The sequence below is a fragment of the Nocardia sp. CS682 genome (assembly GCF_004634405.1).
In the GTDB taxonomy this organism is placed as follows: domain Bacteria; phylum Actinomycetota; class Actinomycetes; order Mycobacteriales; family Mycobacteriaceae; genus Nocardia; species Nocardia ninae.
Genome location: NZ_CP029710.1, coordinates 7,843,644 through 8,305,016, shown reverse-complemented (window position 1 = coordinate 8,305,016; position 461,373 = coordinate 7,843,644). Strand labels below are relative to the sequence as shown.

The window sequence follows — 461,373 nt, the reverse complement described above, 5'->3', positions numbered from 1 at the left end:
CCTGACCGCAGGCGTCCTCGCCGCCGGGCTCTTCGACGCCATACCCGAGAACATGATCGGCGGTCTCGCCGTGATCGTCGGCCTCGGCATGCTGCTCGGCCCGCTGGGCAACCGGCTGCCGGTCATCTCCAAAATCGGTGGCGGCGCGCTCATCTGCTTGATGACGCCCTCGGTGCTGGTGTACTTCGGCGCGTTCAACGAGAACACCCTGGCGGCGGTGAACTCGTTGATGAAGGAGGCCAACTTCCTCTACTTCGTCATCTGCACCTTGGTCGTCGGCAGCATCCTCGGGATGAGCCGGAAGGTGATGGTCGGCGGGTTGATCCGTATCTTCGTGCCGCTCGTCCTCGGTACGGCCGCGGCGGTCTCGGTGGGCATCGGCGTCGCCATGGCCTTCGGCTACAGCTTTCACCGAGCGCTGTTCTACATCGTGGTGCCGATCATCGGGGGCGGTATCGGCGAAGGTGTCATCCCGCTCTCCTCCGCCTACGCGTCGGCGTTGGGCGGATCACCGGGAAGTTATGTCGCCGAACTCATTCCAGCCGCGATCATCGGCAATATCGCTGCGGTCATCACCGCCGGGTTGCTGCGCAGACTCGGTGATCGCCGCCCGCAACTCGACGGTGGCGGTCAATTGGTGAAGGTGCCCACCGATCCCCTTGCCGCCCCGCCGATCCCGCAGCCCGACTTCCCCACCCGTAACCACGCGCTCGGCGTGCTGCTCATCTGCGGTCTGTTCGTCCTGGCCACGCTGCTGGAAGAGATCGTGCATCTCCCGGCGCCGGTGCTGGTGATCGTCATGTCGGTGCTCTGCAAGCTGTTCAATGTCTTCCCGGCCGCCGTCGAGGACAGTGTGCGCGGCATATACACCGTCATCTCGCGATACTTCATCTACCCGACCATGATCGGTCTCGGCATGCTGTATCTGCCGTTGAAGAACATCATGGGTGTGCTGTCGGTGGGGTACGTCGCCGCCTGCGTCGCCGTGGTACTTGCGATGGCGGCCACCGGCTTCTGGGTCGGGCGCGCGATCGGCATGTATCCGGTCGACGCCTCCTTGGTCACGGTGTGCCACAGCGGTCTCGGCGGAACCGGTGATGTGGCAATCCTCTCGGCCTCGAACCGGATGAATCTGATGCCGTTCGCGCAGATCTCGACGCGCATCGGCGGGGTGACCACGGTGATCTCGGCGGCGACGTTGATCAGGGTGCTCGACGCATGAGGGTCTTGGTCGCGCCCGACAAGTTCAAGGGGAGCCTGACCGCCGCGGCGGTCGCGCGATCGCTGGCCGAGGGGCTGGCCGGGGCCGGCGTCGACAGCACGCGGCTCCCGCTCGCCGACGGTGGTGACGGCAGTGTCGATGCCGCCGTCGCGGCCGGGTTCTCGCCTAAGGCGTGCACCGTCGCCGATGCCGTGGGTACACCGCGCCGTGCCACCATGGCAGTCCGTGGCGACACGGTGATCGTCGAGGTCGCCGACACCTGCGGGCTGGCCACGCTGCCCGGCGGGCGGATGCGACCTCTGGACGCATCGAGTCTCGGCTTCGGACAGGCGATTCGGCAAGCGCTGCGACTGTCGCCGCGCCGCGTGGTGCTGGCGCTCGGCGGCAGCGCCGGCACCGACGGCGGCATGGGATTACTGACCGCCTTCGGATTTCGGTTCATCGATCAGACCGGGCGGATCTTGCCGCCCGGTGGACGGGCGCTGCTCGACATCGCCTCGATCGATACCTCGGCCGCGGTGCGCCTGCCGGCGGTCGACCTCGTCCTCGCTTCTGACGTCACCAACCCGTTGACCGGGCCCGAAGGTGCTGCCGCCGTGTACGGTCCGCAGAAAGGGGCTGACCCGGCGGAGGTGCGGCTGCTCGACCATGGCCTGAACCACATGGTGGAAGCGCTGGCCCGCAACGGGTTTCCCAGAGCCCCGCGCTTTGCTGCGGCACCGGGTGCAGGCAGCGCGGGCGGGATCGGCTTCGCCGCCATGCTGCTCGGCGCCCGGACGACCTCCGGGGCCGAGTTCTTCCTCGACCTACTCGACTTCGATCGCCATTGCGCCCGGGCGGATCTGGTCGTCACCGGTGAGGGCAGCTTCGATGCGCAGTCCGAGCACGGAAAACTGCCCGCAGCCGTAGCACGGCGCGCCAAGCCGGTACCCGTCATCGCCGTCGCGGGGCGCAGCGAAGTACCTCGAAGCCGTTGGGGCCGAACAGGTTTCGCCGATGTCTACGCACTCCGCGACTACACCGATCGAGACACCGCCCGCGATCCCGCGTTGACGGCCGAGCTGCTCGTCCGGATCGGCCGCGAGATCGGGCACTCCCGCCTGCTGGAATCGGCCGGCGTTCGATGAGCCCCGCCGCCCCTCGAGCGCACTGGCGTGTGACCTCTCAACCCGGCAGGTCCGCGATGACGAGCCGGTACCCCAGATCCAGGTGCGACCGTTCGAGGAGGTCGGCGTAGCGGGTCTGCCATGCGCCGGTCTCCAGATCTTCGCTCAATCGCGACAACCCTTGTTGCAGCATCGGTTTCGGCGTGAGCGTCAGCATCGACATCCCCGCCTGCACCGTCTCGTCGAGATAAGCCTCAGGCCTGCGCCAATAGGCACCCCCGAACCCGTCAACGCAATCGTGCGGCACGGGAACCACGTGCACCTCGGGGTTCTCCAGCAATCCCGTGAGCCGCCCCAGCGACACCGCAAGCCTCGCGTCCGTCACCGCGGCCGCAGGCAGATAGTCCCGAACCAGCCAGAACTCCCGGAACACCGCGTGATCCCAAGTCAGAATCGCGATCCGCCGCCGCGCAACCCGAACCATCTCGGCAACCCCCCGCTCGAGATCGCCCCAGTGATGAATAGTCAGCACCGCCAACGCCGCATCCACCGACCCACTACGCACCGGCAGGTATTCGGCAACCGCCCGAACCGCAGGAGCCGCCCCCACCGGCCGCTGCGCAATCATCACCTGACTCGGCTCTACGGCAAGCACCGTCCGGCCCGGCTCGTAAGAACCGGTCCCCGCACCGACATTCACCACCGACGCCATGCCCTCCAGCGCCACCCCGATCGCTCCGGCAATCCGCGGATCAGGCCGCCGAGTCAGCGCATACGTCCGCCCCGTCGCGTCATAGACGCTCATAGTGCCCAGCCACCGAGGCGCATGATCGGACAGTACCGCGCGTGCCGGACCACCGACCGCCCCTGATATCAGGGGCGGTCGGTGCGAATTCAGTTCCCGTTCGACAACCAGCGCGCGTTCAGGTCACGTTCGGCCGCGGCGGTGAGCGCACCGAGCACGCGCAACCGGGCTATGCCACCGTCCGGATAGATGTCTACGCGGACATGCGTGGCCGGCCTGGTGGAGGGCGCGAGCCGGAACCGATGCGGGGTGTCGGGTTGCAGGGTGGTCCGCGGCAGCAACTCGAACCAAGCGGGGTCATCGGTGGACGGCAGGGGCTCCGGGCCTTGGTGATCGATACCCAGGATGCGGGTTTCCCCGGGTGCGTTGAACAGCAGGTTGGTGGTGTCGAGTTCGATCAGCGCCGGCACGCCCTGGGCCGCGAGTTCGATGACGGCCCAGTCGTTTCCGTTGTCGCGGCGGCGCGCGGTCTCCCACCCTTCGGCCTGGTTGCGGGCCAGGCCGGGCGAGAGCATGTTGTCGGGGGCGGAGTAGAACATGTTGGAGCAGGCCACGGTGCGGGCGCCGTTTTCGAGGGCGGCGAGGTCGACGGTGAGGCCGGTGAGCAGGGTCGGGTCCGGGACCACCTCGCCGTGCACGCGCAGCCGCGCGACGCCGCCGTCCGGGTAGATGTTCAGGCGGACGTGGGTGAAGATGCGGTCGTCGGCAACGGGGAGTTCGTGTTTCGCGTCACCGCCCAGTGCGCTGCGCGGCACGATCTCCACCCACTCGGCCGAATCCAGTTGGGACGGTGACGGATAGCCGGGAGCACGGCAGGCCTCAACAGAGGTGAACGGCGGGTAGTTGCCCTTGAACCAGGCGGTGTCGACCACGACGCCACGGATCACACCGGGCATACCGAGCCGGATGATGGCCCAGTCGTGGCCCGGCCCGCGATGGCGGCGCGTCTCCCAGCCGTCGTACTCCTGGCCTTTCGGCCCGAAGGTGTGCTCGGCGAAGCGCGGTTCCCAAGGGTTGATCAGGTTTTCCCGCTCCTCGAACGACTCGTCGCTCGCGGCGACCACCCCGGCGCGGTGCGTGCGCAGCGCCAGGTCGGGCAGGTTGGTGAAGTCAGACATGGTTCCCTATCCGGTTGTGGTGCAAGGAGATCAGGTTGCCCGCGGGCGGGTGGCCGTTGCCGACGACGCGGCCGCGCAGCCAGGTGGCGTGCACGAGCCCGCGCAGTTCCCGGCCGCCGTAGGGCGTGATCGGATTCTTGTGCGCCAGCGCGCCCGGATCGACGGTGATCGGCGCCCACGGATCGAACGCGACCAAGTCGGCGTCGCACCCGATCGCGATCCGCCCCTTGTGCGACAACCCGGCCAGCTCGGCGGGTGCGGCGGCCATCCAGCGGACCACATCGGTCAGCCGGAAGCCGCGCTCGGCGGCGGCCGTCCACACGGCGGGCAACCCGATCTGCAGCGACGAGATGCCGCCCCAGGCGGTCGCGAAGTCACCTTCCTTCAGCTCGGGCGTGCACGGCGAATGATCGGAGACCACACAGGACAGCACTCCGTCGGCCAAGCCCTGCCACAGCGCGTCCTGGTTGCCCGCGTCACGGATCGGCGGGCAGCACTTGAACGCGGTGGACGACGCCTCGGCCGCCGACAGCGTCAGATAGTGCGGGCAGGTCTCCGCGGTGATCCGCACCCCACGTGACTGCGCCGCAACCAACGGTTCGAGGCAGGCCGCCGCCGAAACATGCAGGATGTGCGCGCGCACGCCGGTCGCTTCGGCCAGCGCGATAACCTCCTGCACCGCAGCCTTTTCCGCCGCCCCCGGGCGCGAGTCCAGGAACGCGCGGTACGACCCGTCGACCGGATCGTGCAGTCGCACCGGATCTTCGGCGTGCACGACCAGCAGTCCGTCGAACGCCGCGAGCTCCCGCATCACCTGCTCGACCTCACTGAGCCCCAGCGGCGGGAATTCATCCACCCCGGACGGTGACAGGAAGCATTTGAAGCCGACCACGCCCGCCTCGTGCAACGGCCGCAACGACGTCAGGTTGCCGGGAATCGCACCGCCCCAGAACGCGACATCCACATGACACTGCCCCGCCGCAACAGACCGCTTGGTCGCCAAATGCGGCACGGTGACCGTCGGCGGCAGCGAGTTCAACGGCATGTCCACGATCGTGGTCACCCCGCCCGCCGCGGCGGCCTTGGTGGCCGTGGCGAAACCCTCCCACTCGGTCCGCCCCGGCTCGTTGACGTGCACGTGCGAGTCCACCAGACCCGGCAACACGACGAGATCCGCGAGGTCGGTGGTCGCCGCCGCCGGCAGCACCGCGTCGTAGTCCGCCAGGGCCACGATTTTGCCGTCCCGCACGGCAATCGAGGCCGCGCGGATCCCCTCCGGCAGCGCGACCCGCCGGGATCGGATGACCAGATCATGCATGAGCGCTCGCTCCCAGCCAGGCCCCGGCGATCTCACCGGCCAGCCGTTCCAACAGTGGTCCCGCGTTCGCCATGCAGACCTCCGGGTCGGGTTCGAGGTCGGTCAGCGCGTACGCCTGCGCGATGTGGGCGCGGCGCAGCTGCTCGCCGGTGAGCGAGCGCTGGCCGGCCACCGCGACGACCGGCACGGTGGCGCCTGCCGCGGCTCGCGCGACCCCGACCGGCGCTTTGCCGTGCAGGGTCTGCGGATCGAGGGACCCCTCACCGGTGATCACCAGCCGGGCCCCCGCGATCTGCTCGGTGAACGACATCAGCTCCAGAATGAGCTCGATGCCCGGCCGCACCGTCGCCCCGAGGAAGGCGAGCGCGGCGTAACCGACCCCGCCCGCGGCACCGGCGCCCGGCCGGTCCGCGACGTCGGCGCCGAGATCGCGTTCGACGATCGAGGCCAAACGTGCCAGGCCCCACTCCAATTCGTCGATGTCGCTGCTCCGCGCGCCCTTCTGCGGGCTGTAGATGTGCGCGGCGCCGCGCGGCCCGAGCAGCGGATTGTCCACGTCGGACGCGACGATCACCGGCACCTGCAGCATGTCACTGGCATCGATGCGCGCCAACCTGCTCAGCGCCGCACCGCCCGGCGGCAGCTCGCGACCGTGGTCGTCGAGGAAGCGCACGCCCAGGGCCGACATCATGCCGACTCCCCCGTCGGTGCACGCGCTGCCGCCGAGACCGAGCACGACCCGGCGAGCGCCGCGGGTGGCGGCCGCGCGGATCAGCTCGCCGGTGCCGTAACTCGTTGCCGTCATAGCGGTTTGGAAGGTCGGCCGAATAGGCAGCCGACGCAGGCCGGACGCTTCCGCCAGCTCGATCACGGCCGCCTCGCCCCTCATCGCGAACGAAGCAGCCACCGGCAATCCCAGCGGTCCGGCGACGCTCGTCTGAAAGCGGACGAAGCCCGACTCCACGACGGCGTCGACCGTACCGTCGCCCCCGTCTGCCACCGGCATGCTGACGACGGGGAGGTCCGGGCGGACCCGGCGGAGTCCGGTGACGATGTGCGCGGCGACCTGAGGCGCGGTCAGCGACCCCTTGAACTTGTCGGGGGCGACGACGCAATGGCCATCGCGCCACCCGCCGCGCACATCTTTCGAGCGGGGCGCGTCCGGCCCGCTCACCTGCCGCCTCCGACCGGTTCCGGCTCCGGTTCGATGGCGACGGTGGCAGTGGGCGCGTCCGCGGCGGACTGCGCCAGTTCCTCGAATTCGACGATGTTGTCGATCTCCAAGCCCATCGACACATTGGTGACGCGTTCGAGGATGCATTCGACGACCACCGGGACCCGGTGTTCGACGATCATCTTCTTGGCATCTTCCAGCGCCTGGCCGATCCGGTCCGGTTCGAAGACCCGAATGGCCTTGCAGCCCAGCCCTTCCGCGACCTTGACGTGATCGACGCCGTAGCCGCCGACCTCGGGGCTGTTGATGTTGTCGAAGTCGAGCTGAACGTAGTAGTCCATGGAGAAGTTGCGCTGCGCCTGGCGGATCAACCCCAGGTACGAGTTGTTCACCAGCACATGGATATACGGGATGTTGAACTGGGCGCCGACGGCCAATTCCTCGATGAGGAACTGGAAGTCGTAGTCACCCGACAACGCCACCACCGTCGAATCCGGATCCGCGGTCGCGACACCGAGGGCGGCGGGCAGCGTCCAGCCCAGCGGTCCGGCCTGCCCCGCATTGATCCAGTGCCGCGGCTTGTACACGTGCAGCAGCTGCGACGCCTGGATCTGCGAGAGCCCGATGGTGCTGACGTAGCGGACCTCCGGCCCGAACGCCCGGTTCATCTCCTCGTAGACCCGCTGCGGCTTGATCGGCACGTTGTCGAAGTGGGTCTTGCGCTGGCCGAGCTGCTTTCGCGCCCGGACCTGCCCCGCCCAGTCGCTGCGGTCGGGCAGTTCGCCGGCCGTCGCGAGCTCGCGGGCGACCTCGATGAATACTTTCAGCGCCGCACCGGCATCGGAGGTGATGCCGAAGTCCGGGGCGAAGACCCGGCCGATCTGGGTCGGCTCGATGTCGACGTGTACGAAAGTGCGGTCCTTGGTGTAGGTCTCGACGCCGCCGGTGTGCCGGTTGGCCCACCGGTTGCCGATACCCAGCACGAAATCCGACTCGAGCATGGTGGCATTGCCGTACCGATGCGAGGTCTGCAAGCCGACCATGCCCGCGTGCAACGCGTGGTCGTCGGGGATCGTGCCCCAGCCCATCAAGGTCGGCACCACGGGAACACCGGTCAGCTCGGCGAATTCGACGAGCAGTTCGGCGGCGTCGGCATTCACGATGCCGCCACCGGCCACCAGCAGCGGCCGCTGGGCCGCGTTCAGCATGGCGATGGCCTTCTCCGCCTGCGCCCGGGTCGCCGCGGGCCGATGCACCACGAGCGGCTCGTAGGTGTCGATGTCGAACTCGATCTCGGCGAGCTGCACATCGATCGGCAGGTCGATCAGCACCGGGCCCGGCCTGCCCTCCCGCATCAGCTGAAAGGCCTTCTGGAAACTACCGGGGACCTGCGCGGGCTCCAATACCGTGACCGCCCACTTGGCGACCGGCGCGGCGATCGAGGCGATGTCGACGGCCTGGAAGTCCTCCTTGTGCAGTTTCGCGACCGGCGCCTGACCGGTGATACACAGGATCGGGATGGAATCGGCGCTGGCCGAGTACAACCCGGTGATCATGTCGGTGCCCGCGGGCCCCGAGGTGCCGATGCAGACGCCGATGTTGCCCGCCGTGGCGCGGGTATAGCCCTCGGCCATGTGCGACGCCGCTTCGACGTGCCGCGCGAGCACGTGCTTGATGCCGCCGTGCGCGCGCATCGCGCTGTAGAAGGGGTTGATCGCCGCGCCGGGCAGCCCGAACGCCTGTGTCGCGCCTTCTTTTTCGAGGATCAGGACCGCGGCGTCGACGGTACGCATCCGTGCCATGGTCAACCCTCCTTGTTCTGGCTGATGTTGCGTGTTTGCATCGCGTGCGGCATCGCACGGTCGGCAGGTTTCTCGCTGCGCACCCAGCCGTCGGGCAGCCGGATGCCGCATGCTTCGTGCCGTGCGAGCGACGGCGCGGGCATTCTCATGCCTCGCCTCGACCCGACAGCGCCTCGGCGACCAGCAGCAGACCGGAGTGGTCCAGCGAGCCGTACCCCATGGCGCGGCCCGCCGCGATCAGCTGCGCGGTGAGCGCGCCCATCGGGATCGACACCTCGGCCTCGCGGGCGGCTTGCAGGATGATGCCCATGTCCTTGTGGTGCAGGTCGATCCGGAAGCCGGGCACGAAGTTGCGGGCCAGCATGGTTTCGCGCTTGAGCTCGAGGATCTTGCTGCCCGCCAGACCGCCGGCCAGCACGTCGAGCCCCTTGGCCGCGTCCGCCCCCAAGTTCTCCATCAGCAGGATCGCCTCGGCAACCAGGGCGTACGTGCCGCCGACGACGAGCTGGTTGGCCGCCTTGACGCATTGGCCCGCACCGCTGCCGCCGACCAACGCGAAGGTCTTGCCGACCGCCTCGAAAATCGGGGTGGCGGCGGCGAAGTCGGCCTCGGAGCCGCCGACCATGATCGACAGGGCCGCGTTGATCGCCCCGTTCTCCCCGCCGCTGACCGGTGCGTCCAGCACCCGCAGACCGTTCTTCTTGCCCTGCTCGGCCGTCCATTTGGCGGTCTTCGGGGTGATGGTGGAGAAGTCGATGTAGAGCGAGCCGGGGACGGAGTGCTCGACGATCTCGGGAAAGACCTGCTCGATGTGCTCGTCCTGCGGCAGCATCGTGATGATGATGTTCTTGTCGCGGACGGCCTCGGCGACACTGGCCGCGGCGGAACCGCCCGCCTCCTTCAGCTTTTCGAGACCCTTCGGGCCGATGTCGTAGCCGGTCACGTCGTGCCCGGCCTTGACGAGGTGGCCAGCCATCGGGCTGCCCATGATCCCGAGGCCGATAAAACCGATAGTGCTCATGCGCGCATCCACTTCCAATCAAGCTCGGGGTCTTTGTATTCGAGGCCGATCCAGCCGTCATAGCCTGCGGCGGCGAGGGTTTGGAACAGCGCTTCGAAGTCGAGTTCACCGGTCCCCGGCCGGCCGCGACCCGGGTCGTCGGCGATCTGCACGTGGCCGATGTGCTGGGCGTAGGTCTTGATGACCTGAATCAGGTTTTCGTCCATTCGCGCCAGGTGGTACAGGTCGCAGAGGAAGCGCACGTTCGGCTCGCCGGTCTGCTCGATCACGCGCACGGCATGCTCGGCGCTGACGATCGGATAGTGCGGCGACTCATGCGCATTCAACGCCTCGACCAATACGGCGGCACCGATCCGGGCGGCGGCGCGAGCGGCCAGCCGTAGGTTCTCCAGGGCCAGTTCGTCCTGCTTCGCCGGGTCCTCCCCCGCGATGCGGTTGCCGTAGAGGGCGTTCAGCGCCCGGCAGCCGGTGCGTTCGGCGATCCCGACGGCTACCTCGATGTTGTCGCGGAACCGGGAGGTCTCACTGGGCACGGAGACCAGACCACGGCCCACCGGAATAAGGTCGATGAAATTCAACCCGACCAGCTGCACACCGGCGTCATCGATCGCACGCACGAATGCGTCGATCTCTTTGTCCCCCGGCGTGGGATCTTCGCCGAAGGGCCACCAGAATTCGACCGCGTCGAAACCGGCGGCCTTGGCTGCGGCCGGACGCTCCAGCAGCGGTAGATCGGTGAAAAGAATAGAGCAATTGACGTCGAATCTCGGGAGACCGGACTCCCCTGCGTAATGCTTCATTCAGCTCCTTCTCGATATTTCTTCCAGCTGCCGATGCGGGTGATGTCGATCAGCTCCGGGTACGACGTCGGCGGCCTGCGCAACACCATCGACAGCACCGACCTGCCGTCGTCCAGCTCGATCGCGCCGAGCTCCAGCTCCGGCGGTTCCGCAGGTAGCAGGCTTTCGCGCAGCACGTCGAGCGGCACGTCGAACAGCTCGCCGGTGATCGAATAGCCGCCGTCCGGCGACGGGTCGAGGCCGGGAAAACGATCGCCGACCGAGAAGAATCGGTAGCGTGGTGCGGTTTTCGCCTCACCGGCGAACGGCGCACCGTTCAACAGGTGGTTGAGCGGCCCTCCGCGCATGGCGGAACCGTTCAGGAAAATCAACGGCATTATCGGGTCCTTTTGTATCGAATTTCATCAAGTATGCGTGGATTACGCGTGGTTCGGATAGATGACATCAACCCAAAGCTGATCGAGCATTCCGAAGTCGATTTCGTATGATGCTCCAGCCGAATACCGTCACCGGGTCGGCACCAGGTCCCGATGGATGGCTCCGTCGGTGGTGTTGAGTGGCCGGGCCGAGCCGCCGCGCCGGACCGCCACGATTTCCGCGGCGATGGCGACAGCGGTCTCCTCGGCCGTGCGCCCGCCCAGGTCGAGTCCGATCGGCGAATGCAGTACCGCCAGTTCGGCTTCGGAGAGACCAGCGGCGCGCAGACTGGCCATCCGATCCTCATGGGTGCGCCTCGAACCCATGGCACCGACGTAGGCGACCGGCAGCCGTAAGGCCTTCTCCAGCAACGGGATATCGAATTTCGCATCATGGGTCAGCACACACAGCACGGTCCGGGAGTCGACCTCGGTGCGCGCGAGATACCGGTCGGGCCACTCCACGACGACCTCGTGCGCGTCGGGGAATCGCGCCTGCGTGGCGAAGACGGGGCGGGCATCACACACGGTGACGTGGTAGCCGAGAAACCGGCCCATCCGCGTCACCGCAGCCGCGAAATCTATTGCGCCGAAGACGATCATGCGCGGCGGCGGTACATACGATTCCACGAAGACCGTCGCTTCCCGGTCGCCGCAGCCGATGGCGCGCACGCCGGTAGCTCCGATGTCGAGCATCGCCCGCGCTTCGGCAACCACCACCGGCTCGAAATCAGCCCCGAGCGTCCACCACGGCCCCACAGTCATTGCGGCTCCGGTATTCAGGTCACGGACGAGTGCCACCGGCTCGGCGGACCGCAGCAAAGCCGCGATCGTGTCGTGCTCGGCGGGCGTGACGGTCTGGACAAAGACTTCGATCTTGCCCCCGCAGGTCAGTCCGACGGCGAACGCGTCGTCGTCGCTGTACCCGAAGGTTTCGCGCGCCGGCCGCCCGGTGCGCAGTGCCTCGCGGCAGAGCTCGTACACCGCGCCTTCGACGCAGCCACCGGAAATGCTGCCGATGACAACACCTTCGGCGTCCACCGCCAGGGCGGCGCCCGGCGGCCGCGGCGCGCTGCCGCTGACGCCGATCACGGTGGCGACGGCGTAGGTCTTACCCGCCGTATGCCAGGGCAGGAGCTCTGCCGCGAGGTCACGCATTGTTTCCGCCGTTCTATCCGCCGAGCATCAGTTCGATGGCCGCGATGCCGAAGTACCCGGCGAAGACCACCGCGACCACCCAGATCAGCCAGTGGATCTCACTGAACTTGCCGCGCGCCGCCTTGATCACCACATAGGCGATGACGCCCGCGCCGACACCATTGGTGATCGAGTAGGTGAACGGCATCAGCACGATGGTCAGGAAGGCCGGGACGGCGACTTCCAGGTCGGCCCAGTCGATCTTGCGGGCCTGGGTCATCATCAGCGCCCCGACCAGCACCAGCGCCGGTGCGGCGGCCTGGATCGGCACCACGGCCGCGAGCGGGGTGAACAGCACTGCGAGACAGAACAATCCACCGGTCATCACACTGGCCAGCCCGGTACGTGCGCCCTCACCGACACCCGTCGCGGACTCGACATACACGGTGTTCCCCGCGCCGCCGCTCACGCCCCCGATGACCTGCCCGATACCGTCGACGGTCAGCACCTTGCCGAGGCCGGGCATGGTGCCCCGCTCGTCGAGCAGGCCCGCCTCGTCACAGACCCCGAACACGGTGCCCATGGCGTCGAAGAACCCGGTGAGCACCAGCGTGAACAACACAACGCCCGCGACCAGCCCGCCTGCCCTGGCGAATCCGCCGAGCAGATCGATATCGAGCACCAACCCGAAGTCCGGCGCGGCGAAGAACCCCTTCGGCGTCTCCGGCACCACCGGACCCCACGTTTTCGGATCGACCTTCGCCAGCGAGTTGACCACGATGGCGAGCACCGTGGCGACGGCGATGCTGATCAGGATGGCGCCGGGCACCTTGCGGATGAACAGTGCCAGCATGAGCAGCAATCCGACGGCGAAAATCACTACCGGCCACCCGGAAAGGTGCCCACCGGCACCGAGCGTGACCGGCGGCCCGGTCTGCGCACCGTGACCGACCACACCCGCCGACACCAGGCCGATCATCGCGATGAACATGCCGATGCCGACACCGATCGCGTTCTTCAGCGACAGCGGAATGGCATTGATGATCATCGTGCGCAGGCCGGTCGCGGCCAGGATCACGATGACCACGCCCATCAGCACCACCAGGCCCATGGTCTGCGGCCACGTCATGTGCGGGGCCGCCTGGAAGGCGACCACCGGGACGACGCCGAGGCCGGCCGCCAGGGCGAGTGGTACGTTGCCGACCAGGCCCATCAGAATGGTGCTGAGCCCGGCCGAGAACGCGGTGGCGGTGGTGAGTTGAGCGATGCTCAGCGTGTTGCCGTCGATGTCCTTGACCCCGCCGATGATCAGCGGGACGAGCAGGATGACATAGGCCATCGCCACGAAAGTGGTGATACCGCCGCGAATTTCGCGGGAGACGGTGGTCTTGCGTTCGCTCAGCCGAAAGAATCGGTCGAGCGGGGATCTTCCGGTGACCGGCTCCGGGACGGAGGAGTGGGTCTGGACTTGGGTCATTGGCGTGCCCTCCTCGGGGCATAGCCGACCTACGAACCGGCCGTCATGGCCGGATCGCGTGGTTCGGTTCTGCTGTTGTGGGGTCTGTGTTGCGTTGTCACGCAGGCGATGTCGTTCTAGACACGGCGCCCGCGTGACGGACACAACCCCTGTTGATCAACTGCTCCGGATGATGTCTTCCGGACGCACCGGCACTCGGTTGATGTGCACGGTTCCTCCCGCGGAACGGCATGCGTCCCGAATGGCCGCGACGACCGCGGGAGTCGAGGAGAGCGTGGGTGGCTCTCCGGCGCCGCGCAGCCCGTATGGGGCGTGCGGGTCGGCGTTTTCGAGAATCTCCAGCCGCTGTGGCGGCATATCGAGAATCGTGGGGATCAGGTAGTCGGTGAAGGACGGGTTGAGCACCTTTCCGTCGCGGACCTGAATTTCCTCCATGACCGCGAGGCCGAGGCCCTGGGCGGAGCCACCGTGGATCTGGCCCTCGAGCGACAAGCGGTTCATGATCTTTCCGACATCTTGGACGGCGTCCAGCGCAACGACTTTGACCAGCCCCAGTTCGGTGTCGACATCCACCACGGCCCGGTGCACGCACAGGGCGAGCTGGGTGTGGCTGTCGCCCTGGCCCGTCACGGGATCCATGCCGGTGGTCGGCCTGTGATGGAACTCCCTTGTCTCTTCGATGATTTCGTCGCCGAGCAGCTCCACGAGCGCGGCATACACCTCACCGGTGTGCGAGACCACCTTGCCGCCGACCAGCCGGAGTCCGCGGGCCGCGCCGAAACGACCTTGGGCCAAGGCGAGTACGCGCATCCGCACCGCCTCGCACGCGGCTTTCACCGCACCGCCGGTCATATACGTCTGCCGGGAGGCCGACGAGGAGCCGGAGCTGCCGACCTGGTTGTCGGCCGGATGGATGGTGACCTTCTCGACACCGAGCTCGGTGCGCGCGATCTGCGCTTCGACGGTGACCAGCCCTTGGCCGACCTCGGCCGCGGCGGTGTGCACCAGTGCGACCGGTTCACCGCCGATGACTTCCAGCCGGACCCGCGCGGTGGAGTAGTCGTCGAAACCCTCGGAGAAACAGATGTTCTTGATGCCGACGCCATAGCCGACGCCGCGCACGACGCCCTCGCCATGCGTGGTCTGCGAGGCACCACCGGGCAGGTTCCGGATATCGGCGACATCCAGGGGCGCGGGCAGCGGCATGTCGCGTGCCTGCCCGAGCATCTCGGCCATCGGCATCGGCGCGTGCACCACTTGCCCGGTCGCGATCTTGGAACCCTGACTCACGGCGTTGATCTGCCGCACGTGCACCGGGTCGAGCCCGACCGCCTCGGCGATCTTGTCCATCATCGACTCGTGCGCGAAACACGCCTGCACCGCACCGAATCCGCGCATCGCGCCGCACGGCGGGTTGTTCGTGTAGACGCCGTACGCGTCGATCTCGAGGTTCGGGATCTCGTAGGGGCCCACCGCGAGCGAGGCCGCGTTGCCGGTGACGTTGAGCGTGGCGGAGGTGTAGGCCCCGCCGTCCAGCACGATCCGGACCTTGGCGAACACGATCTTCCCGGCCCGGGTGACGCCGTACTCGTAGCGCATCTGCGCCGGATGCCGGTGCACGTGCCCGAAGAAGGACTCCTCGCGGTTGTACATCATCTTGACCGGCTTGCCGGTGTAGAGCGCCAGCATGCCCGCGTGGATCTGCATGGACAGGTCCTCGCGGCCGCCGAACGCGCCGCCGACGCCGGCCAGCGTCATCCGCATCTTGTCCTCGGGCAGGTCCAGACAGGGGCCGATCTGCGTGAGGTCCCAGTGCATCCACTGGGTGGCGACGTAGAAGTCCAGGCCGCCGTCTTCCGCGGGCACCACCAGGCCGGACTCCGGACCGAGGAACGCCTGGTCCTGGATGCCGACCTCGTAGTCCTCGGCGATCACCACCTCGGCCAGCGCCCGGCCGACCTCCATATCGCCGACGCGCACCGGCTGATACCGGGTGATGCCGCCGCGCTCCTGCACCTTGTGCCGCTCCGGGTCGGCGACCACGGCGAGCGGGTCGGTGATCGGCTCCAGCACCTCCCACTCGATCACGATGGCTTCCATTGCGCGCCGGGCGATCTCGGGATGATCGGCGGCGACCAGCGCGATCGGCTCACCGTGGTGGCGGACCTCTTCGATGGCGAGCACCGGCTGGTCCCAGGTGTGGTCGAGCCCGTACATCTTGCGGCCGGGCACGTCCTCGTGCGTCAGCACCGCGTGCACGCCGGGCAGTTTCAGCGCGGGGCCGATATCGAGGCTCAGGATGCGGGCGCGCGGATGCGGGCTGCGCAGGGTCGCGCCCCAGAGCATGCCGTCGATCCACAGATCCGAGGAGTAGGCGAATTCACCCTTCACCTTGAGGGTGCCGTCGGGCCGCAGCGGGCTCTCGCCGACGCCGCCCTTGCCGGGTGCGGCGACCTCACCGGGGAAACGGGTGGTTCGAGCCGAGGTCATCGAGATTCCTCCTGTAGCAGGCGATTCCGCGCGGCCGCGCCGGCCCGACCGACCGCGTCGTGCGAGACGGTGCGCAGCTCGTCGTTCTCCACGACGGTGCGACCACCGACCAGCAGCCGGGCCAGCGGCGGCGTCGGCCCGAAGACCAAGGTGCACACCGGATCCTGGACCGCTGCTCGGAACCCGTCGACCCGCCAGATGGCGATGTCGGCGAGCTTGCCCGGTTCCAGACTGCCGATCTCCAACTGGCGGCCCAGGTTCCGGGCGCCGCCCAGGGTGCCGACCTCGAGCGCCTGGCGCGCGGTCAGCGCGGTCGGGCCGTGTACCGCGCGCTGGAACAGCATGGTCTGGCGCAGTTCACCGGCCAGCGAGGTCAATTCGCTGGAGGCCGCGCCGTCCACCCCGAGACCGACCGGCGCGCCCGCCGCCAGCAGGTCGGTGATCCGGGCGATGCCCGCGCCGAGCCGGGCGTTGGAGCTCGGGCAATGCGCCATGCCCGTGCCGGTCTCGGCGAAGCGCCGAATGTCGGCGTCGTGCAGATGCACCGCGTGCGCGAACCAGACATCGTCGCCGAGCCAGCCGAGCTTCTCCATGTATTCGACCGGCGTGCAGCCCATCTGCTCGCGGCAGTGCTCTTCCTCGTCGAGCGTCTCGGCGAGATGGGTGTGCAGGCGGACACCTTTGCTGCGCGCCAGCGACGCGGCATCGGTCATCAGGCCCTCGCTCACCGAGAACGGCGAGCACGGCGCCACCGCGACGCGCAGCATCGAGTCGAACGACGGATCATGATATTTATCAATGATTTCCGCGGTGTTCAGCAGGATCGCGTCGCGATCCTCGACTACCTCGTCCGGCGGCAGCCCGCCGTCGGACTGACCGCGGTCCATCGAGCCGCGGCACGGATGGAACCGGATACCGAGCTCGCGGGCGGCCCGAACCTCGGCGTCGAACAGATCTCCGCGCCCCTGTGGGAAGACGTAGTGGTGATCGCTGCTGGTGGTGCAGCCGGTCAGCGCCATCCAGCCCAAACCGGCCGAGGCCGCGCCGTAGACGACGTCGGCGTCCATCCGCGCCCAGGTCCGGTACAGGCCGGTCAGCCACTCGAACAGCGTCGAGTCCTGGAACATGCCCTGGGTCGCCCACTGGTACAGATGGTGGTGGGTGTTGACCAGGCCGGGGGTGACCAGGCAGCCCGTGCCGTCGATGCGTTGCGCGTCGGGCACGATGGGCGCCGGTCCCGCGCCGAGGGATTCGATCCTGCCATCGGCGATCACCAGGTAGCCGGAGGGGATCTCCGGCCCGACGACCGGTGCGATGTACGCGTTCTCGATAACAGTCTTGCTCATTGCGCCGCCGCCTTTCGCTGTGCCGCGAGCCGCACGGCATCCAGGATTTTCTCGTATCCGGTGCAGCGGCAGAGGTTTCCGGCCAGTGCCTCGCGGATCTCCGCATCCGAAGGATCGGCATTGTGCTCGATGAGGTCGTGCGCCTGCACGATGAGACCCGGTGTGCAGAAACCGCATTGGACCGCTCCCGCCTCGACGAACGCCTGCTGCATCGGGTCGAGCTGCGCGCCCTTGGTCAGGCCCTCCACCGTCCGCACCGAGCAGCCCTCGGCCTGACCGGCCGCCACCAGGCAGGAACACACCGGCGTGCCGTTCAAATACACCGTGCAGGAACCACATTCGCCCTGCTCGCACGCGTTCTTGGAGCCGGGAAGGCCCATCCGCTCGCGCAGCATGTAGAGCAGGCTCTCGCCCTCCCACACGTCGTCGACGGTCTCCGTGGCGCCGTTCACGTCGAAGGTCACGCGCATCAGGCTGCCTTCCTTTCTGTCAGGTAGTCGGTCCATGCCCAGCCCAGCGTGCGGCGGGCCAGCACCGACAGGGCGTGCTTGCGGTAGTCCGCGGTGCCGCGGACGTCGTCGATCGGGGCCGCCGCGGCCGACACGAGCGCGCCGAACTCGCGCAGCACACTGTCGGAGAGCGGAGCCGGATCGTGCCAAGGCAGCTGCGCGGCAAGGAATTCCTCAGCCGGCTTCGCGCGCAACGGCGTCGGTCCGGCCGAGCCGATGCCGGTCCGCGCGGTGCCGGTACCCGGGTACAGCGCGACGGCGAACGAGCACACGGCGATCACCATGGCGTTGCGCGTGCCGACCTTCGAAAAGTACTGCGGCCCTTCGGCGGGCGGCAGCCAGATCGCGCGGATCAGCTCGTCGGACTCGAGGGCGTTCTTCTTCACCCAGACGTAGAAGTCGTCGATCGGGATCATCCGGGTGCCGCGGGTGGCCGACTCGACCTCGATCACCGCGTTGCCCGCGAGCAGCGCCGGATGGGTGTCCCCGGCCGGTGACGCGGCGCCGAGATTGCCGCCGACGGTGCCGCGGTTGCGGATCTGCGGCGAGCCGACGGTGCGCGAGGCCTGGGCCAGGCCCGGCAACTGATTGCCGAGCCGGTTGATGATCCGGACGTACGGCACACCCGCGCCGATACGCAGCTTGCCGTCGATCTCGCTGTACTCGAACAACTCTCGGCACGGATTGAGGTCGAGCAGGGCGCTCGGGCGGCCCTTGTCGAAGTTGAGCTCGACCATCATGTCGGTGCCGCCCTGGATGGGGGTGGCGTCCGGGCGGTTCGACTTGATGTCGAGGGCGTCCGCCCAGCTGGTGGGTCGCAAGAAGTCCATCGTCACTCCCACGCAGGTCCGGCGGCGGGCGCGTCCTCGCGCAACACGGTGCCTTCGATCAGGCCGTAGGGGCGGTCGGCCGCGTAGAACACCTCGTTGTCGTTGGTCAGCCCGAAGGCGGACAGGTCGACCACGAAGTGGTGCTTGTTGGGCAGCGACAGCCGGACCTCACCGATCTCCGCGCAGGCGGCGAGTACCCGCTCGCCCATTGCATACAGGGTCTGTTGCAGTGAGTAGCTATAGGTTTCGGCGAACGCCTCCAGCATGGCGCGCCTGGCCTCGCGGTAGGTCTTGTCCCAGTCACCGGGCTCGCCGATGTAACGCCACTCCGCATTGACCTCGGTGGCCAGGACCCGGTCGTAGGCCTCTTGCAGCGTCGTGTACTTGTCCTTCAGGTACCCGTGGAACTCCGAACCGGTGGAGTTGAGCACCACCAGACCCTGCAAACCCGCGACGACCCAGGACTTTTCGCCGTCGTAGTGCACCCGCGCGGTCCGCACCTCCTGACCCGAGCGAACGAACGAATGCTGCTCGTTGCTCGCGCCGAGCACGATGCGCTCCCAGGCGTACTCCTCGACGCTGACCCGCGCGTGGTGAATCGTCGGCTGCGAATCGACGAAATGCCGGGCCAGCAGCTCACCGAACGCCTCGGGCGAGCGGATGCCGTGCTCCTTGGCGAAGGCGAAGACGGTGTTCTTCTGCGTGTCCGTCGGCAGCACCGCGCTGTTGTCGCCGGTGAGATGCACCTCGTCCATGTCGCCGGACAGTGCGACGCCGACATTGAGATCCCGGATCTCGTGCACGCCACCGTTTTTCGTCACGCCGACGACATGGGTCTCCGCTTTGCCATATCGGTTCGGACCGAGCTTGATCGACATTGTTCAGCTACCTCGATAGGTGGAGTAGGAATACGGACTGAGCAGCAGCGGCACGTGGTAGTGCGCCGCCGGGTCGGCGACGGTGAAGTCGATGGCGACCGAGGGGTAGAAGGGGCTGAGCTCGGCGGTGTCGAAAGTCAGCCGGTGCGTACCGGTTTCGGGAGCGGGGAAGTCTTTGATGCGGCCGTCGTCGTCGGTGTGCCGTTCGGCGAGCACGGTTCCGTCGGCGCGCGACAGCTGGACCCTGACTCCGGCCGCCGGCCGCCCGGTCACCGCGTTCAGCACGTGGGTGGACAAACTCACCTCTCCCCCAGCAGCTTTCGCACACGCAGCCGGGTGATGTCGGCGAGCTCGCTCTGCACCTTGATGCGCTCGTCGAGCAGCGAGTTGGCCAGGCGCCTGCGCAGCTCGGTGAGCATCTCCTCGGCGCTGCGGCCGGTGGCGCGGATCAGGAAGACGTGGCCGAACCGGTCCTCGTAGGCCCGGTTGCCCGCGGCGAGCTCGGCCCGCACGGCGGCGTCGGCGGTCGCGGCGCCGGACTGTTCGCCGCGCGACCACGCGGCCTCCCGCTCGGACAACTCGGCCTTGGCCCGATCGCCGATGCGCGGATGCGCCGACAGCGCCTCCTCGACATCCGGCCAACTCAGCTCGCACACCGCGGCGACGGCCGCGGCGGTGGCGCTCGCGGCGTCGGGATAGGGCCGCGAGGCCGCCACCTTCTGCGCCCACTGCCGGGACGCGCAGCAGGTCAGCAGTTCCTGCACGGCGCAGTCCGGCGGCAACGAGTTGAGCCATCCGATGTCGCCTGCCATCTGACCTCCTGTCGGGGTTCGCCAATCTGTTCCGCAAGTACACCCGCCGGGGAACACCGCAGCTAGAAACGAGAAATCTGAACTGTGCGCCAGTTCACAACCAACTCTTTGTGCGAATGTCCAAGGGCGTTCACCAGGGGTGCGACTGTTAGCCTTCGCACCGTGCGCCTTCGATCACTGCTGACCATGGCGGACCTGGGACTAGAGCTCGTCACCGGCGAGGAAGAGCTGGACCGGTTCGTGCGCTGGGTGGTGACCACCGACATGCTCGACCCCGGTCGCTACCTCTCCGGCGGGGAGCTCGTGCTCACCGGCATGCAGTGGCGCCACGATCCCGCCGACAGCGAGGTCTTCGTCCGCGCGCTGGCCCAGGCCGGCGTGGCGGGCATGGCCGCGGGTGACGCCAGGTACGGCGGTGCACCGCCGGACGTGGTCGAGGCCTGTCGCAAGCACCGGATTCCGCTGTTCCGGGTGCCGGAGACGGTCGCGTTCGCCGCGGTCACCGAACAGATCACCCGCAACCTGTCGACCGGACGGGCCGCGGATCTCACCGCGATCCTGGACCGGCACCGCCAGCTCGTCTCGGGCGCCGGTCTCGGCTCGGTGCTGGAGCTCATCGAACGCGATCTCGGCATGCGCTGCTGGGTGGTGTCGTCCACCGGGCGGGCGGTCGCCGGGCCCGCCACCGCGCCACCGGTCGAGGTGACCACCGCGTTTCTCAGTGCCCGCCGCCTGCCGTGCGCGTTGCTGCACGAAGGCAGCCGATTCTCCCTGTTCGCGGTCGACGAGCACCGCACCTCGCGGGCCGCGGACTGGTTCCTGGTGTTCGAGGGCGATTACACCGAGTGGCCCGAGGAGCGGCGCGCACTGGCCGGTGAGCTCGCCGCCGTGGTGTCGCTGGAACGCGCCCGCCAGGACGACCGGCAGAGCGCCGAGGGGCGGCTCGCGCAGGAACTCATCGAACTCATCGTCTCGGATGCCAAACCGACCGAGATCATTTCGCGGTTGGAACTCACCGGATTGGGGCCCGCCGAGACCTATATCGCGGTCGCGGCCGCCGGTGACGATACGTTGCGGCCCGGCGAGTTACGCGTGCTGCTGCGCGAAATCCTTTACGGCAGAAGGCCTGCCGCGGGCGTGGTGGACGGCGAGGCGATCGCGCTGATCCCCGCCGGACCGGAAACCCCCGTCATCGACGAAATCAACCGTGCGGTCCCCGCTTTGGAGCCCGGACTGCGCGGCAGCCGACTATCCGTGGGCGTCAGCGGCGTGGTCGACGGCGAAGGCCTGCGCGGCGCCGTAGAAGAAGCCCGCTACGCCCGCCGCATGGCCGCAGGCCGCCTCCAACCCGCCAGCGTCGTCGGCCACGACGAACTCGCCACCCACATGCTCCTGCTCGCCTCGGTCCCCGACGAGGTCCGCCGCATGTTCCGCCTGCGCCTCCTCGACCCCCTCACCACTTACGACCAAGACAACCGCGCCGACCTAGTCCACACCCTGGAAACTTTCCTCGAGGTCTCCGGCTCGTGGACCAAATGCGCCGACCTCCTGCACGTCCACGTCAACACCCTGCGCTACCGCATCCAGCGCATCGAAGAACTGACCGCCCGCGACCTCTCGCGCCTCGAAGACCGCGTCGACTTCTTCCTCGCTCTTGCCTTGCGCTGACCAGAGTTCCGGCTCCGCCGGGCACTCGCCTCGAACAATCGACACCACCGCTTCGGCGCTCCGCACTGCGCCGATCTAACTGCTGCACAACAGATTCAACGACATCTACGCATCTGCTGAACCGACCTGGGTGATCTTGCGGTTGCCCAGGCGGGACATCAGGTCCTGGTGCAGGATGCGCAGTAGGTCGGTCAGGTCGGCCTGCTGTTCGGGAGTCAGGCCGGAGAGCAGGTCTGCTTCGCGGCCCAGGACCTGGTCGACCAGTCGCTCGACGAGGTCGTGGCCGGCCGGGGTGAGGGCGACGACGACGGCGCGTGAGCCGTCGTTCAGCGGCGAGCGGGCGACCAGGCCTTCGGCTTCGGCGCGGGCGACCCGCTGGGAGATCGCGCCTGCGGTGAGCATGGTGTGGTCTTGGAGCTGGCGGGTGGTCAGGCGGTATGGCGGGCCGCTGCGGCGGAGCACGCTGAGCAGGTCCAGGGTGGCTGTGTCGGCGTGCTCGGCGGCGAGCACTCGGCGACGGTCGTCACCGAATACCTTGGCCAGGTGCCAGATTCGGGTTACCACGCCGATGCCGTCGACCGGCGTGCCCGGGCGCTCGCGCCGCCAGGCCAGTGCGATCGCGTCGACGGGATCGTTGTCGTCCATGCCACTCCTCGGTTGCGTTCAGACCTAAACGACGGCTACGTTTAGATCTAAACATACTAGATGGAGGAGATCACATGGCACGGAACATCGTGGTAACCGGCGGAGCCACCGGCATCGGCCGGGCCATCGCGCGCACCTTCGCAGCCGAGGGCGACACGGTGGTGATCACCGGACGCCGGGCCGAGCCGCTGCACGCTACAGCCGCGGAACTCGGCGCGACGGGCTATGTCTGCGACGCGACCGATCCGGCGCAGATCGAGACGCTGGTCGATCACCTCCCCCGCGAAATCCACGTGCTGGTCAACAACGCGGGCGGCAATACCGACTTCGACCTGGACGCGCCGGCCGATCTGCGGAGTCTGGCCGCCGCCTGGCGAGCCAACCTCGACGCCAACTTGATCAGCGCCGTCCTGATGACCACGGCGCTGCGCGACCGGCTGACGAACCCAGGGGCCGTGGTGAACATCGGCTCGATCGCCGCCGACAAAGGCGCGGGCGCTTACGGCGCGGCCAAGGCCGGTCTCGCCTCGTGGAATACGCAACTGTCCGCCGAGTTGGGCCCGCTCGGCATCACCGCGAATGTCGTTTCCCCCGGCTACATCGCCGACACGGAGTTCTTCCGCGACAAATTGACCGACGAGCGGCGCGCATCCCTGATCGCCGCCACCCATACTCGCCGCCCCGGCGTTCCGGACGATATTGCCGCCGCGGTGCACTATCTCGCCTCACCCGCCGCCCGGCAGGTTACCGGCCAGGTGCTCGCGGTCAATGGCGGCGAACGCACCACACGATAAGCCCGCCGATACCCACGGCGCGCGGAGAAAGGCGGGCAATGGGGTCGATACAGGCATTACGGAAAGCGGGGATTAGCATGATCGAGCTGGTAACGGTGGATTTGCCGATCCCGAGGTGGTTCGATGACGAAAGCTGTTCCACGGCCTGTTGCGCTGGGCGATGATGCTGCCCGGACACTGGCTAATGCCACGAAGACCGTTCCGCAGATGGAGTCGATCACCCCACGGTGGTTGGTTCATCTGCTGAACTGGGTTCCTGTCGAGGCCGGTATCTACCGGCGCAACCGGGTTACCCACGAACAAACCGTCGATATTCAGTGCGACAACTTCGACGAGTCTCCGCTTCCGGAGACATTCATCGACTACGAACGCGACCCGCGAGAGTACCGACTCAAAGCGGTGCACACGATTCTCGACGTGCACACGCGCGTTTCAGATCTGTATTCGAGCCCGCACGATCAGATTGCTCAGCAGTTGCGGCTCACCATCGAAGCGATCAAAGAGCACCAAGAGGGCGAACTGATCAACAGCCCTGACTATGGGCTGATCGCCAATGCCGCGAAAAAGCAGCGGCTTGCGACGATCGCCGGGCCGCCGACGCCCGACGATCTCGACAATATGATCACGAAGGTATGGAAAGAACCCGGGTTCTTCCTTACTCATCCGCAGGGCATCGCGGCCTTCGGCAGGGAATGCACCCGGCGCGGTGTGCCGCCGCCGACGGTGAGCATGTTCGGGTCACAGTTCCTGACCTGGCGTGGCATTCCGATCATTCCGTCGGACAAGGTTCCGGTGGATCGCGGCAAGACCAAGTTCCTGCTGATTCGCACCGGCGAAGCCAGGCAGGGCGTGGTCGGTCTGTATCAGCCGGGTCTGGCCGGCGAACAGGGGCCGGGTCTCTCGGTGAAGTTCATGGGTATTGATCGCAGCGCGATCGCGTCGTATCTGGTGTCGCTGTACTGCTCGCTGGCGATTCTGACCGACGATGCGGTGGCAGTGCTCGACGGAGCCGAGGTGGGCAAGTTCCATGACTACGCACCGACCTACCGGAGCTGACATCTCGCGCCCATCCGACGATGGCGGCGCCGAGTGGATGCTGCCGGACGAGGCGACGCTGAATCGCCTTGCCGGAGCCTTCTTCTCGGCGCTGCCGTCGGCGTCGGCGGGTCTCCCCGCCGCACCGATGGGCCCGAGTGTGCTGCAACCGGATATGCCGACCTCGCCGCCGAACGTGCCGGTACCGTCTCCGGTGCCGACGGCGACGGCGGTTGGCGCGCCCGGGTTTTCGGGCGCGCCGCACCCAGGTGGACACCCGCCGGTGACGGCATCGTCAGGCGCACAGGAGGTTTCGGGCGCTACGTCCGGTGGCCGCACGGCCGCGCCGTACGTCCCTGGGGTCACCGGCGTCACTGCCCCCACAAGCACCCCGTCGGCTGCATCCGGCACTACATCGCCCGGCGGCCGCACCCCCTCAGCCGCGTCCGGCACGACAGAATCCGCGACCCCGCCGTCGGCAGCCTCCGGCACGAGAGCCTCCTCGGGTGCAACGCCGCCTGGCGGCCGCACGCCGGAGCCATCCGTCCCGGGCGTGTATGGCACTACCGTCCCAGGTAGACGTACACCGACAGGCGTACAAGGACTTTCGGGCACCACACCGCCGGGTGGCAGCACACCTGACCCGTCGGTGCCGAGCTGGGGACGCGACGTGCCGATGGCCGACGCGGCGGGACAACCCGCACACCCACCGGTCAGCACCGCGGGCATCCACCACGACCCGTTCCTGACCGCCCTACCGTCGTTGCGCGAAGTGCTTTCACCGCAACGTTTTCCGGAGCCCGCAGCACCGTCGTCCGCGGCACCGAGCTTCTACTTCCTGGACGCGCCGACGTCGACGGGCACCATCGCGCCGGCCCGCCTGCCGGACGCACACCCACCGTTCGACGTATACGCCGTGCGCAACGACTTCCCGATCCTGCGGGAACAGGTGAACGGCCATCCGCTGGTGTGGTTCGACAACGCCGCGACGACGCAGAAGCCGCGGTCGGTGATCGAGCGGATCACCCGCTTCTATGAGCACGAGAACTCCAATATCCACCGGGCCGCACACGAATTGGCGGCACGGTCCACCGACGCCTACGAGCAGGCCCGCGACATCGTGGCCCGGTTCATCGGCGCGTCCTCGGCGGAGGAGATCATCTTCGTCCGCGGCGCCACCGAGGGCATCAACCTGATCGCGCAGACCTGGGGCCGCAAGAACATTCGCGCGGGCGACGAGATCATCATCTCGCACCTGGAACACCACGCCAATATCGTCCCCTGGCAGCTGCTCGCCGCCGAGACCGGCGCGCAGCTGAAGGTCATTCCGGTGGACGACAACGGCGAGCTGCTGCTCGGCGAATACACCAGGTTGCTGTCCGATCGAACGAAACTCGTTTCGGTGACCCATGTCTCGAACGCTCTCGGCACCATCACCCCGGTGCGCGAGATCGTCGCCGAGGCGCAGCGCGCCGGGGCGGTCACCCTCGTCGACGGCGCGCAATCGGTCCCGCACACCAGCATCGACGTGCGCTCGATCGGCGCCGACTTCTTCGTGTTCTCCGGGCACAAACTGTTCGGCCCCACCGGAATCGGCGTGGTCTACGGAAAATCCGAGATACTGCAAGACGTGCCGCCCTGGCAGGGCGGCGGCAACATGATCAGCGACGTCACCCTGGAGCGTTCGCTGTTCCAGCCGCCACCGGGACGATTCGAGGCGGGCACCGGCAATATCGCCGACGCGGTCGGGCTGGGCGCGGCCATCGAGTACGTCGAACGTCTCGGCATGGACGCCATCGCACGCTACGAGCACCACCTGCTCGAGTACGCGACACCCCGGGTCGCCGCGGTCCGCGGGGTCCGGCTGGTGGGCACCGCCGCCGACAAGGCGAGCGTGCTCTCCTTCGTCATGGATGGCTATGAGCCGATCGAGGTCGGCCGGGCGTTGAACGAGCAGGGCATCGCGGTGCGCGCCGGTCATCACTGCGCTCAGCCGATCCTGCGCCGGCTCGGACTGGAGGCGACAGTGCGTCCGTCGTTCGCCTTCTACAACACCTGCGCCGAAATCGACCGGATGGTCGCGGCTCTCGACCAGCTCGCGGCTCGTTCGCCACGGTGAATGCCCCGCTCGTCTGCCTTTACGTCAGCCGCCCACCCTGGGCGGCTGACGTAAAGGACTTGGCACCAACGACAGTCACTCAGTACGGCTTGGCCTGACCCGACCACCGCGAATTCAGTGTCCCGGATAAGCGCGCAGGGAAGGAGATCTGCTGTGGATTACCGTCGGAGGTGTAGCGCTGCTGCGGATCCGCGGCGAGCCGGTCCAGCCAGTAGGTGGAGTCGAAGTCGACCGGCGTTGCACCGGAACGGATTCGGGGCACAGCCGTGGGATCGAGGTCCCCGTAGTGCGACGGTGCCGGATTCGAGCCGACCAGCATCACCGCCTCGAACGCATAGTTCGTGCCGTCCCAACTACCCGCGGTGGCCAGGGACCGGTCGGCCGGGGAGATGCCGAGCGGCAATGCCATTGTCCGCACCCGACCGGGCGCCGCCGACACGATGGCGCGCACATTGCCTGCCAGCTCGCGTTGGACTCCGGTGCTGTCCAGCTGGGCGAGGTTCGCGTGGCTCGCGGTGTGCGCGCCGATCTCGTAACCGCGTGCGGCCAGCCAGGACAGCGCGCGCGGATCATTACCGAACGGCTCATTGTTGACGTAGAACGTTGCGGTGGGCGCGAAGTCGGGATGCTCGGTGCGGAACTGTTCGAGGATGCCGATGGCGGTGTCGGGCGCTACCTGACCGTCCGCGGTGAAGGTGAGTTGGCTGAGGGTGGAGTCGTCGAAGGTGAGCACCACCGGATGGGCGCCCGCCGGGAGGTCGACGGCGCCGGAGATGTACGCGGCGGCGGTCACCGGACGGTAGTTCTCGCGATACAGCCGATCGAGCTCAGCGCGGAATTTCGCTGGCGTCTGGTCGTATTCGCTGTCCGGCGCGGCCGCCAGCTGGTGGTACATCAGGATCGGCACGACGCCGAGCTCGTTGGCGCCCACCGCGGCGGGATCGGGCGGCGGGCTGCTCGTGGGTGCCGGCGTTTCCGCCATCGCACGCCGTGGATCGACTGGTTCGGCGTCCGCCGTGCAGGCCGCGGCCGTGCACATCAGCACCGACAACATAACTCGAACACCGAAGGTCGCGTTCTTCGCCACCGCGCGAACAGTACGCGAGCGCGACCATTTCGTTGCACACGAAACACCGGCAAAGTAGCGACGGCCGCGGGCCGAACCCGCGATAGTTGATCATCTTCGGACGAAAGTTGGTGTGCGCGTTGCTAGAAAGACTAGGCGTTACAGGACACCGGCGGTTGGCGGCGGTCCTGGTTATCTCAGTCTTATCAATTCTTGTCGCTTCTGTGACCCTCAGCTGGGTCCGTACCGAACCCAAGGGATTGAGCCTGGCCGGCCTCCCGAACACGCTGATCGGCGCGACTGCCCTGTCCGCCACGACATTGCGGGTGGACGCGGGTGAACACGACCCCGCCGCTATGCGACTCGAGCTCAACGGTGCGCCGGTCGACGGCACCGTCGAAGGCAACACCGTGGTGTACCGCCCGGGGTCACTGCCCGATGGCGAGCACAAGTTCACCGCCGAGATCCCGCCGAGCGTGCTGGGTTTCCTGCGCACCGGCCCCGGCGTATCCACGACGTTCACGGTGGACAACGAGCCACCGACCCTGGAGCTGACCCAACCCACTGGCGTGACTTCCTACCGCCAGCCGGTTACCTTGCGCGGCAACACAAAAGGCGCCGAACGCGTCTCGGTGGGCACCCAGTCGGTGACCCCCGCCGCCGACGGAACGTTCGAGCTCACCCTGCCCCGGATCCAGACCGGTGCCGACGTCGTCGCCGTGGACGGCGCGGGAAACCGGACCACCGCGGCGATCACGGCGGCGGTGGAGCAGCCACGGATCAAGGCGGTCCACGTGACCGCCTACGGTTGGTCGGACGACGGCCTGCGCGAGGACGTGCTGGCCATGGCCCGCGACGGGCGCATCAACACCGTGCAGCTCGATATCAAGGACGAGGACGGTGTCGTCGGTTACGACTCCCAGGTGCCGCTCGCCCGGGAGTCGGGCGCGGTCACCCCGATCTACGACGCCCCGACGGCGCTGCGGCAACTGCACGACATGGGCATCCGCGTGGTGGGCCGGATCGTCGCGTTCCGGGACAAGACGATGGCCGAATGGGCCTGGCAGACAGGGCGTTCCGACTGGGTCGTGCAAACCCCCTCGGGTCAGCCGTACTCCAGCAAGTACGGCCCGATCGCCTTCACCAACTTCGCGAACCCCGAGATGCGCAAATACAACATCGATCTCGCGGTCGAGGCGGCGAAGCTCGGCTTCGACGGCATCATGTACGACTACATCCGGCGTCCGGACGGCGCGCTGTCGCAGATGCACTTCCCCGGCGCCACGGTGTCGCCGACCGTCTCCATCGCCGAGTTCCTCAGGGAGAGCCGCGATCCGGTGCGCGACGCGGGCGCCGACCAGAGCGCCGCAGTGTTCGGCATCGCCTCCACCCGCCCCGATCAGATCGCCCAGGATATTCCGCTGATGGCCGAGTACGTCGACTACATCGCCCCCATGGTGTACCCCTCCCATTGGAACCCCGGCGAATACGGTGTCGCCAACCCGAACTCCCAGCCCTACGACATCACCTTCCGGTCGTTGCAGGACTTCCGCACCCAGACCCAGGGCACCGGCGCCCAGATCGTCCCGTGGTTGCAGGACTTCAGCCTGGGCGTGAACTACGGGCCCGCCGAGGTGCGTGCCCAGATCGACGCCGCGAACGACGCGGGCGTCAACGGCTTCTTCCTCTGGAGCCCGACGGTGCGCTATCACCTCGCGGGCCCCTCGGACTGATTCGAGCCCGCAGGTGCGAACGGCCCAGGCGCGGCGCAGGCCTGGGCCGGCTACCTGCAAAAATACAACGCGTACGATCGATCGGTTATGATGAATAAGCATGATCACACCTCACCTGACCGGCGCGGTTACGCTGGTGTGGTGAACGTTGAAGTGACGCGCCTACCGGGTATCGGTGTGCGCAAGGACTTTCCGGTCAAGGGCGGTCGCCGCCGGATCGGGGTCATCGATCACAAGGACGGCACGATCTATCTGATCGTCAGCAAAGCCGACAATCCGGAAGCCACGGATCAGATTCCGCTGTCGGCGTCGGAGGCGGCCGCGCTGGCCAACTTATTGGGCGCCCCGCAGCTGATCGCGCAGCTGCGGGACGAGCACCGCGACTTCGACGGCGTGAATACCCGGCAGTTGTTGATTCTCGACGACTCCCCCTATGCCGGCCGCCCACTCGGCGATACCGAGATGCGCAGCCGGACAAGGTGTTCCATCGTGGCGATCATGCGGGGCGGTACGGTCATCCCCTCACCGGGCCCGGACTTCCTCTTCGCCGCAGGCGACCTGCTGGTGGTCGTCGGTACCGCCGAGGGATTGGAAGCCGCCGCCAAAATCCTCACGGACGGCTGAGCGGTACCGTCAGCCGCTGAATACGTCGAACACTTCCTCCGCCCGGCCCCGGCTGCGGTACATATCCCAGGCCGTGTCGGCGAGCTGGTCGGGATCGAGGGTGTGACCCTCGGGCGATCCGTAGCGATCCGGGTCGGCGGTCACCATGCTGTGGATATCCCCGCGTTCGATGAGACCGCCGATGGTGAGGGTGCCCGCATAGACCCCGCGATCGGCCAGAGCAGCATGCAGCGTGACGGCGTAGTTGCGCAGCGCGGCGGAGGGCAGGGCCAGGTGACCGAGCATGGGCATCGGCCGAACGCTGGAGAGCCCGCCCGCGAACAGTAAGGCGCCGGAACCGCGCGCCAGCATGGCCGGGAGCACATCGTGCACCATGTCGACGGCGGGCCAGATCCAGTCGAACGCGGATCGCGCTGTGTCGGCGTCGATTTCGGTAAGCGGAATGGGCTGGTGGGCCGGAGCCGGGCCGTAATAAACGAGTTCGATATCGCCATCGCTCGCTATGTCGGCGAGAACCGACTTCAGCCGGGCCCGGTCGGTGACGTCAGCAGCATGCGCGGTGCCGTCGATACCTTGCGCGGCAAGCTCTTTCAGATAGCCCTCGTGGCGCGCGTCGTTGCGCGACACCAGCGCGACCCGGAATCCCTCGCTGCCGAATCGCCGCGCCATGGACATGCCGAGTCCGGGTCCGACGCCGATGATCACGGCGGTGGATGTGCTGGACATACGATCTCCTGTTCCTAAACTGAGGGGACCCTCGTTTTAAAAACGTACCACGAAATCGAGGAGCCCCTCGACTTTTGTAGGATGGTCACCATGACCAAACCGTTGCGCCGCGACGCCGCCCGCAATCGCGAGAAGCTGTTGCGGGAGGCCGCCGGTGTGTTCACCGAGCAGGGCCTCGACGGTTCACTGGAGGAGATCGCGCGCCGGGCCGGGGTCAGCATCGGCACGCTCTACAACCACTTCCCGCACCGCGACGCGCTCATCGACGCGCTGCTGCCCGCCCGGCTCGCCGCGATGGAGGATTTCGCCGCGCGGGCGGCGGCCGAACCGGATGCGTGGGTGGCGTTCAGCGGATTCATCGAGGAGCTGCTGGATCAGTTCACCGCCGACCGCGGGCTGCTCGAGGCCTTCACCGGCGACCACCCCGCCGCCGCCCAACTCACCGAGGCCTGCCACCGCGGCATGTCGCACCTGTCGACGCTGCTGCACCGAGCCAGGCAGGCGGGTGCGGTGCGCGCCGACGCGACCGATGACGACGTGGTGCATCTGGTGTGGGCGCTGTCGCTGCTCGGTGAGGCGACCGGCTCGCCCGCGTGGCGCCGCTGCCTGCAATTGGTCCTCGCTGGCCTGCGCCCCACCGACCCACCGACGCGATAGGACCGATACCGTGCCATATGCCAAGGCCGCCAACGGAGTTCGCCTCGCGTATCAAACCGCAGGCGCCGGCAGCCCGCTGATCCTGCTCGCCGGACAAGCCAACAACCATCACTGGTGGGACGGCATCCGCGAGGACTTCGAAGCCCGGTATCGCACCGTCACCCTCGACTGGCGCGGCACCGGCGACAGCGACAAACCCGACGAGCCTTACAGCACAGCGGGTTTCGCCGATGACGTGGTCGCCGTGCTGGACGACCTCGGCATCGAACGAGCCGCGGTGTACGGCACGTCGATGGGTGGCCGGGTCGGGCAGTGGCTGGCCGCCCGCTATCCCGGACGAGTGCACGGCCTCATCCTCGGCTGCACCTCCCCCGGCGGTAGACACGGCATCGAACGCGGTCCCGAGATTCGGCAGTCGCTCATTCAACCCGACCAGGCCGCCGCCGATCAGGCCCTACTGGAATTGATGTACACCCCGGAATGGCTCGCACAGACCACCGGCCCGTACAACACCGTCGGCGATCCCACTATGCCCGCCTACGCCAAACGCCGGCACCTGATGGCCAGCAACCGGCACGACGCCTGGGACGCACTGCCGGACATCGCAACCCCCACCCTGATCGTGCACGGAACCGAGGACCGCTTCAATCCGGCGGCGAACGCGCCGCTGCTCGCCGAGCGCATCCCGCACGCCCGCATGCGGTTGATCCCCGGCGCCCGGCATGCCTACTTCGACGAATTCCGAGCCATTGCAAGCCCGCTCGTGCTGGACTTTCTGGACGAGGCCTGGACGTAGCGCAGCCCCGAACCGGACTTCTGCCATTGATTTCGCCGAAAGTCTTGACGCGGGCGACATCCCGGAGTTACTATTACCACAGAGGAAAACATTCGAAGTGGCTCTCCCATGTGCCCAATTATCGAATGCCTATTGTGCTGCCGCGAATATGCGAGTAATTTGATGCGTTGCGCTGGCTGCCTCCTGTCCGACCCCACGAACCAATCCGTTGTGATCACCACCGATACCGTGGTCCTCACTTCCTATGGTGTGCGAGTTCCGTTCGGGTAGGCGATCACACGCAATTCATCAGCATGAGGTCGTGGAAGGACGCACCGTGTCAGTCTCCCCGCACCAAGCCACCAACAACGCCCAGGTCATCGCCGGTGTCCCCGGCGCACCGAAGCGGGTGTCTTTCGCCAGAATTCGTGAGCCCCTCGACGTTCCGGGGCTGCTCGACCCCCAATTCGATTCATTCCAATGGCTGATCGGCGCGCCACAGTGGCGTGCCCGCGCCGCCGCCCGCGGCCAGGACAGCACCGCAGGCGGCCTCGAAGAGGTGCTCGCCGAACTCTCGCCGATCGAAGATTTCGCAGGCACGATGTCGCTGTCGCTGTCCGACCCTCGGTTCGAAGAGGTCAAGGCCTCCGCCGACGAGTGCAAAGACAAGGACATGACCTACGCGGCGCCGTTGTTCGTCACCGCGGAGTTCATCAACAACAACACCGGTGAGATCAAGAGCCAGACGGTCTTCATGGGAGATTTCCCGATGATGACCGACAAGGGCACGTTCATCATCAACGGCACCGAGCGCGTCGTCGTCTCCCAGCTGGTTCGTTCGCCGGGTGTCTACTTCGACCACTCTGTCGACAAGACCACCGAGAAGGACCTGCACAGCGCCCGGGTCATTCCGTCGCGTGGCGCGTGGCTGGAGTTCGACATCGACAAGCGCGACACGATCGGTGTGCGCATCGACCGCAAGCGTCGCCAGCCGGTCACCGTGCTGCTCAAGGCCTTCGGCTGGACCGTGGAGCAGATCGCCGAGCGTTTCGGGTTCTCCGAGATCATGCTGTCCACGCTGGCGAAAGACCACACGACGGGCACCGACGAGGCGCTGCTCGACATCTACCGCAAGCTGCGGCCCGGCGAACCGCCGACCAAAGAGTCGGCGCAGAACATGCTGGAAAACCTGTTCTTCAAGGAGAAGCGCTACGACCTGGCCCGCGTCGGCCGCTACAAGGTCAACAAGAAGCTCGGCCTGCACATCGACCAGATGACGCTGACCGAAACAGATCTCGTCACCATCATCGAGTACCTGGCCCGCCTGCACCGCGGCGACAAGACCATGAACTCACCCGACGGCGTCGAACTCCCGATCACCGTCGACGACATCGACCACTTCGGCAACCGTCGCCTGCGCACCGTCGGTGAACTGATCCAGAACCAGGTCCGGCTGGGCCTGTCCCGCATGGAACGTGTTGTCCGCGAACGGATGACGACCCAGGACATCGAGGCGATCACCCCGCAGACCCTGATCAATATCCGCCCGGTGAGCGCGGCGATCAAGGAGTTCTTCGGCACCTCCCAGATGTCGCAGTTCATGGACCAGAACAACCCGCTGTCCGGGCTCACCCAGAAACGCCGCCTCACGGCGCTGGGCCCGGGTGGTCTCTCGCGGGAACGGGCCAGCATCGAGGTCCGCGACATCCACTTCAGCCACTACGGCCGCATGTGCCCGATCGAAACGCCGGAAGGCCCGACCATCGGCCTGATCGGCTACCTCTCGGTGTTCGCGCGGGTCAATCCCTTCGGCTTCATCGAGACTCCGTACCGCAAGGTGGTCGACGGCCGGGCCACCGACGAGGTGGTCTACCTGACCGCCGATGAAGAGGAACGGTATATCCGCGCCCAGGCCAACTCGCCGGTCGACGCACAGGGGCGACTGGTCGAGCAGAAGGTCCTCGCGCGGCGCTTCGGCGACGAAGTCGAGTTCGTCTCCCCCGCCGAGGTCGACTACATGGATGTCTCACCGCGCCAAATGGTTTCGGTCGCGACAGCGATGATTCCGTTCCTCGAGCACGACGACGCCAACCGCGCGCTGATGGGCGCCAACATGCAGAAGCAGGCGGTGCCGCTCGTCCGTTCCGAGGCCCCGCTGGTGGGCACCGGCATGGAGCTACGCGCGGCCATCGACTCCGGCGATATGGTCGTCAACGAGAAACCCGGTGTGGTGGAGGAGGTTTCGGCCGACTACCTCACGGTGATGGCCGACGACGGCACCCGCAAGAGTTACCGCCTACGCAAGTTCGACCGGTCGAATCAGGGCAACTGCGTCAACCAGCGCCCGATCGTCGACGAGGGCGCGAGAGTCGAAGCGGGACAAGTCCTTGCCGACGGACCGTGCACCGAGAACGGTGAGATGGCGCTGGGCAAGAACCTGCTCGTCGCGATCATGCCGTGGGAAGGCCACAACTACGAGGACGCGATCATCCTGTCGCAGCGCCTCGTGGAAGAGGACGTGCTCACCTCGATCCACATCGAAGAGCACGAAGTCGATGCCCGCGACACGAAATTGGGCGCCGAGGAGATCACCCGCGATATTCCGAACATCTCCGACGACGTACTCGCCGACTTGGACGAGCGCGGCATCATCCGAATCGGTGCCGAGGTGCGTGACGGCGACATCCTCGTCGGCAAGGTCACCCCGAAGGGTGAGACCGAGCTGACCCCCGAGGAGCGGTTGCTGCGCGCGATCTTCGGTGAGAAGGCGCGCGAGGTGCGCGACACCTCGCTGAAGATGCCGCACGGACAATCCGGGAAAGTCATTGGCATCCGGGTCTTTTCGCGCGACGATGACGATGACCTGCCGCCGGGCGTGAATGAGCTGGTGCGCGTGTACGTGGCGCAGAAGCGCAAGATCCAGGACGGCGACAAGCTCGCCGGCCGCCACGGCAACAAGGGTGTTATCGGCAAGATCCTGCCGACCGAGGACATGCCGTTCATGACCGACGGCACCCCGGTCGACATCATCCTGAACACCCACGGCGTGCCGCGCCGGATGAACATCGGCCAGATCCTGGAGACCCACCTCGGCTGGATCGGCAAAACCGGTTGGGAGGTCAAGGGTGCGCCCGACTGGGCCGAAACACTGCCCGAAGAACTGCTCGCCGCACCCGCGAACAGCAATCTGGCCACGCCCGTGTTCGACGGAGCGCGGGACGAGGAGCTCACCGGACTACTCGGCTCGACCCTGCCCAATCGCGACGGCGAGGTGATGGTCGGCCCGGACGGCAAGGCCACCCTGCTCGACGGCCGCTCGGGCGAGCCGTTCCCGTACCCGGTGGCGGTCGGCTACATGTACATCCTGAAGCTGCACCACCTGGTCGACGACAAGATTCACGCCCGTTCGACCGGCCCGTACTCGATGATCACCCAGCAGCCGCTCGGTGGTAAGGCGCAGTTCGGTGGTCAGCGCTTCGGCGAAATGGAGTGCTGGGCCATGCAGGCCTACGGCGCGGCCTACACGCTGCAGGAACTGCTGACGATCAAGTCCGACGACATCGTGGGCCGGGTCAAGGTGTACGAGGCGATCGTCAAGGGCGAGAACATTCCGGAGCCGGGCATTCCGGAGTCCTTCAAGGTGCTCCTCAAGGAACTCCAGTCGCTGTGCCTCAACGTCGAGGTGCTGTCCTCGGACGGCATGGCGATCGAGATGCGCGACGGTGACGACGAGGATCTGGAGCGCGCCGCGGCGAACCTGGGCATCAATTTGTCCAGGAACGAGGCGGCGACCATCGAGGATCTGCCCGGCTGACCTCCCGCCCGCGAACACCGGGATCGAGCCGCGAGGTATCGCGGCTCGATCCCGGTCGCCGCACGCTGTGACATCCGCACGCGTGTCGGTGCGGCGAGTCGGTGGGCGGGAACCAGAAGGTGTGCGGTTGTCAGACGTGCACCGCGGCGATCGCGTCGACCGCTTCCGGGTTCTTCGGCTTGGTCCGCGGCAGGAAAAACGCCGGAACCAGCGTGAGGACGGTCAGCACCAGCGCCACGATGTAGGTGTGGCTGAATGCCGTTGCGGCCTGGCTCAATCCGGTCTCCAGCACACCCGGCGGCAGCTTGCTCGCGAACTCCGGGTTGGCGTTCGCCGCGATCGCCGGCTTGGCGAACTCCTCCTTGTTCAGGAAGTTGGTCAGCACCACCGAGATCACCGCGGTGCCGATCGAACCTGCGGTCTGGTTCACGATGTTCATCAAGGTCGAGCCGCGGGCGACCTGCTGATGGCTCAGCGTCTGAATCGCCGCGGTCATGATCGGCATCATCGTGCAGCCCATGCCCAGACCCATCACGAACAGCGCGCCGAGCATGAGCGGGTACGAGGTATCCACGCCGAGCTTGGTGAAGAACACCGTGCTGAACACGATCAGGGTGATGCCGACCAGCACGATCTTGCCCGGTCCGATCTTGTCGACCAGCCGTCCCGCGACCGGCATGGTGATCATCGCGCCCAAACCCTGTGGGATCAGTAGCAAGCCGGCCATCAGCGCCGATTCGCCGCGGATCTGCTGCAGGTAGGTCGGCAGCAGCAACGCCCCGCCGAAGAACGCGATGGCGAACAGCACCATGGTGAGCACCGCGAAGGTCAGCGCGCGGTTGCGGAACAGATGCAGATCGATCAGCGGATGCTCGGTGCGCAGCGCGTGGAAGACGAACGCCACCATGAGAATCAAGCCGATAATCGCGGGCAGCAGCACCTTCGTCGCCAGCACCGTTCCCTCACCGGGAATGGACGAGACGCCGAACAGGAACAGCGCGAGCCCGGGCGAGGCGAGCAACATGCCGAGGAAGTCGAACGACTCCGACGGCTCCGGCTTGTCCGCCGGGAACACCACCTGCGCCAAGACCAGCGAGATGACGCCGATCGGCACGTTGATCAGGAAGATCCACTGCCAGTGGAACTCGATCAACCAGCCACCGAGGATCGGTCCGCAGATCGGACCGAGCAGCATCGGCACACCGAGCACCGCCATCACCCGGCCGACCCGCTGCGGGCCCGCCGCGTGCGTCATGATCGTCATGCCGAGCGGCATCAGCATGCCGCCGCCGATGCCCTGGATCACCCGGAACGCGATGAGCGACTCGATGTTCCACGCGGTGGCGCACAGCACCGAGCCGAGGACGAAGAACGTCAGCGCCGCCATGTAGAGGCGTTTCGTGCCGAACCGATCCGCCGCCCAGCCGGTCAGCGGAATGACGGTGGCCAGCGCCAATGTGTAGCCGGTGATCGTCCACGCCGCGATGGCGTAGCTCGTCTCGAACTCGGCTTGGAAGGTAGGCAGCGCGATGTTGACGACGGTGATGTCGAGGATCGACATGATCGCGCCGAGCACGACCACGCCTGCCACCTTGAAGACCGCCGCGTCCAGTTTGTCGGCGGTCGGATCAGGCCCCGTCGCCTGAGTATCCGGAGGTTGAGTCACCGCTTCAGCGTTCCATCTCTTCGCCTCCTACACCAGCAATTTCTGCGTGGATTCGGCAGAACAAAATTCCAGCGCGGCGCAGGCGGCCGCCGTCGCGGCGGCACTCGCGGGAAGCAGCGGCAGGCGGACCGCCGGGCTGGGGATGCGCCCCTCGGCGGCCAGGACCGCCTTGATGACGGCGGGGTTGGGTTCGGCGAAGAGGGCTGCGGACAATGCGGCGAGACGGTGGCTGAGGGCGCGGGCCTCGTCCAGCGGTCCGTCGCGCCAGGCGGTCACCAGGGCGGCGAACGAGGCGGTGGCGAGTGTCGCGGAGGCGAGGATTCCGCCGGTGGCGCCGAGGGCGAGCAGCGGTGCGGCGTACAGATCGTCACCGGCGAGGACGGCGAAATCGGCTGGGCGCGTTCGCATCAGCTCGACGGTGGTGTCGTCGATGGCGCCGACGGCGTGTTTGACGCCGATGATGTTCGGCTCCGCGGCGAGCTCGCGCAAGGTGTCGGCGCCGAGGGTGCGGCCGGTCCGATACGGAATGTTGTAGACGACCAGCGGGACCGGGCTGGTGGCGACGAGGGCGCGGAAGTGGGCGAGGACGCCGGCTTCGGAGGGGCGGGTGTAGTACGGGACGACAGTGAGCGCGGCGGTGATGTGCGAGCTGAGGCCGGCGAGTGCGTCGATCGAGTCGGCCGTGCAGTTGGATCCGGCGCCGACGATCAAGGGGGCGTTGTGTTCTCGGCACGCGCGGGCGCAGATATCGACGACGAGTCGGCGCTCCGTCGCGTTCAGGGTCGCGGTCTCCGCGGTGGTGCCGAGCGCGACCAAACCGGTCGCGCCGTCGGCGAGCGCCGAATGTGCCAGGCCCGCCAGTGCGTCGGCCGCTAGCGCGCCGTCCGCGGTGAACGGGGTGACCAGGGGGACGAAGAGGCCTGCGAGCGTCATGCATATCAGCGTGACCTCGTTGAACCTTCAGGTCCAGTTCATATTTCTACATTCGAGCATAAGGTGAACTGATGCTCGATATTCGGAAGTTGCGACTGCTGCGCGAGCTGGCGCATCGCGAGACCATCGCGGCGGTCGCCGACGCGCTCGCCTACACGCCCTCGGCCGTCTCCCAGCAGCTCAGCGCGCTGGAGCGCGAAGCCGGTGTGCCGCTGCTGGAGCGGACCGGGCGGCGGGTCATGCTGACCCCGGCCGCGCGCACCCTCGTCGAGCACGCGGAGACGATCCTCGCGGTGCTCGAACAGGCCGCCGCCGACTTGGCCACCAGCCGCGCCGAACTCACCGGCACGTTGCGGATCGGCGCCTTTCCGACCGCCGTCCGAACGATCCTGTCCCCCGCGCTCGTCGCGCTGAGCCGCGATCATCCCGGGTTGGAACTGATGGTGACCGAACTGGATCCGGCGACCGCGCCCGCCGCGCTGCGCGCCGAGACGCTGGACGTCGCGCTGGTGCAGGAATACGACTATGTGCCCGTCGAGCCGGATTCGGCGCTCGATACCGAGCCGCTGCTCGAGGAAACCATCTATCTGGCAGCGCTGTCCGACGCGTCGCTGGGCGCGCATCGCGAAACCTCGTGGATCGCAGGCACTCCCGACACGTTGTGTCACACGATGACCGTGCGCGCCTGTCAGGCAGCGGGATTCACGCCGCACGTGCGGCATCATGCCGATGATTTCGGCACCGTGCTCGCGCTCGTCGCGGCGGGGCAGGGGGTGGCGCTGGTGCCGGAGCTCGGCGCGTTGACGTGCCCGGCGGAGGTCACGCTGACGCCGTTGGCGACGCGGCGGCGGACGCTGCTGGCGTATCGGCGGGGCACCGGGAACCATCCGGCTGTTCGGGCCGCCCGTTCGGCGCTCCATGCCTCGGTGGAGCGAGGCCGTGCCGCCGCAGCGAGCGGCGCGACCGTACCGGGCAGTGCCCCCGGGTCGGCTCAGCGCAGCAGGTAGCGGCTGGTCGGTACGACGTCGATGTCGCGGTCGGCGCCGAAGGCGGCCACGCTCTTCATCATTCGGTCGATCCGGCGCGTCAGTTCGGCGTTGTCACCGGCGCTGCCGTAGAACGCGTGCGGGTCGGTGAGTGCCTCGATGGGGAAGAGTTCCTCGACGATGGCGGCGATGTCGGGGGCGTCATTCGTGACGCGGTCGAGCACGAGATTCTGGACGTAGCCGAAGGTCGCCTGGGTGGTGATGGCGACTTCGGTGTGCTCGTCACGCCAGCGATGCAGCCATTCGGCGTGCGGGAGAGTGTCCGGCCGTCGGAGAAAAGCGAGATTGGCCAGACCCGGCGTTCGCCTACCGAGCGGGACCGCGGGCGGCTCGATCGGGCGCGCCTCCTCGACGTGCCAACCGGCGACCCGCTTCGCGACCTCCGCGAGAACTGCTGCGACGGAGTCCGTTTCGCGTGGTCCGGATATCCATGCGCTGACCACCGCGGCTACCGGCTCGTCGAAGGTTGTCAGCCGGAGCATGGCGTTCGCGACCTCGGCGTCGGCGATGTTCACCTGTAACGCAGTGGTTCCGGCGGCGGTCAGTCGTGCGGTCAGCTCGTCGGCGAGCAGATCGCCCGCGTCCCAGAGTGCGAACATCACCTTCATCGCGCGGCCACTTTCTGTAACAGGTTTCACTTCTGCGCAGGGTAGCTCAATCCCGTCTCGATGCGCCTGCCTGCGGGCGCTCAACGCCCTGACCTGGAGCAACGCGACCCGAACACGCGAGTGAATAGTCGCCTCTTCGCCGGGTAAACGGTCCGCATCGACCGAAGGTGGGTGGCCTGTGAAGACGATTTCGACCGACATTCCGGCGCGACTCGATCGTTTGCCGTGGTCGCGCTGGCACTGGATGGTGGTGATCGGGCTCGGGTCCGTGTGGATCCTGGATGGCCTCGAGGTCACCGTCGTCGGCAGCGTGGCGAGCCGGTTGTCCGAGCCCGGGAGCGGCCTGAACATCACGGCCGCACAGGTTTCCGGGCTCGCGGCGGCGATGTACGTCGCGGGTGCGGGCTGCGGCGCGCTGTTCTTCGGTTGGCTCACCGACAGATTCGGCCGCAAGAAGCTGTTCTTGATCACGCTTGCCGTGTATCTCATCGCGACAGCGCTTACCGCCGTGTCGTTTTCGGTGTGGTGGTTCATCCTGTTCCGCTTCCTCACCGGATTCGGCATCGGCGGCGAATACGCGGCGATCAACTCCGCGATCGACGAGCTCATCCCGCGCAAATATCGCGGACGCATCGACATCGTGATCAACGGGACGTTCTGGCTCGGCGCCGTCGGCGGCTCACTACTGTCCGTCGTCGCGTTGAATACCAACCTGTTCCCGGCGAACATCGGCTGGCGCTTGACCTTTGCGCTGGGCGCCGTGTTCGGGCTGGTCATTCTGGTGGTGCGCCGTCACGTACCGGAGAGTCCTCGTTGGATGTTCATCCATGAGCGAGAGGACGCGGCCGAGCGAACCGTAGTCGATATCGAAAAGCAAGTGCGTGCCGACACCGGTCGCGAACTGGAAGATGTGTCGGATCAGCGGATCGAGATCCAGCAGCGGCGCACCATCAGCTTCCGCGAGATCGCCGCGGTGATGGTGCGGCACTATCCGCGGCGCAGCGTGCTCGGGCTCGCGCTGTTCATCGGGCAGGCGTTTCTGTACAACGCCATCACCTTCAATTACGCGCTCATCCTGTCGAAGTCGTTTCATGTGGCCGACGATCGGGTCGGCTACTACTTCGCCGTGATCTGCTTCGGCAACTTCCTCGGGCCGCTGCTGCTCGGCAGGCTGTTCGACACGATCGGGCGCAAGCCGATGATCACGGGCTGCTACGTCGGCTCGGCGGTTCTATTGTTCGGCACCGCATGGCTTTTCCAGGCGGGCGTATTGTCGGCGGTTACCCTGACCGCGTGCTGGACGGCGGTGCTGTTCGTCGCATCCTGTGGCGCCAGCGCGGCGTATCTGACGGTGAGCGAGATCTTTCCGATGGAGACGCGGGCTATGGCCATCGCGTTCTTCTACGCGATCGGCACCGTCGCGGGTGGTGTGGCCGGGCCGCTGGTGTTCTCCAAGCTGGCCGCCGAGGGTGACCCCGGTAAGACCGCGCTCGCCTTCGCCATCGGCGCCACCGCGATGTTCGCCGCCGGGTTGGTCGAGCTGGCTTACGGCGTACGGGCAGAGGGTCGTTCGCTCGAGGACATCGCGAAACCCTTGAGCGCCACCGCCGCATCCGGCAGCTCGACCAAGGCTTCCTAAATTGTCTCAGACAATTTAGGATCGAGACCAGTTACCCAGAAGGGACGCTCATGTCAGCCATGCCGCACGCACCGGCCCGGGCCTTCAACAGTCTCGTCACCTTCAGCTGGAATCGACTTGCCCGGGTCTACAACGCGCCCCTGGTGCAGCGCGTCGCCTACCAGCCGCCGCAGGACGAGATCATCGACCAGCTGCGGCAGGCCGGGATCCGCCGGATTGCCGATGTCGGCTGCGGCACCGGCATTCTCGCGTCGCGGATCCAGCAGAAGCTGGCGCCCGAGGTGGTGTACGGCTGCGACGCCTCCGTCGGCATGCTCCGGCAGGCGAAAGCTCGCAACCGCGAGGTGAATTGGCTCAATCGGCAGGCCGAGGACCTCGGCCTGCCGGACGGGGCGGTCGACGCCGTCGTCTCCACCCACGCCTTCCACTTCTTCGACCACGCCGCGGCACTCGCGGAGTTCCACCGGATTCTCTCGCCCGGCGGGCTACTCGCCATCGTCCTCAACAACCCCCGCAGCCGCTTCGCCCGATTGTTGCAGCCGCAGCCGATTCAGAATGTCGCATACTTCCCGTCGCCCGCCGAGATGCGACTGCAGGTGGAATCCGCGGGCTTCCGAGTCACCGGGCAGCGCAAGGTGCGCAGGCCGCTCCCGGACGCGCTGGTGCCGGATGTGCTGACCGTCGCCAGGCGGGTTTGACCGGAGAATCGCTGTGCCACAACCGGGCTCGGCACCGCACCAGCGGGCCCGAACGGCTCGCCGGTACCGCTGCCCCGAGGTCACGCCACATTTGCTGGACCGAGCGGCTGCGCGATGCGCCTCCCCGACGAGCTGTCGGTGCGCCGGGGTAACCTAATCGACCGGAACGCGCTGCCCCAGCCCCTGTCAGCCGACCGTTTCAGGTACCGACATCGGTCGAGTTGGAGAGGGGCAGGTTGTTGGATCAGTCTGTTGATGTTCCGGAAGTCACGCCGGAGGGCGGCGACATTCCAGCCGAGGGCTCGGCCCGGATGCTGGTGGACTTCGGCGTCATCGGGTCCGAGACGGTGCGACCGGTCGAGGAGGTGCTCGGCGCGGGCAGCGCACAGCATGCGGGAACGTTCCGCTTCTGGCTCGCCGACCAGCGTTGGGAATGGTCCGACGAGGTCACGCTCATCCACGGCTACGAACCAGGAGCGGTGCGCCCGTCCACCGAACTCCTGCTGTCCCACAAGCACCCCGAGGACCGCGAACAGGTAGCGAACACCATCGCCCGCACCCTCGAAACCGGTGAACCGTTCTGCAGCAGGCACCGCATCATCGACACCACGGGCGGCGTGCACCATGTCCTCGTCGTCGGCGACGACATGGTCGACGACGACGGCGACGTGATCGGCACCTCCGGGTACTACATCGACATCACCAACACGCTCGAAGAAGACCGCAGGCAGACCCTCAACGGTGCGCTACCCGAGCTGTACACCGCGCGGGCCGCCATCGAGCAGGCCAAAGGCGTCCTGATGCTCATCTACGGCATCACCGCCGACCAGGCATTCCGGGTGCTCACCTGGCGATCCCAGGAGACCGGCACCAAGCTGCGCACGCTGGCCACCCAGCTCGTCTCCGAGGTCAGCACGCTGGACGGGCAGATGGTCGAGCTGCGCACCCGCTTCGACCATCTGCTGCTCACCGTGCACGAACGGCTGTGAACTCAGGGCCGGCGGTCCAGGATCTTGCTCACGTCGATAGTGCGGTCGACCACAGCGCGCGCAAGATCCGGTAGCCGGCAGCGGGTACTGCGGGCATATCCGCGCAACGCGTCGAACGCCGTCTCCGGATCCAGGTCGCCGTGCGCGGCCAGAATCCCCTTCGCCTGCTCGATCACCACCCGGCTCTGCAGCGCCGACTGCAACTGCCCGTTGACCGTCTTGTGGCCCGCCAGCAGCCGGGCCTGCAAAATCGCGATACTCGCGATATCCGCCAGCGCCTGCCCCACCAGCAGATCGTCCTCCGTCATGTGCCCCTCGCCGGTACTGAACAGATTCAGCGCCCCCACCCGGTCCGCCCGCAACCGCAGCGGCAGCGCATACACCGACTGAAAACCTTCCAGCAGAGCCTGTTTCGCGAACGCGGGCCACCGGTCGCGCGCCTCCTCCAGATCCTCGACGATGACCTGCTCGCTGTCGCGATACGACTGCACACACGGCCCGTCCTGCGCCTGGATCTGCAACAACTCCAGCCACCGAGTCGCCTCGCTGGTCGACGCCAGCACTTTCAGCTCCCCGTCCTCCCCCGCCAACAGCACGGCCGCAGTATCCACCGGTAGCAGGTCGACAGCCCGATCCAGCAGCTCCTGCACCACGTCCACCGGGTCGTACTCCTCCACCAGCGAGTCCGCCAACTGCACAAACGCCTCGACCAGCCGCCGCTCCCGACTCATACCCTCCCTCTCCTTCCGGTCCGCCGAACCGCACGGCCCCATTAGTACTGTGCGGAATGCCCCCACTGCTCGCCGCCAATCCGCCTCCCTCCCCCGTTCTCCGTCACACCCCATGCGCCCGACCAGGTTTCAGCCCCCACTCACCCGGTCGCCACGCCGCTCACCAGGCGATTCGCTAGCCTGGGGGTACCTGAGGTAATCTCTTCGAGCGCCCAGCAATGGGCGCGGACGGGCTGTGGCGCAGCTTGGTAGCGCACCTGACTGGGGGTCAGGTGGTCGCAGGTTCAAATCCTGTCAGCCCGACCAGGTCAGAGGTGGTTTCCACCTCTGACTTGAGTCATTTTGTGGACCAATTGTGGACCAGGGAGCAAACCCCGGGCACAACGGGTCTGGCAGGCACAGAGGTAGTCAACGGGTTCTCCGCCCAGGTCAAGCGGTCTTCTAGGTGTGCCCTACGCAGGCGTGGTCATCCCGGAGCGTGCCATCGGCGGCTGGTCCCGCCGAGGGTGCTCGACGGTTGCCCGCAGCCGAGTCCGCGGCTTACCCTTCTAGAGCACCCCATTTGTCGGGGTTTCCCGGTACCCGCCGTAGCGGAGCCGGACGTAGCGCCAGTCGGCAGATCTCAGATCGGCTGCGGGTTTACCGCGTCAGTGGCGATGAGCCCGGCACTGCGAGGCCCGCTCCGGAATCGCCGAGCATGGCTGGCATCCGATGACGCTCGACATCACGCTCTACCCGAATGTGCTGTTGCCGTTCGGTGTCGGTGCGGTGTCGGGTCCGAGGACAAGGGGGTCCGCCATGCAGCATTCGGACCACGCCCGGTTGGGCTTGTTGAACCAGCGGATGTACACGACCGGAGAAGTCGCCGAGATCCTCGGAGTGGACACCTCAACACTGCGTCGGTGGCGCCGCGGATGTCCTGTCGAGGGACCGGGATTCGTGCGGATATCCGAACGCGTCGCGAAATACCCGCAGAGCGACCTCGAAGCCTATTTAGAAGCACGCCACATCACACCCGCCGCGTGAGCAACCAGCACGCCGCTCCCCGACCATCACGGTTCGGCGTGGAGGTGCGCCGCCATGTCTGATGCCGTGCAGGTTCCGCTCGGGATCAAGCTGACCGTCGACATCGAGAAGCTCGAACGCCGAAGGTCGGGCAACCCGTTCCGAGCCCGGGTGCGCTGGACCAATCCGCTGACCAAGCAACGCGACTCCAAATCCGAGGTGTTCGAAACCGAAGACCTCGCCCAGGACTGGATCGCTCGGATGAAGGAGCTCGCTCGCCGCGGCTTGGACCCGATCAGCGCGAACGTTACGCTGCTCGACTACGGCGAAGCCAACATGTCCTTGGCACTGTCCGGGCTGGAGCCGAAGACCACCGACCCGTACCTGTGTGGCTGGCGCAAGCGGGTGAAACCGACCCTCGGCCACCTGCTCGTGCCGACCATCACCAACGGGATCGTCGACCGCGCCGTTGTTCAATGGATCGAAGAAGACGGCTGTAGCAAGTCCACCATCAAAAACACCATCGCGGTCCTGGTCCGCCTGATGGAGCAAGCCAAACGAGACGGCCTGCTCGACCTCAACCCCGCCCGCGTGCGCGGCTGGCAAGCCCTCTACAAACAGATCGAAGACGAACTCGAAGACCCACGCGCACTTGCCCTCCCGAACTGGCAGGCCCTCCTCGAGCTGTGCGACGCCCTCGTAGCCGCCTCCTACGAGAACTATCGCGGCTGGGGTCACGTCGTCATGTTCGCCGCCTGCACCGCCGCACGCATCGGCGAAATCTCCGGCTGCCGCGTCCGCGACATCGACACCACAACCTGGATATGGACCGTCCGCAGACAAACCACTCCCGGCCCCGGCGGACTCACCGACAAAGGCACCAAAGGCAACCGCGCCCGCTACGTCCCCATCATCGAACAGATCCAACCACTCGTCACCGAACTCATTGCCCGACATCCCCACAACCCCGACGCACGACTGTTCACCGGGCCACGAGGCGGACGAATCACCACCGCCGGACTCCGAGACCGCACCCACTGGGACCAAGTGGTCGCCCAACTCGGATACCAACACCTCGTCCGCCACACCCTGCGCCACACCGGACTCACCTGGTACGCCGACGCTGGAGTACCCCTGCACCGCCTGCAACAAATCGCCGGCCACGCAGACTCACGAGTCACCGAACGCTACATCCGCCCCGACCACACAAACCTCACCGAGGACGGACAACTGCTGTGTAAACACCTCTACGATGGCGGCATCAATCAAACTGACCCACCGACCGCTGCTCTCGCTGTCCCGCAAAATATTCCGTCAGCACAGTCAGCTCTCCCATCCAATGTTCTCCCATTCCGCCGCCGTTCGGCGAACTAGTGCCTGCCTGCCTTCCTATCAATCGGCTCGACATCCTGCGATCTCCCGGTCACGGCAGTACGGCATCCGAACCAGGCAGCCTCCCAGCAACACCGGGCGCCCCTTCGCAGCGACGTCGACCTACCCGTCAGGCAACTCGATTTCCCTCTCTTGTGCTGATGTCTAGGACGACGGATGCATCGCAAGCTGCCCGATGGTCCAGCAGCTCATAGTTCAATGCGCATATCTAGGTATATGAATACCTTTCGCTACCTAGGATCATCCGTGCCGTCTGGCTGCGAGCCTTCACGACTCTCCTCCAGTGCGAGGCCGTACAGACTGCAACTGGTCTGCACACGGCCACAGGCTCATCGGTCCAGACCGACGTCGACCTAGCCGACGCTCCCTACTGCGGGTTCTCGTGGGCGTAGCGGTCATGTCCGCAGGGGGACACGAACACAACGCCCACGTACTCCACCGGCAGATATCGCTGGAGATTGGGTCCTAGCGGCAGTACCGCCACCCACCACGCAGCGACCGAACTTTATCCGATGCAGGTCGTTGCCGGGTGACGTTGCGGTCCATCTGCCGACCTGTTGAGTTGCCGTAGGTCCACCCTCACGTGGATAGAACGCCACCATGGCTACGCAGTCGTCGCGCCCGACACACGGAAACGGAGAGCCACAGCGGACAAACGCCACGTACATCCGCGCAAGCGTCACGGAAGCCGCCGAACGCTCACTACACCCGCCGAAGCGCATCACTCGCCCGCGGCCTCTAAACGTCAGTTCGGCTGCGCCCGGGCAGCCCGCACCTTTAGGAGCGGGTCTTGGCGGCTTTCTTAGCCTCCTTCTTCGCGCGCTTCTTGGTGGGTTCAACGAATGCTGGAACAGCTGGCTTGCTTCGAGATGGCGCCGCTCCTTGTGGAGCCGCCTGCGCTGCCCGATACGCAGCAACGACGTCGGAAGGGATCCGGCCGCGGCTGGACACGCGGTGGCCGTTCTCGTTTGCCCATGTACGGATGGCTGCGACCTCGCTTGTGCCTGATGTGGTCCGGGTGCGGGAGTTGCCCGATCGAGAACTGGCCCGGCCGGTCTTCCGTGCTTTGTCGACCCATGGATCGACAGCGGCCCGAAGTTTGTTGGCGTTCGCATATGAGAGGTCGATTTCGTAGAGGCGACCATCGAAGCCGAACAGTACTGTTTCATCGGCTTCGGAGCCGTCCACGTCGTCGATTAACGCTTCGATGATGTGCCTTGCCATTCTGAATCCCTTCGAGCAGCGCGGACCGAGTAGACGACGACGTTAGCACTGGCACCCTGTATGACTTCGCCTTGCCTGCCGCCATGCCCCGGTCCTGCACCTTCCCAGGCTAAAGCGGTGGACATGCTTTAATCTCGCGACGTGGCGCATCGCCTGCCGATTACCGACAGACGACCCGGCTCGCTTTTTCGCGACGCACGGTCCTCGATGCTCTATCGTCACAAGGTCAGGTGTTATCCAGATCAATCAGAGCTGAGGTAACTAATATGGCTGCAACGTTCGAGATCTACAAGGACAAGTCCGACAAGTACAGGTTCCGGCTCAAGGCCGCCAATGGCGAAATCATTGCTGTCGGCGAAGCGTACGAGTCCAAAGCCGCGTGTAAGAACGGCATCGAGTCGATCAAGAAGAACGCTCCAGCCGCCGAGATCGTGGACCAGTCAATGGCCAAGGTCTAGCGAAGTCATGCCCGCGAGCTCGGTTCGGCACTTGGTGCCGGACCGAGCCAGCACCGGAGCGAGTGGATATCAACATTGGGCCCTAATGGGAAACCCGCACTCCGCCACGAAGCTCGACGCTCGGCACCGAAGGCGACGCGGAGTTGTGAAGATAGCGCCGCTATCGTGCTGCGGCCGTCGGCCATCATCTGCGAAACCACCACTAAGGCGATCGACCGCGATACCCGCCCGCTTCCAGCCGCCGATGCGCCGCTGGGCAATGTGGCGAGTCGGCGCTCGGCTCGCTGACGTCGCGCCCAAGGTCGGCCGCATGCTCAACGAAATTCACCGGCCCTTCGTGGACGAACCGGCCCAACCGAGCGCGGCGTCCAGTGGACCTGCCCCTTCGTCCACGACAACCTTCGCGACACCGCGAAACTTGCCACCTTGCGTGACCAATCCCAATCCGGGCAGCTGATCTTGCGGGTAGCGGCAACTTTCACTCCCGCCCAAGCCACTGACACACACCGGCTGCTCGAAGCAGGCGGCGTCCGCATACGCCCGGTCCGCCTTCTGACGACAAGCAGATTCGCGCCTTCACTCGATCCGGCAAGGTGCAATGAACGAAGCCCTCGTGGTTCGCGGCGACTCATGCTGTGTGAAGCTCACAGGCGTTTGCTCATGTCCACCCGGACCGGCAGCACCATCGGGATATCGCGCTCCAATCGATCTTCCGCTTGGCCGCGCGCACCACACGGCTGCCAGCTGACAGATCGTGCAGGGTTCGACGCTTTCCAGCAGGAATGGCCGCGAGCACGAAAATTCCGACAAGAGAAAGCATCCCGATAATGGCAATCCCGTTGAGAATCGCCGACTCGGGACTCGCCCCGGACAGAGACATGAAGACAAACGGCAGGAAGATCATCAGCATGCGGGTGGCAGCCGGCCACGGCTCCAACCTGGGCCGAGCCCACTCACCAGCAGGTACGACGCGCAGACCCAGGAGTCCCTTACCGAGAGTCTGACCATCGCGGCGAATCAGCAGAAAGACCTCCAACCCGACGTAAGCGAGGAAATAGCAAAACCATCCGCCGATTCCGAAGACCACACCCTTGTGAGCTTCGCCCGTCATCAAAACAACTGGGACCAACAGAATCCCCACCGGTATCGCAACCACGAACGTGAGTAGCAAACAGAACGCAAGGTCGAGAATCCTTGCGGCGAGCCGCCTCGGAAACGGGGCGGATTCGTGGTGCATATGACCTCGTCCTGAATGGTTCGTTGATACCGGACTGCCGGGCGGTCGAGCTGATGGTCATGTATCCCAACACTTTTCGCTGACCAGTCTGGCATCGAGACGACGCCGAGCCTATCCACCGAACGTCCGACAAACTCCCCCTCCCGGCGCGTACACCCCCGGAGGGTTCTGCCACCGACTCGCGGTGTCCACCATTCGATCGACGCCTAGAAGAGCGCCTACACGCAGTGAGTCGTTGGGCGGCGGGCGGGCGCACTCTACGCCGGTGGCGACGGGGTCAAGGCGCGAAGAGCGTGCGCCTTGACGCCCGTCTGGCGCGCCACCGGCGTAGCTGGAGTGCGCCCGCCGCCCAACGACTCATTGCGAGGTCTAGGGGTGGGTTGATCGCTTGCCGCCCGGTGAGCGGCGACGAGCCGAACGGATTTCGGCTTGTTCGCGCCAATCCTGTTCTCAGCAAAGGAGTTACCGTGTCCTCCTCGCGCGCCTATATCGATGATCCCGGCGATCTCATCGCCGCGATTCCGGCTATGCTCGGCTTTCCTCCTGAACGGTCACTGCTCATCGTGGTGTTGACAGATTCAGCGTGTGATCCCCCGCCCCATTCCGCGCGTGTGTTCGCGGCCATGCGCTTCGACCTCGAGCCTCCCCCAAACCTGTGCGGCGAGCCCGCCGAAATCATTGCCGCTGCGGTCGCCAAGGTGTGCACCTCCGCTGAGTCGACCGAAGTCTTGGCGGTCGTGGTCGATGATCGCGCCACCGCCGCGAAAACCGGTCCTCACGCCGCGCTGGTCACCGGTCTCGTTCAATATCTCGCCGATGACGGGATCGGTCTGGAAGGCGCTTGGGCGGTTGCGGCAATCGAGCCGGGCTCGCGATGGTGGAGTCTGCTTGATCCCTCCTCCCAGGGCGTGGTCCCGGATCCGCAGTCCTCGGTGGTCACCGCAGCGATGAACGCTGAGGGGAAATCGGTGTACGCCTCCCGATCCGAGCTTGTTGCCTTGATACAACCGGATCACCAGGCAGCGGAACGGGTCGCGCGGTTGTTACCTACGGCGCAGGCCGAGGTCCGGCGCCGTGCCGCAGTGCCGCAGTGCGACGACAATCCTGGGGGTGGCACTCGCTGGGGCCTCGAGCGTGTGCTCGCGCTTATCGCCGCACACGATGCCGGTGCGCTGCCGACCGATGCTGAATCCGCTGAGTTCGCTGCCATGGTGGCTGATGACCGTGTCCGCGACGGCTTGATGTCGACGGCGCTGAGTAATTACGCACGTGCGGCGGAATCGTTGTGGACCTATCTCACTCGTAGCCTGCCGGTACCGGAACGCGCCGAGGCCGCGGTCTTGCTCGCCTACAGCGCCTATGTCCACGGAGACGGAGTCCTGGCCGGTATCGCGGTGCAGACGGCACTGGATGCTGCTCCCTACCATCGCTTCGCGATCCTTCTCGAGGGCGCGCTGGAAATCGGTTTGGACCCCTACAGCATGCGTCAGCTCGGCCGTAGCGGCGCCGAGATCGTGCGAGGTGTCGGCATCGAGATCGATTTGCCCGAGGACCCTTCATGACTCGGGTACCGAACTACGAGCAGTGGTTTCGAGCAATCGAGAATCGCCAAGCCCATCTGATGTGTTTCGAAGCCATCGGCTATGCACGCGGATATTGCGATGCCGCAGGTATTGGCTCTGGCGATGCCCTCGACTTCGGACGGGCCTACGCGGTCTTGGTCGCCTCGGACAGGTCACGACCTTCGATCGACGGTGCGTGGCGCAACTGGCGAGCCGGCCTCGATATCGAAACCGTCTCGAGCAGTGTCGAATCTGCCGGGAGCCTGTGCAAACGCCGCGAACACGGTTCGCCCCCAAGGTAATTCGCGACGCCCAGGCACGTCCGCCGCACGGGTTGGCCGGTGGTGTGGCGGGCGGGCGCACTCTACACCGGCGGTCCGCGTGGTCAAGCGTTGCTTGACCACGCTCAAACGCCGCCGGTGTCTGTGGAGTGCGCCCACCACCCCACCGGCCATCCCTGCCAGCTGGCTCACTCGCCGAACTCACACGCGCAACTGGCACATCCCCGTCCAGGGCCAGCCCGATGGAGATTCCCATTCCACTGGGCCACGTCAGGTTGCCTAGCAAAGGAGATACGACATGAATTCCCTATTGTCCGTGCATTTTTCGGTGACGATCAGGTTCGGTTTCACACACACCGTCGCTCACCCCCGGCCAGCCGGTCAGCGTCGAACCAGGCTCGGCGTACGCGCTCGGACCCGCGTCAGACAGCGTTGCGGCGTTCGTCTGTGGTCGTTGCCTAGGGCGCGGCGATGAGCGCCGATGCGCGGCGGCGGGCCTGGGCGTTACTGTCACGAGCGGCATCCGGTCCCTCTCGCCCGATACAGGCGCTGATCACACAGCTGGGTGTGGAGCAGGCCGCCGATGCTGTGGTGGCTGGAGATGTGCCGGTCGCCGTCGATCGTCGTGTACTCGAGCGCGGCAGCAGCTTTGATGCTGCGGCACGGGATCTTGATCGTCTACATCAGCTAGGTGGCCGGTTGATCACTCCCGACGATGACGAATGGCCCGCCTATCTGCTGCACATGTTCAGGTCCACCTGCGATGACCCGGAATTCGTTGCGCCGGTGGGATTGTGGGCGCGCGGCCCGGTGTCGTTGCATGTGGCGACCGATCGCGCGATCGCGGTCGTCGGCGCGCGGGCGAGCACCGAGTACGGAAACCATGTCGCAACTGAAGTGGCCCGTGACTTGGCTGCCCGTGGCTGGGCTATCGTCTCCGGTGCCGCATTCGGTATCGATGGAGTCGCTCATCGTGCCGCTCTCGCCGCGGATGCCGCGACCATCGCTGTGCTGGCGTGCGGGGTCGACCGGGCATATCCGACAGCGCATGCGCGGTTGCTGGAGCAGATCGCCGAGTCCGGGCTGATCCTGAGCGAGTACCCGCTCGGAATGGCGCCATCACGGGATCAGTTCCTGGCCCGGAATCGGCTCACTGTCGGGCTCTCCGACGCGGTGATCGCGGTCGAGGCGGGGCTCCGCAGCGGCAGCATCAACAGCGTCAGGTGGGCTAACCGGTTGCACCGTCCGGCCTTTGCGATGCCAGGGCCTGTCACGTCGGCGGCGTCGGCGGGTTGTCATCGCGTCATTGCCGATGGTCGTGCCCGCTTGACCACGTGTGCTGACGATGTCATCGCTGCTCTGGCTGCTAGGCCGTCGTGGACTGATCGCTCGACTGTGGGTGCTGGGCCACTGACGACCGAGCGAGGCATCCGATGAGCCGGGCGGTTGCGTGGTCGGTCACGTTGGGGAGTCAGAACGCGGAGCCGTTACCTGTGACCGCCACACTCGATGCCCCCTCGCCTACCAGTGCGGGATGTATGAATGTGACTCCGGAATGCCGGGATCGCGTACGGGCCGCGCTCTTCAACAGCGGCGAGGTATGGCCCAATGCCGTAGTGGGATTGTCGATACCGAGTGCTCCACAGCCCGCTGGGGTCGCCGATCTAGCAGTGGGTGTATCGGTCCTGGCGGCCAGTGGGGCGCTCCGTTCAGCACCTCTGGGCAAGATCATGTTCGCGGCCGCGCTCGGTCTCGACGGCTCGTTACGCGCTGTAGAGGGTACGTGGGCCGCATTCGATGCCGCGCCGCTGCTGGGCATCACCCACGCGGTCGTCCCGCAACTCCTGCTTTCTGAGTTCGGTACTTCGGCCGGAATCACTGTTGTCGGCGCAACGACACTGTCTGCAGTGCTTGCCTGGCTACGCGGGACCCGCGCACTGCCGTGCGCAGGCACCCATCGTTGGGGCCCGTAGCCAGCCGCCGCCAAATCTGAGCACCTGGCGATCCGTTGCAGCGCAAGCGATTCAGTGCGCAACGAATCTTGTCACGTTCGAAATTCTGTCCTCCATTGAACTGGAAGGTCTGCTCATGTCACATCCTGTCTTCATTCGTCATGCCGATTTCGGCGACATGCTCGCGCTGCTGCAACAGCAGCAAGCGACCAAAGTCGATGTCGTTGCGCCTGCGACGTCGCTGCGTGCCCGCGATGGCATGTTCGAGCTAGCCGGAGTTCCGCCAGTCATCGATGACCGCGGCGTCACCGACGTCGTCGGCCTTTACCTGCCCACGGCAGCCGCTGATTCTCAGATCGGTACCAAACTGAAGGTCCCCGTGGCGTATTTGCGCTGGCTACGTGAGGGCCGCCGTCTCGATCTCTACGACCACAACATCAACGGGCTGCTCCACGGCCCACTCGGTGCTCAGGTCGCACCCGATCCTGACGCCAGCTCGTATCTGTTGCGGCTGTTCACCTCTGGGCATCCGAGCCGGCCTGGAGTGCTGCGCGCGTTCTTATCGACCCGCTACGGAATCGTCGACAACCTCGACCTGCTCACCGCGGTCATGGACGGTATCCGTCAAGTCGATGTCGACGTCACGATCCGCTCGTGCGATCTGAGCGATTCCTCGATGCATTGCAAGGTCTACTCCCCGCAGGTCGCGGCACTGGCACCGCACTTTCTCGCCAACTACCGCAACCCGTTCAGCAACCCCGAACTCGAAGCCGACCGTCACCGCGTGGCCGGAGAGCTCGATCGGTGGCGGCCGATCGCCGCGCGCGAAGGCATGGGCTTCGCACCCGGCAGCGAACCGGTCATTGCCGCCGGATTCCGGTTCTCCAACTCCGAAACCGGACACCACGCCATCACCCTGAAACCAGAACTGGTGATCCAGATCTGCGGCAACGGCCTCTCACTACCGCTGTTCACCTACCGCAAGAACCACATCGGCGAAAAACTCGACACTGGCACCATCCGCTGGTCTCAAGACACCTACCGCAAAGAGCTTGCGGTCATCACCGCCAAGACGCGCGACAAGGTCAGCGAATGGCTGTCGATGGACTTTCTCAACGCCCGCATCGAGGAGCTAGAACAGCACGCCGGCGCTCCAGTCACCCAGCCGGACAAGACAATCGAGGTCCTGGGCAAGAAGCTGGGGTTCACCGAGGCCGAACGCACCGGCATCCTGTCCCACTTCATCGCCGGCGGGCAGCTCACCGCGGCCGGAATCGCCAACGCGGTCACCAGCTACAGCCAAACCGTCGCCGATCCCGACCGGGCCGACTCCCTCGACGATCTTGCCCTGCACGCCATAGGCCTGGTCTGAAAACCATTGCGGCTCTGCAGTTCTTCAATCATCACCCAACACAGGAGGTAATACCGATGACCGACACCATCACCCGGGAGGAACTTGATCGCCGAGCCCATTTCGGCGACGCCGGACCCACATCCGTCCTCGACGAGGCGGAACTGGCTCGGTGGCGTAAGCAATATCCGGACTGGAAGGGCAAATACTGGACCTACACCCCGGTCGGCGATAACGACCAGGTGCTGCGTGCGCACCCGATAAACGTCGCCGCCCGCCCCAAGGCCCGGCGATGAACCGCCATCCGTCGTTTCTCGGTCACCATCGCCGAGCAACCCGCCGCCGCACACCGAGGCCAAGGCCGGCGATCGCCTTGCCCAGTGCAGCACAGGTGATCGCGGCCAGCTCCCACGCCCGCACCACCTCCAACGGTCGCGATCCCGAAATCCTGCGTTTAGTAAGGGAATTGGCGGCCGTCAGTTGGCACAGTCACTACTTCGACTATCCCGGTGCGGGTTCGGCGGCGGATGTCGCGGCGATCGACCCGGACTTGACACACGAGCAAGTGTTGGTCGGGCTCGATCGTCACATCCGGCATCGGCTTCCGCATCGGCGCCGCCGCCGAGTGAAAGTGCATACCGAACCCCTGGCCATGGTCATCGACCGGCTCGTATCGCTCGCCATCACTCACGCCGTGCTCACGGTAGCCGGCGATCGCCGTGGCGGAGTCCGCGAACTCGACACCGCACTGGCCGATCTCGCGCTCGGCTACGACCGACTGGTGGCCGACCTACTCACGGGGCGCCGGCGCGAACCACGTTTCGCCATCAGCCGCGCGATCTGAAACAACCCATTTGGGTAGGCACCGGGCAGCAGCTATCTGCCCGGTGCCTACCTATCTCACGATAGGAGTACCCCGCAATGACCACCACCATCGACACACCCCAGGACACCGACCCCGGTGACAACACCAACCTACCGCCCGACGCCGATTCACCCATGCCCGAAACGAACGCCGAGGCGGCTTTCCTGGATCCGAACGATCTGGTGATCGCCGAAAACGTACGGCGCACTTTCGATCTCAACGACCACCCGAAATACACCGCCTCTATCAGTGAGCACGGTGTGCTGACTCCGATCACCGCCGACCGGATGCCCGATGGCACCATCGCGGTCCGTGACGGCCAGCTGCGCACCTTGATCGCGGTCGCGCTCGGGTTGAACCGGGTACCGGTGTGGATCACCGCCGCCGTCGATCCGGGCACTGCCGAAGCCGACATCGCCCGGATCAGCGATCAGATCACCGTCAACCACCACCGCATCCCGCTCACCGACGGTGATCGCGCCGCAGGTATCGCCCAGATGCTCGACCTCGGTGCCCCGGTCACCCGCGTCGTCCGGGACCTGCAAGCCGACCGGGATGAGGTCAAGCTCGCCGGGCGGGTCGGCCACTCCGAAACAGCTCGACGGACTGTGGACGAGCTTCAGCTCAGTTTGGAGGAAGCCGCCATTCTGGCCGACTACGACGTAGTCGGCGACACCGCCGCGGTGCAGCATCTCCTCAACACCCCACGCAGCATGTTCACCTACGAAGCGCGCCGCATCGCCAACCAACGCGAAGAACGCCGCCAGCTGTTGCAAGCATCGCTGCCCTACGCCGCAGCCGGATTCACCATCCTTACCGAGGACCCGGACACCGATTCCGCCGACGCAATTTTTATCCCCGCCCAGCGACTGTTGACCGCCGAGGATGAGCCGGTCGGCTTAGCGCAGATTCAGGCCGAACCCCAACGATGGGCGGTGTACTGCGACCTCCTGGAAGACGTCGCGACCGTCGACCGCGAAACCGGTGAACCGGTCGATCCCGACATCGTGGACTGGGCTACCGAACGCTACCCAGAGGCTGAACCCGCCGATGGCCTGCGCCACGCTCGCGAGGTCGAGCAACGAGAGCTCTGGGATGCCATCTACTACCTGCCCATCGACCAGCTCGATGCCACCGGTCTACATGAATTCATGGAGACCGTTCAACCCGAGGATGTCGTCATCGTCGGCGGTGGCGTTCAGCCTGAGGTCGATTCGGGTGAGGACTCCGCTGTCGAGTCCGATCCCGAGGCGGCCGAGAGGGCACGAGTAGCCGCCCAGCAGCGGGCCGAAGCGCGAGCCCGTGTCGCTGTGGAACAGCGTCAACGCGAACTTGCTGAGCAACGCGCGACCGAGCTCGACAAACTCGGCAAGGCCGCGATGGAGGCGCGACGCGAATTCCTCGTCAAACTGGTCTCCCGCAAAACCGATCCACCGCAGCAGGCGTCGATGTTCGTCCTCAAGGCCGTCATCATCGAGCCCGGTCTGCTCGACAGCCACGACGCCACCGTCCTCGCGATGGAGCTCTTGGGTGTCAAAGGATGGCGTTCCGAGCTGCTGGCCAGCCTCGACAACGCTCGCCCACCGCGCTGCCGGGTCGTGCTCCTTGCACTGGTCCTCGCTGCACACGAACTGCGTGCCGGCAAGAAGGCTTGGCGCTACAACGACGCCAGAGTCCAGCGTTACCTGGCCTTCCTCGCCGAGATCGGGCACACGCTGACCCCGATCGAACAAGTCGCCCTCGGCGATCGTGACCCCGACAGCATCGAAATCTGACCCTGCCTTCCCTATCTGCAGCGGCGCACGCCAACCACGGCGTGCGCCGCTGCTTTTCATCCCACCCCATCTTTCGAGGAGGATCCCGTGTCCGCGGCCAATCCGTTGCGCGAGGCTGCCCTGCAGGCTGCCGCACGTGGCTGGCATGTCTTCCCGCTGCGTCCCCACGCCAAAACCCCATCTCTCGAAGGCGACTGGGCTGCCCATGCCACCACCGACCCCGATCAGATCCGGGACTGGTGGAACGACAACCCCCGCCGAAACATCGCCATCGCCACCGGCCTCAGCGGCCTACTGGTCATCGACATCGACATCGAACACCGCCGCACCGGACCACAATCAGCCCCTCCAGCCGCCGAGAAACTGTTGTCCCGCCTCTCGGCTATCACTGGCGATTCGGCCAGCCTGCGCACCTTCGCCGTGCAAACCCCTTCCGGCGGAGCGCACTTCTACTACCACGCACCCACCGCACCCGAGCTCGGTTGCTCGGTGGGCCGCATAGCGCCCTCGATCGATTCCAGAGGCCGCGGTGGATATGTCGTAGCCGCAGGTTCACGCACCCGGGCAGGAACCTATCGGGTCATCGACGGACGACCGGTGGCCGAACTGCCCGCACCGCTGGTCGAGTTACTCGTTCCCCCCGCACCCCAGTCTTCGTCAAATCTGGCACCGGGGCATCCGAGCGCCTATCTCGCGGCGATCGTGGCCGATGAAACACGCCGGGTCGCCAACCCGGCCCCGCATACCCGCAACCTCACCCTCTTCGACGCGGCAGTCACGTTGGGCCGGCTCGTCGCCGCCGGCGAACTGACCGAACAGCACGTCCGCACCCAGCTAACTGCTGCCGCCATCAAACACGTGGGCATCGACGGCTTCACCCACGCCGAACTCGACCGCGCCATCACCAACGGTCTCGCCTACGGCGCACACCGACCCCGCTACCTCGCCTCAGACCGCTGAACCGACCTCGCAGTCCTTCAGAAAGACCAGAGCAGCCTTCGATTTCTCGCCGAAAGGACCCGCCACGATGAATCCTGATCCGACACCACAGACTTCACCCGACGAGCTCGTTGTCCAATATCTCACCGACGAGGGCATGAAGGTCCTCGCGCGCAATTGGCGCTGCGCGTATGGCAAGATCAGTCTCATCGCCGAAGACGCGGGTACCACCGTGTTCATCCACCTGCGGACCCGAGCCAGCCAGCCGTTCCAGGTGCCCGCCGAGGCAGTGACCTTCGCCAAACAACAACGCCTGCGCCGCCTGTCGTTGCTGTGGTTGGCCGAACAAGACGGTCCCTGGTGGCGCGTTCGATTCGACGTCGCTGCGGTGATCGTCGAACCTGGCCGCGAACCCGAAGTCCAATATTTCCGAGCAGCGTTTTGACCTGGTGTCCGAGGTGCTGTCGATCAGCCCCCACAGGGGATCAGAGCCGGGGCGGGTGAACCGGCGATGAACCTGCGCCGCGACGGGAGTGGACAAGCCTTCGCTGCGCTCAGGTCGCCTGCGGCGATCCCTACCCGCGCGGTGCAGAACCCCCGCCGGCCCTGCGGGCCGACCCCGTCCCTGATGGCAGAGCCGCAGATCGACAGCTCCTCCGGTCACCGACCGGGTTGGGGTTGTCGGTCCATTCCATTTCCGAGCAATCCACCCGTAAGGAGATCTGTCATGGCTGGAGACCTTTTCATCACCGTCATCGGGAACGTCACCGAGGACCCCGAACATCGGTTTACCCGCTCAGGTAAGTCGGTCACCACTATCTCGGTGGCGCAAAACGCCCGGATCTTCGACCGCCAGGCCAACGAATGGAAGAACGGCGACGTCGTGTTCATGCGCTGCGTTATCTGGGAGGACTTGGCCGAGAACGTGGTCGACAGTCTCCGTCGCGGCATGCGGGTGATCGTGTACGGCAAGTTGAAGCAACGCAGCTACGACACCGCTGAGGGCGAAAAGCGTCAGGTCACCGAACTGATCGTCGACAGCATCGGCCCCGACCTGCGCTATGCCGTGGCCAAGGTGGGCAAGATCGACCGCCGAGCAGTCGACCCTCGCGACACCGACCCCGCCCCGGAATCGTCTCACCAGCTTGACGCAGACACTGCGCCAGCTGATGACCGTGAACTCGTCGGCGTCGGCGCCGATGAGGAACCACCGTTCTGACGTCCATGTCGCTGGGCGGGAACACCATCGTGTCCCGCCCAGCGATCTGCCTCTTCTTCGTCGCGAGCCGGAACCTACGGTGAATCGCGACTTTCCACCGATCCCACTTGGAGGTGACCCGACATGATTACCGACCGAACTCTCCGCGCTGCTGCGTTCGGCGGCAACCACGCATCACCCACGGCCACCGCTGCCATCCCTTGGCTCTCCTGGCAGTCCGGCTCAAGTCCACAGCCTCTCAATACAGCTCCGTTCGCGCTGATCGTGATTCTCGAGGACCGCATCCGCGCTCTCGTGTACGACAACCGTGAGCTTCGTGCGCATCTACATCGGCTCACCGTCGCCCTCGACGACTGCCTCGACCGCGAATCCGCCCACGCCCTATGCCCACACCACGAACGACTCGTCCCGGCGATGGATTTCCCTCGCGCTATGGCAAACCGGTCGCTATCGCGGTGCAATGGACTGACCAAGCCTTCCTCGATTGCCACGCGATCGGAGGTTGATCGATGTCCCTGATCTGGCTCGTAGCACTCATCGCTCTCGTACTGCTGGTGATCTGGTGGCTGTTCCCCATGCTCGCCCGCATCCTCGGCTTCCTCATCGTCATCGATGCCCTACTGGGAATCGTGCTGTTTCCCGACTACGCCCTGCCGGCCCGTCTGCCCTGGCTCGCTGGCGGGTTCCTGCTGTGGTTGGCCGGGAACTGGGCGTGGGCCGTCAAGCACGGTGCGTGGGGATCCCGATTGGCAAGCGCGTTCTTCCGGCTCCCCGGATTGCGGCACCTGGTTCCCCGTTCGGTCCTGATCGACTAACTCGCGCTCCGACGGCGATGACGCGCGTCTTACTCTCCGCGGTGTCGCTGAGCGCTTCGGCCTCGCGGTCACTGCTGGCGCGTCGGCACGGCGCAGCCTCTTCAGTTCGGCCGTACCAAGTCCGGTGACCTCCAGCAACTGTGACTCGTCCATGCCGCGCTGTTCCAGGCTGTTCAACACCGCGCCCTGCGCAGCGTCGGCTTCGGCCGCGATCGCCTCGTATCGGATGATCGCGCTTCCGATCACTGCGTCGCGGCGCTGCGCAGCGCGCCGCAATCGGGCGGCGTGTTTGTGAAACTCGACCAGGTCCGCCTCGGCAGCCCTCGCCGCCCGCATCTGAGCCTCTAGCACTCCAGCCATCGCGCTGCGCGCCCGCTTACGCGCCGACACCTCCTGAGCACCCATCGCCACCTCCACTCCATCCCATGTCACACATCGCGCTGCGCGCGCGAGGCGCACGGGATTCATTCAACTCCATCTCTCGTTCATTCCCTTCCACAATCTCATCGAATTGTTACCAACACAATCCCTGCCATCATTCCTTTCCATTTCCCATATGGGTGCTATTTCTTCAAACTGCCACACCTCTTGCATCGTGATGCTACCGGCGAGTAATGAGAAATCGCCCTGCCGATTCGGCGCTATTTTCGAAATGTGATGACGATCCATCGATTGCATGCCGGCGATGGCTACCAGTACCTTACGAGTCAGGTGGCCAGCGGTGATCGGCTGCGGGATCGCACACGCGATCTCACCGACTATTACCTCGAGAGCGGCACACCACCCGGTATATGGCTCGGTACCGGTGCCGCCCGACTGGGCGTTTCAGGAAACGTCACCGAAGCGCAAATGCAAGCGCTATTCGGTGAAGGGTTACACCCGCAAGCGAATGCGATCATCGCTGCTGAAATCGCCGCCGGAAGGACCGCCAAGCACACGATCGAGTCCGCTGAACTCGGTACCAGCTTCTACGAATTCACCAATAAACCCTCACCCATCACCGACCTTCTCGCCCGCAACATCGACGCCTTCACCGGGCTCCACCGACGCCGACCGACCTGGGACGAGCGCACTGTCCTGCGGACCGACGCCGCTCGTGAACACCTCACCGTCACCCTCGGTCACGAACCCCAACGCGGCGAGATCGAAGCCACTCTCGCCGAGGAGAAGACCGACAGCCGCAAGGCCGTGGCCGGGTTCGATCTGGTCTTCACACCACCGAAGTCGATCTCAATCCTGTGGGGCCTGGCAGATGACGAACTCCGCCGTGCCATCTGGCGCTGCCACACCGAAGCCGTACACGAAGTCCTCGCATCGGCTCAATCCCAATGTGCCGTCACCCGCCGCGGTCACAACGGCATCCGCCAGATCGACGCCGAAGGGTTCGTGATCGTGGCGTTCGATCACTTCGACAACAGATCTGGTGACCCGAACCTGCACACCCATGCCGTCCTGTCCGGCAAAGTTCTCGGCTCCGATGGCAAATGGTCCGCCCTGGACGCGCGGCCGCTGTATGCCTCGGCAGTGTCGTTCTCCTCCCGCTACAACGCCACCATCATCGGCAAAGTCCGACGCCAGATCGGTTTCCGGTGCGAGGAACGCAGCCGGGGCCGCGGCAAGCAACCCGTGCTCGAAGTGGTGGGCATCACCGACGAGATGATCGCCGAGTTCTCCCGCACTCCCGACATCATCGCCCGCACCGAAAAACTCGTCGCCGACTACCGCACCCGCCACGGCCGCAACCCCAGCACCAAGACCCAGTACCGCCTCGCCCAACAAGCAACCCTGCAGACCCGCCACACCAAACCACTCCCGAAAACGTTGCGGGAGATGATCACCGAATGGGATGCACGGATCCGCTGCTTCCTCGGCGACGGCCGCAATGCGGTCCGGTTCACCCGCGACCTCCTGCACTCACACACCCACCCGACAGCCCGCACCGACGTCGATCCAGCACACATCGCCATCGCAGTCGGCGTCGAACTCGGCGGGCCCCGCGCGCTCCTCGACAGTGCTCCCGGGCAACTCGACGAATGCACCGACCGCCACCTCCAAGCGGCTGCCTTCCCCACGCCCACTGCACGGGCTAGAGCCGCTCACGATGTCCGACAGCTGCTGTCCCCGTATCCGGATCTCGGGCTCCTGGACCAGCTTTCAGCTGCGCACACCGCGCGGCTGCGCACCTTGTGGGCACCAGACCGGATAGCTCGCGACGTCGCCGATACCGTCGCACGGCGCCGAGCAACCTGGACCGAAGCCAACATCCGCTCCGCGGTCGAAGATCGCCTCGCCGCCATCGAGTTCCCCACCGACACCGCCCACCGCGCCGCCGTCGAACACATCACCGTGGCAGTGCGCCACCAGTACAGCATCCAACTCACCGTCGACCCCGACCCCACCCCCGCCGCGCTCGCTCGCCGCGACGGCCACAGCGTATTCACCCTCACCGGCGCCACCCGCTACACCTCCCATGCCGTTCTCGACGCCGAAAACCGGCTACTCGAATCCGCACGGACCCCCACCGCTGAAGCAATCTCACCTGGACTTGTCGACGCCGCGATCACAAAGATCAGAAAACAAGATCGACTGATTCTCAACGAGGGCCAACGCGAGATCGCGCGCTACTTGTGCTGCTGCGCAACCGAACTCGCCGTCGCGGTCGGGCCCGCCGGCACCGGCAAAACGACCGCGATGAAAGCTGTCGCCACCGCTTGGCGAGCCTCAGGGCGCGTGGTGATCGCCCTCGCGCCTTCCGCGTCCGCGGCGCGTGAACTCTCCGCCGCCCTCGCTATTCCGGCACACACCATCGACCGACTCCTCACCCAAGCCGCCTACGGCATCCCCACCGGCATCACCCCCGCCACGATGCTGCTCATCGACGAAGCATCGATGGTCGCCACCGCAGACTTCGACGCCGTGCGCGCCCTGGCCCGCACCCACGGTGCGATCCTTCGCGGAATCGGTGACCCCGAACAACTCCCAGCCGTCGAAGCCGGCGGCATCTTCCGCACCCTCGCCCGCGACACCCGAGCACCCCAACTCCGCGAAGTCGTCCGCTTCACCGACCCCGACGAAGCCGACGCCACCCTGGCCGTTCGCGCCGGAAACATCGACCACGCGTGGGAGTTCTACAACGGCCACGGTCGCGTCACCTCCGGGATGAGCGACCAACTCCGCACAGCCATCCTGACCGAACATCTCGATGACACCGCGGCCGGAATCTCCTCGATCATGATCGCCGCCACCCTCGACGACGTCTCCGCACTCAACACCGCGACCCAAGCCCACCACATCTGCACCGGCCATATCGACACCAGCAAAGGCCGAGTCCGACTGTCCGACAACCACGCCGGCTATGTCGGTGACATCGTCATTACCCGACTCAACAACCCGCGCCTGCGCATCGCCGGCGGAATCCGCCATACCACCCACATCGACAATGGCGACCTCTGGCGAATCCACACCATCCACCCCGACGCAACGATCACCGCGATCGGCACCAACCATCGCGGCAGCGTCCACCTGCCCGCCGACTACATCCGAGAACACGTCGAACTCGGCTACGCCACCACCGTCCACCGCGCCCAAGGCATCACCGTCCGCCGCTGCTATGTGCTCATGAACGACATCCTCGGACGCGCCCTGGCCTACGTCGGGCTCACCCGCGGATCCGAACTCAACCGCATCTTCCTCGCCACCGACACCCTCATCGACCCCACCGGCAACCAACAACCCGACGACCCGACCGAACCCCGCACCATGTTCGCTCGCGTCCTGGCCCGCGAAGACGACAACCTCTCCGCCATCGACGTCATCCGCGCCGAACAAACCGCCGCCGACCACCGAACCCGCACCGCCTACAACCACGCCTACCAGCTACTCGCCGACGCACGAAGCACCTATCTTCTCGAGCGCGCACTACCGGTGGCGCTCTACCGCGACGCCACACGATCACCGAAATATCAGCAGCTACTCGACACCGTCGCACTCGCCGACGCTCACGGTCTCGACTCCTGCGAGCTCGTCGCCGCGATTGCGACCGACAATTATCGAGACCTCGGCGAATCCCTTGCCACCGCGAGCGACACCGCCGCAGTTCTGCGCTCCCGCGCCGACACCTGGATCCACAACCATCGCCAGGTCGCCCCGCCAGCAATAGCTACAGCCCGCATCGACACACTCACCGACCTATCCCCGCAGACAGCGGCCGCACTCCTCGCAGGGATCAACACCCGCACGATCCTCGGTCTACCGCACCGCAAATTCCGCGCTCTTCACGACTCTCCGGGCCGCGATAGAGCTCTGCGCCTACCCACGCGCCACCCCGGAATGGACATCGAACTCGCCAACTACGCCGAACAACTTCGAAATCGCATCCTCACAGCCGAATCGGTGGCACTGGCACCTCACAGCGCCACCGCACCTTTCACCGCAGCCGAAGCGACCCGCACGCGCACTCTGAGACAACACCGGTGGCGTGGACGCCTGCCCACCTCACCGCCGCCGAACCCTATTCGACGCGGGCGCTAAACGGACGACCGGCCACTCGACGGGTGAGGAGCGACTGCAGGCGGCAGGCGGGCCACCTCAGCAGTTCGGAAAACGACCGTTGGACGGACGCGAACAAGATCAACTATCCCGAACTGTTTTCGCTGGCCGAGGTGTTCCGGAAATTCGTTCATCAGCGGGTGGAGATTCCAGTTTATGAACGATCTGGGAGGTTGCGATGGCGATGATCTGTCTGGTGCGGGTCAGCACGAGCAAGCAGGAGACTCAGTGCCAGCACGATGGCCTCGACCCGATATGCACGAAGGTGTCTGAGGAGAAAGTCCCGTGGGAAGCTACGCGTCGCCGACCGCCCTGGCCTCCAAGCCGCCCTCGAATACATGCTCCCCGGTGACTGCGACATGATCAAAAGTAGCGTTCGGTGCGCTCCCGGGCGGCGATGCCACACAGGATCTTCACCGAGATGCCTTGCTAGAACAAGTCGTTGAGCACGATCAGTCCCTCGAGGAGGTTGCGGTCGAGTCGGTCGGCTTCCAGGGCGGTCATCCCCGACCTGGCGCTCGCACTCGCCGAGGACCGGCGACGCGACATCGTCCGCAAGACCCCGACGAACCCCTCGCGATCGTCATCGACCGGCTGGCCTTTGTTTCACCGACCCGCGCGCAACCGAAACCGACATCGTCGAGTCCGGGCACGGCTGGGCCAGCGGCACATTCCCATCGGTGTGCTCGGCGCTCATCTGGCGCGAGATGCGCACGCAAGGCCTTCGCATGGAAACACCGACCGGAGCCACTATCACCGTCGCGGACCTGGAAACCGCCGATATTCTCGACGGCGCTCAGGTGCGGGCGGGAACTCTGGACGGGCTCTACCTCTACACCGCCCAGGAGCGCCGCCACAACTTCGAAGCGGAGACGCGCCGATCCCCCTTGTCCTCAGGCAGAGTCGGCACAGCCGTCGGCTGCGGCCATCAACTCGTGATGTACTGAATCCAGTGTCGCCGTAGCCCATTCGTGGGTGCTCGGCGGTAGTGATGGGCGGTTGCGCAGGGTGAGAGGGGTGGGGATGCGTGCGGACAGGATGTCGGCCAGGATCAGTTCGAGTTCGGCGCTTTGGGCGGAGTGTAGCCGTGGCTGGCTGACTGTGATCGTGGTGCCAGGGGTCAATCCACGTGCGAGCGCGGCCAGTCGCGCGCAGTTCGTCCGTTCGAACGCGGGCCATACCAGGTCTAGCGAGTCCGTGGCCATGATCGAGTATTGAAGGGCGAGTACGGTGTTGAGCAGTACTTGGTCGTCGAGGCGTCGCCTGCGGGACAGTATGCCGCGGCACAGGTTCAGGACTTGGTCATGTTGAGCGGGGTGGAGGGTGCCGTCGAATTGCTCGGCGGCTCGGGCCGAGCGGCCGACCATGCGTTGCCCGAACAGCGCCAAGCTGTTGAGTCGTAGCCATTGGCCTTGTCGGACAGCGATATCGGACGCCAAGAGCCAGGACCGGAGTAGCACTTCGGCGTGCATCGACCCGGCGGCAAGCAGTCCGAGGAGCCTGGCCAAATGGACGGTGAGTTGCTCGAGCGCTTCGGATTCCACGATTCGTTGGTCGGTGAGTTCGTCGGCGAGGAGCACCGCTGACAGTGCAGGGACGACATCGATGTCCGCGTTCGATTGCTCGTCCCGCGGATCGGTGACGAGGGCCCGGCCGTCCTGGTCGAGCCAGCGCGCCAAGGCTCGTAGCGCGGTACCGCGTTGTTCGTCGCGTAGTTCGCCTTTGCGTGTCGTTGTCCACGCCGCTGTCACGAGCGCTTCGGTCGAGTCGTCGTTGGCCTCCGATATCCCGTACCGCGCTGCTTCGAGGCAGGGCGCGAGGTGATCTGCGGCGAGCCGGTGGAATGCCGTGGGGTCGAAGTGTCCTTGTGTGTGTGACTTCCGCAGCGCCCGAATGATCGATATCGGCAGATCGATATCGGTTCGCGCGGTGCCGACGGGAACGGCCACGATCGAATTCGGCCGGGCGCTGACAAGCTCGGCGCGGATCGGATCTACGTGCTCGATCTTTGTCTCCGAACGCAATTCGATCAACAGCGTGTTGGGGTGCACAGAGGCGACGTACGCGTCGACGGCAGTATCGGATTCGATCGGGGCCAGCGGTTGCACAGAGATCGCCTGCCCGGTGGGTATTCGAGATAGTTGCGCGACGGTGACCGCGTTGATCGCACTGAATCCGCCCTCCGGGCGAGCGAACAGGGACAGCGGGCGGCCTAATTTCTGCAGCGAACTGGCCACGGCCGAGCTGGATGCCGTGGGGACTAGCCCGACGTTATCGAGGTCGAGCCACAGCAGGGCGGAGGACGCGCGGTCGCGGACGACAATGCCGCGTTCCGCACCGGCGTCGGCCACCACATCGGCCTCGAATTGAGTTGTGTTGGCCAGCTGTGCGGAGCGCCACCGTTGGCCGTCCCAGGTCAGCCACAGTGGTCGTGCTTCGTGATCGAGTGCGGTGACGACCGCGTCACGTGCGGTGTGGGGGATACTCCGCACGAGTTCGTCGATATCGGTCAGCAGCAGGAGCGCACCACCGCGAACGAGGACTCGGCTCGCGTCGACCATGCCGAGCGCCCGCGCCGAGATCATGGTGCCTACCGGCGTTTCGCCGTTCCAGCCGGTGGGCGCGAGCGTGATTCGGAGCCCGTTCGCGCTCGGTGTAACCTCGGCCACACGCGCGGGGTAGCTTCCGCCCAACGCTCGTATTGTCGATGCCCGGGTCGCGGGATCGAGCAAGAGCTCGCGCAACCAGGCGTAGCCTCGCCAATCTGAGATGAAAACTACTTCAGCGCAGTCGATTCCGGCGATCTCGAAGGTTTCGGACTGTTCGTCGAAAGTCACGAATACCACGTCGCCACTGGTCACGGTTCGGATCCTGTCCGGTTCCAGGTCGTTGCCGGGGGTCAACCAGCAGAATTGGTCGACCGGGAGTTCCTTGGTCCGGCCCACCAGCGGATAGGTGAACCGCCATCGCCCGTCGCCGAGCACCACACCGCCGTTGCGCCGTTCGCGCAGCGGCAACAGCACGTGGGCGTCGCGGAAGTAACCACGCGGTCCGGGCCGCCAGTTCGTCAGGTTCAGGCTTGATACCCGCACATCGTGCGTGGATCTGCGATGCAGCTCGACCGTGTCGCCAGGGGACACCGCGCGCCACAAGAACGACCGCATAGTCGTTTGTCGAGAAGCGTCCGCGTACAACAGATTTCCCGGCACCTTGACCACCCGTCCCGGCGACAGCTCGATCCACACCGCGGTGTTCGTGGTGCCGGCGACAGGATAGCGACCGCCACCTCGTGGCAGCCCGCTCTCGACGATCTCGGTGGCGGGATAGCCGAAGCGCACCAGGTCGGTGGCCGAGTAACGTAACTTCCACTCATCGGTGAAGAACAGCGGCCCGTCCGCTGATAACACCGGATCGGGTAGCGCCGACAGTTCAGGCTTGCGCGCACCTCTCGGCCAGTGGCCGGTGGTGCGGTCGTGATAGCGCCACCGGCCACCCTCAGCGTGCTGAGCGATCTCCTTTGCCTCGCCGTCCAAGAAGCTGAGTTCCGGCCACTTCGCCCGCTTGCCCTGTGGATACCGCATCGCGCCGCGAGCGGACTTCACGGACGGGGCACCCCACTCGTTCGTGCACAACGCTCCGGCATACACCTTGACCACCGACAGTGTCAGCTTTCTGCGCTCGTCACGATCCAGCAGAGCGAAGCGCGGATGCTCGAAACCGGCGAATTGACGGGCGGTGGCCGGGTCGGACACAGTGATCGACGGCAGACCGGCAATCGTCATACCGGAACGCTTCGCCTCACTATGGCGTGCCTGCCACAGCGTGTCATCCTTCAGGAAAACCAACGCGGGCCTGCCGCCGCCGGGGATGAATTCGTGGTCGGATTCCACGATCTGGCTTGGCATCTGGTTTTTGCGCTCGGGCTCGATACTGCAGATCGAACCGGCCCGGGGGACGTATTTGCGGTTCGATACGTTCACCGAGAACAACACTCCCGGCGTGATCTCGAACTTGAGCTGCTTTACCTTCGAATTCCCGGCCTTCGACTGCTGTTCCTCGACATCGCCTGCGACCACCTCCGCCTCGCCGACCGTCCGCAGCCATTGTTCGACCTGCTTCGCGGACCGCTCTGGCACACTGGTGAGGTCGCCGGACCACAAGCCCGGCTCGTCGGTCTCTTCCCGAAGTCGCACCAACATCGGCACTCCGGCGTAGGTCTGTGGATCGTCGCGGTACGCGACGCGCAGACAGGACTCCTGGAACGAGAATTGGCGGCGGTGAACTCGAACCCGCAACTGCTGCGCCGGATCCGAGCCGCGGACCGCCGTTGGTGCGCTGAACACCACGAGATGGTCATTGCCGCTGCCATCCGGATCCTTCTCCTCGATGGCCCCGGCGATCAGAAAGACCAGATCCCCTCGCCGCGGCCGGACGTCTTCCGCCATGGCGTCTCTGGTGAGAGCTTTGAAATACAGGCTGTACTTCTCATTCGGATGTTTTGTGTCATCGACCCGCGCGTACACATCGAATTGCACCTGCTCACCCTGGGCACGCTCGCGTGGCGTCAAAAGGGCGATGATGCGCTCCCGCTCGGCCGGACTGAATTGCGCGTTACGCAGCCGTAGGTGGCGCTGCTGAGTGTCGCCACCAATATCATACTTACGGGCCTTCACACCGGTGACCACGACTCGCCCGCTGCGCGGATCGACGAGGACACGGACCTGGTGCAATATGCGGAGTTTCGCGTCGGCCCACACATTCTGCTCTGCGCCCCAACGGATGTCCTGGACAACGACGCACAATGCCGGGCGTTCGCCGACCCGACGCACATCTAGGGTGAATTTGCTGACCAGATCGCCGAAGAAGGGTTGCCACCTGGTGGCGTTGCCGATGATCAACCGCTCGGCGGGCACGATCACCGTCCACCCGAAGCCCCATTCGAAGCGATACGAGTCGTTCCTGGTGCGGCCGGCGAAGCGCATGGGAAATTCGATCGGCCTCTGGCGGGTGACCATCCCGGACTGACGCAAGTGTGCCTCGAACTCCCGCAGCGACAGGGACGGAACGGTTTTACACGACGCCGTCCAGGCCCTTTGCGTCTGCGACCAAACCACCTTGGCCCGAACGTCATTCCGGTTGTAGGGTTCATCGACCAAGGGGCGATGAGCCTGCCTCTCGAATGCCACCGAGGTGATCGCCTCGGCGTTGGCAGCGCCGGTGGCCGACGGATCGGTCAGGATCGGGTCGGTAAGTTCGAGAAAGTTCGGCCGGCCCCGATCTGTGTCGAAGGCGCCGGTGACAATATGCGTTCCTTCGCGTTCCCACGCCACGTACCTGTCCCACCAGGACGCCTTGTCCGTGCTCTGCGCACCCTTGCGCGGACGCGCGAGTGTGGCACCGCCGCGTTTGACCGCCTTCCCGGGTTGGAACAGTCGCCGCAGATCGATCAGCTCGCTACGGTCGGACAGTACCCACTTCTCCGCTATCAGATATGAGGACGACCAGCTCAGGTTCCTGCCGCGGAACAGTCTGGGTTTGGCTTCGCCGTAGAGATCGAATCCGTCAGTGTGCAGGCAAACAATGGCCCGTCCAGGCGACCCGGGCGCGTGCTGGGCTACCTCACTGACCGCCCCGTCTCGGACACGCGCACCGTACATACGCGGCGGGTTCGCGTCGTGCCGAGCGAGACAGTGGATTACTGCCTGTGCCGTATCCTCGACGGCCGCAACCGTGCCCATTCCAGGTATGGAGACGTTGCCGAGGACAATGCCCTGCGGTACCGCGTCGGCCCGTACCGCGGACCACAGGGCGCGCACATGAATGTGCCGGTGGGCCGCGGTCGCGACCCAGCCCGTGCCCACTCGGTGCAGTGTCACCAAGTCGCCGAGATGCGTGGGAATCTCATCGAAACTGGAAATCGGTACGTCGAGTCGATGCGCTCGACCGTCCATCCTCAGCCAGATCCCGCAGCGGTCCTCGTCGGGGCCGTAAACGCAGACGATGCCGGACAGCGTTGTCACGGTCTCGTCGGGCACGTCGAACTCCATGGGAATCGCCGACTGCTGTTGTCCCGAAACAAAACTCACCTCGGTAATCACTGCTCGGCGCTGGGCGCATTTGGTGCGCGGCGCCGAATCAGTTCCGAAGGTCAACGATTCCGGCGCGACATCGACCTCCTGACGGGTCACCGTCCGTGCGCGCAGGCGACCTGCGTCCACGTCACCGATCAGGTTGAGCAACAGCACGATTTGGCCTGCGGACATCATGATCATCGTGTCGAGCGCGGCGAGATCATCGAAATCCAGGTTCAACTCTTCCGATTTTACCAATTGCATGGTCACGCAGGCGGCCCGCTGAGCTTTGGCATCCCAGCCGCCGGCCACCAGTCGCGCGCGACCGGTTACGCGGTCACGAATGACCGCGGTGCCCAGGTCGACCTGGACGCGTTCGGGCATATTCGGTATCGCCACCGTCGTATGCCAAGCGTCACCTTCGAAGAAGACATCGACTGGCTCACCGGATCGGAACAGGTCTCGCCACATGATGTTCCGCTGGTCTATCGCCTTGTCGAGGCCACCAGAATCGTCGACGGCGAGGGCAATACGTGCTTCGTCGGCGCTGTCCGTCAGGCGCAAAGAGAGCCGAACACCGCTGACACTGGCATTGCGGGTGCTTAATTCGTGCAGCATCTGCCCGACGTGCATCCAAGACTCGGATTCCCACGCGTAATAAGGGATTTCATAGACTGCGCCGGGTCGCGCGCTCACCAGCAGCAGTGGTTGGCCATCGTGGTCGATTGACTCCACCAAGGTAACGGTCACGACCCGAGAGGGTTCTGCGCCGAACTGCTCGACGATCAGGCGCGCGAATATTCTGCGTTCCGGCAGCCATATCTCGCGCTCCACGTCCAAGTAGACCTCGGTCATCGGTGCCGGCACTCGCTCCTCGTCCTCGGCCAGTGCCATCACGTCGGGATCCCACTGCGCCGCCACGTGCGGATCGTCGAGGCCCGCCCGGACTTCGAGTCCGTTGACGACCAGGTGCAACCATTGCCATCGCCGATCGACGGCGACGGAAGCCCGACCGCGTGCGCCGACCGGTCCGACGACTGGTCGCGGCGTCGCCACCCCGTTTCCTGGGCCAAGCGTCACCAGGTCGCCGATCGCGACATCGGCGAGTGCGACCGATTGCTCGACGTCGCCGCCTCCGCAGTTGATCAGCATCTGTTTCGAGTCGACGTCGATGGCGGCTACAACACCGACGAAAGGCTTTCCTGCGGTCAGTGTTTCACCGAGGAATCGGTCGACTGCAGTGCCAGGAGGCAGGTTGCCGCGCCATCCGAGATAGACGGCCTCGCCGCGACGTTGATAGCTGAGGGCGTTGCGAGGGTCATCGTGTCGGCCACCGTCCGCCGCGATGCTCAGCATCGGCAAGGCGGTGTGCAGTGTGTCCTGCCAGACCCCGGACAGCTGACGCACGAGCGGTTCTGCCTGCACGGTCCGGTTCAACATCGCGCGCGCCAGCGTCTCGACCAGACCGGTGCGGATCGACCGCGTCTGGTGCCATCCGTAGCGAGTCCATGGCCCGGCGTCCGCGCCCCTGTCGCGGTACTGCTGTTGGCGCACGGCGGCCTCGAACCACCGGACCTCGAGCGCCTCGCGCGATGCCGGTCCGAGCTGGTATTCCTTGTCGAGCTTGTAAAGCAAACTGTCCTGGTAGTGAATCGTGTTGTAACTGAACTCCACAACGGTGTCGACAACGATTTCCTGCAGTCGAAGCAGCGTATCCTCCTGCCCCGCGGACGGACTCGCCGCGAGCATGGTGGCAAGTTTGGCACGGATCGCGCGCGCCAACGTATTCGGGCTGTTCACCTCCGATATTGCGCGTCGCCACGACTCGACCCACTCATGTGTGTCTGTCACTTGATGCTCGGCCAGCAGCGCGAGCAGGCGCATCGTCAACACCGGCAGTTCCGCGCCGACCTGGAATCGCTCGAATCGGAGATCTCCGAGCGAGGTCCAGCCCCCGACGGTCATCGGTTCGGCAAGCAGCGGCGCCAAGCGATTTATTTTGGCGTGCTCGCGATTCCGTTCGGAGTCGACGGCGTCGTAGGCGGCGAGCCACCCGACGGTGCGACCCGACTTGCGCAACAGAGTCGGAAAGGCCTCTGCGGCCAGCACCGTCACTTCGTGCATCGATGGGTTGTCCGATGGGAGCTCGGTCGTTTCGATGTAGTCCCAGAATTCACCGAGGCACTGGCGAACCAGCGACGCGGCCGGCGACTGGCTGTCGCCGCCGAACCAGGCCGCGGCCGAATCCGGCACGGACCCTTCGCGTTCGGCGCTCCGTGCGCCGAGCTCAGTGATGTACCCCGAGAAGGCCTCCTTGGCCCAGTACGCCGATATCAGCAGTGCCCCTTGGGCGTACAGCATCTGCTCCTGTAGGTTCCAAGGCCGCCCTGACTCGATACGATGGGCTTGCCCTTTCGGACCGGCATTATGGTCGAGAAAGTTGACCAGCGCGGTCGGCACCTGCTCGTTGATCGTCCCTTTCCCGACCCGATCGACCATCTTGCCCACCTGCACGCACAAGGTGAGCACGCCGTGGTCGAAGGGTGAAACGCGCGTCAGGTCGGGCTCGCCATCGTTGATCGCCTTGATCTGTTTCCGCAGCCTGCCATTGGCGAGTGCGCCGCCGACGTTGACCAACTGCGCCAGCAGGAAGTCGGGCATCGCGGCGGTGTTGGCCTCACGGCGCAGGGCGATCGTCATCGGTTCGACGGCGGCGAGCAGCCGCAATACCGCGACATGGTCGTCGGCATGATGGTAGTTGGGCCCACGTTTCGGATACGTATCGATCGGGTCGCCCACGTGCTGTCGCTCCAGCCTGCGGTCCAGCCACGGACTGTGCAGTGACCGCAACACCGAATCGTCGTTCTCGGGATCGCCGGTGACGACGAGGAATTCGGGTCGTCGCTTATCCGGCCGCAGTCGCAAGCTCGCCAGTCGCGGCAGGACGGCTGCTATCGGGCCACGATCCTGCGGGTGCGGGATCCGGCTGCCCGCCGGGAGCGGGCTCGGCGGACCCCAGACTCGTTCGAGGTGCCGCACCGTTGCAACCGGATCGTCGCGAACCGCGCAGCCCCACTGCGCCGCTTGCCAGAAGACCAGGGCCACCGCAAAGCCGTCGCCGCGCGGGCACCGCAGCAGCCAGCCCACATCCGGCTGCGCGGCACTGTCGGACTCGACGCCGACCAGCGCTGTCAGCATGTCGAACCGGACGGCCTCCCGAAGGCGACCGGCTACTCCCGCCGGCGGCGGGTTCAGCCGGACAACCAGTTCGACGAGGTCCGGTTGCCCGAGCCAATCGGTCCGTGCACCGCCCTCGCGGCGGATATCCAATAGCCATGTGCCCGGATCTTCCTCACACAGCGCAAGAATCTCGATCGCCAGCAGAAACGGCAGACGCCCGAGCGAACCGGCGCGCGCGGCCTTGAAGATCTCCATCACGTCGTCGCCGCGAATCAGCTCGTCCACTGGGTCACTGTGTCGTCGTGCTGCTGCCCGGAGTACCGCCAGCACGACAAGTTCCGTTGTGACATCGTCGAGTTCGAGATAAGAGGTTTCGATGGTGCCATGGGCTTTCGACGTGCGTATCCGTCGCAACCGGGTGGCAATATCGCTGCTGTCCGCCGAGGCGAGTTCCGGCAATGCACGAACGAGCGCCGTCTCGCCCGTGGTCTTCGCGACGATATCGCGAATCCTGGCCTCGATGTCGCGGTCGAGATCGACATCTTTGTCGAAGAGCAATTCGATCAGATCGGGAATCGCGTATGCGCGTGGCAATTCCGTACAGTCGGCGAGATGTTCGAGCGCGAACCCGCGCAGCATGGCCGGTGCGTGCCGATCTCGAATTACCGCCAGTGATTCGAGGAGCGCGGACGCGTCTTGGGGGTGTTGGTGGATCTTGACGGCGAAGAACCAGTCAGTTAACAGCATTATTCTCGTCCCTTACGATTTCGGACGTACAGCGTTTCTCAGCCCGGCCAACCGGTTGACCCACTCCGGATCCGCCCGGTCTGGATAGTCGGCGTCGAACACGGCGGCGGCGAAGGCACCCGCGCCCAGCTCCAGCAAACGCGCAAGCCCAGCCGTCGCGGGTGATTGCGCCACGCTCACCCAGCGAACGGTTTCATGCGCGTCCTGGGCCGCTTCGGGCGCTGGATATCCGTGCCGGGACAGCATCACTAACTGCTGTGCGGTCAAATTGCCCCAGTCCGCTGCTGGCCCCTGCTCGATGGCGTCGCGCACGGCAGCGGTCATGCGACGTTGCCACACCTGCCACCCTCGCCGGTACGACGGTCTCGAATCAGGCGTCAGAGTGAGATGCCGCAGTTCCATGCCGAGCTGATCGATCAGCTGGGTAGTGAGCCAACCGGTCACCGTGTTCGGGTGCTCCAGCACACGGTCGCGGCGGGTACCGAGCTCGCGGAGGAAACACACCAGATCGGATCGGATCTCTGCCGCTACTTCGAGTCCGGCCACCCACCCCGGCGTGCTGCGGATCTTCGCGTATTCCATGACCATCGAAGTCCACCGTTCGTGCAGGTTCTCTCGGATACTTCGAAGCAGCACAACCTCTTGCGCGTAGTCGAGTGCGTCGGCGTTCAACGCGTCGGCTATCTCGCGGACAACCTCTATCGGCACGATATGCGGCGCGACCGGCCTTCGGAGTTTGGCACGGCCGCGCGTCGCAAGGACCTGCCGCCGGGACGCGACTTCTCTCCGGACAGCGGCAATCGGACCGCCATCGGGTTGATAACCATGGTGGTCGACGCCCTCCGGGCCCGTGGGTACGGATCGGCTGTAGACCTCGACAGCGATCCCGCGGATCATGGCCTTCTCGGCAGCGGCGAGTGCGGTATGGACGCCGTCGAGTGTGCTGTCGGCGGCGAGTACGACGACGACCGCGTAGTCCCGGAATACGTTGGTGTGCAACACCCGCCATTGCTCGGCCCAGTCGACTTTCCGGTCGGGGTCGTGCACCGACAGCAGGACACCGCGCAGGATCGACTTATCGGAGCCAATCGGCTCGAATAATGCGTCGAGCCGGTCCCCGGTTAAGGTCTGGAGTTCGCGCCTGGAAAACGTGTCCAGATTTCGCCATTCACGAAGCGCGATAGGCGATTGCCCCTTCGACGATTCGGTCAGGGCGGGCCTGATCCCCGGCAGATCGTCGGCAAGGGACCGCACGCCGTCTTTTTCGATCACCATGGCTCGGAATACGGAGCGGCGAGCCGTGAATACGACATCGAGCCGAACGAGCGCCTGTTCGTTGAGTGGGATCGCGTTGGTTTCCCATGGCGTCCAGGATGGATACGTCCTTTTCGGATCTATATGGTATGCCAGATACGGATCGGACGGTAGGTCGGAACCCTTATGCCGTGGCGTATCGGGCTCGGGCTGCAGATCGTCTTCCCCATCGCGGGTCTTCACATAGCACGCGAAGGGCTGCTGACCTTTATTGTCGGCCTTGAGTCCGTGGTACAGGTTCCTGACTTCATGCAGGCGAATATCCCACCAGTCCGATACCGGCCGGACGGCAAGCCAATTCATTATCGCTGGACTGAATCCGCTATTCGCAGAGGCATACTCGCCGTGCACCGTGGCGTAGAACGCTACTCGCTCGAATTCGTCATCGTATCTACCGTCACTTAGCAATGGCGATTTCGTGAGAGACGGTCTACGATTCGCACAAACGTCCGCAACCAACATGATCCGGGTGAACGGAGATTCGCGTTTGTCGCTTGTTGCCGCCATGAGGTGTGCGATCAGTTCTTTATCGCTGACGCACCGACCCTCGCTCGACGCATCGGCGAACAGCAAACAGCGATCGCCGTCCCGTCCGATCGCCCCATGCCCTGTCCAATAAACGACTACGGAATCGCAATCCGCGTGGCGGCGGGCGATTTCAACCAGTTCCGAGAAGCTTTTCGCATCCGCATCGAAAACTTTCTCGACGGCCGAGTCCCTCCGCTCGGCGTCGGCGATGACGCTGTCATCACCGGCGGTCATCAGATAGATCGACTGTCTGGGTACACCGCGGCTACGTGCGGTCTCGGCAAAGTCCAGGGCACGGCGCGCAAGGCCAGCCGTCGCCCACAGCGTGCTGTCCTCGGGGAAATCGATACCGACCGCGATTACCACAATATCGTCGGCGGTGCTCACGGTACGGCCTTATGAACCAGCTCGCCTACCTTTTTCCACATGGAGTCCTGATCCACCCTCAGGTAGGAGCTGTGCGAATTAGGAAACGGTTGCCAGTCATCGATGCGATAGTCTTCGATCATGCCGTCCGAAAACACCGGCGCGGCAAGGTATGACAAGTAGTCGCGGCCGTGATAAATATTCAACCAGGGGATGGTGTCGAAGACACGCGCATCGCCCACAGCGATCACCCCGAACTCATGGAGCAGACCCGATTGCGACCCCATGGTGACTACGCCGCGGACCTTGGCGTGCAGGTCATTGACGATGTGGTCGATCGCGATGACGCCGCCCAGCGAGTGGCCAAGCAGGACGACGTCAGCTTCGGGCAGCTCGTCGAGGCAGGCGCGCAGGGAGTCGCGAAATGGCTTCGGATCGCGGATGAATCGCATGATGTCACCGATAAATGGGGTGGCCGAGCGGGTGACTTTACCCCGTTTGCGCATCTTGAACGAAACATATGGAGCCAGGATCCACGGCCATGCTCCGCCGAGCGTGGTCGCATCGAGTCCGTACACGATCGCCCGAACCAACTGTTGCCGTTCGGGGATGCTCGGCCAGGTCTTTTCGGGAACAGCAAGTTCGTTCAAGCAGTACCCAACGACCGTGAGCGCGAACAACTGCGCAAGGTCCCCGTACTGCGTTCGGCCGGCCGCTCGCTCGAAAGTGCTCGACTCCCTGACATAATCGATAGCAGCGGGCAGGTATGAGCCGATATCGGTGCCGAGCAACTCTGGTGTCGGCTCGTACTTTTTGATCCGCTCAATGTTTAGGTCGCCGGGGCGTCTGTTGTCTCCAAGCGTGCCCCGAAGTTCCCGCTCCTTCCGGCGGGCGCGCAATTGGTTGAAAGGATCCCCGGCCAGTGTCTCCCAGTAGCTTTCGTCAGCTGGGTTGTTGTAATCGTCGATCTTGTCGAGTTCATCGGTTTCATCGAAACGAGGAATCGACTTCCCGGCGAATGCCAACGCAGCACCGAGGTGCTCGCCCCAATAGAACGATGTCGGCCTGCCGGGTAAACAATGCCGAGTGAACGCCTTTCGGACACGACCGAAGTTTTCACTATGACCCGTTGGTCGCGTACCCGTTCCATGAATGAAGAGTACGGCGACCTGCTTGCGTTCCTCGCCTTGCATACCGGACAACATTAACAGTAACTTCGGTTCGCGCGATACTGTTCGTCCACCTGTTGTCGAGACTGTAACCTTCAGCGCCCGTGGCGGTTGCGCGCGCATCGCGACCGGGTCAGAGCAACCCACACGATCGTGCAGGTCCAGATCGATTGTGTACGAGTACAATTCGGCGCAGAGCAGCATATGTTCAAAGTTTCGACGGCAAGTGACGGCTAGTGGCCGATCGAACTCCCCGACATTCTCTCGATCGAATACACCGCTGTTTCAAGCATTTTCAGGCATGCGCCGCCCTTCCACAATCAGTCGAACGACTGACACGCCCGATCGGTACTGTTGGGTATTGGGCCAGCCGTCGGCACGGGTACCTGCAACAGGTCGGTCGCAGTGCGTTCGGCCCAGACGTTGCCGGTAGATGCGGACCGTGGATCTGCCCGATCGCCGTGGCTGGATTCCTGAGCGCATCCACCCTGCCCCACCTCGGCCACTGAACCGACGCGCAAATCCGCCACCGAACACCACCGCCACCCCCAAACAACCCCACACAACCGACCCCGCACGATGCCAAACCCTGACCCGCCAGCACCGAATGCCAAGGCGCACAAAGGTACCCACGAGATCCCATACTCTGCCACTATTCCGAATCACCCGAACACCGCCGCTGGTGCAGTTCACCCAACACGGCACCAGCCCTCGAACGGGAGAGTCACTCGAATACAGACCCGCGCCGCCCCTGCCGCCCGGATGGTTGTTGTCGGCCTAGACGAACCCCAGTAGGTAGCTAAACCCCTTCGGGCCCCCAGCGAAGACGGTCAGGCGATTACCGATGACACCGGAGCGGTACTGATTGAAACCGCCGCGCGACGCCGAGCAAGATCGCGGTACCGTGAGGCCATGATCGGGGCAGTTGTATTCGACGTCGGCGAAACACTCGTTGATGAGACGCGCGAGTACGGGACGTGGGCGGACTGGCTCGGGGTACCCCGCCACACATTCGTCTCGGTGTTCGGTGCGGTCATCGCCAGCGGCCAGGACTACCGCGAGACCTTCCAGGTCTTCCGGCCCGGATTCGATTTGGCCGAGGAGCGTAAGGCGCGAGCGGACGCCGGCCAGCCGGAGACCTATTCCGAGGAAGACCTGTATCCCGACGTCCGCTCGGCGCTCTCCAAGCTCCGCGAGATGGGCGTATGGGTCGGAATCGTCGGCAACCAAACCGTCCGCTCCGGACAGATCCTGCGCAGCCTCAGCCTTCCGACCGACTTCATCGCCACGTCGGACGATTGGGGCGTGGAGAAGCCCTCGTCGGAGTTCTTCTCGAAGGTCGTCGACGCAGCGCCGTGCAGCGGCGACCAGATCGTTTACGTCGGCGACCGGATCGACAACGATGTCGCGCCCGCGAAAGCGGCCGGGATGCGGACGGCCTACATCCAGCGCGGCCCGTGGGGATGGATACATCGCGACAAGCCGGAGGTCGCGGAGCTGTCCGATTGGAAGATCCGCGACCTCAACGAGCTACCGGGAATCGTTGCCGCAGAGAACGATTAGGCCGACAAGCTACGGATTGTGGTGTTCCAGTCGTACAACTGGTCATCGAGCTTTCTCACCTGCGGCAGCGAATCCCAATCCCGAAGAGACTTTCGTACGTCTCTCACACGGTCCATCGCCGTGGCGTACCAGTGTTCGCCGAGCACCTTCAGCGCCGCTTCGAGGTGGGCGCACGCCTGCTCCGGGTTTCGTTCCAGCACGGCAGCGGCTGCAAGATCGGCCAGGAAGACGGCGCGCTGCTTGATCGCGTCGGCAGGCAGCCCAGCGAGCGCCTGCTCCAGAGTGACGCGCGCTTCCGCCCCCATACCCGCGGCGAGCAACGTATTTCCCTTGAATCCTGCGAGCCGGGTCGTCGAGAACCAGTCCAGCCAGGGCGGGCTAGGGTTCTCCTCAGGGTCGTACTCGCTGTATACCGCCTCGGCGTGATAGAGAAGCTGTAGTGCTCGCCGCGTATCGCCGAGGCGGGTCTCGACTTCGGCCTCGACCGCATCGAGCCATGCCAACATCTCAGGACTGGGGTCCGCGCGGCGCGCGAACACTCGCGCGGCGCGGAGCTTGTCCCGCGCGTCCTCTGCCCGCACGGCATCGGCTGCGGCTCGCTTCGGGTCCTCCGCTGCTTGCTTCGGATCGACGGCGAACGCCGGAGCGAACGCCATGTGCGCAAGCGTTGCAGCTCCCAGGAGATCGTCGCCGGCTTCTCCCGCCGCCTGGAGTGCCAGGGTAAGGCTGGGCTTCGCGTCCTCGGGTCGCTGCAGATCGAAGAACTCAAGCCTGCCCGCGAGCATGCTGGACTCAGCAACCGCGCGCGCCATCACTACTTTCGCCGAGCCGGAAATCTGTGGCAGCAGATCCCATCCGAGACCCGCGTGCTCGGATACGAGGCGCTGTAGCCGCGCGGCCGGAACTGACCAATACAACCGCCGGAATGCGGCCGTTCCGGCGGCGAAGTCGTTTGCCACCGCAGGCGGGAGTACTCCGCCACCGGTCCCGCCGTGGCGAGACGCCCATGTTTCGCTGTATCCGCTGCCATGCGGCCGTGCAGCTTGTTCACCGCCTGCGCGACGCGAGGACGTGAATCCCAGTTCCGTGATCGGGCGGTTGAAGAGGGTCTCCAATGCGGTCACGTGCTCCGCCTGAGGCCATGGCGGCTCGATGGATTCCCATCGCCGGACGGTCCGCGCGTTGATCGAGACACGCAGACCGATCTCCTTGGCTGCGGCGTTCAGAGCTTTCGCCAGGGCTTCCTGCGATCGATAGCCGAGGGATTGGCGCGCGGCGCGTAGCGCGTTCTCCGGGGAAGTCATGCCCCGATTCTAGTGCGGCGGAGGCCGTAAATGTCCCATGCGGCCACAAAATGGCCGTCATATGTCCCCATGAATGACCTTCTTTAGGACATTGGACGGTGGGATCGTTGAGTAGCGGCCGGTCTCGGGTCGACGGTTGACGAGCCTGATCGAAGAAGCGAGACCCGAACTCCCCTATCCGATCCGGGGACCACGGCTCTCCTCAAGGCCGGGCGCCCTCCAGAACACACCTACACACGCGCCTAGGGGTACCGCCCGATGTCCGCATATTTGCCCGCTCTTGTTATCGCCGCCGCGCTGGGAGCTATGGCGGCGCTTTGCTACGCCGCAGCCTGGACTTTCAATGGCCCGCGTGCCGACATCGACGAGGACCGCTCATGAAGTCGGTGCGGAAGGCCCTCGTCGGCGAGGGATGTGAGGACGTACACGACATCTTCCACGCCGAGCAGGCGAGGGGGATCCTCCAGATCCATGCGGGCTGTGAGCCGCCCTGTCGGCGGAAGGTCGCGGCGCGCGAATTCCTCCGGTGGACGGGTACCGATCCGGATGTCGCATGAGCGCCTGCTCGACTGCCTCGCCGATCCTGGACTGCTAAGCGGTGACGCCGCTATCTACGCCCTTGCCGTTCATCACGCGTGCCCTGATCAGTGCCTGCCGCTCCGGCGGGCTGAGGCTGCCCTCGCAGCCGAGTTCACCGCGGTCACTCGCCCCACTGGTCGCATACAGCCAAGACGACGCCCACTTCGCCGAGGAGCTGCGTAGGGCTGTGCGCCTCATAGAGCGCGCCAACCGCAACGAGCGCCGGACGTGCTCCGGGGAGCTACCGCCCCGGTAGGCGAGACGCGTTCCCGCGCGCTTGCCAGCGGTGGCACATGGCGCTTCGGCCCAGGGTTGCCGGGTGCCGTCCGCGTATCCCCCATCAATCGAAAGAGGACCATGACAGCAGTAGGTAGTTCCCACAAAGTGTTTCGCTGGTACATCTGGTTCTGGCGAGCGCTTTTCGTTCTTGCGACGGCGCTCAGTCTCGTTGCCGTCGGCACGCTGATCATGATGGCTACCGGCCACAGCAAGGGAAGTGTTCCGGTTGCTGCGGTCGCGACCGCGCTTGCTGTCATGGGGACAGTCATGGCCGGGTGGATGTGCCGGTTCGCAGCCAAACTCCCTGCGGGTGCGGCCTATACCGCGCCGCCGGATACCGCGCCGCCGGAGAAGCCTCGCGACGTCACGCACATGCTCCTGCTGGACCTGTGCGACGCAGTGATCGCGAGCGCGTTGGCTCCTGATCCGCACCAGGCACGCCGCGCCGCCGTCGATCGGACGTACTGGCTGCTGTTCTCCACCGGTCCCGTCAAGGGCATCACAGAGCCACCCACCACAGAGGACGAGCCCATCGAAGACGCCCGTAGCGAGGGCTAGTCGACGCGGCCAAGACTCCGGGGTGGCGACCGCCCCGGTAGCGAGGCGCGCCTGTACGCCCCTCCGCGGCGGCAACCCGGTGGGCTCCGGGTTGCCGCCGCCTCCCATCCCTTCAATCGAAAAAAGGACCATGGGCTCACATCCCGGCGAAGAAGTAGCTCGAATGCGGCCATCAATTGGATTTCGGGCGGTGATGGGTGAATGTCATCGTTGCCCACTCCAGCGCCGCGTCGTATCCGGAACATTTACGGAGGCGATCCCGCCATGGAGGCCGAAGAACTCCGACACGACGCGCCGCTCGCCGAGACCCGCTGCGGCCGCGAGTCGCTGCCTGATTGGCATCAGCTTCTGGCCGCGTTCCGCGGTGAGGTTGGTTGGTCTCCGGGCGATCACCTGATCGCCTGCTGGGCGAAGGCATTTGCGAATCTGCATCGTGGACGACGCCTCAGCTCGCGGCGTGCCGTCGAAATTGATTGCCGCCGAGCACAAGTCGTGACCCTCGTAGATCAATGGACCGAACGCTATGTGATCGCTCCAAGCCGGAGGCTCTCACCGACCCAGTCGGTTGGAGCCGCCGTTGATGAGATCGCAGCGGCATACGTAGCTGCCGAGTACTGCCTGATGGCCGCTGAAGACGTCGCCGACGACGCGGTCCACGCAGCCTGGAGTCGAGTAGCCGAGCTGGCATGCCGCTGGAACGACCTAATTGCCAACAACCCTGGGCCATGGCACCCCAGTGGCGCAGACGGCCAGGAGTAGCGATGGCGTATGCACTGCTCGTTGGAGTAGCAGTCTTCCTTGCCGGAATCGCTCTGGCAGGAACGCTCTTTTGGGCTGTTCTCAACGTATGGGACAGGAGAACAGAAAAGGTCACGGTCTCCGACATCCAACGACGCCTCTCACACGAGAAGCCGACGCGGCCGCTGACTGTCCAGACGCCTTGGCCGAGAAGCCTGCGCATCGCGATTGCAGCGTCGCCAGGTGTCACAAAAAGCGCGCGATCAACCGAACTCTCGCCGCGGATCGGCGGCGTAAAGCCAGTGCGCGGCCGGGCCCGGTCGACCGAACGTCTCGCACCGAGCTTCCCGACTGAAAGGTGGACAGATGGCCGATCAGGAACAGCCAGCACCCATGCGACCAAGCCGGTCGATGATTGCAATTCCTCACTATGTCGACACAGGGGGAACAGTTGCTGCCGTCTCGAACGTCCCGATACAGGAACGGTGCGCACCCGCTGTGGCCGCCCACTACTGCTGCCGGAGCCGGCCATGACCTTGATCGAAATAGTCGAGCGATTGCCTACCACGACGCGAAGCTTCGCTCGATGACCTCTACCGCCCGCAACCCCGCCCGACTAATCGCGCCCCACGAAAGGAACTGCAATGACCTTCACCGGACCCACCCTCGCCCGCCGCATGCTGGCACGTCTGCTGCGCGAACTACGGGGGAAATCAGGCGTCAGCGCGGAACTCGCCCGCCAATCGCTCGGCGTCAGCAAACAGACACTGTGGCGGATAGAAACCGGGCAACCTACCCGACTGAACCCACCGTTTATCCAGCGACTATGCGCCCTGTACGGGGCAAACGACGTCACGACAAGCGTGCTACTCGAATTGGCGGAGGAAGCTCACCAGGCAGGATGGTGGCACGAGTTCGATAATGTGATTCCCAAGCACTTCGAACTGTTCGTAGGCCTGGAAAACGCTGCAAAGCGGATTGTCTCGTATCGGACGTTACTTCTGCCGGGACTACTGCAAACCGACGAATACCGCCGAGCGCTGATCTGGCTGAGGACACCGACGATGCCCAGCGCTGAGGTCGAACGGCGCGTCGAGATGCTCAACTGCCGAAAAGCGCGCCTCCAAGACCCCGCGAGACCTCTGATGCTGCACGCTGTTATCGACGAGGCCGCCTTGCGAAGGGCCGTCGGCGGGCGTTCTGCCATGGCGGACCAGCTGAACTACCTGGCGGCAGCTGGAGATCTGCCGAACGTCTCCGTACAGGTCATACCGCTGAGCGCCGAGGCCTACGGAGGACTCGACGTCGGCCCGTTCGAGCTGCTCGAGTTTCCGAGGCACGTGACGACACGGCTTACCGAACCGCCCGTCGTGTGCCTGGAGAGCTATACCGACACGCTGTATCTCGACAAGGTCGACGAGGTACAGCGGTACCAGCAGGTGTACGCGGAACTGCAACGTACGGCACTGGACGAGGCTCACAGTCGCTCACTCATCCATAAGATCGCCAAGGAGTCAGCGGCATGAACAACCACGAAGTCCATCGGCAAGTTACTCGCCAACGCGAGCGTTACGTGCGACCGAGGGGACGCAGGGGCGACGTATAGGCGACCAACTTCGAATGTGACCGCTCCACTCATATCCGCCGAGCTCGGCTGGTCGTCGCGGCGGTCGCCTGGTTGCGAAGTTGCTGACGTCGTCGTACTGCCGCTTCTTTGGACGACGTCTCCACTGCTCTTCCGTTGCTCCGCGCCGCGTTCGGTGTCGGCGCTTCGGAGTTCGTGCGCGTCCGGTTTGCGTGGTCCGACGGCTTCCTTGCCGCAGAGTTGTCTTGAGGTCCACCAGCTTCGAGGCGTCGCTGGAATTCTTCTAAGTATCCAGCCCTGTCTGCTTTGCTGGTATCGCCCAGCGCCAGCGCCTGCTGCTCTACCGCGGCATCGTCATTGATGTCACGGTTGAACGATCCTTTGATCGTGAGGGGATCAAGCGTCCCGGCGATGACCACGTCTCCGTTCAAGCCTTCGTGGCAGTCGACACACAGGTCGTCGCGGAGTTGCCTCCAGTCACCGCATTCGGTGCATTCACCGTTGAAGTCGGCCAATTTAGCTGCCGCGGTTGGTCTTACAACCACATTCGGATTGTGCTGCTTGACCCAGGCCTCGGTGACGGACTTGGTGAGGTGGTCTCCGTAGCGCCACTCGTGCCGGAACAGCTCAGGATTGTGGCTGTCGAAGTTTGTGGCGATGGTGTCGAGGCGAGCCCGGATAGCTTGAGAACGGCTGTGCCCGAGTGGAAGTTCGGGGATGCCTGGTCGGCCTTCTTCGCGGCATGGTCCGCAGAGGCCGTCATCGCCGTGGCCTGTGGTGATTTGGCCGGTCCAGCGGTCGAGGCAGGCGCGTTCGAGTCGGCATGACACGCACAGTGGTTCGGTGACTTCGGCAGCGGCGTCGCGGTCGTAGTCGCGGCGATCAACGATCAGTTCGGGGCGTGGCGTTCCCTGCTCTCTCCGTTCCTCAGCGTCGAACTGGTCTTCGTAGGCGTCAACGCGGGCGGCGCCCGCGCTTCCGGTACGTTCGCGCGGGCCGGCGCGTCGCGTCGGGTCGACTCGGCGCACGACGCGACCCGACGGGCGGCGCGGGCCTTCGGTTTGTCTACCCGCAGCGGGCTGATTGTCGGGAATGTACTGGCCGTCATCGGTTTTCGGTGCGCATGCTTCGATCAGGGCGCGGTGTTGTTCGTTGTCTCGCCAGAGTTTCCGGAGTTTGGTGAGGGCGACGTCGTGGGTCTTGTAGCGCAGGGTGTTGGCGATTTCACCGACCATGGCCCAGGTTGGGTCGTCGAAGTGGGCTTGGCTTCGCCGGAGTTGTTGTTTGGCGGCGCGGATGTCGCGTGCGTCTACCAGGGTTCGGATGGCTTGGATCGCGTCGCTCGCACCCGCCGATGCGGTGGTTTCGTCGTTGTGTGGTTGCGCCATGGCGGACCTCCTCCACGCTGAGGGCGACCGGGTCAGAGGTGGCGTCGGTGGGGACGGGATCGGTTGGGCCGACGCGTGATTCGCTCGCGACAACTGCCCGCCGCGTCGCGGGCGCGGTGTGGCGGTAGTGACGGGTCCGTGGTTGTGCCGGTTTCCGGCTGACTGGCCGTGGGCCCGTCACGGAATCCATCGCCCCGGTCCGACACAGTGGGTGTCGGTGCCCGATCTCGTGCGTTTGATGCGGTGGTGTTCGCGTGTGGTCCGGATGGTTTGAGCTGCACTGGTTGTCCGGACCGGATCGCGGCGCGGATCGTGGTGCTGGTCGTCAGGTTGTTGTCGAGTTCGCGGAGTTTCTGGTCGAACTCACGCAGCCGTGTCACGACCTCGCTGGGGACGCCAGGGGCTGGATGGCGGCTGTGGTCGGGATGCACTCTGGCGGAGTAGCTTTCCAGTGCGGTGAGTAATTCTTCGCAGGTGGCGTACCGGCCGATGCGGTGCATTTCCCCTGCGTGTTCGCCCGGTCGGGTCAACCGTAGTTCCTCGCCGTACCAGGAATCGAGGGATTCACCGGGGCTGCGTCCGGCGTGGATGATGTGGGTGGGGTCTTCGGTGGTGGTGGGGGTGTAGTGGGCGTCGATGCCGTGTCAGCTGATTTGCTCGCGGGCGCGTTCGGCATGGTCGGTGATTTGGTCGAGCCAGCTGACGTGCGGTGTGGCGTTGCCTGCGGTGTCGGTGCGGGCGGTGTGGTCGATGCTGGCCAGTGTTTCCACGGCGTCTTGTCTGCCGATGCTGCGGGCGAAGTCGAGGGTTTGGTCTCGAAGGTCGTCGGCACAGAGTTTGTGCTCGAACCGCCGCACCTCGGCATCAGGATGATTGGCGGCGGTCATCGCTGCCTGGTAGTCGTCGCACAGGATTTCATAGTGCAGGTCGTCGACGAACTCTTTGCCGTCGGGTTCACGTGCACCACCGAGAACAGCGGTCAGACGGTCCAGCTCGGTGAGCACGTCGGCTGCGGGGGCCGCGGTGGCCGTGGTCAGCACGCAGCGTTTCCCGCTGACCAGGTCGTGTGCGGAGATCGCGAGGTCGACCAGTGTGTCGGTGTCTTCGATCGCGTGGTCGCGTACCCATTCGCGGGCTTTCCACCAGCTGGTGTGGGTGGCAAGTTCAGCGTCGGCGCCGGTTCGGTTGTAGGTGGCGATGTAGGTCAGTGCGCTGGTGTGGGCCGGAGTCGCGGCGTCGGGGTGCTGGGTCAGCCGTTCGGCTTGGAGCAGGCTGTCGCGTTCGATCGCTGTTTCGGTGTGCGCTGGCTCGCGGCTGAAGAGGTATTGGTGGAGTACATCGCTCGCTGAGTCGGGGTCGTTGGCCCAGTTCTCGACGGCGTTGTCGAGGTATCGCCACTGCAGGGCCCATGCCGCGGGGCCGGTCAGCCAGGTCTGTTCCAGTTGGGATGCTTCGGTGTTCAGTGCTGTGTATTCGGTGGCGTCCTCGGTGGTGATGGCGTGTTGGCGTAGTTGGTAGAGGTGGTCGTATGCGGTGCGCATCGTGGCTTCGTTGAAGTTGTGTCCCGGGGGTCGGGCCTCCTCGTGGTTCATGAGTGCCTCCTGAGTTGTCGCGAGATGCTGTCTGGCGGGCTTCCTTTCGGTAGAGACGGCGGCCGGCGGCCGGTTCAATGTTGTTGACGATCACCGTGTGTGATGGCAGCTGAAGGTGGTTCGCTGGCATGCCTGGTGTTGTCGCGGTCGTCGAGGTCGGCGGTGATGTATTCGGCGATGCTGGGCAGGGTTGGTTGTGGTTGCGGGGTGTAGCGGCAGCGGCGGGGTTGGCATCCGGAAAAGTCCGAGATCTTGGTGAGCCGTTCGACGGTGGGCCACAGCCATTGGGTATGCCAAGCGGTCATGTCTTCACGCGGCAGGTCGGCGGTTTCGGTGTCGCACCAGTAGGCCGCGGTGTGTGCGGCCATCAAGGCAGTGAGTTCTTCTCGGACACCGTCGTGTTGGAACCAGCATCCGGGGATTCGGGAGCCGAGCTGGTAGGTCGCGCGCAGCCAGTCGACCCAGTCGATCAGTTCGTGCCACAGCGCCGCCGCCTCGTCACGGGCGAGGTGTCGCCAGCTGTAGCGGCATGGGTAGTACTGGGGCCCAGGTTGTTTCGTGCTCGGCGATGTGTTTGCAGTGTTCATCGGCAGCCTCCCGAGTCGTCGTGGTCGGGCGGGCGCAGATGGTCGGGAACTGTCCCGCTGGTGACGATTTCGTCGAATAGTGCTGTCGAGGCCAATGCTTCGCGACGCCAGCTCGGTGTCTCCCACACACTCGGTAGCCGCAGCAGGCATGCGGGGGCGTTGCGGTAGAGCAGTAGTGCGTGGTCGCTGGGGAGTTCACGGATTTCGTCGGCACGCAGGACGGTGTCGTCGTGGAGCTGGTAGGTGCGGCCGCCTTGGTGCAGGCTGGCTTCCCAGCCGCGGCGTTCCCCGATCAGCCGCGATATCGAGGCGAGTTCGTCGGTGCCGCGCAGCCCGGGCAGGATCAGCATCGCCGGAGCCGACTGAGCCAGGACTCGTCCGCCCTCTGTGCCCCACCGTAATTCGTTCTGGTCCTGGTTATGGGCGAAGGCCCAAACGCAGATGCCTTTGCCGCCGGAGTCGGTCATGATCTGGGGCAGGTCGGGGATTGGTGCGACGTTGTTGGTTTCGTCGAGCACGAGCCGGGCCGGTGGATCCAGGCGTTTGCCTGGCCGCAATTGCGAGGCCCGGTCGGCTACGTGATGGACTTCGGCTGCCAGGGCGGCCACGAAGGGTGCCATCGATCGTGTGCTGCCCTTTGACACCAGATACAGGGTGCTCGTACCGGAGAGCACGAACCGTTCGATGTCGAAGGACTCTGACGGGTCGACGTCGATGGCGGCCAGCAGTTTCGGTGACGCCAGCGGTTCGAGTAGCCGTGAGGCCGCGGCCAGGACGTCGTCGGTGGATTCGCTGCTCGAGCCGAGGATTTGGTCGAGTTCGCTGGCCCAGTCCGGCAGTGTCCGGCTCAGGATGTCGACCGGGGTGCGGTTGGTGCGTGCCGATACCCACACCCGGACGTCGCGGATCGAGTAGTTTCCGATCGCTGCCGCGTGCAGGCAGCAGCGCAGCATCGTGGCCGCCTTTTGTTCGAAGTAGGCGCCGTTGCGGGTGCCCTCGAGCGGCATCGCCCGGGCTGCGGCATCCGCGCGCCGGATAGCGGTGTCCGGATCGGCGCAGCCGGCCAGAAACGACCAGCGCAGCCCGGCGGGCCAGCCGGTCAACCCTTCGGGATCGAACACGGCCACCCGGCCTCGTTGTGCGCGCTGGGCGATGGTCGCGGCGACGAGGTCGGCTTTGGTGGTGGTGACGAGGGCGAATCCTGGTGCATCGCAGACGCGTTGGTAAGCCACCCGCCAGGTCTTCCCTGCGCCGGTGGGGCCGTGCACGATCACTCCGTCGCGGTGTTGAAGGAAGACGTGCTCGCGTGGCCGGCCGATGAGGGTGCCGAGATCGATGGCGGCCATCGACTGCTCGGCGCACCGCACGCATCGCCACCGCCGCCCCCTCACCGACCCCACCGCCACCACCGTCGGGAATTTCGTACCAGGCTGGGGAACTCGTAGCGGGCGTGGCGGACAGCGGAGCGATGGTCGAGGCCGATACGTCGTAAATCGGTGGTGGTCGCCAACCCCGGTTGGTGGCGATGGCGCCATCTGCTGTCGATCACGTCGCTGACCACGATCGCGAGCGAACACCACACGGTGGCGACTACGCCGATGCATAGCCAGGTCAGCCAGGCCGGGCCGGGGCGCGGGGCATCCGGCCACGCTGCGGCCGGGCTACTGGGATGTCCCGCTAGCTTGATCAGTGTCGGCACCATCTGCGCGGGCGCGACGAATCCGACGCCGTGGCCTGCCAGGACCGCCGAGACAGCGCCGCCGCCGAACACCCCGGCTACGACAGTGCTTATCGCATACAGCAACAAGGCGACCCCCGCGGGAAACACTGGCTCACCGCGCACCGGATTCGGCAATCGCCGCCCGGTCACGACCGTTCTCCGACCGGCTCAGTTTCGGGTGCTGGTGGGTGTTGTCCGGTGATGGCGGCGTCGGTATCGGTGAGCAACATTTCTTGCGGTGAGCGAATGTGGGTGAGCAGGAACGGATCTCGGGTGCCGACTTTGACCAGGCATTGCCCGCGTCCGAGCTGCATCAGGGTGTCTTCGGTGCCGGCCGGCAGCCGATACAGGCGCACCGTCTCGGCCGCGTCGTCAGCGCGGGCCTGGCCGAACAACACCACGATGCTCGCCTCGCTCATCAACGATCGCGCCGGAGAGTCCACGGGTTGATCGGCGGGGTGATGAAACGCGGCGATCGTGGAAAGGCCAAGTCCGCGAGAGAGTTTGACGTTGCCCCGGAACACTTTCCCGGTCGATCCGGCCGCGACGTGCCAGCCTTCCTCCACCACCAGGATCGTCTGCTGATACTGCGAGGATCGCGCCGCCAATTTGTTGGCCAGCCAGGTGTTGGCGGTGGTCATCACCACCCGCAGCGCCGGTCCTTCGGTGGGCAGCGCGCTGAGGTCGAAGTGCACCAGCGGATGGCTGTCCAGCGCAGTCCGCACCGCCGGGCTAGTCGGCGAATCGACCAGCCCGCGCAGGTCTCGTTCGGCCAAACGGAGCAGCGCCAGCCCTGGTTCGAGGCCCCATTCCAGGGCGCGTTCGCACCACCGTGGCCCGAAGCCGGCACCGTCTGCCGGATTCGGGTCCAGCAGGCGCAGGGCAAGGTCGCGGATGATCGGGGCTTTGCCTGTCTGTTGGGCTTGGGTGGTGATCATCGACAGTGCGGCGCCGACGGCGGCTTTTTCTTTCTCGTCCAGCTCGCGGGCCATGGCGTCGGTGAGCACCGCGACCACGAGTGCTTCCTGCCCGGCGGGGACGACTCCGTCGATGCCGCCGCGATGGTCGCCGCGGGCGCTGATGGCGGGGTCGAGCAGGTTCAGGCACGCACCGTTGCCACCGACCCGGAACCGGATACTGTCCGCGCCCAACATTCGTGCCAGCGGGGTGTACTCCCCCACCCCCGCCTGCGGTTTCTTGTCCAGGATGACGACTTGGCGGTTGGCCACCAATTGTCTTAGGACGCAGACGGTTTTGATCCAGGAACTTTTCCCGCGCCCGATGTCGCCGATGACGACGACGTTGATTCCGCTGGTCTCACTGCCGTAGGCGGCGAAGGCGTCGACGATTTCCAGTTCTTGGGAGATGGTGTTGAGTCCGGCGAGTACTCCGTCCTGGCGCGAGCGGCGTCGGCTGGTCGCCAGGTTCCATGCCTCGGCTTGCCGGGTCGTGGTCCACGCGCCTTCCAACCGGGGCTCGTACCAGCCGTATCGATCCAGCCCGCGGCGCCGCGTCGGAGCCGGATGCCGCGGGATCGGCGGCAGAGTCTCGCGCTCCTGTTCACCTGGACCACTGCTTTCGTCCTGTCCGGCCTGGACCGCAGGCCGGTGCGCTGATCGCTTCCAGGGCCCGATTCCGGGCCAGTACGAACGGGTTTGGGTCTGCTCCTTGGAGCGGGAGTTGCGGTGTCGTTGCATGGTTGCTCGCCTCCCTTATCGTGTGTAGGGGGTGGCGGCCAGGCCGCGTCCCAGGGGCAAGGTTGTGAACATCGCGACGTCGTGATCGTCTCTGGTCCAATCGATTCCGGCGATGGCGGAGTCGTTGGCGGCTTCTTCGACGCGCAGGCAGGCGCGGTCCAAGTCGTCGGGGTCGCGTCCGGTGACCGCGATCGCCGCGGCGTAGACCGCACCGTGGTGTCCGGAGCCGGGTACCAGGTCGCGGCGGCGGCGACTGGACGCGTTGGTCAGGACCTCGGTCGAACCGTCGTCGAGCTTGCCCCGTCTGGCCTCTTTATCTTTGCGCGCCTGATCGGAGGTGAAGTCCCCACGTGCTGCCGCGCGTGCCCGGTGAGCGGGGACGAAATCAAGGCGGACGCTCACGGTGCGGATCGTGGGCATCGGCGCCGTTTCCTCATCGCCGGGATCTGCTTCCACCCCGGTCAGCAGCGGCGCCAGCCACAACGGTCCGAGCTCGACCGGTTCGATCGCTCGTGGCCGGATGTAGCCGACCCGGGTTCGCCAGCAGCCCTCGGCTCCCACGGCGACGCTGTCGGCCCCGCCGATATAGGTGGGCCAGCAGCTGGTCCAGGTGGCGTCACGGTGGCGATCGATCTTGAAGCTCGGGTCGAGGAAGGCACGGATGACCGCGCACGCGCGGCGTTCACCGAGGACGTCGATGCGTCCCATGCCTGCGCCCGCGAGAAGCCTTGTGGCACGCTCGGTTTCATCGCGAACTACTTGTGCGATCGCTGCGGCGGTGGTGGCGTGTTTGGTTCGGGCCAGCCGCGCGGTCTCGGCCATGAACGCTTCGGTCTGTGGAAGACGCAGCACCACAAAGGATCTGTGCTCCTCGGCCAGCGGGGCTGTCAGGTCGATCAGTGCACCGTAGGATTCGACCGCGGGCCCCAGCCGCGCATCAGTCAGCTGTGCGACCCTGGCGTGTGCCCAGCGGGTGTGTGGGGTCATGTCGTGGGGCACGCTGCGGTGCAGGAGCTGGATGCCCCGGATATGGGAGCCACTGCGCGCCAGTTGCGCCAGGAACGTCCCGTACGCGGCCGACGAGGCCGCGTACGCCGAGTCTCCGCGTAAGCCGTCGGCGACGCCTTCGACCGCGACGATTACTGAATACGTGGTTCTTTCACCGGGATTGGCCGTACGCAGGATGAACATGTCGTCCAAACCGGTTCCCGTGACCGGCAACGGTCCGGTGTTACCCAGGGGCGGTGGGAATTCCCATCCCGGATCCAGTTCCGGGTCACCGTAGTGGGGGTCGCTGCGGTGGCGGTAGATATGTTCACCGCGCCGGCGCCGCAACCGAGTACGTGCGCTGTGGGCACGGCGGGATGCCCAGGACGGTTTCTCGCGCCATTCCATCGTGGCCGTAAACACCGACACCAGCTCGAGGATCGCGGTGGCAATCGCCCAAGCTTGTCCGCCACCGAGCACATAGATCGCCGCCGCCGCGGCGAGAGTCACCGCCCAGCTGATCAGCACCGGACGCGATAAACCCAGCCACGATCGGCGGGCGATCTCCCCACCCAGGATGCAGGTCCGCGCGCCGGTGCTCATGACGACTCCGACTCGGCGTCGCCAGGAGCTGCTTCGGCGGTCGAGCGTGCCTTGCTCAGCGCGCCGCTTGCTGCCTGTGCCGCGATGGGCGCGGCGACCATTCCCGCCGACATCGCCGCCGAACCGAGCCGCCGCGCTGTACCGCTCGCAGTCCGGCCGGCCTCCCCAAGTCCGCGCTTGCCACCGCTCGAACCGGAACCCATTGGGTCGCTGGTGTTTCGGGCCAGCGTCTGCCCGAAACGCGATTCGGTCGCTGAGCGCCCGTCGCTACTGCCTGCCGTCCGCCACCCTGGGTCACCACTGCCTCCCCCACCAGCTCCGCTCTCGCTGGAGGCCAGCTCACGCCCACCGCGGCCCTTCGCTCCCGCGCCGCGGCTGCTCCACCACATCGCAGTGCCCGCGCCACTGACCGCGCCGGCCATCAGCGAGGGCGATTGGCCGAACCCGGCGGCGTCTGAGCGTGACGGCAGCAGCGGCGCGTACCGCAGCAACGACCACGGCGCCAGACCCGCCACCCCGAAAGCCACCACGACCAAACACAACTGGCCCAAGGTGCCAAGCGGTAGTTGTCCGGCGGTGTCGGTGAGGCCGGCGTCGATGACTCCGGTCAATGTTGCCAACAGCAGAAACAGCAACGGCTTCGAGGCCACGATCGCGACGAATACCAGCACTGGGCGCAGGGCCTTCTTGCGCCATTGCGGGTGCACCCACATCCCGAACCCGATGCCCGCGGCCACCGCCAGGCACGGCAACGCCACCTGGTGCATCAACAACCCCGCGAACACCGACAGCGCGCACACGATCAGCAGCAGGAACAGAAACAGCCCGACCAGGACACCGCCGGCGAGGTCGGTGGCGGTGAGTTCGCCGGTGAAACGTTTGAGGTGGTCGATCATGTCACCCATGTCCGGGCCGGCCGTGCGGGCGATCGCTTCCGAGGCCAGGTTCGCCGCCTCGACCAGCATCGCGGCCAGCATCGGCGCGAACAACATCAACACCACCCCGGCCGGCATATAGCCGAACAAGTCCCCGGCGATGGTTTTGACGGTTTCTCCACGAGAGGCCGCACGCCACAACGCCATCAGCGTCATCAACCCCATCACCATCACCCCGATCCCCGTGCTCAGGGCGTACCAGCGCAGAAACCACGCGGCGGCGGGGTCGAAGCGCCCGGTCGCGGCCAACCCGTCGAGCACCTTCGCGCTCAACTCCGAGGCACTGGTTTTCGAAGAGTTGGCCCAGTCATCGATCACCGACTGCGGGTCCTCGACAAACCTCACAACTTTCCCTGTCGCATCCCACAACCAGGAGAACGCTCGGGTAAACGCTCCCCCAGCTGAATGTCCGGTCGCGCCGAACATCGCCTCGCCCAAACGATCGCCGAAGGAGGTATTTCGGTCCAGCCACTTCGCGGTCCCCACGAACAATCTTCCGACCGCGCGGTTCCACTCCAGGCATCGCACCAGATCCCCGGTAACGGTGTCGGCGCGGGTGCAGTCGGCGAAAAAGGCATGAGCACAATAGGACTGGCCAACCTTGCAGGGCTCGGTCCACGCCTGCCCCGGCACGGCGGAGAAGTCTTCGCCGGTGACTTTGGTGATCTCGTGCATCGATTGCCGGTCCGGGGTTTTCACCCAGTCGAGCCCCCAGGCGTTCCACGCCGGGCTCGCCCATCTCTTAACGTCCTCCGCACACACCGGTGAGGGCATCCCGAAGGTGGCGTCTCCGGCCGGAAATACTCTGGGGAGAAGGTCTTTCGGTGGTTCGGTCTCTTCCTGGATCCAGCGTGCCGCATCCGAACCCGCGCCCGCGCCGCCCAGCATCGCCTTCTTCTGCTCCACGGTGGCCGACCAGTACATCAGCCGGCCCTCGACGCCCATCACGGCGTTGACGTAGCCGCCGATATCACCGCCACGATCCTTGCACTCGCCGGAAAACCATGGCGCGGTGTGGAACTCGTCGGTTCCGCCTACGAATTGACGGAGGTCGGCGGGGAATCCGGTGGGCAATGACTTGGTTTCCGAGCCCTGGTCTGGTGGTTGAGCGGCTGCGGTGGCCGCACCGATTACGGTACCCACCGCCAGAGTGGCCAGCACCGCGGCGAGCGCGGCGATCAGGTGGCGTCGGTTCATCACTCACCTCGCCTAGTTGATGTAGACGGTGTAGTAGCCCGACTGCAGGGGCTGAGTCAGCGGTGAATCCGCACCCGGTGCGACGACCTCTTCCGGGGATGGACCAACGTGACCGGTGGCTTCCTTGGCTTTCCAGTCCCCGCGTTCCCACACCAGCTCCACGGTGTGGGTCGCCCACGCGGTGACCACCGAGACCGGCGCACCCTCGGCGATCGCCGAGCGCGACACAGCGACCGTCCACACCATTACTCGTGCCGAGGACGGGGTCAACGCGGTCACACTGACTGCGGCCGGGACGAGATTGACCACATCGGCACTGGGCGTTCGGTCCAGCCCGATCCGCATCGAGGTCCGCAGGCGTGGGCCCGGATCGCGAGCGAGCAGCGCGCCTTGCACCGCGTCCAGCGCGATCCGGCCTTGCCCGGCCTGGGTCAAGGCCTGCACCGTGTTCACTGCGGCCGTCGCCGCCCCTTCACGATCTCGGGTGTAGCCGATCGGGACGCCGTCGTGCACGCCGGTGGGACCGTGCGCGAGCCGCACCGCCGCGTCGGATCCGTGCTGGGTGGCGGTATCTCCATCGCAGGAACCGACAATCACCAACCCTGCCAGCGCGATAGACAATGCTGCCCCTCCGCCGAGCAGCAGCTTGCGCATCACCGTCGCCGACCGCTGGCTGGTCGCCCCGCTCGTCTCAGCTGTCCCGGACCGAGGCTGTGTACTGGATGCCGATTCCGGGGATATGTCGGTGAATCTGCTTGTGTTCCATCCCATTTGTTTCACCTCCTGTTCGCGCCGCCACGCGCTCCACACGCAAAGCTGGCGGGCGATCGATGGGCCTATCCGCCGACGACGAACAGGATGGTTGCCACGAGCGGTGAAGCAGCCGCGACGAGGCCTAGCGAGATCAGTGCGTCCTGGAGCTCTTCGGATCCTTCGGACAGATCGTTGGCATACCCGCGGCTCTTGGCCCGCTTGACCTTGAACGCGCCCACGATCACCCGCACCGAGGCGCCGATGATGACCAAGGCCCACACGAATGCCACGATCCGTTTCCACGTCGCATCCAGGGTGCCGCCGAACAATCCGAAGTCCGGGCTCACCCCGCCCAGCGGATTCTGGATTCCCTGTGCCGATGCCTGCGGCATACCGGCCAAGACAACAACTACCGCACCTGTTACCAATGCCGCGATGCTGCGACGCCGCTGCGTTAGCCGTTGCGGCACAACCCTTTTACCGATCATTGCTTCACCTCCTGGCCCGAGTGCAGCCGATTCGTAACCAGCTGATTTCGGCGTGTTGGACTGTGGAGGCGCGTTGTTCGCGCCCGCGTGGCGGTCACCAGTCGCCCCCGTTGTCGCCGGGGCGGTCCGCCCATGTGGGCGCCTGGTAGCGACCGGTCCGTGATCCCGTATCTTCGTGCAGCGCGTAGGACAGCAGCCGTGGATGGGTCGGTGTGTCCTGCCAGTCACCGAGCCGTCGTGATTCGGGAATGAACTGCGTCTCGATCGGGGCGTGTTGTGCGGCAAGGGTTTCCGCCCCTGCGTCGGCGACCGCTGCGGCGACTTGGGACCATGCCCGCAGCGCCGGGCGGCTCAGTCTCGACACCACGATCCGCTCACCGCCGGCCAGCATGGGGTCGAAGGGCACATGCAGGACACGCCCGATACCCGACCGGGCCAGAGCATCGGTTACCTCGGTTACCTGGATTGTGTCGCCGTTGTCGGCGAGCACGATCACCGCGCCGGCTGCGAGGGCTTCGTGGCCGGCGTCGGCGATGCCATCGAGAAGCCGTAGGGCGGCGACGACGACATCGCGGCGGCACATGACCGGCACCACGAGCTGGGTGGTGTTCTCGATTACCCATCGGAACGCAGGTGAGCGTTCGTTGTTGCCTGTGTCGATCAGGATCATCGATCGGTGCCGCCGCAGTACCGCCATGATCGCCGCGCATTCCTCTCGGCCCACGGTCACGCTGCCGCCCGGGGTTTGGTCCGAGGCAAGGACCTCGTCCAAACTCGGCTGCCGCTGCAGCATGCGCCCGAGTGCCGAGGCATCTCCGTTGGCAGAGCACAGTTCTCGTGCGTGGGCGAGAACATCCCACACGTTTTCTGGTCCGCTACACGTCGCGGCCCGGGCGGCCAAGGTGCCGCAGGATTCGTTGGCATCCCACGCCACCACCTGACCGCCACGCAAGCGTCCGAACAACGCCGACAACACCACCGTCACCGGGGTCACCCCCGACCCGCCCTTCGGGTTGGCCACCGCAACCACCGGCGTACCCGGCAGCGGTTGCCGAATCCGTTCCACCGCTCGCCGGTACGCCACTTCGGCACCGGAACGGGCAGGCTTGAGCCGCAACCCGACTGCGTTGACCTTGCCGCGCCATCCCCACTGCGCCGGGTCGGTTTCCGCACCTGGCGCCGGTCGCAGCAGCATCGACAACCGGACCTCCCGCGCGGCGGCCACATCGAGTACCGACGGCGCAGGCACCGAAAGATTCGCTTCCCCTACGCCGTAGGGATCATGCAGCGCCGACGTTTCGTCGATGTCTTGTCCGGTCGGCGCCTGCAAGCCTTCATCTTCAGCGTCGGCCGGTCGGCGCAGCCGTTGTCGGCGCAAGTCCACCGGGCGTTCGGCGGTGTATTCCGCCTCGGAGTCCCCTGCGGGAGTAGTGGTCTCGTCCATATCCGCCTCCTTGATCCGGTGAGCAACTGCTGACGCCCGAGCGCGGGGCTCTGCCTCGGTGCTCGGATCGGTCATCAGGGCGCACCCCCTGCCACGTTCACCGTGGCCCGCCGGCTCCTGCCAGGACGGAATTCGGACTCGGGTGCGGTAGTCACCGCGGTGTACTCAGCGGCCAGGCGCGGAATGGCTTTCACATATGCCAAGGTCTCCGTGTTCTGACACACCTCGCCCTGGGCGAGGGTGCCGTCGGGCCCGCAGTTGTACATGCTCAGCCACAACTCGGTCAGATCACCGCGCAACTTTCCCTCTGCTAGACCAGCTTTCGCTATCTCCACCAGTTCGCAGGCATACTTCGCTTGCGACATCACCGCATCCGGTACCGAGTAAATATCGGTGTCGCCGTCACCATCACCGTCGATCCCGTGCCACAGCCACGTATCCGGCATGAATTGCGCAGGTCCGAGCGCACCGGCTGGTGATCTGGCGAACTGGTTGAACCCCGCCTCCTGCTTCAACTCTGCGGCCAACAATGGCGCCGTCACTTCTCGGCAAGTCGTCGCAGCCTTGCCGATCCAGAGTTCGTACTCACTGGGCACTGCGCCCGGACGCAACTTGACCCCCGCCACCGCATCCGAATCCGGGTTACATCCCACGGGCGCTGTGGCCGATCCGAGCTTCCATCGAGATCGCGAACTCTGGCGTGGACCAGTACTCGCGCCCACGTGAACCACTGGCGTCACCTGCCCACCGGCTGAGGAACCATGCGCCTGCTCAAGCCATGGCACCGGGTCAATCTGTTGCCCGCCTTGAAGTCGCCCGCCGGGCACGACCTCGAAATGCAAATGCGGGCCAGAAGATTCACCGTCACTGCCGACGGCGCCGATCGGTTGCCCAGCGCGAACTTCATCGCCCGCCTTGACGAAGACACCGCCGGAACCCATATGTCCGTACACCGTTGAAAGCGGGCCGCCGTCGTAGACGGTGTCGAGGACGATCCAATGCCCGAACCCCTCGGCAGGGCCCGCCGCAACTACCCGGCCATCGGTGGCAGCCAGAATCGGTGTTCCTAACGGCGCTGCGAAGTCCACACCACGGTGTGCTGCCCCGTCGCGTAACCCGAACGGCGAGGACACCGTGTACGTGCCTTCGGCCATCGGCATCACCACCGCACCCGCCGACACCCGCTGATATGTGCGAGGAACGTCGGGCAGGCAGTTCGGGTTCGGCGGCGGGCGGTCTCCTGACCCGAGCACGAACGCGACCGCCGCCACCATCGCCACACCGCCGACACCGAGCAGGCCGATCCACGGTCCGGCCATCACACCACCCCCTCAACAGCGCGGATCCGGGCGGCAAACCAATCAGCCAGCCAGTCAACGGCATTGCGTTGCCCATCAACGAGATAGTGCTCATAGCCCTGATGCACGCCGGAGGCAAAGAAGTTCGCCGCAGAGACCCCTTCGGACATCAACTGAGCAAGAACGTCCCCGTCCTGTCCGCTGACGTTGTCGCTCAACTGCCGCGCCACCACGCCCAGGTCCCCGGCGCCGGCCGGCGCTGTGGGCTTAGCGCCGCCGCTGTGGCCGGCTGTGCCGGTCAGCGTGTCCGCCGCCAAGCTCGCGAATCCGAGCATCGTCGGAGCCAATCCGACCAGTCGAGTCCCGACCGCTATCGGATCGGAGCCCTTGGTGATGGCCTCAGCGATGCCCCACAGATCCTCCTGCAACCGCCCGACCTGACGGGCCAGCGCGACAACGTTCACGTTGTCCAAGAGCCCGACGAGAACCGAGGCGCTCTGCGCGGCACCGGAGGTGTCCGGGATCATCGCCACCAGCTGCGACACCGTCCGCAGATCCACGCCATCGGCCAGCACCACCAGCGGCTCGAACAGAGTGTTCAACTCACCGAACAAGTCGTGCAAAGTCGCCACCTTGGCCGCGACGTCGTTCGCTTCCACGACCGCCGCCCCGATACGCGAGACTGTCTCCACGATCGCGGGCACATTCGCCGCGAACATCAACCCGTTGGTCGCGATATTGCTCACCTGCCCCACCACGACCGCAGGTCGCAGAATGCCCAGCGCTCGCGACGCCTGAGACAGCACCTCCGGCGAGGATGTGCCCATCGACTCGGTCAACGGCGCCGTGGCCGACGCCAACCGGCTCGCAGCCGAACCTTCACTATCCGGAGTGCCCGCTGTCGCTCCGGCGAGTTCGGACAACGAGGTCAGCGCAGCCGGCACGTCCGACCGCGACAGTCCCCCGACCACCTCACCGGCTACCCGTTGTGGTGACCCCGCAGCATCATTCGACAGACCCGACGCTGCCTCTGGGTTCGCCTTCGCCCACGACGCCAACTCGCCCAGCGGCCCTAACACCGTCCGAACATCGCGCACCGCCGCCGACACATCGTTCGAGTCGACACGTCCTCGCCCCGCGGCCGCGACGATCTTCTCGATCGCACCCCGTAGACCGGGCAGGTCTATGTTGCCGACATCGGTGACGAGTGACTCGATCAGTTGCGGCGCCGAGCCGGCGTCGTGGTCGGTGTCCTTCGGGGCAGCGGCGCCGACAGGTTGCGACAGGATCCGACCCAGTCCCGCCAGAATAGGATTAGCCGAGGCATTGGTAGCGCAGTATTTGTCCTGCTGTGCACAGATTTCGGCGGTCACGGCCGAGAGCGCGCAGAACCCACCCGGGCGCGGACCCGCGATACCTTCACCCTCGACCTGCGGACCGACGAGCTTTCCACCATTCGTTCCCTGCCGCGGGTCAGCGATCAATCCCACCGCCAGTACCCGATCCGCGCCGATCGGCTCCCCGGAGCATCCGATCGATGCAGCAAGATCGCCCATCACATCAGCGCCCTGTGAATAGCCGGCGAGCACGAACTTCGTTGCACCGCAGCGTTGCCCGAAATCCTCGATGACCCGGCGCGCTGCAGTGAGCCCAGTAGCTTTGCTGTTTCCGTAGGCCATCCCGTCGAACGCCGCGGCCGCATACGCGGGAAACCGGAAGCTGAACTCGCCGCCGAATTCCTCCGCCAATCGCGTCGCCACCGGCCCCAGCAGCCCGACAGGCTTACTCTCGTCCGCTGAAGCGTTCGTCTCCCATGTACCAGGCAGGAACACGCCAGCCACCGCAGGGCAATCCGAGTTGTTGAATCCTGCTCCCGGCCAGGGGCTTCCAGCCGCGGCACCGGCCCACGTCGTCAGGCCGCCCGCCCATACCGCACACACTGTTCCGGCGATCAGCAGCGACTTCGTCGCAGTGCATCCGCCCGAACGCCTGACCGCCGGCCTCACGAGGCGTCTCGACTGGTCGATCGCTTCTGCTGCGCCACCCAAGCCTCGACTGCCGAGGCTTCCAGCTTCAGTGGAGAGTTCTTCGCCAGCCCTGACTTCCAAGCCCGCGAGTACAACTCGTGCCCGGCGACCCGTAAATGACGAATGCGGTCGGGCGTATCTCCCGTACGCGCACTTATTTCACGAATCCGCAACACTCGCTCAGTCGGAGCACATTTCGGCTTCTCCGCTGGACAGTCACTCATACAACCACCTCCACTGCTCTAGCGCGCAAAGAATTTCGCGCCTGGAACTACTCTCAGTCGCGCACGCGAACACGCTGGAACGGCTATCGCCTTTGTCTGAGAGACGCAACTATGTCAATGCATCAACTCTGGACTCGCCCACGACTACGTCGCACGCGGCATCCGAGATATCTACTCGGCGCTGGGATTCGCGATCCGATGCTGGCGCAATCCGCAGCCGCACGACCGCTCTCTGTCGCCTTGCAGTTGGCGGCGTTCATGAACTAGTCGCCGCATGCGCCGGTCGTCGTCGACCTTCACGTCGTATAGCCGCTCAAGGCGCTCACTGAGTCCTTTATCCCGCAGGACAACCGGACGCCGCCGACCGGGCTGAGCCACTGGCTCAACCTTCTCCTCAGCTTTGTCCACGACCACTGCGCGTTGCTGCCAGAGATAGCTCATAGCGACCCCCTCATCCGCCTGGTCTTGTCCGACAATCACTGCGGCACAACCGCTTTGGCCTCCTAGCCAGGCTTAGAATTGCCAAGCCGGTCAACAGCGCTCTTCGCGTGCGGAATATGCAGTCTCAACCTGCGATAGTCGACGCGCGGTCAGCGTCTGGATCATCCGGCCTACATCCGGTTCCGCAGTAGCGGGTGCCGGGCATTCCCTCAGCAATGGGGAGATACTCAAATATACCCAAGATTGTCAACAGCAGCAATAGGCAGCGCGAGGATTCAGGCTTCTATTGCCGTGCGGCGCCACGAATCCCGATGTCCGCGAACTCATTGCGGAGCCCATGTGATGTCGAAGACCGCTTGTAGTCGACAATTCCGAGACAGGATCTTCCATTCAGCCCAGACCGTATCCCATGGGTCCTGTTCGGAGAAACGAACATGCATCACACAGCCGCTTGACTCCGCACCCGCCAGCAAAGACGCCCGACATCGGGCGATGGATTCCATGTCCCCCGAATAAATCTCAGGATCCCGATATCGCCATCGATGCAGTGGTGTGTCATCTATGGCGATCCAGTCGTGAACCAGCCAGCTTCCCACGTCGATCAACCCAACAGCGTGGTTTTCCCGAGTCGGTATGCGACGCAAGGCTGCACCATGGACATCGAATCGCGGTGGCGGCTCCAACTCGGTGACATCGTGAACTAACGCACGAACGACGTACCCTGCCGCTGACGTACACCTCCGCGCTGCGACGTATACGTGGCAGCGCGCACGCTCGCCAGCGCCGGCGATAGTGGCCGTCCCCGTCCACTCATTCGCCGACCCGGAAGGATCGAACAGTGCCAGAAATCCCGCCCGGTCCTCCCACCATTCGAACCGGCACATCACGTCGGCAAGAGTCCATTCTCGAGACTCACCCTCCTGTGCCAGATCCAGCATTCGCTCCGCGGCAGCACTCGCAGTCGCGATTCCGGTGCGAGCGTTCCACTCCAGCGCTCCAACCGACGGAGGCGACGGTGGGATGCACGGGTCCGAGCTGGCCCACAGGAGCACCGCGTAAACAGCAGTCTCGGTTCCGTTCACTGGAATCGCGAAGAGCCAGATCGTTCCACCCGATGGCAGCAGGACGGGCTGTAGCTGAGGCTCGCCGGTCGTAACACACTCCTCGACGACTGCGGGGAGGCTACGCACCAACGATGCAGTCCTGGCAGTACTAACCCGTGTCAAGTTTCCAAATCGTCGCCGGTAGTTCCCGTCCATGACAACGGTCGGATGTGAAGGGCCACCCAAGGTTTCGACTACAACCCACCTGCGTGGCCCCGACGCTCCGCTTCTCCGCTTCGAAGTCGACAACAGTCGTCGAGGCATGTTGCCAGGCGAAGGGCACGACCTACCGATGCCGGAAGTATTCATCGCCCCTCCGCTCCACGAGACCATCGGCTCCCCAAGCCCTCCGCGTTGGATCGGCAGGCGGAGCGAATGCGTTCACCGCATCGACCATCTCTTCGAGTGAATGCAGCACTTTTGCAGACAACATTGCCCTCCAATCCTTCTCAGCTCTACCGCTCGACGCCTTCGCGGTCGCCGCCGCGCAGTTAGCACTCCGACCTACGCGAGTCAGCAAGTGAACCGCTCCAGGCGCCCGTCCCCCGCACGAGCAACAGACACGCACGCGTATCGACGGTTCGGCACGCAACGATGGCAGGAGGACCACGACCCGCTACACCTGGACCGCTGGCACCGGCCATGCGACAACCATCGAGGGGCGAGGCCGACGTGCCCACCTGCTCGGCGACGCGCTGAGCAGTCAGTGCATCATTCAGCCCACGCGACACAGCAGCCAGCCTCACGAGCACAACACCTTGGCATGACAAACGCGCAGCCGTCATCGCAGAATTGGCGAGATTTTCGATCGAAGTAGTCATGGCGCACACCGTGCAGCTGTGAAGCGACATCCTCCGCGTCGTACGCGCTCCGGACGGTCGACTTGTCGAACGCTACAAGGTGCACCGACATCGATGCGCCAGGACCCCGCCGGTTGCGGGAACGTTGCCCTTACGGTTATAGCCCCGGAACTCGTACGGCGCAAGGAACTTCGCAGCAAATCGCTACAAAAAATACGAGTTCCCGATACCCGCGCTTCAGACATACCGGACACTTGATATTCGTGCAATATTCCGACTAATTGTCCACGTTTCGAAGAGTGGTCCCGTCTCATTCCAAGGTGACCATGAGGCGGTCCAGGCCGCGAATGAGCATGCTCGCCCGCCATCTTCCCATCGGTTCAGCAAGCCCGATGCCCGGGAATCGAGTAACCAGTTCTCGGATCGCGACGCTTCCCTCCATACGTGCCAACCCGGCCCCCAGGCACTGGTGAATACCGCCCCCGAAGGCGAGGTGACCGCGGGTTTCACGGTCGAGGTCGAAGACGTCCGGACAGGCGAACCGCTTTTCGTCGCGATCAGCCGCGGCCAACGCGATGAGCACAACTTCGCCTCGGCTGATCGTGTGGGAGCCGGTTGGTATGTCCTCCGCGGCGTATCGGAGAGTTGCGACGTTGACCGGCCCGTTGTGTCGCAGGCTTTCCTCGACTAGCCGCTCGGGAGACTCCAGAGCACGGCGTGCCGAGACGGTGCCGTCAGCGACAGTGAGCGCAGCATTGGCGATGAGGTTGACAGTGGTCTCGTGACCAGCCACCAAAATCAGGAACACCGTCGACACCAGCTCAGCATCGGACAGTCGTTCGTCTGCACTACCTGCGGCAATCACGGCCGATATCAAGTCATCACGAGGACTCCGGCGGCGCTCGTCGACCAGAGCGCGCAGGTATTGCTCCAGGCTTCGGCTGTCGCGTCCGACCGCGTCCGCGTCGCCGACCAAGACGTCGATGACCGAGTTAGTCCATTTTCGAAACATCCTGCGATCGTCCGCCGGGACACCCAGCAGCTCACAGATGACCGTTATCGGAATCGGTGCCGCGTAGTGCTCGATCAGATCGAGCGCGCCGCCCTCGACCTGCGCCATGTCGTCGAGCAGGGCGTCGGCGATCTCGACAACGCGAGGACGCAACGCTGCCACGCGCACCGGTGTGAAGGCGGACGACACGATGCGCCGGAGCCTCGTGTGGTTGGGTGGGTCCGAGTTCAGCATGTGCGCGGTGATCCCGCCACTGACTGTCGTCGCGCCGGAACGACCCGCTCCAGAGCGTGCAGCTATCCCCGCTGTCGTGCGAGCGTCCTTGCACAACGCGGGGTTTCGCAGAAGCTCCGCCGCAACTCCGAACCCCGTCACCAGCCATGCACGCATACCGTTACCGAGTACTACCGGATGAAACGAACCTTTTTCATTCAGTACCCGGTAGAATTCGTACGGATCCTGAAAAAAGTTGCGTGGCAATGAGATGCACTCCGCTGCCGCAGGTAGCACGTTTCATTCCGTTCATCCAGTTAGCAAAACTGCTAATCTTTCGAATTATGCCGAGCAGCTGGTTGCTGATTGAGACATTGGATCAACGCGCCCCGTCGGTGATAGCCCAAGGCGGAGCGGTCAAAGCCATGGTCCCGATCGAATCTTTCTTCAAGCGTAGCAAGGCGAAGGACGCTCTGGCCGTACTCATCTCACATGTCTGCGAATCCGGCGAACAACAACAAGCCGATCTGCCCGGGGACAAACGCGCGACCGCCGAACCCATCTGCAACGACTGGGGACAAGTCCACGGAGTGTGGCTCCGCTCCGCCGACATCGCCGACACGCTCACCCCTCCACACAACCGCGCCTGGGCCTTCGTATGGAACCTCACCCGCGGCACAGTGACCCGCAGCAAAGGACTCGTACCCGAAGGCTCCACCGAGGAGCAACAGCCCAAAGAATGGACGATCGCCGAGGCCTTCAGCGTCCTCGAAACAGGCAGCGACGCATCCGAAACCCTCGTCAAAGTCATCAACGCAGCCCCCGGCACCCGACACCAAACCACGTGGGCACAGAAGCGACCCGACGGCACCCGACATGACGTCAATTTCGCAGTTCGAATCTCCTCCGAGCCTCCCCCCGACTCCCCCACAGGCAGTGCCCCCGAGCGCATACTCCGCGGAATCTCCCACGATCTCGGCCCGGCAGAGCAACGCGATGACCCCGAATCACCGATCATGCTCGCCGAACTGGTCGCCGCAACCACCGCCGAGCCCGGCGAATACCGCGCCATCCTCGAGCTCGAACCGCTACGCCTGCTGCGCTGGTACGGCGAGCCCTGCCCCGACCTTGCATGGGAGTACGACGAAATCAAACGACAAGGGCGACCACAGCTACACCCTGACGACCGTTCGATTGTCCGACGGATGCAGCGAGACCTCGACACCGGGCGAGCCTTCGGCAGAGTCCACCTGCTCACCAGATCCGGAGACTACGAACCGTTCGACGTCGTCGCCAAACTCATCGTCCTCAACCGCTCCACCACGGCCGCCCTCCTCACTGTCCGCAAAGCATGATCGCGCTCACATCGGGCACTGAAAGCCAATCCCAACCGTGAGGCCACGAATCCGCTTCGTGCGGCTACCGTTGCCGCTCCGCAAACGCAATTGCCAACAGATCTGCTACGAGCATGACGATTTGTTTGTCGGTGTCGACCAAATCACCGGCATTCGGAGCGTCGACCGTCAGCATCCCGTAGGCATCCACGCCGTCGCTGATCGAGGTCGATATGAACGTCTCATAGCCTTTCTTTGAGCCGTCGTAGTTCTGGGGCGGCTCGCGATCAACATCGGGTGTGACCTTCGTTCCGTGTTCCCTGACCATTTTGATCGCCAGGTCTCCCCGCAACGTGCCAGGAACGAACGGTGCAGGCGGCGGCCCGCCCCTACCCGAATAGCTCATCATCTTCATCAGACCGCTGCTGTCGTCAACCACCTCGTACACAACGACCCGTAACCGATCGACGTTGGCAAGTAGCTGCTTAATCGCTGCAGTGGCCTGTTCTGCGACACAGGTCAGCTGCGATCCCCGTTGCTGCTTGTTCATCCCCGGCATGGATGCTATGCGTTGCGTCAACGGTTGAAGTGCATCCTTCATCGCAACTCGGAGGCGATCAGCCTCATGATGTTCGCGATCTCGTCGTCGCTTCTCCACGAACTCCAAGGCACCGACGACGAGAAGCTGCGCCACTCCGCCACTGATCCACGCCCAGTCACCCCAGTCAGCAAACTCTTTGCCGAACGCCATACAGACCGCCGCGCCGACAGGCAGAAATGACACAATGGCGACCCGCCACCACGATCTGCTGAACCGAGAACGTATCCGGTCCAGAGTGGTTCCGCGATCATCCGGAAGCATCACCACATCCTACTTACCGCAGGTCAACACTGTGCCATTCCACGTTGGTCTCAGTAAGAGGCGCGCCCGCTGACTGATCCCGCTACGGTGCGGTCAGACTGTCTCAGCTCCGATCTCTCATGCTCTGCAACGCATCGAGCCGAGCCTGCAGCCATTCGTCGCCGACCGGGGCCGGCGGGCGACCCACAACCAGCCACTATCCCGTTATTATTGCCTACCCGCCGGCTGCCACCAAAGTCTCAAGAAACTGGACTCATCAACACGCAATCGGTTGTGCCCCTTCCGAAACGGCGCACGCAATAGGCACGTGTACACCTGGGCCTCCAGCAATCCATCCCCAATTAACTTATCGCACCCGCCACGAGGAAGACGCAAGTCCACGCGAAACCTCAACACGGTGACTAGGCGCCACACATACAGCACCCGTTGGATTAGCGCGCGGGTGTACGCGGTGCGCCGTCGCCCCCGCTAGCCCACTCGCAATATCAACAGGCAGGCAACAGAATTCGGCTAGCCGGAAGGAACTCGCGGGTTCGATGACTCATCTGGCAAAGTTGACTTGTTGCCCTATTTCGCAGGGTGGAGAAGGCAGGAATAACTCAGTGAAGCGATCGGCAGAGGTCCTGTACCAGGCCGCGTATCGCACGGGGTTCACCCCTTGGGACACCGGAAGACCCCCGGATGAGCTGGTGACGCTCACGGAAGGGCACCGTGCACTGCCACCCGGGCGTGCGTTGGATCTCGGCTGCGGCACCGGAACGAACACGATCTATCTGTCCCGCTGTGGCTGGCAGACCACCGGGGTTGACCTCGCTGCGTCAGCGATCACCAAAGCACGGCGCCGCGCCGCGGCGGCCGGGGTCGAGCCTGCCCTGGTACAGGGCGATGCCACCCGGCTGGTCGAGCTGGGGCTCGGCGACGGATTCGAGCTGATCCTCGATCTAGGCTGCTACCACAGTCTGTACCCGGAAACATTGCGCGAGAACTACGCACACAGCGTCACCGCAGTGGCCGCGCCCGGCGCCACCCTGCTGCTTTTTGGGTTTCTGCCGGGCAGGCTCTCTGCCCACCGCATCACTGCGACCGAACTACAGGCCCGATTCCCGGACTGGGAACTCCTGGACCAGTCACGTGGCAAGAACTGGCTGCCAACCGAAGCGTTCCGGCTACGGCGTCGATCGCTGAACCAGGAAACATGCGTAGACCGGATAAGTTGATCAGTAGTTGGCCCTGTCCCCCCTTGCTACCGTGATCAGCATCGCGACGTTCTGCAGTCAGCAGGGGTCCAATCCCCCGGTCCTGCAATGCATATGGCCGACAGAGTTGGAAAGGGGACACCGCTCATGCCTTTACCGACCGAACCGATTGGAAGCATTCCGAGGCCGGCGTCACTGCTGAAAGGTACGCAGGAGCATGCCGCCGGGCAGATGACCGACGAGGCTATTGCCGAACTATACGAAGCGGCGGTCAGGGACACCATCGCCCAACTGGAGTCGCTTGGGTCGCCAGTCGTCACCGACGGTGAACAGGCCAAACCCAGTTTTGTGACCTACCCCCTGGCCGGGTTGCCCAACCTGAGCGCCGACGGTGCCCTGATCCCCTTCGCCGACGGGCACACGAGACAGCTGCCGCGGCTGAACGCCCGCCCGTTTCGCTACGCCACCTTCAGTGCGCACTATCTCCAGACTGCCCGGAAGTATGCGACGACACCGGTCAAACAAGCCGTGATCGCAGCCTCCGCAGTAAGCTTGGTTTATCCCGCTGACAGTATCGAGGGGTATCCGCGCGAAGAGTTTTTCGCCGATCTCGTCGCCAACGCCGAAGCCGATATCCGCGGCGCCCTCGACGGCGGTGCCGACTCGGTTCAACTTGACTTCACCGAAGGGCGGCTGTCACTCAAGCTCGATCCTTCCGGCGCGCTACTCGACTCGTTCGTCGCGTTGAACAACCGCGTGCTCGATCGATTTACATCGGCCGAGAGGCAACGCATCGGTGTGCACACCTGCCCGGGCGGGGACCAGGATTCGACGCACAGCCTTGACGTGGACTACGTACAGCTGTTGCCGAAACTGTTCGATCTACACGCCGGACGGTTCTACGTGCAGCTCGCCAGCGAGCCCGATCCCGATCGGGTACTGGGCGTCATTGCTGAGCACCTGCCGCCCGAAGCCAGCATCTTCGTCGGCGTCATCGATCCGATCCATCCAACCGTCGAGACCACCGAACAGGTTCGGGACCGCGTGCTCAACGCCGCTCGACACTTACCGGTCGAACGCCTCGGGACGTGCGACGACTGCGGATTCTCGCCGTTCGGCGACGATGTCTCAACATCTCGAGATACAGCGTTCGCCAAAATTCGGGTCCGCCTCGAAGGCACCGCGGCAGCGTCCGCGGTGCTTGGTGTGTGAGCCGACAGGTACGTGAGCACAATCGGCTTGCCGCCGGGATGGGAACCGAATGAAAAGGTGCCTTTTCTGGCTTGTTTGGTTGATCGGCTATACCGCTCTCTGCAGTGCCTCTGCATGGCTTTTGAAGATCGGCTGGATCCACGTCTACCCGTAGAATCGACAGTCGTCTCAGCCCGCGGCAGACATGTGTTGACAGGCCGAGCCGGTAAGTGCAAACTGACCGTCAGTGAGAGCTTACGTACCTGACGGCTGGGGTGTGCTCGGTGATCGGACGCGGCGGACGATCTTCGAGCTCCTTGCCGACCGTGCACAGACGGTCGGTGAACTTGCTGCGGTCCTGCCAGTAAGCAGGTCAGCGGTATCGCAGCACCTGAAGGTGCTCAAGGACGCAAAACTTGTTACCGATGAACCCGACGGCAATCGGCGGATCTATCACGTCGACCCCGAGGGCGCTGCCGCGCTACGAGCAGAGCTCGACAACTTCTGGACCAAAACCTTGGCGGCATTCAAAGTGTCCGCAGAAAATCACGAGGAAGGTGCCACGGTGAGTACACCGATAGAAGACACGACGGTACGCGCACAGGTCGTCATCGACGCCCCGATTGAGCACGCGTTCGATGTCTTCACTGCACGGTTCGGCGATTTCAAGCTGAAAGAGCACAACATTCTCGGTGCCGACATCGCCGAGACGGTGTTCGAACGACGCGTCGGCGGCCACATCTACGACCGTGCGGTCGACGGCAGCGAGTGCCGGTGGGCACGAGTGCTGGAGTACGAACCGCCGAATCGCGTCCTATTCAGCTGGGACCTCAGCCCGCAGTGGCAGATCGAGTCGGACCACGACAAGACCAGCGAGGTCGAGGTCCGCTTCATCGCCGAGACCGACCAGCGCACCCGCGTCGAACTCGAGCACCGACACATCGATCGACATGGCGAGGGCTGGCAAGCCGTTGCCGATGGCTCCGCCGAGGGATGGCCGCTGTACCTGAGCGGGTACGTCGATCTGTTCACAAAGGAGAATTAAGATGGCACCGATCAGCACGACGGTCGAGATCGATCGCACACCGGAGGTCGTGTTCGCCTACGCCACCGATCCGACCCGCTTCAGCGAGTGGCAGAGCGGTGTTGTCGGCGGGCATATGGACGGCACAGGCCCGATTGCGGTCGGCCAGAAGTGCATGACTACGCGAAAGATCGGATTTGCCGAGCGCCCGATAACCTCGGAGGTCACTCACTTCGAGGCGCCGCGCACCTGGGGTGTACGCGGAGTCGACGGGCCCATCCGAGCCACCGTCGATGTAACCGTCGAGCCGCTCGATAACCGCAATCGCGCCAGGCTGACCATCGATGTCGACTTCGAAGGACACGGCATCGGCAAGTTGATCGTTCCGCTCGCCGTCCGACGGCAAGCTCGCAACGAGATGCCGGCCAACCTGCAAACGCTCAAGCAGAATCTCGAAAACGGTACTACCGGAGTCTGAAACGCTCCGGCATCTGCTGCACAACGACTGATCCACCAAGAATGACACCGCACCCGTTCCGCGGTGTGCCGAGACTCGAAATCGACTTCGGCACACCGCAGGACAGAACCTATTCGCTCACAGACGATCGAGGCCCTTGCCAAAGACCTTCTGTTACATAAAGTTTCGCGTGTGCAGCGCCGACAGATCAGCTGCCTCATCGGGGGGAAATCCGAGATGAATGAGCCTACGCTGCCGGCCGTCGTTCATCTCGGACTGCAATTTCATCACCGCGTCGTACCCCCTGGCGATGGAGCGCGGCGTCCAGTCCCCCGCGGCCAAGACGACCAGCGAGTCGAACACATCCTGGTTGAGTCCGGACGTGTCGACCAGAGCCTCGTACCGGCGCTCTACTGCACCTCGCAACCGCACTCGCACAGCGGGATCGAGCTCGGCTTGGTACTGCAGATGGGCGACGCCGAACGCGACGTGTCTGGCCTCGTCCCGGCGAGCGAGTCTGGTCACCTGCCGGGTGACAGGGTCTGGGGCGTTGTTGTCCAGGAACTCGAGCAGGTTGAGAAAACTGCCCTCCCCTAGTACCGACAGCAAGAACGACGCCATCGAGAAGTCGGGTTCGTCCAGCAAGGTCGCGAGCGACTGGCGACCACTCACGGATGAGGTGCCCATCTCACCACCCAGCAGCAACGCTCGACGAGTGAATACTTCGATGTGGCGTGCTTCGTCCGCGGCCTGCACCGCTAGCAGTTGCATCACTTCCCGGAAATGCGGATGGATGCGAGCGAGCAGCTTCGACGGGACAACCAACGCGGCGAGTTCGTTCTCGACGAGATACGTCATCACCTGGTTCACCGCCTGCTCGACCTCGGGCAGGTTGGTGAACTCGGCATCCCACTGCACCGCAGTGTTCGGATCCCATTGGGATGCAGCCGCATTGGCATATAAGGATGGCGCGATTTCAGCCCATACCAGGTCGCGGTCGGTAATATCGAATGGCGTTTGGGGACCGCCGGTTTCGATGAGTGCTCCGCGTGCTGCCAGGCCCCAGTCACTCGGCGGTGAGGCAACAATCTGATCGCTGCGCGGTCCCCCGGCCCGGCGCGCGTCACCCCAGCGGTCCAGATCAGCTCGACCGCGGGTGACCCACACGCGGACACCGAAGTCGGTGTCCAGCGCGGGTCGGACCTGGTGTCCGCGTTGCCGACACCAGGCCTCCAAGTGGACCCTCAGGGCCGGGTCAGCGCCTGTGACGCCCAGTTCCTGGCCCGGCGCCAGCTGCTGCAGTCTGCGTTCTATCAGCAGGTGGGCGCCGCGCTCGAAACCGAGATCCTCCAGGTCGAGAATGCCGGCCTCGCCGGTGGTCACGGGCTGTAGTCCTCACCTTTGACCTGCCCGTGCTCGTCGTAAAAGGATTCTTGATCCACTGCGGTTTCGAGCAGCGAGTAGCCGGTCGTGCGCCCCTCCTGCCACCTGGTCAATCCTTCGAGATCGAGCAGGGGACGGACTTCTGGATCGGCGTAGGACATCGAGAGCATCGACTTCTTGAACTCCTCGACGCGATCCCTTGGGGCGGTGTCAATTACAGTCATATTGCAATGGTCGTAGGCTGGCGTCTGCGCCAGTACACGCACGCGCCCGCTCGGGATTGTGCCCTCACGACTGAACAGCAGATGATTCGAATCGATCACTGCCGCAGCTTCGACTTCACCGGACAACAGTGCGCGAATCGCGTCCCGTTCGCCACCGATGTGGTCCCCATGGAGCCCGACCCCGACATCGAACCGGCGGATCTGGACGTTCTGCCCCGGAGTGAGCCCCGCTTCGCGGAGAAACGCGCTCGGAATGAGCCGAGCTTGCGGTGAGTCGACTGCTCCCATAGCAACTGATCGATTCTCCAGGTCGGAGATCTTCTCGTACGCGGAATCGTTGCGCACCAAGAACACCGATGTAAGGTCACGATCGGTATCTCGCATGAACAATGGTTCTGCTTCATGCCCGAGAGCACGTGCGAGACGTACTGTTCGGATCCAGGCCAGAGGTGAATTCCACGCCGCGTCGATACGTCCCGCCGCGAGGTCTTCTGCTTGGCGTTCGTAGTGGGAGTACAGCACAAAGTCGAATGGAAATTTCTGAGCTTTCAGCCAAGCTCGCATACCGGCCCAAATCGTTACGACTTTAGGGTCGTACGCGACCGCGCCCATCAGGAAAGTCATCGTGGTGTCCTCGGAATCGTTGGACGCTCAGAACAGTGGCAGACCGAGGCTGGCTCGACCGACAAAATCGTGCAGCGCTTCGGTGGTCGGCGCCATCACCCTGGCCGCCAGCGAATCTCGGAATCGTCGCTCGACGCCCAACTCCTTGCGGAATGCCGAGCCACCGCACAGCCGCATGACTCCGTCGGAGACCTCCGCAGCCGCCTCGGCGGCTACCGCCTTCACCTGTAGCACTCTCAGAGTGGCGTCCGCACGACCCGAACCCAACGCCGACAAAGTGTCTTGCAAGAACGCGCGAACCTCATCTGTCCGAGTGAGCAAGTGCGCGTATTGCGCTCTTTGGGTTGGCTGTTCGGCAAGCGTCTGCCCGAGATGGGCCAAGGTAGTGCGTTTGAGGTGCTCGCCGGCTTCGGTGACCAGAGACTGCATCAGACCGACGCAAAAAGCGGCGTTGAGCACGAGGAACTGGGGTAGTGCAGTTTGCAGCGCGATATCCAGCCCTGCGCCATCCGCGCCGAGTATGGCGTCTTCAGGAACCTTGACATCCTCGCCCGTGACCGGACTCGATGAATTTCCGCGCAGGCCAAAGCCATCGAACCTCTTCTGCACGGCCAATCCAGCAGATTTACTCGGCACGAACCACAGAGTCATCGGCCCGTCCGCGGCGAGCGGACGACTCGACCAGACGTAGCTGTCGGCCTCTCCAGCCGATGTAATCCAGCTCTTGCTCGCGTCCAGTGTGACCGTTCCGTTGTCGGTGCCGGTCGCCGAGCTGGTGGGAGCCCAGAAGTGACTACGCGAGCCCGCCTCGGAGAATGCCAGCGTGGTCAGGTGTTCTCCTGCGCCTATCGCCTCTCGAATGTCCTTGGGCCCGTGTGCTTCCAAGATGGCCGTTGCCGCATAGTGCATCAACAGGACCATTGCAGTCGATCCGCAGGCACCGGCTAGCTTTTCGATCACCTCGGCGGCGTCTCCGAGGGAGGCACCTTTACCGCCGACTTCGGTCGAACTGAGTAAGCCGAGCAGTCCGGCATCCCCCAGCGCCCGTATCCCTTCTCGCGGAAAATTTCCCGTGGAGTCGACCTGGTATGCCTGTGGTCGAATTACTTGATCTATCACCGAATCGAGTGCATCTGATTGATTGGATTCCACGACAATGTACCCCCATATCATTCACAAGCCACGGGCATTCTTGTCCCACCGTCAAGTTGTTGACAGACGGGAACTGGAGCTGGGTTCAGAAATTAGATCCAAGCGGAACTGGATGATAAACAGACTAGCCGCTCTGCTTGCGACCCGTCCAGGTTTCAATGAGATTTGCAAGCTCGCACAACGCCGGCGACGCGAGCCGACAACGCTGGATCCGTTGTCGCACAAGGACTGTTCGACGAGCAGATTTTGACGATCATCAAAGGTGCTGGCAGCCAAGTCAACCCGCTACGAGGTGACTGTCGGAGCCCGCAACGGTCCGCAGCACGACACGGTCTCCGTCGACGTCGAGCCGGACCGCTTGCCCGGGCTTGACCTTCTCACTGAGCACCATGTCACTGAGCGGGTCTTCGATATATGTGCGGATGGCGCGGCGTACCGGCCGGGCACCTTCGGCCAGGTCCCCGCCGAAGTCGGCAAGGACTTCCCGGGCCGACTCGGTGACCGTAAGTGTGATGTTCATTCGCGCCAATCGCTCGGCGAGGTGCACAAGCTGCAGATCCACAATGTCGCAAAGGTTCTCGCGAGTGAGCTGCGGGAAGACGATGACGTCATCGAGTCGGTTGAGGAACTCCGGGGAGAAGTGCTGCTTGATCGCCGACGTCACCATGGCAGTCAGGTACCGGTACCCATCACCATCGCCTGCGAAGCCGATCGGTCCCTTTGCGGCAGCACGTGTCCCGAGGTTGGTAGTCAGGATGATCACGGTGTTCGTGAAGTCCACCCGCCGCCCTGACGAGTCGTTCAGGTGTCCATCGTCGAGGACCTGCAGCAGGATGTTGAAGATGTCGATGTGCGCCTTCTCGACCTCATCGAACAGAACCACCGAAAACGGCTTCCGGAGCACCTTTTCGGTGAGCTGTCCGCCGTCGTCATAGCCGACGTACCCGGGCGGCGATCCGATCAGCCTCGAGATGGAATGGCTTTCGGTGAACTCCGACATGTCGAATCGGATGAGGTGGCTGTCATCGCCGAACAGGAACTCGGCCAGCGCTTTCGCAAGTTCGGTCTTCCCGACGCCGGTAGAACCAGCGAAGATGAACGATCCGGCCGGTCGCCCCGGATCGCGAATCCCGGTGCGGCCCCGCTTGATCGACTTCGTCACCGCCTCGATGGCCTGGTCTATCCCGACCAGGCGCTCGTGCAGATAGACGGGCATTTCCGTCAGGCGGTGAGCTTCGTCGGCGCCGATGATCGCGACCGGGATGCCAGTCTGTTCCGCTAGAACAGCCGCGACGTCGTCGGCTTGGACGCCGGACTCGGGCGCGTCGAGTCGCAATGCGACCTCCGCGGCAGCTTCGTCTACGAGGTCGATTGCCTTGTCGGGCAAGAACCGTGCGGGAAGGTACCGGCACGCGAGTTCTATTGCGGCGTCGATGGCCGACTCCGTGATGCTGACTTGGTGGTGCGCCTCGAGTAGTGGACGCAGCCCGAGCAAGATCATGCGCGTGTGCACCGGCGTCGGTTCGTCGACGTCGATTCGCTGGAACCGCCGACTCAACGCCGAATCCTTCTCGATCGTTTGCCGGTATTCCGATGGCGTAGTGGCGCCGATGAGCTTGATCTCGCCCCGGCTCAGGATCGGCTTCATGATGTTCGCGGCATCGATCGAACCCTCGGCGGCACCCGCACCCACGATCGTATGTACCTCATCGACGAAGAGGATGATGTCGCCTCGCTCCCGCACCTCGGTCAGGACCTTCTTGAACCGTTCTTCGAAGTCCCCTCGGTACCGCGATCCGGCAACCATCGATGCGACATCGATGGCATAGACTTGCTTGTCCCGCAATGACATTGGGACCTCGCGGAAGGCGATCTTCCGTGCCAGGCCTTCGACGATTGCGGTCTTCCCGACGCCCGCATCGCCAATCAGCACGGGATTGTTCTTGTTCCGCCGCGACAAGGTACGCGTGAGATTGTGTATTTCGCGGTCGCGGCCGATCAACGGATCAAGTGCATCCAATGCGGCATCTCGAGTCAGGTTCCGGCCGAATTGGTCCAGCAGCTGCGAGCCTGCCGGTCGAAACGGTGCGGGCAGTGGTGCCGTCGCGGTAGGCGTGGACAGCGCTGTGATCGTGTCTTGGACAAGTTCGCCGAGCGGCACGCCGAGGCTCAACAGAATATCGGCACCCAGATTGGACGCGTTCTCGGCGACGAGCGCGAGAACGATGTGCGCCGGCTCGGTCATGGCATCGCCGCGCTCACGAGCCTGTGCTTCAGCAGCCTCTAGGACGTGTGCGGCGGTGGCGGTGAGAGGAATTCGGTCCAGTTGCTGCGGCGGCCCTTCACCGAGAATGAAGTGGAGCTGGTTGTGCAGCGACGTCAGGGACACGCCGTACTCAGCTAGCACCTCGGCCGCGGGGTTGACCCGATGGTCCACAACCCCGAGGAGCAGATGTTCCGTGCCGACGTGGGGGTGATTGAAGCGCCGTGCCTGGCGTTCAGCGAGTTCCACCACTTCGACGCTGGCAGGACTGAAGGCGTTGTGCACTCGAATTCTCCCGACCTTAGAGCAAATTCGCCATTATGTATGGTGCCGCTTCGATTTGGAAGTCCATCTCGGGCGCGAACTTGTTGACCGTCCCCTCCAAAGCGATTAAACACAGCAGGGGAAAGGTCATTTCTGGGTCCGCGTAGTAGCCATTGCGCTGTTGGATACGGAACAGCTGAACCGCAAACTTTGGCACCGAGAAGTGGGCGACATCTTGCTCGGCGGACTCTTCGACGAGTTCGACGACTTCCCTGCGGAAACGGTCGGGGTTTCGCCCACGGCCGGTGGAGCTTGTTGTCGAAAGCACTATGTCGGCGCAACTATGACCGTGCCCGTTGACCATTCCACCGAAGAACTGGGTGAACCGGTCACGCGCGAACTCGCTCAGGAGGTGGGCGAACCCCACATCCAGGAGTGCAACCTTCCCGCTGCTCAGCAGATAGGCGTTGCCTTGATGTAGATCGACATGAATGAAGCCATGCTCGAAAATCAGTCGATACAGCCCCCGGACCAGCGTAGTGATTCCGTGTTGCCGTTGCCGCGGAGCCGCTTGGGCGAAACCGTCACGGTCGAGATCCTCGAGGAAATTCATGGCCAGCAGATCGTCACCGCAGAACCGATCGATCGGCCGCGGAACGATGATGTCGGGCTCGTCGGTGAGCGCGCCGGCCAACATATGCAGCATGACTCGCTCCTGAGACAAGTCGAGCTGGGCCTCGATCGCGGTGCTCAACTGATCGACGATCGTCACGATCGGACTCGACCAAAACGGCGGAAGCCAGCTGAGGCCTCGCGCTGACCGGCGCATTATGGCAGTGTCGGCCAGGACCGTCCGAACAGCGCTAGGTCGACGGATTTTCAAGGCAATCGCTGCCTCCCCCGCCGGCTGGCATCGGTACACGCACGCGATCGAGCCACTGGCCACCGGTCCCGCTTCGACGGCGGCCCTAGCTTCGGCTGGCAGCTGCGCAGGTGCCTGGTCCAGCACCGCCAGCGCTTCTTCGACCGGCATCGGGGCCACGCTGTCCTGCAGCCGGGCGAGCTGGTCGGACAAGCGCATCCCGACGATGTCCGGCCTGGTTGCCAACAACTGTCCGAACTTGATGTATGCACCACCGAGTCGCTCGATTCCGTCGACCAGCGCGCCGGCAACAACGTCGGGGTAGTCAGCTCGCCGTGCGACCCGGGCACGCGCGGCGATCGCCGTGAGCCGAAGCAGCATGAGCGCGACGACACCGATACGGGCCAGAAGTACTCGTCCGCGCAGTCGGGTCGATGTCATGATGACCTCGCAAGCTGATCGAGGGCGCATTTCAGGAGCCTCGCGGACGACTCGGTTCCGGGATTGGTATCGAGCGCGACTATCGGAGTGATGCGCTCGAAAACCGTCGTTTTTGGGCTGTCAGCACGGGTGACCTGCACACGTAGCGGAAGGCGATGGTCATCAACCGTGCCGATCTCCATGACCTGCCACGCACGTTCGAACTTGCCGGAACGTTCGACGATCCGTGACACCGGGGTCGTGGATACGTCCGTGTATTGCTCCGTTACGGTCAAGCCATCGGTGCGATACACCGCGGTCGCGTCGACCGACTGATTCGTGGTCGTCGACGCGTATGGCGACCTGGCGGCGGTGACGAGAGGCTCCGGAAGCACACTCGGACTGAGCGAGCGCATCAGATCGAGGTAGCTGATATCCGTCAGTGGCAAAGTATCGAACACCTGCGGGCGTCCGATCTCACGGGGAGCTCGCATTGTCGGAATATAAGTTTTCACTCGGTAGAACCCATCGAAATGCTCCCAAATCGCGATCTCGGTGCCACAAAGTGTCAACGGCACGTCGATGCGGACAATGGTGAGCGAGCTTTCCGGCTTTCGTGCGCGTGCGAAGCTGTACCGCATCTCTCGGTGCCCTACGTTGGCCGTAACCGCGAAGGTGTAGGCCGCGAGCGGGCCGGCATCGAGATTGGCACCGACCCGCTCACGACTATTCATCAGCGAACTCTCCTACTTGCTCAGGCGGAAACGATCGTCGCGAACTCGACGGGGCTAACCGCGTTCGCGATCGGGTAGTGGTGCAGCAGAGCACCGATCTCGAGGTCGGCCGCGAGCAGCGTGCCGACTCGACGGTCACCGTCGAACAGCGCGTATGCTTTCGAGGTGCGGGACACGTCGCCGATCGGCGGGACCATGTTGACCCGAGACTCCACATCGACCCTGGCGTCACCGGTGTTGATGGTGGAGCCGAGCGCTTCGAGCTCGAACTGCGGGTACAGCGCGGTAACGCAGTTCTTCATCGGAGTCACCTCTGGATCTACCGGACCCGGAACCAGGTTCGGCGAAACAGTTGCACCCTCGCTCTTCGACGGCGTGTTGGTGACCCGAACTTGTCCGAACACATCGCTGTGTCCGATCACTTGCAGTGACAAGAACTGCGCGCCGATTGTGGCGGTGCGCCAGGTCAATTCGGCCGAACCCTCGACGCCGATCCGCGGCTCGTGCCGGCGGTAGACGCCGATACCGTGCAGGTCGACCAGGTCCTCGCCGAGGCCGTCGATGTTGACGTGGATCCGTTCACGCACAGTGAAGGCCTCGAGTGCGGCCGGACCGAGCGTGTACGGCCGGATCGTGTAGAGATTGCCCTGCCCGCCCCAGGCGAGATTGTGGCCCTTCACGACCTCTGCGTTGTGCAACGCCGAACCATCGGCGCCGGCCACGACTGCGGCCTCACGTAGTTCGTTCATGATACTTCGCGACATGGAAATACTCCGTTTGGTTTCGCGATTGGATGTGAACTGTTTTGTTTTGTCTTGGGTGGCGGCGTCAATTCCCTTGCGCAGCCAGCGATTCCAACAAACTGTCGAGAGCGTCGATGACATAGGCGAAGTCGATGATTCGCTCCGGCAAGCGGGTACTGCCTGCGGTGTTTTCGCCCAGCTCTACCGAGAGAACGTCGACCAACCGTTCGAGGTTGTTGTGCGTGATCGTCACCGGGAAATAACGGAGCTGTTCCGCGTACGCAGGGTCGGCGGTCGGCGGGCCCGGTTCGATTCCCTGGTCGGGGCCATACGCCTCTCGCCACGCGTCCTGCACCGCTATCTCGTACTGCAGAAACGGACCACGGAAATAGGGCAGCCATTTCTCGCGGAGCGCTCGCGCCGAGATGTTGCCGCGAACGAAATCGGCCGCAGCCGGCACGACCGTGGCCCGATAGTCGGCAAGCAGAGCAGTAGTATCCAAGCTTGGAATGGCGATTACGTCGGTCATAGCAATCCCGTTCATCAGGTTTAGTCGAGTGCGGGGTGACCCGGCAGCTGATTGCTGACTTCTCCACTACACCACTATCGTTTTCTCCAGTCAATATTTCACGCGCCTCTGCGAAATTTGAGCACGCTTTAGGTGACCGTAGCCTCCGAATCCACCAGGCGCGCGGTAATATTCGGGCTTGTCGCACACACTCGAAACCGAGTGCGCGAATCCTGCCTTCGGCCGCTTCGGTCGTGAGAGCAACCATTTCTGGACTCCGGAAAGGTGATCGCATTGTCGCGCAAGCGAGGCGGACAGCCCGATGACTTCTGCGTATCAGCGGTGCACGGCCCAACTACAACGAATGACGCAGTACAGATCAACAACCTCACCGTTTCCCCGCCCCCCGGCAGCCTGCGCACGGGTGATTTCTTCGCCGGTCCGACCGCCGAAGAGTTCAAGTCCGCCCTCGGCCAGTTCCTCACTGGCTTGACCGTTGTGGCCACCCGCGACGGTGCCGGACCGATCGGTATGACATGCCAGGCGTTCACCGCAGTCTCTTTGTCGCCACCGCTGGTGCTGTTCTGTGCTCGAACACAGTCGGAAACAGCCCGAGCCATTGCCGGGACGGGCACATTTTCAGTGAGCATGCTGGGCAAGAGCCAGCGAACGATCGCTGAACGCTTCGGATCGTCGGCTTCTCACGATGATCGCTTCAACGACGTCGATTGGACGCCGGGTGCGACGACCGGATGTCCCCTTCTCAACGGCGCGATAGCGCATCTCGAATGCATCTTGCGCGCATCGCATCCCGCCGGCGATCACCGGATCCACATCGGTGAGGTCGTGGCGGCGAGTGCCTACACGGATAACCCGCTGACCTACTTTCGAGGTCGCTACAAATAATTCCGGGCGAGAGAGGTCCGCAAAGATGACGAACAGTTTCTTCACCGGTGCCGAAGCACGGCTGGTTGCCGATAGATACGATTTCGCCCGCGCGACGACCGTCGTGGACGTCGGCGGGGGAAATGGTCACCTTCTCACTGCGATCGTCCAGAGTTATCCGCTTGTCGAGGGCATCTTGTTCGACCGGCCGGAGGTCACCCGAGAAGCGCGAGAGCAGTTTGCTTCCGGCGGATTGAGTGAGCGGTGTCGAGCAGTCGTCGGCGACGTATTCTCAGCGATACCACGCGGCGCTGACCATTACATCTTGAACTCGGTTCTGCGCAGCTGCGACAACAACTGTGTAGCCCGATTACTCGACGCCTGCCAGAACGCGATGGACGAGGTCAGCACTCTCCTGATGATTACCTACCAAACCAGACCCGGCAGCAACTATCGCCGCTCCAGGGACCGGCGCGAACCGGCGCTCATCGAACTCGGCGGAGCCGAACACTCGGAACAAGAGATCTGCACGCTGCTCACCCCGGCCGACCTGCGCTTGGAGGCCAGCATCGACACGCACAGTTCAATGCGTATCCTGGTGTGTCGCAAGGCAAACAGCCAATCAGTCAGTCCCGGGTCCCGTTCACCACGGCATCGTTGAGACTCGACGCGGGTTGCTGTGATCGGTACGGTGCGAGAGCGTGCCGTAATGACTGAGGAACACGGGTCGGCTCCACTTTGTCGCCGACACCGCGCATGCACGCCACTCGCTGTCGGCCACGCGCCACGACTCGCTCGGTGCCATCGTCGTAGACCTTCACGTAGGTGAACTCGAACTCGATCTGGGTCTGTGTCAGGTCGATCAAGGTCATGCGCACGGCCACGCAGTCGAATGCCGTGAGTTCGGCAAAGTACTCGCAGTCGCATTTGATCGTGAACAGCTTGAGGTCTAGGGCGATCTCGTGCACGATGTCCGGCGCCTTCTCCTTCAGAAACATCTCACGGCACCGGCCTTGCCAGCGAAAGTAGTTGGCGAAGTATACGTTCCCGACAAGGTTGGTGTCCTCGAAACCGACGACGTGGGAGATCTCGTATCGGAGCATCCTGTTCAACCCTTCTGCGCGACAGCGACGACAACCGTCGTCGGCGACGGCATGGCCAGCGTGACGACGACCGACCAGACGAGATCACGGCCGTGCCGCATGGCGAGCCAGCCCGGTGGCGTGCCTCGGCTCTCGAACGTCAATCGTGGCCGATTGACCGTGACGCCCAGCTTGGACACCGCTTCACGGGCGCTCCACACTCGGGTCGCCGCGGTGGCGAATGCTTCGTTGCCAACCTCGCTACACATCTGGGCGAGCGCGACGCCCGACATTCCGAGCAGATCGTGCCACTGTTCCGCGGTCCGTTCGTCGACCGGCTCCAGATCGCAGCCGATGGGCCGCTCGGCAATTACAGCAAGTGTCAAGCCGGTTCCGTGCGAGACACTGATGTTCTTGCCCGGCATTTCGGGCCGACCGTCGGCACGGTGGTGCAGGTTCACCAGCCCACCCGATGCCGCCGCCAACGCACGTTCACTCGCGGCGCGCCGACTGGGGATCCGGCGGGAGCTCCTACCCGCTGTTGTCTGTGCTGATGCCCGCTCGTGGTCAGCGTCCCGAACAAGCGCCATCTGCAAGGGTTCTGACAGCAGACTTTGCAAGCGCCGAGCAAGGATCGGCGCCACGAGTTCCGGAGTCCAGCCACCCGCGGGTTCGATCGCTGCGACCGCGGTCAGCTCCAACCGTTCCCACACCGCCACAAGGTTCTGTTCCTGATCACGTACGACGACGTCGTAGACGTATTTGCCGGGATCACTGGACCGCTCGACGGCGGCGAGTCTGACCTTCCCTATCTCGGTGTCTCGCCCGAACTCCCGCACCGACCCGATCCGGGTCGGAAGCAGCGTGGCGTCGGGAACACACACCTGGATCGCGTGCATGAACCCGTCTCGAGCGGCGGGATCACCCAGCACCAACCGACCTGGCTGTGTCGCCACGAACCAAGGCATTTCGCCGGCCTGTATGTCCGCGACACATCGCTGCGCCGCGATATACCGATAGTCACGGACACTGCGGAATCGGGGACCGTGGAACATGATCCGGTCGTAGAACTCGGCTTCCACGTCCATCGTTGTCGGCGGGCAGCTGTCATCGACGAAGTCTGCGAGTTGAGCCGAAATCTCCGCATCCTCGTCCGAGCCGGCGTTCCCGGTCGAACAGATCGCCCGGAAGTGGTCGGTTTGGAACGCGGTCGTAGCCGAGCGGATCGCGATCCGGACTTCGCCGCCGCGCCGCAACGCGACGGTCCGGATGGTCGTCGCGCCGTCGCTGGGGACCACGATCGGGCGCAGGAACTCGACGTCACGTAGTTCAATCGGCTGCAAGCCTCCCAGCAGCGCGACTGCGGCCTGGGCCATCGCTTCCATCCCCATGACAGCGGGAAACAGGATGTCTCCGGACAACTGATGATCGGCGAGATAGGGATCGCTGCTGACCGAGAGGTCGGCTTCGGCGACGAGCTCGATCCCCGGGAAATGAAGCCGGGGCCGCTCGAGGAACCGCAGCAACGGCAACTCCACTTCCTCGAACGCGATCGTCGGCAGCTCTCCGGTTCTGCCGAGCACCACGACCGACGAGGGGCATGATGGCGTCCCAAGCAGGTCGAGCATGATCTCGACGCCGACATCCGTCGGGATTGCCTCGATGCCTTCGCGGGTGAGTGCATTCAGCACACCCAGCCGCTCGCCCATCCCAGCTCCGGACCAGATCGACCATTCGATCGTCAGACAACGGCAGTTTCGCAGTCGTCCATCGAGGACATCGATAGCGTTCCGAAGCCAATCGTTCGCGACAGCGTAGTGGGCTTCCCCGCGGAGTCCGGCTCGGCCGATGATGCTTCCGAAGCCGACGATCAGGCGCAACTGCGCGGCCTCGACTGCCTCGACGACATAGGTAAGGCCGTCGACTTTAGCGGCGACGGTAGTGCCGAACTCCTCAGGAGTGAGAGCGGAGATCAGCGCGGGTGCGTTGACGGCGGCGCCGTGCAGGATTCCGGTGACCGGACCGAGCTCACGCGCTACGTCGGTGATCGCAGCCGCAACCGCTGTTCGGTCGGTGACATCGGCGCGGTAGTAATTCGCGGTGATACCCGCGTCACGAATCCGCGCCAGGTTGGCGGCGACCTCGGCATCGTCGGTGTCGCGTCGACCGATAAGCGCCAGCGTGCACCCACTGCGGCCCGCCAGGGCAAGCGCACACTCGACGGTGATCCCATGACCACCGCCCGTAACGACAACGACGTCACCACCGCCGACCGGGAGCGGCTGCCCACCGGTCTCGAGTTCGCGTAGTACCGGCTCGGCACGGTTGCCGCGGATGTCGTACTCGACCTCGATGAACGTCGTCGTCGCCAACACCTCGGCGAGCACAAGCTCCGCGGCAGTATCCGCCGCCAGCGGAGCGGAAAAATGAACGACTGTCGTTCTGACCGTTGAATTTTCCAAGTGAACCGTCTTGGCAAGAGCGCCCGCACCGCGGCCGGTGTCGACAACCACCAACCGGATCCCCTGCTGGATCGCTGTTTGCCCGGCGCTTAGCATCCGCTTCAATTCGACTTGCACGTCCGTGTCTCCGCAGAGCAGGAGCACTCCGTTTCCAACCGGTGCGACTTCCAGCTGCCGAACCAATACCTCAGCGAGCGGATCGTCCTGCGCCGCATACACTTCCCACGTCCCTGCCTGTTCGCCGTTCGCCTGCAGTCGCCGCCGCGGACGGGCAGTGTGCTCGACAACGAAGCTTCGAGTCCAGGCGTCGATACCGGTGAGTTCGTCGCGGGGATGGACGTCGCCGACGCGGGCAGCTTCCTCTATCGCCTCGGCGAGATGCCCAACTGTCGCGGTTGCGACGTTTGTGGTCGGCTCGGGAGCTTGCAGACCCAGCATTCGAACTGCTTCACCGACCACCTGCGTGATGGTGATACTGCTCAAGTGCAGGTCGTCCAACGGGTGCGTCTCAGGCGTTATATCGGTGACGGGAAGCTCGGTGCGTTCAGCGAGCAGAGTCCGAAGCGCGTACAACGCCGACTTGGCAGCGCGAGGCTCGTGATCATCAGTGACAGCCGTTGAGGCGCTGTCCGCCAGCACCGGATCGATCAGGTATGCCGCCTCAGGGGCTCGCTCACAAGGACTTTCGATGAAACTGAACTGCTTATCCGAAGGCATAGCCCGGCAGAAGCGCTCTGCGGTGAGACGGCCCAGATCAGGATTCGCCCCGACCACGTAGCAGGCGGCGAGCGTCTGCAAAATGCCGGCCAGCGAGTCGGAGTCCGTGTCCATCGCGACCACCGGCACACAGGGTACGACGTGGGTCGCCAGCCCGGTCAACAGGCGGCCAGGTCCCACCTCGATCAGCAAATCGCAGCTCGCGGCAAGCTTTGCCAGCGCAGGCGCGAACTGGACCGGTGCCAGGATCTGGCGTTCCAGCAATTCGATGACATTCGAACTTGCGGTCAGAGCCGTCCCGGTGACGGTCGAGTACACGCCAGGGCGCTCGATACCTCGAATCTCCGTCTTGTCGAGATATGCCCGGAACTTTTCTGCTGCGGTACCGACCAGAGGTGAATGGAATGCATGCGAGACCGCGATCTCCTGGCAGTGCAATCCCGCAGCACGCGCTCGGTCCACGACCGCGTTGATGTCGGACGCCAAACCCGAGATGACCGTCTGGCGGGGACCGTTGTACCCCGCGATCACGACGGATCCGCCGTTCAACAGGGCCGCCACGGTGCTGGACTCAGCGGAAATCGACGCCATAGTGCCTGGTTTCGCGGCCGCTGCGGATTGCATCGCCTGGCCGCGGACCGCGGCTGCGGCAACGACTTGAGTTTCATTGAACACACCGGCCCAATGCAAGGCCGTCAGCTCACCAAGGCTGTGCCCGACACAGCCGACTGCCTGAACCCCCGCCAGATGCAGCAGCCGCAGTCCGGCCAATGACGCGGTGACGATACGGGGTTGGGCGTCCTTCGTCGTTGTCCCGGCCCGGTGGTGTCCCGTTGCTCGGTACAGGTCTGCGATCGCCTCGAACCGGGGGGCGGCGATGCCGCCGTCGCCCAGGCTGGCGACTCCCTGTCCTGGGAACAAGAGCCCGATCCTCGGCGTGGTCCTCGGCGGGCCAGCGGCGAATTGTCCGCGCTCCGGCATGAATACCGTTGGTTGGCCAGCACCGAGCGTTGCGGCCAGCTCGGTGAGGCGCGCCGCCGCCTGCGCCTGGTCGGATGCGACGACTGCAGCTTTATACGGCTCCTGGGAGTCGCGCCGGGCGAGTGCGGTCGAGAGATCCCCGAGTTCGGCGAACGAACATTGCGCCGCCAACGCGCCTACTTCGCGCAGCCGCGTTTCGAGCAGTTGCGGCGTCGCTTCGGACAGGACGAAGAGCTCGCAGTCCTGCTTGCTGTGGGCGAGTCGCCGACTGAGTTCAGCATCTATCGGTACAGGAGGCTGACTGCTTTCGATGACAACGTGTGCGTTGATGCCGCCGAAACCGAGGGCGGACATACCGGCCCGGCGCGGCGAGACCACGCCGCTTCGAGGCCCGGCGGGTTCGTCGGCGGAGCTCTGGGAGTGCGCGCTCGGCCAGGGCACCGCCGCGCGGGGCAGGTCGAGCAACGAGTCTGTGGTCAGCAACGGATGTGGCCGTTGGTTTCCGGTGATCGGCGGAATGGTTGCGTGATGCACGGCAAGGACCGTCTTGATCAAAGCCGCGATGCCTGCTGCTGCCTTGGTGTGCCCGACGTTCGCCTTCACCGCGCCGATGCTGACGCGCTGACGACGCCTGTCCCGCCCGGACACAGCGCGACCGAAGACCTCTAGTTCCGCGCGATCGCCGACCACCGTGCCGGCACCGTGGCCCTCGATGTAATCGACGGCGTTGGCCGCGAATCCGGCCATGCGATAGGCACGTTCGACAGCCACGAGGTGACCGTCCATGGCTGGTCGAGTGATGCCTCCTCGACCGTCGGACGAGACTCCCCATCCCGCGATGGTTGCGTAGCTGCGCAGTCCGCGCGCGAGCGCGTCGTCCTCGCGGACCAGCACGATCATGCCGCAGCCCTCACCAGGCCAGAAACCATTGGAGCCCTCGTCGTACACCCGCATTGCCGACGTGGCGAGCGCTCCGGTCTTCGCGAATCCGACCAACTCGAACGGATCGATCGAAATATCGACGCCGCCAACGACTACCGCGTCGAGTTGTCCGGCGGCCAGCGCGTTACCTGCTGTGGTAACCGACAGCAACGACGACGAACATGCGCCATCCACGGTATAGCCGCCGCCACCGAGGTCGAAGTGGTTACAGATCCGACCGGCGATGGTGTTTGCGAGACCGCCCGCAAGGCTGTCTTCGGAGATCGGCGCGAAACTCGCCTTGAAATCCACCTCGTACGCGATGAGGAATTCAGCGATGTCCTCGGCGTCCCAGCCCCGGCGCCGCAGCGAGTTCGCCAGTGTGCGCCGCACATACGGCCACCGCAGCCGAGTCGTGTTGGCCCTGGACATGTCGCCGGTCAGCGTATTGCCGATGACGACACCGGTACGAGCTCGGTCCAGCCCTTCGCCGGCCGGAAATCCGGCGTCGTCCAGTGCGGCCGCCGCGGTATCGAGCGCTAGCCAATGCGCGATGTCGGTCGACTTGAAAGCCGTTCCGGAGACTCGATATTTGCGACGATCGAAGGCCCAACCCTCGAGCACGGCGGCGTGCGTCGCGTAGTGGCGATCCGGAGCGGCAGCGTCGGTCGAGTAGTAGTCCGCCCGGTTGAGCCGGGTATCGGGAATCGGCCGAAACGCGCGCCGGCCGGAGAGCACGTTCTCCCATAGTTCTGCGGGCGAGACCGCGTCTGGATACCGGCACGCCATTCCGACAATCGCCAATCTGGGCATGGCTCAGGCTCGCTGAATACTCGGGGCCAGGGACGAGAGTGCCGGACCGGAGTCGGCTACTTCGGGTACGGCAGCTCGGCGGCGCCGTGCGGCACGCACCCAGTGCGCGATCCAGGCATAGCTGCCGCGAACCGCACACACGATCGTGACGGCGAAGAACAACGTGTAAACGACGTTGACGGCCATCAGCAGCCCGTACACGGTCGCAGCCGAGGCGCCGAACATCAACTGCGCTCGGGCCGGGAATGGTGTCGTGCCGGGGTCGTTGATCATGTAATTGGTGAACAGGATGAACGCGGTGCCGGTCATCGTGCCGAGGGCGGCGACCAAGGCGACGTCGAACAGTTCATGCCGGACGATGGCCTGGATCACGAACCCGGCGAGCCAGCCGGCGACCAGGGGTACCCGGCGCACCAACGTGGCATTGATCACGGTGCCCACGACCAGGAGCACGAGCGGGAGCGCCACCCGGAACATCGAATTGATGTTCTCGCCGAATTCGTAAGGCGGTGCGATGCTCACCCACGCGCTGAAGCACAGCAGCGTCACTGTGATCCCGAAATTGGAGGGATTCATGAAGTGTCGCATCCGCCCGGCGAAGGGGGCCTGGAGCACATGCTTGCTGGTGACTGCGACCGCGACGGCGAACAGGATCGGCCAAAACTGGTTGTTTGCGTAGAGCAGCATGTTCACCGCGAGGGCAGTGATGTGGGCCGGTAGGAGGAACTCGTAGACTCCGCGGAACCCTCGACCCAGGAACCGCGGCTCGGTGCCGTGGGCCCACGCACTGATCGTCTCGAAAACGAAGTCGATCGTATAAGCGGCGAGCACCGCCAGAATCGGCCACAGCGGCGGTTGTTCGAAGCCGAGGATGGTGTACCCGATGATGTTGAGAGCGGTGAGCGAGATCGCGAAGTTCCGTAGCGCAAGGTATCGAAAATCTTTGGCCGGCGGTTGCTTATCGTTCTGGTGAACGCTCGGGCCGGTGCCGTTTGTTGTGGAAGGTTCGACTGCGGGCATGGGTGCTTGATCGCCGACGATCGGTTTCCGGTTCAGCAAAGTCATGGTCTTGTGGTCCCCTCGTCGATCTCTGTGGCGGTATCGGTCAACATCAGCGCGTGTGTTCCGGGCGTCAGCTGGACTGTCTGGTGTTGCCGGGCACCGGCGTTGTCGATCCAATTGATTTCGGCGGTAACCGGGCCGATGTCCGAGCCCAGTCCGAAATGAACGTCGAAGCTGCGTTTACCGCTATGACCGCTGCCGCCGTCGAGCTGGCTGTGCATGGTCCGGCCGTCAGCGGTGCGTACGGTGACGGTTGCGTTGTACGCGGGTTGCCCGATGACCGCGGCGGGTCCGCTTGCGGAGGGCTGTGCCGGTCGATAGAGGCTGAGCTCCAACGGATTTCCCATGCGCGGAGACCTGTTCGCGAAGAACGCGGGTGGTCCCCATTGACGGGCGACTGCGAAGTCGAGTGTCCCGGTACCGGTGGTGTCGGCGACGGCAACACCGCGCGTGGGTATCGGCGCGTTGGTGCCGACCTCATCGGTGATGTTGACGTATTTTCCGTTGCCGCCCTTTGCGTACAGCGCCATACGGTGCCCGCCCGCGATGTCATCTCCGGGAGTTACCCTCGGCCAGGTCTTCGGGTCGTGGACCAGGACGTCGTTGCTGGTCGCCAGCTCTTGCAACCAGGGCCAACGGTTGTCGCCGCTGCCTTTGACGAACCCGGTCGTCTGGAGCACGTCGAGGGTTCCCGAGTTGCGCAGGTCAGCGGCCTTGATATCCCAACCCCAGCCTGACCATGCCAGTCCGAGTTGCTGGGCCTGCTGAGAGAACGGCGCGCGCCCGGCTGCGAGTTCTGCACGCATCGCGTCGGGCGTGGCGGTGTCGTTGCGCCAGGCGAAGTTGCTCTCCTGGATGCCCCACGGGGTGGTGATGTTGCTGACCAGCATGTCGAATTTGCCGCGGTTGTACAGGTCGGCGAAATCGACACCCATGCCTTTGAAGGAGTCACTACCCAGCACAAAGGATTTGGGGTCGGTCCATGTTCGATCACCGGTCACCGTGGTGAAACGGATAGTGCCGGGTGTGGACTGATTGAACAGCAGATGATCGTGTCCGAAGTCGTTGCCGATGTAGAGCTCGGGAATCAGGTCGCCGGTCAGGTCGCCGGCCCCGAGCGCCAACGTCCAGCCGGTCGAGTCGGCGTACGGGACAGCTTGTTTCTCCTCGACGTACGTCGGGAATCCGGCAGCGTCGTTGCCGTTCCACCGGAACACCCGCTCACCCGCGGCGTTCTTCGCGTTCGACATCGAGTCGTTCATCACGACGTCGGGGTGGCCGCTCGGGTCGAGCACGGCTGAATTCGGGAAGTAGTTGCCGAAGACGATGTCTGGATGGCCGTCACCGTCGAAGTCGGCGATCGAGACAGCATTGGTGTTCCACAGTTCACCGTTGTAGCGACCGCCGGGGCTGGCCGAGGGCACCACCTCGACCGGCGTGTACGATGCTGCAGACAGCTGACCGGGGTTCTTGTTGTGGTGGAAGATGATCGGCGTTCTCCCCCAGTAATAGACCAACAGGTCCATCTGGCCATCGCCGGTGAAATCGCCAGGCGCACAACCCATGGGGGCCATCGTCGAATCCACCACCAGTGGGTCCGGACGCAGCGCGAACGGCGTGAACTGATCGGCCGGCGCAGCGGTCGGCGTGTAAGTGACGATCACCGAGTCGGTGCGGGTGTCGACGATGCACATCCCGTCGGACCGGCCGTGTCCGACGAGGTCGTTGATCGCGACGGAGGCGCCGACCGACGAGATCCAGGATCGGATGTTCTCGTAGGCCGGATTCACCCGGCGCACCGTCTTCATCGGCACCTGGTCGTAGCCGGGTGGCATCGCGATCGGCATCGACTCCAGGTTGTAGTCAGCCGCAACGATGGCCGGATCTTCGGTGGTGACTTGGGCGCGTCCGATCAGGAACACCGAGATCAACAACGCCACTGCGCCGAGCGCTGGGACGAGAATTCTGATGCGAGATTTCATGATTCGACCTGCGCTGTCGCTGTCTTGGACGAGTTGCCGCTTTCGAGTTCCGCGCTCGCGCATCGGTGCCGGATACGATCGCGCCACACCGCGTAGGCGACCTGCCCGTCGACGATCGGTTCGGTGGGACGGGTATCGACGGCGACATCCGCGGCATGGATCACGCTGTGGCCGGTAAGGATTCGTACGGCTTTCGTGGTCGCGGGCTGCGTAATGCCTGCCCGCCGGCGGGCCTCGGCAGCGAATACCGCGCCTTGCGCCAAGCACAGGCGGTGCTCTGCGGCGCGCCGGGCCAGGCCGGTGAGCTCGGATTCGGTGGCTCCGCCGGCATAGGTGGCCGCTAGGCCGAGGCCGGCGAACAAGTCCGCGCGCCGATGCGGGGCGAACCCGTCGATCAACGTGCACGCGCGGTCCGGATCGGCACCGGACACGAACCACAGCGCTCGGCCGATGCCCTGGTCAATCGCGTTTCTGGCGTAATCGCCGGTAGCAATCGACAGTTGCGGCGGGTCTGTGTCCACGTAGTGGTCGTCCACGTACTTGCTGGTCCGGAAATACGCCTGGTGGAATCCGTAGCCGTCGAGCGCCAGCCAGACCAGAACCGGATCGGTAAGGCCGACCGTTGCTGCTCGATGCAACTGCCGCGGAAGTCTGGCCAAGGCCCAGCCGACACCGACGTACAGCATGTAGACGTGTTCTTCGGACACTGCGATGAAGTCGCTGACGTGATGCCGGTGCCCAATCGGCAACGCATCGCGAATCGCCAAAGCCATTGCGGCGCCCTCGAATGCGAATCCGCGCCGGTTGCCTTCGATGTCCCGTAGAGCAGTCGCGGCTTCGGCCGAAGTCGGGTGTTCGGCGGCGAGGCCGAAGCCTTCGAGAAATGCCCGCCCCGCGGTCTCCAGACTGGCTTGTGCGGATGGGGATCCGATGGGGAATCCCCGGACTTCCATCAGTACGTCGCGTGTATCGGGGGTGAGCGCAGCGCGGCGCATCCGTCTCAACCAGGGAGTCATTTCAGCCTCTCCTCTAGATCCATTGGTTTGGATTCGCAGCAGGACATGGACGTCAGGTGTAGAAGCTCGGCTGCGGGAGCTCGCCGAGCAATTGGTATCGACCGACCTCGCGCTGTTTGTAGGCGACCGGGTCATGAAGGCTGTGCGTGCGCAGGTTTCGCCAAAATCGGTCGTAGCCGTGCCGGGAAGCGGTCGATCGAGCGCCCATCACGTCGAATATGCGCGTCGTGATCTCGAGGCCGTCCTTGATGATTCGCTGCTTGGCCGCCGAGATGCGCACTGCCACTTCGCCACGCTGCGGCAGCGTGACAGATTCTCTTGCCGCGTGCAGCAATCCGGACAGCTCATCGTTGACCTGGTCGATCAGGGCTGCGGTCGCCCACAACTTCGACCGGAAATCCCCGTAGGCCTCGAGGATGTACCACTCCTCGGTCGCGGACTCTTTGTCGTCGCCGCCGTAGGGCCAGGGGCGAGTTATCGTCCGGGTGTACTCCGCAGCTGCCTCCATCGCCCCTTCGGCTATGCCCTGGTACAGATTGGTCATGATCAACTGCAGCGTGACCAGCGAAAGGCTGCTGTAGAACACTGTTGCGGCAAGGCTGTTGTCGGCCGCGCCGAGCACCGCGCTCCGTGGGACGACAAGGTCGCTGATCGTGACGCTCCCCGACTCGGTTTGCCGTTGCCCCATGTTGTCCCAGTCGTCGTTGTAGACGAGGCCGGGCGTCTTCGAGTCGACGATCAGAAAGACCGGCCGGCCGTCGCTGAAAGTCCCTAGCAGACAGGTGAGATCGGAGACTGCACTACCTGACGCGAACGCTTTACGGCCGTTGAGATGGAGCTCGTCACCGTTCTCGGTCACACGGACGTCTTTGTCTCGCGGATTGATCGCGCCGCCGAAGAAGAGATTCGAGCGAACGTAAAGCTCCTCGTACCTATCGATCTGGTCCGCAGTGCCGAAGAAGCGAACCGCCCAGGCCCACAGGTAGTGATAGCCGAGCAGCTGACCTATCGACCCGTCGGCCTTCGACACTTCGCGGCACACCCGCAACGCCGTGGACCAGGTTTGGCCGCCACCGCCACGCGAACGGTCACCCAGGATCGTCACCAGCCCGGCGTCCTTGAGTAATTGGATCTCGGTGTGCGGAGCGGTTCCCACTCGGTCCCGCTCCGCAGCATCCAGCGCGAGGACCGCCGCGACCTCACGGGCCCGGGTGATCCATCCGTCGGGGATCGCCGGCCTGACCGCCCAGTCAGCAACGGGTGCAGGTGCAAAAGCCATGACAAAGTTCCGTTCTGGTGAAGTCGAGACGGTCTGACGCCGATCGGCGGTCTACTGCCCTACGCGGTAGCGCAGCTGCTGTATCCCTCGCGAATGATGTGCGCGGCCATGCCCACATAGGCGGCCGGATCCTCGGGCACGATCGCTGCCATGCCGTCGCAGTAACGGTTGTACATACAGAAGGCAGCCGATATCAGCACCGAGTCATGGATTTCGGTGTCTGTCGCGCCCGCGGTGCGAGCCGCCTCGACCATCTCGTCGTTGACGAGTTTGCCGCTTTCCGCCACGGCCTCCGCGATGGTGATCAGCGCACGCATCTTCGGTGTCAGCGGGGCGCTGTCGATGTCGGCGAGCACCTTGTCCACGACGGTTCGACCCTCTGGGCTCTGTTGAGCGCTGACTTCGCTGTGGGTCCGGACGCAGAATTCGCAGTTGTTCAATTGCGAGACGTAGGCGGCGATCAACTCGCGATCGGACCTGCTCATGCTGTGTTCACTGCGGAGCAGCACCTCGGCGAGCTGGCTGATCGGACGGCCAGTTTCCTGGCGGTACTGCATGAGTCCGGGGGTTCCCGGCGGCAGATTTGCGGGAATAGTGACGTGCGGCATTCGAAGCTCCTTGAATGGTTTCCGACCAACCGGGCGCATACGTCGCCCGGGCACTGGTCTAGTACTGAGAGTTGGTCCGCCAGTGCGCGACTCGGCGGAACATCGAGTTAAACGTCGGCTCCCGACCATCGACTGATCCAGCTGACTTCTTCCTCCTCCTTTTCGACGTGCGACTCCGCGGACAGCTCGGTCAGCGTCACTGTCGGCGCCGGTTCCGTGTAGAAATTTCCGGCGCCTTTGGCCGCCAGGCCACCGCCTGCCTCGACATAGCAGTAGCCATCGCCGTTGAATTCTGTTGTCTCGATGTCGATTCCGAGATGACGTGCGACCCCGGTCGCGACCGCTGCAGCCTGACCTCGGGCGAACACCGCAGCTTTAGGCAGCGGTTTGCCGTTCGCCAACGTCACGAGCGCGACATCGCCGAGCGCCCACACGCCCTCCTCGGCGGTCGTCAGGGTCCGTGGGTCGACCGGTATCCACCCGGCCTCGCTGAAGCGTGCTTCGACAACCGGACGTGGTGCGCCGTGGGGCGGGATGGCAATCAGGTAGTCGAACGCGGCTCGTGATCCATCCGCGAATCGCAGCTCGCCCTCCGGATCCACTCGCTCGATCGGCATCAACGGGTGGTACTCGATATCTCGCTCGGCAAGCAGTGCGGCCAAGCGTTTGCCCACGGCTGGACCGGCGACCGGCATCGGTAGCGGCTCAGGGGTGTAGAAGTCGATTTGCACGCCCGACCGAACACCACGCTCCGCTAGCAAGTCAGCAGCTAGAAGAACACCTTCGTAAGGCGCTGCGGGACATTTGAAGGGCATCGCGGCGACTACGAACGCCAAACGGCCACCACTCAATCGGCGCAACTGATCGTGAACCGCCAGTGCTCCGTCCACGGTGTAGAACTCCCCCGCACGCCCAGCGTTGATTGCTTCCGGGAGGCCAACGAGCCCTTGTGGTCTCAGCTCTGCGCCGAGGGCGATCACCAGCGCGTCGTAGCTGATCTCGCCGGCCGCCGTAACGACACTCCGGCCGGCGAGATCGATTCGCCCGACTTCGGACTCGACCACGTCGACATCGAGACTGTTCAGTCGATCCGGCGTGTGCATGACCTGGTCAGAGCTGCGCCAGCCACGCATGATCCACAGCAGCGACAGTCCCTGCGCCGTCTTCAGACAGCGGTCGACAATGACGATCCGATCATCAGGATCGAGCATCTCGCGTAACAAACTCGCAGTGGTCAAACCACCAGCGCCAGCACCGAGAACTACAACGGTTCGCGACATGAGGAACGGTCCTCCAACAGTGAAAGGTGGATCAAACGTTGATGACGGTGTCTGCCCACTCCGTCCAACGGCCGAGCTCGGGCATCGATGAGCGATGCGTTCCTTTCACGAGATCGGTGTCCGGAATACCGCGTGCGTCCAGGCATGTTCCACAAGAACCGAGGGCCCCGCCGTGTTCTACGATGCTGCGGACCATCGTCTCGATGTTGTAGTAGCCGTCCGGCGTCTTCTGACCTGGCCGGACCGCACCCACCGAGTCACCCATGAAGAATACTTTTACCTCGTTATTCGACTGGCCCGCCAGCATTCGCTGCGCCCAGCGGAGTCCGTTATACGTGCGCTCTGTGCCATATGGAGGATCGTGAAGCACAAACAAGAACTTCATTTTTCAGTTCTCCAATCCCGGAATACCGGCGTCCCCGATCGCGGCACGGAATATTTGCCCGCCGCATTTCTTCACCGCTTCATTATGGTCAGAGGTCTCTCGCGCTGACAATGAACTCAATCCGTAAGCGATGATCGACCGACAGTGCTTGCGCACGCCAAAGGGAAGCAGTCGATTTCAGACATGTTCAACTTCGGAGATTCCGCATTTGAAAATATGTTGGAAACGCTGAACACAGACAAGTGCGCGTCAGCGGCTGTCGCTGCCAGGCACGGGAACCCGCGAAGACCACCAGCCGCTGAATCACGGACCACGAGGGGGTGGCCGCGCAACTCAGGGCTGATGGTCGAAATGCCACAGCTGCAGGCGAGCTGCCATAGGCCGCCTGCGCACACTTCTCCTATACAACCGTCGCGACGACCTCGAGGTACTCGGCCTCAGCGATATTGGTGCCGTCCTGAGCGCGGTTTGCTCGCTCGAACTCCGCTATGGCCGCAGCAGAGATCTCCTCTTGCTTCTCCGGTGTCAGTGCCTTGAAAGCAATATGCCAAGGAGGCAGATGGTCAAGCAGCAACCGAACCTGCGCCTCCGCAGTCGCTGCGCAGTATTCGTGAATACGAACCGCACTCGTCAGCTTCACCCGGTCGCCGAACAGCTCGCGGCAATGCGCTTCGGTGCCCCACAGTGTGGGCGGGCCGCTGCCTCCCGGCTTCGCTCCAGCGTTCGGCGGCTGGGCCATCGCCTTCGCCATCATCCCCTGCAAGCGGCCGACAAGACCACCAGGCGTCCAGCTTGCGAGTCCGATCCGTCCACCCGGCCGACAGACCCGAATCAGCTCGTCCGCGGTGCGCGCGTGGTTCGGCGCGTACATCGCCCCGAAGGTCGACATGACCACGTCGAAGGAGTCAGTATCGAACGGCAGGTCCTGGGCATCGGCTGTTTCGACTCGAAGATTCAGACCCTCGCACGATGCCCGTCGGGCCGCGGTTTCGAGCGACGACGCCACCAAGTCGGTGGCGATGACGCGTGCACCGCGTCGGGCCGCCGAGAGAGCGGCATTGCCGGATCCGGCGCCGACATCCAAGACATGCTGGCCCGGGTGCACGTCTACGGCGCGGGCCAGCAATTCGCCGACATATACATCACGCACCGCAATCGGGTGATAGTCGACTGCGCCCCACATACTGCGCATTCGATTCATAATTTCTGGCGCCACAGTCATCCCGGCTCCTTTTCCCGGAATACGCGAATTTTCACGAATTCCTATCCGACGATGGTTACTGCACAATGGTCTCGCCGAGGAACCGGGGCGTCAAATAAAAAGTACTGAAAACGGCCACAGAATAAATCTGCGGCCGTACATGATCAGAGTTTCTATGATTTGTCACTTCATGGAGACGGTGTCCACCTTGACCGAGCGCGGCCGGATCAGGAGCGCGGGGATCAAACCAGCAAGAGTGATCGCGGCGAGCACCACCGCAGCCGGCGTGTAGCCGTCAACAAAGTCTTGCGGAGACTGGTAGCCGCCGAACGAAGTGAAGATGGCCACGGCGACGGCCACACCGAACACCGCACCCACCTGCCTTATGGTGTTGCTGACACCAGAGGCCACACCGAGATGATCCGGATCGACGACCCTCATCACCGCGGTAGCCAGTGCGGGGAACAGCGCCGCCACACCGACGCCGGCCACGATCAGGGGCAACACGAGAGTCCCGTACCCGGCACCTGATTTGACCAACGGCCCTATCGCAAAGAACGCGCCGGCGAACAGCACGATCGCGACAATCACGATAGGTCGTTCGCCGATTCTGTCCGCGAGCATACCCGCAATCGGAGCAACAACAGGTGCGAGCGCCACCCACGGCAGCATTTTGATACCGACCATCAGCGGGTCGTTTCCGAGCGCAAGCTGCAGGTACTGCGCGAAAAGGAATGCGTTGCCATAAAGTCCGGCACCCAGAACGAAACCGACTCCGCAGCCACCCGAGAAGCTCAAATTCTCAAACATCTTCAACGGCATCATCGGTGCCGATGTCCGTCGCTGCCAGGCAACAAACGCGATCAGCAGGAGCAACCCCGCAATGATGCCACCGACGATGGAGGGTGCGGACCAGCCGACCTCACCACCGCGCAGCAGCGCTTGCGACAATGACACCACACCGGCCGTCGACAGGAACATGCCCAAGAAGTCGATCCCGGTCGCGCTACCGCGGGTCTCCGGAATCTTCCGCCAGGCAAGCACTATTACGGCGATGCCGATGGGCACGTTCAACCAGAAACACCACTCCCAGGACAAGAAGTGGATAATCGTTCCGCCGACCAGCGGACCAACCGCGACCGCCATTCCCATCACCGCACCCCAGATGCCGAACGCGGTGCCCCGGCGCTCCGATGGCGTCGACGCCGTGATCACCGCGAGCGCCAGCGCTGTCGCGATGCCGCCGCCGAGCCCTTGGAAACCGCGAGCGAGCACAAGCATTTCCATGCTGGTGCTGAGTGCGCACAGCACGGATCCGACCGTGAACCACGCGACTCCGACGATGAACATCCGCTTGCGTCCATACCGGTCGCCGATCACCGAGCCGGTGAGGATCAGCGCGGCGAAGCCGATCTCGTAGGCGTTGATGCTCCACCCGATACCTGCTGCGTCCGTTCCGAACTCGAGGTGCAGCGTCGACACGGCGGTCATCATGATCAGCACGTCCAGCCCAACCATGAATGACGCGACCGAGCCTAAAGCCACGGTCCAGGCGCGGCTTCCTGCGATGTCCTGACTATCAACTGCTGTCGCCAATGTCGGCTCCCCTCGTGAAGTCGTTCGACCAGCGTTCGTGGACGGAGGGGTCGCCGACTCCAAAGAAGCCCTCGCCGGCGACCGCTCACCCGTCTGAGATGGGTTTATTTGTTCGCGAGCGCCGCCGCGTAGGCATCCAGGTTGGCCTGCCAGCCGCCGCCTTGGTTGATGCCGTCGTAGACGCCCTGCCCCTGGACCAGTCGCTCGATGTTTCGATGCTCGACGTCGACCTTGGTCTGATCCGGACCTTCCGGTGCGAAGCGGATCTCGATCTCGCTGGCGTGATCAGGATCGGCGTCGAACGCGAACATCCCGTTGATCTGCCAGGTCAAGACGATCTTGTTCGGCGGGTCCCACGCGATCACGCGCCCCCAGTCGCATTCCGAACCGTCCACGCCTTTCTCGAACCACCGGCCGCCCTCCCGAGGTTCGATGACGCCGTCCGCCATGTCGACCTGACCGATGTGGAAGACGGTCGGCCACCAGCTTCCAAATGACTCGGTGAAAAACTTGAACGCGTGCTCCAGCGGCACATCGACCGTGACGGTCCCACTGATCACCGGGATCGAGGCTGGTGTACTCATAGATGACTCCTTTTCTGCCGTAGATAACGCCGCTTCCGCGGCGTTTCGAAAAGAGCGGAGCGCATCTTCCTGGATTTGATCCAGATACGCTCGTATTCCTGCCACACCCTCGACGTTGAGTCGGTAGACGTGTCTTGTGCCCTGCACCTCGCAGATGACAAGTCCACCGATTCGCAGCGCAGAAAGGTGCTGGGACACCGCCGGCCTACTAATGGGTAACAATTCCGCCAGCTCGCCGACCGAACGCGGCCCCCGAGCAAGGTGCTCGAAAATCGCGCGCCTACTACGGTCACCGAGCAACATGAGAGCAGCTGAACCCCCGTAAGTGTCCACCGTGAACCTCCGTTAGTGTTCACTGACGGTTAGACTAGACTTATACACCGATGGGGTGCAAGGGCCCTCGCCAAAACCGTTTCGAGTCGTCGCTGGACGACCGAATCATGGCCGCTCAACCGGATTTGAGCGCGTGGAAAACCACGTAGGCACCCTGTCGATCGAGGCGAAGGTCGACGAATCCCGCGCCGGTGAGGCACTCCCGCAAGTCCTCGGCGGAGCCGACGGTCGCGAACTGGTCAGTGCGCTGGAACTTCGCAATGGCCGCGGCCGACAAGGCGCTGCCCCCGGTGACGACGACGGTGCCGCGCAACTCGCCACCGACGCGCAGCACCCTGGCCATCTCCTGCACAGCCGCTGCCGGATCAGGAAAACAGTGCAGCCCGTTGTAACTCACGCACACATCGAACGAGCTGTCGGCGAAGGGCATACGCGCCACGTCGGTCTGGACGTACTCGATGTCGGAGAGGCCGCGGCGAGCCGCCTCGGCTCTCGCGGTGTCGAGCATGAAGGGCGAAATATCAGCGGCGACGAAGCGAATTCCGGCTGTCCCCTCGATACCTCGAAACGCCACGCCGCCTCCGCAAGGCACGTCGAGTACACGGGTCCCGGCGGCGAGATCGGCAAGCGCTGCGATGTCCGCGTAGAGCGGTCGCACGTCAGCGCCCCAGACGATCCTGCTCATCAAGCGAAACAGGACCGGCCGGCGAATTGTGTAGTTGTAGACCCGCTGGCTCCTCTTTCCTGAGCTCCAGCGGCGGGCCACCTTGTCGTTCGCGACAGCCATCTGCGTTTCCATTCTTCGATTCCGATCACTGGGATTCCGCGTTGTAGCTGGGGCCGCCGGTGTGGACGCTCTCGGCTACCGCGGCAGTCATCCGGTTCAGGATCTCGGCGAGGATGCCGGGGGCAGTGGCGAAGTTCAGGCGGACGAAGTCACCGCAGCCAGGCCCGAAGGTCTTGCCCGTGCTGAGTTCCACTCGAGCAGCGTCCCGAAAGAACAAGGCGGGGTCATCTTTCTGGAGCCTTCCGCAGTCAAGCCAGAGCAGATAGTTCGCCTCGGGTGGATCGCACCCGAGCGTCGGCATCCGCTGAACAATACTGTCGCACACTATGTCTCGGTTCTGTCGAAGTCGGTTCCGGACTGCATCCAGCCAATCGTCACCGTCGCGCCATGCGGCCTTCGTTGCCTCGATTCCGAGTACGTTGACCACACCGAAGACATCCGGAGGTGCGGCGTCGATCGCGTCGCGCAGTTCTACCGGACCGATGTGGGTCACCGCGCACCGTAGACCAGCGAAGTTGAAGGCTTTGGTCGCCGAGGTCATCGTGATTGTCCGCGCCGCGATCTCGGAACTCAGCGATGCGATCGGGATGTGCCGGTGCGGCGCGAACGCGAGATCGGCGAGCACCTCATCGGCCACGACCACCATGTCGTTGGTGATCGCGATCTCCGCGAGCTCCTCGAGTTCCGTCCTGGTGAACACTCGTCCGGTCGGGTTATGTGGATTCACAATGATCAGCACACGCGGGCGTTCCCTGGCGATCGTCCGGCGGAGCCGCTGCAGGTCGAATGACCATCCCGCGTCGGTACGTTCGATCGGATCGGCGACGGCACGCCGACCCATCATCGTCACCGTCTTCAGAAACGGTGGGTAACTCGGCGTTTGAACGACGACACCATCTCCCGGCTCAGTCATCGTCTGGATGACTATCTGGATTGCTTGGATGATGTCGCTGAAGCTGCGTACCCAATCAGGTTCCGGCGCCCACTGATACAACGCCATCCGCGCGGTGAAGTCTTCGGCGAGTGGGTCTGGACCCATCCAGTTCGACCAGGCGGGATATCCGAGATCGCCTCGCTTCAGGGTATCCGTCAGTGCGTTCAGCACCGGCGGTGCTACTGGGAAGTCCATGTCCGCGATCCACGCGGGAAGAACGTCGGGCGCGACCCGCGCCCATTTGACTCCGGTCTTGCGCCGAAGCCAGGCGAGATCGAGCCGGTCAAGTCCACACGCGCGCAGGTCCGTCTCGTTCACGGGTCGATAGGTCACCGCTGAATCGTCCGTCGGATCAGCGGCCGACGGCATGCCGCGCCTCCGGCTCGACCTGATCCGCTCGGACCTGCCACCGCCGTCCGTCTGCTGACGGCACGAACTTGGAAGCACCGGCGGGCGTCGGCGCGCCAGGGTCGACAGCGCCCCGCATGTCCCGGATGCCCATCTCCATCCCCTTGGCAAAGCCACCAATCATCGCCGGCGGAATAGGCATTGTCCTGGCCTCCGGAGGAAGTCCGCCCGGGGGAATGATGTCGCGCGCCATCATGCCCCCGACCACGTCCAGGAATGCCTGGAGAACCGAGCCGTCATGGTGGGCGGCGCGCTTGGCCTCCCAGTAGTACGACTCCTCGGTGAGGTTCATCTTGTAGAACGCGACGAGAAAATCCCGGAAGATCGCGAATTCACGGCGGTACCGATCTTCGAACTCGCCGAAGCAGGTGGCTTCGTCCGCACTACCCGCCAGGTGCGTATTGATTGCCCGCGCCGCGAGCAGCGCACCATACGTTGACAGGTGGACTCCGGATGAAAATACCGGATCGATGAACATCGCCGCATCGCCGACAACAGCCATGCCAGGCCGCCAGAGCACGGGCCGGTCGTACGAATAGTCCTTGCGCACTCGAACTGTGTCGTACGGTGCTGTCGTCGACCGTACGGCATCGCGCAGATAGCGGTCGACGAGCGGGCACTGAGCGATGTACGAGCGCAGCGCAGCATCGGGATCCGCTTGAATCGGTCCTGCCTTGTCCGCACCGACAACGGCGCCGACGCTGGTCAGTTTGTCGCTCAACGGTATATACCAGAACCAACCGTCGTCGAAGGCCGCCGAGAGAATATTTCCACTGTTCGGCTCCGGTAGCCGCTCTCCGCCTTCGAAATATGAGAACACCGCCAGGTTCCGGAAGAATGGCGAGTATTCACGGTCTCCGCCCACGGCTCGATGTATGCGGCTCCCGTTACCGGAAGCATCGATGACAAATTTCGCGGTGGCCGTGCGGCGTTGCCCGCTGTCATCGGTAAAGGTAACCCCGCTTACCCGACCGTCGTCTTCGAGCACGCCGTTCACACCGTGGTTCTGACGGACGTCCACACCTTTTCGTTGCGCATTGAGCAGGAGAATCCCATCGAACTTCATACGCTCAACTTGATAACCGTATGCACCGAGCTCGATCATGTCCGGAGACGCCGCGAAAGCAAATGTCCACGGCTCGCTACTGGCACCCCATCGGAAGGTTCCGCCATTCTTCCGGACGAACCCCGCAGCCTCGACTTCCTCGTGGACGCCGAGCAGCGGCAGGATGCCATGGATCGTCGACGGAAGTAGTGATTCGCCAATCTGATAGCGCGGCAACCTATCTCGCTCGAGCAGCAAGACGCGATGACCATCCAATGCGATGACGGTAGAGGCCGTCGATCCGGCCGGCCCACCGCCAACCACGATGACATCCCAATCGGTCGTAGTCATATGATCCTCCGTTCGAACCGCACTGGAGCGACTCACCAGAACCGGTGCCGATACCACTTCGAAAAATTGTCGCCACCCGAGGATGTCACTGTCAAATTTTCAGACAAAGGGTGATCAATTTCCAGGGAATGAAAGCCCAAAGCGGCCGCACCCCACCTGAACCCTTGCCGCATAATCCATATTCATTCAATCTAATGGACAATTGTTGACAGTCCACCCCCTTGCCAAGGAGCTGAAGATGTCGTCAACGTCGTCACATGAGCTGGTCGGCCAATTGAATGAGCACTCGATCGACAGCAAAGCACTTCAGGACAATATCTTGCAGGATTCGAGCACCCGGCCATTATGGGTGTACGTTCCCCCCGGCTACGACGAAGACACTCAGCGGTATCCGTCAGTTTACCTTTTGCAGGGTTATATGGGACGGATCGAAATGTGGCGGAACCACTACCCGTTCCAGCGCCCCTTTATCGAGGTTATCGACGAGCGGATGGCCGCCGGCGAGATCCCACCCGCGATCGTGGTGTTCGTCGACACCTGGACAAAATATGGCGGAAGCCAGTTTGTCGACTCGGCGGGGACCGGCCGCTATCACTCCTACCTCTGCGACGAGATTGTCCCGTGGGTCGATTCCTACTACCGAACCCAGCCTGAGGCCGCGCACCGCGGTGTCTCCGGGAAATCCAGCGGCGGGTTCGGCGCCATGGTCACCGCGATGTTGCGGCCGGATCTCTTCGGCGGTTTGGCGACCCACGCCGGCGATGCGTTGTTCGAGTTCACGTGTTTCGCCAAATTCCCGATGTGCGTACGCTTCCTGCGTAGTTACGGCGGGGACATCGAACGATGGTGGCTGGACTTCCAGCAGCGCGGCAGCTTCACCCGGCCCGAGGACCCCTCCCTGCTGATCATCTACGGTATGTCCGCGTGCTTGTCGGCCCATCCGGACGGCACGCCCGAACTTCCGTTCGACCCATCGACGGGAATGCTTCGACCCGCGGTATGGCAGCGGTGGCTGGACTCGGATCCAGTGCGGATGGTGCCCCAGCACGCTGAGGCATTGCGATCCATGCGCGCCATCTGGGTCGATGGCGGCACACAGGACGAGCACTACCTGGACATCGGCGCGCAGGCGTTCCACGCGGCCCTCGAACAGGCCGGCGTCCCCGACGACGTCGTGCACTTCGAGCTGTTCCCAGGAAAACACAACGGCATCGATCACCGTTACCCTCTATCGCTGGGCTGGCTCGTCGAACGGCTCTCGGGGGACTGATCGGGCCCACCGTGTTCAACCTGAATTTTCCGCAGTTGAACACTCGACCAAGCGGCTACCGTATCGAGCGACGGGCGAACGCGCTGGCGAAGTCGACCACGATCGTCAACACGGCGAGGGCGAGCATCGCAGCGAACGCCCCGCGGTAGTCGAACGCGTGCAACCGATGATCGAGCAGCAGCCCGAGCCCGCCCGCACCGACGACGCCCACCACGATGGTTTCCCGAATGGTCACCTCCCAGCGATACAGGCCGAAGGCGACGAACCGCGACGCCACCGCCGGTACCACGCCGTAGCTGAAAACTTGCGCTTCGGTTGCGCCTTGCGCTCGCAAAGCCCGCAACGGGCGACCGTCCAGGTTCTCAGCTGCTTCGGCCATCAACCGTCCCAGGACACCCGCGGTATAAACACCGAGCGCCAAGGCGCCCGGCACGATTCCCGGGTAACAGACGAACAGGAACAGCAGCGCCCAGACCGGTGGTGGAATCGCTCGCAGCACAACAAGAATGATCCGGACCGCGACCATCGAAGCGGCTCTGCCGGCCCGCCGTACGAGACCGCCATTGGTCCGGCGCCCGAGCTGTGACAATCTGGCCGCGGGAAACGCGAGCAGCACGCCGGTGAAGAAGGCGAACACCATGGCGAGCACGGACATCGCCAGTGTGACGGCCGTCAGCTCGATCAGATTGCCGATGCCGCCGGGCCCGAGATCCGGCGACCAAGCATCACCCAGCACCGTCACTGCCCGGTGCCAGTTGCCGCTGTCGCCGAGCACACGCACGTCGAGACCTATCCACCAGATCGACAGCACGGCAAGCAGAATGCCTACGAGCAAGGAGCCGATCAGCACTGGGTCGTGCGACGGACCGTTATGCCGGCGCCGCACCCATCCACTCCAGACTTCGGCTGCGGCGTTCAACGCGATCAGCGCATACAGCAAAGTCCAGATTTCGTGGTAGCGCAACGTCTGAAAACTCAGCACTAGTTCATAGCCGAGACCACCGGCACCGACGATGCCGAGGATCGCCGCGCTGCGAATCGCGCAGTCGAAGCGGTAGAAACTGTAGGAGACCAGGTCCGGCAACGCTAGCGGGACAAGCCCATACAACATCGCCGGCAGCTTCCTGACCCCAGCGGCTTGCAATGCTTCATAGGGCCGCCGGGGTGCTTCATCCAGCAGCTCGGAGAACACCTTTGCGGTGACGGCGCCGAACGGGATGCCGATGGCGAGCACCGCGACCATCGGGTTGAGTCCGAAGACGAGCAGGAAGAACAGCGCCCAGACCACCTCGTGAATTCCGCGCGGCACCGCCAGTACCAACCGCGCAACCGCCCACCCCGCCTTGCTACGTCGTGCCCGACCTCGAACACCGGACATCCACCACGCCTGCGACGCCAAGACGCCTCCGACGATGCCGATCACAGTGCTCAGCAAAGTTCCGAGCACCGCGTACGCGAGCGTGGTCAACGCCGCGATGAGCGTTAGTACGAGAAACTTCTGATCGAGCTCAGGGTGCAGCGCGGTTCCGAAGAACTCGACGAACGCTGCTCCGCCACCCGGCAGAATCACTGGCTTGTGCCAAATTCCCAGCACTACCGAGCCCGCCACCGCGCCCCCGAGCAGTCCCGACCACACATAGCGTCGGCGAGCGGCAAAACCCCTACCCGTAGCCTGTCTCAATCGAGGACCACCGCATGCGGGCGCGACGGTCACCCCATTCGATTCGAGCTCAGTGGTCTTGACGATCATCGTCGGACGACAGTCGGCTCGAGTACATAGAGTGCTTCGATTTCTGTGTCGCTCAGGTCTTTTCGAGAACAATCGAAGATCAACCGGCCCGCCCGCAGGCCGACGATCCGGTCGAACCGGCTCAATGCCAGGTCAACGTCGTGGAGACTCGTGATCAAAGTGACGCCGGCCTCGATCGAGAGCGCGAGCAGCAGGTCGATAATCTGCCTGCCGCGAGCCTGATCCAGACTTGCGACCGGCTCGTCGGCCAGAATCGCGACGGGCTTTTGCACCAGCACACGTGCGATCGCGACCCGTTGCTTCTCGCCTCCGGAGAGCGAGCCGGTCCGCTCGTTGATCTTGTCACCGATGCCGACCCGATCGAGCGCCGCACGCACTGACCGCAGTTCCTGCGGCCGTACCAACGACAGAACACCTTTCCAGAACGGCCAGCTGCCCAGCCGGCCCGCATTCACGTTGTGCACTGTCCGGAGCTGGTCGACGAGGTCGAACTGCTGGTAGATCGTGCCGATTCGGCGCTGCGTCACACGCACCGCACGGACATCTGCGGTCGTATATTCGCAACCCAGCGCGCGCACGCGGCCTTCCGTCGCGACGGACGTGCCATTGAGCAGTCCGATCAACGTCGTCTTGCCCGCGCCGCTCGGCCCGATGACCGCAATCCGCTCCCCCGGCGCCACCGTGAGATCGATGCCCGCGAGGGCAACTGTTGCTCCGTAACGCACGGTCACGTCCTGGAGTTCGAAGACTCGATTGGCCATTGCGATCAATTCAGCAGTCCCAGATCGCGTGCCACAGCCTCGATTTGAGCGTAGTTGGCCACCTCGGTCGTGATGAACTTCTTTGCTGCGAACGCCTGGAGGATCTCGCGCTCGTGCTGGTCGCTACCGTCGATCGACAGGAACGTCTCGGTCACTTTGCGCGTGAAACCGTCCCCGAACCTCTTGTCGAGATCCGGGCGGGCGACCCAGCAATAGTCGTGGTAGGACGGTGTGCGAAAGACTTCGCGAACCTTCGACGTGTCGATTGCGCCTGAGGCCAACCGGTCATCCCACACTGCGGCGTTCAGGGCACCTACTTCGTATGCCCCCTCCTGGACGAGCTTCCAGGTTGCATCGTGTGAGCCGGAGAATCCGGCCTCGCCGATGAAATCCCCGATACCGACGCCCGCTTGCTGCAAAAAGTATTGCGGCATCAGCCGACCCGAGGTCGAAGTGTCGGATCCGAAGGTATAACGGTGCCCGGCAAGCGTTTTCAGGCCGGCGATATCGTCGACAGGTGTGATGTTGCTCGCCACGTTGGCGACGAACACACTTCGAAATTCGGCGTCGACATCGCGCTGCGCGATCGGCGCCGCGCCCGCCAGTTGGTGCGTGGCCTGCACCGCAGTCAGCCCGCCGAAGAACACAAGATCGAGATCCCCGCGGACGAACGCGCTGACCGACGCCATGTAGTCCGTGACGGGGACGTATTCGACCTTGACCCCGAGTTGGTCACTGAGCCAGTCGGCCAGCACGCCGTAGGTCCGTTGCAGTTTTTGCGGATCCTGGTCGGGAATCGCCCCGATTCGTAGCTCGGCATCGCCGCCGACATGGTGCGGGTTGCCCGGCGAGCCGCCGCATGCGACCGCCAGCAATACGCTGAGTGCGAGAAGGACGGCGCGACCCAGATGTTTCATTCGGTATCCAACTTCCTCGGTGAGAACGCCACTTTTCGTCGGCGTAAAGCATTGCCGTACAGGCAGGAAACCCGTTTGCTCAGTTCTGTGTCATCGCTGTCGCCGTCGGCACCGGCCGTTCCGCTCCGCATACGAGACAGAACCGGAACATCTCGTCAACGAAGGACCGGCACCCGGTGCACCGCCAAGTGCGGAAGTCACCGCGGCCTCGATCCCGGTTGTCGACGCGGTGCAGATCATCGGTGTAGTGCGTGAAGTAGCGACCGATGCGTGCGTCGCGAACAACATCCAGGTCGCGAAGCCGATCGACGAGTTCATCGATCACAGCCGCGACCGCTTCCGCGGTGATGTCAGGGTGTTCGCCGCGCGCTTCACCGTCGCGCATGATGTCGACTACCCGCTGAACTGTCCGCGAGAAGTGCGGATCGAGCAGGTTGTACACATATGGATCCGATGGCGAGTAGTCGCCTCTCGGGAGAATGTCGGTGATACCGAAGAAGAACTTCAGCATCAGCACGCGTTCGAACGAACGCGCGGAGCGGAAGCTCCGGTACAGCATCTCATTCTCGCGAAACAGCGCTGTGCTGATCGCGCGCCGGTAGTTTTCGTACGTCTCGAAGCTGCCCCGGCTGGTGTCGGCGGTATCCAGGGCGCGGATCGAGGCTTGCACGGCCATATACGCAGTGCCGGAACCGAAGTTGAGCCCTGGTGAGAACAGCGGGTTGACGAAGAACGCGGAGTCCCCGATCGCAAGCCAGCCGTCCCCGGCCGCGCTCTCGAGGTCGTGCACCATGTTCTGGAAGCTGAGGATCGGGTGGTTCTTTCCGTACGGATTCTCCACCCGTTTATAGTGGCGGAGCACCGCCTCGACACCCGGGTAACGCTTGACCCAGTAGTCGAATCGGTCCTGCGTATTGAGGTGTTTGCTGTCGTCGCGGTCGTTCCGGACGACCACGCCTATGCTGACGATTTCCTCGGTCTCGCCGCCGAATCGCTTGGCGAACTCGGCCCGCGTCGGCACATTGTCGCCGTCCTCGATCGGCAGTTCGTCGAGCATCGCGCCGACCATGTCGTCTAAAGCGTCATCCGGCATCGCGTCCCAACTGCAGACGGTGATGAACCACCACCAACCTTCCGGGAAGCAGAGATGCCTGGTTGCGGCGATATCCCAGTGGTCGAGGTCGGGGTGTGAAACTCGTTTGAAATAGCCGAAATATGTATTGGCGTCGATAGTGTCCCGAGGTTTGCGCCGCTTGCCGAGCGACCGCGGGATCACCGAGGCGATCCCACTCGCGTCGCACACAATCGAGGTCGTCATCGTGTATTCGCCGTCGGCCGCACGACAGACAAGCGTGCTTCGTGGTGTCTCGACCGTACTGCGGGCAACATCCACCCGGCGGCCGGCGCGGACATCGATGCCCATCCGCGTCGCGCATTGCAACAGCGCTGTTTCCAGGACGCGACGCTCGACTTGGAATGTCTCCTCGATCTCGACCACATCAATGTGTGTGGTCGGCTTCGGCTGATCCGGTCCGACCCACCAGAACGCGAGTCCAAGTTTGTTCGCGAAGAGCCGGCGCAACATCGTCTGCGACAGCCCGAGTGAGCGCAGGCTGCGCACAGTGGTCGACAAGGCGCTCTCACCGACCTTGTACCCAGGCCGGGTCCGCCGATCCATCACCACGATTCGGGTCTCCGGACGGGCCCGCTTGAGCCAGATCGCGTACGCCAGGCCGATCGGACCTGCGCCGACGACCACGACGTCGACGTGCTCAGTCCGGTTGCCTGATGAATCGGCGCCGCGCTCTCCGCTGCCAAGGTGACCGCGCACCCTGCTGCACACCTGCCTGAACTCGCGCGCCAACTGCCGCAGCAGGGCCCGGCGCCATTGGACACGCAGGGCCGCCGAGGATTCTTCCATCGATCTCCGTGCCGAACCGCTCAGTCGCGCAACCGTACTCGGGAACAACGCACGGACCGTCAGTCCAGCCTCGGAATTCGAGCCCACGTTCGCTGTCGCGATCCAGTCTCCAGGGAGATATCGACCGACTTCACGCTCTCCGTACATCGTGACCAGTTCGCCGTCGAGCACGAGCCAGACGGCGTCCGCATGGCTGTCTGCCCCGACGAGCGTCCGACCGCCTCCGATTGTTTGAATCCGCAAGGAACGGATCAGTGTTTCGAGATCTGGTCCGACTGTCGAGCCGAACTCGTCGGAGTCGACGAGCAATGACCGCGCGCGCTGAGCCTCGCCGGGCTCAATCGGATCGCTGTCGATCGAACTACCAGCGCCGTTGTCCGCGCCTCGATCCAGGTCGTCGGTCGGCGGGTGCACTTCGGCGAGCTCGGTGAACAGGTCCATCTGTTCCGACTTGAGCTCTCTGAGCTCCATCTCGAGATAGTCCAGCAGAGTTTCGGCAAGCGCTGGATCGCTATCGGTCAACGCCGAGAGCTGGTCGTGCGCCAGGTGGATGACGGCGCACGGGGCCGCAGCGATGACCGTAGCCTCGGACGGGCCCGGATCCAGCAGATCAGCTGGGCCGATACACGCACCCGGCCCGGCTGTCCACCTTCGTTCGGTTCGACCGGCTTTCTGCACAACCACGTCGGCCGTCCCGTCGACCAGAAGATAGAGATCACTGCCTGCATGCTTCTGGCGAGTCAAGGCCGTGCCGGCCTCGACCTGTTCCCAACGACCTGCGGTAAGCAGGCGCTTCATCGCGGTCTTCGTCAGTCCGTCGGTGAGCCGGGGAAACACCCGGGCGAACCGCAGAACGTCGGATTCCTGAATTTCGTTACCGTCCATCATCAGTGGGCCTCGTCGAATGCTCGTAGTGCACTGTTGAGGAGCCGATTTGCCTGCTGCGACGTCACTTGACCGCTGGCACTCAAGTCGCTGACCGATTTGCTGACGCACGCTCGATACTGATCTGCCGGGACAGCAGGATCGGCGTAGCTGCAGGGGATTTCGGGGAAGGTGACCCGTTCTCCGGGCCTCACGTCGTAGAGCTTGTTCCGCACGCCACCCGGCCACAGCACCTCGACGACGGCGCTACCCGCGTCGCCCATGCCGAACGTGCCCTCGAGTTCGTCCTGCGAAGCAAAACTCGACCCCGCGATCACCGGCCTGATCGCAGCGTGTGCTCCCGCCGGGGTGAACTTCACGACCGCACCGATACCGCTCCGGTTGACCCGCGCTCCGTCGGTCAGGCCGATGCTCCCGACCGTGCGGACCGCGGCGGAGCGGTTTCCGTTGCCGCCGTTGTTCATTTCGACAACCAGGTCGCCGTCCTCCGTGTGCTTGCCGGTCGGTGTGTAGAGCACGGTGGTGCGCCGGTTGCCGCCCAGCGGCGCGTAGACCTCGAGGAATTTCGCATCATCGAACGGCGAGTTGAAATTGAACTGCTCGACATCGTGGTACGGCGTGAGGTCGCCGACGTTGCGGGACGATCCAACCGAGACAACATCATCGAATCCGTTGTGATCGAGGTCGGCGACGGCCACCCCGAGCACTGTCCGATGCCAGTGATCGGCGCCAGATTGTGTGAACGCGTCGTCGGAACTGAAGGACGGAAAGAAGCCGTTGCGCACGCCCTGCGGGCCCTCGTTGCGCAACAGTGCTCCTGGGTTGTCGGCGGTCACGACGGACAACGCGTCCAGTGATCCGTGATAAGTGATGTCGGTCGAGCCGTCGTTGTCGTAGTCGAGTGCCGACGCACCCCAGCCGAAGGGCGTCGCGTTCAGTCCACCGAGGCTCGGATCGGCAGCAGTGGCAACGGGATTGCGGACCGACGACCTCCGGGGATCCACGAAGGTGCCGTCGGGCCTCTGCAGCATCCAGCGACTAGACCAGTCGCCCAGATCCTGCGTCACGATCGGCACCGGGGGATTCATCATCACGTAGTCGCCGAAGTTGGTGGAGAAGAAGTCGATCGTGCCGTCGAAGTTGAAGTCGCCGAACGCAAGTCCCATCCATGCCCCCGGTTCGGCAAGACCCACGTCGTAGGTGACATCCTGAAAGTGACCGGTGCCGTCGTTGCGGTACAGGCGGTTGAAGCCGCGGTCGACGCCGCCGTACTTGCTCATGAAGAACGCGCCCTGATCATTGGCCACGACGAGGTCCGCGTCTCCGTCCTGGTCGATGTCGACCGCCGCAACAGCCCACGAGATGTCCCCCAGCGGGACCGGCGCGACGCCGCCGAGGTCGATCACGCCGAAGCCTGAGGTCGCAGTGGTATCCGCGAATGTCAATCCACCTGTGTTGCGTAACATTTGGTTCTGTTGCGTCAGGCCGTAAGGCACGCCGACGATCGCCAGGCCATCCGTCATAGAAAACGTGTTGGCGATCGCGATGTCGAGCAGGCCGTCGTTGTCGAAGTCCGCCACAGTGCAGCTCGTGTGGTTGAGATTGCCAAGGCCCGCGGCGCTCGCGTCCGTGATGTCTTGAAACGCACCGTTACCGAGGTTCTTCAGCAGATGGTTCGGCTGGTTGCGTCCGAGCACGTACAGGTCTATGTTTCCGTCGTTGTCCAGATCTCCGGCACACGCGCCGTTGGCGTCCATCGCCGTGAGTCCAACACCTGCGCTCGACCCGACGTCGACGAAGTTCGACTGCCCTCCCTGCAAGTCGTTGCGATACAGGCTGTTCGGCCTGCCGGGGCCGTTGGTGACGAAGACATCGGAGTCACCGTCGCTGTCGTAGTCGAAGAGAACAACGCCAGGCAAGCCTCGGTCGTGTACTGGCTCGGCCACGAAATCCGCGTCGTTGGCAACAGGTCGTTGCCGATTCCCCTCACGTCGAGCGAACTCGGCCGGCGAAGGCGCCCGGCGATAGTCGCCGAAACTCGAACCCGGAGTGATATCAGTGAATGTCACGCCAACTCCCGCGGCGACCGCAGGTCTCGGCACCACACCAACGAAAATAATAACCGTGACAGCCGTCAACACACTTGCCCAGCCATGGCCGACTTTCAACGTCATTGCGCCTCCATATGCCGCAAGGCTCTGCCTGGAGAGCCACTGCCTCATCGCCACCTGAGTGCGATCCCCAAGGAGCCAGAACTATCTATGAGAGCGAGATCTCACATTATGCACTCCCTGATTTACAATTTATCCATTCCGGACGATACCGCGCTCTACATGCGATAGTCAATTGGGCAGGATTCACATCAGAGAGACCCTCTCAATTGCTCGACAAAGTCTCACACCTGTGCCTCAAAGGCTGCCCCGACAGTGCGAATACAGACCTATACATACCATTGCCGATAAATTGCTACTGATAGAAAACGCCGGTACGATGTACTATAATATCCCGAATGGCGAGGTTTGCGAAGAGCATTCAAGTCAGACAATCGAGCACTTTAGGATCCTTCGCTCAGAGGTTGCTGATGTAGTACCGATTAGTCAAGGCGAGGGATCGCCCATAGAACGCAGAGGAAAGACCGTGCTCCGGTCGTCTTCCCGTGGTCCGACTCGAATGCATTACCGGTTCGCTATGAAGTAACCATCGAAGCACTGAGCACTCGAATTATTGGCCATTAATTGTTACCGAGCACGCCTCAGTGTGCTACATGGTTGGCTGCTTCAACGTCGTGTGCGAACCTTAGCCACGCATTGCCACATTGGCGAGCTAGCTGGATCACTGATTCGACACAATGCGGGGGCACCGTCCTCGCCTGCTTCATCGGACTGTCACGGACCACGTACGTATTCAGGAATCGCAACAGCTCCCGCCCGCTCTCGGAGTGGCGCAACGATGGGTCTTTGGCAAGCCTTTGGAGAATCGATAGGTCGATCTCCTGTGGCAGGACCTCGCGGGACACGCGCTTGCGCGCCAAGGAGGCGTCGGAGACATCACCGCTCGGCAGGGGCGTTCGATCATCGGCGTCGATGCGACGCCGATGCGACGGAATCGGGCTTTCGCCGTTGCGGATCCGTTTACGGACGTCATGCGCAGTCCCCACCGAGATCCCGGCGCCGACCGCGATCTCCCGCAGAGAAGCATTCGGACGCTCGTCCAGTATCTCCGCCGCGCGCCTCCGCCCCATCTCGGGGTCGAGCGGCCGAACCTTTCCGTCCGCGCCGATGCGGCTGCTCAACTGCGAATGTTCCGAGGTTGATCCATGGGCACGGACTGCACCGACGGTTTTGTCAGACAGTCCGACATAGCCGGCGATCGCCCGGTTCGACAGTGCCGGTGAGGACTCGATGATCCGACGGGCGGCCGCCACTCGCTCGGCCAATGAAAGCGGCAGGCCGTGGGCATTGTTCTCCTTTACCGCACAGATGAACGCCTCCGACTCATCGCCGTCGAAGAATCTCACCTGGATTGTGTCCGCTCCCGCCAGCTTGGCTGCGTAGAGCCGGTGCATTCCGTCGATCACTCGCATGGTTCGACGATGCACAAGAATAGGAGGCGTCGCGGTCTCGACCTCGGAAAGGCAACGACAGTAATCCTCGTTTATGCCATGAAAGCGAGGAGAGTCGGCCGGAAGTAACGATGCAATCGGCACCAACAGGCTTTCGAGTCTACTGAGCGGTTTACTATTCGATTCCTCTACCAATTCGGTAGAATTGGCCTCCGAGGATCCTGGTTGCTGCTTCATCTTTCACCTTCCCCCTCACCAGTTCGGGCAGTGTAACAAGGGCTCCACGAACCTGCCTCGTGAAGCCGATTCGAAACGAGATCTTTTAACAGAAAGGACCGAAAAACAAACGTCCGATGGGTTAGCGTTAACTAACGCTTAAGCGCTACGTCAACTGGTCGAGACATTCATACTGCTGGCTTGGGCAATTAGAGCGGGATTCGCACCTCTTCGCACGCTGGACTCCCCCCGGCTAAGATGGTTCCGATTGAAAGGTCAACCGAATCTTAGCATGTCTGTTGCGAATTCAGTGTTCATCTCGCTGAAAGCTGTGGAATGAAGTCAATTTGTCAATATGTCAAGCGATCAATGCAGTCATATCGGGCCGAAAAATGGAAAGGCGTAGCACGAGGCGTCCAATTACTTACGTTGCCCGACCCGTGCAATCAACGGCATCGGACAATCAAGGAGTTGCCCGGCTGAAGGTCGACCAATTCAGCCGGGAGGAGTTGGATGGTGCGAGTGGAATTCAGCGTGATCCTGCCGATCGGCGGACGGAGGCCGGCATATTCGCCTCGAGCAGCCAACATAGCCATCGAGCTGCGCGTGTCGGTGCGCACGCGGTCTTGCCCGGTCGACCACCACACCTTCCACGCAGCGTTTTCGGTACCCCGCCACACCCCCCGATTTCAACGGTAGCAATTCGCTATTTCTACCGACCCCGGCTGATCCGGCGAGGTACGGTTCTATGAACTCGCGCACCGCCGCAATGACGGTCTGAGTAGTCGGGCAGGCGCGAGAGTGATCGACCGACTTCAACGGCTGTCTCCCATTCCGAATCTGCGGCTCGAGATCCCTCGCGGGTTCCCGGAGCCCGGCGGTTCCGTGGGCACGTGGTTATCTGTTGTACGGCAGCTTGCTCAGCCTTGGATGGTAGTCGGATTTGAACTCGACCGGGCGGTTTGTGCCGATACAGTACATGAGCCGATCGCTCGCGCGACTCAATCAAACCCGAATTACGGTGTCGCCCTTAGCGACTCGCCAACCGACCTGTCACATCTCACTCGACCGCTTCGGAACCCGCTCCTGTACAACAGAAACACTGGCCGACGGAACAGACCCGAGCAGTCACCGCAGCTCGACATCCGGAAGCAATACGACGGCAGCGGGTTTCGGCTGTCCAACCCATCGCTGTCGGCGGTATTACCCACCTCGCGCAATGCCCGCACCTGAGAAAATCAGTGGCTCGCACCGGCTCACAGGACGGTCCTATCAACCTAGGTAAGGACGCCGTGGCACGTTCGCAGTTGCCGAGCGCCGACAGTCAGGCGCATGGTCGAAAATCTCGGAGCCGGGTTGTCGAACACGGTCCGATATTCCTTTGCCGGAAGATGGTGTTCTTCATGGTTTTCCCGGCGAAGTGCGCTAGCGGTGAACAGATGCCCTTTCACATTCGGTTACCGACGTGATCAGCGCCGCGACCGCGATCAGGATGTCTTCGGAGGTGCTCATGCGGCCCAACGACAGCCGTATCGCGCTCAGCGCACGATCTGCGTCCATGCCCATCGCGGCCAGAACTGGCGAAGGGCTGAATATCCCAGTGTGGCAAGCCGAACCCGTAGATGCTGCGATCTGTGGTGTGGCCGCGAGGATTTCGTGCGCACGCCCGCCGTCGATACTGATGTTCAGCGTGTTCGGTAGCCGATGCCCTGCACTGCCGTTCAGGTGAATCCGACCGGGAAGGGCGGCGGATAGCTGTTGATACAGCTGGTCACGCAGACGCTCGACACCGGCCGAGGCGCCGCAGGCAAGATCCGCGGCCGCCAGTTCGGCGGCGACCCCGAGTCCAGCCGCGAACGCGACGTTTTCGGTGCCCGCGCGCAGCTGATGTTCTTGGCCGCCGCCGTAGATCACCGGTTCGAGGACGAGGCCTTCGCGCACATAGAGCGCGCCGATTCCTTTGGGCGCGTACATCTTGTGCCCGACCACCGTGAGCAAGTCCACTCCGAGTTCGGCGACATCGACGCCGATCTTGCCCGCAGCCTGAGCGGCGTCGCAGTGCAACAGCGCGCCATGACGGTGGGCGAGCTCGGCGAGTTCGGAAATCGGCTGAAGCACACCGGTTTCGTTGTTGGCGGCCATCACCGAGACCACCGCCGGCTGCTCATCGATCGCAGCGGCGAGCGTGGCGGGATCCAGCCGCCCGTCCGATTCGACAGGCAGAACAGTGACGCGCACACCGTGCAGTCGGGCTAGCGCATCGCAGGTCGCCAACACCGCGGGATGCTCGGTGGCCTGCGTGATGAGGTGGGTCGCTGGGCGCCCGGGTGCCAGGACTGCGCCGCGCAGCGCCAGCAAGTTGGCTTCCGAGCCCGAGCCGGTGAAAACGATCTCGCGCGCCGCGGCACCGATCAACTCCGCGACCTGAGAACGAGCGGCCTCGAGCGCGGCCGCGGTTCGACGGCCGTACGCATGGTCGCTCGAAGGGTTTCCGAACGCCTGGGTGAGATAGGGGATCATCGCGTCGAGGACACGCTGGTCGACCGGGGTAGTGGCGTTGTAGTCCAGATAGACCGGAGGGGTTGCCGACGCTGCCGTCATACCAGCTCGGCTACATCGACAGGAAGTCCGGCGAGTCGCCACTCGAGCATGCCGTCGCGAAGCCGAATAGCGCGCCTGCCCCGGTCGTTGAGCAGACAGACGGCGTCATAGGCCATCACGCAGTACTCGCCTCGGCAGTACACCACGATGTCGGCGTCGTCGGCTAGTTCGCCGATACGCTCACCCAGTTGATCGACGGGAATGCAGACTGCCCCGGGAATGTGGCCGGCCCGGTATTCGGGTAGCGGGCGCACATCGAGAATGACGATCTCACCGCGGGCATCGCGGGCGATTAGGTCTTCGCGCGTCACTTCGTGTCCGTCATCGCGTCCGAGGTAGTTGGCCCGCGCCGGGAGGACCGCCGCCTGGTGGGCCTCCGCGACCTTCCGCAGCAACGCGAACAGCTGCGCTACATCAGCACCGGCCAGCCGGTAGTAGATCCGGACTCCCTCTCGGCGGGTAACGACGAATCCAGCCTGTTTGAGAGTCTGCAGATGGGCCGATGCCGTGGTGAGGTTCAAACCGCCCGCGACGGCCAGCGCTTCCACCGTCCGCTCACCTTGGGCGAGCAGATCGAGGAGCAAGAGCCGTTTGCCGCTCGCTAGTGCCTTGCCGCTGGCGGCGAACGCTTCGTAGAGGGCTGATTTCGCGGAGGCCCGGTCAGCGTCCATGTTTCCTCCAAAAACCCCGTGCCATAACACATCTCGCAGCGACCCGGTTGCTTGCCGCAATCGCATGACCTACTCTACTCATATTCCATGTTTTATTGGAATAGCATTTCGCTTGAACACATGACACAGGAGTTCTGCGATGCCGTCCGATTTCACGCTCGTGCCCGTCATCGACGAGGGCCTGGGCAACTCGACCTACCTGCTCGACCTCGGTAACGGTCAAGCCCTGGTCCTCGATCCTGAACGCGATGTCCGGCGAGTGCTCGCCGAAGCGCGTCACCGCGGCCTGCGGATCGCCTACGCCGTAGAAACTCACATGCATGCGGACTTCATCTCCGGAGTCCGTGAGCTGGCCGAGACCGACGGCGCGACTGTGCTGGCTCCCGAGGTCGGCCCGCGCGGATTCGCGGTGACAGGTATGCGCGACGGGCAGCGTCTCGCGGTGGGTTCGTTCACGCTCCAAGCCCTTTCCACCCCTGGTCACTCCCCCGAGCATCTGTCGTACCTGCTCTACGAAAACGATGACCTTCTCGGCGTTTTCACCGGTGGGTCGCTGATGGTCGGCACCGCAGGGCGCACCGACCTGGTCAGCCCGGACCAGACCGTGCCGTTGGCCCGCGCCCAGTACCACTCGCTGCAACTGTTGATGGAACTACCCGACGACACCCCGGTCTGGCCGACCCACGGTGCGGGGTCATTCTGCTCCTCAGGAGTAGGCGGGGACCGGGTGAGCACGATCGGTAAGGAGCGTGCCACCAATCCACTACTGCAAGTCGACAATGAGGACGCGTTCGTGGAAGCCCTCCTGGGCTCGCTGGGTACCTTCCCTGACTATTTCCTGCGCCTAGGTGAGGCCAATCGCGAAGGGCCCGCCGTTTTGGGCGAGACCCTCGAGCTCACTGCATTGACCTCCGACGAAGTACAGAAGTTGGTCGCCGATGGCGCGCAAATCGTCGACGTCCGCCCGGCCTCCGACTTCGCCACCGCGCACATACCCAATGCTCTGTCGATCACGTTGCGTCCGGTCTTCGCCACGTGGCTGGGCTGGCTCAGCGATCCGGACCGACCGCTCGTCATCGTCCGATCCGCAGATCAGGACCCCACCGACATCGTTTGGGAGGCAGCCAAAGTCGGGTTCGACGCTGTTTCAGGGGAGCTCGGTGGAGGAATGGACGCATGGAACGGTCCGGTAGACGCCGAGACAGTGAAATTCCTCGACGCCGAGCAACTGAGAACCGACTCACCGGTGACGGTTCTCGATATCCGGCAGGCCGGTGAGTTCGCGGCGGGTCATGTGCCCGGTGCCCGCCACGTCGAACTCGCTTCGCTCGCCCACAACCCGATTGAGCTACCAGACGGTCCGGTGATCGTCATGTGCGGGCACGGCGAACGGGCGATGGCCGCGGCGAGCATTCTCGAGGCCGCCGGAAAAACAGACGTACGAGTGCTGGCCGGGCACCCTGCCGACTACGCCCGCGTCCACGGACAGGAGCTGCTGACCCAACGATGAACCTGCCGCGCTCGGTGTTCGTATTGGGTCTGCGGGAGAACGCGGCCCAGTTCACCCTGCTCGTCGCGGTAAACGCGCTGGTCGGTGGCATGGTCGGTCAGCAACAAACGGTGGTGCCGCTGCTCGCCGAATCCGAGTTCGGACTCACCGGCTACACCTTCATCTTCACCTATGTCGCAGCCTTCGGAATCACGAAGGCGATTGCCAACTACTTCGCAGGAACTTTCTCTGACCGCTACGGCCGCAAACCAGTCCTCCTGGTGGGCTGGCTGTTCGCGCTACCGGTTCCGCTAATGCTGATCGCCGCACCCAACTGGGGCTGGGTCGTCGCAGCCAACGTTCTGCTGGGTATCAATCAAGGTTTGACCTGGTCGACCACAGTGGTTATGAAAATCGACCTGGTCGGTCCCAACCGCCGCGGGCTGGCCATGGGGCTCAACGAAGCAGCCGGATACGGCGCCGTGGCGGTGAGCTCCCTGCTCGCCGGGTATCTGGCTGAACAGTATGGGTTGCGTCCGGCGCCGTTCCTGCTCGGGTTTGCCTACGCCGCACTGGCATTGGCGTTATCGGGGGTCTTCATCCACGAGACCCGCGACTACGCACGACTGGAGGCCGCCGACTACAAGCCGTGCGCAGGCACTGTCGGCGATCACCTGCACGCCGATCTGACAAACCGCCAGATCGCCCTCCAAACCAGTCTGCAAGAGCCCGCCCTGTCGGCAGCCAGCCACGCTGGGCTGGTCAACAATCTCAACTTTGGATTGTCATGGGGATTGTTCCCGTTGCTGTTCTCGACCGCAGACCTCTCCGTCGGCCAGATCGGCCTCTTGTTCGCCTTGTACCCCGGCGTCTGGGGAGCCGGACAACTGCTCACCGGAGGGCTCTCCGACAGGATCGGTCGCAAATATCTGATCATCGGCGGGATGGCAATCCAGGCGGGGGCGCTCTCGGTGATCGCATCGTCGAGTGCGTTCGCCGGGTGGGCGACCGGCACCGTGCTACTCGGCGTCGGCACCGCGATGGTCTATCCGACCCTGCTCGCCGTGATCGGTGATGTCGCCCATCCGATGTGGCGCGGGCGCGCAGTCGGCGTCTACCGTGTCTGGCGCGATCTCGGCTACGCCGTCGGCGCCGTCCTCGGCGGTATTGTCGCCGACCTCATGGGCCTATACGCCGCAGTCTGGGCGGCCGCGGCGGTCAGCGCCGCGGCCACGCTCCTATCAGCGGCCCGCATGTACGAAACCCACCCACCGCACCTCGGGCCGCGTCGGTCGTCACGCCTCGAAGGCAACGCGAGCTGACTGCTCCACACCCGCAGAGCGCCCTGTCCGGCGGACGCAGACTGGTCGACCAACGATCGACTTCTACGTCATGAACGAATTCGGCGGCGGTACGTCCTGTACCCGGCTCACGCAGTCAGAGCCGACGAGCAACGAGGACAGCGTTGGCTCCAGGACCGTCGAGTCGCCGTATTTCAATACCTTCGAACCCACACGCGGCCACCCATTCGCGATACTCGGTCTCAGAGTAGTTCTTCCCCGCGGTGGTCTCGATCACCATGTTCAGACCCATCAACGCCGCGTCGGCTGGTCCAGCGCGCCGAGAATCGAGCATCAGCTCACAGACCAAGAGTGCTCCGCCTGCGCGAAGGGCGTTGTAGCTCTTGCGGATCAACGCGCAATTGGTCGCTGGATCCCAGTTGTGGAGTACCCCGCTGATCAAAATCACGTCAAACCCTTCTGGAAGGGCGGGATCCGCGATGAAATCGCCTGCTACGGTGTCGATTTGGTTCGCCAGGCCCGCGTCTACGATGCGAGCCGCAGCGTCGGCACAGACGTGATCCAATTCGTACAGCGTTCCACGCAGTGCTGGATTTCCCCGGCAGAGTTCGATCAGGAAAGCCCCCGACCCGCCGCCGACGTCGAGGAGGCGATGATGCGCACCGAAGTCATAGGTGTCCGCCAGGCCACGCGCCGTGTAGGTCGCCGCGACATGCAGCGCCTCCCAGAACATCTCGGTCATGACCCGGTCCTCGCGGGCGAACGGCGAATCCTGCGTGGCAGGGTCCCACGTCATCGGTCGATCTGTCCGTAAGGCCTCGACCAAACGACCCCAGGCTGGATACTCCCGCGCATCACAGAAACGGACAAAACCTCCGAAATAGTCGGGTCTGCCTTCAACGAGAAATTGTGCCGCCGTCGCGGAGTTGCCGTACTCACCGTCCTTCTCTACGAGCAAGCCCAATGCGGCGCACGAGGCCAAAAACATGTCGGCCGGGCGCATCTTTATCCCAGCCTCGTGCGCGATCTCTGCTGAACTCAGCGGCCCGGTTCGAGCAAGGAGCGTGAATATCCCCAACTCGACAGCGGCCGCCAAGGTCTTTGCCCGCCAGAAATTTGTGGCAATCTCCATCAATCCGGTCGGCGTCAGCGCCACTTCGCCACGCTGTACTGAAGTCATCGTCCCTACCTCCTAGAGTACCTGAGCTCGATTCGACTCAGCCTCTGCGCCGTTTACGAGCTCGTGTCGATATCACCGGATAGGACGTGGCGACAAAATCCGGGCTCATGACGATGCGACGAAAGTCGACCAACTCCGCTGCAGTCAGACCAGTGTTGACAAGAACATTTTCGAGTCGTCGGGTGACCACGTGGTGGAGCCTCATCCCGGCGGTACCACCGGGGCACGCACGAAACGCACCCTCCGCCGTGACTTGTTCCATGCCCAGATCAATCAGGCAGCCATACGCTCGGTGGCCCCACTCATGATCCATGCCTGCATGCTTGATAATGTCGGTGATCTTGGCGATTACTCGTCGATACAGAGCTTCTTCCTCCGGCCCAGGCGTCTTCATGACAACCGGCGGCAGTACCGTTTCGAACTCATCCAGGACTATCCATCCACCAGGCCGCAACGACTTCGTAAGCGTTTCCAACACAACCTCCCGCTCGTCGAGATGCCCGAGCACAAGGCGTGAATGCACGAGATCGAATTTTTCGACTGGAAGCGAGTCGTACCGCACATCGTGGCGCGCGATAGTCACGTTCGCACAGTCGAGTTCGGGCACCGACTCGAGGTGCGATGTATCGATGTCGGTGACTGTGATGTGCCCCTGTTCGCCCACAAGTCGACCCAGCCAACCCGCCACGCTGCCTGATCCTCCGCCGACCTCTAGACAATGCCAGCCGGCCTGCACATCGAGTGAGCGCAGGCTCGCGAAGGTAACCGAATCCAGCACTTCCGCGAGACATGTCACATGCTCGTCGTTGAGTCCGTCGGCGGGATCGAAGACGTACTCACTCATAGGACTACCTCCCCTATCAGATTTTGACTTGCTCGTCCGAAGCTTTTCTCGTTTTCCGATTCCGATTTCACACCAGCGGTGACCCACGTACCCATCGAGATTTCCGCAGTTATTCCCGGCCCAAAGCCGGCGATTATTCCGCGATCAAGGTCTGCACCCGGACTCTCCGCAAACTTCCGTGCCAGGGCATCCAGAACGACGACACTCGCTATATTTCCGTACTCGGTCAGTGTGGCCCGACTGTGGCGAAAGCAAGAACCGTCGACACCGAGCAGTTCCGATAAGTCATCCAGTATTCGTGGCCCGCCCGCGTGGATGATGTAGAAGTCGAGATCCGAGACATTCCAGTGCAGTTCGTCGGCCAGCGCAGCCAAGGACGGGGCGAGCATACTCATCGTATGTGGGACTCGCTTGTCGAGTTGGAAATGAAATCCGGTGTCTTTCACGGCGTAGGATATCCAACTCTCGGTATCCGGAACCAACCATGATCCGTTTCGTTCCAGCCTGACTCCCCTACCGCCTTCCCCTCGAACCACTGCGGCACCGATTGCATCACCAAAGAGCCCGTTCGACAACAACGATCCCACACCGAGGTCATCCGGCTGATAGCACAGAGAGCAGAACTCGCAGGCAACAATGAGCACGTTTTTCGCGGGATAGGCAGTGCAAAAATCATGCGCCCTGTTAATCGCGGCCCCACCGGCAGCGCATCCGAGCTGCGCGATAGGTAGCTGCTTGGTCGACGATTTGAAGTGGAGCTCGTTGATCATCCAGGCGGTCATGGACGGCATCGCGAACCCCGTACACGAAACATAGATTATGAGATCGATATCGCTTTCGACGACATCGGCGTTTCCTAGCGCTCGGTGCACGACCTTAGGTATACGTGCGCGGGCTTCACGCAGGTAGACCATATTTCGCTCTTCGAACCCAGGGTGGCACAGGGTCACATCCAGCGGTTGGATCAGATGTCGCTTTTCGACACCGGTATTATCGATCAGCCGCAGCGCGAGCGGCAGATCGGGATTCCCGGCGTGCATCTCGGCGGCGAGTTGGAGAGTTTCTTTTCTCGAAATGGTGTACTCGGGGACCGCGATTGCTGGTCGACACAAGATTGCCATTACGTCAACCTCCTTATCGGGCTGCGGTTGTGACTGACCGGGCAAGTGCTTCGAGAGTTGGGATCAGCGAACTCGGCGGATTTTGTGACTGCGCCTCGGCGGCCACCTCCATGGCCCTGCCCCGCATGAGTGAATTCTCGGACAGCAGTGAATCAACGAGGTTTGCGATAGTCTCCTTGCGCGCCATCGTCGGCGCCAGATCGATACCGATGCCACAGGCCGCGATCCGCTGAGCATTCGCGAATTGGTCAGCGAACTGAGGCAGTACGAGCTGGGGCACGCCGTGCACGAGCGAGGTCATCGTGGTTCCAGCCCCACCGTGATGGACGATTGCCCGACAGCTCGGCAGTAACAATCCGAGCGGAACCCAAGATGTGACAAAGACATTGGGTGCCACCGCAACCCTGTCTGACACCCGATCCCACGAGCGGGGGTCTATCGCCACAACGATATCCACGGACAGCCCGGACAAACCGTCGAGTATCGAGCACATTACCTCTGCGGCCCAAGGCAAGTTCGGCAGAATCGAACCCAGGGTGACGCACACTCGCGGCCGCTGACTCCTATCGTTCATCCACGACTCGTACACAGCGGCACCGTTGTAGGGCACGTACCGGACAGGCACGGTGGTGGAACTCGATGGCGCCTGATGAAAACTGGGCGGGCAGACATCGATGTTCAATGCCGCGGCCAGATCGACGTTGTCGTCCAAACGACCCGCCGCTACCAGCGACCGCTTTGCGCTGCTGACTATTTCACCAGATACCGGCAAGCTCCAGCGATGTTCGATCAGCGGGATCCCGCGCTCCGCAGCAAGTACCGCTCCGTCGAAAGCGGTAGGTTCACTGATGATCAGGTCGGGATGCCACTCCTCCGCAAGCTTCGCGCTGCCGGGCAGAACCAACTCGGCCAAGCGCGCGAATCCCTGCCCCATTGCCTCGTCGCTGATCGCCAGATCACTCGGCTGCGGCGGTCCCGCCTGCTGACGACCATCCAGCATCGCTTCCACGATCGTGATGGGGCCGTAGGACGATGCGAAAGCTAGTCCCGCCTCGACAACAGGGTTCCGCATATTCTCTGGTGCGACAACCAATATCTCATGGCCAGCCGCTCGAAGACCCCAAGCCAACGGCACCATGGGATATAAGTGACTGGTAGCCGGGCCGCACGTAATCATCGCCCGCATGGGCAAACCCCCTCGAATTGCCAAATTCTGCTTGATGTCTGATACAGAACCTTAATGGCCGACCAAGGGAAGATATAGACCTTTCATCTGAAAGCACCGCGCACTCACCGTCTACAGCTGCCACACACTTACAAGAGGATCCCCGCATCGGAATACCGCGCCGGTGACAGGGCTTGCCGGCCGATGTTCTGTTGTCCGACAACCGGTTTCGGGCACCAGGCCAGCCCGGCGGCACGAGCCCGGCACCGGCAACATCGACTCACCAAATCGCGCGCGAGCTACCAATAACGATTCGCATTTGACGCTTGCGATATCGCTGCGCCTTCAATCGAACCACAGAGCGTGGAAATGTCATCGGCCTCAGCCGAGACTGAAGACGTCGCCGTATTTTCGGCTGCGCAACCGACTTCATGCCCAATAATTGTGGCTTCAGACGGTAGACGACGAGCACTCCGACTCGGCGTCTCCGCGTGGAAGACATAAGCCGTTGCGGATCAGGCGATAGCACGTAGTTCCTCGGCGGTGATCTCCTCCAGCGAGCGGCGGCGCGTCTCGACCAGGAAGGCGATGCCTGCCGCCGCCGCGATGGTCATCGGGACGGCGCTGATGAGCGCGGTCATCGAAATCGATGGTGCCGCAACGGCGAGTACCACGAGCGCGAGCACGATGATGCCGCCTGCCTTGCTCATGCCTGCCGCCAAACCGGTGCCGCGGGAACGTATTCGCGTCGGGTACACCTCGGCGCCATAGGCGACGAGTACCGCCACCACCGAGCTCGCGCCCCAGATCGGCGGGATGAGCAGCGCGTACAGCAGAATCTTGTTGTCCGCGATGCGATCTCCGAGCGCGACGAAGCCGAACAGCGAAACCGCAAGTAGTGCACTGAGTATCACCATCGTCCATTTCGAGGAGCGGTGATAGCAGTAGGCGACCAGGAAATTGAGGGGGAAGCCGATAAGCGCGGAGTCGCGCAGGATCTGATCGGCCGAGACGCCGCTGTACCCGAGTTGGCGCAGGTTGGTCGGCAGCCAGAGCTGAAAACCGTAGACGACCAGGCCGACACCGAGACCGACCAGCACCAGGACAGTGGTGATCCCGCCGAACGGCGCCTGCACGAGCCGGCGGTATCCCCCCTTGACACCGGATTCGATTGTCAGCTCGGACTTTTCGACCTCGGTGATCGACGCGTTGTAGACACGCAGCACCTGCTCCGCCTCCCGGCGGCGGCCCAGCGCCAGCAGGAAGCGCGGCGACTCCGGGATCCATCGGGTGAGCAGAATGGTCAGCAAGCCGGTCGGGAACCCGATCAGCCACATCACCCGCCAGCCGTAGCTGTCGCCGACGGTGGCCGACAGCCAACTGGTGATGATGTAGGCGCCCGCGATGTCACCACCGATCAGCACCATCAGCCAGCCGCGATGCCGCGCCGGAATCGTCTCCGCGAGCAGGGTGAACGCGATCGGCAGCATGCCGCCCGCGCTGATGCCCATGATCAGGCACATCAGCAGATTCAGCTCGAAACTCGGCATCGCACCACACACCGAAGTAGCCACGAAGAACACCCCGGCCAGCAGAATCGCCGCCTTGCGACCGATTCTGTCGCTGAGCCAACCCCAGATGAACGAGCCGATCACCGTGCCGGTGATACCTGCCAGGGGCAGCAGTGCAGCCGGTAGGCCACCACCAGGATTGGTCGCGGTCTTCAGGCCGTATTCCTTGGCGACGCCGGGCACGACGAACGCCAGCGTGGTCGGCTTCATCACATCGATGGTGATCGCCGCGGCCATCACGAGCAGCAGAATCACATGCACGCGATTGATCGGAGCGTCGTCGAGCGCGCGCACCCGCAGGTTTGCCACCTGATCACGCTGTGCCCCAACAGGAACGAGTCCATAGGCGGTGACGACGAGGCCGACGACGATCAGCGCCATTCCTACGATCATCGACGCATCCATGGGCATGTCCGCCATGTGATAACCCATGTGCCTGGACTCCCAGTACATCGGAAAGTGCAGCGCGGTGCCCAAAGTTGTTGCGGCGAGCCCGAACCAGAAGGCACTGGTACGCCGCCGAATAGACGCCGGGCGAGGTACATCGTCGAAATGCTCGGTCGCCGTATCCAACTGCTTGTCGTTATGCACAGGTATCTCCATTCCCGACCGTACGAACAGCAAGCCAAGTGCACCCGATGTGCCGACGCGATTGCAGCATGACGGGCAAAATCCGAGGTGGCGAGCAATACTCCCGCCTGGCATGGCTGCGCCTGATCATCCGCCGACAGCCGCTTCGCGGGGCAACCATGCTGGCGCCGTCTGCTCTGTATTCACGCCTTTTTCGATGAAAGCGATGTTGTGATAGATATGGATTGCGGTAACGCCCCTCTCGATGTCGGCGGGCTCGTACGGGGACGTGCGAAGCTGGTCTTGATGGTGTAGACCATCGATCAGAGTTTTCAGGAAGCCCACCGCAGTCTCTGAGTCGTTCAGATCGGCGCGGTTGCCGTTATAGGCCGGCCAATAGGACGCCTGCAGATCCTCGATGACATACATCGCGCCGGGATTCATCAGCGGAAACAATGTCGTGAACGAAGCGCGCACGTGGTCGCTCTGGTGGCTGCCGTCGTCGATCACGAGGTCGAACGGCCCGATTTCCTTGTGCAACCGAACAAGGAGTTCCCGGTCGGACTGATCCCCGGCGATCGTGCTCAGCCGCGGCTCGTCCACCGCCGACTTGTCGAACAGATCCAGCCCGTAGACCAATCCACGGGTGAAATAATGCTTCCACATCCGCAACGAAGCGCCGCCCATGTCCCGCGACTGGTAGCCGCCAACACCAATCTCCAGCAACTTGACCCGCTGGGCTCGGTAAGGCGCGAAGTGCCGTTCATAGTGCGGGGTGTACCAGTGACCACCCCATTTGTCGGATCCGAACCGCAACGCCAGCTCAGTGAGCGTGGGGCGAAATTCGTCGCACGCCCGAATTACCTGACCGGCGGCGCTGCTCGCCAACCTCCACCTCACAACCCACGGGTCCTCGGTCGAGAACTCCGCCGGCCGCCCGGCATCGTTGATCCACACTTCCCGTGTTGCATCGTGCCGGATGCCGGGAACGCCGTAAACCGCACGCACAAACTCCGCCAAGTCTTGCCGAACCCGAACGTCGGCAGACTCACCCCAACCGGCCACAATCTCAACAGCATCGCCACCCACCACAATCCGATAGCCCCAACGGTCCCCCGAATGGCCCAAATCGAACTGCACCGCAATGACTGCCGGCGTCCCTTCGAAGAACTGCGTACGCGAAGCCACCTCAGTCAACACCAGCATCGCGATCTGGTCGACCTCGACGCCAGCCAGGGCAGCCTGGGTATCGGCGAAGGCTCCATCCGCAATGGCGAACGCGCGCTCATACATCTCATTGCCGGTCATCAAATGCCCCCTGGAGATGGTTCTCGCTGCCAGCGATGCTTGCGCACACCGAGTTTGGGGCCTCAGTCGACGATGAGGCCGCCGCTCGGCATCATCCGAAGCCCTCCGCAATATCGATTGCCAGCGGCCAGCGCGCTCAGTCCCGACCACGCTGCTTCCAGATAGTAATAGCGATGCACGAAGTTCAACCTGATCAACGTTGAGCCCTGTCCCCCTTGGGGTTTCAGAACCTTCATCCAATCCGTAGCCGAAGACAGGCCGTCTGACGGCAGTCGAGTGATCGCTCGATGACAACTACCCGGATGTCCGAGGTCTTTGCCACAGCCGCAGTGCGTGACCAGTCCAGCCATTCACCAACCAGATGACCACGTCAGGCCGCCGGCCTCCGCCGCGCCGGCAGCCTGCGCAGCGCGAAGCACCTTCGCGGGCGAGAAGTCTTCGGCTCGTCGGACAACTCGGAGAGTTGTTGCTGTGCCGTCATAGTTCCTCATCGTTGAAACAAGCTGTCCGGCTATCAATCTCGGTACACTTATCCGCGGTGGTAGGGGTGCGGAAGTCACCCCTACTTGGCTGAGCGTCGCGCCCAGGTTCCTTCATCGACCGCAGCTAACCCGCCCTACTCCAAGTGCAGGGGAACAAAATGAGTATCAGCGAACAAATCACCGCCGGCGAACTGGACCATCTCACCTTTCACGGCAAGCTCGAGAACGGGCACCTCGTGCCCGGTGGCCTGCTCGGCGACCAGGCCGCGATGGACGACATCGAGGTCGGGATGTATGTGCTGGAGAAGGACGGCACGCTGATCGCCTGCAACAAGACCGCTATCGGCGCCTGGGGACGCAGTCCCGAACTCGGTAAGAGCGAGAAGTACTGCGGCGCGTTCCGCCTGCGCTACCCCTCCGGCGAGGTCATGCCACACGAGGCGGCTCCGCCCTCGGTGGTCATCAACAACGGCGGCACCGTCCGCGACGCCGATGTCATCTGCGAACAGCCCAATGGTTTCCGGCTGCTCGCGCTGGTCAACGTCTTCCCGATCCGCGACGAGTCCGACGAGGTCGTCGGAGCGGTGAATATCTTCCGCCACAACGCCACCAAAACCGTGCCCGGACTGCTGGAGTCCGCTGGTGCCAGCTGAGCAGCAAGGGCGACACAGCGACTCTCCTGGCAGGAAGGTCTGCCAGGAGTGGCGGTAGCACGGAGGCCCGGACGCCCGGCTTCACAGCCCGAACTACGGCTGTGCAGCGAGCCACTCCTGATAGCTCTGATGCCGAAACTGATAGGCGGCACCGGTAACTCGCAGTAGACCCGCCCCGCGCGCACGCCGAGGTCATCTCCCTAAAAGGCGACAGCTACCGCCTCAAAGACCGCGACCTCGGCCGCGTTCCCGCTGCCAAGACCAACGACTGACTCAACGCCCGCGCCGCAGCACAGAACGCGCATTGTGAAGTGATGTTGACGGGGACGTATGGTCCCTTGTTCGCCCGATGTCCCGCAGGGCTCTAGCTCTGTCGATGATTGTTCTATGGCTGGTAGGTGAACATGTATGTGCCAGCTCCGCCAACAGTACAGAGTGTGATGGTGTTGGGGTGCCAGGCGATGCCGACCACGGGACCGGCGAAGCGCAGGGAGCAGTGACAGCGAGCGTCGGCTACCCGCCACAGTCGCACGGTGCCGTCGTTGCTCGCGGTCGCGAGCAGCGCGCCATCCGGGGAAAACGCGCAGTGGTCTACCCAGCTGGTATGGCCGGACAGGACCGCGTGTTGGGTGTCGTCGGCAACCCGCCAGAGTCGAGCGGTCCGGTCGTCGCTGGTCGTCGCGAACAATGTTCCATCCGGCGAGAACGCGCAGTCGTTGAGCAGGTCGCTATGGCCCGTCAGCACCGCGCGCGTGGTTCCGTCGGCCACCCACCACAACCGGACCGTACGGTCGCTGCTCGCGGTCGCCAGCAACGTGCCGTCGGGGGAGAACGTGCACTGCTTCACGCGGCCGGTGTGACCGGTCAGCACCGTGTGCTCGGTACCGTCGGCTACCCGCCATAGGCGCACGGTGCGGTCGCTGCTGCCGGTAGCGATCAGCGTTCCGTCTGGGGTGAAGCCGCAGCCGTTCACCTCGCTGCTATGGCCTGCGAAATATTGCCTGCTGGGTGCCGTCGGCGACCCGCCAGATTCGGGCCGTGGAGTCGTTGCCCGAACGGTCAGGACGGGACGGCGACCATCACGGTGCAACGTACCTCGGCACAGGGCGATCAAGTGACCTGATCCGGCTGCTTGATCCTTGACACCGGTCGCGCATTCCCGTTTCGGCCGGTTAGACCTGCTAGTGTAAGCGCCCGGAGTGCCGGGAAGCCTGGTCGGCGAGTCGATGACGCATCGCTAAACGACCTGGAGCCTCCTATGACCGCACACCCGATTGTCATCGGCTACGGCAGCATCGGCCGCAACGCCGCACGCGCGATCGCCGATGCGGGACTCGGGTCCGATCTCGTTGTCGTCGACCACGATCCGGTGCGCGCCGGCCTTGCTCGCCGCGACGGCGCCCGCTCCGTATTGGGTGACGCTTGCGACCTCGGCTTGCTCCGCAGGGCCGGAACAAGCGAGGCCGGATCCGTCACCATCGCCGTCGCAACGGACAGCGAAGCGGTCCGCATCACCTCGAGAGTTCGCGGGCTCAACAAACACGCCACAATCTGTACCTCCTTGCGCAGTGGCGGCTGGAGCCCCGTCGCCGAATACCTCGGCGCCGATCAGGTCGTTGCCGCCAGCAGGATGGCCGGCCGGCTATTGGGACTGAGCACACGTCGCCCCGGCCTGCTCGCCGAGTTCCGCCGGGCGCTACGGCAACCCCCGAAGTGGTTGTCGCGCAACGCCCTGTCAGCGCAAGTGAGGTCGGACAGCATCCGGCGCGCTGTGGCCCGCTCGTATTGGCAGTCGTCCGCGGGGGCCGAATCCGATGGTGCGACGACCCTGAGACGTCGTTACTACGCGCGCCCGATCGACTTCTCGTTATCCGCGCGGCATGGCCGACAACGCCAGCATTATGACCACGCGCCTGGACTGGCGGATCTGTGCGGCGACACCAGGTACCCAACATTCGATGATCTCTCGGAGGCACGATGGATAGCTTGCTCGGCACAGTCGTCGGATCCCGTCTCGTTAGCGACGGGTGCCGTTTGATCCTCCTCGAGATTGCGAAACCCCGCCCGGTCTCCGACGGTCACGAATGCACCTTTGTGATCCAGGACCGTGGGCAGTGGACCAGCCGCGGCCACGACAGCTTCGCTGCCCTATATACCGCCATGTCACAGATCGGCACCGAACTCGCCCGCGCCACCGAATCCGGGAACCAGTTCACCGTTGCCGGTCCCGCCGAGCTCGGCTTCCCCGTAGTCACCGCCGACCGGGCCGTCACTACCGACACCATCGACGTCGCAGACCTCGTTGCTATACGCTCCTTCTCGCGCAACGACCGCCGCCACCACATCTGCCTCGGTCAGCCCTTCGCACCACCTGATCAGAACGTGGTGCTGTGCCCGTTCCAAGTCGACACCCGACCTCGCGCCTTTGCCTCCGGCTTCGACAGCATGCAGGCTCTCGTCACCGCGATCCGCATGATCGGCGCCTGGCTGGACCTGCCCCAAGACTGGCCGCTCCACGCCGACGGCTGACCGATCGCGTACTTCGCCCGCAGATCTATGCCTCCGTAATCGAACTGGCCCGCCCGGTCGAATTGCGCAATACCCACGAGTGTCTGCCCAACCAGCGGAATGCTTCCCGCAAGCGCGGATGTGCCTGTCGACTGCGCCGCCGATGCGCGGGTGCTTCGTCCAAGGACGTGGGCCTGACCGGACTGGTCACCGAGCCGGCGTGCCCCACGATCCAGTCGATCGGCGAGAGCAGACCGTCGCTCATTTCCAATCCGATCAGACGGCAGCCCAAGCAGCTGTGCAGGCGCTGAATTCCGACGATCAGTTCCAGTGGCGCGGGAAAAAGTCGTTGAGCACGGACCAACTGACCGACTATCTGCGCGAGCTCACGCCGGTTGTCCTGCGGTTCGATCTTCGGGTCACCTACTACCTGCTGCAGCAGGGAAGGCCGGTGAGCCGCCAAGCTGTGTTGCAGGCCGGCACCGCAGTATTGGTCGACGTGCGCGGGGTACCCCGTATCCGTTCCATCAGCGGCACGCCCCTGACACTGCCCCACCTCGTCCAGAACGCCACGCCGCACTTCCTCGGAGACACCTGGACGGCTTTCGATCCGGCCAAGGTATTCGCCGTCCGGCCCGCCGATATCGAACTGGCATTCTTCGCCCTTTTCCCTATCGGCTCTGGCGTCAGGTTCGAAAGGCCGTGCGGCACAACAGGCAACGCCGACCGCGACCAGACACCGCCGACTAACTCCAGCGGACCGTCGACGCCGCAATCACCTCCTGCACCCGGACCGACTTCTGTCGCTCCGTCTGGCTTCGATACGAGCGGCACCTGGGTGATCGAGTCCGATGACAGCGCCGCGATCGGCACGCTTGTGCCTGACGGAGATGGATTCCGTTTCAAAACAACCGATTACATAGGTTGGGACTGCTATCTGGACGGCAGGCCGAACCAGGACGCGTCACTCACCTGCGTCTCCGGAGGAGGGATTGCAGCCACCTGGCGCGGGCAAGGACATATTTCGCCGGTCGGGGTGTCGAAGTTCCGCTTCGACGGAACGGCTGTCAGCATCCGCCCCGGTTCCACCATGATTCTGCGGCCGCAATAGTCGCCTGCGCGGACTTCGCGATCGTTACCGATGATCGGCAGCTCGGCTGTGTCCGGGCAGCGGGCAGCCCCTTTAGGAGCGGGTCTTGGCGGCCTTCTTCGCACGCTTCTTGGCGTGTTCGACGAAATGCGGAACAGCTGGCTTGCTCCGAGATGATGCCGCCTCGTGCGGAGCCGCCTGCGCTGCGCGGTACGCAGCAACGACGTCTGCAGAGATCCGGCCACGGCCTGATTGCTGGGCGCGGACGATACCCATAGCGTCCAGAAGCCCAGCTGATAGACAGCGGTCTCCTTACCATCGGTACCTCGTATCAGCACTGACGACCTCAGCAGGCCGCGTGGCTGAGGATCTCTGAAAGCACCCGGACTACTCATCCTCACAAGCTTCCTGAGCACGCCCCCGGCCAGAACATTTGTGGACCAATCGTGGACCAACAGTGTCGAATTCGGCCCCCACCGTGGACCAATTGTGGACCACCCGTTCCGCCCGCAACGTCCGTAACCAGCGGATATACTCGTTCTGCGCGCGGGTATATCGAGCGTTTCGCGCACGAAATGGCCTTATCGGGTATCAATTCTGGACTGGGGGTCAGGTGGTCGCAGGTTCAAATCCTGTCAGCCCGACAGAGAGAAACCCCTCCTGACCTCGGTCGGAGGGGTTTCGTCATTGCCACACCACCCGCAGAGCGGGACCAGAACGGGACCGCAGATGCTTGGACAGCCTGTCCCCGGCGTCGGTCAGCTCTCGATGATCGGGGTGCAAGTACTTCTCTGTCGTCCGGCTGTCCGCGTGCCCGGCGATCTTCTGCAACACGTGCGTTGCTGCTGGGGCGAGCGGCGTCGGGCATCGGGCATTTGTTCACCGTAGCCGGTCGCTTCCTCCCCCTGTGTCGCGGCGGCACAACGGGGTGTCCCTCGCGAGAGCTACCTGAAAAGACCACTCCGCGGCGGGATGTGGCGCCCAGGCGCCCGCGCTTACCGTCGGAGAGTGATCCAAGCGCAAGCCCTGACAAAGCACTACGGCCGGACACATGCCGTGGAAGATCTGAGCTTCACCGTCGAATCCGGCCGTGTGACCGGTTTCCTCGGCCCGAACGGGTCGGGCAAGTCGACGACCATGCGGCTGATCCTCGGTCTCGACGCCCCTTCGCGCGGGCAGGTCACAGTGCTCGGGCGCCGATACCGCGAACTGGTGCGACCGCTGCATACCGTCGGCGCGCTATTGGATTCCGGTGATGTCCTGCGATCCCGGACGGCTGCGGCACATCTATCGTTCCTCGCGGTGAGTAACCGTATCCCGCGTCGCCGAGTGGAGGAGGTACTGGCTTCGGTCGGTCTCACCGATGTTGCGGGCCAGCGTGTGAAAGGTTTCTCCCTCGGCATGCTGCAACGGCTCGGCATCGCGGTGGCGCTGCTGGGTGACCCCGCGATCCTGGTGCTGGACGAACCGGTCAACGGCTTGGACACCGAGGGCATCCGCTGGATACGCGGGATGCTGCGATCGATGGCGGACGAGGGCCGCACGGTGTTGCTTTCCAGCCATCTGATGAGCGAGACACAGCTGGTCGCCGATCATCTGATCGTGCTCGGCGCGGGTCGGCTGCTCGCGGATGAGCCGCTGACCGAGTTCGTCGAGCGCAGGGCCGACCCGGTGGTGCGCGTCCGCAGCGCTGAGCTGGCCACCTTGGCTGAGTCGCTGGGCCGGCCGATCGAGATTCATGGCGACACCGGCACGGTGCGCGGCCTGCGATCGCGCGAGATCGGCCGGTTGGCCGCCGCGCACGGAATAGTGCTGGATGAGTTGACGCCGATCCATGCCTCGGTGGAAGACGTTTATACCCGCTTGGTCGCCGAACATCAGCAGTTCGGTCACCGCGATACGCGACCGGCAAAGCATCGGGCCTTCAAGCACATGAAAGGTGATGCGGCGTGAGCACCTCCACCGCTGTGCCGGCGGAGCGGGTGAGCCTCGGTGACCAGATCCGCTCCGAGCTGATCAAGGTGCGGTCAGCACGATCGCTGTGGCTGCTGCCGGTGGCTGCGGTCGTGCTCGGTCCGGTGACGGCACTGTTCGTGGGGCTGACCGACAGCATGGAAACCGGCGATACGGTGCTCGGTGGCGCCCTGACCGGGCTCACCCTGTCACTCGCCGTGATCGCTTCGTGGGGTGCGCTGGTGGTCACCACGGAGTTCTCCTCCGGGACCATTCGGCCGGTCTTGGCCGCGACACCGCAGCGGGGGATCGTCCTGGTGGCGAAAATGGTCGCGGTGGGGACGATCGGGATTGTGGTCGGAGTGGTTACCACGACCTCGGCGTACGCGGTCGGGCTGGGCAGTATCACTGCTGGGAAATACGAAGCAGGTGAACCTCTTCCGGGCTTGCTGGGCATCTTCGGTTGCTTTCCGGCGGTAGCGCTGCTGGGGGTGGGTGCCGGTGTGGCGCTGCGCAGTTCGGTGGGCGCGGTTGCCGTCGTCGCCGCGCACGTGGTGCTGCCACAGTTGTCCTCGGCACAGGCATTCGGTGACCTGCACAAATGGGTGACAGTTGCCGCGCCCAGTGCGGTCGTCGCCAAGTTGTCGCAGAGTTCGGATGGCGCAGCCGAACTCATGGGATCCCTCGGCGGGTGGCCGCGGCTGGGGGTCGTGCTCGCCGGGACCGCTGGTGTGTTACTCCTGGCACGCAGGACCTTCGAACGCGAGGACATGTGAACATCCGGATGAGGCAGCAGTGGCGGCTACCAGCCTTGCTAGCGACCAGCGTGTTCGTATTCGTTGTCGTCGATCACACGCTGCTCTCCGACACCACCCTCGGTGCCCGGCCTTCAACCGGATTCGCACTGATCCAGGCGCTCGCGATCGTGCTGCAGATCCGGCTTCCGCGCATCGGCTGGGCGGCGAGTCTCACCGCGGTGGGGTGTGCTTCGGTCGTGGTGCGCGAATCGCTATGGGTCGACGCGATGTTCAACAGCTACCTGGTGGTGCTTGGCATCCTCGCCCTGCGCGTGTCGTGGCGCTCGGCCGTCGCGGCCTGGGCAGCCACCACCGCGCTGAGTCTCGTTCTGGCCCTGACGATGCCGCATACACGCCTCACCGACGCGGTGGAATCGGTACTCCTCACCGGACTGGTGCTGGTAGCCGGGTCCGCGATACGGGCACTGTTCCAGTCCCGGCGCGACGCGCTCGCGCAGAGCGCGGAATCAGAGCGCCAGCGCGAGCGCAACGCCGTGCTCGAGGAACGCACCCGCATCGCCCGCGAACTGCACGACGTTGTCGCCCACCACATGTCGGTCGTCGCGATCCAGGCCGGGGCCGCCCAGCACCGTGTCGCTGATCCCTCACCTGAGCTGCTCGCCGGCCTCGAGGCGATCCAGTCGAGCGCGGCCGCGGCGCTCGGCGAGATGCGCCGGATCCTCGGTGTCCTGCGAGCCGACAGCGACGCCCCGACTCACCCTCAGCCGTGCCTCGACGACGTGAACGAACTCGTCGACGGAGTGCGTGCCGCGGGCCGATCGGTGACGCTGACATTGCACGGTACGGCGCGAGACCTGCCGCCTGGTATGGCGGTCTCGGCTTACCGGATCGTCCAAGAAGCTCTGAGCAACGCCTTACGGCACGCACCTACTGCCGCCATAACTGTCGAATTGTGCTATCGCGAAACCGAACTCACACTCGACATCCGCAATGCCCCCGGTGGCAGCGCGGGACCGGTCACACACGGTGCGGGCCAAGGCTTGATCGGCATGCGTGAGCGAGTGGCTATGTTGAACGGTTCCTTCGACGCGGGTCCCACACCCGAAGGCGGCTACCACGTCCACGCACGCCTACCCCTCGATGGAAGGAGCCCCCGTGACGATCCGGGTACTGATCGCTGATGATCAAGCGTTGGTGCGCGACGGGCTCGCGGTGCTGCTCGCCGCCGAACCGGGAATCGAGGTGGTCGGGGCGGCCGCCGATGGCGCCTCCGCACAGCAGCTTGCCGGGGAACTGCTCCCCGACGTGGTGCTGATGGATGTGCGGATGCCCCGCGTCGACGGTCTGGCGGCTGCCGCGCACATTATCGCCTCCGGGATACCGACCAGGGTGATCATGCTGACGACCTACGACCTGGACGAGTACGTCTTTCGCGCGCTGCGCGCCGGAGCGAGCGGGTTTCTGCTCAAGGACACACCGGCCCAGGCCCTCGCCGACGGCATCCGCACCGTCGCCCGCGGTGACGCGATGCTCGCGCCCTCGGTCACTCGCCGGTTGCTCGGCGAGTTCGCCCGCCTCGGTGGCCGAGCGCGCCCGGACAACGCGCGCCTGCGGCTACTCACCGAACGCGAAACCCAAGTACTCGAACTTCTCGCGCGAGGACTATCCAACGCCGAGATCGCTGAAAGCCTTGTCATCGCAGAAGAAACCGTGAAAACCCATGTCGGTCGCATCCTCGCGAAACTGCACCTGCGTGACCGCACCCAGGCCGCGATCTTCGCCCATGAGACGGGGCTGGCCGGACCGCACTGACCGCGCTTGCCCGCAGCACAGGAGATTACCGTGCACCACACCCTCATCGTTGGAGCCGGACCCACCGGCTTGACCCTCGCCATCGATCTCGCCCGCCGTGGACTCGCCGTCCGGATCATCGACAAAGCACCGCGCCCCTTCACCGGTTCGCGCGGTGACGGTGTCCAGCCCCGCACCCTCGAAGTATTCGACGACCTAGGCGTCCTCAGCGAGGTTCTCACCCAGGGTTGCGGACAACCGGTTTTCCGAATGTTCACCGGCAGCGAACTAGTCCGTGAAGTGCAAATGACCGCCCCGAGAAAGCCCACTTCCGCTGTGCCGTACCCGAATCCGCAGGTGCTGGGTCAGTCGCAAACCGAAGAGATCCTGCGTCACCGCCTGACCGATTATCGGATCCGGGTCGAATTCGGCACCGAACTGGTCGAATTCGACCAAGACCCGGACAGAGTGACTGCGACATTGGCCCGCGACGGCGGCACAGAAACCGTGCGGGCCCACTATCTGGTCGGCGCGGACGGCGCCGCCAGCATCGTCCGCAAATCGCTGCGCATCGAGTTCGACGGCACCACCGACGACTCGGTTCGCCTGATGATCGGCGACGTCCGCGCCGACGCTCTCGACCATCAGTACGGCTACTGGTTCACCGCTGACAACCCACAAGAAGGGATCGCCCTATCGCCCTTGCCCGGTGGCCCCTACTTCCAGTTCGGCATGCCGATGACCTCTCCGGTCGAACCCGACCTCGAGCTGCTGCAGCAGTACCTCGAGAAGTATTCGGCCCGAACCGATATCCGGCTCACCGACCTGCGCTGGTCGACGGTCTGGCGACCGAACGTGCGCTTGGCTCGCCGCTATCGTGTGGGCCGAGTCTTCCTCGCAGGCGACGCCGCCCACGTGCATCCACCCACTGGCGGGCAAGGGCTCAATACCGGTATCCAGGACGCCTACAACCTCGGCTGGAAACTTGCCGACGGGTCATCAGAGTTGCTCGACAGCTACGAGAGCGAACGCCGAAAGGTCGCCGCCGATGTTCTCGGTCTCAGCACCGAATTGATGCGCAAGCACACCGAAGGCGACGAGAACGCACACCGCCGCGAGCACACCCATCAACTCGACGTCAGCTACCGCGACCCCGCCGACACTGGGCCCCTCGTCTCCGGCGACCGCGCGCCCGACGCACCCATCCTCGACACCGCCGGTCACCCGGCCCGGCTGTTCGACCTGTTCCGCGGACCGCACGCCACCCTGCTGTGCTTCGACTGCCCGACACCGGCCGACACCGATCCCGGCACCCACACCTGGTCGGTGCTCCCCGCCGATCAGCAGCCCGCCGTCCCGAATCAGTACGTCATCGACGCCGAAGGCCACGCCTTCGGCAACTACGCTGCCCGACCCGGCAGCCGCATCCTGGTTCGCCCAGACGGGTATCTGGCCTAAGCGAAACCCCTCTCGGGTACGACTTCGCAGGACCCCAGCATCCGCCCGCACCCGGGAGCAGCCCGCACCATCTTGCGGCCTCACGATTGTGCCGAATCCTGAGCGAGTCGTGGGGTCGCTTTGTGGCGCGATGACGATCCGTGCGCCCGTCCGGGGTACGGCGCAGCTTCGGCCTCGACGCGGACGGGCGTCGTTGAACGGGCCGTTCATGAGGTCACGATTCGGCTGGCCGTGACGGCTCGATGTGACTCGCGGACGACGGGCGGAGCGCGCGGATGCCGTGGGCGAGGCGTATCAAGAGCAGCATCGTGGTGGCCGCAAGGGTGAGGTAGATCAGCCCGGCGATATCGGGCGTCCACAGCATGAGCTGTGGCAGTGTGATGCCCATGCGTGCAGGGAGAGCGGCGGCGAGTCCGTAGAGTATCGCACCTGGTGCGAGTATCCAGGCGGCGAGCGCGATGCAAGAACGCCATCGTTTCGGTGCCGGTGTTTTCGGATGTACGAGGCGTCGAATTCCGTGTCCGATCAGGCCGATCAGGATCACGATCAGCGCAGCCAGCGCGCCGAGTATTGCCGTATAGCTCTGTCCCGAAGGAATTTCCGGCGGCGCGTGCCCGATAGATAGTGCGGCCAAGCCGAATCCGACGTTCAGCAGCTTCGGCTCGTGTAGTGTTCCGTAGCTGTTGACGAGCAGCACGATCGCTTGCTCCGGGAGCAGGATGATCTGCGCCCAGTAGCCGGGCGCTGCTCCGCCGTGCCAGATCATCGGGGTATCGGCGCCCGGAACCGTCCAGCGGCGCCACCCGAGCCCATAGCTCTTGCCGGGACTGGTGGGTATGTCGCCCGCGAACATCGTGTCCCGCTGGGCCTTATCGATGATTTCGGTGCCGCCGCCGAGATTCGTCCTGGCGAAAGCGGCGAGATCTGCCAGAGCTCCACCGAGGTATCCATATCCGACGCCCGCTGGATCGAAGGGCGGCGTCATGGGTACCGGGCGGTCGAAGATGTAGCGATGGCCGCGGGAGACGGCGGCCTGGGCTTGTGCCTGTGTAGTGATGGTGGTGCGCATGGCAAGCGGGTCGAGGACCCGGCTGTACAGCACATCGGTGAAAGGTTTGCCGGTGACTGCCTCCACGACCGCGGCGAGCAGCAAGTAGTTCGTGCTCGAATAGCGGTGTGCGACACCGGGTTCACCGGCGAGGGTCTGCTGTTCTAGTTCCGGCAGCACATCTGCCGGTCGGCGGTGCGCGTCGGTCCGATCGGTGTGGCGAGTGCTGGTCGGAAGTCCACTTGTCTGGTTGATCAACTGCCGCACCGTGATTCGCGCGGATCGCGCATGGTCGCGGGTTCGGAAGGATGGCAGATACGTGGCGACAGAGGCATCGAGTCGCAGCTCTCCGGCGGCAACCATGATCATCACCAGGGTCGCCGTCACCGGTTTGGCCACCGAACCCCACAGGAAGGGGGTCGTGGCATTCACGGCGGCGCCGTCTCCATCGGTGCCGAAGGTACCGGTGTGGCGTATGCCGTCGCGATCCACGATCGCATACGCGGCTCCGGGAATACGGACCGAGCGCATCTTGTCGCGCACGAATCGGTCCAGCTCACCGTACGGCCGCACCGCCTCGCCGCTGCGCCCGGAAGTTTCCGGTGCAGCCGTGCAGCCTGCCACTACGAGCACCGCGGCGAGCCAGGCGACGCACCGTAACAGTATGGTCATATTGGAAAGATAACCATACGAGTATATTGTTGTCACGTGCCCCGAACCGCTGACCACGACGAGCGCCGCGATCTGATGGCGCGGGCGTTTCAACGACTGCTCGCCACCGAGGGCCTGCCTCGGGTGTCGTTCACCCGGGTCGCGGCAGAGGCTGGCGTGTCGGTAGGCCTGATTCAGCACTATTTCGCGAACAAGGATGCGCTGCTACGGTTTTCGTACGAGGATTGCCTGCGTCGTAGTGCTGAGCGGGTTGAAACCCGAATCCAGGACGGCGAGGCCGCGAAACAGCCGATCGCGGAAATGCTGCTGGCGGGCCTGGCCGAGTTGTTGCCTCTCGATCCGGAACGCACGCTCGAATACCGAGTCGAGCGCAGTTTGTGGATATCCGCGCTCAACGATGCCGAACTGGCCGAGGTCGCACAACGCGCGAGCGCGGGCCTAGCCGGCCGGATCGCCGCCGCGATCGAAAACGGTAAGGAGTGCGGTGAAGTGCGCCCCGAAGTCGACAGCGCCCGCGCGGCCGCCATGATCTTGTCCACCGCTCGCGGATTCGCCGACACGCTGTCGATGGACACGACACTCGCTCACTCCTCCGACGCGATCAAGCATGTCCTTCATCCAGTGATCACGATCGTTTTCACCGGACGCTGCGATCACTACGATCAATGAATAATTTCTCCGCCCAAGGCATTTCGAGGGATGCGAGCGTCGGCGGCCGTTAGGCGAGGGCATGGACTCTGCCCGCTGCGCGGATCACCACGTACCCCCCGGGCCCGGACGGCACCTCTTGCCGTTCGGCTGCGGCGGAGAACGCGGTTCGACCGCCGAAACCAGCTCGCGCGAGGAAGGACTCAGCGATGGACCTGGCTCGCCTCGGGCCGAGTCCCACCCACCGACCGTGCTCAACCACCGATAATGCTCGCCAGCCAACTTCTCGACGAAACCCAGCCGCGGCAGCGCATCGCATTCCAACCCTCCACAAGCGCCAGCCGCCCTCCCCCCATGGCGACATTTCCCTGCGATCACCCGGCCATGCCTAAGTTCCATCAAGAGGTTGCGGGTCGCGTGAGCGCCGTTCGAGCCCGGCTGGTGCAGTTCAACGGTGACCCGGTCGGCCGGCTCGTCGAGGGGGCGTTGGCCATGTCCCCGTTGAGATTTCGGTATCGCCGGGTGGGATCTCGAGCCCGGACGTCGCCGTACTCGGTCTAAACGTGCTGCAGCCTGTATCGAGGTGGCCAACTGGAGAATCTCCGGCGATCAGTCGGGTGCGAAACCGCCAATGTCTACGCCGATCACCAGCGCACCCAGGAGACCACCGATCACCGCGGCGGTGATGAGGTACCCGACCGCGATCCGGCGGGTCCGTGGGAACACCGCGAGCACGGCAGCCGGAGCAAGGAGCACGATCAGGGAAATCCCCCAGGTCACCCAGTAGGAAGCGGCGATCTCGACCGGGTAGGCACGAAGATGCCGTGGTGTCGCGTTCGGCGCCGGGACGCCGAGTGCGCGTTGGGATTTGAGCGTGACGGGAATGTAAAGAAGTACCGCCACCACCACCCCGGCACCTATCCCCCATCCTGCGCTCCATCGCGACGGCTGCCGTGTCTCGCGTGCTGTCATCCTAGATTTACCTGACTCCAGTCCATGCCCACACCGATGCCGACCCAAGCACCAGGAACGGCTTTGCGATACCGAGCTTTTCGCCTTCAACACCAACCAGGACAGCTTGCTGCGCGGGGTTGCCGTAGTCATCGCCCGCAGCGAAATCGTACACGTCGTACATATGCGCCTGCGTTCTCAGCTGGATCTGATGCTGGCCGGGATTGCCGGGCTGGGCGATCACAGCAGTAGTGCAGCAGAGGCTGTACCGGCCGACGGACTGCACGTGATCGTTGCTGATGCCCGCCACCGGCAGCCATGGCGAGCTGATGATCACCTTGGCCGGTTGCCCTGTTCTGTTGGTTTCAGCGATCGCGGCTTGGATCGCTTCCTCTTTGTTGGCGTTGATTCGTTCTGCCGGCGGCTTCACATTCGGATCTTTGTAGGCGGTCCTGTCCTCGGCCGTCCACACGTCGAGTATCGAGGCGTTCAGCACGTAGTCCGAACCGGCGTTCTTGTAGTAGTTCTCCCATAGCTCGTGGGCGTTGGGGCGGTCATTCGCGGAGAAGTACGACGAGACCACGGCGGCCTTTTGCAGGTTCGCGGGGACCAGCGTGCCGAAGGGATCGGGAACGGTGTCGTAGTCGCTGAGGTCGACGGGGCAGGTCGGCGGCGAGTTGAGCGGGTCCGGGCAGTAGGCGGGGTGCAAGCCGGTGTCGTAGCTGGCGAACCCTTGAGCGGGGACGAGCAGCGCCCGCAGGTAGTCGTTGTGAACGAAGATCGAACCGCGTTCGAACTGCTGGAGGACGGCGCCGGGCTCGGAAGCCGGTACCGCATCGCCGATCGGGTAGCCGTACTGGCTCCTCTCGTAGCCTGCGCCGGCCCACACTTCCAGGATCCGTCCGGTGACGCTGTGGGCGCCGGCGGACGGGGACCAATAGATCATCCCCCGGTCGAATCTGTTGAAGCGGCCCATACCGTCTGGAGCGACGACCTCGTCGCTGGTCGGGTATCCGAGCGGGCCGCGTTCAGCGCCGGACTCTTCCCATTTCGTGCGGATCGCGCCTTGGATGTTGTGCGCTCCGCGCAGTGGCGCCCAATAGATGGTTGCGCCCTGGAATTCCTGGCGGCGGCCGACTCCATCGGAGAGCACGATTTCGTCGGTGGTGGGGTAGCCGATGAACCCGCCTTCGTACCCATACTCCCCCCACTTGGTCAGGAACTCGTGCGCCACGGGGTGCGCCCCGGTATCGGGTGACCAATAGATGTTGCCGCCCAGGAACTCTGACCGCCGACCGAAGCCGTCGGGATTTGCCAGCTCATTGGTTTTCGGGTGGAGGAGGAACCCATTCGGGCCGCCGGTTTGCAGGTATTTGTCGAGGATGGCACCGCACACCTGGAAAGGGGACGGAGGAAAGCTCTGACATGCCATGGAACAGCTCCTTGTTTGATTGCAGTCATTCGGCCATAGGTTCGAATGACTGCTTTGCGGGTGGGCCCTCAACGAGTGGTGCATCGATCGCGCGGGGACCCGTACCGTCAGCCAGCGGGTAGACAAAATCCGTGGCCGCCCGGGGAAAGGACCGTGGCGCGCCGACGCACCGCGGCAGGGCCATTGGACGAAAGAGTCCTCGATCCTTGTATGGATCGAGGACTCGATGCGAGCGGGCAAACGGCAAGGGGTATCGAAACACGTTGCCGATGGGATGATTCCGGAGAGGTCCGGGATTAGAGCGCAGCTATCGCGCTGTCAGCAGCTTCACCTACGGGGAGCGAATTGTCAATAGGCACAGGGAGATTCATGCGGAACTACGACTGAAGCCGCAGCTCCGACGTGTCGTTCAATCGCTTGCGAGTCGGATCCGGCTGTGAGCCGAGGATGGTGTACCCCGGCTTGCCAGATCGGATCGACGGGCGATTTCCAGGGCAGCATCGACGACACCGACTGCACTCGGAGGCTCTGACAAATGGAACCGCCTTCGCGCCGATACGACGAACCTCCCGAGATTCCGCGGAAATTGGAACCCATCGCTGTCGCGCTCGCAATCGGCGTACGCCCGGGCGTGGCCACCGACGATCAATCTGCAGGATCCTCCTCCACCACCAAACCTGGCGGCCGCGACGGGTACAGCGGCCGACGCGAGCCTCCCATACGGCCGCATCCAGCACCGCGGCATCAGCGAACGTTTCGAGATGGGCGTCCCCCGCACCGTCGAGCGCACGCAGCCGGAGCTCACACAGCAGTGGCCCGTCTCCGGCACTTGCACGTCTGACCGTGATGCGACAATGGCCTGATGGTTTGGCCGGATTTTGGAAACGTTTCTGACTCAGACATCCTGGTGTGGCATATACCGATGCAATCCGGTGCTATGCCGGTACTCGACGCTGAGGGTTTTAGCCCGCCCGAAGCTTGGGTGGAGGCGTTACATGCCGTTTCGCGGGACCTTCGATGCCTGCAGTACGGGGGCCGATTCGACAGCGGTGTTTTGGTTTGGGAACTATCGATCGACGGTAGCTACACCGTTGGGCTGGGATGGCGGCGCCCCGGTGGGAGCGATTTCTGGGACACGCGTGGCGGCGCATCGATGGATGCATCATTTGCGGAAGCAGCCGTATGGGCGGCTGGTGTGACTCAGGGTCAACTCGTCATCGGCCGAGAAGTTGTGCATTGGCCCAGTAAGGGTTGGAATCTGCTGACCGCGCAATTGATCGATGAGTTGCCTGTGTGGATTGATACATCTGACGGGTCGGTTATCAGCAGTATTGGGATGTTGTGCGAAGCAGAAGCCAATTGGTAGCTATCCATCCCATGTAATTTCACGTTATCTCGGAACTGCCGTCTGCGCTCCGCGTAAAATAGCCGAGCACACACGATGCAGCTACCGAATGCGGAAGATGTAAGTCATGTAGCACTCCGCGATTGTGATGCCATAAGCTAGTGTTCCATTTGCCTGCCTTTTGTCGTGTCTTGTTCTCGAATGAGCACCCCATCATCATTCGATAGTCCTTATTGTCGTCATGTCCAGTCGGAGCGAGATGGTATCGATAAGTGATCGCCTAGTTTTTGTGGCGCTCACTGTTGTCCTTGAACAAGAAGCGCCCTGTGCTAGGCGCAACGAGTAGGCGACGCAGTCTTTTTTAGTATTCAGTCCGTAGGCGGCTTCGTGAGAATATACGATTCACTGAGAGACCAATCCAAGGTTAGCAGGCGGGTGTCCATTCCATCCGCAGCTCTCCTGGCTCCGAATTCTCCGCGAGTAACGTTGCGTCTGTACTCATCGCCCGAATAGAACTCGAGGGTACCAGCATTGATATAGGCTTCATTCCTGGACGAGTTCAGCTGACCCGACCACGGAACACGACGAGGCTTCCGGTGTGTGTAGTGGTCACATCCGGCGTCCCGCCTGATCATCCTTTGCGGTGTTTGTCGTGATTCGGAGATTCCGGGGGTCGGCAAGGCAGAGCTGATCCCGTGTTGCCGCCACCCCGCTCCGATACTCCGCTTTTTATTCGTCTTCGTTCTCGATAATCGGCACGCAAGGAGAAAGTAAGGTGTCTGGCTCCACGGAGACCTGGCCGCGCCTCATAACAATCGCCTGGAACTCGTTGAATTTATCCGGGTCTTCGTCGTTTCGAATCCACAGCATGCCATAGGATCCCGGTGCTATCGTCCCGATTTCCTTGAATGCTTCGACGACGTTCCACTGCGGATGATTCTTGTAACCGGCGACGTGCAACTGGATCTTGCCGTTGACTCGCCGAAGATCTACGAGTCCGGACACGGTGTCGAACTCCGCCAGACGAGCTTCTACCGCCTCGTAAACTTCCGCACTGCGAGCCTGATCGTCATACTCGACATCATGTTGGGCAGTGAGCCAACCGTGGTACTCGAACATTCACTCTCCTTGCCTGATCAGAACGAAGTGGTGTCGATCACGACATCGACTCCGTATCGCGCCGAGTACTCGTACAGTTTGTCGATCACTCCCGGGCCGGGCTCTCCGTCGAAATGGTAGTACACCTTCCGGCCAGTCGCTCGAGCCGCTTCAAAGGATTCTTTGCCTTGATTTCTGAATGCTGAACCGAGTTGCTGCCCGCCGGGTTTCGCCTGTCCGATGAACTCGTCGCTGACCGCATCGAATTCTCGCCCGCTCGGATCATTGCCGAACTTGACTTGTGACTGACCACCGATCCGATCGGCCAGCTTGTCCGCGTCGGGATCGCGGCTGTTGATCTTCTGCAAGTCTCCGGAGTACTGCTCACTCTTCGGAAGTTGGTCAGGGTTGTTGCCCTGCTCCCCCGATGGACGGCTCGCTGGATCATCGCGGTTCTGCCTACCTTGTTCGGGCCGGCTCCCGTCCTTGTCCGCGCGGCCGCCCTCTGTTTCGGTACCGCGCTCGCTGTTCCCGTTGTTTCCCTTGTCGCCCTTTCCTCCACCGGATCGTCCTTCGCCGAGCAGAAACCGTCCCAGCAAGGAACCCGCGCGGGCGACGGATCCTTCGGCGAGCAGCGGTGCGAGTACGAGCGCTTGGGCTTCTTCGGTTGTCGCGAGGGCGCGGCCTTCATCGAGGGTGTTGGTGTCGGTGAGTTCGGTCCGGCCGTTGTTCTGACCGTAGCTGGACATGGTCAGGGTGGCTTCTTCGAAGGCTGTCACGATGTCGCCGTTGCTGTCGAAGGTCGTGCTCAGACCGTAGGTGACGCGGTCGCTGTTGGCGTAGGTGAAGCTGTTCGGGATGATGTTGCCGTCGCCGTCACGCGCTTGGGTGTAATACCTTGTGACGCCGTCGGCATCGGTGGTCGTGATCCCGTCGAGGGCGCCACGCGAGTCGTATCCGTAAACCTGGCGACCGCCGTCCGGCGTTTCGAAGGTCTGCGCAGAACGTGTCGAGGTCATCGGATCCGCGCCGGGGATGTGTGCGGTGGTGGTGGTCGTTGTGGTGTTGCCCTCCGTTGTCGATTGCTGAGCGGCGGACGCGCCCTGCCCCAGCAGCAGGGTTGTGATCGTCGGATCAACTTCGGTTTCCCCCTCCGCCAGTGGCGGTTTCACCGGCGCGGAAGTGGTGCGTGCGGGATAGTCGGGTGACAGTTCGGGTAGCACACCACATCAGCAACCTTTCAGCAACAGATCGCCATCATCCGTGCCCGAGCGATCGACCGCGGCGAGACAGCACCCGGCGTCGAGGCGGTCATCGATCATGTCGTCGCACCGCTGATGTACCGAATCCTCTTCCGCCCCGAGGGATTGAGCGCCGCACACGCCCGCCGCCTCGTGGCCGAAGTACTCGACTTCCAGGACCGACCCGGGCAGGAGTAACTGCTGCCGAGCGTTTCCTTGGCGTCCCGGCGGTGCTGGATGGCCCGCATTCAATGAACATCAGCTGCGCTGAATTTCGCTGCGACACAACGGAACCCCCCGGGGGGGGTGGCGCACTTTGCCGCAACGCACACGCCGAACCTGCTACTACCCGACACCGGTCGCATACATCCTCGCCGCCTACATGGCCTCGGGCACACAACAACTCAACGCGCGCACACGCCGAATTCAGCGGTAGCAGCGGTTCCGGTTACCACGTCGGGCGATCCACTCCAGCGCCCTAGCGAGACTCCAGCCGAGCGTGACCGCCAGGCAACCGTGGCAGTCGGCCTTGCATCTACGTATACATATGCTTATAGTGATTCTGTTACGACTTCCGGGATCTCCCAAACACCTTCTGCCGCAAAGGAACTGAGCATGAGTGAGGCTCTCCACACGATCGCGACGCTACCGACAGCGCGTCAGTCCGGCTGCCCGTTCGACCCTCCGGCCGAGCTGATCGAGGCACGTCGACACGGCCCGATCAGCCACTACACCTTCCCCGGCGGAAAACCCGGCTGGCTGGTCACCGGACACGACCTGGTCCGGTCGATCCTGTCCGACTCTCGATTCAGTTCGCGCAAGGAGCTCATGCTCCACCCGACCATCGACTACGCGGGCTTCGAGATCCCACCGGCACCGCCCGGCGAGTTCCTGCTCATGGACGACCCGCAGCACGGGCGTTGTCGGAAACCGCTGGCGAGCAAGTTCACCGCACGGCGCATGCGGCTGCTCACCGAACGCGTCGAGCAGATCACCACAGACCACCTCGACGCGATGGAGAAAACCGGGCCGCCAACGGACCTGGTGACGGCCTTCGCCAGGCCCATTCCCGCCATCATGATCTGTGAACTGCTGGGAGTGCCCTACCGGGACCGGGACTTCTTCCAGGAGAACGTGGAGTCGTTCATGGGCGGGGAGATCAGCGACGAGGACCTGATGGCAGCGGTTACCGCGACCTACGAGTACCTCACCGAACTGGTCGCCGCCAAGCGCGCCAACCCCACTGACGACGTGCTCAGCGAGCTCATCGACACCGATCTGACCGATGAGGAACTGCGGGGCATGGCCCTGGTTCTGCTGGCGGCAGGCTTGGACACCACCGCGAACATGCTGGCACTGGGCACCTTCGCGCTCCTGCGCCACCCGGGCCAACTCGCCGCGCTGCGCGCCGATCCCGCGCTCACCGACCAGGCAGTGGAGGAATTGCTGCGGTATCTCAGCGTCGCCAAGACCTCCATGAGGACAGCGCTGGAAGACGTCGAGCTGGCCGGCCAGACGATCAAGGCCGGGCAGGTGGTGATCGCGTCGTACCACACCGCCAATCACGACCCCGAGCGCTTCCCCGATCCGCACGCGCTCGATATCCACAGGCGGGCCGGCGGACACCTCGCCTTCGGTCACGGTGCCCACCACTGCCTGGGAGCGCAGCTCGCCCGCGTCGAAATGCGCGTCGCGTTCCCCGCTCTGATCAACAGGTTCCCCACCCTGCGCCTGGCCGTACCGGCCGACGAGGTGGCCCTGCGCCCGGAAACTGCGGACATCTTCGGGGTAAAGAGCCTGCCGGTCACCTGGGATGTGTGACCGCAGGATCCCTCGGGCAGGCGTTGTCGAAGGCGAACTGCAACGCGCGCATGAACTTTCGGGCGTTCGCTGGTCGCCGATCTCGCCCACTTATCGGCGGTCGAATACCGGCCTATTCAGGTTCTGGCCTACCCGGCAGCAAACAGCGCCCGCCGACCCCGGAACCTGGAAACCAGATCTGGCACGGATTGTGTGATCGATTTTGCTTGGATTGCCAACGGTTGCTTGTTGATTCATGATGTCGCTGGTGTTCTGATCCCGACGATCAGCAGTGGTTCGAGGCGATCCTGCCCGCCTGCCCCGAACTCGTTCGTCCGCGGCCTGCGCCGCGATTTTGACGCCGGCACTGCCTGAATCCTGTTGATTTCGCGACGACGAGGCATTAACACGGGCCGCTGCCTGGTGGGCGACGTAATCGCAGCTTCCGTCCGCGACAGCTGTTGCCGCACTGGGTATCCCGCGGACCGGCCGAGGGACCGCCGGGTAAATTGCCTCGCGGCAGGCAGCTTCGGGGCGTTACCCTCATACCATGGCGCGGCGGGTCATGTATGTGCAGCTCAAAAGCGGCTACGACACGGATCAGGGCCCGTCGTGGATCACGTGGGTTCGTTTCTCCAAGACTTGGAACACTGCGTATTTCCGCGGACGTACGCTGCGCCGTTGGCCAGGCATGTTCGACGCCAACTTCTACGACATCGAGACCGGTGAACATTTCTGGGTTTCCGGCCCGAAAAGAGATCGGACCGATGGACGGTACGGTCGCGTCCTGCCGGAGATCGACAACGACGCCCGGGGCCCGTACGGGAGGTTCTTACACGGAGCTCCGCTGCCCGGACGCGAACACGGATAGCGCCGGCCTGAACGTGCCACGCATCCAAGCCCGCCACCTGCCCTCCGAACAGTTAGGGCGTGAACCACCCCTGATTCGCAGTTCGCCCTCGAGGCGACCCTGGTGCGCGCACAACGCCCGCACAGTTCAGTACCGCAGCCGATCAGCAGAAGTGAAGAAGCCGTGAGCGATACCGCAGATTCGCACGATCCGCTTACCGATTTGAGTACATGGACGATCGAACGCCTTCAGGCATTGGTGGCAGTCGCCGGAGACCGGCAGCTCGAAGCCGTTCGCGTTGTCGCTCAGGGTCATGTCTACGACTTCGGCGAACCTTCAGACCTCCGCCGTCGATGGGCCAAGCTGTCGCTGTGGGCCAATGGACGGATGTCGGGCGAGGGTTCGGCGGGCCGCCAGCGGAAGGCTCAGAACAATTTCATGCTTCGCACGTGGGTCATAGACAAGCTCGGCCCAATCGCCGAAGACTCGGACTGGAGTCCCGAGGCACTCGCGACCCACACACTGTTTGAGCTTTCCCTAACCCCCCATCAAGCCCGCGCCCTCGGTGAGCGCTGGACCGAACTCCCCATCGACCAGATCAGAGAGCTGCGTCGACACAAGAACCTCACCGCCCACATCGAAAGACTCGCCGCACACCTGCAGCCGAGCGCCCTGCGGGACCAACTACTCGAGTGGGCACAGACACGCCGATACCTCCCGTGACCGACACCGCGCGAGGTATCGGCGTTGGCGGCGGAGCACGGCTGCGCCGCGCCGCCGTCGACATGCGCACGGCGTCGTCGATGTCCGAGGCGTGTGGCCGCGCTGCCGACTCCCTTGCGGCGCGGTGCTTGCCAAGGACCGTTGATTGGCACACACTGTCTCGGTAACTTATATGTAACCGAGCGTCTCGCTAACAACCTGCGGGCCCACAGATGCGGAGGACAGCGGTGTCCCTAGCGTTCGATACCGGCGCCGAACAGCTCGAACTCGCCTACGACGTGCGGGGTCACGGGCCGACACTGATCCTGCTGCACGGGCTCGTGCACCGACGGCACGCCTGGGATCCGGTGGCCGAGCGGCTGGCCCGCCATCGCCGAGTCGTCACGGTGGACCTGCCCGGGCACGGTGACTCGCCCGAACTGCCCGAGGACGCTGATGTTCTCGAAGGCTCGATCGAACGGCTGGCGCGTTTCGTCCGCGCGGTGACCCCGCCCGGCGAGAAACCGCATCTTGCGGGCAATTCACTCGGCGGTTATCTCGCGCTGGAGCTCGCCTGCCGCGGTATGGCCGAATCGGTGACGGCGCTCTCGCCCGCGGGCTTCGCCCTCGGAGCGCTCGACCACCGGCGTTCGGTCGCGATGTTCACGGCCCTGCGCACCGCTGTACGCCTGATGACCGCGGATCGGGTGAGCGCCGCGCTGGTGCGCGCGCCGCTGCGGGCGATACTGCTCGCGGCGTTCTATGCGCGAGGATGGAAGGCCGATCCGGTCACCGCGGCCATCGACGTCCGGTCGCTGCTCGACAATGCGGTCATCGACCGAGCGACGAGCGCGCCGGTCCCGAGGTTCACCGACCCCGCGACCGTGGATTGCCCGATCACCATCGCCTGGGGTCGGCGTGATCTCATCCTGCCGGTGTATCAGGTGCGGCAGGCCCGCAAGTTGTTCCCACAGGCCACCATGCTCACCCTGCCCGGGCTCGGCCACGTGCCCATGCCGGACGATCCGGCGCTGATCGGTGCTGTGCTGCTGGCAGGCAGCTCCTGACCATCCGGCGCACCACGCGGCGGCGTGAAAGGCATTGACCGGCCACCTCGATGACCATGGGATATGGTCGGGCGACAGCGTCGATATGGCAGCCCCCGGGTAGCCCAGCACGCTGGTCTGCCAAGCCCAGTTAGGGCACAAGCCGGGCCACCACCAGCGCGAAGTCATGGACGTCACCTGGACGGCTCAGGAAGGATTTCGATCCATCGCCTGAACCGTCCCTCGCGCGCCTTCGACCCCATCACCCCCGCGCGCGCTCGATCGGGGACAAACGTTGGCCAGCAGCTGATCTCGCGAACCCGCGCGCACGCCGGTGAGCGGGCTTGTGGATGGTGTGGCTGGTCATTGCGGCAGAGCCGCGGCGGGGATCGGGGTACCGTTTTTCCATGCAGCTCCATCACGTGTTCTGCATGGTCGACCCGGCCGGCGACTGGGCACGGCGCTTGTCCGAGGCAAGGCTGGTGCTCGACCAAGGCACCCGCCATCGCGGGCAGGGAACACGAAACCGCCGGCTTCCCTTGGGACCGCTGTATCTGGAGCTGCTGTGGGTATGCGACCGCGCCGAAGCTGCAAGCAACCCGCTGCGGCTGGACCGGCGCACCGACTGGTGCCGAACCGGCGCAAGCCCGTTCGGAGTGGGCCTGCGCGGACAGCTGCCCGAGCATCTGCGCGACCAGTTCTGGTTGTACAACGACCTCGGATTCCCCATCTGGGTCCAACGGGGCGCCCCCGAACTCCCGATGGTGTTCGTGATCGACCCTCCCCCGCAGCAGCCCGAAAACCCTTCCTGCACCGCGTCTTCCCGGACCGGCATGATCCGATCGATCTGCCTGCAAGCCACCGCGGCCGCCGTCATCCCGCGCTACGACGGGCCTGCCATCACGCAAACGGTCGGGCCTGCCCGTCTGGACCTGGTCCTCGACGGCGGACCCGATATCGACATCACCGATATCCTCGCTTTGCGAACCCACCAGAACTCGACGGCCTGCCCGTGAACACGCAGTCCACCGCGTAGCGGGGCTGATCAACGTGGCCAGTCTGACCGCCTACGCGCCCATGCCCGGAATGGCAGTGTATGCGGCGGCGAAAGCCTTCGTCCCGTCCTTCACCGGCGCTCTGTGGGCCGAGGCTCACGACAGCCGCCTGCGAGTTCTGTGCCTGTCACCAGGTCCTCCCAGTAGCGAGTTCTACCGGGTCTCGGGCACCTCCGACCAGGGCTTCCGCTTCCAGACCCCCGAACAGGTCGTAGACACCGCCTTCCGTGCCTTGCGCACCGACTGCCCTACCGTCGTGTCCGGCCGCATCAACGCCCTCGCCGCCGTTCTGATGCACTCGCTGCCCAGAAGGCTGGCGCTTGCCCTGACAGCACGTGTCCAACTAGCCGAATTGAGTGCGTTGACGGGCTTTGGATGTTTCGGCCGGGGGTTTGGTCCCGTTTGGTGTTCCGGTGACAGGTGCCCCGCCGCAATGACCTGAAAACCACGCTGGGCCCTGGGCAGCGAGGATGCTCACACCGGAATGGCGTGCTGGGTGACGTAATGCAGGATCAGTGTTTCGATCGATCGGCGGAAGGAGCCCTGCTGCCGCTCGCTCAAAGTGCTTGCCAGATCGCCGATCTCGGCTCGGACCGCGTCGCGTGCGCCTACTCGGTGTGGGAACCGGACTGCTGCGTATTGCCGAGACCGACACCGAGATCGCCGGCACGCCGATCGCCGCCGGAGACTACATAGTGGTGTCCGTCCAGGGCGCGAACCACGACCCGGCCCAGTTCCCCGATCCCGACCGGTTCGACCTCCGGCGTGACACCCGCGAGCACCTGGGCTTCGGCTTCGGTCCGCACCGGTGCGTCGGCCAGCAGCTGGCCAGGCTGGAACTGACGGTGGTCTTCAACACCCTGGCGCGCCGCATCCCGTCCCTGCGCCTGGCGGTGCCGCTCGAGGAAGTCACGTTCAAGACCGGGACCCCCAACACCTCACCGGCACACTTGCCGGTCGCTTGGGACGAGATCCGGCCCGGCTAGCGATGATGATTTGACTTCGAGTTGGTCACGCTCGGGTTCACCGGAACGGTTCGCGGAACACCTTTACGGAACACCCGCGACCTGGGCCGAACCGGTGCGGCGGGGTACTCCGTTCGATCGCCATACGGAACAGAAGGGGTGAGTCGGAATGCGAGGTTCGTATGCCGACGCTGACGCCGCCCGTGTCGGGATCGATCGGCCCGGCGGCCGCGAGGCCGACGCCGAGCTATGATCACGTAGTCGCGAAAAGCGATGTTCCGTGGGTTCTTCCGCAGGACATCGTTCGTACATCGATCCAGATGGTTCTGATCGTTGAGCGTCTCCTTGCTGAGACCGGGCATCCCGTCCGCTCCCGGCACTGACCATCGCCGGCATGTGCCGGCGCGACAGAGGAGCGCAGCATGCAGAGGACCATTGCCATTGTCGGAGCGGGACTGGGCGGGTTGACGCTCGCCCGGGTACTTCAGGCTCACGGCGTCGCCGCGACGATCTACGACGCGGACGCAGGGCGGCCTGCTCGACATCCACGAAGAGACCGGCCAGGTCGCGCTTCGTGCAGCCGGTCTACACGACGAGTTTTTAACTCTGGTCCGCCCAGGCGAGGACGCCAAGCGGGTGGTCGACCGCCACGGCACGATTCTGCTCGATATTCCTGCGGACCGCGGTTCGGTCCGTCCCGAGGTGGACCGTGGCGAACTCAGGCGCCTGCTCATCGACTCACTGGCGCCCGGGACGATCAGGTGGGGTCACCAGCTCGCCTCGATCCGGCACGGTGCGGAGGGGGGCTACGACCTCACCTTCGCGGAAGGTTCCGCCACACACGCCGACATCGTCATCGGCGCGGACGGTGCCTGGTCGAAGGTGCGTCCGCTGCTCACCCCCCCCAAGCCGCTCTACAGCGGAATCTGCTTTGTCGAGATCGCTCTCGCCTCAGGCAGCCAGAACTGTCGGGCGAGCGTGGCCGCGATCGGCAGCGGCACCCTGATGGCGGTCGCGCCGGGCAAAGGCATCATCGCCCATCGCTACGCCGACGGGCGCGTGTCCGGATACGTGGCGCTGAACAAGCCCGAGGAGTGGATGAGGTCGATCGACTTCGGCGACCCGGCCGCGGGCCTGCGTCGACTTGCCGACGAGTTCGCTGGCTGGTCGCCGCTGCTCACCGCCTTCGTGACCGAGAGCGACGCGCAACCGTGGCTCCGACCCATCTATGCCCTGCCCGTCGGGCTCGCATGGGGCAGGGTGCCCGGCGCGACGCTCGTCGGCGACGCCGCGCATCTGATGTCGCCCTTCGCTGGCGAGGGCGCGAACCTCGCCATGTACGACGGCGCTGACCTGGCAAGCAAGCTGATCGAGCAGCCCGACATCGAAGTCGCGCTCACCGCCTACGAAAAGCGGCTGTTCCTGAGTAGTAGCGACGCCGCCGGCCGCGCGGCGAATAACCTGGAGATCTTCTTCGGCCCGGAAGCACCGCAGAGCGTAGTCACCCTGTTCGATCACTCCTGACACTCAAACCCGGTTTCGCGATCTCGGTTGTTCCAGAACGCCGTGACCGCCACGACGGTTACAAAGGCGCGCCGGGCCAAGGCCAGTTGGACCGGTGCTGGCCGTCCGGATGCGGCTGCCTCGCGTAGCGCGCTACCTGCTCCGCACCCGAAGATTCTGGCCGGGCGCGGAGCGGATCCCGCGTCGTCGTCCGCGTCAGCGGGCGGGCAATTCAGTTGACTGATGAGGGTGGGATGATGCCGAATCGACATGGCCGCAACGCTTTTCGAGTACTACGAGCGGGACGGTCACCAGCGCCAGACCGGCACCGATCCACGGGATGGCGATGATCGATGCGCCCGCTCCCAAGGCAGCTCCGGCCAGTAGTGGGACCAGGCTGATCCCGAGTTGGAACGCTGACACCGTGGTGGCGCCCGCGAGGGTCGGGGCGTCGGCGGCGAGGGCGAAGACCCGGCCGTAGATTGCGGGGTTCAGGACGAATCCAGCGACACCGAGCAGCAGGACGACGGGGGTGACGACGAGTGCGCTGCCGGCTCCGGCGGCCAGAAGCACGGAGGCCGCGGCGATGCCGGTGGCTCCGATGAGCATGGCGCGGTGCGGAAGACGATCCGAGATCCGCCCACCGACCGCCAAGCCGATGTAGGAGCCCACTCCGAACAGCACCAACACCGGTGCCACCCAGATTTCACCGATTCCGGTGACTGTGATGAGGAGCTCGGCCAGGTAGTTGAAGGTGACCATGTAGGCGGCGGTGCTCAGCAAAGTGATCGCGTAGACGAGCCACAGCCGAGTGTTTCGCAGGGTGGCGAGTTCGGTGCCGATGTCGATGTTCTTCGCCGCCGAGGTCGGCGGCATGGTCAGGGCGACCGCGATCGCCGCGCCGACCGTGAGCGCGATCACCAGCCAGAATCCGCCCTGCCAGCCGGTCCAGTAACCGATCAGGGTGCCGACCGGGCCACCCAGGATCATCGCCAGGCCGAGTCCACTGACCACCACACCCGATGCGCGCGCCGCCCGGTCCGCCGGCACCAGGCCGACGGCGGTCGACGCCGCGACCGCGAAGAATCCAGCGTAGGCGAGACCAGCGGCGAAGCGGGTGATCAACAGCGCCGGGTAGCTGCCGATGATCAAGCCGATCGCGAGGCACGCCGCGAACGCCACCTGCGTCACGACGAGCGCGAGGCGCCGGGGCCAGCGGAGGCTGAGAATCGCGAACGGCGGCCCGCCCACAACGACCCCGATGGCGAAGCTGGTGATCAGCCCGCCCACCGCGGCCATGCTGACATCGATGTCGGCGGCGACCGCGGGCAGGACGCCCGCCAGCAGGAACTCGGCGCTGCCCATGGCGAACAGGCCGAACGCCATGAGGTACACACTGACTGGAAGAAATCTCGTCTCCGCGGTGGCATGGGCGCCGGATACGTTGACAGTCATCGGATTTCACTGACCTTCGCTCGAACTGATGGGGAGATTCAGCGTGCGCGACCCAGTCGGAATGTGGCAAAAACTGTTGCCGAATCTGGAACAGACACCAAGTGCGAGCGCCGTAACCCGCGCGAATCTCCATGCGGCTCAAAGCCGTCGGCGTCGACAACTCGAACCCGGTTCGGCGGGCGGGTTGCCTTGCTCCTCGAGCTCACTGCAGGGTTTGCCCGGGTAGAGCCTGCGGATAGGACGTGAGGAAGACGACCTCACTGATCAGACACGGTCAGCCGGTTTCGACCATCTCGCGCAGGGCGCGGAATTCCGCGGCGAGGGCGTCGAGTGTGTAGTGGGCGTTGAGGCCACTGGGGTTGGGCAGCACCCACACCGCGGTATCACCGATCCGTTCGGGTTGGGGGCCGATCGTGGTGCGCGGACGACCGAAAGCCGTGCGGTAGGCGCCGATACCGAGTACGGCCAGGACTCGCGGTTGATACTGCTCGACCCGATCGACCAGGGCGCGTCCGCCGGCGCGCAGTTCGTCGGCGGTCAGCTGCTCGGCTTTGGCGGTCGTGCGTGCGGCCACATTCGTGATCCCCAAGCCCAAGTCGAGCAGTTCTCGCTGTTCGTCGGGTTGGAGTAGGCGCGGCGTGAAGCCGGACCGATATAAGGCCGGCCAGAACCGATTTCCCGGACGAGCAAAGTGATATCCGGTGGCCCCGGACCACAGGCCCGGATTGATTCCACAGAACAGCACATGCAAGTCGGGCCCGATCACATCGGGAACAGTCTTGTCCTGCGCCGCGGCCAGATCCGCGGGCGACGGCCGAGCTGAAGAACCAGAACCCATGGCCTCAGTCTGCCCGGTCCCCCACCGACCACCCGCCGCAGGGCGCGGCATACAGGCTCGCTCGCTGCCGATCTGGGACACCATCGCTGCCGACGTGATCGGTTCCTGAACCAGGTCCCCGCTCGGGGCCTCGTACTCGATACCGCGCACCGCCGCAGGCGTCATGGCCTGTCTATACACCTACGAGACCGGCAGCCGCAGTGGCCGGTCTCGCACGCGGTCACCTTGCTGGAGGAGCAGGGCATGCTCCTCCGCGGTCATGACGAAAACAGCAGGCGCCAGCGCTATTTCATCGACGCGGACGCGGGCTTGCGCAGCGTCGTGGCCAGCGCCCGCGCCGATCAGCACCTGGCCGAGGTCGCACTGCGCTGCGCGTACACCTTCGGTGCCGATAACCCGGCCGGGGCCGGGCTCGCCGCGGCGGCCCGGTTCCTCGAACAGATCAGCACCGACATCATTCGCTCCGCAGAGCAATGGGATGCGACCTCACCGTCATCAGGCTTGGATCGGCCGGTGCGCGGAAGGTGACACGACGCGGTGGCACCACCGGCGAGTGCGAACAGTTCATCCGGCGGCAAGGACTTCGTCGGCGGCACGTTCGCCGGCCTGGATGGCGCCGCTGAGGAAACCCATCCAGGCGTCGGCGGTCTCGACACCGGCGAAGTGCACCCGGCCGACGGGAGTTTTCGGTAGGCGGCGTGCGGTGGTGAGAGCGCCGACCGCGAGGCCTCCTTCACAGCCATAGGCGAAGGGCTCGTCCTCCCAGCTCTTCTCGAGATAGTGCAGCGGTTCGGCTGCGCGTGGCCCGAACAGTGCGGTGCATACCGAGAGCACTGTGCGCTGCCGCTCCCCGGGGTCTGCGGAGCCCCGGTCACCGGGGAGGTAGCCCGACAGAACGCCGACGTTTCCGTCCGCAGGAGAAGCGTCGAGCAGTCCCGGGACCGCGTCGAGATCGGTCAGGACCGAGCCCGAAAGTCCGGTCTGCCGCCAGAATGGTTCGTCGTAAACGATGTTGACCTTGCGCCCGTGTACCGGCTGCCATCCGTGTTGCAGCGTGACGCGGTCCTGCGGCAGCTCTGGATCGAAACGCAGGTGACGCGCGCCTGCCGGGCTGATCGCGACGATAACCCGATCCGCCTCGTATTCGGTTTCCGCACAACGCACCACGACGCCTGCCGCGTAGTGGGTGATGGAGTGAACGGGACTGGCGAGGATGACACGCTCACCCAACGACCGCGACAGCGCCACAGCGAGTTCCTGTGCGCCGCCACGGAATCGGTATACCTGGGCGGGCCCGGCCAGCAGGCTGCCGATACTTCCCCAGGTGCTCAGGAAATGCAGGGCAAACAGCAGCGAGGTGGTCTCGGGCAGATACCCGGCGAAATTGGCCTCGAACAGCCGCCGGGCCCCGGGGTCGGGTAGCTGTTCGTGCAGCCACGAACCGAAGGTGCGGTTGTCGAGCTGGTCGGCGTCGGGGGCGGTCCAGGGTGCCGACGCGGGAATGGTCGCGGCCAGTTTGTCCAAGGCCGACACGGCTCCCAGTACCTGCAGCATGGTTTCGGCAGGCAGCGCGGTCCACCGCGAGGTGAGCCGAAGGATCGGGCGGAGCAGTGGCCGCAGGGCCGGTGCGCCGAACAACGTCATCGCACGAGAGTTGCCGAAACGGAAACCGCGGGTAGTACCGGCGGTGTGGAGCAGAAAGCGCCCTTCGGAATTGCTCTCGAACAGCCCTACGCCTTGTGCTCGCGCGAGCCGGAACACGTTGTCGTGCGCCCGGTAACCCAGGGTCGCCCCTTCGTCCAGCACCGTCTCACCTACCCGCTTGGTCAGCGTTCGACCACCGACACGCGGAAGGGCTTCGAGGACAACGACGGAGCGACCGTGGTCGACGAGCCGCCGTGCCGCGGCCAGACCGGACGCGCCCCCTCCGACTATCACGGTGTCCACCCTGCGCAGTTGATTTGTCGCCATCTTGACCTCTGTTCTCGAAAGAGTCGCAACCGTACACCTAACGAATCTCGTACGTTGTACGTACACCGTTCAGTGTACGAGTTACGTATGATCGGTCAATGCCTGAGAGGAAGTCGGTGTGGCTACGCCAGGAGAAGTCGTCCCGTGGCAGACCGGCGTTGGACCGTGCCCGGATAGTGTCCGCCGCGCTGACGCTGCTCGACGAGGACTCGGTGCCGGGGCTGACCATGCGCAAATTGGCCGATCGGCTCGGCGTACCGCCCATGACGCTGTACGGCTATGTCGCAAACAAGGACGACCTGCTCGAGTACGCGTTGGACGCGGTCTTCGCGGAGACATCGGCGGCAGTGGACGCTGCCGCAGGGTGGCGAACAACCCTGGAGGGCATCGGAATTCGGACGTTCGAGGCATTGCTGCGGCACCACTGGGCGGCGGCACTGGTGGGCACCGCCCCGCCGATGGGCCCGGCGGCCGTCGCGCAGTTCGGCACGATACTCGAGGTCCTCGAGTCGGCCGGATTCCGCGACGAGCGCCTGGAGGCGGCGACGACCGGCTTCTACTATTACGTGCTCGGCGCCGCTCTCGCCGAATCCGCCTGGGCACGAGGAGGTTCCGCCGTCCAAGCCCCCGCAATGGAAGTTCCGAACCTGCGGGACGCCGACGGCGACGGCGCCACGCTCGCGGCCGCTTTCCTCGCCCGTTATGCGAACACCGATGCGCGGGAACGCTTCCGGCGCGGCCTGAGCACGGTGCTCGATGGCCTGCGCCCGGCGTGATCGGACCCAGCTGAGAACGGACACTCTCGCGCGCGTCGCCGAGGCAGTTGCGTCACGCCGACTACCGAGTCCGACCGCAACGCTCCCAGGCAGATCATCGGAAACCTGTGCACGAACAGCCAACTCGGTCCATCCGCAGACGCGCGGATCCAAGACGGTCAGGTGACTCGCGGTTGCGCGCGGATGACGACTGCGGTGCATTACCGCGCCAACCCGCTACCGGAAAAACAACCCGAGCAGCCTTTCGACGGCGAACCCCGCCGCTTTTCCCAGCCCGTGCACCAATTCGGCGGTGAACGCGCGAAAGCTCAGGTCAGCTCGCTGCCTGCGGAGTGTCACGGCGGCTTCGCTCTGCTGCCGACCATCTGACCGATACCGGTCTTCGGCGATCGATGGTCGAGGTCTACATATTCGAACGAGCGACTGTAGGCAGCTCGCACATCGCCACTCGCAATGCGGACCAGCACAATTCTGATAGCGCAACGAGATTCAGATGTGCTTCTCGCGAATAGGTATCTCATCGTGCTCTGCCAGTTTTCTTGCGCCCTAACGCGATCCCTCGACTCGGGAGAATCGATGATGCGGAACCTCGGCCCGCCATGCCCGGCTGCTGGACCCACCGCGATCGCGGACTCATGAAGGTCACCACGGAGATTCGCCACATCCACATCCGGGCCGGCGCACTCGACCTGGAATACCAGGGCTGCGTCGAGCAGGTCGCCAGCGTCGCCGCCGAACTGGCCGCGAACACGGATCTGACTGTCACCGTCGATGACAACACCGACCCCGCATTACCAGCGCTCCCCTGCGCGCGCTTATGGCAATAGGTCAGTCCTGTCTGCCGCCCGGGCTAGTCGGTGATGATGGGCCTGATGTAGTCGCGGGCGAACGCGGTGAGCCCGGCGTCCAGGTCGAGCGTGCTGGTCGGTTGCAGGATCAGCGAGTGCATGATGCGGCAGACGACCTCAACGCGCACTTCCAGATCGCGAATTTCGCGGAAACCCTTCTCCCGCATCGCGTTCCGCAGGATCTCGGTCGTCGCGGCGACCGACATCAAGAAGAAGGCGCCGCCCTCGGTGGTGAGCTGCGGGAGTAGGCGGCCGGGCTCTAGGGTGAGCATCCGTTGCACGAGTGGATGGGTCCGCCAGCGCGTGAGAACGGTGGTGAACACCTCGACAACCAAGTCCTCCAGGGTGTCGTTGCGGGCGGGAAGCTCGGCGAGTTCGGCGAGCAGCTTGCGCACCTCCCAGTCGGTGACCGCACGCACCACGTCGTCCCGGGAGCCGACGCGCCGGTAGACGGTGACCCGGTCGACGCCGGCCTTGCGGGCGATGTCCTCGATGGTCGTCTTCTTCACGCCGACCTCGACGAACTGGATCAGGGCTGCTTCGAGGATCCGCTCCTGGATGGTCTCGGCTGCGTTTTCCGAGGTGGCGGCGGTGGAGGACACCTCTCGACGCTAGCACCGATCGCGATCGCTGCAACATCACGACTCGACTTGTTGCTGCAACATTGCAATATAATTTGTTGCTATGTACGGTCGGTGGATGGCTGATCACAGTGCAACGAAGCGCTCCTATCAGGACGAGGCCCACGCGATCCACGCCCGTGACGTCCACTTCGACTTCTCCTCGGTGCCGATGCACTACATCCCGGGCGAGGTGGTCGCGACCCACGTCACCAACGTGATGCACTTGGTACTGCCCGAAGGCGAACGGGCCATGGCGGCCTGCTTGGCCGAGGCCCTCCCGTTCATCCACGACGAACGCCTGCGCGAAGAGGTGACCGGATTCATCGGCCAGGAGTCGATGCATGCCAGCAGCCACGAGGGCGCGCGGGACCACCTGCAGTCGATCGGTCTGGACGTCGAGTCCTACGTGAGCAAGGTTGCCTGGCTGGTCGATCGTGTCCTGGGCGGTCATGAACTCAGCGGCAAGGCCGAGGAGCAGTGGCTCAAAGAGCGCCTCGGCCTGTTCGCGGGCATGGAGCATTTCACCGCGGTGATCGGCGAGTGGCTCCTGGAAGCCGAGGCCCTCGAAGCGGCGGGCATGCACCCGACGATGCTGGATCTGGTCCGCTGGCACGGCGCGGAGGAAGTCGAACACCGCAGCGTGGTCTTCGACGCCTACATGTACCTCGACGGCGGTTACGCGCGCCGGGCCCGCACCGGATTGCTCGCCACCGCACTGCTTTTGCCGCTCTTCGTGATCTCCACGGCGTACCTGTATCGCAAAGACCCCAGCACGAACAAAGGCCGATTCTGGGGTGCGCAGTTCGTGAGCGCGACCGTGCGGGGCGTGATCCCCAGTTTCACAACCTTCTTCACCGAAATGCCGCGCTACCTGCGTCCGAGTTTCCATCCCTCGCAGCTTGGGTCGATGGATAGCGCGCTGCGCTATCTCGCACATTCGCCGGCGGCGCGCGCATGACCAGCACCGATGCCACCCCCACGCCGAGCCTGCGAGCGTTCGGCGTCGCCATGGACATCTACAAAAAAGTGTTCACCACACCCGCGCTCTCCCGTCCGAAGCCGGTGCGGTTCCACGGATTCGAACTCGACACCGTGGTCGAGTCGGTGGGTGCCGAGACCGATGACGTCGTGACGCTCACGCTGGTCGGCCGGCACGGACAGATCCTGCCGTCGTGGCGGCCGGGTTCGCATCTCGATGTGTTTCTGCCGTCGGGGCGGCAACGGCAGTATTCGCTGTGCGGGGATCCCCGGGATCGGCGACGCTACCGCATCGCCGTGCGCCGCATCGCCGACGGCGGCGGCGGCGGATCACTGGAAATGCATGCGCGGCAACCGGGCGACGCGCTGCGAATTCGTGGGCCGCGCAACGCGTTCACCTATATCGAGAACGCGCCGTCGTACCTGTTCCTCGCCGCTGGCATCGGGATCACTCCCATCCTGCCGATGGCCAGAGCGGCCGGTGCACGTGGGCAATTGGTGTATCTGGGGCGCTCCCGCGCTAGCATGCCGTTGCAGAGCGAACTACCGCCGCACACCGACATCCGCCCCGACGACGAATACGGCGCACCCGATATCCCGGCCATCCTCGCTCGCGCGGAAGCTGGTGCGGCCGTGTATGTTTGCGGCCCTCCCCCGGTGCTGGACGCCGCGCAGCAGCACCTGTTCCGGCTCAACCCCACTGCGTCGCTACATACCGAACGCTTCTCCGCACTGCCGGTGACCGACGGCCGCGAATTCGACCTGACACTGGCCCGAACCGGGGTCGATGTCCGCGTCGGCAGCCGGGAAACGGCGCTGCAAGCCCTGCTCCGGGTCAAACCCAACGCCCTGTACTCCTGCCGGCAAGGGTTCTGCGGCACCTGCAAGACCCGGGTGCTCTCCGGCGACGTCGACCACCGCGACCGGTCGCTCACCGACACCGAACGTTTCGACCACATGTTGACCTGTGTCTCCCGCTCCACCGGCGGACCCCTCGTCCTCGATCTCTGACCGTGAAAGGCAATCCGGTCCCATGACTGCACGTTTCCTGCTGGCGGAATCCGATGACGCATTCCTCGCCGGCGCCGCCCGCCGCTACACCCATTTCGTCGACATACCGCAACTACCGCAGCGCGTCTGGGCGGCGTTGACCTCCGATGACACCCTCGTGTCGTGGTCGCCGGTGATCACCGCGGCGCGCTGGACCTCGCCCCGGCCGTTCGGTGTCGGCACCACCCGCGTGGTCACCCTCGGGCGCGTCGTGCACCTGGAAGAACGGTTCTATCGCTGGGAGGAGGGCGCGCAGCTGACCTTCACCGTCGACGCCGCCTCGATTCCGGGCCTGACGCGGTTCGCCGAGGACATCGCCTTGCAGCCGACCCCCGGCGGAACCCGGCTGATCTGGACGTTCGCGCTCGAAGGCAACCCCTTGCTGCGCCCGCTGCTGACCGCGGCGAGCCCGGTCAACCATTTCGTCACGAGATCGATTGCCCGCGGAATTCGCCGGGCGGTCCCGCCGACCCGGCAGGCGGCCGGCCGATGACCGCCACCCACGCCACCGTCCCTGCTCTCCCGCTGGGCGGCGTCGGGGCGTCCGGATTCGACCGGGTGCACGGCGCAGCTGGCTTGCGCGAGTTCGCCTATGCCAAAGCCACTATGCGGCGGCGTTTTCCCGCGCCGCTGGCGCTCACCACGTTCAGGCGCAGTGCACGCGTGGACTTCGTGGTCGATCTGCTGACCGCGGCACTGCACGGAAGGATGGGCTGACCCATGACCGCACAAGACAGCGAACACCGGCAGATCGTCGTTCTCGGCGCGGGCTTCGGCGGGATCGGCCTGGCGATCAAGCTGCGCGCAGCCGGATTCGACGACCTCGTGCTGATCGAACGCGCCGAGGGCCTCGGCGGCACCTGGCAGGCCAACACCTATCCGGGCTGTGCGTGCGATGTGCCCTCGCAGCTGTACAGCTACTCCTTCGCGCCGAACCCGGAGTGGTCACGTACCTATGGCGGCCAACGCGAAATCCTGGATTATCTTCGCTCGGTAGCGACGAAATACGATGTGGTGCGCCACATTCGGCTGAACACCGAACTGCTCGACGCGCACTGGGATGAGGCAGCGTCGGTCTGGCGCGTCGAAACCTCGCGCGGGACCCTCACCGCCGATTACTTCATCTGCGCCGCTGGGATCTTCGCGGAAGCGAAATACCCGGATCTACCGGGCCTGGACACATTCGAAGGCAAGGCCTTCCATTCGCTGCACTGGGACCACGATCACGACCTGTCCGGCGAACGGGTCGCGGTGATCGGCACCGGGGCGTCGGCTGTTCAGTTCGTCCCCGAGATTCAGCCGAATGTCGCGTCGCTGACCGTCTTCCAGCGTTCCGCCCCATGGATCGTGCCGCGGCTGGACCGCAGGACGCGGGCGCTCGAACGCCTGCTGCTGCGCCGGGTGCCCTTGACCCAGAAGGCAGTTCGCGGCATGTGGTACACCCTGATCGAAAGCTTCGGCTTGGTCGGCTTCGTGGACAACCGATTCCGGCACCCGTTCGAACTGCTCGGCCGCTTCCAGCTGCGGCGCCAGATCCGCGACGAGGCTTTGCGTGCGCGCGTCACGCCGGACTACCTGATCGGCTGCAAACGGGCCATCTTCTCCGACGCCTACCTGCCCGCGCTGGACCAGGACAACGTCGATGTCGTGACCGACGGTATCGACGAGGTCCGCCCGCACTCGATCCTGACCAGGACCGGGGTGGAGGTTCCGGTCGACACCATCATCTACGGCACCGGATTCACCGCCATCCCGACGGCGTTCGACCGGATCATCGGCCGGGAGAACCAGTCCATCGCCGAGCTGTATCACAAACAGCCGCAGACCTATCTCGGCGCCGCCATCGCCGGCTTCCCCAACTTCTTCTGCACGCTCGGGCCGTTCGGCGCGGCGGGCAATCAGTCCGCCATCTTCATGATCGAGTCGCAGATCGCCTACATCGTCGACGCCCTGTCGATGCTGCGCACCCGGGGCGCGCGGCGCGTCGAGCTGCGACCCGACGTCCAGGAAACGTTCGTCGAGGAGATGCGGCGGCGCAGCGCCGAAACCGTCTGGCTCACCGGCGGCTGCGTGAGCTACTACACCACCGCCGCCGGCGGCAATGCCGGGCTGTATCCGAGCTGGAGCTTCGAATACCGCAGGCGCACCGAACGATTCGACGCCGAAGCCTACGAGGTGGTCTGATGACTCGCAATCCGCTGCGCCGGTTCGCCTGCGCGCGCTATGACGTCAGCGGAAAGGTCGTGCTGATCACCGGCGCCGGACAGGGTATCGGCTTCGAACTCGCGAACCTCCTGCATAGCCGCGGCGCGACAGTGGTGGTCTGTGACATCGATGAGATCGCCGCGCGGGCAACGGCTTCCCAGCTCGGCTCCCCCGCCTGTCCGATCACCGCCGATGTCGCCGACCGTACCCGGATGGCACAGGTGGTGGCGGAGGTGGTGCACCGGTTCGGCCGGCTCGACGTCGTGGTCGCCAATGCCGGTGTCACCCCCGTTCCCGCCACGGTGCGCACGCTGGACCCCGCCGACTTCGACCGGGTCGTCGGCATCAATCTCACCGGGGTTTTCAATACCGTGCACCCCGCACTCGAGCACGTTGTCCAGGCCGGAGGCCATGTCGTGGTCGTCTCCTCGTGCGCCGCGTTCGCGCCCGGGATGGGCGGTTCGCCGTACATGGTCAGCAAGGCCGCGGTGGAACAACTCGGGCGCGCCCTGCGGGTCGAACTCGCTGCCGTGGGTGCGAGCGCAGGCATCGCCTACTTCGGCATCGTCGAGACCGGTATGACCCACGACATGCTCGACACCGACGAACTGGGCCGGCGGCTCGACGGCATGCTGCCCTGGCCGCTGCGGGTGCGGATCACCGCCGGACAGGCGGCACGCAGCATCGCCGACGGCATCGCCCGCCGGGCCCCGCGCACCATCGCGCCCGTCGGGTGGGCGCCCTACGCGCTGCTGCGGGGAGTGGTCAACGCCGTGCTCGACAACCGGCTCGCGGCGAGTTCGTCCGTGCACGAACTGCTGCACCTCATCGAGGCGCGCCGGTGAGCGCGGTTCGCCGCAGGCCGTTTTGTCACCTCCATCCTCGAATCATCAACTGCTGCCCCTTGATTCAGAAAGGCCAGTTCCATGCGCACTGCCCGCTTCGACACGCTGCCCGCCGCCTTCCAGCACACCGCGTCGATCGATCCCGACGCGATCGCACTGCGCACCCCAGGCAACGCCCGCACCCTCACCTGGCGGGACTACGCGCGCCGGGTTCGTGACGTGACTGCCGGGCTCGCCGGACTCGGTGTCCGGCGCGGCGACACCGTGGCGCTGATGCTGACCAACCGCATCGATTTCTACCCACTCGAGGTCGGGGCGCAACACCTCGGCGCGACAGCGTTCTCGCTGTACAACACGCTGCCCGCCGAGCAGCTCGGCTACGTTCTCGGCAATGCCCGTGCCCGCGTGGTGATCTGCGAACCGCAATTCCTACCGCGCCTGCGCGCCAGCGGAGTCGAACTCGAGCACGTGATCTGCGTCGACGACGCCCCGGTGGGCACACTGTCGGTCGAGCAGCTGATCGGTTCCGGCACAGCCGATTTCGACTTCGATGCGAGCTGGCGAGCGGTCCAGCCCGACGACGTCGCGACATTGATCTACACCTCGGGCACCACCGGCAACCCCAAGGGTGTGGAAACCACCCACGCCAACCTATCTGCAGCGTCAGCCATCCCGACGACGCCAAGCTCGGGACCGTCGGAAAACTCCTGCCCGGCATAGAATTTCGCCGCACGGCCGACGGCGAACTGCACGTGCGCGGTCCACTGGTCATGAAGGGTTATCGCGGCCTGCCCGAGCAGACCAGCGAGGCGATCGACGCGGACGGCTGGCTACACACCGGTGACATCGTGGAGATCGACGCCGACGGTTACCTGAAGATCGTGGATCGCAAGAAGGAGCTGATCATCAACGCCGCCGGGAAGAACATGTCGCCGGCACACATCGAGAACACCATCAAGGCCACGACACCGCTCGTCGGGGCTATCGCGGTTATCGGCGACGCTCGCCCCTACAACACCGCGCTGATCGTCCTCGATGCCGAAATCGCCGAGCCCTACGCTCGTCAGCACGGGCTTCCCGACGCGTCCGCGGCCAGCTTGGCCGCCGACCCCGCCGTCGTGCAGACCATCGCGGCGGGAAATCAACGGCTCTCCCGCATTGAGCAGATCAAGAGGTTTCGTGTGCTCCCGGTGTTCTGGGAAGCCGGCGGTGACGAGATCACCCTCACCATGAAGCTCAAGCGGAAAGTTATCGCCGAGAGATACCTTTCCGATATCGCCGACCTGTACAACAAGGAGCTCGCACCCGAGGTCCACGAGCCCCGGCAATCCTGACCGGGTGCTGCACTGGGCCACCAAAGGATTCAACTCACCCCAACCTCCGGCCGTAGCAACGACCTTGTCGTCCTCGTCGGTGTCGCCGGCACGCAACACCGCAGACACTCCGCTGCAGTTCTTGCCGCCACTACCGAAGTTCAGGTGATGCTGCCCTCGACGCCGATGCCGGGGGTACAGGTGGGCAATTCGGTGTAAAGGGCGGCGAGACCGTTTTCGGCTGCCTTTTTCATGCTTGAAGACGAATGAGGTTATGGCACAAATGGACTTGGACGCCGCACGCAGTCCGGGCTTAGTGTCCAGACGAACCGGCCACGATCCGCAGTCCCATCACAGGAGATGACCGCATGAGCGTCACCATTTCACCTGCCGTGCAACGAGTTCTCCCGCTACTCACCGACCCGCCGCGAACCCCGGCCACCCCGAACGGTTACCTCGACCAACTCGGCTCGCAACCTGGCGCCCACGGGCAAGATGTCAACAACGGCGTCGTGCAATCGCTGTGGAGCTCGCGCATCGGTGCGTTGTTGTTCGACCACGTATCCACGGCCGCCCGGCGCGTCGTCGGCTTCCTGCAATCCCCCGCCGAACGACTGCACCTGCAGCCGGGCCAGACGGTGCTCGACATCGCTTGCGGCCCAGGAGAAATCACCGCATCGCTGGCCGACACGGTTGGTCCGGACGGGCTCTCGATCGGCATCGACATCTCCGAGTCGATGCTCGTCCGCGCCGCCCATCGACACCCCGCCGACAACACCGTGTTCCTGCGCGCCGATGCCCAGCGACTCCCGTTGCGGGACAACACCATCGATGCGGTGACCTGCATAGCAGGGCTACAGCTCATCCCCGACCCGGATACCGCCCTGGCCGAGATGATCCGTGTCTTACGACCGGGCGGTCATCTCGCGGTGCTGGTGCCGACCGTGGGTGCCGGTCCGCTCGAACTGATCGGACGTTACGTACCAGGTGTCGGCGGGGCACGAATTTTCGCCGACACCGAAATCGCGGACAGTGTCCGGGGTTTCGGACTCGGTGAAGTAACCACTCGACGCCTCGGAACGGTCCAGTGGACCTGCGGGCACAAGATCGGCTGACGTAGCCGGCACGCTGCGTTGCCACGCGCCGATTAGTTTCCGCCTCGCCCCGCGTCACTATTGTCGCGTGCAGCCGAAGGGTTCCACTGGTAGAGGAGATCGGGCGATGGCGATTCAGCGGATGGACAACGTTCTCATTGTTGTCGAGGACCTCGACGCGGTAATCGCGTTCTTCGTGGCACTGGGCATGGAACTGGAGAGTAAGGGCCCCGTCGAAGGACGATGGGTGGAGCGGGTGATCGGAGTCGATGACGTCCGGCAAGACGTCGCCATGCTGCGAATTCCGGGCGCCCCCGGTCGGGTCGAGCTGGCGATGTTCCACACACCGCAGGCGATCAGTCCCGAGCCCAAGATCGCGCCGACGAACACGCTCGGCATTCGCCGCATCATGTTCGCCGTCGACGACATCGACGAAACCGTCGCCCGCCTGCTCGACCACGGCGCGCAACTCGTCGGCGAGATCGAGCAGTACGAGCAGATCTATCGGCTCTGCTACATCCGTGGCCCCGAAGGCATCGTCGTCGGGCTCGCCGAGCAGCTGAACTGATAGCCCAGAATTCGAGCAGGTATCGGTCGTCGAGCCCCGGCTACCGCGCAACGCGCGCCTAGCGGCTGTTCGGTCCCGGTGACCCGTCGCCCCCATCCGAGCCGGGGCGTTGGTTCCTACCGCCAGGTGCGTTGTTGCTCGACGGAAGGCTCGGGGTTCTCGGTTGGTTCGATGATTCCGGCACGCTGGTCGACGGTGCCGAGGACTTAGGCACACTCGTGGACGGTGTCGATGACGGCGGCATGCTCGTCGACGGTGTCGAACCGTTGGTCGTCGGCTGCTTCCCTCCGTCGCTGCCGTTCTGCGGGGTCGTGGTCGTCGGCACCCGGCTCTGACTGGGCTGCACTGTCTCGTCGCCTCCGCTCGCCGGGGGGCCGTCGGGCTGGTCGCTCCCGCCGCCACCCCACAAGTGGCCAACGGTGGTGACCTCGTCGCCCGAGATCGACTTCCCTGTGACGCCCTCGAAGCCGGTGATCAGCAGAATCGCGATGAGGAACCCGACCACGCTGGTGCCGACGATCAGCGGCCAGCGCAGGTGATACCGGCGGCGTATCTGCGCTGCGCGGGCTTCGGCACCGACGGCCGGAGACCGGAGATCCAGCTGGGGAAGGACCACGGTGGGTTCCGCACCGACGAATCGCCCGGCACCCGCTCCCGGCACCCTGTTGTTCGGGGGCTGCCGCACGGGTTGATACCCGGCACCGCCTGCTGGCGGCACGTCGTTTCTACGCCCCGCCCATGCCTGCGTGGGCGGATGGTGGCTGCCCGGGCGTTGTCCGGACACCTGCCGCGGTTGCTGGACCGGCCCGGACTGCTGCCGGGCACTCGGGTCTGCCAGCGCCAGCGCCGCCTCCCTGGTGCGCTGCGCCGCCTCTTTCGTCTTGCGCATCGAGCGCAGGTACAGCTCGCCGCCCACGGTGGACACCACGCTCGCGATCCCGGCACCCGCCACGGTGCCCGCGACCCCCAGCGTCGATCCCAGAAAAGCCGCAGTCACCGCCGCCAGGGCTGCCGCGGTGACCTGCGACGGTTTGATGCCGTCCTGCTTGTCAGAGGTACCTTCCCGCTCTTCGCCCATTATCCCGATCTGCTCGCATCGTCACCGTTTCAATTTCCAACGCTACAAGCCGGGCAGACCGATCGGCCTGCTGCCGGGACTACCTGTGACACAACGCATTCCAGTCGCTTAACGAACATGAAGTCGACCTAACAAATACGAACAATCCGGCCTCGACAATCCGGGCCGCCGCCCCGGGCGACGGACTGTATCGCCGCGTCGAACCCCTCAGCCCCACCGCAACTACGTCTACGCCAAAGGATTTCACCATCTGGCACGATAGAGATCATGCGGCCGCTTCTGCTCCTCGATATCGACGGTCCGCTGAACCCGTTCGCAGCCAAAGCCGACGCCAAACCCCTCGGCTACCGCGAGCACAAGTTCAAAATTTCCGGCTGGAGCAGGCGCCACCCGTTGCGCATGTGGCTCAACCCCACCCACGGTCCGGCCCTACTCCAAGCCGCCGGCCCCGCCGAACTCGTCTGGGCAACCACCTGGGAACACAAGGCCAACACCATGGTCGGTCCCGCCATCGGCCTGCCCAACCTGCCGGTGATCCGGTTCGGCGACACCGGCCCTGCCTGGAAGTTCCCCGCCGTCGCCGCCTACGCCCGGCAGCGCCCGCTCATCTGGCTCGACGACGACTTCGGCATGTACCCCACGGCCCGCGACGAGTTCCTGTCTTCCCGCGGCGACATGCCCACCACCTTGATCCCTGTCAACCCCCGGACCGGCCTCACCGAATCCCACTTCGCCGAGATCCGCGAGTCCTGGCGCAACCTCTAGGGCCCGCCGCGAAGTCTGGCCCGTCGACGACTGCCACCGAGTTCGTCAGGCGTTTCGAGGCCTGCTGGGCGAGCACGGTTCGGTAAGCGGCTTCGATTGTGCGCACGCCGTCTTCAGCAGCCATGCTGCCCGCATCGGTTTCGATGACCGCGGACTTCTCGCCGGACACAGCGACGAAGTGGACAGTTCGCTCGGTGCGGCCGATCCAGTCGCCTCGGCGAGTCCGTGGCAACCGACTGCGCAGCCCGCAGTACATTTCCTCATCGCATTTCTCCTTTGTTGCGGGTGAGTTCGTCGGCCCGGTCGACCTCGGCCAGATCGATCCCCTTGGTTTCGCGGGCGCAGAGCACGGCGACCACCGTGACGCCGGCGGCTACGGCTAGATAGATCGCGATCGGCACCGAGGAGCCGTACACGTCGAGCAATCGGACCGCGATGATCGGCGCGAGTGAACCGGCAACGATCGACGTGACTTGATACCCAAGGGACACACCGGAATAACGCATCCGGGTCGGGAACATCTCGGCCATGATCGCGGGCTGTGCGGCATACATGAAGGCGTGGAACACCAGGCCGATGACGATTGCTCCCACGATCGCGGCGTTGTGTCCGGAATCCATCATCGGGAAGGCGAAGAACCCCCAGCTCGCCGCGGTGACAGCGCCGACCAGATACACGGGCCGTCGGCCGTACCGATCGCTGAGCCGTCCAGCGAGCGGAATCACCAGGAAGTGCGCGACGTGGGCGACCAGCAGCCACCACAGGATCACCGAGGTGTCCGTGCCGACGTGCACTTTCAAATAGGTGATGGAGAAGGTGACCACCAGGTAGTACGTGATGTTCTCGCCGAGGCGCATGCCCATGGCGGTGAACACACCGCGCGGGTAGCGCCGCAACACCTCGACAGCGCTGAACGAGGTGGCCTTCTCCTGGTCGGCAAACTCTTGCGCGGCAAGGAAAATGGGCGCGTCGGTGATCTTCGTGCGCACGTAGTAGCCGACCAGTACCACCACCGCCGACAGCCAGAAGGCCACGCGCCAGCCCCAGCCCAGGAAGTCCGCGGCCGAGAGTGTCGAGGTCAAGACCAGCAGTACGACGGTCGCCAGCAGATTGCCGACGGGCACGGCCGCTTGTGGCCAGGACGCCCAGAAGGCCCGGCTGCGGCTGGGACTGTGCTCGGCGACCAGCAGCACCGCCCCACCCCACTCGCCCCCGACCGCGAAGCCCTGCAGGAATCGCAGGGCCACCAGCAGCGCAGGCGCCAGGTAGCCCACCTGTGCGAAGGTCGGCAGGCAGCCCATCAGGAAGGTAGCGGCGCCCACCAGGACCAGGCTCAGCTGCAGCAGCTTCTTGCGGCCGTACTTGTCGCCGAAGTGGCCGAATACCAGGCCACCCAGCGGACGCGCGGCGAAGCCGACGGCATAGGTGACGAAGGCGGCCAGGATGGCGTCGAGATCACTGGTGCCCTTAGCGAAGAACACCTTGTTGAACACCAGGGTCGCAGCGGTGCCGTAGAGGAAGAATTCATACCATTCGACAACGGTGCCCGCCATGGACGCGGCAACGACCCGCCGGAGTCCTCGCGGCGCCGGTTCACTCGCCGGAGTCTTGTCGAAATCTATTTTACTGCTTGTCATTTCACTACTTTCGGCATTGCTGGGTGCGACCGCGCACAGCGGTTCGGCTCCTGACGGATTCGATGAGGGGCGGCAGGTATCAACCGTCGATGGCCGCGGCGATCGCCGGCGCGCCGGTCCGGCTCGCGCGCAACTCGACGAAGGGCGTCAGTGCCTCGGGATCGGCAAGAACGCCTGGGGCGGCGACTGTTTCGGGCAGCTCCCCGCGCAGGATCCGTTTCACCGGCACCTCGAGCTTCTTTCCCGACAGCGTGCGCGGAACCGCACGGACGCAATGGATTTCGTCGGGCACGTGCCGCGGCGACAGCTCGTCGCGGAGCCGAGCCGCGAGCCGCTCCCGCAGGCGCGCGTCGAGGACACAGCCCGCGTCCAGCACCACGAACAAGAGCAGCTCATCGGCGCCGGAGTCGTTGTCGGACAGGTGGATGACGAGGCTGTCGCGGATCTCGGGCAGCGACTCGACGGCGCTGTAGAACTCGGCGGTGCCCAGCCGGACGCCGCCCCGGTTGAGGGTGGCGTCGGATCGTCCGCCGATCACGCAGCTGCCGTCCTCGGCGATGGTTATCCAGTCTCCATGCCGCCAAAAACCAGGGATCGCCGCGAAGTAAGCGCTACGGTAGCGAGCCCGGTCCGCGTCGCCCCAGAACCCGACCGGCATCGAGGGCATCGGTTTACCGATCACGAGTTCGCCCTCCCGGCCGATGGTCTGCCAGCCTTCCTCGTCGATCGACTGCACGGCGGCGCCCAGCGCCCGGCACGCCATGACCCCCGCCCGGACCGGCAGTACCGGCGCGCCGCCGATGAAGGCGGTGCACAGATCCGTCCCGCCGGAGATCGAGGCGAAGTAGATGTCCGGGGCGACGTGCTGGTAAACCCAGCGGTAGCCCTCGGCCGGTAGCGGCGCTCCGGTCGATCCGAGACCGCGCAATGCGGACAGATCAGCGACAGCGCGCGGTGCGACGCCGGCCTTGCGGCACGCCAGCAGAAATGGCGCGCTGGTGCCGAGATAGGTGGTATGGCTCATCGATGCGAGCTGCCACAACCGAGCCGGATCAGGGTAGGCGGGATCACCGTCAAACATGACTACCGCGCTGCCGACGCCAAGCCCGGACACCAGATAGTTCCACATCATCCATCCGGTGGTGGTGAACCAGAAGAACCGGTCGCCTGGCCCCAAATCATGATGCAGGGCAAGAGATTTCATGTGCTCCAACAGGATTCCACCGTGCCCGTGCACAATCGGCTTGGGTAGTCCGGTGGTGCCCGAGCTGTAGAGCACATACAGCGGATGCCCGAACGGGACCGGTTCGAAGGTCAACTCACCGGAGTGCGCGACGAGCTGATCCCAGCTGATCGCCCCTGGCCCCGGTGCGGCGCCCGGATCCAGGTAAGGCAGCACGACGAGCCGGCCCAGCCCCGGCAGCGCGGTGCGGATTTCGCGGATCTCCGCCGAGCGGTCGATCGACTTCCGGCCGTATCGATAGCCGTCGACGACCACGAGGACTTTCGGATCAATTTGGCCGAGGCGGTCGAGTACCGACCTGACGCCGAATTCCGGTGGGCAAGAGGCGAAAGTCGCCCCGAGGCTCGCCGCGGCGAGCAGCAACACCAGCGTCTCCGGGATGTTCGGCAGATAGGCCGCGACCCGATCACCGCGCCGCACGCCGAGCCGGAACAAGCCCTGCCGAGCACGCGCCACTTGTTCGCGCAGCTGCGCGGCGGTGTAGTGCACGACTCGTCGGGTCTGGGAGTGCGCCAACACCGCGGTATCGCCGTCGGCCAGGCCGGGCATGCGCAGCATCGCCTGCGCATAGTTCAGAGTGGCACCGGGGAACCAACGGGTATCGGGCATCCGGTCCGCATCGGCGAGGATCTCGGTCGGCTGAGAGTAGGCAGGCACGTCGAAGTAATTCCAGATCGCGGACCAGAATCCGGGCAGGTCATCGACCGACCAGCGCCACAATTCGGCGTAGTCGGCGAATTCGGTCTCGCGATCGCGGGCAACCCATTGCATGAAATCCCCCATGCGGGTGCGCGCCCGGGCATCCGGTGGCGGATTCCACAGCACCTCGTGGGCAGACTTGTCCCCGGTGTTCATTGCACTCCTATTGATGCGTCGCTGCCGAGCGGCGATGGCTTCCGGTGCGTTCGGGCACCGGAAGCCATCGCCTACGGCTATCTCGGGAATCGGCCGGTTCAGGAACAGGCGGGGTCGATCACGTAGTAGTTGTCGCCGGTCTTGCGCAACTTCGTCGTGCCGGAGACGACATTGAGTCCCATGTCCTGGTTGGAACCGTTGGCCAGGGCCCGCCCGCCACCGTTGTCGTGCGCCCGCCCGGCCTGCACGTGCTTGTAGTTCGAGTCCGCGAAGCAGGGCTGGACCGGCGGGGTAGTGGTCGAGGTCGGCGGGGTGGTCGTCGACGAGGGCGGCGTGGTGGAGGTCGGCGGATTGTCATCCTCGTGCGCGATGATGAAGTCGCGCATGATCTTCAACGCCTGGGCATCGGAGATGATGTTGAAATGCGTCGGGGTGGTCAGCAGCCGATTGTCGGCGCCCTCGAGTTTCGCCGAATCGGTCGGCGCCACATTCCAATCACCCGATGACCGCAGTGTCAGATAGGCGACCTTGTCATTGTGCGGAACCTCGGTGCCGGAGTTGAGCGCGGTCAAGAACGGCGTATTCGGTTCGGCGAACTGCTGGCAGGAGACATACTGCTTGCAGAAATTGAACGTCGTGCCGTGATGCGGTCCGGCGAACGAAATGTACTGCGAGACGGTGTCACCGCCGCCGAGATTCTTGATGTAATAGCGCGCGGCGAGGGTGGAGGCGGACCAGGTCGCCAGCACCACTTTCTTCGCGCCGGTCTGCTGCCGGACTTGGTTCACCTTCGCGCCCAGTTCTTTGGCCGCCACCGCGAGATCCTGGGTCATCTTGCTGCTGTCGGTCCAGGTGAACAGCCGGTCGGCCGGCCAGCCGTTGGACTGCAGATTCTGCTTCATCGGATCCATGTTTCCGACGTCTCCGGTCATCCCCGGAATCATGATGACCGGATCATGATTGGGCGCTGCGGCATGGACCGTGGGCAGTGTGGCCGCCAAAGCCCCGCCCGCGCCGACCACCGCCGCGATCGACAGTGCCGCCAACCCGCGACGCACCCAACCAGTGGTTTCGGAATCAGCCGGACGCTGTTTTCGTGAATGGAAAAGCATCGTTGCCTCCTGCCCCGCCGAAACACGGCACCCGGGAAATGTGTGCTCGTCGCCCCGGGATTCGACGGGGTTGTGATGCGGAACACCCGAGGTGGTTTAGACCATAGGAACGCCCGCCACCGCTGACGATGGGTACCGGCGACACATTCCCGACCACGCCGATGTGCAGTTCACATCGCCGCGAGTCCGTCTCACCCCGTTGTCCGGCAAATTCGCGATCGCCCGCGCCGGCAACATATCCGCTCGCCTTTCCGTGTGTGCGTTGCACATTGAGGGCCCCTATAGGCGGCGATAGTGTGCGCTGTCATCACTTATCCGGCGGAGCGTGCACCTCGACCCGCGTAAGCGCCACAGACCCGCATGCGAAATCCGGTGAATCGGCACTCCCGGCCACCCGATGACATCTAGGGTTCGATCAAGACCTCCGGACCCAGTCCGTGCAGTAACCCTCGGAGGAGCAATGACGGTCATCCAGGGCAGTTCGATTCTCGATCTGCTGCTCGAAGACGCCGATATCAGCGCATACGACGCGGCGTTGGAACGGGCCAGGCAGGCGGGTGCGCCGGTCGAGCGGATGATCGAACTCGAACACGAACGCACCGTCGCGATGCGACTGCGGGAAAAGCTCCTCAACCATCGGCGCAACGAGGCCGAGCTGCAGCTGCTCAACGACACGGCCAACGATCTGGCTGCCATGCGCGATCCCGATTCGATCCTGCAGGCGATCGCCGATCGGGCGCGCCGGCTGCTGGGTTGCGATCTGGCCTACATCAGCCTCAGCGACCGCACCCGCGGCGACTGCTACATCAAGGCCGCCTCCGGAAACATCTCCGGTCTGCTGAACGAGTTGCGGCTGCCCCGCGGCGCCGGAGTCGGCGGCAAAGTCGCCCGGACCGGCGAACCTTACAGTGTCTCTTCCTATTTCGACGACGACACCCTCGAGCGCACCCCGGAAATCGACGCGACGGTCGAGGCCGAGCGGATCGAGTCGCTGCTGGGGGTTCCGGTCAAACTCAAACAGGACATCATCGGCGTGCTGCTCGCCGCGCACCGCAGTCAGCGGCCGTTCAGCAGCCGCGATATCGGCGCCCTGGTGATGCTGGCCGCGCACGCCGCGGTGGCGATCGAGAACTCGCGGCTGCTCACCGCCACCCAGGCCGCCGTGGCGGACCTGCGGGTCGCCAACGCCACGATCCAAACTCACCTCGCCGAGCTGGAACGCACCGCCGAGGTGCACGAAAGGCTGACCAAGCTCGTCATCGAGGGCGTCGACGTGGCCGCGGTCATCGAGGCGACCGCGGCAGCGGTGACCGGGGAGGTGGTGCTCCTGTCCCCCGATACCGATCCGCCGACCTCGACCGAGCAGGTCGAGGCGCTGGCCCAGCGCGCACATGCCAAGGGGCACAGCGTCGTCGAGGGTCGGCTCTGCGCGGTCCCGCTGATCACCGAATCCGAATTCCTGGGCACCTTGGTTCTGCTCGGCTCGGCCGCCGTCGACGACACCGATCGGCGCATCCTCGAACGCGCCGCCCTGGTGGCCGCGCTGGTTCTCGTCACCCGCCGGCGCATGGCCGAAGCCGAGGCACGGGTCCGCGGCGAATTGCTCGCGGATCTGCTCTCCGCGCAGACCCACGACCACGATCTGCTGCGTCGTCGAGCGGCCCTGCTCGAGGTCGATCTGGACAGCTGCCATGTCGTGGTGGTCGCCGAGCTCGAAACCGAGCCGAGGGAGCCAGTTTTCGCCGCGATCGCCGCGCTGGCTCGACGCCTGCGCTGTTTGGCTACGGTGCGGCACCGTTCGGTGATCCTGCTGTTGCCCGGCACAGATGCCCGAACCATCGCCCGCGACGCGGCGCGGGAGTTGACCCGCATCACGCGGGCACCGGTCACGGCAGGCGCGGCGATAGCCGAAGGTCCGACCACCATCGCCGCGAGCTACGAGGAAGCCGCACGCTGTACTCGCGCACTGATCGCACTGGATCGGGTCGGCGCGGTAGGCGTCGCCGCCGACCTCGGATTCGTAGGCACGTTGTTCAGTGGCGAGCCCAACATCTCCGGATACATTCGCTCGGTGCTCGGCCCGGTTCTGGATTACGACCGGGAACGCGGGGCCGAGCTGTTGCAGACGCTCGACGTCTTCTGCGCCACCGGCCAGAACAGCACCAAAGCCGCGCAGCTGCTGCATTTGCACGTCAACACCGTGACCCAGCGATTGACCCGCCTGGCACAACTACTCGGCGACGACTGGCGGGAACCCGAGCAACTGCTCGAAATCCAGGTGTCGTTGCGATTGTTGAAAGCGCAAAGCGCCTAGCGGAATCCACCGGCGCGGAGGCACCTATCGGGCGAATTGTCTGGCGAGTAACTGCCAGCACTTCGGGCCGCCCCACGTCGGTAAACGCGCGGGTGTGATCCTGATCAACAATACCTAACAGTTACTGTTTAGCTAACGATAGGCGAGTTGTCCAGATCAGTTCCGAGCCGTCTCCACAGGAGGACCGTATGAAGCAGCGTGCAGCGATACTGACCGCAGCGGTGAGCACCGCCCTCGCGGCGCCACTGTTGATGACCGCCACCGCCAACGCCGATGTGTGGCAGCCGGTCCCGGGTATCTCGATCCCGCTGCCCGACGGCGTGTTCCGGGGCCTGCCCGGCGTCATCGCCACCCCGCCGCCCGGGCCCGCGCCCACCGAAGGCGCCCCCTGCGAAGGCGACGGTCACTGGGTGCACCTCGAGGGTGGCAACGCTGCTCACTACGGCACCGAATGGCTGTGCGCCCACAACTGACACCCACCTAGGACCGCAAACCGGTCGCGAACGCTCGGGTGGAGTGCTGGCACAGCTGACGCTCCCCCGGACCAGACATCCGACCAAACGGTGAGATGACCCGATCTTCCTCTGCGGAATCCAGGGTGGAGGTCGGGTTATCGCTGCTGGGCTGCGGAGTCCAGCAGCGCTGCATAGTCGGGCAGCTCGACCCCGTTGATCGCACGCTCGACCAGTTCGGCGAACCATTCGCTGGTGAAATCGACGCTCGGCTCGGCGTCCGGGCCGGGGACCTCGCGGCTGCGCGCGCTCAATCGGCCGATCTCCTGGTTGGCCTCGACGAACGAGCGCATCTGCTTCTCGTAGGCGGCGAATCCGGCTTCCGGGTCCCATCCGGCGGCGGCCAGCTCGCCGGCCAGGAGGTAGGCGCCGACCAGGGCCAGTCCGGTGCCTGCCCCGGACATCGGTGATGCGCTGAATGCCGCGTCCCCGAGCAGCCCCGCCCGTCCGTTCGACCAGCGGTCCATCACCACCTGGGCGACCTGGTCGAGGTAGAAGTCCGGGGTGTCGGCCAGGTGCGCGAGGATGTCCGGGGTCAACCAGCCGAAGCCGGCCATTCGCGCACGCAGCAGGCGCTTTTGGGCCTCGACGTCGCGGTAGTCGACGTCGAAGTCGCCCGCGGGGAAAGAGAACATGGCCATCGCCTTGGTGGCGTCCGGGACGGGCCGCAGACCGGCGGAGCGCCCGGATTCCTGGTAGTCGATCAGCCAGCGGTCCAGCTGGAACTCGTTAGGCACGCTGTAGAAAGCCAGCACGTGCCCGAGGTGGCGGATGAACCGCTCGTGCGGTCCGAAGACCATTGCTCGTAGCGCCGAGTGCAGTCCGTCCGCCCCGACCACCAGGTCGAAATGCCGCCGGTCGCCGCCGGCGAAAACCACGTCGACCCCGCCCGCATCCTGGGTGAGTTCGGCGATGCGGTCGCCGAAGATGTACTCGACAGTGTCGCGGGTGTCGTCGTAGAGCACCTGGGACAGGTCGCCGCGCAGAATCTCGATCTCCGCGATGTATCCGTCACCGCCGTGGTCGTCGGCACGGTGGGTCTCCAGCACGTTCCCGTCCACGTCCACGGTGTATGCGCCGGCGGTGTCGGTGCAGGCCGCGCGCACGGCACCGTCGAGCCCCATGCGCCGGATGACCTCCTTGGCCACCCCACGCGCATCTACCGCCTGCCCACCCGGGCGCAATGCGGGAGCCCGCTCCACCACGGTCACCTCGGCGCCCCACCGGTGCAGCCAGTGCGCCAGCGCTGGTCCCGCGATGCTCGCCCCCGCCACCAGCACCTTGGGACCGCTCACCTGCTCAACCGTCCGGACTGTTTGCTCCTGCGCAGGGTTCTCGACGCTCATCACTGCCTCCATGTGTTCCTCCTGCACTGGAACCACCCCAGCGCGGGCCCACCGTGGTCGGTGTATCCAGCCATACCGACTACGTGCACACACGAAATTCATCGGTACCGGCGAAATCGTGCCACGCTCCTGCGAGCTCCCCGAACTCTGCGGTTGTGTCCGGCGAGCGCCGACGCCTCCCTTTCGCGTCCCAGCCGACACCTTCGGGCACGACTGCAGGACGCACCCTTCGGAACATGAAACCGTCCCGAGCACCCGCTAATCGTCTCCGAAGATTCCACTAAGCATCGAGTTTTACGGTTGCCTCATCAATTCGGAATCGACCGAAAAGGTGGGAAATGTTAAGTACTGACCGGGATTTCGAGAGAATGCCGAGCATCAGCCCGCCCACGGCGGCGAGCCGAGAAGAGCTGCGCGCCGAGCTCGCGGACTTGCTGCAACATGATCCCGCGACCCTTACCGATTCCGCCCGGTTCGTCGAAGACCTCGGTATGGACAGCCTCGACATGATGACCCTGTCAGCGTGGCTGGACTCGCACGGCGTGCGCGTGCAAACTGATCACGAGCGTCGCGGCACCGTCGGCGATGCCCTGGCGCTCGCGGAAACCGTTGCGGGCAAACGTGTTCAACTCACCATCCGGGCCGGCAACGCGGCACCGTCAGGCCCCGGCTCGGTGCCGGACCTGCCACCGTCGCAACCCGATCCGCTCGCTCCAGTCCTGCACAGCTCGGTGTTTCGGCTCGACGCCCTCCAGCCGGCCGACACCGAATACCTCTACGCGCTCGCGGTTCGCCCGGAGAACTGCTTCCGCTGGCGATACCGCGGGGCACCGCCTGCGCCCGAACGTTTCGTCGAAGAGCTGTGGGCGCAGGTGGTCACGCAGTACGTCGTGCGCCGCATCGACGACAACCAACCCGCCGGGCACGTCGTCGCCTACGGCGCCGACCGCCACGGCGGTCACGCCTACCTCGGCGCCGTGTTCGAGCCGGCGTACGCCGGAACCGGACTGGCTGCCGAGACGATCACTCTGTTCGTCCGATACCTGTTCCGTACCTTCCCATTTCGCAAACTGTATCTGGAGGTCCCCGGCTTCAACTGGCCGCAGCTGAGCAGTGGCGAAGGCCGCTACTTCCAGGTCGAGGGCCGGCTGCGCGACCACGTCTACTACGCCGGGCGCTACTGGGACCAATACCTCTGCGCGATCTACGCAGAGCAAACGTTCGAGGAATCGACCTCGGATGGCAAGGAAAGGAAACTGTCATGAAGTCAACTGCTCGCCGCAGGATGCTCGTCGGCGTATCGAGCCTCGGTGTCGCCGCCGCGGCGATCGCGCCGTCCACCGCGTATGCCGCGTCCCCGGCACCGGAACCGTTGGCCGCGGCGAAGTTCGAGGTTGCCGAGGCTCGCACGCCGCTGCCCGCGTGCGTCGATGTCCGGCACTCGACCGATTGGCGCCAGAACAAGCTCGACGTCACGAACAACTGCGGCTACGGCGTCAATTGGTTCGTCGACAAGGAAGGACCCAACCTCGATTGCCGGCACACTCCCGCGGGCGGGCACGACCGTGTCACCTGGGGTATCCAAGACGCCTATCACGGCACCTACAAGTGCGGCTGAGCCAGTGGGCGAATCCCATTGCGTGCAACGGGATTCGCCCGACCCGCAGCCAGGAACCCATCGATCGGCTACTGATCGGCGAGGCTCTCGATTCGCATTGCCGTCGAACCGATTCGGATCGTATCGCCGTCGGCGACCAGGGTGCCGGTCACGATTTGTGTTCCGTTGACATAGGTTCCGTTCGCCGACCCGAGGTCGACGAGCAGCATTCCGGCCTCACGAACGACGAGCCGCGCGTGCTGCCTGCTGACGCGCACGTCGTCGAGGACAAGGTCGTTGTCCGGTTGCCTGCCGATCCGGATCCCGTTGACGATCTCGACAGTCCGTCCATCCGACAAGCGCAGCACTGCACGCGGTTCGGATTGCGTTGCCGCCGTGGTGGTTTTGCCGCGCGGTAACTCGATCGGCCGCAGCGGCTCCTGACGGCGGACCTGCTGCTCGAGGGCCAGGGTGACCGGATCGGGATCGAGCCCTTCCAGTTCCGCGAGATTCGTCCGTAGCCGCCGGCACGCGTCGAGCGCCTCGGCTTGCCGCCCGGCCAGGTACAGCGCGGTGACCAGCCTGCGCCACACGGCCTCGTTGACCGGATGGTCGGCTGCCAGGGTGGTCATCGCACCGACCGTCTCGGCCGCACGCCCCAGGGCGATTTCGGCGTCGACGCGGCTCAGCACCGTATTCAGGCGGCGGTCGGCCAGCTCGGCCGCGAAGTTGTCCGCGAAGCCGAGTCCGCGCAGATCGGCGAGCGGGTCGCCGCTCCACTGCGCCAGTGCCGTATCGAAATGCGCGAGCGCACCGGCGTGATCGCCCGCCGCGGCCGCCGCTGTGGCTGCGGCCCGCTTCGATTCGAAACGCGCTGCATCGCAACAGTTGTCGGAAAGTTCGAGCTGATAGCCGGGCGTGATCGTCCGAAGGATGGCGGCGGGGTCGGCCCCCGCCGTCCGCAGGGCCTTGCGGATATCGGCGACGAACACATGCAGTGTCGGGGCGAAGCGACGCGGCGGACGGCCGTCCCAAATACCATTGGCCAGCGCATGAGACGACACCACCCGGCGCCGGTTGACGGCGAGCATCCCCAGCACCGCCCGAGGCTTGGTGCCGCCGATATTCAGTGCCGAGCCGTTGACCAGTAGCTGTACGGGTCCGAGCAAGCGCACTTCCACCGACGGCACAGTCTCGTCGGGCATCTGCCCAGGATAGGCGGTCGCGCCGGAACGCAGCGAGTATTCTGGAATGCGTTCTCGTGCAGGAGGTGCAAGATGGCCGCCCCGTCCTTGCTACGGGGCACGGTTTTCGCCGACCACCTGATCGTCGAACGTCTCGGCTCCGGCGGCATGGGCACGGTGTACCTGGCGCACCACCCACGCCTACCCCGGTCGGTAGCGTTGAAGGTGCTGGATCCCGAGCTCGGTTCCGATCCGCGTTTCCGGGCCAGGTTCGAGCGCGAAGCCGAATTGGTTGCGCAGCTGGATCACCCGAATATCGTCGGCATTCACGACCGCGGTATGGAAAGCGGGCTGCTGTGGATCTCCATGCATTACGTCCCCGGTGGTGACCTCGCGCGCCTGCTCCGCCGGCATCGGCGCGGACTGGACCCACGTCGCGCGATGCACATCGTGACCGAGATCGCCGAGGGCCTCGACCACGCCCACCGGCGCGGCATCGTGCACCGAGATATCAAGCCCGCCAACATCTTTCTCGGCACGGAAGACCGAATCCTGATCGGAGACTTCGGCATCGCCCGCACCACCGACGCGGATGCCACCGAGACCGTCGGGCCGCCCATGCTCACCCGGGCCTACGCCGCACCAGAACAGTGGGCGGGCGATGCCACGGACTCGCGTACAGACGTCTATGCCCTCGGTGTCACGCTGCACGAACTACTCACCGGCCGGCTCCCGGGAGCCGGTGTCGCACAGTCGCTCCCGCCCCGCCTGGTGGCCGTGATCGCCAAGGCTTGCGCTGCTGACCCCGCCGATCGCTACCAGACCTGCGGCGACCTGGCTGCCGCCGCGACCGCCGCGCTGTCGACGAACCGTCGCCGCCGCCTCGCATCCGTCGCCTTCGGCACGACCGTGACCGTGGCGGCAGTCTTCGTAGCTTGGGACACCATGCGACCCGATCTCATCGACGGCGATCCGTGGCCCGCACCGGCCCTGGTGGAGATACCCGGCCCACCGTTCCCACTGCAATGCCCCATGCCCTACCTGAAGTCCGATCGCGGCCCGAAAGGACTGTGCACCGCGGTAGATGCCGTCAAGAACGAGGCAACCTTCTACTTCTACTACCCGCGCACCAACGAACGGGAACACCGGGAAGGACCCTTCGCGATCCAGAGCCGGAGCGAACCTGCCAAGAAACAAAAGGACGGCACCACTTACGTAAGCGGTCCTACCGTGAAGTCGTCGTTCGCGGGCGCGGTCAATGTTGGGCACCGCTACGACGCCGACCGCGAACATGGGGCTTTCGCCCGCGACACATTCGGCGGACTCCTGCCCTTCTTGGCCGCCTTCGAACCGTTACCGGTATGCCGCTCGGTCGCGCAGTGCTGACCTGCGCTGCGCGGCAGGTGATTCACTCGCTGCTGCCGCCCCCGGCATGAAATTCCGATGCGGAGGCACTGGTTCCGCCACTGCGCCTGCCGATGGCACGGCCACCCGCGTTGGGCTGATCGCCCTGGTTACGGCGGCGGATGACGCCGATGACACCGACTACGACCAGCGCGACTGCGACGAGGAAACAGATCCCAGCGGCGACCGGAGAGAAATCCACCAGTGCGGCAGCGGCGATGAGCACCACGCCTGCGATGACAAACGACATCCGAACCTCCCGGTGACGGCAGCGCGTTCAACATACGAACTTACAGCTCCGGCCATTTTTCTGCCCGCGAAACCGACTGCACGGACGGCAATTTCGGTACACTAACGGGTGGTGAAAGGGGGCGGAAGTCACCTCTACTCGGCTGAGCGACGCGCCCAGATTTCTTCATCGAACGCAGCTATGACGCTCTATTCCGAGTGATGGGAAGCGAAATGAGTATCAGTCAAAAGATTACCGCCGGCGAACTGAACGATCTCACCTTTCACGGCAAGCTCGAGAACGGGCACCTGGTGCCCGGTGGCCTGCTCGGCGATCAGGCCGCGATGGACGACATCGAGGTCGGGATGTATGTGCTGGAGAAGGACGGCACGCTGATCGCCTGTAACAAGACCGCTATCGGAGCGTGGGGGCGCACTCCCGAACTCGGTAAGAGCGAGAAGTACTGCGGTGCGTTCCGGCTGCGTTACCCCTCCGGCGAGGTGATGCCGCACGAAGCGGCCCCGCCGTCGGTGGTCATCAACAACGGTGGCACCGTGCGCGACGCCGATGTCATCTGCGAGCAGCCCAATGGTTTCCGGCTGCTCGCGCTGGTCAACGTCTTCCCGATCCGCGACGAGTCCGACGAGGTAGTGGGCGCGGTCAACATCTTCCGCCACAACACCACCAAAACCGTGCCAGGGCTGCTGGAGTCGGCCGACGCAGGCTAAGCACGACTGCACCAGCCACGCAGCGCCTGTCCCCGCCGGGATTCACCTGGCGGGGAGAGGCGCGGTCACTCGCCGCAGAAGTCGACCACCCCGCCCTCGATCCACCGGGGCAAACGCTCAGCGATGAACGCCGCCAGGTCGCGGCCGCTGGTTTCGACCTCGCGGATCTCTTCGAGATACTTCGCCATCGCGCGCTGCGCGCCAGCGGTCGAGCTCGTCTCGAGAAATCCGGTTCGTTCGATGTGCAAGCCCTTTTCCAAGGATTCGGAGCCGCCTGCATAGATAGCACGCTTGAGCGCCCCGACCGCGACCGGTGACCTGCGGGCCAGCCGTGCGGCGGTGCTGCGCGCCTCGTCCAGCAAGTCGGCCGGCGCGACCAATCGGTGCACGAGGCCGATGTCGCGGGCCCGGGCCGGCGTAATCGGGGCACCTTCCAGACACAATTCCAGCGCGCGGGCAGCACCGAGCACCCGCGTGAGCATCTGCGTGCCACCGCCGCCGGGGATGATCCCGACGAGGATTTCCGGTTGACCGATCTCGTAGGGACCCTCGGCCATCAGCCGGATGTCGCACGACAGCGCCAGCTCACAGCCGCCACCGAGCGTGCGACCATTGAGCGCGGCGACGAATACCTTGTCGGAGTCGCGCATTCGGCGGCACACCTCGTGGTAGCGACGCAGGTCGGCGACGCCACCCGCGCCCGCGCGAGCCAGTGCCGCTTGTCCGCCGGGAACGCGATCGGCGGCGCGGCTGGTGTGCAGCGCCGCGGCGGCGGCGCGCCGGGTCAGGGCCACCGGCGATGCCGCTGCGCCGGCGAGGATTTCGGCGACGTCGTAGTGACTGACGAACACATCCTCGACCGCGCTGGTCAGCACAACTGCGCGGACGGCGTCATCGCGTGCGAGCGAGGCGAGCAGATCCACGAGAGCGGCCATGATTTCACTGGTGAGGAAGTTGTAGGGCGGGTTGTCCAGCCACACGGTCAGGACGGCACCGTCACGTTCGGTACGGATCATGATTCCTCTTCTGCCGAAGGTCTTTTCACTGTCGAGCGCGACGGAGTCCGAGCCTGATCACCGCAGGCATCACCCGCTGGTAGCCGACCGGGAACAGTCGCTGGACGACATCCATCGCGACCGCGTCGGCGCCGATGCGGACTTTCGCCTTACCGCGCCGGATTCCATCCACGATCGCCACTGCCGCCTGCTCCGGCGTCGTGCGTGCTATCCGGTCGAACATCTCGACATTGGCTGCGGCAGAGCCGGCTCGAGCGACACCGGTGCCCTCGATCCTGGTCGACCGCGCGATATTCGTCCGGATACCGCCCGGATGCACCGCCATGACTCGCACGGACGATCCCGCGAGCCGCAGTTCCATCCGCACCGATTCGGTGAATCCGCGCACCGCGAACTTCGTTGCACTGTAAGCAGATTGGCACGGCATTCCGAGCAACCCGAACACGCTCGACACATTGGCGATGGTGCCGCCGCCGGATCGCTCGAGAATCGGGTAGAACGCCCGCGTGCCGTGCACGCCACCCCAGAAGTTGATGTCCACGATCCAGCGCAGACTCTCGTCGCTGATCGTGACGCCATCCCCGAGCACTGCGACTCCGGCGTTGTTCAGCACGATATCCGCTCTACCCCAGCGCCTTTCGACGCCGTCGGCGAAGGCATAGATCGAATCCTCGTCCCCCACATCGACCAGATGCGTACTGACCTCGGCACCGACCCCGGCCACTCGATCCGCCGTCTCCTTCATTCCCAGCTCATCGATGTCGGCCAGCGCCACTATGGCACCGCGGCGGGCGAATTCGACAGCCGTCGCCGCCCCGATCCCCGAGGCGGCTCCGGTCACCACCGCCACCTTGCCGTTCAGCCGCCTATCAGCCATGTTGCAGCCCTTCGCTCGGTCCCACCGATACCACAATAGGGAACGATCGCTCCCTAAAGTAGGGATAGGTCCGTACTAGGAACAAGACTGTCTCCGTGCACAACTGGATGCACCAGCATCGGTCCGGTGCACGTGCCGAAGAGATGACTACGGCATCGATGTATGCGTTTCGGCCGCCATCTTTCGCACGGATGAGTTTGATTGCCGGTGAGGGGTGGTTTCGTCGTGCTACCGTGATCGGCAGCGCGACGTTCTGCAGTCAGTGCAAGTCCAATTCGTCGGTCCTGCAACGTATATGGCGGCCGACGGTGTGGGGAAGGGGAATGCTTCATGCCTTTGCCGACCGAACCGATTGGGAGTATCCCGCGGCCAACGGCGTTATTGACGGGAATGCAAGACCATGCCGCTGGGCGGATTACCGACGCGGCGCTAGCCGATCTCTATGACGCGGCGGTGCAGGACACCATTGCGCGTCTGGAATCGCTGGGGTCGCCGGTGGTTACCGATGGTGAGCAGAGCAAACCCAGTTTTGTCAGTTATCCGCTGGCCGGATTGACGAATCTGAGCCCCGGTGGTGCGGTGATCCCCTTCGCGGACGGTCACACGCGGCAGTTGCCGGCGTTGAGCGCCGGGCCATTTCGGTATGCGACGTTCAGTGCGCAGTACCTGCAGGCCGCTCGGAAGTATGCGACGGCGCCGGTCAAGCAAGCCGTGATCGCGGCTTCCGCGATGAGCTTGTTGTATCCCGCGGACGGTATCGGCGGGTATTCACGGGAACAGTTCCTCGATGATCTCGTGGACAACGTGGAGGCTGATATTCGCGGGGCGTTCGATGGTGGTGCGCACTCGGTCCAAATCGACTTCACCGAGGGGCGGCTGTCGCTCAAGCTCGATCCTTCCGGTGGGTTGCTCGACTCGTTCGTCGCGTTGAACAATCGGGTGCTCGATCGCTTCACGCCGGAGCAGCGGCAGCGGATCGGCGTGCACACTTGCCCTGGCGGGGACCAAGATTCGACCCACAGCCTCGACGTCGACTACGCGGAGTTGTTGCCGAAGCTGTTCGGTATCCATGCGGGTCAGTTCTACGTCCAACTTGCCAGCGAGCCCGATCCTGATCGGGTCCTGCGAGTCATCGCCGAGCACTTGCCTGCGGAGGCCCGGATTTTCGTCGGTGTCACCGATCCGATCGATCCGGCGGTCGAGACGGCGGAGCAGGTGCGGGACCGGGTGCTCAATGCCGCTCGGCACCTGCCCGTCGATCGGCTCGGCACGTGCGACGACTGCGGATTCGCACCGTTCGGGGACGATGTCTCCACGTCGCGAGAAACCGCGTTCGCGAAAGTTCGTGCCCGCATCGAAGGCACTGCGGCGGCGTCCGAAGAACTCGGCGTGTGAGCTGACAGATCCGCCAGAGTAGGGGCCGACCCATCATCGGGGTCGGCCCCTAACTACTGCCCACCCTCGCCTTCATCACGTGCCATCAATTTCGCGGCCCAAGTCGCAGACCAGTCGGGCTCCGTGCAGCAGACGAAGTAGCCGGAGTTCTGCACTCTGTCATCGGGTGATCACGTACCCGTCGTGTGCGCGGTGGTCGCGGGATCGGCGGAGGTCGGCGATGGCGAAGGTGCGTTGTACCCAGCGGTCGGCGCCGTCGTAGCGGGGGCGAAAAGCGGTACGGCCGTGGACCGTAACGCGGTTGTCGACAATGACCAGGTCGCCGGGGGTGAGTCTGGTGGTGCGGGCGGCGGTGTTGCAGGCGTGGCCGAAGGCGGTCAGCGCGGTGACGGCCCGTGGTGTCAACGCGGTGGTCGCGATGGTGGCCATCCGGATATCGGGGTCTTCCGGGGCGCCGGACAGTAAGGGCTGCGGTGCGACGACCGTGTTGTCCACGCCGAAGGACGGCGGCGGTGCGGTGCGAAATTCAGGAGTGAAAAGCACTTTTCGGCTCACCGCGGGGAGCAGTGGTAGTACTTCGCGCAGGCAGGCCGTGCGCAGGCCCGCGACCCGGTCGTGGTCGGCTCGCAGGCACAGCAACAGCACGTAGTCGGGTTCGTGTTGGTGGAAGGCGTTTTCGTTGTGGAAGGTGAGCAGCACCGAACCTGCGTTGCCCGAGAAGGTTTCCTTGCCGGGCACCGGCACGACGTCCTGCACGAGGGCACCGGACTTCTCGGCCAGGTACGCGGCGGGGTCGCCGAGCCCGCAGGCGATCATGGTGAGTACCGCTGCGGCGACGGTAGCTTCGCGCTGTACCGAATCCGGCACGGACGGCGTCGCGGGCAATCCGGCGGCATCGACCGGCAAGCCGCGGACCATCAACGCTCCGCGCGAGCCGGAGTGCCGCCGGAATTGCCGCACGCTGCGGCGCAGGGACAGCGGCAGTTCGTCCCACGCATCCCGAGCGCGCGCCACCCATTCGTCGGCGTCCACCCGATCGCGGGTACCACCGCACAGCGCGCGGGCCACCTTATCGGCATCGGTGGTATCGCCGGGATCCAATGTCAGGTCGGGGATTTCGTCGGTGGGGTCGGCGATCTCGTGCATCAAGGCCCTCCTGCCCGGTGCGCCTAGCGCCGCAGAGCGGCCACGGCATCAGCGATGTAGTGGTCGCCGAACTGGATCAGCGGCGCGTACTGGGCGGCCCGCCGGTGCCGCATCAGGCGCAGTTCGCCGACGGCATTGTCCGGACCGGTGGGCAGCTGCGCGATGGACCGGCGCAACCGCACCATCGAATAGGCAAGGGTGACATGACGTTCGCTGTCCACCAGGTCGGCCTCGAGCAGCGCGCTACGAGCGGCGGCGAGGTCGGGGTCGCGGGCGACCAGGTGGTCGTAGGTATCCGGGACAACCTTGAGCAGGTCTTTCATCGCACCGCGAAATGTCTTGTAGCCGCGATGTTGTCGTCCGCTGAGCGGGATCGCCACGTCGGGTGGTTGCATGGTGGGCCGCACGGTCTCCATGTAGTAGTCCACCGGGATCGTGCTGGCATGGGTCATCGCCGCGGGAAAGCCACGGACGAACGTGGTGGCGTGTGCGAGCCGCGCCAACGCGGTCTCGGTCGCTCCGTCACGCAGATGGTGCACCGCATCCGACACCGCGACGGCGGCGCAGATGTTGAACAGGACGTGGACCTGATGCCCGACGAGCCACCGGGCCGTCCATTCACTTTCCAGCGATACCTCTTCGGGCGCAACAGCATCGGGAGTCCGGTCACGGGCCACGTCACCCGCCGTGCTGCCGGTGAGATCGAGGACGGCCCGGCGCATCGCCGCGACCTCTACCGCGAGGTCGGCACCGGACAGCGGGGCTCGACACAGATCGCGCACACCGCGATAGACCACGAGTACCCCGTGCAGGGCGGCCTGCTGGTCGGACAGTTCCACCTCGCGAACCCGAAAGAACGACTGGCTGACCGACTCCGCAGGAAGATCCTCTCCCACGATCGCTGCACGTTCCGCCGACAGCGCGCCGACCAACTCACCGGCAGCGGCAACGACTCGTTGCAATGCCGCGGTGCGTTCGATCGGCCCGGCATGCGTCGGCACCTCGGCCAGCGCCAGCGCAGTCCGCCGCGCTTCCCCTTGGACATGCTCGTTGAGGTGCGGAATCTTCCCGCCGTCGCCCACTCCCCGGAAAACAGCCACTGGCGGGTAGGGGGCCGTAGCCGAGGTGCCCATGCCGACCAGGGTATCCCGGCCGACGCCGGCCCCGAGGGGTTTCCCGGCGCGCCCACCGGTCGAACTTCGTTGTCCGATCAGAGATCTCGCCGTACAGCGGCTCCTCCGCAGGCGCAGTTCGGCGCCCCTCAGCTGCCCCGGCGCTGCTTCATCGGCATACCCCGCTGGCGTGCGCACCGTGCCGTCGGGCACGATGTCGTGGTGCGTATCGAGCCGACCGATCTCGCCGACGTCCTGATTCTCACCCCGGAACCGTTCCGCGATGATCGAGGCCTGTTCACCCGAACCTTCGATGCCGTCGAATTCGACGCCTACCTGGACGCCCCCGGGACGGCGGCGACGTTCGTCCAAGACTCCCAATCCCGTTCGGTCCGTGGCGTGATCCGTGGCATGCACGGACGGTCCGGACCGGGCGAGGCGAAGCTGGTGCGGTGTGCGCGCGGCGCCGTGCACGATGTGCTGATCGATATCCGGCCGCAGTCGCCCACTTTCGGGCGTCGACAGGCTTTTCTGTTGGACGACATCGGCTTTCGGCACCTCTACGTGCCGCCGGGGTTCCTGCACGGATTCCAGGCACTCAGCGATGTCGCCGACGTTTGCTATCGGATCGACCGGCCGCATGATCCGGCGCAAGACCTCGGCGTGGCCTACAACGACCCCGACCTGGCTATCGACTGGCCACAACCGGTCACGGTGGTCTCGGCCCGTGACGCGGCCGCGCGCAGCTGGCGCGAGTTGCTCGCCGCACTGCCGCGTAAAGAGCACTGACGCAACCATCCGAGCTACGGCACGAGCTCTGGATTTACGGTGGGCTGACCTCGCTCACGAGCCGGGCCCAGCTCGGGAGCGTTTGCCGCGGCGTTGAAGCAAGCACTCGATGGCTCGTTGCGCGAAGTCAACTCACCTGATTCGCACCGTACCGCCCGGGATGGCGGGACAATCGGCTCAGCGTGCACGGTGGTTCGGCTGACGGTGCACCGCAGTCGTTTCAGCGGCGGCGAAGGAGGATCGACATGGTGGTCGTGCTGGACACCGATGCGCTCGTTCCCTCGGATCGGGTGGATGCGGTGGTCGCGACCGTGCAGGAGGCCTCGGCGCCGACACACGTGGCACTGAAGCCGTCGGACCGCCCGATCCACGCGCACCTCGATGCTTGGCAGTTCGGCCCGGTCAGCCTGGTTCAGGCGCAGATGCCTGACCTGGAGCTGATCCGGACGCCGAAACAGGTGCGGGTTTCGCCGAGTTCGCTCGTCGCCGTCGAGGTGCAGCGGCGCACCTGTTCCCGGCTGACCCAAGGCGACGTGCAACACGAGCTGGCACCGGGCGACCTGTTTTTCATGGATTTCGACCTCCCGTACGAGCTCGACTGGCACGGCGGCGGAACCACCGCACTGTTCCTGCCGGAAGATCAGCTAGGGATACCCAAGGCGTTGATCCGCAGTGTCCTGGGCACGGTGCGCCAGAGTGCGCTCGCATCGCTGGTCACGAAACAGATTGCGCTGATGGGGGAATCGGCCGAGGCACTGCATGCGGATCCGGCCGCACCCGAACTGGGGGCGGCGTGTATCGAGATGGTGCGCGCTCTGTTCAGCTCGGCGGCCGGCGGCACCGAAGACAGCACAGCACTGCCCGAAGATGTTCTGGTGCAACAGGTTCGCGACTACGTGCGGCGGCGCCTGCTCGATCCGGACCTGTGTCCGGCGAATATAGCCCGCGCGCACCACATCTCGGTGCGTTACCTGTACAAGCTCTGCGAGCGCGCAGGACTCGGCCTCGAACAGTGGATCATCACCGAGCGCCTCGCGCGTGCGCGAGATACCCTCGCCCGTCCCGACGCGAGGCAACGCTCCATCGCGGCCGTCGCCCATCACCACGGCTTCCGAGATCAGACACACTTCGCCCGGCGCTTCCGCGCCGCCTACGGTATGGCGCCGAGCGAATGGCGGCGAGCGAACAATTCCGCCACAAATGCGCCGGTCACGGCGATCCGCGCCGCGCGGCCGAACCACTAGTGTCGCCGTCGTTCGCGGACCCGACACCCCGCACCAGGCAGAATGGCCGAGTGGACGCCCCTGTTGCTCGAACCGAATCGACGTCGGCCGTCTCGGTCGAGGCGCAGCTCAGCGCCTTACTCGGCCCGCTGCGGCGGGCAGTGCTGCGCCGCACCCGAGCCGCGGAAGGGTTGCCGGATCTGCCGGAGGCGCAGATCGAACTGCTTCGCCTCCTGGTCGGCACCGAGGGGGTGCCGCCGAGTCTCGCGGCCACCGAACTGAAGGTGGCGCAGTCGACGATCAGCAATCTCATCCGGACGATGAGCGCAGCGGGGTTGGTCGAGCGGGTGCCGTCACCGACGGATGGACGAGCGGCGGTGCTGGTGGCGTCGCCGTCGGCCCGGGAGCTGCTGGCCAGGTACGACCGCGCGAGCGCGGCCATGCTGCGCGACTCCCTCGCGAAGCTACCCGCCGCCGAGCGCCGACGGCTGGAGTCGGCACTGCCCGCACTACAGCAGTTGCTCGCGGCGTTGAGCGAATGACCGTGCCGCAAGGCCGATAAGGGTTCCCGCTAAGCCCGCGGTGCCTTACAGTGCTTTTGTTTCAAAAGTATAAATACTGTGGGAGCTTTCATGCGGGCACGCACCGCCACGACCCGGTGGTCGTCCTTGGCCACGGCCCTGATCAGTCTCGCCGTCGCAGCGTTCGCGCTCGCACACCCGCGCGCCGACGCGGCCCCGACAACCCCAGACACGCCGGTGACCGTCACCGGCGGCCCGATCCACGGCAGGCACGCCGACGGCATCGTGAAGTACCTCGGCGTGCCGTTCGCGGCCCCGGCCACCGGCGAGCACCGCTTCGCCCCGCCGCAGCCCGCCGTTCCGTGGACGGAGGTGCGTCCGGCGATCGCGCACGGCCCGCAATGCCCGCAGTCGTCCCCGCTCCCGATCGACGTGGCGGTGCAGGAGTCCAGCGAGGACTGCCTGAGCATCGATATCTACGTGCCCACGCACGCCGCGGATACCGCGCTGCCAGTCATGGTGTGGTTCTACGGTGGCGCGTTCGTGCTCGGCTCCAACGCCCAATACGACTCCCCCGCCAGGCTGGTGCGCGAAGGCAAAGTCATCGTGGCCATTCCCAATTACCGGGTGGGGCCCTTCGGTTTCCTCGCCCTCCCCGAGCTGGCCGACAGCCACGGCGGCATCGCAGGCACCTACGGCACCCTCGACCAGCAGGCTGCGCTGCGCTGGATCCGCGACAACGCCGCCGCATTCGGCGGGGATCCGGGCAACGTCACCATCTTCGGCGAATCCGCGGGCGGCATGAGCGTGTGCACCCAAATCGCCGCACCGCTGGCCCGTGGCCTTTTCCACAAGGCCATCATCGAAAGCGGTTCTTGCGCAAGGAGTCCGCTTCAGCCGCCTACCAAAAGCCTGGCCTACCAACGCTCCGCCGACTACGCCGCAGGCCTGGGTTGCGCCGACCCACCCACCCGCCTGCACTGCCTACGCGCATTACCCACCGCCGCGCTACTCAACTCCCCCACAACAACATTGACGTCGATGGCGGTGGGCTGGAGCCCGGTCCAGGACGGAGTAGTAGTGACCACCGGGCCCGAACAAGCCCTGGCCGCCGGCGCAGCGCACGACACGCCCCTCATCGTCGGCAGCAACACCGACGAGGGCGCCACCTTCATCGCACTACTCGACTACGCGCGCGGCACCACCCCCACAGCAGCCGATTACCAGAACTGGTCACAAAAGCTGTTCGGCGACAACAGCACTCAGGTCCTGGACCGATACCCACCGTCCGACTTCGCGACCCCCGCCGCCGCCAAGGAACGGGTCATCACGGATGGATTCTTCGCCTGCCCAGCCCTGTTCACCACCGATGCCGCGCGCCGAGGTGGCGCACAGGTGTGGCAGTACCAGTTCAACGACGCACCATTGGGCCGGAACCCATTGCTACCAGGGGCCTTCCACGGCGCCGAGGTGCCGTACGTCTTCTCCGGCCTGATGGGCGTAAACATCCCCCTACCACCGCCCGCCGACCTCCTCTCCCAGCGAATCCAACAGAGCTGGGCACAATTCGCGCACACCGGCGACCCGGTGACACCGGATTTCACCCCATGGCCGACTACCGCGGGCAGCACCCTGGAACTCAGCAGCGACCACATCACCACCGCCGACTCGTTCACCCAACAGCACCACTGCGACCTGTGGTCGAGCATCCGCCACTTCGGGTAGATGTATGCGCTCCCACCACGAGGAATGACGGCTACCGAGCGGTGCGATCGTTCCAGATGTGCAGGAGTAGATGCTCATTAACGGGGACCAGGCGGGCAGGGTGACCGGGTGCGGCGGCCCGATACGGATCATGCGGGCCAGGTATCTCATAGAGCCGCACGTGTACCCGTGTGCGCCCGGGTGGTGTCAGCGGCATGGCCAGCCCTCCCTGGCATTCCGCGAAATAGCAGTCACCGATTCGCTGACACCCCAGCTCAGTGAGATAGCTGCTCTCTTCGACAAACACGGCGTCGGACGGTTCGGCCGGGAACCCAGCGTCCGCGACTTCCACACTGATCCGTGCGAGATGACCGTAACTGCGGTCGTTGACGGTTTTGATCCCCAGTGCCCGCCGCGACCGGCCGGGCGCCGATAGCTGACCGTCACCAACTCGGCCTCTGCCAGCTGGTCGAGGTGATAGGCCGCCAGTGTCCGGCCGATCCCGGCGGCGGCAGCCGAAAACGCAGCGGCCTCCTTTCTCGAAGCTCTCGGGATCGCACTCGACTCCGAAAGCCTGCGCGACACACCCCGCCGCATGGCACAGGGCTACGCCGAGTTGTTCACCCCGCGCGCCTTCGATCTGACCACCTTCCCCAACGACGAGAACTACGACGAGCTCATCCTGGTCCGCAACGTCGCGCTGCGATCGGTGTGCGAGCACCACCTGCTGCCGTTCGTCGGCACCGCGCACATCGGCTATCTGCCCGGCGAGCGCATCATCGGACTGTCCAAACTCGCCAGAGTGGCCGAGCATTTCGCGTGCCGACCGTAGTTGCAGGAACGGCTGACCAAACAGATCGCCGATTGGCTTGCCGAACACTTGCGACCGCGCGGGATCGGCGTCGTCATCGAGGCCGAACACAGCTGCATGACCCTGCGCGGGGTGCAGTCGATCGGGTCGGCCACCGTGACCTCCACGCTGCTCGGCACGCTTCGCGAAGACCCGCGTTCCCGTCAGGAATTCTTCGCGCTCACCGGTGTCAACACCTGATCAGTCGGTACCCGCTGAGCGCGACGGAGCGAAAGCACCCGCTGCCGCGGCAAGCGCAGCACTCACGGCGGCACGGTCGGGCAGGTGCGGGTCGGGTGGCGTGCGCAGCAGCACCAACTGATGGTAGAGCGGTGCGGTGGCGGCGATCAGCAGTGCACGCGCGTCGACCTCGGGCGAGAGTTCGCCGCGTTGCACCGCGCGCTGAATGATGATCTCGGACTGCGCATAGCGGTCCTCCCACAACCTTCGTAGCGCGCGAGCGGCTTCCTCGGAGCGGAACGACACCGCGATCAGCGCCACCGCGATCGAGGATTCCTCGCTCAGCGACTCCTGGATCTCCTGGTTGAGGGCCGCCAAATCCCCACGCAGCGAACCGGTGTCGCGCGGTTCCCACGGCTGCTGGCTCGCCGCGTCGAAGACGTCGGCGAGCAACCCCCCGACATCGTGCCAACGGCGATACACCGTCGCGCGATGCACGCCAGACCGCGCGGCGATGGCATCGATGCTCAGCGCGTCGTATCCGTGTTCGGTCAGCTCCGCGCTGACCGCTTCGAGCACTTGGTCACGGATGCGGGCGGTTCGCCCACCCGGGCGACGGGCCGGCTCGGCCGGTGGAGGTGCGGAATTCATGGTCGGCAGTCCGATTGCTTGACGGGATGGAGTCCCCACGATACCTTAGTGCGACAGTCGTCGTATTAAGTGAGGTTGCCGATGTTCCTTCGAAGTGTTTCCCCGGCCCTGCGGTCCCCGCTGACCGCGTCGTCCTCGAACGCTTCGGAGAGTGCATATGCCAACCCAGATCACCGCGCGAGCGGTCAGCAAATCCTTCAACGGCACAACGGTTCTCGATGAGGTGACGTGTGCGCTCGCCGCGGGCGAGCGCACCGGGATCATCGGCGAGAACGGATCAGGCAAGACCACCCTGCTGCGCCTGTTGGCCGGACGGGAGCGGCCCGACCACGGCGAGATCGTCGTGCACGCCGACGGCGGCATCGGCTACCTCGCCCAGGAAGAACAGCTGCCACCGCAGTCGACCGTGCAGGAGGTCATCGATCGGGCACTAACCGAGCTCCGTGCGCTCGAACAGCGGATGCGCCGACTCGAAGTCGCGATGGCCGACGGCGACGAGTCCGGGATGGCCGAATACGGCGAGCTGACAACAGTTTTCGAGCTACGCGGCGGTTACGACGCCGACGCTCGGGTGGAACGCGCCCTGCACGGGCTGGGATTGAGCCTGGTGGACCGCACCCGCACCGTCGGCGAGCTGTCCGGCGGCGAGCAGGTCCGGCTACGCCTGGCCGCGATCCTCGCCGCCGGTACCGAGGTGCTGCTACTGGACGAACCCACCAACCATCTGGACGGCGACGCCCTGGCCTGGCTGGAAGATCACCTGTGCACCCGCCGCGGCACCACGGTGACGGTCTCGCACGACCGCGCCTTCCTCGAGCGGGTCGCGACCAGCCTGCTCGAGGTCGACGCGGACCGGCGACGAGTCATCCGCTACGGCAACGGCTACGCGGGATTCCTGGCCGAGAAGGCGGCGGCGCGCCAACGGTGGGTCCAGTCGTACACCCAATGGCAGGCCGACACCGACCGGCTCCGCGAACTCGCCGCCACCACCGCCCGCGACGTCGCACCGGGCCGGGCCATGAAGGACAACAACAAGATGGCCTACGACCGGGCCGGTGGGCGGGTGCAGCAGTCACTGGCCAGCCGGGTTCGCAATGCCGAGGAACGGTTGCGCCGTCTGCTCGCGGACCCGGTGCCGCCGCCACCCCAACCACTGCGATTCGCACCCACACTGCGGGCCGGTGGTGCGCGCGGCACCGTGCTCGACGCCACCGACATCGCCGTCGCGGGCAGGCTCGACCGGACCGGTCTGACGGTCACCGCAGGCGACCGGCTGCTGATCACCGGCCCGAACGGTGCGGGCAAGTCCACGCTGTTGCGAGTACTGGCCGGTCGGCTCGCGCCGGACACCGGCACGATCATTCGCCACAGCAAGGTCGGCTACCTCGCGCAGGATCCGCCGCCCGCCGAACCAGGGCAAACCCTGCTGGCCGCCTTCGCCCGCGGTCGCTCCGGCGAAAGCGACGAGCACGCCGAACGATTGCTGTCCCTCGGCCTGTTCGACCGCGCCCGCCTGACGACGCGCGTCGAGAATCTGTCCACCGGGCAGCGGCAGCGGCTCGCCTTGGCGCGGCTGGTCACCGAGTCCGTCGATGTGCTGCTGCTCGACGAGCCAACCAACCACCTGTCGCCGGCCCTGGTCGAAGAACTGGAAGCCGCGCTGGCCGAATACCGTGGCGCCCTGGTGATCGTCAGCCACGACCGCAGGCTACGCGCCCGCTGGCGCGGTGCTCAGCTCGAGCTGCGCGCGTCCGTATCCGTCTGATCCCCCGCCCCCGAAGGAGTTTCGCGTGCCCGACAGGCCTATCCCCGCCGACCCGATGGTGTTGCACCCCATGCCCGGCCAGCCGCGCGTGGTGCTGCTGAAGCCGCTGGTCACCTCACCACTGATCGAAGTCGGCGAGTTCTCCTACTACGACGATCCCGACGATCCGACCGCCTTCGAAACCCGAAACGTGCTCTACCACTACGGACCCGAGAAACTGATCATCGGAAAGTTCTGCGCCCTCGGCACCGGCGTTCGCTTCATCATGAACGGCGCCAATCACCGCATGGACGGCCCCTCCACCTTCCCCTTCCCCACTATGGGCGGCTCGTGGTCGAACCACTTCGACCTGCTCACCGGCCTACCAAGCCGAGGCGACACCATCGTCGGCAACGACGTCTGGTTCGGCAACGGCGCAACCGTGATGCCCGGCGTGCGAATCGGCCACGGCGCCATCGTCAGCACCGGATCCGTGGTCGTCGGCGACGTACCCGACTACGGCATCGTCGGCGGCAACCCGGCCCGCCTCATCCGCACCCGTTACAGCGAGGAGGACATCGCCCGCCTGCTGGCGGTGGCGTGGTGGGACTGGCCCCTCGACCACCTCACCGAACACGTGCCGACCATCATGTCCGGCAGCATCGCCGACCTGGAAGCCGCCGCCGAGGCCCGGAAATGAGTGAAATGCCCGCTCGCCCCGCGCATATCGCGATGGTCGGCATCCCCATCGTCAGCCATGTCCTGTCGAGCCTGGAGCTCATCCGTGAGCTGGTTGCCCGTGGCCATCGGGTGAGCTACGCCAACGACCCGGCCATCGCCGACTGATTACCGGTGCAGGCGCCGACCTGGTTCCGTGCACGTCTGCGCTGCCGGTCGCCGACAACAACTGGCCCGCTGATCCTGTCGCGGTGATGAACCTGTTCCTCGACAACGCCGTCCAGGCGCTCCCGCAACTGCACGCGGCCTACGACCCCGACCCGGCGGACCTCTACCTGTATGACATCGGTGCCTACGCCGGGCGCGCCCTCGCCGAAGCGCAGGGTCGCCCGGTAGTCCAGCTGTCGCCCAAGTTCGTAGCTTGGAAAGGCTACGAACAGGAGGTGGCGGCACCCCTATGGCAGTGCCGGGCGCCGACGCCTACCGCGCGAAGTTCGCACGGTGGCTTGCCGATTGCCATGCGGCGACCACCGACATGGACGCGTTCTCCGGCCTGCCCGACCGTGCCCTGGCGCTGATACCCCGGGCCATGCAACCGCACGCCGACGAGGTCGATACCGGGGTGGTGACATTCGTGGCGGTCCTGGATATTTCACAGGCACCGAACGCGCAGGACGCCGGTCAGCAACGGGAGGGTGAACTCGCCGCTCGAGGTCTCCGATCTGCTCGTCAGAAAGGCGCGGATGCGGTCGAGCGCGGCCTGTCGTTGCGGCTCCGGCAGGACCAGTACGCCCGCGCGGGTTGCGAGTGTCGCGACGAGGGAGTCGGCCGTGCGACGCTGCCCGTGTGGGAACTCGGCCTGCTCCGGCGACCCGAATCGAGGATTCAGACCGGTCGCGGGAAGATACAACCGCTCCGTCGCCGCACGCCAGCTGCTGAACGTGTCGCGCGGACCGATGGCCGCACCGCCGCCGACCCGCTCGAGTCCGGCAACCCAGTCGACCCGGTCGTCCATGACATTCCACAAACCAGCCAGAATGCCCCCGGGCGCAAGAACTCTCGCGATCTCGGGCCCCGCGACAGCCATATCGAACCAATGCAGGGCATTCCCCGCCAGCACAGCGTCAACCGACCCGTCCGGCAGCGGAATCTCCTCCGCACTACCCGACAAGGCACGAACAGCAGGCAACACACGGCGCAATTCGGCCAACATCGCCGGATCAGGCTCGACCGCAACAACGTCGGCACCCAACGCGACCAGCGTGCCGGTCAGCTTCCCGGTCCCCGCCCCGAGATCCAACACCCGCGATCCCGGCGCGGGCGCCATTGCCCAGCGCACCGCATCAGGCGCGTAGTCCGGCCGATGCTCGGCATAGGCCGGCGCCGCCGCACCGAACGACGAGGAATGCCGCAGCCGCACATGGTCTTCCATACGGTCACCCTAATCGCCCCTCGAAAGGCCCGGATCGCCTTGACGAATGCTCACACTCGGCCAGAGAATGACGGCCACCTGGCTCATCTCAGGTCGCTGCGTTCCCACTCCGCGCGCGTGATCTCGTAGCGAACCTCCCCGTGCTCGGCACCTTCGATCATGGGTAGCTCGGGGTGGTACGTCTTCACGTGGGTCATGCCGAGCTTCTCCATGACATGCCGCGACCCGCGGTTCACGAACATCGTCTCGGCCCAGACCATGCGCACGCCGAGTTCGGTGAACGCTTTGCGCAGCAACGCCGTCGAGCCCTCGGTCGCGAATCCTTTACCCCAGGCCGACTTACGGAACCGGTAGCCGAGTTCGACCTCGTCGAGTGGGCCGTCGGCTGCGGGGCGCAGGATGAACCAGCCGATGAACTCGCCGTCGGTCTGCTCGTGCGCGGCAATTGTGCCGTAGGCGTTGTTCCACTTCTCGTATTGGCCCAGCAGCCGAGGAATCGTTTCCTTGCGAATCTTCGCCGGCGGCGTCGGCACACCGCCGGAGAGGTAGCGCATCACCTCGGGATCGCTGTCGAGCTCGATGAGCAGGTCGGCGTCGTTCTCGGTGAAGTGGCGCAGGATCAGTCGGGCGGTCTCGAGGTAGACGGTCATACGCGATGCTCACATGGAGCGGATCGAACGATCCAATGGTTTTCCATCCGGCTACCGGACGACGATCTCCGCGGCCTCGATGACAAACGTGCGCGCGGACAACGGTTTCCGCGCCGGACCGCGCATCGCCGATCCATCGCTGATGCTGAACCCGCTGCCGTGACAAGCGCATTCGATGGCACCGTCGCGGACACGGGCGACCAGGCAACCCTGGTGTGGGCAGGTGGCCGAGAAGGCTCGGATATCGCCGGCGACCGGCTGGGTGACGACCAGGTCCTGCTGCGGGTAGATCCGTCCGCCACCGACAGGGACCTCGGCCAGCGGTACCCGAGCCGGTGCAGGGTCCGCATCGCCTCGGCCGCAGCCCGCAGTGACCGCCGCGACGGCTACCGCGGCACCGACCAGCACACTGCGCCTGGTGCAGCCGACGCAGGATGGCCGCCCGGAATCCGGTGCATCGATCATGCGGTCACCAACAACCCCGTCGCATACATCACCAGCAGCCCGATCGAGACACCGCCAAGTGTGGACACCGCGACGCTCTTTCCATCCGGTTCCCGCAGGCTCGGCACGATCTGCACGATCACCTGGACGATCGCGCCGACACCGACCCCGAGCAACAGCGCGGACAGTTCCGCATTATTCACCGTAGCCCCGAGCACGGCGCCGAGGATGGCCGGCGCCCCCGCCACCAGACCCAGTCCGAGCAGGGTCAGCAGTGGCGGCCGCCGCTCGGTCAACGGCGCGACGACGGCGAGCCCTTCGGTGGTGTTCTGGATGGCGAAGCCGATCACCAGAAACGTCCCGAGCGCCAATTCCCCTACGGCATAGGCGGATCCGATGGCCAGACCTTCACCGAGATTGTGCAGTCCGATACCGATGGCGATCATCAGCGCCAATCGCAGGCCACTGGCCCCCTGCACCGCGGCCGACCGCCTACGGCTCCGCAGCCACTGGTCCACCGCGGTCAACCCGAGGAAAGCCAGTACCGCGCCGAGCACGACCAGCGCGGTACCACCGAACGCCCCACCCGATCGGCCCGCCAGCTCGAAACCTTCGCTCGTACCTTCCCAGGCCAGAAACGCGAGCAACCCCACGGTAACCGCGAGCAGTATTCGCACGACCCGACCACCGGCGGCCCGCATTACCGGCAGGAACAGCATCCCGAGTACCACCGGAATGATGCCGACATAGGTCCCGAGCAAGGCCATCAACCCGAAGAACGACGCAGTGGTCGCGGGCGTCTCGACCGCGGCGGGAATGTCGTGCTCGATGACCAGCCCGGTCGAAGTCAGCATCGACACGAGGTAAGGCTGTCCGTTCTGCCATGGATAATCCAGCCGCACCCGCGCCGATTCCAAGCGCCCGATCGGCTCGTCCGGACCGGTGAAGTCGACGTAGGCATCATTGACGAAGATCTGCGCGACCGAGACCGGATCAGGCCCGGTATTACGCAGCGTCAAATCGATCGAACCAGGCTCGAGCCTGGTCTGCTCGACCGCGATCTCCTCCACCGGCGGCCCGGTACGTTCCGGCAGGCTGCGCCCGCCGAGCACGGCCAAGCCGACCAACGCGATCGCCAGCAATCCGACGGAGACCAGGCCGAGCAGCCACGGCCTGCGGGTGCGCTCGATGTCCACCACGGCTACTCCGTCACCTCGAACATGCCCATCCAGCCGAGCTCGGCGAACTCGGTCTTGTGCGCATGGAACATGTACTGGCCCAGATGCGGAAACCGCAGTTCGCAGATGCCGCGTTGCCCTTGCCCCTGCACGATGGTGTCGGTGAATTCGGTTGGCTCCAAACGCGTTCCGGTCGGGAAGTAGTCGAAGAAGTTCCCGTGGATGTGGAAGCTGTTGATGGGGTCGTACTCCAGCACGTTCACCAGGTAGATGCGCACCAGCGCATTGCGTTTCACGCGGATCGGCTCGTGCATGTAATGGAACGGAATCCCGTTCACCGCGTAGAGCTGGTTGCCTTCACCGTCGAAGGTCGTGTTGTAGCCGTGCTGCACCATCACCATCTCGTCGGCCGCCGGGCGCGGCTGCGGCGGATCGACGATGAACGTCCCGTACATACCCCGCGCGATGTGCTCGGCCAGCGGCCCGACGTGGCAGTGGAACAGGTGCAGCCCGAACGGGGTGGCGTCGAACTCGTAGGTGAAGCTCTCCCCCGGGTTGATGATGCCGCGGCCGAGGCCGGGGATGCCGTCCATGTCGGCCGGATGGATGCCGTGAAAATGCAGCGTGTGCGGGTGTTTCGAGCCATTGGTGAAATTGACCCGCAGCAGGTCGCCTTCCCGGCAGCGCAAGGTCGGTCCCGGAATCCGCGAATTGAGCGTCCACGCCGGGAAACTCACCCCCGGCGCGATCTCGATGTCCTCGTCGCTGGCGTACACATCCCATTCCCGCAGCGTGCGACCGTCCGGGCGGGTGGTGACCCGGCCGTAGTCGAAGTCGCGCAGGATGGCCGTCGGATCGAATCCGTTCGCTTCGTGGTCGACGACGCTGCCCTTGCGAAACGTGGGCCCGGAAGCTCCCCCGCCATGCTGATCCGCGCCATGCTGGTGCACCGGCCGGTCGCGCTCCCGCGCCCGGGCCGGCGCCGAGTCCAAGACCCCACCTGTCCCTAAAGCCACACCTACCGCACCGGCAGCAGCCCCGCCGGCCAGGAATCGGCGCCGAGTCGGAATGTCCATTCAGGTGCGCCTTACTTCGTGGATCGATGGAACGGTAGGTAAAGTTTGGGCTACCGAACTCTAAAATTCAACCCATCGAACGCCGCAGCTCAGATCGACACTCGGCCAGAGATCGCAGCGGCGAGGACTACCAGCTCATTCCTCGCTAAATGCTGCGCAACCCGCCGAAGAACCCGACGATCCGGCGGATCCGCCCCTCCGCCGAGACCTCCACGAAGTCCACCCCATCCGGCAACGCCGTGCCATCAGCCTGCACCAGCCGCCAGCCGAACCGAGCCATCTCGTGGTGCGCATCTATCCGGCTGACCCGCATCACCCGCATCCCCGGCTGCTGCGCGAACACCCCGTCGATATGCGCCGCCAACTCCTCGACACCGACCGCGTGCACGGTCGGATCGGTATACGTCGCCCCCGCCGCCAACGCCGCGCCGAGAAATTCCCGCCGCCGCACCGGATCGGGATCACTCCATCCCAGACAATACGTATCGATCAACGCATCGAGCGGACCATCGACCTCGGCCATTCCGTCATCCTCACCTGCTATTCGACAATGTCCCCAGTCTGCCCCAACCGGAGTATTCGAATCGCCGGGGGCGCTACCGCGATATCCGACAACCGGGGAGTCACTGGGGACCCATCGATGCGAGCCGCGGAGCGTCACCAGTTTCCTTGAGGCACTGGAGATCCCGGCGACATATCAATGAAAGTTGTACTTCTTCCACCACCCGGCCCCTTGCCCAGCCCGCCGTGCGCGACCTATTGTCATGTCACATTCGAACTCGAAATACCTTCGCCGACAAGGTGTTTGGCTACCGAGCAGCACAACAGCCCGCTGCTCGGGTTGCGAGTAGTGCAATGACCTATTGCCAACCGAATGTGACACCTGAAAACTCTCGCCCACCCTCCCGCGAGGAGATCACCATCATGAGCACCGACCATTTGCCGGATGACGACACCGAGCTCCCCCAGGCGATTACTCGGAAACGCCTGCTGCAACTAGGTTTACTGGCCGTGCCCGCCGCGGCGACACTGACCGGTGCCGCGGTCGGCATCGGCAACGCCGACGAAGGTCAGCAGGCCGTACCGGACGATCTCGAACCCACCCCGGCCTGCCACGACGGGGACGCACCCACAATTTCACAAACTGAAGGCCCGTACTTCAAGCCGAACTCGCCGCTCCGGAGCGATCTGGTGATACCCGGCTCCCCCGGCACCCGGCTGACGGTCAGCGGCTATGTGTTCACTCGCTCCTGCCGCCCGGTGGCCCAGGCGCTACTGGACTTCTGGCAGGCCGACAACGCAGGCGCCTACGACAATTCGGGCTACAAGTGGCGCGGCCATCAATTCACCGACGCGAACGGCCAATTCAAACTCTCGACCATCGTGCCGGGCCTGTACCCGGGCCGCACCCGCCACATCCACGTCAAAGTGCAGGCCCCGAACCAGCGGGTGCTGACCACCCAGCTGTATTTCCCCAACGAGCCACGAAACAACACCGACTCCATCTTCGACCGCCGGTTGCTGATGACGGTGCGTACCGTGCCCACCGGGCGGGAGGCGACTTACGACTTCATTCTGAACTTCCGCTGACGCCGGAGTTCGCGGGGTGGACCGACGAAGCCGACCCCGCACCGGCTCGCCGACGGCGACCGGGCGCTGCTGCCCGACCGCGCGGTGGCGCTGCTCGAGCGGATGCCCGGCTACGGCTTCACCGCGGCGGAGGCGGCGACCTACCGTCTGGGCGCCGGACGATCCGCGCATCGAGGAACTCGCCACCGCCGCGGCCGAGCACTTCCTCGCCAACCCGGCGCAGCTGAGGATCGTTACCGGCCGGCAAGCCCGCACCGAGGCGGCGACCCGATACCGGTTGATCCGCCAGTACCGCACCGAGCAGACCCCGGCCGCCGCCCGGCTGTCCGCGCTGTTCGCGAGCAAGCTGCGCGCCGCGGGCATCGCTATCCCCGGACCTGCCTAGCACCGCGTTCGCCTCGACTGGGGACGCCACTGGGTGATCATTCTCTTGTGGTGCCAACCGACCGGTCCTACCGTGGGTCCCGCTATCCACCGATCGGAAGGAAGTCGAATGCAGAAGTCGCGCTTGACAATTGCCGCTGCCCTGATCGCCATCGCCGGTTCGGTCGTTGGTGCCGCACCAGCCGGTGCGGACACCTCCGACGCCCACAAGCTCTCCGTGGCGAACGCGGCGCGCGCGCAGTATGGGGCTCCTCCGATGACCTGGAACTCGGGCTTGACCGCCGAAACACAGCAATACGCCGCAGCATGCAAGTTCCAGCACTCGGATTCGCGCGGCCGCTACGGCGAGAACCTCTATGCGGGCACCGGCAATCGCAGTTTCGAAGACGCGATGAAGAGCTGGATGGCAGAGGCGAGCAAGTACGACTACAACAATCCCGGCTTTTCCCCCGAGACAGGACACTTCACCCAGGTGGTGTGGAAGGCCAGCACACAGCTGACCGTTGGCATTGCTTCATGCCCCGCAGGCACCATCTTCTCCCAGCCCAGCACCTACATAGTCGCCCGCTACACCCCGCCGGGAAACGTCAGGGGCCAGTTCCCGCAGAACGTCGGTCGTCCGCAGAACTGAGCTGCCCCTCATCCCGCGCTCCCGCTGGAGTGGGGACGCGGGAGAGGGCGCTGGGCCACCAAATTTTCGGCCCGGTGATGCTGAAAAGTGCTGGGATGACTACGGTCCGGACCAGGAAGGTGTCCAGCAGAATACCCAGCCCGACGATGATTCCGAGCTGCGTGAGGATGATCAACGGCAGGACGCCGAGCACACAGAACACGGCGGCCAGGACGATGCCCGCGCTGGTGATGACGGCGCCGGTGGCGGAGACGGCCCGGACGATGCCCTGGGTACTGCCGTGGTCGGGTGTTTCCTCGCGCGCTCGGGTCACCAGGAAGATGGTGTAGTCGATACCGAGGGCTACCAGGAAGAGGAAGGCATACAGCGGCGCACTGGTGTCCAACGCCGGAAACCCGAAGAGGTGCAAGCCGATCCAGGCCCCGAGCCCGAGCGCGGCCAGTGCGCTGAGCACCGAGACGCCTACCAGCAGCACGGCGGCGGGGACGGCACGCAGCAGGGCGAGCAGGATCACCGACACGACGGCCAGGATCATCGGAATCACCACGCGCTGATCGTGTTCGGCGGCTTTCCTGGTGTCCAACCCCTCCGCGTCACCACCACCGACCAGTGCCCCGGGTACCGACGACAGCTCGGTCCGCATCGACTCGATGGTGGAGAAGGCTTGCGGGGAACCGGGTTCGGCGTTCAGCACCACCGACCACCGCATCAGTCCGGACGGCGCGGTTCCGGTCGGCGTCACCTCGGTAATGCCTGGCATGGCACGCAGCTTCTGCTGGACCTCGGCCCCCGCATCGGCCTTCGCCAGCACGATCGTCGGGTTGGCCGCACCGGCCGGGAAATGCGCGGACAGGGTGTCGAATCCTTCGACGGATTCGGCGCGGACCCGGAACTGATCGGTCTGCGACAACCCCACGTCGGTCCCGATCAACCCAGCGGCGCACCCGCCGAGCACCACTAGCGTGCCGCAGGCGACGATCACCGGCTTGCGCACGACCCACGCGGCGATCGCATGCCACATCCCCTGCTCCGCCGCCATCCGATCGTCCGCCTGCGGGACGAACGGCCAGAAGACATTGCGTCCGCACAAGGCCAGCGCGGCAGGCAGCGCCACCAGAACGAACACCAGAGCCACCACCAGCCCGGCGGCGGCGCCCACACCGAGACTGCGAGTGTTGGGCAGCGAAGCCAGCAGCAGCGTCAACAGTGCGGCGACGACGGTGACATTGCTCGCCAGGATCGCCGGTCCGGCATGCCGGACCGCGTGGCGCAACGCGGCCCGATGATCGGCATGGCGATGCAACTCGTCGCGGTAGCGCGAGACCAGCAGCAGCGCATAGTTCGTCCCCGCACCGAAGACGAGCACGCTGGTGATGCCCGAGGTCGAGCCGTCGAAGGCGAGCCCGGTCCACCGGGCCAGTCCGGTGCCGACGGTGGCCGCGACCCGATCCGCCGAGCCGACCACGAGCAGCGGCACCAGCCACAGCACCGGCGACCGGTAGGTCACGATGAGCAGCAACGCGACGACGGCAGCCGTCACCGCGAGCAGGGTGATGTTGGCACCGGCGAAGGAATCGGCGATGTCTCCGCCGAACGCGGGCCCGCCGGTCACTTGAATATTCAGATCCGCCGGTTGCCCGGCTTTCACGGACTCGCGCAGTTCGTCGATGCGGTCGGTCAAGGCGAACCCGCTCAACTTCGCGTCGACCGGCAGCCGTCCGATCGCGGCTTGCCGATCGGGCGAAATGGCCAGCTCACCGAGCCGGACCCGCAGCTCCGCCACCTCGTCGGCAGCCAATTCGGCGCCGTCGGTGCGGGTCACCACGACCACCGCGGGTGCGGTACCCGCATCCGGGAACTGAGTGAGCAGCTGTTTGACCCGCGCCGATTCCGCGCTGCCCGGCAAGGAGTTCGGCGCCTCCCCCGCGGCGTCGTTACCGCCGATTCCACCGATCAACCCGGCCGACACAGCGGCGAGCAACACGAGCAGCAACCATGACCTACGGGCGGTGACCGCGGTCGCGAACCGATCCCACATGCGCATCACCACACGATGGCAGAACCGCTGCCGGGGCGCGCGTTGTCACCCCGGCCACGTGGGGATGATCACGGCCCGGTAGACACGGCTCAGTCATATTTCGTCAGGCGAATCCGTAGATCTTGCCTACCTGCATCTGCTGGGGGTCGAAGGTCGTTGTCTCGACCTTTCCGGAGCCCGGTTTGGTAAGGCTGATCGTGGCGTCGCCGGTGAAGGACACGCGCTGCGGGCACTCGTCCTCGTTCCAGACAGTCGTCTGCCTGCTGAACAGTCCATCTCGCTCTCGAAGCAAGACGCGGCAACCAGGCGGGTGGTTGTAGATCTTGTGCGATTCCGTGACGACTTCGTGGCTTCCGTCGGGACTCACGGCGACGGCCACGACCTTGCTTTCCTCTGCGACGAAGCTGTGCACGAACATCGAAACGGCCCACACGGGCACCAGCACGAGCCCCAGGGTGGCGGCAACCGCGAGCTGACCCGGACTGCGGCGCGGACCCACCCTCGCCACGGCGAGCAGTAGCACGGCGGCCGTCCAGCACGCCGCCGGAGCCCATACCGGGACCCAGTCGAATCGATAGAAGCGGTCGGACTGAAACCACGCGGGCCCGGCCGCGACTCCCACCGCGAAAAGCGCGAGGACAGCGACCATCCAGATGATCCGCTGCCTGCGACGCACCCGGTCGGTACCGCCGCCTGCCTCGTCCGGCACCGGAGAAACGTCGTCGTTCGTCGTCGCGGTCATCAGACTGCCCACCTCGTGCACATCACGTCCGACTCCGTCGGTTCGGACACCCGGTGAGCTTAACCGAATCATCGAGAAAGTAATGGGGGCAACGTAACTCGGGGCGTGCGGGCGACTTCTGGCGCCGGATAACTTGATGGCATTCAGCATCAGCATCCACCGAAGGAGATCGAATGCCCACCTCTCGAACCGCACTGCGCAGCGCTGTCGTCGGCGCCGTCTTCGTGACCATGACCGCGATCACGGGCGCGAGCGCTTACGCCGAGCCGACGGAACCGCAGCCGAGGCCGTCCGCGGAATCGATCAATTGCGATCCGAACAACATGAATTGGGCAGCATGCCTGCTCAGCGGCTCGTCCTCGCTGTCGGCGAAATAGCCTGACGTGGCATGCGGTCCCGGCTCGAAGCTCTCTGCACAGAAGTTCGAGCCGGGTGACCGCATGAACAAGCTAGCCGCGTCCGATCAGTGTCCGACCACGCCACTCAGTTCATTCGGCGTGGCGGCCAGTGTCGCGCTCGCGGCCACCGCGCCGGTGCTCAAGTCGATCCGGTGCACCTGCTTGGTCGCCGGATCGGACACGTAGGCCATTCCGTCGCGGCTGAACAGGGCCGGGCGGGGATCCTGCCACTTCAGCGGTTCCTGCCACGGCGCGAGCACCGGGATGGAGCGGGTGATGGTGCCCGCCACCGGGTCGATCACGTGCAGGCGGCCGTCGGTGCCGAGGACCAGCGCCTCGCCTTGCGGGCCGCGGGCCAGCGAACGGAAGGTGTAGCTGGTGCCGATGTCGACCAGACGCAACGAGCCACTGACCGTGTCGATGAGCGAAATCTGCTGGGGGCGTTCGAGTTCGGCGTCTTTGTCCTGCTTGTAGTCACCGAGCACGATCGGCGAGACGTCGCTGCCCGCCGCATTCCCGATGCGGCCGTAGGGAGTCGGGCTGGTGACCTTCGTGATGGCTCCGTTGCGGTAGACGAGAACGCCTGTCTGGCAACCGATGACGATCGCCTCGTCCTTGGCGGCGGCTTCACCGTGCACGCCGGGGCAGTCCTCGTTGCGGGCGATCTCCTTGCGCTGCGCGTCCAGCACCACGGCCCCGACCCGCTTCTCGTCGGTGCCGAGCGTGACCAGCAGATTGCCGTTCGCCAACTGCACCGCGACACCGTGGTGCGGGCTCGGCGTGCGGTAGACCTCCGTCTCGGGCTTCTTCCCCGAGGCGAGCGCGGCGGAATCGAAGGCGGTGACCTCGCCGGTGCCATCGGCGAACAGCACCGTGCGGCCCGCGTGGCGCACCACGTGCCCGGGCTTGGCGGCAGGGAATTCGGTGCCGGTGAATTCCGTGGCGGCCGCGTCGAAGACCTTGAAGCCGTCCTTGACCGTCACCATCAGATGCCGGTCGTCGCCGGCCGGGTTGAGCCGATTGAAGCCTTCCAGTTGCACCTCTCCGGTCTTGGCCAACGTGGTCGGGTCCAAGACGTAGATGCCACCGTCATAGGTGAGCGCGATCGGCTCGACACCGTGCTCCGGTGCCGCCGAATCAGTGGAATCATTTGTACCGCAACTGCTTACGGCAACAACCGAAGCGACGATTCCGGATAGAGCCACTGTCTTGGTGGCTCGTGACCGCATGTGCATTTACTACTCCGTGTTCTCGTGGGGTATCAGGTGGGAGGTGCGGTGAGACCGCGCACGATCGCCGCGGTATTCGCGCGCGTCATCTCCAGGAAGGTGGCCGCGCCGCCGCCCGGTGCGGTCAGCGACTCGGTGTGCAGCCCGATGACCTGCACCCGCACCCCGGCTTGGTCGGCCAGCACGCGAGCGAGCTTGTCCGGCTGGGAGGAGTCGACGAAGATCGCGCCGACCCCGGCGGTCCGGATGGCGTCGGACAGCGAGCTCAGATCCGACGAGCTCGGCGAGGCGAGCGTCGTGCCGCTGGGAATCACCGCCCCGACCACCTGGAAGCCGAAACGCTGTGCGAGATAACCGAAGACGTGGTGGTTGGTCACCAGTTTGCGGCGTTCTGCGGGAATGCTCCCGAACTGCTCGGTGACCCAGTGGTCGAGCTGGTCGAGCTCGGTCAGGTAGCGATCGGTATTGGCACGGATCGCCGTGGCATCGACCCCGTCGACGTGCTCGATGATCGAGGCAGCGATCGCCGCCACCGCCGCACGTACCCGTTTCGGATCGGTCCAGAAGTGCGGATCGGGGCGGCCCGCGGATTCGTCGGAGCTGTAGCTGATCGGGTCGACGTGCTCACCGACCGCCAGCGTCGGCACCCCCGCGCTCTCGGCGGCCGCCACATGGCGCGCCACGCCTTCCTCCAAGCCCAAGCCATTGTGCACGACGAGCGCGGCACGGTCGAGCTTCGCGGCCTGCTGAGCCGAGGCCGCGAACGAGTGCGGGTCGGCATCGGGGGCCATCAGCACCGTCACCTCGGCGGTGTCGCCGGTGATGACGCGGGTGAGATCACCGAGGATGTTGGTGGTGACCACGATGCCAGTGCGATCACCGCCGCTTCCGGTGCACGCGGCGAGCAACGGAGCCAGGACTGCCAGCGCGGCGACTACGCGCAGCATGGTTTTCATTCGCCGGTCTCCGTCATGTAGGCCGGCGCGAGCTCGGCGGTGAAGGTGCGTGCCAGACGCAGGTTGTCGTTGTAGGCGATCTCGTAGACCTTCCCGCGGGGTGCGTCGTTGACGTACGCACGCTGGGAGTCGACCAGGATCGCCGGTGCGGCGGCGCCGTCCGCGATCGGTTCGAGCAGCGCGACCTGCGCTGTCTCACTTGCGGTTCCGGGGTCGAAGCTGTGCAGTACACCGTCGCGGGTGAGGGCGAGCAGCGTGGCACCCTCGCCCGCGGTGTTCACCGCGACGACCGGGCCGACCGGTGCCAGCGTCCAATTCTTCTTCCGCACGTCGAGCGTCCAGAATCCCTGCTCCCCGGCGCGGGCGGTGAGCGTCGCACTGCCGGGCCGATGGGTGAACTCCACGGCGCGGTCGGCGGCGGCGACCTCGGCCGGGTAGCGGACCTTCTGTCCGGTGAAGCTGCCTTCCACGCCGGTCACCACCAAAGCACCATCGGCACAACCGAATACGACGCCTCGGCGGGTCACCGCACGGCCGCGCGGGTCCGGGCACGGTTCGGCGATCGTGGTCACCACGGCGTTGTCGCGGGTACGCACCTCGACCTTGTCGCCCGTCGCGACCAGCAGGTGCGCGGCATACGGCAGCGCGGCTCCCGCGGTGATCCGGCCGCGCTCGACGATCGAGCCCTGATCGAGCGCGGGGCGGTCCAGCAGCACCGTGGCGCCGTCTTCGAGCACCAGCGCCGCCAGCACCGGATCACTGTGCGCAGCCACCACCTGCCCGCTCAGGGTGCCGACTTCGCGGACCGGGGCACGGTAGTAGTGCACGTGATCGCCGTGATCGACCATCCAGCCGCCGCTGTCCACTATGCGCGTCGAATTACCCACGCTCACATAGCCGTAGCGGCCGTCGCCGACGATGCGGCGCACGCCCTCGGCCCGGCCCGCGTCCACGGACTTCTCGGTGGTCAGATCCAGGACCTTGATCGCGCCTGCGCCACGGTCGGCGAGGATCAGCCGTGATTGCGGCTCGGCGGCCTCCTCCGCGCCGGCCACATAGCCGTGCGGCGTCTCGACCGGCGGGGCGGGCTCGGGGGTTGTTCCACAACCGGCCAGCGGGACCACGGCAAGCGCACTCGCCGCTACCGCCGCTGTGCGAATACCTTTGCCACGCAGCCGGTCCCGCACCGCAGCCGCCAGCGCGGACAGGAAGAACAGGGCGACCGCGACGGCGGCGATCGTCGCGCCGCCCGCCGTCCCCGCGTGCCAGGAGATCAGCAGCCCCGTCGTCGTGGCCACACCGCCCAGCACCGCGGCGAGCACCATCACCATCGGAATCCGGTCGGCCCAGTACGTCGCGGCCGCGGGCGGTGCGATGAGCAGCCCGAACACCAGCAGCGTGCCGACGATATGGAAGGACGCGACGATCGCCAGCGTCACCAGTCCCACCAGCGCCACGTGCGCGAGTTGCGGACGCAGGCCCAGCGTGTGCGCCTTGCGCGCATCGAAGGTCAGTGCCACGAACGCGCGATGCCCGAGCGCCGTGATGAGCGCCGCAATACCCAGCGCCACAACGAGATACAGCAGGTCCCGGTCGCGCACCGCCAGCACGTCGCCGAACAGGAACCCGGTCAGGTCGACCGCGAACGACTGCGAGCGCGACACGATGATGACACCCGCCGCGAGCATGCCGACGAACAGCAAACCGATGCCGGTATCGGCCGACAACCGCTTGTTGCGGCCGATCGCGGACACACCCACCGCCATTGCCGCACAACTGATCGCGGCGCCGATCAACAGATTGCCACCGAGCAGCGATGCCACCGCGACGCCGGGCAGCATGCCGTGCGCCATCGCGTCCCCGAGAAAAGCCATGCCGCGCACCACGACCCAGGTGCCCGCGAGGGCACAGATGCAGGACACGAGCAGGCCGCCCCACAGCGCCCGTTGCACGAAAGCCACCTCGAACGGGGCGAACAACCACTCCATGCGCCCTACAGTAGAATGAAAACGATTGTCATTACAAGTGAGGTGAAATGATCCACACGGAGACCCCGAGTGCGCTGCGCCTGGACGGCCTGTCCGCGGGTTACGCAGGTCGTACGGTGCTGCACCAGGTGAGTGGCGTGATTCCAGCCGACAAGGTCACCGCGATCATCGGCCCGAACGGGTCCGGGAAATCGACGCTGCTCGCGGTGCTCGCCGACGTGCTCGCCCCCGCGGCGGGGACGGTCGAGCGGATCACCGAGCGCAGGCCTGCCTTCGTGGTACAGCACACCGTGGTGCCCGCGACATTGCCGATCACGGTGCGCGAGACGGTGGCGATGGGCCGCTGGGCGCACCGCGGCCCATGGCGGCGGCTGACCCGGGCCGACCGCGCCCTCGTCGATACCTGCCTGGAGCGTCTCGGCATCACCGACCTGGCGGGCCGCCGGCTCGATACCCTCTCCGGCGGTCAGCGTCAGCGTGCCCTGCTGGCCCAGGCGCTGGCGCAGGAGGCCGAGGTACTGCTGCTCGACGAGCCGGCCGCCGGGCTGGATTCCGGTTCCCAACAGGAGATTTCGCGCGCCATTCGAGAAATCAGCGACGGCGGGGTGACCGTCGTACAGGCCACCCACGACGCCGAGGAGGCGGCCCGCGCCGACCACTGCCTCTACCTGCGCGACGGCATCCTCATCTCCGAGGGTGCACCCGATGACGTCCTCATCCGATACCGCGCCGTGCCGCCCACCGCGGACGAAAGGGCCCCGACACCCTCGGCACCGACCGATTCGACAAAGCCGGCATCCCGGCCCCAGGGTTCTTCGGCCCACTCGACGGCGTGTTCGAGATCGTCTGCGGCGCTTTGATTCTGGCCGGGCTGCTCACCCGCCTCGCGGCGCCCCCGTTGGGTGCAGATCCCTCGGAGTCGGTGCGGATTTTCCGGAGCGCCCCCGGCACAGTGACTAGTACTCAGGTTTGCTGGACGGGCTCGTAGATTTCGGCGCCGAGCCCGAAGGTCCATGCCACTCCTTCGCGGGCGGTGCGGGTCGTCGGCGGGACGCGCAGCCAGTAGGTGCGGTGGGTGCCGTCCGGCTCGGGGGTGGAGTTGACGACTTCGACCATCACCACGTCCTCGTCGCCGACGAGCTCGATCCGCCAGAGCACCCCGGTTTCGTCGCGGTGGATCGGTTGCGCGCCCGATTCGTCGAGATAGCGGTCGTAGCCGTAGTACTCGAGCATGATCCGGCGCAGTTCGGCATTCTCCTCCGCGCGAATCTGCTCCGGAGTCAGTGCCCGCAAACTGTCGAGGAAGTCGGCGCTGACGGACATGCCGCGCCATGCGTGTAGCTCGAAGCCGTCGGGATAGGCCAGCGCGGGGCCGTCGCCGCGGTCGAGGCGACCGGCTTCGTCGCGGTGCAAGGCCGTCGGGCGTTCGCTGATCAGGGCGACCTTCTCGTACGGCCACCACCAGCCTGCTTCCCTTGCCACCGCGGCCAATCCGCCGAGAGGCGCGCCTGCGTCGGTGTCGAACGCGCACAACCATGCGGAATCATGGTGGCCGAGTACGGCATCCAGCAGCAAAAGACGGACCTGGGTGCGCTGCTCGGCCGTGCTCGCCGCGGCGTCGATGACACCTTCACGCACACGATCGACAACGGTCTGCGTCAGCTCCCACAGGCCCGCACCGGTGGCCTGCCAGTGTTCGTTGAACGCCTTCGACCCCAATTCCGCATGTACACGGGCACGTTCGGCTGCCCACGGCGCGCTACGGACCGCTTCACGCACGCTGGCACCGCGCTCCCCCAACTCTCCCGCCGACAGCAACCGCACCGCCGCCAAAGGCGAACCGAACCATTCGATTCGCTCGGGCTCGGCCAGGCCCGCCTGCCGGTAGGCCGCACGCACCCCGGCCTCCGCCGCCGCCCGATCGCCGGCACCGGTCCTCGCCGAAATCGCCCGCCACACATCACGTTCCGTCACGTCTTCACTCTTCCTGTGCTCGTAAGGTTTTCCGACGCTGCGATGTTCAGTCGGCGACGATTCGCACCGAGCCCGGCACGTACTCCCGCTGGCGCACCACCCGATACCACCCCTTCGGCAGCGTGATGGCCGCATGCTCTTCGTGCACGACGCGACCGCCCTCGGGCAGGTGCAGCAGCATCGGCCCGAACACACTCGCCTCGCGAATCAACCTGCCGGGACCGGCGATTGCGTGCGCGTGGCCGGTGACTTCGCCGAGCGCCAGCACCAATCGCCCTCGGCCGTCGCGGGGTTCCGAGACCGCGTGCACGGCCGTTTCCGGCACCGCGCTCTCCGCCAACGGAACGATCAAGACGTCGCCTTGCCGATACATGATTTCTCCTCCCACCGCCGGCCCGAGATCGATGCCGTGCCAAGGACGGTAGCGGCGGGCACCGACAAACCCCGCCCGCTGCCCCGGATGTCGGTAGGGCTTGGTAGAACTCACCTCATCACTATCGAAACAGGACAGAAGGGGCGGGGACGTATGAGCGAGCGAATCGTGTCGCAGTGCGCAACGCGCATGCCGGAGCCGAGCGCGAGCGAGGTGCAGGCATGAGCGTCGGGGACCACTTGCAAGAGTTCGGCGGCTTGCCCGCGTACGACTTCCCGACCGCCGATCCGGAAAGCCCGCAAAAGTCCGCAGGCGTCGTGCTGCCGGTCACCGACTCGGTCGCCTGGCGCATCGGTGTCCCCTCCTACGAACCGGAAGAATCCTGGGCCGCGGCCTTCGCCGAGTTTCTCGACACCGTGGACACCACCGAGGTGCGGGCGCTCATCGTAGGTTGCTGGACCGAGGCGTACGAAACCAAGCCGGACGAGGTCTTCGAGGCCTTGCTCGACGCCAAGGATCGGTTCCCCGCACTGCGCGCATTGTTCCTCGGCGACATCGTCGGTGAGGAGTGCGAGATCTCCTGGATCCACCAGGGGCAACCGACGGTGCTGCTCGAGGCCTTCCCGGAGTTGACCGAACTCGGAATACGCGGCGGCCAGCAACTGGCGTTCCCGGCGATCCGCCACGAACGTCTGCGGAAGCTGACCGTCGAAACCGGCGGTATGCCCGCCGAGGTGGTGCGCGGGATCGCCGCGAGCGACCTGCCCGCGCTCACCCACCTCGATCTGTGGCTCGGCACCTCGGAGTACGGCGGCGACGCAGGCATCGCCGATCTCGCCCCGATCCTGGCCGGCACCCGGCTACCGAGCCTGACGCACCTCGCGTTGCGCAACAGCGAGATCCAGGACGAGATCTGCGCCGCGCTCGCGTCGGCGCCGGTGGTCGCCCGCCTCGACGTCCTCGACGTTTCGATGGGCGTGCTCACCGACGACGGCGCCGCCGCCCTGCTCACCGGACAACCGCTCACCCATCTGAAATTCCTCGACCTGCACCACAATTACCTGTCCGCGGCGATGCGCACACGGTTGACCGAAGCACTCGCTCCTGCCGGGGTGAAGCTGAACCTGGATCCCGACGACGCCTACTCCGACGAAGATGAGGACGCGGGCACGGTCTGGCGCTTCGTCGCGGTCGGTGAGTGAGTCGCGACGCTGGGTAGTCGTCGGCAACAGCGAGAATCGCCGGGTCGGACTGTTCCTCGACACCGCGCGGGCGGCCGGTGCCGCCGAGCCACGGGTCGTCGAGTGGCGTGACGTGCTGCGCGACGGCGGGCACGACTTCGCCGACGACGAGATCGTCCGGCTCGATTCGCCCGGGGAGAACCCCGGGGTGGACGAGCTACTGCGCGGTGTGAAAGATCCAACCCGCGTAGAAGGTTCGGCACAGTGGTACGCGCGGTTCCGCGACGCGGTCGGCTCGCTGCGCGGCGGGATCCGGCTGGACGATCCGGCGGAACTGGCGCTGCTGTTCGACAAGCGACTGTGCCATGCCCGCCTCGACGCCGCGGCCGTACCGGTGCCACGCTCGCCCACCTCCGGTGCCACAGCGCCGCTGCGAGGCTGGTCCGACGTGCGAGACCGCATGCGCGACGCCGGCCTGCACCGCGTCTTCGTGAAGCTCGCGCACGGATCCTCCGCATCGGGTGTGCTGGCGATCGAATCCACCAGCACAGGCCGGCTGCGGGCAACCACGTCGGTGGAGGTCGCGCCCGGCGGCCGGCTCCACAACTCGCTCAAGATCCGTTGCTACACCGACGAATCCGAGATCGCCGCGATCGTCGACCGGCTCGCGCCCGATGGGCTGCACATCGAACAGTGGGTGCCGAAGGCTGCGCTGGCCGGCCGGACCGCCGACCTACGGGTGCTCGTCGTCGCGGGCCGCGCCACCCATGCCGTGGTGCGCACGAGCCGGGCGCCGATGACCAATCTGCACCTGGGCGGCACCCGCGGCGACCTCGCCGCCGTTCGCGCGGCGGCGGGTCAGCACTGGGATGAAGCGCTGACGATCTGCGAACAGGCCGCCGCCTGCTTCCCCGGAACGCTCTGCGTCGGTGTCGATTTGCTGCCCTCGATCGGCTGGCGGCGGTTCACGGTCGGCGAGGTCAACGCGTTCGGCGATCTCCTTCCCCGACTCACCGGACTACCCGAAGGCCCCGCCGCAGGAATGGACACCTACACCGCACAACTGGTCGAAGCGCCATATTTCATTGCGCGACAGCGGGATTCATCGAAGGAGAGGTATGCATCGGCCTGACATGAACGAGGTCGTCGGCCGCGACGATCTGCTGCTACTCACCCTCGACACCCTCCGCTACGACGTCGCGGTCGAGCTCGCGGCCGCTGGCAAACTGCCGAACCTGTCCGCCCATCTGCCCGGCGGCACGTGGGAGCAGCGACACGCACCAGGCAATTTCACCTACGCCTCCCATCAGGCGATATTCGCCGGATTCTTACCCACGCCCGCAGCACCGGGCCCACACCCCCGCCTCTTCGCCGCGCGCTTCGCCGGTAGCGAGACGACCGCCGACGGCACCTTCGTCTTCGACTCCCCCGACCTCGTGACCGCGCTCGCGGACCGCGGTTATCACACGGTATGCATCGGCGGCGTCGGGTTCTTCAACAAACAAGGCGCCCTCGGCAACGTGCTGCCTGGATTGTTCGCCGAAAGCCATTGGGAGCCGGAGTTTTCGGTAGCATCGCCCAGTTCGTTCGAATCTCAGGTAGCCCGCGCCGAGAAAGTGGTCGCCGACCTCCCCGCCGAGCAACGACTCTTCTTGTTCCTCAACGCTTCCGCGCTTCATCAACCCAACTGGTTCCACCTGCCCGGAGCCACCCGCGAAACCGGGGACAACCGCGAAACACACGCTGCCGCTCTGCAATACATCGACGGACACGTGGGCCGCTTGTTCGACGCCATGCGCTCCCGGCGGCGCTGCTTCGCCATCGTCTGCTCCGACCACGGCACCGCCTACGGCGACGACGGCTACACCGGACACCGGCTCGGCCACGAATCGGTATGGACCGTCCCCTACAGCCATTTCTTCCTGGAGCCTTCCGCATGATCGACACCATCGCGCTACCGCGGCCCTACCAGAACTACGTGTACGCGTATCCGCACAAGACGGCGTACCGGCCGCTGACACCGAGTCCCGCACTCGCCGAGCTGTGGGCAGACCAACCCAGACAAGCGCTTTCGCTGTATCTGCACATCCCGTTCTGTGAAGTGCGCTGCGGCTTCTGCAATCTGTTCACCCGGGTCGGCGCGCCGGACGGGCTCACCGGCCGATACCTCGACGCCCTCGCCCGGCAAGCGCAAGCCGTGCGGGCGGCACTCGGCGACCGAGAACCGGTGCGTTTCGCGAATGCCGCGTTCGGCGGCGGCACTCCGACCTATCTCGAGGCCGCCGAGTTGTCGCGACTGTGCGATATCGCCGAGGTGCTCATGGGCGCCGACCTGCGGTCCATTCCACTGTCGGTCGAGACCTCGCCCAGTACCGCCACCGCCGATCGCCTGGCCGTACTCGCCGAGCGAGGAACAACCCGGCTGAGCATCGGCGTGCAGAGCTTCATCGACGAAGAGGCCCGCGCCGCCGTACGACCCCAACGCCGCGCCGAGGTCGAGGCGGCCCTCGGACGCATCCGCGACACCGTCGTCCCGGTCCTCAATATCGATCTGATCTACGGCATCGACGGTCAGACCGAGGCGAGTTGGCGCCTATCTCTCGATGCCGCACTCGCCTGGCGACCCGAAGAGATCTACCTTTATCCGCTCTACGTGCGCCCGCTGACCGGACTTGCCCGTCATGCCGATCCCGCTGTCGCGGAACGCGACTGGGACGAACAGCGATTACGGCGCTACACCGAGGGGCGTGATCATCTGCTCGCGCACGGCTATACGCAGGTCTCCATGCGCATGTTCCGCCGAACCGACGCCCCGCCACAGGGACCCGACGATTACGCCTGCCAGACCGACGGCATGATCGGCCTCGGTTGCGGCGCCCGCTCCTACACCCGCGCACTGCACTACTCGTTCGACTACGCGGTCTCCATGCGGGAGGTCCGCACCATCATCGACACCTACACCGCCACAACTGATTTCAGCCGCGCGGTCCACGGACGAGCGATCGATCAGGACGAAGCGAAGCGCAGGTTCCTACTCCAGTCGCTGCTACAAGCCGACGGCTTCTCGACCGCGGACTATCGACTTCAGTTCGGCAACGACCCGTGGCAGGACTTCCCCACCGAATTGCAGACGCTCGGTGACCGTGGCTGGCTGTCCGACACCGAACCCGACCGCCTGCGCCTCACCCCCGACGGCCTCGCCTACTCCGACGCGATCGGCCCCGAATTCTTCTCGCCCACCGTGCAAGCGGCCATGGCCGCCTACGAACTGAGATAGCCGTGGACCTGACCATCCTCTACCGCGGCCCACTCGCGTCCTGCGACTACGACTGCCCGTACTGCCCCTTCGCCAAACGAAGAGACAGCACCGCACAGCTGCACGCCGACCGGGCCTGCCTCGAACGATTCACCACCTGGGCGCACCAGCAGACCGGAGACCGGCTCTCCCTACTTTTCACCCCGTGGGGCGAAGGCCTGGTGCGCTCCTGGTACCGGCGTGCACTGGTCGAGCTGTCCCACGCGCCACATATCGACCGAGTCGCCATCCAGACCAACCTCAGCTGCCGCACGAACTGGTTGTCCGACGCCGACCCCGACACCCTCGCCCTCTGGTGCACCTACCACCCCGGCCAAACCCCCTACCACCGCTTCCTCGACAAAACCCACCAGCTCGCCGGTGCCGGTATCCGCTTCAGCGTCGGAATAGTCGGTGTCCCCGAACATCTCGAACACGCACAACGGCTACGAACAGACCTCCCCGACCACGTCTACCTCTGGGTGAACGCCGCTGAAGGCCACACCTATACCGACGCGCAAGCCGAGCACTGGACCGCCCTCGACCCCCTCTTCCCCTTCAGCCGCCACCCCCACAACTCCGCCGGACAAGCCTGCCGCACCGGTTCGTCGGTCATCTCCGTCGACGGCGACGGCACCGTCCGCCGCTGCCATTTCGTCCGCGACCCCTTGGGAAACCTCTACGACAACTCCTACCGCAGCGCCCTGACCCCGCGCCCCTGCCCACTCACCATCTGCGACTGCCACATCGGCTACGTCCACCTCGAAACGCTCCCGCTCTACGATGTTTTCGCCGGTGGCGTCCTCGAACGCATCCCTGCTCGACTCGGCGCAGCCGACCTCGGCGTCCCCCAGTGGCACGGAATTGCCTGACCCGCCGCGCGGACAACCTCGCCCGCCCGACATCGAACCAGCCCTGATCGCACACAGCGACCGCACCTGAACGACATAGGTCTACGGCCGGTCCTCACCTTCCGGCGCAGGCCGACCAGGCAACGGATGCGCCATGAACCCGTCAGCGAAGAACATCACCGACCCACACCGATCACACCGATAAGCATGCTGCTTGACGACCTGCTGCCCCAGTTCGCTCGGATGATCGGTCAACAGACCGGCATGCCCGGTGACAAACCCGAGCACCCCGATGTAAGTCCGCTGCCGTTCACACCACGCGCACGTCAAATCAACAGCCTCACGACGCCGACGAATCTCCGCTTCCCGCAACGCTATCCGCTGCTCCACCTGCTCGACATAACGTTTGCCATCCGCCACCGTCAGCCGCTCCGGCTCACTCCACGGCCCTTCATACGCCCCATCCACCGCCGTCCGCAGCTGCACGAACTCCGCCTCGGACCGCCGCACCACCCGCGTCCCCCGCAACCCACCCGCCACCCGAAAACTGATCTCCGCCCGCGAAACCCCACCGGGCAACCCCCGCCACATCCGCACCCGCTTAGGATCATCCGCATCCGGCTTGAACTCGATGCCCCCATCCGCCACACCCGCACGATACCGCGATCACCCCCACCCCAAGTGACGCCCCGGTAACCGTCAACTAAACGGTCCCGCCCCACTCGTCAGCGACCGACCGCGGTTGGGTTGAACATGTGGTCGTCTAGCTATGAACGTGGATGACGATAGCCGTGGCGTTATCGTTCCCCCCTGCCGCATCAGCCGCGGCGAGAAGTTGCCGGACCATCATGTCGGGTGAACTCCGCTGCTTCAGTACATCCAGGATCTGGTGGTAGTCAACCTGATCGGCGATACCATCGCTGCACAACAGAAACCGGTCCTCCGGTCGTACGCCCACGCTCAGCACGTCCGGCTCCGGATGCGCGCCGTGCCCGACGTATCGGGTGAGGTGGTAGCGCGCGGCGGCGGCTTGGGGTGAGTCCATGGGGTACCAGCCGTGGACTACGCCCAGCCAGGCCATGGTGTGGTCCGTGGTGAGCAACTCCAGTAGTCCTTCTCTCAGCCGGTAGACCCGAGAGTCGCCGATTTGCGTGATCCAGTACCCGCTCTCCGACTCGACCAGAGCGGTGAGCGTGCAACCTGCCAACCCCCCGACCCGCCGACCGATGTCTCCGACTCGCTGTTGAGCCGCCGCCATAGCCGCGCGCAGGACCTCTGGGGAGACTTTGCCGTCCGCCGCATCGACCCACTCGACGAAGGTGCCCACTGCGGTCCGCCCGGCAAGCGCGCTACCCTCGCTGTCGCCCATGCCATCCGCGACAACTGCAAGCAGGGGCTCCGGGTCCAGGTGCATGACATCGAAGTTGGCCGGGTAGCGATTTCCGATCTCGCTCCCACTTGCGGAGCTGAGTTTCAGCGTGGTCATCGCACCACTGTGCCATCAGCCCCGATCCGGGGCACCGGAACCGACCCGGCGTCTGGACAGTCGGCGCGAAGACGGAGCAACCATCAGTCGCCACTGCCACGACCCCAGACGCGCGCTTCGCTCAGCCTGTTACCAATCGCGAGTGGCGGTCAGTTCTTCTGGATCCGCGTCTTCGAACCCGTAAGCGTCGGCGATAAAGCAGAATTCCTCGCAGATCTCCTCGCGGGCAGTGGTTTCGATCTCACTGCCTGCCGCTTCGAACTCCGCTTCCAGTGCGTTGAACTCCTCGGTGGCGCGATGGGTGAGTTCGTAGAGTTTCGTCAGATCAGCAGGCGGTTCTGCTTCGATCTGCGCGCACAGTCGCCGGAGGATCTCGGTGCCTTTGTCCAGGACGTGGTTCGGGAAGTACGGGTCCTCGTACATCATCTGCAGGAACGCATGCTCGTTCACCTGCTGATTCGTGATCGTCACCGTCACTCTTTTCTCCCGCTCGAACCGGCCATCGGCCTGCGGTCACTGTAGCGGAGGGCCTTGCGGCGCAATCTATTACACGGCGCGGATTGCGCTCGTGGGGGTGCATCTCCTGGCGGATCCCTGCTCGCGGTCGCTGTAGACAGCTGTCTCTGCTCCCCTCAGCGTGGGGCCAACGGCCCTGCATATCGTCCGAACGCCTCGCCGGGTGGCAAGAGAAGTACCCCGACGTCACCGTCACCCGCAAGGTCTACCGCACCGAACCCACCGAGCAACTCGCGGAATGGTCGAACAGCGCCCAGCTGATCGTCGTCGGCAGCCGCGGCCGCGGCGGTTTCACCGGCATGCTGCTCGGCTCCACCAGCCACTTCCTGGTCCAGCATGCCCACTGCCCGGTCCTGGTCGCACATCCGGAGTAGCGGCAAGCCGCCTACAACCCGACCAGTGCAGGCGCTCCAGTGACGTGCGCGGTCAGGGCGGTCACGACGTGTTCGGCGTCGCGGTGCACGCCGCGCAGGGTGTTGGAGGAGAACGAGCGCTGAAATTCCAGCCCGACATAAACCAGTCCGGGGTGGGTCACGGACACCCCGTCCCGGTGCAGCGGATAGCCATCGTTCAGGGCGCCGAGCGGGGCGAGGTAGTCCAGGTGCGGACGGTATCCGGTGGCGAAGATGACCGCGTCGGCGTGCTCACGGATTCCCTCGGTCCAGACGATCGCGTCCTGGTCGAAGCCGGTGAACATGGGGCGGCGGTCCATCCGTCCGCTGTCGAGGGCGTGCTGATAGTCGCCGGTGTCCATGACCAGCGTGCCGCCGACGTAGCGGATCAGCCATTCCGGTGGCAGCCGGTCGAAGCCGGTGTCGACCAGCCAGTGGTGGATATCGTGCCCGTCGCGGCGCTGCGGGAGGAAGTTGATCGGTCGATGGGTGGCGAGGGTGACCGTCGCGGTCTCGGCCAGTTCGTAGGCGACCTGGACCGCGGAGTTTCCGGCACCGACGACGATGACCCGTTGGCCTGCATAACGTTTGGGGTTGCGGTAGTCGGCGACATGCAGCAGGTCGCCGGTGAACTGCTCTTGTCCGGGCAGCCGCGGGCGGTGCGGATTGCCGAAAGAGCCGGTGGCGGCCACTATCCCGGCGGTGTGCAGCGTCTCACCGGCGGCGGTGTGGACGAGGAATCCCGTATCGGTATGGACTTCGACCGCTGCGACCGGGGTATGGGTGCGGATGTCGGCGTCGAGGGTGCTGGCGTAGCGGCGCAGGTAGTCGACGACTTCATCACGGTGTGGGTAATGGTCTGGGCCGCTGGGGAATTCAAGCCCGAGCATGGTGCTGTGCGCGGCGGGCGAGAACAGTGTGAGGCTGTCGTAGTAGCACGGCCAGGACCCGACGGGCTCGGGGCCGGCTTCCAGGAATACCGGGGCCAGCCCGTGGTCGAGCAGGGCGCGGGCGGCGCTGAGACCGGATTGTCCCGCACCGATGACAACGGCATCGATCATGAGAAGCGCTCTTTCCGTGGTTGTTTCGGGATGCTGGCCAGTGACAGGAAGGCCGCTGCCGCGGCGAGGGCGCCGAGGATGAGGAAGGTGCGGGCGTACCCGCCGACAGCTTCGGCCACGGCGGTGGCGGCGAACGGGGCCAGGGCCAGGCTGATGGTTACCGGGGCGGTCAGGACTCCGTTGAGCCGGCCGTAGTGGGCGATGCCCCAGCGGTCGGTGATGGCGGTTGCCTTCAGCAGGGTGAATACCCCGCGTGCCATACCGGCCACAACGGCGACGGCGATCAGCGCCCCTGCGGAGGTGAACATCGCGAGCAGTGCGGTGGTGGCGGCGATGGCGAGCAGGATCGAGAGTGTGCGGGTGCGGACGCTGGTGCGTGCCGCGAACGCGGAGTAGCCGAGACGGCTGGCCACCTGTCCGGCACCGCCGAGACCTAGTGCGACGGCGGCGATTCCAATATCGACACCGCGTTCGGTGAGCAACGGCACCAGGGTCACCACCGCCGCGAACGAAGCAAACCCCGTGACACTCAACGCTATCGCCAACGCCCAGAACGCGGGGCTGCGTGCGGTGCGGCCGGGATCGGTGAGGTGCGCGTACTCCGGTTCGGCCGCCGGGCGCGCCGGCCACGGCAGGGTCAGGCCGAACCAGTGGCCCGGAATCGTCACCACGGCCAGCACGGCAGCGAGCACCAAATATGTTGTGCGCCAGTCGAGATAGGCCGACAGCACTGCGGTCAACGGCGCGAACACGGTCGAGGCGAGCCCGCCGACCAGGGTGAGGGCGGTCAGTGCCCGGATCCGATCCGGCCCGTGCCAGCGGGTGACGGCGGCGAAGGCCGGCGGGTAGAGCACCGCGCCCATCGCCACCCCGACAAGCAGCCAGCCGAGGAAGAACCATACCGGAGTCGGTGCGAGCGCCACCAGGACCAACGCCGGAACCGCCAGCACCGAACCTGCTGACATCGCTCCCCGTGGTCCGTGCCGATCGAGCCAGCGCCCGACCGGGATCCCGACGAGGGCGGCGACGAGCTGCCCGGCCGAGAACGCCGCCATCAGCACGGTGGCCGACCAGTCGGTGTCGGCGATGATGTCACCCAACAGGACCGGGAAGGCATAGAACAGGATGCCCCAGCTGGTGATCTCGGTACCGCACAGGACCACCAGCACCCGCCGCAGTCCGGCCTGGCTCGCGGCGGGCGCGGGTAGCGCCGAAACTGCTTGCATCGCAGCGCTTCAGCGAGTGACGGTAGCCGACAGCGTCAAGTCCTGAAGCGCTACGGGCGCGGACAGCTCCGCGGGCGCCGCGCAGCAGCCACCGCCACTGCTCTCCTCGGCCGGCGCATCGAACAGCCCGGATCCACCGCAAACACCGGTGTCGGGCAGCACCAATTCCACCCGATCAGCGGCCTCCTGATCACCGGCCAGCGCGGCCGCGATCGAGCGGACCTGCTCGTACCCGGTCATCGCCAGGAAGGTCGGCGCACGACCGTAGCTCTTCATCCCGACCAGGAACACCCCCGGCTCGGGATGCGAAAGTTCCCGCACGCCATGCGGATACACCGTCCCACAGGAGTGCACGTTCGGATCGATCAGCGGCGCGAGCATGGTCGGCGCCTGCAAGGTGGCGTCCAAGCCGAGCCGCACCTCCGCCAACCAGGACAGGTCCGGCCGGAACCCGGTCAGCACCACGACCTCGTCCACCCCGCCCACCGGTTTCCCCTCGGCCGGGATCAACACCAGGCGGCCCTCGGCGTCGCGCTGCACGGTTTCGGTGCGGAATCCGGTGACCACTCCGATATCCCCGGCGGCGACCGCTTCCTGTGCACGCAGCCCGAGCGCGCCGCGCGCAGGCAGTTGGTCGGCCGCGCCGCCGCCGAACGTGGCACCGATCTCCCCGCGGCGCAGCAACCAGGTGACCCGGGTACCGGGATGCTGTTCGACGAGCCCGGTCAACACGATCAACGCGGTGAGCGCGGAGTGCCCGCTGCCCGCGACGGCGACGTGTTTGCCCGCGTACCGAGCAAGACCATCGGGACCGGAGAGGTCGGGCACCCGGTAGGAAATGCGCTCTGCCGCAGCGACTTCCCCAATCGCAGGCAGTCCGTCGCCGCCAAGCGGGCCGGGGGTGGTCCACGTTCCGGACGCATCGATCAACGCGCGGGCGGTGATTCGTTGCTCGCCGTCGGCGGTGCGCACGTGCACGGTCAGCGGCTCGCTGTCGCGCCCGGCATCCACCACCCGGTCGCGGCCACGCCGCGCCACACCGATCACTTCGGTCTCGAACCGCACCCGATCACCCAGGGCGGCACCGAGCGGACGCAGGTACTGCTCGACCCACTCCGCACCGGTCGGATACGACTCCGGGTCCGGTTCCTGCCAGCCGTGGGCTACCAACAGCGGCCGCGCGGCCGGTGCGATGAGCTCTGCCCACCGGGAAAACAGCCGCACATGGTTCCACTCGCCGACCGCCGCGCCGGCGTGCGCGCCGCGTTCGAGGACGAGCACCGGCAGCCCGCGGGCGGCGAGTTCGGCGGCCGCGGCCAGCCCACTCGGGCCTGCACCGACGACAACAACAGGGAGAGCACTCATGACCTTCTCGCTTCCATCGATCTGTATCGATCAAGTGCGACAATATCGACCACGGTCGATGAATGCAACCATCGATACAAATCGATATACTCGGTGACATGCCCATCGCCTTGCCGCAAGCCCAGGTCCTGCCGCCGAGCGAGGCTGCCACCTACGCCGAGTGGTTCTCCTGCCTGGCCGAGCCGGTGCGGGTGCGACTCCTGCACGCGGTGGCCACCACACCGAAGGGCATCACCGTCGGCGCGCTGACCGAGATCCTCGGCACCAGCCAGTCCACGACCTCCCACCACGTCCGCAAACTCGCTGACGTCGGCTTCGTGCACCTGCACAAGGAGGGCACCGCCACCATCGTCACCGTCAACCAAGCCTGTTGCTCGGGCCTGCCGCATGCTGCCGATGCCGTCATGGGGCTGCTCGCGCCGCGCCCCTGCTGCCCCGACGACGTACCCACCGATGTCACCGTGCGCGCCCTGCGGGCCGCGGACTGGACGGCCGTGCGCCGCATCTATGCCGAAGGCCTCGCCACCGGCCTGGCGACCTTCGAGACCACCGTGCCCAGCCGCACCAGCCTTGAATCCCACTGGCTGCCCGAGCACCGCTGGGTCGCCGAGATCGACGGCGAGGTCGTCGGGTGGGCCGCCGCGAGCCCGGCCTCCACCCGCGCGCCCTACTCCGGCGTCGCGGAGACCTCGGTCTTCGTTGGCGCGGACTACCGCGGCCGAGGTGTCGGAAAAGCGTTGCTGCACAAGCAGGTCACCGCCGCCGACGCCGCGGGCCTGTGGACGTTGCAGTCCTCGATCTTCACCGAGAACCGCACCGCGCTCGCCCTGCACCACAGCGCCGGGTACCGCACCGTCGGCATTCGTGAACGCGTCGCGCGACTCGACGGCGTCTGGCACGACACAGTTCTCATCGAACGCCGCTCACCGGTGAACTGAGCGCGCGCCGGGGATCGTCGGTCAACTGTGCGACTTCAGGGCGATGGTCAACCGCTGAGTGCGCGTGCGGAAACCCGTTGCAGCACCGAGAATCCCACGGTGACATCTTGACTGTCGTTGAGCACCTCCCCGTACAGCTCCGTCCACGAGTGGAAGGAATAGCGGGGGTTGGTGGAGGTTCGCTCGCGTGCCACGATGACTTCGGCCGGTAGTCCGATGGCCGAAAGATAAGTTCCCAGCGAGAAGGAGCGAGGCAGGCACAGCCCGTTGGGCTGCAATGTTCGCAAAACCAGCTGACTGAACAGGATCTCGCGCCGGACAAGCCGGATCGCCGCCGCCGGAGCCAGTTCGGCGGACGCCTGCCAGCCCGGTCCGGGCCGCAGGTCCTGCAGGTAGCGATGGGCCGGTCCCCACCCTTGCGTGCCGAGCAGGCGTAGCGCCCGCCACGTGCTGCGCACCGCGTAACCGCGGAGCCGATATGACGGGCGCGGCGGCACCGGTACACCATCGATGTCGGACAGCATGGACTCCAATTGGTGTGCCAGCTCGGTCATTTCGCGGCATCCGTTCGCGCGAGGAGCCGATGTTCGGCGAGCTGGTCGACCAGCTTGCCCAGGCCGGCGCGCAATGTCTCGGCGCTCGCATCGATACGTTGCTCGAGCTCGCGGACCGCATCGTCGACGGTCGCGCAGCTCATCGCAGCCTGAACCATCAGCGTGGCAACGGGATTCAGTTCGAAGTAGACACCCGCCCTGGAGTCCATGATGACGCCGACGCCGTCGGTGGTGTCCAGGATGGCGTCGTCGCCGAGTTGCAGCAGTGGCATGGTGATCAGCTCCTCACCGGATGCGCGGCCCGGCTTTCCAGACTGCGCAGGAATAGTTCGGTCATGGCCGTGCAGATCAGGCTCTGCGCGTGGCGGCGCGTCGACAACGGGTGGCCGAGCACGGCGACCACCTGCGCCGGATCCACGATGTTCAGCCGAGCCAGCAGAGAGTCGGGCCCGAGTAGCCCGGCGAGGGTCTGCGGATGGTTCAGGCAGAAGTTCTCGTGCGGCGAACCCAGCCACAACCGTCCGTGCCGACGCCAAATCATCGGCGGCAGCCGGTCTTCGAGCATCAACCGCAGCACCGGTTTGTTGATATTTCGGCCGCCATACGAAATACACCGGTATGCCCTCGGCATGCCGGTCATCAGCTCGTACATCGCCCGATCGGCCATCGGCGAGCAGAACTGGACGCCGTGCGGCCAGGCCAGGGCCAGATCGGTGGTTTGTTCCTCGGGGACGAACTCCGGGTTGGGCAACTCGAACCGCACGCCCGGCATCGAGACCAGAAAGTCGGGGTGGCGCGTGTAGTCGCCGAACGCCGAGGCATCGATCGCCAGCGAATACGAGCGACGGACGCTCTTCAGCAGATCCGTCAGCGTCCAGCGTGAGCACAGCAGGCCGCGCAGCATCAGTCGCTTCTCCGGCAAGCTCAGCCGCCCCCGCAGCACATCGCACACGCCGTAGTCCGGGGCGGGACTGAACAGCAGGTCACCGTCCCGGCCCCAGGTGAGCAGCTCGACACCGTCCTGATGAACCCGCTGCACGATCTGCTCCAGCCAGCGAAACCCGGTGTGGTTGTACGGGTGCGAGAACCGCCAGTCCTCGTTCACGTGCCCGGCACCGGTGTCGGTCATGATCGGTACGAACGGGATGGACAGATGCCGGCACACTTCGCGGGCGTACTCGGACTCGTCGGCGAGCGGATCGTCGGTGGCCAGGTGGTAGGCGGTGACGTCGGCGCCGTTGGCCACCAGCGCGGCGGCCACAGCGGAGGAATCCATGCCGCCGCTCAGCAGGAGTCCGATGTGACCGCCGTGCGCGTAAGGACGGGTCGCGGCGAGCAGAAGTTCCCATGCCCGCTCCGCGTAGTCCCGCGCAGTGCTGCCCCGCGGCAGCGGCTTCGGCGTGATCCGGTCGTATTGGACGACTTCGGCCGACACGCCATCGAACACCAGCAGGTGGCCGGGGCGGAGCAAGCCCAACTCGGGATAGGCGAAGATGCTGTCGCCACGGCAGATTCGCCAGATGGTTTCCCGGTCCAGCCGGTCGAGGGTGTCGGGGACGAGGTCGGCGGGATCGCTGGACCATGCCAGCGTGTGGCCGGACTGCTTGTAGAACAGAGTGTCTCGGGTGAACAGGCTGCGGAACAGGAAGACTCGATCGTCGGTGACCAGGCAGCCGACCAGATCGCCCGGTAGCTCGGCCAGATCCGCATACCATCCGCTCCTGAGTGTGGCGGTGATCCGTTCGGCGAGGGCAGCGTCCAGGACTCCGGTGAGGGTGCCGCCCAGCGCGAGGTGGGCTCGATCACTCGGGTGCGCGGGCCGGACAGTCGGGTGCGTTCCCGCTCTTGTCCACTGCCGCAAGTAATTCGGGCTCTCCGGGACACTGCGCGCGGGGAAGGCGGTGAAGGGCACGCTGGTGTAGTCGACGGGCGCCCCGGCGCGGGGCAGGGTCGCTCGGCCGGCGCAACCGAGGTAGTCCACGGTAAGTGGGGAATCGTCCATGATGGCGGAACCTCTCATTCGCCGATAAATGTGGCCCCCTCCCCGTCACGTGCCGAAAGGAGGGGACCACGGGTCGATCATTGCGTGCGACTAGATCAGATTGCCGTGGCTCACCAGATCAGGCACGCCGCGGAAGAGGATCGTGGTGTGGTCCTCGACCGCGCCCAGGCAGATCACCAGGGGCTCGATGTAGGGCATCTTCGTCATTTTTGTCACCTCCTTTCTTCCATGTCGTTCTCATGACCCGGGCAGCGCAATACGCGCGCCAGGGACAGCTCGAATTCTTCGGGAATTGTCATTGCGACAAGACCGTGCGCAACGATGTTTCAGCCGCACTGGGAAATCACACAGAATACATACCGACCGCTCGAATCCGTAAGGGGCGCAATGCGATGCGGCGATCCGAATATTCGGCATATGAGGACATGACTCCACCTAAATACACAGAGGTGGTCGACTGCTGGGACCAGGCAGCGGACTTCGGTGTCCCACAATCGTTCTCGACATCGAGACAGATTCGGGACGAGGGCTGGTAGGTCACAACCATAGTCCCCCATGGCCTTTGCGTCGACCCCTACTGCGCACCTGAATAGTGTCGAATTCGTAAGCGCGCCGAATGGATTTCTCCGGCTGAGGATGCCGACTGGTCGGCGGGTACGGCCCGCACTCAATTACCCACGGATGAAAATATTCACAATGGAAGTTCGACGCGCCCGACCATCCGAGCGCAATGACCCGCGGTGCAGTAGTCACGCGGTGGTGCACCGCCTGCCGGAGCGCGGGCACTGCGCCACGCGCTCATCGGCAAGTCGGTGTCTTACACACTGCTCAGCGAAGCTGTCCTGACGAGATCCATTCCGGCGCGCGACGAATCATCGATGAGCGGAACAAACGCGTCAGTTGGTCGGCTGCGGGCTGATGGTGACGCTCAATTTGTTCTCCACCGTCTGCTGCCAATCCCGTTCGCACTGATCGATTTTCGCTTGGTCGTTACCAGCGTCGCTCACACAGTCGGTGAAGTCGTCACCACCGATGAAGCCGAAAAGTGCGAAGCCGGCCGCGATGGCTACCGCCGTCACGACCAACGCCACAATGCTCAAAACCAAGCCCGTTATTGCCATAGCAGAACCATCGGCGGCGCCCTTACGAGCCCGTACCGTGGCGATGATGCCGATGACGAGTCCGGCGAGGCCGAACAGGATGCCACCGATCACGGTCCAGAAGGTGAGCAGCGCGACAATACCCAGCACCAACGCCGCGATGGCCAGGCCCTTGCCGTCGGGCCGCCGATGAGACCCCGGGACCGGCGGCGGATACTGACCCGGTGCGGTATATCCGGGGGGAAATTCCTCCGTCATGGCTGTCCTTTCTTTGCGTCGGTTTCCACTGCGCCCGTTCGATGACCTCTCGAATGCTAATGAAATTCGAGCCGAGCGCACGCGTGCCACACGCAGCCTTATCGAAAGAATGGTCAATGCCGCGTGCTGGAGCGCCGGATAATCGACCACGGCTCGGCGCGGGAGTCGAGCCGCTGCCCGAGCGCGGCGTGGGCGCATAAAGCGCCCTGTTCGCGCAATGATTGCGCGACGGTGGTGATGTCGAGCCGCGCGGCTACCGCGGCATCGTCCCACCCGGTTACGGCAAGTTCGCCAGGGATGGCGCGACCGAGCGCACTCGCGGCCGATCAGGTCGGCTCGGCAATGAGGTGGAGGTAGGCGGTGTCGAGCGGGATGTCGACCGCGTACCAGGCTGCGGGTCGATCGTCGTCGCGGGGACACCAGGCGCACGCGATGCACAGTCTGGCCACCTCCCCGGCGGCCAGGCCGGGCAGGTGCCACGCGATTCGGGCCGGATCCGTGTAGCGCACACCGTATTCGGAGGTGGTGTCGTCCGCGCCGACCGGCAGCAGGTGTGCCCAACCGGCGGGCATCAGCCGACCGTCCGCGGCCTGCAGACCGAGCAGCTCCGAATCCGGGCCGCCGATCGACACCATGAAGTGCTCGTTCTCGACACTCACCGCGGCGAGGCATTCGGCGGAGTCCTGGCCGCCGTTCGCTCCGGCGGGCAGATCGGTCAGTTCGGCCGAGACGACCAGCCCGGACACCTCGGCGCGCGCCTGCACCTGCCAGATCCCGGCCCATACCGGGACCGGTGCGCCGCCGTCCCAAGGCTTGACGTCGATGCCGCCGAGCAACAGATCGACCGTTGCGGTCCGGTGCCGCCACCGGTGCAGATGTGAACCGTTCGCCAAGCGCCACAGGGTATTCGACGCGGCAGGTAGCACGTCCGACGCGAGCGTGACGGAGAACTCGACGGTGCCGAGGGGCGTATCGATCACCGCTGGGCGACGGTCTGCCTGGGCCAGCTGGTCGGTGGGGAGCATTCGCCCATCATCCAGGTTGCCAGGCACGCGCATCCCGGATACCCGAACCTACCGCGACCCGGCTGGTGGAGGGCGTTCGGAATAGCAGACGGTATGGTCTGAATCCGGCGTAGGGAACACCGGTGCGAATCCGGGGCTGTCCCGCAACTGTCACCGAGGAGCGATCCGCCGATTCATGGTCACGGCCTACCCAGGTTGGAAGACCGGCGGGGAGCGTTGATCCGGGAGCCAGGATACCTGCGCCGTGATACCGGGATCTCACCCACGAGGATGGCAATGGACAAGTACACAGCGGTGCGGCCCGGGCTCGGTCGCCGTTCCTTTCTGCTCGGGAGCGCGGGTGCGCTCGCGCTGGGCGGGCTGCTCGCGGGTTGCGGCACTGAGGGCGGCCCGACAGCCCCGGACGGACCACCGCGAGCGGGCGGACGCCTGCGGTCGGTGATCGCGGGGCGGTCGGCGAGCGCGGACGTGCTCGATCCGCACGAGGCCGGTAGTTCGGCGGGTGGTGCGGTGTCGAAGAACGTGTGGGACAAGCTCGTCGCCTACAACAACGATTTGACGTTGCGGTACCGGCTCGCGGAGTCGTTGGAGCCCAACGACGACGGCAGCCAGTGGCGGATCAATCTGCGCCGGGGCGTGGTGTTCAGCGACGGCTCGCCGCTGACGGCGCGGGACGTGCTGTGGAGTTTCGAGCGGATGCTCGACCCGGCCAAGAAGTCGTCCGGCGATCTCGCCAACATCGATATGTCGCGCACTCGCGCCGATGGTGATCTCGGCGTGCTGGTGACGATGAAAACGCCGCTGGCCGACTTCGGTTCGGTGCTGGCGGGCTGGTACTGCTACATCGTGAAGGACGGCACCGGCACCATCGATGGGTCGTCGCTGCCGGTGGGCACCGGTCCTTTCGCCCTGCAGCGGTGGTCGCCCGGCGACCGAACCCTGTTGCGGCGCAACGATCGATACTGGGACGGGCGCCCCCTGCTCGACGAGGTGGAGATCATCCAGATCGCGGAGACCGAGGCACGGGTGAACGCCTTCCTGTCCGGCGAAGCCGATGTGGTGCACGAGATCTCGTACCTGCAAGCGCGCACCCTGGAGCGCGACCCCGGTACGACCGTGGTGGTCCCGCCCGCAGGCCTGATGGGCGCGTTCCAGATGCGCGTGGACACACCGCCGTTCGACGACGTGCGAGTCCGGCAGGCCATGCGCCTCGCCGTGAACCGACAGGCCATGGTCGATTCGGTGTATTACGGCTACGCCGAGGTCGGCAACGACGTCTACGGCAAGGGTGCGCCCTTCTACAACGATGGTCTGCCACAGCGAACCTATGACCCCCAGCGCGCGCGAGAGCTGTTGCGGCAGGCGGGCAAAGAGAATCTGACGGTCACGCTGCCGACCGCCGACGGCTCGCCGGGCATGCTCGACTCCGCGACATTGTTCGCCGAGCACGCGAAGGCCGCCGGGATCGACATCCGGCTGGAGTCGGTGCCGGCGGACACCTATTTCTCCCAGGTCAGCGGTAAAGCACCGCTGTCGCACATCGGTTGGTGGAACTACAGTCTCGACTACTTCTACGGCCAGACCATGACCAGCACCTCCCCCAGCAACGGCACCGGCTGGCGGCGGCCGGGATGGGACACGAAGTTCGCCGAGGCGCGCGCCGCTATGGACCCGCAACGCCGCCGAACGCTGTATCACGAACTCCAGGAAGAACTCTGGAACGAGGGCGGGTACATCCTGCACAGCTTCGCCAAACGGCCCGACGCGGCGAAGAACCATGTGCGTGGTGTGCGTAACGGGGTGCCCGGCACCGACGACTGGGCCAACTACGCCACCACCTGGCTGGCGACGTAGCACCGCCGTGATCGCATATATCGCACGGCGGGTCGGCGGTGGGATCGGCGTGCTGTTCGCCGTCGCGCTCGCGGTTTTCTGGTTGTTCGAAGCACTGGACTCGGACGCGGCAACGGTGCTGCTGTCGCGCGACGGCGGCGGCGACCCCTCGCCGGAGCAGCTGACCGCGCTGCGCGCCGAGCTCGGACTGGACCGGCCCGCACCGGTGCGCTTCGCCGAGTGGCTGTTCGCCTTCCTCCAGGGCGATTTCGGCCATTCGCTGATCTCGGGGCGGCCGGTGAGCGATGTCCTGCTCGGCCGCGCGACCAACAGTGTCACCCTCGCGCTGCTCACCGCCGCGCTGTTGATCCCGCTGGCACTCGCACTCGGACTCGTGGCCGGAGCCCGCGCGGGAACCCGGACTGATCGGGTGATCAGTGCGGTCGCGCTGGCGGCGGAATCGGTGCCGTCCTTCGTGTTCGGTGTGCTGCTGGTGGCGACGGTGTCGCTGTCGCTGCACCTGCTGCCCGCCGTCTCGCTGCTGCCCAGCGGCATGAACGCGTGGCAGCGGCCGGAGATCCTGGTGTTGCCGGTGACCTGCCTGTTGATCGGGCTGGCACCGCACCCGGTGCGCATGGTGCGGGCGCAGACCGCGGAAGTCATGGCAGGCAACTACATTCGGACCGCGCGGCTCAACGGCATCAGTGGGCTGCGGCTGCTGCTACGGCATGTCGCACCCAATGCGGTGTCGGCGTCCCTCTATCCGCTCGCCGGTTCGGTCGTCGGGTTGATCGGCGGCGTCGCGGTGGTGGAGACCTTGTTCAACTATCCGGGTCTGTCGCAGGAACTGTTGCGCGCCATCTCGGCTCGCGACTTTCCCTTCGTCCAGTCGGCCGCGGTGCTGATGGCGGCGGTCGGGATCGCGATCTACCTGATCGCCGATCTGCTGACCCTGCTGGTGAGTCCGCGGGCCCGGCAGCTGGCCCTGACGGAGCGAGCATGACGGCGCGACGCCGGCTTCGCTCCGGCTGGCTGCTGGTCACCGTGGTGGTGCTGCTGCTCGTGGTGCTCGGCCCGGTCTTCGCGCCGTACGCGCCGACCGCGGTGGTCGCGCCTCCGTTCCAGCCGCCGACGGGCCGCCATCTCTTCGGCACCGATGTGGTCGGCCGGGATGTGCTGTCGCGGGTCCTGCACGGCGGGCTGCCGCTGCTGTCGCTCGCCGGGCTGGTGCTGATCGTCGCGTACACACTCGGGCTTGGGCTCGGCTTGCTCGCGGGTCTGCGCCGCGGACTGGACCGCTGGATCATGCTCCCGGTCGACGCGATCGTCGTCGTGCCCTGGTTCCTGTTGCTCGCGGTGATCGCAACCGCGCTGGGGGCCGGCCCGGTCGCGATCGTGGTGACCGCGGCGCTGGCCTCGGTGCCCTGGATCATCCGGATCGTCCGCACCTGCGTACTGGAACTCGCCACCACCGGGTACGTGGAATCGGCCAGGGCCAGGGGTGAACCGCTGTGGCGCCTCGCGGTGGTCGAGGTGCTGCCGAATCTGCGATCGGTGGTGCTGGCCGATGCGGGAGTGCGGATGTCGGCGAGCATTTCGATGGTCGCGGTCAGCGGCTTCCTCGGACTCGGACTTCGCCCGCCCTCCCCCGACTGGGCGCTCATGATCACCGAGAATCGGCCGGGTTTCGGCGTGCAGCCGTGGGCGGTGCTCGCGCCGGCGCTGTTGATCATGGTGCTGGTGGTGTCGGTCAATATGGTCACCGACCGGGCCTTCGAGGTGAATCGACCGGCGGCGTCGGGTCTTTCGGCAGTTGCTACGGCGGACGGTCTGACCGTCGACGGACTCTCGGTCCGCGATGCCTCGGGAACTGTTGTACTGGAGAATATTTCGCTAAGCCTGCCACCGGGGCGCGGTCTGGCCGTGGTCGGTCCGTCCGGAGCGGGCAAGACCACGTTCGCGTTGGCGGTGCTCGGCGCGCTACCCGCCGGGCTGACGGCCTCGGGAACGGTCGGCCTCGGCGGAGCCGTTGGCTATGTGCCGCAGGACCCCTCGACCGGTTTGAATCCGGCCATGCGCATCGGCACCGCCCTGCGCGAAATCGCCCGCCTGCGGGGCACATCCGGTGCCGACCCGGTCGCTCAGGCCTTACGCGAAGTGGATCTGCCCGATGATCGCGAGTTCCGGCGACGCTTCCCCCACGAGCTCTCCGGCGGTCAGCAGCAGCGGGTCCTGCTCGCGATGGCACTGCTCGGCAAGCCCGCACTCGTGGTGCTGGACGAGCCGACCACCGGATTGGACGCGCAGACCCGCGACCAACTGCTGCGGACGCTGCGCAAAATCAAGGACAGCACCACGCTGCTCGTCATCACGCACGATCTGCCCACGATCGCACCGCTGATCGACGAGGTACTGGAGCTGGACCGGGGCAAGGTCGTCGCGATCGCACCGTGCCACGACCAGAAGCCCCCGGCCGCAACACCTTCGCGCGCATTCCGCCCGAAAGCCGCACCGATGCTTCGGGTCGAAGGCCTCGCCGTGACACACCGCAACTCCCGGCCGGTCGTGGATGGCGTCTCCTTCACGTTGCATCCCGGCGAGTGCCTTGCCATCACGGGCCGCTCCGGCGCGGGCAAGACCACGGTCGCCCGGGCGCTGGCCGGCCTGCACGCACCCGCTCGCGGTCTGGTCGAACTCGACGGCGCTCCACTGCATTCCAGCGTCGATCGCCGAACCATCGATCACCGTCGCGCCATTCAACTGGTCTTCCAGCACCCCGCGACCTCACTCAACCCGTCCTATCGCATCGGCAGCCAGATCGGTCGCCCGCTGCGCCTGCTCCACGGCATGGACTCCCCCGCCGCACGCGACCAGACCCACCGCCTGCTCCAGGCGGTCGGCCTGGACGACCACCTGACGCTGCGCCGCCCCCATCACCTGTCCGGCGGCCAGCAACAACGCGTCGCCATTGCCCGTGCCCTCGCCGCCGAACCGCGCATCCTGATCTGCGACGAGATCACGTCGTCACTGGACCCGGACACGCAAGATCTCGTGCTCGAACTGCTCGACGAGCTGCGCCGCAAAGGCTTGGCCCTCATAGTGATCAGTCACCAGGACGCCGTCATCGACCGCCTCGCCGATTCGATCCTGCCGCTCGGCGAGGTCGCTACCGCCCTGCCGCGCGAGACACTCAGGTCCCCAGAACTTCAGGCTCGCAACGAAGTTCGAAGTTGACCGAATTGGCGATGAAGCAGAGCTCGTGGGCGCGTTCGTGCAGGGAGAGGGCGCGCTCGCGGTGCTGAAGATCCGTGATCCGCGCCCGCGGGCGCAGCACCACTTCGGAGAATTGGCCGCCGCCGTCGGGGTTTTCGACCATGGTGCCCGACGGATGGTCGGTGTAGTCGGTGACCACGATGCCCGCCCTGGCACACAACACGAGGTACCACAGCATGTGGCACTGCGACAGCGAAGCCACCAACAGCTCCTCCGGGTTCCAGCGCTCCGGCACACCGCGGAAGGCCGGGTCCGCGGTGCCGGGGATCACCGGCTTGCCGTCCGAGCTGATGGTGTGCGATCGCTCGAAGTCCCGGTAACCGCTGGTCCCCGTACCCGTATTACCCGTCCAGGTGACATCCAGTTCGTAGGCGTGCGTCTTGGACACCCTTCCGACCATAGTCGAATGTCGTTTACGCTCCCGGCAATCGACGCACGAAGTCCACGTCATCCTTCGCAACGGCTGTGGTCAGACCGAGCCTGGTGCGCACCGCACCACCCGCGCAGGCGATGACCACCAGTCCACCCGCGAAGGTGAGCCAGCCGATCCGTTCCCCGAGCAGCAGCGCCGCCCAGCAGATACTCATGACCGGCTGCACCAGCTGCACCTGACTGACCCGCGCCATCGGCCCGATCGCCAACCCGCGGTACCAGGCGAAGAAGCCGAGATACATGCTGACGACCGAAAGGTAAGCGAAGCAAGCCCATTCGACCGCAGTGGCCGCAGGCGCCTGCTCGGCGACGGCGACACCGGCAAGGGTGAGCATCAGCGGCGCGGAGAGCACCAGCGCCCACGACACGGTCTGCCAGGATCCGATCTCGCGGGCGAGCAGGCCACCCTCGGCGTACCCCACGGCCGCCGCGACCACCGCGCCGAACAGCAGCAGATCGGCCACGTGGACCTCGCCGAAACCGCCGCCCTCCACCAGAGCGAACACGACCGCGGCGATCGCACCCGCGAGAGAGAACAGCCAGAAGGCGCGCGCCGGACGTTCACCCGTGCGCAGCACGGCCATCACCGCGGTGGCCGCGGGCAGCAGCCCGACCACGACGGCGCCGTGGCTCGCGGGTGTCACCGTCAGGGCATACGAGGTGAGAACCGGGAAGCCGACGACCACGCCCGCCGCAACGACCGCGAGCCGCACCCACTGCGTACCCGAAGGAAATGCTTGACGGGTGACCGCCAAGGCCACGCCCGCCAGCACGGCAGCGACCACCGCGCGACCCGATCCGATGAACAGCGGCGAGAGTCCGCCGACCGCAATGCGAGTGAGCGGCATCGTGAAGGAGAAGGCTGCGACACCCAAGAGTCCCCAGCTCGCTCCGGAAAGCGTGGACGGTAGCGGTGTGCGCACATCGAGAGTAGCGCTACTCTGTACTGACATGTTCAACGATAGCAGCAGTCGAATCGCCACCGGCATCCGCGCATGGATCGCCACCGCCGCCCCGGGCGCGCAGCTTCCGTCCACCCGTCAGCTGGTGACGGAGTACGCCGCGAGCCCGGTCACCGTGCAGAAGGCCGTCCGCGCACTCGCCGCGGAGGGCCTCATCGAGAGCCGCCCCGGCGTCGGCAGCTTCGTTCGCGCGCTGCGGCCCGTGCGGCCGCAGGATTTCGGTTGGCAGACAGCGGCTTTGGGCACCCCGCGCCGCACGCTGCCCAGCGTCGGCGGCACCATGCGCACCCCGCCACCCGACGCGCAAGCGCTCCATTCCGGCTACCCCGAGGCAGATCTGTTGCCCGAGCGGCTGGTTCGGGCGGCCCTGACGCGCGCTGCGCGCGGATCCATGGCCACCACCCGGCCGGACTCCGCCGGGCTCAACGACCTTCGGACTTGGTTCGCGACCGAGTTGGCCGACAAGACACCCGCCGGCCTCGCCGCCCCCACGGCGAACGACGTGGTGATCGTCCCCGGCAGCCAAAGCGGACTCACCTCGACATTTCGCGCGCTGGTCGCCCCGGGACAACCGCTACTGATCGAGTCCCCCACGTACTGGGGCGCGATCCGCGCGGCGCACCAGTCCGGCGTCCGGCTGGTTCCGGTGCCGAGCGACGCAGAAGGACCCGACCCGGCGGGCCTGGACCGGTCCTTGCGAGAAACCGGAGCCAGAGCCTGCTACGTCCAACCGAACTACGCGAATCCCACTGGGGCGCAATGGTCCCCCGAGCGTGCCGAGGCCGTCCTGGAGGTCGTCCGGTCACACGGCGCGTTCCTCGTCGAGGACGACTGGGCGCACGACTTCGGGATCGATACCGACCCTCAGCCGGTCGCAACCCGAGACACCGCAGGCCACGTCGTCTACATCCGCTCGCTGACCAAGAGCTTGTCACCGGCCATCCGGGTCGGCGCCGTCATTGCCCGCGGTCCGGCCCGCGATCGCATCCTGGCCGACCAGTCCGCCGAGTCCATGTATGTGAGCGGCCTCCTCCAACAAGCCGCCCTGGAAGTCCTCACCGATCCCGGCTGGCAGACCCACCTGCGCAGGCTGCGCGGTCAACTCCGCGAGCGGCGGGCGTTGCTCGTCGACAGCCTCGTCGAGCACGCCCCTCGACTACGAGTCGACCACGTTCCCCGAGGTGGACTCCATCTCTGGGCACGCCTGCCGGACAACACCGACACGGACCGCCTCGTCCGCGACTGCGAGGCGCGAGGCGTATACGTCGCCTCCGGTCACGAGTGGTTCCCAGCAGAACCATCCAGTCCTTATCTGCGCCTGAACTTCACCGGCCCGAACCCGAACGGGTTCCCGGCGGCCGCGCGGACCATCGCCACGGCACTCGCCACCCAGGACTGAGCCGACGGGCCGGGTTGTGCGGCGAAAAGGATCGCTTGTCGACGCCCCCTTGGCACGGACAGTCAGCGGAACAGGCGAAAGAACCCGCGCACCTGCTCGACCAGCCTCTGGCAAGCGTCACCATGAATGTTAACCGGGCAAGACTCTGATACGTTCGGCTTGTGGACGATGGACTCGGGGACTTGCTGCATCGCGTGGTGTACCTGCTCGGCGAGGCCGCGCGGCGACGCGTGGACGACTCGGACGCGCTGACGTACAGCCAGATACGCCTGCTGGGGACGTTGGAAGAGATCGAGCCGGTGACCCAGCACCAGCTGGCGCAGGCGCTGGCAGTGTCGGACCCGGCGGTCAGCCGGGCCCTGCGCCCGCTGGAAACAGCCGGATTCGTCGCGGTCGAGCCCGACCCCGAGCACGGACGGCGACGACTGGTCAGCACCACTGAAGCCGGCCGAAATGCCTTCCACGGCAGCGACAGGCCGCTGCAGAACGAGCTGCGCGACGCGCTGCTCGAAGCAGGCTTTCCGTACGAACGCTACCTACGCGACACTGCCGCGCTGGCCAAGCTGCTCGAGCCACGCCGATAGCTCGGTCCGACAGCCCTTTCTCGATGACCTTGAGTCTTGCATGGTTAATATTAACCATGCAACACTCAACTCCATGAACGAGATGTCTTACCTTGCCCAGTCGGCTTTCCCCCTGATCTGGATACTGATCGCGGTGGTCGGCGCACTGATCCGAACCCGGCACAGCCCCTCCCGTGCCGCCGCCCTCGAAACCTGGCAGCGGTGGTGGGCCGTGGCCGCACTCGGCTGCGGCAGCCTGTGGATGACGATCGCCTTCCTGACCGTCCCGGACGTGATGGCCACCGCGATCGGCTTCGACCGGACCCCGTTCCTGTTCGAGATCGCCTTCGCCAACCTCGGGCTCGCCGTCGTGGGATTCCGCGCCGCCTCGGCCACCGCCCGCGAGCGCATCACCATCGGCCTCGGCGCAGGCATGTTCCTGTGGGGTGCGGCGATCGGCCACGTCTACCAGTGGTTCGCCAACGGCGACCACGCTCCCGGCAATACCGGTGGAGTGCTGGTCTACGACCTGCTTCTCCCCGCGATCATGATTGGCCTCGCGCTCCGGTCGCAACAGCTCGCCGCTACCGGGCGGCCCACGTTCGCGCCCGCCTGAAAGCCCACCGTGCCGTAACCCCAGGAGGCTCCCATGCACCATGACGCGACCGACCAGAGCGCAGGTCTATCACCACAGCGCATCGGCGCGTTCGCCGACGCTGTTCTCGCCATCGCGATAACCCTGCTCGTCGTCGAGATCAAGCGGCCGCAGGACGAGGATCTCGTCGATGCCGGCGCCTTGGCCGCGTTCCTCTGGCACGAACGGGCTTCTTTTGTGGCATTCCTGCTCGCGTTCTCCCTGCTGTGGGCGGTATGGCGCCGCCATCACACGTTGCTCGAGGGGGTGGCGCTATTGGATCGGCGCACTCTCGCATGGCACGCGCCGCTGCTGCTTTTGGTCGCGATCCTGCCCTATTCGACGGCGGTGTTCGGGCACGCTCCGGACAACAAGCTTGCCGTCTGCCTCTTCGCTGTGACGTCGGCGCTGCTCTTCGCCAGCGAGGGTGTGGTGCGGGACCTGGCCGCACGACGATCCACACTGGCCGAACACATCGACGCCGCCGATCTGCGTGCCAGCGCCGATGCCTCGACCGCCGTCGCCGCAGTCTTTCTCGCCACGGCCGCACTCGCCTGGCTCACTCCGTACGTGTGGTACGCCTGGTTTCTCGCACCATTGTCGGCCGCTTTCGGGGGACGCCTGATCGATCGAGTGCGCGGAACCTTTCCGGGCAACTGAGTCACTGCATGTCCACTCGCTGGAAGTTCTCGGCCCGGGGCGGGTGTTCGGGACTCGATCAGACACGGCCGCCCGAGCTTGTTAAGGATCTTGAAAGGTCCCGTGCATACGGTTGCGTCGTATCAACCGAAAGATACTCGGCAACAACAGAATTTGTTGCCGCTCCAAATCATGGTTGGCGGCGGGGAGTCGCCTTGGAGGGGAAGAACTATGTTCAAACGTATTGCCGTCGGCGCCGCGATCGCGGTCTGTGCCTCCGGTCTCGGTATCGGGATGAGCGAGGCATCAGCAGCCCCAGCAACTGATCGAGCTCAAAGCGCATCGACGTATTTCGCCGCATCCTGCGCCGGCAGGGACATTCCCGGTTACCGGTGCGTGAGCTGTCCCCCGAACGCGGGAGGAGCCTGCACGTACGAGCGGATTCCCCCGTCGCCGAGGAGTGGGCCGCCCAAGTCCGGACGCGGCAACTAGTCAGGTGTAGAAGCAGCCGCTGCGGGCGGTGACGACGCGCCTACCGCCACCTCAGTGCCGGTCAGGACGCAGTGTGGCGAGCGGGACGGTCAACAGCAGTCCGACCGCGAACCGATTGTCGTCACCGCCCGTTGGCCTGCGGCGTGACGCCGACTCGCGCAAACCCAACAAGCTCGATTATCGAACATACGTTCTATTCTGCGGTAGGCTGCCTCGCGTGAACATACATTCGACCGCGCTGGCGCCGGATGCCCGGACACCGGGATGGGCGGAACTGGCCGATGCCGACCTGCTGCGCACCCTCGTCGAAACCGAACGTCGCCGGAGGCGTCTGGATGCCGCCATGCGCGCGGCCGTCGCCGAAGCCGAGCGTCGCGGCCTCGCCGCGGACACCGGCTATCCGGACACCGTGGAGCTACTGACCGACCTGCTGCGGATCAGCGTCGACGAAGCGCGCCGGCGCATCGAACACGCGACTCCGCAGGTCCGCTCGCGCCCCAGAAAGATGTGGAGAGTGCTGGCAGCCGCAAGCTGAGGCCGAAAGCAGGTTCCGCGAACTCCGCTCAGCGGGCTGCGAGTACCGATCGCCGCGTAAGCGTGGCGACGACTATCGGAACCCGGTGGGTTCTGCGAGGGCGAGGTCGAGCAGGCCGGGGAAGCGTGCATCGAGGTCGGCGCGGCGCAGGGTGAGGTAGAACTTGCGGCCGACGCGGCGCTGATGGATTATCCCGGCTTCGCGCAGCGCTCGCCAATGGTGCGTCAGGCTGGATTTGGGTTCGCTGGGCAAGATTTCGCCGCAGAAACGTTCCTCGCCGTCGGCCAGGGCGTGGACGGCCTCCATGCGCACCGGGTGACCGAGCGCGGCGAGCACGTCCACAAGACGGATCGCGGTTGCCTCGGGGTGATACAGGTCGATCACGCCTCCACTGTACGTGATCTTCGTACGATGGATTGACTTCCCACTCCGATTGTACGAACATCTCGTACTGTCAACGGTACGAAATATTCGTACTATCGAACGATGCGTGAGGAAGTCACCATGCCCAGCAGCACCGCGCCCGAGATGTTGTCCGACGCCGCCCTGGCCGCGTCGCTGGAGGGCGGGTTCACCAGCTATGTCGCCGAGGTCAACGGTGTCCGGCTGCACTACGTCGACGGAGGCGCGGGCACGCCACTGCTGTTGCTGGGCGGCTGGCCGCAGACGTGGTGGCAGTGGAACAAGGTGATGCCCGCGTTGGCACGCCGATACCGCGTGATCGCGGTCGACCTGCGCGGCATGGGCGGTTCGGACAAGCCGGTCGACGGCTACGACAAGAAGACGATGGCCGCCGACCTGCGCAGCCTGGTCGCGCACCTGGGATTGGCGTCGGTGAGTATCGCCGGACACGACATCGGCGCGATGGTGGCCTATGCCTACGCGGCCAACCATCCCGACGCCACCGACAAGATCGCGCTGCTCGACGTGCCGCACCCCGACGCGGGCTGGTCAGAGTTCGGGCTACTGCCGGAATCGGATCAGCACGTCGATTCGGTGATCGAGGCCGGGAGCCGTTCGTATCTCTGGTGGTTCGCGTTCAACCAGGTCCAGGGCCTGCCCGAACTGCTGCTCGGTGACGGCCGCGTCCGGCTGCTGATCGACTGGCTGTTCGGCCGCCAGGCCAAGGACCCGGCCACCATCGACGAGCACGGACGCCAGGTCTACACCCGCGCCTACGCCACCGCCGACGCCATCCGCGCCGGGAACGGTTGGTACCGCACCTTCAACCAGGACATTGCCGACGAACGCGGCTACGGCCCGATCACGGCGCCGATCCTTGCGCTCGGCGGCGACGAGAGCAACTACGAGTACCTGCGAAACCTGATGCCCACCAAGGGAACCGACGTCACCGTGGTAGAGATCGCCGACTGCGGCCACTATGTCCCCGAAGAACAACCCGACGCCGTGATCGAGGCCCTGGTCGCCTTCCTCGGCTGACCGATACTCCTAATGCGCGCAGGTCGCGCATTCGACCCGATGCTCACTTGTCCTTGCCGATCTCGACGTCGACCACTACCCCGTAGTGGTCGCTCGGCCAGATTCCATCGGTGGGCTGGTCGAAGGCGAGTTGCGCGGCACGAATCTCGCAGCGCGCCTTCGGATGTGCGTGCCATGAGCCGGTGAATACGTAATCGAGTCGGCGTCGATGTCCGGGCTGCCGCACGATCTGGTCGAATAGTGCCGCAGCAGTGTCGTTGTCGACGCTCCAGGTGTGGCCTGGTCCGTCACCGGCTACCTCCCATGCATCGTGGTAGTGCACGCTGCGCCCGGAAATCGATTGGCGGCCGGTGAGATAGCGGATGCTTGCCGCGTCGGGGTCGGCGTTGAAATCACCGGCGATGATCGTGGGCAGGTCGGTGCGGTGCCGGGCATCCAGATCGCTGAGGGCTACGGCTTGCTGCTCGCGGACGGCCTCGGCATCCAATCGCCAAGCGGCCGTGGTGGATACGAAGAGCACCTCGCCTTCGCCCGGCAAGGGAACTTTGGCCGCCACCGTGCACCAGGGGACATCCCCGGCACCTGCCAGGCGCAGATCGAGCACTTCCACGACCTGGTGGGGCCAGCGGCTGGCCACCGCGGTCCCGCCGTAGCGGTCGACGAACGGCGGGGTGTAGGCCATCACCTCAGCTTGGTGGGTGCCGTGCAGCTCGGTGCCGTCCAGCAGCGCGTCGAGCTGCTCGGTATCGACGACTTCCGACAGTGCGACGAGGTCGGGGGCCAGACGACGCAACTCCTGGTTGAGCAGGGCCGGTCGACGGGGGTCACCCTCCTTGTTCTGCACGTTGATCGTGACGATGCGCAAATGCATTGTTGCTCAGGCTTTCTGAACTCGCGGCCGGTCAGCCGACGATCGTGGCCAGGTCGACTGCGGGATCGGTGAGGCGGTCGACCTTGGTGTAAGGGTGGTCGCGGATGATCCGTTGCCACTGCTCGAATTCGCCGCTGCGGCCGACGCACGCCGCCGCTACCAGGCGGTCGTCCTTCCAGAACAGGGCGGAGAAATCCAAGTCCCCCGGTTCACCGCGGACCGTGCAGCCTCGCTCGCCGTAGACGTCGGCGGCGTCCGGCCACCCGCAAATTTCCAGTCGTGTGCCGAACTGCTCGGACGTCGCCGAGGGGACTGGTGCGTAGGATGTCTTGTTGCCCAGCATGTTCCGCGCCGCGGCGGTCGCCTGCTCCATGGCATTGCCGTAGTGCTCGATCCGGTACAGCCCGCCGAGCAGCGGATGGGCGATCGTGGTGACGTCACCGGCCGCGAAGACTCCCGGCGCGGAGGTACGGCACCATTCGTCGACGACGATGCCGTCGCTGACGGCGATGCCCGCGCGTTCGGCCAGCCCGGTCGCCGGAACCATCCCGACCGCGGCGACGGCGAGGTCGGCGGACCAGTTGGTGCGCCCGTCCTCCGCTACCGCGACGACACCGTCCTCGGTGTCGATCACCCGGTCCAGCCGCACACCCAGGCCGAACCGCACCCCGTTGCGACGATGCAGCGCAGCGAACAGACCACCGAGCCACGGCGGTGCTATCCGGCCCAGTGGTGCGCCGGCGACTTCCAGGACGGTGACCTCACAGCCGAGCGAGCGGGCCGTGGCCGCCACTTCCAATCCGATCAGTCCCGCTCCGACGACCAGCAGCGAGCGCTGCTCGGTCAGTTCCGCGCGCAGCGCGAGCGCCTCGGGCAGGGTGCGTAATGTGCGGGCACCGTCCATTCCCGGAAGCTGCCGGGCGCGGCCGCCGGTGGCCAGTAGCAGTTGGTCGTAGCGCAACGACGAACCGTCATCGAGAGTCAGCGTCCGTGCGGCGGGATCCAGCTCCTGCACACAGATTCCGGTGCGCAGGTCGATGTCGTTGTCCGCCCAATCCTGCGGCGGCGCCACGGCGATGTGCTCCGGCTCGGCGTATCCGGCCAGCAAGCCCTTGGACAGCGGCGGCCGCCAGTACGGTTGGCGCGGCTCGTCGCCGATCACGACGAGCGGGCCCGCGTAGCCTTCCGCGCGCAGCGTCTTGGCAGCGGTGGCGCCGGCCAGACCAGCTCCGACAATGACGAGGGGATCCGAGGAGTTCATGGTTCGAACGCTAAGCCTGGATGCCTCATGCCTGCCAAGACCAGTTCTGCCATAAACTCATGCTTCTGAAGGCATCAGCTGGGCGGCACACGGAGGAACCGGATGGACCTACTGCAACTGCGCTACTTCCAGGCGGTCGCCCGGCGTGAGCACATCAGTCAGGCCGCCGCGGAGTTGATGGTGGCGCAGCCGTCGGTGAGCCGAACGATCGCGCGGCTGGAGAAGGAACTCGGCGTCCCGCTGTTCGACCGCGTGGGACGGCAGGTGCGGCTCAACGCATTCGGCGTGACCTTCCTGCGCCGGGTCGATCGTGCGCTGTCCGAACTCGATGACGCGCGTAGCGAATTGGCCGACGCGGCCGGGCTCGACCACGGCCGCGTCACGGTCGCCGCGGAGACCCTGCTGACCATCACCGGCTTGCTCGCCCGGTTCCGCGCCGAGCATCCGGGCGTCGACGTCCGCCTGTTCCAGTCGAATGCCGAAACCATGCAGCGACAGCTCGCCGATCGCGAGGTCGACCTGTGCTTCGCTTCGCAACCGCTGGACGGTCCCGCGCTGCGATCCGTCGAATTATGGCGCGAGAAGGTGCTATTGGCCGTGCCGCTCGCGCATCCGCTGGCCGCACGCGACCGAGTCACCGTCGCGGAGTTGGCCGACGAGCACTTCGTCACCTGCCGCCCCGGCTACTGGCCACGGACCTTGCTCGACCGTTTGTTCACCGAAGCCGGACTGCAACCGTCGATCTCGTGCGAGGGGGATGAGCCCGGCGCGACCGGCGATCTGATCAGCGCCGGGCTCGGAATCGGGCTTGTCCCAGCGGGTTCGAGGCAGGCGGCGCCCCGCTACCCGGTGGCCTGGCTGGAAGTCGACAACCCCGGCTGCGAGCGCGTCTTGAACCTGGTGTGGCGGACGGACACCTATTTGTCGGCGGCCGCCCGGAAACTGCGTGACCGCGCTCCCGTCTTACAGTAGGCCGACGACCCATGACCACACTCCCCTGCCCCAAGTTTGCTTGTCGCCCATCATATTTTGACAGCAGGAAGCAAGAGCTCCCAATCCGATATTCCGCCTTCAGCAAGGGCGCACGTAGGGAAGCGACGGAAGCAGGTCATGCCAGGTTTGCTCGTCGACGTGGACCGCGGCGGAGTCGCACAGTTCCGCGGCGACCGCTTCTGGTGCCAGGTACCACAGGGCGGACAGTTGGTCGCCGATGCCGAGCAGGCGGGACTCGTCGCGCGGGTCGAAGCGCAGGAACCACGTCGAGCCGATTCTCGCCTCGATCGGGTCACCGAGTGGCTCGATGTCGGACGGGTCGGCGATGTTCCACAGCCGGGCGACACCGTCGTCACCGCCGGAGGCCAGGCGGCTGCCGGACTGGTCGATGGTCAGGGTCCGCACCGCGTCGGTGTGGGCGCGGATCGCGTCGAGTTCGCGGATCCGGGCCGGGTCGGTGATGTCCCAGGAGCGGATCATGCCGTCGCCGTCGGCACCGAAGAGGGTCTTGCCGTCCGGCGCGAAGGCCAGTGCTCGCACGATCGCCGCGCGGCTGCCCGGCATGGTCGCGACCGGCCTGCCCGGTTGGGCCATGTCCCACAGGTGGATTCGCGCGTCCTCGTCGGCCGCCGCGACCAAGCGACCATCGGGTGCGAAGGCCGCGAGTTCAATGGCACTGTCGTATCCGGTCGAGAGTTGCCCGAGCGGGCGTCGGTCGGACACGTCCCACAGCTGCAGCGATCGGCGGTCGACTCCGGTGAGTAGACGGTCCCCGCTCGGGTTGAATGCGATCGGTCCGCCGAGGCCGGCGCCGGGCAGCGCACCGATCGGGGCCGGCCGCGCCGGATCGGCGAGATCCCACAGCCGCACCTCGCCGCTGCCCGCGGTAGCCAGCAGCGAACCATCCGGCCGCAGAGCGACTTTGGCTCCGCGCCGGTCCGGCGGTGCGCCTGCGGGCAGCTCGCTCAGCAACCGGGTGTCGAACGGGGTGCTGACATCCCACAGGGCGATCTGTCCGTCGTGCAGCCCGCTGGCCAGCACCTTGTTCGCCCGATCGAAGCTGACCGAACTGAGCGAGCCCGCGAACGCGAGGGCGAGATTCCCCCGCGCATGGCGCCACGTCCGGATCCGTCCGTCCCAGCCCGCGGTGACCATCTGGGTGTCCGAAACGATCACGAACGACCGGTTCGTGCCGCTGTTGCCACTCAGCTCCCGCCCGATCGGGGACACTCCATCGGGACGGCTGGTATCCAAATTCCGCACGGCGCCGTCGGCGTCCGTCGTGACGAGCAGTCGCCCGTCCTGCCAGAATTGCAGCGAGGCGATCGCGACCGGACGGGTCTGTTTCCGGCCGACCAGCCGTGGCAGCGCTGGATCGGACACATTCCACACCTGCACCACCCCATTGCCGGTACCTACCGCGAGCCGACCACCCGGGCCGAAGGCAATGGCCTGCACGGCACCTTCGCTGTCGAGCGGTGCACCCAGCGGGATCGGCCGCTCGGGGTTATCGATCGACCAGAGCCGGACGGTGCGGTCTTCACCCGCGGTGGCGAGGACCGGGGCGTCCGGCGCGAGCATCAGGGATCGTATTCCGTTGGCGTGTGCGGCAACCGGCGCTCCCAGCCGCCGAATAGCCTGTGATGTCTCGACATTCAGGAAGTTCAGTGTTCCGTCGACGGCTCCGGCGACAACGGTGCGACCGTCCGGCAGGAAGGCGACCGAGGTGGTGGCCGTTCCAGCGTCGAACGCACCGAACCTGCCCGCTTCGGCCGGATTGTGGATGTCCCAAAGCCGCACTGTGCCATCGCTACCCGCGCTGACCAGCACCCGCCCGTCCGGACCGAACGCCACAGACTCGACATGACCGCGATGACCGGTCAGCGCAGGCCCGGCCGCGGTGATCGCCTGCGGATCCGACAGATCCCACAGCCGGATAAGGCCATCGCTGCCCGCACTGGCCAGCCACTTCCGGTTCGGGCTCACCGCGAGCCCGCGGACGAGTCCGTCGTGCGCCGCCACAGATGCGATGTTCAACGGCAGCAACTGCATCGCAAGCAGGCGCGCCCGGGCGGCCGGATCATCGGGGCTCAGCCGATATGCGGCCAGGGCGAGCTGGGTCGAGAGCCCGGGGTCCACCCCATCGATGCGCTGCGATTCCTCGATCAGCTGGCCGAGCACGACGTCCTTGTGCTCCTGCGCGACGGACGCGCGCTGGGCGATCACGACCACCGAAAGCACCAGTGCCACAACGGTCAACGCGGCAACGGCGGCGAAGATCAACCGCCGCCGCACGGCGCGGGTGCGCTGCTGTTCCGACGCCGCCGCGACGAACTCCTTCGCGAGCCGGTTCGCGGAATCCGTGCGCCGCATCCACGCGGCCGCGTCCTCGAGCCTGGTCCGCGAATAGAGCAGCGACACCGGCCGACCCTGGCGGGCCCACTCGCGTGCGTCCGCTTCGATGCGCTGGCGGACGGGTGCGAGTTCCTTCTCCTCGGACAACCATTCGACCATGCGCGGCCATCCGGTCAGCAGCAGATCGTGGACAACCTCGACTTCGTCGTTGCGCTGCACGATTATTCGCGCGCGAATCAGCCGTGCGATGACCGCGCGCGTCGCTTCCGGATCGGCGGACTCGGCGATGAGCAGTTCGACCGGCATCCGGTCGCGCACCGCCGCGGTCGGCCCGATGATCGTCAACGCGACCAACACGTGCCGGGCGGCGGCGCGTTGCCGATCGGTCAGCCGGGACCAGAACTTCTCGGCGCCGACCGCGCTCACGCGGGCCAACCCGCCCGCTTCGCGATAGGCCTCCAGCGTCAGCGTTTTGCCGCGCCGGTTGGCCCACGTCGCGGCCAGCGCGAAGGACAACAGCGCGAGGCGCACCGAACTGTGCGGTTCGATGGCGTCGAGATCCTGCAGCAGCGTGTCGACCAGGCCGTCCTCGATACGCAATCCGGTGACCTCGATAGGCCGGACGATCGCCTCGCGGAGTTCCTCCGGGGTCATCGGGTCGAGCACCATCGCGTGGGCCCGCAGCACCGTCATCAGCAGCGGATACCGCAGCATTTCGGGTAGATGAGCGGCATCGAACGCGACGACCACGGTGGTAGGCGGCTCGACGCCGGGCGCGGCGAGTGCCGCCAGTACGGCCAGGAACTGTTGCCGCAGAGCGTCATTGCCGCATCGGGTGAAGAGCTCCTCGCCACGGTCCACCACCAGCAGGCAGTGACCGGGTGGCCGCGCGTCGAGTGCGGCGGCGAGTGCGGCCATCGGGTCGTCGCCGGGTGTCATGGTGATCAACGTCCGTGGGCCCGGCGTGGCCTGGAGCCCGGCGGCGAGCAGTGAGGACTTGCCGACACCCGAAAGACCCAGCAGGACAGCCATTGCCGGCCCGCCGCCCGATTCCGCATCGGAAATCAGTTGGAGCAGCCGTTGTTTCGCTTGTTCGCGACCGAAGAAGAGGTCACTGTCCTCGGTTCGGTACTCCAGTAGCCCGCGGAAGGGCTCACGACCGATATCGATACTCGGCGGCTCGACCTTCGCCGCCTCCCAATCCGCGCGCCAACGCGCCAGATCCAGCAGGGTGGCGTCGGCGGGCGGGTTGGCGGCGGCACGACGCTTCGCCTCCCCGATCAACACCTCTAGCACCGGCTGGATCGAGGCGAACGTGGCTGGCGTGCGGTTGCCGCGCCGCCAGTCGCTGATCCGCTGGGCGGTGACCCGGCCGCCGTCACGGGTCTGTTCGTTCGCGGCGCGGACCACCGATTTCACCGGCGGCGCGCCGGCCGCGGCGAAAAGCCGGCCGAGGCGGGCGGCGAAGACGCGGCGGCCTTCGGCGCGGCTCGGACCGCTCGGCGCTGGACCGCCTTGGGAGTGCGCGGTGCCCTCGTCCACCGGTCGGCTATCGCCGCGGGGGCGGGGTTGTGAATTGTGGGCAGATCAGCGAACTAGACAATCGCATGTGCTCCACCGAGGTGTCGGGTTGTGGAACCGAGCCGAGGTCGTGCTGCGGCCGACCGAGTGGAGTGTCCTCGGGCTGCTTGCCATCGAGCACGCTTTCGGCGCCACCGGGCGCACCCGGTCGAGCGGCACCCAGATCGTACCAGCCGGTTTGCTCCGAGCCGGTGGACACGACGAGGCACACCGCGGATGCAGTCACGGTGTGCCTCGCGCGCCCATCATGGGACTGTCTACAGCCCCATGAGGATTGCGTTCTGCACCGCAGGCACAAAGCCCAGCGTGCCTGCCAGCATCAGGCCGACGCCCAGTCCGACGTGCCGGTGCCGGTTCCACCAGCCGACCGGGCCGACACGGGGTTCGTGACAGCGGGCGATGGTGTCGTCGTCGGTGGCGTTCTGCTCGTAGTAGCCGAAGCAGACCGGTGCGGCGGCGGCGTCGAGCAGTCCGGCGAAGGGGGCGGTGCTGCTCGGCGCGGATCTCGTCTCGAACATGATCGAATCTCCTTTGCTGGTCGGGATCAGCTGATGGCGTCGGTCCAGGGATCCATCAGGGCGTTGTAGACGTCCTTGGTGAAGTCACCACGGCCGACCAGGTCGCCGAGCACCGCCGCGGTGACCGCTCGGTTGATCGTGCTGAGCGCCCCTACCCCACCGAGCGAGGCGAGCAACCCACCGAAACCTTCGGCACCGCCCGAGATGGCCGGGGTAATCGACTGTCCGGCAATCAGTCCCGCGATCTGCACGGCGCGGGTGCGGCCGAACTCCTTTGCCGTCACGGCCGCGATCGCCGCGGTCTGCGTGTCGGCGGTCGAGGTGCGGAAGCTCGCCAGCAGCCGCTCGATGCTTTCGTTGGCGGAGGGCCCTGCCGTGAACCCGGCGTCCTTGTTGGCGTTGAGTTTCGCCATTTCGTCGGGGGTGAGCTGGGCGGCGCGTTCGACGATCCGCACCACATCACGCCACTGCGGGCCGTAGAGATACTCCAGGTGCAGGGCTGGGTCGGAGGTATCGAAGCCGGCTTCGGCATTGTTCGTCTCAGGGTTCATCTTTGACTCCGAGTTCGTTGTAGGAGAGAGAGTTTCGGTGCTGTGCGTGCTCATACGGACACCGTGATCAGACGACGGTCGTCCTGGTTGGTGGTGCGCCCGTCCGCCGCACCGATGCCGACCAGCGGGATCTCGGCCTCGGCCGCCGCGCGCTGCGGGGCCAACGCCTGCTGCAACGAGGCGATCAGATCCTCGAGGCTCGCGGTGTCCGGGATGTCGTCGAGGAACTGGGTTCCGGTCGGGGTCATGCCGCTGTCGGAATCCCCGCGCTCGGTGTTCTGGTCGCGCCAGGCCCGGATCGCGGAGATGAGGTAGGACTTCACATCCGGGATCGACAGCCCGACCAGCGGCACCACCACGATGACCGCCAGCACGAGCAGCGGCAGCAGGACCACCAGCGGCAGGAAACCACCGGCCAGCAGCAGTGTCGCCGTCGCGGCCAGCAGCAACGGAGCACCGAGCAGTGCCGCCCCGCCGACCAGCGCCGCGCCGCCCACCACCGCCGCCAGCGCGGCCGCGCCGAGTGCGGCAGCGGCGCCGACCGGCACCGCTATCGTCAACAGCGTCGCCAGCAGTGCGAGCGTCAGCAGAACCGCCAGTGCCGCAGGCACTCCCAAGGCGACCAGCGGCAGCCCGATCACCGCCACCGCGACCGCACCGGCCGCGAACACCGAAGCCGCCACAGCGGCGATCGCCAGCAGTGGCAGGGCCGCAAGCGCCAGCGCAAGCAAGCCACCCGCACCGAGCAACGCGACAACCGCGCCGAGCGCAATGGCCCCGACCACGAGAGGCGCAATAGTGAGCGCCGCCAATGCGACCGCACCCGCGGTCAGCAGCGCGACCGTCGTCAGCACCGCACCAACCGCCAACGCCCCCAACACCAGCGGCGTCGCCACCGCCAGCACGGCAATCGTCACGGCGACGGCCAGCGCAAACGCACCGAACGCGATCAGCCCGGGCGCGGCAAGCGCGGCAGCCACAGCGGCTGCGGCCGCACCTAGTGCACCCAGTGCCACGAGGCCCGGCAGAGCCAGTGCCGCAGCCACGGCAACCGCACCGAAAGCCAAGGCGCCCAACACAACGGCTGCCGGAATACCGAGCGCGGCGGCCGCGGCGGTGGCAAGCAATGCGAGTGTCCCGATTACCGCACCGATGCCCAACGCGATCAACACAGGCAAGGCCAGCGCAGCAAGGCCGATCAGCGCCGGCGACGACAAGGCCGCCAACGCGATCGCGCCGACTGCCAGCAGCGCGCCAACCGCGAGCACCGCACCCACCGCGAGCACACCGAGCACAACCGGTGCCGCTACCAGAGCCAGCGCCGACAGAACGGCAGCACCCGTAGCAAGCAGAGCGCCCGTCCCGATCACCGCACCAATACCCAACGCGCCCAGCACAACCAGCACCGGCAACGCCAGAGCCGCCAGCGCGATCGCGCCGACGGTCAGCAGTGCGCCCGTCCCGATAACAGCACCCACCGCCAGCAACACCGGCACCGCAACCACAGCCAGCGCGGCGAGAGCGAGCCCAGCCGTGGCAAGCAGCGCACCTGTCCCGACAACCGCGCCAATCGCCAACGCGCCCAACACAAGCAGCACCGGCAACGCCAGCGCAGCCAGCGCGATCGCGCCGACCGCCAGCAGCGCGCCTGTCCCGATAACAGCACCCACAGCGAGCACACCGAGGACAACCGGTACCGCTAGCAGAGCCAGCGCCGGCAGAACGGCAGCACCCGTAGCAAGCAGTGCGCCCGTTCCGATGACCGCGCCAATCGCCAACGCGCCCAACACAAGCAGCACCGGCAACGCCAGCGCAGCTAGCCCGATCAGCACCGGCAACGCCACAGCCGCCAGCGCGACCGCGCCGACCGCCAGCAGCGCGCCCGTCCCGATAACAGCACCCACCGCCAGCAACACCGGCACCGCAACCACAGCCAGCGCGGCGAGAGCGAGCGCACCCGTGGCGAGCAATCCGAGCGTTCCGATTACTGCGCCAATTGCCAACGCGCCCAACACAACCAGCACAGGCAGAGCCAGCGCGGCAAGGGCAAGGCCGCCGAGCACGATCGGCACCGCGAGCGCAGCGAGGGCGACCGCGGTGACCAGACCGCCGAGTGCGGCCAGGACGGGTGAGCCCAATACAGCGGTGATGACGAGCGCGGCGAAGGCCAGGCCGGCCAGGATGACCAGCGTGCCGACGGCGAGTCCGGCGAGGGCGACCACCGCAGCGGTCACCGCGGCGGCGACCACGATCGCCGCCACCACTGCGATGGCGGCTAGGGCGACCAGCGCGGGAATTCCGGTCCAGCCCGCCAGCAGCACTACTGCCACCGCACCGAGCGCCAGTACGCCGAGAGCGACGGCGGTGCCGAGGGCGAGCGCACCGAGTGCGGCCAATCCGGTGAGGGTCGCCGCGACGACCGTGACCACGGCGGCCAACGCCAGCGCGGCCAGACCGATCGCGTTCGCAATACCGAAGACGGTCAACGCGATCACCGCGGCGAGGGCGAGCGCACCGAGTACCACCGCGCCGACCACACCGATGGCCGCGAGCGCGATCAATGTGGGCACACCCGTCCAACCGAGCAGCAGCACGACAGCGACCGCGGCGAAGGCCAGCACCAAAGTGGTCACCACACCGGCCAGCGCCAGCGCACCGAGGGTCACCGTCCCGGCCAGCCCCAACCCGAGCGCACCGAGCACTACCGCAGCGACCACACCCAGCGTCGCCAGTGCGACGGCCCCGAGGCCGAGCAGAACCGGCGCTGCCACCAACGCCAGCGCGACCGCACCGAGCGCCAACGCCGTCAGCGCAACCGCGCCCGCGGCAATCAGCGCCCCGATCCCGACAACAGCACCCACCGCCAGCACCGCGAGCACTACAGGTGCCGCAACCACAGCCAGCGCGGCAAGCACAGCCGCACCGGTGGCAAGCAACGCCAACGTCCCGATAACAGCGCCTATTGCCAACGCGCCCAAGATAATCAACGCAGGCAGCGTCAGAGCGGCGATCGCAAGCGCACCAAGCACGAACGGCGCGGCAAGCACTGCGAGTGCCACTGCACCGACCGCCAGCGCCGCAATCACCCCCAACACCGGCAGTGCCAATACCGCAAGCGCGACCACGGCGGCAATAGCGAGCGCACCCAGTACGAACGGTGCGGCAAGCACAGCAAGCACTCCGGCGCCGACAACCAGCGCCGCAATCACCGGCAGCGCCACCACAGCGAGCGCGACCACCGCGGCGATCGCGAGAGCGGCGAGTACGAACGGTGCAGAGACGACAGCGAGCGCGATCAGTGCCGCCACTGCGGCCAAGGTGACTACCGCGGCGACTGCGCCGAATGCGAGCAGCGCGGGTCCGCCGAAGACCGCGATCACGACCAGCGCAGCGAAAGCCAGTGCCGCAAGGGCGATCACACCACCCACAGCGAGGGCAGCGAGCGCGACCACCGCCGCGACAACGAACGCGGCCACCACGGTCAGCGCGGCCACCACACCCGCCGCGACAACGATCGCCGCGACCGCAGCGATGGCGCCGATGATGAGCAGCGCGGGCAACCCTGTCCAACCCAGCACCACGAAGACGATCACCGCGGCAAGCGCCAGCACTCCGAGCGTGGCCGCGACCCCGAGCGCGATGGCACCGAGCGCAATCGCCGCAGGCAATCCCAACGCGAAGAGCGCAGCCAACGCAGTGAAGGTGACCGCACCGATCACGATCACCGCGGCCAACGCGAGCGCGGCCAACGCGATCGTCTCCACCACGGCGAACACCGTGAGCGCGACGACCGCGGCCAGGATCAGCGCACCGAGGGTCACGACGCCGACGAGCGCGAGCGCGGCGAGTGCGATCAACGCGATCGGCCCGGTCCACCACAGCGTCAGCACGACCACCAGCGCGGCGAAGCCGAGCACAGCCACCGTCGCCACCGCGGCAAGACCCAGCGCGCCCAGCGTCACGATTCCGGCAAGGCCGAGCCCGACCAGACCGAGCACGACCAGCGCAGGCAACGCCACTGCCGCGAGCGCGATCCCGCCGAGCACCACCAGAACCGGCAGCGCGACAACAGCCAGCACAACTCCGAGCACAATCAGCACGGGCAGGGCCACCGCGGCCAGCACGATGCCGCCGACCAGCAGAGCACCGATGATCAACGGCGCGGCCAGCAGCGCGACGGCACCGACCGCCAGCGCGGCAACAACGCCGACGATCACCACCGCGGCGAGCACCGGCAGCGCCAGCAGCGGCAAGGCCGCCGCACGGCGACTGTTGATCAACCCGCTATCCAGCACCAGGTTGCGGATTTCGGTCAGCACCGGCGCGAGCGCGGTGTTCAGCGAGCCGACCGGATCCGCGATGAGCTGCCTGATCCCGTCGGCCAAGCCCTGCAACGGATCTGCGCCACCCACGGTCTGCCCGAGCATCGGCTTGAGCAGATCGCGCAACGCCTGGGTGGGGTTCGGCCCGTCCTTCGGGAAGTCGAACAGGGTCTGTGCCTGGTTGATCAGGTCTTCGATCGGCGAGCTGATCGGGTCCCGGCGTGTACCCGCCTGTTCGATCGCCTGGTTGACGAAGGCGAGCATGTCTTCGACGGGCCCACGCAGCGGGCCACTCGGGAAGGTCTGGTCGGCCCAACCGGCCAACTGCTGTAGGTCGACACCGGTGCTGATGACCTGTTCCGCAACGGCCGCCAGTTCGGTGACCTGCGGGGGAACGAAGCCGAGGGGGCTGGCCGCCGGAGTAGCGCCGGGTACCGAAGCGGCAGGTCCCGGCGGGGCGGCGGGCGGCGCCGCTGGTGTGGTGAACCCGCGAATCATGCTCCCCGCGTTTTCGGCCGGAGTGCCCGCGGTGACATTGTCCAGCGCGTTCAGCGCCTGATCCACCATGTCCTGCCCGGCGGGACCGAAATTGGTTGCGACGTTGCCGAGTTCGGGCACGGCCGCGCCGATGTCCGGAACAGCTCCGCCGAACTCGGTGATCGCACCGCCGACCGCGTCCCCGAGACCGGGCACAGCGGAGTTCAAACCGGGGACGAACTCACCCGGGTTGGCCGGGATCGGCGGAAACGCGGGCGCTTCCGCCGTCGCCCGGCCGGCCGACACCATCACGGTGGCCAGCGAGGCAAACGCCGCCGCCGCATACAGGCCGCGACGATTCCGTTTCACTACCTTGCGATGCTTTGCACCTTGTTTGGTGGTCCTGGAACGCTCGTGAGTTACCGACATGAGGAACCTTTCGCTCGAACAGGAATGCAGCGAGGACCCAGCCGAGAGGGACTGGGCATGCCGAGCTCGGAGCGAGCTCGCTGAACGAAAAGGAGTTGGCGGGTCAGACCGGGCCGTATTCACCGGTCGCGCACACCGCCCGGGACCACCCGCCGTTAGCACCCACAGTGGTCCCGATTCGGGTATGCAGTACGCCGCCGATATCGCGGCACCTGATGTACGCGTGCTGCCCGACCCCCGCCCCCGGTTCACAAGTGATCGTGAGCTGGTTCGGCACCGCGTAGTCGGAGCTACATCCGGCGGGCGGCGGGTCGGCCGCGGCCATGCCCGAGACGAACGCGGAGCAGACGATGGTCGGCAGACACATCACAGCTAATAGCTTGCAACTGCTGGCGATGTTCATGCGACCAGAGTCGGACCGCCGAGCAAACCGCGTCAACCAGCAAACGGGGCAGATTTCATATCCTCGCAGTTCAAAGCGTATGGACGACTAATCCCACGCGGATTTTCGTAACCAAAAACTGACACAGAAGCCCTTGACATTCACCACCGACATAGGCAATGCGACTGTCGAGTAACCGCGTCAGCGATCTCCCAGCAACATTCATCGAAGCCGCCCATCGACAATCATCGAGAGATCTGAACCACGCATCAGAGCCCGTTCGCCACTCACCCGCGCAGTGTGATCCGGCGATCCAGCGCACCCGCCGCGACTCCGTGCCCCGCCGCGACGACCCCACTGAAGCGTCAAATTTTCACTGCTACGCTCGCGCAAACCGGGTTGGCGACACAAGGGTCCTGACCGCGACAACAGACCGGTCAGCAGGCCGAGCGAGGAGACCGATGGACCTCCAGGAGCAGTTCGATCAGGCCGACCCGGAGGTCCGCTCCCGGATCCAAGCCAGCTTCGACCGCCAGGGTCTGATGCGGCATCTCGGCGCGCAACTGGGGCATATCGGACCGGGGCGCGTGCATATCCTGCTCCCCCACCGCCCCGAGGTGACCCAGCAGCATGGATACATCCACGCCGGCGCGACCAGCGCGATCGCCGACAGCGCGGGCGGCTACGCGGCCTTCACCCTCTTCCCGGATGACACCACGGTGCTCACCGTCGAATACAAAATCAACCTCCTCGCACCTGCGTCCGGCGATCACCTCGAAGCCGTCGGCACGGTCCTCAAACCCGGACGCACCCTGACCGTCTGCCAACTCGAGGTATTCGCCGTGCGGGGGGACGAGCGATCACTCATCGCAACGGGACAACAGACCCTGATCTGTCTCCCCGCGCGCCCCGAACAGTAACCACAGGGAAAAACCCGCACCCGACGTGAATCAGGTGCGGGTCACCCCTCGACCTAGGCGGCGCTCCGTCGAAATCCGACTACAACGCCCTGTCTTTGGTCTCCACCAACGCCTTGGTGCAGAAGAAACTCACCAGCGCCAGTCCGGCCATCATGTAACCGATCGCATTGCTGCCGTAGGCCGACGCGAGCGGTGTGGCGATCAGCGGCGGAATCGCACCGCCGAGCACACCGGCCAAGTTGTAGCCGAGCCCGGCTCCGGTGTATCGGTAGCGGGTCTGGAACATCTCCGGCAACAGCGCCCCGCACGGCCCGTACGCGACACCGAAGATCGCCAGAGTGGTCAGCACACTGATCACGAAGGCGGGACGAGAACCGCTGTCGAGCAGCGGGAACAGCGCCAATGACCAGACCACCGCGAGTCCGGACGAGACCATGATGACCAACCGGCGACCGAGCCGGTCCGAGTACAGGGCCGAAAAGACGATCGCCGCACCGAATACCGCCGCGGCCGCGATACCGACGGTCAGCACGAACGGGCGACTGAAGCCGAGGGTCTTGGTGCCATAACTGGTCAGAAATGCGGTGCCCATATAGAAGAAGGCGAACAGAATGGCCAGCGCGCCTGCGGAAAGCAGGATTTCCTTGGTCTGGAACCGCCAGGCTTCGAGGAACGGCAAGCGCGCGGGTTCGGGGTCGAGTGCGCGTTGGGACGCGTTCGCCCGGAACACGGGGGTCTCGTCGATCGCCAGCCGCACATACAATCCGATACCGACCAGGACGATGGAGAAGACGAACGGGATCCGCCAGCCCCAGTTCAGGAAATCGTCGTTCGTATCACCGAACAGCGTGCCGGTGATCAGGAAGGTAGCGCTGGAAAGCGCGAAGGCGAAAGCGGGTCCGACCTGCGGGAACATAGCATAGAGGCCGCGTTTTCCTGCCGGTGCGTACTCGGCTGTCAGCAAAGTGGCACCGGCCCACTCGCCGCCGACGGCGAAGCCTTGACCGAAGCGCAGTAGCACCAAGATCAGCGGTGCCGCGACGCCGATGGTGGCCGCCCCGGGGAGCAGGCCGATCAGCAAGGTGGAGACACCCATCAGCAAAAGCGTGGAGACCAGGGTCTTCTTGCGCCCGATCCGGTCCCCGAAATGCCCGAAGACCATGGCGCCCACCGGCCGTGCGACGAAGGCGACAGCGAAAGTTGCGAACGAGGCGACGGTGCCCGCTGTCGATCCGAGCGCCGGAAAGAACACCTTCGGAAATACCAGCGCCGCCGCGGTCCCGTAGATGAAGAAGTCATAAAACTCGATGGTGGTGCCGATACAGCTGGCGATGGCCACCCGCCGCACACTGGTGCGGCTCGTCGTCACCGTTGTCCGTTCTGGCGACAGTCTTTTCATACGTTCCTCATCTCGTGCACCCTGCGCTGTCCAGGCGGGACGCGGGGTGAGTGGGACCATAGTGATGCAGGTCACTCGTCGACTACCCCTCAACGGGGGTGGTCCCGCTGCCGGTGGACACATTCTCGGTCGCTGATGGCGACAGCATCGAGCGAACGGACAACGGCTGTGTGCGCAATGTGGTGACGAGTACGCACCGCGATTTGCACATTGCCTTCGATAATGCCCACGCGATATGAAAGCCCTTTGATCTTTTGAACTCCGAACAACAAGCGCAACAGAGCGGCGAATCAGGAGAATTGAGACATGCATCCCGTTGCGCGCAGCCATATTTCATGGCCTGCGTAATGGCGATCAACTCTCGTCAGATGGCTCTGACCTGCGGCGACAAGCCATCGGTGGCGTCACGGACCCGCGGCCTTGACAATCGAAATGCGACCCGGCCAGAATTCCCGGTGAATGTCAACGACTTACGCGAGCCCGGCATCCGAAAAAGGCCGGTATGGTCGAATTCATGGAGTGGAACTTTATTGCGGCAGAACAGCTTTTGGCGGCGTTGCGTGCGGGTGAGGTGACGTCGGTGGAACTCACCGACGAGGCGATCGCTCGTATCGAACGCGACGACGAGCTGATCAACGCCATCTGCGTGCCGGACTTCGATCAGGCGCGCAAAGCCGCCCGCGCTGCGGACGAGGCGCGCGCCCGCGGCGAAGATCAACCGTTGCTCGGTATTCCGGTGACGGTCAAAGAGTCGTACAACATGGCCGGACTGCCCACCACCTGGGGCATGCCGCAGCACCGGAACTATCTGCCGACCGAAGACGCCGTACAGGTGTCGCGGCTCAGGACCGCAGGCGCGGTGATTCTCGGCAAAACCAATGTGCCGCACACGTTGCGAGATATCCAGAGCTTCAACGAGATCTACGGCACCACCAACAACCCGTGGGATCACACTCGCACAGCGGGTGGATCCTCCGGCGGCTCCGCGGCGGCCTTGGCTTCCGACTTCGGCGCGCTGTCCATCGGCTCGGATATCGGCGGTTCGTTGCGCACGCCCGCGCATTTCTGCGGCGTCTACGCACACAAGCCGACCCTCGGGCTGGCCTCGACTCGCGGCATGGTCGCGCCGCCCGCGGCGGCATTGCCGGTGGAGCTGGACCTCGCCGTCGTCGGCCCGATGGCACGCACCGCCCGCGACCTCACGCTCCTGCTCGACGTCATGGCCGGACCGGACCCGCTGACCCTCGGTGTGGCCTACGACCTGACGCTGCCACCCACGCGCCACGACCGGCTCCGCGACTTCCGGGTGTTGGTCCTCGACGACCATCCGGCCATTCCCACCGGGTCGGCTGTGCGAGCGGGTGTGCGCCGAGTCGCCGACGCGCTGGTGGAGGCGGGCGCCCGCGTCGAACGGCACAGTACGCTGCTGCCCGATCTGACCGAAGCCGCGACGCTCTACATGCAGTTGCTGATGGCGAACGTAGCTGCGAGCCATACCGCCGAGGCGTATGAGCAGCTGGTGCACCACGCCGCCGGATTGAGTGCGCAGGACCAGAGTCTCGATGCGGCGCGATTCCGCGCCATGGTGTTCAGTCATCGCGAGTGGATCGAGGCGAACAACCGTCGCGAACTGCACCGCCAGGGCTGGCGTCAGCTCTTCGGCGAGTTCGATGCGGTGGTGTGCCCGATTACGCCCACCCCCGCGTTCCCCCACGACCAAGGCGCGGCTATAGAGGAACGGCGGATCGATATCGACGGCGTCGGCTACCCGTACTTCGATCAGCTCGTGTGGGCCGGGGTGGCCACCATGCCCGGCCTGCCCGCCACCGCCATCCCCGCGGGCCGGTCCCCCGAGGGTTTGCCGGTGGGCGTGCAGCTCATCGGCCCGATGTTCGAGGATCGCACGCCGCTGCGGCTGGCCGAACTGCTCGAGCAGCAGATCGGCGGCTTCCAGGCACCGACCGGCGGCAACCCATAGGCCGTGTCCGTGTCCGTGCACGGATGATGCGGCGCCGCCGGTAGCGTTGGCGTCCATGTCGAGCGGTGGCAGCAGTACCACAGCAATCCTGGCCGCACTGGGCGCCAACGCCGGTATCACGCTCGCGAAGTTCGTCGGCGCGGTGCTGACCGGTTCGTCGTCGATGCTGGCCGAGGCGATGCACTCGCTGGCCGACACCGCCAACGAAGCCCTGTTGCTGCTGGGTAAGCGGCGGGCCGCCCATCCGCCGGACGCGGTGCACCAGTTCGGTTACGGCCGCAATCGCTACTTCTACTCGTTCGTGGTCGCGCTGGTGCTGTTCACCATGGGCTCCCTGTTCGCCATCGATGAGGGCATCACCAAGATCCGCCGTCCCGAGGAGCTCAGCTCCCCGGTGGTCGCGATCGCCATCCTGCTCATCGCGATGGTGCTGGAGACCTTCAGTCTGCTCACCGCGCGGCGCGAGTCCCAGCCACTCAAAGGGCGTGGCAGTTGGTGGCAGTTCATCCGGACGTCGCGCAATCCCGAGCTGCCGGTGGTGCTGCTGGAGGACAGCGGGGCGCTGGTCGGGCTCGCCTTCGCGTTCACCGGTGTCGGTTTGACCGTGCTCACCGGCGACGCCCGCTGGGACGGCGTCGGCACCCTCGCCATCGGCATCCTGCTCGGTTTCATCGCCCTGGTACTGATCGTGGAGATGAAGAGCCTGCTCATCGGCGAGGGCGCCACGCCCGATGAGGATCGCGCCATCCGCAGCAATCTCGTCGACGAAACCCACTTCGACCGCGTAATCCACCTGCGCACCGAGTATCTCGCGCCCGACGAATTGCTCATCGCCGCGAAGGTTGCCGTCCGCCCGGGCCTGACCATTGATGACGTCGCGACCGCCATCGATGCCGCCGAGGCCCGCGTCCGCGCCGCCGTCCCCGCGGCCGGGGTCATGTACCTCGAACCCGACCTCTACCGTCCCGAACGTCCCTGAACGCACTGCGGCACAACCGGTCCCTAGATTCCAGCACGAAATGTGTCGGTCCCCTATGTCAGGCTTCCTTCTGGAACAACCTGGCCGGAGGAGATCGATATGGCCGCGACCGACGACAAGCCCGAAGTACGACTAGTTGCGCACTGCCGCCGATGCCATGGCTGGCTGGTGTCGCCGGAATCGGTGTCGCAAGGGATCGGGCCGACCTGCGCGGTGCGTGAGCGGGCGGATCAACGCGCCGCAGCGGCACGTGAGTTGACGCTGTTCGATATCACGGCGTCGGCGGCGTAGGTCCGGCGATCCGCCGGTTCACGACAGGAAGATCGGTCGGTCCACCTCGGGAATCCAGCAGTCGGCGGCCATATCTCGGTTGTAACTACTGCGGAAGTGGGCAATGAAAGGTGGGAGGCCCGGGTGCATGTTGCTGGTTTCCCAGAGCAATGCGTGCGGGTACGCCGGGGTCGGGTCGGTGATCGGCAGTCGCCGAATATTGGGGTTCCAGGGAGCGATGAACCCATCCCCGCTGAACGTCGCCAGTGTCTCCGAGCCGGCGATGCGATCGAGCATGGCATCGAAGCTCGCCAGTTTCTTCGCGTCAGGGCCTGATTTGCTGCCGAGATCGGGATCGGTAACCACCGCAATCCCGCTGAACTCAGCCAACTCTCGATAGAAGTCGGCCCACTCCGAGGGCACCGAAGCGCCGGGCACCCAGATCGGGTGCGGCACGATATCGGCCAGTGACACCGTCGAACGCCCGGCCAGCGGATGACCCCTGCCCACCAGCATATGCAGCGGCTCCACATACGCCGGAACGACACCGATGCCGGACGGCAACGGCCGCGGCCCACCGTGCGGCCGAGCGAACGCCCCGTCGGCGCGCCCGCTCACCAAGGCGTCCCGTGAGGTGACGAACGCGTTGGACAGCACCATCTCGACATCCGAGTCCGGATGCCGATCGAGGTAGTACTGGATCGACCGCGACGCCACCTGCCGCTCTCCCAGAATCGCGACCCGCAACGGCCGCGGTTCCTGCCGCACCGAGGCGACCGTCTCTTCCGCAGCAACCAGCAGCGACCGAGCGAACGGCAGCATCACCAACCCCGCGGCAGTCGCCTTGCCCGCCCGCCCCCGATCGAACAGCCGCACCCCGACCTGGCTCTCCAGCTTGGCGATGCGCTTGGATACCGCCTGCTGGGTAATGCCGAGCATCGTCGCCGCATGACTGAACTGCCCCTCGTCGACCACGGTCACGAACGCCCGCACGGCCGCCAGATCGAGATCCGCCACGAAGTCTCCTTGCACGCCAGTTGGTTGCGGAATCGTAGCGTTGCCGTTGTCCGCCTATCAAGCGATCGGCCAACGCCCGGTCTGCCAACTTCCCGGCAAGCCTGCGGGTTTACGGCCGTGAACCCCAGTCGAAGGCCCAACCACGACTTCGAAGCCGCCCCCCAATCGCACAACCAACGGTGGTGCTCACGCGGACAATCGGTTGTTCGACCGCCCTGCCGTCAGTTCGCTTCGATTCGACGGTCCACACGAGCGGAACTCGTACCCTCCAGGAATGGTCGAAACATATTCCGACACACCGGTGTCAGCCGAGCGGAGGACCTTCATGATGGACTACGGCCAGTTCTATCTGACCGGCACCGCGGACACCAGCGAGGAGCTGCCCGAGGTGGTGGATCGCGCGATCGACCATGGGCTGTACGCGATTACCGCAGGCGGCAACATCGTTGTCCTGAGCCCACATCAGTACAACTTCGCGATGCGGGTCGATCTCGAACTGTTCGACCGGCCACAGCATCCGGATCGGACGGACTGGCAGGTGGTCATCGATGAGACCACCACCATCGATGACCGAGGAGAGTTGTGGATAACCTCCGCCACCAGTACCTCCGACGTCCCGATCGCGATCGCTCCCGGTAGCTATCACGTTGAAATCAGCGGGCGCGGGCTACGTTTCGTCGGTCAGCCCGACTCGACCACGCCCGGCGACGTGTGGCGAGTGCGAATGTGGCCCGCCGACACGAACGCCGAGTATCCGCCGCCGCAGCGTTGGCCCTGATCCGGTCGCCGCGTATCTCCGGCTGGCAACAATTGAAATGCACAGCTGAACAAGCGATCATGGGGAACCAGTGCAGTTGGCCTCTCGGCCGATGCCGACACCAGTTCCCGCTGATCGTCCGACCAAGGCCCAGCTGCGGCGCGGGCCCGGCCGGCTCAGCGCTGGCGCCAGCTCAGTGGGCCCGGTAGGTCGACGTTGTTCTTCTTGGTGCGTGAGTTCCATGACCACGGGCCGATTTTGATGCCCCACGAGGACAGGCCCGACTGGGTGAAGTTGAATTTCAACGGCCCGAAGGACTTACGCTGACGGTATTTGAAGGGCATGGGAAACCTCTCTAACTCTCCCCCAGGATAACCGACCGTGTTGTCCCCTTTGGCTTTCGCTGGTCAGGGACGTGCGGTGGCGGCGTGCGTGGTCTGATCAGCGCACCGGATTCAGCACGTCTTCCTGACGTAGTCGGGCTCACCCGGAGTGGACACCTCGACGTCCCTGAGCACGATGCTCAGCTTGTTTCCGTACTCCGCGCATGCCGCTGCCAGCCCGGGTTCGGTGTACTCGATATCGATGACGTTGTTGTTGTACGCCCTGGCATAGTCACCGCATTCCTCGGTGTCGCCGCATTCCTCGGCCACCGCGAAATCCAGTCCGGCAGCGGTTCTTTGGTCGAGGAGTTCGGCGGCGTTCTTCTGGCCGATGGCGAGGCCGCGGTCGTGGGAGTACTTGGCGAGCAAGGCGATGAAGGCGACCGCCTGGTCGGGGGCCAGCAGTCCCTTGGAGCGGTCGTAGCTGTCGTAGTTGTCGACTTCGACCGCGTTGAAACGCTTGTCGGCGCAGCCGCCGATCCACTGGTTGACCTTGTCGGCGACGCGGGCGCGTTTGTCGGCGGTGCGGATGTCCAGCAGCGCCTCTTTCCACCTCGTGTCGTAGACGACCTTGCCGTCCTTGTCGCGCAGCAGCAGGTCGGCCGGCCATTCGCTTTCCGCGCCGGGCTGCACCTGAAAGCCGTTGACGTAGCAGATGTTGTAGAGCCCGTTGGCCGGTTCGACACTGTGGTCACGACTGACGACGGTCACGCCGGGCGGCGGCGCGTACGGGCTGGTGATCTGGTAATCGAACCCCGCGTTGACCGGCGGCAGGGTGATCGCCGGCGCGGCGCCCGCGGTACCGGCCTGCTGCCCGGCGAGGCAGCTGGCCGCTGCGACGAGCACCGCGACGGTGCTCGCCCAGCGGCGGCGGATGCGTGCGATGGAAGTGGTGCTCACGAGACCCTCGTTCCCTGGTGACGGCTACCACCCGAAGGACACCGCCCGGTCACCGCCCCACCCACGCACCGTGCCGAAAGCCCCTCAGGCACAGCCAGATACAACCACCCCCGGCCGGTCCCGTCAACGCCAACGATCGGGAGTAGTGGGATGTCCTGCGCGAGAGCGGCTTACCGATCCGGTCTCGGCCGGTGCGCCACGCAACCGGCAATCGCGCACAGCGCCCACGAAGTCAGTCCGCGGCGCGCATGGATTCCATGGCGGCGTCCAGGATCTGCCGCGTGTTGTCGCCGCCGAGCACACTGAAGTGGTTACCGGGCACGTACCGCAGATCGAGGTGCGGCGTACGGCTTTCCAGGCCATCGATCAATATCGGCGTCTCCAGGAAGTCGTCGGTCGGATAGAAGACCTGCAGGACCGGAATGTCGATGTAGTCGTACTGCGGTTCGGTCAGATGCGGCCACATCGCCTGCCGGTACCGCTCCAACCCGTCGGCGTCGTCGTCGACATTGGTGTGCAAACCCCCGCCCGGCAGCTCAGGAGCCATCAGCGAAGCCACCACGCCCAGCATTTGAACCGGAATACCGGTACGTACCGCGGCGTCCGGCAGCACCGGTATCTCGATACCCGCCAGATAACTCAACACCGCAACTTGCGCGGCCCACTGCCCGGTCAGCTCCGGCTTCTCCCTCGGCACCCGACGCAACGCGTTTCCCGCCAGATCCGCCGAGGGGAATCCGATCACCGACATCGACGCGATCCGGCCGGGATACATGGTGTTGTACTGGCTCCCGATGAACGGCCCCCACCCGTCACCGAAGATGTGCACGCGACGCCCGGGAGCGGTCTGGTCCATCACCGCGCCGAGCTCCCCCGCCAGATTCTCCATCGAGTAGGCGCCCGGCCTGCGGTCGTGACTCGTGCGGCCCGCCCCGTGCATATCCCAGCGGACGACGTGAAATCCGTTCGCGGCCAACTGTTCTGCCAGCGGCACCATGAGGCTGGAGTCGCCGGGCCAGTCCCCGGTCATCATGACGGTCGGGGCGTCGCCGTCGGGTCCGTATTCGAAGTACGACACCGGGAAGCCCTGGTATTCGACGAATCCCGGACGACCCGAATCCTCCTGGTCTGCCCGCGCGGCGCCGACGGGGCCGACCACTGCCAGTGCCACGACAGCGAGGAATGCCGTACTCCTGAACAGCCGCATCGTGCAGCCACCTCTCCACCATTGTCGAGAAAAATGGATGACCCGCCGAGATCACAGCGCTGACAAGCCCCAGGAGCGTGCCCGATGAGGATATTACGACCTTCCCACCCTTTGGCAAGCATCCAGCTACCACTAGGCGTGGCGCACAACGCCCTCATCGAGCGCCGGGTCCTACCCGATATCGACCACGCGGGCCCATGCGGGCGGTGCGTCCGGAACGTAGTCGGGATCGTTTTCGCTCCACGTGTCGGCACTCGAGCGACGAAACAGACCGACCACCGTCCGGCACGGTGGCCGTCTGGTCGGCCAGGGTGTCTGACCGTCGGTCAGCACCACGAGAACATCCGGGCGTGGTTGGGCGCGAACCGCTTTGGCGATACCAGTGCGCAGATCCGTGCCCCCGCCGCCCACCAGCGGTATCCGCTCGGCACGGCACAGGGGATGCACGATTCTGGCCGCCGCGTCGCACGGCAGCACGGTGATCAGGTCGCGCCGCCCGCCCACGGCGCGCGCGATGGCCGCCACTTCGAGAAGTGCGCTGCCCAATTCGGTGTCGCTGACCGATCCCGAGGTGTCGATGAGCACCGACACCCGTGGCGGCGTGCGCCGCAGGCTCGGCAGCACCACGCCGGGCACCCCGGCCGAGCGCCGAGCGGGCCGACCGTAGGTGTAGTCCTCGCCCGCACCGGACCCGCCGACCGCTGAGCGGAGCGCGGCTCCGAGCAGATCACGCCACGGCTGTGGCGGATGGAACGCCTCCTCGGCCCAGCGCTGCCACCCTTTGGACGCGTCCCCCGGACGGCCGACGATGCCCTGCGCGACCCGAAACCGGACCGCGTCGCGTTCCTGCTCGCTCAGGCCGTCGGCGCCGTCCGGACCCAACTCCCACTCACGATCCAATCCGTCTGCGCCACTGCCACAGTCGAGCCAGGCCAGGCCCTGCGTGAGCGGTCCGAGCCGAAACTCGAGCAGATAGTCCTCCATGAGCTTTCCCGCGGACAACTCCAACGACGCGGGCGTGACAGCCCCCTCCGGCTGGACGAGCCTGTCCCCGAACACGTCGTCGTTGATCTCGCAGTCCGCGGCGATGTTCATGCGCAATCGTTCTGCCGGGCCAGACAATTCGTGTCGCCGCGCGAATCGGTCACTGCGGCCGTGGTGGTCGCGCAGCAGGTGCGAGACCTCGTGCACCCACACTCCGGCGAGCTCCTCGACCGGCGTCCGGTCCACGAACCCCGGTGACACGTAGCACCGCCAGTGCCGGTCGACTGACATCGTCGGTACGCCGCGCGACTCGACGACGGACAGGGCGAACAGCGCGGTCGCCAGATAGGGCCGGACGCGGGCGGCGTGCAGCCGGGCGGCAAAGAGCTTGTCCCGGTCCAACATGCGCGGTGCTCCTGCGGTCATCAGTTCGCCTTCGCGACGAGACGGGCAGCCACCTGATCCGCGCCACGGGACACCGAGACCACCCCGGCGAGCTGCTCGATGGCCACCGGCACATCCCAGTCGCCCTGGCGCAGCGTGGCGAGAGTTGTTGCGGGAACGACGATCAGGTCCGGCGCTCCGGTCTCCAAGGCGTGCACCAGCAGCGCCCAGGCCGCGTCCCAGCGAGCCTTCTCCGGACGCTTACGGACCGCCGCCACCACCCCGTCGAGCACGGCCTGGCGCAGGTCCCCGCGCTCGGGCAGGACGGCGGCCGCCGGGTCGGCCAGCAGCGCCTCCGGGTCCGGCAGGTCCATCCGGTCCAGGCTGGCCAGCAATTCGAAGCCCGGCCCGTCGCCCACCGTGCCGCGGACCAGCAGGGAGAGCACGTCACGGGACGAGCCTGCCGCGGTGGCGAAGGCGATCAGCGACACTGCCATCTGCCAGCTGCGCGGTGACGGCCAAGCGCCGCCCCGGCGCGTGTCACTGGTGGGTATCTGATGGACGAGCGCGGGCCGGGCCGCGAGCAGCACACATACTGCGCGTCGCGCGAAAGCCACTGCGTCAGTGAGTTTTTCCGTGGCCAGCCGGGGCAGTGTCGCGTGCGGCCAGACTCCGCCGAGCCCGCGGACCACCACGTCGTGATCGTGGGTCCAGCGCAGGTGCACGAACCGGTTGGCCAGCGGCGGGCTCAGCTCCCAGCCATCGGCCGCCGACGATCGCGGGTTGGCCGCCGCCACGATCCGGACATTCGGCGGCAGCTGGAGATTGCCGATCCGCCGCTCCAGCACCAGCCGGAGCAGGGCGGCTTGCACCGCGGGCGGTGCGGTGGACAACTCGTCCAAGAACAGCAGCCCGCGCCCGGCTCGGACCAGGCGCACCGCCCAGTCCGGCGGGGCCATCGGGACACCCTGGGCCGCGGGGTCGTCGCCGATGATGGGCAGGCCCGAAAAGTCCGATGGCTCATGCACACTCGCGATCACCGTGGTCAGTGGTAGGTCGAGGTCGTCGGCGAGCTGGGTGATGGCCGCGGTCTTGCCGATCCCCGGTTCGCCCCACAGGAGCACCGGCAGGTCGGCGGCCACGGCGAGCGCCAGGGCCTCCAATTGGTTGTCGGGACGCGGTTCGGTGGTTACGTCTTGGAGCAGAGCCAGCAACTCATCGGCAACGTCGAGTTGGGCGGATGTGTGGGTGGCAGTAAGCATGTGAATCACCTTGTGGTTGGCAGAGTCGGTGTGGGGCTACGGTCAGCGGGATGCCGGGTTGTGCAGATGCGCACGACGGTGATGGAGGGGGACGAAAGTTGCCCTCTCAGAGCTGAGCTGGTGCGGGCTTCTGGATACGAGCGAAAGTCGTTCTCTCAGTAGGACACTGCGTCGCGCGGACATACACGACTGTGATAGCGGCGGGACGAAAGTGGCCCGGTCAGTAGGAAGCCGCGTTGCGCGGATGCGCGCGACGGTCGCGGGAACGGCGGCTCTGCGGCGGAACGCGGCCCATCCCCGGTTCGGCGAGACCAGCTCTGAACAGCCCGTGGGTGATCCGTCGACGCGCGGCCGCCGCGAGTTCGTCGCGCAAAGCGCCGTCGCGCAGCAATGCCTCGGGACCGAGCAGTCCCTCGACGATGGCCAGCGCGCCTGCGATATCGCCATGGTCCAGGCGTTCACGGACACCGACAAGCCAGTCCGGTTGTCGATGCGCCGTATCGATCGCCTGGAGGCAAGGCAGCGGCGTACCGGACAACGCGGCCAGCAGCTCTTCGCGCCGAATTTCGGCCGGGTCATGATCCAGCGCCGCCAAAACCCCGTCGACCAGCCCTATTCGGTGCTGCTCTCCCCTGCACTCCACGATCCGTTGACCCGTTCGATCGGGAGCCCGCGGCGCATCGGCCGACGAATACCCGGGCACGAGCGCCGAAGCGACCAACGGATGCAATCGATCGGCCGTTATCGCACCGGCACGGAGCAGTGCCAGGTCGGGCAGCACCCAGGTCGCCGCGTCGGGTAGCACCGGCAGCACGGAGATGCCGCCGACCGGGTACTCCGACGCGGTCCGCAGCGTGCGCGTTCCGTCAACACCGGCAGCGGCTAGCTCCACCACCAACCGCTGTTTGGCTCCGAACCGGACAATGAACGTAGTGGTCGGCCGATTTTCCGCCTGGCATAGGATCTCCCCCTCGGCCGCCCATCGGTCGACAGCACAGTGGTCGAGTTCCGTTACCGCAGTACGTAACTCGGGGTCCAGCGGCGGGCTGCAGCTCTCGACTCCGGACCGCATGCGCAGCTCACCCACCCTGCGCGCATCCCACAGGTGGCGGTGCAGATCCAAGCGGAACCGCCGGTTGGGCCGAGGATGCGGATGCTGTCCTGCGGCGGACCCGTCCCACAAAGCCAGGCTGATCCGTTGACCCGCGTCCGCCCAGGCCGGCGCGGTACGAACGACGAGATACAGGGAACCTGCACTGCCGCAGCGAATTTCGGGCTCGTACCGGGCGAGCGCGATGGTCAGCCCCGGCCGCAACAGCCCGTCCGGAGCGATCCTCGGCATATGCCAGCGCAACAGATCAGGAGCCAGCGACCGCAGATCGGCTCGAATCCGACTCGCGAGTTCGGACCCATGCCGCCGCGCCACCGACCGCATATCGATATCGACATCGAAACCTGCTGCGGCACAAGCCCCCGCCCAATCCCGAACCAGTCGCCGGGCGGTAGCAGTCTCGATCATGGAGGGCGGCACGGCGAATTCACGCACGCGCGGCCAGAAGGACAAGCGGGAGAAGTTCTCATTCGCACTGTGAGTGAGCATCAGCACTCACCTGAGACGAATGGAACCCCCGATCTTTGAACAGAGTGAATCATCATCACGCCGATCATATCGCCCGGCTTCGCACCTCGCCAGCAGAGGGGGTACACCGGACTGCTTCGCGTCATGGCGGAACCGATTACCGTACAAGGTTATCCACTCGACCGGAGCTCGGTTGTCGCCCGAACAGACGACAATCCACGCTTTCCGGATGAGTCGTTGACGCCGTCGTCGAGCTGCTCAGGAGATCTCGCTGTGCCGATCGTTGTCCGCACCGCAACACCCGACCATCTCGATGCGTGCACACGCGTGCTTGCCGAAGGCTTCGCCGACGATCCGGTGATGTCGGCGATCTGGCCCGACCAGGGCAGACGGCATCGCGCGGTGCCGCGCTACTTCACGACGTCCTTGCGGCACTGTCATCTGCGTGGCGGCGGTGTGCAGATCGCGACCGACCAGCACGGTGCGATCGGGGGTGTCGCGGTGTGGGATCCGCCGGGACAGTGGGATCAGCCCTTCTCGCGTACGCTGCGCGCGCTGCCCGAGTTGTTGCCTGCGCTGCGTGCCAGGACAACGGCCGCGATGGCTGTGCGGCGTGCGCTGGACGAGCATCATCCGCGCACTCCGCCGCACTGGTACCTGGCCAATATCGCGACGTCGGTCGACCGCCGAGGGCAGGGTTATGCGGCTCGGCTCATCGGCGATCGTCTCGCGGGCGCGCCGGACACGGCCGCCTACCTGGTGTGCACGCGGGAAAAGAACGTCCGGTTCTACGAGAAATTCGGGTTCGTGGTGCGTGCCACCTTTGTGCTGCCCGTAGGAGCCAAACCTCCTATGTGGGCGATGATTCGAGAGCCTTAGACGACTTCGTCCGATACCACGCGACAGCGGCGACGATCGCCGGCGGGGTGAAGTTTGCGAGGAGGAACGGAATCTCTTCCAGGACGCCGTAGCCCGCGTCGACGACGCCGACTGCCATGTTGCCGACGGTCAGGGCGAGCCAGACCAGGAGGAAGTCTTCGGCTGCGCGGTGCAGTCCTTTTCTGCCGAAGCAGAATCCGATCAGCAGGAATATGGCGAGCAGGACGAAACCGACGATGATGATGACCGATGTACGGCTCACTTTTACTCCATCTCTGATGTTCTAGTCGCGGTGTACATTACGGACAATAAACGGCGATGAGCTGCTCCGAGCGCCATACAAGCAGCATTTGTGGGGTCACCAATAAACACTGTTTCCGATGCGCCGATATTCACCATAGCGTGGCCGGTGTCCGCTGAAAGTTCGAGCAGATCGGAGCAGGATCGTGGTACAGAGTTTGCAGGGTAAGTCGGCGGTGGTCGCGGCAGGCGCCAAGAATCTGGGCGGGCTGATCAGCCGTACGCTGGGCGAACGCGGTGCCAATGTCGCCGTGCACTTCAACAGCGACAGTACCGAGCCGGATGCCGACAAGACCGTCGCCGCGATCGAGGCGGCCGGTGCCAAAGCGGTGAAATTCCAAGCGGATTTGACCATTCCGGGGAATGTCGAGCAGCTGTTCGCGGTGGCGGTCGACGCGTTCGGCGGCGTGGATATCGCGGTGAACACCGTCGGAAAAGTGTTGCGCAAGCCGATCATCGAGACGACCGAGGAAGAATACGACTCGATGTTCGCGATCAACGCCAAGTCCGCCTATTTCTTCTTGAAGGAGGCGGGCAAGCGGCTCAACGACAACGGCCGCATCGTCACCGTGGTCACCTCGTTGCTCGCCGCGTTCACCGACGGCTACTCCACCTACGCGGGCGGCAAAGCCCCGGTGGAGCATTTCACCCGCGCGGCGGCCAAGGAGTTCGCGCCGCGGCTGATCTCGGTCAACACCGTCGCCCCCGGCCCGATGGACACCCCCTTCTTCTACGGCCAGGAAACGCCGGAGCGGGTCGAGTTCCACAAGTCGCAGGCGCTCGGCAACAGCCTGACCAAGATCGAGGATATCGCCCCGCTGGTGGAATTCCTGGTCGGCGACGGCTGGTGGATCACCGGACAGACCATCCTCGCCAACGGCGGGTACACCACCCGCTGAGGCGACACCATTCGCGCCTGGCCGACTAACGGCTGGCCGTCCGACCCCCGGGCGGTCAGCCGTCGGCGCGCGTACTTAACAGCAGGTCACGCAGGTCGGAGGTGGTGTGCGGCAACCACAGTGCCTGTGTCGCGGCCACCGGCCCCTCCTTCAGATCGACGACCTGCACGCGACCACCCAGCGCCTGCCCCGCGGGCGCCGTGACGATGGCGACGTGCTCCGTGCCGACCACCGCGGTCACCGGCGGCGTGCCCTGGATGTGGTTGACGACGAACCGTGGTTCGAAACCCGCACGCCGGCAGGTACTCAGGATGAAGTCGGTGTAATACGACGCGCCCGGCGGCGCCCAGATGACGATCTGCTCGTCCTGGAGGTCGCGCACCGTGACGGCCGTGCGATCGGCCAGCCGGTGCGTCCGCGCGACCGCGACGCGAACCGGGTGGTAGGCGATGACCGCCGACGCCAGGTCGGCCGGACTCGCGACACCGCGCCGCAGTGCCACGTCGACCGAGCCCTGGTGCAGGGCGGCCGCGATGGCATCCGGAAACAGCTGCCGCACCGTGACCGACACATCGGGCCGCGCCGCCCGCACCGGCTCGATCAGGTCGTACACCTCATCTGCGGTGATCGCGGGCGTATGACCGACGACGAAGGCGGGCGGTGCCGCGATACCCGCCTCATACGTCCGGCGATACAGCGCATCCGACGCCGCCAACAGCGCCCGCGCCCCGTCGCGCAACACTTCGCCCGCGTCGGTGAGGACCAGCTGACGACCGCTCCGGTCGAACAGGTCGACCCGCAACTGCTTCTCCAGCTGACGAACCGAACTGCTCAACGCCTGCTGGGTGATGTGCAGCGCCGCCGCCGCGGCGGTGAAACTCGACAGCTCCGCGACGGCCAGGAACTGCTGCAGTCGATGCAGGTCCAAAAGCCTGCCACCGGAGCCGGGATCACCTGAAACCATGCCGCCCATCGTAAGCCGAGGCAGTAAGGCCGCCGAAAGGCATATTTGTGCCTCTACAACTCTTATTTGTTCGCTATGCATTGCTCTATAGCATCGCTATAGTCAAGGTTGTTCCGCGCGGCGAACGGCCCGGCACACCCGGCAACGCCCGCCCTCGAAACCGACACACGGTTCCCGATCGAAGAAGTTCGACAAGGAGTATTCGATGAGCCTGAATGGAAAAACCGCACTGGTTACCGGCTCGACCAAGGGTATAGGCAGAGCGATCGCCTTGCGCTTCGCCGAGCGCGGCGCGAATGTGGTGATCAACTACTCCCGCGACCAGGACGCCGCCGACAAGGTACGCGCCGAAGTGCAGCAGCTCGGCGTGAAAGCCATTGCGGTGCAAGCCGATGCCTCCGACGTCAGCGAGATCGATCGCCTGTTCCACACCGCCGTAACCGAATTCGGCACTCTCGACATCGTCGTCGCCAACGCCGGCATCGAGAAGGTGAACATCCCGGTGGTCGAGGTCACCGAGGACGACTTCGACCTACTGTTCCGGATCAACACCAAGGGACCGTATTTCGTCCTACAGGCCGCGGCGAAGTACATCGCCGATGGGGGCCGCATCATCAACATCGCGTCCAGTTCCACGGTGCGCCCGCAACCCGGGCTCGGCCTCTACGGCACCAGTAAAACCGCAGCCAAGTATCTCGTCCGGGTGCTGGCGCTCGAGCTGGGTTCCCGTGGTATCACGGTCAATTCACTGGTGCCCGGCCCGATCGACGGGGCGGGCATCTTCACCGAGGTGCCCGATGACGACCCGTACAAGAAGGCCTTGCTCGACTCGGTGCCGGTCGGCCGATTGGCCACCCCCGAAGACGTGGCCGACTTCGCCGAATTCCTTGCGGCCGAGAGCTCCCTGTTCCTCACCGGTGAGGAAGTGCTCATGAACGGCGGATCCAGCAATTGATTTTTCGCAGAGTTACCGAAAGGCATACCGACATGACAACAACGACAATGCGTGCGGTGCAGGTCATCAGCGCGAATGGGCCGTTCCAGCAGACCACCATCCCGGTGCCCGCGCCAGGGCCGGGTCAGGTGCGGGTCCGCGTGCGGGCGTGCGGGGTGTGCGGCGGGGAGAACATCGCCCGAATGGGCCTGCTCGGCGTCGCACTGCCCCGCGTGCCGGGACACGAGATCGCCGGTGACATCGATGCGGTCGGCGCAGGCGTCACCGCGTGGCGGGTCGGCGACCGAGTCGGCATCGGCTGGCACGGTGGCAGCTGCTTCACGTGCCCGCCGTGCAGGCGCGGGGACTTCGTCAACTGTGTCGACCGCACCATCGTCGGCGTGTCCTACGACGGTGGCTACGCGGAATACACTGTCGCGCCGCAAGATGCGCTCGCCCGCATCCCCGATGCGCTGACCTATGAAGAAGCCGCGCCGCTGATGTGCGCGGGCATCACCTCGTTCAACGCACTGCGCAATTCCGGTGCCCGGCCGGGCGACACCGTCGTCATCCACGGCGTCGGCGGGCTCGGCCACCTGGCCGTGCAGTACGCGGCGAAGATGGGGTTCCGGACGATCGCGGTGAATCGCGGTCGGGCCAAAGAAGATATCGCTCGCGAGCTCGGCGCCGACGAGTACATCGACAGCGAGGCGGGCAGCGCGGGCGAGGCCGTCGAAGCACTCGGTGGGGCAGATGTCGTGTTCTCCACGGTGGGCTCCAGTCCGGCGCAAGCCGACCTCATGCAGGGCCTGCGACCCAACGGTCAACTGCTGATCGTCGCCAGCGATCACCAGCCCATCGAGGTCTCGCCCGACCTGCTGGTCTTCGGCCGTCGCAAGGTGTCCGGCTGGTACAGCGGGCACGCCAAGGACAGTGAGGAGGCCATGGAATTCGCCGCCCTGAAGGGAGTTCGGCCGATCATCGAGACCTACCCGCTCGAAGACGCCGAAACCGCTTTCCAGAATATGGGCAAGGCACGGTACCGGAATGTGCTGACGGTCTGAACTGATCTCGCGAATGCACGGCCGAGGAGTTTCCCCGGCCGTGCATTTCGCTGTCACCGCGACAGGCGGCGCAGCCAATCTTTCAGCAGGGCAAGCTCATTCGGCTGCAAAACTGCGGGACTGTCGTCACTCAACGCGGCGTGCAGTGCTATCGCGGATACCGCAACGGCATCTTCTGCACCATTGCTGTTCGCCGAAGTCGGCCGAACCACATACGCCAGGACCGCATCCCGGGTCCGGTCGGCAACCGCGAGGTCGCGCTGCTCGGGCGGTGTGGTGATAAGCGCCAGCGCCACACCGACATTCGCGGCCAGGATCACCGATGCCGCCACCTCCGGTGCCACCGCCAACCGGCCGTGCCCAGCCGCTCGGGTCAGCAACGACAGCAACAGCGCCTCCGCATCGGCCGCCGCCGCGGGCCGCTTGCCCGGCGTGACCTGGCCGTACATCACCGCGTAGAAGGCGGGATTCTCCAGCGCGAATGCGACATGGCGATCCCACCCGGCCGCGATATCGTCGATCGGGTCGGCCGAGGGCACGTGCGCCCGCTTCGACCGCAGATACTGTTCGAATCCGTAGGTGACCACCGCGTCGAGCAGCCCCTGCTTGTCGCCGAAATGGTGATACAGCGTCGGCGCCTGGACACCCGCGAGATCGCAGATGGACCGGGTGGTGATCGCGGCCCCGTTGGACTCGGCCAGCAACCGCGCCGCCGCTTCCAAGAGTTTCGCCCTGGTCGAACCCGGAATTTCCGCTACTTCTGTCACACCGCTATTGTATTCGATATATCAGGGCTATAGAGCAGCGGATTCGAACGTGTTGGGGTACACCAGACGAACCACGCGTCCCCGCGCACCGCGATCGGCAATGCGCCCTCGAAATTATCGGTAGCTGATTCAGCGCTACAGCCCCTACCGTCCGGTGCGTGGGTCGACCCCCTTCCCCACTCTCAACTGGGGTTTTACCGAACCGACAGACAGGCTTAATCTCCGGCCATCGGGATTTATCCGTCCGTTTGGAGGAATTCGAAATGTCCCACACCTTTCGCAGAGTCAGAGCCGGTCAAGTTATCGCAGTAGCCGCCGCGGTGCCGCTCGCGCTATCGCTCGCGATGGCCGGGTCGGTGTATGCCGAGCCGGGCGCGCCGCCCGAACGGCAAATAGCCGATGAGATCAAAGCGGCCGCCGTCAACCAGCACCTGGAGAAGTTCCAGAGCATCGCCAACGCCAACGGCCGCACGCGCGCCGCGGGCACCGCGGGCTACGACGCCTCCCGCGACTACGTGGCGGGCGAACTCCGCCGCGCGGGCTACACGGTGACCTTGCAGCCGTTCACCTTCCAAGCCTTCCAGGAACGGACGACGGCGGTGCTGGCGAAGGAAGCACCGGCCGCCCCGACGACGTACAAGGCGACCCCGCCGAACCGCAGCGAGATCGGCGACTTCGCCACGGCGACCTATTCGGGTTCGGGTGATACGAAAGCACCCGTCCAGGGTGTCGATCTGGTGCTGACGCCCGGTCCGCAGCCGGACACCTCGACCTCCGGTTGCGAGGCCGCCGACTTCGCCAAGTTCACCCGCGGCAATATCGCCCTGCTGCAACGCGGCACCTGCACGTTCGCCGACAAGGCCCGAAATGCCCAGGCCGCAGGCGCTTCCGGCGTGATCATCTTCAATGAGGGACAGGCGGGCCGGACCGATACCTTCACCGAGCCCCTCGACGAGAAGGGCATCAAAGTGCCGGTGGTCGGCGCGAGCTACACCGTCGGCAAAGACCTCGCCACCGCGGCGAAGCCGGTCGTGCGCTTGAAGACCGACACCGAGAGCCTGCCCGCCACCACGCACAATGTGCTGGCGGAGAGCAAGGGCGGCAACGCGGACAAGGTCGTGATGGCGGGTGCGCATCTCGACTCCGTGCGCGCCGGTGCCGGCATCAACGACAACGGTTCCGGCAGCGCCGGACTGCTCGAGGTGGCGCTGCAGATGGCCACGCTCCAGCCGAAGAACAAGGTCCGCTTCGCCTGGTGGGGCGCTGAGGAGCTCGGCCTGATCGGCTCGAAGTACTACGTGTCGAACCTGCCCGCAGCCGAGCGCAGCAAGCTCCGGCTCTACCTGAACTTCGACATGATCGGCTCGACGAACTTCGCCTACAAGATCTACAACGGCAGCGGCGGGCCGGCCGGATCCGCGCAGATCGAGCAGAACTTCAACCGCTACTTCGATTCCCGGGGTCTGTCCCACGTCCGCACGCCCCTCGACGGGCGCTCGGACTACGGGCCGTTCCTGCGGGCCGGGATCGCGGTCGGTGGCCTGTTCACCGGCGCGGAGGGCATCAAGACACGTCAAGAGCAGCAGATGTTCGGCGGCACTGCGGGCCGTCCGTACGACCCCTGCTACCACCGGTCTTGTGACACCACCGCCAACATCAACAACACGGCGTTGACCGTGAACACCGGTGCGATCGCCGATTCGATGCAGACCTATGCCAACGCCGACAACCCGCCCGGCACCGCCGCGACGCCGCGCCCTGCGGCAGAGCGCTGACATCGATCGATGACTACGACCCGAGTGGGGGTGGGCAGCTGCCCGCCCCCACTTTCCGTTGAAAGACGTTCCGCTGCAAGCTTTTCTGAAGGGTTGATGTGATGACTTCGGTGACTGCGCTACTGGTGGCCGCGTTCCTCGGGGCGGTGCCGCTGCCTGCGGCGCAAGCCGAGGCGGTCTGGCTGCACGACGACATCTACGTGTCCGCGGGTAAGGCCAATGCCTATATCGACGTGCGATGTCCCAAGGGGCAACAGCGGTGGACATTGACGGTGCGCCTCACCGCGGTCAAGCCGGGCCAGCCCACGGCTACCGGCTCGCTGACCACCTCGGCGGTGATCTGCGACGGTGAAACCCGGTGGCGCCAGCACCCGATCACCGTCCGGCCCGACAGCGCCCCGTTCTTCGCCAGCCGGGACGAGTGCAACGTCGGCGTGGCCGAACTCCGCGACCCGAACGGCACCCTGGTCGAGGCCAGCACGCGACGGATGTACTTCTACGCCTGGAACTAGCGACATAGTGCATCGCTTGTGCATCATTTTAGGTAGAGTGACGGGGTGCCGTTCCGGTCATGCCCGGCGGCAGCAATCGAAAACCGCCTCATCGAATCTCGGATCGTCGCGCCCCGGACGAATCTCCCGGGCCCGACGGTCAGCACAGGAGAGCACCATGAATATCTCGTCCTCGATCCGCCGGACCGGCCTCGCGCTCCTCGGCGCGGGCCCGGTCGTTGCCGCGTTGGCGCTCACCGCGCCCACCGCGGCGGCTGCCGAAACTGCTTGCCCCGCACCGGGCGCCAGCGCTACCTCCGCAGCACAATCGAGCGCGCGCTGCTCGGCGACCAGCGAAGCGGGCGGCGCGGCGGCCGCGTACGGCTTCGACGGCACCGCCGCCGCCGACGCGGACGCCACCAGTTTGTCGCTGGCCATCGCCCAGAACGGCGGGCGTGCGACCTCGTCGTCCACGGCGCTGTCCGGACCCGCCGCCATCGCCATCGGGCCAGGGGCAACCGTCAATGCGTCCGGCGTGCGCCCCGGATTGTCGATCGGCATCGCCGGCCCGGGTGCCACCGTGACGGTCACCGGCGTTACCGGGCCGACGTGCAGCGGCGGGGTGGGTTTCGCCGGAGACTTCCAGACCTTCCAGGGCTGCCTGTCCCTCGGCTGAGACCAATGCCGCAGGCGCAGTGGTGGTTTCGTAATGACCACCACTGCGCCGCATGCGGCTACCGGACTACCGCTCAGGCGTCCGGCCGGGCGACATCCCCACGCCAAGCACCGGTTTCCTGGCCGCGCTGTTCGATGAACCGCTTGAACCGTTGCATGTCGCCCTTGATCCGATGATTCAGCAGACCGAGTTTGTCGGCAGCATGCTCGACGAAGCCGTCGGGGTCGATGTCCATCTGCGCGGTGACCCGCGTGGTGTTGTCGTCGAGCCGGTGGAAGGTGATCACCCCGGAATGCTCGGGGCCACTGTCGGACTTCCAGGCCACCCGCTCATCCGGATGCTGCTCGGTGATGGTGGCGTCGAATTCCCTTGTCACACCGGCGATCTCGGTCACCCAGTGGGTGTGGGTGTCGTCGATCTGCCGAATCTCCTCCACGCCCTGCATGAAAGCGGGGAACGACTCGAACTGCGTCCATTGGTTGTACGCACGAGTGATGGGGACATGGACGTCGACCGACTCGGTGATGGTGCTCATCGCTACCTCCTGGTTTTCCGGCTCACAGACTGCACGAGCACAGGTGTAATGCATCATTCGTGCATCGCACTTACCTTCGGGCAGTACCCGGACCGCGACGACCTACACATCGGACGGCATACCCCGTTGCCGCCGCCCGACTCAATTCTGACGAGTGCGCAGCTGGTAGCGGCGTTCCGCGTAGTCCAGGTCGTCGCGCCACAGCCGGGTCGCGGCGCGGTTCATCAACGGGCGTAACACCGGCAGCGCTCGATGGGCGTGCCGAAAGCCCGGACGGTCGGAGTTCGCGATCACCGTCTCGATCACCGCCGTGCGTGCCCTGCCGTCGGGGCCGGAACCCATCGGGGTGGCGTGCGTTTCGACCACGCTACCGGCGCCTTCTCCCTCGAGAATCCGCATCGTGATGGTGCGCGGGTCGGGACAGCGGAACTCGGCCGCCACCGGCACGCCGAGACTGCGGGTCACGCGGAAGGTCACCGTCAGCAGAAATGCGTGATTATCCTCGGTGATGCCGTCGCGTGGCGGTGTCCGCGTCACGTCGAGGCGCGCGAACGAATACGGGTGGAACCACGCGCCGTGCCAGGGGTCGAGCCGATTGGCGATGATGTCGCGCGGCTCGCACACCCCGACCAGCCGGGTCACCGCGTGCACGGTGGTGTCGGCGGGGCGCGCCCCGAGCACCGGTGCGTCGGTCGGCTCCTCACCGCCGACGGCATCCAGGCGCACCCAGGCCAGCACACCGTCGTCGTAGCCGGGGTATGGGCACCAACGGGAGGCGCTGTCGCCGGCGCCGACCCGCAGGCCATGCCAGCGGCAGATCAGCGCGTCGTTCTCGACCTCGGCGGAAGCCAGGGGCGCACCCAGGTGCGGGCACGCACCGGGACCGATGTGCAGCGCGCCGGAATCATCACGCCAGGCGACGATCTCGCGGCCACCCACCTCGGTGGCGAAGGGACGATCACGACGGATCGCCCGGCTCGCGGCGATGACATACCAGTTGCCGGAGGGACGCTGTTGCGACCAACGCAGCGCGGCCGCGATCAGGCCGGGGTCCGCGTCCTGGTAGGTCGGCCGCTGCCGCGACCACTTCTCCGGCGCGAATCGCTGCAAGGGTGAGATTTTCACCGGGTTTGCCTTTCGCGAGTAGCCAAGGCGCGCAACAGCGCCGAGCGGCCATGAGCGGGCACCGATTCCAGCCGGTGCCCCGCCGCATTCCATTGGCGCAGGAGGGAATTGGCGGCCAGCCAGCCGGTGGTCGCGGCGCGTTCCATCAGGGCGACCGGTAGATCGACGCGTATTCCGTCGCCCGCCAGGACCAACCGCGGATGCGGCGTGACAACGCCTGGGCGGGTGGCGAAGTCGCCGGGCGAGAAGCGCGGGCAATCCTGTCGCCACAGCATCGTCTCCCCCACGATGTTCGCGGCGGCGGTCTCCGGGTACATGGCATGCAGCCGCGCCAGCAGCTCCTTGCGTACCTTGGCCTGCGCCGCGGGTGTCGTCTCGGGCACCGCGTATGCGTGCAGTTCGACGACGCTGCCGCCGGTTTTCCCGGCCCAGTCCGCCGCTCGGCGTTCGTAGCGATCCAGCACGCTGATGTTGTCGAGCGGGTCCATGTCGCCGGTGCCGAGGAAACAGGTCCGGTCGGCGCGCACCGGCCGATCCAGCCACAGCCGCAGCACCGCGAAGGCCGGGGCGAGCGCCAATCCGGCTACCTGCGAACGCCATTCGTCGGCACCGAGCCCCGGCGACGCGGCGACGACACGCTGGAGGCCGCCCACGTCGGTGGCGAGCACGACCGCGTCGGCGGTCAAGACCGCACCGGTGTCGTCGATCACCCGGAATCCGTCGCCCTCGCTGTCGATCCGCTCGACGGACACCCCCGGGTGGAATCGAACGGCGCCGGGCCGCTCCGGCGCGGTCAGGTACTCCGCGAGCGGCGTCCAGAGGCTGACATCGAAATTGTCCCGTGCCACATCGAAAACCAGCCCTTCGCTGGAGCCGAGGAAGTAGATGTGGAACATGGCCGCCAGCTCGGCGGCGGACATGCGCCGCGGTTCGATGAAGAAGCTGCGCGAAAATACCTCGAACGCCAGATGCCGGGCCGCTTCCGGAAAGTTGATGCGGCGCAGGAATGTTTCCGCGTCCAGGTGATCGAGCCGGTGATAGATATCGGGCACCGACACCGCGGCCAACGGCGCGGCGGCACGGGGATCCATCCGGGCCAGGTCGCGCAACCGGAAGGTGGGGCTGCGCAGCGCGAAGGCCAGCGCGTTCCATGGGGGTGTGCGGGGCAGGCCGCGGAAGGTGTCGCGGCGGCCGTGGGCGTCGACCAGCGGATAGTCTTCCAGTCTGCGCAGCTGTCGCAGCTGGGGATCGCTGCGCGCCAGCAACTTTCGCAGGTTGTAGTACTGCGCGAAGAAGGCGTGGAAGCCGCGGTTCATCCCCACCGGGGTGCCGTCGGGGAGCTGTTCGGTCCAGCCGCCGACGCGTCCACCGAGGTAGCGCTCGCGCTCGACCACCTCCACCTGGCAGCCACGCTCGACCAGGCCGGTCGCGGCCGCCAAGCCCGCGATGCCTGCGCCGACCACGACCACGCGTGGGCCGTTTGGGCCGAGGTCGCGCACGCCAGGCGCCCCCGGGTAGCGCACGCGCCGCCGATCGCGGCCGTACTCGGTGCTCATTGCCGCACCTGGCGCTGCAGCGTGCGCTCCCAGCCCAGCAGGACGGCGGTCACCAGCGCGAATCCGAACAGGAAGTCCTCCACCGGGATATCCCATGGAAAGCGCAGTCCGAGAATGTGATCCGGGTTGTACAGCACGATCGGCGCGTCGAGTTTGGTGAGAAATCCGTCCACCAGGATCTGGAAACCCAGCACGATCAGCATCGTCAGCCAGTAGGCCGGACGCCGGAACAAGCCGGTGCGCAACACCATTCGCTCGACCAGGCACACGATGATCACCGCCGCGACGGCGGGCAGTGTGTATCCCACTCCGGTGAGGTTCATCGTCCCGCTGCCTTCCGCGCGTCGCCGACCGATTTCCCGGTATTGCCGAACCGCCGTCGGCCCACACCGAGCAGCGTGTCGACCGCAACGTAGGTGAGCAGGCCGCACAGCGGCACGACGGCGAAGAACAGCAGTTCCTCGAGCGGCATCCCGCCGGGCAGCCGCACCTCGAGCACGTAGCGGTCGTTGTAACCCCACACATCCGCGGCGATCGCCACGAGATCCCAGACCACGAACAACGCGGCGGCCGGCCACAGCGCACCGAGCAGCGCCCTGGGCCGCCGGTATACACCCGGGCCGAAGAACTCCAGCGGTGCCGTCACCGCAAGGCAGCCGAGCAGAACGAGCAGGTAGTGCCAGTGATCCATCAGGCCTCCTCAGCCGTGCTCACGATGATCGACGGCATCGAGCGAGTGTGGAGCGTCCGGACCTGGCCTGCTGGGAACCGTCGCCCGGCGCGCCTGCCACGCGCGCAGCAGACCTGTCGCACCGACCCTGATGCGGCGCGCGGTGCCGACCGTGGCGCGCCGACCGAACACCTCGAAATCATTGGCTTCGATGCGGTCGAGGATCTCCCCGTACAGCACCAATGCTGTTGTCACGCAGGGACGCGAGCGCGGCGCGAGCAAGTCGATACCGTGGCGCGCGAAAGCATAGATATCCCTGGTGATTTCATGCTGTTCGGCCAGGGCGCGACGAGCCTTCGGGTCGACACGTTGCCGCGTACGGCACCACAGCAGCAGCTCGCGGTCCACGCCGTGCGCCGCCAGTTCATCGGCGGGCAGGTAGACGCGGTTGCGGGCCAGGTCCTCATCGACGTCGCGCAGAAAGTTGGTCAGCTGGAACGCTTTTCCGAGCGCGGCGGCAAAAGGTGCGGCGGCCGCCACCGATTCGGTAGTGCCGAGCACCGGCAGCAGTTGCAGTCCGATCACCTCCGCCGACCCGTAGACATACCGGTCCAGGGCCGCACGATTCGGATAGTCGGTGACCGACAAGTCCATGCGCATGGACTCCAGAAAGGCGTCGAACAAGCGGCGAGGTATCCGATAGGTGTCCGCGGTGTGCAGCACCGCGGCCAGCACCGGATCACCGGCCGCATCGGCGTCGCTGAATTGTCCAGCAAGGACCTGTAATCGGGCCGCCCGCTCAGCGGGGGTCAGCTCCGGCTGGAATTCATCCAGGATGTCGTCGGCGCGCCGGGCGAATCCGTAGAGCGCGTGCACGGCCGGACGCTGGTCGGGCGCGAGCAGCCTGGTCGCGAGGAAGAAGGTCTTGCCGTGGGCGGCGTTGAGCTCGCGGCAAAGGCGGTAGGACCGTCGTAGGTCGGGGTCGGTGATTCCGGCCGCGTCCAGCTCGGCGCGCGTCATTTCGAGGTCCGATCCAGCGCCGAACCGGCGGGGCGGACGAGTCGTTGCCCAACCCCCGTGATGCGGTCGGCGGCAAGCCGTCCGGAGATCAGCACCGGTGGGATGCCGACGCCCGGCACCGTCGACCCGCCCGCGAGCACCGCGTTGTCGATGCCGCGAAGCATGTTGGTCGGCCGGAACGGGCCGGTCTGGGCAAAGGTGTGTGCCAGCGCGAACGGGCTGCCCGCCAGCATGTCCTGGCTCGCCCAGTCGTCCGGGGTGACCACCCGCAGCAGCTCGGCGTCGCGCAGCAGCGTGCCGCCGAGTCTGCGCCGCGCGAGCTCGAGAATCTCGGTCGCGTACTCGGGTCCCGTCCGCGCCCAATCGATCTCGCTCTGCGCGAGATTGGGCACCGGAGCCAGGATGTAGAGCAGATCACGTCCGTCCGGCGCCAAGGCCGGATCACCCGCCGTCGGCCGCGTTACCAGTAACGACGGGTCGGACATGACCCGGCCTTCCTCGATGATGTCGCGGAAAGCCTCGTGCCATGCCGCGCCGAACAGCAAGCAGTGGTGCGGAATTCGTGGTTCCCGCGCGCAGCCCACGTGGAGCACCACTGCGGACGGCGCGGGCCGGACGGCGATCGGACGCCGCGACCGATGCCCGAGCAGTTCGTAGGAACGATGCCGCTCGGTCGTCAATACCACTGCATCACAGGCGATCCGCTCGCCTCGGCCGGTCTGTACCGCGACCACCCGGCTGCCTTCGCGCGCCAACTCGGTCACCGTTGCGTCGTAGCGGAAGCGCACGCCCGCCGCCTCGGCCGCCGCCGCGAGGGCGTCGGGCACTGCCCGCATGCCGCCGCGTGGGAAATACACTCCGGCCATGGTGTCCATGTGGGCGATCACCGCGTAGGCGGCCAACGCGCGGTCCGGCGCGACTCCGGCGTACAGCGACTGGAAGGTGAACACCCGCCGCAACTCCGGGTCGGTGATGAACTCGGCGACTTTGCCGTCCCAGTGGCGGAACCCGCCCAGCGCGGCCAGCCTGGCCAGCGCGGGGGTCAGCATCGACAGGGGTGATTCGAAGTTCGCCGCGATGAACCCGTCGAACTCGGCCGCGTACAGCCGGCTCAGCCACGCACGTAACTTGCGATAGCCCGCGGCCTGTTCGGCGCCCGCGAATGCGGTGATGGCCTGCACCATTCGCTCTTCGTCACTGTGCACGTCGAGGGTGCGCCCGTCGGCGTAGATCGCATGATAGGCCGGATCGACCGGCACCAGGTCCAGCCGGTCCGCGGTCCGCTCGCCGACCGCGGCGAAGACCTCGTCGATCAGCTCGGGCATCGTCAATACCGTTGGGCCGGTGTCGATGTGGTAGCCACGCAGATCGAGCCGCCCCATCCGGCCGCCCGGCACCGACTCGCGCTCGACCACCGTGACGGTCCGCCCGCGTCCGGCCAGGTGCATCGCGGTCGACAGGCCGGCCAGCCCGGCGCCCACCACCACGACATGGTCGGTACGTCCGTTGACTGTGCGCATCAGCTTCCTCTCGTCACAGCTGCCGTGCGGTACAGAGCAGCGCCATCTGTTCCAGTGCGTGCCGCGGCCCTGGGCCGAGCGCGCCCGTCCGCAGCGCAAGCAGCGCATCGGTGACCCGGTCGGCGATCATGGATTCGATGCGTTCGGCGGCGCCCGAGGCCGCGATCAACGTCCGGCAGCGCTCGATCGCCGCGGCGTCGAGTTCGGGCCGGTCGAGCAGCTCGGACAGTTCCCGTCGCGCGTGCGCCTCGGCCATATCCAACGCCGCGACGACCACGCTGGTGGCTTTGTGCTGGCCGAGATCGCTGTCCTGCGGCTTGCCGGTGATCGAGGCGGCGCCGAAGATCCCGAGCAGATCGTCGCGCAGCTGGAATGCCTCGCCGATTCGAGTTCCGTAGTGGCCGAGGGCTTTCAGCGTCGACCCGGTGGCGCCCGCCAGCGCCGCGCCCAGTTCGAGCGGGCGCCGGACGGTGTAGTTGCCCGATTTCGCGCGGGCGATGTCGAGCACCGTGTCCAGGGTCGGCCGTTCCCGCGTGTCGTTGGCCAGATCCGCGAGCTGACCCATCGCCAGCTCCACCCGCATCGCGTCGTAGCGCGGCCATAACCGGGCCAGCTCGACGGCGCCGACACCACTGTCGCGCAGCATCTGCTCGGCCCACACCAGGCACATGTCACCGAGCAGGATCGCGGCCGACTCACCGAACCGGGGCGGTGTCTCGGGCCCGCCGCGGTGCGGTGCGGCCAAGCGCAGGTGTGCTGCCGCGGATCCGCGCCGCAGGACGGCGGCGTCCATGACGTCGTCCTGCAGTAATGCGAAGGCGTGCAACAGTTCCAGGCTGGCCGACGCGCGCAACGCGGCGGGGTCTGGGTCGGCGGCGCACAGCCAGCCGAGGTACATGAAGGTGGAACGCAGACACTTTCCGCCGAGGGCGTATTGGGCCAGCACGTCGTCGACGCCGGTGGCGCGGAGTTCGGCCACGCGTACCCGTCGCAAGAATTCGGTGAGTTCGTCGAGGACCAGCGCGCGGGTATCGGCACGCCAGCGCTCGAACCCCATGGCGAGCCCCGGTGCCGATGATGTCCGGGCGGGGTCGAAAGACAGTGTGCTCACCGGCATTCTCCGTTTCGCGAGGCCGACATCCGGGTCAACGACCGATCCGCGCCGACTTCGGCGAGGACATCCGAGATCACATCGAAGGGCGCGGCTTTGGCCATTTGCTGACCCAACCTGGTTGCGGCGAAGCGGAATTCGCCGTTGCTCAGCACCCGGTCCACGGCCGCGGCCACGGTGGCGGGGCCCGGCCGCGCGGTGCCAAGATCGATGCCCGCACCGGTGTAGGCGACCCGCGCCGCGACTTCCGGCTTGTCGGCGGTGTCACCCGCGACGATCAGGGGCACGCCATGGCGCAGCGCTTGCTGCACACCGCCATAGCCACCGTTGGTGATCATCACGTCCACACGCGGCAGCAGCTGGGTGTACGGAACGTACTCGGCGGCATACACATTCGCCGGTAGCGGACCGAGCACGTCGCGGGAACCACCGGTGCACGCCACCACCCGGACGTCCGCGCGCCGGCTCAACGCCGTGAGAGTAGGCCGGACCAGCTGGCCCAGATCCGCGTTGTCCCAGGTCCCCTGGGTCACATGGACGACGATCCGCGCGCCCGACAGCTCGCTCCACCAGCTCGGCAGCGCGGCACCCTTCGGACTGTCGATCGGTATCGGGCCGGTGAATACCACCGAGGGCGGTAGATCGCGCCGCGGATATTCGAAGCCGGGCACCGTGAACTGGAGCAGCCGGTCCGCGAGCACCGGCCAATCGAACAGATGAACCGGCGCGGGCCCGAGACCGAGCCCGCGCAGGATCGCAGTCAACCGACGTTGGCCGTCGCGGAACAACACCTGACGCACGAACCGATGCATCGCCGTGTAGTCGCGACCCGGTTGCGGTTGCCAGCCCATGCCGAACGGCGGTGTGTCCGCGCTCGACAACATCAGCGGCACCACACCGCAGGCCAGCACCGGCGGCCGCGGGCGACGTCCCAGCAGCAGCGGAACGGCACCGGTGAACATCCCGTCCACGAGCACCGCGTCGTAATCCGTCCGGCTCAACTCGGCGGTCAATGCGCGGAACTGCGCGACGATCGGGTCGAGAAAACCCGAGCGCAGCTCCGTGCGCCCGGTTCGCCATCGACGGATCAGGTTCGGCGTACCGCCGGGTGCGGTAGACCGCAGCACTTCCGCGTCGGCCGCGAGCACCGAGCAAGGCAGGCCCTGTGCCGCGATGGTGTCGCGGAAGGCCGCGCCGGTGAGCATCCGCACCTCATGGCCGCGTCGGCGCAGATTCGCCGCGACGGCGAGCATGGGCGCCACATGACCGGGTATGGGACTCACCGCCACGAGATATCGAGCCATGCCGAGCTTCCTTCGCTGTCATCACCGCACATCCGGACCGTTTGTCCGCACCTCGCGCGGGCACCCCGGCACCGACGCACCCGCACTCGATGTCGTGCACCGCCGCAACGGTCGCCGTGCGCCGGGACTCACGTCCGATCGCAGACCGTTCGACGCCATCGTCAGTCCGGTCTCCCACGATGCTACCCGCAAATGATTCAAAAACGATGCACATATTCGGCGTGCTGCGCCGGACTCGCCGGAAGCGCAGGTCAGCGGACCTCCGAGGCCACCGCACGCTGCACTTCTTCCACGGCGGACTCGAGGGTGTTGACCCGAACCGCCGCTGCCGACGACGCGCGTGGCAGCCACCCGGGCCCGGCCAGAACCCAGTCCGCCTGCGAGCGGTCCGCCGGAACCGGATGGGCGGTGTCCCGCGATTGCGACCACAGCACCACCACCGGCTTGAGCTCATGCTTGGCCAGCGCGGCGGCCAACGCGTCGGCGGGCACCGACGCGCCGAGCAGCAGCGCGGGCAGCCCGACCTCGGCCAGCGCGGCGCGCAGTACTTCCAACGGGAGCACATGACTCTCCCCGTCGGTGCAGGCGAGCACGATCGGCGCCCGATCGGCAGAGTTGCGCAACAACGGCACCGCCCGATGCAGGCTGGTGGTCACCGCCCAGGACAGCAGATGCTCGACATCGACCAGTCCGGCGCCGCCGAGCTGCCTGCGGACGATCTCCGCGAAAGCGGGGCGGCACAACTGGTTCCACGTCACGACCACGCCGTAGTGGATGACGTGCGCGGTGATCGCGGCGAGTAGTTCGGCATGGTCTAGCCGCTCGGCCGCCGACAGCACCGGCACGATGTCGCCGCGTGCGGGCACCGGGCCCGCCACCGCGCGGGCGGCCAGCGCCGCGCTCGCCGGGCTGGCGCCCGCACGCACCAGGTCGACCATCCGAGCCGTCACCGCCAGATCGGTCTGCGTGTAGTGCCGGTGCCGACCCGGCAGATGCTGCGGCGGGCCCAGGCCATATCGCCGGTTCCAGCTGCGCAATGTCGCGACGGGAACGCCCAGCGTGCGGGCCACCATCCCGACGGTGTACTCGACCAGCGGCTCATCGTTGCTCACCGACTCACCGCGCTCACGTCACCGCCGCTCCCCTCGGTGGCCTGCCCGAAGCTACTCATCACCGAGCCTCCTACCGTCGGATGCTCGCAAAGCGTAGCGCAGTAATGATGCAAACTCGATGCAACGCGGCCGATTACTCGGCGCGTTCCGCCGGAGTGGCCTCATGGGCTCGCCGTCCGTCGGTGCGGCGCTGTCTTTTGAGCTCGGCCTCGTGCAGGTGGCGGTGGCCGCCGGTGAGCTGACGCGTCCGCTCTTCCCAGTCCCGGACACAGCGGTAGTAGGTCTCGTCGTAGTCCTCGACGACCTGGAAGGTCCAGCGACCCGGTAGCACGTTGCGCCCGACCAGGTCTCGTGTGAGTTGATCAGCCAATTCGTCGTGGCCAGCTGCGCGGAGCAGTTCGGCGGCTTCCTCGATGGCGAAGTCCGCGGTTCCGGTCTGCCGGTGGAAGTTGTACAGATGCCCGCGCGCCACTTCGACGATTTCCAGCGCTTCGGTGAGCTTTCCCACGGCCGCGACGGTGCGAGCGTCGTAGGCGTCCGCAGTCGGGTTACCGTCGTCCAGTCTTGGATCCGATATCGACGTCATGCTTGCCAGATACCCGACCACACTCAAAAGATGCATTATTGATGCATGTCCGGCCTGCGCAAGTCACGGCCTGCTTCCTTGCCGCTCTGGAATCAGTCCCGGCCACGATTGCGCCGCACCGAGCGGGGAGCTGGTCAGCTTGCGAGAGTTTGGCCCCGGCGCAGGGTCGGTCCACAGCCCGATTGCTGGGACTTCGCCAACAGGGTCGGCAGGACCTTGCCCGCGTACTCGCGTAGCTCTTGCAGCTTGGCTTCGTCGCGGACCGCGTCCTTGCGGATCCAGTCCTCATCCGGCACGTTGGGGTCGAGCGAGCGATGAATCTGGTAGTAGTCGCGGTTGATTCGCGCGTCGAAGGTGATCTCGTTGGGTAGCCAGATCCCGTGCGAATGGATGAAGGTGGGTTTGCGGTCCTCGAAGATGTAGTCGCTGAGGTCGGTGGAGTCGTTGCCCGCGTAGATGTCCGCGATCCGCGCTTCGACGAGCCCGGCCATGTCGATCAGTTCGAGGCGTGAGGTCAGCGACGTGCCACCCATGTCGGGAGCGAACAAGCTGCCCTGCTGGACGCCTGCGATGTCCGCGTAGCCGTTGAAGAGGCGTCCGAAGCGCATGGCGATCCAGCACAGCGGCACATCCGCGTCGGCGCGGTACGACTCGCTGGCCTCGGCGAACGCGACACCGGACGGGATCATGGCGCCGATCAGCGTCAGCACGACCAGGACCCGGCCACGTTTGCGCAACCGTTCCAGCAGCTCCGCTGCCGAGAGCACGACAACGAACGCACCCAGCGCCCACACCGGGGTGGCGAACCGGAATTGCGCCATCCAGTCCGGTTGCAGCACGCAATAGGCGATTACCGCCAAGGCCAGCGGTGCCAGCAATGCGACCGCGGCGTCGCGCCATTTACTCGAGGGGGCGAGGGTCAGACCGACCACGCCGATGGCCACGATCACCGCGGGTGCGCCCGCGTATTGCACCAGGTCGCCTGCCCTGGTCAGGTCGTGCACAGTCGGCGTCGCCTGATGTTTCGCAACCGCAGTGTTCGGCACCAGCCTGCCGAATTCGGCAATCCGCCACAGCAAGTAGGCCCCGAAGGGGATCGCGAATGCGAGTGCCGAATACAACCCGCATCGGAGGGCGGCGGGCAACGTCGCGCGGCGCACCAGGATCAGCGAGACCGCCGGATACGCGGCCAGATAGATGAGGCCGTCGGGCCTGGTCAACGCGGCGAACGCGGCCAGCCCACCGGCTATCACCGCCACCGAGGGCGTCCACAATCGATCGTCGAGCACCGCCAGGAACAGGTGCACCGCCAACACGCATACCGCCAGCGCAAAGAGCGAGTTCTCCAGGCCGGAGAAGCACCAGATCACGAAGGAGGGGATCACGGCGAGTACCGCGGCGGTCGCGAAGGTGATCACCGCGGGCCATCGCGAGACCCGGCGTGCGGCGACATAGCAGGCGGCGAGGATCCCCACGCAGCAGAGCAGGGCGAACGCCTTGGGAAAGAGGACGTAGTCGGGGACGCCGAACAGAGAGCCCCGGTCGAACAGACCGAGCCATTTGCCCACCACCAGCACGAGCAGCCAGGTGGGATTGGAGAACCCTTCCACCGACGGTGCGCCGGGTTGCAGCACCGGGCCGAGGCCCTCGGCGCCGCTGCGCGCATAGGCGAAGGTGATGCCGGCGTCGTCGACTATCCAGTTGCCGTAGGCGCTGGCCCGCCAGCCGAGCAGTACCGCACCGCCCAGTAACGCTGCCGACAAAGGCAACCACGACCGAATGTCTCGCTGACGCGCCCCCTCCGACAGCTCGGCCGGAGCACGTAGCCGCGCTGTCAACACCTCAACACCTCAACGCCCTCCACCAGTTTCTGTCGTGCGGGGCATCGGCCGGCATGAGCACCGACCCGACCCGCCACCGCCGTCTCGCTGCTACGTCGGCATCTCATCTTTACAGCACTGTTCGATCGCACGGTGCGCACCTCCGGCTCAGCGCGTCTATCCTCGCCGTCCGAGTCCGAGACACCGCGTGGTCGGCCGGTTTTCGGCCTGTCAGCTCTGGCCATAGTAAGCACCAGCCAGGACTTATAGCGAATTCCTTTGCGTGCAGCAGTTTTACCACCGGATCGGCTGTTGCGCCGGGCGAGTGTGCCTGGCAGCGCGGCAATCTCCGCCGTCGCGGGATACCGCAGCGCCATCGGTGATTACTGGCGAGCCGGCGGTTATCGCCTCGGGGACAAACGGTTTCGCACGCAGGTGACGCAGCCTTGGGACGTGTGAGGTGTGTCATGCTCCTCCGGGTTGTCGACATACCCCTGGGGGGTATATATTTCTCCGTAGCAAGACCAAGATTCGAGAGGACGAGACGATGACCACACCGACCCACACCGATCACCATGGCGCGCACGCAGGACACGACCAGCACGCCGCGCACGGGACTCCGATTGCCCAGGCCGGGCACGGTGCGCCGATCGGCCACGCTGGACACGGTGCGCACGCCGGACACGGGGTTCCGGTTGCCCACGCCGCACACGGCGGTGGACTGCCCGGCGGACTCCTGATCACCCAGGACGGCTACACCCTGCAACTCCTCGCGCCGATCGCCACACCCGGCGCGATCGACTTCCGGTTCCGCATCCTCGGCCCGGACGGCGCGCCGGTCACCGAGTACACCCCCATCCACGATCGCGAACTGCACCTGATCGTGGTGCAGCGCGAACTGACCGGCTTCTGGCACGTGCATCCCGAACTCGCCGCCGACGGGACCTGGGCCGTGCGCCTGAACCTCCCCGCCGCAGGCATGTATCGCGTCTTCACCGATATCGCGCCGCGAGCGCTCGGTAAGACCATCACCCTCGGCGCGGATCTCGCTGTCGCGGGCACATACGAGCCGCGCCCGACCCCGGCGCCCGTGCGCACCGCGCTGGTGGACGGGTACGAAGTGACCCTGGACGGCGAACTGGTCCCGGACGAGGGGCGGCTGCTCACCCTCACCGTGCGCAGAGACGGGGAGCTGGTCACGGACTTGCAGCCCTACTTGGCCGCCTACGGTCACCTGGTCGTCATCCGCGCCGGCGATCTGGCCTACGTGCACGTGCACCCGAACGGTGAACCCGGCGACGGGGTTACCGCACCCGGTCCGGACGTCGCGTTCCACACCGTCGTCCCCGGGCCTGGAACCTACCGGCTGTTCTTGGATTTCAAGCACGGCGATGTCGTGCGCACCGCTGCCTTCACCGCGACCGCCGTCTGATCCCTGAAATCGTTTCGCGTGGGCGGGTATTCGACCCGACCACCCCTTGCCCAGAAAGGACCTCGTCATGTGCGAGTGCTGCTGTCCCGGCCGCCGTGACCCACCCCATCTGATTCGAGGAAGTGTTTTCCATGCGTGCCACGTCCATGAACGCCACCCTGTTCGCGCACCGTGACTATCTGAAACTGTTCACCGCTCAGCTGTCCGCGCTCTTCGGTACCGGATTGACCACCGTTGCATTGGGTTTGCTCGCTTACGAGCTCGCCGGTGGTAACGCGGCGGCCGTGCTCGGCACCGCATTGACCATCAAGATGCTGGTCTATGTCACCGTCGCACCGGTGGTGGCCGCTTACGCCGACCGCTTCCCTCGTCGACTATTTCTGGTGTCACTCAACGGGATTCGAGCCGTCGTAGTGCTGGCACTGCCTTTCATCGACCAGGTGTGGCAGATCTATCTGCTCATCGCCCTGCTGCAAACCGCCTCCGCCGCTTTTACTCCCACCTATCAGGCGATCATTCCCGATATCCTGCCCGACGAGCGTGAATACACCCGGGCGCTCTCGGCGGCCCAAACCGCCGCGACCATGGAAACACTGCTGAGCCCCATGCTCGCCGCGGCCGCACTGGCGGTGATCAGCTTCCACTGGTTATTCGTCGGCACGGCAATCGGATTCGTCGTCTCGGCCGCGCTGGTGCTCGCCACCCGCATCCCGAACGCGACCGCAGGCACACCGGGCTCCTTCCGCGAGCGCAGCACGGTAGGCACGCGGATCTTCGCCGCGACGCCCCGGCTGCGCGGTCTGCTCGGCCTCAACCTCGTGGTCGCGGCTGCGGGATCGGTGATCATGGTCAACACCGTGAACTACGTCCGCGACACCCTCGGCGGGACGCAATCCGGCGTGGCGATGCTGTTGGCCGCCAACGGGTTCGGCACCATGGTGATCGCGTTGGCCTTGCCCGGCGTCCTGGATCGGATCGGCCCACGGCCGGTCATGCTCACGGGTACGGCAACGCTGCTCCTCGGCCTCGGGTCGGGCACCGCGCTGTCGACCGCGGGCAGCGGTGACTGGCGCTGGACCGCCGCGACCGCGGTATGGGCAGTGATCGGTGCCGGTACTGCCGCGATCCTCACACCGATCGGCCAGGTCCTGCGGCGCTCGTCGCAACCCGCCGACCGACCCGCGCTCTTCGCGGCCCAGTTCTCGCTCTCGCACCTGGCCTGGCTGGTCACCTACCCGATCGCCGGATGGCTCACCACCGCCGCCGGGTTCACCGCCACGTGGGTAACCCTCACGGCCCTTGCGGGTGTGGGAATCGCTGTGGCACTGCGGATGTGGCCGCGCCACGACCCCGAGATGGTGACCCACCTGCACGAAATCGGCACCATCGACCCGGCCCGCCTCGCCGACGCCGTCCGCGTGGACGACCGCTTCTACCGGCACACCCACGCCTACGTCATCGACGCCGACCACCGCCGCTGGCCCACCCCGGCGACCCGGCAGCGCGAAACCGCTGCGGCGGCGTAAAGAAACCGACGAGTTGGTGCAATAGTTCCAGATGGCAGGTAAGTTGGCGATCGTGCGTACCGAGGGAGATACCTGGGACATCAACACCAGCGTCGGGTCCACGGCACTGTTCGTCGCCGCGGCTCGCGCGCTGGCCGCGCGCGGCCCCGATCCACTGGCCGTCGATCCGCTCGCCGAGGTCTTCGTGCGCGCCGCGGGACCGGAGTGGGCCGATCTGCTCGACGGTAAGACGACCGAGCATCCGCTCCTCGACCCCGACTTCGGCCTGCCCTTCCAAACCTTCCAGGCCGCGCGCACCAAATACTTCGACGACTATTTCGCGGCAGCCATCGCTGCGGGCGTGCGCCAGATCGTCATTCTGGCCGCCGGCCTCGACGCGCGTGCCTACCGTCTGACCTGGCCCAACGGCACGGTCGTCTACGAACTCGACCGCCCGCAGGTGCTGGAATTCAAGCGGCAGACCTTGGCCGCCCACGGCGACAAGCCCCGCGCCGACCGCCGCGAGGTGCCGGTGGATCTGCGCGAGGACTGGCCGACAGCATTGCGCGAGAAGGGCTTCGATTCAGCCGCCCCGACCGCCTGGCTCGCCGAAGGGCTACTCCCCTACCTCCCCGCCACCGCCGTCGATCAACTGTTCGCCGCCGTCGACCGAACCAGCGCCCCCGGCAGCCGCGTCGCCATCGAAGAACTGGACCCACTCCCCGACCAGGCCCACACCGCACTGCTCGAGGATCCCGACTCCGCCCCGCACAGCTGGATCGACTGGGCACACCTGATCTACAACGAACAGCGCAGCGACGCCGTGGAATGGTTCGCCGCCCACGACTGGTACGCCACCGGCATCACCCTGGCCGACTACCTCGACTCAGTGGGCCGCCAGACCGAACCCACCTCCGACCCACCTCTCTCGCTACCTACGCTGGCCCGCCTGACCACCGCCGTCCGCCCCTGAGGTGGACCGGAGCAGATAGCCGGAGAACGCCCGGCGTAAGCGCGCTCGGGCATGCCATCTCGACGGCACCGGCCCGCAGTTGATTCCAGGTGAGCTCGCCGAGCCAGAAGCGGGTGAGCTCCCGCAGGTCCGCGGCTACCTCACCACCCTGTTGGATTCAGCCGTGGGCTCCTCGATCCTGAGCTCACCTGCGAGATCACCCCGGTCAGCTGACCGGTCCAGACCTCGGCGCCGGCTGGATCGCATGGTGGATATCGAGGGTGAGCGCGAGGGCGTCGAGCACGCTCGACAGTGCGATGCAATTGTCGGCTTCGCCACGCAAGCACGCCAGGACGTGCTCGATCATCGCGGTGTAGCTGTCGGAGCCCTGCGCGGTCAGTACGCGCCGCCCCGCGGCGGTGTACTCGACGACCGTGACGTCCTCGCCAACCTCGCCAACCTCGCCGAAGTAATGTTCCAGGACGCCGTCGGTGAAGGTCGCGCGGTAGCCGCCACGCGAGCCGTACGCGTCCGGCATCAACGATGACGCGCTCACCCGAGCGGTCGCGGCCGGATAGCTGAGAACCGCGTGTGCGGCCGAACCTCGTTGCCCACCGGCGATTCCCGACGTGGACACCGATTCGGGGACACCGAGCAACTGGGTGACGATATCGAGGTCACCGTGCATGACGTCCAGGGCGATGGAGTCGAGGCCGAGGTCGTAGCCCGGCCACCGCAATGCCGTGTGCATGTCGAGTTCCAGCGCTACCAGCGTGCCGTAGGTGCCCGCGCGTACGGCATCGAACAGGAGCCGGTTGGCCGGGCCGAATCGGTCGAACATGTCCACGAACACTTGGCGATCGCCGGCCTCGGCCGCCGCGGTCACCTGCTCGGCATCGGACATGGTCAAGGCCAGCGGGAGCTCGCAGAGCACGTGTTTGCCCGCTGCCAGCGCGCGCAATGCGTGTTCTGCGTGCAGCGCGGTCGGCAGGCAGATGTCGATGAGGTCGATAGTGGGGTCGTCGTAGAGACCGTCCAGGTCGGTGGTGGTGGTGAAACCGTGGCTGTCATGGATGCGGGCCAGCGCCGCCGGGGTGCGGCCGAATACGACGACCTCGACGTCGTCACGGGCGGCATATACCGCGGCGTGGGCTTGCCCGAATCCGGTACCCAACAAGGCGATTTTCATTGAATGACTCCCTGACTCAGGCTTGGGTGGGCGTGGTGAAGAGACCGAAACGGTTGCCGCTGAGATCGGCGATGCGCGCGTGCACGAGCCCCTCCGAGTTCGAAGCAGGGCCGTACTCGATTGTCGCGCCGAGCTTTTCGGCAACGCCAGCCTGCACACGCACATCACCGGCGAGGAAGCCGGGCATCAGGTAGTCCGGGCCGTCCGCACCATGGTCGTAGAGCCGACCTGCCGGGTGATCCATGCCGGTGAAGATGTTGTAATACGGCTTCCCGCTTGCGGATTCGTCCAACTCGAAGCGCCAGCCGAACGCCCTCGTGTAGAAGTCGCGGGTGGTTTCGACATCGGTGGTGCCGACCTCGAACCAGGCCATCGAGCCCGGCGACGGCGCGTACGACGACTCGGTCATGTATTTCTCGGTGGCGTCGGCGCGGTCCTGCAGGTTCGCGCTCGTGGTGCGGGAAAACAGCGAGAACGGGTTGCCCAGTGGGTCGGCCAGCACCGCGAAGGAGGTCACCTCCGCGACCCGCGTCGGTGGCACGAGGACCTCGGCGCCGAACCCGCTGAGACGTTCGGTGTCGGCAGCGACATCGGCGGACAGCAGGGAAATATTGAGTTGTTCACCACCGGAAGGGTTTTCGTGGATAGCGCCCATCGGCCACTGCGCGGACGGCGCGAGGATACGAATGTAGCGGCGGCCATCGATCGACGAGTCCGGATCGAGTTCGAAACGCCAGCCGAAGAGTTCGGTGTAGAACTTTTCGACGGCGGTGGCGTCACGGGTGCCGATTTCGAACCAGACGACCTGGCCCGGGGACATGAACCCCATCATTCCTCCTGGTTACTCCGTTATTTGGCTTACTCAGCCACGGTAGGAAACCAATAGGTCATCGAAGGCCCTAGTAGAAGCAGGGTGAGGTTCAGATCACGACACCGGTGTCACGCGAGCGCTTCGGTGGCACGTTCGGCGAGCGCCCGCAATTCCGCGATGACGGCGGGCGGGTCGAGCACAACGTAATCGACGGGCAGCAAAACTATTGCGCGAGCGAGGTATTCGGGTGCGTCGGGGTATGTCGTGAGCAGGCAGGTGTGGTCGTCGATGGGTTCGAGCACGCCGTTGCGCGCCGGTATCCGGGCAGCTGCTTGCTCGATCGGCACCGGCAACCGGACCCGGGCCCGAACGGAGCCGGATGCGGCACTCAGTGAGCGCGTGAGCCAATCGGCCGCGTCGACACCATCGGGCAGTTCCCGCTGCGAAACTCGCACGCCGGTCCGATGGATGTCGGCCAGGCGGTCGACGCGGAAGGTGCGCCAGTCAGCACGATCGTTGTCGAAGGCGATCAGGTACCAGCGGCGACCCGCCGCGACGACCTGATGCGGTTCGACCAGACGTTTACTGGTCGCGCCCTCAGCTCGGCGGTACGCGAATCGGATCTTCTCTTGTGCCGCACAGCAACTCGCGAGCACCGCGAGAATCTCCGGGTCCGCCCACGGACCGTCCGCCGCCGACGCCACCACCGCGGTCTGCGACAGCGCGGTCAACCGCGCCCGCAACCTGGACGGCAGCACCTGCTCGAGTTTGGCGATGGCCCGCAGCGAGGCGTCCTCGATACCGACGATCCCCGCCGTGGCGGCGGTGCGGAGCCCGATCGCGATGGCCAGGGCTTCCTCGTCGTCGAGGACCAGCGGCGGCATCGCCGCCCCCGCCGCGAGCCGGTATCCACCGACATTCCCCTGCGTAGCGTCTACGGGATAACCCAGCTCACGCAGTCGTTCGATATCACGACGAATCGTGCGCGGACTCACCCCGAGGCGCTCCCCCAGCTCGCCCCCGGTCCAGTCGCGCGACGACTGCAGCAACGACAGCAATCGCAACAACCGGCCAGCGGGATCGCGCATAAGCCCATCCTCCTCGATCAATAGGTCACAGGCTGTCCTATTACGGTACGGCGTTCCCGTTCGTCGTTGATCAACGCAGATCAGCGGGTCGCCTGGCTGACGACGGGTGGCGACGCACGACCGGTGTGCCCCGATGCAGGCAGGGTTCGCGGTAGACAACCGAGTCCGACGCCCACCCGAGCTGATTGAGCGGGGCTCGCGGGGATATCCCGCGATCATGGAACCCGCCAGGAGCCATTCGGAGATCCACCTCGAGGTCGACGGTGTGCGGCACACATTGCGAGTCGACAACCGCACCACCCTGCTGGACGCGTTGCGCGAAAATCTCGGTGTGACCGCACCGAAGAAGGGGTGCGATCACGGTCAGTGCGGGTCGTGCACGGTGCTGCTGGACGGTCGCCGCGCCACCACCTGCTTGACCTTCGCGGTCGCTCAGGACGGTGCTTGCGTCGTCACCGCGGCGGGACTCGCGGCCGGTGACGATCTGCACCCCGTCCAGCAGGCCTTCGTCGAGCAGGACGGTTTCCAGTGCGGGTATTGCACGCCCGGACAGGTGTGTTCGGCGGTCGGCATGCTCGACGAGGTGGCGGCCGGGCAACCCAGTTTTGTCACCGAGGACCTCGACGCGGAGCCGGACCTGACAGACACCGAGATCCGGGAACGGATGAGCGGGAATCTGTGCCGGTGCGCCGCGTATCCCAATATTCTCGCGGCGATCCGGCAGGCGGCGTCGGCATGATCCCCTTCGAATATCGGCGGGCCGGCACCGTCGAGGACGCGGTCGCGGCGGTCGCGGACCGGCCCGAGGCGGCGTTTCTCGCGGGTGGCACGAACCTGGTCGACCACATGAAGCTCGGCGTGGCCGCGCCGTCACTGCTGGTCGACATCGGGCGACTGCCGCTGAACGAGATCACCGAACTACCGGACGGCGGCTTGCGGATCGGAGCGGGCGTGCGCAACACCGACCTGGCGGTGCACCCGCTGGTTCGCTCTCGGTTCCCCGCGCTGTCGCGTGCCTTGCTGTCGGGTGCGTCGGGGCAGCTGCGGAACCTGGCAACCACCGGCGGAAATCTGTTGCAGCGGACCAGATGCGTGTATTTCCAAGACGTCACAACGCCGTGCAACAAACGCGAACCGGGTTCCGGTTGCGCCGCGATCGGCGGCTACGTCCGCTACCACGCGATCCTGGGTGCGTCGGAACACTGTGTGGCCGTTCATCCTTCGGATATGGCGGTGGCGATGTCCGCACTGGACGCGAAGGTGGTGGTGGCGGGCGGCAACGGCGAATCACGGATACCGCTCACCGAGTTCCATCGACTGCCCGGTGACCGCCCCGAACTCGACACTGTCCTCACCCACGGCCAGCTGATCACCGCGGTGGAGTTGCCAGCCCCACCCACCGGCGCACGTTCGACCTACCGGAAGGTGCGCGACCGGGCTTCGTACGCCTTCGCCCTCGTCTCCGTCGCCGCCGAACTGTCACGCACCGAGAACGGGCAAATCGCCTCTGCACGTGTCGCATTCGGCGGTGTCGCGCACAAACCGTGGCGAGCCCGCGAGGCCGAGGCGGTTCTTCAGGGCTCCCCCGCGACCGAGGAAACCTTCGAGGCAGCAGCGGAATCCGAACTAGCCCAGGCAAAACCATTGGAAGGCAACGAATTCAAGGTCGAGCTGGCCCGCCGCACACTGGTCGCGACGCTGCGCTCGCTCACCGAACCCACCACCGCAGAGCAGGTGCGCTGATGACTCTCATCCAAGCCACGGCGATGGGCACCTCGCCCACCCGGCTCGACGGCCCCGCGAAAGTCACCGGCACCGCACCGTATGCGTTCGAACATCCGGTGGACCAGCCGACGTATCTCCATCCGGTGCAGGCAACCATCGCGCGCGGCCGAGTGAGCGCCATGGATATCACCGCGGCCACCCGGCTCGACGGAGTCGTCGCCGTGCTCACCGTCTTCGACGCGCCGGAACTGGCGGATACCTCCGACGGAGAACTGACCATCCTGCAGGACAACGACGTTCACTTCCGCGGTCAATTGATCGGTGCGGTGATCGCCGAGACGCCCGAAATCGCCAGGCATGCCGCGTCTTTGGTCGAGGTGACTTATCAGCGACGGCAGGCCGAAGTCGAGTTCCGCGGCGACCGCACCGATCTGTACGCACCGGAGGAAGTCAGCTCGTCGTTTCCGACGGACACCGACGTCGGCGACGTCGATGCCGCACTGGCCGCCGCCGAGGTGACCATCGACCAGACCTACACCACGCCGATCGAACACAACAACCCGTTGGAACCGCACGCGTGCATCGCCATCTGGCATCCGGAGGGCGACGATGGACCGCGGGTCACCCTCTACGACTCGACCCAGGGCGTGCATACCGTCCGCACCACCCTCGCACCACTGTTCGGACTGGAGCCCCGCCAACTACGGGTGATCGCGCCACACGTCGGCGGCGGCTTCGGATCCAAGGGCGCCCCGCATGCCCACAACGTTCTCGCGCTGCTCGCCGCGCAACGCAGCGGCGGGCGGCCGGTCAAGCTGGCCCTCACCCGCCAGCAGATGTTCGCGCTGGTTGGTTACCGAACCCCGACGATCCAGCGCATCCGGCTCGGCGCGGACAGGAACGGAAAACTGACCGCGCTCGCCCACGACGTCATCGAACAGACCTCGCGCATCAAGGAATTCGCCGAGCAAACCGCGGTCTCGTCGCGGATGATGTACCGGGTCCCGAACCGCCGCACCTCGCACCGCCTCGCCGCCCTCGATGTGCCCGTGCCCTTCTGGATGCGCGCGCCCGGCGAGGCGCCCGGCATGTTCGCCGCCGAGGTCGCGCTGGACGAACTCGCCGTCGCCTGCGCCATCGACCCGATCGAACTGCGCATCCGCAACGAGCCCGATACCGATCCGGAGTCGGGCAAACCATGGTCCGGCCGCCACCTGATCGAATGCCTGCGCCGCGGCGCCGCCGAGTTCGATTGGGCTGCCCGCGATCCCGCACCGGGTGTGCGCCGCAGCGGCGATTGGCTCATCGGCACCGGCGTCGCCGCGTCCACCTATCCCGCGACCGAATCGCCGGGAAACGCGGCCCGCATCGAGTTCACCGCCGACGCCAGTTACCTCGTCCAGATCGGCGCCGCCGACATCGGCACCGGCACCTGGACCTCGCTCACCCAGATCGCCGCCGACGCCCTCGGCTGCGCCACCGACTCGATCCGTCTACAGATCGGCGACACCGACCTGCCCGCCGCGTCGGTCGCAGGCGGCTCCTCCGGCATCACCTCGTGGGGCACCGCGATCGTGAGCGCCGCACGAGCTTTCCGCGACAAACACGGGACCAGCCCTGCCCCGGGCGCGGACGTCACCGTCGAGGCCGACGAGAACCCCGACACCGACAACTTCGCCATGCACTCCTTCGGCGCCCAATTCGCCGAAACGTGGGTGAACCGGGACACCGGCGAAATCCGCGTACCCAGAATGCTCGGCGTCTTCTCGATCGGCCGCGCCATCAACCCCCGCATGCTGCGCTCCCAACTCATCGGCGGCATGACCTGGGGCCTCTCCATGGCCCTGCACGAGGACAGCGTCCGCGATCCCCGCTACGGCCACGTCGTCACCCAAGACCTGGCCACCTACCACGTCAGCTCGCACGCCGACATAGGCGACATCGAGGCCATCTGGCTGGACGAAACCGATCCCCACACCAACCCCATGGGCTCCCGCGGCGCCGGCGAAATCGGCATAGTAGGCGCCGCCGCCGCAATAGCCAACGCCATCCACCACGCCACCGGCACCCGCCCCCGCACCCTCCCCATCACCCCCGACCACCTGCTGTAGGAGTTCCGGCTAGATCCAGCCTTTCTCACGGGCTTTGAGCGCCGCCTCGTATCGGTTCGCGACACCCAACTTCGCCATCGCCGAGGACAGGTAGTTGCGAGTGGTGCCGGGCGAGAGGTGGGCGCGTCTGGCGATGTCGTCGACGGAGGCGCCGTCGATGGCGTATTCGAGGACGTCGGCCTCGCGGGCGGTAAGGACGGTGTCGCCTGCGCTGATGGCTTCGGCGGCCAGTTCGGGGTCGACGTAGCGGCCGCCGTTGTGGACGGTGCGGATCACTTCGGCCAGGGTTGCGGCCGAGGCGGTCTTGGGCAGGAAGCCGCGCACGCCCGCAGCGAGGGCTCGTTTGAGATAGCCGGGCCGGCCGTGGCTGGTGACGATCAACGTGCCTGCGCCTGGCGTGAGTTGCTGGAGTGCCACGGCGGTCTCGATACCATCCATGCCGGGCATCTGCAGGTCGATGACGGCCACCGCGAGCGGCTCGTCGAGCCGGCGCCGCCACGCGGCGACGAGTTCCTCGCCGGAGCCGACGTGGTCGACCACCTCGATGTCGGCCTCGAGGTCGAGCATGGTCGCCATGGCGGCTCGGATGAGCGTTTCGTCATCGGCCAGGAACACCGGAATCATTTGTTCTCCCAATGAATTTCGAGGATGAACTGGTCGGATGACGCACGGACATCGAGGGACGCACCGAGCGGAGCGAGCCGTTCGGCGAGACCACGCAGCCCGGACCGCTCGCCCGCTGGACCGTGCGGGCAGTCGTTACGCAACGACATCCCCGCGTCGCCGAGCGTGAGCACCGCCGAGGTCGCCGCCGAATGCTCGACGATATTCGTGGTGCCCTCCCGCACCACCCACGCGGCGACCTCATGGAACCGCGCAGGCACCTTGGCCGGATCGCCCTCGACAACGAGCCGGCACCCCACCGCAGACAGCAGCGAACGCGCCCCCGCGACCTCGGTCATCAGGTCGATCCCTCGGTAACCGCGAACCAGTTCGCGCATCTGCCCCATCGATTCGACGGCGAGCGTCTTGACCTCGTCCATCTCGGCCGCCGCTCGCTCGGCGTCCCCAGACCGCGACAACACCGCTGCCAGTTCACTTTTCACCGCGATCGCCGAGAACCCGCGACCGACGATGTCGTGCAGGTCCCGCGCGAAACGCAACCGCTCCTCGGCCACCTGCAATTCGGCTTCGACCCCCTTGGCCCGGTCCAGCTCTTCGACGACCCGCAGACCCCACACGGTGAGCAGCGTCGTGCCGAGGACGAAGCCGCCGAAAAGGAAGGCCCCCGCCGCCGTGCCCAGCGCCGTCGCCGGCGACGTACCGAAGGCGAGTCCGGTGGCGACGCTGAGTCCGAGCACGATCCAAACCTTGTGCCGGAAGAACGGCACGACGGCGAACATGGCGAGTACCACGGCGTAAACGCTGGTCAGCCGCGCTTGCTCGACGGTCGACGCACCGGTGGCCAGCCTGGCGACCACGACACCGGCGAGCCACACCGCCGCCAGTGTCGCGACAGCGACGGGCACCGCCCATCGACGTAACCCGGCACCCGACGACGACCTGGCGAACTCGGGTTGCACCTCGACCGCGACGATGGCGGCGATACCGCCGACCACGATCCCGACCGTCGACCACGACAGGCCCGCGGTGACCGCCATGACGACGATCACCGTGGCGAGTCCCAGTTGCAGCGCGACCCGGCTGTAGACCCGGAACTTCGCCGGGCCCGACAGCCGGTGCCACCAGGCGGTCAAGCCGCTCAACCGCGGTCGTCCCAGCGGAAGCTCTTGCGGGTCAGCGCGAACGCCAGGACGGTCCATAGCGCCAGTGTGGCAAACGGGCGGCCGAGTTCGGGGAAGGTGCCCGCGAAGTCGAGCGCCACGTCGGTGGTGGCCGCGGTGGCGTGCCGCCCGGATGCACCGAGGGAGACGAGGTCGGAAATCGCCGCGAAGGGTGTCCAGTCGGCCAGCTCGCCCAACCGATCCGGCAGTACCTTCCGGATGGACGCCAGGCCCAGCATCGCGACCGTCATCACGGGTAGCGAGGTGATCTGGGCGGCCTCGGCGTTTTTGGTCACCGCACTGGTCGCGAGCGCGAGCAGGGAGAACAGAACGATTCCGCCGACAAGAGCAATCACTATCGCCAACGGGTTGACGGGGGCGGGTGCACCCGTGCCGTAAACCACCGCCGCGACCACGAGCACCGAGGCCACCGTCACCAGCGCACCGGGCACGGCAGGCGCGGTCTGGATCTGCCAATCACTGGCCTCGCCGGTGCGCAGCCGTTTCAACACACCCTCGCTGCGACGCGTGGTGACCATCGACAGCACCGAGTAGTACTGCACGAACAGCAGCGCGACCAACGCGATCAGCTCGAACGTCATCGCCGCAATGGCCGCGGTGGGTGCGGTGTCTTTGGTGGCGATGAAGTACGAGGCCAGCGAGATGCCGATCGGAAAGAACAGCGCCAGGTAAACCAGCGTCTTGTTCCGCCGGAACTGCAGGTACTCGGCCTTGGCGAGCGCGGCGAGCGGGCGGCGGCGAAAGGTGGTGGCAGGTTGCACGAGGGTGGTCATCGGGTTGCTCCGATCAATTCGGGGGTGGTCACCGGGGCGGCGACCGGCTCGTTGGCGACATCGAGGAAGACCGACTCCAGGGAAGCGGCACGGGCTTCGAGCCCGCCCAGTTGCAGGCCGTGCTCACGCGCCCAGCCGAGCAGCTCGAACAAATGCCCTTGCAGGTCATAGGTGTCGACGGTGACGCGGGCCTGCGCGTCGATCCGCGCGTCGCGCAGCTGCGGCAACGGCAGGCCGGGATGGTCGAACACGATCCGCGCCGGGTGGCCGTCGACGATCTCGCGCAGTGTGCCGGTGCGCGCGACCTCGCCCTTGTGCATGATCATGATCCGGTCGGCCAGTGCTTCTGCCTCATCCAAGTAGTGCGTCGTAAGCACCATGGTCACGCCCGAGGCCTTGAGGTCGGCGAGCAATCGCCAAGTGCCACGGCGACTTTCCGGGTCGAGACCGGTGGTCGGCTCGTCGAGGAAGAGCAACCGAGGCTGACCGAGCAGGGCACACGCCATATCGACCCGACGCTGCTCACCACCCGACAGCGAACCGACCCGAACGCCGGACCGATCGGCCAGATCCACCTGTGCCAGAACGGTATCGGCGGTCGTCGGGTCGGTGCATGTCCCGCGCCACATCTCCAGCGTTTCGCGAACGGTCAGCTCGGCGGGCAGCCCACCGGACTGCAACATGATGCCGACCTGCGCGCGGACCTGTGCGCGGTCCCGGCGCGGGTCGAGGCCGAAAACCTCTACGACACCGGCCGATGGCGCGGCGAGCCCCTCCAGCATGTCGAGCGTCGACGTCTTACCGGCACCGTTCGTGCCGAGCAACGCGAACACCTCCCCCTCGGCGACCCGCAGGTCTACCCCTTTGACCGCCTCGAAGGCGTCCTTGCCGTGCCCGTAGGTCCGGCGCAGGCCCTGTGCGGTGATGACATCGTGAACCGGTTGACCACCGCGGTTAGGCGGGTTGCGATGTGCATTGTTCATGCTTCTACGATCACGGACTCAGGTCCTGGTCAGTAGTAAGCGCAGTCATCGAATCCCGATGAGGTACCGCATGGATCGGCCATGACAAAAGTCATCCCGGCGAACCGGCGACGAGTCCGGTGTCCGCAGTAGCCGTGCTGGATCCAGCCAGCTCTATGTGCCGCATACTTCCGAAATATGTTGCGCCAGAACACTATTCGCAACGGTCTACGATGGATAAGGGCGGCCTCGCTGACCTGCCCCACGACCCGAACGAAGGACCGGTCTCATGTCGGACATGAACAAGCGCAACCTCGTCTACTTCGAGAATCCGTCCATGCGTGGACTGTACGACGCCATGGAAGAGTGGCAGGCGGCCACCGACCGCCGCCTGTTGTCCATCAGCGTCCAGCAAGATCGCGACAACTACTGCGCCATCGCCCTGACCAACCCCACCGAGGTCGTGATCACCAGCGCCGACGGACACAACCACGCGAACGTCAGCCGGTTCGGAACGCTGGCCGTGGACGGGGTCTGACCGGCGGTCCGAGACGCCCGAGCAACCACTGCGCCGCTGGTACCGCCCCCGCCGGGGTGGTGCCAGCACTACCAGGAAGACGGGGGGCTGCCAGCTGACGATGACCTGCCTATCTCTCATAGCGTGACTGGAGTCCGCAGCAGAGAGGAAGCACCTTGCGCACCAAGGTAAGTCATCGTTCGTTCGGCACCGTGGCGGTAGCCGCGGCACTGGTCGCCCTCATGGCGACGTCATGCGATGCCACGGAGACCGTTCGAGCCGAGCCCGCCGCCGAGGCCGGGCAGCGGACACAGGTCACCGAGGCCTTGAACCAATTGATCACCGGAGACCGCCTGCCCGGGGCACAGGTCGTGGTCAGCGATCGGAGCGGGGTCTGGACAGGGACGGCCGGAGCCGGCGACCTCGCACACGGCACCCCGTTCCAGGACGACGCCCGAGTGCGGATCGGCAGCAATACCAAAACCTATGTGGCGACGGTCATGCTGCAATTGGTGGCCGAGGGCAAGGTCGAGTTGGATGCGCCGGTGGAACGGTATCTCCCGGGCGTCGTGCGGGGGCCGGGCATCGACGGGGATCGGATCACGGTCCGAAATCTGTTGCAGCACACCAGCGGTCTGCCGGAATACGCCGCCGAGTTCGGGGCGCCTCCCAAGCCGGGGCAGATCGCCTCGCCGTCCGAGGATGTGCGTTGGGGGACGAAGGATATCGCGGAGATCGTGCGCAACGTGCTGACCGCGCCCGCCGATTTCGAGCCCGGCGCCAAGTGGGCGTACTCCAACACCAACTACGCACTGGCGGGAATGATCATCGAGAAGATCACCGGAGAGTCGATCGGCGCGGCCATCACCCACCGCATCATCGAACCACTCGGCCTGCGCGACACCTACTTTCCAGAACCCGACGAAACCGAGCTCCGCGGCCCCCATCCCGTCGGCTACCTCCAGTCGGGCGGCGAGCTGGTCGATTACACCAGTCAGAACGTGTCGTACGCCGGTGCGGCCGGCGCGATGGTCGCGACCGGCGCGGACCTCAACCGGTTCTTCGTCGCGCTGCTCGACGGCGCACTGCTGCCGCCTGCTCAGCTAGCCGAAATGAAAAAGACTGTCCCCCTGCCCGTTTCGGGCAACCAGGGTTATGGACTCGGCCTCATGTATCGCCAGTTGCCCTGCGGCGCAGACAGTTGGGGCCACGGCGGCGACATCGACGGCTTCGAGACCCGCGGCGGTGTCACCAGCGACGGGCGTGCGGTCACGGTGACCGTTAATCAGGTGCCCGAGGCAGCGGAAGCCACCCGCAACGTCAATCGGGTTGTCGACACCGCGCTCTGCGCGACGCCGTGACATCGGGGCCGGGCGTGATCACTGCCGCGCGGCAGTGACGAGCGATTGTGATCGCGCCTCAGCGGGGCCGATCACAACCGCACGGCAGTGGCGGACATCGTCATGCCAACCGCGCGGCCTCGGCGCTCATCAGCTCCCGCGAGTCTTCCGGCGTCTCCGCCTGCACGGCCAACCGGTCCATCACTTCGCGATAGAAGTGCAGATCCTCCCGGCGATCCAGGTAGAGCGCGGTCGTCAGTTGCTCCAGGTAGACGATGTCGGGCAGCTCGCGCTCGGCGAAGCGCAGCATCGTGAACGAGCTGCCCGCCGCAGCGTGCGCACCGGACCGATAGGACAGCACCTGGATTGTCACACTGGGCCTGGTCGACATCTCCACGAGATGTTCGATCTGCTCGCGCTGCACCCTCGTCCCGCCGACCGGTCGGTGCAGCACGGCCTCGTCCAGTACCGCCCACAGCATCGGCCCGCTCCCCGAATCCAGGATTCGCTGGCGCTTGGTACGCAGTTCCACCCGTCGGGCGGAGTTGACGTCGATGTTCCCGCGCTTACCGCCCTGTGCGGCCTCGGTGTTCTCGTGGCCCACCGCGACCAGGGCGGTGGCGTAGTCCTCGGTCTGCAGCAACCCTGGAACGAGTTGGCCCTCAAACGTTCTGATCGTGCGCGCGGCGCCTTCCAGACCGATGTAGGTCTCGAACCATTGCGGCAGCAAATCATTGTATCGGTGCCACCAGCCCGGCTCGTTGGCCTTGCGGGCGAGATCCACGAACGTCGCCCGCTTCTCGGGATCGGTGACCCCGTACAGGGTCAGCAGGTCGACGATGTCGCGTTCCTTGAAGCCGGTCCGCCCGAGTTCGAGCCGGCTGATCTTGGCGTACGAGCCGCGGATGTGCTCGCCCGCGACTTGCGGCGTGATGCCACTGGCCTCACGTAACTTGCGCAGCTGGCCGCCGACCGCGATCCGAAGTGCGGTCGGACCGCGGTCGGCGACACTCGGCTCGACGCCGACCCAGCCGGGCTGTCCGACCATAAGCTTCTACTCCGATACTGGGAGACCTTCGACGGGAACCACGCAATTTCACATCGTGTACTTCACCGCGTCTGCTTTTGATGGTAACGCGCTGATACGACAGATTAATCTAACTTCTGACGGACCCGCCGAACATCGGGGTCGGCAACCGGCCCCAGATCGGCGTTTCGCGGCGTCGAGACCCCCTGCCATGGCTCAGCGATCTTGTTCAGGCACCGGCAACCAGATCCGGCAGCGATGCCGGCTGGATCGAACCCCACAGCAGTCGCCGCCCTGGTTGGACGAGTGGCATGTACGGCACTGCATCCATCGAAACCCCTTGGGGCGTATCCGTGTTCGGCGCAACAAGCCTCGGACCGAGGCCCGTTCGGTATCGGCGCAATGACCGCGTAGGCCGCGCTAGGTGAATTGCGAGGTCGTGATCACGCCTTCGACACCCGCGGGCTGGGTCACCCTGGTCGGCAGCGAGGGCACCGCATTGTTGCTGTAGCGGTGTTTAACGATCGCCGCCGCGGAGTCCTCGCCCGGCTCGGGATGCCACGGGCGGGCGGACAGCTTTTCCAGCACACAGATCAGCAGCATCTGCCGGGTGCGGGTGACCGGATGGCAGTTCGTGGCCGGCTGGCCGTATCCCTCACCGCCGCGATCTTCCGGCGAAACGGTCTCGGTGAGTACCCAGTACAGCTCCGGCCCGAGCAGGACCGATTCGCCTCTGCTGTCGTTGAACCAGCGGACCGAGTACTCGATCAGCAGGTCCGCGATCGGCCCGCTCTGCTGCAACGCGTCGACGAAGCGAGGCAATCCTCCACTACCCTCGGCGTTGCGCTGGATGAGCGTCGCGATCTTGTCGGCGACCTCGCGTAGCTGGGTGATGTCATGGTCCGGCCACTGCGGCAGGGTCATAATTCTCCTAAGACGTACGGCGGCGGTATTTCGAGTCCCGGTTCGACCCACGCCCCGTCAGGCGCCAAGAATTCAGCATTCATGCGCCGGTTGTCAATGGCGCATCAATAGCTGACGGATATCACAAATACGCACGCCGTCGTCCGTGCCGAATTACAACGAAATACCTTGTAAAGCAAGTTGTTTGTCGGCTGCCTAGCGCTGTTCGCCCTGCTCACGCCGCCGATCCTCGTCGCGCTGCCGTGCGGCTTCCTGGCGACGGGCTTCGGCCCGCTGCTGTTCGGCTCGCTCCCGCAATTTCCGCAGAAACGCCTCGTCAGCCGCCGGATCCTGCGCGACATAGCGGCCGGGGCGGTCGTACTCGGTGTAGCCGGTGGTCGAGCGCGGACGGGACTCGTGCAGCGGGCGCCCCACGAACAACCAGAGCAGCGCGCCGACGGTGGGCAGCAGGATGACGACGATCAGCCAGCCCAGTTTGGGCAGGTGCCGGATGCCCGCGTCGGGGCAGGTGATGATGTCGATCAGACAGTAGATCCACAGCGCGAGCGTCAGCAGACCCAGAATCGCGTAGGGCATCGGTACCTCCTCGTACGCCAGCCGACGACCTGTCCGTGCGGTGATTCGCGGCGAATCTCCCCCAACCGGCCCGGGCACGCGCTACCCGAAACTGGCAAATCTCAATAGAAATCGGCGACACGATCAACCCCCGTGGCCGCGATATCGCACCCTATCGGACAATCGGACCGTTCTCCACCCGAGTTTCCAGCACACCAGCGGGCACCCGTTGGTCAGGCTCCTTTGCGGAGGTGCGCGGTGATCACGTGGCCGGTCTCCGGCTGGACGGCGCCCTCCCCGGCCGGGAGGCCGAGGGCGGCCGAGAGGTCTCGGCCGTAGAGGTCGACGGTGGACTCGGCCAGTGCGCAGAATCGGTCGATGGCGGCGCGGCCGCGGCGGCCGCCCACGAGCGCGATGGTCGTCGCGAGCACGGCCGACGGCCACCACCACACGGCGAGCAGCAGGTACGGAATCGACCATGCCGCAAGGCGAGTGGCGGAGTCGTAGCGGGCCCGCGCGGACCGGAGCTCGCTTCGTGTCTCGCTGGGGACGATGAGCCAGAGCCGTGGCCAGGCGGAGTCGAGGTCCAGGCCGTAGTGGTGCAGCACGCGGTTGTCGGTGGAGCGGATGCGGTCGCCGATCCAGGTGGGGTGGCGCGGTTCGGTCAGCGAGATCCGGTTCCGTAAGGCGTTGAGGCGCGCGGTGTCCTCGGTGCCGAGGAAGCCCGGCGGGCGTTGGCCTGCTTGACCGCGGGCGGTGTTGCGCCAAGCCAGGTCGAGGGCGCGGCCCGCGGCGATCCAGCGCCGCGCCCGCCAGCGGGTGAGCAGTCTGCCGAAGCCACGCAGCGGCGCGGGCCAGAGCTGTGACCACAGCTGGTGGGTCACTCCGGCGAGCATCTGCACCACCAGACCGCAGCCCATGGCCGCCACCAGCACGGCGGCCGTGGTCAACAGCACGATCCCGGCTGTCTGCGCGCCGGGATGCCGGGCGAGCGTGTCCAGTTCGCGAACGAGTACCGGCAGTTCGTGCCAGCGGCGGTGGCCGAGTGTGGGGCCGGCCACGGCCAGTGTCACGAAGAGCAGTCCGGCGGGCACCGTTGCGAGCAAAGCCTGAGGTTCCGGTCCGTCGCCGGTGCTCGACATGGCGCCTCCAAGAATCGCGTGTAGCCAATCGGCCTCGGCTACCTGCTGTCGCCAATTAGCCTCAACGACATCACGTTTGAAGGTACAGCCGAACCCGGGCCGCCGTCGCGGTTCGAACAGCACCTCTAGACAGTGGGTGAAAGACCTTGCGCGACAACGCGAACAGACCGGACATGGACAACCTACGCACCGCCATGGAACTTGCGCCCGGCGAGCTCGGTGACGAACTGCGCACGATCGCGAACGGACCGCCCGGTCCCGACCTCGATGCGCTGCTGGCGATCTGGGATGGGCAACCGCTGAATATCACCGGCACCGAGCACGGTCGGGCGCTGAGCGAGTTCAACGCGCTCATCTGCGGCGACCCGCAGGTCCACCTGCATATCTGCGCGCCCATGCGCGACACGAGCGGGCATTCGGCGATCACCGAAGCGGAAAAGCTGTTCGCGCAATACGAACAGACCGGTCGGCTGAAGCTGCTCGAACGTGCTGCGGACGTGTTCGCCACTCCCCTGTGTGCGACGGCGCAGCCCGAACTCCGGAGCGCGGCGGAGAACGGTTTAGGGCTCACCGAGTGGGCGCGATTCGAACGGTTCGGCGCCCGCGACGATATCGATCATGCGATCGAATTGTTCCGTCAGGCCTTGGATCACGCGCCGGTCCGCCATTCGATGCTGCCCGCGCTCTCGGCGAACCTGGCGGGCGCGCTGTTGTCCCGGTGGCGCTGCGCCGGCGAGCCGGTCGACCTCGACGACGGCATCAACGCCGGCCGGGCCGCGCTGCGGGGCACGCCCGCCGACCATGAGCTCCGCGGCGCTCGGCTCAACTCGCTGGCCGGTGCGTTGCTGAGCAAAGCCGTCGTGACCGGTGATGCTTCGATACTGCGGGAATCGGTCGAGTTGCTTCGAGAAGCCCTCGCGCACGGCGAACGTCACGCGGCGCTGGTACCGGGAGCCAAATCCTCACTCGCCGATGCGCTACGGCTACAGCATATTTGGGGAGACGCCAACGCCGATGTATTGGACGAAGCGACCCTGTTGGCGAAGCAGGCGGTGGCGGAGCTGCCGCATGGTCTCCGAGCCAGGTCTCATCCCTTGTGGGCGCGGTACAACATCAACCTGGCGTTACTACTCCTGCAACGGTTTCGAGCGGGCGCTGATCCGACCGATCTCACGGAGGCTGCCACCGCGATGCGGCGGGCACGCATCGCCCCGCGGGCGAATGCCCATCTGGCGGAGCGCCGCCTCGTTCATGCCGAGGTCGAGCGCGCCCGCTTCCTGCACCGCTGGGGTATTCCGGACGATCATCTGGAGCTATCCCGCCGGACCGATGATCTGCCCCGGCGCGGACATCGGGAGTTGAAGCGTTTCAAGCGGTTAGCCGAACGAGCCGGCGCAGCAGCACCGGCCGGTCACGTGTTGCATTCGCGTGCCCGGGCGGCGGTCGCGGCGGCTTATTCACTGCGGGCCGCGCTGACCGGCTCGGCTGCCGACGATTCCGCGCGCCGATGGCAGCAGATCGCCGGCGACTCGACCGTCTCGGTGCCCGAACGCGTCGCTGCCGCACGGCAATTGACCGTCCCCGGAGCTACCGTCTCGGCCGCCACCAGCAGACTCGTACACCAAACATTCGACATGGCGGTGGATCTGTTGCCCCAGTTCGCCGCGCGCACGCTCCCGATGACCGACCGTGCGCGATTACTCGCCGACTTCACCGGCCTGACCCGCGACGCGGCCGCGTGCGCGCTTCGCATCGGTCCACCCGCTCCGGAGCACGCGCTGCGAATACTGGAGCACGGCCACGGCATACCGCACCGTTACAGCACCGAACTCGCGAAGCGCGAACCTCGGCTGGCGCAACGCTTCGACGAACTCAGCCACGTGCTCAATCAACCTGAAACAGCGGGCTTTTCCGCGCCGCAGCTGTTCATCAGGGCTGCACCCGGAGCTCCCACCGGCGAACAGCGTCGCCACGCCGCACAGGAGTGGCATCGGTTGATCGCCGAAATCCGCCGGGTACCCGGACTGCACAGCTTCCTGAAACCCCCTGATGTCTCTGAATTGCTCGCCGCAGCACCACAAACGGGCCCCATCATCGTCGTGAATGTCAGCGGACTCGGCTCGGACGCGTTGATCATCGAGCACGCCGCCTTACGCTCGATCGCACTCCCCGACTTATCGGAGACAGAACTGACCGCCCGCACCGACCAATTCCGCACCGCCGTAACCAATTCCACCGACCCCCGCCTGTCATCCGCCGAACAATCAGCAGCGCAGCAGTCGATCACCGAGACCCTCAGCTGGTTATGGACAGTGCTCTCCCAACCCATCCTGCATGAGCTAGGCCTTCTCTCCGGTCCACCACCCGACCAACAACACCTCCCCCACCTGTGGTGGATCCCCACCGGCCCGCTTAACCATCTCCCCCTCCACGAGGCAGGCCATCCCGACGCCGGCGTCGGCAACCGAGCCGCCTCCTCCTACGCCACAACCGTCAGCGAGCTGATCCACACGCCCGCGCGAGAACACCACCTCGGCGGCTGACTTACGGACCGTCGCCGTCTGTTCCGCACCGCATTTTCAGGAGGTTGAGGGCATCGGTTTCCCGCGAACTACCAGATAGGCTGACGGTGAGTTCGGCTGCTGGAGCCGAATACTGAGTGCACGAGTTAGGCCGACCGTTGGCGAAGCAGACGACTGAAGCGACGATTCCTGCGCCGAGTGGACGAGGGGGCGCGACGAGCAGGGTGCCGCGCCGATGGCGGATCGTCTGGGTGCTCACGGTCGCCGCGCTGGCGACGGCGGGCTTCGCGGCAGTACCCGCGATCCAGGTGTCGAACCGCTTCTATCGGTTTCAGGCAGTCCCGGTCTGGGTTCCGCTGGTGTGCTGGATCGCGACGGCGGCGCTGTTCGTCCGCGCACCGAGTATGGGTTGGCGCACGCGAACCTGGCTGGTGCCCGCCGTCGTCCTGGCGCTGGCGGCGGTGCCCTTGGTACCGATGGCGATATTTTACGTAGCCTTCGGTTCGGATGAAAAGAAGATCGTGGCCGTCGAGGTGAGCGCAGACGGTCGCCACGAAGCCGTCACCCACTACGTGAACGCCATGATCGACACCCTGTGCGCCGTCAGGCTGCGGGAGCGCGGCGGCCTGTTCAGCAGGCAGACCAGTGTGTGGACGGCGCCTGAAGGTGAGCGATGTCCGACGCGTGTCTCCTTCCCGGGAAACAACACGATCAGCATCATCGATGCGCGCGGCCGGGAAATCACGGCACACTTCGACGCTGACCGGATGCAGGTAGCACAGCTGTTGCGGCCGCCGTCGTGACTGATAATTGGTGTGCGGTTGCACTCACCAATGCAGGGGTCGCCGGGCTGAGGTGACCCGCCGACGCCGAGTGCGGTCACGATCAGTGCGACCCATTTGTCGGAGATCCGTTCCAGCAGTTTGCGGCTCGGACATACGGCCAGGAAAGCGTCGTACGGGCCACGGTTCACCAATCAGTTGATCCGCGAAGCACTGCACCCCTACCCCGAACCGCTGCACATCGCGACCAAGGTCGGCGCGACCCGCGATCAGCAGGGCGGCTGGCCGCTGGCCCGACGACCCGAACAGCTGCGCCGCGCGGTCCACGAGAACCTGGCCGCGCTCGGCCTCGACGTGCTCGACGTGGTCAACCTCCGGCTCGGCGATGCCGCAGGGCCACAGTCCGGTTCGCTCGCGGAGTCGTTCGAGACCCTCGCCGAACTCCAGCAGCAGGGGCGGCCAGGGCATCGCCTACGTACCCTTCTTCCCGCTCGGCGGCTTCACCCCACTGCAGTCCACGGCGCTGTCGGCCGTCGCCGCCCGGTTGAACGCGACGCCGATGTCGGTCGCACTGGCCTGGCTGCTGCACCGATCACCGAACATCCTGCTGATCCCCGGCACCGCCTCCACCACCCACCTACGCGAGAATCTCCGCGGTGCCGGACTGTCGCTCTCCGGCGACGACATCGACGAACTGGAAAAGATCGGCCGTTAGCCGAGTTCGAACCTGCTGCCGCACACCGGCTCCCGCCCGTACGAGATCCCATTCCTATTTGCCACGGATGGGATGGTTGCCGAGCACGGTCTCACTGCGGCATAGCCGGATTGGTTACCGACCGACACCATGTGCCTGGGCGCCGGCCACGAGATCATGGACAGCTGACCGTCGCGCGCACAGCGGCTACTTAAGACTGGTGTCAGGACCTGATCCCGGCCAGGATCTAGTCCAGGTGCCCGACGAGAAGCTCCCAAATCGGCTGCCCACCTGCCTCATTGGTGTGGTTCTCAGCCCACGCCTTGACACGAGAGGGGAGCCCCTCTATGACGGTGTCAGTGTCGGCGGTACTCCAACGAGCAGGTACGCACTGCCCTGGTTGTCAACTCCACATGCCCGGAAGTAGTGAACATCGCGGAAACGCACGCTGCTTAAGCAGCGGACGTTCGGTCATGGGCTTGCGTGGTCGGGGCTGCGGTAGCTCATCTCTGCCGGTCGATGATCAGTCCCGAACCAGATCCATAAGCTTGTGCGAACGTACTCGGCGTTGAGAGCAGCGACGGCTCGCCGCTGCGGCAGGCGACTATCCGGACAGCCGTCGTGGATGCTGATGGCCAGGACCGCCGCTTCGCTGCCGAGAGGCCCGCGCGGGGGCTGGTGCTGCGACGCCGGTAGCGGCGATCGGCGGGAGTCGCCGCACCAGCAGCTCGTCGCGGAGGGTGGCCGGTGGGTAACGACATTCACCGACGTCGGATCAGGCCACCGGTTCGCGGCGGCACGTTGCAACAATCCCCGCCTGCCCCGTCGGGAAGCGGCGGAAGTGGCGACAGCGGTCCCGAGTACGGCAACAGCGTCGGCTTCGACAGCACTGACATTCCGGGGTACTACCCTCGGTCCGCTGATTGCCGCGAACATCTCTCGATTCGAGTCTGGACCTGATCCACCGGGCAGCGTGGGCCGATCACGAGGGGCCGCTGCCGATCATCGAGGGCACCGCGATCCGGCTGCGGGTCGAGCATCTGCCCAGCGGTGGGGTGAACAAGCCCGTGTGGCTGTGGCGGTCCGGAGTCGACGCCAACCATCGAGGAGCTCGCATCCAGGGTCGACCCGTCTACTTCTTCAGTTCATCTGCGAATTCGGAACCGTTGCCACCGCTCGCTTCCTTTTCGTTCAACTGGATAGACTTCCGGGCCTTCTCCGAGAAGAATGCAGGCAGCCCTATAGTGGCTGCGTATGGCGTGGTCTCCCCTTTCTGCTTGACGGCTTCCTCGACGGCAGCGGCATATTCCTCCTGGTTATCGCACATCAGCTTCCGAGTTTCGGGATTGAACTCAGTCGTTCCCCACAGATCATGACGCGCGATTGCGGAGGGATTATTCGTACTGTTCACCCTATATTTATACGGAAGGTATTCTTCCATTTTGCGATACTCTTCATACCAAGTCCGCGTACGCGGCTTGAGGCCGGAAACAGTTCTGAGCTCATCCAATTCCTCGGAAAATACCAGCGCATCGGGATATTTATCGTCGTTTACTTCTTTATCGGACTCGGTGTCGGCCCTGCAGAGGAATTTGTTCAATTGTATCGTAACCTTGAGCAACTCGGCTTCGCTCATCGTATCGGGCGCCGCGCGGCCGGTGCTTGCACCAAAAGCCGTCGAACACAGACTTCCCGTAATGACAAGCACGGCGAGCGCGGTACCTACTTTTGTCCGTTTCATCATCGAGTGACCCTTCTTGCACCGACAGGCGCAGTTCGCATATATTATCCCCATACCCAGTTGTCATTGGAATCTAGAACTGCATTGACTTGCGCTACAGCTGCGAACAAATCGAACTCGGCTGCTCCTCACCATCGGACAACAGTTCTCCGGTCTCGATGTTCCGCTTGTTTTTCTCCCGGTCTTTCTCGGTGATCACACAGTACTTCCGCGCTTTGGCATCGAAAAACTTCGCGAGCTCAGACTCTGTTGTGTAGCCACTCTTGATCTTTCCTTTTACTTCTTTCATGATCTTCGCGAGGGTCTCAGCGTAATCTTCGGTACGAGTACACATCTCCTCGCGGGTTTCCTCATTGAACGTGCCTCCCGGCTCGCGGAATAATTCTTCTCGCGCGCCACGAGCCGGATTTCCACCTCCCTTTATTTCAAAAGGGGCTTCGGCCTCGATTTTCTCCCATTCCTGATACCAGGTCTCGCTATGAGGCTCGAGTTCCTTCGGCCCGCCCTCTTCCAGACGCACCTTATTGCAGAGGTATACGTTGAAGATAGTCTCCACCAATTGCAACTCGCGTTCCTCGGCCGTCGGTCCGGCCTGGGCAGGGCCGCTCACCACCACGGCCGCTGTCCCCGCGAGCAACGCAGTGGACACGATCATCCCGAGCCGAAAACAACGACGCCGATCCCGTACGCTCATTTATTTCCTCCCATAGCGCATGATTTTTTTTATGGCCTACCCGCGTGGCGCGCGTCGACCGTCATGGCGGAACCTAAGCCAACGAGACGGCTGCGCACGCGAACACACCCTCCTATTCGAAACCGTGACGGAATCGGATGGGTTGGACTACCGCCCGGCCGGGCCCCCATATGCTCGAAATGCTCGCCCTGGCCGTTTCCGGCGCCCCCGGATACCACCACCGAGCTCGCCGCCGAAGCAGCGACCATCTGGAGCCGCTACATCACCGCACCCCGGTTCCGGTCGTGAGCGTGCGGTGCGCCCAGCCTCAACCGAGGTCGGCCGAGTCCATCAGGCGGCGCAGCTCGGGTCGGATCAGCCGTTGCTGCGGCGGCTCAGGGCCTACTGGCTTGGCGTGCGCAGCGGTCGTGTTTCAGGTCCGCCGGGCAGGCCCTCAGCCGTTTGTCACCACAACAGCCAGCGCGAGCGACAACCATCGCTACCACCCGGCGGCGCCGGGTGTGTACCAGGGTGACTTCCCCAGCCGTCGAAGCTGTTCGTGGCCACGACTGCCGGGGAAGCTCCCTGGTCACCCCTGTTACGGCCCGACGCCGATTCCGTGAAACAGCCAGCCGCAGGACCAGAGAGTACGGGCGGGGCGAAATCCAACCCGCTAAACCCGCCCGCCACGCCCCCAAGCCCTGCGCCCTTTACCCGGACTCGCCAACCCGGTTGATCTTCACCGACTCCGGACCACCGAACGCGGCTTTCGCCGCTTCGACAGCCTCCTCCCCCGCCACCGCTGCCTCGTCGGCAAGCTCGACACTCTCGTCGTCGTCGGCGGCCTCGGCAGCCTTGGCAGCGTCCGCGGCGTCGTCGGCAGCGACGATGACGGCTTCGCTTCCGCGGGCGCTGTCGGCGGCACGGGCGCTCTCCACGGCGGCGTTGTAGGCGGCTCTGGCGGCAACGCCGATGTCGACTGCGGCCTCGGCTTCGCCGGCGTACTCGACGGCGTCGTTTGCCTCTTCGCGGGCATCTTCTGCGGCGTCGCCGAGGACTTGTTCAAACCCGGGGTCGGCCTCATCATCGTGGACGTAGGCGTCGAATCTGGCTTCGATTGCGGCGCGGGCGCGCGCGGCGGCGCTGTAGGCACGCTGGCACGCCGCGATGACAAACAGTTTGTCCGCTTCCTCCTTGACCTTGGCAGGGGTAGCGGGTGGTGAAGCCAGGGTTGGCAACCGAGGTCTCGGGCGGCGAGGTGACTGCTGAAAATGCTGTGCTGGCCATGCTATTGGTGCGTTGTGGCCGATCGGACCAGCAGGCGTTTGCCGAGTTGTATGACCGGACGTGTGCGCGGGTGTTCGGTCTGGTGTTGCGGGTGGTCTGTGATCGTGGATATGCCGAGGACATCACCCAGGAGGCCTATGTCCAGGGGTGGCGTACGGCGGCGTCGTTCGACCCCGGCAAGGGATCGGGTTCAAGACACCATCAGAAGCACTCAACGAGGTGTTGCGATGACCGCCTGAACCCGCGCCGCGAACCGGGCGTTGGTCGGCCGTCCAAATCTGTTGATCGGCACGGCTTTCCAACGCACGGAAAATGCCGATCTCAGTACGTCAGTGGCAGCGTCGTGCAAACGGCGCGAGGGTGAGGTAGGCGGCGCGGATCGCGGCAGGTTCCGGGTGGGGTGTATCGCTGATCGTCATCGTCGGCGTTGTACGGACGATCAAGCTGCCGGCTGCCGGTTTTTACGTCGCCGAACTCGGCAGGGGCCGCCTCGCAGCCGTCGAGACCGGCGGTAGCGGCGGAATTCGATCGCCACCGCCGGTCACAACCCGCTACCCGAGACCTCTCACCGCACGGACCCGCCGCAGCAAGGGGCCACGGCTACGAGCTGGTTGCCAGCTTCCTTACTTCTTCGACTGGGGCGGTTTCGGCTTCGACTGGGTACCTTTTGGCGCCTTCGGCTTACCGTTTCGCCCTGTGACCCCCACCTGACTGCCGGCGCCGGTGCCGACACCCTGCGCCTGGCTCTGCGCTTGATTGGCCGAACCCTGCGCTTGATTGCCTGCGCTCTGGTCGTCGTCGCCCTCGCAACTACACCGCTGTGACGGCGGGGTGCCGCCTCCGGTCTGGGGTCGTCCTGGTCGGGGCTGTTCCCGCCGCCCTGCCGCTGTCCTTGTTGCGACTGCTGTTGTTGCTGTTGTTGCTGCGAATCCGGCGAGCTCGGAGCCTGTGGTGGTTGGCCGGTCGCGGTACCCGTGGACAGGAACACGGCGAGGATGCCGACCGCGGCGGCGGTCGACAGTTTGTGAGTCACGTGAAACTCCTTCTCTCGTATCGGAAGTGGCGATCAGGAACCGGACCTGGCGCACACCCTCCATCGGCCGGGGGAATCCGACAACACCGCGCGGCGCCGGGTTCCGATAAGTCTGCACAGATCAACACCGGTTATTCGGTGCGGACGTACCAAAGGACGGATAGCGCCGAACTCGCCCACGAGCGACCGCACCGGCGGTCAGCCAGCGAAACCAAACCCGCCGGTCTGCACGGCTGGCCCGCTGGTGTGACGGTAGAGAAAGGCTTTCCTGGTCCGGCTAGGGGCCACCGGGGTCAGCGTGTTCCGCGCGATCGAGATCGGCGTTGACGGCAATACCGGCCGCGTGTTCGTCGAAGTCGACGCGGAACCCACACCAGTCTCACCCGGCTCGTACCTGTCGAGCCCGACTAACACGGTCATCACCAGGGCAAGGCGATGCTGACCGCGCGGTCCGGCCGAATGCACTGATCTGCCGATGTGAGGATGCCGATTACGTTGCTTGGCCGATGAATTCGGGCGAGCACCGTCGTGGCCTGCGCTCGCTCAGGTGACCCGCGCGGCCACCAGGGTCTCAAAGGTATAGGGCCGCAGGCCATCGGTACGGCCGGCGAAGTACCGCTGCTGCAGGTCTGCACGTGTGGGGTGGTCCACGACCGTCAGCCCGCACCGGCTGATCAGCCTCTCGATCTCCGATACCGGCCAGCCAGGCTGAAGAGGCTCGCCGACAGAAGCCGCGATCGGCGTGTAGATACGGGCGAATTCCGTCCCCGCGTCGTCGAGCGCGCAGTCCTCGGCCCGGTAGGAGAACACCACCTCAGACCCGGGAGCTGCCGTCGCGATCGTGCGCAACGTCGACTCGATCGCCTGTGCCGTCAGATAGGGGGCGACGCCCGTCCAGCAGAACATCGCAGGCTGCGCCCAATCGAACCCGGCCGGGCCCAGGACATCCTGAACCGGTCCGGCCTCGAAATCAACCGGCACGAATACCTGCGAGTCGCTGAGCGGCAGGCCGAGCTCTCTGACCCGCTCGAGCTTCCAGCCCTGGGAGGCAGGGTGATCAATCTCGAACAGCGTCAGCGAGCCGAGCAGATCCGGCCGACGCCACGCGAACGAGTCAAGCCCCGCGCCGAGGATCACGTACTGGGTGAAGGCACCGGCAGCCAGCCGGTCCTCGGCGTACCGGCTGCGGGTGCAGACAGCCGCCCGGGACTCGCGGCGGACCGGGCCGGGGAACAGCGGATCGAACTGGTCTCGCAGCTGCTGCCATACCGGGCCGACAAGCACCAGGGCCAGCACATCGTCCAGTACCCACGGCGACGCCGTCTCCAGGCGAAACAATCCACGCGACACGGCCGCAAACATCGCCGTCCTGCTCGGCGCGCTTTCCATGCATTCCTCCTCGCCGGCCGGAACTCAGCATGCCGGCCACGCCCGCCCACTCCGCGCACTTCACAGGATGCGCCTGAAGCGCCCCGACGGCCATAGCCAGATCGCCTGGCAGCCACGATCTATCGCCATCGGGATCCTCCAAACCGGCCAGACACGCCAGCGTCACGGCCGCCTGCACGCCACCACGCCCGGACGTCACCAAGAGCCCGAGACCCTCCGACTCGACCCGGCACGAATAAACGGACATAACGCGACTATGTCGAGGCCTTGGGGTGTGGTCACATTCTCGGCCCCGAGCGCGTGCACCGCGACGCTCGGGGTCGTCGGTGGCTATCCAACTGCTAGCTGGAGGATTCAGCAGGGCGTCGGTGATCTCCACGGTGTCTTGAAACGCGGTCTTCATACGTCCGCGCGTGCCGCTGGGCGCGCAGTCGGCGAACGCATTGTAGTGCCGATGTGCGGGCTCAGCTGGTGGTGCAAGCTTGTTCTCGATGCCCGACGCGGAGAGGGGATTTCATGTCGGTGACGGCTGTAGTGGCTCATGCTCAGGCGTTGTGGGCGGAACTGGCGGTAGTTCCGGTTTCCTTTACACCCAGCCGTCTGCAAGTGGTGGTATCGCCGAGGTCGCTGATGTGTCCGGCGGGATGGGTCGGTGCAGTGGTGTTGCAGGGTTCGGCGATCGCGACTGCGCCCGATACCGTTGCGGCAGAGAAGGTTCGAGTCGCCGGATTCCAGCTCCCGGTAGGCGAGGTCGTCAACGCGGAGCGGTTGCGCACGGTGTTGTCCGTTGCGGAGGTGCGTGGTCCTGCGGCGCTGGCCTACTCCAGCGTGGAGTTGTTTCGGCCGGCCACTACGGGGGTGGAGAGATTCGAACAGGTGGCGCTCCAAGACCGGGCACTGGGTGAGTTCTTGGCATCATCGGCGGAAGTCGACCGGGACGAAAGCGGGTTGGACGAGATCACCTCGTCGGCGTTCGTCGTGCGTTCGGCCGGTGTGGTCGTCTCGGCCGCAGGGTATCGAGTGTGGCCGAACCGCACTGCGCACGTTTCGGTGTTTGGTCGGTTTCGGGCGCGTTGCCCGAGCCCACGCCGCCTGGTCGGCGGGCAAGGCCCGGTAGGCGAAGCGGCCGCCGCGCCCGGCGACCTCACGCGAGATCGTCGAGGGTGCTCGACCCAGGCGGCGGGCAATACCACGCAGCGAGTCCCCGGCGGCCAATCCGCGCGAGATCTCTTCTCGTTCAGCAAGGCTCAGGCGAAGCCGGCCGCGGTGGCGAGGAATCGGGCGGACCCCGCCACAGCGTTTGAGTAGGTCGCGCACCGTGGAAGGGTGTCGGCGCATCTCCCGGGCCAGGACCTTGATCACTTGCCCGGATCGCCACCGCCGCCACACCTGCTCGACCTGAGCCTCGGTCAACGGGGTCCTTTTCTCCGACAGTGGTCTGCTCGAGGCCATTGCGCATCACATCCCTTCCTCACCAGGAGATTCCCAGTGTTGCGCCGACCTATTGAGACCAAGGGCATTATGGTGCGTTCGCTGCCCGAATCAGGCATCGGGATTGCGGATACCTAGTGCGTTGACGTCACTGCCGTCGATCGAGACCGAGTGGGACCGAGAGGAAAGGTTTCGGTGGAGCATCCCCTGCCCCTCGGGTGCCGCAAGCCCGGCGTCGATGCACGACCGGGGCCGGAACAGGTAGCTTCCGGCCGTTCTCGCACCCCGGACGGCTGTGGCGGTCACAAGGGAATGAACTCGATCTTGTTGCTGCCGGTGTTTTGGCCACCCTTGATGGCGGTCAAGGCATCCACCCCGCGCTCTTTGTAGAAATCAGTGAGGCAGTCCCCTACTCCGACCAGGCAGACGTTGATGTCCTTCTTGAACGTCCGAGTTTCCCATTTCGCTGCTTCCTTGGAAGAACATTTCTTCACAAAGATGTGCGCGGCCATACATTGGGCCGGTTTGGATGCGAGATGAATCTTGTGGGTCTTGCTGTCGTACTTCCATGCCTGCAGATCGGTCTTGCCGTCGCAGGGTGCGAGAGCTACGAATGGGGCGCCGCTCTCCTCATATTTGAGCGTGGCGCACTGTCCACGGGCAGTGTGCTTCATTCTGAACTTACCCGCAGGAAAGTTAGTGGCGGCTTCTGCGGTGCCAATCCCCGCAGCGACCCCGGCCACGACAATCGCAAGTCCCGCTATACAACGAACAGCAGCAGAAGGCATCCGAGTCCTCTCCATAGTGTGTGTGTGGTCGCCGCCTGTAGGCGGCGCATGACAACTATTCGGCGCCGCCTCCGCTATGGATCGGAGGGAGTTGCTGACACTTCGCAGGGCAACAACCGAGCAGTTCAGCCAGGTCGACACCTCTGGTGTAAGAGGCCGGGCGGTCATTTTCGTGCGGACTACACGAGATCACCTCCTGGCGGGAACACACGGAAATCGGCAGAAGCGGACATGTGGAAACGCCCGCACGGCAGCAATACCGGATGTTCATATGCAGTGTCCTCCCCCTATGCCAGACCATCAAAGGACCGTCGTTCCGGGTCCTTCCGGCCCTTCAGCTCGGCAGCGACAGCGCCGATTATCGAGTTACGAACGATAATCCGCCGCGACTACACGACCAGGGTCGTCGCCTCGGTGGTGGCGAGCCGATCTTCGGCGTGTACTGGTCCCCACGCGACGCGGCATTCATCGCCTACACCGATTCCTGTCCTGGGCTGACCTTCAGCGACCCCTGGACGACCTCGGCGGCGATCCGCGGCCTGCAAGACAAGATCCGCGAAAGCCGCTTCGGCGACGTCGATCGTCCAGACGAGCAGCCACCGCACCGCCGAGCTTCCCGAACCCCGTACTGACGATTCAGTGCGACCGGCCCGGTGTTTAACAAACCAACGATTCTCTACAGGGCCTCGACCCCGCCTGGCTGCGTAAGCGAGCGAGTGGTGGTTCTGACCGAAGCGAAAGGCATAACTTGTTCCCCGATCTGTGAAGTATCGGCTCATCGGTTGAACCGACCATGGATGGGATCGCGGCTGAGCACATCGCGAGTAGACCACTGGTCGTTCGGCGCAGACGTACTGTCGGATGGAAACACGCATGGTCGATCCCCGCCTGTCGCCAGGCCGCGCCTAGTAGATGAGGTGCGGCCTACGTCCCTGCTCCGAAGAAGTGGTCCGGGTGCTGATTTGCGGGTTCGGTGTCTAGGCGACGATCCGGTCCGGCGCCTCCCTCGCTCGGCCGTGTAAGCGAGAGAGGCTATCCGGGCATCGCTGTGCTGCGGTGTAAACGACGGTCGATACGGGAGTGCGGGCAGGATTGGCCGGGTCCAGCTTCGAAAGACTTTGCCCATCTAATATTATTGAGCCCCACAACCTTCGATCTTTTTCTCGCAGTTGTTCGGAAAATTGTCGCTGACTTGACTGTCGCCTTGAAGGCTGAGTGTACCGACCCTGTTGTCGATACCGCCGCCGAATGTTTGTTTGATGTCTTGGCTTGCGTTGGCGTCGTTGCCGGTAACCTTGCTGTTGATCAGGGTCACCTTGGTGGACGGGCCGCCGAGCATGCTAATTCCCCCACCAGCGCTTTCTTTGATGCTGCGTACCACATTGTCGGACACAGTACTGTTGTCCAAAGTGAGTTGAGTTTTGCTATTGACGATAATCCCGCCCCCGTGCGCTGTTCCGGCAAACGGCCCACCAGCGGTGTTGCCACTGATCGTCGAGTTCACCACGTCCACTTTGGAGCCGACGTCAACGTTGATTCCGGCACCCGCGTCTGCGATATTATTGGTGATTGTACTTCCAACGATTTTTATGTTGGCTGCCCCCTCTGCCAAGATGCCGCCTCGTTCGTTCCCCGAAATCGTACTGCCCGTCACGGATATCGAACTGCGCCTTGAAGCGTTGATACCAGACTGTCGATTACTACTGAGCACTGTGCCGTTGACGGTAATCGTACTATCTTCCTCCGCACGGATGCCGGACTGCTGGCTATTTTTGATTTCGGAGTTGTTCACGACCGTGTGTTCAGGCAAGCCGTATCGCAACAGGCTTCCCGGCTAGTCAGGCGTCCCACCACTCCGGCGTCCCGCAACCGACCTCGAAATGCCACCATCCGTCACTTTGCCCTTGCTCCAGCAAGGCTTTGACCCCGGCAAGATCCGCGTCCGCAGGCACCGTGAAAGCAACCATAGGGAAGGCGTCGCTGAAGACCTCACCGCCCAAACCGAACACCGCCAATCGTTGATGCACCGCGTGGGCATCGCGCCCTAACGGTCCCGACGGTATCGGCACGACACGAATAGTGCAGTTGCCCGAGGCACTGACCCGCTCTAGCGCCCAATGCAGTCCATCCGCATCGGTCGTATAGCGGACAACGTCCCCCTCGGCCACCCCGTCCTGGAGGAAGGCCGCATTCTCCACGACAGCGGTATCCTCACCAACCCTGGTCGCCCACATACCCTCGGTGTCCTGCGGTAACCATCCCGGGCGAGGGACGAACTTGAACCACAGCTTGATCATCTCGCCCACAGTGTCCATCATGAGGCAGCCACCTCGAAGTGCGCGCGGAGGGTAGCCGCACGCAGAGGATCAGTTGCCGAAAGCTCGGCGCGACCAAGCGAATCGGCAGGCCACCCGAACTGCACGATATTCGGCCATAGCGGGCGTTCGGCCGGCGCCAGAAGCCCTCAGGCTGTTGGTCTTCCACGCGCCTCAGGTCGTGAGGCTAGTGGACCTTGCGGAACCGGGCGTCGAGAAAGGTGAAGATCGCGAACGCGGCCAGGCCGACCGCAACGATGAGCAGCAGCCCGGTGCCGTACGGCTCGGCCGCCAGGGTCCTGAGCGCCACGTCCAGCCCGGTCGCCTTCTGCGGCTGGCTCTGCACGGCGGCCACCACGACGAGCACCCCGGCGCCGGCGTACACCCCACCGAGCGCCGCGTACCCGATCCGCCCGAGCCGGATCACGACCCGTTCCGTCGACCGGCTCGCCTTGCTGAAGTCCTGCTCTTCGTGGAACCGCTTCGACCAGCCGTGGCGGGCGACGAACAGACCCGCGACTACGATCGCGAGCCCGATGACGATCACCACCGCCTTGCCCCACTCCTTGCTGAGCAGGCTACCGACGAGACCGAGCTGCGCTTGGTCGGTCGCCGAGGCCGGAGATCCGTTCGCGAGCTTGGCCGCGCTGTAGGCCAGGTAGCCGAACAGAACCGCCTCACCGAAGTTCATCGCGCGCAACAGCTTCTGCTTCCGGCTGTTCCGCGCGCCGGTGAAGGTCTCGAGCAACTGCCACAGCACGGCGACTCCGAGCCCGACGGCGATGAGCCAGAGCACGAACCCGCCGCCGGAGTTCTCCGCGAGGTTCTGCAGCGCGCCGGTCTTGTCCGCTTTCCCGACCCCGTCGCCGTCGAGGTCGCCGAGCGCGACCTGAACGCAGACCCACGCCACGAGGAGGTGAACTACGCCGTACGCCACCAGGCCCACCCGCACCGCCAACTGGAACGGCGCGCTGCCGACCACCTCGTGATGGACTCGATTCGACTTCCTCATAACCACACCACGAGAAGACCGTAACCGCGTAAGGCCTTGCCGGCGCGTGTAATGCGCACACACATCGCTGCACGAGATGCTCGCGACCGCGGCCAAGCCGTTCGGCCTGCGCCGCTTCGCCAAGTCCATGAACTGGTCGCCGAGCCCACGTCCCCGCCAGGACGGTTCCAGATACAGCTGCTCCAGGTCGTCGTCGGTGAGCACCAATGGTCCCAGCACCTGTTCGTCACCCGCTGCCACCCATGTCTCGCACTGCGGGACAACAAGGTTGGCGAACCAGGAGCGGACGCTGTCGGCAGCGTGCAATCGACGCACGGTCGGCAGCGCCATGGCGAAGGACCGCAGCCACACGTCCGCGATCGCGGAGGCATCAGCGAGGTTGACCGCGCTGCGGCGGGCCAACGGCGTGCCGCTCGAGGAGGCGTTCGCGGAAGCCGAATCGGCTTGGCGCGCGCTGGTTTCGAAGAACGGCTCCACATCGATGGAGCGCGGTGAGTTGCTGGCGTTCTTGCGCGAGTTCGACAAATAGCTGACCAACCTGCCGGCCTGCACTACAGGACTTCCTGTCCCCCAGCATCGAGCAGCGGCCGTTTGTTGCGGGGAGGGGAGATCGGCTCCGAGCGATCTCCGAACAAGTAATCGCGGAGGGCCCGCAGATACTCGTCCAGTTCCTGTTGCTCGAGGAACCAGGCACCGGTCGGGTCGAACCACTCGCTCGGAGTCGGGCGCCGCGCGATCACATAGTCGAGGGCCTCGCGCACCATGGCCGCATGGGTCGGATCCGCGGCCGCACTGGCGCGCTCCATCCAGGTGAGGTTTTTCCACTTCTGATCATCGAACTTGGGTTGGTGCATGTAGACCACCGGCAACAATAGGCTTTTGATATGCGGGATTTCGTCCCACCACGTGGGAGACGTACCTGTGACAGGCGTCGGAATGCCGGGGCGTTCGGCCGTCCGGTCGACACCCCGAGGACGCCAGATAGGTCCTATCGAAAGGTTCCAGGGTGGGTACCACACGCCTCGCCACACCGGGACCCCGAGATGGGGAGGGTTCACCGGAAGTGGCTCTGCCAGTGAGATGTCGACCGTGATGCGGCGCACCGGGGGCAACTCCTTGTCCGCGGGAAGGAGATCCGCCACCATCGACAAGCAGTCCTTCTCGTCGAAGCCGGTTACCCCAACGCCCTGGACGAGCGCACTCCAGTAATCCGAGTCGCGCGCCATGTCGAATTCGATCCAGAACCGCCGCACCGTGGACATACTCGGTCTCCTCCCCCATGAACACCTACCACCAACAGTTGACCAATAGTGCCAACGCCGATCAGTTCCTACCACTGGATAATCGGCAGCAGCGGCGGTTCAGCGCCCGGCGTCTCGTCCTGTCGGACGACCCGTAAGCGGCACTCGATCATGTCGCCGGCCGCGAGGTAGTTCCTACCGGGCGCTGCCCAGCCCCCGATCCTCGGCTCCGCCCGACAGCATGGTGGTGGTCTCGATGATCTGCCGGAAGCGGCCGTCGGCGGCGAGTTCGGCGAATACCAGCACCTCGAAGGCGACCTCGCTGCCATCGATCTTGCGAATGTGGACCGTATGCCGGTCTGCGTAGCGGTCGCCGCAGATCAGTTCGTCGTGCACCTCGACGCGTCCCTCGGTGACCACACCGCGCAAATGGGTGATGTGTTCGACGAATTCGGCGTGGTCGCTCCACACGCCGTCGGTGCGCTGGCGGTAGTCGCCGGTGAAGTGCCGCGCGAAAGCGGTGTCGACATCGATCCGCCGATCGAACAGCAGGTCGGTGAGCGCGGTCGCGATGTCGGTGCTGGGGGCGGTCATGGTCACTGTCTCCTTCAACTGTTTGCGTGCAGTGTGCACGCAACCGACCGTACCCGAGATGCGTGCTCGATGCACGCTATTGTGGTGACATGGCGGAACAGGGGATCGGCACCCAGGTCGCCGAGGCGATCGCGGAATTGCTGCGCAGGCGAACCCGGGATGGTATCTACGCCGAACTCACCGAGGAACTGGACCCGGCGGTGGATACCACGACTTATCCCGTGCTCAGCGCGCTGGCCCGCTGGGGACCGCGCAGCGCGGCTGCGCTCGCCACCGAAATCGGACTGGATCGATCGGTGACCAGTCGCCATGCGACGCGCTTGGAACAGGCCGAATTAGTCTGGCGCGCACCGGATCCCGGTGATGCCCGCGCGACCCTGCTCGGACTGACCGATCGCGGTGAGCGGGTGGTCGAGGTGATGCGCGAGCGCCTTGCCGGCCGTCTCGACCGGCACCTGGCCGGCTGGCCCGAGGACCAGGCGCGTGCCTTCGCGGCCGCGCTGACCCGATTTGTCGGCGAGAAACCCTTCGGCTGAATGCGAGTTCATCGCGGTCCCGCTATGTTCGCCTCTTGTTCAGCCTGAAGCTCAACTGCGCGGCGCGGCGCTACCGTGCGGGACGTCGGGGTCGGTTGCGGTTCAGGTGGGCCGTGATTGCGCCGGTCGGGATAGTCGCCTGCGCATGCAGTAGGGGCACCGAGGAAGCGAGAGGCATCGAGGCTGCACTCGATGGGATGCCAGGAGTGCACCGGGTTTCGACCGATTTCGACAGCAACTTCTCGACGGTGGTCATGCTGACCGGGGATGCGTCGGCCGAGCAGTCCAAGGCGGTGATCGAGGTTTCCGTGACCGAATAGCGGCCGCATCAGGGTTGCAGCGGCGCCGGATCGATATCGAAATCCGTTGGGGCGAGCGGCCGAGCTCGTTCAAAGCAGGCCAGCAGCGACCCTGAGCGCAGCCTGCGAATCACGATCGGCGACTGCCAATACAGTGACCGCCCACCCAGCCCAGCCGAGCAGCCGTTAGTCGATCGATACGGCAAGTGCTGACCCGCTGATCGGGTTGCCCTGTCGGGCAGGCGATCAGCGCCGCAGTCCGAACGCTCGCCCATCGGCTTTTCCAGACGCTCCGGTGCGCTGCAGGGGATCTCGGCGATTCGCCCCGGCCGCCGTCAGTGCCACGGTTCGACGAAATAGTCGTCGTAGGGCCAGCAGTCGGTACCGAGGTCGCGCAGCACACCATGGCGAAAACGCAGGAGGTCCAGTCGTTCTTGCGTGGTGAGGTCGTCGTCGGGAGGTCTGGGATCGTCTTTCCATTGGGCATCGGTGTTGTAGTGCAGTTCACCGCCGACGCAGTAGTCGCGGCGAAAGCTGGTGCGCCACTGGGAATTCGAGCCCCAGTTGTGGGATAAGTCCTGCACGTCCCGGTAGCAGCGCCAGAAGGTGAAGTACATGCAGGAGCGGGCGGCGGCTTGCTGGTCCACGACTGCCGAGCCGGCGCGGACGGTGACGCCCGAACGGACCAGCAGCAGGTTTCCGACGAATGCGCCGGGCCAGTGTTGGTCGATGATCGTGGGTGGCTCGTGCGGGTCGTCGGACACAACAACGTCGACGATTTCGTGGAAGAACGGATGGAACTTCTCCTCGGTGATCGAGGTTGCTCCGGCCAACTCGGTGAACTCGGTCCAGGCCGACGGCGACGCTCCCGAGTACGCAACCTCCAGATAGTGCGGCTGAAGTGGCACAAGAAGCATGTCCACCAACCGGTTCACCGCATACAGCCCCCAACGCTGTTCCGCGGGCAACTCCCGACGATGCCCGTCTCGCACACCGTATTCGTGGAGTTCGGCGATCATCTGCGGACGCTCGGCGAACCACGGACCGAACTGCGCGGCACCCCAGCCCGCAGGCTCGTCCAGCAACGCCTCGAACAGCGCTCTGACTTCCCACAATCCGCTGTCGGACACCAGCCGAGCGTACAAGATCGGACTGAACTCCGGCCCAGGCACGAGTATCGGCACTTGCGCACGGTGGAACACCTTGCAGCCCAACCGATCGCTACGACTGACCAACGCGACCAGCGACATAGCGCATCATTCGCGGTCCGCGCTCTGGCGTGCGCCGGTCAGCCCCGCGAAAACGGTGAGCAAGACCTGCACCGCTGTCGGCCAGTCGACCAGAAAGCCGACCGGCGCGGCGGTGGCCACGGCGGCGACGAGTTCCCGCCACGGCGGCCCGGCCGGGGGTGGGCTCGGCGGTGGGTTGCGCTCTTCCTGCGGCGGGCGGGTGCTCACGTGGACTCCAGCAGCGTCTGCAGGAGTCGACCGGTCTCGCTCGGTTTCGCGGCGTGCCGGGCGAGAGTTTCAGCGATATCGAGATAGCGGACGATGTTGTCCTGACCCTCCATGTACAGCGTGCTGGTCGGTTGCGAGATACACACGACATCCGGCAGCAGGGTCTCGGCGAAGCGCAGATAGACGAACGCGCTGTCCATGATCGCGGGCCCGAAGGCGGTCTGGTCCACGATCTGGATCACGATGTTCTCCTTCTGGATGCACTGCGCCAAGTACTCCAGCTGGGCCCGCCATACCGGGGTACCGCCGATCTGCCTGCGTAATGCGCTCTCTTCGACCAGGATCCACAGGTAGGGCGGATTGGTGCGGTGCAGGATCTGCTGCCGCTGCAGGCGCACCTCCAGCTGCTTGTCGATTTCGTGGACGGGGCGGGCCGGATTCCGCAAACACAGTGCCGCTCTTGCGTATTCGGGGGTTTGTAACAGGTCGGGGACGACCGCGGGTTCGTAGCAGCGGATCGTGCGCGCGGCCGCTTCGAGGCTGAGCAGTTCGAATCCCTTGGGGAGCGAGTCGCTGTCGCTGTGCCACCAGCCGGGGCGGTTGCCCAGTTGCACGAGCGACAGATACCGGTCGTGCTCCTCGGGGTCGGTGACGCCGTAGCAGTTCAACAACTCGACCACGTCGAGCCGATTGAGGCCGACCATGCCGGATTCGATCCGGCTGACCTTGGAGCCGGTCCGGTAGAGCTGCCTGCCGACCTCGTGCTGGGTGAGCCCTAGTTCCTTACGCAACTGCTGGAGGCGCAGCCCCAACATCCGACGGAGCACCGTCGGCACATCGCCGATGTTGGTGCTCTCGCGGGTACTGATCGGCTCGATGGGTTCGAGGCGCTGCTCTGCATTCACGACATCGAGTCTGACACCAGAGGTATCAAAATGTGCTTGCAAATGTGCGTGCAAACGGTGGCGCGCGGGCGGACAGCGTCCCCGACCGTCGACGCGGACAGCTCCGGTTCGATGGTCGGTTCAGCGGTTTTTCGGTGCGTCGGCGCTCGGACGTAGGGTGAGAGCTCGTGGAGCCAGACAGCAAACTGGAGGACTTACGGTCAGTGCTCTCGTGCGTTTTCGAGAAGCTCGGCGCCGAAAGCCTCACCGAGCCCGACCGGGTCGAGTTGGTGGCGCGCGCCGAGGTGGTTCAGGACCAGATCGATGAGATCGAGGACGTCGTCCGCGACGAGGAACACGTCCACATGCGGACTACGCATGCGCCGGAGCCGTCAGGTGATCAGTTGTTCTGAGGCGGCGCCGGGCCGCGCGGCTCGCAGCATTGTCGCTCGAACCGACGCCACCGATGTAAGGGACTGACCCCAACGGCTGCCCTATTCGAGAGGGGTGAGCCGCACCCGCCCGCTGACCCACGGGCCCCGCGTCGCGGGCGGGCATTGTCAGCGGTGAATCGTTGTCAGCGCGCATGGGATTTTCGATACGCCGACGATATCCGCTGTCTTGTACCGGCGGCTCACTAAATCTCTTGTGTCACAGGGGATCTCGAGAACCGTACCGGCCGATACTGGGACGGGTTCACCGAGTACAACTATCGCGGCGCCATCATCTTCCGAAGCGGCCCCGGTCAACAGCTCAATATTCCGGGCGATGTCGCCGCTCAGGTGCATTCGGTGAAGGCGGTCTGACTCGAAATCGGCGAGGCGCGACAACGTTCGACATCAGCTCGTCCTCGCGTACCGGACACGACGCCCGGTTTGCTCGCTGGCGTGCAGCTCCGGTGCCGCGGTTCCGATCGAGGCGTGCAGCACCCAGTCCTCGGTCCTCGATGCCTTTCCCACTGGATGGCATGGCGGAGTCTCGGGCGGATCTCAGGGCATATCCTGGTCGGCCACGCCGCAATCGAACTTCTGGAGTTCGCTGAAGTTTTCCCACGGTTTGGTAACGACAATTGCGGTGCAGCGGTGTTGCCAGCCCTGTGGATTGACTGCACAGTTGGCGTTCACAGATGCGATTTTGCTGCAAACCGTTTCGGCTATGTCGAAGACGATCCGGTATCGAACGCCCGAGGTGACTTGCTGGTGAGCATCGACGATGCGGATCAGCTTGACGTAGTACTGCGTGTTCGACCGAGATTGGATTTCGTCCACTGCGAACGCCGCTGCGGCCGCTACCTCTCGGCTTTTCGGGTCTGCGGCGGACCATTGTCGGTCGGCGGGTGGTTCAGCGTGCGCGGTGGCCGCGCAGACAGTGATCGCGACACCCGCCACGGTCGACGGAATCGAACCCAGACGTAACAGATGACCTGTCATGCCTGACATTCAACAATCACATCAGTACTTCGAACGCGCGACTCGCCGGGCCCAGGTACGAGAGTCCCAGCGTCGGTGACTCGTTCGATACCTGTGGACGACTGCGCGAAGCAAACGCGCCGCGGGCGCGCGAACCTTCGAGCAGGCCGGGCAATGGGTGGATACGACCCCGGTCTTCGGGGATTGACCATCGATATCGGTGGTCCGATCATTGGCGGTAGACCGGATGACGGTCGCTCGATCGGGGGTGGGGGATGGCCGGTCTTCGGGTCGTACCGCAGATGCTGGCGCTTGCCGCGGTCGCGCTGATGGGATCGGCGTGCGGCGGCGGGGGCGATGAACTACCGACGCGGACGCCGCTGCCGAGCGGGACGACGTCGGTGGCGGCGTCGACGACCACCGCGCGTTCAACAGCCACGCCGCCCGGCAACCCACCGGCCGACCAGCCGCCTGCCAACCAGCCGCCGGCAGATCCACCGCCGGAAACCGGCACCGCAGTGCTCCGCACCATCACCCTCTCCGGCACCCGGGTGCCGAACGTGCCGATCACGCTGCGCCTGCGGCAGCCGTGTAACCCTGCGACACATGACATTCCGCCCAATACCACGGAGGTGCTGCGTCGCGACACGGTCACCGACCAGAACGGATCAGCCACCCTCCCCCTCCCGCTCGGCTGCTACACCCTCGACACGAATTCCCCGCCGCCCGGTATGACGCCGTTCCCCAAAGGAAGTCAACGTCTGTTCCTGAAGTACGCCGGCCTGACGGTCAACGGTGAGCTGCGCTTCCAGGAATCCGGACCACAACCACCGTGCTCGGCCCAAACGGTCGTGCTCGAACTGCACGACCGCGACAAGCTCGACGACCACCTCCTCGGCGCGAACCCGACGGTCCGCGACTGCGACGGCCAGTGGGCGTTCGTCGCCTGGGACTCCCCCGGCGACAACGCGCGCCTCATCCGCCGCGCCGCCAACGGCTGGACCACCTACGTCCGTTTCCCGCACGACGTGTGCTGGGCCAAGGCCGCGGGCGACGGCGTCCCCGCGCGCATGAAAGATCGCTTCCCCTGCTGAGCGTGCCTTGCTGGGCAACCAGGGCGTGCGGTTTGCTCGATGGGGTCAGGTTCGGAATGATCTGGTCGACGGATGCCGCGATGTTCGTGGCGCAGCGGGGAATTGGGGGATTGTGACGGATATCGAGCAGCACACTCAGGGAACGCCGGAGTGGGTTGAGACGCGGGATGGGCGGCGGCTGTACGCGATGGTGTTGGCCGAGAAGGCCGACATCGGCACGGCGACTGTCGTTTTCGAGGCCGGGTCGGGTACCGCGCGGTTCTCGTGGTCGAAGGTGCAGCCGGGGGTCGCGCGGTTCGCGCGGGCGATCGTTTATGACCGATCAGGGCTCGGGCGTAGCGCTTTCGATCCGGCGGGACGAACGTTGGCACGCATGGCCGATGATTTGAACGAGGTGCTCGATCATTTCGAACCGGGCCCGTTCATTCTGGTGGGGCACAGTGCCGGTGCTCCGATCGTGCGGCTCGCCGCTGCTCGGCGACCCGATCGAGTGGCGGGTCTGGGGTGCTTGTCGACCCCACCGACGAGGCCGCCGCAGTGCTGTTCAGCCGCAAGTTCCGCTGGTTCGAGCGGACTGCGCTCGCCGTCGGCACGGTGCTTGCCCGGCTTCGGTTGCTGGAGAAGGTGTATGCCTGGCAATTGCGCGTCGTTCCGGACGATGTGCGCCGTGATATGGAGCGGGAGGCATTCACGCCCGGCGTGCTGCGGACTCAGCGGCAACAGGCCGCCACCTATCTCGACGAGCTCGCTACCTGGCGAGCCGATCCGCCGGAGCTCGGGTCGATTCCGGTGACCGCCATCTCCGGCGGACGCGCCGGTGACGGGATGAGCGCCGCGATGCGCGCCGAAGCCAATGCCTCGCATGCCTTTCGGGCCGCGCAATCCCCGCACGGCCGCCATGTCATCGCCGAGCAATCCAGTCATTACGTGGTGGCCACCGAGCCGGAGCTGATCGTCGCCGAAATCGAGCGGATGATGCCGCGGGCGTAGGACGGTGCCTTGCCGAAGCACCATGCGGCAGCTTTCGAATCGACGTGACCGTAATGCTTGTCGCACCAACCGCGGAATGGTTTCGTCTGAACCAACCGTCAGGTTGAAGCGAAAGGTCCCGGTATGTCTGTCGATTACCCCGCGAGCGAAACCTCCGTGGTCAAGCTCGGTGCCCACATCGGCGCACAGATCACCGGGATCAGGCTGGGCGGTGACCTGGACGCGGCGACCATCTCCACCATTCGCGCCGCGCTGCACGAACACAAGGTGATCTTCTTCCGCGACCAGCAGCATTTGACGGAGGACGGACAGTACGAATTCGCGGAACTGCTCGGCAAACCCACCACCCCGCACCCGACGGTCACCTCGGCAGGCGTGAAGAGCCTGGCCATCGATTCCCGCCACGGCCGCTCCAACACCTGGCACACCGACGTCACCTTCGTCGACCGGGTCCCGAAGGCGTCGATCCTGCGCGCGGTCGCGCTACCGAGCTACGGCGGCTCGACCACCTGGGCCTCCACCGTAGCCGCGTACAACTCGCTGCCGGAACCGCTCAAGCGGCTGGCCGAGGGCCTGCGCGCCCGGCACACCAACCAGTACGACTACGCCGCCGACATCGAGGACCGCCTGGACGAGGGCGCCAAGGCCTATCGGCGCGAGTTCGAATCCACTTACTTCGAGACCGAGCACCCGGTGGTCCACGTGCACCCGGAGACCGGCGAACGCGCGCTGCTGCTCGGCTGCTTCGTGAAACAGCTCGTCGGCCTGCCGAGCGGCGAATCGCAGGCCTTGTTCCGGCTGTTCCAGGACCGGGTGACCCGGTTGGAGCACACCACCCGCTGGAACTGGTCGCTGGGCGACGTCGCCATCTGGGACAACCACGCCACCCAGCACTACGCCATCGACGACTACGACGGCAGCGAGCACCGCAGGCTGACCCGAATCACCTTGGCAGGCAGCATTCCGGTCGGCGTCGACGGCACGCCGAGCACCGTGATCGCGGGCAACGCCGAGTACTACTCGGCCGCTGATTCCCACACTCGGGCGGCCTGACTTACTCCTGATCAGTACCGAACACAGCGCGGGCCGAACGCCGAATTGTCATCCTGGCGGGAATAGCCGGATCGACAATCCGCCGCGCGCCATCCGGAGCCGAGCGCACGTCATCGATTAACCTTTGACGGCCCGCGCCGGTGACTACACGCCTACAGGTACCGATTGATCTACGCCTGACGATGGGAATCGCGTGAATTTATGGAACTACCTCCGAGGACGCGGAGATTTCCTGGCGTTCCTCACCTATCAACATGCCTCCCTGGCGTTTCAGACGGTCCTGGTCGGCACGGTCGTCGCCGTTCTCATCGCCGTCGCGGTATATAGGCTGCCGCTGCTGTCGGCGCTCTCGCTGACATCGAGCCGGGTTGCGCTGACAATTCCCTCGCTGGCGCTGCTCGCGCTGCTGCTGGTCCCGTTCGGGCTCGGCGTCGTCCCCTCGTTCATCATGCTGGCGTTCTTCGCGGCCTTACCGGTGATCGGCAACGCGATCGTCGGCTTGCGCGCGGTGCCCGCCTCGGTAATCGAATCCGCGCGCGGCATCGGCTTTTCGCGCTGGCGCATTCTGCTGACGGTCGAATTGCCGATGGCCTGGCCGGTGATCCTGACCGGCATCAGGGTGTCCACCCAGATGATCGTCGGTGTCGCCGCCATCGTCGCCTATGTCCTCGGACCCGGCCTGGGCTCGCTGATCTTCAACGGCCTCTCCCGGCTCGGCGGCGCGAACGCCCTCGAAATGGCGCTGACCGGCACCATTCTCATCGTCCTCATCGCGTTGGTGTTCGACGCGCTCCTCGTCCTGCTCGGACGCCTCACGATCGCAAAGGGACTCTCATGACGGATGCGGTGACCAGTCAGGCTCCGGAGCGCAAGGTGACCGGCGCGTCCATCCACTTGGAGTCGGTCGTCAAACGCTATCGCGGCCAGGACAAACCGGCGGTCGAGCGGCTCGACCTGGAGATCGACGCGGGCGACATCGTCGCCTTCGTCGGCCCGTCCGGCTGCGGCAAGACGACCACGCTGAAGATGATCAACCGGCTGATCGAGCCGACCGAAGGCCGGATCTTCATCGGTGACCGCGACGTCACCAAGGAGGATCCGGACAAGCTCCGGCAGTCGATCGGGTATGTGATCCAGTCCGGCGGCTTGTTCCCGCACTGGACGGTCGCGAAGAATGTCGGGGCCATCCCGCGGGTGCTCGGGTGGGACAAGAAGCGGATCGCCGAACGCACCGAATACCTGCTCGATCTGGTCGGTCTCGACCCCGCGACCTTCGCCGACCGGCTGCCCAAGGATATGTCCGGTGGCCAGCAGCAGCGGGTCGGTGTCGCCCGCGCGCTGGCGGCGGACCCGCCGGTGCTGCTGATGGACGAGCCGTTCGGCGCGGTCGACCCGATCACTCGGGTTCGCTTGCAGGACAGTCTGATCGCGATCCAGCACGAGCTCGGCAAGACCATTGTGATCGTCACGCACGATTTCGAAGAAGCCACCAAGCTCGGCGACAAGGTGCTCATCCTGTCCGAAGGCGGGCACGTCGAGCAGTACGCGCGCCCGGAGGAGATCCTCACCGACCCGGCCACCCCGTTCGTGGAAGAGTTCGTCGGATCCGGCGCGAAGCTGGCGTATCTGACGGTGTCGCGGGTGCGCGACGTCCCCTACGACGAGGTGATGACCGCCCGGGTCGGCGAGCCGGCACAGAGCGTGATCAAGCGTGCGAAGGCCGCCGGACACACCTGGGTCGTCGTGGTCGACGAGGCCGGACGGCCGCGGTCGTGGCCGTCGCTCACCGAGGTGGCCACCAAACCGGAGGTCTCCGACTTCCTCGACCGGCGCCTGCCCGTCGTGGCCCGCTCCTCCACCCTCAACGACGCGCTCGACGCGATGCTCGCGGCCAGCCAGGGCGCCGCGCTGGTCACCGACGGCCGGGGCGCGGTCGTCGGCTCGCTCAGCATCAGCTCGGTGACGGAAACGATCCAGGCCAAGCTCGCCGACGTGCACTCCGAGGACGAGGACTACGAGACCTACGTCGACGGCACCGATCCGGCACCGACCCCGGTGGTCGCCGCCGACGACGAGCCCGGATCGGCCGAGCAGTCATGAATCGGCTGCGCCGCATACCGATCGACGTGTGGTTCGAGCCGCTCATCATCCTGGTCATCGGGATCGGGTACGTGCTCTGGTATCGATCGACGACGTTCACCCCGACCGAGCAGGCGTCGCTGGCGTGGGCCAATCTGCAAACCACGATCCTCGAGCACGTCAAGCTGACGGTGGTGGCCACGTTGATCGTGGTGGTCGTCGCGATTCCGTTGGGCATCGCGCTCACCCGGCCCGCGTTGCGCAGGCTCGAGCCGATCGCCGTCAATGTCGCCAATATCGGTCAGGCGGCGCCCGCGGTCGGGTTGCTCGTTTTGTTCACCTTCTGGCTGGGCACCGGATTCCGTACGGCGATAGTCGGTCTCGTGGTGTACGCGATTCTGCCGATCCTGCAGAACACCATCGTCGGGCTGCGGCAGGTGGATCACCGCACGATCGAGGCGTCGCGCGGCATCGGCTATTCGGGCGCCCGGACGCTGTTCCAGGTCGAGCTGCCGCTCGCGGTGCCGGTGATCCTCAACGGTGTTCGTACCGCGCTGGTCATTCTGGTGGGCACCGCGACGCTCAGCACGTTCATCGGCGCGACCAGTCTGGGCACGCTGATCACTACCGGTGTCACGCTTTTCCTGCCCAAGCTGCTCATCTCCGGCGCGATCCTCGTGGGCCTGCTGGCATTGATCATCGATTGGCTGGGCAGACTCGTCGAGCTCGCCGCGACCCCGCGGGGTATCTCATGAAATCACCACGCACGCAGCTGGTTACACTACTTTCCGCAGTCGTTGCCGCGCTGCCCGTGCTGACAGGCTGCGGGCTGGTGAGCTCGTCCGGCACGTTTCACGACGCCCAATTGCCGGACGGCGCAAAGCCGCTGGACGGCGCGGAGCTCGTGGTCACCTCGAAGAGCTTCACCGAGGGGGTCCTACTCGGCAAGATCACCGCGACCTACCTGGCCGCGGCGGGTGCCGAAGTGAAAGACCTGACGGGGGCGCCGGGTTCGGCTTCGTCTCGGCAAGCCCAGCTGAACGGCGACGCCGACGTGCTGTGGGAGTACACCGGGACCGGCTGGGTCAACTACCACAACCAGACCGAGACGATCGCGGACCCGCAGCAACTCTGGCAACGAGTCCATGAGCTGGAGAAGCGCGACTACAACCTGGAGTGGTTGCCACCGGCCAACTTCAACGACACCTACGCCTTCGGCGCATCCACGCCGACCGCCGAGCGCCTGCAGGTGAAGACGCTGTCCGATGTCGCCGCACTCCCGGTCCCCGATCGCACGTTCTGCGTCGACGACGAATTCTTCAGCCGCTCCGATGGTTTCATTCCGATGCTGGTCAAATACGGTATCCCGTACAACGATCCGAACGGCGTACCGTCCGGCAACGTCACCCGGATGGACGCGGGCATCGTTTATACGGCGACCTCCAAAAGTGCCCCTTGCAATTTCGGCATGATCTACACCACCGACGGCAGGGTCAAGAACCTGAATCTCACTGTCCTCGAAGACGACAAGAAATTCTTCCTGCCCTACAGCGGAACAGCCGTCGTCCGCGGCGCCGTCATCGACCGCTATCCCCCACTGCGGACCTTGATCGGAACCATCTCCGAACACCTCACCGACGAGCTCATGCAGGACCTCAACGGTCGCGTCGACATCGATGGCGAGGACCCCGCCGACGTCGCCTATGACTGGCTGAAGAGCGAGAAGCTGGTCGAGTAGACGGTGTTCAGCTGACGGCAGCGCCGAACCATACGGGGAGCTGGTTACGCAGCTCCTGTTGATCGTCGCCGACCCATGCGACGTGGCCGTCCGGCCGTAACAGCACCGCGGGCGCGTCCAGTTCTGTGCTGACGTCGACGACGTGGTCGACCCGGTCCGCCCAGCCCGCGACGGAGAGCTGGCCGGTCTGATCGAGCAGTAGGCCACGGCCGTGGTGCATCAACTCGTAGAGGCGTCCCCGCCGCAGCGCCATGTCCCGCAGCCGCCGGCCGAGCAACGCATGACCTGCGCCGAAGTCGTAGCGGATGCCGATCGCGATGACCTTCTCGATCAGGTATCGGTTCACCTCGTCGAAGTCCATCAGTTCCGAGATCAGGCGGCGCACCGCCTGGGGACCCGGTTCGAGGGAGGTCAGCTCCATTTGCGCGCGAGTGTTGTTCAGCACGTCGGCGGCCACCGGATGCCGTTCGGCCTGGTAGCTGTCGAGCAGCCCCTTCGGCGCCCAGCCGTTGATCACGGCGGCCAGTTTCCAGCCGAGGTTGAACGCGTCCTGGAGACCGAGATTGAGCCCCTGCCCGCCCATCGGCGGGTGGACGTGCGCCGCGTCGCCTGCCAGCAGGACCCGGTCGACCCGGTACCGCTCGGCCTGGCGGGTCGCGTCGCCGAAACGGGACAGCCAGCGCGGCGAGTGCGCACCGAAGTCGGTGCCCGCGGTCGCTTGCAGCTGCCGCTTCAGCTCGTCCAAGGTCGGCGGGATCGAGCGGTCCTCGGCCACGCCGGCGGCGGGCGCGACGACGCGGTACACCCCGTTCCCGAGTGGCGCGGCGCCGAATCGCAACTGGGTCTTGCGGACTTCGGCGTTCGCAGCGTTGATCGTCGCCGGTGACGCGGTCAGCTCGACCTCGCCCACCAGTGTCTCGACCGTCGTCGGCTCGCCGGGGAAGCCGACGCCGAGCAGCTTGCGCACCGTGCTGCGGCCACCGTCGCAGGCCACGAGGTAGCGCGAGCGCAGCTGCGTGCCATCAGCCAGCTCGACGGTCACCCCGTGCTCGTCCTGGCCGAGCCCGACCACCGCACAACCCCGCCGGATCTCGACGCCGAGTTCGCCGGCGCGCTCGAGTAGCAGCCGCTCGGTGGTGGTCTGCGGGATGCCGAGGACGTACGGGTGCGCGGTATCCAGCTCGGGCGACGGCTTGGCGATGCCCGCGAAGAACCCGCCGACCGGGTGCTTGCGGCCCAGCGCCAGGAACGGCGCCAGCGCCCCACGCTGGTCGAGTATCTCGATGCTGCGCGCGTGCAGGCCGAGCGCGCGAACCACCTTGGTCGGCTCGGTGTCCCGCTCCAGCACCACCGGCCGCACACCCTGCAACCGCAACTCACTGGCCAGCCACACGCCGGTCGGCCCGGCACCGGCGATGATCACGTCGATCATGCAACCCCTTCATTCGAATGAGTGACGATCTTGCAGCACGACCGGGGTCTTGCCGCAAGGCCCCGGGTGCGCTATACATTGAAGTGGGCAAGGAGTGGATAACCACCTTGCCCTTATCTATTTGCCGGGGTGGACCGAGAATTCTGGGCGGAATGTCCGGCCCGCGTAGCCGATGTCCCGGCGCAGTAAATTCCGATGTAACAATCCGCCGGGTCGAATCGAATCAGAGACAAGGTCGATTGCGCGATTATCGCGGCTTAACATCCATGAAGAAGAACTTACACTGGTGGCCGTAATTGGTTGCCCGCCTTAAACTTCCACACTCAAAAGGAATTTCGATGGGAAGAAGGCGATGGGTAAACACCGCGCACCACGTAAGCCCGACGTTCCGATGCGATTGGCGATGGTGTCCACGGCCGCGCTCCTCACGGCCCTCATCTCCGCCGACCGGGACGGCCCCGCCGGCGTCGGCCCGACGGCGAACCGGGACATCAGCACCCCGGGACAATCCAGCAGCACCTTCGCGGCGCCACCGACAGACCAACCGGACATCGTCCCGGATTCGGTGGTAGACGAACCACTTCCAGAATCGAGACCCCGCCCGAGGCCGAGGATCGCCAGGACACCCCCACGGTCGACCCCACCCCTCGACGATTCCGAACCCCACGACATCTCTGCCATCACAGCCGCATGGGTTTCGGGCACCTTGCAGGGCTACGAGTGGCTCGCGCACATCGAGCAATGCATCCTGGCCCATATGAAGTCCACGCTGGCGCAGCGCAGCGTGTAGTCAGCACGGGACGCCCGCTCGGGCGCGCCACCACACGACGCGCCCGAACGCGGCGATTATGTTCGAAACATCGCGCACCACAACGGAACTCGAGTACGCAGCGACGAGCGGTCTCCACTCGAGCGCTAGCAGTTGGCGTACGTTCCCGAATATTTCTATAACCACATGGATGCATAGCTTCCGCGTTCCCGCCTTCCAGATCGCGCTCACGGAATGGCGCTCCCGCATTACCACGAAAGGCTTTCACCGCCAGAGTACAGTCCAGGCGCGGCGAGCTATCAGATCCGAGAAGGCCACGGGTACAGCTGATTCCGTCAACACGAGATCGCGACGGCGGTCGCCGATGGCGAGTGCGCGCTCGAAAAACGCCTTCCTGCCGCCACATTGGCCGCACGCCGGGAGCTCGCGACAACCATGCCTCAGGCCGATCGTCAAATATTGCACGAACTAGCCCATTATCGGATGTCATTGTCGAGCGGGCGGAATCCGCCGCACGAGGCGGCGAGCAACCGACGACTCGCCGAACTGGGTTGCGCGCGGCCGAAACCCGCGCTGAATAGCTTGCAGTGGAATAGCTGTAGTCGCCCTCGCGAGGGACCCGAACAAGGAGCATGCCTCCCCGACTACCGCACGCGACCAGGAGATATCCGAGGAAGGAAGGTCCACCTCAGCGCGAGTTCGCCTGGAGTTAGATGCGATTCAAACGAGGACCGAAGTGTGACAACGGTCACACACGCACAGGCAAACGCCATCCAGGCAGCGAGGTGTGAAACGCCTATGTGCAGTTAAATTCGGGCAACTGAAACTTGTTTGCTCCGCTCTGCGGGGCTTGATACGATAATTTCATACAAAATGGTTGAAGAGGAACGATGACTCCATTTTCCGTCAGCGTGATGATTTGTCAATGATTTCGGTTCAGAACAACTTCGACGAGCCGGGGAGATCAAGCGCAGTTCGCCGGAGGGAAAGCAGTGCAGGGGCTAACTCAACACGACGTCAGAAGTACTTTCGATAACGGGCTTCCGTCTAAGAATACCATCGATACCGCAATCATTGTCGGCGCCGGACTGGCGGGCCTTGCCGCCGCATACGAATTAGCGAAGCAGGGCACCCGCGTCACCGTGCTGGAAGCCGGTGCTCGGCCGGGCGGCCGAACCTGGACCTATCGTCACCCATTCGCCGACGGCCTGCGCACCGAAGCAGGCGGGATGACGGTGACCGCGCAATGCCATTACACGATGCATTATCTGCGAAAAATGCAGCTGGAGACCGAGCCGAGCGATCTCGTCGACACCGACTTCAGTTACCTGCGCAACGGCGTCCGGATCCGACCGGACCAGCTCGGCGACCATGCCGAAACCTTGGGACTGCAGCCACACGAGCGCCACCTCACCGTCGCCGACCTGAACGCCCACTACGTCACGAAGTTCAACGAGAACATCGGCCCGGAACTCACCGCACCCACCTGGACCCCGACGCCGGATCTGCTGGCACTCGACCAGATTTCGGTCCGCCGGACCCTCGAAGACCGAGGCGCCTCCGCAGCCGCGATCAGCCTGATCGAACCGCTCTTCCTCGAAATGCGCGGCGGCGAACTGGAATCCGCCTCGACCATGGCGTGGGCTCGCTACGAGTCGGGCCACCGCGCCTTCTCCACCGCCGACGGCGGGTGGTACAAGGTCAAAGGCGGCGCCGACCTGCTCGCCCGCGCACTGGCGGACAAGGTCAAAGACCGTGTCCTGTACCGGAAACCGGTCGTCCGCATCACGCAGACCGAACACGAAGCGCAGGTAACATTCCTCGATCGGGACCGGCTGCAAACGCTGACCGCCGACCGCGTCGTCGTCACCGCACCGTTCAGCAGCCTGCGCCGGATCAACCTGTCGATGGCCGGCCTGTCCGCCGCGAAGCACGCGACCATCCGCCGCCTCAGGTATTCGTCGGTCCTTCGCATATTCCTGCAGATGCGCAAGAAGTTCTGGCCCGAACAGCGATTGATGCTGTCGACGGATACGCCGATCGGCACGGTCCGCGACGGCACGCCACGACTACCCGGTCCACGTAAGATCCTGGAGTGCTGGCTGACCGGCTGGCCCGCACAGGCGGCGGCCGACATGAGCGAGGAAGAGCGCATCAATTTCGCGCTGACCGAGCTGGAACCGATCATGCCGGGGGCACGCGAGAATTTTGAGCTCGGCACGTCCATAGCCTGGGACAACGAGCCGTACATCGCGGGCGCGTACATTCTGCCGGAGCTGGGCCACCACGAGCTCATGGCGCACACCAGAACACCGGAGGGAAGAATACATTTCGCAGGCGAGCACACCGCATTCGAGCCCAATGGCGGCTCGATGAACTATGCGCTGGAATCGTCGATTCGGGTTCTGCTCGAATTATCGTCCGTCTGATACCTCCGCCGCCTTCCGCTGCCTCGACCTCATCGAGCTGATCGGCACTGTTACCGCGCAAGAAAACAACTGAATCGCACTAGTTGGAAGGGAGGATCGCTTTGCTTCATCCGCGCTTGTTGATCGTGGCGGACTGCGAGGGGATCGAGGATACGGTCAATGACCTCAAACGGCACGGCTTCGAACCCGAGCCGGCCTCGACCGGGGCCGAAACCATGGCGGCTTACCCTGACTTCGACGTGGTACTCGTCGACCTCGACTTCACCGATTTCGACGGTCTGACCTTATGTAGAGAAATTCGGCGCGCCAGCGACATCCCGATCATCGCTTTCGCCTCCGCGTTCGAGCTGGACAAGGTCCTCGCCCTGGAGGCGGGGTGCGACGACTGCATCGTGAAGCCGTACCACAGCCGTGAGCTCATGGCGCGGCTACGCGGCCTGCTACGGCGGGTGCACATGATGTCCCAACCCGCGCTCATCGTCGGCCAACTGGAGATCGACTCGGCGCTGCGTGAGGTCAGGGTCGGCAACCGGCTGGTCGAACTGACCCGCAAGGAGTTCGAACTGCTGCGCCTGCTCGCCACCGAGCCGCAGCGAGTGTTCTCCAGAGCCGAACTGCTGCAACAGGTCTGGGGATACGACGACGTGGACGCCGAGGTGACGTCACTGGCCAGCCGGACCATCGACACCCATCTGAGCAGCGTCCGCAAGAAGCTCGGCTCCGCGGACTGGATCGTCACCGTGCACGGTGTCGGGTTCCGCTTCAATGATGAAGCGGGGCGCGGCAAGTCGGCCCCGGCCGTCGCGGCGGCCCGCGCCAGCGGGACCGCCGGGTAACCTGCCCGCACTACCCTGTCCGCTGCTTCTGCGGCGTGAACTGCGGGGCGAACGCGCCACCATACGCCTCGGCGAACTCGCCGATGATCGCGTCCTGTTCGGTTCGGGGGTCTCGCCCGCGGCACAACTCGTCCAGCACCGCACTGGACTCGTCGTGCACCCGCTGCGCGGCGTCGTAGGGCATGTGGGTGAACGCCACCAACTGATACAGCGGCGTGTACAGCTCGGGACGCAACTCGTGCAGCCGCCGTTCCAGCGCGCGTCGTGCCAGGAACATCGGATCGTTCACGTGGGCGGACAGCTCCGTGAGGTTCCGCAGCGACAACTCCGCCAGCGCGTGCCCCGCCTTCACCCGCACATCGCTGTACTCGTCGACGACCACCTCGGCGACGGTCGCGACGGTGCCGCCCTCGCAACGGACCGCGGCCTGGAACTTCTCCAGCAGCGCCGCCAGCGTGGCGGCATCCTCGAAACTGCAGTTGATGCCCTGCCCGAAGAACGGGACCACGGCATGCGCGGCATCACCGACCAGCACCGCGCGTCGATGGTGATACGGGGCGCAGTTGATGATCCTGAGGTGGCCGGGGCTCCGGCTCGCCAAGTCCGTGCCGACCGCCGCCATCCGTCCGAAGACGTCGGGAAACTCGGTCGCACAGTAGGAGCTGATCGCGTCGGCCGAGGGCAGCCCGGAGAAGTGCCTGCGCCGGTCGTCACCGGCCATCGGCTTGAACAGACTGGTGGTGAAGGTCTGATCCCGGTTCGGTTGGGCCTGCAGAAAGTGGTCGCCGCGCGGCCACAGATGCATGCCGGTCGGGTCGGCGTCCCCGTAGTCCATGGTGATCTCGGCGTAGCCGTGCTCGATGGTCTCGCGCGTCGCCCACATGTCCTGCGGGTGCGCGGCGACAATCGCCTCGCGCACAACACTATTGGCGCCGTCACAGCCGACCAGCAGATCGCCGGTGACCCAGGCCGAGGAGCCGTCCCGATCCCGCAGCAGCGCCGCCGGTCGCGCGGTGTCCACGTCGACACACTCTTGGCCGTAATGGATCCGGGCACCCTCCCGCAGCGCCTGATCACGCAGCAGGTCCTGCATCACCCGGCGCGGAATGGACAGCAGATGGTGATGGGTCATCGTGCCGTACGGCTGCGTGGAGATCGCACCGTCGCGGTGGTGGATGATCCGCTTGGCCAGCACCGAGCCCTGGAGATAGAGGCGTCGCCGGACCGAACGGGGCAGGCAGTCGAGCCCACGCGAGGTGAGCGTCAGGTTGAACGAATGCCCGGACCCCGTGCCCGCCGACTCCGTTCCTCGCTCGAAGAGATCTACCTCCAGGCCCTGGCGGCGCAGCAGTGTCGCCAAGGCGCAACCGACCGGGCCGGCCCCGATGATCACCACCGAGCGCAGTTCCAGATCAGTCATTGTGTTCCTCCCTGGTTCAGCCCGTCCGGCGGCGCGAGGGCGCCGACGGCGCGGAAGTACTCGAACATCCGCCGAATCCATCCCGTATCCACCTGCGGATACGGGCACCCGACATCGGCGAGCGCCCGCCTGGATTTCTCGTTGTCGAAGGTGTGCGCGCCCAGGCGCATCACGCCCTCCCGCATGAGCGGCACCAGCGGACCGAGTCCCCACCGTTGGTCGTCGGTCTCGGCGGCCTGCCGTTCCAGCGCGGCCATCCAGGTGGATCCCGAAGTCGGTTCCGTCGCATAGCCTTCCGCGCGAATGGTGTCGATGATGGTGGGCCAGTCGAGTCCGTCGGCGTGGTAGAGATGCCAGTTCTCGTCGTCGGGCTTCTCCTCGGACAGCCGGATGATGGCGCGGGCCACGTAGTCCACCGGCAACAGGTCGACCGGCGGCCCCTCGGCGATGTCCGCCGGGTAGCAGCCGAGCAGCGCGAAGCCCTTCATCTGCAACCAGAAGAAGTCGTCGTGGCGGCACGCGCCGGTGCGGCGGTGACCGGCGATGCGGCCGACGCGGTGCACGGTGACCGGCAGCCCGGCCTCGCGCGCCGCCAGCGCGAGCCGTTCGGCGACCCACTTGCTCTGCGAGTACCCGATACCCAGCGAGGCGGGATCGCCCGGCACCATGTCCTCGCCGACCAGGCCTGCGGTGGAGTCCGGCGGGAAGACGCCCATGGTGGAGATCAGGCGCAACGGCGTGCGGTTGATCCCGCAGAAGTCGAGCAGGTGTCGCAGTCCGTCCACATTCGTGCGTTTGACCGTGTGATACGGCACGACGAAGTTGATGTGCGCAGCCGCGTGGTAGACGTCGGTCACCTCGCGGGCCAGTGCTTCGTAGTCGTTGCCGAGCCCGAACTTCGGTTGGTCGAGATCGCCGAGGCAGATGCCCACCTCGTCGAGCCCGGACGGGTCGAGCGCGAATTTCCGGAAGGTCCGGCGCAGGCGTTCGCGCCCGTCCGCGACACTGTCGGCCCGGACCAGGCAGTGCACGCGATGCCCGGTCCGCTGTAGTTCGTCGAGCAGGTGACTGCCGAGGAATCCGGTTGCGCCGGTGAGCAATACCGTGCCGTCGGCCGGCTCCTGCCGCTCCCCCACCGTGAGGTCGTGCAGGCGGGCCTCCTCGCTCAGATCTGGTGCGGCGGACGCAGTTTCGCCGACGAGGCTCTGCACCATGCCGCGCGGTGTCGGCGTGCTCAGCAGCACCGACAGGGCGACGTCGGTGCGGAAGCGCTTTTTGACCAGCCGGTGCAGCCGGGCGGCCAGCAGCGAGTGACCGCCGACCGCGAAGAAGTCGACCTCCGGGGTCGTCGGCCGGTCGCCGAGCACCTCGGACCACAGCGCGGCCATCGTGCGCTCCGCGTCGGTCCAGGTGGCATCGGACAGGTCGACCTCATCGGCGGGATCCGGTGAAATCGGTTGTGCCGCCAGGGCTCGGCGGTCGGTCTTCCCGTTCGAGGTCACCGGGATGGCGTCGACGCGGGTGAGTCGGCGCGGGATCATGTAGCCGGGCAGCACTGCGCCGAGCCGGGTGCGCCAGTCCGTCGGCGGCGCTGCGGTGCCCTGCACGAAGGCGTGCAGAGCTCGGTCACCGCCTTCGGACACCACGATCACGGCGGCGGCCTCCACCGCCAATTCCCGTTCCAGCGCGGCTTCTATCTCGCCCGGCTCGACGCGGTAGCCGCGGATCTTGACCTGATCGTCCTTGCGGCCGCGGTAGTGCAGGGACCCGTCCGGGGCCAGCACCACCACATCGCCGGTGCGGTACATCAGCTGGCCGGGGACGAACGGGTCGGCGACCATGGCCTCGCGCGTCTTGTCCGGCAGGCCGATATACCCCGGCGAGACGACCGGGCCCGCGACGCAGAGTTCGCCCTCGACGCCGAACGGCGCCCGCCGAGCAGTGCCGCCGGCGGCACTGAGCACATACGCGTCGACACCCGCGACCACGCGGCCGATCGACGGAATGGTCGGCCAGGCGTCCGGATCGTCGGGCAACGCATCCCAACTGCACAGGTGCGCCTCCGACGGCCCGTAAGCATTGATCAACCGCGCGTTCGGGTTTCGCCGGAACATCGCCCGCATATCGCCGGTGATCACCAGCCGCTCGCCGGTGACGTACACCTCGCGCAGGTCGGGCAAGTCCACCGGCGACGATCGGAGCACGGCGGCAAGCTCGCGGAGCGTGACATAGGGCAGGTAGGCCCGCTCGATCCGCTCGTCGGCCAGCAAAGCGGCCAACGCCTCGAAATCGGTGCGGGCGTCCGCTGGTGGAATCACCAGCGTGCCACCGGCGCAGAGGGTGCCGAACACCTCGATGGCGAACACGTCGAAGGCGGGCGGCATGTACTGCAACGTGCGCGTCCGGCGGTCCCCGGAGAAGATGACCTGGTTGTGAGCCAGGTTTGCCAGCGTGACCTCCGGCAGCCGAACACCTTTGGGACGTCCGGTGGAGCCCGACGTGTACACGATGTACGCCGTGTCCTCGGGCACCTTCCGCGCGCCATCCAATGACGCTGCTCCATCGCTTGTTTCGGATAGCTCGATGACTTCGAGGCCTGCGGGCAACGACACGCCCGCGAGGTCGATCTCGGCACCACGCAGCAGAATGGTTGCGCCGCAATCGTTCAGTACGAAGTTCAGCCGCTCGCGCGGTTCGGCATCCAAGGTGACGTAGCTGCCACCCGCGCGCAGGATGCCGATAACCGTCGCGATCAGCTCCAGGCCGGGCCGCATCAGCACGGCGACCGGCAGCCCGTCCCGGACTCCCCGATCTACCAGTCTGGCCGCAACGGCGTCTGCGCGACTTGCCAATTCGGCGTAGGTGGTCACCGTTCCGTCGGCGATTACCGCGGGTTCCGCACTCGCCGCCGCGGCGCTCGCCGCGAACAGATCGGCGGTCAACTCGGTGCCGAGCTCGGGCGCGTCCTTGCGGCGGGCACACAGCTGGGTGATCGCCTGCTCCTCCGCGTCACTCGTCCAACGCAGTTCGTTGATCTGCCCGTCCGGCTCGGTGAGCACGCTGTCGACCAAGGTGTGCAGTCGCTGCGCCAGATAGCCCGTGAAGCTTTCGCCGTCGGCCGCGGCCGTGACGTGCTCGACGACCAGGGTGTAGCGGTCCGCCGTCTCGTCCACCAAGATCGCCAGGTCGTATTTGGCGCCACCCGGCGCGTGCTCCCAGGTCTGCACGCCCCACTCGGGCAGGTCCAGCCTGCGGGCCGCGGCGGGCATCACGGTGACCATCGCGTTGAACAAGGCACCGTCCTGCGTGCCACCGGCCGCGCGAACCTCGCCGAGCACCGCCTCCAGTGGCGCGTGCCGGTGCCGAAGCGCCTCCAGCACTTCGCGTTTCACTCTGCGCAACACGTCACGGGCGGTCGCCCCGCGGTCGAGGTGGTGTTGCAGCACAACGGTATTGGTGAGATGGCCGATCACCTCGGCGTCGCCGGCGCCGCGCACCGAGACCGGGATACCCAGCAGCACTTCGTCCTGCCCGGTTTGCCGGTGCAGCAGCACGAAGCAGAGGGCAACGAAGAACATGCTGGTGGTGATGCCCTCCGCGGCACAGAACTCGCGCACCCGCGCCGAGAGCTCGTCGTCGAGCACCTGCTGGCGGGTCACGTGCCGTGGTGTCCCGGTGCCCGGCAGCCCGAACGGCGCTGCCGCAGGGGCTTTCGCCAGCTTCTCGCGCCAGTAATGCAGCGTGTCGGCATTGTCGGCCAGCTCTGCCCAGCGCTCGTACGCCTCGACGGCTTGGCGGTGCGGTCGCCGCTGCGGCTCGTCGCCGTGCACCAGCGCGGTGTAGGTCGCCTCCACCTGGCTGAGATACGGCTTGAACGACATGCCGTCGAAGACCGTGTGGTGAATGTTGAACACCAGCAGGCTCCGGCCCTCGGCGAACCGGAGGTGCCGGACCCGGGCCAGCGGACCGCCACGCAGATCGAAAACGGCCCCCGCGACCTCGGCCAGCTGCTCAGCCACCCAGTCCTCGGGATCGCCGCCGCCGTGATGATCACGCACGTCGACGTCCGGCGCCAGTTCGCCGTGCACCACCTGCCGCAACTCGCCGTCGGCGGTCATCTCGAAGGTGGTGCGCAGTGCCGAATGGTCCCGATGCACGATCCGCAGCGCCTCGACGAGGGCTTGATGGTCGAGCAGGGTGGGCAGCCGCAGCACCAGTGGCTGGTTGTACGCCGTGGGATCGGCGCCGTAGATGCTGTCGAACCACATACCGGGCTGAGCCGGGGACGCGGGTAGGTGCTGCGCGCCGTTCGCTGTGTGTTGCTCGGTAGCGGTCATGTCAGCCTCGCGCCCGTTTGGTGCGGATCAGGTCGGCGACACCGCGCACGGTGCCGACGCCCACGATGTCGTCGGGTGCCAGTGCGACCCCCGACACCTCCTCCAGCCGAGCGCCGAGGTCGATCAATTGCAGTGAGGTGACACCGCTTTCGATGAGACCGGCATCCAGATCGATGTCGGCCAGGCCGGTGGCGTTCAGCAGGGTCGTCCGGACGACATCGGCCAGCTGATCCTCCGTTCCGGTCTCCTCGACCGTCGACTCGTCGTCCTCGGCGGGCACCAAACGTGACGAGAGCTCCTTGCGGTCGATCTTGCCGTTGGTATTTCGCGGAAACGCGTCGAGCAGCAAAACCGTCGACGGAACCATGTAGTCGGGCAGCGACTTCCGCAGATGCTCCGTCAACTCGTCGGTGGACAGTTCGTGCCCCGTCGTCGGCACACACCACAGCGCCAGCTGACCCGCCGCACCACCGCTCGGCACGGCCTGCGCCACCGCCTGCGCGACGCCGGGGAACGCCTCGGCCGTCACCTCGACATGCCGCGGCTCGACCCGGAATCCGCGCACCTTCACCATCTGATCGGTGCGGCCCGCGAGGACGATCTCCCCGTTCTCGGTCAACTTGGCCAGGTCGCCGGTCCGCAGCAGTCGCTGACCGTCGTGCCGAACGAACTTGCGCGCGGTGAGTTCCGGATCGTTGAGGTAGCCCGACGCCACACCGTCACCCGCGATGCACAGTTCGCCGATCCGGCCGGGCGGGCATTCATCCAGCGCCTCGTCCCGCACCGTCAGTTCGACGGTGGGCATCGGTCGGCCGACCGGGATCTCGGCATCGGACAGGTCCGCCGCGGTGATCTTGTGGACGGCGGTCAGCGCCGAATTCTCCGTGCAGCCAAAGGCATTGAACACATCGCCGTCGACCACGGCCAGCGCGCGCTCCAGGTGCGACGCGGAGGGGAAGTCGCCGCTGACGATCACCGTCCGCACCTGCGCGAGGCTCTTCGAGTGGTGCTCGACCAGCAGATTGAACAAACCGACGGAGAGGTTGAGCACCGTAATGCCTTCGCGCTCGATAAGTCTCGCGAGATCGCCGAGCGGCGGCATTTCCTGCGGTGCGACGGTGAGCCGGCCACCCCGCAGCAGACAGGTCCAGATATCGGTGGTCGATGCGGCGAACGCGGGCTGCGCGAGTTGCAGGAACCGGTCCGCCGGTCCAGGAGTGAATCCGGTGAGATGCCGGGAAACCCGCGCGATCCCACGATGCGCGATCACCACGCCCTTGGGCACGCCGGTCGAGCCCGAGGTGAACAGGACGAACGCGGGCGCGGCCGCGGTCACCGCGGACGGCCCCGATTCGGTGGACAACGACGCCGCTGCCGACAGCAACTCGGTGACCCGCAGGCAGGCCGCCGCGGGAAAGCCGTCCGGCGTCTCACCCGCGTCGATCACCGTGACGGCGGGCTCGGCGGCACGGAACATCCGCGACTTGTGCGCTGCCGGATGCACCGGATTGAACGGGACGACAACGAGACCGGCCTTGAGAATGCCGAGGAACACCTGGTAGGTGGCGAGGCTGCGGTCGAGATGCACGCCGACGCGCGCCCCTACCGGTAGGTCACGGTCGCGCAGAGCTCGCGCGATCTGGCTGCTGATGGCGTCCAACTCGGCGTAGGTCAGCGTCGTGCTGCCGTCGGAGATGGCCTCGCGATCGGCGTGCTCACGCGCGGTGCGCACGAACGCGTCGGCGATCGTCTCGGTGGTGGCCGTCGCGGCCGGGCCCGTGGTCGCGGACTCGATCGGGGCGGCGGTCAGTGAGTTCTTCATCGCGCTGATGTCACCGTTCCTTCCGGGGTGGCGGAGCCTCGGCGGCGCGGTGCCAGGCCGAGGTGCCGCAGGCTGGTCCGGCCGAACGGGGTCGACGGATCGACCAGGTCCAGCGGCAGGTCGAAGTGATCCCGCCCGGACACGATCCGCGCGTCCACCGGGATGTGCTGTGCGGCAAGATGTTCGGCGTACCGCTCGTGTTGCCGCAGATAGGTTCGCGTCTCGTGCTGCCCGGCGGCGAGCAGGATCGAATCGCACCGCGGGGCGGGCATCCGCAGCGGGCTGCACGCGCGGGCGGTCTCCGGTGTCAGCCGGACTGCCTCGTTGACGTAGGTCTCCGGGATCTCGGTGAGGTCGTACAGTCCGCTCAGCAAGCATGCGCTGCGCACCCTGGGCGCGTCAGTGCCCGCGAGCGCCGCGGCGAGCAGATGCGCGCCCGCGCTGCTGCCCGCCACGTGCAATCGCTCCGGGTCGATCCCGAGCAGCGGCCCGGTGCCGGCGAGCCACTCCAGGGCCCGGGCCACCGAGGCGATCATGCCCGGCACCGTGCGATCCGGGGCGAGCCCGTACCCCACGGCGACATACGCGCAGCCGTGCCGCACCGCCTGCCGGGCCGCGAAGCACGCGTCGTCGATGCCCGACTCTTGCCAGTGGCCGCCGTGCACGAACACGAGGGCAGGCGTCTCCGGTCCTCGGATACCCTGCGGCACAGCGGGAAACACATGACACCGCTCGCCGTGGCCCGCCCCGTAGGGCACCGCGATGTGCACGTCGAGCCGGGAACGGGCGGTGTCGCTGCGCCGCCGGTACCGCCGCAGCGTCCCGGCCGGATCACGCGCGGCTGAGCTGGGCGAATACTCGCGGTCCAACTGGGTGAGCTTACTCATCGGCCTTGCGCCCTTCGATGACACCGTGCGGCGTCCAACCGTCGCTACGAATACGCAGAATGTCGGTGAAACCCGCTGTGCGCAGCCACTCTTCGTGCTCACGCCACGGGTAGATCGTCGACTCCTCGGACGGCAACGTGGTGAAGTACACGTTGTCCAGCGCGGTGTAGAGCGGCCCGCGGCCGTCGTCGTCGGCGAACGCGTTGAACACGATGACCCGCCCGCCCGGCGGCAGTGCCGCGTAGGCCCGTTCGAGCAGCGCCACGTTCTGTTCCGGCGACCAGATCACGAACTGGTGGGCGAACAACGCGGCGTCGTACCCGCCGGGCAGCGGGTCGCCGAACATGTCCCCGGCGACCACGTCGATGCGATCACCCAGCCCGGCGGCGGCGATGTTGTCGCCGGCCACCTCGACGGCGCCCTCGAGATCGAACACCGTGATCTTCAAGTGCGGGTGGGCCTGTGCGAGCGCGATCGCATTGACCGCGTCGCCGCCACCGACATCCAGGATCCTGGTCACGCCGCGGTAGTCCACCTGGTGCAGCAGCACCGGATTGGACAGCTCCGACCAGGAATGCATGCCGCGGAAGAACAGATTCTCCAGCTCCGGCGTCTGTTCGAGCCTGGTGTAGAGGTCGTTTCCGGTGCCGGGCAGGTGTTTCAGGCCGAGGTTCTTGCCGGTGCGCAACGACTCGGCGTACTCCTTCGCAGGCAGATAGGACAGCCGCTGCTGGAAGTCGATGATGTTGCGGATGAGCGGCCAGGTGCCGTCTTCCATTGCGGCACGCAACATCTCGCTCAGCGCGTACCGGTCGTCCGCCCGATCGGTGAGGCCGAGCGAGGTGGTGCCGAGCAGCAGCTTGCGCGCCGATTTGACGGGCAGGCCCAGTCCCGCGGCGGCCTGGTCGCTGGTGGCCGGGCCGTTCAGGTCGAGGTATTCGAACAGTTGCAGTTCCGAGGCGGCGCGCAATTGCTGAAAGGCAGCAAATCCGAACAACACCGGGACGAGCGAGGTGAGGTCGACCGGTTTCGTCAGCTCGGTCTTCAGTTCCGTCATCGTGATCGTGTTCCTCCAGCAGTCGGTGATTTCTCTGAGGCCGCGTCTACAGCCGGGTGCGGAATGTCCACAGCTCCGGGAAGAAGCGGTGTTCGTTGATGGCGCGCAGCCACGGTGCACCGTCGGTGCCTGCCGTGCCGCTCTTGCCGCCGAGCATCCGCTCCACCACCAGCAGATGCGTTGCCCGCCAATGGGAGAACTGATAGGCGACCTCCAGCAGGCTCTCCGCGAGCCGGTGCGCGTCGCGATACCGGTCCGGCTGCCGGTAGATGTCGAGCCACACGTCCTCCACGAGCGGATTCGACTCGTGCTGCTCGGCAGGCGGTTTCGCCAGGCACTCGGCCGGAACCGAAAAACCCTGCCGTGCAAGGTGTTGCAATACCGCGTCGTACAGCGACGGCTTGCCCAGCTCGGCCCGCAGCATGGGGTGGCCATCTCGGAAAGCCGCCGCCACTTGGCCTTCCGGCCGGTTCCCCATCAGGAACTCCAGGGCACGGTAGGCGAAGGACTGGGTGCCGGACGCATCGTTGAGAACGTGCCGGAAGGCTACGAACTCGTCGACCGACATGCCGTTCATCGATTCCCAGCAGGCCACCAGGACCCGCTGCGTGCGGACCGACCGGGACAGTGCCAGACAGGTGTCGGGCACATCGTCGCGTTCCAGCGCCCGGCGGGCGGTGTCCAGATCGTCGATCACCGCGCGGAACAACAGCTCTTTGACGTGGCTGATCAGGATGAAGTTCAGCTCGCCGCGGGCTGCACTGCGCGGACGCTGCAACTCGTGCAGCTCGTCCATGTGCGCGTAGGTGACGTACTCGGGGGCGAGATACTCCGGGGCGCTGGTCATCGCAGTCCTTCCACGGCGCGGCCGAGCGCGTCGACCGCGCGCCACACCTGCTCGTGCGTCACGTACAGCGGCGCGAAGGCGAAACGGATCAGATCGGGCGGCCGCGAGTCGACGTGCACGCCGCTGTCGGCGAGCGCCCGTTCGACGGCGTCGGCGTCGGGCACCCGGAGCGCGAGATGGCCACCGCGGCGGTCCGCGTCTCGCGCAGATGCGAGGCAGCGCAACAGTTCTGGGTCACGCTCCGTCAGGCACTCCAGGAAGAACTCGCTGAGCTCCCTGGTGCGCTGATGCAATGCGTGGATGCCCACCTCCACCAGTGGGGCGAGGGCATGGTTCAGGGCGGCGAGGCTGAGCAGTGGCGGTGTGCCGGTGCGGGCCTGATCGATATCGGTGGCCGGCTCGAAGGCCGGACCCATCTCGAACGGCCTGGCGTGCCCGTGCCATCCCGTCAGCGGGAAGTCCACGGTCGACTGGAATCGAACGGGAAGGTAGAGGAAAGCAGGTGCGCCGGGCCCGCCGCCGAGGTACTTGTAGCCGCAGCCGACGGCGAGGTCGACCGCGTTCGCGTCGAGGTCCACCGGGAGGACGCCCGCCGCATGGCTGAGGTCCCACACCGACAGCGCGCCTGAGGCGTGACACAGCGCGGTGGTCGGCCGGATCTCCCGCCGGTCTCCCGTGCGGAAATCCACGGGTGCGGCCAACGCCGCAGCGACCTGCTGACCGTGCTCGCGCAGGTAGGCGTCGAAGCCGGTCCGCGACTCGGCGACGAGCTCGCGGTCCAGCAGCCGGGCCACCGAGCTCGCGATGTACAGGTCGGTGGGGAACGACTCGGCCTCGATCAGCAGCACCGGGCGGTCCGGCCGCAGGCGGCAAGCGGCGACCAGCGCGTTGAACAATGTTGTCGAGGTCGTCTCGCCGGCCACCATGATCTGCCCGGGGCCCGCGCCGAGCAGCAGAGCCAGCTTGTCGCCGACGGTGCGCGGTAGGTCCAGCCAGCCGTCCCGGAACCAGGCCTGCACCTGGCGGGGCGCCCACTGATCGGTGACCACGCGGTCCAGTTCGCCCGCGAGGCTTTCCCGCGGCGGGCCGAGCGAGTTTCCGTTGAGGTGGATGGCGCCGTCGGTGGCGAACCCCAGTGCGTACTCGGTGAGTGGATCGAGATCGTCGCGACGCCGCGCCTCCTCGAGCATTCCCGTGCTCGGCACGGTCAGTGACTCCGGCCGAATCGTCATGCCTCACTCGCTTTCTCGTCACTCGCGGTAGCCCACACCTGGCCGGTGATCCGCACGCTCGCAGTGGCGCCGTGGATCGAACCGGTGCAGCCGAAGACCGACTCGCTCCCGTGTCCCGTTACCTGTCGGACCGTCACGGGTGCCTCGTCTGCGGCCAAGCCCAGGGCGGTGAGCCCGAGTGCCGCTGCGGCAGGCAGACATCCGGCGTCCTCCGGAATGCCGAACCCCGGCGCGAAGACGCGGGCGAGCACCTCGTGCCGATCCGGATCCCAGCGGAAGGCGGTGAGATCGGTGAGTCCCAGTTCCCGCATCCGCTCGAGATCCGGCACCGGCAATGCTCGGGGGTCCTCGGTGACGCGCACGAAGTTGAAGGCTCGGCCGACGCCACCGGCGTGCGGTGTGCCGACGGGCCACCCGAACACCGTCGGGTCATGCGGAATCTGCTCGCGCACAGCGGGTCCGTCGAACGGCACGCGCACCTCGCTGCCGTCGGTCCACAACCACTGGCAGCCGACCTCGGCGGTCCGGCCGACCTCACCGGGTTCGAGGTGGCCGGCCCGGACCAGCCTGGCGGCCACACCGGCGAGCGAGTGTGTGCCGAACGGAGTTTCCCCTTCGGCATTGAAGATTCGCGAGCCGAAGGTCCGTTGCGCACGGGAGCACTCGCTGACCAGCGCCGTCTCGGTCGAATTGCTGTGGCGCGCATGGGCGGCGGCCGCCGCGACTACGTCGTCGTCGGGCGGGCCCGCGGGGATGAGCACGTCCAGGGTGCTGCCCCGGCCCGGCGAGGCGCCGAACATGTCCACTGTCGTCACTCGCATCACTCACCCCCTAGGTGCTTCTCGGCGAAATCGACGATGACCTGCTCGTCGCCCTGATACGGCTGGTCGGGCCGGGGCCAGTGCACGACGAGATCGGTGATGCCGACCTCGCCGAGCTCACCCGCGGCGTCCTCGTAGGCGGCCAGCGAGCTGGTGATCCCGCCCGCCGCCGCGTCGGCGACGAACAGCTTGCCCAGGCCGGCCGGGTCACGGCCGGCCCGCTCGCACGCGGCGTCGATGCCGCGCACCTGGTCTCGCAACAAGGGAACAACCTCGCGCAACGGCCGCATGCGAAAGTCGTTGGGCGGTCCGGACGTGATCCAATACCGCGCATACCTGGCGGCCAGCGCCATGCCCCTCGGCCCGGTCGCGGCCACGGCGAAGGGCAGGCGCGGCGCCTCGTCGGCGCGCGGGTGGAAGTTCACGCCCGATGCGGTGTACCAGCGTGACACCTTTGTCACGGAGCCGCGGGCAAGCACTGCGTCCAGCAGTTCGACGAACGCCTCGAATCGATCGGCGCGTTCACGCGGGCCGAGATCCGGCCCGCCGAGCACGCTCGCGTCGAATCCCGGTGCGCCGGAACCGAGTCCGCAGATCAACCGCCCGCCCGCGATGTCGTCGACGGTGACGAGTTCCTTGGCGAGCGCGACGGGGTGCCGGAAGTTCGGGGTGGCCACGAGGACACCGAGGCCGATGGTATTCGTGACGGTCGCGGCGGCCGTAAGGGTCGGTATCGAGCCGTACCACGGCCGGTCGGCGAGCCAGCGCCACATCAGGTGGTCGTAGGTCCAGGCGTGCTGGTAACCGAGTTGCTCGGCGGCGCGCCAGCGATCGGCGGCGATCTTCCACTCGTGCTCGGGTAACAGGACGATGCCGTGCTTCATCGGCGCGCCTCCTCGAGTCGCATGTCCGATACCAGCCGGGCCGCCCGGTCCATCACGTCGAGAACGCCGGTTACCAGCGGTTTCATCACGCCACCCGACTGGTTGGCGACGACCGGGTGGTGGCGTCCGTCGACATTGGGATACAGCCCGTTGTACTCCAGATCCGCAGCGAGTTCGGCGATGCGGGAGTCGAGCTGCGCGACGAACTCGGCGTGGCTCACGGGGCGCCGGACGGTCAGGAAGAAATTGTCGTAGAGATCTTCCTTCTCCCGCGACACGCTCACCCCCGGTGCGCCCGCGGACTTCTGCAACAGTGAATGACCGTCCGGCACAAGATGATCGGCGATATGGCTGTGCGTGACCTCGTTACGCGCGACGGCTTCGTCGAGCGCCGTGCACGCCGGGTCGGCCTGCCAGGGCATCTTGCCGCGGAAGAGGCGGCGGACCGGCCGGTAATCCGGCGCCCAGGTGCCGCTGAAAGCCGGGTGCTGCAACGCCATTCGCACTCGGGTGTAGGCGTGGTAGTGGTCGCGAGGAACGGTGGACGAGTAGAGCAGCATGGCGCTGTACCCGTCGACACAGGTGGTCAGGAGGTCGAGTTCGCGTTCGTCGGGCCCGTCGTCTTCGGGGTGGTGCCACACCACGTCGCACATCGCCCGCCACAGCAGGAACGAGAGCTGGTGCCCCGCGATCCAGCGGTACCAGAACAGCCGCTCCTCCTCGACCGGCCGGGTACCGAAGAGGTCGTACTCCGGCAGCTCCCGCTCGGCCACCTCGGCTTCGGCTGTGTCCGAGGATGTTTCGAAGGAATGTCCGAGCGGCGGCATGAACAGCAGCCGCGGCGTCAGCGCGGGCGGGCGATGCTTGCCCGACGCGACAGAATCGTATCTATGGCCGATGCTCACGATCCCGCTCCCGGAAAATAGACGAACTCGAGCTCGAGGCCGTTGGGGTCGAGGACGTAGAGGCTCTGCATCCCGTCCGGGTCGGTGACGATGTCGGACGGCGGGTCGTCCCTGGTCCAGTGGATGTCGGTGGCCTCCCGGGCCTTCAGCCACTGCTCCCGCAGCGCTACCAGGTCTTCGGCCCGGTCCACCGTGATCCCGACGTGCTGATACTGATAGCCGAGCGGGTCCGGTGTGTCCTTGCTGTGCCCGGCCCGGTCGAAGACGTGGAAACGGACGTCTCCCTTCTTCAGCTCGGCCAGCTTCTCGATTCCCGGCAGTCGCTCGAGGGTGAGCGGGGAGAAGCTGGCCAGCGACCATTCCACGGTGGCGCCGAGGAATTCCTGGTACCACCTGATCGTGGAGTCCACGTCGTCGGTCTGGATGGCGAGGTGGTGAAATCTCGGCGCGATGTCAAGCCCGTGCATCGGATGCCTTTCCGTCGCGAATGTGCTCGTGGTGGGCCCCTCACCGCAGGAGGCGGGAGGGATTCGTCCCAGCACTTTCCATACTCGGCCGACGGCGACGTCCGGGCAATCAAATGGGATTCAAGAAACTCTTAAATCGTTGTCAGAGAACAGTTATCGGTGTTTTCCGAAATAATGTGCTCACCTCGGGTTTAGCAGTCGACCATCCGGTTACCCTGACGCACAACGGCATACGAGAGTGCGAGTGGGTACGCGTCCAGCGCGGGCTGTAGTGAACAGCCCGCTACGCGAAAAATCAGACGTGGCAACCGAATCGGCAGCCGCTACGAACTCTTGCCCGCTTCCGCTGCCGGCACCTTGCGCAGCACAACGTCTTCGGAGCCGTGCGCGCGGTGCATCAGGTCGGGTATCAGCGTGAGGAGGCCGAGCAAGGCCATCCCCGCACCGATCCACAATGGTGCCGTGAGGCCGAGCCCGGCACTGATCCCGATGCCGCCGAGCCACGGACCGATCACCACGCCGATATTGATGGCGGAGCCGTTGACCGTGTTGACCAGCGCACCCTCGTTCGACACCGACATCACCCTGGCCGCCATGGCCGGGTTGAGCGGCAGACCGATCAGGCCGAGCAGCACGGTCGCCACGAGTGTGGGCGCCTTGTACTCGACGCACAGCGCGAACGCGGCCAGCACCAGCATCAATGCGATGAGGCCACCGAACAGGATCGGCCGGGTGTAGCGATCCGCGAACCGCCCGACAACGGCGTTACCCACCACCGTGGCGATCCCGTACACGCCGAACAGCACCGGCACCGTCGCGGGCGCAAAGTGCGTGGCATCGGTGAAAATCGGTGAGAGATAAGTGAATCCGGCCACGACCGACCCGATGACGAGGGCATTGGTGGCATACGCACCCCACAGTCGCAGGTTGCGGAAGTCCTGGATCTCGGCGCGGAAGTCCAGCGTCTGGGCGTTGCCGCCGGACGGAACGAGCAGTACGACCGCGGCTATACACGCGACCGCCAGCAGGTCGACCAGCCAGAAGCTGGCCCGCCACCCGAAATGCTGCTCGATGAAGGTGGCCAGCGGCAAGCCGACCACCTGGGCGACCATCATCCCGCCGTACAGCACCGACATCGCCCGGCCGCGCCGCTCGGCGCCGACGAGTCGCACGCAGACCGCGGCACCGACGCCGAAGAACGCCGAGGCGGCCAGCGCGGTGATCACCCGCGCCACTACCAACACCCAATAGTCCTGTGCCAGTGCGCCGATCGTCTGTCCGATGACGAACACCACGAGTAGCCAGATGAGCGACTTCTTCTGTGCCACCTTCGAAAGCCCGACGATCAGGATCGGACCGCCGACGACCATGCCGAAGGCGAAGATGGAGACGAGGTAACCGACGGCGGCGATGGACACGCCGAGGTCGCTCGAGATGCCGGGAATCAGTCCGGCAACCATGATTTCGGTGGTGTTGAGGCAGAAAACGCCCAGGCCCAACACGTAGACGGCGAAAGGCATGACTTCCCCTCCGGTACGGCTCGGTCGATCCTCAGTCGTCGGACGGCTGCGCGAAGGCGGTCCACCGGTTGCCGAACGGATCGGTGAACTGCCCGATGACCAGGCCCTTCGCGTCGGAGAACGGATCCATTACCCGCTGGCCGCCGGCCTGTTCACAGCGCGCGAGCAGGTCCGGGACGTCGGTGACGAGCAGTCCGGGAATCGCGTAGTCGGTCGGGTTCGGCAGTGCCGACACATCCATCGTGCCGCCGATCGGCTCCTCGGCCCCGCCGGGCGTGACGGCGTAGTAGATCGCGCCTTCGGCCGCTTCGTCCAGCTCGTAGGTCCAGCCGAAGGCCTGTTCGTAGAATTTGCGCGTCGCCGCGAGATCCGTTGTCCCGATCTCGAACCAGGCCGTCCCGTTCGGCACCGGCGTGGGGCGCGAGTCCTTGCGCGCCACGGGTTCGAACAGACCCAGCTGGTTGCCTTGCACGTCGGTGATCACCGCGTGAATGTCGCCCGCAGGCGTACGCGCCGGAGGCTCGATAATCTTGGCGCCCAACGATTCCAGCTGCGGGATGGTCGCCGCGACATCCTCGCAGACGACGCTGATCCACAACGCGTCGCGGCTGCCACGGCGCAACGCGCCCATGCTCGCCGCCGCACCGGGCGCGGTGATCGTGTAATAGTCGGGTTCGTCGCCGAAAGATGTTAGCTGCCAGCCGAATACATCCTGGTAGAACTGTTTGCTTCGGACGGGCTCGGCGGCGGTGATCTCGAACCACCCCACGGTCGAAGGGCGCAAGCCAAGGGTGCCCATAACCACTCCTTCTGTGTGACAGAGTACGAGTTGGTGTCACTACCGTAAACTAGTTTCCAGCCGGAAATCAAGCCAACCAGTTTCCAATCAGAAATCAAATCCGTCCCGGTGAGGAGAGACCAGTGCCCCCTGACGAAGACCAGCACAGCGAAGTACTCGACTGGCAGGCCGGGATCGAGAACGCGCTGGCCCACCTGACCTGCGTCCTGGTCGCGCGCCGCACCAGGACGACACCCGAGCGGGTGACCTGGCAGCAGTACGACGTGCTGGAAATGCTGCGGCTACGCGGCCCGATGACACCATCGGCCCTGAGCGATTCGTTGAGCGTCTCGCGCCCGACGATGTCCAAAGCCCTTCGCGTACTGAAGGATCAGGATCTGGTGGCGCAGGCGGCGCTCGGCACCGACCGGCGGGAGCAGACGACCTCGCTCACCGCGGCCGGGCTCGAGTTCCTCGACCGCGCGGCCGAATGCCGGCGGGACAACGCCAGGATCGCCGAGTCCGTGCTCACCCCGGACGAGCAGGCCGTGTTCGCCGAACTCTGCGGCAAAGTGGCCGAGGCCATCCACGCGGCCGGACAGCCTGCGCCGATCTCCTCGTGAAGCTGCGAGTTATGTACGGCTTCAAGAGGTTTTGAAGGTAATTTGAAAGTTCCATGAATGTGCCGGACCCTACGGTCCGGTTATGTTCGACGTATTGGAATGGGCCGCAGCCAGCGTGCTGGCACCGCCCACAACCATTGCGTCGAAAGGAGTTTGCCGTGCCTGATATCAGCGCCGGCACAATACGCTCGCTGACGAGCGTCGAATTTCTCGGTCGCCGAGCCGATCACGCCGGACGGGAGCCGAAGCGGTGAGCCGCGCGGATCTGTCCGAGAAATCGGCGGTCATCGGCTTCGATCCGATCGAGCGCAACTGGGTCACCGGCACCGCGGCCAGTGCGTCGTTCGCCGACGCGCCCGCGCTGGCTGGCGAGCTGCTCGTCGACAACGAGTCCCGCGCGGCGGTCGCCACCGACCTCGGAAACATCACCAGCCACAAGCCCGCTGCGGTACTGCGGCCGCGCTCGGCGGACGACATCGCCGCGATGGTCCGCTTCTGCCGCGCCCATGACATCAGCGTGTCGGTGCGCGGCCAGGCGCACACCACCCTCGGCCAGGGCCTGTCCGACGGACTGGTCATCGAGAACCGGTACCTCAATCGAATCCACGCCATCGGCAAGGACGTCGCCGAGGTCGACGCGGGAATCCTGTGGAAGGACCTCGTCGATGCCGCCTACGAACGAACACCGAGACTCACCCCGCCCGCCGTCACCGGATACACCTCGCTGACTGTCGGCGGCACCCTCTCGGTGGGCGGTCTCGGCGGCCTGGTCGGCGCGCTGAACACCGGCCTCCAGGTCGATCACGTGCGCGAACTCGAGGTCGTCACCGGGACCGGCGCCATCGAACGCTGCTCGGCCGAGCGCAAACCCGACTTGTTCGAGGCGGTGCTCGGCGGCCTCGGCCAGTGCGGCATCATCACCAAGGCCGTGCTCGACCTCGTGCCCGCGACCGAACGGGCCCGCACCTACGTGCTGGAGTACACCGACAACGCCGATTTCTTCCGCGACGTGCGCACGCTCATCGAGCGACCGGTCATCGACCATGTCTATGCCGAGCTGTACTCGCCGGAGTCGGAGCCGACCCATCGGCTTTACGCGACAGTCCTTTACGATCCGGCCACCCCGCCCGACGATCAGGTCGCCGCCGAGGGCCTGACCACCGCGCCGCTCATCGATGACACCAGCTACCTGGAGTACGTGTACAAGATCGACACGCTGGTCGACGGTATGCGGGAAACGGTGAACTGGGACCGGCTCGTCAAGCCCTGGTACGACGTGTGGCTGTCCGGCGCCGTGGTCGAGGACTATGTCGCCGAGGTCCAGTCGCAACTCACCGCCCGCGATATCGGGCCGTTCGGGATCAGTTTGCTCTACCCGCAACGGCGTTCGCACCTGACCAGGCCGTACCCGCCGGTGCCCGAGGCGAACGGATCCGACTGGGTGTTCGTCCTCGACATCAACACCGTGGCCGAGACCCCCGGCATCGATCCGGCGTTCATCGAGGAAATGCTCGACCGCAACGACCGAATGTTCGCGCACGCGCGGGCGGAATACGGCGCCGTGCTCTACCCGATCGGCTCGCTGCGCTTCACCGCGCAGGATTGGCGTGCCCATTACGGCGACAAATGGACGGCGTTCCGGGCCGCGAAAACCCGCTACGACCCGAGTGGCCTCCTCGCACCCGGTCTGCACATATTCGACGACGAATAACCACATTCGAGTCGATCAAACGTCGAATTCTTATTCGTGCGTCGATAACGCATTCGAAATCGTAGGGAGTCCCCCCATGCCTCCATCCAAGCCCGAGCTGACCGGGACCACCGGTGCCGTGGCCAGTACCCACTGGCTTGCCTCCGCGGCGGGCATGCGCATTCTGGCCAACGGCGGCAACGCGTTCGACGCCGCGGCCGCCGCCGGATTCGTGCTCCAGGTGGTGGAACCACACTTCAACGGCCTCGGCGGCGACCTGTCCCTCGTGGCGCACCAGGCCGGACGCGATGACGTGCAAGCGATCTGCGGGCAGGGGCCGATGCCCCGCGCGATCGGCATCGGCACCTTCGCCGAGCTCGGGCTGCGCAGCATCCCCGGCTCCGGCCTGCTGCCCGCCTGCGTGCCCGGCGCGTTCGGCGGTTGGATGCGGCTGCTCGCCGAGTTCGGCACCATGCACCTGGCCGACGTGCTGCAACCCGCGATCGGCTACGCGGACAACGGTTTTCCGCTGCTGCCCGAGACCGCGCGGGCCATCGACGTGCTCGCTCCGCTGTTCCGCGACGAGTGGACCGGATCAGGCCAGACCTACCTGAAAGGCGGCGTGGCACCCGCTGCGGGCAGCCGCTTCCGTAATCCGGCGCTGGCCAACACCTATCAACGTCTGATCAAGGCGGCGGAGTCCGCGTCCACCGACCGCGAAGCCCAGTACCAGGCCGCACACGACGCCTTCTACAAAGGCTTTGTAGCAGAGGAGATCTCGGAGTTCCTGGCGGGCGGGCCGATGCTGGACGCCACCGGCCGGCGGCACCGCGGGCTGCTGACCGCGGACGATCTTGCCGGATGGCAGGCGACCGTGGAGACCGCACCGAGCCACGGCTACGGCCCGTACCAGGTCTTCAAGCCGGGACCGTGGTCGCAGGGGCCGGTGTTCCTGCAGCAGATCGCGCTGCTCGACGGATTCGATCTGGCGAAGATGGGTCCCGGCAGCGCCGACTACATACACACCGTGATCGAGTGCACGAAGCTCGCGATGGCCGATCGTGAAGCCTGGTACGGCGATCCAGCCTTCAGTGACGTGCCGCTGGCCGGGCTGCTCGACGAGGACTACACCAAGCAGCGGCGCGAACTGGTCGGCCCGCGGGCCGCGCTGGATCTTCGGCCCGGTTCGCCCGGCGGGCGCACCTCGTTCATTCCCGAACGGGCCGCGCTGGAATATCCGGAAGCCGACTCCGAGTGGATGTCGCAGCTGCGCAACGGATTACCGACGATCCTGCAGGAAACCACGACGAAGGGCGACACCGTCACCGTCACCGCCGTAGACCGGCACGGCAACATGGTCGCCGCCACTCCCAGCGGTGGCTGGCTGAAGAGTTCGCCCGCGATCGCGAGTCTCGGCTTTCCGCTCGGCACCCGCGGCCAGTGCGGCTACCTCGCCGAAGGCCACCCGAACTCGCTGGCGCCCGGCAAACGACCGCGCACCACCCTCAGCCCGAGCGTCGTGCTGCGCGACGGCCGCCCGTTCGTCGCCTTCGGCACCCCCGGCGGTGACCGGCAGGACCAGTGGACATTGCAGTTCTTCCTCAACGTCGCCGACTTCGGCCTCGACTTCCAGAGCGCGACCGAAACCTCCGCCTTCCACACCGATCAGGTGCCCGCGTCGTTCACCCCGCACGCGCACCGGCCCGGTGTGCTGGTGGCCGAGGAGACCTGCGATCCGGCCGTCGTCCAGCAGTTGGAACAGCGAGGCCACGAGGTGGAACTCGTGCCCGCGTACTCGCTGGGCCGGGTCTGCGCGGCCGGGTTCACCGCGGACCAGGAGTTCGTCCGAGCGGCCGCGAGCCCGCGCGCCCGGCACGCCTACGCGGTTGCCGAATAGCACTCGGCGACAACGTCTTCGAAAGGAACAACAATGACGATCACCGACCACCGTCCGGAGATCATCGAACTCACCGACGAGCAACAGCGCAGAGAGTGGCAGGCCTTCACCCTGTCCGATCTGCCCGAGATGATCAGTGCGATGCACGTCTGTCACGCGGTACGGGCGATTGCCGACACCCCGCTGCTGGAGCGTCTCCGCTCCGGCCCGCGGAACCCCGCCGACGGCCTGCTCGCCGGCATCGACCCCGATATGGGACCCGGCTTTCTGCGCTACCTGGTCAATCGCGGCATCCTCGAAACCCGGGGCGAGGAGTACTTTCTGACCCGTCTCGGCGAGTTCCTCACCACCGATGTCTCCCTGGCCCGCCTCGGCGTCTACGTCGACGCGTACGGCATGGTGACTAGCCGGACCGGCGACCTGCTCACCGGTAAAGCGGTCTACGGCAAGGACGTGGTCCGTGACGGCGGGAAACTCGGCGCGCACTGTGACACCCTGTTCTCCGCCTTCCACACACCGACCCTGCTCACCGCGATGCGCGGCCGCAATGTCCAGCGCATTCTCGACATCGGCTGCGGTGGCGGGCAATTGGTGGTGGACGCCTGCCTGCGCGACCCCTCGCTCACCGGTATCGGCTTGGACATCGATGCCGACGCCGTGGCCGTGGCCAACGAGCACGCCCGTACCTCCGGCGTCGCGGACCGGGTCCAGTTCGTCGTCGGCGACGCCTTCGCCCCGAAGACCTGGCCGAAGGAGTGCTTCGAGGCCGACGGGCTGTGCATGATGAGCGCGCTGCACGAGCACTTCCGGCACGGGGAGCAGGCGGTCATCGACCTGTTGAACGAGATCGGGGCGACATTCCCCGATCTGAAGATCTTGCTGATCGGTGAACCCGAAATCCGGTACGACAGCAGGGAAAACGACGACGACTTCTTCCTCATCCACGTGTTGACCGGGCAGGGTCTCCCCCGCGACCGCGCCGCCTGGTTCGACGTGTTCGCCAAGTCCGACCTGACCTGTCGCCGGATGTACACGCGGCCGGAAGCCGGTCCCCGGCTGTGCTTCTACGATCTGGCCGGAAAGGACCAGCCGTGACCACCACCGAAATTGCCGCGGCCGAGACCGATCTGGATCTCTTCGCTACCGAAGCGCTGCTCGACCCCGCCCCCTGCTACCGGACCTTGCGAGACCTGGGCCCCGTCGTCCATATGACCGAACACGACCTGTACGGCCTGTTCCGCTACGACCAGGTGCGCGCGGCGCTCGTCGACTGGGAGGGCTTCAGCTCCGCCCAGGGCATCGCGATGAACCCCACCGCCAACGAACTCTCCGATGGCTCACTGCTTTCCATGGACCCACCGCGACACCGCGCGGTACGCAAGGTCCTCGATGACGCCCTGCGACCCAAGTATGTGCGCAAGGTCGCGGGCAATATCGAGCACCTGGCCGACCAGCTGGTCGATGATCTGATGCAGCGCGAAACCTTCGATGGTGTCACCGATTTCGCGGCCAAGCTACCGGTCGACATCGTGATGGACCTCATCGGCTTTCCCCGGGACGAGAACCGGGACAAGATTCTGGTCTGGGCACTCGGCGCCTTCAACTACTTCGGACCGCCCGGTGAACGTCAGCTGTCGACCTTCCCCGACGTGCAGGCGCTGATGCAGTATCTCGTCACCGACGCGACGCCGGACAAGCTGCTGCCCGACAGCTTCGGCCAAATCGTCTGGGAGGCGGCCGATCGCGGGGAGATCAGCGAGAACGAAGCCCTGATGACCATGAGCGCGTACGCCTGCGCGGGATTGGACACCACCATCGCCGGGGTGGCCAGCACCCTTTGGCTGTTGGCTCAGCACCCGGACCAGTGGGCGGCCGTCCGGCAGGACCCGAAGCTCGTCCCCGGCGCGTTCCTGGAAGGCGTCCGGCTCGAGACGCCGATCCAGCACTTTTCCCGGGTCACCACCGCGGACCGGGAGGTCGAGGGCATGACGATTCCCGAAGGCGCCCGGGTCCTGGTCTCCTATGCCGCCGCGAATCGGGACGAACGCCACTACCCCGACCCGGACAGTTTCCAGGCGGACCGCAATCCGGCCGACACCGTCGGTTTCGGCTTCGGCGTGCATAACTGCCCGGGCCGCACCCTCGCCTCGATGGAGGCGCACGCGTTGTTCGTCGCGCTCGCCAAACGGGCGACCACGGTCGAGCTCGCCGGCGACCCCATCCGGACGCCGAACAACATCACCCGGGGACTGGACACACTCCCCGTCCGTATCTCCTGAAAGGGGGCGACCATGAAAGCGGCACAGATCGTCGAGTACGGTGCCCCACTCGAACTACGCGAAATCCCTGATCCCGCACCGGAACCGGACGGCGTGGTGCTCGAAGTCCTCGCCACCGGCATCTGCCGCAGCGACTGGCACGCCTGGATGGGCGACTGGGGCTGGATGGGCGGGCAGGTCGCGTTGCCGCGCACGCTGGGTCACGAGATCGTCGGCACGGTGCGCGCCGTGGGCCCCGAGGTCCGCGGTGTGCGGGTCGGCGACCGGGTCACCACACCGTTCCACTTGGCTTGCGGCACTTGCGCGTACTGCCGGTCAGGGCACGCCAATGTGTGCGACAACATGCAGGTGCTGGGCTTCTGGTGCGACGGCGGTTACGCCGAGTATGTGCGAATCCCCAACGCCGACTTCAACTGTGTCCACCTACCGGACGAGCTCCCGTCCGTCGCGGCCAGTGCCATCGGCTGCCGCTTCATGACGGCCTTCCACGCGGTCACCGAGCAGGGGCAGGTCCGTCCCGGCGAGTGGGTCGCGGTGCACGGTGTCGGTGGCGTCGGCTTGGCGGCCGTGCAGATCGCCGGTGCGGCAGGAGCTTCCGTGGTCGCGGTGGACATCGACGCGAGCAAGCTGGCACTCGCCAAGGAACAGGGTGCAGCGCACACCATCGACGCGAGCGTCGAGCAGGACGTGCCCACCGCGGTACAGCATCTCACCGGCGGCGGTGCGCACGTCTCGATCGACGCACTCGGCACCCGCGCGACGGTGGTGAATTCCGTACGCTCGCTGCGTAAACGCGGTCGCCACGTCCAGGTCGGGCTGACCAGCGCGGCGGATGCCGGTGAGATCGCGCTCCCCGTGGACGCGATCACCATCGGTGAGCTGACGATCGTTGGCTCGCACGGCAATCCGCATTCCAGTTACCCGCAGCTGCTCTCGCTCGTCGCGTCCGGCAAGCTCGCGCCGCAGACCCTGGTGCAGCGCACCGTCTCTCTCGACCAGGCCGGGGAAGTCCTCTCCGCAATGAGCGATTTCACCACCAACGGCATCACCGTCATCGACCGCTTCTGACGCGGACCGGGAGGACTCGTGAATACCTCAGGTAACACCGTGGGCGACGCCGCCCGCGACTTCCTGTCCCGTGCACAGCTGCTGTATATCGACGGTGCCTTCGTCGCAGCGGCGAGCGGGCGGACGTTCAGCACGATCGATCCGTCCACCGGCGAGCACATCACGCAGATCGCGCACGCGGGATCTGCCGATGTCACGGCCGCCGTAACCGCGGCCCGTGCCGCACTCGACGGACCCTGGAGCCGCCTTTCCGCCGCCGATCGCGGCCTGCTGCTCGCCCGTCTCGCCGACCTCATCGAGAGCAATGGTGACGAGCTCGCCGAGCTCGAATCCCTCGATGCGGGCAAGCCCATCACGATGACCCGCGCGCTGGATGTTCCGGCGGCGGCCGCTCAGTTTCGCTACTTCAGCGGCTGGCCCGCGCGCATCGAGGGCGAGACGATCCCCGTCGCGGTGCCGAATACGTTGTGCTACACCAGGAAAGAACCGGTCGGGGTGTGCGCCCAGATCATTCCCTGGAACTTCTCGCTGTTGATGACCGCCTGGAAGCTCGGTGCCGCGCTGGCCGCCGGCTGCACGGTGGTGCTCAAGCCCGCCGAGCAGACGCCGCTGACCGCGCTGCGCCTCGCCGAGCTGATCGAGGCCGCCGGTTTCCCGGCAGGAACGGTCAACGTGCTGACCGGCGACGGCGAAACCGGTGCGGCACTGGTCGATCACCCCGGTGTCGACAAGATCGTGTTCACCGGGTCCACCGCGGTGGGGCGCGAAATCGGCGCGAAGGCCGGGGCGCAGCTCAAGCGGGTGACGCTGGAGCTCGGCGGGAAGAGCCCGAACATCATCCTGCCGGACGCTGATCTCGAAGCCGCGATTGCCGGGAGCTATCAAGGGATCTACTTCAATACCGGCCAGGCCTGCAACGCCGCCTCCAGGCTGTACGTGCACCGGAGTGTGTTCGACGAGGTGATCGAGGGACTGTCGGCACGGGCGAAGACCGCGCAGGTCGGTCCGGCACTCGATCCCGCCACCGAGTGCGGGCCCGTGGTCTCGGCCGAGCAGTACCGCCGGGTGCGCGGCTACCTCCGCGACGGGGTCACCGAGGGGGCGACACTGACGTTCGGCGAGGTCCCCGCATCCGAACCGGATGGCGGCTACTTCGTTCGCCCAACGCTTTTCACCGATGTGGCACCGGACATGCGGATCTGCCGCGAGGAGATCTTCGGACCGGTGCTGGTGGCCGCTCCCTTCGACAGCATCGACGAAGCCGTGCACTTGGCCGATGCCACCGACTACGGTCTCGCGGCCGGGGTCTGGACCCGAAACCTCAGCGACGCACACACTCTCGCCGCACGCCTGCACGCGGGCTCGGTTTATCTCAACACGTGGGCGCCGGGTGATCCGGCCGCGCCCTTCGGCGGTGTCAAAGCGTCCGGTGTCGGCCGGGAAATGGGCCGGGCCGGGCTCGACGCATATCTCGAACCGAAGACCGTGTGGGCGACCCTCGCGTGACGACAGCGAAAGGATAAGACGATGTGTGGAATCGCCGGTTGGGCAGATTTCGATCGTGATCGCACTGCCGAGCGCCCGGTTCTCCAGCACATGGTGGACACCATGGCTTTCCGCGGTCCCGATGACGAGGGACTGTGGCTACAGCCGCATTGCGCCCTGGGGCATCGGCGACTCTCGGTGATCGATCTCGACGGTGGCCGACAGCCGATGGTCACGCCGGAGACGCTGCCCGACGGCACGCCGCTGGCCGCGATCAGTTACAGCGGTGAGGTATACAACTTCACCGAACTTCGCGACGAGCTCACGGCACACGGTCACCGCTTCAGGACGCGAAGCGACACCGAGGTCGTCCTACGCGCCTATCTCGAATGGGGCGCGGATTTCGTGCGACGACTCAACGGCATGTTCGCCTTCGCGATCTGGGACAGCCGCGTCGAGGAATTGCTGCTGTACCGGGACAGGTTGGGCGTCAAGCCGCTGTTCTATTACCCGACCCCCGCCGGGGTGCTCTTCGGGTCCGAACCGAAAGCGATTCTGGCCCATCCGGAAAGCCGGGCGGCGCTCACCCTCGATGGGCTGCGCGACGTGCTGTCCTTTGTCCGGGTTCCCGGGCAGACACCGCTCGACGGCATGTACGAGGTGCGTCCCGGGCATATCCTCCGGGTTCGCAATGGCCGGCGGACCGAGGAGAAGTATTGGGAACTGGAATCTCGGCCGCACACCGACGACATTCCCGCGACCGTCGGCGCGGTGCGCGGGTTGTTGGAAGACATTGTTTCTCGTCAGCTGGTCGCCGACGTTCCGCTGTGCACGCTGCTGTCCGGCGGTCTGGATTCGAGCGCGTTGACCGCCCTGGCGCAGCGCAGGCTCGACGCCGACGGCGGGGGGCGGATCCGCAGCTTCTCGGTGGATTTCGAAGGCCAGGTGGAGAATTTCGCGCCGGAGCCGCTGCGCGAAGCGCCCGACCAGCCGTTCGCGGCGGAGTTGGTGCGGCACGTCGGCACCGACCATCAGACGATCCTGCTGAACAACGCGGATCTGGTGGCCCCGCACATCCGGTCGGCGGTCTCGCGCGCGTGGGATCTGCCGTTCGGTGACGGCGATCTCGGTCCATCGCTCTACCTGCTGTTCCGTGCGGTGCGGGAGCAATCCACCGTTGCCCTCTCCGGCGAATCCGCGGACGAGGTCTTCGGCGGATACCTGTGGTTCCACGACGAGAAAGCCGTGCAGGCCGACACTTTCCCCTGGCACGCGCTCGGCGAGCGGTCGATCACCGAGCAATCCACGGCGTTCCTGAATCCGGATCTGACGGCGCGACTGAATCTTGGGGAATACATCGCCGACCAGTACCACACGGCTCTTCGAGAAGTGCCGCACCTGACCGGCGAAACCGGGCACGACCGGCGGATGCGGACCGCGAGCTATCTGAATCTCACGAGATGGCTGCCGGTAATGCTGGATCGCAAGGACCGGCTGAGCATGGCCAGCGGTATCGAGGTGCGTGTCCCGTTCTGCGACCATCGGCTGGTCGAGTATGTCTTCAATGTGCCGTGGTCGATGAAGACATTCGACGGGCGGGAGAAGAGCCTGCTGCGCGCCGCGACCGCGGATCTGCTGCCGAAGTCCATTGTGCAGCGGCGCAAAGCTCCCTATCCCTCCACTCAGGACCCCGGGTACGACCGGGCGATCAAACAGATACTCGGCAAGATCGTTGCGGAGCCGAGTTCACCGGCCTTGCCGCTGTTCGATCTCGACGCGCTGGACCAGCATCTCAACGCGCCGGTCGAGGGTGCCTCGTCCATGCAGGAAAGGGGGCTATACAACGAGACGCCGATTCGTCTCGCGGAATGGGTAGCCGACTATGAGGTCGACGTCCTGGTATAGTTTCCATTTGGAAACTACTTGCCTACGCTGAGGGGAGTGGAGATGTCGGATCGAACCGGACGGCAAGCGAACGACAGCATTACGCTGCAAGGCGTCCGAGAGAACAACCTGAAGAACGTGTCGCTGGAGATCCCGAAGGGGCGGCTGACCGTCTTCACCGGTGTATCGGGTTCCGGGAAGTCGTCGCTGGTATTCGGCACGATCGCAGTCGAATCGCAGCGCCAGCTCAACGAGACGTTCCCCTGGTTCATCCGCAACCGGCTGCCGAAGTACGAGCGGCCACACGCCGAGGGCATGTCGCATCTGTCCACCGCGATCGTGGTCGACCAGCGCCAGATCGGCGGCAGCTCCCGCTCGACCGTCGGCACCATGACGGAGATCAATCCCATTCTGCGCGTGCTGTTCTCGCGGCACGGCAAGCCCAGCGCGGGCGAGTCGACCATGTACTCGTTCAATGTTCCGCAGGGCATGTGCCCCGAGTGCGAGGGACTCGGCCGCACCGCGCGACTCGACCTCGACCTGCTCCTCGACAAGTCGAAGTCGTTGAACGAGGGCGCCATCCAGTCGCCGCTGTTCGCGGTCGGCGGCTATCCGTGGATCACCTACGCGGAATCCGGCCTGTTCGATCCCGACAAGCCATTGCGGAAGTTCACCGCCGCGGAGTGGGACAAGCTGCTGCACGGCGGGGGTTTCAAGGTCCGGCGCCCCGGTAAGGACGTGACGCACTCCAACGAATACGAGGGCATCGTCGTCCGGTTCAATCGTCGCTATCTCAAGAACGGCTTGGATGCGCTGAAAGACAAGGAGCGCAAGGACGTCGAGCAGGTAGTGCGGACCAGCACGTGTGATGTCTGCGGCGGCGGCAGGCTCAACAAGGCCGCGCTCGCGTCCAAGATCAACGGCAAGAACATCGCCGACTACGCGGACATGGAGGTGAGCGAACTGATCGTCGAGCTGGGGAAGATCGACGATCGAGTCGCCAAACCTGTTGTGCAGGCAGCCATCACGGCACTGTCGCGGCTGGAATCGATCGGACTGGGCTATCTCAGCCTCGGCCGCGAGACCTCCACCCTGTCCGGCGGTGAGGGCCAGCGGCTGAAGACGGTCCGCCATCTCGGCAGCAGCCTGAGCGATCTGACCTTCATCTTCGACGAGCCCAGCGTCGGCCTGCATCCCCGAGATGTGCACCGGCTCAACGAACTTCTCGCGCAGTTGCGCGACAACGGCAACACCGTGCTGGTGGTGGAACACAATCCGGACGTCATGGCCGTCGCCGACCGCATCGTCGACATGGGGCCGGGGGCCGGGTCGCACGGCGGTGAGATCGTGTTCGAGGGGACCTACCGGCAACTCCGGCAAGCCAAGACCCTCACCGGCCGAAGGCTGCGTGAACACACCGGATTGAAAGACAAGGTCCGGGAACCGACCGGCTCGCTGGAGATCAGCAAGGCGTCGCTGAACAACTTGCAGAACGTCTCCGTGCGCATCCCCACCGGGGTGCTCACCGCGGTGACCGGTGTGGCGGGTTCCGGTAAGAGTTCGCTCATCTCAGGGGCTTTCGCCGCGCAGCACCCGGATGCGGTCATGGTCGATCAGTCGGGCATCGGCATCTCCTCGCGATCGACGCCGGCGACCTATGTCGACATCATGGACACCGTCCGCAGCCTGTTCGCCAAAGCCAACGATGCCGACCCCGGCCTGTTCAGCTTCAACTCGACCGGCGCCTGCCCAGCGTGCAAGGGACGCGGCGTGATCGAGACCGACCTCGCCTACATGGATCCGGTCACGGTGACCTGCGAAGTGTGTGCGGGGAGCCGGTATCGGGACGAGGCGCTGGAAAAAACGCTACGTGGCAAGAACATCGCCGAGGTACTCGGACTCACCGTCGAGGACGGTTTGTCCTACTTCACCGAAGACAAGGTGACCGCCAAGCTCGCGATGCTCCAAGAAGTCGGTCTGGCGTATTTGACACTGGGGCAACCACTCTCGACCTTGTCGGGCGGTGAGCGGCAACGGCTCAAGTTGGCGCACCGCCTCCAGGACACCGGCACGGTGTTCGTCTTCGACGAGCCGACCACCGGCCTGCACATGGCTGACGTCGACCGGCTGCTCACCCTCTTCGATCGCCTGGTCGACGAAGGAAACACGGTCATCGTGGTGGAGCACGATCTCGAGGTCGTCAAATACGCCGACTGGGTCATCGATCTCGGGCCGGACGCGGGACGTCACGGCGGCAAGGTGCTGTTCGAAGGCACACCGGAGCAACTGGCCGCGGACAAGAAGTCCGTCACTGCGGAGTATCTGCGCAAGGATCTCGAACGGGCGGACCGCTGACTGTCAGGGGGCTGTGCCGATCGTTGCCTGCCGGTTCGCGTCCAAGGCGCCTACCAGCACGCGGTTGCGGAGCTCGTCGACCAGGATTTGCCGATCTGCGGTGAAGCCGGGTTCGGTCTCCAGTGGGTTCCACAGCGCGCGAAGCGGGGTGGGGGTGTGCGCGCCGGGCGCCCAGAGGTGGGCGAGGTGGTGCAGTGCCGGGGCTAACAGCGCGGTTGATTCGGGTGTCCCCGGGTCGCAGAGGTCGGACTTTTCGAGGGTTGCCCTGAGGACCGTCAGCAGCCAGTCGTGGGCGGCGAGGTCTTCGCAGAACTGCTGCGCGGCAGCCAGTTCGTCCGCGTCGCGCACGGTGATCTCGGCGGTGCGGTCCGTGTCGTTGAGCACGCGAAAAGCGACTTGGGTCTGCTCGACGTCACCGCTGCGCGCTGCCCATCTCAGGTGAGTGGTGCTGGACCGCAGCGGGGCTCGCTGGTCCAGGAGTGGGTCCATGGTGATTCGCCCGAGTAGTCGATGGGCTATCGACCCGAGATCGAGGACGTCCGGGGCCGGTGGTCCACCGGCCAAGAGACCAGCCGTCAGTCTGCTGCTCGTCTCGGCAGTGACCTTGGTGAGTACCTCCAGCACCCCGACCCGGCTGAGGTAATGCGACCACACCCGCCGCTCAGGCCACTCCGCGGCAACGACTTTCGCCTGCGTCGAGCTCTGTAGCACGCGGCCACCGAGCACGACGGCACGGTTGGCCACCGTGCCGATCGCCCGCACCGCGGCGTGCCCGGGGGCGGCCAGTTCGCAGTCCACGCCCGTGACGATGTCCGGCGAGACCGCGCGGGACATCGGGCGCTCCCGCCAGTCCACCGGGTGGCCCGGCATCAGGTCGAGCAGCTGGTCCAGATCGTTGCGCCGCAGGGGTTTTGCCGTCGGCAGCAGGCACGTGTGCGTCTCCCCCAGTATTACGGGCAGCCGATGGTCCGCCGGATCGTTGGGTTCGTGCACGTCAGCGTCCGTCCACCAGGTGGTAATTCAGGCGTTCGATGCTCCTGCGCGGCAACGAGACCTGCTCTTGAGCAGCACGGCGAACGAGCTGCTCGACCACCTCGTCGTCGAGCCGGATGTGCTCGAGTATCAGCCGCACGGCATTCTCGACCTCCAGGTACCGCACCGGAAGAACCGACAGCGAGCGGTATGCGGCAAAGGGTTTCGCGCGAGGGTTCAGTTTGAGCACGGCGGGCAATGCCGACCAGCTGGCCGGCCAAGGCTGTTGCCGGTCCCACAGCTGCGGTTCGACCACCGGTCTGCCGTGGAAGCGCAGCAGACCCAGTCGCAGTAGCTGCCAGATCGACGTGAGAAACGGCAGCGACCAGGCGATCGATAACTCGTTGCTGCCCTGCTGCTTTCGTGGTGCCTCGCGCCACAGCTCGACGTCGAGAAAGATCGAGTGTGTGGGGCTGCCGAATTCCTCGGGCGGCTGATATGGGTCGTTGTGCATCGCCTGCGCGGGTTCGTCGGAGGCGCGCGTGCCGTTGCACAACCAGCCCGACTGGTCGGTCGGCGGCCTGCGACCAGTCGCGCCTCGGGCCGGCGAGGGCACGATCCGGGCCCGAACCGACTGCGCCAGTTCGATTTCGGAGGTTTCCGCCGTGGCCGGGACGACCGCACAGCCCGCCTCTCGTCCCAGGTAGTCGATGGTGAGTCCCTTGTCCTCGGCGCACCCGAGCAGTCGGCCGAGAACGTCGCGGGGATCGGTGTCGGCGCGGAAATAGTCATCGACCAGCAGGCAGGTGCTCACCCGGGCCTGCGGCCCGAATTCGACCTTCGCCGCGTCGGTGAACCAGGTGACCAACGGAACGACCTTGCGGAATTGCTCACGAATCCAGTCGTCCCCGCTGTCGAGGTCCGCCATCCGGAGATGCCCCACCTCGATGGAGACATGGGACAGCGGCACCCCGGCGATCCGTGGCTTGTCGGTCCCCTCGCTGTATCCGGCGGCGTATTCCACTGTGCTCGAATCCTTTCACGATGGCCTGTCCGCGGACTACCGCATCGGCTGCCAAATCGATTCGGAGAGTACGCGGTTCGCCAAGCTGGCGAACGCCTCGACGGTGTCCTCCTTTGCGATGCCCTGCATCACGTCGATATCCAGGATCAACTGCTCACGCCACTGCAAGACCGGGTCGATCGGTGTCTCGCCGAGCAGAGCGCCTGCGCCGATCCGGTACTCGGCGGCGAGGCGCTTCAACCAAGCGTGCTGTTCGTGCAGCCACGCGGCCTGCACGTCGGAGACTTCGGTCGCCTCGCTCAATCGCGGCACCGCGGTGCGCACGAATCGAATGTTCTCCAGCAACATCCGTGGATCATGTCCGGCGACCGCCCCGGACTCCACCACGCCGTGCGGGCCATGGACCAGGTCGGCCGCCGCGACGATGTGCTGCCGAGTCCAGCGGTGAAAGACCAACCAGCGCACCGTCTTCGCGGCGAACTGCGGCAATCCGGTGGCCTGCACGGCGATTTCCAATGCCACCGACCGACCGGCACTGACGTCGACGAGACAGACATCGAAGTCCTGCTCCGTCGTGAGCAGCAGCTCCGCGCATCGCCGGACCACATCGTGGTCCACCTTCGCGAACTCCGCGCCGCCCGTGTCACCGGGCAGCAAGGCGAGCTTGCCCGTGCGCATCCGCATCCGCTGCAACTCACGGCGATCGGTCTTGTGCCGCACGTCGATTCGGGTAGGCACACCGACATTGCCGGTCAGATAGGAATGCAACCCCGTCCCACCGGCGACCCCGCGCTCCACACTGTCGATCTCGAACAGCGCCCCCGCCGTCGGCGACCCGAAATCGAAGTCGAGATAGGCGACGCTCTTCCCCATCACACACATCCGGTACCCGATATTGGCGCTGGTCACCGAGCGCCCGGTACCACCCTTGTCGGAAATCGCGAAGACGATCACGGGTTCAGGTGCCCCTGCTCGCGTCACGGCGGACGATCGACAGCCGCTCGAGGTCGCCCAACGCCTCGATCGCGTGCACGAACGTGGTGGCGGGGTCGCGGTGCACCTGTTGCCGCGCCGCGTCGATGCGTGCTTCCACCTGGTCGAGCATGGCTCGATTGGCCGATCGGTCGTCCACACCGACCCCCAGCATGGTCTGATCGTATCGATGCTCGGCGATGGTCAACAGGTTTCGCGCCAGCCGCGCTAGTTCCGGCCACTGCGGTGGCGATTCCCGGTAGATGCGCTCGGCGGCGATCAGACATTCGACCATTCGCTCGGTGATCGACCAGGAAGGCTCGGTCACGACGGGTGCACCGTTGCCGCCGAAGACACCCGCCGGGTCGTCCCAGAGTCCGGTGGCACCAGACCGGAGCATCCGCTGATCCAGGTGGTCCATCACCGATTTGGCCAGTTCCATCAGTCTGTCCCTGGTGTCGACGTTGCTGGACAATCGGGCCGCTTGCAGTACCTGCTGCAACAGCGTCGGGGCGAAGTCCGACACTTGCCAGTGCAGCACCGGCCCGTCGTCGGCTTGCTCGCTACCCCACAGGGTCAGCCGTACACCCGATGTGTGCAGTCCCACGGCAGGATCGTCGAGCAGAGCCTTGCGGGTGATCCGTCCACGAGCGGCAAGTTCCTCGAAAATCGCGACGGCCCTTCTCAAGTCGTCGTCGACGGCGGTGCGCGCCGCCAGGTCCTTGATCAGTACCGCCGCTACGAGGAGACTGAAGTAGTCCGACTCCGAGCCGTCCGAGGTGCGCCACGGGAGGTCCTCCAGCGGCCAGGTGCCGGAACCGAACCGGGCGAGCGTCGACCAATACCGCTGGGCCAGCTCCCATCTGAGGCGCAAGGCCTGGGCCAGCCCGATTTGCCGCTCGTCGAGCAAGCCGAGCTCACCGATCTGCGGCGCGACGAGGTCGTTGACGGCGTCCAGTGCGATGACGGTGAAGTACAGGTGGGGCCGCGGATCCGCGATACCGTCCCGGTGCGCGATCCGTGCGTCGACGCCATCGATCTCGGCGGCGCCGCGTACGATTCCCCAGCTCCAACCGCATTCGAAGAGCATGCTGTCGTCCTCGAGCTCCATTGCCGCGGCTTCCCGGCCCAAGGTGACATCGCCGAGCAGCAGCGTACGCACCCTTTCGAGGCTGCGCCGTAGGTTGTCCTGTATCACCCGATCGGGCTGCCCGGCTTGGTTCAGCATGCTGAGCATCGCTTGGCCCGCAGGCGAATTCGGGTGCGTGGTGGTGACCACGAAGCTTCGGATCAACCCGGTCATAGCCGCTGTCAGCCGCACGCTCAGCCGGGCGGCGAGTGCATCGATTCGGTCGGTCGGTTCGCCGGGCCGCGTCCTGGCGCGGCAGTCCTGCAGGAACCGCAGACCACTCAGGCAGACGGTCAGGGACATCGCATACGAGCCGACCACCTCGATTCGCCGCTGTGCGTCGGTTGGTTCGCCGCGCAGGTGGTCGCCCGCGGCGAAGCTCGGTGCACCGTGCTCGTCGGTGTTGCGCTCGAGATACTGCGCCAGCAACGAGACGATGAATTCGCCCAACTGGCTCCTTCGCCCGACCGGCTCCAGCACCCCGGCGACGTCGTCCGGGATACGATCCGGGTCGGCCAGCGCGAAGAGGTCGATCTCGGTGGCGGGGTAGAGCAGGCACAGCAGCTGTTGGGAGTCGCTGAGGGCGTTGGTGTCCGCTTCCTCGTTCCAGCGCCAGTGCCGACCATCCCAGCACGCGGCGAGCAGAGCTCGCCACACGGCCAGAATCTGTTCTCTCGGTTGAATTCGCACCCGCCGTCCTCCTCCCCCACGTCGCAGGCGGCCCGCATGCACACGCCGGGCTGGAAGGTACTCCGCCGATGGAGAATATCGCTCCGTCGAGTGCTGCGTCCCGGGAATGCTGGTCTCGTGCGCAGCGGCTTCGCCTGCGCCGCGGTTGCGGACGCTCGGGTCTTGGTGCCCGGTTTCGTTCGGGCCCAGCGGGTTCAGCCGCGGGCTAGGGCTCGGTCGGCGAGAGCGGCGGCGACCGGGGCGAGCGCTTTGGCGTAAGCGACTGTCAGGTGGTTGTCGTCGCGGTAGATGAGGGTGTTGCCGGCGATGAGCGGGCAGCGGTCGGCGGTGCAGAACAGCTCCGTGAGGTCGGCGTACTGGCCGTTACCCGCCGTTGTCGCGGCCCGTTCGGCGGCGATGCCCGCGTCATCGACGGCGACCGGACGGGTCGGCGCGCAGGCCAGCGCGTCATCGAGGTGGCCGGACAGACAGGTGGGCACAGTGCTGTGCGGGTCCGGAATCGGGCCGAGGACAAGGATATTCGCGCCGGTCGCGCGCAGCTGCGTGGTCAGGCGGGACAGGCTGTCGATCCAGGCCTGGTCGTAGGTGGTGAAGCCGAAGTCGCCGCCGTAGCGCCGGGACATGCTGAGCACGATCAGCCGTGGATGCTCGGCCTGCAGCCTGGCCAGGACCTGGTGCCGCCACTGCACGCATTCGGTGTATTCCCGGCCGAGGTAGGGACTGGTGATGGGCAGTTCCATCAGCGGGCAAGTCACCTTGCTCATCGTCTCCAAGCGCCAATGCCGTTGCTCGGCAATCTGTTCGAATGCCGGGCTCCACATCGCCGCATGCGAATCACCGACCAGTGCCACCGTGTTCGCCGAGCCGAGATCGCCCGTGGCGCACTCCGGCTGCCCGACGTCGAGCCACGATCGCACGCAACCGTTTCCGAATACGGCGGCCTTGTCGGCGGGTGCGTCGGCGAGTGAGGGGGACAGATTCGACGGGACCGACGGAGATTCGGCCGACGCCGCGACGGCGGTCTGCACCTGCGCGGTCAGCTGTCGCACCGCCGCATCATGCGGGTCGATGGATTCCGACGGCGGCGCCTGCGGCGCCGCGACGACGGTCAACGCCTCGGCCGCCGCCCCACGCCCGACCGGCACCGGCACGAGCACCAGCAGCACTACTGCAACGCAGACGGCGACCGCGGTGACAACACCACCACCGGCCAAACTCAGTGCGGCAGAACGGCGTAGCGGCGCCGCGAAGCGTGCGGGGTCCTCGACGAACCACAGCGTCAACATGGCCAGGCCCGCCGCCGTGGCCACCGCCCCCAGCGAGCCGATCAGATCGAGCGGGTGGCCGCTGAGCTTCGGTGCGAGCAGCAGCACCGGCCAGTGCCAGAGATACCAGGAGTACGACAGCCGCCCGAGCGACCGCAAGGGAGCCGTCGACAACACTCGACCGACTCCGAGCCGGGGCGCGGCGCAACCCGCCGCCACGATCGAGGCCGCGCCCAGCACGGGCAGCAGCGCAGCGGTCCCCGGATACGGTGTCCGCCCATCCAAGTGCGTACAACTCACGACGATCGCCGCCAGCCCCAGCCACCCGGCGACAGCGGCAACCGCCGCCGGAATTCGACGCCAGACCGGAATCGACAGCGCCACCATGCCGCCGACCGCCAACTCCCACGCCCGTGCCGGTAGCGCGAAGAACGCCCACGACGGCAACGTCCTGGTCCAGTGCAGCGACACCGCGAACGACAGCGCGGCGATCACCCCGAGCACAACCAGATACGGAGTCGCCGAGGCACTCTCGGTCCTACGCCGCCGCTGTACGAACCAGGCAACCCCGATAATCAACGCCGGCCACAACACATAGAACTGCTCCTCCACCCCCAGCGACCAGTAGTGCTGAAACGGCGAAGGCGGCGCATCCGCAGCGAGATAGTCGGTGCCGTGCAACGCAAGCCGATAATTCCCCACATACAACGCACTGGCAATCCCATCCCCCAACACTTCACGCGCCTGCAACGGCGGCAACAGCGCCGCCGCACCCCCAGCCGTCGCAACTAACACAATCCCCGCCGCAGGCAACAACCGCCGCGCCCGCGCCCCATAGAACCGCGCCAACCGAATCGTCCCGCTACCCGCCACTTCCCGCCACAACATCCCCGTAATCAAGAACCCGGAGATAACAAAGAAAACATCCACCCCCACAAACCCACCCCCCGCCCCGGGCACCCCCGCATGAAAAACAACCACAGCCAGCACCGCAACCGCCCGCAACCCCTCCACGTCCCCCCGAAACCCCACCCGCGCAGCCCCCACCCCACCGTGCCGCACCAACAATTCCCGAGAGGCCGTCCCTACCATGGAACGCATTCTTACCAACGATCCCCAGCAATGTCGCAGCGACATTTACTTTTTAAGACGTACTGAATGACTCGATAAGCCGCACTTGAAATGTCCGACTAATCGAAGACCACCTAGGCGAACTACCCCCACTACGATATGAGCCCGCAGCGCAGACGCGAGTTATGGATACTGGACAACCGATCATGGGGAATTGGTGGTGCGGTCCTCTCGACCGATGCCTACATCAGTTCCTCATGATCAGTCGACCAATACACGAAACCCCCGGCGCGCGGGTGCGGCCGGGGGTTCGTGGGGTGAAGGGTCAGCCCTTGACCAATTCGGGTGCCGCGGTTTCGGATTCGTCGGATTCTTCCGGGGCGGCGGCCCGGTTGGGCAGCAGGACTGCCATGACGATCACGACCAGGGCCAGGACGGCGGAGACCAGGAAGGCCAGGCGCATGCCGTCGAGGTGGGCGGTGATGGCGTCGGTGCCGTCTTCGACGAGCTGGGTGCTGCGGGCCGACATGACGGTGACCACCATGGCGGTGCCGAAGGCGGCGGCGACCTGTTGCAGGGTGCCGAGCATGGAGCTGCCGTGCGAGTACAGCTGGTGCGGGAGCGCGCCGAGGCCGAGGGTGAAGACGGGGGTGAAGGTCGCGGCCAGCGACACCATCAGCACCATGTGCAGCGCGATCAGCTGCCAGTACGGCATGGTCATCGAGATCTGGGTGAAGCCGGCCAGTGCCACGGCGATGCCGATCGACCCGGGAATCACCAGGCAGCGGCCGCCGAAGCGGTCGAACAAGCGGCCGACGGTCGGCCCGAGCAGACCCATCGCCAGACCACCCGGCATCACCAGCAGGCCGGTCGCCAACGGGCTCAGGCCGCGCAGGTTCTGCAGGTACAGCGGCAGCAGGATCATCGATCCGAGCATCGCCATGAACGCAACCGACATCAGCACCAGCGCCTTGGTGTAGGTGCCCGCCAGCAGCACCCGCAGGTCGAGCAGCGGAACACCGGTGCGCTGCAGCCGCAGCTGCCGGAACACGAACGTGGCGATGAGTGCCACACCCGCGGCGACGATCAGGGCAGGGCTGGCCAGGTTGTCGGCCTCGAACTTGCTGAGCCCGTACACCAGACCACCGAAACCGAGCGCGGCGAGCAGCACACTGGACCAGTCGATCGCGCCGGGCTGCGGCTCGCCGACGTTCTCCAGCTGCCGCAAGCCGAGCCAGGTGACCACGCCGGTGATCGGCAGCACCAGCACGAAAAGCCAACGCCAGGAACCGACCTGGAGCACCAGCCCGGAAATGACCGGCCCCATCGCGGGCGCCACCGAGATGGCGAGGGTGACGTTACCCATCACCCGGCCGCGATCCTGCTCGGGCACCACGGTCATCAGCGTGGTCATCAGCAGCGGCATCATCACCGCGGTGCCACCGGCCTGGATGATCCGGCCGATCAGCAGCACCACGAACGACGGCGCCACGGCCGACAGCGCGGTACCGGCCAGGAAGACACCCATCGCCACGGCGTAGGCCTGCCGGGTGGTGACCCGCTGCAGGAACCAGCCGGTGGTCGGAATGATGGCCGCCATGGTGAGCATGAACGCGGTGGACACCCACTGCGCCGCCCGCTCGGTGACCGCGAGGTCCTCCATCAACCGCGGGATCGCGTTGATCATGATGGTCTCGTTCAGGATCACCACGAAGGTCGCGAGTACCAGCACCCGGATGACGGTCGGTGTCCGTCCTCCCGAGACGGGAGCGGATGGTTCGGGCATCGGATACCTCCGGGGGCATAGAGATCGGCAGGGCAACGTGTGGCCTTGGAGCTTCGAGCCCCCCGGCGCCACAATGATTGAGACGGACTCGGGTGCTCGAACTCATCGGCGCGCATCAGTAAACCGGTCGATACCGACAAGTTTCATCGGATTTTCCGGTCGCGCCACCGAGGGGTCACCACAAATCAGCTGGTCAGACACCATTACGAAGCCGATCCAACTTCAATCGTGAGCCTGGTCACTCCCGACTGTCGCGGCACACCGAGACCAGACCGCACACCGTCGGCAACACACTAGGGTTCGGACATGCGCGAGATCGATGCGTCCGAGTTCCTCCGGCATTTGGCCCTACCCGGCGCGGAACCACCGAGCGTGGCCGCCCTGACCCGACTACACGAGGCCTTCGTGCAGCAGGTGCCCTACGAGGCGTTGGAGATTCAACTCGGCCGCAGCACCACCCTCGACCCGCTCGATTCCGCCGACCGCATCATCCGGCAGCGCCGCGGCGGTTACTGCTACCACCTCAACGGCGCTTTCTCCGCGCTACTGCGGGCCCTCGGCTATCAGGTCACCTTGCACCGGGCAGGCGTGCAGAATTCCGGCGGACCCGCCGAGATCAGCCGAAACCATCTGGCGCTCACCGTCTCCGGGCTACCGGACGACCCGGAGACGACCTGGCTGGTCGATGCCGGACTTGGTGACGCCCTGTTCTCCCCACTACCGCTGCGCGCGGGCGATTATCCGCAGGGCCCGTTCACCTTCGGCCTGCGCCCGTCCACCGCGGTCGCCGGCGGCTGGCGCTTCGACCACGATCCGCGCGGCAGCTTCGTCGGCATGGACTTCGATCCGACCCCCGCGACCATGTCCGACTTCGCCGAACGTCACCAATACCTCTCCACCGCACCGGAATCCGGTTTCGTCCGGGTGTGCGTGGTGCAGCGTCGACACGCGAGCGGCAGCGACACCCTGCGCGCCCGCACCCTCACCAGAATCGATGACTCCGACACCAGCACAACGGTTTTTGATGCCCAAGAGGACTGGTTCACCGCCCTGCACGAGGTATTCGGCATCTCCCCCGCCGTCTTCGATCGCGCGGCACGCCACCGGCTGTGGCACCAGGTGACCGCGCAACACGAGGCCCATCTGTCCCGGCAGACCTGAGCCGCCCCCAGAATCGAGGGGGAAGCATCGGCGTGTCCTATAGCTAGAGTGATTCCGTTAGCTGGTGGGTTTGTCGGAGGGCAGCGGTGGAGCAAGCGTTCAGGGTCGATCTACGTGGCGTTGTCGACCTACTAAGTCACCACCTCTACGGCAGTCCGCGGGTCTACATTCGCGAGTTGCTGCAGAACGCGGTCGACGCCGTCACCGCCCGGCAGGCCATCGATGCGGACGCGCCCGCCGAGGTGCGCATCGAGACCCCCGACAGCACTGGTGACGGCAGTATCCGCGTGTACGACAACGGCATCGGGCTGACCGAGCCCGAAGTGCACGAGTTCCTGGCCACCATCGGCCACAGCGGCAAGCGCGACAGCCTCGGCTTCGCCAGGCACGAGTTCCTCGGTCAGTTCGGCATCGGTCTGCTCTCCTGTTTCCTCGTCGCCGACGAGGCGCGGATCCTGACCCGTTCGGCCCGCGGCGGACCGTCGGTGGCGTGGACCGGTTACGCCGATGGTCGCTACCGCGTCGAGATCGCGGCCGAGCAGCGGCCCGAGCCGGGCACCACCGTGACGCTCACGCCACGCCAGGGCATGGAGCCGTGGCTGACCAGCACCACTGTTCTCGAGTTGGCCACGCTCTTCGGCGGCCTGCTACCGTTCCCGGTCACCGTCGACGGGCAGACCATCAATGCGGCCGACCTACCTTGGCGGGCAACACATCCCACGCCGAGCGACCGTCAAGCAGCGCTGGCCACCTACGCCGAGGACACCTTCGGTTTCACCCCCTTCGCCAGTTTCGACCTGTCCAGCGCCGAGGCCGGGCTCACCGGCGTGGCGTTCGTGCTGCCGCAAGCGGCCAATCCGGCGGCCAAGACCGGACATCGGGCCTATCTCAAGCGCATGTTGATCGCCGAGAACGTCACCGGGCTGCTGCCCGATTGGGCGTTCTTCGTCCGCTGCGTGGTCGACACGAGCGAGCTGCGCCCGACCGCCAGCCGGGAAGCCCTGTACGAAGACGACCTACTGGAGTCGACCCGGGAAACACTGGGCGATCAGGTCAGGGACTGGCTGATCGAGCTGTCCGCGTCGGACCCGGCCAGACTCGCGCAGTTCCTGCAGATCCACGACCTCGGCGTGAAAGCCCTTGCGCTGCACGATGACGACATGTTGCGCCTGGTGGACCGCTGGCTCGCGGTGGAGACCAACGCGGGCCGGATTCCGCTCGCCGAGTTCCGGCGCCGCTTCGGCGCCATCCGCTTCACGCCCTCGGTGGAGGAGTTCCGTCAGCTCTCCGCCGTGGCCAACGCCCAGGGCATCGGCCTGGTGAACGGCGGCTACGCCTACCTCACCGAGATCCTCGAACGGCTACCGGCGATCGATCCCGAGATCCGCGTCTCGCGCCTCGAAACCAGTGAGCTGGCAACCCATTTCGACCTGATCGATCCGGCGACCGAGTTGTCGCTGCGCCCCTTCCTGGTGACGGCACAGCGCGCGCTGGATCGGTTGGACTGCGAAGTCACGCTGCGTACGTTCGACCCGCCCTCACTGGCCGCGCTGTACCTGCTCGACCGGGAAACCCAGCATCGGGCCGAGCTGCGCGCTACCCGCGCGATCGCCGACGACCTCTGGTCGGATGTGCTCGGCGCCTTCGACACCGGGCTCGGGCCGGATCGGCCGCAACTGGTCCTCAATCATCGAAACCCTCTGGTACGCAAAATATCTGCGCTATCCGATCCTCGACTGGCCACCATGGCGGTCGAGGCGCTCTACAGTCAGGCACTACTGCTCGGCCAGCACCCGCTCCGTCCCGTGGACACGGCCTTGCTCAACAGATCTTTCGTCGGCCTGCTCGATTGGGCGGTACACGACGAGCGGGGAGAATCGTAATGGCGAAGTCGGCCGAGAGCCTGTACCAGTTGATCGAACAAGCCGATCAACTCCCCTTCGGCGACGGCAAAGACGCACTGCTGGAAGAGGTTCTGCGGCACGCGGAGGCCGGGGAACACACCGAAGTCGCCTTCTACGCGCGGCTGCGGTTGATCGACGCGTACACCCAGGGCATGCAGCCGGCCAAACTGTTCGTACCGTTCGCCCGGTGCCTGGCCGATTACGACCGTAACCCGGCGGCGCACGAGCCGTGGGTGGCGGCGACGCTGCGCTGGGATTTCAAGCACGCGATCACGGCGATGACGAAATTCCCTGAGGTGCCCAAGGATCGGGCGCTGGCCGTGCTCGATCAGATGGAACGCCGCTACCGCACCGAGAGCCAGAGCTTGCACGCGGTGTACGCCTACCGCTACCGGGTAGCCGCGCACGTCGGCGACCTCGCGGCCGCCGACGAGTGGTACGCGAAATGGTGTGCGACGCCGCGGGATGAGAACTCCGACTGCGCCGGCTGCGATCCGACCAACAAGGCCGATTACCTGGTCGATCGGGGCCGGGACGCCGAGGCCATCGCGGTCGCCGGGCCGGTGCTGGACGGCGAGCTCAACTGTGAGCAGCAGCCGCAACGGATCCTCACCACCCTGCTACTGCCGTATGTGCGCACCGGACAACTCGAGCAGGCGCGCAACGCACACCGCCGGGCCTATCGCATCCTGCGCACCAGGCCCCAGGATGTGGCCGAGATCGGCGACCATCTGCAGTTCTGTGCCCTGACCGGCAACCAGTCCCGCGGCCTCGAACTCCTCGACCGGCATCTCGGCTGGCTGGATCGCGCGCCGAGCCCCAAGGACGCCATGTGGTTCGCCGCGTCGGCGGCCCTGTTGCTGCGCACGGTGGTCGACGCAGGCCACGGCGAGGTGATCGTCCGGCGCCCGGCGCACGCGGATCGACCGGCAACCGAGCCCACCGCCCAGGTGCTGCACGACGAGCTGGCGCGCCACGCGTTCGACATCGCCGCCCGGTTCGATCAGCGCAATGGCACCGACCATCAAACATCCACTGTACGAAGGCTTCTGGCGAGCGAGCCGCTGGTGGACCACCTACCCTTGTCCGCCGCGGCCGACCATCGGGTACCGGCGCCTCGACCGCCGGCGGCCGCTGCGGTGGACGTCGCCGCGCTGACCGCCGACGAACTGGCCGAACGGGCCGAGCACCTATTGCGCAGATATGACGCCGACGCCGCAGAACCTCTTGTGCAGCAACTCATCTCACTGGCCGAAAACACCCCCGCCGACTCGATGCTCGCCGCGCGCACAGCAACCCTACGCGCGCGTTTGGCGTCCTGGGACGACGACAACGCGGCGACCGAGTCGCTACTGTGGCAAGCCATCGAGCGGTACGAGGCCGCGGGTGACGAAACCGGTCGCCAGGTCGCCCTCGGTTGCCTCGGCAAGTACCTGTGCGTGCATGATCGAGCCGAGGAGGGAACGGCGCTGCTGCGTGCTTCGCATGCCTATCTGATCCAGCGCCCCGAACTCGAAGGGCAGGTCTGGTCCGCTATCCGATTGGCCAGCGGCCTGTTACAGGCCGACGAGCCCGCGGCCGAGCACCTGACCGAGGCCGAGTCCCTGCTCGCGCAGGCCGCCGCCACCGCAGCCGAATCCGGCGACCCGGTGCTGATCGGCGATGTCGCGGCGCACCGAATGCATCGGCACATCCACAGCGCCGAAGAACTCGACGACGCGATCGACGCCGCGCGCACGGCCGTGGCGGCCTTCAAGGAGGCCGGAATCCCCCGGATGGTCGCGCCGTCGGCCTTCCGCCTCGGCGTGCTGCTACGCAGCCGCGATGAGGCCGAAGCCGCGCTGGCCGCCGCCGACGAGGCCCTGGCGAGCCTGGCCGCCGACGCACCCGCCGACCTGCGGGTGGTGATGCACGGCCTGCGCGGTGCCGTGCTCAACGACCTGGACCGGCCGGGCGAGGCCATCAACGATCTGCTCACCGCGGTCGCGATCGGCCGGACGGAGGGTCTGCCCCAGGTCGCTCGTTGTCTGTGGGATCTGGCCATCGCCTACCGGGCGACCGGGCAACTGCTCGACGCCGCCGACCTCGCCGAGGAGGCCGTCGCGAGCTGGGAGGGGCTCGGCCAGGACGAGTCGGCTCATCAGTGCCGCTATCTGCTCGCGGGCCTGCATCTCCAGCTCGGCGAACCGGATCAGGCGCTCGCACTGTACGAGGAGATCGTCGAATTCCACCGTGCCCGAGACGAACACGGCGCCGTGGCGGAGATCCTGGCCGAAACCGCCGACCTACTCGACAATCTCGATCGCGACGCCCTCGCCGCCGAACACTACCGGCAGGCCGGTGACGCGGCGGTGCTCGACAACGACCCGCTGCGAGTTGCCTACTGCCGCTACAGCGCAGCGCTGTCGCTGCACTGGAGCGGTGAGTCGGCCGCCGCGCTGGCCGCGCTCGGGGTAGCCGATCAGGCGATGCGCGATTTCGCCGACACCGAGCCCGATCCGAATCTGCTCACCTGGCATCGCGCCCGGCTGGACTACAACGCCGCGCGAATTCTGTTCGCCGACGACCGCCTGGCGGATGCCGCGCTGCGTGGCGCGGCCGCCGCGACCAACTTCCGCACCATCGACGCCACCGAGCCCGCGCTGCGCGCCGATCTGGTGCACGGCCGGATCCTGCTGGAGATGGGCCGCGCCGATGATGCCGCAGCAGTCCTCGGTAAGGCGCTCGCCGAAGTCGAGGAAGACAATCCGCTGCACGAGGTCCTGTCCAGCGCCCTGGCCGCAACACGGGCAGACAACGAGTGAGCTAGGCGAGCGCGTAGCACAACACCACCGCGCTGACCGCCTCAGCGCCCAAAAGTAGTGGCGGCCAACGGGTCTACGTCGATCATGTCTTCGATCGGCCGGCGCGGGGTTGCCGGCAGCGGCGCGGAATCCGTCGGTACCCAGCCGATGCGGATCATGGTTTGCGGGAAGGCGCAGTCGTAGAGCACTTGCGACCGGATGTCCTCGCGCAGTTCGGGGAGGCCGAGCGGCTCGGTTTGCAGACAGCTGGACAGTCCGAGGCGGGTGGCTTCCAGCAGCAGTGCACTGGTGGTCTCGCCGGCGCGCAGCTGGGACGAACGGTCATCGTGCGGGGTGCAGACCACCAGCCATTCCGCCGCGTCGGGCTCGGTGAGATCGTCGATCAGATCGGCGCCGGCGAACACGCGGGCGGGAATCTGGTCGCACTGGTGCGGGCGCGGGACATTCGACCCGGGCACACCGTCCTCGGTCCGGTGCCCGCCGCTCCATTCGGCGAGTTCGAGCTGATAGTCGAGGTCGGCCGCGTGCCGGGTCACCGCATCGTGGAACGGCTGCACCAACCGGCGCCGAAGGCCGTCCGGGACGTGGCGCACCACGGCACCGAACTTCGCCGCCCTGGTCGAGATGGTACGGAGGTGGCCTGCCGGGATCTCCCACGAGCGGTAGCCGCGACGGTCGGTGTGCCGCTGTAGTACCGCGGCGCCGAGCTCGATGTCGGCCTGGGTGGGCTGATGCGGTGCGAGCTCGATGGTCGCCAGATGGTCCGGCTCCGCCGGGTCGGGCAGCTGCGTCACGTCGGCGGACCAGCCGACAACAGCCAGGGCGACGCGCAGATGATGCAGCACCGCGCCGCAGCTCACCACCAGCTTGCCCTGCCGCGGATCACTCGACACCAGCTGGCGCTTCGGGTCGGCCCACAACTCGATCGCCCGATCACGGATCCGCCACCGCCACGGCTGGGTGTTGTGGATCGACGGTGCGCGCACCGCCATCTCCAGCGCGATCTTGACGGTGTCCATGGTCGGCCCCGACGGTGCCATGAGTGCGAGCTACCCTTCCACATAGAAATATTCGTAAGGCGTCACACCCCGGTGACCAGGCCATTCGTGATCAACGCCGCTATCCAGTGTCACCACGGGACGACGTTCTGTCATCGAGGTGAATGTCACTTCAGTACCGTTGGAGCTAGAGGCCGAGCCGCCGCGCCGATTACCTCCTGGTAACAACCGACCTCTCCGCAGACCGCATCGCCGCCCAACACAGTTCCGGCTCCGCAGTAAACCTGCACCACCACTTCGCCCCGCCAAGCCAGCACCTCACCCCACCACCCCATCCCCTCGATGTGGGCCGAACACCCTTTTACCGAGCCGCACACCCGGTATAGCGGGTGTGCGGCTTACGAAAAGGGTGTTCGGGCCGGCACGGCACGGATTGCCGAGTTGCGGCAGCCGGGTGGGGCGCACGACGCGTCCAGCACTGCTCGGCACCAACCTTGGTGCGGGTATGGCTTGCAGGAACGGATCGGTAGGCCCACCTCTTTGACTCGCTCCGGCTGGGGCTCGGGGCGCAGCAACCTCGGTTTCGCCCGGCCTCGGTTGTCTCGGCTCAGATCGGGTCCGGGCCAGGTCCAGGACACAGCTGGACCCGCAGCTCAGGTCCCGAATCGGCCTCTAGTTCCGGTTCAGGCCCCGGCCCCGGCCCAGGCCCCGGCTTTGGCTCGAGCTCAGGTTCTGGCTCGGGTTCCGGCTCGGGCTCGGGCTCGAGCTCGGGTTCCGGCTCGAGCTCGGGTTCCGGTTCGGGCTCGGGTTCCGGTTCGGGCTCGGGTTCCGGCTCGAGCTCGGGTTCCGGCTCGAGCTCGGGTTCCGGTTCGGGCTCGGGCTCGGGTTCCGGCTCCGGCCCAGGCCCAGGCTCGGCCTTCCATACAGAGTCGGGTGGCGGTTCTGGTGCCTCGTACTGCGGGATCGGGGGGACTCCGAAATACCTTGGTGTGTATGGGATCTTGGAGGTCGTGTCGGGAACCTCCACGGGAGCGCGCTCATCGAGGGACGTCGACTGAGCGTCCGGGGAGGAGATCGGCCGGGGAGTTTGATCGGCCGTCGGCAGCTGGGCGCTCGGCGACTGTTGGCGAACATCCGGCGGAGGTGCCGGTGTCGGGTGCTGAGTGGCGGAGATATTCGCTTCCGCCTGAACCGGTTTCGCCTGCTGGTCGAGGTTGGCGCGAAATTCGTTGCGTTGCATGAGGAATTCGTTGATTTCACGCTGCAGCGCCCTCCGCTGCACCATTAGCTCGTTCGGGCGCAATCCTGCACCTTCGAGTGCGGCGGTGCGTTCGGCGAATTCGTGCGCCCGACGTGCGAAAGCCTCCTCGCCTATGTGTCGTGTCCGGTCGTCCCGAGAAACCGCCGAGTCGGGGCGTAACGAGTCCGGCGCCTTGGTGGGTGGTTTCGGCTGGGGATCGCTCGGTATTCCGGAGGATGGCCTGGCGTGGGTTTCGCCACCGGTGGACATCTGCCCGGATGCCGTCGCGTGCGCCTGCGCACCGCCAGGTGCCTGATTCGGCGGTTGTGCGACATCTGGTTGCCGCGGCCCGTTATCGGGCTGCCCGACGCCCAGTGATGTCTTGCCGACGACAGTGTTCTCGGCGCGAAACTCGCCGCTGTTCACCTGCGACGGCTGGGTGGTCTGCTGTGCCGATTCCGGCCGCGCAGCGACCTCTGGTGGCGCGGCGAAATCCGGGCCGTCGCCATTCGGGTGCATCGGGTGGTGTGACTCGGTGACCTGCGGTACGCCGTTGTCCGGCAACGAATGATCCGGCGTGACACCGCGGCTCTGCCCGTCAGCGGGGATCGCCTGCGTTTCCTTGGGTCCGGCGACGGTCCCGGACTCTCCGGCCCGCGCCGATGGCACCTCATGCGTGTCTCCGTGCGCAGTGCCCTCCGGCACACCGGCCCGGCTGTCGCCTTTCCGTGGGTCGATACCCGAGTCGGCCTGCGTAAAATCGCCGGTACGGGTGCCTACATCGGCAGAACTCCGGCCCGAGGACCCGTCCGACGACGCTCCCGGAACTTCGCCGTGGGTAGTGGAATTCCGGGCACCACTGTTCGCCAGATCTCCGGTGCAGGGCGCGGAACCACTGTCGATTCCGTTCCGCCCACCAGCCGCAGAATTGTCGGACCGGACCGGCGCCAAACTGCCGTCGCCGACAAATCTTGCTGGCTCTGCCGCGCGGAAGCCCCCGGCACCAGGCCCGCGCCCGAACGCGGAATGGCGAAACCCCTTGCTCCCGCCGGTCAGCACCCCATAAGCCGCGCCGCTGGTCAGCAAGCGCGGATCCCAGGTCCAACCATTGGCGATACCGCCCACTCCCCAAGCCCCCACCGCGCCGACCATCCCCGACCCCGCACCGACGACCGCACCTTTGAACGCACCGCCCCAACGTCCGCCGGGCAGTGCAACTTTCGCCGCCGCTTTGCCGAGCAGTCCCCCGGCGGGGCCGCCGACCGCCCCAGCCGCTGCGGCGGTGTAGGCAGTCGTACCCACCCGGTTCCAGTCCATCCCGTCGCGATGTCCGGCGCCGACCTGGTATGCCTGGATAGCGACGTCCTGTCCCGCGCCGAGCACGGTGCTGAAGGCGACATGCTTCGCCGTGAACTTGGCGAGTGCGGCGATACCGGTCTTCGCGGCGAACCGAGCGATGGCACTGACCGCCCGCTGACCGAGTAGCCGCACCGCCACGCGGGTGGCGGCCAGGGCCGCCGCTTCGACGAGCGGCGCGGTCGGCGGAAAGAACCATGCGGCAGCGATTTCGACGGCGAGCATGGCGAGCGCACTGATGACGAGGATCTTGGTGTACTCGATCTCGGTGGCCAGCGCGTCCGCCGATTCCGCGACGTAGTCCAGGGTTTCGGCCAGCTGCGCCAGCGATTCCGGGCCGCGGTCCAGCTTGTTCAACGCGACGGTCATCGCCTCGATGCCGTCGCCCCAGGGGTACGCCTCGATGGTCGCCTTCTTTGCTGCGGCCAGATCCGGTAGGAGGTCACGGATTTCGGCGGCGGCCGTGCGCCAGTCGTCGGCGATGGCCCACATCTTGTCTTCGTCGCCGTCTGGCCAGTCCGAACCGGCGATCCAGCCGAGCCATGCCAGCTCGGCGGGAATGGTGATGGACACGCGCTACCGGAAGGATCCAGCCGACCGCTGGTCGGTCCTGGCCAGCAGGTCCGCGGCCTTGTACTGCCCAGCGGAGTACGAGCGGAAGGTCTCGGCGGTATTGCCGATCCCCTCCGTCAGGTTCTTGTACGCCGCCACATAGCCTTGCGGCCCGTCGGCAAAAGTGCTGCCATAGCCGTCACCGCCCCAGGCCGCCCCCTTGGCCGCCAGTGCGGACTCCAAAGTACGCAGAATGCCGTGCATCCGATCGCTCAGCCCGCCCATTTTTCCTGCCGCACCGCGCAATTGCTCCGGGGTCACCCCGACCTTCGACGCCACACCTGATCCCTTCACCGACAAACCGGATTAAGACGATGTCAGCGATGGACGAGGCCGGAAAAGATCCCGGACCCGGATTTGACGATTCTCTGACATACGTTGCGGTGGAACGGCTCTCACCCGAGCGTCAGATCCGCTGTCACACCGCCGGTCTCGCCGCCGACACCGAGACGACCGCACGGCATCCCTTCCCGCTGCATTTTGACGCTTCATTGACGCGAGCTACGACACGTGCGCATGCTCCGCGCGCATCCGCTCCGCCAACGTACGGAAGACCGTGAAGTTCGGAATCAAGCTCACCGGAAGCGATTCCAGTGTTCTCCCGCCTCCCGAAACTTCAACGCTGACCCATCCGTGCCGCACATCGATGCCGGACACCAGCGACCACGGCTCCGACCGCTCCCCCGCACCGATCTCGGCCTGCGTCATCCAGAAGTACTCGAAATCGACGCACCCGCCAGCCGCCAGCACTCGGCTGGCCAGCGGCAGTTGCGCGGCGGTGATCGCCCGATCGATCTCCGGACCCCACTGCTGCGGCTGAGCAATCCCGTGCCGCAACACAATCGGGGCACCAACGGTGTCGACCAAGGAATAGGTGTGCGAGACCTGGCTCGGTGCAGGAGAATCCGCGTGTTCGACGATGGTGCGCCGCAGCGTCGTGGTGTCGTACCGCACACACCGGGCTGCACCACCGACCGTCACGACAAGTCCACGCTCGTACAAATCCAAGCGCACATGGCGATTCCGCCCGCGCACATACGCCACCCACAGCAGGTCCCACAGCAGCCTGCCGCCGACCATCAGCACAGCCGTAACCCCGACGATGACCACGACCGCCGCACCGGTCAAGCAACCGATCGCCGTCAATAATCCGGCGCAAAGCGTGCCGACACCCTCGATGACATATCGCCGCGTACCGGGTTTCGCTGCCGCATAGCTGCTTCGGTGCGCACCGAGATCCTCCCGCGCAGCGACGCGATCGATAACAACGCGGAGTTCGTCGGCAGCATCCGTCACGACGGCTGACTATGCCCCGAGCGCCGAACCTCGACCACCGCCGTTGACGAAACCCTTACACCGCGCCGACATCCGACTCAGCGTCGCAATGCCGTCTCCCGCTCCATGTGCGAGAACTTCTCCGGATTGCGCACGGAGTAGAGCCCGGTGACGAGCCCGTCGTCGATGCGCAGCGCGATGACGCTGTCGACCGCGCCGTCGTGGCGGAGCAGCAGCGCCGGGGAACCGTTGACCTGCACCGGCTCGATCGTCATCATGGCGCGGACCCGCGGCAGGCCGATGGACAAGAAGCGGGCGACTCGGGTGGCCCCGATGACGGGTTGCAGTGCGGCCTGCTTGATGCCACCGCCGTCGCCCAGGAAGACGACGTCCGGCGCGAGGATATCGAGCAGGTCCTGCATATCGCCGGTTTCGACGGCCCGGTGGAAGGCATCGAGCGCGCCTTTGGTCTCGGCGGGGGTAACCACCCCGCGTGGTCGGCGCGCGGAGACGTGCGCCCTGGCCCGGTGGATGATCTGGCGCACCGCGGCCGGGGTCTTGTCGACGGCTTCGGCGATCTCCTCGTACGGCAGATCGAACACTTCACGCAGCACGAACACGGCCCGCTCGGTCGGCGCGAGCGTCTCGAGCACCAGCATCATCGCCATCGAAACGCTCTCGGCCAACTCGACGTCCTCGGCCACGTCGGGCGCGGTCAGCAGCGGTTCGGGCAGCCACTGCCCGACGTAGGACTCCTTGCGACGGCCGAGGGTGCGCAGCCGGACGAGCGCCTGGCGGGTGGCGATCCGGACCAGGTAAGCGCGCTGATCCCGCACCGTGTCGAGATCCACCCCGGCCCACCGCAACCAGGTCTCCTGCAAGACGTCTTCGGCGTCGGCGGCCGAACCGAGCATCTCGTAGGTGACGGTGAACAGCAGATTGCGATGGGCGACGAAGGTGGCGGTGGCGTCCGGGCGATCGTCCTCGCAGCGATCTTCGGCCGGGTGCTGCGACGTGCCTGCCATGGATGACTCCTCTTCGCTCTCGACTGTGTCACGCACCAGACACCGGGGCCCCCGGTTTTGTGACACCTGAAGCTTGTGTCACACGTCACGGCACCGCGCCTGTCACACGGACCGTCCCCGCGGCATCTCATGGTCGTTCAGTTCAACACCACCAGTGAGGACCCAGTCATGGAACCCCGTATCGACCTGTTCAGCACCGAAATCGGCAGCAAGATCGCCAAGCGGTTCGCCAACGTCGGTCTGACGATCCAGCAGTCGCCGCTGCCGAAGTCCACCCAGGAACTGGTGTCGCTGCGCGCGAGCCAGATCAACGGGTGCGGCTGGTGCATCGACGCCCACACCAAGGACGCCGCGGCGGCCGGGGAAACCGCGGTCCGGCTGCATCTGGTGGCCGCCTGGCGCGAGGCCACCGTGTTCACCGAGGCCGAGCAGGCCGCACTCGCGCTGGTCGAAGAGGGCACTCGCCTCGCCGACGCCCACCAGGGTGTGTCCGACGAGACCTGGGCCCAGGTGCGCAAGCATTACGACGACGACCAGACCGTCGCGCTGGTCGCGCTGGTGGCCATGATCAACGCGGCCAACCGGCTCGCGGTGATCGTGCACCAGAAGGGCGGGTCCTACGAGCCGGGCATGTTCGCCACCATGGCCAACTGACCCGCAGGCGAATTGCGGCCCGGCTCAGGATCGGTCGATCCGGGCCGGGCTCGCGCTGTACTCAGGTGATCGGCGGATGATCGAAAACTTATGGGTGCAGGTAGAGGTCGCGCGATGCTCTAGCTGAGCTCCGCGATCCGAACGAGCGGCGCGCACCCGTCTTTGATCAGGTAAGGCCGAGATGACAGAGCACCCGTCCATCTATTCCGCGCTCGACGACCAGCCGAAGCCGAAGCAGCACACCGCCGTCCGGCCGTTACGGCCACGGGCGGTGGCCGGGATCGTGGTAGCGGCGCTGGCCGCGGCAGCGATGGTGGGAGCCGTCGCGACCTTGCCGTCACTGCCCGGCATCGCGACCGCGGAGGCGCCGGGAACCACCTCCGACAGGTTCTACGCACTGCCGGATCTGGCCAAAGACAGCTTCACCGCCGGGGACATCGAGGCGGCCCGCGAATACGCGCAGGAGCTGCTGGCGATCACGCCCGGGTTCCACGACAACTGGAATTACGGCAACGCCATCCACGACGCCAACATGGTGCTCGGCCGAATCGCCCTGCGCGAGGGGCGCGTCCACGAAGCCAAGGCGCACCTGCTCGCCGCAGGCAACAGTCCCGGCTCGCCGCAGATGGACACCTTCGGACCCAACATGAGCCTGGCCAAAGACCTGTTGGAGCACGGGGAACGCCAGGTCGTCCTGGAGTACTTCGAGTTGTGCCGCAGGTTCTGGGAGATGCACAACGGCCGTTTGGACCGGTGGAGTCAGCTGGTCCTGATCGGGGTTGTCCCTGATTTCGGCGCGAATTCGGTCTACTGAATCGAGCCTTGCGTAGGGTCGTGTGGTGGTCGGTTCGGTGATCGAGCGGTGGTCGGCTCGTCCTGAAGTCGGTCCGTCGGCACCGAAGCTCGACACCAATTCGACTGATACCGCACGCGGTTGGTGGGTCACCGTGGTGCTGACACTGCTCACGGCGGTGACCCGTTTCGCGGGGCTCGGCTCGACGACCGACGCCGGGGTGCCGGTTTTCGACGAGAAGTACTACGCGTTGCAGGCCTGGGAGATGCTGCACAACGGGATGGGCACCGAGGACAATCCCGGGTACGTGGTCGTGGTTCACCCACCGGTCGGGAAGCTGCTGATCGCCGTGGGCGAGGCGCTGTTCGGGTACACACCGCTGGGGTGGCGGTTCTCGGCTGCGGTGGCCGGAACTGTGCTGGTGCTGTTGGTGATCCGGATCGTCCGGCGGTTGACGCGCTCGACCCTGATCGGCGCCATCGCCGGAATCCTGCTGATCGCCGACGGCGTCACGTTCGTCTCGTCGCGGATCGGCATGCTGGATATCTTCCTGGCGGTGCTGGTCACCGGGGCGTTCGGCTGCTTGATCGTCGATCGCGACGAAGTTCGGGCGCGGATGGCGCTGGCCGAGGGCCGGATTGCCTTGTCCGCGTACGGGCCTCGCCTCGGCGTGCGCTGGTGGCGGTTCGGCGCGGGCGTGCTGCTCGGGTTGGCCTGTGGCACAAAATGGTCCGGCGCGTATTTCCTGGTCTTCTTCGTAATCCTGTGTCTGGGTTTCGATGCCGTCGCGCGGCGGCAGTACGGAGTGCGGCGCCCGTTCCTCGGCACGGTCGTGCGAGACGCGGCACCCGCGGCGTTCGCACTGGTCCTAGTGGCGCTGGGCGTGTATCTGGCGTCCTACACGGGATGGTTCGCCAGCGAGACCGGAGTGAACCGACATGCCGTCGCGGGCGGCGGGTTCTTCTCGTTCGTCCCAGAGGCGTTGCGCTCCTTATGGTTCCACCACGCCGCAGTACTGGACGTGCACACCCATCTGACCAACTCCGCCGGGTACCACCATCCGTGGGAGTCGAAGCCGTGGACGTGGCCGATGGGCTTGCGGCCGATGCTCTACCACTTTCCCGAGCCCGAACTGACCACCGGATGCGGGCAATCGAGGTGTGTGCGCGCGATCATGCTGATCGGCACGCCCGCTCTCTGGTGGCTGGCGGTACCCGCACTGGGGTGGGCGCTATGGCAGTCCATCACGCGCCGCGACTGGCGCTACCTCTCGGCCCTCACCGGCTACGCGGCGGCCTGGCTGCCCTGGTTCGCCGTGCTCGACCGGCAGATGTACTACTTCTACGCCACCGCCATGGCCCCCTTCCTGATCATGCTGGTTGCCTTGGCGCTCGGGCAGATCCTCGGCCGCGCGGCCGATCATCGCGAACGCCGCGATACCGGCCTGCTGCTGGTCTGCCTATATCTGGGGTTGGTCGTCGCCAACTTCGCCTGGAACTACCCGATTCTCACCGGGCTGCCGATCACCGAGTCGAGTTGGCTGCAGCACCTGTGGCTGCCGAGTTGGCGCTGAGGTCTGCACCACAGCAGCGCAGTCCGCCAGGCCTGGATGGTGCGGTCCGGTCACCTTCCGCGGCAACAGCATTGGCCCGACACCGGCACACCCCACCGCCCCGCCCGTGATCAACCTCATTCAGGTAAGGCTTGCCTAACTGGCGATGGGTCGTTCTAATGGCCGCCATGGACACAATCCATATCTCCCGCCGCCGCCTGCTCACGACCGCCTGCGCAGTCGGGCTCGGCGCCGCTGTCACCGCGTGCACCGGCCGGTCCGCCGACGAGCAGTACACCGGGCCGGGCGGCTGGTCGTTCACCGATGATCGGAACAACACCATCCACACCAAGGAGGTCCCGTCCCGTATCGTCGCGTTCGCCGGCTCCGCCGCGTCGCTGGCGGACTACGGCCTGCAGGACCGCATCGCCGGGGTCTTCGGTGAAACACGCACGACTGCAGGCGAACCGGCGCCCCTGGCGGGCGATCTCGACCTCGGCAAACTGACCGTGCTCGGCAACAACTGGGGCGAGTTCAATGTCGAGAAGTACGCGGCGCTCGAACCGGATCTCCTCGTCACCGATATGTATGTGCCCGACCGGCTCTGGTACATCCCGGACGAGAGCAAGGAAAAGATTCTGGCGATCAATCCGAATGTCGCGACGGTACGCATCGCCCACCGGACACTGCCGGAGATCATCGCGCGCTACGCCGAGCTCGCGCGCACGCTCGGCGCGGACCTGAACGCGCCCAAGGCGGTTCAAGCCAAGTCTCGATTCGACGCCGCGTCCCAGGCGATCCGCGAGGCCGTCGCGCAGCGACCCGGCCTGCGCGTCATGGCCGCCTCCGCCGCGCAGGGCATCTTCTACGTCTCCGACCCCCGAATGTCCACCGACCTACGCTATTTCGCGGAGCTGGGCGTCGACATGGTCACCCCGGACAACGTCACCCCGGACGGCTTCTTCGAGGAGCTCAGCTGGGAGCACACCGACAAATACCGGGCCGACCTGATCCTGCTCGACCGCCGTTCCGGCACGTTGTCGCCGGAAGCGCTTGCCGCCAACCCGGTCTGGCGCGGACTGCCCGCGGTGCGGGCCGATCAGGCCGTCGGCTGGCAACCGATCTTCCGGTTCTCCCACGCCGGCATCGCACCGCTGCTCGAGGATCTGGCCGTCGCCGTTCGCCGCTCCGGCAAAGTGATCTGACGAGGATTCCCATGCGCGCCCAGCCTTTTCGTTTCTTCGAGAGTGTGCCGGTCCTGCGGACCGAACTGCTCAGCCCGTCCCAGCTCCGCATCGTGTTCGGCGGAGCGCCGTTGGCGGGCTTCGCCAGCGGCGGCCGCGATCAGAGCCTGTCGCTGTTCCTGCCCCACCCCGGCCAGCGGACCCCCTGGGTGCCGGCCGACGCCGGGGAGCACTGGTTCGCCGAGTGGCGGGCCGCCGACCCGGCCGTTCGCGCGGTGATGCGCGCCTACACCGCGCGGGAACATCGTCCCGAGACCGGCGAATTGGATATCGACTTCGTCCCGCACGCCGACGGTGGACCGGCCGCACGCTGGGCGGCGCGGGCGCAGCCGGGCGATCGGGTCACCATCCTCGGACCGTGCGACAGCAACAACCGAAGCGTCGCCTTCCGCCCGCCGAGCGAGGCAGGCTGGGTCCTGCTCGCCGCGGACGAGACGGCATTGCCCGCGACGGCGAGCATCCTCGAATCGCTGCCCGCCGGCACCGTCGCCAAGGTGTGGATCGAAGTCCCGCACCAGGCCGATCGCCGCGAACTGCCCACCGAGGCAGACGCCGAGATCACCTGGCTGGTGCACGAGGACCGCGACCGTGGCCGCATCGTGCACGCGGTCCGCGCGGCCACACTCCCGGACCGGCGGCCCTACGCGTGGATCGCCGGCGAATCCGGCGTCGTCCGCGCCCTGCGCCGCCACCTCGTCACCGAGCGACGGATCCCCAAGGCGGACGTGACCTTTCGCGGCTACTGGCGCCTCGGCGCCACGGAGGACGACCTGCGCAACGAATGACGCTGCCGGTCCATCCCGGTCCTCCTTTCGACCGACGCCTACCCGGCGCACCCGTATCTACCGTGAATCCATGAAATCCCTGGTGCATTTCGTACGAGCCCGCATCCTGGACGACGAAGCCGAGGCGCGCGCCGCTGAGCACCGAGGCGCGCAAGGCCCTTGGTCGAGCCGGCGCATCCTCGCCGAATGCGCCGCCAAACGCGCGGTATTGGCGGCGTTGGAACGGGACCACAAGAAGAAGACCGAGGAAGACGACTGGTCCTGGATGGACGAAGAAGCCGCGTTCTCCTGGTTGTTCGGTGATTCGAAAGCCGACGAGTCCAAAAAGCTGGCCAAGGAAATCCTGCGGGCCTTGGCGCAGCCGTACGCCGATCACCCCGACTACCAGCAGGATTGGTTCGCGAGCCCACGGCGCATCCGCAGACCCTGGTAAGCGCCGTGGCGGGACACCCGTCGCACGCAGCGATAGACAGCTCTCGATCCGGTGAAAATGCTTTATGTCTAAAGCTTTAGTTGTAAAGTACTGGCTACCGCGACTTCTGAGGAGAGCGCATGAAGGTCGTGTGCATCGGCGGCGGACCCGCCGGCCTGTACTTCGGGTTGCTGATGAAGCAGCTCAACGCCGATCACGAGGTCACCGTGGTCGAACGCAACCGCCCCTACGACACCTTCGGCTGGGGCGTGGTCTTCTCCGACGCCACGATGGACAACATGCGGGTGTGGGATCGGGCCACCGCGGACCGGATCCAATCGGCGTTCAACCACTGGGACGACATCGAATTACGGTTCAAGGGTCGCGTGCTGCGCTCGGGCGGGCACGGCTTCGTCGGCATCGGCCGCAAGAAACTACTGAACATCCTGCAGGCACGGTGCGAGGAGGTCGGGGTAAAGCTCGAGTTCGACCGAGAGGTCTACTCCGCAGGCGAATTCCCCGACGCCGACCTGATCGTCGCCGCCGACGGCATCTCCTCCAAGATCCGCGGCGAGCACCGGGACGTGTTCCTGCCCGACCTCGTGACGCGCCCGAACCGCTACATCTGGCTCGGCACCGAGAAGCTCTACGACGCTTTCACTTTCGACTTCGTCCAGACCGAACACGGCTGGATACAAGCCCACATCTACAAGTTCGACGAGAACACCAGCACCTTCATCGTCGAGGCACCGGAGCGCGTCTGGCGAGCGCACGGCCTGGACCAGGCCCGCCCGGACGAGTCGGTGGCTTTCTGCGAACGGCTGTTCGCCGACAACCTGCAGGGCGAGAAGCTGATGACGAACTCCCGTCACCTGCCGGGCTCGGGGTGGCAGAATTTCCAGCGGGTCAAATGCGAGAAGTGGTGGCGGCAAACCGGAAACAGCCACGTGGTGCTGATGGGCGACGCCGTACACACCGCACACTTCGCGATCGGCTCCGGCACCAAGCTGGCGCTCGAGGACGCCATCGAACTGGTCCGCCAACTCGGCGAACACGGCGACACCCCGGCGGACCTGCCCGAGGTCCTCGAGCACTACCAGCAGATCCGCTCGATCGACGCGCTGCGGCTGCAGAACGCGGCATGGAACGCCATGGAGTGGTTCGAGGTGTGCGGCGAACGCTACTGCGACCAACTCGAGCCCGAGCAGTTCATGTACTCGATGCTCACCCGTAGCCAGCGCATCAGTCACGAGAATCTGCGCCTGCGCGACAAGGGCTGGCTGGAGAATTACGAACGCTGGTTCGACGCACGAGCCGGGATCGAGCGCACCGCCGAAGAGCCTTCCGTCCCCCCGATGTTCACGCCGTACACGGCTCGGTCGGTGACGCTGAAGAATCGAGTGATCGTCTCGCCGATGGCCCAGTACTCCGCCGTCGACGGCGTTCCCGGCGACTTCCACCTCGTGCACCTCGGTGCCCGCGCGCAAGGCGGTGCCGGGCTGGTCTTCGTCGAGATGACCTGCGTGAGCCCGACCGGCCGGATCACGCCCGGCTGCCCGGGCCTGTACACCGACGAGCAGCAGCGGGCATGGCAGCGCGTCGTCGAGTGGGTACACGACAACTCCGACGCGAAAATCGGCCTGCAGATCGGTCATTCGGGTGCCAAGGGCTCCACCCGCCGCATGTGGGACGGCATCGATCAACCGCTCACCCCCGACGACGACGAGCCGAACTGGCCGTTGATCTCGGCCTCGCCGCAGCAATACCTGCCCGGCATCAGCCAGTGGTCACGGGCGATGACGCGGGCCGACATGGACGAGGTGACAACCCAATTCGTCGATGCCACCCGCCGCGGTGCCGCGGCAGGCTTCGACTGGCTCGAATTGCATTGCGCGCACGGCTATCTGCTGTCGAGCTTCATCTCCCCGCTCACCAACCGGCGCACCGATGCCTACGGCGGGTCGCTGGCTAACCGGCTGCGCTATCCGCTCGAAGTGTTCAAGGCAGTGCGGGACGTCTGGCCGACGGAACTGCCTATGTCGGTGCGCATTTCGGCGCACGACTGGGCCGAGGGCGGCATCACCCCGGCCGACGCCGTCGAGATCGCGCGGTGCTTCAAACAGGCGGGTGCCGACCTGATCGACTGCTCCTCCGGCCAGGTGACCAAGCAGGAGCAACCGACCTTCGGGCGGATGTGGCAGACACCGTTCGCCGACCGGGTGCGCCAGGAGGCGGGCATCCCCACCATCGCCGTCGGCGCGATCTCCGAGGCCGACCACGTGAACAGCATCGTGGCCGCAGGCCGCGCCGACCTGTGCGCCATCGCCCGCCCGCACCTGGCCAACCCGGCCTGGACGCTCACCGAGGCGGCCAGGATCGGCTACACCGAGCTCGCCTGGCCCAAGCAGTACGGCGCCGCCAAGCGGCAATTCGAGGCGAACATCCAGCGCCAGCAGGCCGCCGCGGCGGCCGGGAAAGGATGACCGGCATGGCCGAGCCCGGCCTCACCGACCGGCACGCGTTCGTCACCGGCGGCTCCCGCGGCATCGGCGCCGCCATCGCGCGCAGGCTCGCGCACGACGGCGCCCGCCTCACCCTGGTGGCGCGCGACCTGGCGCGTGCCACCGAAACCGTTGCCGGGCTGCCGAAGTCGGCGCAGGCACTCGCCATCGCGTGCGACGTCACCGATCCGGCCGCCGTCACCGCCGCGTTCGACCAAGCCCGCGAGCTGCACGGCGCGGTCGACATCCTGATCAACAATGCCGGCCAGGCGGCCAGCGCACCGTTGGCACGCACCAGCGACGAACTGTGGCAGCACATGCTCGCCGTCAACCTCACCGGCACCTTCCTCTGCACCAGGAACGCGGTGGCCGACATGCGCGCGACCGGGCGGGGCCGGGTGGTCAACATCGCCAGCACCGCGGGCCTGCGCGGCTATCCGTACGTCACCGCCTACGCGGCGGCCAAGCACGGCGTGATCGGGCTGACCCGCGCACTGGCACTGGAACTCGCGGGCACGCCGATCACGGTGAACGCGGTCTGCCCCGGCTTCACCGACACCGACCTGTTACGGGAGAGCGTGACCCACGTGATCGAAACCACCGGCCGCAGTGCCGAAGCCGCGCGCGCCGCCTTCACCCGGCACAACCCGCAGGGCCGGCTGATCGAACCGGTCGAGGTCGCCGACACCGTCGCCTGGCTGTGCTCGGACGGCGCGGCTTCGCTGACCGGACAGTCGATTTCGGTCAGCGGCGGGGAGGTGATGTGAGGTGACCACCCACCCGGAGCTCGGCGACGAACGCATCGGTATGGAGGCCCGCACCATATCCGGCGACCACCTCGATGTGCGGCTGTGGCTGCGACTGCTGGCCACCACCAACGAGATCGAGCAGGAGATCCGTACCAGACTGCGGACGCGGTTCGCCACCACGCTCCCCCGTTTCGACTACCTGGCCCAGCTCGACCGGCACCACGACGGCCTGCGGATGAGCGCGCTGTCCCGTTACCTCATGGTGACCGGCGGCAATGTCACCGGCCTGACCGATCAGCTGGTCGCCGAGGGCTGGGTCGACCGGGTTCCGGACCCGATCGACAAACGCGCGACGCTGGTGCGGCTCACCGACCTCGGCCGCGCCCGCTTCGACGAGATGGCCGCCGAGCACGAACGCTGGCTCACCGAGATGTTCGCCGGGTTCGGCCGCTGCGACGAGCAGGCGCTGTTCGACCTGCTCGGCAGGCTGCGCGTCCACCTCGCCGCGGCGGCCGACCACGCCGACAACCACGCCCCACTACCGAACCACCGGGACCGCTGATGACCCAGAACCTCGACCCCGCCCTGCGCGCGGCAAACCGCACGACGCTCGCCGACTACGCGAGCACCCACTTCCGCTGGCAGGTGCGCGACGGTGTCGGCACGATCGTGCTCGACCGCCCGGAGCGCAAGAATCCGCTTACCTTCGACTCCTATGCCGAGTTGCGAGATCTGTTCCGCCGCTTGGCCTATGCCGACGACGTCACGGTCATCGTGCTACACGGCGCCGGGGCGAATTTCTGCTCCGGCGGCGATGTGCACGACATCATCGGCCCGCTGATCGCGCTGCCCGCGCCGGAGCTGCTGCGGTTCACCAGGATGACCGGCGACCTGGTCAAAGCGATGCGGGCCTGCCCGCAGCCGATCGTGGCCGCCGTCGACGGTGTCTGCGCCGGGGCGGGCGCGATCCTCGCGATGGCGTCCGATCTGCGCGTCGGCACCGCCCGCAGCACCACGGCGTTCCTGTTCACCCGGGTCGGTCTCGCCGGGTGCGATATGGGGGCGTGCGCGATGCTGCCGCGGATCATCGGGCAGGGCCGCGCCTCCGAGCTGCTCTACACCGGCCGCGCGATGACCGGCGACGAGGCGTACGCGTGGGGGTTCTTCAACCAGCTCGCCGAACCGGAGGAGGTGCTCGACGCCGCCGGACAGCTCGCGCGCCGCCTGGCCGAGGGGCCGACCTTCGCCCAGGGCATCACCAAAACCATGCTGCACCAGGAGTGGTCGATGACGGTGGATCAGGCCATCGAAGCCGAGGCGCAGGCCCAAGCCCTGTGCATGCTCACCGAGGATTTCGCGCGCGCCTACCACGCGTTCCGGGCCAAGCAGCGCCCGAAGTTCGAAGGGAACTAGTGATGGCCGAAGAACACTGGGACTGGCCCTTTTTCGAGGACGAGCACCGGAAACTGGCCGCCACACTGCGTGCTTGGGCCGCCGATCAGCTGGCCGAGGACGATGGCGCCGATCTCGACGACCGCTGCCGTCAGCTGGTTCGGGCCCTCGGCGCCGCGGGCTGGCTGCGACACGCCGTCGCCGGAACCGAGTTCGGCGGAGGTCACGACCGGATCGACACGCGCACAGTATGTCTGGCGCGCGAGATACTGGCCGAGCACGACGCACTCGCCGACTTCGCGTTCGCCATGCAGGGACTCGGCTCCGGCGCGATCAGTCTCGCGGGCACCGAAGAGCAGAAGCGCCACTACCTCCCCCGGGTGGCCGCAGGCACGGCGATCGCGGCGTTCGCGCTCTCGGAGCCCGACGCGGGCTCCGATGCCGCCGCGCTGTCGTGCGCCGCACGCGCCGACGGCGACGAGTTCGTCATCGACGGGGAGAAGACGTGGATCTCCAACGGCGGTATCGCGGACTTCTACGTCGTCTTCGCCCGGACGGGGGAAGACAAAGGGGCACGGGGCATCTCGGCGTTCCTCGTCGACGCGGACAACCCCGGCCTGCACATCGCCGAACGGATCGACGTGCTCGCCCCGCATCCGCTCGCGCGGCTCCGTTTCGACGGCTGCCGAGTATCCACTACGAGACGGTTGGGCGAAGCGGGTGCGGGTTTCAGCCTCGCGATGCGCACCCTCGACATCTTCCGGACCTCGGTGGCGGCCGCCGCCGTCGGCTTCGCCAGGCACGCCATGGCCGAGGCGCTCGCCAGGGCGACCACGCGGCAGATGTTCGGCGGCGTACTGGCCGACTTCCAGCTGACCAAGTCCGAACTCGCGCAGATGGCCACCACGATCGACGCGACCGCCCTGCTAACCTATCGCGCCGCCTGGCAGCGCGACCAGGGACGACCCGTCACCCGCGAGGCCGCCATGGCGAAGATGGCCGCGACCGAAGGCGCCCAACGGGTTATCGACGCCGCCGTCCAGATGTGGGGCGCTCTTGGGGTGGTCCGCGACCGGCCGGTCGAGCGGCTCTACCGCGACATCCGGGCTCTGCGGATCTACGAGGGCGCCACCGAGGTGCAGCAGCTGATCATCGCCCGCGAACTCCTCCGGGACGCCGCGAACACCTGACCCACGATTTTCCTTCTCTCCCACAAGGTTCGACCATGACAAGCGCGCACCTCGATACCTTCGCCCGTGACAACCTCCCCCCGCTCGAACAGTGGCCGGACCTCTTGTTCGACCTGCCCGAACTCCAGTTCCCGGCCCAACTCAATTGCGCGAGTGAACTACTCGAACGCCACCTGACCGACGGCAACGGCGACCGCCTGTGCGTGCAGGCACCGGGTGGACCGCGGTGGACCTACGCCGACCTGAACGACCGGGCCAACCGCATCGCGGCGGTGCTGGTGCAGGACATGGGCCTGGTGCCGGGCAACCGGGTACTGCTGAATGCCCCGAACACGCCCATGCTCGCGGCCTGCTGGTTCGCCGTCGTGAAGGCGGGTGGCATCGCCGTGACAGCCATGCCACTGCTACGGGTCAAAGAGCTCACCCAGATCGTCGAGAAGGCGCGAATCACGCACGCGCTCTGCGATGTCGCACTGTCCGCCCGGGTCGAGGCGGTAGCGGCAACGTGCCCGACGCTCGACCGGATCCGCTACTTCCACAGCACCTCCGACGACGGACTCGAAGCGCTGATGGCGCGCCACGACGGCCGGTTCGACACGGTGGTCACCGCCGCCGACGACGTCTGCCTCATCGCCTTCACCTCCGGCACCACCGGAGTTCCCAAGGCCACCATGCACTTCCACCGCGACGTGATGGCGATCTGCCACTGTTTCCCGCAGCACATCCTGCGCCCGGCACCCGGCGATGTGTTCATCGGCAGCCCGCCACTGGCCTTCACCTTCGGCCTGGGCGGGCTGCTGCTGTTTCCGATGTCGGTGGGCGCCTCGGCGGTGCTGCTCCAACAGGCCACTCCCCCACTGCTGCTCGACGCGATCACCGAGTTCGGCGCGACCGTGCTGTTCACCGCGCCCACCTCCTATCGGATCCTCGCCCGCTACGACCTGCGCGGCACCTCGCTGCGCAAGTGCGTCTCGGCGGGCGAACCGCTGCCGCCGAGCACCCGGGCCCGCTGGCGCGCCGCTACCGGCCTCGAGCTGATCGACGGCATCGGCGCCACCGAGATGCTGCACATCTTCATCGCCGCCGACGAGGCGCATGCCCGGCCCGGCGCGACCGGCCTACCGGTGCCCGGATATCAGGCACGCGTCGTGGATGAGGCGGGAAACCCGTTGGGCCCCGGCGAGATCGGCCTGCTCGCGGTGCGCGGGCCGACCGGCTGCCGCTACCTCGCCGACGACCGGCAGACCGTGTATGTGCGCGACGGCTGGAACTACACCGGTGACGCCTACTCGGTCGACGTCGACGGCTACTTCCACTATCAGGCGCGCTCCGACGACATGATCGTGTCGTCCGGCTACAACATCGCCGCACCCGAGGTCGAGGACGCGCTGGCCGGGCATGCCGCGGTGGTCGATTGTGCGGTGGTCGGCGTGCCCGACGAAGATCGCGGTCAGATCGTCAAGGCGTACGTGGTGTTGCGCGCGGAGGTCGAGGCAAACGACGGGATGGTGGCGGAGTTGCAGGATTTCGTGAAACAGGCGGTGGCCCCGTACAAGTATCCGAGGGCCATCGCGTTCGTCGATGCCCTGCCGCGCACACCGACCGGCAAGCTACAGCGCTTCCGGCTGCGGGAACCCGCTGCGGTGCAGAGTGATTCGGGAGCCGACGAATGAGGGTATTGCAGCCGCCCGGCTGGCCACGTCCGCGTGGGTACGCGAACGGCGTTGCCGCACGCGGGGAATTGGTGTTCGTGGCCGGCATGATCGGCTGGGACGCCGACGGCGTCATCCGGTCGCCCGATATCGCCGACCAGGCGCGCCAAGCGCTGCGCAATGTCGTGGCGGTGCTCGCCGAGGCGGGCGCGCAGCCCGTGCACATCGTGCGAATGACCTGGTACGTCACCGATGTCGATGCTTACGTGCAGGCGTATCGGGAGATCGGGGTGGCCTTCCGGGAGATCATCGGCAGCTTTCAGGCGGCGATGACCGCGGTGGAGGTGAGCCGCCTCGTGGAGCAGGACGCCAAGGTCGAGATCGAGGTCACCGCGGTGATTCCGGACCCGCCGGGCGCCGATGCCGTTCCGGCAGAGCAGGAGTGAGTTCCGTGGGAGTTGTCGTCACCACCACCGCGGGTGCCGTCGAAGGTCGCCGGGAAGGCGAACTCTCGGTATTCAAGGGCATTCCGTACGCCGCGGCGCCGGAAGGGCCGCTGCGCATGCGCGCCCCTGCCCCGCCCGAAAGCTGGGACGGTATCCGGCCTGCCCTCCAGTACAGCGTCGCGCCGCCGCAACTGCCGCTGACACCCGGCACACCGCCGTTGTGGCGGCCCGCCGACGGACTCGACTGCCTCAGCGTGAACGTCTGGACGCCGGGCGGCACCGGCGACCGATTGCCGGTGCTGGTGTGGATCCACGGCGGCGGCTGGAAGGCGGGCTCCTCCAGCGACCCGGCGCACGACGGCGCGACGCTGGCCCGCGGCGGCGTCGTCCTGGTGACGTTCAACTATCGGGTCGGCTTCGAAGGCTTCGGCTTCGTCCCGGGCCATCCGGCCAATCGCGGCTTCCTCGACCAGACCGCCGCGCTGCGCTGGGTGCACGACAATATCGCCGCCTTCGGTGGCGACCCGGACAAGGTGACCCTCTTCGGCGAATCCGGCGGCGGACTGTCCATCGCCGCACTGCTTTCCGCGCCGGCCGCCCGCGGGCTGTTCCGGCGGGCCATCGTGCAGAGCCCGGCGGCACGCCTGCTGCCCGAGCACGAGGCGCAGCGGATCGCCGAGCTCACCGCCGCCGCTCTCGGGGTCGCGCCGGCCGAGCTGGCGACGCAGCCGCCGCTGGCACTGCTGTCCGTGCAGGACGAGCCGCTCGCCGCGATGGAGGCCGACCCGGGCGCGTGGACCACGCCGGAAGCGATCACCGCCTTCACTCCGGTGATCGACGGCGTCACCGTGGTGGACAAACCTTGGCTCGCGCTCGGTTCGGGTGTCGCCCGCGACATCGACCTGATCACCGGCTCGACCCGCGACGAGTTCACCCTGTTCGCGTTGAGTCGCGGCCTGATCAAACCGAGTGCCTCAGCGATGATCAAGGCGCTGCCGACCTTCGCGCGCATCACCGCACACGGCATGCGCAGCCACGGACTACCGAAGGCGCGCCGTCCGACGCCGCTGCGCACGGTCGACTTGTCAACCACCGCAGCGCATCTCGGTCTGCCCGCCTCGGCACCGGCCGCCTACCGGGCGGCTTACCCGGGCTCGACGGACGCTGAACTCTACGTGGTCATGTATTCCGATGCCATGTTCCGGATGCCCGCGATCTGGCTCGCGGAGGCGCACACGGCCGCGGGCGGGCGCAGTTATGTCTACGACTTCGCGTGGGCCAGTCCGGCTTTGGGCGGTGCGCTCGGTGCCTGTCATGTGGCCGATATTCCGGTGACCTTCGGCAATACCGACAGTCCGCTCGCCTCGTTCGTGCTCGGCGGCGCCCGGCCGTCGGAGAGCCTGCTGCGACTGTCCGAACAGCTGCGGTCCTCGTGGATCTCCTTCGCCACCAACGGCGATCCGGGCTGGCCCGTGTTCACCACCGATGGGGCCCTGACCCGAATTTGGGACACCCCGCCCATGGTGGCGGCAGACCCACTGGCGGCGTCCCGGCAGATCTGGCAAGGACTTTCGGGCCGCTGACCTCGGTCAGTTGTCCTTGCGGTCCAGTGATTCACGGATCGCCGCTTGGGCGGCGTGCGGCAGAGTGTGCATGATCTCGCGGACCCGCTCCTTGCGGCGCAGGACCGCTTGGCGCACCGGCATGCCCGGTTGCGCCTGCATCTGCGGAATGATGCCCTCGACCTCCTGGGCGCCGCCGTCGTGGTGCCCGGCGTCGAACATCGCTTGCTCGCGCGCCATCTGGGCCTCGTCCTTCTCCTCGGACATGCCGATCGGGCCCTGCATTCGGCCGTTGAGGAACTGCTTGACCACCGGCTCGTCGGAGGTCAGCAGCACCTCGCGCGGGCCGAACATGACCAGCTGACGGCGAAAGAGCATGCCGATGTTGTCCGGCACGGTGCGGGCCAGATTGATGTTGTGCGTGACGATCAGGATCGTCGCGTCGATCTGCGCGTTGATGTCGATCAACAATTGGCTCAGGTATGAGGTGCGCACCGGGTCCAGCCCGGAGTCCGGTTCGTCGACCAGAATGATCTGCGGGTCCAGCACCAGGGCGCGGGCCAGGCCCGCACGCTTGCGCATACCGCCGGAGATCTCACCGGGCAGCTTGTTCTCGTCACCCAGCAGACCGGTCAGCTCCAGTTTCTCCATGACGATGTTCTTGATCTGCGACTCCGACTTCTTCGTGTGCTCACGAAGCGGGAACGCGACATTGTCGAAGAGGGTCATGGAGCCGAACAGCGCGCCGTCCTGGAACAGCACGCCGAAAAGTTTACGAATCTCGTAGAGCTCCTTGTTGGAACACCGCATGATATCGGTGTCGCCGATAAAGATCGCGCCACGTTCCGGGCGCAGCAAGCCGATCAGTGATTTCAGAAAGACGGACTTACCGGTGCCCGACGGACCCAGTAGCGCGCTCACCTCGCCGTACGGCAGCGTCAGTGAAACATCCTGCCAAATGCGCTGCGCACCGAAGGATTTCGTACAACCTTCAGCCCTGACGGCGACGCCCATGCTAGACCTCCATCGAATTCCGACGAGAATCCACCGGCGTTACCTGACGCACCCGACATCTCGTACTGGACCGTCGATCTACTGTAAACCGGCGTTGCGGCGGGCAAGAGCCGATTCCGGCAACCGGTGCGCTGCGCGAATGTACTGCGTCGACGGCTGTGGCAACTTATCGCGGCGGCCGGTCGGCCCGTGAAATCAGTTGGCGGTCTTACCGAACCAGCGGGCGAGGTGGTCGTCCAGGTCCTGCTGGTGCTCGCCGATCCAGGCGACGTGGCCGTCGGGCCGGAGCAGTACTGCCGGAACATCCAGTGCCGCACTGGGGTCCGCGATGAGATCGACGCGGTCCGACCAGCCGTCGACGGTCAGCCGTTCGGTGCGGTCGAGCACCAGGCCACGGCCCTGATGTAGTTGGTCGTAGAGGCGGCCCGCTTTCAGATCAATATCGCGCAGCCGCCTGCCGAGCAGGTCGGGGCCCGCGCCGAAGTCGTAGCGGATACCGATCGCGGTGATCTTCTCAATGAGGTAGCGGTTCACCTCGTCGAAGTCCATCAGTTCGGTGAGCAGCCTGCGCACGGCCTGCGGGCCCGGTTCGGTGGACAACAGTTGCGTCTGGGCGCGGGTGTTGTCCAGTACGTCTGCGGCGACCGGATGCCGTTCGGCCTGGTAAGTGTCCAGCAGTGTTTCCGGTGCCCAGCCTCGGGTCTGCGCGGCCAGTTTCCAGCCGAGATTGACCGCGTCCTGCAGGCCCAGATTGAGGCCCTGCCCGCCGATCGGCGGGTGAATGTGCGCCGCGTCGCCGGCCAGCAGCACCCGGCCGATCCGATAACGCTCGGCCAGGCGAGTGGCGTCGCCGAAGCGGGACAACCAGCGCGGGGAATGCACGCCGAAATCGGTTCCGGCGATCGCACGCAGTTGTCGTGCGAAGTCTTCGAGGGTGGGCGGTTCCGCCCGATCGCTTACTCCTGCGGCGGGGACGACGACGCTGTAGACCCCTTCCCCGAAGGGCCGCATCATGAATCGCTTATCGGTCTGGTGGACCTCGGCCATCTTGGCGGCGATTTCCTCTTGCGGCACACCCACTTTCAGCTCACCCATCAGCGTTTCGGTGCGTGCCGGCTCGCCGGGGAAGCCGACGCCGAGCAGTTTGCGCACCGTACTGCGGGCGCCGTCACAGCCGACGAGATAACGCGACCGTAGGCGCTTTCCGTCGGTCAGTTCGACGGTCACCCCCTCGTCGTCCTGCGCGAAAGCGACCACCGCAGCACCGCGCCGGACCTGCGCCCCCAGTGCGGTCGCGTGCTCTTCGAGTTGCTGTTCGATGACCGGCTGCGGGATGCCCAGCAGATAGGCGTAGGCGGAATCCAGGCCTTCGGGCGCGGGCTTGTTGATGGCGGCGAAGATACCGCCGACCGAGCGCTGCCTGCCGCGCTCTAGTAGGCGATCCAGCAGTCCGCGCATCGCCATCAGCTCGAGACTGCGCATGTGCAAGCTGACTATTCGGACGTACGACGTGGGCTCGGTTTCCTTCTCCACCACAAGTACCCGTACCTCGTGCAGCCGCAGTTCGGCGGCCAGCATCGCACCGGTCGGCCCGCACCCGGCAATGATCACATCGAACACGAACCACCCAATTCTCTTTCCGGTGTGCGCTTCGCACTGATACCGGATTTCCGCAGGTCCTGGCAATGGCCGCCCATTGTGCGGCACTTCGCACGCTCGCCACAAGCGATATATGCCGAGGGGGATCGCGAGACGCGAACGCGAGTTCTTGCCGCATTCACCGATTCGATGTGTTCAAGAAACTGGACGGTTGGCCTAATTGGGTTCACTGCTCGCTTGATCGACCGTCAGCCGGCAGGGCCGGCCCACTGTGCGACTTACGAAGGGTGGCGTATGTCTCGGTTCGCAATTCGGCGCGGTGTCGCCGCGCTCTTCGCCGCAGCGGCGCTACTCGCCGGGGTGCCCTTCGGTGCGCCCGCGTCCGCCGATTCCTTCGATCCCGGCACCGTCCCGCTGAGCCGATACGCGCCCGCCGGTGCGCACGAAGCGGCGAGCACCGCGGCGGTGTATCCGTGCCAGGCCCTGTACGCCGCGTACAACGCCGTCGGCCATGTGCTCGGCAACCACTCGGACATGACCTGCACGCGTGAGTTCCCCGGCGGTCTGGACTCGCCGGTCGGCGTGGACTTCTACTACCCGAAGGACATCGCCACGATGACCCGGGTGCCGACGGTCGTCTGGATTCCCGGATTCACCTCCGAGCCAGGCAATTACGACGCCAGCGCCCGACTTTGGGCGAGCAATGGATTCGTCGTCGCGATGCCGCACGACCTGATCAACTCGCTGGACGAACTGCCCCTCGCCGCTGCGGCGGCTTTGTCGGCAGCCAACCGCGATCCACGAAATGTGTTGCACGGCAAGCTCGATCTCGGCCGCACCGTGATCGGCGGACACTCCGGCGGTGGTGGCGCCGCGATCAACGGCGCGGGCATTCCACCGAACATCTACCAGCTGATCGATCCGGACTTCCGGATCATCGGCGCGGTGCCCACCGAGCCGGGACCGGTCGCAGCGTCGTTCCTCGTCAAAGTCCCAACGCTGTACCTCACCGGTTCGGCGGACTTCGTTGTCCCGCACTTCCTGCCGCGCTTGGTCGAGTACGAGCTCGAGTTCGATGCCCCCGCGATCCTGGTGTGCCTCGAGGGTGTCACCCACTGGACGCCGTTCGACGACGCGGCGCACAACCCGACGGCAAGCATCACGCTGGCCTGGCTGCGCTATCTGGTCGACGGAGACAAGACCGCGGCGAGCTACTTCACCGGTCCCGGCTGGAAACTCCGCGCCGACCCGGCGGTCGACTACGCCCTCCGCAATGCGCGCGCCGACCACCTTTGAGCGGACGCACCGAGAATCCTGATCAGCCAAGGGCGAGCGGGAGTTTCGCGGCCAGTGCGCCGAGTGCGGCTTGCTCGGCATCGGTCGGGGCCCGGCGGCCCGTGCCGATCAGCAGGGTGTCCTTGTCGGACCATGACGTGGGAAACGGTGCGCCTGCGATCGTTTCGAGCATTTCGCGGGCGCGCGCCAGGCTTTCGGTGGGTGGTTCGGCGGCGTCGGGGATGTGCGCGATCAGGTCGAGGTGATGCAGCGTCCACTCCATGACGTACGCGCCGAGGTAGTCGCCCACGGTGATGACCTGGTCCTGAGTGCTGACCCGGAGGGCGGGATCGGCGAGTTCGGCGGCGCGGCCTGCGGCGGAGCCGACATCGTCCAGGTGGAACTTCAGCAGGTTCGGGTCCTCGTACGCGGCGGCCAACCGGACGATCAGCGCGTCGAGCGGGTCGGCACCGGTAGGAGGTTCGACGACCTTCCAATACGTCACCGCGTCCCTGGTCGGCTCCGCCGTCGTGGGCGTCACCAGGGTGATCAAGACGTCTTGTGCGTCGATGATCAAGTGGCACACCAGATCTCGGACAAGCCAACCGGTACAGCCGGACGGCCGCTCGAAGTCGCGATTCGAGAGTTCGGCGACGGCCTTGCGCAACGCCGCCCAAGAGAGTGCGAAGAGTTCCACGGTGGCCAAGTTAGCAACGAACGGCGGTCCTAGCGACAGGTCGGCGCGCCATTCACTTGGCGTCCCAGTAGCACTCCACCACCGCCGTCGTGAACGGGAACCGCACCGGCGTCGACCCGAAGACGATCCGGCCCGCGTTCTCCGCCGCAGTCGCGATCGCTGCCGCGACCGTCGCGGCCTCCTCCGTCGGGCAGTGCACGATGACCTCGTCGTGCTGGAAGAAGACCAGTTCGGCGCGGAGCCCGGCCTGGGTCATCGCCTGCCGCAGGCCCGCCAGCACCAGCAGGGCCCAGTCGGCGGCGCTGCCCTGCACCACGAAGTTGCGGGTGAAGCGGCCACGAGCACGCGCCGCGGAGGTGCTGCCGTAGCCTCGGACCTCCTCCTGCGGTAGGTCGGCTTGGTCGGCGGCGGACACCGGCGGGCAGGTGCGTCCCAGCCAGGTGCGTACCAGTCGCCCCTCCTCACCGGCGCGCGCAGCCTCGTCGACATAGGCCACCGCCGCCGGATAGCGCCGCCGGAGTTCGGCCATGTGGGTGAGCGCGTCACCGGAGGTCTGGCCGTAAATGGCGCCGAGCAGAGCGATTTTGGCGAGGGCACGGTCGCCGCCGAAGGCCCGCGCCGCCAGGTCGGCGTAGAGGTCTTCGCCGC

General features: G+C 65.7%; 401 protein-coding genes, 1 tRNA gene, 8 pseudogenes and 1 riboswitch (2 of these 411 running past the window's edge). Of the genes and pseudogenes, 189 read left to right on the top strand and 221 right to left on the bottom strand.

Annotated features, from left to right (window positions below; genetic code table 11):
• Both DMB37_RS37565 and DMB37_RS37560 read left to right on the top strand, forming a co-directional pair.
• Positions 1-1,222, top strand: the 3' portion of a protein-coding gene (locus tag DMB37_RS37565; RefSeq protein ID WP_135236772.1) for a 2-hydroxycarboxylate transporter family protein. Its footprint begins 77 nt before the window's first position; the window shows 1,222 of its 1,299 coding nt (coding positions 78-1,299); its start codon lies off the left edge, out of view; its stop codon occupies positions 1,220-1,222.
• On the top strand, positions 1,219-2,349 hold the full coding sequence (locus DMB37_RS37560; RefSeq protein WP_135236771.1) for a glycerate kinase: 1,131 nt from the start codon (positions 1,219-1,221) through the stop codon (positions 2,347-2,349). Before DMB37_RS37565 ends, DMB37_RS37560 begins: the two co-directional genes overlap by 4 nt.
• 37 nt (positions 2,350-2,386) lie before the next feature.
• On the opposite strand, the gene DMB37_RS37555 is transcribed toward DMB37_RS37560, so the two are convergent.
• The 18 genes from DMB37_RS37555 to uraD form a co-directional block, all read right to left on the bottom strand.
• A complete protein-coding gene (locus tag DMB37_RS37555; protein WP_135236770.1) occupies positions 2,387-3,133 on the bottom strand; it encodes a class I SAM-dependent methyltransferase in 747 nt (248 codons plus the stop codon).
• Positions 3,134-3,222: 89 nt separating this feature from the next.
• Positions 3,223-4,251 (bottom strand): allantoicase, encoded by a 1,029-nt coding sequence (gene alc / locus DMB37_RS37550; RefSeq protein WP_135236769.1) that lies wholly within the window; start codon positions 4,249-4,251, stop codon positions 3,223-3,225.
• Positions 4,244-5,569, bottom strand: coding sequence for an allantoinase AllB (gene allB, locus DMB37_RS37545; protein ID WP_135236768.1), 1,326 nt, complete (start codon positions 5,567-5,569; stop codon positions 4,244-4,246). Before allB ends, alc begins: the two co-directional genes overlap by 8 nt.
• Complete coding sequence (locus DMB37_RS37540; protein ID WP_135236767.1) at positions 5,562-6,743, bottom strand: glycerate kinase; 1,182 nt, start codon at positions 6,741-6,743, stop codon at positions 5,562-5,564. The genes allB and DMB37_RS37540 overlap by 8 nt, the downstream gene beginning before the upstream one ends.
• The gene (gene gcl / locus DMB37_RS37535; RefSeq protein ID WP_135236766.1) at positions 6,740-8,545 is read right to left on the bottom strand and encodes a glyoxylate carboligase; all 1,806 of its coding nucleotides are present in this window, start codon (positions 8,543-8,545) and stop codon (positions 6,740-6,742) included. The genes DMB37_RS37540 and gcl overlap by 4 nt, the downstream gene beginning before the upstream one ends.
• A gap of 2 nt (positions 8,546-8,547) precedes the next feature.
• Positions 8,548-8,694: a hypothetical protein gene (locus DMB37_RS40860; RefSeq protein WP_167769062.1), complete on the bottom strand. Its 147-nt coding sequence runs from the start codon at positions 8,692-8,694 to the stop codon at positions 8,548-8,550.
• Positions 8,691-9,566, bottom strand: a complete 876-nt coding sequence (locus DMB37_RS37530; protein ID WP_135236765.1) for an NAD(P)-dependent oxidoreductase — start codon at positions 9,564-9,566, stop codon at positions 8,691-8,693. Before DMB37_RS37530 ends, DMB37_RS40860 begins: the two co-directional genes overlap by 4 nt.
• Complete coding sequence (locus DMB37_RS37525) at positions 9,563-10,366, bottom strand: hydroxypyruvate isomerase family protein (protein ID WP_135236764.1); 804 nt, start codon at positions 10,364-10,366, stop codon at positions 9,563-9,565. The genes DMB37_RS37530 and DMB37_RS37525 overlap by 4 nt, the downstream gene beginning before the upstream one ends.
• Complete coding sequence (locus DMB37_RS37520; RefSeq protein WP_107656072.1) at positions 10,363-10,743, bottom strand: gamma-glutamylcyclotransferase; 381 nt, start codon at positions 10,741-10,743, stop codon at positions 10,363-10,365. Before DMB37_RS37520 ends, DMB37_RS37525 begins: the two co-directional genes overlap by 4 nt.
• A gap of 129 nt (positions 10,744-10,872) precedes the next feature.
• Positions 10,873-11,940, bottom strand: a complete 1,068-nt coding sequence (locus DMB37_RS37515) for an XdhC family protein (RefSeq protein ID WP_135236763.1) — start codon at positions 11,938-11,940, stop codon at positions 10,873-10,875.
• A gap of 13 nt (positions 11,941-11,953) precedes the next feature.
• The gene (locus tag DMB37_RS37510) at positions 11,954-13,396 is read right to left on the bottom strand and encodes an NCS2 family permease (protein WP_135236762.1); all 1,443 of its coding nucleotides are present in this window, start codon (positions 13,394-13,396) and stop codon (positions 11,954-11,956) included.
• 156 nt (positions 13,397-13,552) lie between these two features.
• The gene (locus DMB37_RS37505; RefSeq protein WP_240771953.1) at positions 13,553-15,886 is read right to left on the bottom strand and encodes a molybdopterin cofactor-binding domain-containing protein; all 2,334 of its coding nucleotides are present in this window, start codon (positions 15,884-15,886) and stop codon (positions 13,553-13,555) included.
• The gene (locus DMB37_RS37500) at positions 15,883-17,232 is read right to left on the bottom strand and encodes an 8-oxoguanine deaminase (RefSeq protein WP_135236761.1); all 1,350 of its coding nucleotides are present in this window, start codon (positions 17,230-17,232) and stop codon (positions 15,883-15,885) included. Before DMB37_RS37500 ends, DMB37_RS37505 begins: the two co-directional genes overlap by 4 nt.
• The gene (locus DMB37_RS37495; protein WP_135236760.1) at positions 17,229-17,702 is read right to left on the bottom strand and encodes a (2Fe-2S)-binding protein; all 474 of its coding nucleotides are present in this window, start codon (positions 17,700-17,702) and stop codon (positions 17,229-17,231) included. The genes DMB37_RS37500 and DMB37_RS37495 overlap by 4 nt, the downstream gene beginning before the upstream one ends.
• Positions 17,702-18,571: a xanthine dehydrogenase family protein subunit M gene (locus DMB37_RS37490; protein ID WP_135236759.1), complete on the bottom strand. Its 870-nt coding sequence runs from the start codon at positions 18,569-18,571 to the stop codon at positions 17,702-17,704. The genes DMB37_RS37495 and DMB37_RS37490 overlap by 1 nt, the downstream gene beginning before the upstream one ends.
• A gap of 2 nt (positions 18,572-18,573) precedes the next feature.
• Positions 18,574-19,449, bottom strand: coding sequence for a factor-independent urate hydroxylase (pucL, locus tag DMB37_RS37485; protein WP_135236758.1), 876 nt, complete (start codon positions 19,447-19,449; stop codon positions 18,574-18,576).
• 3 nt (positions 19,450-19,452) lie between these two features.
• Entirely contained in the window at positions 19,453-19,752 is a 300-nt protein-coding gene (gene uraH, locus DMB37_RS37480; protein WP_135236757.1) for a hydroxyisourate hydrolase, read from the bottom strand.
• Entirely contained in the window at positions 19,749-20,261 is a 513-nt protein-coding gene (gene uraD, locus DMB37_RS37475) for a 2-oxo-4-hydroxy-4-carboxy-5-ureidoimidazoline decarboxylase (RefSeq protein ID WP_135236756.1), read from the bottom strand. The genes uraH and uraD overlap by 4 nt, the downstream gene beginning before the upstream one ends.
• 162 nt (positions 20,262-20,423) lie before the next feature.
• Between uraD and DMB37_RS37470 the strand changes: the two genes are divergently transcribed.
• Positions 20,424-21,929 carry a PucR family transcriptional regulator gene (locus tag DMB37_RS37470; protein WP_135236755.1) on the top strand — a complete coding sequence of 502 codons (1,506 nt, stop codon included), beginning with the start codon at positions 20,424-20,426 and terminating at the stop codon, positions 21,927-21,929.
• A gap of 105 nt (positions 21,930-22,034) precedes the next feature.
• Here the strand turns inward: DMB37_RS37470 and DMB37_RS37465 are convergent, their stop codons facing one another.
• Complete coding sequence (locus DMB37_RS37465; RefSeq protein ID WP_135236754.1) at positions 22,035-22,574, bottom strand: MarR family winged helix-turn-helix transcriptional regulator; 540 nt, start codon at positions 22,572-22,574, stop codon at positions 22,035-22,037.
• A gap of 74 nt (positions 22,575-22,648) precedes the next feature.
• Between DMB37_RS37465 and DMB37_RS37460 the strand changes: the two genes are divergently transcribed.
• From DMB37_RS37460 to DMB37_RS37450, 3 genes are all read left to right on the top strand, one after another.
• Complete coding sequence (locus DMB37_RS37460; RefSeq protein ID WP_135236753.1) at positions 22,649-23,368, top strand: SDR family NAD(P)-dependent oxidoreductase; 720 nt, start codon at positions 22,649-22,651, stop codon at positions 23,366-23,368.
• Between the two features lie 123 nt (positions 23,369-23,491).
• Positions 23,492-24,424: a family 2A encapsulin nanocompartment shell protein gene (locus DMB37_RS37455; RefSeq protein ID WP_107656060.1), complete on the top strand. Its 933-nt coding sequence runs from the start codon at positions 23,492-23,494 to the stop codon at positions 24,422-24,424.
• 37 nt (positions 24,425-24,461) lie between these two features.
• On the top strand, positions 24,462-26,522 hold the full coding sequence (locus DMB37_RS37450) for a family 2A encapsulin nanocompartment cargo protein cysteine desulfurase (RefSeq protein ID WP_167769198.1): 2,061 nt from the start codon (positions 24,462-24,464) through the stop codon (positions 26,520-26,522).
• Positions 26,523-26,601: 79 nt separating this feature from the next.
• Here DMB37_RS37450 and DMB37_RS37445 read toward each other — a convergent pair whose 3' ends face one another.
• The gene (locus DMB37_RS37445) at positions 26,602-27,609 is read right to left on the bottom strand and encodes a polysaccharide deacetylase family protein (protein WP_240771937.1); all 1,008 of its coding nucleotides are present in this window, start codon (positions 27,607-27,609) and stop codon (positions 26,602-26,604) included.
• A gap of 203 nt (positions 27,610-27,812) precedes the next feature.
• Here DMB37_RS37445 and DMB37_RS37440 point away from each other — a divergent pair, with 203 nt between their 5' ends.
• Both DMB37_RS37440 and DMB37_RS37435 read left to right on the top strand, forming a co-directional pair.
• Positions 27,813-29,321 carry a putative glycoside hydrolase gene (locus DMB37_RS37440; RefSeq protein ID WP_135236752.1) on the top strand — a complete coding sequence of 503 codons (1,509 nt, stop codon included), beginning with the start codon at positions 27,813-27,815 and terminating at the stop codon, positions 29,319-29,321.
• 141 nt (positions 29,322-29,462) lie between these two features.
• Positions 29,463-29,945, top strand: a complete 483-nt coding sequence (locus tag DMB37_RS37435; RefSeq protein WP_167769061.1) for a cation:proton antiporter regulatory subunit — start codon at positions 29,463-29,465, stop codon at positions 29,943-29,945.
• 9 nt (positions 29,946-29,954) lie between these two features.
• Here the strand turns inward: DMB37_RS37435 and DMB37_RS37430 are convergent, their stop codons facing one another.
• Entirely contained in the window at positions 29,955-30,671 is a 717-nt protein-coding gene (locus DMB37_RS37430) for an SDR family NAD(P)-dependent oxidoreductase (RefSeq protein ID WP_135236751.1), read from the bottom strand.
• A gap of 90 nt (positions 30,672-30,761) precedes the next feature.
• On the opposite strand from DMB37_RS37430, the gene DMB37_RS37425 reads away from it, so the two are divergent.
• The 3 genes from DMB37_RS37425 (at position 30,762) to DMB37_RS37415 (ending at position 35,917) form a co-directional block, all read left to right on the top strand.
• Positions 30,762-31,328: a TetR/AcrR family transcriptional regulator gene (locus DMB37_RS37425; protein WP_135236750.1), complete on the top strand. Its 567-nt coding sequence runs from the start codon at positions 30,762-30,764 to the stop codon at positions 31,326-31,328.
• 10 nt (positions 31,329-31,338) lie between these two features.
• Entirely contained in the window at positions 31,339-32,124 is a 786-nt protein-coding gene (locus DMB37_RS37420) for an alpha/beta fold hydrolase (RefSeq protein ID WP_135236749.1), read from the top strand.
• A 244-nt stretch (positions 32,125-32,368) separates the two neighbouring features.
• Positions 32,369-35,917 carry a DNA-directed RNA polymerase subunit beta gene (locus tag DMB37_RS37415; protein ID WP_135236748.1) on the top strand — a complete coding sequence of 1,183 codons (3,549 nt, stop codon included), beginning with the start codon at positions 32,369-32,371 and terminating at the stop codon, positions 35,915-35,917.
• A gap of 130 nt (positions 35,918-36,047) precedes the next feature.
• Here the strand turns inward: DMB37_RS37415 and DMB37_RS37410 are convergent, their stop codons facing one another.
• Positions 36,048-37,583: a DHA2 family efflux MFS transporter permease subunit gene (locus DMB37_RS37410; protein WP_135236747.1), complete on the bottom strand. Its 1,536-nt coding sequence runs from the start codon at positions 37,581-37,583 to the stop codon at positions 36,048-36,050.
• A gap of 27 nt (positions 37,584-37,610) precedes the next feature.
• On the bottom strand, positions 37,611-38,516 hold the full coding sequence (gene dapA, locus DMB37_RS37405; protein ID WP_135236746.1) for a 4-hydroxy-tetrahydrodipicolinate synthase: 906 nt from the start codon (positions 38,514-38,516) through the stop codon (positions 37,611-37,613).
• Between the two features lie 71 nt (positions 38,517-38,587).
• Between dapA and DMB37_RS37400 the strand changes: the two genes are divergently transcribed.
• Positions 38,588-39,523: a LysR family transcriptional regulator gene (locus tag DMB37_RS37400; RefSeq protein WP_135236745.1), complete on the top strand. Its 936-nt coding sequence runs from the start codon at positions 38,588-38,590 to the stop codon at positions 39,521-39,523.
• Here DMB37_RS37400 and DMB37_RS37395 read toward each other — a convergent pair.
• Complete coding sequence (locus tag DMB37_RS37395; protein WP_135236744.1) at positions 39,508-40,170, bottom strand: EthD domain-containing protein; 663 nt, start codon at positions 40,168-40,170, stop codon at positions 39,508-39,510. The two genes, DMB37_RS37400 and DMB37_RS37395, sit on opposite strands and share 16 nt — an antisense overlap.
• Before the next feature lie 178 nt (positions 40,171-40,348).
• Between DMB37_RS37395 and DMB37_RS37390 the strand changes: the two genes are divergently transcribed.
• The 3 genes from DMB37_RS37390 to DMB37_RS37380 all read left to right on the top strand — a co-directional run bounded on the left by DMB37_RS37390 (position 40,349) and on the right by DMB37_RS37380 (position 43,496).
• Complete coding sequence (locus DMB37_RS37390; RefSeq protein WP_135236743.1) at positions 40,349-41,809, top strand: MFS transporter; 1,461 nt, start codon at positions 40,349-40,351, stop codon at positions 41,807-41,809.
• Between the two features lie 59 nt (positions 41,810-41,868).
• Entirely contained in the window at positions 41,869-42,507 is a 639-nt protein-coding gene (locus tag DMB37_RS37385) for a class I SAM-dependent methyltransferase (RefSeq protein WP_135238061.1), read from the top strand.
• Positions 42,508-42,746: 239 nt separating this feature from the next.
• Positions 42,747-43,496, top strand: a complete 750-nt coding sequence (locus DMB37_RS37380; RefSeq protein ID WP_240771904.1) for a PAS and ANTAR domain-containing protein — start codon at positions 42,747-42,749, stop codon at positions 43,494-43,496.
• 2 nt (positions 43,497-43,498) lie between these two features.
• Here DMB37_RS37380 and DMB37_RS37375 read toward each other — a convergent pair whose 3' ends face one another.
• Positions 43,499-44,227 carry a GAF and ANTAR domain-containing protein gene (locus DMB37_RS37375; protein WP_135236742.1) on the bottom strand — a complete coding sequence of 243 codons (729 nt, stop codon included), beginning with the start codon at positions 44,225-44,227 and terminating at the stop codon, positions 43,499-43,501.
• Between the two features lie 229 nt (positions 44,228-44,456).
• On the opposite strand from DMB37_RS37375, the gene DMB37_RS37370 reads away from it, so the two are divergent.
• The 3 genes from DMB37_RS37370 (at position 44,457) to DMB37_RS37360 (ending at position 46,606) form a co-directional block, all read left to right on the top strand.
• Positions 44,457-44,533: transfer RNA gene (locus tag DMB37_RS37370), tRNA-Pro, on the top strand.
• A gap of 405 nt (positions 44,534-44,938) precedes the next feature.
• The gene (locus DMB37_RS41615; RefSeq protein WP_240771897.1) at positions 44,939-45,253 is read left to right on the top strand and encodes an AlpA family transcriptional regulator; all 315 of its coding nucleotides are present in this window, start codon (positions 44,939-44,941) and stop codon (positions 45,251-45,253) included.
• A 54-nt stretch (positions 45,254-45,307) separates the two neighbouring features.
• Entirely contained in the window at positions 45,308-46,606 is a 1,299-nt protein-coding gene (locus DMB37_RS37360; RefSeq protein ID WP_135236741.1) for a site-specific integrase, read from the top strand.
• 795 nt (positions 46,607-47,401) lie between these two features.
• Here the strand turns inward: DMB37_RS37360 and DMB37_RS37355 are convergent.
• Positions 47,402-47,848: an Lsr2 family protein gene (locus DMB37_RS37355; protein ID WP_135236740.1), complete on the bottom strand. Its 447-nt coding sequence runs from the start codon at positions 47,846-47,848 to the stop codon at positions 47,402-47,404.
• A gap of 266 nt (positions 47,849-48,114) precedes the next feature.
• Here DMB37_RS37355 and DMB37_RS37350 point away from each other — a divergent pair, with 266 nt between their 5' ends.
• Positions 48,115-48,306 carry a YegP family protein gene (locus DMB37_RS37350; RefSeq protein WP_135236739.1) on the top strand — a complete coding sequence of 64 codons (192 nt, stop codon included), beginning with the start codon at positions 48,115-48,117 and terminating at the stop codon, positions 48,304-48,306.
• 658 nt (positions 48,307-48,964) lie between these two features.
• Here the strand turns inward: DMB37_RS37350 and DMB37_RS37345 are convergent.
• Positions 48,965-49,543, bottom strand: coding sequence for an RDD family protein (locus tag DMB37_RS37345; RefSeq protein ID WP_135236738.1), 579 nt, complete (start codon positions 49,541-49,543; stop codon positions 48,965-48,967).
• Positions 49,544-49,941: 398 nt separating this feature from the next.
• On the opposite strand from DMB37_RS37345, the gene DMB37_RS37340 reads away from it, so the two are divergent.
• The 14 genes from DMB37_RS37340 (at position 49,942) to DMB37_RS37270 (ending at position 65,797) form a co-directional block, all read left to right on the top strand.
• Complete coding sequence (locus DMB37_RS37340) at positions 49,942-51,105, top strand: DUF4192 domain-containing protein (RefSeq protein ID WP_135236737.1); 1,164 nt, start codon at positions 49,942-49,944, stop codon at positions 51,103-51,105.
• Complete coding sequence (locus tag DMB37_RS37335; RefSeq protein ID WP_135236736.1) at positions 51,102-51,407, top strand: hypothetical protein; 306 nt, start codon at positions 51,102-51,104, stop codon at positions 51,405-51,407. The genes DMB37_RS37340 and DMB37_RS37335 overlap by 4 nt, the downstream gene beginning before the upstream one ends.
• A 450-nt stretch (positions 51,408-51,857) precedes the next feature.
• Positions 51,858-52,823 carry a DNA-processing protein DprA gene (gene dprA / locus DMB37_RS37330; RefSeq protein ID WP_135236735.1) on the top strand — a complete coding sequence of 322 codons (966 nt, stop codon included), beginning with the start codon at positions 51,858-51,860 and terminating at the stop codon, positions 52,821-52,823.
• Positions 52,820-53,359, top strand: a complete 540-nt coding sequence (locus DMB37_RS42105) for a magnesium chelatase domain-containing protein (protein WP_135236734.1) — start codon at positions 52,820-52,822, stop codon at positions 53,357-53,359. Before dprA ends, DMB37_RS42105 begins: the two co-directional genes overlap by 4 nt.
• The gene (locus DMB37_RS37320; RefSeq protein ID WP_240771889.1) at positions 53,298-54,710 is read left to right on the top strand and encodes a hypothetical protein; all 1,413 of its coding nucleotides are present in this window, start codon (positions 53,298-53,300) and stop codon (positions 54,708-54,710) included. The genes DMB37_RS42105 and DMB37_RS37320 overlap by 62 nt, the downstream gene beginning before the upstream one ends.
• A 56-nt stretch (positions 54,711-54,766) precedes the next feature.
• Positions 54,767-54,985: a hypothetical protein gene (locus DMB37_RS37315; RefSeq protein ID WP_135236733.1), complete on the top strand. Its 219-nt coding sequence runs from the start codon at positions 54,767-54,769 to the stop codon at positions 54,983-54,985.
• Between the two features lie 77 nt (positions 54,986-55,062).
• Positions 55,063-55,533 (top strand): hypothetical protein, encoded by a 471-nt coding sequence (locus DMB37_RS37310; RefSeq protein WP_135236732.1) that lies wholly within the window; start codon positions 55,063-55,065, stop codon positions 55,531-55,533.
• 77 nt (positions 55,534-55,610) lie between these two features.
• On the top strand, positions 55,611-57,329 hold the full coding sequence (locus tag DMB37_RS37305) for a ParB/Srx family N-terminal domain-containing protein (protein ID WP_135236731.1): 1,719 nt from the start codon (positions 55,611-55,613) through the stop codon (positions 57,327-57,329).
• Positions 57,330-57,416: 87 nt separating this feature from the next.
• Positions 57,417-58,289 carry a bifunctional DNA primase/polymerase gene (locus DMB37_RS37300; RefSeq protein WP_167769059.1) on the top strand — a complete coding sequence of 291 codons (873 nt, stop codon included), beginning with the start codon at positions 57,417-57,419 and terminating at the stop codon, positions 58,287-58,289.
• A gap of 67 nt (positions 58,290-58,356) precedes the next feature.
• Positions 58,357-58,713, top strand: coding sequence for a YraN family protein (locus DMB37_RS37295; RefSeq protein ID WP_135236729.1), 357 nt, complete (start codon positions 58,357-58,359; stop codon positions 58,711-58,713).
• Positions 58,714-58,995: 282 nt separating this feature from the next.
• A complete protein-coding gene (gene ssb, locus DMB37_RS37290; protein WP_135236728.1) occupies positions 58,996-59,487 on the top strand; it encodes a single-stranded DNA-binding protein in 492 nt (163 codons plus the stop codon).
• 509 nt (positions 59,488-59,996) lie between these two features.
• Positions 59,997-60,302 (top strand): hypothetical protein, encoded by a 306-nt coding sequence (locus DMB37_RS37285; RefSeq protein WP_135236727.1) that lies wholly within the window; start codon positions 59,997-59,999, stop codon positions 60,300-60,302.
• Positions 60,303-60,959: 657 nt separating this feature from the next.
• Positions 60,960-64,832 carry a MobF family relaxase gene (gene mobF, locus DMB37_RS37280; RefSeq protein WP_240772616.1) on the top strand — a complete coding sequence of 1,291 codons (3,873 nt, stop codon included), beginning with the start codon at positions 60,960-60,962 and terminating at the stop codon, positions 64,830-64,832.
• A 746-nt stretch (positions 64,833-65,578) separates the two neighbouring features.
• Positions 65,579-65,797, top strand: coding sequence for a hypothetical protein (locus DMB37_RS37270; protein WP_135236725.1), 219 nt, complete (start codon positions 65,579-65,581; stop codon positions 65,795-65,797).
• On the opposite strand, the gene DMB37_RS37265 is transcribed toward DMB37_RS37270, so the two are convergent.
• Genes DMB37_RS37265 through DMB37_RS37255 form a run of 3 tightly spaced genes read right to left on the bottom strand, consistent with a single transcriptional unit; the run spans position 65,744 to position 78,429 of the window.
• Positions 65,744-74,848: a hypothetical protein gene (locus DMB37_RS37265; protein ID WP_135236724.1), complete on the bottom strand. Its 9,105-nt coding sequence runs from the start codon at positions 74,846-74,848 to the stop codon at positions 65,744-65,746. The genes DMB37_RS37270 and DMB37_RS37265 overlap by 54 nt on opposite strands.
• Before the next feature lie 12 nt (positions 74,849-74,860).
• A complete protein-coding gene (locus DMB37_RS37260) occupies positions 74,861-77,077 on the bottom strand; it encodes a hypothetical protein (protein WP_135236723.1) in 2,217 nt (738 codons plus the stop codon).
• A complete protein-coding gene (locus tag DMB37_RS37255; RefSeq protein ID WP_135236722.1) occupies positions 77,074-78,429 on the bottom strand; it encodes an alpha/beta fold hydrolase in 1,356 nt (451 codons plus the stop codon). The genes DMB37_RS37260 and DMB37_RS37255 overlap by 4 nt, the downstream gene beginning before the upstream one ends.
• A 708-nt stretch (positions 78,430-79,137) precedes the next feature.
• Between DMB37_RS37255 and DMB37_RS37250 the strand changes: the two genes are divergently transcribed.
• Complete coding sequence (locus DMB37_RS37250; protein WP_135236721.1) at positions 79,138-79,788, top strand: HAD family hydrolase; 651 nt, start codon at positions 79,138-79,140, stop codon at positions 79,786-79,788.
• Here the strand turns inward: DMB37_RS37250 and DMB37_RS37245 are convergent.
• Positions 79,785-81,092, bottom strand: coding sequence for a transcriptional regulator (locus DMB37_RS37245; RefSeq protein ID WP_135236720.1), 1,308 nt, complete (start codon positions 81,090-81,092; stop codon positions 79,785-79,787). The two genes, DMB37_RS37250 and DMB37_RS37245, sit on opposite strands and share 4 nt — an antisense overlap.
• A gap of 377 nt (positions 81,093-81,469) precedes the next feature.
• Between DMB37_RS37245 and DMB37_RS37240 the strand changes: the two genes are divergently transcribed.
• Entirely contained in the window at positions 81,470-81,649 is a 180-nt protein-coding gene (locus tag DMB37_RS37240) for a hypothetical protein (RefSeq protein ID WP_135236719.1), read from the top strand.
• A 34-nt stretch (positions 81,650-81,683) separates the two neighbouring features.
• Here DMB37_RS37240 and DMB37_RS37235 read toward each other — a convergent pair whose 3' ends face one another.
• The gene (locus tag DMB37_RS37235) at positions 81,684-81,869 is read right to left on the bottom strand and encodes a hypothetical protein (RefSeq protein ID WP_135236718.1); all 186 of its coding nucleotides are present in this window, start codon (positions 81,867-81,869) and stop codon (positions 81,684-81,686) included.
• 159 nt (positions 81,870-82,028) lie between these two features.
• Between DMB37_RS37235 and DMB37_RS37230 the strand changes: the two genes are divergently transcribed.
• The 3 genes from DMB37_RS37230 (at position 82,029) to DMB37_RS37220 (ending at position 84,772) form a co-directional block, all read left to right on the top strand.
• Positions 82,029-82,508: a hypothetical protein gene (locus DMB37_RS37230; protein ID WP_135236717.1), complete on the top strand. Its 480-nt coding sequence runs from the start codon at positions 82,029-82,031 to the stop codon at positions 82,506-82,508.
• A gap of 264 nt (positions 82,509-82,772) precedes the next feature.
• Complete coding sequence (locus DMB37_RS37225; RefSeq protein ID WP_135236716.1) at positions 82,773-83,267, top strand: DUF4254 domain-containing protein; 495 nt, start codon at positions 82,773-82,775, stop codon at positions 83,265-83,267.
• A 623-nt stretch (positions 83,268-83,890) separates the two neighbouring features.
• Positions 83,891-84,772, top strand: a complete 882-nt coding sequence (locus DMB37_RS37220) for a helix-turn-helix transcriptional regulator (protein ID WP_135236715.1) — start codon at positions 83,891-83,893, stop codon at positions 84,770-84,772.
• A gap of 109 nt (positions 84,773-84,881) precedes the next feature.
• Here the strand turns inward: DMB37_RS37220 and DMB37_RS37215 are convergent, their stop codons facing one another.
• From DMB37_RS37215 to DMB37_RS37150, 16 genes are all read right to left on the bottom strand, one after another.
• Positions 84,882-86,219, bottom strand: a complete 1,338-nt coding sequence (locus DMB37_RS37215) for a hypothetical protein (protein WP_135236714.1) — start codon at positions 86,217-86,219, stop codon at positions 84,882-84,884.
• Between the two features lie 644 nt (positions 86,220-86,863).
• Positions 86,864-87,811 carry a hypothetical protein gene (locus DMB37_RS37210; RefSeq protein ID WP_135236713.1) on the bottom strand — a complete coding sequence of 316 codons (948 nt, stop codon included), beginning with the start codon at positions 87,809-87,811 and terminating at the stop codon, positions 86,864-86,866.
• 74 nt (positions 87,812-87,885) lie between these two features.
• Positions 87,886-88,398: a hypothetical protein gene (locus DMB37_RS37205; protein ID WP_135236712.1), complete on the bottom strand. Its 513-nt coding sequence runs from the start codon at positions 88,396-88,398 to the stop codon at positions 87,886-87,888.
• The gene (locus DMB37_RS37200; RefSeq protein WP_167769058.1) at positions 88,395-89,744 is read right to left on the bottom strand and encodes a type IV secretory system conjugative DNA transfer family protein; all 1,350 of its coding nucleotides are present in this window, start codon (positions 89,742-89,744) and stop codon (positions 88,395-88,397) included. The genes DMB37_RS37205 and DMB37_RS37200 overlap by 4 nt, the downstream gene beginning before the upstream one ends.
• A 41-nt stretch (positions 89,745-89,785) precedes the next feature.
• Positions 89,786-90,268, bottom strand: coding sequence for a hypothetical protein (locus DMB37_RS40855; RefSeq protein WP_167769057.1), 483 nt, complete (start codon positions 90,266-90,268; stop codon positions 89,786-89,788).
• The gene (locus DMB37_RS37195; protein WP_135236710.1) at positions 90,265-91,815 is read right to left on the bottom strand and encodes an ATP/GTP-binding protein; all 1,551 of its coding nucleotides are present in this window, start codon (positions 91,813-91,815) and stop codon (positions 90,265-90,267) included. Before DMB37_RS37195 ends, DMB37_RS40855 begins: the two co-directional genes overlap by 4 nt.
• 15 nt (positions 91,816-91,830) lie before the next feature.
• The gene (locus DMB37_RS37190) at positions 91,831-93,405 is read right to left on the bottom strand and encodes a hypothetical protein (RefSeq protein WP_135236709.1); all 1,575 of its coding nucleotides are present in this window, start codon (positions 93,403-93,405) and stop codon (positions 91,831-91,833) included.
• Positions 93,402-95,537 carry a hypothetical protein gene (locus tag DMB37_RS37185; RefSeq protein WP_135236708.1) on the bottom strand — a complete coding sequence of 712 codons (2,136 nt, stop codon included), beginning with the start codon at positions 95,535-95,537 and terminating at the stop codon, positions 93,402-93,404. The genes DMB37_RS37190 and DMB37_RS37185 overlap by 4 nt, the downstream gene beginning before the upstream one ends.
• Before the next feature lie 12 nt (positions 95,538-95,549).
• Complete coding sequence (locus tag DMB37_RS37180) at positions 95,550-96,194, bottom strand: hypothetical protein (protein ID WP_135236707.1); 645 nt, start codon at positions 96,192-96,194, stop codon at positions 95,550-95,552.
• A 179-nt stretch (positions 96,195-96,373) separates the two neighbouring features.
• Entirely contained in the window at positions 96,374-96,778 is a 405-nt protein-coding gene (locus DMB37_RS37175; protein ID WP_135236706.1) for a hypothetical protein, read from the bottom strand.
• A 94-nt stretch (positions 96,779-96,872) separates the two neighbouring features.
• Positions 96,873-98,222 (bottom strand): ParA family protein, encoded by a 1,350-nt coding sequence (locus DMB37_RS37170; RefSeq protein WP_135236705.1) that lies wholly within the window; start codon positions 98,220-98,222, stop codon positions 96,873-96,875.
• 74 nt (positions 98,223-98,296) lie between these two features.
• The gene (locus DMB37_RS41115; RefSeq protein ID WP_206055112.1) at positions 98,297-99,541 is read right to left on the bottom strand and encodes a M23 family metallopeptidase; all 1,245 of its coding nucleotides are present in this window, start codon (positions 99,539-99,541) and stop codon (positions 98,297-98,299) included.
• Positions 99,541-101,628, bottom strand: a complete 2,088-nt coding sequence (locus DMB37_RS37160; RefSeq protein ID WP_135236704.1) for a cutinase family protein — start codon at positions 101,626-101,628, stop codon at positions 99,541-99,543. Before DMB37_RS37160 ends, DMB37_RS41115 begins: the two co-directional genes overlap by 1 nt.
• 314 nt (positions 101,629-101,942) lie before the next feature.
• Positions 101,943-102,212, bottom strand: coding sequence for a hypothetical protein (locus DMB37_RS37155; protein ID WP_135236703.1), 270 nt, complete (start codon positions 102,210-102,212; stop codon positions 101,943-101,945).
• A gap of 323 nt (positions 102,213-102,535) precedes the next feature.
• Positions 102,536-103,579, bottom strand: coding sequence for a GAF domain-containing protein (locus tag DMB37_RS42100; RefSeq protein ID WP_370465271.1), 1,044 nt, complete (start codon positions 103,577-103,579; stop codon positions 102,536-102,538).
• An 846-nt stretch (positions 103,580-104,425) separates the two neighbouring features.
• Positions 104,426-105,607 (bottom strand): cytochrome P450, encoded by a 1,182-nt coding sequence (locus DMB37_RS37150; RefSeq protein WP_135236702.1) that lies wholly within the window; start codon positions 105,605-105,607, stop codon positions 104,426-104,428.
• Between DMB37_RS37150 and DMB37_RS37145 the strand changes: the two genes are divergently transcribed.
• The gene (locus tag DMB37_RS37145) at positions 105,607-106,695 is read left to right on the top strand and encodes a GAF domain-containing protein (protein WP_135236701.1); all 1,089 of its coding nucleotides are present in this window, start codon (positions 105,607-105,609) and stop codon (positions 106,693-106,695) included. The genes DMB37_RS37150 and DMB37_RS37145 overlap by 1 nt on opposite strands.
• Before the next feature lie 64 nt (positions 106,696-106,759).
• Here DMB37_RS37145 and DMB37_RS37140 read toward each other — a convergent pair whose 3' ends face one another.
• Complete coding sequence (locus tag DMB37_RS37140) at positions 106,760-107,536, bottom strand: hypothetical protein (protein WP_135236700.1); 777 nt, start codon at positions 107,534-107,536, stop codon at positions 106,760-106,762.
• A 602-nt stretch (positions 107,537-108,138) separates the two neighbouring features.
• Here DMB37_RS37140 and DMB37_RS37135 point away from each other — a divergent pair.
• The 5 genes and pseudogenes from DMB37_RS37135 (at position 108,139) to DMB37_RS37120 (ending at position 111,425) form a co-directional block, all read left to right on the top strand.
• Positions 108,139-108,753 carry a class I SAM-dependent methyltransferase gene (locus DMB37_RS37135; RefSeq protein ID WP_206055111.1) on the top strand — a complete coding sequence of 205 codons (615 nt, stop codon included), beginning with the start codon at positions 108,139-108,141 and terminating at the stop codon, positions 108,751-108,753.
• 126 nt (positions 108,754-108,879) lie between these two features.
• Positions 108,880-109,944 carry a 5-methyltetrahydropteroyltriglutamate--homocysteine methyltransferase gene (locus tag DMB37_RS37130; RefSeq protein ID WP_135236698.1) on the top strand — a complete coding sequence of 355 codons (1,065 nt, stop codon included), beginning with the start codon at positions 108,880-108,882 and terminating at the stop codon, positions 109,942-109,944.
• Positions 109,945-110,170: 226 nt separating this feature from the next.
• Positions 110,171-110,452: pseudogene (locus DMB37_RS41110) on the top strand (ArsR/SmtB family transcription factor); the annotation flags it as partial.
• 48 nt (positions 110,453-110,500) lie between these two features.
• The gene (locus tag DMB37_RS41105; RefSeq protein WP_206055414.1) at positions 110,501-110,968 is read left to right on the top strand and encodes an SRPBCC family protein; all 468 of its coding nucleotides are present in this window, start codon (positions 110,501-110,503) and stop codon (positions 110,966-110,968) included.
• Between the two features lies 1 nt (position 110,969).
• Positions 110,970-111,425, top strand: coding sequence for an SRPBCC family protein (locus DMB37_RS37120; RefSeq protein WP_135236697.1), 456 nt, complete (start codon positions 110,970-110,972; stop codon positions 111,423-111,425).
• Between the two features lie 153 nt (positions 111,426-111,578).
• On the opposite strand, the gene DMB37_RS37115 is transcribed toward DMB37_RS37120, so the two are convergent.
• The 8 genes from DMB37_RS37115 to DMB37_RS37080 form a co-directional block, all read right to left on the bottom strand.
• Positions 111,579-112,787: a ferritin-like domain-containing protein gene (locus DMB37_RS37115; RefSeq protein WP_135236696.1), complete on the bottom strand. Its 1,209-nt coding sequence runs from the start codon at positions 112,785-112,787 to the stop codon at positions 111,579-111,581.
• On the bottom strand, positions 112,784-113,635 hold the full coding sequence (locus DMB37_RS37110; protein WP_135236695.1) for a phosphate/phosphite/phosphonate ABC transporter substrate-binding protein: 852 nt from the start codon (positions 113,633-113,635) through the stop codon (positions 112,784-112,786). Before DMB37_RS37110 ends, DMB37_RS37115 begins: the two co-directional genes overlap by 4 nt.
• Before the next feature lie 27 nt (positions 113,636-113,662).
• On the bottom strand, positions 113,663-114,787 hold the full coding sequence (locus tag DMB37_RS37105; protein WP_167769055.1) for an acyl-CoA dehydrogenase family protein: 1,125 nt from the start codon (positions 114,785-114,787) through the stop codon (positions 113,663-113,665).
• A gap of 277 nt (positions 114,788-115,064) precedes the next feature.
• Complete coding sequence (locus DMB37_RS37100; RefSeq protein ID WP_135236693.1) at positions 115,065-117,335, bottom strand: ATP-dependent Clp protease ATP-binding subunit; 2,271 nt, start codon at positions 117,333-117,335, stop codon at positions 115,065-115,067.
• A 16-nt stretch (positions 117,336-117,351) separates the two neighbouring features.
• The gene (locus DMB37_RS37095; protein WP_167769054.1) at positions 117,352-118,617 is read right to left on the bottom strand and encodes an AarF/ABC1/UbiB kinase family protein; all 1,266 of its coding nucleotides are present in this window, start codon (positions 118,615-118,617) and stop codon (positions 117,352-117,354) included.
• Positions 118,614-119,330 carry a hypothetical protein gene (locus DMB37_RS37090; protein WP_135236691.1) on the bottom strand — a complete coding sequence of 239 codons (717 nt, stop codon included), beginning with the start codon at positions 119,328-119,330 and terminating at the stop codon, positions 118,614-118,616. The genes DMB37_RS37095 and DMB37_RS37090 overlap by 4 nt, the downstream gene beginning before the upstream one ends.
• 20 nt (positions 119,331-119,350) lie before the next feature.
• Positions 119,351-120,094, bottom strand: coding sequence for a DUF6073 family protein (locus DMB37_RS37085; protein WP_135236690.1), 744 nt, complete (start codon positions 120,092-120,094; stop codon positions 119,351-119,353).
• 64 nt (positions 120,095-120,158) lie between these two features.
• Positions 120,159-120,617: a hypothetical protein gene (locus tag DMB37_RS37080; protein ID WP_135236689.1), complete on the bottom strand. Its 459-nt coding sequence runs from the start codon at positions 120,615-120,617 to the stop codon at positions 120,159-120,161.
• 258 nt (positions 120,618-120,875) lie between these two features.
• Between DMB37_RS37080 and DMB37_RS37075 the strand changes: the two genes are divergently transcribed.
• On the top strand, positions 120,876-121,487 hold the full coding sequence (locus DMB37_RS37075) for a flavin reductase family protein (RefSeq protein WP_167769053.1): 612 nt from the start codon (positions 120,876-120,878) through the stop codon (positions 121,485-121,487).
• Positions 121,488-121,512: 25 nt separating this feature from the next.
• Positions 121,513-122,127: a methyltransferase gene (locus DMB37_RS37070; protein WP_135236687.1), complete on the top strand. Its 615-nt coding sequence runs from the start codon at positions 121,513-121,515 to the stop codon at positions 122,125-122,127.
• Here the strand turns inward: DMB37_RS37070 and DMB37_RS37065 are convergent.
• The 15 genes from DMB37_RS37065 to DMB37_RS36990 form a co-directional block, all read right to left on the bottom strand.
• Positions 122,093-122,569: a thioesterase family protein gene (locus tag DMB37_RS37065; protein WP_135236686.1), complete on the bottom strand. Its 477-nt coding sequence runs from the start codon at positions 122,567-122,569 to the stop codon at positions 122,093-122,095. The two genes, DMB37_RS37070 and DMB37_RS37065, sit on opposite strands and share 35 nt — an antisense overlap.
• Positions 122,570-122,574: 5 nt before the next feature.
• The gene (locus DMB37_RS37060; RefSeq protein ID WP_370465437.1) at positions 122,575-128,418 is read right to left on the bottom strand and encodes an SDR family NAD(P)-dependent oxidoreductase; all 5,844 of its coding nucleotides are present in this window, start codon (positions 128,416-128,418) and stop codon (positions 122,575-122,577) included.
• Positions 128,419-128,445: 27 nt separating this feature from the next.
• Complete coding sequence (locus DMB37_RS37055; protein ID WP_206055110.1) at positions 128,446-129,507, bottom strand: enediyne biosynthesis protein; 1,062 nt, start codon at positions 129,505-129,507, stop codon at positions 128,446-128,448.
• The gene (locus DMB37_RS37050) at positions 129,504-131,486 is read right to left on the bottom strand and encodes a CRTAC1 family protein (RefSeq protein ID WP_135236684.1); all 1,983 of its coding nucleotides are present in this window, start codon (positions 131,484-131,486) and stop codon (positions 129,504-129,506) included. The genes DMB37_RS37055 and DMB37_RS37050 overlap by 4 nt, the downstream gene beginning before the upstream one ends.
• Entirely contained in the window at positions 131,483-132,502 is a 1,020-nt protein-coding gene (locus DMB37_RS37045) for a DUF1702 family protein (RefSeq protein ID WP_135236683.1), read from the bottom strand. The genes DMB37_RS37050 and DMB37_RS37045 overlap by 4 nt, the downstream gene beginning before the upstream one ends.
• A 52-nt stretch (positions 132,503-132,554) precedes the next feature.
• Entirely contained in the window at positions 132,555-133,781 is a 1,227-nt protein-coding gene (locus DMB37_RS37040) for an acyl-CoA dehydrogenase family protein (protein ID WP_135236682.1), read from the bottom strand.
• Between the two features lie 59 nt (positions 133,782-133,840).
• Positions 133,841-134,389 carry a carboxymuconolactone decarboxylase family protein gene (locus tag DMB37_RS37035; RefSeq protein WP_135236681.1) on the bottom strand — a complete coding sequence of 183 codons (549 nt, stop codon included), beginning with the start codon at positions 134,387-134,389 and terminating at the stop codon, positions 133,841-133,843.
• Positions 134,390-134,496: 107 nt separating this feature from the next.
• Positions 134,497-135,669 carry an NAD(P)/FAD-dependent oxidoreductase gene (locus DMB37_RS37030; RefSeq protein ID WP_135236680.1) on the bottom strand — a complete coding sequence of 391 codons (1,173 nt, stop codon included), beginning with the start codon at positions 135,667-135,669 and terminating at the stop codon, positions 134,497-134,499.
• Between the two features lie 31 nt (positions 135,670-135,700).
• On the bottom strand, positions 135,701-136,054 hold the full coding sequence (locus DMB37_RS37025) for a DsrE/DsrF/TusD sulfur relay family protein (RefSeq protein WP_135236679.1): 354 nt from the start codon (positions 136,052-136,054) through the stop codon (positions 135,701-135,703).
• A gap of 400 nt (positions 136,055-136,454) precedes the next feature.
• Positions 136,455-137,276 (bottom strand): class I SAM-dependent methyltransferase, encoded by an 822-nt coding sequence (locus DMB37_RS37020; RefSeq protein WP_135236678.1) that lies wholly within the window; start codon positions 137,274-137,276, stop codon positions 136,455-136,457.
• Between the two features lie 162 nt (positions 137,277-137,438).
• Positions 137,439-138,851, bottom strand: a complete 1,413-nt coding sequence (locus DMB37_RS37015) for a DHA2 family efflux MFS transporter permease subunit (protein ID WP_135236677.1) — start codon at positions 138,849-138,851, stop codon at positions 137,439-137,441.
• Between the two features lie 104 nt (positions 138,852-138,955).
• Positions 138,956-139,738: a metalloregulator ArsR/SmtB family transcription factor gene (locus DMB37_RS41600; RefSeq protein ID WP_240771870.1), complete on the bottom strand. Its 783-nt coding sequence runs from the start codon at positions 139,736-139,738 to the stop codon at positions 138,956-138,958.
• 145 nt (positions 139,739-139,883) lie between these two features.
• The gene (locus tag DMB37_RS37000; protein ID WP_135236676.1) at positions 139,884-140,567 is read right to left on the bottom strand and encodes a class I SAM-dependent methyltransferase; all 684 of its coding nucleotides are present in this window, start codon (positions 140,565-140,567) and stop codon (positions 139,884-139,886) included.
• 13 nt (positions 140,568-140,580) lie between these two features.
• The gene (locus DMB37_RS36995) at positions 140,581-141,822 is read right to left on the bottom strand and encodes a MalY/PatB family protein (protein ID WP_240771861.1); all 1,242 of its coding nucleotides are present in this window, start codon (positions 141,820-141,822) and stop codon (positions 140,581-140,583) included.
• Between the two features lie 19 nt (positions 141,823-141,841).
• Positions 141,842-143,293 (bottom strand): tryptophan 7-halogenase, encoded by a 1,452-nt coding sequence (locus DMB37_RS36990; RefSeq protein WP_135236674.1) that lies wholly within the window; start codon positions 143,291-143,293, stop codon positions 141,842-141,844.
• 202 nt (positions 143,294-143,495) lie between these two features.
• Between DMB37_RS36990 and DMB37_RS36985 the strand changes: the two genes are divergently transcribed.
• Positions 143,496-144,563, top strand: coding sequence for an esterase family protein (locus DMB37_RS36985; protein ID WP_240771848.1), 1,068 nt, complete (start codon positions 143,496-143,498; stop codon positions 144,561-144,563).
• A gap of 55 nt (positions 144,564-144,618) precedes the next feature.
• On the opposite strand, the gene DMB37_RS36980 is transcribed toward DMB37_RS36985, so the two are convergent.
• From DMB37_RS36980 to DMB37_RS36945, 8 genes are all read right to left on the bottom strand, one after another.
• Positions 144,619-146,133: an ABC transporter permease gene (locus DMB37_RS36980; protein WP_206055109.1), complete on the bottom strand. Its 1,515-nt coding sequence runs from the start codon at positions 146,131-146,133 to the stop codon at positions 144,619-144,621.
• 176 nt (positions 146,134-146,309) lie between these two features.
• Positions 146,310-147,074, bottom strand: a complete 765-nt coding sequence (locus DMB37_RS36975) for a phosphonate ABC transporter ATP-binding protein (RefSeq protein ID WP_135236672.1) — start codon at positions 147,072-147,074, stop codon at positions 146,310-146,312.
• Positions 147,075-147,079: 5 nt separating this feature from the next.
• Positions 147,080-147,991, bottom strand: coding sequence for a putative selenate ABC transporter substrate-binding protein (locus DMB37_RS36970; protein ID WP_135236671.1), 912 nt, complete (start codon positions 147,989-147,991; stop codon positions 147,080-147,082).
• A 79-nt stretch (positions 147,992-148,070) separates the two neighbouring features.
• A complete protein-coding gene (locus tag DMB37_RS36965; RefSeq protein WP_167769052.1) occupies positions 148,071-150,710 on the bottom strand; it encodes a cyclic nucleotide-binding domain-containing protein in 2,640 nt (879 codons plus the stop codon).
• A gap of 89 nt (positions 150,711-150,799) precedes the next feature.
• Positions 150,800-152,971 (bottom strand): CRTAC1 family protein, encoded by a 2,172-nt coding sequence (locus DMB37_RS36960; RefSeq protein ID WP_167769051.1) that lies wholly within the window; start codon positions 152,969-152,971, stop codon positions 150,800-150,802.
• Between the two features lie 578 nt (positions 152,972-153,549).
• Positions 153,550-154,596: a ParB N-terminal domain-containing protein gene (locus DMB37_RS36955; RefSeq protein ID WP_206055108.1), complete on the bottom strand. Its 1,047-nt coding sequence runs from the start codon at positions 154,594-154,596 to the stop codon at positions 153,550-153,552.
• A 1,404-nt stretch (positions 154,597-156,000) separates the two neighbouring features.
• Positions 156,001-157,176, bottom strand: coding sequence for a cysteine desulfurase family protein (locus DMB37_RS36950; protein ID WP_135236668.1), 1,176 nt, complete (start codon positions 157,174-157,176; stop codon positions 156,001-156,003).
• Positions 157,173-157,847 (bottom strand): metalloregulator ArsR/SmtB family transcription factor, encoded by a 675-nt coding sequence (locus DMB37_RS36945; protein ID WP_135236667.1) that lies wholly within the window; start codon positions 157,845-157,847, stop codon positions 157,173-157,175. Before DMB37_RS36945 ends, DMB37_RS36950 begins: the two co-directional genes overlap by 4 nt.
• Before the next feature lie 139 nt (positions 157,848-157,986).
• Between DMB37_RS36945 and DMB37_RS36940 the strand changes: the two genes are divergently transcribed.
• Positions 157,987-159,357, top strand: a complete 1,371-nt coding sequence (locus DMB37_RS36940; RefSeq protein ID WP_135236666.1) for a rhodanese-like domain-containing protein — start codon at positions 157,987-157,989, stop codon at positions 159,355-159,357.
• Positions 159,354-160,658, top strand: coding sequence for an MFS transporter (locus tag DMB37_RS36935; RefSeq protein WP_135236665.1), 1,305 nt, complete (start codon positions 159,354-159,356; stop codon positions 160,656-160,658). The genes DMB37_RS36940 and DMB37_RS36935 overlap by 4 nt, the downstream gene beginning before the upstream one ends.
• Before the next feature lie 115 nt (positions 160,659-160,773).
• Here the strand turns inward: DMB37_RS36935 and DMB37_RS36930 are convergent, their stop codons facing one another.
• The 6 genes from DMB37_RS36930 to DMB37_RS36905 all read right to left on the bottom strand — a co-directional run bounded on the left by DMB37_RS36930 (position 160,774) and on the right by DMB37_RS36905 (position 168,396).
• Complete coding sequence (locus DMB37_RS36930) at positions 160,774-161,817, bottom strand: methyltransferase (protein WP_206055107.1); 1,044 nt, start codon at positions 161,815-161,817, stop codon at positions 160,774-160,776.
• A gap of 37 nt (positions 161,818-161,854) precedes the next feature.
• Positions 161,855-162,661 carry a trans-aconitate 2-methyltransferase gene (locus DMB37_RS36925; protein WP_135236664.1) on the bottom strand — a complete coding sequence of 269 codons (807 nt, stop codon included), beginning with the start codon at positions 162,659-162,661 and terminating at the stop codon, positions 161,855-161,857.
• Complete coding sequence (locus DMB37_RS36920) at positions 162,658-163,782, bottom strand: type III polyketide synthase (RefSeq protein ID WP_135236663.1); 1,125 nt, start codon at positions 163,780-163,782, stop codon at positions 162,658-162,660. The genes DMB37_RS36925 and DMB37_RS36920 overlap by 4 nt, the downstream gene beginning before the upstream one ends.
• A 13-nt stretch (positions 163,783-163,795) precedes the next feature.
• Positions 163,796-164,920, bottom strand: a complete 1,125-nt coding sequence (locus DMB37_RS36915) for a nucleotide disphospho-sugar-binding domain-containing protein (protein ID WP_370465269.1) — start codon at positions 164,918-164,920, stop codon at positions 163,796-163,798.
• Positions 164,921-165,462: 542 nt separating this feature from the next.
• Positions 165,463-167,109, bottom strand: a complete 1,647-nt coding sequence (locus DMB37_RS36910) for an MFS transporter (protein WP_167769049.1) — start codon at positions 167,107-167,109, stop codon at positions 165,463-165,465.
• Positions 167,110-167,235: 126 nt separating this feature from the next.
• A complete protein-coding gene (locus DMB37_RS36905; RefSeq protein WP_135236660.1) occupies positions 167,236-168,396 on the bottom strand; it encodes a class I SAM-dependent methyltransferase in 1,161 nt (386 codons plus the stop codon).
• Positions 168,397-169,036: 640 nt separating this feature from the next.
• On the opposite strand from DMB37_RS36905, the gene DMB37_RS36900 reads away from it, so the two are divergent.
• Both DMB37_RS36900 and DMB37_RS36895 read left to right on the top strand, forming a co-directional pair.
• Positions 169,037-169,531: a PAS domain-containing protein gene (locus DMB37_RS36900; protein WP_135236659.1), complete on the top strand. Its 495-nt coding sequence runs from the start codon at positions 169,037-169,039 to the stop codon at positions 169,529-169,531.
• A 182-nt stretch (positions 169,532-169,713) separates the two neighbouring features.
• A pseudogene (locus DMB37_RS36895) lies at positions 169,714-169,803 on the top strand (IS21-like element ISAau2 family helper ATPase IstB); the annotation flags it as partial.
• 113 nt (positions 169,804-169,916) lie between these two features.
• Here DMB37_RS36895 and DMB37_RS36890 read toward each other — a convergent pair.
• Positions 169,917-170,621 carry a WD40 repeat domain-containing protein gene (locus tag DMB37_RS36890; protein WP_255508333.1) on the bottom strand — a complete coding sequence of 235 codons (705 nt, stop codon included), beginning with the start codon at positions 170,619-170,621 and terminating at the stop codon, positions 169,917-169,919.
• A 168-nt stretch (positions 170,622-170,789) separates the two neighbouring features.
• On the opposite strand from DMB37_RS36890, the gene DMB37_RS42095 reads away from it, so the two are divergent.
• The 8 genes from DMB37_RS42095 (at position 170,790) to DMB37_RS36850 (ending at position 179,089) form a co-directional block, all read left to right on the top strand.
• The gene (locus DMB37_RS42095) at positions 170,790-171,569 is read left to right on the top strand and encodes an NAD(P)-binding protein (RefSeq protein ID WP_135236657.1); all 780 of its coding nucleotides are present in this window, start codon (positions 170,790-170,792) and stop codon (positions 171,567-171,569) included.
• 56 nt (positions 171,570-171,625) lie between these two features.
• Complete coding sequence (locus DMB37_RS36880; RefSeq protein WP_135236656.1) at positions 171,626-172,060, top strand: hypothetical protein; 435 nt, start codon at positions 171,626-171,628, stop codon at positions 172,058-172,060.
• A 199-nt stretch (positions 172,061-172,259) separates the two neighbouring features.
• Positions 172,260-173,150 (top strand): DUF6777 domain-containing protein, encoded by an 891-nt coding sequence (locus tag DMB37_RS36875; protein WP_135236655.1) that lies wholly within the window; start codon positions 172,260-172,262, stop codon positions 173,148-173,150.
• Between the two features lie 987 nt (positions 173,151-174,137).
• Complete coding sequence (locus DMB37_RS36870; protein WP_167769048.1) at positions 174,138-175,082, top strand: ABC transporter ATP-binding protein; 945 nt, start codon at positions 174,138-174,140, stop codon at positions 175,080-175,082.
• Positions 175,079-175,858, top strand: coding sequence for an ABC transporter permease (locus DMB37_RS36865; protein WP_135236653.1), 780 nt, complete (start codon positions 175,079-175,081; stop codon positions 175,856-175,858). Before DMB37_RS36870 ends, DMB37_RS36865 begins: the two co-directional genes overlap by 4 nt.
• Entirely contained in the window at positions 175,855-177,021 is a 1,167-nt protein-coding gene (locus DMB37_RS36860; RefSeq protein WP_135236652.1) for a sensor histidine kinase, read from the top strand. Before DMB37_RS36865 ends, DMB37_RS36860 begins: the two co-directional genes overlap by 4 nt.
• Positions 176,996-177,652: a response regulator transcription factor gene (locus DMB37_RS36855; RefSeq protein WP_240771836.1), complete on the top strand. Its 657-nt coding sequence runs from the start codon at positions 176,996-176,998 to the stop codon at positions 177,650-177,652. The genes DMB37_RS36860 and DMB37_RS36855 overlap by 26 nt, the downstream gene beginning before the upstream one ends.
• Positions 177,653-177,682: 30 nt before the next feature.
• Complete coding sequence (locus tag DMB37_RS36850) at positions 177,683-179,089, top strand: FAD-dependent monooxygenase (protein WP_135236650.1); 1,407 nt, start codon at positions 177,683-177,685, stop codon at positions 179,087-179,089.
• Between the two features lie 214 nt (positions 179,090-179,303).
• Here DMB37_RS36850 and DMB37_RS36845 read toward each other — a convergent pair whose 3' ends face one another.
• Positions 179,304-180,809, bottom strand: coding sequence for a serine hydrolase (locus tag DMB37_RS36845; RefSeq protein ID WP_135236649.1), 1,506 nt, complete (start codon positions 180,807-180,809; stop codon positions 179,304-179,306).
• 75 nt (positions 180,810-180,884) lie between these two features.
• On the opposite strand from DMB37_RS36845, the gene DMB37_RS36840 reads away from it, so the two are divergent.
• Entirely contained in the window at positions 180,885-181,478 is a 594-nt protein-coding gene (locus DMB37_RS36840; RefSeq protein WP_255508405.1) for a TetR/AcrR family transcriptional regulator, read from the top strand.
• Between the two features lie 588 nt (positions 181,479-182,066).
• Here DMB37_RS36840 and DMB37_RS36835 read toward each other — a convergent pair.
• Both DMB37_RS36835 and DMB37_RS36830 read right to left on the bottom strand, forming a co-directional pair.
• Positions 182,067-182,360 carry a hypothetical protein gene (locus DMB37_RS36835; RefSeq protein ID WP_240771835.1) on the bottom strand — a complete coding sequence of 98 codons (294 nt, stop codon included), beginning with the start codon at positions 182,358-182,360 and terminating at the stop codon, positions 182,067-182,069.
• 76 nt (positions 182,361-182,436) lie between these two features.
• Entirely contained in the window at positions 182,437-183,840 is a 1,404-nt protein-coding gene (locus DMB37_RS36830) for an LGFP repeat-containing protein (RefSeq protein ID WP_135236646.1), read from the bottom strand.
• An 862-nt stretch (positions 183,841-184,702) separates the two neighbouring features.
• Here DMB37_RS36830 and DMB37_RS36825 point away from each other — a divergent pair.
• The gene (locus DMB37_RS36825; protein ID WP_135236645.1) at positions 184,703-185,206 is read left to right on the top strand and encodes a hypothetical protein; all 504 of its coding nucleotides are present in this window, start codon (positions 184,703-184,705) and stop codon (positions 185,204-185,206) included.
• 708 nt (positions 185,207-185,914) lie between these two features.
• Here the strand turns inward: DMB37_RS36825 and DMB37_RS36820 are convergent.
• Together DMB37_RS36820 and DMB37_RS36815 are read right to left on the bottom strand one after the other, a co-directional pair.
• Positions 185,915-186,304 (bottom strand): Imm7 family immunity protein, encoded by a 390-nt coding sequence (locus tag DMB37_RS36820; RefSeq protein WP_135236644.1) that lies wholly within the window; start codon positions 186,302-186,304, stop codon positions 185,915-185,917.
• 17 nt (positions 186,305-186,321) lie between these two features.
• A complete protein-coding gene (locus DMB37_RS36815; RefSeq protein ID WP_135236643.1) occupies positions 186,322-187,506 on the bottom strand; it encodes a restriction endonuclease fold toxin in 1,185 nt (394 codons plus the stop codon).
• Between the two features lie 27 nt (positions 187,507-187,533).
• Here DMB37_RS36815 and DMB37_RS42090 point away from each other — a divergent pair, with 27 nt between their 5' ends.
• The 9 genes from DMB37_RS42090 to DMB37_RS36765 all read left to right on the top strand — a co-directional run bounded on the left by DMB37_RS42090 (position 187,534) and on the right by DMB37_RS36765 (position 195,466).
• Positions 187,534-187,722 carry a TetR-like C-terminal domain-containing protein gene (locus tag DMB37_RS42090; RefSeq protein ID WP_135238052.1) on the top strand — a complete coding sequence of 63 codons (189 nt, stop codon included), beginning with the start codon at positions 187,534-187,536 and terminating at the stop codon, positions 187,720-187,722.
• 417 nt (positions 187,723-188,139) lie between these two features.
• Positions 188,140-189,345 carry a cytochrome P450 gene (locus DMB37_RS36805; RefSeq protein ID WP_135236642.1) on the top strand — a complete coding sequence of 402 codons (1,206 nt, stop codon included), beginning with the start codon at positions 188,140-188,142 and terminating at the stop codon, positions 189,343-189,345.
• 529 nt (positions 189,346-189,874) lie between these two features.
• Positions 189,875-190,195, top strand: a complete 321-nt coding sequence (locus tag DMB37_RS36800) for a hypothetical protein (protein WP_135236641.1) — start codon at positions 189,875-189,877, stop codon at positions 190,193-190,195.
• 162 nt (positions 190,196-190,357) lie between these two features.
• Positions 190,358-190,897, top strand: coding sequence for a hypothetical protein (locus tag DMB37_RS36795; protein WP_135236640.1), 540 nt, complete (start codon positions 190,358-190,360; stop codon positions 190,895-190,897).
• 227 nt (positions 190,898-191,124) lie between these two features.
• Complete coding sequence (locus DMB37_RS36790; RefSeq protein WP_240771834.1) at positions 191,125-191,943, top strand: alpha/beta fold hydrolase; 819 nt, start codon at positions 191,125-191,127, stop codon at positions 191,941-191,943.
• Between the two features lie 329 nt (positions 191,944-192,272).
• Positions 192,273-192,938: a VOC family protein gene (locus DMB37_RS36785; protein WP_135236638.1), complete on the top strand. Its 666-nt coding sequence runs from the start codon at positions 192,273-192,275 to the stop codon at positions 192,936-192,938.
• A 34-nt stretch (positions 192,939-192,972) separates the two neighbouring features.
• Positions 192,973-193,419 carry an SDR family NAD(P)-dependent oxidoreductase gene (locus tag DMB37_RS42085; protein ID WP_206055105.1) on the top strand — a complete coding sequence of 149 codons (447 nt, stop codon included), beginning with the start codon at positions 192,973-192,975 and terminating at the stop codon, positions 193,417-193,419.
• A gap of 175 nt (positions 193,420-193,594) precedes the next feature.
• The gene (locus tag DMB37_RS36770; protein ID WP_240771826.1) at positions 193,595-193,963 is read left to right on the top strand and encodes a cytochrome P450; all 369 of its coding nucleotides are present in this window, start codon (positions 193,595-193,597) and stop codon (positions 193,961-193,963) included.
• A 615-nt stretch (positions 193,964-194,578) separates the two neighbouring features.
• A complete protein-coding gene (locus tag DMB37_RS36765; protein WP_240771825.1) occupies positions 194,579-195,466 on the top strand; it encodes an FAD-dependent monooxygenase in 888 nt (295 codons plus the stop codon).
• A 195-nt stretch (positions 195,467-195,661) separates the two neighbouring features.
• Here DMB37_RS36765 and DMB37_RS36760 read toward each other — a convergent pair whose 3' ends face one another.
• Positions 195,662-196,900, bottom strand: a complete 1,239-nt coding sequence (locus DMB37_RS36760) for an MFS transporter (RefSeq protein ID WP_135236636.1) — start codon at positions 196,898-196,900, stop codon at positions 195,662-195,664.
• A gap of 274 nt (positions 196,901-197,174) precedes the next feature.
• Complete coding sequence (gene mug / locus DMB37_RS36755; protein ID WP_135236635.1) at positions 197,175-197,738, bottom strand: G/U mismatch-specific DNA glycosylase; 564 nt, start codon at positions 197,736-197,738, stop codon at positions 197,175-197,177.
• Between the two features lie 243 nt (positions 197,739-197,981).
• Here mug and DMB37_RS36750 point away from each other — a divergent pair, with 243 nt between their 5' ends.
• Positions 197,982-198,266, top strand: coding sequence for a hypothetical protein (locus tag DMB37_RS36750; RefSeq protein WP_135236634.1), 285 nt, complete (start codon positions 197,982-197,984; stop codon positions 198,264-198,266).
• A 36-nt stretch (positions 198,267-198,302) separates the two neighbouring features.
• Here DMB37_RS36750 and DMB37_RS36745 read toward each other — a convergent pair whose 3' ends face one another.
• Positions 198,303-199,676 (bottom strand): NAD(P)/FAD-dependent oxidoreductase, encoded by a 1,374-nt coding sequence (locus DMB37_RS36745; RefSeq protein ID WP_167769047.1) that lies wholly within the window; start codon positions 199,674-199,676, stop codon positions 198,303-198,305.
• A 131-nt stretch (positions 199,677-199,807) separates the two neighbouring features.
• On the opposite strand from DMB37_RS36745, the gene DMB37_RS36740 reads away from it, so the two are divergent.
• The 3 genes from DMB37_RS36740 to DMB37_RS36730 all read left to right on the top strand — a co-directional run bounded on the left by DMB37_RS36740 (position 199,808) and on the right by DMB37_RS36730 (position 201,312).
• Positions 199,808-200,485 carry a TetR/AcrR family transcriptional regulator gene (locus DMB37_RS36740; protein ID WP_135236632.1) on the top strand — a complete coding sequence of 226 codons (678 nt, stop codon included), beginning with the start codon at positions 199,808-199,810 and terminating at the stop codon, positions 200,483-200,485.
• A gap of 183 nt (positions 200,486-200,668) precedes the next feature.
• Entirely contained in the window at positions 200,669-200,854 is a 186-nt protein-coding gene (locus tag DMB37_RS36735; RefSeq protein ID WP_135236631.1) for a hypothetical protein, read from the top strand.
• 266 nt (positions 200,855-201,120) lie between these two features.
• Complete coding sequence (locus DMB37_RS36730) at positions 201,121-201,312, top strand: hypothetical protein (protein ID WP_135236630.1); 192 nt, start codon at positions 201,121-201,123, stop codon at positions 201,310-201,312.
• Positions 201,313-201,335: 23 nt separating this feature from the next.
• Here the strand turns inward: DMB37_RS36730 and DMB37_RS36725 are convergent, their stop codons facing one another.
• Complete coding sequence (locus tag DMB37_RS36725) at positions 201,336-201,935, bottom strand: TetR/AcrR family transcriptional regulator (protein WP_135236629.1); 600 nt, start codon at positions 201,933-201,935, stop codon at positions 201,336-201,338.
• A 97-nt stretch (positions 201,936-202,032) separates the two neighbouring features.
• Between DMB37_RS36725 and DMB37_RS36720 the strand changes: the two genes are divergently transcribed.
• The 9 genes and pseudogenes from DMB37_RS36720 to DMB37_RS36680 all read left to right on the top strand — a co-directional run bounded on the left by DMB37_RS36720 (position 202,033) and on the right by DMB37_RS36680 (position 210,009).
• Positions 202,033-202,914, top strand: a complete 882-nt coding sequence (locus DMB37_RS36720) for a metal-dependent hydrolase (RefSeq protein WP_135236628.1) — start codon at positions 202,033-202,035, stop codon at positions 202,912-202,914.
• The gene (locus DMB37_RS36715) at positions 202,911-203,945 is read left to right on the top strand and encodes a PDR/VanB family oxidoreductase (protein WP_135236627.1); all 1,035 of its coding nucleotides are present in this window, start codon (positions 202,911-202,913) and stop codon (positions 203,943-203,945) included. Before DMB37_RS36720 ends, DMB37_RS36715 begins: the two co-directional genes overlap by 4 nt.
• Before the next feature lie 22 nt (positions 203,946-203,967).
• A complete protein-coding gene (locus tag DMB37_RS36710; protein WP_135236626.1) occupies positions 203,968-204,477 on the top strand; it encodes an SRPBCC family protein in 510 nt (169 codons plus the stop codon).
• Positions 204,474-204,701 carry a hypothetical protein gene (locus DMB37_RS36705; protein WP_206055104.1) on the top strand — a complete coding sequence of 76 codons (228 nt, stop codon included), beginning with the start codon at positions 204,474-204,476 and terminating at the stop codon, positions 204,699-204,701. The genes DMB37_RS36710 and DMB37_RS36705 overlap by 4 nt, the downstream gene beginning before the upstream one ends.
• Positions 204,702-204,704: 3 nt before the next feature.
• A complete protein-coding gene (locus DMB37_RS36700; protein WP_135236625.1) occupies positions 204,705-206,168 on the top strand; it encodes an NAD(P)/FAD-dependent oxidoreductase in 1,464 nt (487 codons plus the stop codon).
• A complete protein-coding gene (locus DMB37_RS36695; RefSeq protein ID WP_135236624.1) occupies positions 206,168-207,034 on the top strand; it encodes a short-chain dehydrogenase/reductase in 867 nt (288 codons plus the stop codon). The genes DMB37_RS36700 and DMB37_RS36695 overlap by 1 nt, the downstream gene beginning before the upstream one ends.
• A 135-nt stretch (positions 207,035-207,169) precedes the next feature.
• Positions 207,170-208,368 (top strand): annotated as a pseudogene (locus tag DMB37_RS36690) (AMP-binding protein).
• Between the two features lie 347 nt (positions 208,369-208,715).
• Entirely contained in the window at positions 208,716-209,462 is a 747-nt protein-coding gene (locus tag DMB37_RS36685) for a methyltransferase domain-containing protein (RefSeq protein ID WP_135236623.1), read from the top strand.
• 106 nt (positions 209,463-209,568) lie between these two features.
• On the top strand, positions 209,569-210,009 hold the full coding sequence (locus tag DMB37_RS36680; RefSeq protein ID WP_135236622.1) for a VOC family protein: 441 nt from the start codon (positions 209,569-209,571) through the stop codon (positions 210,007-210,009).
• 58 nt (positions 210,010-210,067) lie between these two features.
• Here DMB37_RS36680 and DMB37_RS41100 read toward each other — a convergent pair whose 3' ends face one another.
• Positions 210,068-211,087, bottom strand: a complete 1,020-nt coding sequence (locus DMB37_RS41100) for a hypothetical protein (protein ID WP_206055103.1) — start codon at positions 211,085-211,087, stop codon at positions 210,068-210,070.
• Between the two features lie 267 nt (positions 211,088-211,354).
• Here DMB37_RS41100 and DMB37_RS36670 point away from each other — a divergent pair, with 267 nt between their 5' ends.
• Positions 211,355-211,852, top strand: coding sequence for an HAD domain-containing protein (locus DMB37_RS36670; RefSeq protein WP_135236621.1), 498 nt, complete (start codon positions 211,355-211,357; stop codon positions 211,850-211,852).
• A 260-nt stretch (positions 211,853-212,112) separates the two neighbouring features.
• Here the strand turns inward: DMB37_RS36670 and DMB37_RS36665 are convergent, their stop codons facing one another.
• The 3 genes from DMB37_RS36665 to DMB37_RS36655 form a co-directional block, all read right to left on the bottom strand.
• The gene (locus tag DMB37_RS36665) at positions 212,113-213,489 is read right to left on the bottom strand and encodes an MFS transporter (RefSeq protein ID WP_135236620.1); all 1,377 of its coding nucleotides are present in this window, start codon (positions 213,487-213,489) and stop codon (positions 212,113-212,115) included.
• A gap of 79 nt (positions 213,490-213,568) precedes the next feature.
• On the bottom strand, positions 213,569-215,587 hold the full coding sequence (locus DMB37_RS36660; RefSeq protein ID WP_135236619.1) for an acetoacetate--CoA ligase: 2,019 nt from the start codon (positions 215,585-215,587) through the stop codon (positions 213,569-213,571).
• A gap of 98 nt (positions 215,588-215,685) precedes the next feature.
• Positions 215,686-216,645: a triacylglycerol lipase gene (locus DMB37_RS36655; RefSeq protein WP_135236618.1), complete on the bottom strand. Its 960-nt coding sequence runs from the start codon at positions 216,643-216,645 to the stop codon at positions 215,686-215,688.
• A 514-nt stretch (positions 216,646-217,159) separates the two neighbouring features.
• Here DMB37_RS36655 and DMB37_RS36650 point away from each other — a divergent pair.
• Positions 217,160-219,013 (top strand): GAF domain-containing protein, encoded by a 1,854-nt coding sequence (locus DMB37_RS36650; RefSeq protein ID WP_167769046.1) that lies wholly within the window; start codon positions 217,160-217,162, stop codon positions 219,011-219,013.
• Between the two features lie 188 nt (positions 219,014-219,201).
• Positions 219,202-219,486: a hypothetical protein gene (locus tag DMB37_RS36645; protein ID WP_135236616.1), complete on the top strand. Its 285-nt coding sequence runs from the start codon at positions 219,202-219,204 to the stop codon at positions 219,484-219,486.
• Positions 219,487-219,623: 137 nt separating this feature from the next.
• On the opposite strand, the gene DMB37_RS36640 is transcribed toward DMB37_RS36645, so the two are convergent.
• Positions 219,624-220,820: an FAD-dependent monooxygenase gene (locus DMB37_RS36640; protein WP_206055102.1), complete on the bottom strand. Its 1,197-nt coding sequence runs from the start codon at positions 220,818-220,820 to the stop codon at positions 219,624-219,626.
• 419 nt (positions 220,821-221,239) lie between these two features.
• Between DMB37_RS36640 and DMB37_RS36635 the strand changes: the two genes are divergently transcribed.
• Both DMB37_RS36635 and DMB37_RS36630 read left to right on the top strand, forming a co-directional pair.
• Positions 221,240-222,136: a GNAT family N-acetyltransferase gene (locus tag DMB37_RS36635; RefSeq protein WP_167769044.1), complete on the top strand. Its 897-nt coding sequence runs from the start codon at positions 221,240-221,242 to the stop codon at positions 222,134-222,136.
• Complete coding sequence (locus DMB37_RS36630; RefSeq protein ID WP_135236614.1) at positions 222,133-222,489, top strand: hypothetical protein; 357 nt, start codon at positions 222,133-222,135, stop codon at positions 222,487-222,489. Before DMB37_RS36635 ends, DMB37_RS36630 begins: the two co-directional genes overlap by 4 nt.
• Positions 222,490-222,557: 68 nt before the next feature.
• On the opposite strand, the gene DMB37_RS36625 is transcribed toward DMB37_RS36630, so the two are convergent.
• The gene (locus DMB37_RS36625; protein ID WP_135236613.1) at positions 222,558-223,673 is read right to left on the bottom strand and encodes a BTAD domain-containing putative transcriptional regulator; all 1,116 of its coding nucleotides are present in this window, start codon (positions 223,671-223,673) and stop codon (positions 222,558-222,560) included.
• Between the two features lie 72 nt (positions 223,674-223,745).
• On the opposite strand from DMB37_RS36625, the gene DMB37_RS36620 reads away from it, so the two are divergent.
• A complete protein-coding gene (locus DMB37_RS36620; protein ID WP_135236612.1) occupies positions 223,746-225,038 on the top strand; it encodes a serine/threonine-protein kinase in 1,293 nt (430 codons plus the stop codon).
• Positions 225,039-225,060: 22 nt separating this feature from the next.
• Here the strand turns inward: DMB37_RS36620 and DMB37_RS36615 are convergent, their stop codons facing one another.
• Positions 225,061-225,306 (bottom strand): hypothetical protein, encoded by a 246-nt coding sequence (locus DMB37_RS36615; RefSeq protein WP_135236611.1) that lies wholly within the window; start codon positions 225,304-225,306, stop codon positions 225,061-225,063.
• A gap of 212 nt (positions 225,307-225,518) precedes the next feature.
• Here DMB37_RS36615 and DMB37_RS36610 point away from each other — a divergent pair, with 212 nt between their 5' ends.
• Positions 225,519-226,013 carry a PAS domain-containing protein gene (locus DMB37_RS36610; RefSeq protein WP_135236610.1) on the top strand — a complete coding sequence of 165 codons (495 nt, stop codon included), beginning with the start codon at positions 225,519-225,521 and terminating at the stop codon, positions 226,011-226,013.
• A 65-nt stretch (positions 226,014-226,078) separates the two neighbouring features.
• On the opposite strand, the gene DMB37_RS36605 is transcribed toward DMB37_RS36610, so the two are convergent.
• Positions 226,079-227,029: an enoyl-CoA hydratase/isomerase family protein gene (locus DMB37_RS36605; RefSeq protein WP_135236609.1), complete on the bottom strand. Its 951-nt coding sequence runs from the start codon at positions 227,027-227,029 to the stop codon at positions 226,079-226,081.
• A 25-nt stretch (positions 227,030-227,054) separates the two neighbouring features.
• On the bottom strand, positions 227,055-227,906 hold the full coding sequence (locus DMB37_RS36600) for an SDR family oxidoreductase (RefSeq protein WP_135236608.1): 852 nt from the start codon (positions 227,904-227,906) through the stop codon (positions 227,055-227,057).
• Positions 227,907-228,236: 330 nt separating this feature from the next.
• Here DMB37_RS36600 and DMB37_RS36595 point away from each other — a divergent pair, with 330 nt between their 5' ends.
• Complete coding sequence (locus tag DMB37_RS36595) at positions 228,237-229,301, top strand: 5-methyltetrahydropteroyltriglutamate--homocysteine methyltransferase (RefSeq protein WP_135236607.1); 1,065 nt, start codon at positions 228,237-228,239, stop codon at positions 229,299-229,301.
• Positions 229,302-229,460: 159 nt separating this feature from the next.
• Here the strand turns inward: DMB37_RS36595 and DMB37_RS36590 are convergent, their stop codons facing one another.
• Complete coding sequence (locus DMB37_RS36590; RefSeq protein ID WP_135236606.1) at positions 229,461-230,447, bottom strand: TauD/TfdA family dioxygenase; 987 nt, start codon at positions 230,445-230,447, stop codon at positions 229,461-229,463.
• A gap of 23 nt (positions 230,448-230,470) precedes the next feature.
• A complete protein-coding gene (locus tag DMB37_RS36585) occupies positions 230,471-231,580 on the bottom strand; it encodes a hypothetical protein (RefSeq protein WP_135236605.1) in 1,110 nt (369 codons plus the stop codon).
• A gap of 201 nt (positions 231,581-231,781) precedes the next feature.
• Between DMB37_RS36585 and rfbC the strand changes: the two genes are divergently transcribed.
• The 5 genes and pseudogenes from rfbC to folE all read left to right on the top strand — a co-directional run bounded on the left by rfbC (position 231,782) and on the right by folE (position 236,847).
• Positions 231,782-232,348: a dTDP-4-dehydrorhamnose 3,5-epimerase gene (gene rfbC / locus DMB37_RS36580; RefSeq protein WP_135236604.1), complete on the top strand. Its 567-nt coding sequence runs from the start codon at positions 231,782-231,784 to the stop codon at positions 232,346-232,348.
• 245 nt (positions 232,349-232,593) lie between these two features.
• Positions 232,594-233,592, top strand: coding sequence for a helix-turn-helix domain-containing protein (locus DMB37_RS36575; protein WP_135236603.1), 999 nt, complete (start codon positions 232,594-232,596; stop codon positions 233,590-233,592).
• Between the two features lie 50 nt (positions 233,593-233,642).
• Positions 233,643-234,113: a MarR family winged helix-turn-helix transcriptional regulator gene (locus DMB37_RS36570; RefSeq protein ID WP_206055101.1), complete on the top strand. Its 471-nt coding sequence runs from the start codon at positions 233,643-233,645 to the stop codon at positions 234,111-234,113.
• A gap of 90 nt (positions 234,114-234,203) precedes the next feature.
• Positions 234,204-235,817, top strand: a complete 1,614-nt coding sequence (locus tag DMB37_RS36565) for a carboxylesterase/lipase family protein (protein ID WP_135236601.1) — start codon at positions 234,204-234,206, stop codon at positions 235,815-235,817.
• Positions 235,818-236,295: 478 nt separating this feature from the next.
• Positions 236,296-236,847: pseudogene (folE, locus tag DMB37_RS36555) on the top strand (GTP cyclohydrolase I FolE).
• Here folE and DMB37_RS36550 read toward each other — a convergent pair.
• Positions 236,848-237,477 (bottom strand): TetR/AcrR family transcriptional regulator, encoded by a 630-nt coding sequence (locus DMB37_RS36550; protein ID WP_135236600.1) that lies wholly within the window; start codon positions 237,475-237,477, stop codon positions 236,848-236,850.
• 157 nt (positions 237,478-237,634) lie between these two features.
• Between DMB37_RS36550 and abc-f the strand changes: the two genes are divergently transcribed.
• The 4 genes from abc-f (at position 237,635) to DMB37_RS41090 (ending at position 240,477) form a co-directional block, all read left to right on the top strand.
• A complete protein-coding gene (abc-f, locus tag DMB37_RS36545; protein WP_135236599.1) occupies positions 237,635-239,242 on the top strand; it encodes a ribosomal protection-like ABC-F family protein in 1,608 nt (535 codons plus the stop codon).
• Between the two features lie 55 nt (positions 239,243-239,297).
• On the top strand, positions 239,298-239,921 hold the full coding sequence (locus DMB37_RS36540) for a CatB-related O-acetyltransferase (RefSeq protein WP_135238049.1): 624 nt from the start codon (positions 239,298-239,300) through the stop codon (positions 239,919-239,921).
• A complete protein-coding gene (locus DMB37_RS41095; RefSeq protein ID WP_206055100.1) occupies positions 239,918-240,067 on the top strand; it encodes a hypothetical protein in 150 nt (49 codons plus the stop codon). The genes DMB37_RS36540 and DMB37_RS41095 overlap by 4 nt, the downstream gene beginning before the upstream one ends.
• A gap of 83 nt (positions 240,068-240,150) precedes the next feature.
• The gene (locus tag DMB37_RS41090; protein ID WP_206055099.1) at positions 240,151-240,477 is read left to right on the top strand and encodes a hypothetical protein; all 327 of its coding nucleotides are present in this window, start codon (positions 240,151-240,153) and stop codon (positions 240,475-240,477) included.
• A gap of 74 nt (positions 240,478-240,551) precedes the next feature.
• On the opposite strand, the gene DMB37_RS36530 is transcribed toward DMB37_RS41090, so the two are convergent.
• From DMB37_RS36530 to DMB37_RS36505, 6 genes are all read right to left on the bottom strand, one after another.
• Entirely contained in the window at positions 240,552-241,331 is a 780-nt protein-coding gene (locus tag DMB37_RS36530; protein ID WP_135238048.1) for a class I SAM-dependent methyltransferase, read from the bottom strand.
• A gap of 83 nt (positions 241,332-241,414) precedes the next feature.
• Positions 241,415-241,981: a GNAT family N-acetyltransferase gene (locus DMB37_RS36525; protein ID WP_135236598.1), complete on the bottom strand. Its 567-nt coding sequence runs from the start codon at positions 241,979-241,981 to the stop codon at positions 241,415-241,417.
• A 51-nt stretch (positions 241,982-242,032) separates the two neighbouring features.
• The gene (locus DMB37_RS36520) at positions 242,033-242,446 is read right to left on the bottom strand and encodes a Rieske (2Fe-2S) protein (protein ID WP_135236597.1); all 414 of its coding nucleotides are present in this window, start codon (positions 242,444-242,446) and stop codon (positions 242,033-242,035) included.
• A complete protein-coding gene (locus DMB37_RS36515) occupies positions 242,443-243,621 on the bottom strand; it encodes a ZIP family metal transporter (protein WP_135238047.1) in 1,179 nt (392 codons plus the stop codon). Before DMB37_RS36515 ends, DMB37_RS36520 begins: the two co-directional genes overlap by 4 nt.
• Positions 243,622-243,626: 5 nt before the next feature.
• Positions 243,627-244,679: a multicopper oxidase domain-containing protein gene (locus DMB37_RS36510; protein WP_135236596.1), complete on the bottom strand. Its 1,053-nt coding sequence runs from the start codon at positions 244,677-244,679 to the stop codon at positions 243,627-243,629.
• Between the two features lie 145 nt (positions 244,680-244,824).
• The gene (locus DMB37_RS36505; RefSeq protein ID WP_135236595.1) at positions 244,825-245,202 is read right to left on the bottom strand and encodes a nuclear transport factor 2 family protein; all 378 of its coding nucleotides are present in this window, start codon (positions 245,200-245,202) and stop codon (positions 244,825-244,827) included.
• Positions 245,203-245,603: 401 nt separating this feature from the next.
• On the opposite strand from DMB37_RS36505, the gene DMB37_RS36500 reads away from it, so the two are divergent.
• The 3 genes from DMB37_RS36500 (at position 245,604) to DMB37_RS36490 (ending at position 247,284) form a co-directional block, all read left to right on the top strand.
• Positions 245,604-246,269 carry a dioxygenase gene (locus DMB37_RS36500; RefSeq protein WP_135236594.1) on the top strand — a complete coding sequence of 222 codons (666 nt, stop codon included), beginning with the start codon at positions 245,604-245,606 and terminating at the stop codon, positions 246,267-246,269.
• Positions 246,270-246,285: 16 nt separating this feature from the next.
• A complete protein-coding gene (locus tag DMB37_RS41085; RefSeq protein WP_206055098.1) occupies positions 246,286-246,654 on the top strand; it encodes a hypothetical protein in 369 nt (122 codons plus the stop codon).
• A gap of 108 nt (positions 246,655-246,762) precedes the next feature.
• Positions 246,763-247,284, top strand: a complete 522-nt coding sequence (locus DMB37_RS36490) for a CAP family protein (protein ID WP_135236593.1) — start codon at positions 246,763-246,765, stop codon at positions 247,282-247,284.
• Here the strand turns inward: DMB37_RS36490 and DMB37_RS36485 are convergent.
• Complete coding sequence (locus DMB37_RS36485) at positions 247,241-249,328, bottom strand: MMPL family transporter (RefSeq protein ID WP_135236592.1); 2,088 nt, start codon at positions 249,326-249,328, stop codon at positions 247,241-247,243. The two genes, DMB37_RS36490 and DMB37_RS36485, sit on opposite strands and share 44 nt — an antisense overlap.
• Before the next feature lie 97 nt (positions 249,329-249,425).
• A complete protein-coding gene (locus DMB37_RS36480) occupies positions 249,426-250,064 on the bottom strand; it encodes a hypothetical protein (protein WP_135236591.1) in 639 nt (212 codons plus the stop codon).
• Between the two features lie 173 nt (positions 250,065-250,237).
• Here DMB37_RS36480 and DMB37_RS36475 point away from each other — a divergent pair, with 173 nt between their 5' ends.
• Positions 250,238-250,441, top strand: coding sequence for a hypothetical protein (locus DMB37_RS36475; RefSeq protein WP_135236590.1), 204 nt, complete (start codon positions 250,238-250,240; stop codon positions 250,439-250,441).
• A gap of 86 nt (positions 250,442-250,527) precedes the next feature.
• Here the strand turns inward: DMB37_RS36475 and aztD are convergent, their stop codons facing one another.
• Genes aztD through aztB form a run of 3 tightly spaced genes read right to left on the bottom strand, consistent with a single transcriptional unit; the run spans position 250,528 to position 254,635 of the window.
• Entirely contained in the window at positions 250,528-251,697 is a 1,170-nt protein-coding gene (aztD, locus tag DMB37_RS36470; RefSeq protein WP_135236589.1) for a zinc metallochaperone AztD, read from the bottom strand.
• 26 nt (positions 251,698-251,723) lie between these two features.
• Positions 251,724-252,647: a zinc ABC transporter substrate-binding protein AztC gene (gene aztC / locus DMB37_RS36465; protein WP_135236588.1), complete on the bottom strand. Its 924-nt coding sequence runs from the start codon at positions 252,645-252,647 to the stop codon at positions 251,724-251,726.
• Positions 252,644-254,635, bottom strand: coding sequence for a zinc ABC transporter permease AztB (gene aztB / locus DMB37_RS36460; protein WP_135236587.1), 1,992 nt, complete (start codon positions 254,633-254,635; stop codon positions 252,644-252,646). Before aztB ends, aztC begins: the two co-directional genes overlap by 4 nt.
• Before the next feature lie 47 nt (positions 254,636-254,682).
• On the opposite strand from aztB, the gene aztA reads away from it, so the two are divergent.
• Both aztA and DMB37_RS42080 read left to right on the top strand, forming a co-directional pair.
• The gene (gene aztA / locus DMB37_RS36455) at positions 254,683-255,495 is read left to right on the top strand and encodes a zinc ABC transporter ATP-binding protein AztA (RefSeq protein ID WP_135236586.1); all 813 of its coding nucleotides are present in this window, start codon (positions 254,683-254,685) and stop codon (positions 255,493-255,495) included.
• Positions 255,468-255,623, top strand: coding sequence for a hypothetical protein (locus DMB37_RS42080; RefSeq protein ID WP_370465267.1), 156 nt, complete (start codon positions 255,468-255,470; stop codon positions 255,621-255,623). The genes aztA and DMB37_RS42080 overlap by 28 nt, the downstream gene beginning before the upstream one ends.
• Here DMB37_RS42080 and DMB37_RS36445 read toward each other — a convergent pair.
• Entirely contained in the window at positions 255,599-256,609 is a 1,011-nt protein-coding gene (locus DMB37_RS36445; protein ID WP_135236585.1) for a DUF6745 domain-containing protein, read from the bottom strand. The genes DMB37_RS42080 and DMB37_RS36445 overlap by 25 nt on opposite strands.
• Positions 256,610-256,655: 46 nt before the next feature.
• Complete coding sequence (locus DMB37_RS36440; RefSeq protein WP_240771823.1) at positions 256,656-257,096, bottom strand: hypothetical protein; 441 nt, start codon at positions 257,094-257,096, stop codon at positions 256,656-256,658.
• A 107-nt stretch (positions 257,097-257,203) separates the two neighbouring features.
• On the opposite strand from DMB37_RS36440, the gene DMB37_RS36435 reads away from it, so the two are divergent.
• Genes DMB37_RS36435 through DMB37_RS36415 form a run of 5 tightly spaced genes read left to right on the top strand, consistent with a single transcriptional unit; the run spans position 257,204 to position 262,330 of the window.
• Complete coding sequence (locus DMB37_RS36435; RefSeq protein WP_135236584.1) at positions 257,204-258,184, top strand: STM4015 family protein; 981 nt, start codon at positions 257,204-257,206, stop codon at positions 258,182-258,184.
• Positions 258,177-259,295: an STM4014 family protein gene (locus tag DMB37_RS36430; protein ID WP_240771822.1), complete on the top strand. Its 1,119-nt coding sequence runs from the start codon at positions 258,177-258,179 to the stop codon at positions 259,293-259,295. Before DMB37_RS36435 ends, DMB37_RS36430 begins: the two co-directional genes overlap by 8 nt.
• Positions 259,282-260,103 (top strand): STM4013/SEN3800 family hydrolase, encoded by an 822-nt coding sequence (locus DMB37_RS36425; protein ID WP_240771821.1) that lies wholly within the window; start codon positions 259,282-259,284, stop codon positions 260,101-260,103. The genes DMB37_RS36430 and DMB37_RS36425 overlap by 14 nt, the downstream gene beginning before the upstream one ends.
• Complete coding sequence (locus tag DMB37_RS36420; protein ID WP_135236583.1) at positions 260,100-261,440, top strand: STM4012 family radical SAM protein; 1,341 nt, start codon at positions 260,100-260,102, stop codon at positions 261,438-261,440. The genes DMB37_RS36425 and DMB37_RS36420 overlap by 4 nt, the downstream gene beginning before the upstream one ends.
• A gap of 2 nt (positions 261,441-261,442) precedes the next feature.
• Complete coding sequence (locus DMB37_RS36415) at positions 261,443-262,330, top strand: STM4011 family radical SAM protein (protein WP_135236582.1); 888 nt, start codon at positions 261,443-261,445, stop codon at positions 262,328-262,330.
• Positions 262,331-262,411: 81 nt separating this feature from the next.
• On the opposite strand, the gene DMB37_RS40840 is transcribed toward DMB37_RS36415, so the two are convergent.
• From DMB37_RS40840 to DMB37_RS36400, 3 genes are all read right to left on the bottom strand, one after another.
• Positions 262,412-262,957 carry a hypothetical protein gene (locus DMB37_RS40840; RefSeq protein ID WP_167769043.1) on the bottom strand — a complete coding sequence of 182 codons (546 nt, stop codon included), beginning with the start codon at positions 262,955-262,957 and terminating at the stop codon, positions 262,412-262,414.
• A 115-nt stretch (positions 262,958-263,072) separates the two neighbouring features.
• Positions 263,073-263,795: a PP2C family serine/threonine-protein phosphatase gene (locus tag DMB37_RS36405; RefSeq protein ID WP_135236581.1), complete on the bottom strand. Its 723-nt coding sequence runs from the start codon at positions 263,793-263,795 to the stop codon at positions 263,073-263,075.
• A 129-nt stretch (positions 263,796-263,924) separates the two neighbouring features.
• Positions 263,925-264,266 carry a DUF5713 family protein gene (locus tag DMB37_RS36400; protein ID WP_135236580.1) on the bottom strand — a complete coding sequence of 114 codons (342 nt, stop codon included), beginning with the start codon at positions 264,264-264,266 and terminating at the stop codon, positions 263,925-263,927.
• Between the two features lie 185 nt (positions 264,267-264,451).
• Here DMB37_RS36400 and DMB37_RS36395 point away from each other — a divergent pair.
• A pseudogene (locus DMB37_RS36395) lies at positions 264,452-264,685 on the top strand (universal stress protein); the annotation flags it as partial.
• A gap of 11 nt (positions 264,686-264,696) precedes the next feature.
• On the opposite strand, the gene DMB37_RS36390 reads toward DMB37_RS36395, so the two are convergent.
• From DMB37_RS36390 to DMB37_RS36380, 3 genes are read right to left on the bottom strand one after another with little or no spacing between them, the layout of a single operon-like run.
• Positions 264,697-265,764 carry an NAD(P)/FAD-dependent oxidoreductase gene (locus DMB37_RS36390; protein ID WP_135236578.1) on the bottom strand — a complete coding sequence of 356 codons (1,068 nt, stop codon included), beginning with the start codon at positions 265,762-265,764 and terminating at the stop codon, positions 264,697-264,699.
• Positions 265,761-266,990 (bottom strand): MFS transporter, encoded by a 1,230-nt coding sequence (locus DMB37_RS36385; protein WP_135236577.1) that lies wholly within the window; start codon positions 266,988-266,990, stop codon positions 265,761-265,763. The genes DMB37_RS36390 and DMB37_RS36385 overlap by 4 nt, the downstream gene beginning before the upstream one ends.
• Before the next feature lie 9 nt (positions 266,991-266,999).
• Positions 267,000-268,355, bottom strand: coding sequence for an NAD(P)-binding domain-containing protein (locus DMB37_RS36380; RefSeq protein WP_135236576.1), 1,356 nt, complete (start codon positions 268,353-268,355; stop codon positions 267,000-267,002).
• Positions 268,356-268,453: 98 nt separating this feature from the next.
• On the opposite strand from DMB37_RS36380, the gene DMB37_RS36375 reads away from it, so the two are divergent.
• Positions 268,454-269,293, top strand: a complete 840-nt coding sequence (locus tag DMB37_RS36375) for a GNAT family N-acetyltransferase (protein ID WP_135236575.1) — start codon at positions 268,454-268,456, stop codon at positions 269,291-269,293.
• Between the two features lie 47 nt (positions 269,294-269,340).
• Here the strand turns inward: DMB37_RS36375 and DMB37_RS36370 are convergent, their stop codons facing one another.
• The 6 genes and pseudogenes from DMB37_RS36370 to DMB37_RS36345 all read right to left on the bottom strand — a co-directional run bounded on the left by DMB37_RS36370 (position 269,341) and on the right by DMB37_RS36345 (position 274,232).
• Positions 269,341-269,847 carry a lasso peptide biosynthesis protein gene (locus DMB37_RS36370; RefSeq protein WP_135236574.1) on the bottom strand — a complete coding sequence of 169 codons (507 nt, stop codon included), beginning with the start codon at positions 269,845-269,847 and terminating at the stop codon, positions 269,341-269,343.
• Positions 269,844-270,119: a PqqD family protein gene (locus DMB37_RS36365; protein WP_135236573.1), complete on the bottom strand. Its 276-nt coding sequence runs from the start codon at positions 270,117-270,119 to the stop codon at positions 269,844-269,846. Before DMB37_RS36365 ends, DMB37_RS36370 begins: the two co-directional genes overlap by 4 nt.
• A 5-nt stretch (positions 270,120-270,124) precedes the next feature.
• Entirely contained in the window at positions 270,125-271,849 is a 1,725-nt protein-coding gene (locus tag DMB37_RS36360) for an asparagine synthase-related protein (protein ID WP_167769042.1), read from the bottom strand.
• Positions 271,850-272,745: 896 nt separating this feature from the next.
• On the bottom strand, positions 272,746-273,357 hold the full coding sequence (locus DMB37_RS36355) for a DUF4190 domain-containing protein (protein WP_240771820.1): 612 nt from the start codon (positions 273,355-273,357) through the stop codon (positions 272,746-272,748).
• Positions 273,321-273,518 (bottom strand): annotated as a pseudogene (locus tag DMB37_RS36350) (LacI family transcriptional regulator); the annotation flags it as partial. The pseudogene DMB37_RS36350 and the gene DMB37_RS36355, both read right to left, overlap by 37 nt.
• A 15-nt stretch (positions 273,519-273,533) precedes the next feature.
• On the bottom strand, positions 273,534-274,232 hold the full coding sequence (locus DMB37_RS36345; protein WP_135236571.1) for a hypothetical protein: 699 nt from the start codon (positions 274,230-274,232) through the stop codon (positions 273,534-273,536).
• Between the two features lie 72 nt (positions 274,233-274,304).
• Positions 274,305-274,494, top strand: a riboswitch (cobalamin riboswitch).
• Between the two features lie 14 nt (positions 274,495-274,508).
• Between DMB37_RS36345 and DMB37_RS36340 the strand changes: the two genes are divergently transcribed.
• The 3 genes from DMB37_RS36340 to DMB37_RS36330 are packed head-to-tail and all read left to right on the top strand — an operon-like array spanning position 274,509 to position 279,299.
• Positions 274,509-276,086, top strand: a complete 1,578-nt coding sequence (locus tag DMB37_RS36340) for an ABC transporter substrate-binding protein (RefSeq protein ID WP_135236570.1) — start codon at positions 274,509-274,511, stop codon at positions 276,084-276,086.
• Between the two features lie 7 nt (positions 276,087-276,093).
• Entirely contained in the window at positions 276,094-277,068 is a 975-nt protein-coding gene (locus DMB37_RS36335; protein ID WP_240771819.1) for an ABC transporter permease, read from the top strand.
• Positions 277,065-279,299 carry an ATP-binding cassette domain-containing protein gene (locus DMB37_RS36330; protein WP_135236569.1) on the top strand — a complete coding sequence of 745 codons (2,235 nt, stop codon included), beginning with the start codon at positions 277,065-277,067 and terminating at the stop codon, positions 279,297-279,299. The genes DMB37_RS36335 and DMB37_RS36330 overlap by 4 nt, the downstream gene beginning before the upstream one ends.
• Here the strand turns inward: DMB37_RS36330 and DMB37_RS36325 are convergent.
• A complete protein-coding gene (locus DMB37_RS36325; protein ID WP_135236568.1) occupies positions 279,256-279,738 on the bottom strand; it encodes an OsmC family protein in 483 nt (160 codons plus the stop codon). The genes DMB37_RS36330 and DMB37_RS36325 overlap by 44 nt on opposite strands.
• A 13-nt stretch (positions 279,739-279,751) precedes the next feature.
• Positions 279,752-280,723 carry a DMT family transporter gene (locus tag DMB37_RS36320; protein ID WP_135236567.1) on the bottom strand — a complete coding sequence of 324 codons (972 nt, stop codon included), beginning with the start codon at positions 280,721-280,723 and terminating at the stop codon, positions 279,752-279,754.
• Between DMB37_RS36320 and DMB37_RS36315 the strand changes: the two genes are divergently transcribed.
• From DMB37_RS36315 to DMB37_RS36295, 5 genes are all read left to right on the top strand, one after another.
• The gene (locus DMB37_RS36315) at positions 280,722-282,131 is read left to right on the top strand and encodes a PLP-dependent aminotransferase family protein (RefSeq protein ID WP_135236566.1); all 1,410 of its coding nucleotides are present in this window, start codon (positions 280,722-280,724) and stop codon (positions 282,129-282,131) included. The genes DMB37_RS36320 and DMB37_RS36315 overlap by 2 nt on opposite strands.
• Positions 282,132-282,292: 161 nt before the next feature.
• Positions 282,293-282,715 carry a MarR family winged helix-turn-helix transcriptional regulator gene (locus DMB37_RS36310; RefSeq protein ID WP_135236565.1) on the top strand — a complete coding sequence of 141 codons (423 nt, stop codon included), beginning with the start codon at positions 282,293-282,295 and terminating at the stop codon, positions 282,713-282,715.
• A gap of 73 nt (positions 282,716-282,788) precedes the next feature.
• Positions 282,789-283,310: a DUF6790 family protein gene (locus tag DMB37_RS36305; protein ID WP_135236564.1), complete on the top strand. Its 522-nt coding sequence runs from the start codon at positions 282,789-282,791 to the stop codon at positions 283,308-283,310.
• A 33-nt stretch (positions 283,311-283,343) separates the two neighbouring features.
• Positions 283,344-283,988, top strand: coding sequence for a TMEM175 family protein (locus DMB37_RS36300; RefSeq protein ID WP_135236563.1), 645 nt, complete (start codon positions 283,344-283,346; stop codon positions 283,986-283,988).
• Positions 283,989-284,676: 688 nt separating this feature from the next.
• Entirely contained in the window at positions 284,677-284,994 is a 318-nt protein-coding gene (locus DMB37_RS36295; protein ID WP_240771818.1) for a DUF222 domain-containing protein, read from the top strand.
• Between the two features lie 72 nt (positions 284,995-285,066).
• On the opposite strand, the gene DMB37_RS36290 is transcribed toward DMB37_RS36295, so the two are convergent.
• Entirely contained in the window at positions 285,067-285,378 is a 312-nt protein-coding gene (locus tag DMB37_RS36290; protein ID WP_135236562.1) for a helix-turn-helix transcriptional regulator, read from the bottom strand.
• Between the two features lie 102 nt (positions 285,379-285,480).
• On the opposite strand from DMB37_RS36290, the gene DMB37_RS36285 reads away from it, so the two are divergent.
• Positions 285,481-286,434: an alpha/beta fold hydrolase gene (locus tag DMB37_RS36285; protein ID WP_135236561.1), complete on the top strand. Its 954-nt coding sequence runs from the start codon at positions 285,481-285,483 to the stop codon at positions 286,432-286,434.
• Positions 286,435-286,477: 43 nt separating this feature from the next.
• Here DMB37_RS36285 and DMB37_RS36280 read toward each other — a convergent pair whose 3' ends face one another.
• Positions 286,478-287,305, bottom strand: a complete 828-nt coding sequence (locus DMB37_RS36280; RefSeq protein ID WP_135236560.1) for an endonuclease/exonuclease/phosphatase family protein — start codon at positions 287,303-287,305, stop codon at positions 286,478-286,480.
• 31 nt (positions 287,306-287,336) lie between these two features.
• Positions 287,337-288,566, bottom strand: coding sequence for an NAD(P)/FAD-dependent oxidoreductase (locus DMB37_RS36275; protein ID WP_135236559.1), 1,230 nt, complete (start codon positions 288,564-288,566; stop codon positions 287,337-287,339).
• Positions 288,567-288,668: 102 nt separating this feature from the next.
• On the opposite strand from DMB37_RS36275, the gene DMB37_RS36270 reads away from it, so the two are divergent.
• Positions 288,669-289,538 carry a LysR family transcriptional regulator gene (locus DMB37_RS36270; protein ID WP_135236558.1) on the top strand — a complete coding sequence of 290 codons (870 nt, stop codon included), beginning with the start codon at positions 288,669-288,671 and terminating at the stop codon, positions 289,536-289,538.
• 99 nt (positions 289,539-289,637) lie between these two features.
• Here DMB37_RS36270 and DMB37_RS36265 read toward each other — a convergent pair whose 3' ends face one another.
• From DMB37_RS36265 to DMB37_RS36250, 4 genes are all read right to left on the bottom strand, one after another.
• The gene (locus tag DMB37_RS36265) at positions 289,638-293,456 is read right to left on the bottom strand and encodes a WD40 repeat domain-containing protein (protein WP_135236557.1); all 3,819 of its coding nucleotides are present in this window, start codon (positions 293,454-293,456) and stop codon (positions 289,638-289,640) included.
• Between the two features lie 296 nt (positions 293,457-293,752).
• On the bottom strand, positions 293,753-294,013 hold the full coding sequence (locus DMB37_RS36260) for a hypothetical protein (protein ID WP_135236556.1): 261 nt from the start codon (positions 294,011-294,013) through the stop codon (positions 293,753-293,755).
• 26 nt (positions 294,014-294,039) lie between these two features.
• Positions 294,040-294,564 (bottom strand): hypothetical protein, encoded by a 525-nt coding sequence (locus DMB37_RS36255; RefSeq protein ID WP_135236555.1) that lies wholly within the window; start codon positions 294,562-294,564, stop codon positions 294,040-294,042.
• Between the two features lie 50 nt (positions 294,565-294,614).
• The gene (locus DMB37_RS36250; RefSeq protein ID WP_135236554.1) at positions 294,615-299,732 is read right to left on the bottom strand and encodes a hypothetical protein; all 5,118 of its coding nucleotides are present in this window, start codon (positions 299,730-299,732) and stop codon (positions 294,615-294,617) included.
• Between the two features lie 903 nt (positions 299,733-300,635).
• On the opposite strand from DMB37_RS36250, the gene DMB37_RS36245 reads away from it, so the two are divergent.
• Positions 300,636-301,094 (top strand): PaaI family thioesterase, encoded by a 459-nt coding sequence (locus DMB37_RS36245; protein WP_135236553.1) that lies wholly within the window; start codon positions 300,636-300,638, stop codon positions 301,092-301,094.
• 79 nt (positions 301,095-301,173) lie between these two features.
• Here the strand turns inward: DMB37_RS36245 and DMB37_RS36240 are convergent, their stop codons facing one another.
• Positions 301,174-302,493 carry an MFS transporter gene (locus DMB37_RS36240; protein WP_135236552.1) on the bottom strand — a complete coding sequence of 440 codons (1,320 nt, stop codon included), beginning with the start codon at positions 302,491-302,493 and terminating at the stop codon, positions 301,174-301,176.
• 514 nt (positions 302,494-303,007) lie between these two features.
• Here DMB37_RS36240 and DMB37_RS36235 point away from each other — a divergent pair.
• From DMB37_RS36235 to DMB37_RS36225, 3 genes are all read left to right on the top strand, one after another.
• On the top strand, positions 303,008-304,471 hold the full coding sequence (locus DMB37_RS36235) for an amidase (protein ID WP_135236551.1): 1,464 nt from the start codon (positions 303,008-303,010) through the stop codon (positions 304,469-304,471).
• 55 nt (positions 304,472-304,526) lie between these two features.
• Positions 304,527-305,450 carry a cation diffusion facilitator family transporter gene (locus DMB37_RS36230; RefSeq protein WP_135236550.1) on the top strand — a complete coding sequence of 308 codons (924 nt, stop codon included), beginning with the start codon at positions 304,527-304,529 and terminating at the stop codon, positions 305,448-305,450.
• 99 nt (positions 305,451-305,549) lie between these two features.
• Positions 305,550-305,741 (top strand): DUF6011 domain-containing protein, encoded by a 192-nt coding sequence (locus DMB37_RS36225; protein WP_107655802.1) that lies wholly within the window; start codon positions 305,550-305,552, stop codon positions 305,739-305,741.
• Between the two features lie 18 nt (positions 305,742-305,759).
• Here the strand turns inward: DMB37_RS36225 and DMB37_RS36220 are convergent, their stop codons facing one another.
• The gene (locus tag DMB37_RS36220; protein WP_135236549.1) at positions 305,760-306,737 is read right to left on the bottom strand and encodes a LysR family transcriptional regulator; all 978 of its coding nucleotides are present in this window, start codon (positions 306,735-306,737) and stop codon (positions 305,760-305,762) included.
• A 274-nt stretch (positions 306,738-307,011) separates the two neighbouring features.
• On the opposite strand from DMB37_RS36220, the gene DMB37_RS36215 reads away from it, so the two are divergent.
• Entirely contained in the window at positions 307,012-307,515 is a 504-nt protein-coding gene (locus DMB37_RS36215) for a hypothetical protein (RefSeq protein WP_135236548.1), read from the top strand.
• Positions 307,516-307,670: 155 nt separating this feature from the next.
• Here the strand turns inward: DMB37_RS36215 and DMB37_RS36210 are convergent, their stop codons facing one another.
• The 6 genes from DMB37_RS36210 to DMB37_RS36185 all read right to left on the bottom strand — a co-directional run bounded on the left by DMB37_RS36210 (position 307,671) and on the right by DMB37_RS36185 (position 314,214).
• Positions 307,671-307,838 carry a DUF4236 domain-containing protein gene (locus DMB37_RS36210; RefSeq protein WP_135236547.1) on the bottom strand — a complete coding sequence of 56 codons (168 nt, stop codon included), beginning with the start codon at positions 307,836-307,838 and terminating at the stop codon, positions 307,671-307,673.
• A gap of 111 nt (positions 307,839-307,949) precedes the next feature.
• The gene (locus DMB37_RS36205; protein WP_167769041.1) at positions 307,950-308,777 is read right to left on the bottom strand and encodes an endo alpha-1,4 polygalactosaminidase; all 828 of its coding nucleotides are present in this window, start codon (positions 308,775-308,777) and stop codon (positions 307,950-307,952) included.
• Between the two features lie 232 nt (positions 308,778-309,009).
• Positions 309,010-309,984 carry an alpha/beta fold hydrolase gene (locus DMB37_RS36200; protein ID WP_135236546.1) on the bottom strand — a complete coding sequence of 325 codons (975 nt, stop codon included), beginning with the start codon at positions 309,982-309,984 and terminating at the stop codon, positions 309,010-309,012.
• 171 nt (positions 309,985-310,155) lie between these two features.
• Positions 310,156-311,394, bottom strand: coding sequence for a VWA-like domain-containing protein (locus DMB37_RS36195; RefSeq protein ID WP_135236545.1), 1,239 nt, complete (start codon positions 311,392-311,394; stop codon positions 310,156-310,158).
• Positions 311,394-312,614 carry an AAA family ATPase gene (locus DMB37_RS36190; RefSeq protein WP_135236544.1) on the bottom strand — a complete coding sequence of 407 codons (1,221 nt, stop codon included), beginning with the start codon at positions 312,612-312,614 and terminating at the stop codon, positions 311,394-311,396. The genes DMB37_RS36195 and DMB37_RS36190 overlap by 1 nt, the downstream gene beginning before the upstream one ends.
• 220 nt (positions 312,615-312,834) lie before the next feature.
• Positions 312,835-314,214 (bottom strand): hypothetical protein, encoded by a 1,380-nt coding sequence (locus DMB37_RS36185; RefSeq protein WP_135236543.1) that lies wholly within the window; start codon positions 314,212-314,214, stop codon positions 312,835-312,837.
• Positions 314,215-314,466: 252 nt separating this feature from the next.
• On the opposite strand from DMB37_RS36185, the gene DMB37_RS36180 reads away from it, so the two are divergent.
• On the top strand, positions 314,467-315,072 hold the full coding sequence (locus DMB37_RS36180; RefSeq protein WP_240771817.1) for a GNAT family N-acetyltransferase: 606 nt from the start codon (positions 314,467-314,469) through the stop codon (positions 315,070-315,072).
• Here the strand turns inward: DMB37_RS36180 and DMB37_RS36175 are convergent.
• Entirely contained in the window at positions 315,044-315,334 is a 291-nt protein-coding gene (locus DMB37_RS36175) for a hypothetical protein (RefSeq protein ID WP_135236542.1), read from the bottom strand. The two genes, DMB37_RS36180 and DMB37_RS36175, sit on opposite strands and share 29 nt — an antisense overlap.
• A gap of 184 nt (positions 315,335-315,518) precedes the next feature.
• Here DMB37_RS36175 and DMB37_RS36170 point away from each other — a divergent pair, with 184 nt between their 5' ends.
• Positions 315,519-316,271, top strand: a complete 753-nt coding sequence (locus tag DMB37_RS36170; protein WP_135236541.1) for an SDR family oxidoreductase — start codon at positions 315,519-315,521, stop codon at positions 316,269-316,271.
• A gap of 55 nt (positions 316,272-316,326) precedes the next feature.
• Here DMB37_RS36170 and DMB37_RS36165 read toward each other — a convergent pair whose 3' ends face one another.
• Positions 316,327-317,235 (bottom strand): LysR family transcriptional regulator, encoded by a 909-nt coding sequence (locus DMB37_RS36165; RefSeq protein WP_135236540.1) that lies wholly within the window; start codon positions 317,233-317,235, stop codon positions 316,327-316,329.
• Between the two features lie 205 nt (positions 317,236-317,440).
• Here DMB37_RS36165 and DMB37_RS36160 point away from each other — a divergent pair, with 205 nt between their 5' ends.
• Complete coding sequence (locus DMB37_RS36160) at positions 317,441-318,190, top strand: SDR family NAD(P)-dependent oxidoreductase (RefSeq protein ID WP_135236539.1); 750 nt, start codon at positions 317,441-317,443, stop codon at positions 318,188-318,190.
• 32 nt (positions 318,191-318,222) lie between these two features.
• Positions 318,223-319,233: an alcohol dehydrogenase gene (locus DMB37_RS36155; RefSeq protein WP_135236538.1), complete on the top strand. Its 1,011-nt coding sequence runs from the start codon at positions 318,223-318,225 to the stop codon at positions 319,231-319,233.
• Positions 319,234-319,286: 53 nt separating this feature from the next.
• Here DMB37_RS36155 and DMB37_RS36150 read toward each other — a convergent pair whose 3' ends face one another.
• Positions 319,287-320,000 carry a TetR/AcrR family transcriptional regulator gene (locus DMB37_RS36150; RefSeq protein ID WP_206055096.1) on the bottom strand — a complete coding sequence of 238 codons (714 nt, stop codon included), beginning with the start codon at positions 319,998-320,000 and terminating at the stop codon, positions 319,287-319,289.
• A gap of 263 nt (positions 320,001-320,263) precedes the next feature.
• Between DMB37_RS36150 and DMB37_RS36145 the strand changes: the two genes are divergently transcribed.
• The 3 genes from DMB37_RS36145 (at position 320,264) to DMB37_RS36135 (ending at position 322,942) form a co-directional block, all read left to right on the top strand.
• Complete coding sequence (locus tag DMB37_RS36145; protein ID WP_135236537.1) at positions 320,264-321,775, top strand: M28 family metallopeptidase; 1,512 nt, start codon at positions 320,264-320,266, stop codon at positions 321,773-321,775.
• Positions 321,776-321,876: 101 nt separating this feature from the next.
• Positions 321,877-322,287, top strand: a complete 411-nt coding sequence (locus DMB37_RS36140) for a hypothetical protein (protein WP_135236536.1) — start codon at positions 321,877-321,879, stop codon at positions 322,285-322,287.
• 157 nt (positions 322,288-322,444) lie between these two features.
• Entirely contained in the window at positions 322,445-322,942 is a 498-nt protein-coding gene (locus DMB37_RS36135) for a DUF6764 family protein (protein WP_240771816.1), read from the top strand.
• Positions 322,943-323,015: 73 nt separating this feature from the next.
• Here DMB37_RS36135 and DMB37_RS36130 read toward each other — a convergent pair whose 3' ends face one another.
• The 12 genes from DMB37_RS36130 to DMB37_RS36075 all read right to left on the bottom strand — a co-directional run bounded on the left by DMB37_RS36130 (position 323,016) and on the right by DMB37_RS36075 (position 335,322).
• Positions 323,016-323,477: an SRPBCC family protein gene (locus tag DMB37_RS36130; RefSeq protein WP_135236535.1), complete on the bottom strand. Its 462-nt coding sequence runs from the start codon at positions 323,475-323,477 to the stop codon at positions 323,016-323,018.
• A 141-nt stretch (positions 323,478-323,618) separates the two neighbouring features.
• Positions 323,619-324,602, bottom strand: a complete 984-nt coding sequence (locus tag DMB37_RS36125) for a DUF5914 domain-containing protein (protein ID WP_240771815.1) — start codon at positions 324,600-324,602, stop codon at positions 323,619-323,621.
• Positions 324,599-326,158 (bottom strand): NAD(P)/FAD-dependent oxidoreductase, encoded by a 1,560-nt coding sequence (locus DMB37_RS36120; protein WP_135236533.1) that lies wholly within the window; start codon positions 326,156-326,158, stop codon positions 324,599-324,601. Before DMB37_RS36120 ends, DMB37_RS36125 begins: the two co-directional genes overlap by 4 nt.
• The gene (locus DMB37_RS36115) at positions 326,155-326,481 is read right to left on the bottom strand and encodes a lycopene cyclase domain-containing protein (protein ID WP_135236532.1); all 327 of its coding nucleotides are present in this window, start codon (positions 326,479-326,481) and stop codon (positions 326,155-326,157) included. The genes DMB37_RS36120 and DMB37_RS36115 overlap by 4 nt, the downstream gene beginning before the upstream one ends.
• Positions 326,478-326,849 (bottom strand): lycopene cyclase domain-containing protein, encoded by a 372-nt coding sequence (locus DMB37_RS36110; protein WP_135236531.1) that lies wholly within the window; start codon positions 326,847-326,849, stop codon positions 326,478-326,480. The genes DMB37_RS36115 and DMB37_RS36110 overlap by 4 nt, the downstream gene beginning before the upstream one ends.
• Before the next feature lie 9 nt (positions 326,850-326,858).
• On the bottom strand, positions 326,859-327,848 hold the full coding sequence (locus DMB37_RS36105) for a phytoene/squalene synthase family protein (RefSeq protein WP_135236530.1): 990 nt from the start codon (positions 327,846-327,848) through the stop codon (positions 326,859-326,861).
• A complete protein-coding gene (gene crtI, locus DMB37_RS36100; protein WP_135236529.1) occupies positions 327,845-329,368 on the bottom strand; it encodes a phytoene desaturase family protein in 1,524 nt (507 codons plus the stop codon). The genes DMB37_RS36105 and crtI overlap by 4 nt, the downstream gene beginning before the upstream one ends.
• A 13-nt stretch (positions 329,369-329,381) precedes the next feature.
• Positions 329,382-330,485: a polyprenyl synthetase family protein gene (locus tag DMB37_RS36095; protein ID WP_135236528.1), complete on the bottom strand. Its 1,104-nt coding sequence runs from the start codon at positions 330,483-330,485 to the stop codon at positions 329,382-329,384.
• On the bottom strand, positions 330,476-331,783 hold the full coding sequence (locus DMB37_RS36090; protein WP_135236527.1) for a glycosyltransferase: 1,308 nt from the start codon (positions 331,781-331,783) through the stop codon (positions 330,476-330,478). The genes DMB37_RS36095 and DMB37_RS36090 overlap by 10 nt, the downstream gene beginning before the upstream one ends.
• 251 nt (positions 331,784-332,034) lie before the next feature.
• Positions 332,035-332,895 carry a MerR family transcriptional regulator gene (locus DMB37_RS36085; RefSeq protein WP_240771814.1) on the bottom strand — a complete coding sequence of 287 codons (861 nt, stop codon included), beginning with the start codon at positions 332,893-332,895 and terminating at the stop codon, positions 332,035-332,037.
• Between the two features lie 133 nt (positions 332,896-333,028).
• Positions 333,029-333,481 carry a hypothetical protein gene (locus DMB37_RS36080; protein WP_206055095.1) on the bottom strand — a complete coding sequence of 151 codons (453 nt, stop codon included), beginning with the start codon at positions 333,479-333,481 and terminating at the stop codon, positions 333,029-333,031.
• A 134-nt stretch (positions 333,482-333,615) separates the two neighbouring features.
• Positions 333,616-335,322, bottom strand: coding sequence for a hypothetical protein (locus tag DMB37_RS36075; RefSeq protein WP_240771813.1), 1,707 nt, complete (start codon positions 335,320-335,322; stop codon positions 333,616-333,618).
• Positions 335,323-335,848: 526 nt separating this feature from the next.
• Between DMB37_RS36075 and DMB37_RS36070 the strand changes: the two genes are divergently transcribed.
• From DMB37_RS36070 to DMB37_RS36060, 3 genes are all read left to right on the top strand, one after another.
• Positions 335,849-336,733 carry a hypothetical protein gene (locus tag DMB37_RS36070; RefSeq protein ID WP_135236526.1) on the top strand — a complete coding sequence of 295 codons (885 nt, stop codon included), beginning with the start codon at positions 335,849-335,851 and terminating at the stop codon, positions 336,731-336,733.
• A gap of 146 nt (positions 336,734-336,879) precedes the next feature.
• Positions 336,880-338,259: an MFS transporter gene (locus DMB37_RS36065; protein WP_135238032.1), complete on the top strand. Its 1,380-nt coding sequence runs from the start codon at positions 336,880-336,882 to the stop codon at positions 338,257-338,259.
• Between the two features lie 52 nt (positions 338,260-338,311).
• A complete protein-coding gene (locus DMB37_RS36060) occupies positions 338,312-339,211 on the top strand; it encodes an SAM-dependent methyltransferase (protein WP_135238031.1) in 900 nt (299 codons plus the stop codon).
• Between the two features lie 205 nt (positions 339,212-339,416).
• Here DMB37_RS36060 and DMB37_RS36055 read toward each other — a convergent pair whose 3' ends face one another.
• The 3 genes from DMB37_RS36055 to DMB37_RS36045 form a co-directional block, all read right to left on the bottom strand.
• Complete coding sequence (locus DMB37_RS36055) at positions 339,417-340,379, bottom strand: Gfo/Idh/MocA family protein (protein ID WP_135236525.1); 963 nt, start codon at positions 340,377-340,379, stop codon at positions 339,417-339,419.
• A 16-nt stretch (positions 340,380-340,395) separates the two neighbouring features.
• Complete coding sequence (locus tag DMB37_RS36050; RefSeq protein WP_206055094.1) at positions 340,396-341,199, bottom strand: VOC family protein; 804 nt, start codon at positions 341,197-341,199, stop codon at positions 340,396-340,398.
• A 119-nt stretch (positions 341,200-341,318) separates the two neighbouring features.
• Positions 341,319-342,278 carry a YafY family protein gene (locus DMB37_RS36045; protein ID WP_135236523.1) on the bottom strand — a complete coding sequence of 320 codons (960 nt, stop codon included), beginning with the start codon at positions 342,276-342,278 and terminating at the stop codon, positions 341,319-341,321.
• Positions 342,279-342,495: 217 nt separating this feature from the next.
• On the opposite strand from DMB37_RS36045, the gene DMB37_RS36040 reads away from it, so the two are divergent.
• From DMB37_RS36040 to DMB37_RS36030, 3 genes are read left to right on the top strand one after another with little or no spacing between them, the layout of a single operon-like run.
• Complete coding sequence (locus DMB37_RS36040) at positions 342,496-343,017, top strand: 2Fe-2S iron-sulfur cluster-binding protein (protein ID WP_135236522.1); 522 nt, start codon at positions 342,496-342,498, stop codon at positions 343,015-343,017.
• Positions 343,014-344,021: a xanthine dehydrogenase family protein subunit M gene (locus tag DMB37_RS36035; RefSeq protein WP_135236521.1), complete on the top strand. Its 1,008-nt coding sequence runs from the start codon at positions 343,014-343,016 to the stop codon at positions 344,019-344,021. Before DMB37_RS36040 ends, DMB37_RS36035 begins: the two co-directional genes overlap by 4 nt.
• Positions 344,021-346,114 carry a xanthine dehydrogenase family protein molybdopterin-binding subunit gene (locus tag DMB37_RS36030; protein ID WP_135236520.1) on the top strand — a complete coding sequence of 698 codons (2,094 nt, stop codon included), beginning with the start codon at positions 344,021-344,023 and terminating at the stop codon, positions 346,112-346,114. Before DMB37_RS36035 ends, DMB37_RS36030 begins: the two co-directional genes overlap by 1 nt.
• Positions 346,115-346,123: 9 nt before the next feature.
• Here DMB37_RS36030 and DMB37_RS36025 read toward each other — a convergent pair whose 3' ends face one another.
• Genes DMB37_RS36025 through DMB37_RS36010 form a run of 4 tightly spaced genes read right to left on the bottom strand, consistent with a single transcriptional unit; the run spans position 346,124 to position 349,675 of the window.
• Positions 346,124-346,738 (bottom strand): DNA-binding response regulator, encoded by a 615-nt coding sequence (locus tag DMB37_RS36025; protein ID WP_135236519.1) that lies wholly within the window; start codon positions 346,736-346,738, stop codon positions 346,124-346,126.
• Positions 346,735-347,880 (bottom strand): sensor histidine kinase, encoded by a 1,146-nt coding sequence (locus DMB37_RS36020; protein WP_240771811.1) that lies wholly within the window; start codon positions 347,878-347,880, stop codon positions 346,735-346,737. Before DMB37_RS36020 ends, DMB37_RS36025 begins: the two co-directional genes overlap by 4 nt.
• Complete coding sequence (locus DMB37_RS36015; RefSeq protein ID WP_135236518.1) at positions 347,877-348,692, bottom strand: ABC transporter permease; 816 nt, start codon at positions 348,690-348,692, stop codon at positions 347,877-347,879. Before DMB37_RS36015 ends, DMB37_RS36020 begins: the two co-directional genes overlap by 4 nt.
• Positions 348,689-349,675: an ABC transporter ATP-binding protein gene (locus DMB37_RS36010; RefSeq protein ID WP_206055093.1), complete on the bottom strand. Its 987-nt coding sequence runs from the start codon at positions 349,673-349,675 to the stop codon at positions 348,689-348,691. Before DMB37_RS36010 ends, DMB37_RS36015 begins: the two co-directional genes overlap by 4 nt.
• Before the next feature lie 268 nt (positions 349,676-349,943).
• On the opposite strand from DMB37_RS36010, the gene DMB37_RS36005 reads away from it, so the two are divergent.
• Both DMB37_RS36005 and DMB37_RS36000 read left to right on the top strand, forming a co-directional pair.
• On the top strand, positions 349,944-350,192 hold the full coding sequence (locus DMB37_RS36005; RefSeq protein ID WP_135236517.1) for a hypothetical protein: 249 nt from the start codon (positions 349,944-349,946) through the stop codon (positions 350,190-350,192).
• Positions 350,193-350,347: 155 nt separating this feature from the next.
• Complete coding sequence (locus DMB37_RS36000; protein ID WP_135236516.1) at positions 350,348-351,532, top strand: serine hydrolase; 1,185 nt, start codon at positions 350,348-350,350, stop codon at positions 351,530-351,532.
• Positions 351,533-351,632: 100 nt separating this feature from the next.
• On the opposite strand, the gene DMB37_RS35995 is transcribed toward DMB37_RS36000, so the two are convergent.
• From DMB37_RS35995 to DMB37_RS35980, 4 genes are all read right to left on the bottom strand, one after another.
• Positions 351,633-352,559 (bottom strand): helix-turn-helix transcriptional regulator, encoded by a 927-nt coding sequence (locus tag DMB37_RS35995; protein ID WP_135236515.1) that lies wholly within the window; start codon positions 352,557-352,559, stop codon positions 351,633-351,635.
• 399 nt (positions 352,560-352,958) lie between these two features.
• Positions 352,959-353,462 (bottom strand): hypothetical protein, encoded by a 504-nt coding sequence (locus DMB37_RS35990; protein WP_107655771.1) that lies wholly within the window; start codon positions 353,460-353,462, stop codon positions 352,959-352,961.
• A 195-nt stretch (positions 353,463-353,657) separates the two neighbouring features.
• Positions 353,658-354,038, bottom strand: coding sequence for a PLD nuclease N-terminal domain-containing protein (locus DMB37_RS35985; RefSeq protein WP_135236514.1), 381 nt, complete (start codon positions 354,036-354,038; stop codon positions 353,658-353,660).
• Between the two features lie 212 nt (positions 354,039-354,250).
• Positions 354,251-355,159 carry a hypothetical protein gene (locus tag DMB37_RS35980; protein ID WP_135236513.1) on the bottom strand — a complete coding sequence of 303 codons (909 nt, stop codon included), beginning with the start codon at positions 355,157-355,159 and terminating at the stop codon, positions 354,251-354,253.
• 173 nt (positions 355,160-355,332) lie between these two features.
• On the opposite strand from DMB37_RS35980, the gene DMB37_RS35975 reads away from it, so the two are divergent.
• Positions 355,333-357,702, top strand: a complete 2,370-nt coding sequence (locus tag DMB37_RS35975) for a hypothetical protein (protein WP_135236512.1) — start codon at positions 355,333-355,335, stop codon at positions 357,700-357,702.
• A 203-nt stretch (positions 357,703-357,905) separates the two neighbouring features.
• Complete coding sequence (locus tag DMB37_RS35970) at positions 357,906-358,484, top strand: hypothetical protein (protein ID WP_135236511.1); 579 nt, start codon at positions 357,906-357,908, stop codon at positions 358,482-358,484.
• Between the two features lie 26 nt (positions 358,485-358,510).
• On the opposite strand, the pseudogene DMB37_RS41590 reads toward DMB37_RS35970, so the two are convergent.
• Positions 358,511-358,657, bottom strand: a pseudogene (locus tag DMB37_RS41590) (transcriptional regulator); the annotation flags it as partial.
• Positions 358,658-358,848: 191 nt separating this feature from the next.
• On the opposite strand from DMB37_RS41590, the gene DMB37_RS42075 reads away from it, so the two are divergent.
• Positions 358,849-359,178, top strand: a complete 330-nt coding sequence (locus tag DMB37_RS42075) for an aldo/keto reductase (RefSeq protein ID WP_370465265.1) — start codon at positions 358,849-358,851, stop codon at positions 359,176-359,178.
• A 1,111-nt stretch (positions 359,179-360,289) separates the two neighbouring features.
• On the opposite strand, the gene DMB37_RS40835 is transcribed toward DMB37_RS42075, so the two are convergent.
• From DMB37_RS40835 to DMB37_RS35950, 3 genes are all read right to left on the bottom strand, one after another.
• A complete protein-coding gene (locus DMB37_RS40835) occupies positions 360,290-360,901 on the bottom strand; it encodes a hypothetical protein (protein ID WP_167769040.1) in 612 nt (203 codons plus the stop codon).
• A 91-nt stretch (positions 360,902-360,992) separates the two neighbouring features.
• Positions 360,993-361,592, bottom strand: a complete 600-nt coding sequence (locus DMB37_RS35955; RefSeq protein WP_135236509.1) for a hypothetical protein — start codon at positions 361,590-361,592, stop codon at positions 360,993-360,995.
• 689 nt (positions 361,593-362,281) lie between these two features.
• Positions 362,282-362,809, bottom strand: coding sequence for a hypothetical protein (locus DMB37_RS35950; protein WP_135236508.1), 528 nt, complete (start codon positions 362,807-362,809; stop codon positions 362,282-362,284).
• Positions 362,810-362,856: 47 nt separating this feature from the next.
• Between DMB37_RS35950 and DMB37_RS42070 the strand changes: the two genes are divergently transcribed.
• Positions 362,857-363,222, top strand: coding sequence for a sigma factor (locus DMB37_RS42070; RefSeq protein WP_135238028.1), 366 nt, complete (start codon positions 362,857-362,859; stop codon positions 363,220-363,222).
• 1,212 nt (positions 363,223-364,434) lie between these two features.
• On the opposite strand, the gene DMB37_RS35940 is transcribed toward DMB37_RS42070, so the two are convergent.
• The 3 genes from DMB37_RS35940 to DMB37_RS35930 form a co-directional block, all read right to left on the bottom strand.
• Positions 364,435-365,280, bottom strand: coding sequence for a class I SAM-dependent methyltransferase (locus tag DMB37_RS35940; protein ID WP_135236507.1), 846 nt, complete (start codon positions 365,278-365,280; stop codon positions 364,435-364,437).
• A gap of 915 nt (positions 365,281-366,195) precedes the next feature.
• A complete protein-coding gene (locus DMB37_RS42065; protein WP_370465436.1) occupies positions 366,196-366,618 on the bottom strand; it encodes a helix-turn-helix domain-containing protein in 423 nt (140 codons plus the stop codon).
• A gap of 395 nt (positions 366,619-367,013) precedes the next feature.
• A complete protein-coding gene (locus DMB37_RS35930; RefSeq protein ID WP_135236505.1) occupies positions 367,014-367,499 on the bottom strand; it encodes an RICIN domain-containing protein in 486 nt (161 codons plus the stop codon).
• 263 nt (positions 367,500-367,762) lie between these two features.
• Between DMB37_RS35930 and DMB37_RS35925 the strand changes: the two genes are divergently transcribed.
• Positions 367,763-368,131: a hypothetical protein gene (locus DMB37_RS35925; RefSeq protein WP_135236504.1), complete on the top strand. Its 369-nt coding sequence runs from the start codon at positions 367,763-367,765 to the stop codon at positions 368,129-368,131.
• Positions 368,132-368,631: 500 nt separating this feature from the next.
• Here the strand turns inward: DMB37_RS35925 and DMB37_RS35920 are convergent, their stop codons facing one another.
• The 5 genes from DMB37_RS35920 to DMB37_RS35900 all read right to left on the bottom strand — a co-directional run bounded on the left by DMB37_RS35920 (position 368,632) and on the right by DMB37_RS35900 (position 372,661).
• The gene (locus DMB37_RS35920) at positions 368,632-369,291 is read right to left on the bottom strand and encodes a right-handed parallel beta-helix repeat-containing protein (RefSeq protein ID WP_167769038.1); all 660 of its coding nucleotides are present in this window, start codon (positions 369,289-369,291) and stop codon (positions 368,632-368,634) included.
• Positions 369,292-369,337: 46 nt separating this feature from the next.
• A complete protein-coding gene (locus tag DMB37_RS35915) occupies positions 369,338-369,817 on the bottom strand; it encodes a DUF4265 domain-containing protein (protein WP_135236502.1) in 480 nt (159 codons plus the stop codon).
• A 184-nt stretch (positions 369,818-370,001) separates the two neighbouring features.
• The gene (locus DMB37_RS35910; RefSeq protein WP_135236501.1) at positions 370,002-371,378 is read right to left on the bottom strand and encodes a DUF1206 domain-containing protein; all 1,377 of its coding nucleotides are present in this window, start codon (positions 371,376-371,378) and stop codon (positions 370,002-370,004) included.
• Complete coding sequence (locus tag DMB37_RS35905; RefSeq protein ID WP_135236500.1) at positions 371,378-372,088, bottom strand: hypothetical protein; 711 nt, start codon at positions 372,086-372,088, stop codon at positions 371,378-371,380. Before DMB37_RS35905 ends, DMB37_RS35910 begins: the two co-directional genes overlap by 1 nt.
• A gap of 174 nt (positions 372,089-372,262) precedes the next feature.
• Positions 372,263-372,661 carry a nuclear transport factor 2 family protein gene (locus DMB37_RS35900; protein ID WP_135236499.1) on the bottom strand — a complete coding sequence of 133 codons (399 nt, stop codon included), beginning with the start codon at positions 372,659-372,661 and terminating at the stop codon, positions 372,263-372,265.
• 89 nt (positions 372,662-372,750) lie between these two features.
• On the opposite strand from DMB37_RS35900, the gene DMB37_RS35895 reads away from it, so the two are divergent.
• Both DMB37_RS35895 and DMB37_RS41080 read left to right on the top strand, forming a co-directional pair.
• Positions 372,751-373,197 (top strand): MarR family winged helix-turn-helix transcriptional regulator, encoded by a 447-nt coding sequence (locus DMB37_RS35895; RefSeq protein WP_135236498.1) that lies wholly within the window; start codon positions 372,751-372,753, stop codon positions 373,195-373,197.
• Between the two features lie 35 nt (positions 373,198-373,232).
• On the top strand, positions 373,233-373,517 hold the full coding sequence (locus DMB37_RS41080; RefSeq protein ID WP_135236497.1) for a hypothetical protein: 285 nt from the start codon (positions 373,233-373,235) through the stop codon (positions 373,515-373,517).
• A gap of 314 nt (positions 373,518-373,831) precedes the next feature.
• Here the strand turns inward: DMB37_RS41080 and DMB37_RS35885 are convergent, their stop codons facing one another.
• From DMB37_RS35885 to DMB37_RS35875, 3 genes are all read right to left on the bottom strand, one after another.
• The gene (locus DMB37_RS35885) at positions 373,832-374,626 is read right to left on the bottom strand and encodes a hypothetical protein (RefSeq protein WP_135236496.1); all 795 of its coding nucleotides are present in this window, start codon (positions 374,624-374,626) and stop codon (positions 373,832-373,834) included.
• A gap of 126 nt (positions 374,627-374,752) precedes the next feature.
• Positions 374,753-374,953: a hypothetical protein gene (locus tag DMB37_RS35880; RefSeq protein WP_135236495.1), complete on the bottom strand. Its 201-nt coding sequence runs from the start codon at positions 374,951-374,953 to the stop codon at positions 374,753-374,755.
• The gene (locus tag DMB37_RS35875; protein ID WP_135236494.1) at positions 374,950-375,858 is read right to left on the bottom strand and encodes a helix-turn-helix transcriptional regulator; all 909 of its coding nucleotides are present in this window, start codon (positions 375,856-375,858) and stop codon (positions 374,950-374,952) included. The genes DMB37_RS35880 and DMB37_RS35875 overlap by 4 nt, the downstream gene beginning before the upstream one ends.
• A gap of 167 nt (positions 375,859-376,025) precedes the next feature.
• Between DMB37_RS35875 and DMB37_RS35870 the strand changes: the two genes are divergently transcribed.
• Positions 376,026-376,250, top strand: a complete 225-nt coding sequence (locus DMB37_RS35870; protein WP_135236493.1) for a hypothetical protein — start codon at positions 376,026-376,028, stop codon at positions 376,248-376,250.
• A 576-nt stretch (positions 376,251-376,826) separates the two neighbouring features.
• On the opposite strand, the gene DMB37_RS35865 is transcribed toward DMB37_RS35870, so the two are convergent.
• Positions 376,827-377,267, bottom strand: a complete 441-nt coding sequence (locus tag DMB37_RS35865) for a cystatin family protein (protein WP_167769037.1) — start codon at positions 377,265-377,267, stop codon at positions 376,827-376,829.
• 254 nt (positions 377,268-377,521) lie between these two features.
• Here DMB37_RS35865 and DMB37_RS35860 point away from each other — a divergent pair, with 254 nt between their 5' ends.
• The 8 genes and pseudogenes from DMB37_RS35860 (at position 377,522) to DMB37_RS35830 (ending at position 384,200) form a co-directional block, all read left to right on the top strand.
• Positions 377,522-378,340 (top strand): hypothetical protein, encoded by an 819-nt coding sequence (locus tag DMB37_RS35860; RefSeq protein ID WP_240771810.1) that lies wholly within the window; start codon positions 377,522-377,524, stop codon positions 378,338-378,340.
• A 187-nt stretch (positions 378,341-378,527) separates the two neighbouring features.
• Positions 378,528-378,842, top strand: a pseudogene (locus tag DMB37_RS41575) (alpha/beta fold hydrolase); the annotation flags it as partial.
• Positions 378,843-378,844: 2 nt separating this feature from the next.
• Complete coding sequence (locus DMB37_RS41570; protein WP_240772622.1) at positions 378,845-379,330, top strand: hypothetical protein; 486 nt, start codon at positions 378,845-378,847, stop codon at positions 379,328-379,330.
• 123 nt (positions 379,331-379,453) lie between these two features.
• Complete coding sequence (locus DMB37_RS35850) at positions 379,454-380,383, top strand: TauD/TfdA family dioxygenase (RefSeq protein WP_135236491.1); 930 nt, start codon at positions 379,454-379,456, stop codon at positions 380,381-380,383.
• 193 nt (positions 380,384-380,576) lie between these two features.
• Complete coding sequence (locus DMB37_RS35845; RefSeq protein WP_135236490.1) at positions 380,577-381,221, top strand: ABC transporter permease; 645 nt, start codon at positions 380,577-380,579, stop codon at positions 381,219-381,221.
• The gene (locus tag DMB37_RS35840) at positions 381,218-382,483 is read left to right on the top strand and encodes an ATP-binding cassette domain-containing protein (protein ID WP_135236489.1); all 1,266 of its coding nucleotides are present in this window, start codon (positions 381,218-381,220) and stop codon (positions 382,481-382,483) included. Before DMB37_RS35845 ends, DMB37_RS35840 begins: the two co-directional genes overlap by 4 nt.
• Positions 382,480-383,217 (top strand): ABC transporter permease, encoded by a 738-nt coding sequence (locus tag DMB37_RS35835; protein WP_135236488.1) that lies wholly within the window; start codon positions 382,480-382,482, stop codon positions 383,215-383,217. Before DMB37_RS35840 ends, DMB37_RS35835 begins: the two co-directional genes overlap by 4 nt.
• Positions 383,214-384,200, top strand: a complete 987-nt coding sequence (locus DMB37_RS35830; RefSeq protein WP_135236487.1) for a glycine betaine ABC transporter substrate-binding protein — start codon at positions 383,214-383,216, stop codon at positions 384,198-384,200. The genes DMB37_RS35835 and DMB37_RS35830 overlap by 4 nt, the downstream gene beginning before the upstream one ends.
• A gap of 7 nt (positions 384,201-384,207) precedes the next feature.
• On the opposite strand, the gene rox (DMB37_RS35825) is transcribed toward DMB37_RS35830, so the two are convergent.
• Positions 384,208-385,632 (bottom strand): rifampin monooxygenase, encoded by a 1,425-nt coding sequence (gene rox, locus DMB37_RS35825; RefSeq protein WP_135236486.1) that lies wholly within the window; start codon positions 385,630-385,632, stop codon positions 384,208-384,210.
• Between the two features lie 352 nt (positions 385,633-385,984).
• Between rox (DMB37_RS35825) and DMB37_RS35820 the strand changes: the two genes are divergently transcribed.
• From DMB37_RS35820 to DMB37_RS35810, 3 genes are all read left to right on the top strand, one after another.
• Positions 385,985-386,422 (top strand): hypothetical protein, encoded by a 438-nt coding sequence (locus DMB37_RS35820; protein ID WP_135236485.1) that lies wholly within the window; start codon positions 385,985-385,987, stop codon positions 386,420-386,422.
• 971 nt (positions 386,423-387,393) lie between these two features.
• On the top strand, positions 387,394-388,830 hold the full coding sequence (locus DMB37_RS35815; protein WP_135236484.1) for an NAD(P)/FAD-dependent oxidoreductase: 1,437 nt from the start codon (positions 387,394-387,396) through the stop codon (positions 388,828-388,830).
• Positions 388,831-388,931: 101 nt separating this feature from the next.
• Positions 388,932-389,666 carry a response regulator transcription factor gene (locus DMB37_RS35810; RefSeq protein ID WP_240771809.1) on the top strand — a complete coding sequence of 245 codons (735 nt, stop codon included), beginning with the start codon at positions 388,932-388,934 and terminating at the stop codon, positions 389,664-389,666.
• A 10-nt stretch (positions 389,667-389,676) separates the two neighbouring features.
• On the opposite strand, the gene DMB37_RS35805 is transcribed toward DMB37_RS35810, so the two are convergent.
• From DMB37_RS35805 to DMB37_RS35745, 13 genes are all read right to left on the bottom strand, one after another.
• Positions 389,677-391,086: an NAD(P)/FAD-dependent oxidoreductase gene (locus tag DMB37_RS35805; protein WP_135236483.1), complete on the bottom strand. Its 1,410-nt coding sequence runs from the start codon at positions 391,084-391,086 to the stop codon at positions 389,677-389,679.
• Positions 391,083-395,423 carry a non-ribosomal peptide synthetase gene (locus DMB37_RS35800; protein WP_135236482.1) on the bottom strand — a complete coding sequence of 1,447 codons (4,341 nt, stop codon included), beginning with the start codon at positions 395,421-395,423 and terminating at the stop codon, positions 391,083-391,085. Before DMB37_RS35800 ends, DMB37_RS35805 begins: the two co-directional genes overlap by 4 nt.
• Before the next feature lies 1 nt (position 395,424).
• Positions 395,425-397,245 carry a non-ribosomal peptide synthetase gene (locus tag DMB37_RS35795; RefSeq protein ID WP_135236481.1) on the bottom strand — a complete coding sequence of 607 codons (1,821 nt, stop codon included), beginning with the start codon at positions 397,243-397,245 and terminating at the stop codon, positions 395,425-395,427.
• Entirely contained in the window at positions 397,242-398,132 is an 891-nt protein-coding gene (locus tag DMB37_RS35790) for an alpha/beta hydrolase (RefSeq protein WP_135236480.1), read from the bottom strand. The genes DMB37_RS35795 and DMB37_RS35790 overlap by 4 nt, the downstream gene beginning before the upstream one ends.
• Positions 398,125-399,189: a methyltransferase gene (locus DMB37_RS35785; protein WP_135236479.1), complete on the bottom strand. Its 1,065-nt coding sequence runs from the start codon at positions 399,187-399,189 to the stop codon at positions 398,125-398,127. Before DMB37_RS35785 ends, DMB37_RS35790 begins: the two co-directional genes overlap by 8 nt.
• Positions 399,190-399,235: 46 nt before the next feature.
• Complete coding sequence (locus DMB37_RS35780) at positions 399,236-400,036, bottom strand: tryptophan 2,3-dioxygenase (RefSeq protein WP_135236478.1); 801 nt, start codon at positions 400,034-400,036, stop codon at positions 399,236-399,238.
• Complete coding sequence (locus DMB37_RS35775; protein WP_240771808.1) at positions 400,033-401,268, bottom strand: aminotransferase class V-fold PLP-dependent enzyme; 1,236 nt, start codon at positions 401,266-401,268, stop codon at positions 400,033-400,035. The genes DMB37_RS35780 and DMB37_RS35775 overlap by 4 nt, the downstream gene beginning before the upstream one ends.
• The gene (locus tag DMB37_RS35770) at positions 401,265-402,089 is read right to left on the bottom strand and encodes a PhzF family phenazine biosynthesis protein (protein ID WP_240771807.1); all 825 of its coding nucleotides are present in this window, start codon (positions 402,087-402,089) and stop codon (positions 401,265-401,267) included. Before DMB37_RS35770 ends, DMB37_RS35775 begins: the two co-directional genes overlap by 4 nt.
• Positions 402,089-402,973, bottom strand: coding sequence for an LLM class flavin-dependent oxidoreductase (locus tag DMB37_RS35765; protein WP_135236476.1), 885 nt, complete (start codon positions 402,971-402,973; stop codon positions 402,089-402,091). The genes DMB37_RS35770 and DMB37_RS35765 overlap by 1 nt, the downstream gene beginning before the upstream one ends.
• Positions 402,970-403,878: an L-tyrosine 3-hydroxylase gene (locus DMB37_RS35760; protein WP_240771806.1), complete on the bottom strand. Its 909-nt coding sequence runs from the start codon at positions 403,876-403,878 to the stop codon at positions 402,970-402,972. The genes DMB37_RS35765 and DMB37_RS35760 overlap by 4 nt, the downstream gene beginning before the upstream one ends.
• On the bottom strand, positions 403,875-404,345 hold the full coding sequence (locus DMB37_RS35755; RefSeq protein WP_135236475.1) for a VOC family protein: 471 nt from the start codon (positions 404,343-404,345) through the stop codon (positions 403,875-403,877). The genes DMB37_RS35760 and DMB37_RS35755 overlap by 4 nt, the downstream gene beginning before the upstream one ends.
• A gap of 323 nt (positions 404,346-404,668) precedes the next feature.
• Positions 404,669-405,865 carry an MFS transporter gene (locus DMB37_RS35750; protein WP_135236474.1) on the bottom strand — a complete coding sequence of 399 codons (1,197 nt, stop codon included), beginning with the start codon at positions 405,863-405,865 and terminating at the stop codon, positions 404,669-404,671.
• Positions 405,866-405,896: 31 nt separating this feature from the next.
• On the bottom strand, positions 405,897-406,664 hold the full coding sequence (locus DMB37_RS35745; protein ID WP_135236473.1) for a VOC family protein: 768 nt from the start codon (positions 406,662-406,664) through the stop codon (positions 405,897-405,899).
• Between the two features lie 122 nt (positions 406,665-406,786).
• Here DMB37_RS35745 and DMB37_RS35740 point away from each other — a divergent pair, with 122 nt between their 5' ends.
• The 9 genes from DMB37_RS35740 (at position 406,787) to DMB37_RS35700 (ending at position 419,924) form a co-directional block, all read left to right on the top strand.
• Positions 406,787-407,266 carry a MarR family winged helix-turn-helix transcriptional regulator gene (locus tag DMB37_RS35740; RefSeq protein ID WP_135236472.1) on the top strand — a complete coding sequence of 160 codons (480 nt, stop codon included), beginning with the start codon at positions 406,787-406,789 and terminating at the stop codon, positions 407,264-407,266.
• Positions 407,267-407,516: 250 nt separating this feature from the next.
• Positions 407,517-408,977 carry an FAD-binding protein gene (locus DMB37_RS35735; RefSeq protein ID WP_135236471.1) on the top strand — a complete coding sequence of 487 codons (1,461 nt, stop codon included), beginning with the start codon at positions 407,517-407,519 and terminating at the stop codon, positions 408,975-408,977.
• 76 nt (positions 408,978-409,053) lie between these two features.
• Positions 409,054-410,853, top strand: a complete 1,800-nt coding sequence (locus tag DMB37_RS35730) for a gamma-glutamyltransferase family protein (protein WP_135236470.1) — start codon at positions 409,054-409,056, stop codon at positions 410,851-410,853.
• 33 nt (positions 410,854-410,886) lie between these two features.
• Positions 410,887-411,948, top strand: coding sequence for a class I SAM-dependent methyltransferase (locus DMB37_RS35725; RefSeq protein WP_135236469.1), 1,062 nt, complete (start codon positions 410,887-410,889; stop codon positions 411,946-411,948).
• Positions 411,945-413,132 carry a cytochrome P450 gene (locus DMB37_RS35720; protein ID WP_135236468.1) on the top strand — a complete coding sequence of 396 codons (1,188 nt, stop codon included), beginning with the start codon at positions 411,945-411,947 and terminating at the stop codon, positions 413,130-413,132. The genes DMB37_RS35725 and DMB37_RS35720 overlap by 4 nt, the downstream gene beginning before the upstream one ends.
• Before the next feature lie 12 nt (positions 413,133-413,144).
• Positions 413,145-414,200, top strand: a complete 1,056-nt coding sequence (locus DMB37_RS35715; protein ID WP_135236467.1) for a zinc-dependent alcohol dehydrogenase family protein — start codon at positions 413,145-413,147, stop codon at positions 414,198-414,200.
• Between the two features lie 18 nt (positions 414,201-414,218).
• Entirely contained in the window at positions 414,219-415,706 is a 1,488-nt protein-coding gene (locus DMB37_RS35710) for an aldehyde dehydrogenase family protein (protein WP_135236466.1), read from the top strand.
• A gap of 21 nt (positions 415,707-415,727) precedes the next feature.
• Positions 415,728-417,590, top strand: a complete 1,863-nt coding sequence (asnB, locus tag DMB37_RS35705; protein WP_135236465.1) for an asparagine synthase (glutamine-hydrolyzing) — start codon at positions 415,728-415,730, stop codon at positions 417,588-417,590.
• 42 nt (positions 417,591-417,632) lie between these two features.
• A complete protein-coding gene (locus DMB37_RS35700; RefSeq protein ID WP_135236464.1) occupies positions 417,633-419,924 on the top strand; it encodes an excinuclease ABC subunit UvrA in 2,292 nt (763 codons plus the stop codon).
• A 3-nt stretch (positions 419,925-419,927) separates the two neighbouring features.
• Here the strand turns inward: DMB37_RS35700 and DMB37_RS35695 are convergent, their stop codons facing one another.
• The 6 genes from DMB37_RS35695 to DMB37_RS35670 all read right to left on the bottom strand — a co-directional run bounded on the left by DMB37_RS35695 (position 419,928) and on the right by DMB37_RS35670 (position 428,833).
• Entirely contained in the window at positions 419,928-420,917 is a 990-nt protein-coding gene (locus DMB37_RS35695) for an SCO2521 family protein (protein ID WP_135236463.1), read from the bottom strand.
• A 1-nt stretch (position 420,918) separates the two neighbouring features.
• Complete coding sequence (locus DMB37_RS35690; RefSeq protein WP_135236462.1) at positions 420,919-421,920, bottom strand: SCO2522 family protein; 1,002 nt, start codon at positions 421,918-421,920, stop codon at positions 420,919-420,921.
• A 36-nt stretch (positions 421,921-421,956) separates the two neighbouring features.
• Positions 421,957-422,874 (bottom strand): SCO2523 family variant P-loop protein, encoded by a 918-nt coding sequence (locus tag DMB37_RS35685; protein WP_135236461.1) that lies wholly within the window; start codon positions 422,872-422,874, stop codon positions 421,957-421,959.
• 4 nt (positions 422,875-422,878) lie between these two features.
• Positions 422,879-424,711 carry an SCO2524 family protein gene (locus tag DMB37_RS35680; RefSeq protein ID WP_240771805.1) on the bottom strand — a complete coding sequence of 611 codons (1,833 nt, stop codon included), beginning with the start codon at positions 424,709-424,711 and terminating at the stop codon, positions 422,879-422,881.
• A gap of 194 nt (positions 424,712-424,905) precedes the next feature.
• The gene (locus tag DMB37_RS35675) at positions 424,906-427,068 is read right to left on the bottom strand and encodes an acyltransferase family protein (RefSeq protein WP_135236460.1); all 2,163 of its coding nucleotides are present in this window, start codon (positions 427,066-427,068) and stop codon (positions 424,906-424,908) included.
• Between the two features lie 304 nt (positions 427,069-427,372).
• On the bottom strand, positions 427,373-428,833 hold the full coding sequence (locus DMB37_RS35670; RefSeq protein WP_135236459.1) for an MDR family MFS transporter: 1,461 nt from the start codon (positions 428,831-428,833) through the stop codon (positions 427,373-427,375).
• A 306-nt stretch (positions 428,834-429,139) separates the two neighbouring features.
• Here DMB37_RS35670 and DMB37_RS35665 point away from each other — a divergent pair, with 306 nt between their 5' ends.
• The 3 genes from DMB37_RS35665 to DMB37_RS35655 all read left to right on the top strand — a co-directional run bounded on the left by DMB37_RS35665 (position 429,140) and on the right by DMB37_RS35655 (position 434,702).
• The gene (locus tag DMB37_RS35665; protein ID WP_135236458.1) at positions 429,140-429,994 is read left to right on the top strand and encodes an arylamine N-acetyltransferase; all 855 of its coding nucleotides are present in this window, start codon (positions 429,140-429,142) and stop codon (positions 429,992-429,994) included.
• Positions 429,995-430,080: 86 nt separating this feature from the next.
• Positions 430,081-431,877, top strand: a complete 1,797-nt coding sequence (locus DMB37_RS35660; RefSeq protein WP_135236457.1) for an HSP90 family protein — start codon at positions 430,081-430,083, stop codon at positions 431,875-431,877.
• Positions 431,877-434,702 carry a tetratricopeptide repeat protein gene (locus DMB37_RS35655; RefSeq protein ID WP_135236456.1) on the top strand — a complete coding sequence of 942 codons (2,826 nt, stop codon included), beginning with the start codon at positions 431,877-431,879 and terminating at the stop codon, positions 434,700-434,702. Before DMB37_RS35660 ends, DMB37_RS35655 begins: the two co-directional genes overlap by 1 nt.
• A gap of 41 nt (positions 434,703-434,743) precedes the next feature.
• Here DMB37_RS35655 and DMB37_RS35650 read toward each other — a convergent pair whose 3' ends face one another.
• The 5 genes from DMB37_RS35650 to DMB37_RS35630 all read right to left on the bottom strand — a co-directional run bounded on the left by DMB37_RS35650 (position 434,744) and on the right by DMB37_RS35630 (position 441,208).
• Entirely contained in the window at positions 434,744-435,742 is a 999-nt protein-coding gene (locus tag DMB37_RS35650; RefSeq protein ID WP_135236455.1) for a hypothetical protein, read from the bottom strand.
• A 565-nt stretch (positions 435,743-436,307) separates the two neighbouring features.
• The gene (locus tag DMB37_RS41075; RefSeq protein WP_206055092.1) at positions 436,308-438,869 is read right to left on the bottom strand and encodes a hypothetical protein; all 2,562 of its coding nucleotides are present in this window, start codon (positions 438,867-438,869) and stop codon (positions 436,308-436,310) included.
• Between the two features lie 3 nt (positions 438,870-438,872).
• Positions 438,873-439,187, bottom strand: coding sequence for a WXG100 family type VII secretion target (locus tag DMB37_RS35640; protein WP_135236454.1), 315 nt, complete (start codon positions 439,185-439,187; stop codon positions 438,873-438,875).
• Between the two features lie 222 nt (positions 439,188-439,409).
• Positions 439,410-440,204, bottom strand: a complete 795-nt coding sequence (locus DMB37_RS35635; RefSeq protein WP_135236453.1) for a DUF6585 family protein — start codon at positions 440,202-440,204, stop codon at positions 439,410-439,412.
• Positions 440,205-440,281: 77 nt separating this feature from the next.
• On the bottom strand, positions 440,282-441,208 hold the full coding sequence (locus DMB37_RS35630) for an RNA polymerase sigma-70 factor (RefSeq protein WP_135236452.1): 927 nt from the start codon (positions 441,206-441,208) through the stop codon (positions 440,282-440,284).
• Positions 441,209-441,376: 168 nt separating this feature from the next.
• Here DMB37_RS35630 and DMB37_RS35625 point away from each other — a divergent pair, with 168 nt between their 5' ends.
• The 14 genes from DMB37_RS35625 to DMB37_RS35560 all read left to right on the top strand — a co-directional run bounded on the left by DMB37_RS35625 (position 441,377) and on the right by DMB37_RS35560 (position 456,161).
• The gene (locus DMB37_RS35625) at positions 441,377-441,862 is read left to right on the top strand and encodes a carboxymuconolactone decarboxylase family protein (protein ID WP_135236451.1); all 486 of its coding nucleotides are present in this window, start codon (positions 441,377-441,379) and stop codon (positions 441,860-441,862) included.
• A 181-nt stretch (positions 441,863-442,043) separates the two neighbouring features.
• Positions 442,044-442,676 carry a lipopolysaccharide assembly protein LapB gene (locus tag DMB37_RS35620; RefSeq protein WP_135236450.1) on the top strand — a complete coding sequence of 211 codons (633 nt, stop codon included), beginning with the start codon at positions 442,044-442,046 and terminating at the stop codon, positions 442,674-442,676.
• 22 nt (positions 442,677-442,698) lie between these two features.
• Positions 442,699-444,228 carry a dolichyl-phosphate-mannose--protein mannosyltransferase gene (locus DMB37_RS35615; protein ID WP_370465263.1) on the top strand — a complete coding sequence of 510 codons (1,530 nt, stop codon included), beginning with the start codon at positions 442,699-442,701 and terminating at the stop codon, positions 444,226-444,228.
• 167 nt (positions 444,229-444,395) lie between these two features.
• Positions 444,396-445,412 (top strand): ABC transporter substrate-binding protein, encoded by a 1,017-nt coding sequence (locus DMB37_RS35610; RefSeq protein WP_240771804.1) that lies wholly within the window; start codon positions 444,396-444,398, stop codon positions 445,410-445,412.
• 11 nt (positions 445,413-445,423) lie between these two features.
• The gene (locus tag DMB37_RS35605; protein WP_135236447.1) at positions 445,424-446,236 is read left to right on the top strand and encodes a siderophore-interacting protein; all 813 of its coding nucleotides are present in this window, start codon (positions 445,424-445,426) and stop codon (positions 446,234-446,236) included.
• Positions 446,237-446,306: 70 nt separating this feature from the next.
• A complete protein-coding gene (locus DMB37_RS35600; RefSeq protein WP_135236446.1) occupies positions 446,307-446,669 on the top strand; it encodes a DUF6221 family protein in 363 nt (120 codons plus the stop codon).
• A 119-nt stretch (positions 446,670-446,788) separates the two neighbouring features.
• Positions 446,789-449,131, top strand: a complete 2,343-nt coding sequence (locus tag DMB37_RS35595; RefSeq protein ID WP_135236445.1) for a bifunctional salicylyl-CoA 5-hydroxylase/oxidoreductase — start codon at positions 446,789-446,791, stop codon at positions 449,129-449,131.
• Positions 449,132-449,136: 5 nt separating this feature from the next.
• Positions 449,137-449,916: an SDR family NAD(P)-dependent oxidoreductase gene (locus DMB37_RS35590; protein ID WP_135236444.1), complete on the top strand. Its 780-nt coding sequence runs from the start codon at positions 449,137-449,139 to the stop codon at positions 449,914-449,916.
• 1 nt (position 449,917) lies between these two features.
• On the top strand, positions 449,918-450,460 hold the full coding sequence (locus DMB37_RS35585) for a MarR family winged helix-turn-helix transcriptional regulator (RefSeq protein ID WP_240771803.1): 543 nt from the start codon (positions 449,918-449,920) through the stop codon (positions 450,458-450,460).
• Entirely contained in the window at positions 450,460-451,311 is an 852-nt protein-coding gene (locus tag DMB37_RS35580) for an enoyl-CoA hydratase family protein (protein ID WP_135236443.1), read from the top strand. The genes DMB37_RS35585 and DMB37_RS35580 overlap by 1 nt, the downstream gene beginning before the upstream one ends.
• Before the next feature lie 2 nt (positions 451,312-451,313).
• A complete protein-coding gene (locus DMB37_RS35575) occupies positions 451,314-452,480 on the top strand; it encodes an acyl-CoA dehydrogenase family protein (protein ID WP_206055090.1) in 1,167 nt (388 codons plus the stop codon).
• Positions 452,481-452,515: 35 nt separating this feature from the next.
• Positions 452,516-454,153 (top strand): AMP-binding protein, encoded by a 1,638-nt coding sequence (locus DMB37_RS35570; RefSeq protein WP_135236441.1) that lies wholly within the window; start codon positions 452,516-452,518, stop codon positions 454,151-454,153.
• Positions 454,150-454,578, top strand: a complete 429-nt coding sequence (locus DMB37_RS35565) for a RidA family protein (protein ID WP_135236440.1) — start codon at positions 454,150-454,152, stop codon at positions 454,576-454,578. The genes DMB37_RS35570 and DMB37_RS35565 overlap by 4 nt, the downstream gene beginning before the upstream one ends.
• Before the next feature lie 5 nt (positions 454,579-454,583).
• Positions 454,584-456,161: a carboxylesterase/lipase family protein gene (locus DMB37_RS35560; RefSeq protein ID WP_167769036.1), complete on the top strand. Its 1,578-nt coding sequence runs from the start codon at positions 454,584-454,586 to the stop codon at positions 456,159-456,161.
• A 6-nt stretch (positions 456,162-456,167) separates the two neighbouring features.
• Here the strand turns inward: DMB37_RS35560 and DMB37_RS35555 are convergent, their stop codons facing one another.
• Together DMB37_RS35555 and rox (DMB37_RS35550) are read right to left on the bottom strand one after the other, a co-directional pair.
• A complete protein-coding gene (locus DMB37_RS35555) occupies positions 456,168-457,154 on the bottom strand; it encodes an ABC transporter ATP-binding protein (protein WP_135236438.1) in 987 nt (328 codons plus the stop codon).
• Positions 457,155-457,349: 195 nt separating this feature from the next.
• Positions 457,350-458,774, bottom strand: a complete 1,425-nt coding sequence (rox, locus tag DMB37_RS35550) for a rifampin monooxygenase (RefSeq protein WP_206055089.1) — start codon at positions 458,772-458,774, stop codon at positions 457,350-457,352.
• A gap of 273 nt (positions 458,775-459,047) precedes the next feature.
• Here rox (DMB37_RS35550) and DMB37_RS35545 point away from each other — a divergent pair, with 273 nt between their 5' ends.
• Positions 459,048-460,049 (top strand): alpha/beta hydrolase, encoded by a 1,002-nt coding sequence (locus DMB37_RS35545; protein ID WP_135236437.1) that lies wholly within the window; start codon positions 459,048-459,050, stop codon positions 460,047-460,049.
• Positions 460,050-460,071: 22 nt separating this feature from the next.
• On the opposite strand, the gene DMB37_RS35540 is transcribed toward DMB37_RS35545, so the two are convergent.
• Positions 460,072-460,725 carry a maleylpyruvate isomerase N-terminal domain-containing protein gene (locus DMB37_RS35540; RefSeq protein ID WP_135236436.1) on the bottom strand — a complete coding sequence of 218 codons (654 nt, stop codon included), beginning with the start codon at positions 460,723-460,725 and terminating at the stop codon, positions 460,072-460,074.
• A 52-nt stretch (positions 460,726-460,777) separates the two neighbouring features.
• Positions 460,778-461,373: the final stretch of a bifunctional 3'-5' exonuclease/DNA polymerase gene (locus tag DMB37_RS35535; RefSeq protein WP_135236435.1), read on the bottom strand. Its footprint extends 1,072 nt past the window's final position; only the last 596 of its 1,668 coding nucleotides appear in the window; its start codon lies beyond the right edge, outside the window; its stop codon occupies positions 460,778-460,780.

Coding starts and splice junctions, on each gene's coding strand:
- DMB37_RS37190 (WP_135236709.1), bottom strand. CDS start 93,405: ATGAGCACCGGCGCGCGGACCTGCATCCTGGGTGGGGAGATCGCCCGC.
- DMB37_RS36500 (WP_135236594.1), top strand. CDS start 245,604: ATGAGCACCGACCATTTGCCGGATGACGACACCGAGCTCCCCCAGGCG.
- DMB37_RS35925 (WP_135236504.1), top strand. CDS start 367,763: ATGTTCATATGCAGTGTCCTCCCCCTATGCCAGACCATCAAAGGACCG.
- DMB37_RS37120 (WP_135236697.1), top strand. CDS start 110,970: ATGGCACCGATCAGCACGACGGTCGAGATCGATCGCACACCGGAGGTC.
- DMB37_RS36935 (WP_135236665.1), top strand. CDS start 159,354: ATGAACCTGCCGCGCTCGGTGTTCGTATTGGGTCTGCGGGAGAACGCG.
- DMB37_RS35955 (WP_135236509.1), bottom strand. CDS start 361,592: ATGAGCGTACGGGATCGGCGTCGTTGTTTTCGGCTCGGGATGATCGTG.
- DMB37_RS37230 (WP_135236717.1), top strand. CDS start 82,029: ATGACAGCAGTAGGTAGTTCCCACAAAGTGTTTCGCTGGTACATCTGG.
- DMB37_RS36600 (WP_135236608.1), bottom strand. CDS start 227,906: ATGGCTGATAGGCGGCTGAACGGCAAGGTGGCGGTGGTGACCGGAGCC.
- DMB37_RS36200 (WP_135236546.1), bottom strand. CDS start 309,984: ATGCGGCTGTTCAGGAGTACGGCATTCCTCGCTGTCGTGGCACTGGCA.
- DMB37_RS36145 (WP_135236537.1), top strand. CDS start 320,264: ATGTCCCACACCTTTCGCAGAGTCAGAGCCGGTCAAGTTATCGCAGTA.
- DMB37_RS36270 (WP_135236558.1), top strand. CDS start 288,669: ATGGACCTACTGCAACTGCGCTACTTCCAGGCGGTCGCCCGGCGTGAG.
- DMB37_RS37360 (WP_135236741.1), top strand. CDS start 45,308: ATGTCTGATGCCGTGCAGGTTCCGCTCGGGATCAAGCTGACCGTCGAC.
- DMB37_RS36715 (WP_135236627.1), top strand. CDS start 202,911: ATGACCAGCACCGATGCCACCCCCACGCCGAGCCTGCGAGCGTTCGGC.
- DMB37_RS36405 (WP_135236581.1), bottom strand. CDS start 263,795: ATGACCACGCTGAAACTCAGCTCCGCAAGTGGGAGCGAGATCGGAAAT.
- DMB37_RS36720 (WP_135236628.1), top strand. CDS start 202,033: ATGGCTGATCACAGTGCAACGAAGCGCTCCTATCAGGACGAGGCCCAC.
- DMB37_RS36110 (WP_135236531.1), bottom strand. CDS start 326,849: ATGGATCACTGGCACTACCTGCTCGTTCTGCTCGGCTGCCTTGCGGTG.
- uraD (WP_135236756.1), bottom strand. CDS start 20,261: ATGGCAGGCGACATCGGATGGCTCAACTCGTTGCCGCCGGACTGCGCC.
- DMB37_RS37170 (WP_135236705.1), bottom strand. CDS start 98,222: ATGGACGAGACCACTACTCCCGCAGGGGACTCCGAGGCGGAATACACC.
- DMB37_RS36165 (WP_135236540.1), bottom strand. CDS start 317,235: ATGGTTTCAGGTGATCCCGGCTCCGGTGGCAGGCTTTTGGACCTGCAT.
- DMB37_RS37295 (WP_135236729.1), top strand. CDS start 58,357: ATGAATCCTGATCCGACACCACAGACTTCACCCGACGAGCTCGTTGTC.
- DMB37_RS37530 (WP_135236765.1), bottom strand. CDS start 9,566: ATGAGCACTATCGGTTTTATCGGCCTCGGGATCATGGGCAGCCCGATG.
- DMB37_RS36845 (WP_135236649.1), bottom strand. CDS start 180,809: ATGACCATACTGTTACGGTGCGTCGCCTGGCTCGCCGCGGTGCTCGTA.
- DMB37_RS36230 (WP_135236550.1), top strand. CDS start 304,527: ATGTCGAGCGGTGGCAGCAGTACCACAGCAATCCTGGCCGCACTGGGC.
- DMB37_RS36900 (WP_135236659.1), top strand. CDS start 169,037: ATGAGTATCAGCGAACAAATCACCGCCGGCGAACTGGACCATCTCACC.
- DMB37_RS37035 (WP_135236681.1), bottom strand. CDS start 134,389: ATGCCGCACGTCACTATTCCCGCAAATCTGCCGCCGGGAACCCCCGGA.
- DMB37_RS36105 (WP_135236530.1), bottom strand. CDS start 327,848: ATGACGCGCGCCGAGCTGGACGCGGCCGGAATCACCGACCCCGACCTA.
- DMB37_RS36990 (WP_135236674.1), bottom strand. CDS start 143,293: ATGACTACGACCGATTGGGATGTCATCGTGGTTGGCGGTGGGCCGGCC.
- DMB37_RS35795 (WP_135236481.1), bottom strand. CDS start 397,245: ATGAAGAACTCACTGACCGCCGCCCCGATCGAGTCCGCGACCACGGGC.
- DMB37_RS36380 (WP_135236576.1), bottom strand. CDS start 268,355: ATGAGTGCTCTCCCTGTTGTTGTCGTCGGTGCAGGCCCGAGTGGGCTG.
- DMB37_RS37080 (WP_135236689.1), bottom strand. CDS start 120,617: ATGAACGGGATTGCTATGACCGACGTAATCGCCATTCCAAGCTTGGAT.
- DMB37_RS36155 (WP_135236538.1), top strand. CDS start 318,223: ATGACAACAACGACAATGCGTGCGGTGCAGGTCATCAGCGCGAATGGG.
- DMB37_RS37265 (WP_135236724.1), bottom strand. CDS start 74,848: ATGCTGTTAACTGACTGGTTCTTCGCCGTCAAGATCCACCAACACCCC.
- DMB37_RS35545 (WP_135236437.1), top strand. CDS start 459,048: ATGTCTCGGTTCGCAATTCGGCGCGGTGTCGCCGCGCTCTTCGCCGCA.
- DMB37_RS35930 (WP_135236505.1), bottom strand. CDS start 367,499: ATGCCTTCTGCTGCTGTTCGTTGTATAGCGGGACTTGCGATTGTCGTG.
- DMB37_RS36960 (WP_167769051.1), bottom strand. CDS start 152,971: ATGACGTTGAAAGTCGGCCATGGCTGGGCAAGTGTGTTGACGGCTGTC.
- DMB37_RS37205 (WP_135236712.1), bottom strand. CDS start 88,398: ATGAACACTGCAAACACATCGCCGAGCACGAAACAACCTGGGCCCCAG.
- DMB37_RS36475 (WP_135236590.1), top strand. CDS start 250,238: ATGCCCACCTCTCGAACCGCACTGCGCAGCGCTGTCGTCGGCGCCGTC.
- DMB37_RS37240 (WP_135236719.1), top strand. CDS start 81,470: ATGAAGTCGGTGCGGAAGGCCCTCGTCGGCGAGGGATGTGAGGACGTA.
- DMB37_RS36300 (WP_135236563.1), top strand. CDS start 283,344: ATGCACCATGACGCGACCGACCAGAGCGCAGGTCTATCACCACAGCGC.
- DMB37_RS35765 (WP_135236476.1), bottom strand. CDS start 402,973: ATGAAGCACGGCATCGTCCTGTTACCCGAGCACGAGTGGAAGATCGCC.
- DMB37_RS36615 (WP_135236611.1), bottom strand. CDS start 225,306: ATGTCGTTTGTCATCGCAGGCGTGGTGCTCATCGCCGCTGCCGCACTG.
- DMB37_RS37270 (WP_135236725.1), top strand. CDS start 65,579: ATGGAAACACCGACCGGAGCCACTATCACCGTCGCGGACCTGGAAACC.
- DMB37_RS36530 (WP_135238048.1), bottom strand. CDS start 241,331: ATGGAAGACCATGTGCGGCTGCGGCATTCCTCGTCGTTCGGTGCGGCG.
- DMB37_RS37030 (WP_135236680.1), bottom strand. CDS start 135,669: ATGTCGCGAACCGTTGTAGTTCTCGGTGCTGGCGCTGGTGGTTTGACC.
- DMB37_RS36375 (WP_135236575.1), top strand. CDS start 268,454: ATGCCCATCGCCTTGCCGCAAGCCCAGGTCCTGCCGCCGAGCGAGGCT.
- DMB37_RS36365 (WP_135236573.1), bottom strand. CDS start 270,119: ATGCCACTGCTGCAACTCGGCGACGACGCCATCCTGGACACCACCGAC.
- DMB37_RS35850 (WP_135236491.1), top strand. CDS start 379,454: ATGTCTGTCGATTACCCCGCGAGCGAAACCTCCGTGGTCAAGCTCGGT.
- DMB37_RS35700 (WP_135236464.1), top strand. CDS start 417,633: ATGTCGGATCGAACCGGACGGCAAGCGAACGACAGCATTACGCTGCAA.
- DMB37_RS37235 (WP_135236718.1), bottom strand. CDS start 81,869: ATGAGGCGCACAGCCCTACGCAGCTCCTCGGCGAAGTGGGCGTCGTCT.
- DMB37_RS35805 (WP_135236483.1), bottom strand. CDS start 391,086: ATGACTGATCTGGAACTGCGCTCGGTGGTGATCATCGGGGCCGGCCCG.
- DMB37_RS36805 (WP_135236642.1), top strand. CDS start 188,140: ATGAGTGAGGCTCTCCACACGATCGCGACGCTACCGACAGCGCGTCAG.
- DMB37_RS42065 (WP_370465436.1), bottom strand. CDS start 366,618: ATGCGCCGACACCCTTCCACGGTGCGCGACCTACTCAAACGCTGTGGC.
- DMB37_RS37520 (WP_107656072.1), bottom strand. CDS start 10,743: ATGCCGTTGATTTTCCTGAACGGTTCCGCCATGCGCGGAGGGCCGCTC.
- DMB37_RS37020 (WP_135236678.1), bottom strand. CDS start 137,276: ATGACTGTGGCGCCAGAAATTATGAATCGAATGCGCAGTATGTGGGGC.
- DMB37_RS37145 (WP_135236701.1), top strand. CDS start 105,607: ATGAGATGCACTCCGCTGCCGCAGGTAGCACGTTTCATTCCGTTCATC.
- DMB37_RS36050 (WP_206055094.1), bottom strand. CDS start 341,199: ATGTCCCCGGGCCAGGTCGTCTGGTTCGAAATCGGCACCCGTGACGCC.
- DMB37_RS36660 (WP_135236619.1), bottom strand. CDS start 215,587: ATGAACACCGGGGACAAGTCTGCCCACGAGGTGCTGTGGAATCCGCCA.
- DMB37_RS35670 (WP_135236459.1), bottom strand. CDS start 428,833: ATGCCCGAACCATCCGCTCCCGTCTCGGGAGGACGGACACCGACCGTC.
- DMB37_RS36330 (WP_135236569.1), top strand. CDS start 277,065: ATGACGGCGCGACGCCGGCTTCGCTCCGGCTGGCTGCTGGTCACCGTG.
- DMB37_RS36925 (WP_135236664.1), bottom strand. CDS start 162,661: ATGAGTGAGTACGTCTTCGATCCCGCCGACGGACTCAACGACGAGCAT.
- DMB37_RS36945 (WP_135236667.1), bottom strand. CDS start 157,847: ATGGACGCTGACCGGGCCTCCGCGAAATCAGCCCTCTACGAAGCGTTC.
- aztB (WP_135236587.1), bottom strand. CDS start 254,635: ATGGAGTGGTTGTTCGCCCCGTTCGAGGTGGCTTTCGTGCAACGGGCG.
- DMB37_RS37375 (WP_135236742.1), bottom strand. CDS start 44,227: ATGAGTCGGGAGCGGCGGCTGGTCGAGGCGTTTGTGCAGTTGGCGGAC.
- DMB37_RS35860 (WP_240771810.1), top strand. CDS start 377,522: ATGGCCGGTCTTCGGGTCGTACCGCAGATGCTGGCGCTTGCCGCGGTC.
- DMB37_RS35610 (WP_240771804.1), top strand. CDS start 444,396: ATGGACACAATCCATATCTCCCGCCGCCGCCTGCTCACGACCGCCTGC.
- DMB37_RS36320 (WP_135236567.1), bottom strand. CDS start 280,723: ATGTCAGTACAGAGTAGCGCTACTCTCGATGTGCGCACACCGCTACCG.
- DMB37_RS36965 (WP_167769052.1), bottom strand. CDS start 150,710: ATGAAGCGCCTGCTTACCGCAGGTCGTTGGGAACAGGTCGAGGCCGGC.
- DMB37_RS35985 (WP_135236514.1), bottom strand. CDS start 354,038: ATGCCCTACGCGATTCTGGGTCTGCTGACGCTCGCGCTGTGGATCTAC.
- DMB37_RS36685 (WP_135236623.1), top strand. CDS start 208,716: ATGAGCGTCACCATTTCACCTGCCGTGCAACGAGTTCTCCCGCTACTC.
- DMB37_RS37085 (WP_135236690.1), bottom strand. CDS start 120,094: ATGTCGCGAAGTATCATGAACGAACTACGTGAGGCCGCAGTCGTGGCC.
- DMB37_RS37110 (WP_135236695.1), bottom strand. CDS start 113,635: ATGACTTTCCTGATGGGCGCGGTCGCGTACGACCCTAAAGTCGTAACG.
- DMB37_RS37425 (WP_135236750.1), top strand. CDS start 30,762: ATGACCAAACCGTTGCGCCGCGACGCCGCCCGCAATCGCGAGAAGCTG.
- DMB37_RS35630 (WP_135236452.1), bottom strand. CDS start 441,208: ATGGCAGGCACGTCGCAGCACCCGGCCGAAGATCGCTGCGAGGACGAT.
- DMB37_RS35840 (WP_135236489.1), top strand. CDS start 381,218: ATGACGGATGCGGTGACCAGTCAGGCTCCGGAGCGCAAGGTGACCGGC.
- DMB37_RS36525 (WP_135236598.1), bottom strand. CDS start 241,981: ATGACCGTCTACCTCGAGACCGCCCGACTGATCCTGCGCCACTTCACC.
- DMB37_RS36385 (WP_135236577.1), bottom strand. CDS start 266,990: ATGCAAGCAGTTTCGGCGCTACCCGCGCCCGCCGCGAGCCAGGCCGGA.
- DMB37_RS36520 (WP_135236597.1), bottom strand. CDS start 242,446: ATGATCGATGCACCGGATTCCGGGCGGCCATCCTGCGTCGGCTGCACC.
- DMB37_RS42095 (WP_135236657.1), top strand. CDS start 170,790: ATGACCGCACACCCGATTGTCATCGGCTACGGCAGCATCGGCCGCAAC.
- crtI (WP_135236529.1), bottom strand. CDS start 329,368: ATGCGCACAGTCAACGGACGTACCGACCATGTCGTGGTGGTGGGCGCC.
- DMB37_RS36195 (WP_135236545.1), bottom strand. CDS start 311,394: ATGACCGCAGGAGCACCGCGCATGTTGGACCGGGACAAGCTCTTTGCC.
- DMB37_RS36090 (WP_135236527.1), bottom strand. CDS start 331,783: ATGGCTCGATATCTCGTGGCGGTGAGTCCCATACCCGGTCATGTGGCG.
- DMB37_RS41100 (WP_206055103.1), bottom strand. CDS start 211,087: ATGGGCGAAGAGCGGGAAGGTACCTCTGACAAGCAGGACGGCATCAAA.
- DMB37_RS37175 (WP_135236706.1), bottom strand. CDS start 96,778: ATGATCGGTAAAAGGGTTGTGCCGCAACGGCTAACGCAGCGGCGTCGC.
- DMB37_RS41615 (WP_240771897.1), top strand. CDS start 44,939: ATGACGCTCGACATCACGCTCTACCCGAATGTGCTGTTGCCGTTCGGT.
- DMB37_RS36025 (WP_135236519.1), bottom strand. CDS start 346,738: ATGATTCCGGTGTTCCTGGCCGATGACGAAACGCTCATCCGAGCCGCC.
- DMB37_RS41600 (WP_240771870.1), bottom strand. CDS start 139,738: ATGTTGCTCGGTGACCGTAGTAGGCGCGCGATTTTCGAGCACCTTGCT.
- DMB37_RS36340 (WP_135236570.1), top strand. CDS start 274,509: ATGGACAAGTACACAGCGGTGCGGCCCGGGCTCGGTCGCCGTTCCTTT.
- DMB37_RS37095 (WP_167769054.1), bottom strand. CDS start 118,617: ATGACATCGACCCGACTGCGCGGACGAGTACTTCTGGCCCGTATCGGT.
- DMB37_RS37355 (WP_135236740.1), bottom strand. CDS start 47,848: ATGGCAAGGCACATCATCGAAGCGTTAATCGACGACGTGGACGGCTCC.
- DMB37_RS36905 (WP_135236660.1), bottom strand. CDS start 168,396: ATGACCGGCAATGAGATGTATGAGCGCGCGTTCGCCATTGCGGATGGA.
- DMB37_RS42070 (WP_135238028.1), top strand. CDS start 362,857: ATGCTATTGGTGCGTTGTGGCCGATCGGACCAGCAGGCGTTTGCCGAG.
- DMB37_RS36940 (WP_135236666.1), top strand. CDS start 157,987: ATGCCGTCCGATTTCACGCTCGTGCCCGTCATCGACGAGGGCCTGGGC.
- DMB37_RS37060 (WP_370465437.1), bottom strand. CDS start 128,418: ATGGCGTGCCGGTATCCAGACGCGGTCTCGCCCGCAGAACTATGGGAG.
- DMB37_RS37195 (WP_135236710.1), bottom strand. CDS start 91,815: ATGCAACGACACCGCAACTCCCGCTCCAAGGAGCAGACCCAAACCCGT.
- DMB37_RS40835 (WP_167769040.1), bottom strand. CDS start 360,901: ATGATGAAACGGACAAAAGTAGGTACCGCGCTCGCCGTGCTTGTCATT.
- DMB37_RS36280 (WP_135236560.1), bottom strand. CDS start 287,305: ATGCATTTGCGCATCGTCACGATCAACGTGCAGAACAAGGAGGGTGAC.
- DMB37_RS37070 (WP_135236687.1), top strand. CDS start 121,513: ATGACGAACAGTTTCTTCACCGGTGCCGAAGCACGGCTGGTTGCCGAT.
- DMB37_RS35565 (WP_135236440.1), top strand. CDS start 454,150: ATGAGGGTATTGCAGCCGCCCGGCTGGCCACGTCCGCGTGGGTACGCG.
- DMB37_RS37285 (WP_135236727.1), top strand. CDS start 59,997: ATGTCCCTGATCTGGCTCGTAGCACTCATCGCTCTCGTACTGCTGGTG.
- DMB37_RS37055 (WP_206055110.1), bottom strand. CDS start 129,507: ATGACTTTGCTGAACCGGAAACCGATCGTCGGCGATCAAGCACCCATG.
- rox (WP_135236486.1), bottom strand. CDS start 385,632: ATGATCGACGTGATCATCGCCGGTGCCGGGCCGACCGGCGTGTGGCTG.
- DMB37_RS36035 (WP_135236521.1), top strand. CDS start 343,014: ATGATCCCCTTCGAATATCGGCGGGCCGGCACCGTCGAGGACGCGGTC.
- DMB37_RS36665 (WP_135236620.1), bottom strand. CDS start 213,489: ATGACAAGCAGTAAAATAGATTTCGACAAGACTCCGGCGAGTGAACCG.
- DMB37_RS36045 (WP_135236523.1), bottom strand. CDS start 342,278: ATGCGCGATCCCGCTGGCCGGTTGTTGCGATTGCTGTCGTTGCTGCAG.
- DMB37_RS35790 (WP_135236480.1), bottom strand. CDS start 398,132: ATGAGTAAGCTCACCCAGTTGGACCGCGAGTATTCGCCCAGCTCAGCC.
- DMB37_RS35980 (WP_135236513.1), bottom strand. CDS start 355,159: ATGTCGAGCACCGGCGACGGACCGGAACCTCAGGCTTTGCTCGCAACG.
- DMB37_RS37050 (WP_135236684.1), bottom strand. CDS start 131,486: ATGAAATCTCGCATCAGAATTCTCGTCCCAGCGCTCGGCGCAGTGGCG.
- DMB37_RS41095 (WP_206055100.1), top strand. CDS start 239,918: ATGAGTGAAATGCCCGCTCGCCCCGCGCATATCGCGATGGTCGGCATC.
- DMB37_RS36345 (WP_135236571.1), bottom strand. CDS start 274,232: ATGCTCCCCACCGACCAGCTGGCCCAGGCAGACCGTCGCCCAGCGGTG.
- DMB37_RS35730 (WP_135236470.1), top strand. CDS start 409,054: ATGCCTCCATCCAAGCCCGAGCTGACCGGGACCACCGGTGCCGTGGCC.
- DMB37_RS36420 (WP_135236583.1), top strand. CDS start 260,100: ATGATCGACACCATCGCGCTACCGCGGCCCTACCAGAACTACGTGTAC.
- DMB37_RS36695 (WP_135236624.1), top strand. CDS start 206,168: ATGACTCGCAATCCGCTGCGCCGGTTCGCCTGCGCGCGCTATGACGTC.
- alc (WP_135236769.1), bottom strand. CDS start 4,251: ATGTCTGACTTCACCAACCTGCCCGACCTGGCGCTGCGCACGCACCGC.
- DMB37_RS36950 (WP_135236668.1), bottom strand. CDS start 157,176: ATGACGGCAGCGTCGGCAACCCCTCCGGTCTATCTGGACTACAACGCC.
- DMB37_RS35990 (WP_107655771.1), bottom strand. CDS start 353,462: ATGACCCTGCCGCAGTGGCCGGACCATGACATCACCCAGCTACGCGAG.
- DMB37_RS36620 (WP_135236612.1), top strand. CDS start 223,746: ATGGCCGCCCCGTCCTTGCTACGGGGCACGGTTTTCGCCGACCACCTG.
- DMB37_RS35580 (WP_135236443.1), top strand. CDS start 450,460: ATGACCCAGAACCTCGACCCCGCCCTGCGCGCGGCAAACCGCACGACG.
- DMB37_RS35570 (WP_135236441.1), top strand. CDS start 452,516: ATGACAAGCGCGCACCTCGATACCTTCGCCCGTGACAACCTCCCCCCG.
- DMB37_RS35665 (WP_135236458.1), top strand. CDS start 429,140: ATGCGCGAGATCGATGCGTCCGAGTTCCTCCGGCATTTGGCCCTACCC.
- DMB37_RS36015 (WP_135236518.1), bottom strand. CDS start 348,692: ATGACCACCCTCGTGCAACCTGCCACCACCTTTCGCCGCCGCCCGCTC.
- DMB37_RS37255 (WP_135236722.1), bottom strand. CDS start 78,429: ATGCTGCTCTGCGCCGAATTGTACTCGTACACAATCGATCTGGACCTG.
- DMB37_RS37465 (WP_135236754.1), bottom strand. CDS start 22,574: ATGGACGACAACGATCCCGTCGACGCGATCGCACTGGCCTGGCGGCGC.
- DMB37_RS37505 (WP_240771953.1), bottom strand. CDS start 15,886: ATGACCTCGGCTCGAACCACCCGTTTCCCCGGTGAGGTCGCCGCACCC.
- ssb (WP_135236728.1), top strand. CDS start 58,996: ATGGCTGGAGACCTTTTCATCACCGTCATCGGGAACGTCACCGAGGAC.
- DMB37_RS36485 (WP_135236592.1), bottom strand. CDS start 249,328: ATGCGCATGTGGGATCGGTTCGCGACCGCGGTCACCGCCCGTAGGTCA.
- DMB37_RS36920 (WP_135236663.1), bottom strand. CDS start 163,782: ATGGCAATCTTGTGTCGACCAGCAATCGCGGTCCCCGAGTACACCATT.
- DMB37_RS36510 (WP_135236596.1), bottom strand. CDS start 244,679: ATGGACATTCCGACTCGGCGCCGATTCCTGGCCGGCGGGGCTGCTGCC.
- DMB37_RS36705 (WP_206055104.1), top strand. CDS start 204,474: ATGACCGCCACCCACGCCACCGTCCCTGCTCTCCCGCTGGGCGGCGTC.
- DMB37_RS37040 (WP_135236682.1), bottom strand. CDS start 133,781: ATGGCTTTTGCACCTGCACCCGTTGCTGACTGGGCGGTCAGGCCGGCG.
- DMB37_RS36800 (WP_135236641.1), top strand. CDS start 189,875: ATGGCGCGGCGGGTCATGTATGTGCAGCTCAAAAGCGGCTACGACACG.
- DMB37_RS36130 (WP_135236535.1), bottom strand. CDS start 323,477: ATGAGCACCATCACCGAGTCGGTCGACGTCCATGTCCCCATCACTCGT.
- DMB37_RS35555 (WP_135236438.1), bottom strand. CDS start 457,154: ATGGGCGTCGCCGTCAGGGCTGAAGGTTGTACGAAATCCTTCGGTGCG.
- DMB37_RS35590 (WP_135236444.1), top strand. CDS start 449,137: ATGGCCGAGCCCGGCCTCACCGACCGGCACGCGTTCGTCACCGGCGGC.
- DMB37_RS36565 (WP_135236601.1), top strand. CDS start 234,204: ATGCGGGCACGCACCGCCACGACCCGGTGGTCGTCCTTGGCCACGGCC.
- DMB37_RS36645 (WP_135236616.1), top strand. CDS start 219,202: ATGAAGCAGCGTGCAGCGATACTGACCGCAGCGGTGAGCACCGCCCTC.
- DMB37_RS37415 (WP_135236748.1), top strand. CDS start 32,369: ATGGTGTGCGAGTTCCGTTCGGGTAGGCGATCACACGCAATTCATCAG.
- DMB37_RS36275 (WP_135236559.1), bottom strand. CDS start 288,566: ATGAACTCCTCGGATCCCCTCGTCATTGTCGGAGCTGGTCTGGCCGGC.
- DMB37_RS35830 (WP_135236487.1), top strand. CDS start 383,214: ATGAAATCACCACGCACGCAGCTGGTTACACTACTTTCCGCAGTCGTT.
- gcl (WP_135236766.1), bottom strand. CDS start 8,545: ATGGCACGGATGCGTACCGTCGACGCCGCGGTCCTGATCCTCGAAAAA.
- DMB37_RS35750 (WP_135236474.1), bottom strand. CDS start 405,865: ATGCCTTTCGCCGTCTACGTGTTGGGCCTGGGCGTTTTCTGCCTCAAC.
- DMB37_RS36490 (WP_135236593.1), top strand. CDS start 246,763: ATGCAGAAGTCGCGCTTGACAATTGCCGCTGCCCTGATCGCCATCGCC.
- DMB37_RS35650 (WP_135236455.1), bottom strand. CDS start 435,742: ATGGCACCGTCGGGGCCGACCATGGACACCGTCAAGATCGCGCTGGAG.
- DMB37_RS36955 (WP_206055108.1), bottom strand. CDS start 154,596: ATGAAGCAGCAACCAGGATCCTCGGAGGCCAATTCTACCGAATTGGTA.
- DMB37_RS36710 (WP_135236626.1), top strand. CDS start 203,968: ATGACTGCACGTTTCCTGCTGGCGGAATCCGATGACGCATTCCTCGCC.
- DMB37_RS35785 (WP_135236479.1), bottom strand. CDS start 399,189: ATGACGGAACTGAAGACCGAGCTGACGAAACCGGTCGACCTCACCTCG.
- DMB37_RS37555 (WP_135236770.1), bottom strand. CDS start 3,133: ATGAGCGTCTATGACGCGACGGGGCGGACGTATGCGCTGACTCGGCGG.
- DMB37_RS36750 (WP_135236634.1), top strand. CDS start 197,982: ATGCTCCTCCGCGGTCATGACGAAAACAGCAGGCGCCAGCGCTATTTC.
- DMB37_RS35715 (WP_135236467.1), top strand. CDS start 413,145: ATGAAAGCGGCACAGATCGTCGAGTACGGTGCCCCACTCGAACTACGC.
- DMB37_RS37455 (WP_107656060.1), top strand. CDS start 23,492: ATGACGAAAGCTGTTCCACGGCCTGTTGCGCTGGGCGATGATGCTGCC.
- DMB37_RS37395 (WP_135236744.1), bottom strand. CDS start 40,170: ATGAAGGTGATGTTCGCACTCTGGGACGCGGGCGATCTGCTCGCCGAC.
- mug (WP_135236635.1), bottom strand. CDS start 197,738: ATGGGTTCTGGTTCTTCAGCTCGGCCGTCGCCCGCGGATCTGGCCGCG.
- DMB37_RS37185 (WP_135236708.1), bottom strand. CDS start 95,537: ATGAACCGACGCCACCTGATCGCCGCGCTCGCCGCGGTGCTGGCCACT.
- DMB37_RS36040 (WP_135236522.1), top strand. CDS start 342,496: ATGGAACCCGCCAGGAGCCATTCGGAGATCCACCTCGAGGTCGACGGT.
- DMB37_RS36010 (WP_206055093.1), bottom strand. CDS start 349,675: ATGAACAATGCACATCGCAACCCGCCTAACCGCGGTGGTCAACCGGTT.
- DMB37_RS36370 (WP_135236574.1), bottom strand. CDS start 269,847: ATGACCGAGCTGGCACACCAATTGGAGTCCATGCTGTCCGACATCGAT.
- DMB37_RS37335 (WP_135236736.1), top strand. CDS start 51,102: ATGACTCGGGTACCGAACTACGAGCAGTGGTTTCGAGCAATCGAGAAT.
- DMB37_RS37210 (WP_135236713.1), bottom strand. CDS start 87,811: ATGAACCACGAGGAGGCCCGACCCCCGGGACACAACTTCAACGAAGCC.
- DMB37_RS37495 (WP_135236760.1), bottom strand. CDS start 17,702: ATGCGCGTGACCTTCGACGTGAACGGCGCCACGGAGACCGTCGACGAC.
- DMB37_RS36700 (WP_135236625.1), top strand. CDS start 204,705: ATGACCGCACAAGACAGCGAACACCGGCAGATCGTCGTTCTCGGCGCG.
- DMB37_RS36575 (WP_135236603.1), top strand. CDS start 232,594: ATGGTGGTCGTGCTGGACACCGATGCGCTCGTTCCCTCGGATCGGGTG.
- DMB37_RS36360 (WP_167769042.1), bottom strand. CDS start 271,849: ATGGACGATTCCCCACTTACCGTGGACTACCTCGGTTGCGCCGGCCGA.
- DMB37_RS36240 (WP_135236552.1), bottom strand. CDS start 302,493: ATGAAAAGACTGTCGCCAGAACGGACAACGGTGACGACGAGCCGCACC.
- DMB37_RS37460 (WP_135236753.1), top strand. CDS start 22,649: ATGGCACGGAACATCGTGGTAACCGGCGGAGCCACCGGCATCGGCCGG.
- DMB37_RS37090 (WP_135236691.1), bottom strand. CDS start 119,330: ATGAATAGTCGTGAGCGGGTCGGTGCCAATCTCGATGCCGGCCCGCTC.
- DMB37_RS36915 (WP_370465269.1), bottom strand. CDS start 164,920: ATGGTGCCGTTGGCTTGGGGTCTTCGAGCGGCTGGCCATGAGATATTG.
- DMB37_RS35620 (WP_135236450.1), top strand. CDS start 442,044: ATGACAGAGCACCCGTCCATCTATTCCGCGCTCGACGACCAGCCGAAG.
- DMB37_RS36305 (WP_135236564.1), top strand. CDS start 282,789: ATGAACGAGATGTCTTACCTTGCCCAGTCGGCTTTCCCCCTGATCTGG.
- DMB37_RS36480 (WP_135236591.1), bottom strand. CDS start 250,064: ATGACCGCGACGACGAACGACGACGTTTCTCCGGTGCCGGACGAGGCA.
- DMB37_RS36970 (WP_135236671.1), bottom strand. CDS start 147,991: ATGAAACATCTGGGTCGCGCCGTCCTTCTCGCACTCAGCGTATTGCTG.
- DMB37_RS36595 (WP_135236607.1), top strand. CDS start 228,237: ATGCCTTTGCCGACCGAACCGATTGGGAGTATCCCGCGGCCAACGGCG.
- DMB37_RS36605 (WP_135236609.1), bottom strand. CDS start 227,029: ATGATCCGTACCGAACGTGACGGTGCCGTCCTGACCGTGTGGCTGGAC.
- DMB37_RS36245 (WP_135236553.1), top strand. CDS start 300,636: ATGGACCTCCAGGAGCAGTTCGATCAGGCCGACCCGGAGGTCCGCTCC.
- DMB37_RS42075 (WP_370465265.1), top strand. CDS start 358,849: ATGCCGCAGGGCCACAGTCCGGTTCGCTCGCGGAGTCGTTCGAGACCC.
- dapA (WP_135236746.1), bottom strand. CDS start 38,516: ATGACGCTCGCAGGCCTCTTCGTCCCCCTGGTCACCCCGTTCACCGCG.
- DMB37_RS36630 (WP_135236614.1), top strand. CDS start 222,133: ATGAAGTCAACTGCTCGCCGCAGGATGCTCGTCGGCGTATCGAGCCTC.
- DMB37_RS37450 (WP_167769198.1), top strand. CDS start 24,462: ATGCTGCCGGACGAGGCGACGCTGAATCGCCTTGCCGGAGCCTTCTTC.
- DMB37_RS37430 (WP_135236751.1), bottom strand. CDS start 30,671: ATGTCCAGCACATCCACCGCCGTGATCATCGGCGTCGGACCCGGACTC.
- DMB37_RS36160 (WP_135236539.1), top strand. CDS start 317,441: ATGAGCCTGAATGGAAAAACCGCACTGGTTACCGGCTCGACCAAGGGT.
- DMB37_RS42100 (WP_370465271.1), bottom strand. CDS start 103,579: ATGCCTCGACGACTGTTGTCGACTTCGAAGCGGAGAAGCGGAGCGTCG.
- DMB37_RS36120 (WP_135236533.1), bottom strand. CDS start 326,158: ATGAGCACCGAGTACGGCCGCGATCGGCGGCGCGTGCGCTACCCGGGG.
- DMB37_RS36070 (WP_135236526.1), top strand. CDS start 335,849: ATGACCACACCGACCCACACCGATCACCATGGCGCGCACGCAGGACAC.
- DMB37_RS36820 (WP_135236644.1), bottom strand. CDS start 186,304: ATGTTCGAGTACCACGGTTGGCTCACTGCCCAACATGATGTCGAGTAT.
- DMB37_RS36235 (WP_135236551.1), top strand. CDS start 303,008: ATGGAGTGGAACTTTATTGCGGCAGAACAGCTTTTGGCGGCGTTGCGT.
- DMB37_RS35905 (WP_135236500.1), bottom strand. CDS start 372,088: ATGTCCACGGTGCGGCGGTTCTGGATCGAATTCGACATGGCGCGCGAC.
- DMB37_RS36115 (WP_135236532.1), bottom strand. CDS start 326,481: ATGAACCTCACCGGAGTGGGATACACACTGCCCGCCGTCGCGGCGGTG.
- DMB37_RS36625 (WP_135236613.1), bottom strand. CDS start 223,673: ATGCCCGACGAGACTGTGCCGTCGGTGGAAGTGCGCTTGCTCGGACCC.
- DMB37_RS36840 (WP_255508405.1), top strand. CDS start 180,885: ATGGCGCGGGCGTTTCAACGACTGCTCGCCACCGAGGGCCTGCCTCGG.
- DMB37_RS37490 (WP_135236759.1), bottom strand. CDS start 18,571: ATGGACTTCTTGCGACCCACCAGCTGGGCGGACGCCCTCGACATCAAG.
- DMB37_RS35595 (WP_135236445.1), top strand. CDS start 446,789: ATGAAGGTCGTGTGCATCGGCGGCGGACCCGCCGGCCTGTACTTCGGG.
- DMB37_RS35800 (WP_135236482.1), bottom strand. CDS start 395,423: ATGACCGCTACCGAGCAACACACAGCGAACGGCGCGCAGCACCTACCC.
- DMB37_RS35975 (WP_135236512.1), top strand. CDS start 355,333: ATGGACAACCTACGCACCGCCATGGAACTTGCGCCCGGCGAGCTCGGT.
- DMB37_RS37045 (WP_135236683.1), bottom strand. CDS start 132,502: ATGACTCCCTGGTTGAGACGGATGCGCCGCGCTGCGCTCACCCCCGAT.
- DMB37_RS36785 (WP_135236638.1), top strand. CDS start 192,273: ATGGTGTGGCTGGTCATTGCGGCAGAGCCGCGGCGGGGATCGGGGTAC.
- DMB37_RS36285 (WP_135236561.1), top strand. CDS start 285,481: ATGCGTGAGGAAGTCACCATGCCCAGCAGCACCGCGCCCGAGATGTTG.
- DMB37_RS37305 (WP_135236731.1), top strand. CDS start 55,611: ATGACCACCACCATCGACACACCCCAGGACACCGACCCCGGTGACAAC.
- DMB37_RS36260 (WP_135236556.1), bottom strand. CDS start 294,013: ATGTTCGAGACGAGATCCGCGCCGAGCAGCACCGCCCCCTTCGCCGGA.
- DMB37_RS36255 (WP_135236555.1), bottom strand. CDS start 294,564: ATGAACCCTGAGACGAACAATGCCGAAGCCGGCTTCGATACCTCCGAC.
- DMB37_RS36135 (WP_240771816.1), top strand. CDS start 322,445: ATGAATATCTCGTCCTCGATCCGCCGGACCGGCCTCGCGCTCCTCGGC.
- DMB37_RS37225 (WP_135236716.1), top strand. CDS start 82,773: ATGGAGGCCGAAGAACTCCGACACGACGCGCCGCTCGCCGAGACCCGC.
- DMB37_RS35575 (WP_206055090.1), top strand. CDS start 451,314: ATGGCCGAAGAACACTGGGACTGGCCCTTTTTCGAGGACGAGCACCGG.
- DMB37_RS35605 (WP_135236447.1), top strand. CDS start 445,424: ATGCGCGCCCAGCCTTTTCGTTTCTTCGAGAGTGTGCCGGTCCTGCGG.
- DMB37_RS36680 (WP_135236622.1), top strand. CDS start 209,569: ATGGCGATTCAGCGGATGGACAACGTTCTCATTGTTGTCGAGGACCTC.
- DMB37_RS35775 (WP_240771808.1), bottom strand. CDS start 401,268: ATGACGATTCGGCCGGAGTCACTGACCGTGCCGAGCACGGGAATGCTC.
- DMB37_RS36315 (WP_135236566.1), top strand. CDS start 280,722: ATGTTCAACGATAGCAGCAGTCGAATCGCCACCGGCATCCGCGCATGG.
- DMB37_RS36210 (WP_135236547.1), bottom strand. CDS start 307,838: ATGCCCTTCAAATACCGTCAGCGTAAGTCCTTCGGGCCGTTGAAATTC.
- DMB37_RS37400 (WP_135236745.1), top strand. CDS start 38,588: ATGCTCGATATTCGGAAGTTGCGACTGCTGCGCGAGCTGGCGCATCGC.
- DMB37_RS36825 (WP_135236645.1), top strand. CDS start 184,703: ATGGTTTGGCCGGATTTTGGAAACGTTTCTGACTCAGACATCCTGGTG.
- DMB37_RS36065 (WP_135238032.1), top strand. CDS start 336,880: ATGAACGCCACCCTGTTCGCGCACCGTGACTATCTGAAACTGTTCACC.
- DMB37_RS36435 (WP_135236584.1), top strand. CDS start 257,204: ATGAGCGTCGGGGACCACTTGCAAGAGTTCGGCGGCTTGCCCGCGTAC.
- DMB37_RS35835 (WP_135236488.1), top strand. CDS start 382,480: ATGAATCGGCTGCGCCGCATACCGATCGACGTGTGGTTCGAGCCGCTC.
- pucL (WP_135236758.1), bottom strand. CDS start 19,449: ATGTCGATCAAGCTCGGTCCGAACCGATATGGCAAAGCGGAGACCCAT.
- DMB37_RS36740 (WP_135236632.1), top strand. CDS start 199,808: ATGCCTGAGAGGAAGTCGGTGTGGCTACGCCAGGAGAAGTCGTCCCGT.
- DMB37_RS36055 (WP_135236525.1), bottom strand. CDS start 340,379: ATGAAAATCGCCTTGTTGGGTACCGGATTCGGGCAAGCCCACGCCGCG.
- DMB37_RS37155 (WP_135236703.1), bottom strand. CDS start 102,212: ATGAGCTATCTCTGGCAGCAACGCGCAGTGGTCGTGGACAAAGCTGAG.
- aztA (WP_135236586.1), top strand. CDS start 254,683: ATGATCCACACGGAGACCCCGAGTGCGCTGCGCCTGGACGGCCTGTCC.
- DMB37_RS35900 (WP_135236499.1), bottom strand. CDS start 372,661: ATGACCGCCCCCAGCACCGACATCGCGACCGCGCTCACCGACCTGCTG.
- DMB37_RS35655 (WP_135236456.1), top strand. CDS start 431,877: ATGGCGAAGTCGGCCGAGAGCCTGTACCAGTTGATCGAACAAGCCGAT.
- DMB37_RS37200 (WP_167769058.1), bottom strand. CDS start 89,744: ATGGCCGCCATCGATCTCGGCACCCTCATCGGCCGGCCACGCGAGCAC.
- mobF (WP_240772616.1), top strand. CDS start 60,960: ATGACGATCCATCGATTGCATGCCGGCGATGGCTACCAGTACCTTACG.
- DMB37_RS36540 (WP_135238049.1), top strand. CDS start 239,298: ATGGTGTTGCACCCCATGCCCGGCCAGCCGCGCGTGGTGCTGCTGAAG.
- DMB37_RS36005 (WP_135236517.1), top strand. CDS start 349,944: ATGTCGGACATGAACAAGCGCAACCTCGTCTACTTCGAGAATCCGTCC.
- DMB37_RS36190 (WP_135236544.1), bottom strand. CDS start 312,614: ATGCTTACTGCCACCCACACATCCGCCCAACTCGACGTTGCCGATGAG.
- DMB37_RS35600 (WP_135236446.1), top strand. CDS start 446,307: ATGAAATCCCTGGTGCATTTCGTACGAGCCCGCATCCTGGACGACGAA.
- DMB37_RS36215 (WP_135236548.1), top strand. CDS start 307,012: ATGGTCGAAACATATTCCGACACACCGGTGTCAGCCGAGCGGAGGACC.
- DMB37_RS36585 (WP_135236605.1), bottom strand. CDS start 231,580: ATGGGCACCTCGGCTACGGCCCCCTACCCGCCAGTGGCTGTTTTCCGG.
- DMB37_RS35895 (WP_135236498.1), top strand. CDS start 372,751: ATGGCGGAACAGGGGATCGGCACCCAGGTCGCCGAGGCGATCGCGGAA.
- DMB37_RS37065 (WP_135236686.1), bottom strand. CDS start 122,569: ATGCTCCGATACGAGATCTCCCACGTCGTCGGTTTCGAGGACACCAAC.
- DMB37_RS42105 (WP_135236734.1), top strand. CDS start 52,820: ATGAGCCGGGCGGTTGCGTGGTCGGTCACGTTGGGGAGTCAGAACGCG.
- DMB37_RS35780 (WP_135236478.1), bottom strand. CDS start 400,036: ATGACCAGCGCCCCGGAGTATCTCGCCCCCGAGTACGTCACCTACGCG.
- DMB37_RS36735 (WP_135236631.1), top strand. CDS start 200,669: ATGACGACTGCGGTGCATTACCGCGCCAACCCGCTACCGGAAAAACAA.
- DMB37_RS35995 (WP_135236515.1), bottom strand. CDS start 352,559: ATGGTCGGACAGCCCGGCTGGGTCGGCGTCGAGCCGAGTGTCGCCGAC.
- DMB37_RS37560 (WP_135236771.1), top strand. CDS start 1,219: ATGAGGGTCTTGGTCGCGCCCGACAAGTTCAAGGGGAGCCTGACCGCC.
- DMB37_RS35915 (WP_135236502.1), bottom strand. CDS start 369,817: ATGATGGACACTGTGGGCGAGATGATCAAGCTGTGGTTCAAGTTCGTC.
- DMB37_RS36830 (WP_135236646.1), bottom strand. CDS start 183,840: ATGGCATGTCAGAGCTTTCCTCCGTCCCCTTTCCAGGTGTGCGGTGCC.
- abc-f (WP_135236599.1), top strand. CDS start 237,635: ATGCCAACCCAGATCACCGCGCGAGCGGTCAGCAAATCCTTCAACGGC.
- DMB37_RS37515 (WP_135236763.1), bottom strand. CDS start 11,940: ATGCGTGACCTCGCGGCAGAGCTCCTGCCCTGGCATACGGCGGGTAAG.
- DMB37_RS35725 (WP_135236469.1), top strand. CDS start 410,887: ATGACGATCACCGACCACCGTCCGGAGATCATCGAACTCACCGACGAG.
- DMB37_RS36030 (WP_135236520.1), top strand. CDS start 344,021: ATGACTCTCATCCAAGCCACGGCGATGGGCACCTCGCCCACCCGGCTC.
- DMB37_RS36185 (WP_135236543.1), bottom strand. CDS start 314,214: ATGCTCACTCACAGTGCGAATGAGAACTTCTCCCGCTTGTCCTTCTGG.
- DMB37_RS36225 (WP_107655802.1), top strand. CDS start 305,550: ATGGCCGCGACCGACGACAAGCCCGAAGTACGACTAGTTGCGCACTGC.
- DMB37_RS36080 (WP_206055095.1), bottom strand. CDS start 333,481: ATGACGTCGATATCGGATCCAAGACTGGACGACGGTAACCCGACTGCG.
- DMB37_RS36550 (WP_135236600.1), bottom strand. CDS start 237,477: ATGAATTCCGCACCTCCACCGGCCGAGCCGGCCCGTCGCCCGGGTGGG.
- DMB37_RS36670 (WP_135236621.1), top strand. CDS start 211,355: ATGCGGCCGCTTCTGCTCCTCGATATCGACGGTCCGCTGAACCCGTTC.
- DMB37_RS36930 (WP_206055107.1), bottom strand. CDS start 161,817: ATGACTTCAGTACAGCGTGGCGAAGTGGCGCTGACGCCGACCGGATTG.
- dprA (WP_135236735.1), top strand. CDS start 51,858: ATGAGCGCCGATGCGCGGCGGCGGGCCTGGGCGTTACTGTCACGAGCG.
- DMB37_RS36635 (WP_167769044.1), top strand. CDS start 221,240: ATGCCGAGCATCAGCCCGCCCACGGCGGCGAGCCGAGAAGAGCTGCGC.
- DMB37_RS36590 (WP_135236606.1), bottom strand. CDS start 230,447: ATGCACGAGATCGCCGACCCCACCGACGAAATCCCCGACCTGACATTG.
- DMB37_RS35675 (WP_135236460.1), bottom strand. CDS start 427,068: ATGGTAGGGACGGCCTCTCGGGAATTGTTGGTGCGGCACGGTGGGGTG.
- asnB (WP_135236465.1), top strand. CDS start 415,728: ATGTGTGGAATCGCCGGTTGGGCAGATTTCGATCGTGATCGCACTGCC.
- DMB37_RS36610 (WP_135236610.1), top strand. CDS start 225,519: ATGAGTATCAGTCAAAAGATTACCGCCGGCGAACTGAACGATCTCACC.
- DMB37_RS36095 (WP_135236528.1), bottom strand. CDS start 330,485: ATGCCGGTGAGCACACTGTCTTTCGACCCCGCCCGGACATCATCGGCA.
- DMB37_RS37140 (WP_135236700.1), bottom strand. CDS start 107,536: ATGCTTCCGGATGATCGCGGAACCACTCTGGACCGGATACGTTCTCGG.
- DMB37_RS36730 (WP_135236630.1), top strand. CDS start 201,121: ATGAAGGTCACCACGGAGATTCGCCACATCCACATCCGGGCCGGCGCA.
- DMB37_RS35745 (WP_135236473.1), bottom strand. CDS start 406,664: ATGGGCACCCTTGGCTTGCGCCCTTCGACCGTGGGGTGGTTCGAGATC.
- DMB37_RS40860 (WP_167769062.1), bottom strand. CDS start 8,694: ATGAGAATGCCCGCGCCGTCGCTCGCACGGCACGAAGCATGCGGCATC.
- DMB37_RS37220 (WP_135236715.1), top strand. CDS start 83,891: ATGACCTTCACCGGACCCACCCTCGCCCGCCGCATGCTGGCACGTCTG.
- DMB37_RS37025 (WP_135236679.1), bottom strand. CDS start 136,054: ATGAAGTTCTTGTTTGTGCTTCACGATCCTCCATATGGCACAGAGCGC.
- DMB37_RS37510 (WP_135236762.1), bottom strand. CDS start 13,396: ATGACCCAAGTCCAGACCCACTCCTCCGTCCCGGAGCCGGTCACCGGA.
- DMB37_RS37350 (WP_135236739.1), top strand. CDS start 48,115: ATGGCTGCAACGTTCGAGATCTACAAGGACAAGTCCGACAAGTACAGG.
- DMB37_RS37345 (WP_135236738.1), bottom strand. CDS start 49,543: ATGCACCACGAATCCGCCCCGTTTCCGAGGCGGCTCGCCGCAAGGATT.
- DMB37_RS37250 (WP_135236721.1), top strand. CDS start 79,138: ATGATCGGGGCAGTTGTATTCGACGTCGGCGAAACACTCGTTGATGAG.
- DMB37_RS35865 (WP_167769037.1), bottom strand. CDS start 377,267: ATGACAGGTCATCTGTTACGTCTGGGTTCGATTCCGTCGACCGTGGCG.
- DMB37_RS36425 (WP_240771821.1), top strand. CDS start 259,282: ATGCATCGGCCTGACATGAACGAGGTCGTCGGCCGCGACGATCTGCTG.
- DMB37_RS36325 (WP_135236568.1), bottom strand. CDS start 279,738: ATGGTCGGAAGGGTGTCCAAGACGCACGCCTACGAACTGGATGTCACC.
- DMB37_RS37315 (WP_135236733.1), top strand. CDS start 54,767: ATGACCGACACCATCACCCGGGAGGAACTTGATCGCCGAGCCCATTTC.
- DMB37_RS37000 (WP_135236676.1), bottom strand. CDS start 140,567: ATGGAAACGCAGATGGCTGTCGCGAACGACAAGGTGGCCCGCCGCTGG.
- aztD (WP_135236589.1), bottom strand. CDS start 251,697: ATGCACATGCGGTCACGAGCCACCAAGACAGTGGCTCTATCCGGAATC.
- DMB37_RS37130 (WP_135236698.1), top strand. CDS start 108,880: ATGCCTTTACCGACCGAACCGATTGGAAGCATTCCGAGGCCGGCGTCA.
- DMB37_RS36760 (WP_135236636.1), bottom strand. CDS start 196,900: ATGACTGTCAACGTATCCGGCGCCCATGCCACCGCGGAGACGAGATTT.
- DMB37_RS35770 (WP_240771807.1), bottom strand. CDS start 402,089: ATGCGAGTGACGACAGTGGACATGTTCGGCGCCTCGCCGGGCCGGGGC.
- DMB37_RS35755 (WP_135236475.1), bottom strand. CDS start 404,345: ATGCACGGGCTTGACATCGCGCCGAGATTTCACCACCTCGCCATCCAG.
- DMB37_RS36140 (WP_135236536.1), top strand. CDS start 321,877: ATGACTTCGGTGACTGCGCTACTGGTGGCCGCGTTCCTCGGGGCGGTG.
- DMB37_RS37245 (WP_135236720.1), bottom strand. CDS start 81,092: ATGACTTCCCCGGAGAACGCGCTACGCGCCGCGCGCCAATCCCTCGGC.
- DMB37_RS37385 (WP_135238061.1), top strand. CDS start 41,869: ATGCCGCACGCACCGGCCCGGGCCTTCAACAGTCTCGTCACCTTCAGC.
- DMB37_RS36650 (WP_167769046.1), top strand. CDS start 217,160: ATGACGGTCATCCAGGGCAGTTCGATTCTCGATCTGCTGCTCGAAGAC.
- DMB37_RS41115 (WP_206055112.1), bottom strand. CDS start 99,541: ATGGCCGGACCGTGGATCGGCCTGCTCGGTGTCGGCGGTGTGGCGATG.
- aztC (WP_135236588.1), bottom strand. CDS start 252,647: ATGAAAACCATGCTGCGCGTAGTCGCCGCGCTGGCAGTCCTGGCTCCG.
- DMB37_RS37500 (WP_135236761.1), bottom strand. CDS start 17,232: ATGAGCAAGACTGTTATCGAGAACGCGTACATCGCACCGGTCGTCGGG.
- DMB37_RS36390 (WP_135236578.1), bottom strand. CDS start 265,764: ATGATCGATGCCGTTGTCATCGGTGCGGGACAATCCGGTCTCAGCGCC.
- DMB37_RS35940 (WP_135236507.1), bottom strand. CDS start 365,280: ATGGAAAGCGCGCCGAGCAGGACGGCGATGTTTGCGGCCGTGTCGCGT.
- DMB37_RS37525 (WP_135236764.1), bottom strand. CDS start 10,366: ATGAAGCATTACGCAGGGGAGTCCGGTCTCCCGAGATTCGACGTCAAT.
- DMB37_RS35820 (WP_135236485.1), top strand. CDS start 385,985: ATGGGTAAACACCGCGCACCACGTAAGCCCGACGTTCCGATGCGATTG.
- allB (WP_135236768.1), bottom strand. CDS start 5,569: ATGCATGATCTGGTCATCCGATCCCGGCGGGTCGCGCTGCCGGAGGGG.
- DMB37_RS36975 (WP_135236672.1), bottom strand. CDS start 147,074: ATGGCCAATCGAGTCTTCGAACTCCAGGACGTGACCGTGCGTTACGGA.
- DMB37_RS37215 (WP_135236714.1), bottom strand. CDS start 86,219: ATGGCGCAACCACACAACGACGAAACCACCGCATCGGCGGGTGCGAGC.
- DMB37_RS36505 (WP_135236595.1), bottom strand. CDS start 245,202: ATGGCCGAGGTCGATGGTCCGCTCGATGCGTTGATCGATACGTATTGT.
- DMB37_RS35625 (WP_135236451.1), top strand. CDS start 441,377: ATGGAACCCCGTATCGACCTGTTCAGCACCGAAATCGGCAGCAAGATC.